The 386,033-nt window shown below is 58.8% G+C and carries 340 protein-coding genes, 4 tRNA genes, 1 rRNA gene, 1 other RNA gene and 3 pseudogenes; 200 read left to right on the top strand and 149 right to left on the bottom strand.

Annotated features, from left to right (window positions below):
* Window positions 1-192: 192 nt before the first annotated feature.
* From rrf to DFS28_RS15505, 7 genes are all read left to right on the top strand, one after another.
* Window positions 193-308, top strand: a 5S ribosomal RNA gene (rrf, locus tag DFS28_RS15535).
* Between the two features lie 156 nt (window positions 309-464).
* Entirely contained in the window at window positions 465-3,917 is a 3,453-nt protein-coding gene (gene recC / locus DFS28_RS15530) for an exodeoxyribonuclease V subunit gamma (protein ID WP_111450505.1), read from the top strand.
* Complete coding sequence (recB, locus tag DFS28_RS15525; protein ID WP_111450504.1) at window positions 3,914-7,600, top strand: exodeoxyribonuclease V subunit beta; 3,687 nt, start codon at window positions 3,914-3,916, stop codon at window positions 7,598-7,600. The genes recC and recB overlap by 4 nt, the downstream gene beginning before the upstream one ends.
* Window positions 7,597-9,705 (top strand): exodeoxyribonuclease V subunit alpha, encoded by a 2,109-nt coding sequence (gene recD, locus DFS28_RS15520; RefSeq protein WP_111450503.1) that lies wholly within the window; start codon window positions 7,597-7,599, stop codon window positions 9,703-9,705. Before recB ends, recD begins: the two co-directional genes overlap by 4 nt.
* A gap of 119 nt (window positions 9,706-9,824) precedes the next feature.
* A complete protein-coding gene (locus tag DFS28_RS15515) occupies window positions 9,825-10,400 on the top strand; it encodes a YfiR family protein (RefSeq protein WP_111450502.1) in 576 nt (191 codons plus the stop codon).
* On the top strand, window positions 10,397-11,665 hold the full coding sequence (locus tag DFS28_RS15510) for a diguanylate cyclase domain-containing protein (protein ID WP_111450501.1): 1,269 nt from the start codon (window positions 10,397-10,399) through the stop codon (window positions 11,663-11,665). The genes DFS28_RS15515 and DFS28_RS15510 overlap by 4 nt, the downstream gene beginning before the upstream one ends.
* A 5-nt stretch (window positions 11,666-11,670) precedes the next feature.
* Window positions 11,671-12,174 carry an OmpA family protein gene (locus tag DFS28_RS15505; RefSeq protein ID WP_008149111.1) on the top strand — a complete coding sequence of 168 codons (504 nt, stop codon included), beginning with the start codon at window positions 11,671-11,673 and terminating at the stop codon, window positions 12,172-12,174.
* Here the strand turns inward: DFS28_RS15505 and DFS28_RS15500 are convergent.
* Window positions 12,171-13,118, bottom strand: coding sequence for a LysR family transcriptional regulator (locus tag DFS28_RS15500; protein ID WP_102616410.1), 948 nt, complete (start codon window positions 13,116-13,118; stop codon window positions 12,171-12,173). The two genes, DFS28_RS15505 and DFS28_RS15500, sit on opposite strands and share 4 nt — an antisense overlap.
* Before the next feature lie 163 nt (window positions 13,119-13,281).
* On the opposite strand from DFS28_RS15500, the gene DFS28_RS15495 reads away from it, so the two are divergent.
* Both DFS28_RS15495 and mmsB read left to right on the top strand, forming a co-directional pair.
* A complete protein-coding gene (locus DFS28_RS15495) occupies window positions 13,282-14,808 on the top strand; it encodes a CoA-acylating methylmalonate-semialdehyde dehydrogenase (RefSeq protein WP_033058216.1) in 1,527 nt (508 codons plus the stop codon).
* A gap of 10 nt (window positions 14,809-14,818) precedes the next feature.
* Window positions 14,819-15,706 carry a 3-hydroxyisobutyrate dehydrogenase gene (gene mmsB, locus DFS28_RS15490; protein WP_074873572.1) on the top strand — a complete coding sequence of 296 codons (888 nt, stop codon included), beginning with the start codon at window positions 14,819-14,821 and terminating at the stop codon, window positions 15,704-15,706.
* Between the two features lie 172 nt (window positions 15,707-15,878).
* Here mmsB and DFS28_RS15480 read toward each other — a convergent pair whose 3' ends face one another.
* Both DFS28_RS15480 and DFS28_RS15475 read right to left on the bottom strand, forming a co-directional pair.
* Window positions 15,879-16,223, bottom strand: coding sequence for a cupin domain-containing protein (locus DFS28_RS15480; protein ID WP_007946320.1), 345 nt, complete (start codon window positions 16,221-16,223; stop codon window positions 15,879-15,881).
* Between the two features lie 143 nt (window positions 16,224-16,366).
* Window positions 16,367-17,251 carry a LysR substrate-binding domain-containing protein gene (locus tag DFS28_RS15475; protein WP_111450499.1) on the bottom strand — a complete coding sequence of 295 codons (885 nt, stop codon included), beginning with the start codon at window positions 17,249-17,251 and terminating at the stop codon, window positions 16,367-16,369.
* A 232-nt stretch (window positions 17,252-17,483) separates the two neighbouring features.
* Between DFS28_RS15475 and DFS28_RS15470 the strand changes: the two genes are divergently transcribed.
* The gene (locus DFS28_RS15470; RefSeq protein WP_111450498.1) at window positions 17,484-18,248 is read left to right on the top strand and encodes a sulfite exporter TauE/SafE family protein; all 765 of its coding nucleotides are present in this window, start codon (window positions 17,484-17,486) and stop codon (window positions 18,246-18,248) included.
* Here the strand turns inward: DFS28_RS15470 and DFS28_RS15465 are convergent.
* Window positions 18,238-18,552, bottom strand: coding sequence for a putative quinol monooxygenase (locus DFS28_RS15465; protein WP_008149093.1), 315 nt, complete (start codon window positions 18,550-18,552; stop codon window positions 18,238-18,240). The two genes, DFS28_RS15470 and DFS28_RS15465, sit on opposite strands and share 11 nt — an antisense overlap.
* Before the next feature lie 160 nt (window positions 18,553-18,712).
* On the opposite strand from DFS28_RS15465, the gene DFS28_RS15460 reads away from it, so the two are divergent.
* The 9 genes from DFS28_RS15460 (at window position 18,713) to DFS28_RS15420 (ending at window position 27,647) form a co-directional block, all read left to right on the top strand.
* Window positions 18,713-19,303, top strand: coding sequence for an NAD(P)H-dependent oxidoreductase (locus DFS28_RS15460; protein WP_111450497.1), 591 nt, complete (start codon window positions 18,713-18,715; stop codon window positions 19,301-19,303).
* Window positions 19,304-19,360: 57 nt separating this feature from the next.
* On the top strand, window positions 19,361-20,272 hold the full coding sequence (locus DFS28_RS15455) for a LysR family transcriptional regulator (RefSeq protein WP_074873581.1): 912 nt from the start codon (window positions 19,361-19,363) through the stop codon (window positions 20,270-20,272).
* 103 nt (window positions 20,273-20,375) lie between these two features.
* Complete coding sequence (locus DFS28_RS15450) at window positions 20,376-21,269, top strand: NAD-dependent epimerase/dehydratase family protein (RefSeq protein ID WP_111450496.1); 894 nt, start codon at window positions 20,376-20,378, stop codon at window positions 21,267-21,269.
* A gap of 195 nt (window positions 21,270-21,464) precedes the next feature.
* Complete coding sequence (locus DFS28_RS15445; protein WP_111450495.1) at window positions 21,465-22,910, top strand: SulP family inorganic anion transporter; 1,446 nt, start codon at window positions 21,465-21,467, stop codon at window positions 22,908-22,910.
* A gap of 298 nt (window positions 22,911-23,208) precedes the next feature.
* Window positions 23,209-24,558 carry a GntP family permease gene (locus DFS28_RS15440; protein WP_111450494.1) on the top strand — a complete coding sequence of 450 codons (1,350 nt, stop codon included), beginning with the start codon at window positions 23,209-23,211 and terminating at the stop codon, window positions 24,556-24,558.
* Between the two features lie 15 nt (window positions 24,559-24,573).
* Window positions 24,574-25,434, top strand: coding sequence for a MurR/RpiR family transcriptional regulator (locus tag DFS28_RS15435; RefSeq protein ID WP_111450493.1), 861 nt, complete (start codon window positions 24,574-24,576; stop codon window positions 25,432-25,434).
* A gap of 1 nt (window position 25,435) precedes the next feature.
* A complete protein-coding gene (locus DFS28_RS15430) occupies window positions 25,436-26,893 on the top strand; it encodes an amidohydrolase family protein (RefSeq protein ID WP_111450492.1) in 1,458 nt (485 codons plus the stop codon).
* A gap of 120 nt (window positions 26,894-27,013) precedes the next feature.
* The gene (locus tag DFS28_RS15425) at window positions 27,014-27,382 is read left to right on the top strand and encodes a glyoxalase superfamily protein (RefSeq protein WP_111450491.1); all 369 of its coding nucleotides are present in this window, start codon (window positions 27,014-27,016) and stop codon (window positions 27,380-27,382) included.
* Window positions 27,383-27,449: 67 nt separating this feature from the next.
* Entirely contained in the window at window positions 27,450-27,647 is a 198-nt protein-coding gene (locus tag DFS28_RS15420; protein ID WP_111450490.1) for a plasmid stabilization protein, read from the top strand.
* 214 nt (window positions 27,648-27,861) lie between these two features.
* Here the strand turns inward: DFS28_RS15420 and DFS28_RS31205 are convergent, their stop codons facing one another.
* Window positions 27,862-28,575 (bottom strand): methyl-accepting chemotaxis protein, encoded by a 714-nt coding sequence (locus tag DFS28_RS31205; protein WP_371922176.1) that lies wholly within the window; start codon window positions 28,573-28,575, stop codon window positions 27,862-27,864.
* 144 nt (window positions 28,576-28,719) lie between these two features.
* Window positions 28,720-29,646: pseudogene (locus DFS28_RS31200) on the bottom strand (methyl-accepting chemotaxis protein); the annotation flags it as partial.
* A gap of 394 nt (window positions 29,647-30,040) precedes the next feature.
* Here DFS28_RS31200 and DFS28_RS15410 point away from each other — a divergent pair.
* The 3 genes from DFS28_RS15410 (at window position 30,041) to DFS28_RS15400 (ending at window position 32,870) form a co-directional block, all read left to right on the top strand.
* Window positions 30,041-30,712, top strand: a complete 672-nt coding sequence (locus tag DFS28_RS15410) for a histidine phosphatase family protein (protein ID WP_111450488.1) — start codon at window positions 30,041-30,043, stop codon at window positions 30,710-30,712.
* Window positions 30,713-30,738: 26 nt separating this feature from the next.
* On the top strand, window positions 30,739-31,572 hold the full coding sequence (locus tag DFS28_RS15405) for a phosphatase PAP2 family protein (RefSeq protein WP_111450487.1): 834 nt from the start codon (window positions 30,739-30,741) through the stop codon (window positions 31,570-31,572).
* A gap of 365 nt (window positions 31,573-31,937) precedes the next feature.
* Window positions 31,938-32,870: a metallophosphoesterase gene (locus DFS28_RS15400; RefSeq protein ID WP_256596885.1), complete on the top strand. Its 933-nt coding sequence runs from the start codon at window positions 31,938-31,940 to the stop codon at window positions 32,868-32,870.
* 12 nt (window positions 32,871-32,882) lie between these two features.
* On the opposite strand, the gene rimJ is transcribed toward DFS28_RS15400, so the two are convergent.
* The 14 genes from rimJ to DFS28_RS15330 form a co-directional block, all read right to left on the bottom strand.
* The gene (gene rimJ / locus DFS28_RS15395; protein ID WP_111450485.1) at window positions 32,883-33,449 is read right to left on the bottom strand and encodes a ribosomal protein S5-alanine N-acetyltransferase; all 567 of its coding nucleotides are present in this window, start codon (window positions 33,447-33,449) and stop codon (window positions 32,883-32,885) included.
* A gap of 57 nt (window positions 33,450-33,506) precedes the next feature.
* Window positions 33,507-34,529 (bottom strand): HAMP domain-containing sensor histidine kinase, encoded by a 1,023-nt coding sequence (locus DFS28_RS15390; RefSeq protein WP_111450484.1) that lies wholly within the window; start codon window positions 34,527-34,529, stop codon window positions 33,507-33,509.
* Between the two features lie 9 nt (window positions 34,530-34,538).
* A complete protein-coding gene (locus DFS28_RS15385) occupies window positions 34,539-35,999 on the bottom strand; it encodes an ATPase domain-containing protein (protein ID WP_111450483.1) in 1,461 nt (486 codons plus the stop codon).
* The gene (locus DFS28_RS15380) at window positions 35,996-36,316 is read right to left on the bottom strand and encodes a hypothetical protein (RefSeq protein WP_111450482.1); all 321 of its coding nucleotides are present in this window, start codon (window positions 36,314-36,316) and stop codon (window positions 35,996-35,998) included. Before DFS28_RS15380 ends, DFS28_RS15385 begins: the two co-directional genes overlap by 4 nt.
* A 486-nt stretch (window positions 36,317-36,802) precedes the next feature.
* Window positions 36,803-38,209 carry a DUF2252 domain-containing protein gene (locus DFS28_RS15375; RefSeq protein WP_111450481.1) on the bottom strand — a complete coding sequence of 469 codons (1,407 nt, stop codon included), beginning with the start codon at window positions 38,207-38,209 and terminating at the stop codon, window positions 36,803-36,805.
* 148 nt (window positions 38,210-38,357) lie between these two features.
* Entirely contained in the window at window positions 38,358-38,762 is a 405-nt protein-coding gene (locus DFS28_RS15370; RefSeq protein WP_178082212.1) for a hypothetical protein, read from the bottom strand.
* A 180-nt stretch (window positions 38,763-38,942) separates the two neighbouring features.
* Window positions 38,943-39,336: a transfer-messenger RNA gene (ssrA, locus tag DFS28_RS15365) on the bottom strand.
* 114 nt (window positions 39,337-39,450) lie between these two features.
* The gene (locus DFS28_RS15360; protein ID WP_111450480.1) at window positions 39,451-39,702 is read right to left on the bottom strand and encodes a hypothetical protein; all 252 of its coding nucleotides are present in this window, start codon (window positions 39,700-39,702) and stop codon (window positions 39,451-39,453) included.
* Between the two features lie 316 nt (window positions 39,703-40,018).
* Window positions 40,019-40,291, bottom strand: coding sequence for a hypothetical protein (locus DFS28_RS15355; protein ID WP_111450479.1), 273 nt, complete (start codon window positions 40,289-40,291; stop codon window positions 40,019-40,021).
* A gap of 98 nt (window positions 40,292-40,389) precedes the next feature.
* Entirely contained in the window at window positions 40,390-43,230 is a 2,841-nt protein-coding gene (locus DFS28_RS15350) for an FAD-binding and (Fe-S)-binding domain-containing protein (protein WP_111450478.1), read from the bottom strand.
* A complete protein-coding gene (locus tag DFS28_RS15345) occupies window positions 43,227-43,898 on the bottom strand; it encodes a lactate utilization protein C (protein ID WP_111450477.1) in 672 nt (223 codons plus the stop codon). Before DFS28_RS15345 ends, DFS28_RS15350 begins: the two co-directional genes overlap by 4 nt.
* Window positions 43,898-45,352 (bottom strand): LutB/LldF family L-lactate oxidation iron-sulfur protein, encoded by a 1,455-nt coding sequence (locus tag DFS28_RS15340; protein WP_076028708.1) that lies wholly within the window; start codon window positions 45,350-45,352, stop codon window positions 43,898-43,900. Before DFS28_RS15340 ends, DFS28_RS15345 begins: the two co-directional genes overlap by 1 nt.
* The gene (locus DFS28_RS15335) at window positions 45,349-46,173 is read right to left on the bottom strand and encodes a (Fe-S)-binding protein (protein WP_111450476.1); all 825 of its coding nucleotides are present in this window, start codon (window positions 46,171-46,173) and stop codon (window positions 45,349-45,351) included. The genes DFS28_RS15340 and DFS28_RS15335 overlap by 4 nt, the downstream gene beginning before the upstream one ends.
* 152 nt (window positions 46,174-46,325) lie before the next feature.
* Window positions 46,326-48,020 carry a lactate permease LctP family transporter gene (locus tag DFS28_RS15330; protein WP_111450475.1) on the bottom strand — a complete coding sequence of 565 codons (1,695 nt, stop codon included), beginning with the start codon at window positions 48,018-48,020 and terminating at the stop codon, window positions 46,326-46,328.
* A 262-nt stretch (window positions 48,021-48,282) separates the two neighbouring features.
* On the opposite strand from DFS28_RS15330, the gene DFS28_RS15325 reads away from it, so the two are divergent.
* Window positions 48,283-49,050, top strand: a complete 768-nt coding sequence (locus DFS28_RS15325; RefSeq protein WP_008149047.1) for a GntR family transcriptional regulator — start codon at window positions 48,283-48,285, stop codon at window positions 49,048-49,050.
* Window positions 49,051-49,180: 130 nt separating this feature from the next.
* Here the strand turns inward: DFS28_RS15325 and smpB are convergent, their stop codons facing one another.
* Window positions 49,181-49,663: an SsrA-binding protein SmpB gene (gene smpB, locus DFS28_RS15320; RefSeq protein ID WP_008149046.1), complete on the bottom strand. Its 483-nt coding sequence runs from the start codon at window positions 49,661-49,663 to the stop codon at window positions 49,181-49,183.
* 118 nt (window positions 49,664-49,781) lie between these two features.
* On the opposite strand from smpB, the gene DFS28_RS15315 reads away from it, so the two are divergent.
* Genes DFS28_RS15315 through DFS28_RS15305 form a run of 3 tightly spaced genes read left to right on the top strand, consistent with a single transcriptional unit; the run spans window position 49,782 to window position 51,934 of the window.
* On the top strand, window positions 49,782-51,185 hold the full coding sequence (locus DFS28_RS15315) for a sodium-dependent transporter (protein WP_111450474.1): 1,404 nt from the start codon (window positions 49,782-49,784) through the stop codon (window positions 51,183-51,185).
* A 7-nt stretch (window positions 51,186-51,192) separates the two neighbouring features.
* Window positions 51,193-51,627, top strand: a complete 435-nt coding sequence (locus DFS28_RS15310) for a type II toxin-antitoxin system RatA family toxin (RefSeq protein WP_008149044.1) — start codon at window positions 51,193-51,195, stop codon at window positions 51,625-51,627.
* Window positions 51,620-51,934 carry an RnfH family protein gene (locus DFS28_RS15305; protein WP_111450473.1) on the top strand — a complete coding sequence of 105 codons (315 nt, stop codon included), beginning with the start codon at window positions 51,620-51,622 and terminating at the stop codon, window positions 51,932-51,934. The genes DFS28_RS15310 and DFS28_RS15305 overlap by 8 nt, the downstream gene beginning before the upstream one ends.
* Before the next feature lie 61 nt (window positions 51,935-51,995).
* Here the strand turns inward: DFS28_RS15305 and DFS28_RS15300 are convergent, their stop codons facing one another.
* Window positions 51,996-52,523, bottom strand: a complete 528-nt coding sequence (locus DFS28_RS15300; protein WP_033058138.1) for an outer membrane protein assembly factor BamE — start codon at window positions 52,521-52,523, stop codon at window positions 51,996-51,998.
* Between the two features lie 97 nt (window positions 52,524-52,620).
* Between DFS28_RS15300 and fur the strand changes: the two genes are divergently transcribed.
* Window positions 52,621-53,025 (top strand): ferric iron uptake transcriptional regulator, encoded by a 405-nt coding sequence (fur, locus tag DFS28_RS15295; protein WP_003197684.1) that lies wholly within the window; start codon window positions 52,621-52,623, stop codon window positions 53,023-53,025.
* A 75-nt stretch (window positions 53,026-53,100) separates the two neighbouring features.
* Here fur and recN read toward each other — a convergent pair whose 3' ends face one another.
* Window positions 53,101-54,774, bottom strand: a complete 1,674-nt coding sequence (gene recN / locus DFS28_RS15290; RefSeq protein WP_111450472.1) for a DNA repair protein RecN — start codon at window positions 54,772-54,774, stop codon at window positions 53,101-53,103.
* 241 nt (window positions 54,775-55,015) lie between these two features.
* On the opposite strand from recN, the gene grpE reads away from it, so the two are divergent.
* The 8 genes from grpE (at window position 55,016) to DFS28_RS15250 (ending at window position 65,481) form a co-directional block, all read left to right on the top strand.
* On the top strand, window positions 55,016-55,582 hold the full coding sequence (gene grpE, locus DFS28_RS15285; protein WP_111450471.1) for a nucleotide exchange factor GrpE: 567 nt from the start codon (window positions 55,016-55,018) through the stop codon (window positions 55,580-55,582).
* Window positions 55,583-55,684: 102 nt separating this feature from the next.
* Window positions 55,685-57,601 (top strand): molecular chaperone DnaK, encoded by a 1,917-nt coding sequence (gene dnaK, locus DFS28_RS15280; RefSeq protein ID WP_008149038.1) that lies wholly within the window; start codon window positions 55,685-55,687, stop codon window positions 57,599-57,601.
* 297 nt (window positions 57,602-57,898) lie between these two features.
* Window positions 57,899-59,023 carry a molecular chaperone DnaJ gene (dnaJ, locus tag DFS28_RS15275; protein WP_008149037.1) on the top strand — a complete coding sequence of 375 codons (1,125 nt, stop codon included), beginning with the start codon at window positions 57,899-57,901 and terminating at the stop codon, window positions 59,021-59,023.
* A 9-nt stretch (window positions 59,024-59,032) separates the two neighbouring features.
* Window positions 59,033-59,839, top strand: coding sequence for a 4-hydroxy-tetrahydrodipicolinate reductase (dapB, locus tag DFS28_RS15270; RefSeq protein WP_111450470.1), 807 nt, complete (start codon window positions 59,033-59,035; stop codon window positions 59,837-59,839).
* Window positions 59,840-60,098: 259 nt separating this feature from the next.
* Window positions 60,099-61,235 carry a glutamine-hydrolyzing carbamoyl-phosphate synthase small subunit gene (gene carA / locus DFS28_RS15265; protein WP_111450469.1) on the top strand — a complete coding sequence of 379 codons (1,137 nt, stop codon included), beginning with the start codon at window positions 60,099-60,101 and terminating at the stop codon, window positions 61,233-61,235.
* Window positions 61,236-61,353: 118 nt separating this feature from the next.
* Window positions 61,354-64,575, top strand: a complete 3,222-nt coding sequence (gene carB, locus DFS28_RS15260; protein ID WP_111450468.1) for a carbamoyl-phosphate synthase large subunit — start codon at window positions 61,354-61,356, stop codon at window positions 64,573-64,575.
* A complete protein-coding gene (greA, locus tag DFS28_RS15255; RefSeq protein WP_019651075.1) occupies window positions 64,572-65,048 on the top strand; it encodes a transcription elongation factor GreA in 477 nt (158 codons plus the stop codon). The genes carB and greA overlap by 4 nt, the downstream gene beginning before the upstream one ends.
* A 28-nt stretch (window positions 65,049-65,076) precedes the next feature.
* Window positions 65,077-65,481 carry an MFS transporter gene (locus DFS28_RS15250; protein ID WP_111450467.1) on the top strand — a complete coding sequence of 135 codons (405 nt, stop codon included), beginning with the start codon at window positions 65,077-65,079 and terminating at the stop codon, window positions 65,479-65,481.
* Between the two features lie 9 nt (window positions 65,482-65,490).
* Here DFS28_RS15250 and DFS28_RS15245 read toward each other — a convergent pair whose 3' ends face one another.
* Window positions 65,491-65,799 (bottom strand): YhbY family RNA-binding protein, encoded by a 309-nt coding sequence (locus DFS28_RS15245; protein WP_008005472.1) that lies wholly within the window; start codon window positions 65,797-65,799, stop codon window positions 65,491-65,493.
* A 105-nt stretch (window positions 65,800-65,904) separates the two neighbouring features.
* Between DFS28_RS15245 and rlmE the strand changes: the two genes are divergently transcribed.
* From rlmE to DFS28_RS15160, 17 genes are all read left to right on the top strand, one after another.
* The gene (rlmE, locus tag DFS28_RS15240; RefSeq protein ID WP_111450466.1) at window positions 65,905-66,534 is read left to right on the top strand and encodes a 23S rRNA (uridine(2552)-2'-O)-methyltransferase RlmE; all 630 of its coding nucleotides are present in this window, start codon (window positions 65,905-65,907) and stop codon (window positions 66,532-66,534) included.
* A 202-nt stretch (window positions 66,535-66,736) separates the two neighbouring features.
* On the top strand, window positions 66,737-68,647 hold the full coding sequence (gene ftsH, locus DFS28_RS15235; protein WP_111450465.1) for an ATP-dependent zinc metalloprotease FtsH: 1,911 nt from the start codon (window positions 66,737-66,739) through the stop codon (window positions 68,645-68,647).
* 8 nt (window positions 68,648-68,655) lie between these two features.
* Window positions 68,656-69,507, top strand: a complete 852-nt coding sequence (gene folP / locus DFS28_RS15230) for a dihydropteroate synthase (protein ID WP_111450464.1) — start codon at window positions 68,656-68,658, stop codon at window positions 69,505-69,507.
* A 16-nt stretch (window positions 69,508-69,523) separates the two neighbouring features.
* Complete coding sequence (gene glmM, locus DFS28_RS15225; RefSeq protein WP_111450463.1) at window positions 69,524-70,861, top strand: phosphoglucosamine mutase; 1,338 nt, start codon at window positions 69,524-69,526, stop codon at window positions 70,859-70,861.
* 66 nt (window positions 70,862-70,927) lie between these two features.
* Window positions 70,928-71,683: a triose-phosphate isomerase gene (gene tpiA / locus DFS28_RS15220; RefSeq protein WP_074873676.1), complete on the top strand. Its 756-nt coding sequence runs from the start codon at window positions 70,928-70,930 to the stop codon at window positions 71,681-71,683.
* 4 nt (window positions 71,684-71,687) lie between these two features.
* The gene (secG, locus tag DFS28_RS15215) at window positions 71,688-72,071 is read left to right on the top strand and encodes a preprotein translocase subunit SecG (protein WP_017336473.1); all 384 of its coding nucleotides are present in this window, start codon (window positions 71,688-71,690) and stop codon (window positions 72,069-72,071) included.
* A 22-nt stretch (window positions 72,072-72,093) separates the two neighbouring features.
* A tRNA-Leu gene (locus DFS28_RS15210) sits at window positions 72,094-72,179 on the top strand.
* Window positions 72,180-72,275: 96 nt separating this feature from the next.
* A tRNA-Met gene (locus DFS28_RS15205) sits at window positions 72,276-72,352 on the top strand.
* Between the two features lie 138 nt (window positions 72,353-72,490).
* The gene (gene rimP, locus DFS28_RS15200; protein ID WP_010463487.1) at window positions 72,491-72,949 is read left to right on the top strand and encodes a ribosome maturation factor RimP; all 459 of its coding nucleotides are present in this window, start codon (window positions 72,491-72,493) and stop codon (window positions 72,947-72,949) included.
* 47 nt (window positions 72,950-72,996) lie between these two features.
* Window positions 72,997-74,478 carry a transcription termination factor NusA gene (gene nusA / locus DFS28_RS15195; RefSeq protein WP_008024459.1) on the top strand — a complete coding sequence of 494 codons (1,482 nt, stop codon included), beginning with the start codon at window positions 72,997-72,999 and terminating at the stop codon, window positions 74,476-74,478.
* A gap of 27 nt (window positions 74,479-74,505) precedes the next feature.
* Entirely contained in the window at window positions 74,506-77,034 is a 2,529-nt protein-coding gene (gene infB / locus DFS28_RS15190) for a translation initiation factor IF-2 (protein WP_008149017.1), read from the top strand.
* A gap of 159 nt (window positions 77,035-77,193) precedes the next feature.
* A complete protein-coding gene (rbfA, locus tag DFS28_RS15185; RefSeq protein WP_008149016.1) occupies window positions 77,194-77,595 on the top strand; it encodes a 30S ribosome-binding factor RbfA in 402 nt (133 codons plus the stop codon).
* A 3-nt stretch (window positions 77,596-77,598) separates the two neighbouring features.
* Complete coding sequence (gene truB / locus DFS28_RS15180) at window positions 77,599-78,516, top strand: tRNA pseudouridine(55) synthase TruB (RefSeq protein WP_008149014.1); 918 nt, start codon at window positions 77,599-77,601, stop codon at window positions 78,514-78,516.
* 117 nt (window positions 78,517-78,633) lie between these two features.
* Window positions 78,634-78,903 (top strand): 30S ribosomal protein S15, encoded by a 270-nt coding sequence (gene rpsO, locus DFS28_RS15175; protein WP_003176135.1) that lies wholly within the window; start codon window positions 78,634-78,636, stop codon window positions 78,901-78,903.
* 197 nt (window positions 78,904-79,100) lie between these two features.
* On the top strand, window positions 79,101-81,206 hold the full coding sequence (pnp, locus tag DFS28_RS15170; protein ID WP_111450462.1) for a polyribonucleotide nucleotidyltransferase: 2,106 nt from the start codon (window positions 79,101-79,103) through the stop codon (window positions 81,204-81,206).
* A 139-nt stretch (window positions 81,207-81,345) separates the two neighbouring features.
* Window positions 81,346-81,418 (top strand) — tRNA-Thr (locus tag DFS28_RS15165).
* A gap of 137 nt (window positions 81,419-81,555) precedes the next feature.
* Entirely contained in the window at window positions 81,556-81,861 is a 306-nt protein-coding gene (locus DFS28_RS15160) for a DUF6388 family protein (protein WP_111450461.1), read from the top strand.
* Between the two features lie 114 nt (window positions 81,862-81,975).
* On the opposite strand, the gene nadC is transcribed toward DFS28_RS15160, so the two are convergent.
* Window positions 81,976-82,824 (bottom strand): carboxylating nicotinate-nucleotide diphosphorylase, encoded by an 849-nt coding sequence (gene nadC, locus DFS28_RS15150; protein ID WP_111450460.1) that lies wholly within the window; start codon window positions 82,822-82,824, stop codon window positions 81,976-81,978.
* A 283-nt stretch (window positions 82,825-83,107) separates the two neighbouring features.
* On the opposite strand from nadC, the gene DFS28_RS15145 reads away from it, so the two are divergent.
* From DFS28_RS15145 to DFS28_RS15125, 5 genes are all read left to right on the top strand, one after another.
* Entirely contained in the window at window positions 83,108-85,318 is a 2,211-nt protein-coding gene (locus DFS28_RS15145) for a DUF1631 domain-containing protein (RefSeq protein WP_111450459.1), read from the top strand.
* Window positions 85,319-85,382: 64 nt separating this feature from the next.
* Window positions 85,383-85,943 carry a 1,6-anhydro-N-acetylmuramyl-L-alanine amidase AmpD gene (gene ampD, locus DFS28_RS15140; protein ID WP_008149001.1) on the top strand — a complete coding sequence of 187 codons (561 nt, stop codon included), beginning with the start codon at window positions 85,383-85,385 and terminating at the stop codon, window positions 85,941-85,943.
* The gene (gene ampE / locus DFS28_RS15135; protein ID WP_111450458.1) at window positions 85,940-86,776 is read left to right on the top strand and encodes a regulatory signaling modulator protein AmpE; all 837 of its coding nucleotides are present in this window, start codon (window positions 85,940-85,942) and stop codon (window positions 86,774-86,776) included. The genes ampD and ampE overlap by 4 nt, the downstream gene beginning before the upstream one ends.
* Window positions 86,777-87,098: 322 nt before the next feature.
* Window positions 87,099-89,129, top strand: coding sequence for a methyl-accepting chemotaxis protein (locus DFS28_RS15130; protein ID WP_111450457.1), 2,031 nt, complete (start codon window positions 87,099-87,101; stop codon window positions 89,127-89,129).
* Between the two features lie 255 nt (window positions 89,130-89,384).
* Window positions 89,385-89,774: a hypothetical protein gene (locus tag DFS28_RS15125; protein WP_111450456.1), complete on the top strand. Its 390-nt coding sequence runs from the start codon at window positions 89,385-89,387 to the stop codon at window positions 89,772-89,774.
* Here the strand turns inward: DFS28_RS15125 and DFS28_RS15120 are convergent, their stop codons facing one another.
* Together DFS28_RS15120 and cra are read right to left on the bottom strand one after the other, a co-directional pair.
* A complete protein-coding gene (locus tag DFS28_RS15120; protein WP_111450455.1) occupies window positions 89,775-90,551 on the bottom strand; it encodes a TatD family hydrolase in 777 nt (258 codons plus the stop codon).
* A 3-nt stretch (window positions 90,552-90,554) separates the two neighbouring features.
* A complete protein-coding gene (gene cra, locus DFS28_RS15115; RefSeq protein WP_111450454.1) occupies window positions 90,555-91,550 on the bottom strand; it encodes a catabolite repressor/activator in 996 nt (331 codons plus the stop codon).
* Between the two features lie 288 nt (window positions 91,551-91,838).
* Between cra and ptsP (DFS28_RS15110) the strand changes: the two genes are divergently transcribed.
* Genes ptsP (DFS28_RS15110) through DFS28_RS15100 form a run of 3 tightly spaced genes read left to right on the top strand, consistent with a single transcriptional unit; the run spans window position 91,839 to window position 97,392 of the window.
* Window positions 91,839-94,700, top strand: a complete 2,862-nt coding sequence (gene ptsP, locus DFS28_RS15110; RefSeq protein ID WP_111450453.1) for a phosphoenolpyruvate--protein phosphotransferase — start codon at window positions 91,839-91,841, stop codon at window positions 94,698-94,700.
* Entirely contained in the window at window positions 94,700-95,641 is a 942-nt protein-coding gene (gene pfkB / locus DFS28_RS15105; protein WP_111450452.1) for a 1-phosphofructokinase, read from the top strand. Before ptsP (DFS28_RS15110) ends, pfkB begins: the two co-directional genes overlap by 1 nt.
* An 11-nt stretch (window positions 95,642-95,652) precedes the next feature.
* Complete coding sequence (locus DFS28_RS15100; RefSeq protein ID WP_111450451.1) at window positions 95,653-97,392, top strand: PTS fructose-like transporter subunit IIB; 1,740 nt, start codon at window positions 95,653-95,655, stop codon at window positions 97,390-97,392.
* 158 nt (window positions 97,393-97,550) lie between these two features.
* Here the strand turns inward: DFS28_RS15100 and DFS28_RS15095 are convergent, their stop codons facing one another.
* Together DFS28_RS15095 and DFS28_RS15090 are read right to left on the bottom strand one after the other, a co-directional pair.
* Window positions 97,551-97,808, bottom strand: a complete 258-nt coding sequence (locus DFS28_RS15095) for a bacteriocin immunity protein (protein WP_111450450.1) — start codon at window positions 97,806-97,808, stop codon at window positions 97,551-97,553.
* Complete coding sequence (locus DFS28_RS15090; RefSeq protein ID WP_256596884.1) at window positions 97,805-99,145, bottom strand: S-type pyocin domain-containing protein; 1,341 nt, start codon at window positions 99,143-99,145, stop codon at window positions 97,805-97,807. The genes DFS28_RS15095 and DFS28_RS15090 overlap by 4 nt, the downstream gene beginning before the upstream one ends.
* 266 nt (window positions 99,146-99,411) lie before the next feature.
* Here DFS28_RS15090 and DFS28_RS15085 point away from each other — a divergent pair, with 266 nt between their 5' ends.
* Window positions 99,412-100,953, top strand: coding sequence for an alkaline phosphatase (locus tag DFS28_RS15085; RefSeq protein ID WP_111450449.1), 1,542 nt, complete (start codon window positions 99,412-99,414; stop codon window positions 100,951-100,953).
* Between the two features lie 183 nt (window positions 100,954-101,136).
* Here the strand turns inward: DFS28_RS15085 and DFS28_RS15075 are convergent, their stop codons facing one another.
* The 3 genes from DFS28_RS15075 to DFS28_RS15065 form a co-directional block, all read right to left on the bottom strand.
* Window positions 101,137-101,502: an endonuclease domain-containing protein gene (locus DFS28_RS15075; RefSeq protein WP_111450447.1), complete on the bottom strand. Its 366-nt coding sequence runs from the start codon at window positions 101,500-101,502 to the stop codon at window positions 101,137-101,139.
* A 250-nt stretch (window positions 101,503-101,752) separates the two neighbouring features.
* Entirely contained in the window at window positions 101,753-104,281 is a 2,529-nt protein-coding gene (locus tag DFS28_RS15070) for a sulfite reductase flavoprotein subunit alpha (protein ID WP_111450512.1), read from the bottom strand.
* A gap of 237 nt (window positions 104,282-104,518) precedes the next feature.
* Entirely contained in the window at window positions 104,519-106,780 is a 2,262-nt protein-coding gene (locus tag DFS28_RS15065) for a TonB-dependent siderophore receptor (protein ID WP_111450446.1), read from the bottom strand.
* A gap of 196 nt (window positions 106,781-106,976) precedes the next feature.
* Here DFS28_RS15065 and DFS28_RS15060 point away from each other — a divergent pair, with 196 nt between their 5' ends.
* Together DFS28_RS15060 and DFS28_RS15055 are read left to right on the top strand one after the other, a co-directional pair.
* Window positions 106,977-107,657, top strand: coding sequence for a Fe2+-dependent dioxygenase (locus tag DFS28_RS15060; protein ID WP_111450445.1), 681 nt, complete (start codon window positions 106,977-106,979; stop codon window positions 107,655-107,657).
* Window positions 107,654-108,421: a tetratricopeptide repeat protein gene (locus DFS28_RS15055; RefSeq protein ID WP_111450444.1), complete on the top strand. Its 768-nt coding sequence runs from the start codon at window positions 107,654-107,656 to the stop codon at window positions 108,419-108,421. The genes DFS28_RS15060 and DFS28_RS15055 overlap by 4 nt, the downstream gene beginning before the upstream one ends.
* Window positions 108,422-108,599: 178 nt before the next feature.
* Here the strand turns inward: DFS28_RS15055 and DFS28_RS15050 are convergent, their stop codons facing one another.
* The 5 genes from DFS28_RS15050 to DFS28_RS15030 all read right to left on the bottom strand — a co-directional run bounded on the left by DFS28_RS15050 (window position 108,600) and on the right by DFS28_RS15030 (window position 113,666).
* Complete coding sequence (locus tag DFS28_RS15050; protein ID WP_027924486.1) at window positions 108,600-109,763, bottom strand: type III PLP-dependent enzyme; 1,164 nt, start codon at window positions 109,761-109,763, stop codon at window positions 108,600-108,602.
* Between the two features lie 452 nt (window positions 109,764-110,215).
* Window positions 110,216-111,373 (bottom strand): betaine/proline/choline family ABC transporter ATP-binding protein, encoded by a 1,158-nt coding sequence (locus tag DFS28_RS15045; RefSeq protein ID WP_111450443.1) that lies wholly within the window; start codon window positions 111,371-111,373, stop codon window positions 110,216-110,218.
* Window positions 111,370-112,023, bottom strand: coding sequence for an ABC transporter permease (locus DFS28_RS15040; RefSeq protein WP_008148960.1), 654 nt, complete (start codon window positions 112,021-112,023; stop codon window positions 111,370-111,372). Before DFS28_RS15040 ends, DFS28_RS15045 begins: the two co-directional genes overlap by 4 nt.
* Window positions 112,024-112,035: 12 nt before the next feature.
* Window positions 112,036-112,929 (bottom strand): glycine betaine ABC transporter substrate-binding protein, encoded by an 894-nt coding sequence (locus DFS28_RS15035; protein ID WP_111450442.1) that lies wholly within the window; start codon window positions 112,927-112,929, stop codon window positions 112,036-112,038.
* Window positions 112,930-112,949: 20 nt separating this feature from the next.
* Window positions 112,950-113,666 carry an ABC transporter permease gene (locus DFS28_RS15030; protein WP_008148956.1) on the bottom strand — a complete coding sequence of 239 codons (717 nt, stop codon included), beginning with the start codon at window positions 113,664-113,666 and terminating at the stop codon, window positions 112,950-112,952.
* A gap of 366 nt (window positions 113,667-114,032) precedes the next feature.
* Here DFS28_RS15030 and DFS28_RS15025 point away from each other — a divergent pair, with 366 nt between their 5' ends.
* Window positions 114,033-115,616 carry a peptide chain release factor 3 gene (locus tag DFS28_RS15025; RefSeq protein ID WP_056742891.1) on the top strand — a complete coding sequence of 528 codons (1,584 nt, stop codon included), beginning with the start codon at window positions 114,033-114,035 and terminating at the stop codon, window positions 115,614-115,616.
* Window positions 115,617-115,805: 189 nt separating this feature from the next.
* Here DFS28_RS15025 and DFS28_RS15015 read toward each other — a convergent pair whose 3' ends face one another.
* The gene (locus DFS28_RS15015; protein ID WP_111450441.1) at window positions 115,806-116,171 is read right to left on the bottom strand and encodes a DUF4440 domain-containing protein; all 366 of its coding nucleotides are present in this window, start codon (window positions 116,169-116,171) and stop codon (window positions 115,806-115,808) included.
* A gap of 361 nt (window positions 116,172-116,532) precedes the next feature.
* Here DFS28_RS15015 and DFS28_RS15010 point away from each other — a divergent pair, with 361 nt between their 5' ends.
* The 5 genes from DFS28_RS15010 to DFS28_RS14990 all read left to right on the top strand — a co-directional run bounded on the left by DFS28_RS15010 (window position 116,533) and on the right by DFS28_RS14990 (window position 122,122).
* Window positions 116,533-117,918, top strand: coding sequence for a DUF6002 family protein (locus DFS28_RS15010; RefSeq protein WP_111450440.1), 1,386 nt, complete (start codon window positions 116,533-116,535; stop codon window positions 117,916-117,918).
* Complete coding sequence (locus tag DFS28_RS15005; RefSeq protein WP_223526464.1) at window positions 117,915-118,967, top strand: hypothetical protein; 1,053 nt, start codon at window positions 117,915-117,917, stop codon at window positions 118,965-118,967. Before DFS28_RS15010 ends, DFS28_RS15005 begins: the two co-directional genes overlap by 4 nt.
* The gene (locus DFS28_RS15000) at window positions 118,960-120,195 is read left to right on the top strand and encodes an MFS transporter (protein ID WP_111450439.1); all 1,236 of its coding nucleotides are present in this window, start codon (window positions 118,960-118,962) and stop codon (window positions 120,193-120,195) included. Before DFS28_RS15005 ends, DFS28_RS15000 begins: the two co-directional genes overlap by 8 nt.
* A gap of 289 nt (window positions 120,196-120,484) precedes the next feature.
* The gene (locus tag DFS28_RS14995; protein ID WP_111450438.1) at window positions 120,485-121,723 is read left to right on the top strand and encodes an MFS transporter; all 1,239 of its coding nucleotides are present in this window, start codon (window positions 120,485-120,487) and stop codon (window positions 121,721-121,723) included.
* Between the two features lie 156 nt (window positions 121,724-121,879).
* Entirely contained in the window at window positions 121,880-122,122 is a 243-nt protein-coding gene (locus DFS28_RS14990) for a hypothetical protein (RefSeq protein ID WP_111450437.1), read from the top strand.
* 110 nt (window positions 122,123-122,232) lie between these two features.
* Here DFS28_RS14990 and DFS28_RS14985 read toward each other — a convergent pair whose 3' ends face one another.
* The 9 genes from DFS28_RS14985 to DFS28_RS14945 form a co-directional block, all read right to left on the bottom strand.
* Window positions 122,233-123,213 carry a peptide ABC transporter ATP-binding protein gene (locus tag DFS28_RS14985; RefSeq protein ID WP_111450436.1) on the bottom strand — a complete coding sequence of 327 codons (981 nt, stop codon included), beginning with the start codon at window positions 123,211-123,213 and terminating at the stop codon, window positions 122,233-122,235.
* Window positions 123,213-124,181, bottom strand: a complete 969-nt coding sequence (locus DFS28_RS14980) for an ABC transporter ATP-binding protein (RefSeq protein WP_111450435.1) — start codon at window positions 124,179-124,181, stop codon at window positions 123,213-123,215. Before DFS28_RS14980 ends, DFS28_RS14985 begins: the two co-directional genes overlap by 1 nt.
* Before the next feature lie 10 nt (window positions 124,182-124,191).
* The gene (locus tag DFS28_RS14975) at window positions 124,192-125,103 is read right to left on the bottom strand and encodes an ABC transporter permease subunit (RefSeq protein ID WP_111450434.1); all 912 of its coding nucleotides are present in this window, start codon (window positions 125,101-125,103) and stop codon (window positions 124,192-124,194) included.
* Window positions 125,104-125,113: 10 nt separating this feature from the next.
* Window positions 125,114-126,124 carry an ABC transporter permease subunit gene (locus DFS28_RS14970; RefSeq protein WP_008148942.1) on the bottom strand — a complete coding sequence of 337 codons (1,011 nt, stop codon included), beginning with the start codon at window positions 126,122-126,124 and terminating at the stop codon, window positions 125,114-125,116.
* A gap of 74 nt (window positions 126,125-126,198) precedes the next feature.
* Window positions 126,199-127,794: an ABC transporter substrate-binding protein gene (locus DFS28_RS14965; RefSeq protein ID WP_111450433.1), complete on the bottom strand. Its 1,596-nt coding sequence runs from the start codon at window positions 127,792-127,794 to the stop codon at window positions 126,199-126,201.
* A 79-nt stretch (window positions 127,795-127,873) separates the two neighbouring features.
* Entirely contained in the window at window positions 127,874-129,286 is a 1,413-nt protein-coding gene (locus tag DFS28_RS14960; protein WP_111450432.1) for an OprD family porin, read from the bottom strand.
* A gap of 173 nt (window positions 129,287-129,459) precedes the next feature.
* Complete coding sequence (locus DFS28_RS14955; RefSeq protein ID WP_111450431.1) at window positions 129,460-131,061, bottom strand: ABC transporter substrate-binding protein; 1,602 nt, start codon at window positions 131,059-131,061, stop codon at window positions 129,460-129,462.
* A gap of 302 nt (window positions 131,062-131,363) precedes the next feature.
* A complete protein-coding gene (locus tag DFS28_RS14950) occupies window positions 131,364-132,989 on the bottom strand; it encodes an ABC transporter substrate-binding protein (protein ID WP_111450430.1) in 1,626 nt (541 codons plus the stop codon).
* Between the two features lie 648 nt (window positions 132,990-133,637).
* On the bottom strand, window positions 133,638-134,354 hold the full coding sequence (locus DFS28_RS14945; RefSeq protein WP_111450429.1) for an SIMPL domain-containing protein: 717 nt from the start codon (window positions 134,352-134,354) through the stop codon (window positions 133,638-133,640).
* A gap of 377 nt (window positions 134,355-134,731) precedes the next feature.
* Between DFS28_RS14945 and DFS28_RS14940 the strand changes: the two genes are divergently transcribed.
* The 4 genes from DFS28_RS14940 to DFS28_RS14925 all read left to right on the top strand — a co-directional run bounded on the left by DFS28_RS14940 (window position 134,732) and on the right by DFS28_RS14925 (window position 139,306).
* Complete coding sequence (locus DFS28_RS14940; protein ID WP_111450428.1) at window positions 134,732-135,994, top strand: ATP-binding protein; 1,263 nt, start codon at window positions 134,732-134,734, stop codon at window positions 135,992-135,994.
* Window positions 135,987-136,547, top strand: coding sequence for a response regulator transcription factor (locus tag DFS28_RS14935; RefSeq protein ID WP_007942792.1), 561 nt, complete (start codon window positions 135,987-135,989; stop codon window positions 136,545-136,547). The genes DFS28_RS14940 and DFS28_RS14935 overlap by 8 nt, the downstream gene beginning before the upstream one ends.
* Before the next feature lie 97 nt (window positions 136,548-136,644).
* Window positions 136,645-138,372 carry an ABC transporter ATP-binding protein/permease gene (locus DFS28_RS14930; protein ID WP_111450427.1) on the top strand — a complete coding sequence of 576 codons (1,728 nt, stop codon included), beginning with the start codon at window positions 136,645-136,647 and terminating at the stop codon, window positions 138,370-138,372.
* A 187-nt stretch (window positions 138,373-138,559) separates the two neighbouring features.
* Window positions 138,560-139,306: a FadR/GntR family transcriptional regulator gene (locus DFS28_RS14925; RefSeq protein WP_008148921.1), complete on the top strand. Its 747-nt coding sequence runs from the start codon at window positions 138,560-138,562 to the stop codon at window positions 139,304-139,306.
* 7 nt (window positions 139,307-139,313) lie between these two features.
* Here the strand turns inward: DFS28_RS14925 and DFS28_RS14920 are convergent, their stop codons facing one another.
* The 4 genes from DFS28_RS14920 to DFS28_RS14900 form a co-directional block, all read right to left on the bottom strand.
* Window positions 139,314-139,664: a hypothetical protein gene (locus DFS28_RS14920; protein ID WP_111450426.1), complete on the bottom strand. Its 351-nt coding sequence runs from the start codon at window positions 139,662-139,664 to the stop codon at window positions 139,314-139,316.
* A 385-nt stretch (window positions 139,665-140,049) separates the two neighbouring features.
* The gene (locus DFS28_RS14910; RefSeq protein WP_111450425.1) at window positions 140,050-140,259 is read right to left on the bottom strand and encodes a hypothetical protein; all 210 of its coding nucleotides are present in this window, start codon (window positions 140,257-140,259) and stop codon (window positions 140,050-140,052) included.
* Between the two features lie 247 nt (window positions 140,260-140,506).
* Complete coding sequence (locus tag DFS28_RS14905; protein ID WP_111450424.1) at window positions 140,507-140,701, bottom strand: hypothetical protein; 195 nt, start codon at window positions 140,699-140,701, stop codon at window positions 140,507-140,509.
* A gap of 14 nt (window positions 140,702-140,715) precedes the next feature.
* A complete protein-coding gene (locus tag DFS28_RS14900; RefSeq protein WP_111450423.1) occupies window positions 140,716-142,032 on the bottom strand; it encodes a phospholipase in 1,317 nt (438 codons plus the stop codon).
* A gap of 238 nt (window positions 142,033-142,270) precedes the next feature.
* Here DFS28_RS14900 and kdgD point away from each other — a divergent pair, with 238 nt between their 5' ends.
* The 5 genes from kdgD (at window position 142,271) to DFS28_RS14875 (ending at window position 148,918) form a co-directional block, all read left to right on the top strand.
* Entirely contained in the window at window positions 142,271-143,182 is a 912-nt protein-coding gene (gene kdgD, locus DFS28_RS14895) for a 5-dehydro-4-deoxyglucarate dehydratase (protein ID WP_046045831.1), read from the top strand.
* Window positions 143,183-143,243: 61 nt separating this feature from the next.
* Complete coding sequence (locus DFS28_RS14890) at window positions 143,244-144,689, top strand: aldehyde dehydrogenase family protein (protein WP_111450422.1); 1,446 nt, start codon at window positions 143,244-143,246, stop codon at window positions 144,687-144,689.
* A gap of 168 nt (window positions 144,690-144,857) precedes the next feature.
* Complete coding sequence (locus tag DFS28_RS14885) at window positions 144,858-146,225, top strand: MFS transporter (RefSeq protein WP_111450421.1); 1,368 nt, start codon at window positions 144,858-144,860, stop codon at window positions 146,223-146,225.
* 11 nt (window positions 146,226-146,236) lie between these two features.
* Window positions 146,237-147,790 (top strand): galactarate dehydratase, encoded by a 1,554-nt coding sequence (garD, locus tag DFS28_RS14880; protein ID WP_111450420.1) that lies wholly within the window; start codon window positions 146,237-146,239, stop codon window positions 147,788-147,790.
* Window positions 147,791-147,976: 186 nt separating this feature from the next.
* Window positions 147,977-148,918 carry an AEC family transporter gene (locus DFS28_RS14875; protein ID WP_111450419.1) on the top strand — a complete coding sequence of 314 codons (942 nt, stop codon included), beginning with the start codon at window positions 147,977-147,979 and terminating at the stop codon, window positions 148,916-148,918.
* 129 nt (window positions 148,919-149,047) lie between these two features.
* On the opposite strand, the gene DFS28_RS14870 is transcribed toward DFS28_RS14875, so the two are convergent.
* The 6 genes from DFS28_RS14870 to gatC form a co-directional block, all read right to left on the bottom strand.
* Window positions 149,048-149,428 (bottom strand): carboxymuconolactone decarboxylase family protein, encoded by a 381-nt coding sequence (locus DFS28_RS14870; RefSeq protein ID WP_111450418.1) that lies wholly within the window; start codon window positions 149,426-149,428, stop codon window positions 149,048-149,050.
* A complete protein-coding gene (locus DFS28_RS14865) occupies window positions 149,425-150,486 on the bottom strand; it encodes a calcium/sodium antiporter (RefSeq protein ID WP_111450417.1) in 1,062 nt (353 codons plus the stop codon). The genes DFS28_RS14870 and DFS28_RS14865 overlap by 4 nt, the downstream gene beginning before the upstream one ends.
* Before the next feature lie 50 nt (window positions 150,487-150,536).
* Complete coding sequence (locus DFS28_RS14860; RefSeq protein ID WP_111450416.1) at window positions 150,537-150,911, bottom strand: septal ring lytic transglycosylase RlpA family protein; 375 nt, start codon at window positions 150,909-150,911, stop codon at window positions 150,537-150,539.
* A gap of 149 nt (window positions 150,912-151,060) precedes the next feature.
* Entirely contained in the window at window positions 151,061-152,506 is a 1,446-nt protein-coding gene (gene gatB / locus DFS28_RS14855) for an Asp-tRNA(Asn)/Glu-tRNA(Gln) amidotransferase subunit GatB (RefSeq protein WP_111450415.1), read from the bottom strand.
* 10 nt (window positions 152,507-152,516) lie between these two features.
* Window positions 152,517-153,968, bottom strand: a complete 1,452-nt coding sequence (gene gatA / locus DFS28_RS14850; RefSeq protein ID WP_111450414.1) for an Asp-tRNA(Asn)/Glu-tRNA(Gln) amidotransferase subunit GatA — start codon at window positions 153,966-153,968, stop codon at window positions 152,517-152,519.
* A 16-nt stretch (window positions 153,969-153,984) separates the two neighbouring features.
* On the bottom strand, window positions 153,985-154,272 hold the full coding sequence (gene gatC, locus DFS28_RS14845) for an Asp-tRNA(Asn)/Glu-tRNA(Gln) amidotransferase subunit GatC (protein ID WP_008026876.1): 288 nt from the start codon (window positions 154,270-154,272) through the stop codon (window positions 153,985-153,987).
* Between the two features lie 214 nt (window positions 154,273-154,486).
* Between gatC and mreB the strand changes: the two genes are divergently transcribed.
* The 8 genes from mreB to tldD all read left to right on the top strand — a co-directional run bounded on the left by mreB (window position 154,487) and on the right by tldD (window position 165,738).
* Window positions 154,487-155,524, top strand: a complete 1,038-nt coding sequence (mreB, locus tag DFS28_RS14840; RefSeq protein ID WP_002555108.1) for a rod shape-determining protein MreB — start codon at window positions 154,487-154,489, stop codon at window positions 155,522-155,524.
* Window positions 155,525-155,666: 142 nt separating this feature from the next.
* Window positions 155,667-156,824, top strand: coding sequence for a rod shape-determining protein MreC (mreC, locus tag DFS28_RS14835; RefSeq protein WP_111450413.1), 1,158 nt, complete (start codon window positions 155,667-155,669; stop codon window positions 156,822-156,824).
* Complete coding sequence (gene mreD, locus DFS28_RS14830; protein WP_111450412.1) at window positions 156,824-157,315, top strand: rod shape-determining protein MreD; 492 nt, start codon at window positions 156,824-156,826, stop codon at window positions 157,313-157,315. The genes mreC and mreD overlap by 1 nt, the downstream gene beginning before the upstream one ends.
* Before the next feature lie 43 nt (window positions 157,316-157,358).
* Window positions 157,359-157,955, top strand: coding sequence for a nucleoside triphosphate pyrophosphatase (locus DFS28_RS14825; protein WP_111450411.1), 597 nt, complete (start codon window positions 157,359-157,361; stop codon window positions 157,953-157,955).
* 57 nt (window positions 157,956-158,012) lie between these two features.
* Window positions 158,013-159,470: a ribonuclease G gene (rng, locus tag DFS28_RS14820; RefSeq protein ID WP_033058026.1), complete on the top strand. Its 1,458-nt coding sequence runs from the start codon at window positions 158,013-158,015 to the stop codon at window positions 159,468-159,470.
* A 76-nt stretch (window positions 159,471-159,546) separates the two neighbouring features.
* Window positions 159,547-163,350 (top strand): YhdP family protein, encoded by a 3,804-nt coding sequence (locus DFS28_RS14815; RefSeq protein ID WP_111450410.1) that lies wholly within the window; start codon window positions 159,547-159,549, stop codon window positions 163,348-163,350.
* Window positions 163,351-163,428: 78 nt separating this feature from the next.
* The gene (locus DFS28_RS14810) at window positions 163,429-164,277 is read left to right on the top strand and encodes a carbon-nitrogen hydrolase family protein (protein ID WP_111450510.1); all 849 of its coding nucleotides are present in this window, start codon (window positions 163,429-163,431) and stop codon (window positions 164,275-164,277) included.
* Between the two features lie 18 nt (window positions 164,278-164,295).
* The gene (gene tldD, locus DFS28_RS14805) at window positions 164,296-165,738 is read left to right on the top strand and encodes a metalloprotease TldD (RefSeq protein WP_008148876.1); all 1,443 of its coding nucleotides are present in this window, start codon (window positions 164,296-164,298) and stop codon (window positions 165,736-165,738) included.
* Window positions 165,739-165,786: 48 nt separating this feature from the next.
* On the opposite strand, the gene yjgA is transcribed toward tldD, so the two are convergent.
* Complete coding sequence (gene yjgA, locus DFS28_RS14800) at window positions 165,787-166,311, bottom strand: ribosome biogenesis factor YjgA (protein ID WP_074873785.1); 525 nt, start codon at window positions 166,309-166,311, stop codon at window positions 165,787-165,789.
* Between the two features lie 108 nt (window positions 166,312-166,419).
* Between yjgA and pmbA the strand changes: the two genes are divergently transcribed.
* Both pmbA and DFS28_RS14790 read left to right on the top strand, forming a co-directional pair.
* On the top strand, window positions 166,420-167,766 hold the full coding sequence (pmbA, locus tag DFS28_RS14795; RefSeq protein WP_111450409.1) for a metalloprotease PmbA: 1,347 nt from the start codon (window positions 166,420-166,422) through the stop codon (window positions 167,764-167,766).
* A 214-nt stretch (window positions 167,767-167,980) separates the two neighbouring features.
* A pseudogene (locus DFS28_RS14790) lies at window positions 167,981-168,166 on the top strand (ZIP family metal transporter); the annotation flags it as partial.
* A 52-nt stretch (window positions 168,167-168,218) separates the two neighbouring features.
* Here DFS28_RS14790 and DFS28_RS14785 read toward each other — a convergent pair.
* The 10 genes from DFS28_RS14785 to DFS28_RS14740 all read right to left on the bottom strand — a co-directional run bounded on the left by DFS28_RS14785 (window position 168,219) and on the right by DFS28_RS14740 (window position 175,246).
* Complete coding sequence (locus tag DFS28_RS14785; protein WP_111450408.1) at window positions 168,219-168,494, bottom strand: HPr family phosphocarrier protein; 276 nt, start codon at window positions 168,492-168,494, stop codon at window positions 168,219-168,221.
* Window positions 168,495-168,509: 15 nt separating this feature from the next.
* Window positions 168,510-169,367: an RNase adapter RapZ gene (gene rapZ / locus DFS28_RS14780; RefSeq protein ID WP_111450407.1), complete on the bottom strand. Its 858-nt coding sequence runs from the start codon at window positions 169,365-169,367 to the stop codon at window positions 168,510-168,512.
* Window positions 169,368-169,369: 2 nt separating this feature from the next.
* Complete coding sequence (gene ptsN / locus DFS28_RS14775) at window positions 169,370-169,834, bottom strand: PTS IIA-like nitrogen regulatory protein PtsN (RefSeq protein ID WP_111450406.1); 465 nt, start codon at window positions 169,832-169,834, stop codon at window positions 169,370-169,372.
* A 12-nt stretch (window positions 169,835-169,846) separates the two neighbouring features.
* Window positions 169,847-170,155 (bottom strand): ribosome hibernation-promoting factor, HPF/YfiA family, encoded by a 309-nt coding sequence (gene hpf, locus DFS28_RS14770; RefSeq protein WP_007941242.1) that lies wholly within the window; start codon window positions 170,153-170,155, stop codon window positions 169,847-169,849.
* Window positions 170,156-170,229: 74 nt separating this feature from the next.
* Entirely contained in the window at window positions 170,230-171,723 is a 1,494-nt protein-coding gene (locus DFS28_RS14765) for an RNA polymerase factor sigma-54 (RefSeq protein WP_033053633.1), read from the bottom strand.
* A 184-nt stretch (window positions 171,724-171,907) separates the two neighbouring features.
* A complete protein-coding gene (lptB, locus tag DFS28_RS14760) occupies window positions 171,908-172,633 on the bottom strand; it encodes an LPS export ABC transporter ATP-binding protein (protein WP_008150757.1) in 726 nt (241 codons plus the stop codon).
* Complete coding sequence (lptA, locus tag DFS28_RS14755; protein ID WP_111450405.1) at window positions 172,633-173,181, bottom strand: lipopolysaccharide transport periplasmic protein LptA; 549 nt, start codon at window positions 173,179-173,181, stop codon at window positions 172,633-172,635. Before lptA ends, lptB begins: the two co-directional genes overlap by 1 nt.
* The gene (gene lptC / locus DFS28_RS14750) at window positions 173,168-173,740 is read right to left on the bottom strand and encodes an LPS export ABC transporter periplasmic protein LptC (protein ID WP_111450404.1); all 573 of its coding nucleotides are present in this window, start codon (window positions 173,738-173,740) and stop codon (window positions 173,168-173,170) included. Before lptC ends, lptA begins: the two co-directional genes overlap by 14 nt.
* Window positions 173,741-173,747: 7 nt before the next feature.
* Entirely contained in the window at window positions 173,748-174,272 is a 525-nt protein-coding gene (locus DFS28_RS14745; RefSeq protein ID WP_033057989.1) for an HAD family hydrolase, read from the bottom strand.
* A complete protein-coding gene (locus DFS28_RS14740; RefSeq protein ID WP_008150750.1) occupies window positions 174,272-175,246 on the bottom strand; it encodes a KpsF/GutQ family sugar-phosphate isomerase in 975 nt (324 codons plus the stop codon). The genes DFS28_RS14745 and DFS28_RS14740 overlap by 1 nt, the downstream gene beginning before the upstream one ends.
* A gap of 276 nt (window positions 175,247-175,522) precedes the next feature.
* On the opposite strand from DFS28_RS14740, the gene DFS28_RS14735 reads away from it, so the two are divergent.
* The 10 genes from DFS28_RS14735 (at window position 175,523) to hisC (ending at window position 183,474) form a co-directional block, all read left to right on the top strand.
* Window positions 175,523-176,332, top strand: a complete 810-nt coding sequence (locus tag DFS28_RS14735; protein WP_008150748.1) for an ATP-binding cassette domain-containing protein — start codon at window positions 175,523-175,525, stop codon at window positions 176,330-176,332.
* Entirely contained in the window at window positions 176,332-177,129 is a 798-nt protein-coding gene (gene mlaE, locus DFS28_RS14730) for a lipid asymmetry maintenance ABC transporter permease subunit MlaE (RefSeq protein ID WP_111450403.1), read from the top strand. Before DFS28_RS14735 ends, mlaE begins: the two co-directional genes overlap by 1 nt.
* Window positions 177,129-177,596 (top strand): outer membrane lipid asymmetry maintenance protein MlaD, encoded by a 468-nt coding sequence (gene mlaD / locus DFS28_RS14725; RefSeq protein WP_111450402.1) that lies wholly within the window; start codon window positions 177,129-177,131, stop codon window positions 177,594-177,596. Before mlaE ends, mlaD begins: the two co-directional genes overlap by 1 nt.
* Window positions 177,597-177,607: 11 nt before the next feature.
* Window positions 177,608-178,264: a phospholipid-binding protein MlaC gene (locus DFS28_RS14720; protein ID WP_111450401.1), complete on the top strand. Its 657-nt coding sequence runs from the start codon at window positions 177,608-177,610 to the stop codon at window positions 178,262-178,264.
* On the top strand, window positions 178,261-178,566 hold the full coding sequence (locus DFS28_RS14715; RefSeq protein ID WP_008150739.1) for a lipid asymmetry maintenance protein MlaB: 306 nt from the start codon (window positions 178,261-178,263) through the stop codon (window positions 178,564-178,566). Before DFS28_RS14720 ends, DFS28_RS14715 begins: the two co-directional genes overlap by 4 nt.
* 113 nt (window positions 178,567-178,679) lie before the next feature.
* Window positions 178,680-178,919, top strand: a complete 240-nt coding sequence (locus tag DFS28_RS14710) for a BolA family protein (protein WP_007912386.1) — start codon at window positions 178,680-178,682, stop codon at window positions 178,917-178,919.
* 22 nt (window positions 178,920-178,941) lie between these two features.
* Window positions 178,942-180,207 carry a UDP-N-acetylglucosamine 1-carboxyvinyltransferase gene (gene murA, locus DFS28_RS14705; protein ID WP_111450400.1) on the top strand — a complete coding sequence of 422 codons (1,266 nt, stop codon included), beginning with the start codon at window positions 178,942-178,944 and terminating at the stop codon, window positions 180,205-180,207.
* A 126-nt stretch (window positions 180,208-180,333) separates the two neighbouring features.
* The gene (gene hisG / locus DFS28_RS14700; RefSeq protein WP_007901570.1) at window positions 180,334-180,969 is read left to right on the top strand and encodes an ATP phosphoribosyltransferase; all 636 of its coding nucleotides are present in this window, start codon (window positions 180,334-180,336) and stop codon (window positions 180,967-180,969) included.
* 124 nt (window positions 180,970-181,093) lie between these two features.
* Complete coding sequence (gene hisD / locus DFS28_RS14695) at window positions 181,094-182,419, top strand: histidinol dehydrogenase (protein WP_111450399.1); 1,326 nt, start codon at window positions 181,094-181,096, stop codon at window positions 182,417-182,419.
* A 2-nt stretch (window positions 182,420-182,421) separates the two neighbouring features.
* Window positions 182,422-183,474, top strand: a complete 1,053-nt coding sequence (gene hisC, locus DFS28_RS14690) for a histidinol-phosphate transaminase (RefSeq protein WP_111450398.1) — start codon at window positions 182,422-182,424, stop codon at window positions 183,472-183,474.
* A gap of 61 nt (window positions 183,475-183,535) precedes the next feature.
* Here the strand turns inward: hisC and algW are convergent, their stop codons facing one another.
* Window positions 183,536-184,696 carry a Do family serine endopeptidase AlgW gene (gene algW / locus DFS28_RS14685; protein WP_111450397.1) on the bottom strand — a complete coding sequence of 387 codons (1,161 nt, stop codon included), beginning with the start codon at window positions 184,694-184,696 and terminating at the stop codon, window positions 183,536-183,538.
* A gap of 102 nt (window positions 184,697-184,798) precedes the next feature.
* Between algW and DFS28_RS14680 the strand changes: the two genes are divergently transcribed.
* From DFS28_RS14680 to cysN, 3 genes are all read left to right on the top strand, one after another.
* On the top strand, window positions 184,799-185,557 hold the full coding sequence (locus tag DFS28_RS14680) for a Nif3-like dinuclear metal center hexameric protein (protein WP_046045869.1): 759 nt from the start codon (window positions 184,799-184,801) through the stop codon (window positions 185,555-185,557).
* Between the two features lie 251 nt (window positions 185,558-185,808).
* On the top strand, window positions 185,809-186,726 hold the full coding sequence (cysD, locus tag DFS28_RS14670; RefSeq protein WP_030128620.1) for a sulfate adenylyltransferase subunit CysD: 918 nt from the start codon (window positions 185,809-185,811) through the stop codon (window positions 186,724-186,726).
* A 9-nt stretch (window positions 186,727-186,735) separates the two neighbouring features.
* Window positions 186,736-188,634, top strand: coding sequence for a sulfate adenylyltransferase subunit CysN (gene cysN / locus DFS28_RS14665; RefSeq protein ID WP_046045871.1), 1,899 nt, complete (start codon window positions 186,736-186,738; stop codon window positions 188,632-188,634).
* Between the two features lie 162 nt (window positions 188,635-188,796).
* On the opposite strand, the gene DFS28_RS14660 is transcribed toward cysN, so the two are convergent.
* Genes DFS28_RS14660 through DFS28_RS14650 form a run of 3 tightly spaced genes read right to left on the bottom strand, consistent with a single transcriptional unit; the run spans window position 188,797 to window position 192,204 of the window.
* A complete protein-coding gene (locus DFS28_RS14660) occupies window positions 188,797-189,705 on the bottom strand; it encodes an acyltransferase (protein WP_111450395.1) in 909 nt (302 codons plus the stop codon).
* Entirely contained in the window at window positions 189,706-191,805 is a 2,100-nt protein-coding gene (gene pta, locus DFS28_RS14655; RefSeq protein ID WP_008150719.1) for a phosphate acetyltransferase, read from the bottom strand.
* 60 nt (window positions 191,806-191,865) lie between these two features.
* Window positions 191,866-192,204 (bottom strand): DUF3565 domain-containing protein, encoded by a 339-nt coding sequence (locus DFS28_RS14650; RefSeq protein ID WP_111450509.1) that lies wholly within the window; start codon window positions 192,202-192,204, stop codon window positions 191,866-191,868.
* On the opposite strand from DFS28_RS14650, the gene DFS28_RS14645 reads away from it, so the two are divergent.
* From DFS28_RS14645 to DFS28_RS14635, 3 genes are all read left to right on the top strand, one after another.
* Window positions 192,173-192,658 (top strand): peptidylprolyl isomerase, encoded by a 486-nt coding sequence (locus tag DFS28_RS14645; RefSeq protein ID WP_008150718.1) that lies wholly within the window; start codon window positions 192,173-192,175, stop codon window positions 192,656-192,658. The two genes, DFS28_RS14650 and DFS28_RS14645, sit on opposite strands and share 32 nt — an antisense overlap.
* 125 nt (window positions 192,659-192,783) lie before the next feature.
* The gene (locus tag DFS28_RS14640) at window positions 192,784-193,266 is read left to right on the top strand and encodes a glutathione peroxidase (RefSeq protein WP_008150716.1); all 483 of its coding nucleotides are present in this window, start codon (window positions 192,784-192,786) and stop codon (window positions 193,264-193,266) included.
* A gap of 155 nt (window positions 193,267-193,421) precedes the next feature.
* Window positions 193,422-194,525 (top strand): NADH:flavin oxidoreductase, encoded by a 1,104-nt coding sequence (locus DFS28_RS14635; RefSeq protein ID WP_111450394.1) that lies wholly within the window; start codon window positions 193,422-193,424, stop codon window positions 194,523-194,525.
* A 126-nt stretch (window positions 194,526-194,651) separates the two neighbouring features.
* On the opposite strand, the gene DFS28_RS14630 is transcribed toward DFS28_RS14635, so the two are convergent.
* Complete coding sequence (locus DFS28_RS14630; RefSeq protein WP_111450393.1) at window positions 194,652-195,851, bottom strand: glycosyltransferase family 1 protein; 1,200 nt, start codon at window positions 195,849-195,851, stop codon at window positions 194,652-194,654.
* 40 nt (window positions 195,852-195,891) lie between these two features.
* The gene (gene cysZ / locus DFS28_RS14625; RefSeq protein ID WP_111450508.1) at window positions 195,892-196,644 is read right to left on the bottom strand and encodes a sulfate transporter CysZ; all 753 of its coding nucleotides are present in this window, start codon (window positions 196,642-196,644) and stop codon (window positions 195,892-195,894) included.
* Between the two features lie 316 nt (window positions 196,645-196,960).
* Between cysZ and trxB the strand changes: the two genes are divergently transcribed.
* Window positions 196,961-197,917, top strand: a complete 957-nt coding sequence (gene trxB / locus DFS28_RS14615; protein WP_111450392.1) for a thioredoxin-disulfide reductase — start codon at window positions 196,961-196,963, stop codon at window positions 197,915-197,917.
* Between the two features lie 193 nt (window positions 197,918-198,110).
* Here trxB and DFS28_RS14610 read toward each other — a convergent pair whose 3' ends face one another.
* From DFS28_RS14610 to DFS28_RS14560, 11 genes are all read right to left on the bottom strand, one after another.
* Entirely contained in the window at window positions 198,111-199,394 is a 1,284-nt protein-coding gene (locus DFS28_RS14610) for an FAD-binding oxidoreductase (protein WP_111450391.1), read from the bottom strand.
* Window positions 199,395-199,548: 154 nt separating this feature from the next.
* Window positions 199,549-200,376, bottom strand: coding sequence for a transporter substrate-binding domain-containing protein (locus tag DFS28_RS14605; RefSeq protein ID WP_111450507.1), 828 nt, complete (start codon window positions 200,374-200,376; stop codon window positions 199,549-199,551).
* Between the two features lie 46 nt (window positions 200,377-200,422).
* The gene (locus tag DFS28_RS14600) at window positions 200,423-201,151 is read right to left on the bottom strand and encodes an amino acid ABC transporter ATP-binding protein (protein WP_132834042.1); all 729 of its coding nucleotides are present in this window, start codon (window positions 201,149-201,151) and stop codon (window positions 200,423-200,425) included.
* Window positions 201,152-201,211: 60 nt separating this feature from the next.
* Window positions 201,212-202,186: an amino acid ABC transporter permease gene (locus tag DFS28_RS14595; RefSeq protein ID WP_111450389.1), complete on the bottom strand. Its 975-nt coding sequence runs from the start codon at window positions 202,184-202,186 to the stop codon at window positions 201,212-201,214.
* Window positions 202,187-202,316: 130 nt separating this feature from the next.
* Complete coding sequence (locus DFS28_RS14590) at window positions 202,317-203,567, bottom strand: aspartate aminotransferase family protein (protein WP_111450388.1); 1,251 nt, start codon at window positions 203,565-203,567, stop codon at window positions 202,317-202,319.
* 281 nt (window positions 203,568-203,848) lie between these two features.
* Window positions 203,849-204,187 (bottom strand): HopJ type III effector protein, encoded by a 339-nt coding sequence (locus DFS28_RS14585; protein WP_008150702.1) that lies wholly within the window; start codon window positions 204,185-204,187, stop codon window positions 203,849-203,851.
* A complete protein-coding gene (locus tag DFS28_RS14580; RefSeq protein ID WP_111450387.1) occupies window positions 204,180-204,476 on the bottom strand; it encodes a DUF1244 domain-containing protein in 297 nt (98 codons plus the stop codon). Before DFS28_RS14580 ends, DFS28_RS14585 begins: the two co-directional genes overlap by 8 nt.
* Before the next feature lie 68 nt (window positions 204,477-204,544).
* A complete protein-coding gene (folX, locus tag DFS28_RS14575; protein ID WP_008150698.1) occupies window positions 204,545-204,916 on the bottom strand; it encodes a dihydroneopterin triphosphate 2'-epimerase in 372 nt (123 codons plus the stop codon).
* A 2-nt stretch (window positions 204,917-204,918) separates the two neighbouring features.
* On the bottom strand, window positions 204,919-205,494 hold the full coding sequence (folE, locus tag DFS28_RS14570; RefSeq protein ID WP_008150696.1) for a GTP cyclohydrolase I FolE: 576 nt from the start codon (window positions 205,492-205,494) through the stop codon (window positions 204,919-204,921).
* A 22-nt stretch (window positions 205,495-205,516) separates the two neighbouring features.
* Window positions 205,517-206,227, bottom strand: coding sequence for a dihydromonapterin reductase (gene folM / locus DFS28_RS14565; RefSeq protein WP_111450386.1), 711 nt, complete (start codon window positions 206,225-206,227; stop codon window positions 205,517-205,519).
* Between the two features lie 157 nt (window positions 206,228-206,384).
* Window positions 206,385-206,954 (bottom strand): antibiotic biosynthesis monooxygenase, encoded by a 570-nt coding sequence (locus tag DFS28_RS14560; protein WP_111450385.1) that lies wholly within the window; start codon window positions 206,952-206,954, stop codon window positions 206,385-206,387.
* Window positions 206,955-207,165: 211 nt separating this feature from the next.
* On the opposite strand from DFS28_RS14560, the gene DFS28_RS14555 reads away from it, so the two are divergent.
* Window positions 207,166-208,125, top strand: a complete 960-nt coding sequence (locus DFS28_RS14555; RefSeq protein WP_111450384.1) for a MerR family transcriptional regulator — start codon at window positions 207,166-207,168, stop codon at window positions 208,123-208,125.
* A gap of 1 nt (window position 208,126) precedes the next feature.
* Here the strand turns inward: DFS28_RS14555 and DFS28_RS14550 are convergent, their stop codons facing one another.
* Complete coding sequence (locus DFS28_RS14550) at window positions 208,127-208,732, bottom strand: hypothetical protein (protein ID WP_111450383.1); 606 nt, start codon at window positions 208,730-208,732, stop codon at window positions 208,127-208,129.
* A 54-nt stretch (window positions 208,733-208,786) separates the two neighbouring features.
* Window positions 208,787-209,263: a PAS domain-containing protein gene (locus tag DFS28_RS14545; RefSeq protein ID WP_111450382.1), complete on the bottom strand. Its 477-nt coding sequence runs from the start codon at window positions 209,261-209,263 to the stop codon at window positions 208,787-208,789.
* A gap of 154 nt (window positions 209,264-209,417) precedes the next feature.
* Here DFS28_RS14545 and DFS28_RS14540 point away from each other — a divergent pair, with 154 nt between their 5' ends.
* Window positions 209,418-209,873, top strand: a complete 456-nt coding sequence (locus tag DFS28_RS14540; protein ID WP_111450381.1) for a flavodoxin — start codon at window positions 209,418-209,420, stop codon at window positions 209,871-209,873.
* On the opposite strand, the gene DFS28_RS14535 is transcribed toward DFS28_RS14540, so the two are convergent.
* A complete protein-coding gene (locus DFS28_RS14535; RefSeq protein ID WP_111450380.1) occupies window positions 209,854-210,750 on the bottom strand; it encodes a LysR family transcriptional regulator in 897 nt (298 codons plus the stop codon). The genes DFS28_RS14540 and DFS28_RS14535 overlap by 20 nt on opposite strands.
* Window positions 210,751-210,846: 96 nt before the next feature.
* Here DFS28_RS14535 and DFS28_RS14530 point away from each other — a divergent pair, with 96 nt between their 5' ends.
* The 9 genes from DFS28_RS14530 to DFS28_RS14485 all read left to right on the top strand — a co-directional run bounded on the left by DFS28_RS14530 (window position 210,847) and on the right by DFS28_RS14485 (window position 224,931).
* On the top strand, window positions 210,847-211,233 hold the full coding sequence (locus tag DFS28_RS14530; RefSeq protein ID WP_111450379.1) for a CidA/LrgA family protein: 387 nt from the start codon (window positions 210,847-210,849) through the stop codon (window positions 211,231-211,233).
* On the top strand, window positions 211,223-211,909 hold the full coding sequence (locus DFS28_RS14525; RefSeq protein ID WP_111450378.1) for an LrgB family protein: 687 nt from the start codon (window positions 211,223-211,225) through the stop codon (window positions 211,907-211,909). Before DFS28_RS14530 ends, DFS28_RS14525 begins: the two co-directional genes overlap by 11 nt.
* Before the next feature lie 147 nt (window positions 211,910-212,056).
* Entirely contained in the window at window positions 212,057-212,839 is a 783-nt protein-coding gene (locus tag DFS28_RS14520; RefSeq protein WP_111450377.1) for a class II aldolase/adducin family protein, read from the top strand.
* Window positions 212,839-213,741: an alpha/beta fold hydrolase gene (locus tag DFS28_RS14515; RefSeq protein ID WP_111450376.1), complete on the top strand. Its 903-nt coding sequence runs from the start codon at window positions 212,839-212,841 to the stop codon at window positions 213,739-213,741. Before DFS28_RS14520 ends, DFS28_RS14515 begins: the two co-directional genes overlap by 1 nt.
* 110 nt (window positions 213,742-213,851) lie before the next feature.
* Entirely contained in the window at window positions 213,852-214,763 is a 912-nt protein-coding gene (locus DFS28_RS14510; RefSeq protein ID WP_111450375.1) for an SDR family oxidoreductase, read from the top strand.
* 676 nt (window positions 214,764-215,439) lie between these two features.
* The gene (locus DFS28_RS14500; RefSeq protein ID WP_111450373.1) at window positions 215,440-217,233 is read left to right on the top strand and encodes a DUF1302 domain-containing protein; all 1,794 of its coding nucleotides are present in this window, start codon (window positions 215,440-215,442) and stop codon (window positions 217,231-217,233) included.
* Window positions 217,234-217,256: 23 nt separating this feature from the next.
* Window positions 217,257-218,624 (top strand): DUF1329 domain-containing protein, encoded by a 1,368-nt coding sequence (locus DFS28_RS14495; protein WP_111450372.1) that lies wholly within the window; start codon window positions 217,257-217,259, stop codon window positions 218,622-218,624.
* A 140-nt stretch (window positions 218,625-218,764) separates the two neighbouring features.
* The gene (locus DFS28_RS14490; RefSeq protein ID WP_111450371.1) at window positions 218,765-221,320 is read left to right on the top strand and encodes a LuxR C-terminal-related transcriptional regulator; all 2,556 of its coding nucleotides are present in this window, start codon (window positions 218,765-218,767) and stop codon (window positions 221,318-221,320) included.
* 164 nt (window positions 221,321-221,484) lie between these two features.
* Complete coding sequence (locus DFS28_RS14485) at window positions 221,485-224,931, top strand: dermonecrotic toxin domain-containing protein (RefSeq protein ID WP_111450370.1); 3,447 nt, start codon at window positions 221,485-221,487, stop codon at window positions 224,929-224,931.
* 17 nt (window positions 224,932-224,948) lie between these two features.
* Here the strand turns inward: DFS28_RS14485 and DFS28_RS14480 are convergent, their stop codons facing one another.
* On the bottom strand, window positions 224,949-225,731 hold the full coding sequence (locus DFS28_RS14480) for an IclR family transcriptional regulator (protein WP_111450369.1): 783 nt from the start codon (window positions 225,729-225,731) through the stop codon (window positions 224,949-224,951).
* A 164-nt stretch (window positions 225,732-225,895) separates the two neighbouring features.
* On the opposite strand from DFS28_RS14480, the gene hmgA reads away from it, so the two are divergent.
* Genes hmgA through maiA form a run of 3 tightly spaced genes read left to right on the top strand, consistent with a single transcriptional unit; the run spans window position 225,896 to window position 229,159 of the window.
* Window positions 225,896-227,200, top strand: coding sequence for a homogentisate 1,2-dioxygenase (gene hmgA / locus DFS28_RS14475; RefSeq protein WP_111450368.1), 1,305 nt, complete (start codon window positions 225,896-225,898; stop codon window positions 227,198-227,200).
* A 3-nt stretch (window positions 227,201-227,203) separates the two neighbouring features.
* Entirely contained in the window at window positions 227,204-228,511 is a 1,308-nt protein-coding gene (fahA, locus tag DFS28_RS14470; RefSeq protein WP_111450367.1) for a fumarylacetoacetase, read from the top strand.
* A gap of 12 nt (window positions 228,512-228,523) precedes the next feature.
* On the top strand, window positions 228,524-229,159 hold the full coding sequence (gene maiA, locus DFS28_RS14465; protein ID WP_111450366.1) for a maleylacetoacetate isomerase: 636 nt from the start codon (window positions 228,524-228,526) through the stop codon (window positions 229,157-229,159).
* Between the two features lie 120 nt (window positions 229,160-229,279).
* Here maiA and DFS28_RS14460 read toward each other — a convergent pair whose 3' ends face one another.
* The gene (locus DFS28_RS14460; protein WP_111450365.1) at window positions 229,280-230,083 is read right to left on the bottom strand and encodes a SirB1 family protein; all 804 of its coding nucleotides are present in this window, start codon (window positions 230,081-230,083) and stop codon (window positions 229,280-229,282) included.
* A 183-nt stretch (window positions 230,084-230,266) separates the two neighbouring features.
* Here DFS28_RS14460 and DFS28_RS14455 point away from each other — a divergent pair, with 183 nt between their 5' ends.
* The 4 genes from DFS28_RS14455 to DFS28_RS14440 all read left to right on the top strand — a co-directional run bounded on the left by DFS28_RS14455 (window position 230,267) and on the right by DFS28_RS14440 (window position 234,601).
* Window positions 230,267-231,286, top strand: coding sequence for a Glu/Leu/Phe/Val dehydrogenase dimerization domain-containing protein (locus tag DFS28_RS14455; protein WP_111450364.1), 1,020 nt, complete (start codon window positions 230,267-230,269; stop codon window positions 231,284-231,286).
* 115 nt (window positions 231,287-231,401) lie between these two features.
* A complete protein-coding gene (gene pdhA, locus DFS28_RS14450) occupies window positions 231,402-232,496 on the top strand; it encodes a pyruvate dehydrogenase (acetyl-transferring) E1 component subunit alpha (RefSeq protein ID WP_111450363.1) in 1,095 nt (364 codons plus the stop codon).
* Window positions 232,489-233,475: an alpha-ketoacid dehydrogenase subunit beta gene (locus tag DFS28_RS14445; protein WP_111450362.1), complete on the top strand. Its 987-nt coding sequence runs from the start codon at window positions 232,489-232,491 to the stop codon at window positions 233,473-233,475. The genes pdhA and DFS28_RS14445 overlap by 8 nt, the downstream gene beginning before the upstream one ends.
* Before the next feature lie 16 nt (window positions 233,476-233,491).
* Entirely contained in the window at window positions 233,492-234,601 is a 1,110-nt protein-coding gene (locus tag DFS28_RS14440) for a dihydrolipoamide acetyltransferase family protein (RefSeq protein ID WP_111450361.1), read from the top strand.
* Window positions 234,602-234,763: 162 nt separating this feature from the next.
* Here DFS28_RS14440 and DFS28_RS14435 read toward each other — a convergent pair.
* Window positions 234,764-235,018: pseudogene (locus DFS28_RS14435) on the bottom strand (YebG family protein); the annotation flags it as partial.
* 307 nt (window positions 235,019-235,325) lie between these two features.
* Between DFS28_RS14435 and DFS28_RS14430 the strand changes: the two are divergent.
* Window positions 235,326-235,826, top strand: a complete 501-nt coding sequence (locus DFS28_RS14430) for a phosphate-starvation-inducible protein PsiE (RefSeq protein ID WP_111450359.1) — start codon at window positions 235,326-235,328, stop codon at window positions 235,824-235,826.
* Here DFS28_RS14430 and DFS28_RS14425 read toward each other — a convergent pair.
* The 3 genes from DFS28_RS14425 to DFS28_RS14415 form a co-directional block, all read right to left on the bottom strand.
* A complete protein-coding gene (locus DFS28_RS14425) occupies window positions 235,823-236,140 on the bottom strand; it encodes a DUF3509 domain-containing protein (RefSeq protein ID WP_111450358.1) in 318 nt (105 codons plus the stop codon). The genes DFS28_RS14430 and DFS28_RS14425 overlap by 4 nt on opposite strands.
* A 217-nt stretch (window positions 236,141-236,357) precedes the next feature.
* Complete coding sequence (locus DFS28_RS14420; RefSeq protein ID WP_111450357.1) at window positions 236,358-237,659, bottom strand: serine/threonine transporter; 1,302 nt, start codon at window positions 237,657-237,659, stop codon at window positions 236,358-236,360.
* 60 nt (window positions 237,660-237,719) lie between these two features.
* Window positions 237,720-239,096 (bottom strand): L-serine ammonia-lyase, encoded by a 1,377-nt coding sequence (locus DFS28_RS14415; protein WP_111450356.1) that lies wholly within the window; start codon window positions 239,094-239,096, stop codon window positions 237,720-237,722.
* A gap of 135 nt (window positions 239,097-239,231) precedes the next feature.
* Between DFS28_RS14415 and DFS28_RS14410 the strand changes: the two genes are divergently transcribed.
* From DFS28_RS14410 to DFS28_RS14375, 8 genes are all read left to right on the top strand, one after another.
* Entirely contained in the window at window positions 239,232-240,179 is a 948-nt protein-coding gene (locus tag DFS28_RS14410; RefSeq protein WP_008150625.1) for a LysR substrate-binding domain-containing protein, read from the top strand.
* 213 nt (window positions 240,180-240,392) lie between these two features.
* On the top strand, window positions 240,393-240,800 hold the full coding sequence (locus tag DFS28_RS14405; protein ID WP_111450355.1) for an HPF/RaiA family ribosome-associated protein: 408 nt from the start codon (window positions 240,393-240,395) through the stop codon (window positions 240,798-240,800).
* Window positions 240,801-241,003: 203 nt separating this feature from the next.
* Complete coding sequence (locus DFS28_RS14400; RefSeq protein ID WP_008150609.1) at window positions 241,004-241,306, top strand: DUF3649 domain-containing protein; 303 nt, start codon at window positions 241,004-241,006, stop codon at window positions 241,304-241,306.
* A complete protein-coding gene (locus DFS28_RS14395; RefSeq protein ID WP_111450354.1) occupies window positions 241,306-242,886 on the top strand; it encodes a PepSY domain-containing protein in 1,581 nt (526 codons plus the stop codon). The genes DFS28_RS14400 and DFS28_RS14395 overlap by 1 nt, the downstream gene beginning before the upstream one ends.
* Window positions 242,887-243,213 carry a DUF3325 domain-containing protein gene (locus tag DFS28_RS14390; RefSeq protein ID WP_111450353.1) on the top strand — a complete coding sequence of 109 codons (327 nt, stop codon included), beginning with the start codon at window positions 242,887-242,889 and terminating at the stop codon, window positions 243,211-243,213.
* Window positions 243,214-243,217: 4 nt separating this feature from the next.
* On the top strand, window positions 243,218-243,781 hold the full coding sequence (locus DFS28_RS14385; RefSeq protein ID WP_111450352.1) for an RNA polymerase sigma factor: 564 nt from the start codon (window positions 243,218-243,220) through the stop codon (window positions 243,779-243,781).
* A complete protein-coding gene (locus tag DFS28_RS14380; protein ID WP_111450351.1) occupies window positions 243,778-244,767 on the top strand; it encodes a FecR family protein in 990 nt (329 codons plus the stop codon). Before DFS28_RS14385 ends, DFS28_RS14380 begins: the two co-directional genes overlap by 4 nt.
* A gap of 214 nt (window positions 244,768-244,981) precedes the next feature.
* Window positions 244,982-247,411, top strand: a complete 2,430-nt coding sequence (locus tag DFS28_RS14375; protein ID WP_111450350.1) for a TonB-dependent receptor — start codon at window positions 244,982-244,984, stop codon at window positions 247,409-247,411.
* A 134-nt stretch (window positions 247,412-247,545) separates the two neighbouring features.
* Here the strand turns inward: DFS28_RS14375 and DFS28_RS14365 are convergent, their stop codons facing one another.
* Window positions 247,546-248,421 (bottom strand): helix-turn-helix domain-containing protein, encoded by an 876-nt coding sequence (locus DFS28_RS14365; protein ID WP_111450348.1) that lies wholly within the window; start codon window positions 248,419-248,421, stop codon window positions 247,546-247,548.
* A gap of 138 nt (window positions 248,422-248,559) precedes the next feature.
* On the opposite strand from DFS28_RS14365, the gene DFS28_RS14360 reads away from it, so the two are divergent.
* On the top strand, window positions 248,560-249,462 hold the full coding sequence (locus DFS28_RS14360) for a DMT family transporter (protein ID WP_111450347.1): 903 nt from the start codon (window positions 248,560-248,562) through the stop codon (window positions 249,460-249,462).
* Window positions 249,463-249,491: 29 nt separating this feature from the next.
* Here DFS28_RS14360 and DFS28_RS14355 read toward each other — a convergent pair whose 3' ends face one another.
* The 4 genes from DFS28_RS14355 to DFS28_RS14340 form a co-directional block, all read right to left on the bottom strand.
* Window positions 249,492-250,001: a DUF2165 family protein gene (locus tag DFS28_RS14355; RefSeq protein WP_111450346.1), complete on the bottom strand. Its 510-nt coding sequence runs from the start codon at window positions 249,999-250,001 to the stop codon at window positions 249,492-249,494.
* 141 nt (window positions 250,002-250,142) lie between these two features.
* On the bottom strand, window positions 250,143-251,117 hold the full coding sequence (locus DFS28_RS14350; protein ID WP_111450345.1) for a D-glycerate dehydrogenase: 975 nt from the start codon (window positions 251,115-251,117) through the stop codon (window positions 250,143-250,145).
* Between the two features lie 217 nt (window positions 251,118-251,334).
* Window positions 251,335-251,817 (bottom strand): hypothetical protein, encoded by a 483-nt coding sequence (locus tag DFS28_RS14345; RefSeq protein WP_111450344.1) that lies wholly within the window; start codon window positions 251,815-251,817, stop codon window positions 251,335-251,337.
* A 363-nt stretch (window positions 251,818-252,180) separates the two neighbouring features.
* Entirely contained in the window at window positions 252,181-253,149 is a 969-nt protein-coding gene (locus tag DFS28_RS14340) for a LysR family transcriptional regulator (protein WP_008150590.1), read from the bottom strand.
* 181 nt (window positions 253,150-253,330) lie between these two features.
* On the opposite strand from DFS28_RS14340, the gene DFS28_RS14335 reads away from it, so the two are divergent.
* The 4 genes from DFS28_RS14335 to DFS28_RS14320 all read left to right on the top strand — a co-directional run bounded on the left by DFS28_RS14335 (window position 253,331) and on the right by DFS28_RS14320 (window position 258,231).
* Window positions 253,331-254,842, top strand: coding sequence for an efflux transporter outer membrane subunit (locus tag DFS28_RS14335; protein WP_111450343.1), 1,512 nt, complete (start codon window positions 253,331-253,333; stop codon window positions 254,840-254,842).
* 162 nt (window positions 254,843-255,004) lie between these two features.
* Window positions 255,005-257,185: an FUSC family protein gene (locus tag DFS28_RS14330; protein WP_111450342.1), complete on the top strand. Its 2,181-nt coding sequence runs from the start codon at window positions 255,005-255,007 to the stop codon at window positions 257,183-257,185.
* Window positions 257,175-257,375: a DUF1656 domain-containing protein gene (locus DFS28_RS14325; RefSeq protein WP_007896379.1), complete on the top strand. Its 201-nt coding sequence runs from the start codon at window positions 257,175-257,177 to the stop codon at window positions 257,373-257,375. Before DFS28_RS14330 ends, DFS28_RS14325 begins: the two co-directional genes overlap by 11 nt.
* 7 nt (window positions 257,376-257,382) lie before the next feature.
* On the top strand, window positions 257,383-258,231 hold the full coding sequence (locus DFS28_RS14320; protein ID WP_111450341.1) for an HlyD family secretion protein: 849 nt from the start codon (window positions 257,383-257,385) through the stop codon (window positions 258,229-258,231).
* A gap of 148 nt (window positions 258,232-258,379) precedes the next feature.
* Here DFS28_RS14320 and DFS28_RS14315 read toward each other — a convergent pair whose 3' ends face one another.
* The 3 genes from DFS28_RS14315 to DFS28_RS14305 all read right to left on the bottom strand — a co-directional run bounded on the left by DFS28_RS14315 (window position 258,380) and on the right by DFS28_RS14305 (window position 260,247).
* Window positions 258,380-258,778 (bottom strand): DUF4440 domain-containing protein, encoded by a 399-nt coding sequence (locus DFS28_RS14315; protein WP_111450340.1) that lies wholly within the window; start codon window positions 258,776-258,778, stop codon window positions 258,380-258,382.
* Between the two features lie 147 nt (window positions 258,779-258,925).
* Window positions 258,926-259,750 carry an SDR family oxidoreductase gene (locus tag DFS28_RS14310; RefSeq protein ID WP_111450339.1) on the bottom strand — a complete coding sequence of 275 codons (825 nt, stop codon included), beginning with the start codon at window positions 259,748-259,750 and terminating at the stop codon, window positions 258,926-258,928.
* A 32-nt stretch (window positions 259,751-259,782) separates the two neighbouring features.
* Complete coding sequence (locus tag DFS28_RS14305) at window positions 259,783-260,247, bottom strand: multidrug transporter (protein ID WP_111450338.1); 465 nt, start codon at window positions 260,245-260,247, stop codon at window positions 259,783-259,785.
* Window positions 260,248-260,414: 167 nt separating this feature from the next.
* Between DFS28_RS14305 and DFS28_RS14300 the strand changes: the two genes are divergently transcribed.
* Window positions 260,415-262,760 (top strand): RHS repeat domain-containing protein, encoded by a 2,346-nt coding sequence (locus DFS28_RS14300; protein WP_256596883.1) that lies wholly within the window; start codon window positions 260,415-260,417, stop codon window positions 262,758-262,760.
* Window positions 262,663-263,292, top strand: a complete 630-nt coding sequence (locus DFS28_RS30865; protein ID WP_256596886.1) for a hypothetical protein — start codon at window positions 262,663-262,665, stop codon at window positions 263,290-263,292. Before DFS28_RS14300 ends, DFS28_RS30865 begins: the two co-directional genes overlap by 98 nt.
* A gap of 83 nt (window positions 263,293-263,375) precedes the next feature.
* On the opposite strand, the gene DFS28_RS14295 is transcribed toward DFS28_RS30865, so the two are convergent.
* The 13 genes from DFS28_RS14295 to yaaA all read right to left on the bottom strand — a co-directional run bounded on the left by DFS28_RS14295 (window position 263,376) and on the right by yaaA (window position 281,596).
* The gene (locus tag DFS28_RS14295; protein ID WP_111450337.1) at window positions 263,376-264,827 is read right to left on the bottom strand and encodes a mannose-1-phosphate guanylyltransferase/mannose-6-phosphate isomerase; all 1,452 of its coding nucleotides are present in this window, start codon (window positions 264,825-264,827) and stop codon (window positions 263,376-263,378) included.
* 214 nt (window positions 264,828-265,041) lie between these two features.
* Entirely contained in the window at window positions 265,042-265,695 is a 654-nt protein-coding gene (locus tag DFS28_RS14290; protein WP_111450336.1) for an alginate O-acetyltransferase AlgF, read from the bottom strand.
* A gap of 14 nt (window positions 265,696-265,709) precedes the next feature.
* Window positions 265,710-266,885, bottom strand: coding sequence for an alginate O-acetyltransferase (locus tag DFS28_RS14285; RefSeq protein ID WP_111450335.1), 1,176 nt, complete (start codon window positions 266,883-266,885; stop codon window positions 265,710-265,712).
* 11 nt (window positions 266,886-266,896) lie between these two features.
* The gene (locus DFS28_RS14280; RefSeq protein ID WP_111450334.1) at window positions 266,897-268,462 is read right to left on the bottom strand and encodes an MBOAT family protein; all 1,566 of its coding nucleotides are present in this window, start codon (window positions 268,460-268,462) and stop codon (window positions 266,897-266,899) included.
* Between the two features lie 211 nt (window positions 268,463-268,673).
* On the bottom strand, window positions 268,674-269,807 hold the full coding sequence (locus DFS28_RS14275) for a mannuronate-specific alginate lyase (RefSeq protein WP_111450333.1): 1,134 nt from the start codon (window positions 269,805-269,807) through the stop codon (window positions 268,674-268,676).
* Window positions 269,808-269,818: 11 nt separating this feature from the next.
* Window positions 269,819-271,267, bottom strand: coding sequence for an alginate O-acetyltransferase (locus DFS28_RS14270; protein ID WP_111450332.1), 1,449 nt, complete (start codon window positions 271,265-271,267; stop codon window positions 269,819-269,821).
* 10 nt (window positions 271,268-271,277) lie between these two features.
* Window positions 271,278-272,867: a mannuronan 5-epimerase AlgG gene (algG, locus tag DFS28_RS14265; RefSeq protein ID WP_111450331.1), complete on the bottom strand. Its 1,590-nt coding sequence runs from the start codon at window positions 272,865-272,867 to the stop codon at window positions 271,278-271,280.
* A 26-nt stretch (window positions 272,868-272,893) separates the two neighbouring features.
* Entirely contained in the window at window positions 272,894-274,381 is a 1,488-nt protein-coding gene (locus DFS28_RS14260) for an alginate export family protein (RefSeq protein ID WP_111450330.1), read from the bottom strand.
* Complete coding sequence (gene algK, locus DFS28_RS14255; RefSeq protein ID WP_111450329.1) at window positions 274,378-275,784, bottom strand: alginate biosynthesis TPR repeat lipoprotein AlgK; 1,407 nt, start codon at window positions 275,782-275,784, stop codon at window positions 274,378-274,380. Before algK ends, DFS28_RS14260 begins: the two co-directional genes overlap by 4 nt.
* Window positions 275,785-275,796: 12 nt before the next feature.
* Entirely contained in the window at window positions 275,797-276,966 is a 1,170-nt protein-coding gene (locus tag DFS28_RS14250) for an alginate biosynthesis protein Alg44 (protein WP_111450328.1), read from the bottom strand.
* Window positions 276,967-277,001: 35 nt separating this feature from the next.
* Window positions 277,002-278,483, bottom strand: coding sequence for a mannuronan synthase (gene alg8 / locus DFS28_RS14245; protein ID WP_371922175.1), 1,482 nt, complete (start codon window positions 278,481-278,483; stop codon window positions 277,002-277,004).
* 210 nt (window positions 278,484-278,693) lie between these two features.
* A complete protein-coding gene (locus tag DFS28_RS14240) occupies window positions 278,694-280,010 on the bottom strand; it encodes a nucleotide sugar dehydrogenase (RefSeq protein WP_111450326.1) in 1,317 nt (438 codons plus the stop codon).
* Window positions 280,011-280,816: 806 nt separating this feature from the next.
* Entirely contained in the window at window positions 280,817-281,596 is a 780-nt protein-coding gene (gene yaaA, locus DFS28_RS14235) for a peroxide stress protein YaaA (RefSeq protein ID WP_111450325.1), read from the bottom strand.
* A gap of 266 nt (window positions 281,597-281,862) precedes the next feature.
* On the opposite strand from yaaA, the gene DFS28_RS14225 reads away from it, so the two are divergent.
* The 13 genes from DFS28_RS14225 (at window position 281,863) to DFS28_RS14160 (ending at window position 294,600) form a co-directional block, all read left to right on the top strand.
* Window positions 281,863-282,987: a polysaccharide deacetylase family protein gene (locus DFS28_RS14225; protein WP_111450323.1), complete on the top strand. Its 1,125-nt coding sequence runs from the start codon at window positions 281,863-281,865 to the stop codon at window positions 282,985-282,987.
* 336 nt (window positions 282,988-283,323) lie between these two features.
* Window positions 283,324-284,718, top strand: a complete 1,395-nt coding sequence (locus tag DFS28_RS14220; protein ID WP_111450322.1) for a PhoH family protein — start codon at window positions 283,324-283,326, stop codon at window positions 284,716-284,718.
* Window positions 284,719-284,959: 241 nt separating this feature from the next.
* Window positions 284,960-285,433 carry a cyclic pyranopterin monophosphate synthase MoaC gene (gene moaC, locus DFS28_RS14215; RefSeq protein WP_095132959.1) on the top strand — a complete coding sequence of 158 codons (474 nt, stop codon included), beginning with the start codon at window positions 284,960-284,962 and terminating at the stop codon, window positions 285,431-285,433.
* Window positions 285,430-285,672 (top strand): molybdopterin converting factor subunit 1, encoded by a 243-nt coding sequence (gene moaD / locus DFS28_RS14210; RefSeq protein ID WP_074873891.1) that lies wholly within the window; start codon window positions 285,430-285,432, stop codon window positions 285,670-285,672. Before moaC ends, moaD begins: the two co-directional genes overlap by 4 nt.
* 3 nt (window positions 285,673-285,675) lie before the next feature.
* The gene (gene moaE, locus DFS28_RS14205; protein WP_111450321.1) at window positions 285,676-286,128 is read left to right on the top strand and encodes a molybdopterin synthase catalytic subunit MoaE; all 453 of its coding nucleotides are present in this window, start codon (window positions 285,676-285,678) and stop codon (window positions 286,126-286,128) included.
* Between the two features lie 321 nt (window positions 286,129-286,449).
* Complete coding sequence (locus DFS28_RS14200) at window positions 286,450-287,226, top strand: ABC transporter substrate-binding protein (protein WP_111450320.1); 777 nt, start codon at window positions 286,450-286,452, stop codon at window positions 287,224-287,226.
* Window positions 287,227-287,516: 290 nt separating this feature from the next.
* Complete coding sequence (locus tag DFS28_RS14195) at window positions 287,517-288,026, top strand: disulfide bond formation protein B (protein ID WP_111450319.1); 510 nt, start codon at window positions 287,517-287,519, stop codon at window positions 288,024-288,026.
* A gap of 815 nt (window positions 288,027-288,841) precedes the next feature.
* Window positions 288,842-289,786 (top strand): ubiquinol oxidase subunit II, encoded by a 945-nt coding sequence (gene cyoA / locus DFS28_RS14185; RefSeq protein WP_111450318.1) that lies wholly within the window; start codon window positions 288,842-288,844, stop codon window positions 289,784-289,786.
* A gap of 3 nt (window positions 289,787-289,789) precedes the next feature.
* Window positions 289,790-291,820: a cytochrome o ubiquinol oxidase subunit I gene (cyoB, locus tag DFS28_RS14180; RefSeq protein WP_111450317.1), complete on the top strand. Its 2,031-nt coding sequence runs from the start codon at window positions 289,790-289,792 to the stop codon at window positions 291,818-291,820.
* A 3-nt stretch (window positions 291,821-291,823) separates the two neighbouring features.
* Entirely contained in the window at window positions 291,824-292,450 is a 627-nt protein-coding gene (locus DFS28_RS14175; protein WP_111450316.1) for a cytochrome o ubiquinol oxidase subunit III, read from the top strand.
* Complete coding sequence (gene cyoD / locus DFS28_RS14170; RefSeq protein ID WP_046045955.1) at window positions 292,451-292,786, top strand: cytochrome o ubiquinol oxidase subunit IV; 336 nt, start codon at window positions 292,451-292,453, stop codon at window positions 292,784-292,786.
* A gap of 11 nt (window positions 292,787-292,797) precedes the next feature.
* The gene (cyoE, locus tag DFS28_RS14165; RefSeq protein ID WP_008147631.1) at window positions 292,798-293,685 is read left to right on the top strand and encodes a heme o synthase; all 888 of its coding nucleotides are present in this window, start codon (window positions 292,798-292,800) and stop codon (window positions 293,683-293,685) included.
* 420 nt (window positions 293,686-294,105) lie between these two features.
* On the top strand, window positions 294,106-294,600 hold the full coding sequence (locus DFS28_RS14160; RefSeq protein ID WP_111450315.1) for a RidA family protein: 495 nt from the start codon (window positions 294,106-294,108) through the stop codon (window positions 294,598-294,600).
* A 73-nt stretch (window positions 294,601-294,673) separates the two neighbouring features.
* Here the strand turns inward: DFS28_RS14160 and DFS28_RS14155 are convergent, their stop codons facing one another.
* The 4 genes from DFS28_RS14155 to DFS28_RS14140 all read right to left on the bottom strand — a co-directional run bounded on the left by DFS28_RS14155 (window position 294,674) and on the right by DFS28_RS14140 (window position 298,326).
* A complete protein-coding gene (locus tag DFS28_RS14155) occupies window positions 294,674-295,378 on the bottom strand; it encodes a hypothetical protein (protein ID WP_076028557.1) in 705 nt (234 codons plus the stop codon).
* 137 nt (window positions 295,379-295,515) lie between these two features.
* A complete protein-coding gene (locus tag DFS28_RS14150; protein ID WP_111450314.1) occupies window positions 295,516-296,031 on the bottom strand; it encodes a hypothetical protein in 516 nt (171 codons plus the stop codon).
* A gap of 64 nt (window positions 296,032-296,095) precedes the next feature.
* A complete protein-coding gene (locus DFS28_RS14145) occupies window positions 296,096-297,613 on the bottom strand; it encodes a HAMP domain-containing sensor histidine kinase (protein ID WP_111450313.1) in 1,518 nt (505 codons plus the stop codon).
* Entirely contained in the window at window positions 297,610-298,326 is a 717-nt protein-coding gene (locus DFS28_RS14140) for a response regulator transcription factor (protein ID WP_074873916.1), read from the bottom strand. The genes DFS28_RS14145 and DFS28_RS14140 overlap by 4 nt, the downstream gene beginning before the upstream one ends.
* Window positions 298,327-298,477: 151 nt before the next feature.
* Here DFS28_RS14140 and msrB point away from each other — a divergent pair, with 151 nt between their 5' ends.
* The 3 genes from msrB to msrA are packed head-to-tail and all read left to right on the top strand — an operon-like array spanning window position 298,478 to window position 301,553.
* Window positions 298,478-298,996 carry a peptide-methionine (R)-S-oxide reductase MsrB gene (msrB, locus tag DFS28_RS14135; protein WP_008147663.1) on the top strand — a complete coding sequence of 173 codons (519 nt, stop codon included), beginning with the start codon at window positions 298,478-298,480 and terminating at the stop codon, window positions 298,994-298,996.
* Between the two features lie 42 nt (window positions 298,997-299,038).
* The gene (locus DFS28_RS14130; RefSeq protein WP_111450312.1) at window positions 299,039-300,814 is read left to right on the top strand and encodes a cytochrome c biogenesis protein DipZ; all 1,776 of its coding nucleotides are present in this window, start codon (window positions 299,039-299,041) and stop codon (window positions 300,812-300,814) included.
* A 31-nt stretch (window positions 300,815-300,845) separates the two neighbouring features.
* Window positions 300,846-301,553 carry a peptide-methionine (S)-S-oxide reductase MsrA gene (msrA, locus tag DFS28_RS14125; protein WP_111450311.1) on the top strand — a complete coding sequence of 236 codons (708 nt, stop codon included), beginning with the start codon at window positions 300,846-300,848 and terminating at the stop codon, window positions 301,551-301,553.
* A gap of 27 nt (window positions 301,554-301,580) precedes the next feature.
* Here msrA and DFS28_RS14120 read toward each other — a convergent pair whose 3' ends face one another.
* The 4 genes from DFS28_RS14120 to DFS28_RS14105 form a co-directional block, all read right to left on the bottom strand.
* The gene (locus tag DFS28_RS14120; RefSeq protein ID WP_111450310.1) at window positions 301,581-302,075 is read right to left on the bottom strand and encodes a GNAT family N-acetyltransferase; all 495 of its coding nucleotides are present in this window, start codon (window positions 302,073-302,075) and stop codon (window positions 301,581-301,583) included.
* 43 nt (window positions 302,076-302,118) lie between these two features.
* A complete protein-coding gene (locus DFS28_RS14115) occupies window positions 302,119-302,523 on the bottom strand; it encodes a GNAT family N-acetyltransferase (protein WP_111450309.1) in 405 nt (134 codons plus the stop codon).
* Window positions 302,520-303,533, bottom strand: coding sequence for a sensor domain-containing diguanylate cyclase (locus DFS28_RS14110; protein ID WP_111450308.1), 1,014 nt, complete (start codon window positions 303,531-303,533; stop codon window positions 302,520-302,522). Before DFS28_RS14110 ends, DFS28_RS14115 begins: the two co-directional genes overlap by 4 nt.
* Before the next feature lie 75 nt (window positions 303,534-303,608).
* Complete coding sequence (locus tag DFS28_RS14105; protein WP_111450307.1) at window positions 303,609-304,514, bottom strand: LysR family transcriptional regulator; 906 nt, start codon at window positions 304,512-304,514, stop codon at window positions 303,609-303,611.
* Between the two features lie 102 nt (window positions 304,515-304,616).
* On the opposite strand from DFS28_RS14105, the gene DFS28_RS14100 reads away from it, so the two are divergent.
* Window positions 304,617-305,792 (top strand): aspartate aminotransferase family protein, encoded by a 1,176-nt coding sequence (locus tag DFS28_RS14100; protein WP_111450306.1) that lies wholly within the window; start codon window positions 304,617-304,619, stop codon window positions 305,790-305,792.
* Between the two features lie 142 nt (window positions 305,793-305,934).
* Here the strand turns inward: DFS28_RS14100 and DFS28_RS14095 are convergent, their stop codons facing one another.
* From DFS28_RS14095 to DFS28_RS14080, 4 genes are all read right to left on the bottom strand, one after another.
* Window positions 305,935-306,438, bottom strand: coding sequence for an adenylate kinase (locus tag DFS28_RS14095; RefSeq protein WP_111450305.1), 504 nt, complete (start codon window positions 306,436-306,438; stop codon window positions 305,935-305,937).
* Window positions 306,439-306,604: 166 nt separating this feature from the next.
* Window positions 306,605-308,527, bottom strand: coding sequence for an alkaline phosphatase D family protein (locus tag DFS28_RS14090; RefSeq protein WP_111450304.1), 1,923 nt, complete (start codon window positions 308,525-308,527; stop codon window positions 306,605-306,607).
* A gap of 78 nt (window positions 308,528-308,605) precedes the next feature.
* Entirely contained in the window at window positions 308,606-308,869 is a 264-nt protein-coding gene (locus DFS28_RS14085; protein ID WP_111450303.1) for a hypothetical protein, read from the bottom strand.
* Window positions 308,859-309,644, bottom strand: coding sequence for a VacJ family lipoprotein (locus DFS28_RS14080; RefSeq protein ID WP_111450302.1), 786 nt, complete (start codon window positions 309,642-309,644; stop codon window positions 308,859-308,861). Before DFS28_RS14080 ends, DFS28_RS14085 begins: the two co-directional genes overlap by 11 nt.
* Window positions 309,645-309,810: 166 nt before the next feature.
* On the opposite strand from DFS28_RS14080, the gene DFS28_RS14075 reads away from it, so the two are divergent.
* Window positions 309,811-310,521: a response regulator gene (locus DFS28_RS14075; RefSeq protein ID WP_111450301.1), complete on the top strand. Its 711-nt coding sequence runs from the start codon at window positions 309,811-309,813 to the stop codon at window positions 310,519-310,521.
* Window positions 310,518-311,876 carry an ATP-binding protein gene (locus DFS28_RS14070; RefSeq protein ID WP_111450300.1) on the top strand — a complete coding sequence of 453 codons (1,359 nt, stop codon included), beginning with the start codon at window positions 310,518-310,520 and terminating at the stop codon, window positions 311,874-311,876. Before DFS28_RS14075 ends, DFS28_RS14070 begins: the two co-directional genes overlap by 4 nt.
* A 167-nt stretch (window positions 311,877-312,043) precedes the next feature.
* On the opposite strand, the gene DFS28_RS14065 is transcribed toward DFS28_RS14070, so the two are convergent.
* The 4 genes from DFS28_RS14065 to DFS28_RS14050 are packed head-to-tail and all read right to left on the bottom strand — an operon-like array spanning window position 312,044 to window position 317,182.
* Window positions 312,044-312,265: a formate dehydrogenase subunit delta gene (locus DFS28_RS14065; protein WP_046045986.1), complete on the bottom strand. Its 222-nt coding sequence runs from the start codon at window positions 312,263-312,265 to the stop codon at window positions 312,044-312,046.
* Complete coding sequence (gene fdhF / locus DFS28_RS14060; RefSeq protein ID WP_111450299.1) at window positions 312,262-315,150, bottom strand: formate dehydrogenase subunit alpha; 2,889 nt, start codon at window positions 315,148-315,150, stop codon at window positions 312,262-312,264. The genes DFS28_RS14065 and fdhF overlap by 4 nt, the downstream gene beginning before the upstream one ends.
* The gene (locus tag DFS28_RS14055; RefSeq protein ID WP_178082214.1) at window positions 315,147-316,709 is read right to left on the bottom strand and encodes an NADH-quinone oxidoreductase subunit NuoF; all 1,563 of its coding nucleotides are present in this window, start codon (window positions 316,707-316,709) and stop codon (window positions 315,147-315,149) included. The genes fdhF and DFS28_RS14055 overlap by 4 nt, the downstream gene beginning before the upstream one ends.
* Window positions 316,706-317,182 (bottom strand): formate dehydrogenase subunit gamma, encoded by a 477-nt coding sequence (locus tag DFS28_RS14050; RefSeq protein ID WP_111450298.1) that lies wholly within the window; start codon window positions 317,180-317,182, stop codon window positions 316,706-316,708. The genes DFS28_RS14055 and DFS28_RS14050 overlap by 4 nt, the downstream gene beginning before the upstream one ends.
* A 508-nt stretch (window positions 317,183-317,690) precedes the next feature.
* Between DFS28_RS14050 and DFS28_RS14045 the strand changes: the two genes are divergently transcribed.
* Window positions 317,691-318,050 carry a potassium channel family protein gene (locus DFS28_RS14045; RefSeq protein ID WP_111450297.1) on the top strand — a complete coding sequence of 120 codons (360 nt, stop codon included), beginning with the start codon at window positions 317,691-317,693 and terminating at the stop codon, window positions 318,048-318,050.
* Window positions 318,051-318,461: 411 nt separating this feature from the next.
* Here DFS28_RS14045 and DFS28_RS14040 read toward each other — a convergent pair whose 3' ends face one another.
* Complete coding sequence (locus DFS28_RS14040; protein WP_111450296.1) at window positions 318,462-318,773, bottom strand: DUF3077 domain-containing protein; 312 nt, start codon at window positions 318,771-318,773, stop codon at window positions 318,462-318,464.
* A 715-nt stretch (window positions 318,774-319,488) separates the two neighbouring features.
* Between DFS28_RS14040 and DFS28_RS14030 the strand changes: the two genes are divergently transcribed.
* Together DFS28_RS14030 and DFS28_RS14025 are read left to right on the top strand one after the other, a co-directional pair.
* A complete protein-coding gene (locus tag DFS28_RS14030) occupies window positions 319,489-320,625 on the top strand; it encodes an XRE family transcriptional regulator (RefSeq protein WP_111450295.1) in 1,137 nt (378 codons plus the stop codon).
* Window positions 320,622-321,119: a DUF4411 family protein gene (locus DFS28_RS14025; protein WP_111450294.1), complete on the top strand. Its 498-nt coding sequence runs from the start codon at window positions 320,622-320,624 to the stop codon at window positions 321,117-321,119. Before DFS28_RS14030 ends, DFS28_RS14025 begins: the two co-directional genes overlap by 4 nt.
* Window positions 321,120-321,243: 124 nt before the next feature.
* On the opposite strand, the gene DFS28_RS14020 is transcribed toward DFS28_RS14025, so the two are convergent.
* From DFS28_RS14020 to DFS28_RS14000, 5 genes are all read right to left on the bottom strand, one after another.
* Window positions 321,244-323,073 (bottom strand): DUF3732 domain-containing protein, encoded by a 1,830-nt coding sequence (locus DFS28_RS14020; RefSeq protein ID WP_111450293.1) that lies wholly within the window; start codon window positions 323,071-323,073, stop codon window positions 321,244-321,246.
* Entirely contained in the window at window positions 323,070-323,525 is a 456-nt protein-coding gene (locus tag DFS28_RS14015; protein ID WP_111450292.1) for a hypothetical protein, read from the bottom strand. The genes DFS28_RS14020 and DFS28_RS14015 overlap by 4 nt, the downstream gene beginning before the upstream one ends.
* Complete coding sequence (locus tag DFS28_RS14010; RefSeq protein WP_111450291.1) at window positions 323,522-324,736, bottom strand: hypothetical protein; 1,215 nt, start codon at window positions 324,734-324,736, stop codon at window positions 323,522-323,524. The genes DFS28_RS14015 and DFS28_RS14010 overlap by 4 nt, the downstream gene beginning before the upstream one ends.
* A 352-nt stretch (window positions 324,737-325,088) precedes the next feature.
* Entirely contained in the window at window positions 325,089-325,418 is a 330-nt protein-coding gene (locus DFS28_RS14005) for a hypothetical protein (RefSeq protein ID WP_111450290.1), read from the bottom strand.
* Window positions 325,419-325,568: 150 nt separating this feature from the next.
* Window positions 325,569-325,653, bottom strand: a tRNA-Leu gene (locus DFS28_RS14000).
* Between the two features lie 107 nt (window positions 325,654-325,760).
* On the opposite strand from DFS28_RS14000, the gene queA reads away from it, so the two are divergent.
* The 6 genes from queA to DFS28_RS13970 all read left to right on the top strand — a co-directional run bounded on the left by queA (window position 325,761) and on the right by DFS28_RS13970 (window position 331,850).
* Entirely contained in the window at window positions 325,761-326,810 is a 1,050-nt protein-coding gene (gene queA, locus DFS28_RS13995; RefSeq protein ID WP_111450289.1) for a tRNA preQ1(34) S-adenosylmethionine ribosyltransferase-isomerase QueA, read from the top strand.
* A gap of 14 nt (window positions 326,811-326,824) precedes the next feature.
* A complete protein-coding gene (gene tgt / locus DFS28_RS13990) occupies window positions 326,825-327,940 on the top strand; it encodes a tRNA guanosine(34) transglycosylase Tgt (RefSeq protein ID WP_161990833.1) in 1,116 nt (371 codons plus the stop codon).
* A 43-nt stretch (window positions 327,941-327,983) separates the two neighbouring features.
* Window positions 327,984-328,322, top strand: coding sequence for a preprotein translocase subunit YajC (gene yajC, locus DFS28_RS13985; RefSeq protein WP_111450288.1), 339 nt, complete (start codon window positions 327,984-327,986; stop codon window positions 328,320-328,322).
* Between the two features lie 63 nt (window positions 328,323-328,385).
* A complete protein-coding gene (gene secD / locus DFS28_RS13980; protein WP_111450287.1) occupies window positions 328,386-330,254 on the top strand; it encodes a protein translocase subunit SecD in 1,869 nt (622 codons plus the stop codon).
* A gap of 9 nt (window positions 330,255-330,263) precedes the next feature.
* Window positions 330,264-331,178: a protein translocase subunit SecF gene (gene secF / locus DFS28_RS13975; RefSeq protein ID WP_111450286.1), complete on the top strand. Its 915-nt coding sequence runs from the start codon at window positions 330,264-330,266 to the stop codon at window positions 331,176-331,178.
* 120 nt (window positions 331,179-331,298) lie between these two features.
* Complete coding sequence (locus DFS28_RS13970; protein WP_111450285.1) at window positions 331,299-331,850, top strand: glycine zipper 2TM domain-containing protein; 552 nt, start codon at window positions 331,299-331,301, stop codon at window positions 331,848-331,850.
* A gap of 254 nt (window positions 331,851-332,104) precedes the next feature.
* Here DFS28_RS13970 and suhB read toward each other — a convergent pair whose 3' ends face one another.
* Entirely contained in the window at window positions 332,105-332,920 is an 816-nt protein-coding gene (gene suhB / locus DFS28_RS13965) for an inositol-phosphate phosphatase (protein WP_008147729.1), read from the bottom strand.
* A gap of 146 nt (window positions 332,921-333,066) precedes the next feature.
* Between suhB and trmJ the strand changes: the two genes are divergently transcribed.
* From trmJ to DFS28_RS13860, 21 genes are all read left to right on the top strand, one after another.
* A complete protein-coding gene (trmJ, locus tag DFS28_RS13960) occupies window positions 333,067-333,837 on the top strand; it encodes a tRNA (cytosine(32)/uridine(32)-2'-O)-methyltransferase TrmJ (RefSeq protein ID WP_111450284.1) in 771 nt (256 codons plus the stop codon).
* A 2-nt stretch (window positions 333,838-333,839) separates the two neighbouring features.
* Entirely contained in the window at window positions 333,840-334,616 is a 777-nt protein-coding gene (cysE, locus tag DFS28_RS13955) for a serine O-acetyltransferase (RefSeq protein WP_111450283.1), read from the top strand.
* A 248-nt stretch (window positions 334,617-334,864) separates the two neighbouring features.
* Window positions 334,865-335,356, top strand: a complete 492-nt coding sequence (gene iscR / locus DFS28_RS13950) for a Fe-S cluster assembly transcriptional regulator IscR (RefSeq protein ID WP_007903581.1) — start codon at window positions 334,865-334,867, stop codon at window positions 335,354-335,356.
* A 50-nt stretch (window positions 335,357-335,406) separates the two neighbouring features.
* Entirely contained in the window at window positions 335,407-336,621 is a 1,215-nt protein-coding gene (locus DFS28_RS13945; RefSeq protein ID WP_111450282.1) for an IscS subfamily cysteine desulfurase, read from the top strand.
* An 84-nt stretch (window positions 336,622-336,705) separates the two neighbouring features.
* A complete protein-coding gene (gene iscU / locus DFS28_RS13940; RefSeq protein ID WP_003443374.1) occupies window positions 336,706-337,092 on the top strand; it encodes a Fe-S cluster assembly scaffold IscU in 387 nt (128 codons plus the stop codon).
* 34 nt (window positions 337,093-337,126) lie between these two features.
* Entirely contained in the window at window positions 337,127-337,450 is a 324-nt protein-coding gene (gene iscA / locus DFS28_RS13935; protein WP_007903589.1) for an iron-sulfur cluster assembly protein IscA, read from the top strand.
* Between the two features lie 8 nt (window positions 337,451-337,458).
* Entirely contained in the window at window positions 337,459-337,980 is a 522-nt protein-coding gene (gene hscB / locus DFS28_RS13930) for a co-chaperone HscB (RefSeq protein ID WP_008070981.1), read from the top strand.
* Window positions 337,981-338,031: 51 nt separating this feature from the next.
* Complete coding sequence (gene hscA / locus DFS28_RS13925; protein WP_111450281.1) at window positions 338,032-339,894, top strand: Fe-S protein assembly chaperone HscA; 1,863 nt, start codon at window positions 338,032-338,034, stop codon at window positions 339,892-339,894.
* A gap of 2 nt (window positions 339,895-339,896) precedes the next feature.
* Window positions 339,897-340,238: an ISC system 2Fe-2S type ferredoxin gene (fdx, locus tag DFS28_RS13920; RefSeq protein WP_111450280.1), complete on the top strand. Its 342-nt coding sequence runs from the start codon at window positions 339,897-339,899 to the stop codon at window positions 340,236-340,238.
* A 14-nt stretch (window positions 340,239-340,252) separates the two neighbouring features.
* On the top strand, window positions 340,253-340,453 hold the full coding sequence (gene iscX, locus DFS28_RS13915) for a Fe-S cluster assembly protein IscX (RefSeq protein WP_008147746.1): 201 nt from the start codon (window positions 340,253-340,255) through the stop codon (window positions 340,451-340,453).
* A gap of 92 nt (window positions 340,454-340,545) precedes the next feature.
* Complete coding sequence (ndk, locus tag DFS28_RS13910) at window positions 340,546-340,971, top strand: nucleoside-diphosphate kinase (RefSeq protein WP_007903599.1); 426 nt, start codon at window positions 340,546-340,548, stop codon at window positions 340,969-340,971.
* Between the two features lie 28 nt (window positions 340,972-340,999).
* Window positions 341,000-342,148, top strand: coding sequence for a 23S rRNA (adenine(2503)-C(2))-methyltransferase RlmN (gene rlmN / locus DFS28_RS13905; protein WP_111450279.1), 1,149 nt, complete (start codon window positions 341,000-341,002; stop codon window positions 342,146-342,148).
* A 12-nt stretch (window positions 342,149-342,160) separates the two neighbouring features.
* On the top strand, window positions 342,161-342,919 hold the full coding sequence (pilW, locus tag DFS28_RS13900) for a type IV pilus biogenesis/stability protein PilW (RefSeq protein ID WP_111450278.1): 759 nt from the start codon (window positions 342,161-342,163) through the stop codon (window positions 342,917-342,919).
* Entirely contained in the window at window positions 342,919-343,938 is a 1,020-nt protein-coding gene (locus tag DFS28_RS13895; protein WP_111450277.1) for a RodZ family helix-turn-helix domain-containing protein, read from the top strand. The genes pilW and DFS28_RS13895 overlap by 1 nt, the downstream gene beginning before the upstream one ends.
* A 3-nt stretch (window positions 343,939-343,941) precedes the next feature.
* The gene (gene ispG / locus DFS28_RS13890; protein WP_010457850.1) at window positions 343,942-345,051 is read left to right on the top strand and encodes a flavodoxin-dependent (E)-4-hydroxy-3-methylbut-2-enyl-diphosphate synthase; all 1,110 of its coding nucleotides are present in this window, start codon (window positions 343,942-343,944) and stop codon (window positions 345,049-345,051) included.
* 37 nt (window positions 345,052-345,088) lie between these two features.
* Complete coding sequence (hisS, locus tag DFS28_RS13885; protein ID WP_095131570.1) at window positions 345,089-346,378, top strand: histidine--tRNA ligase; 1,290 nt, start codon at window positions 345,089-345,091, stop codon at window positions 346,376-346,378.
* A 40-nt stretch (window positions 346,379-346,418) separates the two neighbouring features.
* Window positions 346,419-347,060 carry a tetratricopeptide repeat protein gene (locus DFS28_RS13880; protein ID WP_111450276.1) on the top strand — a complete coding sequence of 214 codons (642 nt, stop codon included), beginning with the start codon at window positions 346,419-346,421 and terminating at the stop codon, window positions 347,058-347,060.
* The gene (bamB, locus tag DFS28_RS13875) at window positions 347,053-348,204 is read left to right on the top strand and encodes an outer membrane protein assembly factor BamB (protein WP_033053665.1); all 1,152 of its coding nucleotides are present in this window, start codon (window positions 347,053-347,055) and stop codon (window positions 348,202-348,204) included. The genes DFS28_RS13880 and bamB overlap by 8 nt, the downstream gene beginning before the upstream one ends.
* 216 nt (window positions 348,205-348,420) lie before the next feature.
* Window positions 348,421-349,890 carry a ribosome biogenesis GTPase Der gene (der, locus tag DFS28_RS13870; protein ID WP_046046039.1) on the top strand — a complete coding sequence of 490 codons (1,470 nt, stop codon included), beginning with the start codon at window positions 348,421-348,423 and terminating at the stop codon, window positions 349,888-349,890.
* 225 nt (window positions 349,891-350,115) lie between these two features.
* Complete coding sequence (locus tag DFS28_RS13865) at window positions 350,116-351,264, top strand: pyridoxal phosphate-dependent aminotransferase (RefSeq protein WP_111450275.1); 1,149 nt, start codon at window positions 350,116-350,118, stop codon at window positions 351,262-351,264.
* A complete protein-coding gene (locus DFS28_RS13860) occupies window positions 351,252-352,043 on the top strand; it encodes an amidohydrolase (protein WP_111450274.1) in 792 nt (263 codons plus the stop codon). Before DFS28_RS13865 ends, DFS28_RS13860 begins: the two co-directional genes overlap by 13 nt.
* Before the next feature lie 205 nt (window positions 352,044-352,248).
* Here DFS28_RS13860 and leuA read toward each other — a convergent pair whose 3' ends face one another.
* Window positions 352,249-353,928, bottom strand: coding sequence for a 2-isopropylmalate synthase (leuA, locus tag DFS28_RS13855; RefSeq protein ID WP_008147766.1), 1,680 nt, complete (start codon window positions 353,926-353,928; stop codon window positions 352,249-352,251).
* Between the two features lie 398 nt (window positions 353,929-354,326).
* Between leuA and DFS28_RS13850 the strand changes: the two genes are divergently transcribed.
* Complete coding sequence (locus DFS28_RS13850) at window positions 354,327-354,683, top strand: hypothetical protein (protein ID WP_111450273.1); 357 nt, start codon at window positions 354,327-354,329, stop codon at window positions 354,681-354,683.
* A gap of 119 nt (window positions 354,684-354,802) precedes the next feature.
* Here the strand turns inward: DFS28_RS13850 and DFS28_RS13845 are convergent, their stop codons facing one another.
* Both DFS28_RS13845 and xseA read right to left on the bottom strand, forming a co-directional pair.
* Window positions 354,803-355,624: a peptidoglycan DD-metalloendopeptidase family protein gene (locus tag DFS28_RS13845; protein ID WP_111450272.1), complete on the bottom strand. Its 822-nt coding sequence runs from the start codon at window positions 355,622-355,624 to the stop codon at window positions 354,803-354,805.
* 3 nt (window positions 355,625-355,627) lie between these two features.
* Window positions 355,628-357,007: an exodeoxyribonuclease VII large subunit gene (gene xseA / locus DFS28_RS13840; protein ID WP_111450271.1), complete on the bottom strand. Its 1,380-nt coding sequence runs from the start codon at window positions 357,005-357,007 to the stop codon at window positions 355,628-355,630.
* 184 nt (window positions 357,008-357,191) lie between these two features.
* Between xseA and DFS28_RS13835 the strand changes: the two genes are divergently transcribed.
* From DFS28_RS13835 to guaA, 4 genes are all read left to right on the top strand, one after another.
* Window positions 357,192-357,959 (top strand): sulfite exporter TauE/SafE family protein, encoded by a 768-nt coding sequence (locus DFS28_RS13835; RefSeq protein WP_111450270.1) that lies wholly within the window; start codon window positions 357,192-357,194, stop codon window positions 357,957-357,959.
* 200 nt (window positions 357,960-358,159) lie between these two features.
* The gene (locus DFS28_RS13830) at window positions 358,160-358,708 is read left to right on the top strand and encodes a sugar ABC transporter ATPase (RefSeq protein WP_111450269.1); all 549 of its coding nucleotides are present in this window, start codon (window positions 358,160-358,162) and stop codon (window positions 358,706-358,708) included.
* Window positions 358,709-358,892: 184 nt separating this feature from the next.
* Window positions 358,893-360,362: an IMP dehydrogenase gene (gene guaB / locus DFS28_RS13825; protein ID WP_102616756.1), complete on the top strand. Its 1,470-nt coding sequence runs from the start codon at window positions 358,893-358,895 to the stop codon at window positions 360,360-360,362.
* 99 nt (window positions 360,363-360,461) lie between these two features.
* Window positions 360,462-362,039, top strand: coding sequence for a glutamine-hydrolyzing GMP synthase (gene guaA / locus DFS28_RS13820; RefSeq protein ID WP_074873964.1), 1,578 nt, complete (start codon window positions 360,462-360,464; stop codon window positions 362,037-362,039).
* Between the two features lie 79 nt (window positions 362,040-362,118).
* Here guaA and DFS28_RS13815 read toward each other — a convergent pair whose 3' ends face one another.
* Together DFS28_RS13815 and treR are read right to left on the bottom strand one after the other, a co-directional pair.
* Entirely contained in the window at window positions 362,119-365,178 is a 3,060-nt protein-coding gene (locus DFS28_RS13815; RefSeq protein WP_111450268.1) for a membrane-targeted effector domain-containing toxin, read from the bottom strand.
* A 111-nt stretch (window positions 365,179-365,289) separates the two neighbouring features.
* Window positions 365,290-365,994 carry a trehalose operon repressor gene (gene treR / locus DFS28_RS13810; RefSeq protein WP_076028522.1) on the bottom strand — a complete coding sequence of 235 codons (705 nt, stop codon included), beginning with the start codon at window positions 365,992-365,994 and terminating at the stop codon, window positions 365,290-365,292.
* A gap of 237 nt (window positions 365,995-366,231) precedes the next feature.
* On the opposite strand from treR, the gene treP reads away from it, so the two are divergent.
* The 7 genes from treP (at window position 366,232) to tadA (ending at window position 375,835) form a co-directional block, all read left to right on the top strand.
* Entirely contained in the window at window positions 366,232-367,674 is a 1,443-nt protein-coding gene (gene treP / locus DFS28_RS13805) for a PTS system trehalose-specific EIIBC component (protein WP_111450267.1), read from the top strand.
* Window positions 367,675-367,791: 117 nt separating this feature from the next.
* Window positions 367,792-369,438, top strand: coding sequence for an alpha,alpha-phosphotrehalase (gene treC, locus DFS28_RS13800; RefSeq protein WP_111450266.1), 1,647 nt, complete (start codon window positions 367,792-367,794; stop codon window positions 369,436-369,438).
* Between the two features lie 106 nt (window positions 369,439-369,544).
* Window positions 369,545-370,768, top strand: coding sequence for a carbohydrate porin (locus tag DFS28_RS13795; protein WP_111450265.1), 1,224 nt, complete (start codon window positions 369,545-369,547; stop codon window positions 370,766-370,768).
* 62 nt (window positions 370,769-370,830) lie between these two features.
* Window positions 370,831-373,365 (top strand): phosphoenolpyruvate--protein phosphotransferase, encoded by a 2,535-nt coding sequence (gene ptsP / locus DFS28_RS13790; protein WP_111450264.1) that lies wholly within the window; start codon window positions 370,831-370,833, stop codon window positions 373,363-373,365.
* Window positions 373,366-373,367: 2 nt separating this feature from the next.
* Complete coding sequence (locus DFS28_RS13785; RefSeq protein ID WP_111450263.1) at window positions 373,368-373,667, top strand: PTS transporter subunit EIIB; 300 nt, start codon at window positions 373,368-373,370, stop codon at window positions 373,665-373,667.
* A 294-nt stretch (window positions 373,668-373,961) separates the two neighbouring features.
* Entirely contained in the window at window positions 373,962-375,338 is a 1,377-nt protein-coding gene (locus tag DFS28_RS13780; protein WP_111450262.1) for a multicopper oxidase family protein, read from the top strand.
* A complete protein-coding gene (tadA, locus tag DFS28_RS13775) occupies window positions 375,338-375,835 on the top strand; it encodes a tRNA adenosine(34) deaminase TadA (RefSeq protein WP_008042399.1) in 498 nt (165 codons plus the stop codon). The genes DFS28_RS13780 and tadA overlap by 1 nt, the downstream gene beginning before the upstream one ends.
* A gap of 134 nt (window positions 375,836-375,969) precedes the next feature.
* Here tadA and cmoB read toward each other — a convergent pair whose 3' ends face one another.
* From cmoB to DFS28_RS13735, 6 genes are all read right to left on the bottom strand, one after another.
* Window positions 375,970-376,926 carry a tRNA 5-methoxyuridine(34)/uridine 5-oxyacetic acid(34) synthase CmoB gene (gene cmoB / locus DFS28_RS13765; RefSeq protein ID WP_111450261.1) on the bottom strand — a complete coding sequence of 319 codons (957 nt, stop codon included), beginning with the start codon at window positions 376,924-376,926 and terminating at the stop codon, window positions 375,970-375,972.
* A complete protein-coding gene (gene cmoA / locus DFS28_RS13760; protein ID WP_178082213.1) occupies window positions 376,923-377,702 on the bottom strand; it encodes a carboxy-S-adenosyl-L-methionine synthase CmoA in 780 nt (259 codons plus the stop codon). Before cmoA ends, cmoB begins: the two co-directional genes overlap by 4 nt.
* A 153-nt stretch (window positions 377,703-377,855) precedes the next feature.
* A complete protein-coding gene (locus tag DFS28_RS13755) occupies window positions 377,856-378,491 on the bottom strand; it encodes a lysoplasmalogenase (protein ID WP_111450259.1) in 636 nt (211 codons plus the stop codon).
* A gap of 2 nt (window positions 378,492-378,493) precedes the next feature.
* Window positions 378,494-378,886 (bottom strand): protease inhibitor I42 family protein, encoded by a 393-nt coding sequence (locus DFS28_RS13750; protein WP_111450258.1) that lies wholly within the window; start codon window positions 378,884-378,886, stop codon window positions 378,494-378,496.
* A 212-nt stretch (window positions 378,887-379,098) separates the two neighbouring features.
* Entirely contained in the window at window positions 379,099-381,516 is a 2,418-nt protein-coding gene (lon, locus tag DFS28_RS13740) for an endopeptidase La (protein ID WP_111450256.1), read from the bottom strand.
* An 879-nt stretch (window positions 381,517-382,395) separates the two neighbouring features.
* A complete protein-coding gene (locus DFS28_RS13735) occupies window positions 382,396-385,821 on the bottom strand; it encodes a hypothetical protein (RefSeq protein ID WP_146604228.1) in 3,426 nt (1,141 codons plus the stop codon).
* Between the last annotated feature and the right edge of the window lie 212 nt (window positions 385,822-386,033).

The following is a 386,033-nucleotide window of genomic DNA, read 5'->3' as shown; positions in this document are numbered from 1 at the left end:
TAACCAATACTAATTGCCCGTGAGGCTTGACCATATAACACCCAAGCAATTTGACTACTCGAAAGAGCATCAGATTGCGGTGTGTGAAGACGAAACGAACCGAAAGTTCGAGATACTCACAAAACACCAAACTATCGCATACCCATTTGCTGGAGCGTGAACCGAAAGGTAAACGACCTGGCTACCGAATTTCTTGACGACCATAGAGCATTGGAACCACCTGATCCCATCCCGAACTCAGCAGTGAAACGATGCATCGCCGATGGTAGTGTGGGGTTTCCCCATGTGAGAGTAGGTCATCGTCAAGATTAAATTCCGAAACCCCTATCTGCGTATGCAGGTAGGGGTTTTGTTTTGTCCGCAGGAAAGTTCGTACAGCAATACCGGACGGCTCCCGGCTGTCACAGTCTCCCGACAATGCTAAGGTTCGGCCCTAGCTTTTGTATTTTTCCAAGGAAGCCTTTATGCCGGACGCGACGTCCCTCAGTGCTGGTTTTATGGTGGTTCACGGCAACCGCCTGGACGTGTTGCGCAGCCTGGTGGTCAGCTGGATGCGGCGTTACCCGCTGGCTCCTTTGGAAAATGAAATTGCCCTGGTACAGAGCAACGGCATCGCCCAATGGCTGAAGCTGGCACTGGCGGAAGACCCTGAAGACGAGGACATGGGTGGCTGCGGAATCGCAGCAGCCATCGACGTGCAGTTACCGGGTAGTTTCATGTGGCAGCTCTATCGCATGGTGCTTGGGCGTGATGAAATCCCGGTCAAATCCCTGCTCGATAAAGCTCCCTTGACCTGGCGCCTGATGCGTCTGCTTCCGCAGTTGATCAATCAACCGCACTTCGAACCGCTGCAACGCTTCCTTACCCATGACACCGATTTACGCAAACGCTATCAGTTGGCTGAGCGGCTGGCGGATTTGTTTGACCAATACCAGGTGTATCGTGCCGACTGGCTTGAAGACTGGGCCGAAGGTCGCCATCAATTACGAAATGGCAGAGGCGAAACCAAACCGCTGACCCCGGCTAACTGCTGGCAGGCAGAGTTGTGGCGTGCGCTGTTGCTGGATGTGGGTGAACAAGGCATGGCGCAAAGCCGAGCCGGCGTCCATCAACGGTTCATCGAGCGCATCAACAGCCTCGACGTAGCCCCCAGCGGATTGCCTTCACGGGTGATCGTTTTCGGGATTTCTTCACTGCCCGCTCAAGCCCTGGAAGCACTGGCGGGGCTGGCCCGGTTCAGCCAGGTTCTGCTCTGCGTACACAACCCGTGTCGCCACCATTGGGCAGACATCGTCGCCGATAAAGACCTGTTGCGGCATCAATACAAGCGTCAGGCTCGCAAGAGCGGAATGCCGGTTGCGCTCGACCCGCAAACCCTTCACCAGCATGCCCATCCACTATTGGCGGCGTGGGGCAAGCAGGGGCGGGACTATATCAATCTGCTCGACAGCTACGACGATCCCAACAGCTATCGCTCGGCATTCCGCGATGGCCGTATCGACCTGTTCAGCGATAGCCAGCCACAGAACATGCTCAATCAATTGCAGGACGACATTCTTGAGTTGCGTCCCTTGAACGAGACTCGCGAGCGCTGGCCAGCTGTCGATCCGGCGAAGGACGAGTCGATCCGTTTTCACATTGCCCATAGCGCCCAGCGCGAAGTGGAGATCCTCCACGACCAGTTGCTTGCACGCTTCAGTGCTAATCCGGAATTAAGGCCTCGCGATGTGATCGTGATGGTCCCGGACATCGACAGTTACGCACCGCATATTCGTGCGGTATTTGCTCAACTTGAACGCCACGATCCACGTTTCATTCCCTTCACGCTCGCAGATCAAGGCCAACGTGGTCGTGACCCGTTACTGATTGCTATCGAACATCTGCTCAAGTTGCCCGACAGCCGTTTCCCCGTGAGCGAGATCCTCGATTTGCTGGATGTTCCTGCACTGCGCGCTCGCTTCGGTGTAGAGGAACGCGATCTGCCGACCCTGCACCGTTGGATCGAAGGCGCAGGCATCCGCTGGGGCATGAATGCCGAGCAGCGCGCGGGTCTCGGTCTGCCGCAGGAGCTGGAACAAAACAGTTGGCGTTTCGGTCTGCGACGGATGCTGCTCGGTTATGCCGTGGGCAGTGCCAGTGCCTGCGAGGGTATCGAACCCTACGACGAGATCGGTGGTCTGGATGCCGCGCTCATTGGGCCTTTGGTCGCGCTGCTGGACGCATTGGAGATTGCCCACCAGGAGCTCTCTCTACCCGCAGCTCCCAAGCAATGGGGCTTTCGATTGCATGCACTGGTTCAGTTGTTTTTCCTGGCCAGTAACGAGCATGACGACTACGTGTTGGCCCAACTCGAAGAGCTGCGTGAAACCTGGCTTGAGACCTGCGAGTCAGTTGGCTTGCATGATGAACTGCCGTTGACCGTGGTCCGTGAAGCCTGGCTCGCCGGCCTTGACCAGGGCCGCCTGTCCCAGCGTTTTCTGGCCGGTGCGGTTAACTTCTGCACCTTGATGCCCATGCGAGCGATCCCGTTCAAACTGGTCTGCCTGCTGGGCATGAATGACGGGGACTACCCGCGAGCACAACCGCCACTGGACTTCGACCTCATGGGCAGTGACTACCGCCCCGGCGATCGCTCCCGACGTGAAGATGATCGCTATCTGCTGTTGGAAGCGCTGTTGTCGGCACGTGACCAACTCTATATCAGCTGGGTCGGTCGCAGCATTCGCGATAACAGTGAACGCCCTGCGTCGGTACTGATTGGCCAATTGCGAGATCATCTGGCCAGCGGTTGGCGACTGCATGATGTCGACGAAGATCTGATTGAGGCCATCACTCAGGAACATCCACTGCAACCGTTCAGCGCCCGCTACTTCCATGAAGGCGATGACTTGTTCAGCTACGCGAATGAATGGCAGGTACTGCATCAAACCAGTGAGCCGTCGACTGATATCGAAGTCCTTGATCCCTACATTCAGGAAGAGCCGCTGAGTCTCGGTCAACTGCAGGATTTCCTGCGTAATCCTGTACGACATTTCTTCAGTCAACGACTGAAGGTGTACTTCGAAGCGGCTGAAGTGCCCTTGGCTGATGAAGAGCCATTTGTACTCGATGCGTTGCAACGTTACAGCCTCAGCGACAGCTTGCTTGAAGCGGCGCTGAGGCATCTGGATAGCACTGACCAGGTACTGGAAGCACAGGCAAAACGTCTGCAAAACAGTGGGCTTCTGCCCATGGCGGGGTTCGGCGAATGCCTTCAGCGAGAGTTGATCGAACCGTTGCCTGATCTGTTGCAGCGTTACCAACAGCTTTTGGCGTTATGGCCAACACCGCTCACCAACGCTCTGCCAGTGAGTCTGGAGTTGCTGGGTCTGCGCCTGGAAGGTTGGCTCAGCGGCCTGCATCAACGTGCGGATGGTGGCTTGCTATCAGTCACGACAATCCCCAACAGCATCGGCTCAATCAAGTCTCGCAAATGGCATCGGCTGACACGGCCATGGGTCAATCATCTGGTTGCCTGCGCCAGTGGTATGGCGATGACCACCGCGTTGGTGGCCAGCGACGACAGTCTGCTGCTCGGTCCGATGCCGGAGGATGCAGCCTTGCGGATTCTGGGCGACCTGTTAATGGCTTGGCAAACGGGCATGCGTCAACCACTGCCGATTGCGGTGAAGACCGGCTTCGCATGGCTGGGTCAAACTGATCCGGTCAAAGCCCAGGCCGCAGCCCGCAAGGCCTATGAAGGCGATGGCCTGACCACCGACGGCGAGCGTCGCGAAAGTCCGGCACTCGCCCGGCAGTTCGCCGACTTCGACTCGCTTGCCGCAGACGAAACCTTCCCGGATTGGTGCAACGCGTTGTACCGGCCGTTGCTTGAAGCGCCTTGGCGTTCATTGAACAGCGAGGAGGCGCGCGCATGATCACAAAACCTCTGGCGTTGGCATTTCCCCTGCGCGGCAGCCAATTGATCGAAGCGAGCGCCGGGACCGGCAAGACCTTCACCATTTCCGCGCTTTATCTGCGCCTGGTCCTTGGCCACGGCGCAGAGTCGAGCGGCTTCGGACGTGAACTGTTGCCGCCACAAATCCTGGTTGTGACATTCACCGATGCGGCGACCAAAGAATTGCGCGAACGTATCCGCACGCGTCTCGCTGAAGCTGCACGGTTTTTCCGTGATGAAACACCGGCGCCCGATAGCCTTATCGCGGAGCTTCGTGAGGAGTACCTTCCCGAGCAATGGTCCGGCTGCGCGAACCGTCTGGACATCGCTGCTCAGTGGATGGACGAGGCGGCAGTTTCGACCATCCACAGTTGGTGTCAGCGCATGTTGCGCGAGCACGCGTTTGACAGTGGCAGTCTGTTTACCCAGACCCTGGAAACCGATCACAGCGATTTGCTGGGCGAAGTCCTGCGCGATTACTGGCGCCTGTTTTGTTACCCGATGCAAGGTGATGCGCTGAACTGGGTGCGTGGGAATTGGGGTGGTCCGGCAGCCTTGCTGCCGCGAGTCCGTGGTTTGTTCGCCAGTGAGCGAGACAGTGTTGAAGGTAAAGAACCTGCCGAGCTGATCACGGCGTGTCTGCAAGAGCGACGGGCAGCCTTGCTCGAGCTCAAGATGCCCTGGCGCCAGTGGGCAGATGAATTGCTTGCCATCTGTCACCAGGGTGTTGCGAGCAAGAGCGTCGACGGTCGCAAGATGCAGGCACGCTATTTCGAACCCTGGTTCGAAAAGATCAGGGCCTGGGCTGAAGACGAATCCCTTGAGCAACTGGATATCGGCACCGGATTCACGCGCCTGACTCCCGAGGGTATGGCCGAAGCCTGGAAGGGTGAAGTACCCAGTCATCCCGGGCTGGACGCCATGCCTGGCCTCAAGGCCAGTCTCGATGGATTGCCGACACCTGATGCCGCCGTGCTGCAGCACGCCGCCCAGTGGGTCGGTACACGGTTCGAGGAAGAAAAGCGTCGCCGTGCGGAGATGGGCTTCGATGACATGCTGCTACGCCTCGATGCAGCGTTGCAATCCGATGGCGGTGAGCGGCTGGCGACCCTGATTCGCGAGCAGTTCCCGGTCGCGCTGATCGATGAGTTCCAGGACACCGACCCGGTGCAGTACCGGATCTTCGAGAGCATCTATCGCATCGAAGACAACAACCCCGAATGCGGTCTGTTCCTGATCGGCGACCCCAAGCAAGCGATCTACGCATTCCGCGGTGCCGACATCTACACCTACCTGCGCGCCCGTCAGGCCACTGCTGGCCGACTGCATACCCTGGGTACGAATTTCCGTTCCAGCCATGGCATGGTCAGAGCGGTAAACCATGTGTTCGAGCGCGCCGAGTCTCGCGAAACCGGTCGGGGCGCGTTCCTGTTTCGTGAAAAGAGCGGCGAGAACCCGGTACCGTTCCTGCCGGTCGAATCCCAAGGGCGCAAAGAAGTTCTGCACATCGACGGCCAGGTCGTGCCCGCCCTGAACATCTGGCACCTGTCCGCCGATCAGCCGCTGTCCGGCGCGGTGTACCGACAACAACTCGCCGCCGCCTGCGCCAGTGAAATCACCACTTTGCTTAACGGTGGGCAGCACGGTCGCGCGGGTTTCATACAGGACGGCAAGGACTTCAGAGGTCTGTTGCCAGCGGATATCGCGATCCTGGTCCGCGACGGTAAAGAGGCCCAGGCTGTGCGCGGCGAACTCTCCGCCCGTGGCGTGCGCAGCGTCTATCTGTCGGATAAGGATTCAGTGTTCGCCGCCCAAGAGGCCCACGACGTACTGACCTGGCTCAAGGCCTGTGCCGAGCCGGATGTCGAGCGTCCACTGCGGGCCGCGTTGGCCTGCATCACGCTGAACCTGTCGCTGGCTGAACTGGAGCGGCTGAATCAGGACGAACTGGCCTGGGAAGCTCGGGTCATGCAGTTCCGCCATTATCGCGAACTCTGGCGCAAGCAGGGCGTGTTGCCCATGCTGCGGCGATTGCTGCATGACTTCCAGCTACCTCAGACATTGATCACGCGCAGTGACGGCGAGCGGGTGCTGACCAATTTGCTGCACTTGTCGGAATTGCTGCAACAAGCGGCCGCCGAACTCGATGGTGAGCAAGCGCTGATCCGTCATTTATCCGAGCATCTGGCGTTGTCCGGTCAGGCCGGCGAAGAGCAGATCCTGCGTCTTGAGAGCGACGAACAACTGGTCAAGGTCGTGACCATTCACAAGTCCAAGGGGCTTGAGTATCCCTTGGTGTTCCTGCCGTTCATTTGCTCGGCGAAACCGGTGGATGGCAGCCGTCTGCCGCTGCATTACCACGACGCCACGGGCAAGGCCCAAGTGACCTTGAGGCCGACGGCCGAGTTGATTGTCCAGGCGGATGATGAGCGTCTCGCCGAGGATCTGCGTTTGCTTTACGTGGCCCTGACCCGGGCGCAACACGCCTGCTGGCTCGGAGTGACGGATCTCAAGCGCGGCAATAACAACAGCTCGGTGCTGCACTTGTCAGCATTGGGCTATCTGCTGGGCGGCGGAGCGCCATTGGCCGAGTCTGCAGGCTTGAAGCGTTGGCTGGAAGACCTGCAGCAGGACTGTCCTGCTCTGAGCTACGGTGAAATGCCTGAAGCGACAGTCGAGCACTACCATCCACCACGCAACGATGCGACGTTACTGGCTCCGCTGATACCCAAGCGCAAGGCCAGCGAAAACTGGTGGATTGCCTCCTACAGTGCCCTGCGCATTGGCGACAGCATGAGCGTGGGCACTGATGAAGCGCCGGAGAGCCCGCAAGCGCAAAAGCTCTTCGACGATGAACGCCTCGATCCTCAGGCACCACGCGAAGTGGTGGCCGGCGGCGCTGACATCCATCGATTCCCTCGTGGCCCGAACCCCGGCACCTTTCTCCATGGTTTGCTCGAGTGGGCCGGTGACGAAGGTTTCACTGCCACCCCGCAAGCGGTGGAAGACGCCATTGCCCGTCGTTGCAATCGACGTGGCTGGGAAGGCTGGATAACCGCCCTGAGCGACTGGCTGCAGCACCTGCTTGCGTCCCCGCTGCATATCGGCGGCGGGCAGGCTCCCGTGGTATTCGAGCAATTGACCCAGTACCGGGTCGAGATGGAATTCTGGTTCGCCAGTCATAAAGTCGATGTGCTCAAACTCGATGAACTGGTGCGCCAATACACCCACAACGGGGTGGCCCGGGTGGCTGCCGAGCCGGTGTTGCTCAATGGCATGTTCAAGGGCTTCATCGACCTGACGTTCGAGCACGACGGCCGCTACTACGTTGCCGACTACAAATCCAACTGGCTGGGCGTCGATGACGCGGCCTATACCGAGCAGGCCATGGAGCAGTCGATTCTCGACAACCGTTACGACCTGCAATACGTGCTGTACCTGTTGGCCCTGCATCGCCAGCTCAAGGCGCGACTGGTCGATTACGATTACGACCGGCATGTCGGCGGTGCGCTGTACCTGTTCCTGCGTGGCACGCGTGCGCCCAGCCAAGGCGTGTATTTTGCCCGTCCACCACGAGAGCTGATCGAGCGTCTGGACCGGCTGTTCCAGGGCAAGCCAGAACCCAAGGCCGAACCCGCCTGGGAACAGGGAGTTTTGCTATGAGTCGCACCTTCGCTGATTTGCTGCCCACTTCGTTGACAGCCGAAAGCCTGGCGGATCTGGCGCCGTTGAGTCGTGCCGATGACTTGCTGCTATTGCTGACGCGCTGGGTTGAGCGTGGCTGGCTGCGAGCGTTGGATAAAGCCTTCGTTGCCTTTCTTCACGAGCTCGCTCCCGACGATGATCCACTGGTGCTGCTGGCCGCTGCGTTGGCCAGTCATCAACTGGGCCACGGTCATGTGTGCCTGGATCTGTTCGAGACGCTTAAGGAACCGGACTTCGCCCTGTCGCTGCCACCGGAAGGTGACGTGCAAAGTGGCGCGATGTTGTTGCCGTCGCAATTGCTTGAGGCGCTGGACGGTGCCCATTGGTGCAAGGTCCTGGCCTCCAGCAGTCTGGTCGCTTTGGCGGTCGACGGTCGTGAGGCGGCGCAACATCGGCCATTGGTGTTATCGGGCAAACGCCTGTACTTGCGTCGCTACTGGGCCTACGAACGGCGTATCGACACCTCGCTGCGCCAACGCCTGGTCGAACACGAAACCACGCCGGATGATCTGTCCCAACGCCTCACCCGTTTGTTCGGCCCAGCCCAGCCTGGCGAAGTGATTGACTGGCAGAAACTCGCCTGCGCCCTCGCCACCCGCAGCGCATTCAGCATCGTTACCGGTGGCCCGGGGACCGGCAAGACGACGACGGTCGTGCGTTTGCTGGCGTTGCTCCAGGCGCCAGCGGTGGAGGCGGGCAAGCCACTGCGCATCCGTCTCGCGGCACCCACCGGCAAGGCTGCCGCCCGACTGACGGAGTCCATCAGTCAGCAGGTCAGAACCCTGGAAGTCGATGAAGCCGTACGAGTGAAGATCCCGTCAGACGTCACCACCGTGCACCGTCTGCTCGGCAGTCGTCCCGGTACTCGACACTTCCGTCACCACGCCGGTAATCGCTTGCCGCTGGATGTGTTGGTGGTGGACGAAGCCTCGATGATCGATCTGGAAATGATGGCCAACCTGCTCGATGCATTGCCGGCCCATGCCCGTCTGGTGCTGCTTGGTGACAAGGATCAATTGGCATCGGTGGAGGCCGGCGCCGTGCTGGGTGACCTGTGCCGCGACGCCGAGGCCGGTTGGTACAGCCCACAGACTCGCCTGTGGCTGCAAGCGGTCAGTGGTGAAAGCCTGGATGCCAGCGGTTTGCAGGAAGACACTCAGGGCACTCATCCACTGGCCCAGCAAGTTGTGATGCTGCGTCATTCACGTCGGTTCGGCGAGGGCAGCGGTATCGGCCAACTGGCCCGTTGGGTCAACCAGCAGCAACCCGAACAAGCTCGCAAATTGTTGGCGGCTGGAAGCCATGACGACGTGTTTTCCTTGTCCCTCAAGGGGGAGCAGGACCGGGCGCTGGAGCGCTTGCTGCTTGAGGGGCATGGCGATGGACCGCAGGGTTATCGGCATTACCTGAGTCTGTTGCGCAGCCTGCGGCCACCGCTCGACAGCACGCTTGATGATCCCTGCTGGACCGATTGGGCCCGCCAGGTACTGCAAGCCTTCGACACCTTCCAGTTGTTGTGCGCCGTACGCAAAGGGCCGTGGGGCGTTGAAGGTTTGAATCAACGCGTGACCGCCGCGCTGCTCAAGGCCCGGCTGATCGACAGCGACCAGCAGTGGTACGAAGGCCGGCCAGTGCTGATGACCTGCAATGACTATGGCCTGGGTTTGATGAACGGCGATATCGGCATTGCCCTCAAGCTGCCGGAACGCGAGGGGCCAGAGGTTGGGAAGCAGGTGTTGCGTGTGGCGTTCCCGCGAAATGATGGTCAGGGCGGCGTACGTTTTGTACTGCCGAGCCGGCTCAATGATGTCGAAACGGTGTATGCCATGACGGTGCACAAATCCCAGGGCTCGGAATTTGCCCACACGGCGTTGATTTTGCCGGATGCCCTGAACCCTGTACTCACCAAGGAGTTGATCTATACCGGGATTACCCGGGCCAAAAACTGGTTCACCCTGATCGAGCCGCGTACTGGCGTATTCGAAGAGGCGGTGAGGCGCAAGGTCAAACGCTTGAGCGGGTTGATGCTGGAACTGGATGAGGGGGTTGAATCAAGGGATTGATAAGGACGGTGCCAAGCGTCGGAAACTGACCGAAGTGCCGTAGGACGCGGCCTCGCTGGCGTCTGAACGCTGTGCTATCGTTGCGGCATCATTTCGCTACGATCGAAGAGAATCCCTGCATGAAGGTCGCTGTCTGGACGACACAGCGCGTTATCGGGTGCAAACACGTGCTGCTCGCCGGCCTTCTCTGTTTGTTCACCGGCATCGTTTTCGCTCAGTCGCAAACGCCTGTGAGCATGGCCGATCAGCGCGCAAAATCCGTCACGCAGGTGGTCCTCGGGATTCTCAGTTATGCCCGCTGGCCTGTTGAGCCAGCACAACTGCGCTTGTGCATTGTGGGCCCCACCGAATACACCGACGATCTGGTCAAAGGCACGACCCAGGCCACCGGTCGTCCCGTCACGGTGCGACGTCTTTTGGCCGGCAACCCATCGATTACCGGTGAGTGCGATGCGGTGTATATCGGCAAACTGAGCAGTGATGAACGCAGCCGGCTATTCGCTTCGTTGGCAGGGCGCCCGGTGTTGAGCATCAGCGAACGCGACGACCCCTGCACCGTCGGCAGTCTGTTTTGCCTGCGGGTCAGCGATGAGCAAGTGTCCTTTGAAGTCAACCTCGACTCCGTCGCCCGAAGCGGCGTGCGTATTCACCCCAGTGTGCTGCAACTGTCCCGCCGCAAGCCGGCGGCGCCATGAGTCTATTCAAGCCGGGTAGCCGCCCAACCTTGCGTTCGGTCATCGGGCGCGGACATTTGATCGTCGCACTCGTGGCCGTGGCCATGGCCAGCATCTCGCTGACGTTGCTCGGCGTACTGGCCTTGCGGGTCTATGCCGACCACAATTTGCACCTGATTGCGCGCTCGATCAATTACACCGTGGAAGCCGCGGTGGTGTTCAACGACAAGTCTGCCGCTAGCGAAGCGTTGGCATTGATTGCGTCCACCGAAGAAGTGGCCGATGCCCAAGTGCTGGACGAACAAGGCACGTTGCTGGCTCGCTGGGAACGGCCGGAAACGGGCTTGTTCTCTGATCTCGAAATGCAGATTGCCAAGGCCTTTCTGGAAAAACCGATCAGCATGCCAATCGTCCATCAAGGTCAGGAAGTCGGCAGCATTCAGCTCACCGGTCACGGGGGCAGCCTGTTGCGATTTTTGCTCAGCGGTCTGGTCGGCATCGTCTTGTGTACGGCCGTCAGTGCCTGGGTGGCGCTCTATCTGGCGCGCCGACAACTTCGCGCAATCACTGGCCCATTGCGCAGCCTGGCGTTTGTGGCTCACGCCGCCCGCAGCGAGCGAGCCTTCGATCAACGTGTGCCACCCGCCGCCATCGCCGAACTCGACAACCTGGGCAATGACTTCAATGCCTTGCTCGATGAACTCGAATCCTGGCAAACCCACCTGCAAAGCGAAAACGAAACCCTGGCCCACCAAGCCAGCCATGACAGCCTCACCGGGTTGCCGAATCGGGCGTTTTTCGAAGGCCGGCTGATTCGAGCGCTGCGTAACGCCAACAAGCTCAATGAGCAAGTGGCGGTGCTGTTTCTCGACAGTGACCGGTTCAAGGAGATCAATGATGGTTTCGGTCATGCCGCTGGCGATGCGGTGTTGGTGGCCGTGGCCAATCGGGTTCGAGCGCAACTGCGTGAAGAGGATCTGGTGGCACGCTTGGGCGGTGACGAATTTGCCGTCCTGCTGACGCCGCTGCACAGGATCGAGGACGCCGAGTGGATTGCCGACAAAATCATCGCCAGCATGGAAGTACCGATTCCGTTGCCGGGCAATATCCAGGTGTTGACTTCACTCAGCATCGGCATCGCCGTGTACCCCGACCATGGGACCACACCGGGTGCTTTGCTTAACGCCGCCGACGCGGCCATGTACCAAGCCAAGCGCCTTTCCCGAGGCGCACAGCACACGGCAGGGTCGGAGCACCCTGTCGCCGATGTTCAAACCAGGAGCTAATTTTTGTGTTCTCACTGACCCGGCGTTCCCTGCGATTTTTCACGTTCACCTTATTGATGGCCTTGCTGGCATTGACCGGTTGCCAGACGGCGCCGCAAAAAGGCCTGACCCCGGCGCAGGTCGCTGTGCTCAAGCAGCAAGGTTTCGAATTGACCGACGAGGGCTGGGCCTTTGGCCTGTCCGGCAAAGTGCTGTTTGGCAGTGACGACGACAGCCTCAACCCTGCCAGTACCGACATCGTCGAGCGTATCGGCAAGGCGTTGCTGGGTGTCGGAATAGAGCGAGTACGGGTCGACGGCCACACCGATACGTCAGGCAAAGAGTCTTACAACGAACAGCTCTCACTGCGCCGCGCAAAAAGCGTCGGCAAGGTGCTGACCGTTGTCGGGATGAAAGAACAAAACATCCAGCTGCGCGGCCTCGGCAGCAGTGAACCGGTTACTTCCAATAACACGCCGGCCGGTCGTACCGAGAACCGCCGGGTGTCGATCGTGGTGAGCGCCGACTAATCGGCGAACAGGGTCTCGCGACTTTCCCCCATCAACAGACCCTGATTCCGCTCAGTCACCTCCCGGATGTAATCCCACAACAGGGTGATCCGCTTGAGCTTGCGCAGGTCTTCGCGGCAGTACATCCAGAACTGTCGAGTGATGTTGATTTCCTTCGGCAACACCGGCAGTAATCGCGGATCCTGGGCCGCCAGGAAGCACGGCAGAATCGCCAGCGACCGCCCTTGCTGTGCGGCCACGAATTGCGCAATCACACTGGTGCTGCGCAGGTTGGCACTGGCGCCGGGCAACACATTCGCCAGGTACAACAGCTCCGAGCTGAACGCCAGATCGTCGACATAACTGATGAATGAATGTTTACCCAAGTCAGCCGGGCGGCGGATCGGTGGGTGCTTGTCGAGATAATCCTGAGTCGCGTAGAGCTGTAATTTGTAGTCGCAGAGTTTGCAGCAGACGTATGGACCATGCTCCGGGCGCTCCAGGGCGATGACGATGTCCGCCTCGCGCTTGGACAGGCTGATGAAGTGCGGCAGCGGCAGGATGTCCACGGAGATTGCCGGGTAGGCGTCGACGAAATGGCTCAGCTGCGGGGTGATGAAAAAGCTGCCAAAGCCTTCGGTGCAGCCCATGCGCACATGCCCGGACAAGGCAACGCCAGAACCTGAAACCTGCTCACAGGCCATGTGCAGCGTGCTTTCGATCGACTCGGCATAACCGAGCAACCGCTGGCCTTCGGCAGTCAGGACAAAACCGCTGGTCCGGGATTTCTCGAACAGCAACGTGCCCAATGCCGCTTCCAGCGAGCTGATGCGCCGCGACACCGTGGTGTAGTCGACCGCCAGGCGCTTGGCTGCGGTGCTGGCCTTGCGGGTGCGGGCGACTTCAAGGAAAAACTTGAGGTCATCCCAGTTCAACGAGCCTAGAGACGTGATGTTTTTTTGCATGATGGACCGGCTTTTATGTGCGTTCTTATTAGAAGTTTGCACATCTATACTCCAAAAACAGTCCGAGAACCAACTCGCGACACACGTCTCGTCTCAAGGCGACAGTCTCGCCTTGGCTATACAGATAGCTCTCTAAATAAGAACAACTTCCCGGAGACCCAACATGAACGCTTCGCTCACGCCAAACGAAACCACTGTCCAAACGGTAAAACTGTTGATCGACGGCGAGTGGGTCGAGTCCCAAACCACCGAGTGGCACGACATCGTCAACCCGGCGACCCAGCAAGTGCTGGCAAAAGTTCCGTTCGCCACCGCACAGGAAGTCGATGCTGCGATCAGTGCCGCCCATCGCGCCTTCCAGACCTGGAAGCTGACGCCGATCGGCGCGCGGATGCGCATCATGCTCAAGCTCCAGGCGTTGATTCGCGAACACTCCAAGCGCATCGCCGTGGTGCTCAGCAACGAGCAAGGCAAAACCATCGCCGACGCTGAAGGCGATATCTTCCGCGGCCTGGAAGTGGTCGAACACGCCTGCTCCATCGGCAGCCTGCAAATGGGCGAGTTCGCCGAGAACGTTGCTGGCGGCGTCGACACCTACACCCTGCGTCAGCCAATCGGCGTTTGCGCCGGCATCACCCCGTTCAACTTCCCGGCCATGATTCCGTTGTGGATGTTTCCGATGGCCATCGCTTGTGGCAACACCTTTGTGCTCAAGCCGTCTGAACAGGACCCGATGTCGACCATGCTGCTGGTGGAACTGGCGATCGAGGCCGGTGTTCCGGCGGGCGTGCTCAACGTCGTTCATGGCGGTAAAGACGTGGTGGATGCGCTCTGCACCCACAAGGATATCAAGGCTGTTTCCTTCGTCGGTTCGACCGCCGTCGGCACTCACGTCTACGACCTGGCCGGTAAACACGGCAAACGCGTGCAATCGATGATGGGCGCGAAGAACCACGCCGTTGTGCTGCCGGATGCCAACCGCGAACAAGCGCTCAATGCGCTGGTCGGTGCTGGTTTCGGTGCGGCCGGGCAACGCTGCATGGCCACATCCGTTGTAGTGCTGGTGGGCGCGGCCAAGCAATGGCTGCCTGACCTGAAGGCGCTGGCGCAGAAACTCAAAGTGAATGCCGGCAGTGAGCCGGGCACTGATGTTGGCCCGGTGATTTCCAAAAAGGCCAAGGCGCGAATTCTGGATCTGATCGAGAGCGGCATCAAGGAAGGCGCGAAGCTGGAACTGGACGGTCGCGATATCACGGTTCCAGGCTTCGAGAAGGGCAATTTTGTCGGCCCGACCCTGTTCTCCGGCGTAACCCCAGAGATGCAGATCTACACCCAGGAAATCTTCGGTCCAGTGCTGGTGGTGCTGGAAGTCGATACCCTCGATGAGGCCATCGCACTGGTCAACGCCAACCCGTTCGGCAACGGCACTGGCCTGTTCACCCAAAGCGGTGCAGCGGCGCGTAAGTTCCAGACTGAAATCGACGTCGGCCAGGTCGGCATCAACATCCCGATTCCGGTGCCGGTCCCGTTCTTCAGCTTCACCGGTTCGCGCGGGTCCAAACTCGGCGACCTCGGTCCGTATGGCAAGCAAGTGGTGCAGTTCTACACTCAGACCAAGACTGTCACCAGTCGCTGGTTCGATGACAACAGCGTCAACGACGGTGTGAACACCACCATTAACTTGCGTTAAGGAGCCGAACATGAAAATCGCTTTTATCGGTCTCGGCAACATGGGTGCGCCAATGGCGCGCAACCTGATCAAGGCCGGCCATTCGTTGAACCTGGTCGACCTGAACAAAACCGTCCTGGCGGAGCTTGAGCAACTGGGCGGCAGCATCAGCGCTTCGGCGCGTGAAGCGGCTCAAGGCGCAGAACTGGTGATCACCATGCTGCCCGCCGCTGTGCATGTGCGCAGCGTGTGGCTGGGTGAAGACGGCGTGCTGGCGGGTATCGCCAAGGGCGTGCCGGCAGTCGATTGCAGCACCATCGATCCGCAGACGGCGCGTGATGTTGCGGCGGCGGCGGCCAAGCAAGGCGTGGCCATGGCGGATGCGCCGGTGTCGGGCGGTACCGGTGGTGCAGCAGCCGGGACCCTGACCTTTATGGTCGGCGCTACCCCTGAGCTGTTCGCCACCCTGCAACCCGTGCTGGCGCAGATGGGCCGCAACATCGTCCATTGCGGCGAAGTCGGCACCGGGCAAATCGCCAAGATCTGCAACAACCTGCTGCTGGCGATCTCGATGGTCGGTGTCAGCGAAGCGATGGCGCTCGGTGATGCACTCGGCATCGACACCACGGTGCTGGCCGGGATCATCAACAGTTCCACCGGTCGTTGCTGGAGTTCGGAGATGTACAACCCGTGGCCGGGTATCGTCGAAACGGCGCCGGCCTCGCGCGGTTATACCGGCGGTTTCGGTGCGGAACTGATGCTCAAGGATCTGGGGCTGGCCACGGAAGCGGCACGTCAGGCGCACCAACCGGTGATGCTCGGCGCAGTGGCCCAGCAGTTGTATCAGGCGATGAGCCAGCGTGGGGAAGGTGGCAAGGACTTCTCGGCGATCATCAACAGTTATCGCAAACCGCAATAATCGAGTTGGAAAAACTGTGGGAGTGAGCCTGCTCGCGATAGCGGTAGATCAGTTATCGTCGATGTTGAATGTGCTGGCCTCATCGCCAGCAGGCTGGCTCCCACAGGGGCAGCATTGTCCCCATGGATATTTACCGGGAAATCACGTCGGGTGATCTCCCGGTTTTTTTGCATCAGGCAAACACGAAATACTTACGCACGGTTTCAACCACTTCCCACGTGCCTTTCATGCCCGGCTCGATGACGAAAATATCACCGGCGCGCAGATGGATCGGCTCTTTTCCTTCTGGGGTGATGATGCAGTACCCCTCGCGGAAATCGCAGTATTCCCACTTCACGTATTCCACATACCATTTGCCCGGCGTGCAGATCCAGGTGCCCATGATCTTGCTGCCGTCTTCGCTGGTATAGGCGTTGAGGTTGACGGTGTGCGGGTCGCCTTCGAGTTTTTCCCATTTGCAGGCGTCGAGCACCGGCAGTGGGTGGGTATCGCGAAGAACGGTAATAGGTGCGGTCATGTGGACTCCGGGGCAGTGGACTAGAGAACTGAAGTCGCACCCTATAGCGCCCGCCCATCGCTCAGTTGTCTGTGCTCGACATTGAGCTGTCCAGAAACGCGCATTGCCCTCAAAGATGAAAGCCCAGGGGTAAAGTCTGCCCCTCAGGGGAGAGTCAAGGCGTGCAGCAAGGCCTTCGCGTAACCTGGCAGCGTCTCAAAGTCCCGCGCACAGAGCAGGAGTTTGCGCATGGCCCAAGGTTCTTGCAGGGCGAGGCGCTTGAAGGATTGTTCGCCGCGCCAGCGCTCGACTGCCGCGAGGGGCACGATCGCCAGCCCGGCCCCTCGAGCGACCATGCGCATCACTCCATCGAAACCGTCGGCGCGGATGCGGATTTGCATGCGTGACCCGGTGTGCAGCGCCTGTTCTTCCAGGTACACCGCCAACGCGCCGTTGGCGTTCAGGCCGACATAGTCGTGGTGCAAGGTGTCGCTGAAGCTCACGACACCTGCGGGTGCCAAGGGATGATCGCGGGGCATTATCAGCACCAGCGGATCGTCACGAAACGGGCGGGTCTGCAGGTCATCGGTGTCCACGGCGTCAGAGACGATGCCCAGGTCTGCCGCCCCTTGGCGCAAGGCGTGGGTGATGCGTGCACTGGGCAGTTCTTGCAGATCGATGTCGAGGTTGGGGTGGTCGCGAAGAAAGTCCGCGAGCAACTCCGGCAGGTATTCGGTGATTGCCGTGGTGTTGCACAACAACCGCACCTGGCCTTTGACGCCATTAGCGTATTCCGCCAGATCCTGCTGCATGCGTTCGGCTTGTTGCAGGAGGACGCGGGCGTGTTGCGCCAGGGCTTTGCCGGCCGGGGTGGGGCTGACACCGCGGCGACCTCGTTGCAGAAACTCGATTCCCAACGAAGCCTCCATGGCGCGGATGCGCGCACTCGCCGCCGCCAGGGACAGATGACTGCGAGCCGCGCCGGCGGTGATGTTGCCGTTGTCGAGGATGTTCAGGTAGAGGCGCAGGTCGGTCAGGTCGAAGTGCATTGTTACTGCCTCTGGATTTTTGTTTTCCGGGCTGACGCCTTCGCGAGCAAGCCCGCTCCCACAGTGGATCTTTTTGTCGTATGCAAAACCTGTGGGAGCGGCGGTGCGACGATTCGACTTGCTCGCGAAGGCGTCAGTTGTGACACCGATGTCTTAAGCCTCTTGCTGAGCAAGAGGCTGCCTCAGTATATGGCAGATTTTCAAGCAGCCAATCCGGGCTCACGATAGCGCCATGAATACTCTTGCTGCGTTCTATCAAAACCTCGGTCTGGCCCTTTCCTTGATGGTCATTGCCACCTTTCTGCTGGCCGGCATGATTAAGGGTGTGATCGGTCTCGGTCTGCCGACCATCGCGATGGGGTTGCTCGGTCTGGCTATGGCGCCGTCACAGGCTGCCGCGCTGCTGATCATCCCCGCGACGCTCACCAATGTCTGGCAACTGGCATTCGGCGGGCATCTGCGGGGGTTGATCAAACGGTTGTGGCCGATGCTGCTGGCGATCTTCATCGGCACCGGAGCCGGCATGTTGTGGATCGGCATGGCCGGCGGTCATTGGGTCGTGCGGGGATTGGGCGCGGCGCTGTTGCTCTATGCGTTGAGCGGATTGTTCCTGCCGACCTTGCGTGTCGGCCGTCACACCGAGCGCTGGCTCGGTCCGCTTGGCGGCCTGTTGACGGGCGTCATCACCTCGGCCACCGGCGTCTTCGTGATTCCGGCGGTGCCTTATCTGCAAGCCTTGGGCTTGAGCAAGGATGAACTGGTGCAGGCGCTGGGTTTGTCGTTCACCGTCTCGACCCTGGCCCTGGCCGCCGGCCTGTTATGGCGCGGCGCACTGGGCGCTGGCGAGTTAAGTGCATCGTTGCTGGCGCTGATCCCGGCGGTGCTCGGTATGTTGCTGGGGCAATGGCTGCGCCAGCGGATCAGCGCCGTGCTATTCAAGCGTGTGTTCTTCATCGGCCTGGGCGTGCTCGGCGGCCACTTGCTGATCAGCGGGTAGCGGACGACGGGCTGAGCATGTCGATGGCGCGGATATCGAAATCCCGTTCCAGGTACTCATCGCGCTGCTCGAGGAATTGCTTCATGTGCGGCAGGTTCGAATGCACGTCCAAGTGAGCCTGGGACTGCCAGATCTCGTAGAAGATAAACAGCGTCGGGTCCTGTTTGTCGCGCAACATGTGGTATTCGATGCAACCAGGTTCGGCGCGGCTCGCTTCTACATAACCACTGAAAAACGCTTCGAAGGCATCGGATTTTTCAGGGCGGGTCTTGGCGTGCAGGATGAAGCCTTGCATTTCACTCATCAGAAAACTCCTCAAGTTCAGAATCGGCGCAAGTCTATGGCAACAATCGCCTGTCGATTCGTGCGTATTGGTCAAATGAATTTTGTGAATTCAGCGCTTATTCCGCGCGAGGCAGATCGCTACTCTGCCGCCATCGAATTCCAACCTTCCGAGACTTCCCATGAAAAAAGTCCTGTTGCTCAATGGCGGCAAAAAATTTGCCCACTCCGATGGCCGCTACAACGCCACCCTGCATGAAGCCGCGCTGAGCGTGCTGGATCGCGGCGGCGTCGACGTGAAAGCCACTTTCATCGACGAGGGTTACGACGTCGCCGAAGAAGTCGCCAAATTCCTCTGGGCCGACGTGATCATTTATCAGATGCCCGGCTGGTGGATGGGCGCGCCCTGGACCGTCAAGAAGTACATCGACGAAGTCTTCACCGAAGGCCATGGCAGCCTCTACGCCAGTGACGGTCGCACCCGTTCCGACTCGTCGCAAAAGTACGGCAGCGGTGGTCTGTTGCAGGGCAAGCAATACATGTTGTCCCTGACCTGGAACGCGCCGCAGCAAGCCTTCGACGACCCGACCGATTTCTTCGAAGCCAAGGGCGTGGACGCGGTGTACTTCCCGTTCCACAAGGCCAACACCTTCCTCGGCATGACCGGCTTGCCGACGTTCCTGGCCGTCGATGTGATGAAACGCCCGAATATCGAGGCTGATGTGGCGCGCTATGAGCAGCATTTGACCGAGGTGTTCGGCCTGCCGGCGTAAGGTTCCTTTTGCCCCGCATCCAGCTACTATCAAGCCAGTTTTGAATGAGGGGCATCCGTGAAAGCCAGATCCGATGAGTTGCAGATTTTCGTCTGCGTGATTGAATGCGGGTCGATTTCCGCTGCGGCCGAACAGGTCGGGCAAACACCTTCAGCGGTCAGCCGTACGCTGTCGCGGCTGGAGGCGAAACTCGATACCACGCTGATCAACCGCACCACGCGGCGCATGGACCTGACCGAAGAGGGCAAGTATTTCTTCGAGCACGCCAAGCTGATTCTCGATCAGATGGACGAGCTTGAAGAGCGCCTGACCTCACGTCAGCAAACCCCGTCCGGGCGTCTGCGGATCAATGCCGCATCGCCGTTCATGCTGCACGCCATCGTGCCGTACATCGACGAGTTCCGCCGGCTCTATCCGGACATCCAGCTGGAACTCAACAGCAACGATCTGATCATCGATTTGCTCGAGCAAAGCACCGACATCGCCATCCGTATCGGCACGCTCGCCGACTCGACCTTGCACGCTCGATCCCTGGGTTGCAGTCCGCTGCACATCGTCGCCAGCCCGGCGTATCTTGAAAAACATGGAGTACCGGCCGAAGTGGCGGATTTGTCCGGGCACACGCTGCTGGGCTTTACCCACAACGAAGGCCTCAACCAATGGCCGCTGCGTTACGTTCACGGTGATCGTTGGCCGATTCAGGCGTCGATCAGCGCCTCCAGCGGCGAGACGATCAGGCACTTGGCGCTGGAAGGCCAAGGCATTGCCTGCCTGTCGCACTTCATGACGATTGATGACATCCGCGCCGGACGTTTGCAGGTGCTGCTGGCGGATTTCAACAGCGGCTATCGTCAGCCGATCAATGCCGTGTACTACCGCAACTCGCAACTTGCCCTACGGATTCAATGCTTCCTGGACTTCATCCAAGGCAAATTGGCGGCTTATGCGAACGCGGATTTCAAGGGCTGATTCGTGACCCCTGCGCAAGAGTGAATTGGGCAACGCTGTCTGTTTCCACAGGCATCGGTCCTCAATACTGGCTGCATCACTTATTAACGCAGGGAGTCTCTCCATGAACGTATTCGTAACCGGCGCTGCAGGTTTTATCGGCGGCTCCATCGCCACGGGGCTGGTCCGCGCCGGCCACAAGGTCACCGGTCTGGTGCGCAACGCCGAACAAGCCAATGAACTGAGCGCTCTGGGTATCACCCCGGTGCTCGGCACGCTTGACGACAGCGCCCTACTGGCCGAACAGGCCCGCGCTGCCGATGCCGTGATTAACGCCGCCAGCAGCGACCATCGCGGCGCGGTGGAAGCGTTGCTCGATGCACTTCGCGGTTCCAACAAAGTGTTCCTGCACACCAGTGGCTCGAGCATTGTCGGCGATGCGTCGGGCGGCAAATCCAGCGATGTTATCTATTACGAAGACAACCTGCCGGCACCGACCGTCGACAAGGCTGCGCGCGTGGCCATCGACAACCTGATCCTCGCCGCAGCAAAGGACGGGGTGAACTCGGCAGTCATCTGCAACACCCTGATCTACGGCCACAGCCTGGGCGTGAATCGCGACAGCGTGCAGTTGCCGCGTTTGGTGAAGCAGGCGCGTAAAAGTGGCGTGGTCCGGCATGTCGGTACCGGCCAGAACATCTGGTCCAACGTGCACATCGAAGACGTGGTTTCCCTGTACCTGCTGGCGCTGACCAAAAACGTACCGGGCACCTTCTACTTCGTCGAAAACGGTGAAGCGTCGTTCATCGACATGACCACTGCGATTGCCCAAGTGCTGAGTCTGGGTGAGCCACAAGACTGGCCGCTGAAAGAGGCCGAAGCCGAGTGGGGTTATGAAATGGCCAACTATGGCCTGGGCTCCAACAGCCGGGTTCGCGGTAAAAAGGCGCGGGAGTTGCTGGGCTGGGCGCCGAAGCGGGCATCGGTGATTGAATGGATTCGTGACGAGATGGTTTGAGTTCGCTCTAGACCGCGTCGCAGCTTTCGCGAGCAAGCCCGCTCCCACATTCGACCGTATTTCTTCAGGAGAACTCGGTTAAATGTGGGAGCGGGCTTGCCCGCGAAAGCGTTTTCAGCAGCCCAACAACTGGCCGGGCCGCCCTCAATTCCGTAACATCCGCCCCCTCTTTTCCCGCCTGTATTTAGATCAGACATGAAACCCAAACATCTGCGCGCCGATGTCCTTGCCGGGCTCACTACGTCATTCGCTCTTCTACCCGAATGCATCGCCTTCGCGCTGGTTGCACACCTCAATCCATTGATGGGGCTTTACGGCGCTTTCATCATTTGCACCTTGACCGCGCTCTTCGGCGGGCGACCGGGCATGGTGTCCGGTGCTGCCGGGTCGATGGCCGTGGTGATCGTCGCGCTGGTGGTGCAGCACGGTGTGCAGTATTTGCTGGCGACCGTGTTGCTGGGTGGGTTGATCATGCTGGCGTTCGGGTTGCTGAAGCTTGGCAAGTTGGTGCGCATGGTGCCGCACCCGGTGATGCTCGGCTTCGTCAACGGCCTGGCGATCATCATTGCCCTGGCGCAGCTGGAACACTTCAAGAGCGGTGATGTCTGGCTCAGCGGCACACCGCTGTACCTGATGGCGGGGCTGGTTGCCGTGACGATGGCCATCGTCTACGTGCTGCCGCGCCTGACGCGCGCCGTACCGCCGGCGCTGGTGGCGATTCTGGGTGTCGGGCTGGCGGTTTATCTGCTCGGTCTGCCGACCCGCACCTTGGGCGACATGGCGCACATCGCCGGCGGCTTGCCGACCTTTGCGCTGCCAGACATCCCTTGGAGCCTGGAAACCCTGCGCATCATCGCTCCCTACGCGATATTGATGGCGTTGGTCGGTCTGCTGGAAACCCTGCTGACCCTGAACCTCACCGACGAGATCACCGAGAGCCGTGGCTACCCGGATCGCGAGTGTGTGGCGCTGGGCGCGGCCAACATGGTCTCCGGTGTGTTTGGCGGCATGGGCGGTTGCGCCATGATCGGGCAGACTGTGATCAACCTTAGTTCCGGCGGTCGCGGTCGGCTATCCGGTGTGGTGGCCGGGGTGATGATTTTGCTTTTCATATTGTTTTTGTCGCCGCTGATCGAGCGCATCCCGCTGGCCGCATTGGTCGGGGTGATGTTCGTGGTGTCGCAGCAGACCTTCGCCTGGGCCTCGCTTCGGGTGTTGAACAAAGTGCCGGTGAATGACGTGTTGGTGATCATCGCGGTAACGGTCATTACGGTGTTCACCGATCTGGCCACTGCGGTCCTCTGCGGGATCATCATTGCGGCGCTGAACTTTGCCTGGCAGCAGGCTCGCGAGCTCTATGCCGACAGTCATCTTGAAGTGGACGGCAGCAAGCTCTACCACCTGCATGGCACGCTGTTCTTCGCCTCGACTACGCCTTTTCTCGACCAGTTCGACCCCGCCAACGACCCACCCGTAGTGACGATCGATTGTCGCCATCTGAGCTTCGTCGACTACTCGGCGATAGCCGCGCTAAAGACGCTGCGTGAACGCTACGCCAAGGCCGGCAAACACCTGCGCGTGCTGCACTTGTCTGAACGCTGCAAGAAACTGCTCAAGCGCGCCCGCGTCAGTCACGACTGAGGTCTCCAGCAAAATCCCTGTGGGAGCGAGCCGGCTCCGGGCGGCGTTCCGACGATGGCGGTGTATCAGTCACATCACTGTTGACTGACTCTCCCTCATCGCGAGCAGGCTCGCTCCCACAGGGAAATCGGGATGTAAATTCACCTATCTGATTTGCATATTTAGCGACCTCGCATACCTCTGTGCGACAACCCTTATCCCTCCACGAAAATTACTTTCACCTCGTTTGAAAATAACCCTTCGAAATGTTTTATGAGTTTCACAACCCATTCGACGTGACCCTTTCGAGGAGTACCGCATGACACCGTCCTTCGGCTATTGGCTGCTGGTTTACGCCGCCATCGCCATCATCGCGCTGATCGTTCTGATCGCCCGTTACCGACTCAATCCGTTCATTGTCATCACCCTAGTGTCCATCGGCCTGGCGCTGCTGGCCGGGATGCCGCCGTCGGGCGTGGTGGGGGCGTATGAGGCGGGTGTCGGCAAGACGCTGGGCCATATCGCGCTGGTGGTCGCACTGGGCACGATGCTCGGCAAAATGATGGCTGAGTCCGGCGGCGCCGAGCAGATGGCGCGAACGTTGATCGACCGCTTCGGTGAGAAAAATGCGCACTGGGCGATGGTCTGCATCGCTTTCCTTGTCGGACTGCCGCTGTTCTTCGAGGTCGGTTTTGTACTGCTGGTGCCGATCGCATTTACCGTGGCGCGGCGCGTGGGCGTGTCGATTCTGATGGTCGGTTTGCCGATGGTCGCCGGGCTCTCGGTGGTCCACGCGCTGGTGCCGCCGCACCCGGCGGCGATGCTGGCGGTGCAGGCTTATCAGGCCTCGGTGGGGCAGACCTTGCTCTACGCGATCCTGATCGGGATACCGACCGCGATCATCGCCGGTCCCCTCTACGCCAAGTTCATCGTGCCGCGCATTCAACTGCCGGAAGATAACCCGTTGGAGCGTCAGTTCCTTGAGCGTGAACCGCGCGACAGCTTGCCGGGTTTCGGCATCACCATGGCGACCATTCTGCTGCCGGTGGTGCTGATGCTGATCGGCGGCTGGGCCAATCTGATTTCCACGCCGGGCAGCGGTTTTAATCAGTTTCTGTTGTTCATCGGCAATTCGGTGATCGCCTTGCTGCTGGCGACCTTGCTGAGCTTCTGGACCCTCGGTCTGGCCCAAGGCTTCAACCGCGAATCGATCCTCAAATTCACCAACGAATGCCTGGCACCGACCGCCAGCATCACCTTGCTGGTGGGCGCGGGCGGTGGCTTGAACCGGATTCTGGTGGACGCGGGTGTCACTGACCAGATCGTCAGCCTTGCCCAGGTATTCCACCTGTCGCCGCTGTTGATGGGCTGGCTGTTTGCTGCGTTGATGCGCATCGCCACCGGTTCTGCCACGGTGGCCATGACCACCGCGTCGGGCATCGTCGCGCCGGTAGCCATTGGTCTGGGTTATCCCCATCCAGAGCTGTTGGTGCTGGCGACGGGCGCGGGGTCGGTTATCTTTTCCCACGTCAATGACGGCGGTTTCTGGTTGATCAAGGAATACTTCAACATGACCGTCGCCCAGACCTTCAAGACCTGGACGGTGCTCGAGACCATTATCTCGGTTGTCGCCTTCGGTCTGACCGTTGGCCTTTCTTACCTGCTTTAGCCGGAGCCGCCCGCCATGGACATCCTCTACCAGATCCGCGCCCGTCAGGATTCCTTCAGCGCGGGCGAAGGACGCATCGCTCGGCTGATGCTCGACGACGTAGGATTTGCCTCCGCCGCCAGTCTCGATGAACTGGCGCTGCGAGCGGAAGTCAGCACCGCCACGCTCTCGCGTTTTGCTCGCACCGTGGGCTGTCGCGACTTGCGCGATCTGCGGCTGCAACTGGCCCAGGCCAGCGGCGTCGGCAGTCGTTTTTTGGACCCGGCGGGCACGCCCGAGCAGTCGGCGTTCTATTGGCAAATTGTTGGCGATATCGAATCAACGCTGCGCCAGCATCTGTCGGCCTTCGACGAATCACGTTTCGCCGACGCGGTGAAATTGCTGGGCAAGGCGCGGATGATTCACGCCTTCGGCATGGGCGGTTGCTCGACCTTGTGCAGTGATGAATTGCAAGTGCGGCTGGTGCGATTCGGCTACCCGATTGCGGTGTGCCACGACCCGGTAATGATGCGCGTCACCGCCGCCAGCCTCGATGCCGAACGCGTCGTCATTGCCTGCTCACTGACCGGCATCACCCCCGAACTGCTCGAGGCCGTCGAGCTGGCGCGCAGCTACGGCGCACGAATTCTCGCCATTACCCGGGCCGACTCGTCGCTGGCGCAATTGGCTGATGTGCTGCTGCCGCTGCAAGGCGTCGAGACCTCGTTCATCTACAAACCCACGGCGGCGCGCTACGGCATGTTGCTGGCCATCGACGTGCTCGCCACCGAGCTGGCGCTGGCCAATCCTGAAGACAATCAAGAGCGTCTGCGACGGATCAAACTCGCCCTCGACGATTACCGCGGCGGCGACGATCATTTGCCGCTGGGAGACTGACATGATGTACGACACGCTGATCCGCAACGCCCTGATTATCGACGGCAGCAACGTGCCCGGTTATCCCGCCGACGTGGCGATTCTGAACGGCCGCATCGAGCGTATCGGCGACTTGCACGATGCCCGCGCCACCGAAGAAATCGACGCCGCCGGCCGCGTGTTGGCGCCAGGTTTCATCGACGTGCACACCCATGACGACACCGTGGTGATCCGCCAGCCGCAGATGCTGCCCAAGCTCAGCCAGGGCGTGACCACGGTGATTGTCGGCAACTGCGGGATCAGCGCTTCGCCGGTGAGTTTGCGCGGCGATCCGCCCGACCCGATGAACCTGCTCGGCACCGCCGCGGCGTTTGTTTATCCCAGGTTCAGCGACTACCGCGCAGCCGTCGAAGCGGCGCACACCACGCTGAACGTGGCCGCACTGGTCGGTCACACGGCGCTGCGCAGCAACCACCTCGACGATCTGTTTCGCACCGCCACGCCGGACGAAATCAGTGCGATGCGCGAGCAACTGCGCGACAGTCTTGAGGCCGGTGCGTTGGGCCTGTCCACGGGGCTTGCCTATGCCAACGCGTTCTCGGCTTCCATCGATGAAGTCATGCAACTGACCGAAGAGCTGACCGCCTTCGGCGCGGTCTACACCACCCATTTGCGCAGCGAATTCGAGCCGGTGCTGGAGGCCATGGACGAGGCGTTCCAGATCGGCCGTCATGCCAAAACACCGGTGATCATTTCCCACCTCAAATGCGCCGGCGCCGGTAACTGGGGGCGCAGTCCGCAACTGTTGGCGGCCCTTGAACAGGCGGCGAAAACCCACCCGGTAGGCTGTGACTGTTATCCCTACGCGGCGAGTTCATCGACGCTGGACCTCAAGCAAGTCACCGACGCTCATCGCATCACCATCACTTGGTCAACGCCGCACCCTGAAGTGGGTGGCCGTGACCTGATCGACATCGCTGCCGAGTGGGGGGTGCCGCTGCTGGATGCCGCTCGACGCCTGCAACCGGCCGGCGCGGTGTATTACGGAATGGACGAGGCGGACGTACGAAGAATCCTCGCGCATCCGCTGTCGATGGTCGGCTCTGACGGACTACCGGAAGACCCGTTTCCGCATCCACGCTTGTGGGGTGCATTTCCACGCGTGCTCGGACATTTCAGTCGCGACGTGGGGCTGTTTGCGCTGCACACCGCCGTGCACAAAATGACCGGGTTGTCGGCAGCGCGATTTGGCTTGAAGGAACGTGGCGAAATCCGTGAAGGACATTGGGCGGATCTGGTGTTGTTCAATCCTGTGACGATTCGCGATGTGGCGGACTTCAATGATCCGCAACGGGCGGCGGAAGGTATCGATGGGGTTTGGGTCAACGGTGTCTTGAGTTACAGCGAAGGCCAGGCAAACGGCAGAAGGGAAGGGCGGTTTCTGGCGCGGCAAGGGGACTTGCGTGAGGGATTCCGGTAACCATTCCGAGCGCTGCGTCACAGTGATGGCACATTGAGACTAAAGAAAGCCACTACCAAGCCGAAGTGCTGACATCTCGCCCAGCTACACTCTGGGCCTTATCAGTCTGGGAGCAACTCCATGAGCTTCGGCAAAACCACCCCGATCCTGCGGATTTTCGATGAAATCAAGGCCGTGGAGTTCTACGTCGACTTCCTGGGATTCAAGATCGACTGGCAGCATCGTTTCGAGCCCGACTTTCCGTTGTACCTGCAAGTCTCCCGTGGTGAGTGTGTGCTGCATCTATCCGAACACCATGGCGACAGCACACCGGGCTCGGCGTTGCGGATCGAGACCGATGAGCTGGAGGTGTTCCAGCAGCAATTGCTGGCCAAGGAATATAAATTCGCATACCCACAGATCCAGGCGATGCCGTGGGGCAGCCAGGACATGACGATCAGCGATCCGTTCGGCAATCGGTTGGTGTTTACCAATGCGATTTGTGTCTGATCGCAGAGGATGCGCGGGGGCCCGTGCTAGTCTCGTCGATCAACTCAGCGAGTACCGGAGGAGGCTTATGGCAAGCTTCACCATTGGCAATCTTGATCATCAGCTCTATGAGCAATTGCGTATCGCAGCAGACAGTAATGGCCGTTCGGTGGAAGAAGAGGCTCGTCTGATTTTGACGAATGCACTGGCGGGTGGTTTGGGGACTCGAATCAGCAATCGATTCGGCGCCGATGCAGGCGTGGAGTTGGAGCTGCCTTCTCGCTAGAACAAACAGAGAGGGAGAGTGCTGGTGATAACTCCAAAATATCGGTTGTTTGTTAGATAGCCTTCGCGAGCAAGTCGGATCGCCGCACCGCCGCTCCCACACTTGATCGATGCCGACCACTTAACCGTGGTACGACACAAATCCAGTGTGGGAGCGGCGGTGCGGCGATCCGACTTGCTCGCGAATGGTTCTTCCATTCACCGCAAAGTGAATGTCAGACCCGGAAGTGGCTGACCATCTGCTGCAACTGACTGCCCAACCGCGCCAGTTCAACACTGGACGCTGCCGTTTCGTCGCTGGCGGCGGCGGTCTGTTCGGATACGTCGCGCACGTTGATGATGCTGCGGCTGATCTCTTCGGCCACGGCGCTTTGCTGCTCGGCGGCGGCAGCGATCTGCTGGTTCATCGACTGGATGTTGGACACCGTGCGGGTGATGTTTTCCAGTGACACGCCAGCCTTGCGGGTCAGCGCGACGCTGCTGTCGGTCAGGGCGCGGCTGTTGTTCATCACCGCCGACACTTGTTGCGTGCCGTTCTGCAGACCGGCCACCAGGCCTTCGATTTCTTCGGTGGATTTCTGCGTGCGCTGAGCCAGGCCACGGACTTCGTCGGCCACCACGGCAAAGCCACGACCGGCTTCACCGGCACGTGCCGCTTCGATGGCGGCGTTGAGCGCCAGCAGGTTGGTCTGTTCGGCCACGGCCTTGATCACGTCCATGACGCTGCCGATCTTGTCGCTTTCCTGTTGCAGCACGCTCATGGCTTCGGTGGAGCGCGCCACTTCAGTGGCCAAGCGTTCGATCTGGGCGATGGCTTCGTTCACCACTTTATCGCCTTCACGGGCTTCGCCGTCAGCAGCGGCGGCCGCCTGGGAGGCTTGTTCGGCGTTGCGCGCGACTTCCTGCACGGTGGCCGTCATCTCGTGCATGGCGGTGGCCACTTGATCGGTCTCGATCTTCTGGCTGTTGACCCCGGCGCTGGTTTGCTCGGTCACGGCGGACAGCTCTTCGGCAGCGCTGGCGATCTGGGTGACGCCGTCGCGGATGCCGCTGATCAAGTCGCGCAGGGTTACGCCCATGCGAGCGATGCCTTGTTGCAACACGCCGAGTTCGTCGCGGCGAGTCACTTTGACGTCCTGGGACAGGTCGCCGCTGGCGATACGTTCAACCACGGCCAACGTGTCGCGCAGCGGGCCGGTAATCTGACGGGTGATGATCACGGCAGCAATGATGCCCACCAGCAACGCCAGCAAGGTGCTGATCAGTTGCAGGGTGCGAGCCTGGGCGCTTTCGATGTCACGGCGGTCGAGCTGGATCTGATACAGCTGATCACTCAGGGTCACGATGGCGGCGCCCTGGTCGGTCATTTCCTTGCGCGCCTGCACCGCATCGCTGTTCGCCGCTTTATAAGCCTGCAAGGCGCTGCGGTAGTTGGTCAGTGCGGTTTCCAGCTGACGCAAGGCATCTTGCTGAGTGTCGGCGAAATGCACGTTGAGGGGTTTCAGGCTGGCGATGGCCACGTCCAGTTGGCCGACGGCTTTTTGCTCGGTCTCGGCGTTGGTGGTTGCGGTGTAGCCGCGCACTTCGTAGCGGGCCAGCAAGAAGGCTTCCTTGGCCGCCGTGATGGCCTGGAATTGTTCGAAGCGTTGGTCGCTCAGAGGCATTTGCTGCACGTTGGTGTTGATGGCGTTGATCAGCGTGTTCGCGGTCTCGGCATTGGTGCCCATGGTGTCGCGCGCGCTGTTACCGGTGCGGTACGCGCTGCGCATTTTGTTCAGGGACGTCTTGTAGGCGTCGATGACGGCGCCTTGCTCTTTGAGCAGCTTGAGGTTTTCCGGGCTCTTGAATTTCACCAGCAGCGCTTGTTGCTGGGCGGAGAACGCCTCGAGCGTGGTCTGGACGTTCTGTGCGGCGGTTTCGTCGCCGTTGGTCAGCATGTATTGCAAGCGAACCACACGTAGCTTGGTCAGGCCGGCATTGAGCTGGGTGATGTCGCTCATCCAGTTGCTGCGGTCAATCAGTCCGCCCAGGCTTGTCCAGCCGGTCAGGGCGAGGACGCAGGTCAGGGCCAGGACCAGGCCGAACCCCAGGCCCAGCTTCATGTTCACGCTGATATTGCCGAACCAGCTATTCATCAAAAGTCCTCCAGGAACGTTGTGCTTCTAGATCGTCGGTTGGCTGGAAGATTGTTGTTTTTGGTAGCCAGCAAGGTGTGTAGCAGGACTGTATCGGCAGCAATTACGAGAGCTGAATGGTTTTTGCGGGACCGATGTGTAACAAGGCTTTTGCAGGTCTTAAGCTTTTTTTCACATGCGTTTCACCGACTGCCGACGCCAGCCTCTTTACTCTCGCCGCACCGAATGAACGTGATGCGTGCCGGCGAGGCGGTTTGATGTGGAATTGAGACTGAATCTGTTCGGGATAAAACGCTCGATTCATCTGAGCCGTTTTGCCCGCTATCGCAATGCGGCTGTCGTGCTCGCCTCGGCGCTGCTGGTGATTCCGCTGACGGTGTGGCTGTTGCAGCCGGCCGCTGTACCGGACCTGACCCATGGCAATGTGACCGGCGCCCGGGCGTTGGCGGCCGATTGGGCCAAGGGCAACGTGATCGTGCTGGTGCGTCACGTTGAACGCTGCGATCATTCCAGCGCCGCCTGCCTGAGCGGTAACGATGGCATTACCGCTCGCTCTCGCAGCGTCGCGGTGGGTGTGGGTGAGCAGTTCGAACAACTGGGGCTGAACAAGGCCGACATTTACAACAGCCCCATGTTGCGTACAGCGCAGACCGCGGGTTACATGTTCAACAAGGTCGGGGTTGGTGAAGAATGGTTGATCAATTGCAAGGGCACCATGCTGCGTGACGCTCTGGCGCACAAGGTGGCCGGGCGAAACCTGATTCTGGTGACCCACAGCGAATGCATGTCGCAACTTGAGAAAGACCTCAAGTTGCCGGCGTCTACGTTGGGCTATGGCGCTTCTTTGTTTATCTCGGCCGAAACGCCTCTGGCACCCCGCATGCTCGGTTTCATCGAAGCCTCGGACTGGCGCTCGATGACTGCCGAATGAATTCACTTTCTGGATCAGGACACACGATGTTGACTTCTTCCCGTTACCGCTTTTATTGGGTGAACTTTGGCATTCCGCTGGCCTGTGCGGTCGTGGTTTTCCTGATGTTCGACCTGACCAAAATCGACATCGCTTTCAATGATCTTTTTTATGATCCGATCACAAAGACGTTTCCGCTGGATCATATCTATCTGTTCGAAAAGATCACCCATAAATGGGCGAGGATCATCCCGAACTGGACCGGTGAAATAGCGATCATCGGCGCTTTGCTGTCGTTTCTCTGGCCGCGTCTGAAGGCCGAAAAGCATTCGAAAATCATCGCATTCCTGGAAAAAATCAAAGTCGCGCCGGTGCTTCGGTTCGCCACCAAGCACCGCCGGGACTTCCTCTATGTGGTGCTCGCGTTCTCCATCAGCACTGGGGTGATCCACTACCTCAAGGGCCACACCAGCGTGTACTGCCCGGTCGAAACGACCCAGTACGCGGGGAAAATCGAGCATAAGGAGTGGTATCAGAATTTCGATCTGCTGAAAGTCGCCGGCAAGGGGCGCTGCTGGCCGGGCGGGCACGCCTCGGGCGGTTTCACCATGCTCGCGCTGTACTTTGTGGCGCGCCGCTACCGCTGGCGCTATTCCAAAGCGGTGATGTACGGCTCGCTGCTGCTCGGTTTTGTCTACGGCACCACGCGGGTTGTGCAGGGCTGGCACTACATGTCCCACACCTTTTGGGCCGGGATCTTTGTATGGCTGGCGTGTTTGCTGACAGCGCTGGCGTTTTATGGGCGGGCGCGGCTGGAGCTACCGGTGCTGCAAGCGCATGAGCGGTCTGAAAGCGTTGCACAGACGCAAACGGCTAGCTGATTCAAAAAACTTGAACAACAAAACCCGCCAGTCCTGAAGAGGGTGGCGGGTTTTTGTTATCCGTCTTGTGGGGCGGTGTTCGGGAGATTGCCTTTGCTGCAGGCTCGCTCTTACAGAAATACAACGGGCTAAAAAAGGTATACGGGGGTGAATTCTTAACAAAGTGTGAACAACTGGTGTGATCTATTAATAGCAACCCTTGCTATCCCTTAACGCCTGGCTGGCCATGCCAAGTGAGCCCTTGATTGAAACGCCCCCTAATTCCATCGCCGGCTGCAAAACGTTTTGTACCCGGAAAAGCTGTTCGCAAGTTAAGCATCGTCGCAGTCATCCTACTGATTGGCGCCGCGATGGTCGGGTACTGGATGTTTATACCGCCGGCGCCATTTGTTCCGTTGAGTGGCCTGGATCCTTCTGCCGTGTCGATGATTGCCTTGGGCGACCAGGGCAGTGGTGATCTGCAACAGTGGCGGGTGGGGCAGGCCATGGAGAGAGTCGCGGACAGAGACGGGCGGCTGGACATGGTCGTGTTGTTGGGCGACAACTTCTATGGCAAACCGCTGACCAGTACCCATGACCTTGGCTGGCAAATGAAATTCGAGCGCGTCTATTGGGGACAGTGGCTGAGTCATGTGCCGTTTTACGCCGTACTGGGCAATCACGATTACCCCAAGTCGCAAAAGGTCGAGCTCGAATATGGCCGGCAGCGCAAGGGCTCGGGTCGCTGGCAGATGTCGAGCAACTTCTATGTCAAGGATTTCGGCAGCGTCGATGGGCGCCCGTTGGTGCGAATGGTGTTCCTCGACACCTCGGCGCCACGGGAATCCTTTCAGCGCCAGATCGACATGCTTGACCAGGCCTTCCAGCAATCAGGACCGGCACCGGTATGGCGCATCGCGGCGGCCCATCACCCGGTCCGCAATCATGGCCAGCATGGTGAGGACGGTGAACTGGTCAACCTGTTGCTGCCCGCGCTGGAACGCAACAAGGTCGACGTGTTCCTGGCCGGGCACGACCACAATCAGCAACTGCTGCTTCGCGCCGCCGAGCCAGCTTGGGTGGTTTCCGGGGCCGGGGGCCAGAAACTCTACGCCCTTGGCGCCGGAGGGCAGGACAGCTCGTTTGCCACCGCGCACGCCGGTTTTGCCAAACTTGATTTGAATCCCGGTCAATTGCGGCTGGCCTACTATGACGATCGAGGCAACCTGGAAACTGGTTATCGTTGGGACCGGGATTGTCAGTGGATGGCCAAAGGCTGTCTGTTGCCCGACGTTGCGCAAAAAGTGGTCGTGCAATAACACGATGAGCGCTTAGCGGTACTCGGTACTCGGCGCCGGGTTGATCAACGCCGTCAACACATGATCCTGCCAGCGCCCGGCGATACTCAGGTAGGCCTTGGCATAGCCCTCACGTTCAAATCCCAGGCGCTCCAGCAGCCGCGCACTGCGTTCATTGCCAGGGATGTAATTGGCCATGATCCGGTGCAGTTTCTGCTCATCGAACATGTAGCCGATTCCCGCTTCCAGTGCTTCCTGCATCAAGCCTTGGCCCTGATGAGATTCGTCGATGTGGTAACCGAGATAGCAGGCCTGAAACGCCCCGCGAGTGATGCCGCTGAAGTTGCAGGCGCCGATCATCTGGCCGTTGTCCGGATCCAGCAACGCGAAATGCACCGCCAGGCCGGCCTGGAAAGCGCTGGCTTGCACCTCAAGGCGCGGGCGGATGCGTTCCGGGCTGTGGTAATCGACGGGGCGAATCGGCGACCACCGGGCGAGATGTCTCAGGTTGCGCCGGTAGAAGTCGCTTTCCAGCGCCGCCTGATCGGGGTCGAGCACTGCCAGCGTCAAGCGTTTACAAGGTAGGGACAACAGCGGCATAGGGCGCTCCGGTTCACGGGGATCGTCGCGCAAGCATTGCGTGGCCTGCGGAAAAACTCAAACCGCCAGCGGCAACGTCACGATAAAGATACTGCCCTTGCCGTCACCGTCGCTCATGCCGATCACCGTGCCGCCATGGGCTTCGACCAGCTCGCGAACGACTGTCAAGCCAATGCCCAGGCCCGCGCCATTGAAGCCGACCGCGTGAACATCCTGCACAAACGGGTCGAAGATAAACGGCAGCGCCTGAGCGGAAATACCGATGCCGTCATCGCAAATGCTCATCTGCAGCACGTCGGCCTCAGCGCTGACCGAAAGCGTGACATTACCGCCCGATGGCGTGTATTTGGCTGCGTTGCCCAGCAGGTTGCCGAGAATCTGCGTGAGGCGCACAGGGTCACCATTCATCGCCAGCGCGCACTCGGGCAGTTCAGCGGTGAAGTGCAAATGGTGAGCCGTCATCACCGGGCTGCACACTTCGATGGCCTGATGGATGATCTGCACCATATCCACGATCCGGCAATCGAGGCGCAACTTGCCGGTGCTGGCGCGGGACACGTCGAGCAAATCGTCCACCAGCCTCGACATGTGCTGCACCTGACCTTCGATAAGTGCCTGCATGCGCGGCAGCTCCTCACTGGGCACGCGCACCAGACGCCCGGCGATCATGCTGATGGGCGTCAGCGGGTTGCGCAGTTCGTGGGCCACTAAGGTGAGGATGTTGCGTTGTTGTTCCAGGGTGTGTTCGGCCGAGGCTTGCAGGTCTTGCGCACTCAGGGCCGCGATCACCAATTGCGCGTTGGCTTCACGCATCTCCAGGAACAGTCGTTGTTCTTCCTGCGTGCGTTTTGGTTTTTCTGCATCGGACTGCGCCAGCAAAATCGCCAGCACCAATTGCTGATTAGCCTCGATCAGTTGCTCGACCTGTTGGCTGCCGACCAACCGGGTGTTGGCATCGCTCAGCTCTTTTTGCAGCGCCGCCAGCACCGCCCGAGCCTCAACAGTCTTCTGGCCGAGCAGGAACAGTTCGCGAGCGGCAGTGGCCATCGCTTGCTCGTTCTTGCCATTGGCCTCACTCATGGTTTTTGCTCATCCGTCGTCTTTGCCCAAACGCTGCCGGGTTGGCCGGCCGCCGAGTAAGCCTTCCTGGTCTGGCAACATCTCGCCGATTTGCAGACCGTTATCGTCGATGTGGTACTGGCGCAGCTCATCGGAGTGGGCGCTGGCCCGCACCTTGACCACGGCCATGATGCGCAGCAAACGGCTCTGCACTTCAATGTAGCGCTGAACGATGATGGCGTCGGTGAGAAATGCCGTGCCATATGGACTGAAACGCAGGTCGGTGTAGCGGTCTTCCAGTTCTGAGGTCATCAACACGCTGACCCCGGCGCTCGTCAAAGCCGTGACCATGCGCGACAGCGACTCGCGAAAGTCTTCGCGGAAGGTCGGTGCCAGCGCCAGTTCGAAGCCCGACAACGAATCGATCACCACACGGGTGGCTTTCAACCGGCTGATCTCGCTGAGCAGCAATTGCACGATTTCATCGATGGACAGGTCCGGGGCGCGGCTGTCCACGAGACCGACCTGTCCGCTCTGGATCAGGCCCGCAAGGGTGGCGTTTTGCGAGTGGTTGGGCCGTTGTTCGAACACCGCGATCACACCGGTTTCGCCATTGCGCGCGCCTTCGGCCAGGAAGGTAGCCGCCAGAATGCTCTTGCCCGAGCCCGACGGCCCGGCCACCAGCAAGGAATAACCACGGGGCAGGCCGCCGCCAAGCATCTCGTCGAGCTGTGGCACGCCCATTTTCAAGCGCTTGATGGGGAACTCCAGCGGTGCTTCAACGGGGTTGAGGGCCGCAGGCGCAAAGACCTTGATCCCCGACGTCGCGATACGGAAGGTGTGCAGCCCTGGCAGCGTCGGCTGGCCGCGCATCTTCATGATTTCCATCTTGCGCACCATGGAGTTGCGCTGAACGCTCTGGCGCAGCCAGATCAGGCCATCGGCCACGGTGAAAATCGGGTTGGTGTCGGTTTCGGTGAAGTATTCGCCAATCAGGAAGGTCGTCGCCTGCCAGGTGGTCATCAACATGCCCAGCTGCTGAACGAACTGCGGCAGGTTGTTATTCGGGTTGTCCTGGGTCTGGCTGGCCAGCACCACCGAACGGAATGAGTCGACGAACACCAGTGACGGGGAGTGAGCCTCCACCTCGCTGACGATGCGCCGCAGCACTTCGTCCAGATTCCCGGCCAGGGTGTCGTCAGCCAGGTTGATGTAGCGGATCGACTGATTGATCGCTTCGCTGTCGAAAAAGTCGAATTGCTGCTGGTAACGCAGCATCTTCAGCGGCGGCTCGCCGAGCACCGTAAAAAACAGTGCGGGGCGCTCGGGCGTCGCCAGGGCGAACATCATCTGATGCGCCAGGGTGGTTTTGCCGCAGCCAGGCGGGCCTGCGATCAGGTTGAACGAAAACTCCGGCAATCCTCCGCCCAGCACCTCGTCCAGTCCTGGCACGCCGGTGGCCAGTCGGTTGATAGTCACTTTGGTGCTCATGGCGAATTTTCCTGCGAAGGGGTGTCGCTCAAAGAAGGTTCCCACACGCCACGAAGCAAACGTGCGGTGAGCGAGGGCCCGATCAGCGTGGTCAGCAGTTCGTAAAGCGTAGTCAGCAACACTTCACCGAAAAACAGCGCATCGGCTTCGCTTTGCTCAACGAGTACGGACTTGAGGGCAGTCAGATCCAGAGAGGCCTGCACACTGTCATAGGTGCCGGCCAGACGCGGATGGTTGGAGGCGCACAGATGAAGGCTGCGGCGATACAGCGCGGCAACCCCTTGTTGGCCGATGATGGGCGTGAGGGCTGCGTCCATATCCTGCAATATTGATGCGATCGCTTGCGCGACTGTTGCAATGTCAGCGTTGGGGCCAACGCGGTGCGCCAGAGAAGCTACGATCTGGCGGCTCTCATCGCTTAGCGTGGACATGGCTAACTGATATCTGATGGACAGTGTTTGATGGTACACCCTATGGCGGTGTCGGGAGTGGTTTGCGTCAGAGCCCGAAAACCTGACTCTTTCTAGTGCATGGCGCTATAAAGTCCCCGGTTCGCTGCACAAGCAAGGAAACATTGGCTTTTTTGGCGAAATGGGATCCGCTTTTGGATCGTTTAAAGTGCCCGTAGATACCGTTTTGAACCCACTGAAAACAAAACAGCAGGCAAAAAAAAGCCCGCGGGAGGGCGGGCAAACCATAGTTTCTTGAATGAGCGAGCGCAATGTACCCGTTGGTGGAAGGTCGTGGGGTGAAGAAAAATTCATGTCGATGAGTGCCCGCCGCTTCACACCCGTGAGACACGCCTACGGCAAATGATCCGCCGCAAAGTCCGCTTCCGAACGCGCCCGCAAACGGCCCTTGCGGCAGGCCTGCTGGAATCGTTCGAAGTCGCGCTCATTCTGTGCGGTGTAGCTTTGCGCATACTTGAACAGCGCGTCGGCCAGCGCATCGCTTTTGCCGATGTAGCCGCTGATGTGTGCGGCGTTTCCCGACGATTTGGCGTGGGCGCGGGCCAACGCGCGACCACAAATGCGACCGTACGCGGCGAAGGTTTCAGCATCGAACGTCTCGAGTTCAGCCGAGACTTTCATATCGCGCAACTGGCGCACATAGAAGTGTCGACCGCTGGGGCCGGTGGTCCAGCCGAGGAACAGGTCACTGGCCGATTGCATCAACCGTTGACCATCGACCACGCGCTGACCGTTATGCCGCACCCGCGATTTAGTCTTCACATAATCGGCAAGCACCGAACGACGCGCCTCCTTGAACTGCAGGAACAGCGGGAACTCCTGATCATCGGTCAGCAGCGCCACCAGGCATCGAGTCCCGACGCTGCCCACACCGACCACTTTGAACGCCATGTCCTGAACGTGAAAACGCGACAACAGCTCGCGCCGGTCGGCTTGCAGCGTGCCGGGATAGTCGCGCATGAATGCGTCGTAAAGCGCACGCCAGTCCGACAGGCGCAGCCAGTCGTCGTCGGCATCCAGCAGCGTGGTGTTTTCGTGTAAATGGAAAATTTCCGGCAGGTCATCGCGAATGATCAGACGGCCCTGTGCGTCACGGTCACTGATTTTTGGCAGCAGTTCAGCATGGGTACGCCGTTCAGCTTTCTCGATGGCGCGCTCTACATGCTCCAGTGTTGCTTTGCTCGCCTGCTGTCGCAGATCGCGGTAACTGATGGACTCGTACCAGGTTTCCATGGCGCTTTGTTCGGCGCATTCGAGCATGGTCTGCTGGTAGGCGCCGACCACCTGGCGGCAGACCGTTTCTTCGACCGTGTCGCCATGGCGCAGGTCGCGCGCTGCCACCACGAAACTGGCCACCAGCCGTTTCAAGTCCCACTCCCAAGGGCCGGGATGGGCTTCGTCGAAATCGTTGACGCTGAACAGCAGATTGCGTTCCGGCGTTGCAAAACCGCCGAAGTTCATCAGGTGACTGTCGCCGCAGATGGGCGATACCAGCCCCATGTTGGATGTTGCGGCCAAGTCGTGGGCTTGCAACAGCGCGTTGCCGCGATAGAAGGTGAACGGCGAGACCAGCATGCGGCCGTAGCGCACCTCGACCAGCGACTTGATGCGGCCTTCACTGGACGTTTTGATCAGCGGCAGCGGGTCGCGATTTATTTTCCCCATGGCCGCCTGCGAACTGCGGGAGCAGTTCTTGCGAGCATCCTTGCCTTGCTTCAAACGGTCGTTGAGGTTGGTCATGTGGGCTCGTTTGATGAGTGTTTTCGAACGTGTGAGAGATGAGTGTAGAAGGGCTTCGGGTCTTCATCCGAAGTGTTTCGGCTTTGATCGTGGGAACAAAAAAAGGCACCTGCGATAGTCTCGTCAGGTGCCTTTTTATTAAGGAGGATTATGCTTGTTTTGCTTCAGCTTCCATCATCACAAGGTTCTGCCGCTTGGTAGCTTCAGTCAGCACTTCGCTGTAGACACGCTTTTTCTGTTTCGATTTGGCATTGCGAATAAAGTCGTCGGCGACCTCGGCTCGGTCGTTAAACAACGCATAGTCCGCACCTTTTGCGGTGATGTTGAAGTAGGCAGAGGCGTTGGAAGACTTGAAGTCCACGGTCATCATTTGGCCGGCCTTGGCGTTTAGACGGTACTGCGCAGTGAGCGGGCCTTTGATGGATCGGGCGAACTTGACGGTGTCGGAGCCCTTGTTGAAGGTGACCTGCTCGACATGAGGAGCGAGCTCGGTGGCAGCGTGTACAGGCACAGAAACCATGGCGACCAGGACGGCTGCGATCCATATGTTCATGTTGATCTTCCTGAGTGCGTTGGTTGCTCAAGCGGTTGCAGGTGTTTTTTTGTGGTGGTCTTGCGAGCCTTATCGCGAGCAGGCCTGCTTTTGCCGGGGATGGTGATGCTGCCTGCAAAAATGACCAAACCCCAGATGCAACAAAACCCGCACTTGGCGGGTTTTGTTTTGCTTCGTATTTGGTGGAGCCGGGGGGATTTGAACCCCCGTCCGCCAGTACTCCGCTGTCGGTACTACATGCGTAGCCGTGTCTATTAAGTTAACCCTCAGCGACCCGACGGGCAGGGTGCTTTGGGCGAGTTGTGTAAGTTTTAGCCGCTTCGTCCACAACGTACTGCACGGCGATTCTGTTCTATATGACAATCACTTTGGGTTTACAGACATCCCCTGATGATTGCTGGACCCGAAGGTACCAGAAGGGAAGGGCTAAGGCTGCTTACGCAGCGAGAGCGTATTCCCCGTAGGTTTCGTCATTGGCAACTATAGAAAGTTGCAACAGTGGATTTACGAGTTCTGTTACCAACTCGGCATGCACCTAAAGTTTCGCAACCGGCGTCGAATCCTAAACGGCCCCGAGCCTGTTGCTCTGTGAATCAAAGTGAGCAACAAGCCTGCGCAGTGTACGCCAACACACGTCAGAAGGCCAACCCGAAGGTAGCCACGAGTGATCATGGGTTGGGTTCGTTGCTCAGTTTGTCAGCGCCAATGCCTGGATGGCCTCGGTGGCGCATTTCTTGTCGTCCCCGGCGGCTTTTGAAGTTTTGGCGCTGGCCAGCAGTCTTTTGATCTCCGGTGCGTTGGTGGAGGTCGCTGGTAGCGCATTCACTTTGGCTTCGAGCTCCTGCAGCTTGCTCGTACAAAGGTCGTTGTCCGCTGCAAACACGGGAGAGGCCAACATTGCAGCAGACATGAACAAACCAGCGAGTGCGGTACGTTTCATGGATATCTCCTAGTACTGATGGTCTCGGTGCTGCCGTATGAGTGGGCGGTTCGGCCGAGTCGAAAAACAAGCCACGATGGATGAGGCCTACTTAAAAGACCACGGCGCTGCGCAGGAATTCGGTTTTTAGAGAAAGGCTATGAAAAAACTGTTTGTCAGAAGCAATGAGCAATTTCGCCAGCTGCTACAGATCGCGTTATGGCTTAACTGTACAGCCGCCAGCCTGTTGCTCTTTGAATCCTGATGAGCAACAAGCGTGCGCGGTATACGTCAACAAGGCCCAGATGGCCAACCCGAAGGTTGGCCTTATGCTGGGTTACTTCCCGCCTTTGTTCGCGTTCTTGAGTTGCTGGATAGTTTGTTCGGTCTCGGCGATGCAGTCGTCAGTCCCTTCCTTGGTGCCTTTTGCCTGATCGGCTTTGGCTTTCGTGACGCTTTCCATTACCTGATCAGCCATCTCCGGAGGAGTCTGTGCCTTGGCATTTTCGATGGTTTTCAGGTTGACCGTACAGAGGTCGTCAGCGGCAAACGAGGTGGACGCCATCAGCGAGACAGTAACGAACAGACCTAACAGTACAGAACGTTTCATGTGTATCTCCTTGAACTGAGGGTCCAGACATCGCTGGCCGTCAGGACGGGCTGCCGAGTTGGGGTAAAGCCCGGTAAACCCCGGGCTTATTCTGTGGACTATGGCAGCGCATCAGGGTTCTGTTTTTCTTGCAAGACCCTCGCCTGCGTTACCCGATCCACCAAATAGACTAGCCCGTGGTAATCAATTCCGCCGTGCTGCGTCAGACCGATTTCACAGGTGCGGCTGGTCGAAATCCCCTCGCTGCACTGCTGCACCGCATCCTTGAGCGTGCGCAACGAATGTGCGTTCAGTTCCGGCGTAGTAAAGCCCTTATCCCCTGCAAAACCGCAGCAGTGAATGCCTTCTGGAATGACCACGTTTTTGCTGCATTTACGCGCCAGTTCAATCAGCGCCTGACTTTCGCCAAGGTGTTGCGTGCTGCAAGTGACGTGCACCGCTATCGGCGCTTCCTGCGGTGTGAAATCGAGGCGATCCATCAAATGTGTACGGATGAAACGCACCGGGTCGTACAGGTCCAGGCGCACATCGCCCAAGTCCTGAACCAGCCGTAACGTACACGGACTGGTGTCGCAATAGATCGGGTCGAGCCCGCCGCGACTGGCGTGCAGCAAGGCGCCGATCAGCTCCTGGCGTTTGTGTTCGGCCTGTTCGGCGTAGCCTTTGGAGGCGAACGGTTGACCGCAGCAGAGGTTGTCCAGGTTGTCCGGAAAGACCACTTGGTAACCGGCCTTTTCCAGCAGCCCACGGGTTTTGTCGTAGAGCGACATTTGTTCTTTATCACCCGCCGCCGGGCCCATTGCCCGCGACACACACGCCGCCAGATACACCACTCGAGGGCGTTCGTCCGACACGATCGGGCTGAAACGAATGGCTTTTTCCGGTTGCGGCATGGCATTGGTCCATTGCGGAACCTGACCCTTGGATAGGCGCGTCAACGTCGCCGACAGTTTTGCCAAGCGTGGAGCCCCCAACAGCATCCGCGCGCCATTTGCCACGTGCAGGGTGAAACGCGCGCCTTGCAGCGCAGTGGCGAAATTAACTTCCAGCCAATTGGCCGTTTTCGTATGAGTTGCCTGCCGACTACGGAGCTTTTTCACCAGCTCGCCGGTGTTGATTCCTACAGGGCAACGTTGCGCGCAGAGGCCGGTGGCGGCGCAGGTGTCGATGCCTTGGTATTCGTAAGCGGCTTCGAGTTCGGTGGTGTCCACGCCAGCGCGTTTCTTCGCTTGAATATCACGCCAGATCACGATGCGCTGGCGCGGGCTCAGGGTCAGGCCTTTCGACGGGCAGACCGGTTCACAGAAGCCGCACTCGATGCACTTATCCACAATCTCATCGGCGGCTGGCAACGGCTTCAGGTGCTTGAGGTGGATCTGCGGATCCTCGCTGAGCACCACGTCCGGGTTGAGAATGCCGTTGGGGTCGAGCAGGCGTTTAAGCTGCCACATCAACTGGTAGGCATCGCTGCCCCATTCCAGTTCGACAAAGGGCGCCATGTTGCGCCCGGTGCCGTGTTCAGCTTTCAGCGAGCCGCCGAACTCCACCGCTACCAGTTGCGCCACGTCGTCCATGAACGCCTGATAGCGTGCGACTTCTTCCGGGTTGTTGAAGCCTTGGGTGAAGACGAAGTGCAGATTGCCTTCCAGAGCGTGTCCGAAAAGGATCGCTTCGTCGTAGTGATGTTTGTCGAACAGCTCGATCAGGCGGTTTACGCCGGTGGCCAGTTGTTCAACCGGGAACGTCACGTCTTCGATGATCACCGTGGTGCCGGTTTTGCGCACGGCGCCGACGGCGGGGAAGGTGTCTTTGCGGATCGCCCAGAGCCGGGCGTTTTCCACCGGGTCTTCGGTGAAGTCGACTTGTTTTTCCACCGGGAAAGAAGTCAATGACGCCATGATGTGCGCCAGTTGTTCCTGTAGCAACATGGACGATGCGGCGCGGGATTCGATCAGCAGCGCGCAGGCATTATCCGACAGCTGTTGTACGAAAGCGGGCATGCCGGGTTTGTCCTGCACCGAACGCAGACTGCGTCGGTCTAGCAGTTCCACGGCCGACACCGGTTGGCTTTTCAGCACAGTCACGGCGTTGCAGCAGGTTTCCACATCCGGAAACACGATCAGCGCTGAGGCCTTGTTCGGATGGTCGATCACCGTGTCGTAAGTCACCGCGCTGATGAAACCGAGGGTACCTTCGGAGCCCACCAGCAAGTGGCTCAAGATATCCACAGGCTCGTCGAAATCCACCAACGCATTGAGTGACAGCCCGGTGGTATTTTTCAGACGGTATTTGTGGCGAATTCTCGCCGCCAGTTCGGCATTGGCGCGGGTTTCGCGGCCCAACGTTGCCAGGCGTTCAAGCAGTGATGCGTGGCTCTCACGAAACGCCGCAACACTCGCCGCATCTTCGGTATCGAGACGGCTGCCGTCGGCCAGCACCAGACGAATGCCAGCCAACGTGTGATAGGTGTTTTGCGCTGTACCGCAGCACATGCCGCTGGCATTGTTGGCGACGATGCCGCCGATTTTGCAAGCATTGATCGACGCCGGGTCCGGGCCGATCTTGCGCCCGAACGGCGCCAGCCACGCGTTGGCCTGTGCGCCGATCACACCCGGTTGCAGACGGATTTGCGTACCTTGCCCGCGAATCTCGCGACCGTTCCAGTTATCCCCCAGCACGATCAACACCGAGTCGCTGATGGCCTGGCCGGACAGGCTGGTGCCGGCGGCGCGGAAGGTCACCGGAACTTGATCCCGTTGCGCGAGTTTGAGCAGCGCCACGACCTCATCTTCCGACTCGACACGAATCACCAGTTTCGGAATCAGCCGGTAGAAACTGGCGTCAGTGCCAAAGGCCAACGTCGACAACGGATCGTCGAAACGTCGCTCTTGGGGAATCAGCTGCTGCGCATCTCGCAGGAAAGCCGCGGGTAGATTCATTGGTCCTCCAGGATCATGACCACGAGGTCTTTCGGACCGTGAGCGCCGTAGGCCAGGACCTGCTCGATGTCAGCGGTTTTTGACGGACCGGACACCAGCAGCGCGTTGGTCGGCATGCCTTGGGCCCACTCGAATTCCTGCTGCACTTGATAGAAGTTGTCGCGGATTTCACTGGCCTTGAGCAGGGCGAAATGCACGGGCGGCACCAGGCTCATCAGGCGCGGCTCTTCCCGCGTCGGCCAGAGAATCAGGCTACCTGTGGCGGCGATTGCACCGAGGGTGCCGGTCAGGCTGGCCGGCGTGTCGTTGAACAGTTCGGTCTTCCATGCTTCAACCGGACGGTCGTAGGATTTGAGCGTTGGCAGATCAGGATTTTTCGTCCAGTGCTGAGTGACGCGTTGCCCGTGAGGCGTAGTCGGTGCAATCAACAAACTCGGCAACTGACGGTCCCGCAACAACTGAGCAAGCAAGGAAGGCCAGCCTTCGCGGGACGTCAGGTGGATTTCGGTGTGTACCGCTTCCATCAGTTTGCGCAGCTGCGGGATGCGTTGCTCGGCGGTGTAGGTGTAGGGCGCTGTCACCAGTTCGACGTCGAACTCGTCAGGCACCGGTGTGGTGCCCGTCAGACTGTTCCGCAACTTGGCGAGGATATTTTGCTTGGCACTCATCAGCGATCTCCCTGTTTGGCCAAATGCTCGCGGGCCATGTCATGCAGTGAGCGGGCAGCGGGTTTCGGTGCGCTGTGGTTTTGCGTCCAGGGACCGACGTTACTGGGTGCCAGTGCTCGCAAGCGAGTGGCGAAGAAGCCGAACAGTCGATATAGCGTGGGTGAGCTGTTGAGCTTCGCCCAGGCATTCCAGATAAACCGTTCTTTGCGCGAGTACTTGCTGCCCTGGCCGCGCATCACTTGATGAGGGCTGTCCGGGGCTTTGACGTTCTCCTCCCGTAGGCGACGCAGCAGTGCCGGAATCGGAATTTTTACCGGACAGACTTCACCGCAGGCGCCACACAGCGACGAGGCGCTTGGGTGGTCCGGGACTTTCGCCAGACCGACCATGTGCGGGGTGATGATTTTTCCGATAGGCCCAGGGTAAACCTCCCCATAGGCGTGGCCGCCGATTCGGGTGTAGACCGGGCAATGATTCATACAGGCGCCACAGCGGATGCAGTTCAGGGTCTGGCGCAATTCGCTGTCGGCGAAGGCCTGGCTGCGACCATTGTCGAGCAATACCAGGTGCACTTCCTGAGGGCCGTCGAGTTCATGTTCCTTGCGTGGGCCGGAGATCATGTTGACGTAGGTGGTGATCGGCTGGCCGAGGGCTGAGCGGGTCAGCAGTGACAGCAGCGGCACCACATCGCGCAGGTTTTCCACGACTTTTTCGATGCCGGTGACGGCGATGTGCACCGGTGGCACGGTGGTGGTCATGCGCCCGTTGCCTTCGTTTTCCACCAGCAGCAAGGTGCCGGTTTCGGCCACGGCGAAGTTGACGCCAGAGACGCCGATGTCCGCTTCGAAGAATTTCTGCCGCAAGACCTTGCGACCGATCTGAATGAGTTGGTCAACGTCCTTGGTGTATTCCACGCCAAGTTTGTCGTGGAACAAGGACGCGACCTGACCAGCATTCTTGTGGATCGCCGGCATAATAATGTGTGAAGGCTTCTCGTGGTCGAGCTGGACGATGTACTCGCCCATGTCCGATTCCAGGCATTCAATGCCCTGTTCAGCGAGGAAGTGATTCATTTCCATCTCTTCGCTGACCATCGATTTGCCCTTGATCACTTGCCGCCCCTCGTGAGCGCGGATGATCGAGAGGACGATGCCATTGGCTTCGTCCACCGTTTCCGCCCAGTGCACTGTCACACCGTTGCGGGTCAGGTTCTGTTCAAGCTGCTCGAGCAGGTCGGGCAACTTGGATAACGCACGGGCACGGACAGCATTGCCCAGCGCTCGCAAATGTTCTCTTTCGTGGGCATCGCTGAAGGACGCTGCCCGTTTGGTCATCAGCGAATCCATCGCCGTGCGAAAGTTATTTCGCAGCTGCTTGTCATCCAGCGCCTTGTGAGCGCGGATGCGAAAATCTTCTTCCACGGCAACCGTAGGAATAATCGCGGAAGCGTTCATAGAACACCTCCGGTTCGCTGCCAAAGGAAACTGGCCAGGTGTTGGCCGCGTAGCGCTTCCTTCTGTTTCTCCAACGAGCCGTTGATGTTCATCAGGCAACCGCAGTCGGCACTCAGTACCTTGTGCGCGCCGGATTCCTTCAACGAGCGGGTCTTGTCAGCCACCATCGCGCCAGAAATGTCTGGCATACGGACGCTGAAAGTCCCACCGAAGCCACAGCATTCACTTTCGTGGCTGTGGTCGACTCGCTCCACGTTACGCAGCTGCGCCAACAACTCGCGGCCATGCAAGTGGGTGTTCATCTCACGACGTGCCGAGCACGACGTGTGCAACGCTACTTTGACTGGCTCGCCGCTGTCCTTGAGCTGCACCTTGCAGACGAACAACAGAAACTCGGCCAGTTCATAAGTCCGGGCAGCCAGCGCCTGAACCTGTTTCAGCGTATCCGGCTCGTCCTTGAACAAGTCGGCGTAGTGTTCGCGCAACATTCCGGCACACGATCCCGACGGCACCACCACCGGATAGTCCCCGGCAAACAGCGCCAGTTGCGAGCGTGCCACGGTCCGCGCCTGCTCGGTGTAACCCGAGGTGTAGGCCGGTTGTCCGCAGCAGCTTTGCCCCTGCGGATACTCGACACGAATGCCTTCGCGTTCCAGCAGGTGAATCGCGTCCATCCCGGCTTCGGGGTAGAACAAATCCACCACGCAGGTTCCGAACAGGTAGACCCGTGACGGTTTCTCGCTGGGGTATTGCCGAGGCTCGGGCAGTGGCGGGGCGACGCGGGTCGCATTCGGCACAGCGTTGTAAAAAAGCTCGCTCATCAGGCGTGTCTCCGGGTGGTCCCGGTTATCCGTCTGTCGAGGCTGCTGAAATATAGAGAGACAAGCTTTCAGCAGCCTTACAGACCGGGTTGTGAATAGCTGACGCCGGAATCGTGGTCCGGCGTCGGTTTTTGCTTTTTATCGTGTAGTACTTAGTGCACCAGCATGCCGGTGAACCAGTAGGCCTGAGCCAGGGTGATCAAACCGACGATGGTTGCAAAGAACAGGCTGTGCTTGAGGGTGAAACGGAACAGATCCGATTCCTTGCCCACCAGACCGGTCGCGGCGCAGGCGACGGCGATCGATTGGGGCGAGATCATCTTGCCGGTCACGCCACCGCTGGTGTTCGCCGCAACCAGCAATACATCGTTGACGCCGATCTGGTGCGCAGTGGTCGCTTGCAGCGAACTGAACAGTGCGTTGGACGAGGTATCGGAACCGGTCAGGAACACACCCAGCCAGCCGAGGAACGGCGAGAAGAACGGGAATGCTGCGCCGGTGCCTGCCAGAACCAGCGCCATGGTCGAGGACATGCCCGAGTAGTTAGTGACGAAGGCAAAGGCGAGCACCATGCCGATGGACAGAATCGGCCAGCGCAGCTCGTAGAAGGTCTCTTTAAAAGTGGTAAGACCAGTTTTGACATTGATCTTCAGTATCAGCATTGAGATCAGTGCGGAGAAGAAAATCGCTGTGCCGGTCGCGGAAATCGGATCGAGTTTGAACACCGCCGGGATAGCGGTCGGGGCGGCCACGATCGGTGCGACCTTGATCACCATTTGGTCCAGGTGCGGGATTGCGAAGTTGAACACCCAGCTGTACATCGACCCGCCAGCGGCAAACATCGCCTTGAAGGGTTTCAAGGTCCAGATGGTCACCAGCACGGTGAGGATCAGGAACGGTGACCAGGCTTTGAGAATTTCACCGAAGCTGTAGGGCGAAGCCACGGTGCTGCGCGGCAGGCCGAAACCGCCAGCGCTGGCGCTCACCACGGAAGCCGAGACGGCACCGACGATGTGTTGGCCTGCGGCGCGTTTCGGTTGCCAGACTTTCAGGAACAGTGTCAGGGAAATCAGGCTGACCAGGGCCGAGGTGATGTCCGGCAGTTCCGGGCCGATGAAGTTCGACGTGAAATATTGGGTGATGGCAAAGCTCAAGCCGGCCACCAGTGCTGCGGGCCAGGTTTCGCGAACGCCGCGCAGGCCATCCATCATGAACACCAGCCAGAACGGCACAAACAGCGACAGCAACGGCAGTTGGCGGCCCGTCATGGCGCCGATCTTGAACGCGTCGATACCCGTAACCTGCCCGGCGACAATGATCGGAATCCCCAGAGCGCCGAAGGCAACCGGTGCGGTGTTGGCGATCAGGCACAGACCCGCGGCGTACAACGGGTTGAAGCCCAGTCCTACCAACAGTGCGGCGGTAATCGCGACCGGCGCACCGAAACCGGCGGCACCTTCCAGGAAGGCGCCGAAGCAGAAGCCGATCAGCAGCACTTGCAGGCGCTGGTCGTCGGTAATCGACAGCACCGAGCTGCGGATCACTTCGAACTGGCCACTCTTGACCGTCAGTTTGTAGAGGAATACCGCCGCCACGATGATCCAGGCAATCGGCCACAGGCCGTAGGCGAAGCCATAGCCGGCGGCGGCGAAGGCCATGTCGACGGGCATCTGGAAGGCGAAGATCGCCACGGCAATGGACAAGGCCAGCGTGATGCTGCCGGCCACGTGTCCTTTGAGTCGGAACACGGCCAATGCCAGGAAGAAAAACACGATGGGGATAACGGCCGCGAGCGCGGACACGCCGAGACTGCCGAGCGGAGAATAGAGCTGTTGCCAGGTTTGCATATGGGGTGGCCCCTAATTGTTGTTGGTCAGGCACTGGTCAGCGTTCTTGGATAATTGGTAATACCAATTTACAATCGCTGTTGGCTAGGGTAAAAGCGTTGTAGGCGGCGTGTCAATTTGCCGCCCTAAAACTTTTGTCGAATGTGCGGTGCAGAAGTCATTTAGTCCGCTCGACCAAATGCCGTCTGGCAGGTGCTGACACAGCCCTGATAGGCCAGAATAGAGACCCCGGCGAGCCGTCGGGATCGTGGAGAAATGAGTTATGGGGTTTGATCAGATTCGTCAGCGCCGTTTGTCTGACGATATTGTCGAGCAGCTCGAGGGGATGATTCTCGAGGGCACACTGAAGGCGGGTGAGCGCTTGCCGGCCGAACGCGCGTTGGCTGAGCAGTTCGGCGTGTCACGCCCCTCGTTGCGCGAAGCGATTCAGAAACTGGCGGCCAAAGGCTTGCTGGTCAGTCGCCAGGGCGGGGGCAATTATGTGGTGGAGTCGCTGGGGTCAACCTTCAGTGATCCGCTGCTGCATCTGCTGGAAAGCAACCCTGAAGCGCAGCGGGATCTGCTGGAATTTCGTCACACCCTGGAAGCCTCCTGTGCCTATTACGCAGCCATGCGTGCTACGGACGTTGATCGCGAGCGATTGACCGCGGCCTTCAACGAATTGCAGGACTGCTATACGCGTCACGATGAGGTAAGTCGGGCGGAAGAGGGCGCGGCGGATGCGAAATTCCACCTGGCCATTGCTGAGGCCAGTCACAACGCGGTGTTGCTGCACACCATTCGCGGGTTGTTCGATCTGCTCAAGCGTAACGTGGTGACCAACATCGGCGGGATGTACAAGCAGCGTACGGAAACCCGCGACATGCTGATCACCCAGCACCGGGAGTTGTACCTGGCGATTATTGAAGGAAGGGCCGAGCAGGCGCGGGAAGTCTCCAGCCGACACATTTTGTATGTGCAGGAAGTGCTGGAAGAAGTGCGTCAGGAAGTACAGCGCATGGCTCGGGCGGAGCGGCGCAAGGGGATGTAGTGATAAGTGGGATGATTGTGGCGAGGGAGCTTGGCTCCCGCTCGACTGCGCAGCAGTTGCCGGCAGTCGTCAAGCGAGGGCTGCTTCGCACCCCAGCGGGAGCAAGCTCCCTCGCCACAGGGCAGAAAGATTAATCTTCCTTGCCCTTGTTGCGCACCGCACGCTGCAACTCGCGACCGGCGTCGCGTTCGCGTTCGGTATCACGCTTGTCGTATTCCTTTTTGCCTTTGCCCAGAGCGATCTCGCACTTGACCATGTGCTTGCTCCAGTACCAGGACAGGCACACGCAGGCGTAACCTTTTTGCTGCACGGCCGTGGCCAGCTTTTCCAGCTCGCGGCGGTTGAGCAGCAACTTTCGGGTGCGGGTCGGATCAGCGATGACGTGGGTGCTGGCGGTCATCAGCGGCGTAATGTGGCTGCCGAGCAGCCAGGCTTCGCCATCCTTGAGCAAGACGTAACTGTCAACCAGTTGCAGCTTGCTTGCCCGCAGACTTTTTACTTCCCAGCCGGCCAGGACCAGACCAGCCTCGAACTTATGCTCGATGAAGTAATCGTGTCGCGCCTTTTTATTTTGCGCGATGGTCCCTGTTGGGTGTTTCTTCTGTTTAGCCATAGGGGCGGCATTATAGGGAGTTGCAAGCGAGTCGGCTACGGTATCGCTACGTGCTTGAGCAGGTTGATTGAATCCCGGACAATGCGGCCTCTTTTTTGAACGCTTGGGCGTGATAACGATGTCGACAGACAAGGTTTCTGTCCACGGCAGTTGGGCTAGCCGCTGGGTCTTCATACTCGCCGCGACCGGTTCGGCCGTGGGCCTGGGTAGTATCTGGAAATTCCCGTACATGGTCGGTGTCTACGGCGGTGGCGCCTTCGTGCTGATGTTCCTGGCCTGTATCGCGCTGATCGGTGTGCCGGTCATGCTAGCCGAAACCTTGATCGGCCGTCGTGCACGTCAAAGCCCGGCCAACGCCTTGAAGGTTTTGGCGCTGGAAGCCGGGCACTCGGGTAAATGGTCCTGGGGCGCATTCGCCGGGATGATCACGGCGTTGCTGATCCTGTCTTTCTATAGTGTGGTGGGCGGCTGGTCGCTGGATTACATCATCGATATGGGCCGTGGCGACTTCCAGGGTGCAACGCCCGACCAGGTTGGCGCTTACTTCGGCAATGTGATCGCTGATCCGTGGCGCCTGACACTTTGGCACACGATTTTCATGCTGCTGTCGGCCGTGGTGATCGCCAAAGGCGTGGTCGCGGGGCTGGAACGCAGCTTGCGAATCATGATGCCGCTGCTGTTTGTGATGGTGATTGTTCTGCTGGGTTACAGCATGACGACCGGGCATTTCATGGAAGGCGTGCATTTCATGTTCGACTTTCACCCGGAAAAAGTACTCGACGGCTTGCTGCCAGCCATGGGGCACGCGTTCTTTTCGCTGAGCGTGGGTGTCGGTTCGATCATGATCTACGGCGCTTATATGCCAAAGAATTCGTCGATTTCCGGCACTATCGTTGGCGTGGCACTGCTCGATACCTTCGTTTCCCTGGTGGCCGGTCTGGCGTTGTTTCCGATTGTGTTCGCTGGCGGTCTGAACCCAAGCGAAGGTCCTGGCTTGATGTTCGTCAGCCTGCCCTTTGCGTTTGGTAACGTAGCGTTCGGCCAGTTGATGGGCGTAGTGTTCTTCGTGCTCGTAGCGATTGCAGCCTGGAGTTCGGCGATTTCCCTGCTTGAGCCGATGGTGGCTTACCTGGTTGAACGCACGAAAATCAGCCGCGCCTGGGTGACTTTTTGGCTGGCCTTCATTTGCTGGTTTGTCGGTCTGGGCACGGTGTTTTCCTTCAATATCTGGAAGGAAGCCAAATTTTTCGTGAACGAAGGCGGGATTTTCCACCTCTATCAATGGGGCGCGGCCGGTGGCCTGGACTTCTTTGGTGTGATCGATTTCTTCACCTCGCGGATCATGTTGCCACTCGGTGGTTTGTGTTTCGTGGTGTTTGCAGGCTGGGTGATGGGCCGTGAAGCGGTACGCGACGAATTGTCGATCCGCAACCCTGCGTTGTTCGCCCTGTCCTTGTTCTTGATGCGCTATGTGGCGCCCATCGGCATTCTCGTAGTATTTGCCGCCCAGCTGTGGAAGTGACGCTGACATGACGACACACATTCAACGTTCGGCCCTGCTGCCGTATCCGGCGCAAGCGCTGTATGACCTGGTCAACGACGTGGCGCGTTACCCGGAATTTCTGCCGTGGTGCTCAACGGCGGAAGTCCTGGAGAGTTCTCCTGAGCATATGCGCGCTAGCGTCGGCGTGGCCAAAGGTGGCCTCAGCCAGCATTTCGTGACGCGCAACACACTGGTGCCCGGGCATTCGATCGAGATGAACCTCGAGGAAGGCCCGTTCAATCAATTGCATGGCGTCTGGGTGTTCAAGCCGTTGGGCGAGAAAGCCTGCAAGATCAGCCTGGACCTGTCGTTTGATTACGCCGGACCGATTGTCCGCGCGACGCTGGGGCCGTTGTTCAATCAGGCGGCCAATACGCTGGTGGATGCCTTCTGCCAGCGCGCCAAGCAGATGCATGGTTGAGGCCATGATCGACGTTGAGGTGGTGTATGCCGCCATAGATCGTCAGGTGCTTCTCTCGGTGACGGTTCCAGCAGGAGCAACCGTGCGGGCGGCTTTGCTGGCATCAGGCATTGGCGAGGCGTTTTCGGAGCTGGATCTGGCCAGTTGCCCGGTGGGGATCTTCGGTAAAGTGATCGCTGATCCGGACAAGTATCCTGTCCAGGCTGGAGATCGCATTGAGATATACCGGCCATTGCTGGCTGATCCGAAAGAAGTTCGTCGATTGCGCGCAGCCAAGGCTGCTGAGGCCAAAAACCGGAGTCAGTGACTCGCTCAAATGCTGGACAATAAAAAACCCGGACATGCCGGGTTTTTTATTGCGTCGCAAATTATTGCGGCGAGGTTTCCAAAGGTTCTGGAGTCGGGACTGGAACGGTTTCTACACCGTCGACATCCTTCTGGATCTGGTCCAGCAACGAACCTGGCTTGACCGGTTTTTCTGGTTTCGGCTTCTCGGCGTTTTCTGTTGGCGCAGCAACTGTAGTGCCGCTGTCCTTGCCGAGAATGGCTTCGTCGCGGCTCACGCCTGGCATGAAATCGCCAGAGAGGCTGACAAGCTGGTCATTTGGGTTGAAGATAACGCTAATGCGTTCCTGTTGGCGTTCGCCGCCACCCGGTTGCAGGCTGTACAGATAATCCCAGCGATCGGCATGGAACGTGTCGGTCAACAGAGGGTTGCCCATGATAAACCGTACTTGCTTGCGGGTCATTCCCGGGCGTAACTGGTCTATCATGTCCTGCGTGACGACATTGCCCTGCTGGATGTCGATTTTGTAAACCCCGGGGAATGAACAACCGGCGAGTGCGAGCAGTCCCACAAAGGTGAAACTGGTTAGCAAGAGCTTGGTGTTTTGCATCGGTGGGCGACTTCCACTATCTTGGCTGGGACAACGTAAACGCCGATCATACCCGCATTAAGAGAAGCTGCGAAGCAGCATCGCGAGAAAGCTGACCATGGTTGAAAATAGCGAACTACGCAAAGCCGGCCTCAAAGTGACCCTTCCACGGGTCAAGATTCTGCAAATGCTCGATTCCGCCGAGCAACGCCACATGAGTGCCGAGGACGTCTACAAGGCGCTGATGGAGGCTGGTGAGGACGTCGGTCTGGCCACGGTTTACCGTGTTCTGACCCAGTTCGAGGCAGCTGGCCTTGTGGTGCGGCACAACTTCGACGGAGGCCATGCGGTCTTCGAGCTGGACGACGGCAAGCATCACGACCATATGGTCAACGTCGAGACCAGTGAAGTGATCGAATTCTTCGACGAAGAAATCGAGCGACTGCAGAAGGCAATCGTCGACAAGTATGGCTTCGAGATGGTTGATCACAATCTTGTGCTGTACGTGCGCAAGAAAAAGTAAGCATGTCGCGCGAACTTAAGGTTCGCGAAACGAGCGAAGGCGACCCCAGGGTCGCCTTCGTGCTTTCTGCCGTTCTTAAATTTTGGCGGTGACGACCATTTTCCTGGCGTGAGCCAGAGATTCCTTTGTAAGGTCGATGCCTCCCAGCATTCGCGCCACTTCTTCGACACGATCGTTCTTGCTCAACTTGGCGACGGCTGTGTGAGTGGCATCTTCGCCGCGCACTTTGTGTACGAATAGATGTTGATGTCCCTGGGCAGCTACTTGTGGCAAGTGAGTGACTGTCAATACCTGCCCGCGCTCCCCAAGTCGCCGCAGCAATTGGCCCACGATTTCGGCGGTCGGACCACCGATACCCACGTCCACTTCGTCGAACACCAGGGTCGGTACGCGGGAGGTCTGCGCGGTGATCACTTGAATCGCCAGGCTGATCCGTGACAATTCGCCGCCGGATGCCACTTTTGCCAGCGCTTTCAAAGGTTGGCCCGGGTTAGCACTCACCAGCAGTTCTACCTGCTCAAGGCCATTGGGTAGCAGTTCATCACTACTGTTGGGGCGCAGCTCGATAGTGAAGCGCCCACCAGGCATGCCCAGTCGCTGGATTTCGTGCTCTACGGCGCTGGCCAGGCTGTTCGAGGCCTGATGGCGCAAATCGCTGAGCTCGCGAGCCTTTTCCTGATAGTGGCGGGCATAGGAGGCCAGTTCATCGCTCAGTCGCTCGATGGATTCGTCGTTGGCATTCAGGGTTTCGATTTCATCCAGCAAGCGCTGCTGCATCTCGGCCACTTCGGTCGGCTGGATGCGGTGTTTGCGCGCCATGGTATAGATCGCATCAAGACGTTCCTCCAGGTACTGAAGACGCGCCGGATCGGCATCGAAGTTATCAAGGAAGCGGTTCAGTTCTCCCACGGCTTCTTCAACCTGGATCTGTGCGCTGGTCAGCAGACTGCTGGCTTCGCCCAGGGCCCCAATCGAATTGTTGACGCTCGAAAGGCGATTGAGGCTGGCAGTGAGGGCGTTCAGTACATTCCCTGAATCACTTTCGCTGCATTGTTCGACCACTTGCCGACAAATGCCCAGCAGGGTTTCGGCGTTGGTCAGGTTCTTGTGTTCCTGCTCCAGCTGCTCCAGCTCACTTTCGCCGAGGCCGAGACTTTCCAGCTCTTCGAGTTGATAACTGAGCAATTGATGGCGAGCGCGCTGCTCATCGCCGGAATTGGAAAGGCGTTCCAGCTCCTGGCGGGTCTGGCGCCAGCGTTGGGCGGCCAGGTGTACCTGACGGGCAAGGTCCGTTGCACCGGCGTATTCGTCGAGCAGGCGGCGGTGCGTGTCGGTCTTGAGCAGGGATTGATGTTCATGCTGGCTGTGGATATCGATCAGCAGTTCACCCAGGGCCTTGAGGTCGCCGAGGGGGCAGGGCGTGCCGTTGATGTAGCCACGTGAGCGCCCTTCGGCGGTGATCACCCGGCGCAGAATGCACGGGCCGTCGCTCTCCAGGTCACGCTCGGCCAGCCAGGCACTGGCTTCCGGGATATCGCCCAGATCGAAGGTTGCCAGGATATCGGCCTTGTCGGCACCGGGACGGACCACGCCGCTGTCGGCGCGATCGCCCAGGGTCAGGCCGAGGGCGTCGAGCATGATCGACTTGCCGGCGCCGGTTTCCCCGGTGATCACGCTCATCCCGCGATCGAGTTCGAGATCGAGATGTTCAACGATGGCGTAGTTATGTACGGACAGGTGCACCAGCATAAAGGCCGCTCCCAGGCTTTAGGTCTGGTTATTTATACAGTGTTTTGTTTCTGGCTGACAATGCCCTCCCTTAGCTCGATTTGCTTGATCCGACGAAATCCTTAGTGCACCAGGGAATGACAATGCAGCTGTTTTTTGTAGGGTTAATAAATAAGCGCCCCTTGAAGCTGAATTTTGCGGCCCCATATAGCTGGGCAGAAGCGCGAGTTGAGCTCGCGGACGATATTGAAAGGAGAAATCTATGGCTGACGAACAGACAGTGGATACGCAAAATCTAGACGCCGATCAGGCTGCCCAGGTCTCGGGTGATGAACTGGCGGCTCGTGTTCAAGTGCTCGAAGAGCAATTGGCTGGCGCTCATGATCAGGCTTTGCGTGTAGCGGCTGATCTGCAGAACGTCCGCCGTCGCGCCGAGCAGGATGTAGAAAAGGCTCACAAGTTCGCACTGGAGAAATTCGCCGGTGACTTGTTGCCGATCATCGACAGCCTGGAGCGCGGTCTGGAGTTGTCCAGCCCGGACGATGAAAGCATTCGTCCAATGCGCGAAGGCATCGAGCTGACCCTGAAAATGTTCCAGGACACCCTGAAGCGTTATCACCTGGAAGCGATCGATCCGCATGGCGAGCCGTTCAACGCCGTTCAGCATCAGGCAATGGCCATGCAGGAAAGCGCCGACGTCGAGCCGAACAGCGTGCTCAAGGTGTTCCAGAAGGGCTATCAGCTCAACGGTCGCCTGCTGCGCCCGGCCATGGTCGTGGTCAGCAAGGCGCCGGCACCGGTTTCGCCTTCGATTGACGAGCAGGCTTGAAATTAGCCGCAAGGCCCCCATTTAGAAGTCAAGCGTTTAAGTGCTACCGCAGATAGCCACCACTGCTGCGGCAACCAAATCCAAAGTTTCGGGAGAGTGAACATGGGCAAAATTATCGGTATCGACCTGGGGACTACCAACTCCTGCGTCTCCGTGCTTGAAAACGGCGTAGCCAAAGTTATTGAAAACGCTGAAGGCACGCGTACCACGCCGTCGATCATCGCTTATGCCAACGATGGTGAAATCCTCGTTGGTCAATCGGCCAAGCGTCAGGCTGTGACCAATCCGCACAACACCCTGTATGCGGTGAAGCGTCTGATCGGTCGTAAGTTCGACGAAGAAGTCGTACAGAAAGACATCAAGATGGTCCCGTACAAAATCGCCAAGGCTGATAACGGCGATGCGTGGGTTGAAGTGAACGGCCAGAAAATGTCGCCGCCACAAATCTCGGCTGAAATTCTGAAGAAAATGAAGAAGACCGCCGAAGACTACCTCGGCGAGCCAGTGACCGAAGCGGTAATCACCGTTCCGGCGTACTTCAACGACAGCCAGCGTCAAGCCACCAAAGACGCCGGCCGCATTGCGGGCCTGGACGTAAAACGTATCATCAACGAACCAACCGCAGCCGCTCTGGCTTACGGTATGGACAAGGCGAAGGGCGATCACACCGTGATCGTTTACGACTTGGGCGGCGGTACTTTCGACGTTTCCGTGATCGAAATCGCTGAAGTCGATGGCGAGCACCAGTTCGAAGTTCTGGCCACCAACGGTGACACGTTCCTGGGCGGTGAAGACTTTGACATTCGTCTGATCGACTACCTCGTTGACGAATTCAAGAAAGAAAGCGGCATGAACCTTAAGGGTGATCCGCTGGCCATGCAGCGCCTGAAAGAAGCCGCTGAAAAAGCCAAGATCGAACTGTCTTCGAGCAATTCGACCGACGTGAACCTGCCGTACATCACTGCAGACGCCACCGGTCCTAAGCACTTGAACGTGAAAATCTCCCGCGCCAAGCTCGAAGCGCTGGTAGAAGACCTGGTTCAGCGCACCATCGAACCTTGCCGCATCGCTCTGAAAGACTCTGGCATCGACATTGGCGCCATCAACGACGTGATCCTGGTCGGCGGTCAGACCCGTATGCCACTGGTTCAGAAGCTGGTGACCGAGTTCTTCGGTAAAGAAGCGCGTAAAGATGTGAACCCGGACGAAGCCGTTGCCATGGGTGCTGCTATCCAGGGCGCAGTGTTGGCCGGTGACGTGAAAGACGTTCTGCTGCTGGACGTTAGCCCGCTGACCCTGGGTATCGAAACCATGGGCGGCGTGATGACCGCGCTGATCGAGAAAAACACCACGATTCCTACCAAGAAATCGCAAGTGTTCTCGACTGCCGACGACAACCAGGGCGCTGTGACCATTCACGTGCTGCAAGGTGAGCGTAAGCAAGCCGCTCAGAACAAGTCTTTGGGCAAGTTCGACCTGGCCGAGATTCCACCAGCACCACGTGGCGTGCCACAAATTGAAGTGACCTTCGACATCGACGCCAACGGCATTCTGCACGTAGGCGCCAAAGACAAGGCTACCGGCAAGACTCAGTCGATCGTGATCAAGGCCAACTCCGGTCTGTCCGAGGAAGAGATTCAGCAGATGATTCGCGATGCTGAAGCCAACGTCGACGCAGATCGCCAGTTCGAAGAGCTGGCAACCGCTCGCAACCAGGGCGATGCGCTGGTTCACTCGACTCGCAAAATGGTCGCAGACGCTGGCGATAAAGTGACTGCTGAAGAGAAGACTGCAATCGAAGCTGCTGTTGTTGCGCTGGAAGCCGCTGTCAAAGGCGACGACAAGGCCGCGATCGAAGCCAAGGTTGAAGAGCTGTCGAAAGTCTCCGCTCCAGTAGCGCAGAAGATGTACGCCGAGCAGGCTCAACCTGCTGAAGGTGCTGCACCGCAAGGCGAATCGGCTGAGAAGGCTGACGACGTCGTCGACGCTGAGTTCGAAGAAGTCAAAGACCACAAGTAAGTTGTTGGTCGGCCGGTTGACTGCCTTTAGGCGGTGACTGGTAGGATGTCGCCGCGCGGGGGCTTGCTCCCGCGTTGGCGTGTCTGGAGTTAGCGAATTTTTACAGCATGCGACAAGGCTCGTGTGTTGGCGGTATGGCCGGGAATGCTCCTGCTTTTCGAGCCGAAAGTACCGCATCGAATTAAAGACCAGGATCGTTGAATTGACGTGAGTTGGGTCCGGGCCTGTATTGGGGCTCAACGAGTTTGGCAAGGCTCAGGAGAGGTTTGCCGAACGTCCTTAAGAGTGCAAAGACTTATGGCAAAGCGTGACTATTACGAAGTGTTGGGTGTTGAGCGTGGCTCAAGCGAAGCAGACCTGAAAAAGGCCTACCGCCGCCTGGCGATGAAGCACCATCCAGACCGTAATCCCGATGACAAAGCGTCGGAAGATATGTTCAAGGAGGCCAACGAGGCCTACGAAGTCCTGTCCGATTCCAGCAAGCGCGCGGCGTACGACCAGTACGGTCATGCCGGTGTCGACCCAAGCATGGGTGGCGGCGGTGCCGGGTTTGGCGGTCAGAACTTCTCCGACATCTTTGGTGATGTCTTCAGTGACTTCTTCGGCGGCGGTCGCGGCGGTTCTCGTGGCGGCGCTCAGCGCGGCAGCGACCTGCGTTACACCCTGGAACTGAATCTGGAAGAAGCGGTGCGCGGTACAACCGTGAATATCCGTGTTCCGACATTGGTCAACTGCAAACCGTGTGACGGTTCGGGTGCCAAGAAAGGCTCCTCGCCGATCACTTGCCCGACGTGTGGCGGTATCGGTCAAGTCCGTATGCAGCAGGGCTTTTTCTCGGTGCAGCAGACATGCCCGCGCTGCCATGGCCAGGGCAAGATCATTTCCGATCCTTGCGACTCGTGCGACGGTCAAGGTCGTGTCGAAGAGTACAAAACCCTCTCGGTGAAAGTGCCGGCTGGCGTTGATACCGGTGATCGAATTCGTCTGTCCGGCGAAGGCGAGGCGGGGGCTCAGGGTGGTCCGACTGGCGACCTTTACGTGGTGATCAACGTGCGTGAGCACGCGATCTTCCAGCGCGACGGCAAGCACCTGTTCTGCGAAGTGCCAATCAGCTTTGTCGATGCTGCGCTGGGTGGTGAGCTGGAGATTCCGACCCTTGATGGTCGAGTCAAACTGAAAATCCCTGAAGGAACTCAGACCGGCAAGCAGTTCCGTGTTCGCGGCAAGGGTGTTGCGCCAGTGCGCGGCGGCGGTGCTGGTGACTTGATGTGTCGTGTGGCGGTCGAAACCCCGGTCAACCTGGGTCGTCGTCAGCGCGAATTGCTGGAAGAGTTCCGCAGTTCGCTGGCGGACGACAACAGCCATTCGCCTAAAACCACAGGTTGGTTCGAAGGCGTGAAGCGCTTCTTCGGCGATTTGTAAGGAGTCGGCATGCGACGTATAGCTGTGATGGGCGCTGCCGGGCGCATGGGCAAGATTCTGGTCGAGGCGGTGCAGCAACGCGCGCCGCTGACCGGGCTGACGGCAGCCATCGTACGCCCTGGCAGTACGCTGATTGGCGTGGACGCTGGTGAGCTGGCCTCGCTGGGGCGTATCGGCGTTCCACTGTCCGGCAATCTGGACGCGGTGGCAGATGAGTTCGACGTGCTGATCGACTTCACGCTCCCGGAAGTCATGCTGAAAAACCTGGCGTTCTGCCGTAAGGCGGGCAAGGCCATGGTGATCGGCACGACAGGGCTGGACGCCGCGCAGAAGCAGCTGCTGGCCGAGGCCGGCAAGGATATTCCGATCGTGTTCGCAGCCAATTTCAGTGTCGGTGTAAACCTGTCGCTGAAGCTGCTCGACATGGCTGCTCGTGTGCTGGGTGATGACGCGGATATCGAGATCATCGAGGCTCATCATCGGCACAAGATCGATGCGCCTTCAGGTACCGCTCTGCGTATGGGTGAAGTCATCGCAAGCGCCCTGGATCGTGATCTGCAGAAGGTCGCGGTGTATGGTCGCGAAGGTCATACCGGTGTTCGCGAGCGTGAAACGATCGGCTTTTCCACTGTTCGCGGTGGTGATGTGGTTGGCGATCATACGGTGCTGTTCGCCTGTGAGGGTGAGCGCCTGGAGATCACGCATAAAGCGTCCAGTCGCATGACCTTCGCCAAAGGCGCGGTACGTGCTGCGTTGTGGCTGGACGGTCGTGAGCCGGGTCTTTACGACATGCAAGACGTACTCGATCTGCGTTAAGATGCGCCCGAAATCGGGTTCAAATCGTGAGTTTGAGCCCGGTTTTACTCCGCCAAGCGACGTCCTGTCGCATTCCCCGGCCTTTAAGGCTCATTGGCGGTAGACCAAAAATGCCTTTTTCTGTAAGCTACAGCTTTAGTGTGTCCACTAAAAGCGCGCAGAATTATTCGGTGAAGAAGCGGGGTGACGTGTCCATACGTCACTCCGCTTTTTTACAACCTGCGATCGCCCTTTCAGGCTTTATTTACGGGAGGTCTTCTTGACTAAGCCAGCCATACTCGCCCTTGCTGATGGCAGCATTTTTCGCGGCGAAGCCATTGGAGCCGACGGTCAAACCGTTGGTGAGGTGGTGTTCAACACCGCCATGACCGGCTATCAGGAAATCCTTACCGATCCTTCCTACGCCCAACAGATTGTTACCCTGACTTACCCGCACATCGGCAACACCGGCACCACGCCGGAAGACGCCGAGTCCGACCGCGTCTGGTCCGCTGGCCTGGTTATCCGTGACCTGCCACTGGTTGCGAGCAACTGGCGTAACACGATGTCTCTGTCCGACTACCTGAAAGCCAACAACGTTGTGGCAATCGCCGGTATCGACACTCGCCGCCTGACACGCATCCTGCGTGAAAAAGGCGCGCAGAACGGCTGCATCATGGCCGGTGACAACATTTCCGAAGAAGCCGCCATCGCCGCCGCCCAGGGTTTCCCTGGTCTCAAAGGCATGGACCTGGCGAAAGTCGTCAGCACCAAAGAGAAGTACGAGTGGCGCTCGACTGTCTGGGATTTGAAAACCGACAGCCACGCGACTATCGAAGCCTCCGAGCTGCCGTACCACGTGGTTGCCTACGACTACGGCGTCAAGCTGAACATCCTGCGCATGCTGGTCGAGCGCGGTTGCCGCGTGACCGTAGTGCCTGCACAGACACCAGCAGCTGAAGCGCTGGCATTGAAGCCGGACGGCGTGTTCCTGTCCAACGGCCCTGGTGATCCGGAGCCTTGCGACTACGCGATCCAGGCGATCAAAGATGTGCTGGAAACTGACATTCCGGTGTTCGGTATCTGCCTCGGTCACCAACTGCTGGCCCTGGCCTCCGGCGCCAAGACCCTGAAAATGGGTCACGGTCACCACGGTGCCAACCACCCGGTCCAGGATCTGGATACCGGTGTGGTGATGATCACCAGCCAGAACCACGGTTTTGCGGTAGACGAAACGACCCTGCCAGCCAACGTTCGCGCGATCCACAAATCGCTGTTCGACGGCACCCTGCAAGGTATCGAGCTTACCGACAAGAGCGCCTTCAGCTTCCAGGGTCACCCTGAAGCCAGCCCTGGCCCGAACGACGTAGCACCACTGTTTGATCGCTTCATCAATGAAATGGCCAAGCGACGCTAATCGCTCGCCGTGATGTAGCAAAGCTTGGGGGCGGTCCCGACACCGGTGGCCCCCTCAAGACTTCAAAGATTGAACAAGACGGCTTGCCGACTGACCTGCGGATTTGAGTGACAAACCCATGCCAAAACGTACAGACATTAAAAGCATCCTGATTCTCGGCGCTGGCCCTATCGTGATCGGCCAGGCCTGCGAATTCGACTACTCCGGCGCCCAGGCCTGTAAAGCCCTGCGCGAGGAGGGTTACCGCGTCATCCTGGTGAACTCCAACCCAGCGACCATCATGACCGACCCGGACATGGCCGACGCTACGTACATCGAGCCGATCAAGTGGCAGACCGTTGCCAAGATCATCGAGAAAGAGCGCCCGGACGCGCTGCTGCCAACCATGGGCGGCCAGACCGCTCTGAACTGCGCACTGGACCTGGAGCGCGAAGGCGTTCTGGAAAAGTTCGGCGTAGAGATGATCGGCGCCAATGCTGACACCATCGACAAGGCTGAAGACCGTTCGCGCTTCGACAAGGCGATGAAATCCATCGGCCTGGACTGCCCGCGTTCGGGTATCGCCCACAGCATGGAAGAGGCCAACGCGGTCCTCGAAAAGCTCGGCTTCCCGTGCATCATCCGTCCGTCCTTCACCATGGGCGGCACCGGTGGCGGTATCGCTTACAACCGTGAAGAGTTCGAAGAAATCTGCGCCCGCGGTCTCGACCTGTCGCCGACCAAAGAGCTGCTGATCGACGAATCCCTGATCGGCTGGAAAGAATACGAGATGGAGGTTGTCCGCGATAAGAAGGACAACTGCATCATCGTCTGCTCCATCGAAAACTTTGACCCGATGGGCGTGCACACCGGTGACTCGATCACCGTTGCTCCGGCACAAACCCTGACGGACAAGGAATACCAGATCATGCGTAACGCCTCGTTGGCGGTACTGCGTGAGATCGGCGTGGAAACTGGCGGCTCCAACGTTCAGTTCGGCATCTGCCCGGACACCGGCCGTATGGTCGTGATCGAGATGAACCCGCGTGTATCCCGCTCTTCGGCATTGGCCTCGAAAGCCACAGGTTTCCCGATTGCGCGTATCGCCGCCAAGCTGGCGATCGGCTACACCCTGGACGAGCTGCAGAACGAAATCACCGGCGGCGCTACTCCCGCATCTTTCGAGCCGTCCATCGACTACGTCGTCACCAAGCTGCCACGTTTCGCCTTCGAGAAATTCCCGAAAGCCGACGCACGCCTGACCACTCAAATGAAGTCGGTCGGTGAAGTCATGGCCATCGGCCGGACTTTCCAGGAATCCCTGCAGAAAGCCCTGCGCGGCCTGGAAGTGGGCGTTTGCGGTCTGGACGAGAAGCTCGACCTGAGCAACCCGGAAAGCATGAGCATCCTCAAGCGCGAACTGACCGTGCCGGGTGCCGAGCGTATCTGGTACGTGGCTGATGCCTTCCGCGCCGGCCTGTCGGTCGAAGACATTTTCGGCATGAACATGATCGATCCGTGGTTCCTGGTGCAAATCGAAGATCTGATCAAGGAAGAAGAGAAGGTCAAGACCCTGGGTCTGGCCAGCATCGACCGCGACTTGATGTTCCGCCTCAAGCGCAAAGGCTTCTCCGACATGCGTCTGGCCAAGCTGCTGGGCGTGACCGAGAAGGCTCTGCGTCGCCACCGTCACAAGCTGGAGATCTTCCCGGTCTACAAGCGCGTTGATACCTGCGCAGCCGAGTTCGCCACCGACACCGCCTACATGTACTCAACTTACGAGGAAGAGTGCGAAGCTGCGCCGTCGGGCCGCGACAAGATCATGATCCTCGGCGGCGGTCCAAACCGTATCGGCCAGGGCATCGAGTTCGACTACTGCTGCGTACACGCGGCACTGGCCCTGCGCGAAGACGGTTACGAGACCATCATGGTCAACTGCAACCCGGAAACCGTTTCCACCGACTACGACACCTCCGATCGCCTGTATTTCGAGCCAGTGACCCTGGAAGACGTGCTGGAAATCTGCCGCGTCGAGAAGCCGAAAGGCGTGATCGTCCAGTACGGCGGCCAAACCCCGCTGAAACTGGCGCGTGCCCTGGAAGAAGCCGGGGTGCCGATCATCGGCACCAGCCCTGACGCAATTGACCGTGCCGAAGACCGTGAGCGCTTCCAGCAAATGGTTGAGCGCCTGAACCTGCGTCAGCCGCCAAACGCCACCGTGCGCAGCGAAGACGAAGCGATTCGTGCCGCCACCAAGATCGGTTACCCGCTGGTGGTGCGTCCGTCCTACGTATTGGGCGGCCGTGCGATGGAAATCGTCTACGAAGAAGAAGAGCTCAAGCGCTACCTGCGCGATGCTGTGAAAGTGTCCAACGACAGCCCGGTGCTGCTCGACCACTTCCTCAACTGCGCCATCGAAATGGACGTGGATGCGGTCTGCGACGGCACCGACGTGGTGATCGGCGCGATCATGCAGCACATCGAGCAGGCTGGCGTTCACTCCGGTGACTCCGCATGCTCCCTGCCGCCATACTCGCTGCCTGCACACATCCAGGACGAGATGCGCGAACAGGTCAAGAAAATGGCCCTGGAACTTGGGGTTGTCGGCCTGATGAACGTTCAGTTGGCGCTGCAAGGCGAAGACATCTACGTCATCGAAGTCAACCCGCGCGCTTCCCGTACCGTACCGTTCGTGTCCAAGTGCATCGGTGTTTCCCTGGCAATGATCGCGGCTCGCGTGATGGCCGGTAAGACCCTGAAGGAAATCGGCTTCACCAAAGAAATTATTCCGAACTTCTACAGTGTGAAAGAGGCAGTGTTCCCATTCGCCAAATTCCCTGGCGTGGACCCGATCCTGGGCCCAGAGATGAAGTCCACCGGTGAAGTGATGGGCGTGGGCGACACCTTTGGCGAAGCATTCGCCAAGGCCCAGATGGGCGCCAGCGAAGTGCTGCCGACCGGCGGTACTGCGTTCATCAGCGTGCGTGACGACGACAAGCCACTGGTTGCAGGCGTGGCCCGTGATCTGATCAACTTGGGTTTCGAAGTGGTCGCCACTGCCGGTACTGCCAAGCTGATCGAAGCCGCAGGCCTGAAAGTGCGTCGTGTGAACAAGGTGACCGAAGGTCGTCCGCACGTGGTCGACATGATCAAGAACGACGAAGTCACTCTGATCATCAACACCACCGAAGGCCGTCAGTCGATCGCTGACTCCTATTCCATTCGTCGTAATGCCTTGCAGCACAAGATTTACTGCACCACAACTATTGCTGCTGGCGAAGCTATCTGCGAAGCGCTGAAGTTCGGTCCCGAGAAGACCGTACGCCGCTTGCAGGATCTACACGCAGGATTGAAGGCATGATCAAGTACCCAATGACCGTCAAGGGCGCGAAGGCCCTGGAAGAAGAACACGCTCACCTGACCAAGGTCGTCCGCCCGAAGCTCAGCCAGGACATCGGCACGGCCCGCGAGTTGGGTGACCTGAAGGAAAACGCCGAATACCACGCTGCTCGTGAGCAGCAAGGTATGGTTGAGGCGCGGATTCGTGACATTGAAGGCCGGATTCAGAATCAGGTCATCATTGACGTCACGACCATTCCTCACACCGGTAAAGTGATTTTCGGCACCACCGTTGAAATCGCCAATGTCGAGACTGACGAGCGCGTCACTTACCACATCGTGGGTGAGGATGAGGCTGACTTCAAACTCGGCAAGATTTCGGTCGGCTCGCCACTGGCCCGCGCCTTGATAGCCAAGGAAGAGGGTGATGTGGTTGCCGTGAAAACGCCTGGCGGCGTTATCGAGTACGAGATTGTCGAAGTACGCCACATCTAAGCGCAGGCGCCCGCTACGTGCGGGTGCCATGCTTTGGCAGCTGACTCAGATGTTGTGGGTCGGCGGCCTGTGGCTGTTGCACATTGGTCTGCTGCCGGTGCTGGGCCGAATTGGTTTGGCGCCGCTGCTGATCGACGAAATTGCAGGCATGCTTGATGCGCTGATGGTGGGATTCGCCGCAGCGTGTGTGATTTTTCAGGCTTTGGTGCTGGTTCAGGCCGAGGGCCTTGCCAGTCTATGGCGCGATATTCGCGGGCAACTGCTGCTGATGGCGCTGTATGCGTGTGCGATGTATGTCGCGGTGCGTATCGGCTGGCCGGATGCCGTGCGTTGGCAGGTGTTCAGCTATCTTGTTCTGGGGTTTTCCGGGCTGGTGCTGGTGTTGCAACCGGTGCCTGGATGGAGTGGCAGGGTGCGCGAAGCACACCCTTGACCCTTGTCATCACTTGAAGCGATGAACGTTCGACAGCTGCTTGTTGACGCTGAAGTTCTTGCGGTAAATCAGTGCCATCTTGCCGATGACCTGAACCAGGTCCGCTTTGCCGACCTTGCACAGTTCTGCAATGTTCGCCAAGCGCGACTCGCGATCGAGGATGTTGAGCTTGATTTTAATCAGCTCGTGATCCGCCAAAGCGCGTTCAAGTTCGGCTAACACACCTTCAGTCAAACCGTTGTCAGCCACAGTCAAAACTGGTTTCAGATGGTGGCCAATGGATTTGTACTGTTTCTTCTGCTCTTGAGTGAGCGGCATAATCTGACCCCTGCGTCTGATCTTGTAAAAAGCGGCGGCCAGTTTACCCGAGCGAGTACGGGACCGCCCAGTTAATCACGACCCGTTTTATTTTCGAGGTGGCCCGTGGCCCGTTCCAAGACAAGCCTTAAGTGGCTGCAAAGACATGTTAATGATCCCTATGTGAAGCAGGCGCAGAAGGATGGTTACCGCTCGCGTGCGAGTTACAAGCTTCTGGAGATCCAGGAGAAATACAAACTGATCCGTCCAGGTATGAGCGTTGTCGACCTGGGAGCGGCGCCCGGCGGCTGGTCGCAGGTCACCAGTCGGCTGATCGGTGGTCAGGGGCGCCTGATCGCCTCGGACATCCTGGAAATGGACAGCATTCCGGACGTGACTTTCATCCAGGGTGACTTCACCCAGGACGAAGTGCTCGCTCAGATCCTTGAAGCCGTGGGTAATTCGCAGGTGGACCTTGTGATTTCCGATATGGCCCCCAATATGAGTGGTACGCCTGAGGTGGACATGCCAAAAGCCATGTTTCTATGTGAGCTGGCTCTTGATCTGGCGGGCCGGATACTCAAGCCGGGTGGTAATTTCGTGATCAAGGTGTTTCAGGGCGAAGGGTTTGATGCTTACGTGAAGGATGCTCGTCAGAAATTCGACAAGGTCCAGATGATCAAGCCGGACTCTTCCCGTGGCAGTTCCCGCGAGCAATACATGCTGGCTTGGGGCTACCGCGGCCGTAGTGAGTAAATCGGGGTTTTTTTGCGGGTCGATAGGATTTTCGTATTTCGCCCCGTGAGCATTAGCGAATATTGTGTAGAAAGTGTTTCACAAAGGGTTACAGACGGCGCCTGCCAGAGTCGTAGGTAATGTAGTAAGTTAGGCCGGTGAATATCATGCGAAGCGCGCGCCATTAGCGGAGCTTGCTTCAGAGGGTAGTTAATTGAACGATATGGCAAAGAATCTGATCCTGTGGTTGATCATCGCGGCTGTCCTGGTGACAGTGATGAACAACTTCTCCAGCCCTAATGAGCCGCAGACCCTCAACTATTCCGACTTCATCCAGCAGGTCAAGGATGGCAAGGTCGAGCGCGTAGCAGTTGACGGCTACGTGATTACCGGCAAACGCAACGATGGCGACAGCTTCAAGACCATTCGTCCGGCAATCCAGGACAACGGTCTGATCGGCGACCTCGTGGACAACCATGTCGTAGTCGAAGGCAAGCAGCCTGAACAGCAAAGCATCTGGACTCAGCTCCTGGTCGCAAGCTTCCCGATCCTGGTGATCATCGCCGTATTCATGTTCTTCATGCGGCAGATGCAGGGCGGCGGCGGTGGAAAGGGCGGGCCAATGAGCTTTGGCAAGAGCAAGGCGCGCCTGCTCTCCGAAGATCAGGTGAAAACCACCTTGGGTGACGTTGCCGGTTGCGACGAAGCCAAGGAAGAGGTTGGTGAGCTGGTCGAGTTCCTGCGTGATCCGGGCAAATTCCAGCGTCTGGGCGGTCGCATTCCTCGCGGCGTGCTGATGGTGGGTCCTCCGGGTACCGGTAAAACCTTGCTGGCCAAGGCCATTGCCGGCGAAGCCAAAGTGCCGTTCTTCACCATTTCCGGTTCTGACTTCGTCGAAATGTTCGTCGGTGTCGGTGCCAGCCGTGTTCGCGACATGTTTGAACAGGCCAAGAAACACGCTCCATGCATTATCTTCATCGATGAAATCGACGCCGTCGGTCGCCACCGTGGCGCCGGCATGGGTGGCGGTCACGACGAGCGCGAGCAGACACTCAACCAATTGCTGGTAGAGATGGATGGCTTTGAAATGAATGACGGCATTATCGTCATCGCTGCAACCAACCGTCCGGACGTACTGGACCCTGCGTTGCTGCGTCCGGGCCGTTTCGACCGTCAGGTTGTCGTCGGTCTGCCGGATATCCGTGGTCGCGAGCAGATTCTCAAGGTTCACATGCGAAAAGTGCCAATGGGTGACGATGTCGCTCCGGCTGTGATCGCTCGTGGTACCCCTGGTTTCTCCGGTGCTGACCTGGCTAACCTGGTGAACGAAGCGTCGTTGTTCGCGGCCCGTGCCGGCAAGCGCATCGTCGAAATGAAAGAGTTCGAATTGGCCAAAGACAAGATCATGATGGGCGCCGAGCGCAAATCCATGGTCATGTCCGAGAAAGAGAAGCAGAACACCGCTTATCACGAAGCGGGTCACGCAATTGTTGGTCGTGTCGTGCCTGAGCATGATCCGGTCTACAAGGTGTCTATCATTCCTCGCGGTCGTGCGCTGGGTGTGACCATGTTCCTGCCGGAAGAAGATCGCTACAGCCTGTCCAAGCGTGCGTTGATCAGCCAGATCTGCTCTTTGTACGGCGGCCGTATTGCTGAAGAGATGACCCTGGGCTTCGATGGTGTGACCACCGGTGCGTCCAACGACATCATGCGTGCCAGCCAGATTGCACGGAACATGGTAACCAAGTGGGGCTTGTCGGAAAAACTCGGCCCGTTGATGTACGCAGAAGAAGAGGGTGAAGTGTTCCTCGGTCGCGGCGGTGGCGGTCAGGGTGCAAGCTTCTCCGGTGAGACAGCCAAGTTGATCGACTCGGAAGTGCGCAGCATCATTGATCAGTGCTACGGCACGGCCAAGCAGATCCTCACCGATAACCGTGACAAGCTCGACGCCATGGCTGATGCCTTGATGAAGTACGAAACGATCGATGCTGATCAGATCGACGACATCATGGCGGGGCGTACGCCTCGTGAACCTCGCGACTGGTCGGGCGGCACCGGTACCTCCGGAACGCCTCCGGTGGCACAGGATCCGCGTCCGGAAACACCGATCGGCGGTCCGGCTGCTGACGTTTAAGGTTTGAAATGACTTCTGTTCAGTCCTCGACCCGGTTGCCTTGCGGCAATCGGGTTCTTGATTTAGCCCTGACGCACGTCATGGGTATTCTCAATGTCACTCCCGATTCCTTCTCTGATGGCGGCCAATATAGCCAGCTCGATGCGGCCTTGCGCCACGCCGAGGCTATGGTGGCGGCTGGCGCGACGTTGATTGATGTCGGTGGCGAATCGACCCGGCCGGGTGCCAGGGTGGTTTCACCGCTGGAAGAGCTTGAGCGTGTAGCGCCGGTCGTCGAGCGAATTCACCGGGAGCTGGATGTCATTATCTCGGTCGACACTTCCACGCCAGCTGTAATGCGCGAAGCCGCACGACTTGGCGCTGGGTTGATCAATGACGTGCGCTCGCTGCGGCGCGATGGCGCTCTGGATGCGGCCGCAGCCACTGGCCTGCCAGTCTGTCTGATGCATATGCTCGGTGAGCCGGGCGACATGCAGGACAATCCGCAGTATCAGGACGTCACGAAAGAGGTGGGCGAGTTCCTCGCTGAGCGCATGGCTCAGTGTGCGTCGGTAGGAATTACAGCGGACCGGATCATCCTTGATCCGGGCTTTGGCTTCGCAAAAACCTTGCAGCACAATCTAAGCTTGTTCAAACATATGGAGGCCTTGCATGCCTTGGGGCGACCCCTGTTGGTCGGGGTTTCGCGAAAGAGCATGATAGGCCAGGCGTTGAGTCGCCCGGTCGGAGAGCGCCTGTATGGCGGTCTGGCGCTCGCAGCGCTGGCTTCGGCCAAGGGGGCGCGTATATTGCGCGTCCATGATGTGGCCGAAACCGTCGATGTGGTGCGAATGATCGCCGCAGTGGAATCAGCCGAATAAGAATGATGGAGTACTTATGACTAAGAAATACTTTGGCACCGACGGCATTCGTGGTCGGGTCGGCGAATATCCAATTACTCCTGACTTCATGCTCAAGCTCGGCTGGGCTGCTGGCATGGCGTTCCGCAAAATGGGCGCCTGCAAGGTATTGGTGGGCAAGGACACTCGGATCTCTGGCTATATGTTCGAATCTGCGCTTGAGGCCGGACTTACTTCGGCAGGTGCCGATGTCATGCTTCTGGGGCCGATGCCGACACCGGCCATTGCCTACCTGACGCGTACCTTCCAGGCTGAAGCGGGCATCGTGATCAGTGCCTCGCACAACCCTCACGATGACAATGGCATCAAGTTTTTCTCCGGGAAGGGCACCAAGCTTCCTGATGAAGTCGAACATATGATCGAAGAGTTGCTCGACACCCCGATGACCGTGGTTGAGTCGAGCAAGATCGGCAAGGTATCGCGCATCAACGATGCTTCAGGCCGTTATATCGAATTCTGCAAAAGCAGCGTCCCGACCGGCACCAGCTTCGCGGGCATGAAGATCGTGATCGACTGTGCCCATGGCGCGACCTACAAGGTGGCGCCTAGTGTATTCCGTGAACTGGGGGCCGATGTCGTTGTGCTTTCTGCTCATCCTAACGGCCTGAACATCAATGAAAATTGCGGTTCGACCCATATGGAACCGCTGCAAGCTGCCGTATTGGCCGAGCATGCTGATTTGGGTATCGCCTTTGACGGTGATGGTGATCGGGTTCAGATGGTCGATCATACCGGTGCTGTCGTCGACGGTGATGAGTTGCTGTTTATCATTGCTCGCGACCTGCATGTGCAAGGCAAGTTGCAGGGGGGGGTGGTCGGTACGCTGATGAGTAACCTGGGGTTGGAGCTCGCCCTGGCGGATCTGGCAATTCCTTTTGTGCGGGCCAATGTTGGCGATCGGTATGTAATCTCCGAGTTGCTTGAGCGCGACTGGCTGGTGGGTGGTGAAAATTCGGGCCACATTGTCTGCTTTAACCACACCACTACCGGTGACGCGATCATTGCCGCATTGCAGGTATTGATGGCGTTGAAGGCCCGCTCCGAGGGGCTGGCACAATCGCGTCAGGCGCTGCGCAAGTGCCCTCAGGTGCTGATCAATGTGCGATTCGGCGGCGGCGCGAGCCCCCTCGATCATCCGGCAGTCAAAGAGGCCAGCGAGCGCGTGACCCAGGCCATGGCTGGTCGTGGGCGCGTGCTGTTGCGCAAGTCCGGGACGGAGCCGCTGGTGCGGGTCATGGTCGAAGGCGAGGACGAAACACAGGTTCGCGGCTACGCCGAAGAGCTGGCAAAACTGGTTACTGAAGTTTCTGCCTGATTTCGGCTTGCCAGCCATGATTGTGTTGGGTAACATCTGCGCCCACTTTGACCGACGAGGTACAGCATGCGTCGCCCTATGGTAGCTGGTAACTGGAAGATGCACGGTACCCGCGCCAGCGTCGCTGAGCTGATCAATGGCCTTCGTCATCTGGCCTTGCCGAGCGATGTTGATGTAGCGGTATTCCCGCCTTTCTTGCATATCAATCAAGTGATTGATGGCCTGGAAGGAAAGTCGATTTCGGTCGGCGCGCAGAATTCTGCGGTGGAATCCATGCAAGGTGCATTGACCGGTGAGATTTCGCCGAGTCAGTTGGTGGATGCAGGTTGTTCCCTGGTGCTTGTCGGGCACTCCGAGCGCCGCCAGATAATGGGCGAGCAGGACGGAATGCTGATTCGCAAGTTCGCAGCGGCACAGGCATGTGGCTTGATTCCGGTGTTGTGCGTAGGGGAAACCCTTGAAGAGCGCGAAGCTGGAAAAACTCTTGAGGTTGTCGGGCGTCAGCTAGGCAGTATCATTGAGGAGCTCGGTGTTGGTGCTTTTGCAAAGGCAGTAATCGCTTACGAGCCGGTCTGGGCCATTGGTACCGGGCTGACTGCTTCGCCGCAACAGGCGCAGGATGTGCACGCAGCCATTCGCGCTCAGTTGGCGGCAGAGAATTCTGAGGTCGCACAAGGTGTGCGGCTTCTATACGGCGGCAGCGTGAAGGCGGCCAATGCGGTCGAACTGTTCGGCATGCCGGATATCGATGGGGGGCTCATTGGTGGGGCTTCCCTGAATGCAGATGAGTTCGGTGCGATTTGTCGCGCCGCGGGAAACTGAAAAAATGCTGGAAACAGTCGTAGTCGTTTTTCATCTGCTGGGTGCATTGGGCGTAGTTGCTCTGGTATTGCTGCAGCAGGGTAAAGGTGCGGATGCTGGCGCGTCTTTCGGAGCAGGTGCTTCAAATACTGTGTTCGGAAGCCAAGGTTCCTCTACCTTTCTTAGTAAGTTTACTGCTATACTTGCCGCCGGTTTCTTCATAACCAGCTTGGGGTTAGGTTACTTTGCTAAAGAGAAGGCTCATCAGCTGACTCAAGTAGGTTTGCCAAACCCGGCAGTGTTGGAAGTTCCAAAGCAACAACCGGCTTCTGATGATGTACCGGTGCTTCAAGAGCAAAAGTCGGCTACTCCAGCGACTGACGTGCCTCCAGCTCAAGAGCAAAAGTAAGAAGGGTTTCAAACGTAGTATTGCCGAGGTGGTGGAATTGGTAGACACGCAACCTTGAGGTGGTTGTGCCCATAGGGTGTAGGGGTTCGAGTCCCCTTCTCGGTACCAATTATCAGGAGAGCCCGCTGTTGCGGGCTTTCTTGTAGGTGGAAGGTTACATTGACCCTGTCAGGGATCGGTCGTATACTTCCGCCCCAGCTTTGTCGCGGGGTGGAGCAGTCTGGTAGCTCGTCGGGCTCATAACCCGAAGGTCGTCGGTTCAAATCCGGCCCCCGCAACCAGTTTAAGGAGCCCCTTTTAAGGGGCTTTTTGTTAGCTGGACACTTTCAACGCCGCTGTTCGACGGCGTTTCAAGGATGGGCGTTTCGCCCATTTTTTTATTTTGCACAGCATGCACATACATGCACGAGGGGGTTCAGGTGTCGAGCAAGCTAGAAGAGTTGCAGGCCTTGCTGGCCCCGGTGGTCGTGGCCCTAGGCTATGAATGCTGGGGTATTGAGTTTTCGGCTCAAGGTCGCCACTCAATGTTGCGCGTTTATATCGATAAAGAGGGCGGCGTGCTGGTGGACGATTGTGCCATTGTCAGCCGTCAGATCAGTGGTGTTCTGGATGTTGAAGATCCAATCGCCGTTGAATACACCCTTGAAGTTTCCTCGCCTGGCATGGAACGCCCGCTGTTCACTATTGAGCAGTTTGCAAAATTTGCCGGTGAACAAGTGAAGATCAAGCTGCGCTCGCCTTTTGAAGGCCGGCGCAACTTTCAGGGCCTTCTGCGCGGTGTAGAAGAGCAGGACGTCGTGGTGCAGGTAGAAGACCATGAGTTCCTGTTGCCGATCGATATGATCGACAAGGCCAACATTATTCCCAGTTTTGACTGAGACGCGGATCCCGCGGATCCAATGGCTTGCGAAAGGCGAGGCGTACGATGAGCAAAGAAGTACTGCTGGTTGTTGAGTCGGTATCCAATGAAAAGGGCGTACCGGCAAACGTAATTTTTGAAGCACTGGAGCTGGCTCTGGCCACTGCTACCAAAAAACGTTTTGAGGACGAAGTCGATCTGCGTGTGGAAATCAATCGCCACACCGGTGCTTACGAGACTTTCCGTCGCTGGACTGTTGTCGAAGAGGCAGACCTGGACGATCCGGCCATCGAAACCTGGCCGAGCAAGGTTGCAGAAACGCATCCTGGTGCTCAGGTTGGTGATGTAGTCGAAGAAAAGATCGAATCCATCGAGTTCGGCCGCATCGCTGCACAGACTGCCAAGCAAGTCATCGTGCAGAAAGTTCGCGAAGCCGAGCGCGCTCAAGTCGTTGATGCCTATCGCGAGCGCCTGGGAGAAATCATCTCCGGCACCGTGAAGAAAGTGACCCGCGACAACGTGATCGTCGACCTGGGCAACAACGCCGAAGCGTTGCTGGCTCGTGAAGACATCATTTCTCGCGAGACCTTCCGGGTTGGCGTGCGTCTGCGTGCGCTGCTCAAGGAAATCCGCACCGAGAACCGCGGCCCGCAGCTGATCCTGTCGCGTACTGCGCCAGAAATGCTGATCGAGTTGTTCCGCATCGAAGTGCCGGAGATCGCTGAAGGCCTGATCGAAGTAATGGCTGCGTCCCGTGATCCGGGTTCGCGCGCCAAGATCGCGGTCCGCTCCAAGGACAAACGCATCGACCCGCAAGGCGCTTGCATCGGTATGCGCGGTTCGCGCGTCCAGGCAGTGTCGGGTGAGTTGGGCGGTGAGCGTGTGGACATCGTCCTGTGGGACGACAACCCGGCTCAGTTTGTGATCAATGCAATGTCGCCGGCTGAAGTGGCGGCAATTATCGTTGACGAAGATGCCCATGCAATGGACATCGCCGTTGGCGCAGACAATCTGGCTCAGGCCATTGGTCGGGGTGGTCAGAACGTGCGTCTGGCTAGCCAGTTGACTGGCTGGACCCTGAACGTGATGACCGAATCGGACATCCAGGCTAAGCAGCAAGCAGAAACCGGCGACATCCTGCGCAACTTCATCGACGAGCTGGAAGTCGACGAAGACCTGGCACAGGTGCTGGTAGATGAAGGCTTTACCAGCCTGGAAGAGATTGCCTACGTACCGTTGGAAGAAATGCTCAACATCGACGGCTTTGACGAAGAAACCGTCAACGAGCTTCGTGCTCGCGCCAAGGATCGTTTGTTGACCAAAGCCATCGCTACTGAGGAAAAGCTGGCAGACGCCCATCCGGCCGAAGACCTGCTCTCGCTTGAGGGTATGGACAAGGATTTGGCGATGGAACTGGCGGTGCGCGGCGTAATTACCCGCGAAGACCTGGCCGAGCAGTCTATTGACGACCTGCTCGACATCGACGGCATTGACGATGATCGTGCCGGCAAGTTGATCATGGCCGCCCGAGCCCACTGGTTCGAGTAATTAGGCGCGGCCTGAGGAGAGAAGTGCATGACGCAAGTCACGGTGAAACAACTGGCCGATGAGGTCAAAACACCGGTAGAGCGCCTGTTGCAGCAGATGCGTGAGGCAGGTCTGCCGCACACCGCCGCCGAAGAACATGTGACTGACAGTGAGAAGCAATCTTTGCTGACTCACTTGAAAAGCAGCCACAAGGCGAAAGTGGAAGAACCACGCAAGATTACACTGCAGCGTAAAACCACCAGCACCCTGCGTGTTGCTGGCAGCAAAAGCATCAGTGTTGAAGTACGTAAAAAGAAAGTTTTCGTACAGCGCAGCCCGGAAGAAATCGAAGCCGAGCGCAAACGCGAACTGGAAGAACGTCGCGCAGTAGAAAATGCTGCACGTCAGAAGGCTGAAGAAGAAGCCAAGCGTCGCGCCGAAGAAGAAGCGCGTCGCCAGCCAGCTGCTGCGCAATCCGCTACTAACGACGCCGTTGCAGCACCTGCTGCAGTTGCCGAGCCAGTACGTGAAAGCGCGCCGGTTGTGGCTGCTGCACCAGCGCCGTCTGCCGATGTTCGCAACAAGCAGAACGAACAGCGCCGTCCGGACAAACCACGTGCCGACGATAACAGTCGTCGTGGCAGTGGCGATGGTGAGCGCAAAAACGCTCCGCATCGTGCTTCGGTCAAAGAGAAAGCGCCTGCTCCACGCGTTGCCCCACGTACTACCGACGAAGAAAGCGATGGCTTCCGTCGTGGTGGTCGCGGCAAGGCCAAGCTGAAGAAGCGCAACGCTCACGGTTTCCAGAGCCCAACCGGCCCTGTAGTGCGCGAAGTGAAGATCGGCGAGACCATCACTGTTGGCGATCTCGCCCAGCAGATGTCGGTCAAGGCTGCTGAAATCATCAAGTTCATGTTCAAACTGGGTACACCAGCGACTATCAACCAGGTACTGGATCAGGAAACTGCCCAACTGGTTGCTGAAGAGCTGGGCCACAAAGTGACCCTGGTCAGCGACACCGCCCTGGAAGATTCCCTGGCCGAGTCCCTGAAGTTTGAAGGTGAAGCGTTCTCCCGTGCTCCAGTCGTGACCGTAATGGGCCACGTTGACCACGGTAAGACCTCGCTGCTCGACTATATCCGTCGTGCCAAGGTAGCTGCTGGCGAAGCCGGCGGTATCACCCAGCACATCGGTGCGTACCACGTTGAAACTGATCGCGGCATGGTCACGTTCCTCGATACCCCGGGTCACGCTGCGTTTACCGCAATGCGTGCTCGTGGTGCCAAGGCGACTGACATCGTGATCCTGGTAGTTGCAGCGGACGACGGCGTGATGCCGCAGACCATTGAAGCTGTCCAGCACGCCAAGGCTGCCGGTGTTCCTCTGGTAGTTGCAGTGAACAAAATCGACAAGCCGGGCGCTGATCTCGATCGCATCCGTAGCGAACTGTCGGTTCACGGCGTGACTTCGGAAGAGTGGGGCGGCGACACCCCGTTCGTATCGGTTTCGGCGAAAGTCGGTACTGGCGTGGACGAGTTGCTCGAAGCTGTTCTGCTGCAAGCTGAAGTTCTGGAACTGAAAGCGACTCCTTCGGCTCCTGGCCGTGGCGTCGTGGTTGAATCGCGTCTCGACAAAGGTCGTGGCCCGGTTGCTACCGTTCTGGTTCAAGACGGCACCCTGCGCCAAGGCGACATGGTGCTGGTCGGTTCGAACTATGGCCGCGTTCGCGCCATGCTCGACGAGAACGGCAAGCCAATCAAGGAAGCCGGTCCTTCCATCCCTGTCGAGATTCTCGGCCTGGACGGTACCCCGGACGCTGGCGACGAGATGAGCGTAGTTGCTGACGAGAAGAAAGCCCGTGAAGTGGCTCTGTTCCGTCAAGGCAAGTTCCGCGAAGTCAAACTGGCCCGTGCTCACGCCGGCAAGCTTGAAAACATCTTCGAGAACATGGGTCAGGAAGAGAAGAAGACGCTCAACATCGTCCTCAAATCCGACGTCCGTGGTTCGCTGGAAGCGTTGAACGGTGCCTTGAACGGCCTGGGTAACGACGAAGTGCAAGTGCGTGTTGTCGGTGGCGGTGTCGGTGGTATCACCGAGTCCGACGCCAACCTGGCACTGGCCTCCAACGCTGTACTGTTCGGCTTCAACGTGCGTGCCGATGCTGGCGCTCGCAAGATCGTCGAGCAGGAAGGTCTGGATATGCGTTACTACAACGTGATCTACGACATCATCGAAGACGTCAAGAAAGCCCTCACCGGTATGCTGGGCAGCGATGTTCGCGAGAACATCCTGGGTACCGCTGAAGTGCGTGACGTGTTCCGTTCGCCGAAGTTTGGCGCGATCGCCGGTTGCATGGTTATCGAAGGTGTTGTTCACCGTAACCGTCCAATCCGTGTACTGCGTGAAGACATCGTTATCTTCGAAGGCGAGCTGGAATCCCTGCGCCGCTTCAAGGATGACGCTTCCGAAGTACGTGCCGGCATGGAATGCGGTATCGGCGTGAAGAGCTACAACGACGTCAAAGTCGGTGACAAGATCGAAGTCTTCGAGAAGGTTCAGGTTGCTCGCAGCCTCTGACTCGCGCACTTCAAGGGCCACGATGAGCCGCCGCATGCAGATGCGCAGCGCAGCGTCAGGACTCTAAACGCAACGCCCGGTCTGGCTTTTGTCAGGCCGGGCGTTTGCCGCTTTCAGACCCCATGGGTTTCACCGTGTGGCAGTAACAGGTAACAAGACATGGCAAAAGAATACAGCCGTACCCAACGTATCGGCGATCAGATGCAGCGTGAGCTGGCACAGCTGATCCGTCGTGAAGTCAAAGACCCGCGCGTCGGCCTGGTCACCATTACCGCTGTTGAAGTCAGCCGTGACGTCGGTCACGCCAAGATCTTCATCACCGTGATGGGGCAAGACAACGCTGAAGACATCGCGCAAAGCATCAAGGTGCTCAACTCCGCTGCCGGTTTCCTGCGCATGCAGTTGGCTCGCGAAATGAAGTTGCGCAGCGTTCCACAGTTGCACTTCCACTACGACGAAAGCGTCGTGCGTGGTGCTCATCTGTCGGCATTGATCGAACGTGCGGTAGCTGAAGACAATCAGCATCCGGTTGCGGCAGAAGCCGAAGACACCAAGGAGTAATCGGTGGCTCAGGTCAAACGTATCCGTCGTAACGTCAGCGGCATCATTCTGCTCGACAAACCACTGGGGTTCACCTCCAATGCGGCGTTGCAGAAGGTTCGCTGGTTGCTAAACGCCGAGAAGGCCGGGCACACCGGCAGTCTCGATCCGCTGGCCACCGGCGTGTTGCCGTTGTGCTTCGGTGAGGCCACCAAGTTTTCGCAATACCTGCTCGATTCCGACAAGGGTTACGAAACCCTGGCGCAACTGGGCAAGACCACCACCACGGCCGATGCCGAGGGTGATGTGTTGCTGGAGCGCCCGGTGACCGTTGGTCGCGCCGATGTCGAAGCGGTACTGCCGAAATTTCGTGGGCAAATCAGTCAGATACCGCCCATGTACTCGGCACTCAAACGTGATGGCCAGCCGTTGTACAAGCTGGCGCGGGCAGGTGAAGTAGTGGAGCGCGAACCGCGTTCTGTTACTATTACGCGCTTGGAATTACTGGCCTTTGAAGGTGATACTGCGCGGCTTGCAGTGGATTGCACCAAAGGTACCTATATCCGCACCCTGGTGGAGGATATCGGTGAGCAACTCGGTTGTGGCGCATACGTTGCTGAACTGCGACGTACCCAGGCCGGGCCTTTCACGCTGGCACAGACAGTCACGCTGGAAGAGTTGGAAGCGGTACATGCCGAAGGCGGCAACGAAGCGGTCGACCGCTTTTTGATGCCCTCGGACAGCGGCCTGCTGGATTGGCCTCTGTTGCAGTTCTCGGAGCACAGCTCGTTCTACTGGCTTAACGGCCAACCGGTACGAGCCCCGGATGCACCGAAGTTCGGCATGGTACGGGTACAGGATCACAATGGTCGCTTCATCGGTATCGGTGAAGTGAGCGAAGACGGGCGCATCGCGCCACGTCGACTGATTCGGTCAGAATGACCGGACGAGGGTGGCTGTTAACAGGCACGGTCACTACTCATTTTTAGATACAGGGATTTGTCCCTGGCCTGTTGAAACTGTTTTTTTGAAACAGTTTCCTGATAAAAGGATTGCCTCATGGCTCTCGACGTTCAAGAAAAAGCTCAAATCGTAGCTGACTACCAGCAAGCTGTTGGTGACACTGGTTCGCCAGAAGTGCAAGTTGCACTGCTGACCCACAACATCAACAAGCTGCAAGGTCACTTCAAGGCCAACGGTAAAGATCACCACTCCCGTCGTGGTCTGATCCGCATGGTAAACCAGCGTCGTAAGTTGCTGGACTACCTGAAAGGCAAGGATCTGGGTCGTTACCAGGCTCTGATCGGTCGCCTGGGTCTGCGTCGCTAATAAGCGATTGCGCTAGAGGTTGGTTGTCTGTCGTACGTCAGTGGGTTTCCCGCTGGCGCATGGCAGGCTCCCAGCCTCAAGTTTTATCTGGATACCTGCTTTACCTGGACAATGACAGTCGGGCCGATTCCCGGCGTTGCCCAAGAATTTCGCAAGAAGACAAGTTCCCCAAGAGCCACAAAAGAAGGTAGGACACCGTGAACCCGGTAATCAAAAAATTCCAGTTCGGTCAGTCGACCGTTACCCTCGAGACTGGCCGTATCGCCCGTCAGGCCTCCGGCGCAGTATTGGTCACCGTTGACGACGACGTCAGCGTATTGGTGACTGTGGTCGGCGCCAAGCAAGCCGATCCAGGCAAGGGCTTCTTCCCTCTGTCTGTTCACTACCAGGAAAAAACTTACGCTGCCGGTAAGATCCCTGGCGGTTTCTTCAAGCGTGAAGGCCGTCCTTCCGAGAAAGAAACCCTGACTTCCCGACTGATCGACCGTCCGATCCGTCCGCTGTTCCCAGAAGGTTTCATGAACGAAGTGCAGGTTGTCTGCACCGTCGTTTCCACCAGCAAGAAGACCGATCCGGACATCGCTGCGATGATCGGTACCTCGGCTGCGCTGGCCATTTCCGGCATTCCTTTCGATGGCCCGATCGGCGCTGCCCGCGTTGCGTTCCACGAAAGCACCGGCTACCTGCTGAACCCGACTTACGAACAACTGAAAGCGTCGAGCCTGGACATGGTCGTTGCCGGTACTTCGGAAGCTGTGTTGATGGTTGAATCGGAAGCCAAAGAGCTGACCGAAGACCAGATGCTGGGCGCGGTACTGTTTGCTCACGACGAGTTCCAGGTGGTGATCAACGCCGTTAAAGAACTGGCCGCTGAAGCTGCCAAGCCGACCTGGACCTGGGCTCCTGCGCCTGAAGCCACTGCTCTGCTGGGCGCTATCCGTGCCGAGTTCGGCGACGCGATCTCCCAGGCTTACACCATCACCATCAAGGCCGACCGTTACGCTCGTCTGGGCGAACTGAAAGACCAGGTGGTTGCCAAGCTGTCCGGCGAAGAAGGTCAACCGACTTCCGCTGAAGTCAAAGCTGCTTTCGGCGAAATCGAATACCGCACCGTTCGCGAAAACATCGTTAACGGCAAGCCACGTATCGACGGCCGCGACACCAAGACCGTACGTCCGCTGAACATCGAAGTTGGCGTTCTGCCGAAGACCCACGGTTCGGCTCTGTTCACCCGTGGCGAAACCCAGGCTCTGGTTGTTGCAACACTGGGCACCGCCCGTGACGCACAGCTGCTGGACACCCTGGAAGGCGAGAAAAAAGACCCGTTCATGCTGCACTACAACTTCCCTCCGTTCTCGGTAGGTGAGTGTGGTCGCATGGGTGGCGCTGGTCGTCGTGAAATCGGTCACGGCCGTCTGGCTCGTCGTTCGGTTCAGGCCATGCTGCCTGCTGCTGACGTGTTCCCGTACACCATCCGTGTTGTGTCGGAAATCACCGAGTCCAACGGTTCGAGCTCCATGGCTTCGGTCTGCGGCGCTTCCCTGGCTCTGATGGATGCCGGCGTTCCGATGAAGGCACCGGTTGCCGGTATCGCCATGGGTCTGGTTAAAGAAGGCGAGAAATTCGCCGTCCTGACCGACATCCTGGGTGACGAAGACCACCTGGGCGACATGGACTTCAAAGTAGCGGGTACCGCCAAAGGTGTGACCGCGCTGCAGATGGACATCAAGATCAAAGGCATCACCGAAGAAATCATGGAAATCGCTCTGGGCCAAGCCCTGGAAGCGCGCCTGAACATCCTCGGTCAGATGAACCAGATCATTGGCCAGTCGCGTACCGAGCTGTCGGAAAACGCTCCGACCATGATCGCGATGAAAATCGACACCGACAAAATCCGTGATGTCATCGGTAAAGGCGGCGCGACCATTCGTGCGATCTGTGAAGAGACCAAGGCTTCGATCGACATCGAAGACGACGGCTCGATCAAGATCTTCGGCGAAACCAAAGAAGCTGCTGAAGCTGCACGTCAGCGCGTTCTGGGGATCACCGCAGAAGCTGAAATCGGCAAGATCTACGTCGGTAAGGTTGAGCGCATCGTCGACTTCGGCGCATTCGTCAACATCCTGCCGGGCAAGGACGGTCTGGTTCACATCTCGATGCTGAGCGACGCTCGCGTAGAGAAAGTGACCGACATCCTGAAAGAAGGCCAGGAAGTGGAAGTACTGGTACTGGACGTGGACAACCGCGGCCGTATCAAGCTGTCCATCAAAGACGTAGCAGCAGCCAAGGCTTCGGGCGTTTAATCACTCCCCACGCCTGACCGCTTCAACGTTGTAAAAAATGCCCCGCAGTGAAAGCTGCGGGGCATTTTTTTGCCTGCGAAAAAATGATGCGAGCCATGAAGTTGCCTGACCCCAAAGTCAGTGCTAGGTTTAGCCCACTGCCCGTGTAGCTCAGTTGGTAGAGCAGCGCACTCGTAACGCGAAGGTCGCAGGTTCGATTCCTGTCTCGGGCACGAGCGACACGTTGTTTTCAGATGATCCCGAATGGTTCTGAAGGCCAGACAAACCGGGCTTCAAACGGTTTTTTTGCGTCAGAGAGATCCTTGATGATCCAGATCCATCTTCCATTCCTCAGATCAAAGAGAACGCCATGACCGTTAAAGAATTGACCCAAGAAGCCAGACACGCAGAAGCGCTGAAGAAGTATTTGCTGGATTCGCCCCAGCTAGCCGAAGAAATCAAGGACCTGCCCGCCGACGATCAGAAAGACCAGATCCAGTGGGCATTCGAGGATGAGGCAGAGTCCCAGGGCTTGCAGCCGTGGGAACTGACGCTCAAGTACACCTCAACCCCTGAAGAGTTCGAGGCTGCGCGCCTTGTTCTGCACAAGGAGGCTGCCGAGGTGTTGGGCGTCGAGTGGGAAGAGTACTGCGAGATGAATAATCTGGTGGTCTGACCTGTGGGAGCGGGCTTGCTCGCGAAAGCGGTGAGTCAGGCGACAATTGCGTCGACTGACACGCCCTCTTCGCGAGCAAGCCCGCTTCCACCTATGAAACGGGCGTTTTCTCAATCAAAGGCTCAGGCGCATCGACAGGTCGACAGCTTTCACATCCTTGGTCATCGCACCAATCGAGATGTAATCCACCCCGGTCTCGGCGATCGGTAGCAGCGTGCTTTCGTTGATACCGCCGCTGGCCTCCAGTTTCGCCTGGCCTGCATTCAGACGCACGGCTTCGCGCATGTCATCCAGACTCAATTCATCGAGCATGATGATGTCGGCACCGGCCGCCAGGGCTTCCTTCAGCTCGTCCAGGCTTTCCACTTCGATCTCCACCGGTTTGCCCGGGGCAATCTTGTGCGCGGCTTTGATGGCCTCCGGGATGCCACCGCAGGCGGCAATATGGTTTTCCTTGATCAGGAAGGCGTCGTACAGGCCAATACGGTGGTTATGGCACCCGCCGCAGGTCACGGCGTACTTCTGCGCCAGACGCAGCCCCGGCAAGGTTTTACGGGTGTCGAGCAACTTCACCTGAGTCTCGGCAACGTAATCCGCCAGGTACTGCGCGCGCGTGGCCACGCCAGACAGCAACTGCAGGAAGTTCAGTGCACTGCGTTCGCCCGTCAGTAGCGAGCGCGCCGGGCCTTCGAGGTGGAACAGCACCTGATTGGGTTTCACCCGCTCGCCATCGCGCACCTCCCAGTGCACCGCAACACGTGGGTCCAGTTGCCGAAACACTGCATCAACCCAGGCTGTGCCGCAGATGACGGCAGCGTCGCGGGTGATAATTGTGGCTTTGGCCAGGCGTTCGGCCGGGATCAGCTGAGCGGTGATGTCGCCGCTGCCGATGTCTTCGAGCAACGCACGGCGCACGTTGGCTTCGATTTCGGCGGTCAAATCGGCGAGACGTAGATTCGGCATAACGGACTCCACAAACAAAGTGGCCCGATTATAGGGCCATGGCGCTGGGCAACCCAAGGCATCAGAGGCGTTCCCATCGCTCTGTAACCTGCATTTGGTCGATTCGCCTGAGCAATTGGCACTCAGTCAGCGTTTGTCATAAGCGTCTATTTCAATGGGAAACGCAGAGTCTGCTGGTAGAGGGGACATCTTTTGCAAGATAATCCGCCTTGCTTTTGACGTCATGGCTTTGACGTGGATTTGGATTGACGACTTCGAAGACGCACCTTTTCAGGAGGCCTGAATGCACAACGACGGGAATGTAGTGCCTTTGCACAAGGTCGCTACCGACCAGGCGACTCTCTCGCCGCTCGCCCGCCTGCCTGTGATTCTGCTTCAGGTTCGCGACAAAGCCGCTCAACAGCTCAGGCATGGCTTGCAGGAACTGTTCGATAACGCCGACGACACGCTGTTCGAAATGGCCGACCGGGCCCGCAATGACGTCGAACAAAATCTCTTCTTCGAAGCCATGCGCGACTTGCGCCTCAAGCGCAAAAACATCGAACGCGGCTTTCTCGAGCAATTCTTCGCGGCTTTTGTCAGCCTTACCCAGTACGACATCACTCAATCTGCCTTGCCCCAGACGTTGGCCTTCGACGCTTCGGTGGTGCTGCCCGATGACGACGTGGAGCGCAGCGTGGCAGTGGAGGCGATGGTCAGTAAAGTGCTGAACCGCGACGGCTTCGCCCTGGACCAACTGACCGCCCGACTCAGCGCACTGTTGGGCAGGGAACTGCTCGATCAGCACAATCCCATGGGGCCGGCGATGCTCTGCGAGTACTTTATGCAGGCCGGGCGCAACCTGGGGGTGGAGATCAAGGTCAAGCTGATCATCCTCAAACTGTTCGAGCGCTATGTGCTCAGGGATGCCAATCAGCTCTACACCGAAGCCAATCAGTTGCTGAGCGCCACCGGTGTTCTGCCTGACCTTAAGCCCGCGCCTGCGCGTCGGGCCACGGATCGTGTAGCGGCCAGCGTCGGAGCTGAACCCGCACAGGCCAACACTCGCGCCAGTGGCCCGCCGACCGACGACAGCGTGCAGGAAGTCTTCGCGGCGTTGCAGGAGTTGCTGCTTCACGTGCGTGGCAGTGTCGCGCCGACCCTTGAAGCCAGTGCCCAGACACAGCCGATTTCCACCCGTGACCTGATGCGCCTGCTCTCGCACTTGCAGCAATATGTGCCGGCGCCGGAAGCCCAGGACGACTTCGATCTGCGAAACCAGCTCGAACAACTGCTGACCCGGGTCAGCGTCAAAAGTGGCAAGTCACGCGTGGTCGGGGTGGCTGACGAAGACGTGATCAACTTGATCGCCATGCTCTTCGAATGCATCCTCGATGACCGCAACCTGCCGGATTCGCTCAAGGCGTTGATCGGCCGTTTGCAGATCCCGATGCTGAAGGTGGCGGTGATCGACAAGAGCTTCTTTAGCCGCAGCAGTCACCCGGCCCGACGCCTGCTCAATGAAATCGCGACCGCCGCCATGGGCTGGGGCGAGTGCGATGACCATGGACGCGACAGCCTGTATCTGCGCATCGAGCAAGTGGTGCAACGGTTGCTGAACGATTTTGTCGATGATCCGGCGGTCTTTTCCGAATTGCTTGCGGATTTTCTCGCCTTCACCAGCGATGAGCGTCGTCGCAGTGAGCTGCTGGAGCAACGTACCCGTGACGCCGAAGAAGGCCGCGCCAGGACTGAGCTGGCCCGTCAGTGCGTCGAGCAGGTGCTGAACCAGGCCTTGTTGGGCAAAGTATTGCCGCAGCGGGTGGTGGTGTTTGTCCAGGAAGCGTGGAGCCAGGTGCTGCTGCTGACCTGTCTCAAGCACGGCGATCAGTCGGCCGAGTGGCACGCCGATGTGCAGTCCATGGAGCAATTGATCTGGAGCGTGCAGCGCCATGATGAGCCTGATGCGAGCCTGCGCTTGCTGGCGCTGGTACCTGGATTGCTCAAGTCGTTGCGCGACGGGCTGAGCAGTTCGGCCTTCGATCCGTTCGCTACCAGCGAATTTTTCAGTGAGCTCGAAGCCTTGCACGTTCAGCTGTTCGAACGTCCAGGGCAAAAACTTGAACAGTCTGTCGATACGCCGGTAATGGTCGAAGTGCGGCAGGAAGTCGTCCTGCGAACCGCCGACGAAGGTCCGGTTGATACGGCGTCAGTGCGCTTGCCGGAAGACGATGCCGGCCTGCTTCAGGTCGATCAACTGCGCTTGGGGTGCTGGGTCGAGTTTCAGGAGGACGAAGAAAACACCCTTCGCTGCAAGCTGGCGGCGATCATTGAAGCCACCGGCAAGTACATTTTCGTCAACCGCACCGGGATGAAAGTGCTGGAGCGCAGCCGCACCGGTCTGGCGCTGGAATTCCATCGTGGCGCGGTGCGCGCGCTGGACGACACTTTGCTGTTCGACCGGGCGCTGGAGTCAGTGATCGGCAACCTGCGGCGCCTCAATCACGGCAAGTGATCGCGCCCCGAGGGTCTATCGCGGCATACTGGGCGCCAACACAGTCGTCGTTGAAGGAACCTGTATGCAGTTGGACCCCGCGAGCGGTTGGTGTCAGGGCGTAGATATTTGCCCCTCGCCCAACTTCAATGCGCGCCCCTCGGACGAAATTTCCCTGCTGGTGATCCACAACATCAGTTTGCCGCCTGCGCAATTCGCCACCGGCAAGGTGCAGGAGTTTTTCCAGAATCGTCTGGATGTCACGGAGCACCCCTATTTTGAAGGGATCGCCGACCTGCGCGTGTCTGCGCACTTTCTGATCGAACGTGACGGCACCGTCACTCAGTTTGTCTCTTGTCTTGAGCGTGCCTGGCATGCCGGCGTCTCGAGTTTCGAAGGGCGGGAAACCTGTAACGATTTTTCCGTGGGCATTGAACTTGAAGGCACGGATGATCTGCCGTTCACCGATGCTCAGTATCAAGCGTTGACGACCCTGACCCGACAGCTGCAAAGCGCGTTCACGGCCATTACCGCACAGCGCATTTGCGGGCATAGCGACATTGCACCCGGGCGTAAAACCGATCCTGGGCCTGCGTTCGACTGGGCACGCTATCGCGCCGCCCTGGCAAAAGAGGAACAACAATGAGTTTTCTGGTGTTGCTGTTGGCGGTCTGGATCGAGAAGTTCTCGGCCCTGCGTCATCGAATTCAGCGCGATGGTGGATGGGTTCGCGAGCTGAACAAGCTTGAGGTCAGTCCGCGTCTGGCGAAAAGTCCGTGGCTGATCCTGGTGATCCTGGTGTTGTTGCCAGTGGCACTGCTGGGTTTGCTGCTCCTGGTACTGGACCCGGTGGCTTACGGTCTGCTGGCGTTGCCGGTGCATCTGCTGGTGGTGATTTACAGTCTGGGCCGCGGTGATCTGCTGGCCGGTCTCGGGCCGTTTCGCGATGCCTGGCGCCGGGAAGACCTGCAAGCGGCCGCTCATGTGGCGAACCGCGACCTGGGTATTTGCGCCGATAGCGGCGAACAATTGCTGGAACGGGTCGAAGGGCATCTGCTGTGTGAGGCTTATCAGAGTTTTTTCGCGGTGATTTTCTGGTACTTCCTGCTGGGGCCGGTCGCAGCCCTGAGCTATCGACTGCTGGCCCTGGCCGAAGAACACGGGCAGAACCCGGCCGTGGTCGAGCGCGCCGCCAAACTACGTCATGCGTTCGACTGGGTGCCGGTGCGTCTGCTGGCGGCGAGTTTTGCGTTGGTCGGCAACTTTGTCGCGGTCGGCCGGGTGATGCTGCACGAGTTGCTGAACTGGAACATCAGCGCCGCCCAATTGATCGAGAAGGTCGGGCTGGTTGCGGGTGAAATCCCGGCGCCGGTGGTCGGGCCTGACGGCATCAACAGCCTCGACCGGATCTGGGAACTGCTGCTGCGCGCGGCGGTGCTCTGGTACGCCGGTTTTGCGCTGTGGACCGTTCTTCCTTAACCCAACTTTATGGCGAACGCTATTGTGGCGAGGGAGCTTGCTCCCGCTGGGTGGCGAAGCACGCCCCGTGCGATTTATCTGTTAAAGCGCGTTTGCCGGTTTTACGACTGCTACGCAGCCGAACGGGAGCAAGCTCCCTCGCCACAGGAATATCACTTGCCTGAAGGGACATCCGCTGCCTGTTGAAAAGACAGCCCTCCGTTAACCTTAAGTTACAAAACCTCCCGTCGATTTAGGCTATACAGAGACAGCGCCGAATAGTGGCTATCTGCTCTCGACCCGCGCCTGCCAATAAGAATAAGAAATCAAAGGGAGACTTCCAGTGAAGAGCTTGCTCTATCCCGCCGTCGCGCTGATGAACCGCCTGAGCTTTGGCATGAAGTTCAGCCTGATCAGCGTGCTGTTCCTTGTGCCGATGTTGGTGACCAACTTCTATCTGGTGCGCGATTCTTATCGAGAATTCCAGGGCACCCGGATCGAGCTGCAGAGCCTTGATCTACTGGGCAGCAGCCTGACGTTACGGCGCGATCTGGAAACCCTGAACAACCTGGTGCAGATCAACGTCACCCTTGGTCAGTCCGGCAAGGCCGGCAATGTCGAGTCGCAGATCAGTACCGTGGGGCAAAATGTGCTGACCCGTTTGCAAGGGCTGACGGCGATGACCGCGGACCCCGAGCAAATCATGGTTTTCGATGGCAAGCGCGATGAAATGATCGCCGCGTTCAAGGCCCAGCAAACGGAAAACTCCCTGCAAAGCAAAAGCGCGATGATCGGCAAGTTGCTCGGTAACGCACAAATTTTCAGCCAGATTATCGCCAGTCAGGCCGGCCTCAGCCGCGACACCCAGAGCGACATGCGCCAGCTGAGCGAACTCATTACCAATGTCACCCCGCCCGTGACCCAGCTTCTGGGCGAAGGCCGGGCGATGGGTTCTTTTTCGCTGGGGCAGGGCTTTCTCAACTCGGCATCGAGCACCCGTTTTGATGAGTTGCTGGCGCAGATCGAAAAACTGCAGGCCGAATATGCCCTGAGGTTGCAGGACGCGCTGGGCTCCAGCAAAGCGGCACGGGAAACCCTGGCGGCTCAGGCCGATATCAGCAAGGCATCGTTGAAAAAGGCCAGTGAACTGTTCGAAGAGCAGGTCGTGATGGCCGACACGCTGGATGCGCCGTGGCAGGGCTTTTACGATCAGGTCACGGGCCTGATGGACCAGACCTACCAACTCAATGAAGCCACCCTGAAGTTCCTCGGCACCCAGTTGCAACAGCGACTGGAGCAGAACCGCACCCACATGGTCTTGCAGGCCGTGGCGTTGTCGGTGGTGTTTGTGCTGATTTTTTACCTTTACGGCGGCTTCTACGCCTCGACCCGCACCACCCTCAAGCGTCTTGGTGCGGTGATGGACAAGGTCGCGGCCGGCGACATGACGGTGACCTTCAGCGCTAACAGCCAGGACGAACTGGGCGAGTTGGGCGAGGTGTTCAACGGCACCGTGAAGAAAATCCACGACCTGATCGAGCGGGTCGGCCAGACCGTCAGTGAGGTCGAGCGCCAGGCCGGGCAGGTGGAGAACGTTTCCGCCCAGAGCAACCAGGCGGTGGCGGGGCAGCGCACGCAGATCGAGCAGGTCGCCACGGCCATGAACCAGATGTCCGCCACGTCCCTTGAGGTTGCACGCAGTGCCGCGGCAGCGGTCAGCAGCGCTCATAGCGTCAACGATGAGACCATCAGCGGTCGCGGGCTGGTGGAATCCCAGCAGGGCAGCATCGCTGCACTGGCCAGTGAGATCGACCAGTCGGTGCTGGTGATCAACCAACTGGCCAGCGACAGCCAGTCCATCAGCCGTGTGCTGGAGGTGATCAAGAGCATCGCTGAACAGACCAACCTCTTGGCGCTCAACGCGGCCATCGAAGCCGCTCGGGCCGGTGAGCAGGGTCGTGGTTTTGCGGTAGTGGCGGACGAGGTCCGGACCCTGGCCAAGCGCACCCAGCAATCGACCGAGGAAATCGAGCAGATGATCGCCAAGCTGCACAGCGGTGTTGGCGCTGCGGTGAAGGCGATGGGGACCAGTCATCAAATGGCCAACGGCACGGTGGGGCAGTCGGAAAAGGTTCAGCAAGCGCTGGAAAACATCCTCGGTGCCGTCGGCATGATCGTCGATCAGAACCAGCAAATCGCCGCCGCCGTAGAGCAGCAGACCGCCGTGGCCCACGACATCGACCAGAATATTGTGGAAATCAACCGCGCCGGTGAGCGTACCGCCGAAGGTGCACACCAGACCGAGGATGCCAGTCGCGCATTGTCGGCTCAGGTGGTGGAGCTCAAGCAGCTGATCAGCGCGTTCCGGGTCTGAAGCCTGGAACCGGTTCCCCTGTGGGAGCGGCGGTGCGGCGATCCGACTTGTTCGCGAAAGCGGCCTGACAGGCGACATCTATGTTGAATGTTGCTCAGCCTTCGCGAGCAAGCCCGCTCCCACAGGTTTTGCGAACAGTCTGTAGTATTTGTTCCCTTTGTTTGTGGCGTTTTTCCGGTTTTCCTCCACCGTCTGGTTTTTGGTCTTTAATCAAGGAAGATCAATCACTTGGACCCGCCCTGAGGAGGCTCGGTAATGTCAGCTGTAACGATTGGAATCCAGGGTCATTGCGCTCATTGCGGGAGCACACTCCTGCTCAAACCCTGGCAACTCAACGCCATTGCGATCAACGAAGCGTTCGCGTGTTCCCACTGCCAGAAAGCGCTACAACTGAACGATCCGAAACAGATCAAGCGCTTCAAGTCCCTCGACTCACTGGCATTATTGCGGGCGAGCACGATGGTCATGGTTTGCACCGCGTTGCAGGTGGCGTTGGTGTTGGAGTGGATCGGGATATTCAGCGTCGTGGAGCAGCTGAATTTTTCGCTGTTGGCGATTTTCGTCTACTTCGCCGTCATGCGGTTTGCCCGGCACCGACACCACATGACGCTGACGCTGGAAGCCGCCAAGGCCCACGCCGACTGATTACCAGTTGAACAGCTCACAAGCGTTGGCCGTGCTGGCGGCGGCCAATTGCTCGGGACTGATCGCCATGATCCCCGCCAGTGCCGAGCAGATGGCCGGCAGATGCGCCGGGCTGTTGCGTTGGCCGGGGAACATGGCGGGCGCCATGTCCGGAGAATCGGTTTCCAGTACCACCGATTCAAGCGGCAATTCAGCCAGCACACGATGCATGCGCAGGGCCTGAGGCCAGGTCGCGGCACCGCCCAGGCCCAGTTTGAAACCGAGTTTGATGTATTCGCGGGCTTCTTCTTTGCTGCCGGCGAAGGCGTGAATGATCCCTGCACGTTTCAAGCGAAACCGCTTGAGCGTGGCAATCACCGCCGCATGGCTGCGTCGCACATGAATCAGCGCGGGAAGATTGAAGTCCGCCGCCAGTTGCAGCTGCGCATCGAACAGTGCCTGTTGGCGTTCACGGTCCAGGGTTTCGATAAAGTAATCCAGACCGATCTCGCCCACCGCGCACAACTGCCGATGACCCGCCAACCGGGTCAGCCAATCATCCAGTTCGTGTAAGTCTTCAGGACGATGATCATCCAGATACACCGGGTGCAGGCCGAACGCCGCATACAGGTCGGGATCGCTTTGCACCAGATCCCAGACCCGCTGCCAATTGCCCTGATAAACCCCCAGCACCACCATCCGCCGCACTCCAAGAGCGCGGCTCTCGGCCAACAACGCCGTGCGATCCTCGTCGAAGTCCGGAAAATCCAGATGAGTGTGGCTGTCGATCAGCTCCACGGTTCAGTCCTGGCGAATACGCTGCTTGAAGGTCCGCGCGATGGCCTGCACGCCGGGTCGGTAATCCGATTGCTCAATGGCGGCGAGGGCCAGTTCCAGCGCTTTGTCGGCGATGAGCTGATGCTGCTGGGCCATGGCGTTGACCGGCAGCGGCAGGAAATCCAGCAGCTGCGTGTCGCCGAAGGTACCGAGGCGCAGCGGGCGGGTTTTGAGCGGGAAGTCGTGCAAGGCATCGAATACGCCCTGAAGCAGCACGTAGGACGTGGTCAGCAGCGCATCCGGCAAATGGCCCAGACGCTGTAGCAGTTCTTCCATCAACTGTTTGCCGCATTCACGGCTGAACGACTCGCCGTGTTCGATCAGTACCTCGCCTTTGAACCCGTCCAACGCGTCTTTGAAACCGCCCGCCCGCTCCTGGCTGATGCTCAATTCAGGGCGTGCGCCGATCAGTGCGATCTGTTTGGGCAGCGGGTCCAGTAGACTGCGGGTCAGTTGCAGGCTGGCCTCGCGGTCATCACTGATCACCGAACAGAAATGTTCAGGCTCCATGACCCGGTCGATCGCGATGATCGGAATGCCCTTGGCCTGCAATTGGCGGTAGCTGTCATCGCCGGCCGGCAGGCAACTGGCAACGATCAATGCATCGCAGCGCCGGGCTCGGAACAGTTTCAGCAATTGCCGTTCGCTGTCCGGCGCATCATCGGAACTGGCGATCAGCAGCTGATAGCCGCGAGCCCGGGCGCCTTGTTCCAGCAGTTTGGCGATGCGCGCGTAACTGGGGTTTTCCAGGTCCGGCAGAATGAAACCCAAGGTGCGGGTGTGCCGACTGCGCAGCCCGGCAGCTTGGGGATTGGGCGTAAAGCCATGTTGTTCGACGACCGCGCGCACGCGCTCGACGGTGGCACTGCTGATACGTTGTTGTTCTGCCTTGCCATTGATGACGTAGCTGGCGGTGGTAACGGACACACCGGCCAACTGGGCGATATCACTGAGTTTCAACCCGGTTTTTCCTTGTTTTTTCGAGCTTGCCTCGACATTTTCGCCAATCCTACCCGATTAAGGCAGACGACCATCGTCGCGACGCATCCGACAATTGGACTTCAAGGATGAGACATTATCGAGTAACGTGCCAATCATTCTAGATTAAACGTTTCAGCAAGCGTATTTTCTACGTTATGGGCTCCTTTGCCGGTTCTGCCGCGAAACCGCCAAAAGTGATGACTAAGGGCCTAAGCTGAATCATTCAAAACAATACCTGGCGTCACAAGACGCCAAAAAGGAGAAAGCATGCTCGAGCTCACCATAGAGCAGATATCCATGGGGCAATCGGCTGTGGATAAGTCCGCAGCGTTGCACCTGCTGGCGCAGCATCTGGTCACCGATGGCCTGGTGGCCGAGGGTTATCTCGCCGGATTGCAGGCGCGCGAAGCCCAGGGCTCGACCTTTCTCGGTCAAGGTATTGCCATCCCCCACGGTACGCCGGAAACCCGCGATCTGGTGTTTTCCACCGGCGTGCGACTGATGCAGTTCCCCGAAGGCGTGGACTGGGGCGACGGTCAGATCGTCTACCTGGCGATCGGTATTGCGGCCAAATCCGACGAACACCTGCGCTTGCTGCAATTGCTGACCCGTGCCCTCGGCGAAACCGACCTGGGCCAGGCGCTGCGCCGCGCCAGTTCCGCCGAAGCCTTGTTGAAACTGCTGCAAGGCGCGCCGCAAGAACTGGCGCTGGATGCCCAGATGATCGGCCTCGGTGTGTCCGCCGATGACTTCGAAGAGCTGGTCTGGCGCGGTGCGCGTTTGCTGCGTCAGGCCGATTGTGTGAGCAACGGTTTCTCTGCCGTGTTGCAGCAGGTCGACGCGCTGCCCCTGGGCGATGGCCTGTGGTGGTTGCACAGCGAGCAAACGGTCAAGCGTCCGGGCCTGGCCTTCGTTACGCCGGACAAACCCATGCGTTACCTCGGCCAGCCGCTCAGCGGTCTGTTCTGCCTGGCCAGCCTCGGTGAGGCCCATCAGGCCTTGCTCGAACGCCTTTGTGCGTTGCTGATCGAAGGTCGCGGCCACGAATTGGGCCGCGCCACCAGCAGCCGTAAGGTTCTCGAAGTCCTGGGCGGTGAGCTGCCAGCCGATTGGCCGAGCGCTCGCATCGCGCTGGCCAACGCCCACGGCTTGCACGCGCGTCCGGCGAAAATCCTCGCGCAACTGGCTAAAAGTTTTGAAGGTGAAATCCGCGTACGCATCGTCGATGGCCAGGACAGCGCGGTGTCGGTGAAGAGCTTGAGCAAACTGCTCAGCCTCGGCGCCCGTCGCGGTCAGGTGCTGGAATTTGTCGCCGAACCGAGCATCGCCGCCGATGCCCTGCCAGCCTTGCTGGCCGCCATCGAAGAAGGCCTCGGTGAAGAAGTCGAGCCGCTGCCAGCCGTGAGTCAGCAGCGCGAAGTGATCGCCGATGTGGCCGAGGTAATCCTCGCGCCAGCCTCCGGCAGTCTGGTTCAGGCCATCGCTGCCGCACCGGGCATCGCCATCGGCCCGGCGCACATTCAAGTGCTGCAAACCATTGATTACCCGCTGCGCGGCGAGTCTGCCGCGATCGAGCGCGAGCGTCTCCAACAGGCGTTGGCGGACGTGCGTCGCGACATCGAAGGCCTGATCGAACGCAGCAAGTCCAAGGCCATTCGCGAGATTTTCATCACCCACCAGGAAATGCTCGACGACCCGGAATTGACCGATGAAGTCGATACCCGTCTCAAACAGGGCGAAAGCGCCGAAGCGGCGTGGATGGCGGTGATTGAAGCGGCGGCCAAACAACAGGAATCGCTGCAGGACGCCTTGCTCGCCGAGCGTGCCGCCGATTTGCGCGATATCGGCCGTCGGGTATTGGCGCAGTTGAGTGGCGTCGAAACCCCGAGCGAGCCTGAGCAACCGTACATTCTGGTGATGGATGAAGTCGGTCCATCCGATGTCGCCCGCCTTGATCCGGCGCGCGTCGCCGGCATCCTCACCGCCCGTGGTGGCGCCACCGCGCACAGTGCGATTGTCGCCCGGGCCCTCGGTATTCCGGCGCTGGTCGGCGCCGGCCCGGCCGTGTTGCTGCTGGCACCGGGTACGCCGTTGCTGATTGATGGCCAACGCGGTCGCCTGCACGTGGACGCCGACGCGGCGACCTTGCAGCGTGCCACCGAAGAGCGCGATACCCGCGAGCAGCGTTTGAAAGCCGCCGCCGAACAACGCCATCAACCGGCACTGACCACTGACGGTCATGCAGTCGAAGTGTTCGCCAACATCGGCGAAAGCGCGGGCGTGACCAGCGCGGTGGAGCAGGGCGCCGAAGGCATTGGCCTGCTGCGCACCGAACTGATTTTCATGGCCCACTCGCAAGCGCCGGACGAGGCGACTCAGGAAGTCGAATACCGTCGCGTCCTTGATGGCCTGGCCGGTCGGCCGCTGGTGGTGCGCACCCTCGACGTTGGCGGTGACAAACCGCTGCCCTATTGGCCGATCGCCAAAGAAGAAAACCCATTCCTCGGCGTGCGTGGTATTCGCCTGACCCTGCAACGTCCGCACATCATGGAAGCGCAATTGCGCGCGTTGCTCCGTGCGGCGGACAACCGTCCACTGCGGATCATGTTCCCCATGGTCGGCAGCGTCGACGAATGGCGCCAGGCCCGGGACATGACCGAACGTCTGCGTCTGGAAATTCCGGTTGCCGACCTGCAATTGGGGATCATGATTGAAGTGCCGTCGGCTGCATTGCTGGCGCCGGTGCTGGCCAAAGAGGTCGACTTCTTCAGTGTCGGCACCAATGACCTGACCCAATACACCCTGGCCATCGACCGTGGTCATCCAACCTTGTCGGCCCAGGCTGACGGTTTGCACCCGGCAGTGCTGCAATTGATCGACATCACCGTGCGCGCGGCGCATGCCCACGGCAAGTGGGTCGGCGTATGCGGCGAGTTGGCGGCCGATCCGCTGGCGGTGCCGGTGCTGGTCGGTCTGGGTGTGGACGAGCTCAGCGTGTCGGGTCGCAGCATTGCCGAGGTCAAGGCGCGGGTTCGCGAACTCAGCCTGGCCCAGACCCAAATCCTTGCCCAACAGGCCCTGGCCGTGGGCAGCGCCAATGAAGTGCGCGCACTAGTGGAGGCCCTGTAATGGCCAAGATCCTGACCCTGACCCTCAACCCGGCGCTGGACCTCACCGTCCAGTTGCCGCTACTTACCCCCGGCCAAGTCAACCGTAGCGACGAGATGCACACGCATGCCGCCGGTAAAGGCGTGAACGTGGCACAAGTGCTGGCGGACCTTGGGCATCAGCTCACGGTCAGCGGTTTCCTCGGGGAGGATAACCTTCAAGCGTTCGAAACCCTGTTCGCCAAACGCGGCTTTGTCGACGCGTTCATCCGTGTACCGGGGGAGACGCGCAGCAATATCAAACTGGCGGAAAGCGATGGGCGCATCACCGACATCAACGGTCCCGGCCCCTTGGTCAGTGAAGCCGCGCAGCAGGCGTTGCTTGATCGACTTGATCAAATAGCGCCCGGTCATGACGCGGTCGTCGTTGCCGGCAGCCTGCCTCAAGGCATCAGTGCGCAGTGGTTGCAGGCGTTGATTGTGCGCTTGAAAAATCTCGGTTTGAACGTGGCGCTGGACAGCAGTGGCGAAGCCTTGCGGGCCGCGCTCAATGCCGGTCCGTGGTTGATAAAGCCGAACACCGAAGAGCTGGCCGACGTGATGGGCTGCGAGATGGTTTCGGTCGCGGCACAGGCGGAAGCCGCGAGCCGCTTGCATGCTCAAGGCATCGAGCACGTGGTGATCTCCGACGGCGCCGATGGCGTGAACTGGTTCAGTGTCGGCTCGGCGATGCATGCCACGCCGCCCAAGGTCAGTGTCGTCAGCACCGTGGGCGCAGGCGATTCGTTACTGGCCGGCATGCTCCACGGTCTACTCAGCGCCGACACGCCTGAACAGACCCTGCGCACCGCCACGGCGATTGCCGCGATGGCGGTCACCCAGATCGATTTCGGTATTGGCGACGCCACGCAGTTGGCGCGGCTCGAACAGGGCGTGCGCGTGCGCCCCCTGACAGAACAATAAGAGGGTTTGTCATGAAGTTAGCCATTGTTACGGCCTGCCCGAACGGCATGGTCACCAGTGTGCTGTGCGCCCGTTTGCTCGACGCGGCGGCCCAGCGTCAAGGCTGGAGCACCAGTGTCGAAGTCAACGATGCCGCGCACCCTGAACGCCAATTGTCGGCGGCCACGATCGAGGCGGCCGAGTGGGTATTGCTGGTGACCAGCGCGCCGGTGGATATGTCGCGATTCGTCGGCAAGCGGGTGTTCCAGAGTACCCCGGCGCAAGCCCTGCAAGATGTTGAAGCGGTGCTGCGTCGCGGTGCTGAAGAGGCTCAGGTTTACGTCGCCCCCGAAGCCGTGACCGAGCCTGCCGCGCTCGTGAAAAACGCTCCGCGTCTGGTCGCGATTACCGCGTGTCCGACCGGCGTCGCTCACACCTTCATGGCCGCTGAAGCCTTGCAGCAAGCGGCCAAGCGTCTGGGCTACGACCTGCAAGTGGAAACCCAGGGCTCGGTCGGTGCGCGCAACCCGTTGAGTGCAGAGGCGATTGCCGATGCGGACGTGGTGCTGCTGGCCTGCGATATCGAAGTCGCTACCGAGCGTTTTGCCGGCAAGAAGATTTACCGTTGCGGCACCGGCATCGCCCTCAAACAAGCCGAAGCGACGCTGAACAAAGCGTTGGCCGAAGGCACGCAGGAAACTGCTTCGAGCGGTGCGAAAGGCCCGGCCAAGCAAGAGAAAACCGGCGTCTACAAACACCTGCTGACCGGCGTGTCGTTCATGCTGCCGATGGTGGTGGCGGGTGGTCTGATGATCGCCTTGTCGTTCGTGTTTGGCATCACCGCGTTCAAGGAACCGGGCACGCTTGCGGCGGCGCTGATGCAGATCGGCGGCGAGACCGCGTTCAAGTTGATGGTGCCGCTGCTGGCGGGTTACATCGCCTACTCGATCGCCGACCGTCCGGGCCTGGCGCCGGGGATGATTGGCGGTCTGTTGGCAAGCACTTTGGGCGCCGGTTTTATCGGCGGGATCATTGCCGGTTTCATCGCCGGTTACGCGGCGCAGGCGATCAACCGTTATGCGCGCTTGCCACAAAGTCTTGAGGCGCTCAAACCGATCCTGATCATCCCGTTGCTGGCGAGTCTGTTCACCGGTCTGGTGATGATCTACGTGGTCGGCAAACCGGTAGCCGGAATGCTCGAAGGGCTCACGCACTTCCTCGACAGCATGGGCACCACCAACGCGATTCTGCTCGGTGTATTGCTGGGCGGAATGATGTGCGTCGACCTTGGCGGGCCGATCAACAAAGCCGCGTATGCGTTCTCGGTGGGGCTGCTGGCGTCGCAAAGTTATGCACCGATGGCCGCAACCATGGCGGCCGGCATGGTGCCACCGATTGGCCTGGGCATCGCTACGATTATTGCGCGGCGCAAGTTCGCCCAGACCGAACGCGAGGCCGGTAAAGCGGCGTTGGTGTTGGGGCTGTGCTTCATCTCCGAAGGCGCGATTCCGTTTGCCGCGAAAGACCCGCTGCGGGTGATCCCGGCGAGCATTGCCGGTGGTGCGCTGACCGGTGCGTTGTCGATGTATTTCGGCTGCAAACTGATGGCGCCGCACGGCGGGTTGTTCGTGCTGGCGATCCCGAATGCGATCAACCATGCGCTGCTGTATTTGCTGGCGATTGTGGCTGGGAGTTTGCTGACGGCGGTGGTTTATGCGGTGGTCAAGCGACCGGAAGTCGTTGAGCTGGCAATAGAGCCCGTCAGCGCCTGACACCTACCCCTTGTAGGAGCCGAGCTTGCTCGCGATGACGGTGTATCAGTCACCATTTTCGGTGAATGTTAAACCGCTATCGCGAGCAAGCTCGGCTGCCACAAGGGATCTGCTGCACCGGCAGATTTCTGTGTCATGTCCGATAACGTCGTCATGCTTCATTTTTCTTTGAATCCCGGCAAGCCCTGAGCTGCACGCCATTCCTTGATTTTGCGTGTGATGCCTTCTGCCGAATCATCAGCATCGTCTTCCGGGTAGAAGATCAAATCAGAGCCTGCGGGATGCCCACATATGGTGTTGAAGTGATGCACAAGCTTGTTCTCTTCCTCTTCGCTTTCATCGTTCCCCAGGATGCGTTGAAGCATCCCAATGAATTCTTCTTCTGTGTAATCTGAAACACTACTTTTTATGGTCATTGCCTGTCCTCCCGGTGAATTTCGACGTGCCGCTTCGGTGTAACTACTGAGAGATTGTCCACGTCATAAACTGCACCTCCATTCTTGATGTGCTCAATATGATGTATTTCGTAGCGAGCGTTTTCTCCGTTGTGTTCCGGCCTTTGGGCAAATGGTGCTTTGCCATTCAAGAGCTTGCTTCTGTTATTCGGTTTGAACTGGTTGAATAGCTCGGGATCATTTCCAACGGCAGTCCAAAATGCGGCCCTGAAAGTGTCGAAGTCTCTGAATTTTTGTCCTCGTAGCACATCAGCAATCCGAGTTGGAATGGGGGCGCCTAGCCCGGTGCCAGCCCCAGCAAGCCAAATCCCTGCCACATCCTCACCCACCCCCGTAACACCACCCGGCTCATACCGAGCGTTGAGCACGATGTAAATCGGCTTAAGCCCGGCATCCGCCGGAAACCAGATAATTGCATCCTGATACTCGGGCGGATGCTCCGGGTTCACCAGTATCTTGTTGGCCTGCTCGGTGGGTGGGTAGACCCAGATCGTCGGCAGCGGTGGGGCGCCTTCCAGGGCAGGGACCTTGGGGGCGTCGTCAGGATCTGCCGCGGGCGTCCAGGTCAGGCCGATGCCATTGCCGATATCGGCGACAAATTGCTCGCCTTCCTTTTTTGCCTTGATGACCGGGACAAACTCCCAGTCTTTTTTCCCGCCTGTGTAAAAGCCGTAAGCGTTGACTGAGCCATCCGGCAATGTCTTCACGTTGATGCGCACACGGGTTCGCCCCGCATCCAGCGCCGCGTATTGCTCGTTTTTGTAGAAGGCGCTGTCGGGTGAAAGGCTGGTGTTCGGCATTAATAGCGCAACTGTCCCGACCGCGGTACCAGTCGCCACAACGGCTGATCCTGTTAGTAGACGCAGTGCTAGCGAACCGCCGAGACGTTGGGCAATGGCACCGCCTGTTGCTGAGCCTCCCACCAGTTTCAAGGGAATCCCTTCGGCGGTGATTGCTGCGCCGGTGCCAAGCACGGCCCACAACCCGTAGTCAGCCAGTTTCTCGACGGGGACAAAACCGGCCGGGTTGTCGTGATTGATGACGCCGTCGGGGAGGTTGCAGCTTTTGGCGAATACGCAGCCTCGTGGGGCGAACTGTTTGCTCTGTTCGACTTCTTTGAAGATGCGATCTTCATAAGCCTGTTGCCGGGCGAGCATGTCGTCGTAGGTCTTTTGCCTCGCCTCACGCTCGGCTAACTCAGTCGGGGTCATGTCTCGCAGGTAACGGTATCCAATGCCCGAGCCGCCGCCACCAGTGCTGTGTTCCCAGACTTGCGGGATGTCCTTGTCGCGTGCCATTGGCGTCCTTTTTCGCGTGTGTCCGGAGCAGCCTCGAACTTATCCAGGGCGCTCGGGTATTGGCGTTAGGACGTTTCCTAAAAGCGGCGCTGAAATTTCCTATTTCATGGTGTTGCAGGGGGCTGTGGTGGCGAGTCAGCATGACCGCGTTATCGTTCATCGCGGGCAAGCCACGCTCCCACAAGGGATTTGCGGTGTTGGTTAATTTTTGTGTCATGTCTGAGTCACACGTGCATGCTTAAGTTTTCCTTTTCAGGGAGAACACCATGAGCGAATTCGACCTCGGCCGTCGTCGTGTCATACAAGCCGTCGGTGCCGGGCTGTTGTTGCCTGGCCTGGCACCAGCGGTGATTGCCTCGGTCAAGGATCGGCCGCAACTCACCGATGGCGTGCAGTCCGGCGACGTACTGGGTGACCGGGCGATGATCTGGAGCCGATGTGATCGTCCGGCGCGCATGGTGGTGGAATGGGACACCCGCAGCCTGTTTAGCAACCCCCGTCGTTTTGTCTCGCCATTGGCCGTGTCCGATACCGACTTCACTGCCCGGGTCGAACTCACTGGACTGCCCGCCGACCAGGCGATTTTCTACCGCGTGCACTTCGAAGACGCCCAGAGCGGCGTCACCAGCGAACCCTGGTTCGGCCACTTGCGCAGCGTGCCGCAAACCGGTCGCGACATCCGTTTCGTCTGGAGCGGCGACACCGCCGGTCAGGGTTTCGGGATCAATCCGGACATCGGCGGCATGCGCATCTACGAAGCCATGCGTTTGCGCCTGCCAGACTTCTTTATCCATAGCGGCGACACCATCTACGCCGACGGTCCGATACCTGCGCAGCTCACCACAGAGAGCGGCCGCGTGTGGCGCAACATCACCTCTGAAGCCAAGAGCAAAGTCGCCGAAACCCTCGACGACTATCGCGGCAATTACCGCTACAACCTGATGGACGAAAACATCCGCCGCTTCAACGCCGAGGTTCCGCAGATCTGGCAGTGGGACGACCATGAAGTGGTCAACAACTGGTCGCCGGGCAAGCAATTGGATGATCGCTATAAGAGCAAAGATATCCACAGCCTGGTTGGTCGCGCGCGTCAGGCCTGGCTCGAATACGCACCGATGCGGTTGCAGAGCGCCGATGGCGGCGGGCGGATTTATCGCAAGCTCGGTTATGGGCCATTGCTTGATGTGTTCGTGCTCGACATGCGCAGCTATCGCGGGGCCAATGATGACAACCTGGGCGCCGCTAAACCTTTCCTTGGCCGCGAACAACTGGACTGGCTCAAACTTGAGTTGAAGGCCTCCAAGGCCCAGTGGAAAGTCATCGCCGCCGACATGCCCATCGGCCTCGGCGTACCGGACGGTGAAGTCAGCCCCGGCGTGACGCGTTGGGAAGCGGTGGCCAACGGCGACCCGGGACCGGCTCAGGGCCGTGAACTGGAAATCGCCGAACTGCTGGGTTTCTTGCGAGCGCAGCAGGTACGCAACTTTGTCTGGCTGACGGCGGATGTGCATTACTGCGCCGCGCACCATTACCACCCGGACCGTGCGGCGTTTCAGGATTTCGAACCGTTCTGGGAGTTTGTCGCCGGGCCTTTGAATGCGGGGAGTTTCGGGCCTGATTCGCTGGATAAGACCTTTGGTCCCGAGGTGGTGTTCGAGAAAGCACCACCGGCACAGAACACCTCTCCGTTTGCCGGGTTTCAGTTTTTTGGTGAGGTGAATATTGATGGGCAGACGGGGGAGATGAGTGTGGTGTTGCGGGATCTGGATGGGGTTTCTGTTTTCGAACAGAAATTGCAGCCAGTCTGATAGAACCACCCCTCACCCCAGCCCTCTCCCCAGAGGGGAGAGGGGGAAAGGGAGCAGATTTGTGTTGTTTTCGAAACCTGAGTTCGACTCGATTTTTCAGGTCGACGTGTAACGTGAGACACCTCGGTCAGTCCCCTCTCCCTCTGGGAGAGGGTTAGGGTGAGGGGGGATTTAAGATCAGAATCACGACGTTCGATTCACAGCAAACCTCAGGATCTGCTCAAGCACTTCACTCATCCGCTCAATTACCTCTAGATTGCTAAACCGCACAACCTCAATACCTTGCTGCTGAAGGTAAAGCGTTCGACGCCGGTCATGTATTTTTGCCGCCGTCTCGTAATGCTGACCACCGTCCAGTTCGATGGCCAACTTCAGTTCCACGCAATAAAAATCCAGGAAGTACGGCGGGCATGGAAACTGCCGACGAAATTTCAGATTGGCGATTTGCCGGGCGCGGAGTCTTTGCCAGAGCAGCAGTTCGCAGTCGGTTTGGTGGGTACGCAGGTGGCGGGCGAATTGGCGTTGGTTGGGAGTGGGGCGGGTGGGCATGCTTCACGTCCGTGTGAAGGGGGATGGAGGTTTTACTGTAGCTGAGGTTTTGTCCTTTGCCTGTAGAACCACCCCTCATCGGAACGCCGCCCGCCCATCCCTCTCCCCACGGGGGAGAGGGGGAAAGGGAGCCGATTCTCATCGTTTTCAAAGCCAGAGTTCGACTCGGAATTTCAGGTCGATGTAACTCTAAGAACACCTCGGTCAGTCCCCTCGCCCCTTGGGGAGAGGGCTAGGGTGAGGGGCTCTTTCAGTAGACGTCACGCCGATACCGACCTTGCTCGATCAACCGGTCGACCTCTGCAATTCCGAGTATTTCGTTGAGCACGTGATCCACGCCTGAAGCCATCCCTTGCAAGCTGCCGCAGATGTAAATGACCGCACCCTCGGCCAGCCATTTTTTCAACTCGCCCGCCGACTCGCGCAGTCGATCCTGCACGTAGATCTTCTCGGCCTGATCCCGCGAGAACGCCAGGTCCAGCCGCTCCAGATCCCCCGAAATCAACCACTCCTCAAGCTCATCGCGACACAAGTAGTCATGCTCACGATTGCGTTCGCCGAACAACAGCCAATGACGTTGCTGGCCATCGGCGATCCGCGCCTTGAGCAAACTGCGCAGCCCGGCCAGGCCGGTACCATTGCCCAGAAGGATCATCGGCACCGGCTCGGTCGGCAAGTGGAAACCGCTGTTGCGCCGCACGCGCAGGCTGATGGTGCCGCCCACCGGGGCGTGTTCGGTCAGCCAGCCGGAGCCGACGCCCAGGCTGCCGTCGGGATGCAGTTCCTGACGCACGATCAGTTCGAGGATGCCATCGGCGGCGATCGAGGCGATGGAGTACTCGCGCATGGCCAGGGGCACCAGCGCGTCCACCAGAGCCTGGGCATGCAGGCCGACCAGGTGAGCTCTGTTTTCCGGCAGTTGTCGACTGGCGAGGGCTTGCTCCAGTGGTTGCGACAGGCCATCGAGCGCAACCGTGGCCCGACCGTCAATGCCCAGGCCATCGAGGAAATGTTCGATCGCCCACGGACAATTGCGCGGCAATACTTCCACCAGATCACCGGCCAGCCAGCTGCTGGTGGTGGGGGCGGTGAGACCGAGCAGGTAAACGCCTGAACCGCTGCTGTCAGGATTGAGCAGCTCACGGCGGGTCAGGTTCCAGTTGTCATAGCTTGGCGCTTGCCAGGTGTCCACGGGTGCCTGTCCGGTCAGCAGGCCCAGTTGCTGCTGCCAGTGACGCAAGGCGTAAGGGTCGCCGCTGTCGACCTCTACCGGCGCGAACAGGGTCTTGCCGCCGTGCTTGCCGAGCCACGTGTGCAAGCGTCGAGCGAATCCGCAGAAGTGCTGATACTGCCGATCACCGAGGCCGAGCACGGCGTAGTTCAGGCTTTCCAGGCTCAACGTACGGCCCAGCACTTTGCGCTCAAACCCTCGGGCGCTGTCCGGCGCTTCGCCGTCGCCGAAGGTGCTGACGACGAACAACGCATTGCTGGAATCTCGCAAGTCTTGCTCGCTGACGTCCGCCAGCGGCTGAACCTTCACCGGCAGGCCCGCAGCCTGTAATTGCCCGGCGGTCTGCCACGCCAGTTGCTCGGCAAAGCCGCTCTGGCTGGCGAAACCGATCAGCCATGCAGGCGCTTCGCTACCCTGTTGTGCGAGGCCTTTGCGGGCATCCTTGATCTGTTTTTTCTTGCTGCGACGATCGAGGTACAACAACCAGCCAGTGACGAAAAACAGCGGCATCGTCAGCGCGCTGATCGTCAGGATGATCCGCCCGATGATTCCGAAATAGCTGCCGACGTGCAGCGCGTAAATGCTGGTCAGCAGTTGTGCCTTGAGGCTCTTGTCGCTGTAGCGATCATGCCGCGCGACGATACCGGTCGCCGGGTCCAGCGTGATCTGGTTCAGCGCCCGGTCGTGGGGCGAGCTGTTCAACAGGTAGAACACGGTGGCCGGTTGTCCGGCCACGGGCGGCATGCGGATGTTGTAGGCGCTCAGTGCCGGGCCGGCAGCGCTGTAGATGCTGCTCCACATCGCGGCGTAATCGGCGGTGGGGGCCGGGCCGCTTGGCGCAGGGCCGCGACCGCTGCGGGCGCGCTCGTTCTGCGGTGAGTCGGAAAGCAATCGGGTCAGGCCCTTGTTGTACCACTCATAGGACCAGGACAAACCGGTGAACGCGGCCAGGAGGTAAAACACCAGGCACCAGGTACCGGCCACCGAGTGCAGATCCCAGTTGAAGCTGCGGCCTTTTTTCTTCCAGTCGAGGGTTAGCCAGGCACGCCAGCTTTTCCACTGACGCGGCCAGCGCAGGTACAGGCCGGACAGGCAGAAGAACAGCAGAATCAGCGTGCACGCGCCGGTGATTTGCCGACCGGTATCGCCCATGGCGAGGAAGCGGTGCAGTTGCAGCATCAGGCCGAAGAAATCCTGGCCAGTGGCGTCGCCCATGAACTCGGCGGTGTACGGGTCGAAGTGGCGCATCTGCCCACGTCGTTCGCCCGGTGGCGGGGTAAAGATCACCCGCGCGGCGTTACCGCTGTCGGTTTCGACCCAGAGCATCGAGACTTTCTTGCCCGAGGCACCCTCGATTTTTTCCACCAGTTCGGCGGGCGGCAGGACGCCGGCGACCTGCTTCTCGACCTGCAACACAGAAGGGTTCAGCGCACGCAGGATTTCATCCTGAAACGACACCGTCGCCCCGGTGATGCCCATCAGGGCCAGGACCAGTCCGGCGCTGATGCCGAAAAACCAGTGCAACTGGAACAGGGTTTTCTTCAACACGTCACTCGCCTTGTTCGTTCGAAAATAATGATCACGGCGCGCATTATGCCGTGGGTTGTCGAGAAACATTCTTTATTACGCACAAAAGCCCCGTTCATAGAGATGAACGGGGCCTGTCGCTGATTTCAGTTTCCATTCTCAACTGTAGGAGCACAGCTTGCTCGCGATGACGGTGTGTCAGCCAACATCAATGTTGAATGTGCCGGCGTCATCGCGAGCAGGCTCGCTCCCACAGGATCAGAAGTGGAAGTTGGCGCTCAACAGGGCAGTGCGACCCGCCGCCACGTGGGCGTAGTGCGTCTGGAACACCTGGTCGAAGTAACGCTTGTCGGTCAGGTTCTGCACGTTGAGTTGCAGGTCGACGTTCTTGGTCAGGGCGTAGCTGGCCATTGCGTCGTAGCGCCAGTAGGACGGGATCTCCACCGAGTTGGCGATGTTGCCGAACTGCGAGTCGACGAACGTGGCACCGGCGCCGACGGTCAACTTGTCCGGCACCAGGTCGTAGGTCGACCAGAACGTGAAGTTATTCCGTGGGGTACTTGGCATGTGATTGCCTTCATCGGCGGCGAGGGTGGTTTTGACCACTTCGCTTTCCATGTAGGTGTAGCCGCCGAAGACTCTCCAGTTACGGGTCAGCTTGCCGCTGTAGCTCAGTTCCAGACCATTGACCCGCTGCTCGCCGTCCAGCACTTGCGTGGTGGCGCCATCCGGATCGTTCATGCGCGCGTTGGTTTTTTCGGTGCGGAACAGTGCGGCGGTCAGCGACAGGTCGTCACCGAAGAAATCCCATTTGGTACCGATCTCGTAGTTGCGGTTCTTTTCCGGGTCCAGATCACTGTTGTTCGCCGCCAGTTCCAGACCACCGTTGCCGCTGGTTTCACCGGACGGGTTGCTGGAGGTGGAGTAGGCCGCGTAGATGCTGCCGTTAGGCAACGGGTTGTAGACCACGCCGATCTGGTAGTTGACCAGGTCGCTGGTGTTCTCACGGGAGAAGTCGTTCGCTGGCGCGGTGCTGCTGGCGTTGGCGTGGCCGCTGGATTTGACCTGGTAGTTGTCGTAACGCAGGCCCAGGTTCAGGGACCATTGCTCGTTGAACTTCAGTGTGTCGAACACGTAGGCCGCAGCGGTTTTGGTGTCGGTGTCGGTGAACGCGGCGCTGTCGGTGATCGAGCCGTTCCAGTGATCCCCAGGCGTCGGGTTCTGCAGGCTGGTGCAGTCGCCAGAGTTGAACAGGGCGCGGTTGCAGCGGGTGCCGCTAGCGGTCGAGGTCAGGATGTACGGGCGGTTGTGGGTATCTTGATAGGAAAACTCAAGGCCGGTAACCAGGCTGTGCTCGATGGCGCCGGTGTTGAATCTGGCGCTCAGGTCGGTCTGGTTGATCCAGCCGCTGGACGTCGAGTTACGGCTTTTCGCGCCGCGATACACGCTGCCAAGCGCCGCGTTGCCCTTGCTGTCGTCCGGGTTGGTGACGATGTAATCGAGTGTCGAACGGGACATGCGGAAGCTGTTCGACACGGTCAGGTCATCATTCAGATCGTGTTCGATCTTGATGGTGCCGCTGTCGTTGCTGGTCTGGCGATAGTCGCGACGGGTGAGGCCGTAGAAGTTGTCACGATCGACATGCACAGGCTTATCGACGTTGTACTTGCTGCGGTTGGGGCTCAAGGTCAGCGGGAGGCCGTAGTCGGGCATGTCGTCGGTTTCGACGTGGTAGTAGCCGACGGTCAGGCGGGTGTCGGTACCCAGGCCGAACGCGAAGGAAGGTGCCACGCCCCAACGGCTGACATCCACGGCATCACGGCCGGCGACGTTGGCTTCGTGCTTCATCAGGTTCAGACGAAAGGCCGAGGTATCGGTCATCTGCTGGTTCAGGTCGAGGGTGGTGCGCTTGGTCTGGTCCGAGCCCCAGGTGAAACCGCCGTTGTAGGAATTGCCCAGTTTGGCGGTCTTGCTCACCAGGTTCAGGCTGCCACCGGTGGAACCGGCGCCGGTGAAGGCTGACCCCGGGCCCTTGCTGACTTCGATCGATTCTATGTCGAAGATCTCGCGGCTCTGGGAGGCCGGGTCGCGCATGCCGTCGATAAACACGTCGCTTTCGGCGTTGAAACCTCGAATGATCGGACGATCGCCGGCCGGGTTGCCGCCCTCGCCGGCACCGAACGTGATGCCCGGTGTGGTGCGCAGCGCGTCGACCAGGCTGGTGGCGCCCGTGTCGCGAATCACTTGTTGTGGAATCACGGTGACGCTTTTCGGCGTTTCGCGCAGCGGCGCGGTGTATTTCTTGTTGGCCGAGGTATCAGTCTTGTAGGAAGTCTCATCCTGGGCTTCGCCGTTGATAGCGGTAGCGCCCAGGGAAATCACGTTGCTCGGTGCTTTTTCGTCGATCTTTTCAGCCGCGAAAGCCATGTGGCCCGCAGAGCTGGCAGTGATCGCCACGCCAATTGCAGACGCGAGCAAGCGCGGTGAACTGACCGGTAATTGTGGTTGTTGGCGTGACATGAGAATTCCCCTCCCCAAGGATTTGAGGTCGCGGAATATAGGGTAAACAGGTATTTGTATCAATTGCGAAACGTTACTATTCGCGACAAATTTACATTCTTTACAATTTGCCCTGCTGTCTCGTTTGTCTTGGGGGTTTTACATGGGCAATAAGAATCAATACCATTGGCGCCCCTTTGCCTTCAGGTGTCATCCCATGCTGCTGCACATTCCCGGCGTGTTCGCGAAAGAAGAAGTGCAGCGCATCCGCGAGGCTCTGGAGCAGGCAGATTGGGCCGACGGCAAGATCACCGCCGGCTACCAGTCGGCTAAGGCCAAGCACAATTTGCAACTGCCTGAAGGTCACCCGCTGGCCAAGGAAGTCGGCGCGGCGATGCTGGAACGGCTGTGGAAAAATCCGCTGTTCATGTCAGCTGCGTTGCCGCACAAAGTCTTCCCTCCGTTGCTGAACTGTTACACGGCCGGCGGCAGTTTCGACTTTCACATCGACAACGCCGTGCGCCAGCCCAAGGGCAGCATCGAGCGGGTGCGCACCGATTTGTCGGCCACTCTGTTCTTCAGCGAACCGGCCGACTACGACGGTGGCGAGCTGGAAATCCAGGACACCTTCGGCACCCAACGGGTGAAGTTGCCCGCCGGCGACATGGTTCTGTACCCCGGCACCAGCCTGCACAAGGTCAACGCCGTGACGCGCGGCACTCGCTACGCTTCGTTCTTCTGGACCCAAAGCCTGGTCCGCGAAGACAGCCAGCGCGCCTTGCTGTTCGAGATGGACGGGGCGATCCAGCAGCTGACCCAGGACATGCCCGACCATCCTTCGCTGATTCGCCTCACCGGCACTTATCACAACCTGTTGCGTCGCTGGGTCGAGGTATGAGTTATCAACTGCGCCGTGAGGAAGTCCTCGACGGTGATCGTCTCAAAGCCATGCTCGAGGAAAGCCCGGCGCGCGCGGCACAGGCGATTCTGATCGCCGCCCGCGAAGGTGTACTCGATGCTCAAGCCTTGCTCGGGCAAATTCTGCTGGATGGACAGGGCATCGAGCAGGATCAGCCGCTGGCCTTGCGCTGGTTCGAGATCGCCGCTCGGCGCGGGCACCTGATGGCGCGCAACATGCTCGGGCGTTGTCATGAGCATGGTTGGGGTTGCGTGGCCGATGCTTCGGTTGCTGCGAGACATTATCGCCAGGCCGCCGAAGCCGGACTGGATTGGGCGATGTACAACTATGCCAATCTGCTGGCCACCGGGCGCGGGCTGATCGAGGATCAACTGCAAGCACTGAATTTGTATCGCCGCGCGGCTGAGCTGGGACATGCAAAGTCGATGAACCTGCTGGGGCGTTATCTGGAAGATGGGCGGGTGTGTCCCGCAGATCCGCAAGCTGCGCGTGACTGGTATCGACGCTCGGCGGTCGGCGGGGATTTTCGCGGGCAGTTCAGCTATGCCGCCGTGCTGGCGGATGAAGGCAATATCGACGAGGCGTTGGTCTGGTTACGCAAGGCGCTGGACGGAGGAAATCTGAATTTCCTGCGGGTTGCCAGTAAGGCGTTGGCGAGCGCGACGGATCCGAAAATTCGAGCGTTGGCGGTGGATTATGCCCATCGCTGCGCCGAACTGAAGCACGATCTGAAACCCCTGTAGGAGCTGTCGAGTGCAACGAGGCTGCGATCTTTTGATCTTGCCCTTAACAATCAAAAGATCACAGCCTCGTTGCACTCGACAGCTCCTACAGGGGGGGCGGGTTTTTTTTTGGAGATGGATTTCAGACACAAAAAAGCCCATGACACGTCATGGGCTTTTTGCGTTTCGCGTGTAGCGCTTACACGTAAAACGACTTCAGCGGCGGGAAGCCATTGAACTCAACGGCGCTGTAGCTGGTGGTGTAAGCACCGGTCGACAACCAGTACAAACGATCACCAATCGCCAGGTTCAGCGGCAAGCCGTACTTGTAGTTCTCGTACATGATGTCGGCGCTGTCGCAGGTCGGGCCGGCGATGACCACTTCTTCCATTTCGCCTTTCTTCTCGGTCCAGATCGGGAACTTGATGGCTTCGTCCATGGTTTCGATCAGGCCGGAGAACTTGCCCACATCCGTGTACACCCATCGCTCTACCGCGGTACGGGATTTACGGGCGACCAGCACTACTTCGCTGACCAGGATGCCGGCGTTGGCGATCAACGAACGGCCCGGTTCCAGGATGATTTCCGGCAGGTCGTCGCCGAAGTCTTCCTTGAGGAAACGGATGATTTCTTCAGCGTAGGTTTCCAGGCTGTTGGTGCGGGTGATGTAGTTGGCCGGGAAGCCGCCGCCCATGTTGATCAGCTTCAGGTGAATGCCGTCTTCTTCTTTCAGGCGTTCGAAGATCACTTTGACCTTGGCGATCGCCGCGTCCCAGACGCTGATGTCGCGCTGTTGCGAGCCGACGTGGAACGAGATGCCGTACGGCACCAGGCCCAGGTCGCGAGCGAGGATCAGCAGGTCCATGGCCATGTCGGTCTGGCAGCCGAATTTGCGCGACAGAGGCCAGTCAGCAGTGGTCGAGCCTTCGGTGAGGATGCGCACGTAGACTTTCGAACCCGGTGCCGCCTTGGCGATGTTGCGCAGATCGGCTTCGGAGTCGGTGGCATACAGACGCACGCCCTTCTCGTAGAAGTAGCGAATGTCTTTGGATTTCTTGATGGTGTTGCCGTAGCTGATGCGATCCGGGCCGACGCCCTGGTTCATCACTTTGTCGAGCTCGTAGATCGAAGCGATATCGAAGTTCGAGCCTTTCTCTTTGAGCAGGTCGATGATTTCGACGGCCGGGTTGGCCTTGACTGCGTAGTAGACCTTGGCGAATTCGAAACCGGCGCGCAGGTCGTCATAGGCCTGGCTGATCATCGCGGTGTCGATCACCACGAACGGGGTTTCTTGTTTGTCGGCGAAGGCCTTCATTTTGTTGAAGGTATCGCGCGCGAAATAGTCTTCGACGTTGATCGACATGCTGGGAACTCCTACTGGCAAACTGAAATTAACAATGGGTGCAAATGAACGTCCTCCGTATCCCCACTTTGGTTCGCCTACTTCCCAAGGCATGTCGCCGAAAGCAAAAAGGCCATGGGAAGCGGTGCTTTCCCTTGGCCTTGCTGTCTCGTCGTCAGTACTTGAGCCGGATGGATCGTTTCCAGCATGGACGTTCGGCGCGAACTTTAGGGCGTGAGGGGCTTGAGATCAACAAAAAATGTCGCGTTTTTACACGCATCCGTCGTGCGGTCCCGGACAGCTACTGATGTAACCGACCTGCATGACAGTGTGATGTTCCCTTTATAGGGATATTTGAGGTGTATCAGAGGGGTTTGTAGTGCTGCCCTTCGCGAGCAAGCCCGCTCCCACAGAGGATTTGTGTTGTTGCACAGATCCAATGTGGGAGCGGGCTTGCTCGCGAAGGCGTCAGATCAGGCAGCAGCAGTCTCAGCCGGCGAAACAATGCTGGTCTTGCCCCCACGGGACTTGCCGGAGCTCAAGTACTCGGCAATCGATTCCTGGGTCACTTCACCCAGGAACACCCGCTCCGCATCCATTACCGGCAACCACGAGCGGTTGAACTCGTACATGCGCGACAGCAGGATGCGCAAATGTTCGTCATAGACGGCGGTGGCGTTGAACTCGCGCAAATACTGCGCGCAAGTACCCGTCTGACGGTGCAGGTCGCGACGTCGTACGTAGCCCAGTGCTTTATTGTCGGCGCAAGTGACCACCACATAGCGACGGTCCAGTTCGTCCATCAACTCCAGGGCTTCAGCCACCGGCGTTTCCGGGCTCACCGACGGCGCGTTGTCCGCCGCGTCTTCGGCTTTCACCAGCAACAGACGCTTGAGCGTACTGTCCTGGCCGACGAAGTTGCTGACAAAGTCGTCCGCCGGGTGCGCCAGCAGCGTGTCCGGGTGATCGATCTGCAACAGCTTGCCGGCGCGGAAGATCGCGATCTTGTCGCCCAGCTTGATCGCTTCGTCGATGTCATGGCTGACCATGATCACGGTCTTGTTCAGCGCACGCTGCATCTCGAAGAACTCGTTCTGGATCATCTCGCGGTTGATCGGGTCGACCGCGCCGAACGGTTCGTCCATCAACAACAGCGGCGCATCCGCCGCCAGCGCACGGATCACGCCGATCCGCTGCTGCTGGCCACCGGACAATTCACGCGGGTAGCGGTTCAGGTACTGCTTGGGTTCCAGCTTGATCATGCTCATCAACTCGCGGGCGCGGTCGTGGCATTTCTGTTTGTCCCAGCCCAGCAGGCGCGGAACGATGGTGATGTTTTCCTCGATGGTCATGTTCGGGAACAGACCGATCTGCTGGATCACATAACCGATGTTGCGGCGCAGGGTCACGGCGTCGAGGTCGGTGGTGTCTTCGCCGTTGATCAGGATCTTGCCGGAGGTCGGCTTGATCAGGCGGTTGATCATCTTCAGCGTGGTGCTTTTGCCACAGCCCGATGGCCCGAGGAACACACAGATCTCGCCTTCATTGACGGTCAGGCTTACCGAGTCCACGGCTTTCACATCTTTGCCGTTGCTTTGGAAGGTCTTGCTGAGGTTTTGAAGTTCGATCATTTGAGGAGTCCTTTTGGAGTCAGCGTGCGTTGCAGCCATTGCAGAAGCAGGTCGGCGAAGATGGCCAGGAGACTGACCAGCACGGCGCCGACGATCAGCATCGACATGTCGCTGCGGCTGATTGAAGCGAGAATAAGTACACCCAGGCCACCGGCGCCGATGGTGGCGGCGATGGTCATCACACCAATGTTCATGACCACGGCGGTGCGCACACCGGCGAGGATCACTGGCACGGCGATCGGCAGTTCGACCATGCGCAGGCGTTGGCCGAAGGTCATGCCGATGCCGCGGGCGGCTTCGCGAATGCCGGGGTCGACGCCGGTCAGGGCGAGGTAGGTGTTACGCATGATCGGCAGCAGCGAATAAAGAAACACCGCGGTGATCGCCGGCATCGGGCCCAGGCCCTGGCCGAATTTGGAGTAGAACGGCAGCAGCAGGCCGAACAGGGCAATCGACGGAACGGTCAGCAGCACCGTGGCGCTGGCTTGCAACGGGCCGGCGAGGGTCGGGAAGCGCGTCATCAGGATGCCCAGCGGCACGCCGACCAGAATCGCCAGGGTCACGGCAATGCCGACCAAGGTGATGTGCTGCCCGGTCAATTGCAGGACCAACGGCCAGTCGAGATGGGAAAAGGCGTTCAGAAATTCCATGTCTTTTCCTCCTTATTTGATTGGATGTTGGCGCAGGAAATCTGCAGCAACGGATGAAGGACTTTCGTGATCGACATCGACCCGCGCATTGAGCTGACGCATGGTGGCGTCGTCGAACAGTTCGGCCAGCGGCTTGAGCTCTTCCGCGAGTTTCGGATGGGCGTCGAGGTAGACCTGACGCACCACCGGCGCAGCGGTGTAGTCCGGGAAGTAGTGTTTGTCGTCTTCCAGCAGTTTCAGCTTGAAGGCGTTCAAACGACCGTCCGTGGTGTAGACCAGACCGGCGAACACCTGACCATTGCGCAGGGCGGTGTAGACCAAACCAGCATCCATCTGCCGGATGTTTTTGCGGGTCAGGTTCATGCCGTAGAGGTCGACCATGCCGTCCAGACCGTCGGAGCGGTTGGCGAACTCGGTGTCCAGGGCGACGAGGTGATTGGTCTTCGCCTCAGCCTGCATCACCGTGTTCAGCTCGCTGATGGTGTTGATCTGCGGGTAAGCCTTGGCGGTGTTTTCTGGCAGGGCCAGGGCGTAGGTGTTGCTGAATTTCGACGGGGTAAGCCAGATCAGGCCTTTTTTCGCGTCGAGTTCTTTCACCTTGGCGTAGGACTGAGCGCTGTCGAGCTTGTCAGTGATGTGGTTGTAAGCCACCAGCGACACGCCGGTGTATTCCCACATCAGGTCAAGCTGACCACTTTCGTGGGCGCTGCGGGCCAGGTTACTGCCCAGACCGCCGGTGACTTGAGTGTCGTAACCCTTGGTGCGCAGGTACTGGGAGGTGATTTCCGCCAGCAGGGTTTGTTCAGTGAACACCCGGGCGCCGATGCGGATCACCGGTTTTTCAGCGGCTTGGGCAAATCCTGCGAACAGCAGGGCGCAGCCTAGTAAAAAGCTAAATGTCTTCATAAAGATTCCTTTGCCGAGGCTTAAGACGGGCGCAAGCCGCGTTCGAGCCAGAGGCGGCTGGCGAGTGTCACCAGGCCGTCGAGCAGCAAGGCCAGCAGGGCGGTGCAGGCCGCGCCGAGCAGCAGTTGCGGCTGATTGTTCAAGGCGATGCCAGGGAAAATCAGGCTGCCCAGACTGTTGGCGCCAATCAGGAACGCCAGCGGTGCGGTACCGACGTTGATCGCCAGCGCCACGCGCACGCCACCGATGATGATCGGCACGGCGTTCGGCAGTTCGACCCGCCACAACACCTGAGTCGGTGTCATGCCGATGCCGACGGCCGCTTCCTTGAGCGAACCCTGGACGTTTTTCAGGCCTTCATAGGTGTTGCGCACGATCGGCAACAGCGAGGCGAGGAACAGGGCGAAAATCGCGGGGCCGCTGCCGATGCCGAGGATACCCAGGGCGATGGCCAGTACGGCAAGAGGCGGCACGGTGTTGCCGATGTTGAAGATCTGCATGAAGCGTTCAGCGCGGCCCACCATGGTCGGGCGGCTGAGAAAGATACCGGCGGGTATGCCCACAACAAGGGCGGCCAGCATGGAAGCGAGGACAAGAATCAAATGGGCTTGCAGGTAAAACAACAAATCGTCGCGGTAATGTTCGATCGTGTTGATGCCAATCCAGTGGACCAGCAGGGCCAGGAGGGCGACGACAACCGCACCTCCTATCAGCCCCTTGCCATAGCGAATAGCCACAGGCGGACTCCTTTTTTCTTTGTCGGCGAACGCAGTCCCGAGTGGCAAGGCCATTCCTGGCTGCCGGGATGATCAACGTTCGCGAGAAGCAGCTCTTCATGCTGATAAAACCGCATGAGATCGAGCGCATAAGCGCAGCCTCGTCAGGCCAACTTGCTGATTTTTCAGCCCCTGGTACGAGTGCCGTAACAGGGGAGTGGACGTCTGCACCTTTTAAAAGGTTCCATATTTAGCAGCAATTAGCCACCCATGATCTCCCTTCTGGCCCATCCTTCGCCATTGGCGACAGGGCGAACGGTGGTCCGTAGAGGTCGGTTTGCGCTATACTCGCCGCCCTTTTTTGAATCACCTGCCAGGCGATTTCCCATGACCAAACAGGCCGCCGAAGTCGCGAAACGCCGCACTTTCGCCATTATTTCCCACCCCGATGCCGGTAAAACCACCATCACCGAGAAGCTCTTGCTGATGGGCAAGGCGATTGCGATTGCTGGCACGGTGAAATCTCGCAAATCTGACCGCCATGCCACCTCCGACTGGATGGAAATGGAAAAACAACGGGGTATTTCCATTACCACGTCGGTCATGCAGTTCCCGTATCGCGACCACATGATCAACCTGCTCGACACCCCGGGCCACGAAGACTTCTCCGAAGACACCTACCGCACCCTGACGGCAGTGGACTCGGCCTTGATGGTCCTCGATGGCGGTAAGGGCGTTGAGCCACGCACCATCGCGCTGATGGACGTCTGCCGTCTGCGTGACACGCCGATTGTCAGCTTCATCAACAAACTCGACCGTGACATCCGCGATCCGATCGAACTGCTCGACGAAATCGAAGCGGTCCTGAAGATCAAGGCGGCGCCGATCACCTGGCCGATCGGCTGCTACCGCGACTTCAAGGGCGTCTATCACCTCGCCGACGACTACATCATCGTCTACACCGCGGGCCACGGCCACGAGCGCACCGATGTGAAAATCATCGAGAAGCTCGACTCCGATGAAGCCCGCGCGCACTTGGGCGACGAATACGATCGCTTCGTCGATCAGCTGGAACTTGTGCAGGGCGCCTGTCACGAATTCAATCAACAGGAATTCCTCGACGGCCAACTGACTCCGGTGTTTTTCGGGACCGCATTGGGCAACTTCGGTGTCGATCACGTGCTTGACGCCGTGGTCAACTGGGCGCCGAAACCGCTGGCCCGTGTCGCCAACGAGCGCACCGTGGAACCGGTTGAAGAGAAATTCGCCGGCTTCGTGTTCAAGATCCAGGCGAACATGGACCCCAAACACCGCGACCGTATCGCCTTCATGCGTATCTGCTCCGGCAAGTACGAAAAAGGCATGAAGATGCGCCACGTGCGCACCGGCAAGGACGTGCGGATCGGCGATGCGCTGACCTTCTTCTCCTCCGAGCGTGAGCAACTGGAAGAAGCCTTCGCCGGCGACATCATCGGTTTGCACAACCACGGCACGATCCAGATCGGCGACACCTTCACCGAAGGCGAAGTCCTGGGCTTCACCGGTATCCCGCACTTCGCCCCGGAACTGTTCCGTCGCGTGCGCCTGCGTGACCCGCTGAAATCCAAGCAACTGCGTCAGGGCCTGCAGCAATTGGCAGAAGAGGGCGCCACTCAGGTGTTCTTCCCGACACGCAGCAACGACATCATCCTCGGCGCCGTCGGTGTGCTGCAGTTCGATGTGGTCGCCAGCCGTTTGAAGGAGGAATACAAAGTCGAGTGCTCCTACGAGCCGATTACTGTGTATTCCGCGCGCTGGATCGATTGCAGCGATAAGAAAAAGCTCGAAGAGTTCAGCGTCAAGGCTGTGGAAAACCTCGCCATCGACGGCGGCGGTCACCTGACTTACCTGGCCCCGACGCGGGTCAACCTGGCGCTGATGGAAGAGCGCTGGCCGGACGTGAAATTCCGTGCGACGCGTGAGCATCACTAAGCGCTGATGGCGATATCCAAAACCCCGTTGCGAAAGCTGCGGGGTTTTTTATTGCCCCCGATTTCATCCAGTTAAGCGAATCCCTGTGGGAGCGGGCTTGCTCGCGAAAGCGATAGGCCAATCAACATGGATGTTGAAGCTGATGGCCTCTTCGCGAGCAAGCCCGCTCCCACAGGGATTGTGCTGGCCTCACCGCAGTGGGAGAAATGTGCCCTGGTGGAACACCATCTGCCATTGCTCGCCCTGCTTGCGCCAGATCGAACTGCGCAAGCTGTTGGCGGGGGAGCGCTGGTCGATGGCGACGGTGTGACATTGATAAGTCACCAGGGCCGCATTTTCTGAGAGCTGTTTGGCTGTGAAGTCACTGATGGTGCGCAGAGAGAAAGGCTGAAAAGGCAACTGTTCGACCAGCTCGACCTTGTTCCAGACGCCACCGCTGGCGCCGAACTCGACAAAGTCGTCGGCGATAAGGCAGGAGATTTCTTCTGCGTCGCGCCGGGTTGCCCGTGACAGTAAGCGTTGTTCCAGATGCAGCAGTTTTTGAGACAGATCCATGGCAGTGGCCTTTGTCTGAGTTATTCGGCATTACCTTAACGCAGCACACAATATGAGCTCGAACCCCAGATTAATCTGGCACTGATGACGGATGTTGGCTGGGCGTGAAATTCCTTGCGGTGCGTAAACATCACTCAGCGAAGAGATGTCACCCGAAACTCACGGAGGGCCTGTTTTTATCTCTGGTCCGGCCCGAGGTGATGCGTGTGGGAAGTTTCTGTAAGCGTTTTTTCTGAGGTTTGTAGCTTGGGTCTGCTTTTCAGCTATCAAGGTTTTGACCAGAGACAAGGGAGTTCTTGACGTCTAGCGTTCGAAAGACATTCGCAAGTAGCGAATATCCACGAACAGGAGCGCTGGACAAATGGATGTGATGAAAAACGGTACAGATGCACTGGCAACCCGGAGACCTGAGGATCCCATTTCGGTTATCGAGCGCTACTACGATCTGATCGTCGCCAGTGCTCCCGGCTTCGAAGTCAGCAGCAGCGACGATGCTTTCGAACCCTCAATGAGGTTGCCTGAACTGGATCCTCGTATGCAGGCCTTCCTGTCGGTCGCCACCGCGCAGTTTTTTGAAATGGGCCGCTACCGGGATGTGCCGTTGCGTTTGTTCGACCTGAGGCAGAACCCAAATACTCAAACAACAAAGACCTTTGCCTCGACACTAATCGTTGCACGTGCCATCCGGCATATTCAGGAAACCGGTGAAAGCATCCTGTTGTTTTCGCCATCCTCCGGTAACAAGGCGATTGCACTGCGTGATGCAGTTCTGCGTGCATTGAAGACCAAGTTGGCACATCCCGAGCAATTGCGGATTGTCACGCTGACGCCTGCCCAGACGACCGGGAAATTGCGTAGAACCGAACTTTATGACGACCCTCGGTTGCGTGCACTCAACCCTGTATTTGTGCTTGATACCGAGTCGCCGGAAGCGGTGAAGGTTGTCGGACAGCAGTTCAAGGCTCTTTTCAATCGCCGTCCATTAGGTGATTCGAAGTTGTGGCATTCCCTGCGGCTTGAGAATTACCGGTTTTCTGACCAGGTCCGGGCGTTTTTTGACTTTGAATATGGCGACGCCTGGGACACCGATCGCAGGACCGTACATGTGCATGCGGTGTCTAGTGCATACGGTCTTTTGGGATATTGCTCAGGTGTGGAGGTATTGAAACGTCAAAGGACCCCAATTTCCATACCTTCGTTTTTACTGGTTCAACATCTAGCTACCAGCGATATGGTGCTGCACTTACTTGACGGCAACTTCGAGGGTGCTTCTGCACCCAGCTATACCCAAGCTCCAAACGGGTTGTGGGTGCAGACAGTGTCTGCGCATTTTCCTGCTGCGACCTGGAGTCTCGATGAGGTTCTAGAGCCCACTTTTTATACTCACTTGCCGCCTACTGCAGAAGAAATGACTGGGCACGTCAGGGCCAATGGCGGCTCAGGAATAATCGTTTCGCTTTATGAGTGCATGCAGCGTTACAGCGAATGCGTTCAGTTGCTCGCCGATACGCCAGTCAGATTGCCAGCCGATCCACGGGACCTGAAAGAGTGGTCATTGGTTATGGCGATGACAGGTTGCATGAATGCGATTGATCGACAGTTACTAGAGGGTATGGACGGTTGCACCATTCATGCTTCGGGCTCCTACTGTCGGGAGGACTACAAAGCGATTCCAGCCGAGGGATTGTCATTCATCAGCAGCGCTGAAGAGATGATGGAGATCCTCAGCAGGTGCTCTAAGTCATGAGTGCGAGACCTTCCATGCCTGGCGAAGCGCTCTGCCACTTCCGTGTTTACAGGGGACATTCCAGAGCTGGAAGACCTGCAAGTCTTGTTTATGTCGGAGTAGCAGAAGGGCTGCTCTACATCGCTCCTTTCGTGGATCAATGTTTTTTCGAGTTTTCCTCTGTAGAGCGGGAAGGGACTCTGGAGTGGAATCAACTTGAGATATTCATAAAGAGGAACCGAACCACTATGTGCGTGTTGATGGCTCCCGAAGAGGTTGTTCATCTATGCCAGCAGCAGGGCGATATTGTGGGCGTAAGCCGGATTCACCAGAAAGTCGACGTTTCTGCTGGTTGGGAGCATGTTCTGAGTCAGATCTCCCATCGAGAAAGCAAACGTCGTATTCAGGCTGTCAGGCAAGGGTTTGATTTTGACGTATCGCTTGAAGATGAAGATTTTTTCGCCTTCTACCGCTCCATGCATGTCCCGACAATGAGTGCTCGCTACGGTTCATTTGCTCGGAGTGTGCCGGAGGATGCGGCTTATCTGGATTTGTTCAAACGAGGGGTATTGTTTCGGGTTCATTTGAATGATGAGTGGGTCGCGGGCAGTGTTTCCCAGATTGATAAATCGGTGCGTACCTTGAATGCACGATTGATCGGGGTAAAGGGTGGTGCCGCGGTTTGCCGGGAAAATGGAGCGCAGAACTTTGTTTATCACGCGATTCTGGAATGGGCATCCAATCAACCCTTCATTGATTCTGTCGACTTTCAGGGCTGTGAGCCATTTTTGAGTAAGGGAACATTCCAGTACAAAAAACGCTTTGGGGCTCAGGCCTTTGTTCCGGATAACGCGTTTGGCCACTGGCGGATATTGATTCGAACGCCAACGCTTTGTGCTTCAACCCGACAATTCCTGATCAACAACCCCCTGATTGGTCTGGATGCTGAGGGTCGGCTCCAAGCGCAGTATTTTTACGATGCAAATCATAAGATTCGCTCGGACATTTCTTTCGTTTCAAAAGGCATTCACAGCCATGTGAGTCTTAATCTGGACCAATGGCATGATTAGTCGGTTCACCCACATGACTCGGCTGGTTGGATACTTCTGTTCAATGGCCTGGGTCCTTGCCACGTTGATCTTTATCAATCGCTTGAGTGCCATGGTCAAACTGTTCATGGCGCTGTACCTGCGTCAGGAACTGGGGTTTTCGATTGAGACGGTTGGCTGGTTGTTATCCGGTTACGGGGCCGGCTTGCTGATAGGGTCAATGGTCGGCGGACTGCTCAGTGATCATTTCTCCACGGCGCGGCTTACGGCCGCGTTGTTTTTTGTTTCTGCATGGATACTGGTCTTGTTGGGGCTGGTCACTGATGTGACTTTGCTGGGCGGGTTGCTGCTGCTCAGTGGTGCTCTCGACGGTGCGATTCGTACGCTTCATCAGCGTTTGCTTATGGAGCATTGCGAAGTTAAGCAACGCGTTCGCGCGCAGTCGTTGAGCCGCGTCGCGAGCAACCTGGGGATGGCGGTAGCCGGGGTGGCGGGTGGTGTCCTGGCGCAGACTGATTTTCGCTGGGTGTTTTTTGTCAGTGCGGCGATGACGGTGCTGGCCTTGGTCTGGTTTGTACGGTCGACATTTCATCGCGAAGCTTTTTTGATGGAGGAGGACACGGATACAGCTTCGGGATTATGCACACCGTATCGGGACAAGCCTTTCCTTTGGTTGTTGGCGGCTTCCGTGCTACTGGGCCTGGCCTTTGAACCGGTCTACAGCATGTTGGGTAACTATCTACTTGATTACTATCGGTTGGGTACTGAGTTCATCGGGTGGCAATTCGCACTCAATGCGATGCTCGTGGTGACGCTGCAAATTCCGTTTTCTCACTGGGGGGAGCGATGGGGGGCTCGACGGCAACTGCTGGCTGGCAGTCTTTTGTTGGCTTGCGGACTTGGAATGCTGCCTCTGGGGACCGGAGTGTTGTTTGTCTGCCTGTCGACGGTGATTTGGACGCTTGGCGAAATTCTTTTCATGCCGACCCTCAATGTCCTGGTCATGCAGCGTGCACAGGCGGGAAAGAGCGGGCAGTACTTTGGTCTTTTTGCCATGTGCTGGAGCACGAGCGTGCTGCTTTCGCCGACGCTTGGAGGCCAGCTCTATGGTTATTTTGGCGGGCATAGTGTCTGGATCGCTAGCGCGGCTCTGGCGTTGCTGGCCATACCGTTGATTTATCAGGCGACTCGTTTTATCGGGGCCTCGAAGGGTTCTTCCCTCCGCGCGCGGCGAGCCTGCTTCACTTAGCTGATCTGGTTATAGGCATTGTTCACAACCCATCTCCCCGCCAAGGAGCATTCCGTCCATTCGTTAGCGTCCTATCTGGAGAACCGAATCAATCGGAACTGGATTTTATTCAGCGCCAGATTGTCGAGTAAGGTTTTTCTGTAGGTCTTTTTTCCTGATTTCGTAGCTTGTCTCTGTTTTTCTGTTCTCGGTACTTTTACCCGCGACAACCAAATCGCTGACGTCTAACGTACAGGGCACACTTCACAAGCAGCACTTTCCACGAGCAGGAGCACAAGGGATCAATGGAATGACCGGTAGGCTCACTCACCTGCTGCGGCTGGACGGCTATTTCTGCGTAATGGCCTGGGTGCTGGCGGCGTTGTTGTTCATCAATCGCTTGAGCACCATGGTCAAGCTGTTCATGGCGTTGTACTTGCGCCAGGAACTGGGGCTTGCGATTGAAACCGTTGGCTGGTTGTTATCCGGATACGGGGCTGGTTTGCTGATCGGGTCAATGGTCGGCGGACTGCTCAGTGATCATTTCTCCACGGCGCGGCTCACTGCCGCGTTGTTTTTTGTCTCGGCATGGGTATTGGTCTTGTTGGGGCTGGTGACTGACGTGCCTTTGCTGGCTGGGTTGCTGCTGTTCAGCGGTGTACTCGATGGTGCGATTCGCACCCTTCATCAGCGGTTGATCATGGAGTATTGCCAGGTTGCGCAGCGTGCTCGTGCGCAGTCTTTGAGTCGTGTTGCCAGAAACCTGGGTATGGCGGTCGCCGGGGTGGTGGGTGGGGTGCTGGCGCAGACTGATTTTCGCTGGGTGTTTTTTGTCAGTGCAGCCATGACGCTGTTGGCGTTTTTGTGGTTTGTCCGAACGACATTTCATCGACCGGTCTTGATACCGGATGAGGTGCCTGAAATTGCTTCAGGTTCATGCGTACCGTATCGAAACAAACCGTTCCTGTGGTTGTTGGCGGCTGCCGTCGTGCTCGGCCTGGCCTTTGACCCGGTCTACAGCATGTTGGGCAACTATTTACTCGAGTACTACCGGTTGAGCACTGAAGTCATTGGGTGGCAATTTGCACTCAATGCGGTGTTGGTGGTGGTGCTGCAAATACCGTTATCTCATTGGAGTGAGCAATGGGGTACGCGCCGGCAACTGCTGGCAGGGAGCCTGTTATTGGCCTGCGGGCTCGGGATGTTGCCGTTGGGGTCCGGGGTGCTTTTTGTCTGCCTGTCGACCGTGATTTGGACGCTGGGCGAAGCTCTTTTCATGCCGCCCCTGAACGTGCTGGTCATGCAGCATGCGCAAGGAGGAAAAAGCGGGCATTACTTTGGTCTTTTTTTCATGTGCTGGAGTGCAAGTGCCCTGCTTTCGCCTGCGCTTGGAGGCCAGCTCTATGGTCATTTCGGTGGGCATAGCGTCTGGCTCGCCAGTGCGGCTCTGGCGGTCCTGTCCATACCGCTGATTTATCAAGCGACTCGCTTGTCAGGACAGCAAAAGGTTCTTCCAACAGCGCGCGCCGAGCCTGCTTCGCTTAGCTGATCCGGTTATAGACGTTATTCAAAACCAATCTCCCCACCGAGGGCATTCCGTCCATCCGTTAGCGTCCTATCTGGAGAACCGAATCAATCGGAACTAGATTCTATTCAACGCCAGAGAAGGCATCGCTGTTTCACCTACAAATGGATGGAATCGGCTATGAACAGGTTGCTACGCGTTTTATTGATGTTGAAAGTATTGGTAATGCTGACCCTCGGCAGTTCGGCGGTCTGGGCCGAGTGCGAGAATCACGATACCCAGGCTTCGAGCGGGCAGGTCGGGCAGGGTGAATTGATGCTCGCCAAGTCCGAATCGGAGGCGGGCGATCAGGGGCAGGGCGGCAGCGCAGACGATGACGACTCGACCACTGACGAACCGGACGATGAGGATGAAGGGGCTTAAGTGACAGGCAAAAGAAAACCCCTCCTGCCCGACTGATGCGCAGCCGAAGCAGAAGGGGTTAGTGAACAGGTCATCTATCCCTGGGAGCGAGCAGGCTCACTCCCACATTTTTATGCCGCGCCGTCGAGGAATTGCTCGGCGTAGTGGCAAGCCACCTGGCGGCTGTCGAGCAGGCGCAGGGCCGGCTCTTCAGTGCTGCAACGCTCGGTCGCGTACGGGCAGCGCTTGTGGAAAGCGCAACCCGATGGCGGGTTCAACGGGTTGGGCAACTCGCCGACGATCTTGATTTTCGGCTTGTTCGGGTCGGGGTGAATGGTCGGGGTGGCCGACAGCAGCGCCTGGGTGTACGGGTGCAGAGGACGCTCATAGATGTCGTTCTTCGGGCCCATTTCTACCGGGCGACCGAGGTACATCACCATCACGTCATCGGCGACGTGTTGCACCACCGCCAGGTTGTGGGAGATGAACACGTAAGCGGTGTTGAACTCTTGCTGCAAGTCCATGAACAGGTTCAGCACCTGCGCCTGAATGGACACGTCCAGCGCCGAGGTCGGTTCATCCGCTACCAGCACTTTAGGCTGCAACATCATCGCGCGGGCCAGGGCGATCCGCTGGCGCTGACCGCCGGAGAACATGTGCGGATAACGCTGGTAGTGCTCAGGACGCAAGCCCACCTGCTTCATCATCGCCTGCACTTTCTCACGACGTTCGGCGGCGCTCAGGTTGGTGTTGATCAGCAGCGGCTCGCCGAGCTGGTCACCGACCTTTTGCCGCGGGTTCAACGACGCGTAAGGGCTCTGGAACACCATCTGCACGTCTTTGCGCAATTGCTTGCGTTCAGCTTTGTTCGCGCCGGTGACTTCCTGCCCGGCGATTTTCAAGGAACCGGAGGACGGCTCTTCGATCAGCGTCAGGGCACGGGCCAGGGTGGATTTGCCGCAGCCCGATTCGCCGACGACAGCGAGGGTCTTGCCGGCTTCCAGTTCGAACGACACACCGTTCAGGGCGCGAACGGTCGCATGGCCCTTGAACAGGCCACGGGACACTTCGTAGTGACGGGTCAGGTCGCGGGCGGTAAGTACGACGGCCATTACGCCACCTCCTGATTCAACGGGTAGAAGCAGCGGGCGAGGCTGTTGCTTTTCGGGTCGAGGGTTGGACGTTGCTGACGGCAGGTCTCCTGCACGTACGGGCAACGCGGCGACAGCAGACAACCCTGCGGACGGTCATAACGACCGGGAACGATGCCCGGCAGCGTGGCCAGACGCGTGGCGCCGAGGCTGTGTTCCGGAATCGCCTTGAGCAGCGCTTCGCTGTACGGGTGCGCCGGAATGTCGAACAGCTGAGGCACCTGACCCACTTCGACCGCTTGGCCGGCGTACATCACGCACACGCGCTGGGCGGTTTCGGCCACGACCGCGAGGTCGTGAGTGATCAGCACCAGGCCCATGTTCTGCTCTTTCTGCAGGGCCAACAGCAGGTCCATGATCTGCGCCTGAATCGTTACGTCCAGTGCCGTGGTCGGTTCGTCGGCGATCAGCAGTTTCGGTTCGCCGGCAATCGCCATGGCGATCGCAACACGCTGGCTCATACCACCGGACAGTTGATGCGGGTAAGCATCCATACGGCTGGCGGCGCCCGGGATTTCAACTTTTTCCAGCAATTCGATGGCACGTTTGCGGGCTTGCTTGCCGGACATTTTCAGGTGCAGGCGCAGCACTTCTTCGATCTGGAAACCGACGGTGTAGCTCGGGTTCAGCGCGGTCATCGGGTCCTGGAAGACCATGGCCAGGTCTTTGCCGACGATCTGCCGACGCTGACGGTTGCTCAGTTTGAGCATGTTCTTGCCGTCGAAATTCAGGGCGTCGGCGGTGACGATCCCCGGATGTTCGATCAAGCCCATCAGCGCCATCATGGTCACGGACTTGCCGGAACCCGATTCGCCAACGATGGCCAGAACTTCGCCCTTGTCCACGGTAATGTCGAGACCGTCGACCACCGGAACGGCGTTCTTGTCGCCGAAGCGAACGTTAAGATTCTTGATTTCTAACAGTGACATTTGAATCTCCTCAGGCGGCGTTCTTGAGTTTCGGGTCCAGCGCATCGCGCAGGCCGTCGCCCATCAAGTTGATTGCCAGCACGCTGAGCAAAATGGTCAAACCAGGCAGACTGACGACCCACCAGGCGCGTTCGATGTAGTCACGAGCCGAAGCCAGCATGGTGCCCCACTCAGGGGTTGGCGGTTGAACGCCAAGGCCGAGGAAGCCCAGTGCGGCGGCATCGAGAATCGCCGAGGAGAAACTCAAGGTCGCCTGAACGATCAGCGGCGCCATGCAGTTAGGCAGCACGGTGACGAACATCAGGCGTGGCAGACCGGCACCGGCCAGGCGCGCGGCGGTCACGTAGTCGCGGTTCAGCTCGCCCATCACCGCGGCGCGGGTCAGACGAACATAGGACGGCAACGAAACCACGGCGATGGCAATAATGGTGTTGATCAGGCCAGGGCCGAGGATGGCGACAATCGCCACCGCCAGCAGCAGGGACGGCAGGGCCAGCATGATGTCCATCAGACGCATGATGGTCGGGCCGAGCAAGCGAGGGAAGAACCCGGCGAACAGACCCAAGAGGATGCCCGGAATCAGCGACATCACCACCGACGACAAGCCGATCAGCAGGGACAGGCGCGAACCGTGGATCAGCCGCGACAGCAGGTCGCGACCCAGTTCATCGGTGCCGAGCAGGAACTGGAGCTGCCCACCTTCCAGCCAGGACGGCGGGGTCAGCAGGAAGTCGCGAAATTGCTCGCTCGGGTTATGCGGTGCCACCCAAGGGGCGAACAGGGCGCAGAAAATCACCAGCAGCATGAACAGCAGGCCGGCGACGGCGCCTTTGTTCTTGGAGAACGCTTGCCAGAATTCTTTGTAGGGAGACGGATACAGCAGGCTTTGATCGACTGCTACCGGTGTAGTGAGAGTGGTCATGGTCTTGATCTCAGCGCTGATGACGGATACGTGGGTTGGCAAAGCCGTAGAGGATGTCCACCACGAAGTTGACCAGAATCACCAGGCAGGCAATTAACAGGATGCCGTTTTGCACCACGGGATAGTCCCGTGCGCCAATGGCTTCGATCAGCCATTTGCCGATGCCGGGCCAGGAGAAGATGGTTTCGGTCAGGACCGCACCGGCCAGCAATGTGCCGACTTGCAGGCCGACCACGGTCAGCACCGGAATCAGCGCGTTACGCAGGCCGTGGACGAACACCACGCGCGAGGGCGACAGGCCTTTGGCGCGGGCGGTACGGATGTAGTCTTCACGCAGCACTTCGAGCATCGAAGAACGGGTCATCCGCGCGATCACTGCCAGCGGGATGGTGCCGAGCACAATGGCCGGCAGGATCAGGTGATGCAGGGCATCGAAGAACGCACCGACGTCATCGGCCAGCAGCGTGTCGATGAGCATGAAACCGGTCCGCGGCTCGATGTCGTAGAGCAGGTCGATCCGCCCGGACACCGGGGTCCAGCCCAGGGACACCGAGAAGAACATGATCAGGATCAGGCCCCACCAGAAGATCGGCATCGAGTATCCCGCCAGGGAGACGCCCATCACCCCGTGGTCGAACAGGGATCCTCGCTTGAGTGCCGCGATCACCCCGGCCAGAAGGCCCAGGATGCCGGCGAACAACAGGGCGGCCATGGACAGTTCCAGGGTCGCGGGGAATAGAGAAGTGAATTCGCTCCAGACACTTTCACGGGTACGCAGGGATTCGCCGAGATCGCCGTGGGCCAGTTTGCCAACGTAATCCAGGTATTGGGCATACAGGGGTTTGTTCAGACCTAGGCGTTCCATTGCCTGAGCGTGCATTTCGGGGTCGACTCGACGTTCGCCCATCATTACTTCCACGGGGTCGCCTGGAATCATGCGAATCAACGCGAAAGTCAGCAAGGTGATGCCGAAGAACGTGGGGATCAATAACCCCAATCGGCGGGCAATAAAACTAAACATCGTGTGGTGTACCTCATCAGCCGGTTAGGCGTGCCTGGCGTCCCTGGGGTCAGGGACGCCGGGAGTTTTCTTATCTACTTCACCTGGGTGGTGGCGAAGTTATTAGTGGTGAGCGGGCTAATGTGATAGCCCTCTACGTTGTTGCGCATTGCGGTGAACATACGGGTGTGCGCCATGCTGATCCATGGCTGGTCCTGATTGAAAACCTCTTGGGCTTGCTCATAGAGCGCTGCACGTTCCGCCGGGTTCACTTTAGCCCTGGCTTCATCGATCAGCGTCTGGAACTTCTCATTGCACCAGCGTGCGTAGTTTTCGCCGTTTTTGGCGGCCTCGCAACTGAGCATAGGCGTCAGGAAGTTATCCGGGTCGCCGTTATCGCCCGCCCATCCGGCAGAAACCATGTCGTGCTCGCCGTTTTTCGCGCGCTTGAGCATTTCGCCCCACTCCATGACGCGAATATCGACCTTGATCCCGACCTGGGCCAGGTCGGCCTGCATCATCTGCGCACCGAGCATCGGGTTCGGGTTGGTTGGACCGCCGCCGTTACGGGTGAACAGGGTAAACGTAGTGCCTTCCGGTACGCCGGCTTCCTTGAGCAAGGCGCGAGCCTTGTCCAGATCACGCGGCGGGTTCTTCAGCGTGTGGTTGTAGCCCAGCAGGGTGTCCGGGTACGGGTTGACCGCCACGGTCGCATTGCCTTTGCCGAATAGCGCGTTGACGTAGGCGGCTTTGTCGAAGGCGATATCGATGGCTTTACGTACGCGCACATCGCTCATGTACTTGTGCGAGGTGTTCATGGCGATGTACGAGACGGTCATCGCGTTCAGTTCATCGACACTCAGTTTGGCGTCTTTCTTGATGCTCGGGATGTCATCTGGCTTGGGATACAGCGCAATCTGGCATTCGTTGGCTTTCAGTTTTTGCAGGCGCACGTTGTTGTCGGTGGCGATGGCCAGGATCAGCGAATCAGCCGGTGGCTTGCCACGGAAGTAATCCGGGTTGGCCTTGAAGCGGACTTGAGCGTCCTTGTTGTAACGCTGGAAAACGAACGGGCCGGTGCCGACAGGTTTGTTGTTCAGGTCGCCGGTCTTGTTGGCCTTGAGCAACTGGTCGGCATATTCGGCGGAGTAGATCGAGGAGAAGGCCATGGCGATATCGGCCAGGAACGGCGCTTCGCGGCGGGTCAGGGTGAAGGTGACCGTGTTGTCGTCGATCTTCTCGACACTTTTGAGCAGTTCCTTGAAGCCCATGCTTTCAAAGTACGGGAAGCCCACGCTCGACAGTTTGTGCCATGGGTGATTCGGGTCCAGCTGACGCTGGAAGCTCCAGACCACGTCGTCGGCGTTCATGTCGCGGGTCGGCTTGAAGTAGTCGGTGGTGTGGAACTTGACGCCTTTGCGCAGGTGGAACGTGTAGGTCAGGCCGTCCTCACTGATGTCCCAGGAATCGGCCAGTGCCGGAATCACTTCAGTGGTGCCGGGCTTGAAGTCCGCCAGACGATTGAAGATGGTTTCGGCCACCGCATCGGCGGTGACTGCAGTCGTGTACTGGACCATGTCGAAGCCTTCCGGACTGGCTTCGGTGCAGACCACCAGGGGTTTGGCCGAGACGCCAACAGCGACACTCAGCAACGCGGCTGCAATGGCCGCACGTAGGGGAAGCATTTTCATCAAAGAACCCTCTGCAATCGGTTTAAGGATTAATGCCCCACGGCTGATTCGTCACTGAATCAGCCGTGGGGCAAGTGCATTACAGGATGTTGAATGGAATCGTGGTCACGAGACGGAACTCGTTGATGCTGCCATCACCCTGGTTTTCGCTGGCACGGTGAGCGGTGTAGGTCGCGCGAACAGTGGTGGCCTTGAGTGGGCCGCTCTGAATGGCGTACGTAGAACCGATGCCGTATTCGTAGTGGGTCTCGCCGTCCATGTTTTTCACGTCATAGGCGGTACCGGTGTAGTGAGTACCGTCGATGCCCCAGCCACGCGCCTGGTAGATGTTGAACTTCAGGCCTGGCACGCCGTATTCAGCCATGTTCAGGCCGTAGGCGATCTGGAAGGATTTCTCGTTCGGGCCGTTGAAGTCCGACAGCAGGGAGTTGGCCAGGTAGATGCCGTTGGTTTCGTGCAGGTAGTCGAAGTACTCGTTACCGTTAATTTCCTGGTACGAGAAGCTCAGGGTGTGAGCCTGGTGAGTCAGGCCGAACGACAGGGAGCCAGCTTGGTTGTCGATTTCGCCCAGCAGTTTTTTGCCTTCGTCGACGGTTTTGTAGTAGTTCAGGCCAGTGGTCAGGCTCAGAACCGAGCTGTCACCCAACACGTGGCTGGCGCCGAAGTAGTACTGGTTCCACAGATCTTCAGCCTGGGTGCCCCAGAGGCTGGTGGTCAGGCTGGCGAACGGCTGGTAGGTGATGCCGCCGGTGTTGACGTGATCGGTTTCAGCATTGGAGTCGCCGTATTCGGAGCGGAATTTGCTCAGGCTTTCTTCGGTACGCGGCGAAACGCGGTCAAAGGTCCCCAGATCGAAAGCCAGGTTATTCAGCTCTTCGCTGTGGATCGCGACACCTTCGAAGCTCGAAGGCAGTGGGCGGTTGCCGATCACATCGACTTGCGGGCTGCTGAAGTTCATGCGGCCGGCGGTCAGGGTGGTGTTGGAGACACGGGCCTTGATGTTGGCCAGGCCGATTTTGCTCCACTGACCTTGAGCGTCGCCGCCTTCTTTGGTCAGGGTACGGTTGTTGCCCGCGCCTGGGCGTGTGCCCGGTGCGCCGCCGTTGTTGGACGCCAGGTTCTCGCGGTCACGTTCCAGAGCAATGGCGTTGTAGGCCGCTACTTCTGTGCTGAAACCCACGGTGCCTTCGGTGAAGCCCGAGTTGTACTTGACGATGGTGCCCTGGAGCCAGTTGATACGACGATCAGTCGGGGTCGCTACACCGTCTTTACGGTAAGTGAACTTGCCACCACGTTTCAGTTGTTCGTTGGCGTACCAGTTACGCGTGCTGCCGGTGACCGTACTGCCTTCGATAAAGCCGGTTGCATCGGCTTGAGCGCTTTTGGTGTTGACCGTAACCGGGGTGAATTCCTGGCTCTGGGTTTCTGCGTACGCCGAGGCGGTTACGCTGCTGATGGCCAAGGCCAGTAACGCGGTGCTGCTCAGTTTCATGGGGTGACGCTCCTTTCTTTCTTTTTTTAATGCCGGTCTTTTTTGGTGATCCGGCTATTTGGTTTGGAACTCATACAAGGCATCGCAAACGTTTGCTGTAGGCCGGATTGACGAATTACGGCAATACGCTTGCGTGAGGGCGGAATCCGCCCCCAGCGTTTCTGGCTAATCGGTTATTTTTCTATGCTGACGCCCGAGAACACGTTACGACCGAAAGGACTGACCTTGAATCCTTCGATTTTGGCGCTCAACGGCTGGTTAACCGTCGAGTGGGCGACTGGCGTAATCGGCACCTGCTGCTTGAGGTACTGCTGCGCCTGTTTGTAAAGCACGGTGCGCTGGTCGCGGTCGGTGACGACCTTGGCCTGTTTGATCAGCTTGTCGTACGCCGGATCACACCACATGGAGTAGTTGTTGCCGCCAATAGCATCGCAGCTGTAAAGCGTGCCGAGCCAGTTGTCGGGGTCCCCGTTGTCACCGGTCCAGCCGATCAGGCTGACGTCGTGCTCGCCATTCTTGGTGCGCTTGATGTACTCGCCCCATTCGTAGCTGACGATCTTCACTTTGAGCCCGATCTTTGCCCAATCAGACTGGAGCATTTCGGCCATCAATTTGGCGTTCGGGTTGTAAGGGCGCTGAACGGGCATCGCCCATAAAGTAATTTCCGTGCCTTCCTTCACGCCGGCGGCCTTGAGCAGTTCCTTGGCTTTTTCCGGGTTGTAGGCGGCGTCTTTAATGGTCTCGTCGTAGGACCATTGGGTCGGTGGCATGGCGTTGACCGCCAGTTGACCGGCACCTTGATAGACGGCGTTGAGAATGCCTTGCTTGTTCACCGCCATGTCCAGCGCCTGGCGCACTTCGAGCTGGTCGAAAGGCTTGTGGCGTACGTTGTAGGCGATGTAACCCAGGTTGAAACCGGGCTTCTCGATGAGCTTGAGTGACGGGTCGTTTTTCAGCGCAGTCACGTCGGCAGGGCGCGGGTGCAGGGTGATCTGGCACTCGTTGGCCTTGAGCTTCTGCACCCGCACCGAGGCGTCGGTGTTGATGGCGAAAATCAGGTTCTCGAGCTTGACCCGACTCGGGTCCCAGTACTGCTTGTTGCCGGTGTAACGGATGTTGGAATCTTTCTGGTAGCTCTTGAATACGAACGGCCCGGTGCCGATCGGCTTCTGATTAATGTCGCTTGGCTTGCCTTCGGCCAGCAGTTTGTCGGCGTACTCGGCGGACAGGATGGCGGCGAAGCTCATGGCGATGTTCTGGATGAACGCGGCGTCCACGCTGTTGAGCGTCATGACCACGGTCAGCGGCCCGGTCTTCTCGACCTTGGCGATGTTCTTGTTCAGGCTCATTCCGTTGAAGTACGGGAATTCGGTCGGATAAGCCTTACGGAAAGGTTGCTGTGGATCGAGCATGCGATTGAACGTGAACAGCACGTCATCGGCGTTGAAATCACGGGTCGGCGTGAAGTATTTGGTTGTGTGAAATTTCACCCCTTCGCGCAGGTGAAAAGTGTACTTGAGACCGTCCTCGGAAATATCCCAGCGAGTGGCCAGGCCTGGTACGACGTTGGTGGCGCCTTTTTCGAACTCTGCCAGTCGGTTGTACAACGGCTCGGCGGCGTCGTTATCGGTCGCGGTCGTGTACTGCGCGGTGTCGAAGCCAGCCGGGCTGCCTTCGGAGCAGAACACCAGGCTGTTATTGGCGGCCTGGCTGATGGAAGTGGCGGCCAACAGACCGGTGCCCAGCAATGCGGATAAAACCAAGGTATGGCGCATGACGCTCCCTTTCTCTTATGTGTTTTTCAATGAGCCGCCATCCCGTCCGGGGACGTGGAGGCATCATTGAACTCAAACCATGGCATGCAGCAATAACCGAGAGCCCACGCACGAACTGGTCAGATCCCGACGGTAGGAGCCGTGGGTCTGGCAGTAAATACGTAGAGTCCTAAAGACTCGTAGGAAATGGCAACGCGTCCGACGCCGCGGCTGTAATACTCAGCGGAATTGGATGTAGGTGGTTTCCTACTTTCTCGGCAGATAAAGCAACGGCGACGTCAAAACGTCGCCGTTGCAAAACCTTATTTGCTGACGCTGACGCCGTAGAAGGAGTTCAAGCCAAACGGGCTGATCTTGAAGTCCTGCACGCTGTCGCGCATGGGTTGGAACACCGTCGAGTGAGCGATAGGTGTCATTGGAACGGCATCTTTGAGGACGTGTTGCGCCTGTTTGTACAGTTCGGTGCGCTTGGACTGGTCGGTCGTGCGCTTGGCTTCTTTCACGATGCCGTCAAACTTCTTGTCGCACCACTTGGAGAAGTTGTTGCCTTGCAGCGAATCGCAGCCGAACAGCACGTTCAGCCAGTTGTCCGGGTCACCGTTGTCGCCGCTCCAGCCAATCAGCATCGCGCCGTTTTCGCCGCCTTTGGAGCGCTTGATGTACTCGCCCCACTCGTAGGTCACGATCTTGGCTTTGATACCGATCTTGGCCCAGTCGGACTGCAGCATTTCAGCCATCAGTTTGGCGTTCGGGTTGTACGGACGTTGTACCGGCATCGCCCACAGGTTGATCTCGGTGCCTTCCTTGATGCCGGCTTCCTTGAGCAGCTCTTTGGCTTTCTCAGGGTTGTACGGCGCATCTTTGATGGTGGTGTCGTAAGACCACTGGGTCGGCGGCATGGCGTTGACAGCCAGTTGACCTGCACCCTGGTAAACCGAGTCGATGATCTGCTGCTTGTTGACGGCCATGTCCAGCGCTTGACGCACCTTCAGTTGGGCCATCGGGTTCGGCTGGTCGCTGCCCTTGATCTTGTCCATCACGTTGTAGGCGATGTAACCCAGGTTGAAACCAGCCTGGTTAGGCACTTTCAGAGTCTTGTCTTCTTGCAGCGCCTTCAGGTCGGCCGGACGTGGGAACAGAGTGATCTGGCACTCGTTCTTCTTCAGCTTCTGGATACGCACCGACGGGTCGGTGGTGATGGCGAAGATCAGGTTGTCGATCTTGACGTCGTCAGGCTTCCAGTAGTCCTTGTTCCCGGTGTAGCGGATGTTGGAGTCTTTCTGGTAGCTCTTGAACACGAACGGACCCGTGCCGACCGGCTTCTGGTTGATGTCGGCGGCTTTGCCTTCTTTCAACAGCTGCGCGGCGTATTCGGCGGACTGGACGGACGCGAAGCTCATGGCCATGTTCTGGATGAACGCGGCGTCGACTTCTTTCAGGGTGAACTTGACAGTTTTGTCGTCGACTTTATCGATCTTGGTGATGTTGGTGTCCATCCCCATGTCGGTGAAGTACGGGAATTCAGTCGGGTACGCCTTACGGAACGGATCATCCTTGTTAATCATGCGATTAAAGGTGAACAGCACGTCGTCGGCGTTGAACTCACGAGTTGGCTTGAAGTACGGGGTGGTGTGGAACTTCACGCCGTCGCGCAGGTGGAAGGTGTAAGTCAGGCCATCATCGGAGATGTCCCATTTGGTCGCCAAACCAGGAATAACGGCGGTGCCGCCGCGCTCGAACTGAGTCAGGCGGTTGAACATGGTTTCTGCAGAGGCGTCGAAGTCGGTTCCGGTGGTGTACTGACCAGGATCAAAACCGGCCGGGCTCCCTTCGGAGCAAAACACCAGGTTAGTCGCCGCTTGGGCGAAAGGTGCGCTGGCTAACAAGCTTGCGCCGACTAAAAACGGAATGACCGCGTGTTTAAGCATGGTGGCCTCATGATTTGTTGTCATTTTTGGAATTAGAGGACGACCTCGTGAGTCGACCTGCGGATACTTATGCAGGGGCCATACCCAATGCAAGATCCGGAGCGACCACAGGCGTTAAACAGTGGCACGAACGTACCTTAATGTCGCATTTGTATAAATTCGCGCGCATTTGACCGTTTGCGCAGGTTTTTTTCAGTGCAAATCGCGCACCTGTGCGGTGCGATCTGGACGTTTTGCGCACTCGATTGGAGCGCGGTGTTACTTATTTATACCCATCATTGAGGGGTGTGAACGGGGAGTGCGGGCCTGAATGAGATTGAGTTCTGGTTTGGTGGCCAGGTGGTTGTTGTTTAAAGGGTTGTTGTGTCTGTGGGGGCAGATTGTTTCGTTACTGTTTGTCAGTGAACATCTGTGGGTGATGCCTGGCTTTGGGATTTGGTGGGGCTGCGTGGGCGTGTTGGTAGTACCGGGGGTGCAACCTTTGCTGCTTGCGGTAGCGCTTTTGGTTTTTTCCAAATGTTGAGCGTCCCGTAACGAGCACTTTCTGACCCGATTGATCATTCCCGGGTTTCGGTTTTTGGTTTTGGTCGGGCATAAAAAAACGGCGATCACTTCGGTGATCGCCGTTTTTGTGTATGGGTTATCGAATCAAGGCATCAACACTTCAATCGAACCATCCGCCGTCATGCTGACCTGACTTGTACCAGCTTCGACTTCCGGCGTCACCGGCGCACTGTCCATGCTCGCCGCTTTCATCATCATCGGCGCGCGCATGTACGGTTGTGGATAACCGTTGCTGTTCAGGTTCAGGTTGACGATTTTGTAACCCTTGCCGCCCAACGCGTCGGTGGCCAGTTGCGCACGGGCCTTGAAGGCAGTCACGGCGTCTTTGAGCAGCGCATCTTCGCTGGCCTTGCGGGTTGGGGTGGCGATAGCGAAGTCCATGCCACCCATTTTCAGGTCGGTGAGCAGTTCGCCGGTCAGTTTCGACAGCGCCGCAAAGTCGGAGCTTTCCAGGCGCAGTTCGGCGCGCTCGCGCCAGCCGGTGATTTTCTGGCCCTTGGTATCGTAGATCGGGTAACTGTTGCGGCTGCCCTGGCGCAGGGTGACTTCCTTGACCTGTTTGGCCTGGGCCAGCGCTTTGTTCATGGTGGTGCTGACGTCGGCGGCGAGTTTGGCCGGATCGGTGTTTTGTTCTTCGGTGTAGAGGGTCACGATCATCAGGTCGCGGGCCACTTCCTGACTGACTTCGGCGCGCAGGGCGATCTGATTGTAATGAAGTTCGTCGGCAGCCAGGGCCGGGAGGCTGGCGACGGTGCCAACACTAAGGGCAAGAAGAGCGGCGCTGCGGCGGAATGTGTGCATGAAAGCTCCTTGGGCGATGCGCAGGGGTAATGTCCGAGCCTGCGTGAAACCATCAGACTCTAGCTTTTATGATCCGGTTCGCACAGTTACAACTTCTATACAGATCGATCACAGGTGACCCTGTGGTGAGGGGATTTATCGGAACGCCGCACCGCCCCGTTCGGCTGCGAAGCAGTCGTAAATATCGCCCTGAAGTAGGCAGGCAGGATTCGGTTGTAAATTTTGGGGCGGCTTCGCCACCCAACGGGGATAAATCCCCTCGCCACAAAGACCTTCAGCCATTCACAAGTGTGGCGGTTTGCCGCACTTTTGCCTGTCAGCCCCCGTGCTTGGTTATACTCCGTGCGATCCGCCTGGAGCGCTCATCAGGAGAGCTCATGCTCGCCCCCGTTCAAATCACTTCCGCAACTCGCCAGAATCTCTGGCGGCTGACGTTCATCCGCACATTGGTGTTGGCCGCTCAGGCCGGTTCCGTGGGCCTGGCCTACTGGCTCGACTTGCTGCCGCTGCCCTGGTTTCAACTGGCCGCGACCCTCGGTTGCTCGATGTTGCTGTGCGCGTTCACGGCTATTCGCTTGCGCACCACATGGCCGGTTACCGAACTCGAATACGCCGTGCAACTGGCCTGCGACCTGTTTATCCACAGTGCCTTGCTGTACTTCTCCGGCGGCTCGACCAACCCCTTCGTCTCTTATTACCTGGTGCCGCTGACCATCGCCGCCGTGACGTTGCCGTGGCGTTATTCGGTGATTCTGTCCGGTATCGCGTTGACGATGTACACCCTGCTGCTGGCCCGCTTCTATCCGCTGCAAACCTTCCCGATCGCTCGGGAAAACCTGCAGGTTTACGGGATGTGGCTGAGTTTCGCCCTGGCCGCGGCGGTCATCACCTTCTTCGCTGCACGCATGGCCGAAGAGCTGCGCCGTCAGGAAGAACTGCGTGCCATCCGTCGCGAAGAGGGCCTGCGCGATCAGCAACTGCTGGCCGTCGCCACCCAGGCCGCCGGTGCTGCCCATGAGCTGGGCACGCCGTTGGCGACCATGAGTGTGTTGCTCAAGGAAATGCGTCAGGACCACCATGACCCGATGTTGCAGGATGACCTGAGCGTGCTGCAGGATCAGGTCAAACTTTGCAAAGAAACCTTGCAGCAACTGGTGCGCGCCGCCGAGGCCAATCGTCGATTGGCCGTGGAGATGCAGGACGTCACCGATTGGCTCGACGAAGCCCTGAACCGCTGGCACCTGATGCGCCCGGAAGCCAGTTACCGCTTCCAGCGCTTGGGCCAAGGCGCCGTGCCGCGCATGGCGCCGCCGCCGGACCTGACCCAGGCGCTGCTGAATTTGCTCAACAACGCCGCCGACGCTTGTCCCGAAGGGCTGCAAGTGACGCTGGACTGGAATGCCGAGGACTTGACCATCAGCATCCGCGACCACGGTGCCGGTGTACCGCTGGCCATCGCCGAGCAGATCGGCAAGCCATTTTTTACCACCAAGGGCAAAGGTTTCGGCCTGGGCCTGTTTTTGAGCAAGGCCAGCGTGACACGCGCCGGCGGCTCAGTGAAACTCTACAGTCATGAGGAAGGCGGCACGCTCACCGAGCTGCGCCTGCCCCGTGTCGCCCGAGGAGACGAACATGAGTGACGAGATCCAAGTCGAAGGCGAAGAACTGCCGCATTTGCTGCTGGTAGACGACGACGCAACGTTTACCCGGGTGATGGCCCGTGCCATGGCCCGCCGCGGCTTTCGCGTCAGCACCGCCGGTTCCGCCGAAGAAGGCCTGACCATCGCTCAGGCGGACCTGCCAGACTACGCCGCGCTGGACCTGAAAATGGACGGCGATTCCGGCTTGGTGCTGTTGCCCAAGCTCCTTGAGCTGGACCCGGAAATGCGCGTGGTGATCCTCACCGGTTACTCGAGCATCGCCACCGCCGTCGAGGCGATCAAGCGCGGCGCCTGCAATTACCTGTGCAAACCGGCGGACGCCGATGACGTGCTGGCCGCGCTGCTCTCCGAACATGCCGACCTCGACACACTGGTACCGGAAAACCCGATGTCGGTCGATCGCCTGCAGTGGGAACACATCCAGCGCGTGCTGACCGAGCACGAAGGCAACATTTCCGCCACTGCCCGGGCCCTGGGCATGCACCGCCGCACGCTGCAGCGCAAACTGCAGAAGCGTCCCGTTCGTCGCTGAACCTGCGCTGAATGAATGCAGGCCGCTCCTCGCGGGGAACCGAACCGATCATCTATGATCGGTTCGTGTGTGTTCTTTTCTTTATCGAGCCTTATCCATGAATCAGAACGCTGAATATTCCGCGGTCAACGATGCTGTGCGCGGGCAGTTTTTTCGCAAAGTCTGGGCGATGACCACGCCTTATTGGCGCAGCGAAGAGAAGGGCAAGGCCTGGACGTTGCTGATTGCCGTGATCGCACTGTCGTTGTTCAGCGTGGCGATTTCGGTGTGGGTCAACAGTTGGTACAAGGATTTTTACAACGCCCTGCAAAAGAAGGACGAAGCGGCCTTCTGGCAGTTGATCCTGTATTTCTGCGGCATTGCGGCGGTGGCCATTCTCGGCGCGGTGTATCGGCTCTACCTGACCCAGATGCTGACCATTCGCTGGCGGGCCTGGCTCACCGAGAAGCACTTCACCCGCTGGCTCGACAACAAGAATTACTACCAGCTGGAGCAGGGCGGTTACACCGATAACCCGGACCAGCGCATTTCCGAAGACCTCAATAAATTCACCACCAACACCTTGCTCCTGGGCCTTGGTTTGATCCGCAACATCGTCAGCCTGGTGTCGTTCTCGATTATTCTGTGGGGCGTCTCAGGCAGCATTGAAGTGTTTGGCTATACGATTCCCGGCTACATGTTCTGGTGTGCACTGGTTTACGCCGCCGTCGGCAGTTGGCTGACGCATGTGATCGGTCGTCGCTTGATCGGCCTCAACAATAACCAGCAACGTTTCGAAGCCGACTTGCGTTTCTCCATGGTGCGGGTCCGCGAAAATGCCGAAAGCATTGCGCTGTACAACGGCGAGCCCAACGAGAATCGTCGCTTGAGCAGCCGTTTCGGGCTGGTCTGGCACAACTTCTGGGACATCATGAAAGTGTCCAAGCGCCTGACCTTCTTCACCTCCGGTTACGGCCAGATCGCGATCATCTTCCCGTTCATGGTCGCCGCGCCGCGTTACTTCGCCGGCAAGATCGAGCTCGGTGAGCTGATGCAAATCAACTCCGCGTTCGGCAACGTCCAGGAGAACTTCAGCTGGTTCATCAGCGCGTACCAGGATCTCGCCGAGTGGCGTGCCACGTGTGATCGTCTGCTGAGTTTCCGCCAGGCCATGACCGACAACGAAGAGCGGGCACCGGCCATCGATGTGCAGAACCAGGGCTCGGCGTTGAAGGTGCATAACCTTGGCCTTGACCTCGCTGACGGTCGTCACTTGCTGACCAACGCCGACATGACCGTGGAGGAGGGCGAGCGCGTCATGCTCAGTGGCCGCTCCGGCAGCGGCAAGTCGACCTTGCTGCGGGCGATGGGGCATTTGTGGCCGGCTGGCCACGGCAGTATTCGTCTGCCCGCGGCGCGCTATTTGTTCCTGCCGCAAAAACCCTATCTGCCGATTGGCACGTTGCGTGAAGCGCTGAGTTATCCACAGCCGGGCGATACGTATTTGCACGAGCGCTACGTTCACGTGCTGGAGGCGTGCCGTTTGCCGCACCTCGTTGCTCGTCTGGACGAAGCCAATCACTGGCAGCGCATGTTGTCGCCGGGTGAGCAGCAACGTCTGGCCTTCGCTCGTGCGCTGCTTTACGCACCGCAATGGCTGTACATGGACGAAGCGACCTCGGCGATGGACGAGGAGGACGAAGCGTCGCTGTATCAGAGCTTGATCGATGAGATTCCGGGATTGAGCATCGTCAGCGTCGGGCATCGCAGCAGCCTGAAGCGCTTCCATCCACGGCATGTTCGTATCGAGAATGGCCATCTGGTGGATCAAACAGTGACCGCCTGAACACCACAACCCCTGTGGGAGCGGGCTTGCTCGCGAAGGCGGGGTGTCAGACATCCTCATTCTGGATGTCAGACTGCTTTCGCGAGCAAGCCCGCTCCCACAGGGGTGATGTTCGCCGACGGTGATCGTACAACCGCGTTGAGCTATGATGCGGTTTCAGCCGCAACTTTCGAGAAAGACGTTCACCATGGAAAACCCGATCGACGCACCACGCCTCCCTCGCAAGCGCCGCAGCCTCGCTCAGGAACTGGTGACGGTGCTGTCCGAGCAGATCCGCGACGGTCACCTCAAGCGTGGCGACAAGTTGCCCACCGAGTCGGCGATCATGGATGCCCATGGCGTCAGCCGCACCGTGGTGCGCGAAGCGATTTCCCGTTTGCAGGCGGCCGGCCAGGTTGAAACCCGCCACGGCATCGGCACTTTTGTGCTCGATACCCCGAGCCCGAGCGGTTTCCGTATCGACCCGGCGACCGTGGTCACGCTGCGCGATGTACTGGCGATTCTGGAACTGCGCATCAGCCTTGAAGTGGAATCCGCCGGCCTCGCCGCGCAACGCCGCAGCCCCGAGCAACTGGCATTGATGCGAGCGGCGCTGGATGCATTGAATGAAAGTGTTTCCCATGCCAGCGATGCGGTGGCGTCCGACTTCCAGTTCCACCTGCAAATCGCCCTGGCGACGGGCAACCGCTATTTCACCGATATCATGACCCACCTGGGCACCAGCATCATTCCGCGCACGCGCCTCAACTCCGCGCGCCTGGCCCATGACGACCAACAGCACTACATGAATCGCCTGAGTCGTGAGCACGAAGAGATTTACGACGCGATTGCGCGTCAGGATTCGGATGCGGCGCGGGCGGCGATGCGGTTGCATCTGACGAACAGTCGCGAGCGGCTGCGCCATGCGCATGAAGAGGCAGAGGCGCAGCGTTGATTGCAGTTTATGGTTTTAGTTGCACAACCAGATCAGCGGAATAAGCCGGACTACCGGAGAGACTGGTTATGCTGTATCGCAGTTTAGCGGTGGCGTCTGGAACTAAACCCTTCGCAAAAGTTTCTTTTGGAATAGCGAAGGTGACGGGTTTTCCCACCGAGTCTGGCGTCACTATGATCGAGTCGACCCAAGTATTGCCGGTTGAAGTTTGTACAGTGAATTCAACCTTGTCGCCTGCTGCATACGGATATGGCCCAACCTCGCCATGTGCCGCGTCAATCAGGTTATGAACGTAGAGCACTCCTTCGACGGCTTCTTTAAGCACCGGTGCTGCGAGGGCTTTCTGTTGTGCTGTCATGATCAAAAATCCTTTTAATGTTTTATCAAACCGTTCGAATAGGCGCGAATGCAGCGCTACGTTGGCGGAGCCGGTTTGTTAACCCCGACAGTATTTAGGCCGCAGTGACAGTCTTTCGGCTACTGTCACAAATGACAGTGCCGACGAGTGGCGGTGAAATGGGCTGAGTTATTTGTGGGCTGATAGATTGCCATCGCGAGCAGGCTCGCTCCCACAGGGACTGATGTTCGCCGACGGTGATCGTGCAACTGTGTTGAGCCTTTTGTGGTTTCAGCCGCAACTTTCGAGAAAGACGTTCATCATGGAAAACCCCATCGACGCACCACGCCTTCCTCGCAAGCGCTGCAGCAGCGCTCAGGAACTGCGGGGGCAGGTGTTTTCAGATTCACGCCGGGGCCGTTGCGTAGTCGACGTACTCGACTGTGTTATCAATCAACACTTTGAATTTTTTGCGGGTGATCACCCAATCCTTTCCGGGAATCATTTCAAATTCGACGATGTCTCCGACATTCACATGGAGGTCAAACTCCATGGGCATCTCCAGAGCGACATCATTGGTTTCGGCAGGAAATGTAAAGCGGTGTTTTGTTCTCATTGACATTCACCCGAGAAGTAATCGAGTGATCGATTTAGCGTCTTTCAGCGATTACTCAAAACTGTAAGAAATACCAGTTTCGATGAACGGTCAGTGTCTTTTCTGCACCTTCCGTTGCGACCGAAAAAACGCCATCGTCGGAACGCCGCCTGGAGCAGGCTCGCTCCCACAGGGGATCTACAGTGAGCACACGATCAAATGTGGGAGCTAGCCTGCTAGCGATAGGGCCGTCAGCCTTGATGCTGAATTAACAGGCGGAACGCAGGATCGAACGATCCACCCTCACCGCCAATCCAGCTGCCCCAGCCTTGGCATCGAATGCCACAAGCCCATGCTCATCCACCACCGCCCGAGCAATCGGCACTCCCTTGGCCAACAACTCCAACGGCGCACCCTTCAGCGATTGGCCCGAGGCCAGTTCCAGTTTCAATTTGATAGTCATCATCGATCTCCTGATCAGGCAACGTTGCCAGTGGGTTTGTAATCCTTAAGCAGCAAATAAGTGCTCCAGCCCCACCAGTCATCCACGGTGGCGGTGTCGTTCAGGTTGTTGACGTCCTTGCGCCGCAGCACCTTGTTGCCCTCGACCCGGAACAGCGGCGAGAAGTTGGTCGCCAGGTTCAGTACGGCTTGCAGATCAGGCAGCTTTTTCAAGGCGCCGAAATTGGCGGCCGACGGGGCGATTCCGCTGAGATAAGCCGCGAACACTTCATCCGCAGACACCTGAACCGCCTGATTCACCTGGGTGCGATTGGCGCTGGAAAGGTCGTCGAAGTAGCGTTTGTCCCCATACGCGCGCCATTGATCGCCGTTGCCATTGCGCACGTTGAGGCCGAATTTGCTGTCTTCGTCGTGCATGAACCGCGTGATCAACGAACCCAGATCGCTCGGCGTGACCACCGCTGCCAATTGTTTGCGCGGCACTCGCAGGTGGCCGGTGGAAAACAGGTCGGTCAGGTAGTGATCGGCAAAAGCGTTCATCGCATAGGCCAACTCCAACTGCTTTTCATCGCCGCTGGCGTGGGCCCGCACCGCTTGTTGCACCGCCGCGGTGTGCCCGGCTATATAGGCCAGCAGCGCCCATTCGGCGAAGTGATCGGCATTGTTGGCGGCCAGTTTCAGGTATCGCCCCAACGGGAGCAGCGCCGAGACGAAACTGCCGCCGCCGGTGATCTTGTTCCACTCTTCCGACAACGTATCACCGAGGGCGTCATAAGCCTCGTGAGGTTGTTTACCGTCTTTGATCGCCTGCTTGATCGCGGCGATTTCCTTTTGCATCACACCGAGGATCAACTTGGCCTCAGCGTTAGCAGCCGGCAGCACGGCCAGCGAGTTGAAGGCGTTGGTAAAGCGCTGGATTCGGTCAGGGCCTGTCGCGCCTTCGCTGATCGGTTGATCGGGAATTCCATAGAAATCACCCCCCAGCGCGATGACCTGGCCATAGGTCAGCGCCAGCCCATTGGGCAGATGTAGTTCCACCTGCGAAGCGGGAATAGCCGGTGCGTCCTTGATGAAGCGCAGCAGCGTGCTGTCGCCGATGGCGGTGTGTTCGCCACCCTCGAACCTCAGCTGTGGCTTGCCTTTCAGGGCATTGCCGGAGGCTGTGGGCAAAGGCGCGGGAAGGGGAGTCGTAGAGCTGTGATGATCAGCAATCTGCAAGATCACATGTGGGTTATTCCCGATGAGAGGAATGCCATGCTCGGTAAAAAGATCATCCAGTTCGGCAATGACCTGTTTCGGTTTTTCCTTCGGTTGTGCGTGTAGACCTGACATTTCTATCTCCTTGATATGTCGTCGGTACGATCAAAAAATGACTGTATGCATATACAGTCATTTGGATCATAGATGAGAAATTTCCTACGTCAAGAAAATACCTTTCCGACTCAAATTCTGCGGTTGGCGATGAAATGCAGTTGACGGTTATTATTTAAGTTGTACGATGACCTACAACTTCGGCGAAGGCTGAACGGTTTTCTCACACACATACGTCGCTATCCAGGGTGTTCGAATAATGAATCCACAAGAACTGAAGTCCATCCTCTCTTCCGGTCTGCTGTCTTTCCCGGTTACCGATTTCAATGCTCAGGGCGATTTCCATCGCGCGGGCTACATCAAACGTCTCGAATGGCTGGCCCCATACGGCGCCTCGGCATTGTTCGCCGCGGGTGGCACCGGTGAGTTCTTCTCTCTGGCGGCCAGCGAATATTCGGAAATCATCAAGACTGCCGTCGACACCTGCGAAACCAGCGTGCCGATTCTGGCCGGCGTTGGCGGTTCGACTCGTCAAGCCATCGAATACGCACAGGAAGCCGAGCGTCTGGGCGCCAAAGGCCTGTTGCTGTTGCCGCACTACCTGACCGAAGCCAGCCAGGACGGCGTTGCCGCCCACGTTGAAGCCGTGTGCAAATCGGTGAAAATTGGCGTGGTGGTTTACAACCGCAACGTCTGCCGCCTGACCGCGCCGTTGCTGGAACGTCTGGCCGAGCGCTGCCCGAACCTGATCGGTTACAAGGATGGCCTGGGCGATATCGAGTTGATGGTGTCGATCCGTCGCCGCCTCGGTGATCGCTTCAGCTACCTGGGCGGTTTGCCGACCGCCGAAGTCTACGCCGCAGCCTACAAGGCACTGGGCGTACCGGTTTACTCCTCGGCGGTGTTCAACTTCATCCCGAAAACCGCGATGGATTTCTACCACGCCATTGCCCGCGAAGATCACGCCACCGTCGGCAAGATCATCGACGACTTCTTCCTGCCGTACCTGGACATCCGTAACCGCAAAGCCGGTTACGCGGTGAGCATCGTCAAGGCCGGGGCAAAAATTGTCGGCTATGACGCAGGTCCTGTGCGTGCGCCGCTGACCGATCTGACGGGCGAAGAGTACGAAATGCTCGCCGCGCTGATCGACAAGCAAGGTGCGCAGTAACACATCCGATTAAACAAGGCCGCTGAGTATTCAGCGGCCTTTTGCGTGAGGAGAATATTCCGTGGCAAATGCAAAGCGTTTTGATAACTACATCAATGGTGAATGGGTTGCGGGTAGCGAATACTCCAACAACATCAACCCGTCCGAACTGACCGATACCATCGGCGAGTACGCCAAGGCTGATCTGGCTCAGGTTCACGCTGCCATCGACGCTGCTCGCGCCGCGTTCCCGGCCTGGTCCACGTCGGGCATTCAGGCACGCCACGATTCGCTGGATAAAGTCGGCAGCGAAATCCTCGCCCGTCGCGAAGAGCTCGGCACCTTGCTGGCCCGGGAAGAGGGCAAGACCCTGCCTGAAGCTATCGGCGAAGTGACCCGCGCCGGCAACATCTTCAAGTTCTTCGCCGGTGAATGCCTGCGTCTGTCCGGCGACTATCTGCCGTCGGTACGTCCGGGTGTGAACGTTGAAGTGACTCGTGAGGCGCTGGGCGTGGTCGGTCTGATCACGCCATGGAACTTCCCGATCGCAATTCCTGCGTGGAAAATCGCCCCGGCGTTGGCCTACGGCAACTGCGTCGTGCTGAAACCGGCGGATCTGGTGCCGGGTTGCGCTTGGGCGCTGGCCGAAATCATCTCCCGCGCAGGCTTCCCGGCCGGTGTGTTCAACCTGGTGATGGGCAGCGGTCGAGTGGTTGGCGATGCGCTGGTGCAGAGCCCGAAAGTCGACGGCATCAGCTTCACCGGTTCCGTGGGCGTCGGTCGTCAGATCGCGGTCAACTGCGTGTCGCGCCAGGCCAAGGTTCAGCTGGAAATGGGCGGCAAGAACCCGCAGATCATTCTCGACGACGCCGACCTCAAGCAAGCGGTCGAGCTGTCGGTACAGAGCGCGTTCTACTCCACCGGCCAGCGTTGCACTGCTTCGAGCCGCTTCATTGTCACCGCCGGGATTCACGACAAGTTCGTTGAAGCCGTGGCTGAGCGCATGAAGTCGATCAAGGTCGGTCACGCGTTGAAAGCCGGCACCGACATTGGTCCGGTGGTCTCGCAAGCGCAGCTTGAACAGGACATGAAGTACATCGACATCGGCCAGTCCGAAGGTGCACGTCTGGTCAGCGGCGGTGGTCTGGTGACTTGCGACACCGAAGGCTACTACCTCGCGCCAACCCTGTTTGCCGACAGCGAAGCCGCGATGCGCATCAGCCGCGAAGAGATCTTCGGCCCGGTGGCCAACGTGGTTCGCGTAGCGGATTACGAGGCTGCGCTGGCCATGGCCAACGACACCGAATTCGGTCTGTCGGCGGGCATCGCCACCACGTCGCTGAAGTACGCCAGCCACTTCAAGCGCCACTCGCAGGCCGGGATGGTGATGGTCAACCTGCCGACGGCGGGCGTGGATTACCACGTTCCATTCGGTGGGCGGAAAGGTTCATCCTATGGCTCCCGCGAGCAAGGTCGCTACGCGCAAGAGTTCTACACCGTGGTGAAGACCTCTTACATCGGTTCCTGATACACCGCAATACCTGTGGGAGCTGGCCTGTCGGGTCGCCGCATCGCAGCGATGGCATCACCGCGGTATGACTGACATACCGAGGTGCCCGCATCGCCGGCAGGCCAGCTCCCACAAAAACAACACCGTTATTACCCGCATAAAAATAATCAGTGGGAGTACATCTACATGCAAGCGACCAAGCCGACCCACGTCCGCTATTTGATTTTGCTCATGCTTTTTCTGGTGACCACGATCAACTACGCCGACCGGGCTACCATCGCCATCGCGGGCTCCAGCCTGCAAAAAGACCTCGGCATCGACGCGGTCACTCTCGGTTATATCTTCTCCGCATTCGGTTGGGCCTACGTGGCCGGGCAAATTCCCGGCGGCTGGCTGCTGGACCGTTTCGGCTCGAAAAAAGTGTATGCGCTCAGCATCTTCACCTGGTCGCTGTTCACCGTGCTGCAGGGCTATGTCGGTGAGTTCGGCATGTCCACGGCGGTGGTTGCGCTGTTCATGCTGCGCTTCCTGGTGGGCCTGGCCGAAGCGCCATCCTTCCCCGGTAACGCGCGCATCGTAGCCGCCTGGTTCCCGACGGCTGAACGCGGCACCGCCTCGGCGATCTTCAACTCGGCGCAATACTTCGCCACGGTACTGTTTGCGCCGCTGATGGGTTGGATCGTCTACAGCTTCGGCTGGCAGCACGTGTTTATCGTCATGGGCGTGATCGGCATCATCTTCTCGGGGATCTGGCTGAAGGTTATCCACAGCCCGCGTCAGCATCCGATGATCAACGACGCCGAGTTCAAGCACATCGCCGACAACGGCGGTATGGTCGACATGGACCAGGACAAGGGCAAAGGCAAAAAAGTCGACGGTCCAAAGTGGGACTACATCCGCCAGTTGCTGACCAACCGCATGATGCTCGGCGTGTACCTGGGCCAATACTGCATCAACGGCATCACCTACTTCTTCCTGACCTGGTTCCCGGTGTACCTGGTGCAAGAACGCGGCATGACCATCCTCAAAGCCGGTTTCATCGCCTCGTTGCCGGCGATCTGCGGCTTCATCGGTGGTGTGCTCGGCGGGGTGATTTCCGACTACCTGCTGCGCAAAGGCCACTCGCTGACCTTCGCCCGCAAGGCCCCCATCATTGCTGGCTTGCTGGTCTCCAGCAGCATCGTCGCGTGTAACTACGTGGACATCGAATGGATGGTGGTTGGTTTCATGGCCTTGGCGTTCTTTGGCAAAGGCGTCGGCGCATTGGGTTGGGCCGTGGTGTCCGACACCTCGCCAAAACAGATCGCCGGTTTGAGTGGCGGCCTGTTCAACATGTTCGGCAACATCGCCTCGATCACCACCCCGATCGTCATCGGCTACATCATCAGCTCCACCGGTTCGTTCAAATGGGCGCTGGTGTTTGTCGGTTGCAACGCCCTGGTCGCGGTGTTCAGCTACCTGGTAATCGTCGGTCCGATCAAACGTGTGGTACTCAAGGAGCCGCCCGTCAGCGGTCCTGAAGCCAATAACAAATTGTCTCAAGCGCATTCCTGAGGAGCGGCGTCATGCAGTTGATTGAACATTCCGACTCTCCGCGCTACATCCGCCTGCACGAGCGAGACAACGTAGTGATCGTGGTCAATGACCAAGGCGTACCGGCCGGTACCGAATTTCCGGACGGCCTGGTCACCGTGGATTTCGTGCCACAGAGCCACAAGGTCACCCTGGAAGACATTCCCGTGGGTGGCCAGGTGATTCGTTACGGGCAGACCATCGGCTATGCGTTGCAGCCGATTCCGCGCGGCAGTTGGGTCAAGGAAGATCAACTGCGCATGCCCACCGCGCCACCGCTGGACAGCTTGCCGCTGTCCACCGAAGTGCCGGCGGCGCAGGCACCGCTGGAAGGCTTTACGTTCGAGGGTTATCGCAACGCCGACGGCACCGTCGGCACGCGCAATATTCTCGGGATTACCACGACGGTTCAGTGCGTCACTGGCGTGCTGGACCATGCGGTCAAACGCATCAAGGACGAGTTGCTGCCCAAGTATCCGCACGTCGATGACGTGGTCGCGCTGACTCACAGCTACGGCTGTGGTGTAGCGATTACCGCGACTGACGCGTACATCCCGATTCGCACCGTGCGCAACCTGGCGCGTAACCCGAACCTGGGTGGCGAAGCGTTGGTGGTCAGCCTGGGCTGCGAGAAACTGCAGGCCGGGCAGGTGATGTACGAGAACGACAGCTCGGTGGATTTGAGCGATCCGTGGTTGTACCGCTTGCAGGATTCGAGTCACGGTTTCACCGAGATGATCGAGCAGATCATGGCGCTGGCCGAGACCCGTTTGAAGAAGCTCGATCAACGTCGCCGAGAAACCGTGCCGGCGTCCGAGCTGATTCTGGGCATGCAGTGCGGCGGCAGCGATGCGTTTTCCGGGATCACCGCCAACCCGGCGCTGGGTTATGCCTCGGACCTGTTATTGCGCGCGGGTGCGACGGTGATGTTTTCCGAAGTCACCGAAGTGCGCGACGCAATTTACCTGCTGACTTCCCGTGCAGAAACCGAGGAAGTCGCTCAGGAACTGGTGCGTGAAATGGACTGGTACGACCGTTACCTGGCCAAGGGCGAAGCGGATCGCAGCGCCAATACCACGCCGGGCAACAAGAAGGGCGGGTTGTCGAACATTGTCGAGAAGTCGTTGGGCTCGATCGTCAAATCCGGCAGCAGCGCGATCAACGGGGTGCTGGGCCCAGGCGAGCGCTTCAAGCGCAAAGGCCTGATCTTCTGTGCGACCCCGGCCAGTGACTTTGTCTGCGGGACGTTGCAATTGGCGGCGGGGATGAACCTGCACGTGTTCACTACCGGGCGTGGCACGCCATATGGTTTGGCGATGGCGCCGGTGGTGAAGGTGTCTACGCGGACCGAGCTGGCGCAGCGTTGGCCAGATCTGATCGACATCGATGCCGGGCGGATTGCGACCGGGCGGGCCTCGATTGAGGACCTTGGCTGGGAGTTGTTCTACTACTACCTGGATGTGGCCAGCGGCAAGAAGCAAACCTGGGCCGAGAAGCACAAGCTGCATAACGACATCACCTTGTTCAACCCTGCACCCATCACCTGAGACCGCGTCGCCTGTTTCGCGAGCAAGCCCGCTCCCACAGTGATCGTCAGTGTTCACGCAATTTGTGCAACAAAGAAGATCCCCTGTGGGAGCGGGCTTGCTCGCGAAGACGGTCTACCAGACGCCGGGGGACTTGGTGGCTTATCATTAGCCCCCTAACGACGCTCACCCAAGGTTATCCCCGGCATGCTGGCTATCTTCCTCGAAACCCTGAACATCACCGCGCCGGTGTTTGCCATGCTGTTTCTGGGGGTGCTGCTCAAGCGCATTGACTGGATCAACGACAACTTCATTCACACTGCGTCGGCCCTGGTGTTTAACGTCACCATGCCGGCGTTGCTGTTTCTGGGCATCCTGCATGCCGACCTGCACGCCGCATTGCAACCGGCGCTGCTGATCTACTTCTCGCTCGCCACTCTGGTGTGTTTCGCCATCGCCTGGGGCTGGGCGATCTGGAAGTGCCCGCGGGAGGACCGGGGGATTTACACTCAGGGCGCCTTTCGCGGCAATAACGGGGTGATTGGCCTCGCACTGGCGGCGAGCATGTACGGCGACTACGGGATTTCCCTCGGAGCGATTCTCGCGGCGTTGGTGATCCTGTTTTACAACACGCTCTCGACCATTGTGCTGGCGGTGTACAGCCCGGTAATCAAGTCCGACCCTTGGAGCATCTGCAAAAGCGTGATGGCCAATCCGCTGATCATCAGCGTGTTTGCCGCGGCGCCGTTTGCCTACTTCAAGATCAGCTTGCCGGGATGGCTGGAGACCTCCGGCCAATACCTGGCGCAAACCACCTTGCCGTTGGCGTTGATCTGCATCGGCGGCACGCTGTCGCTGGCAGCGCTGCGTAAAAGCGGCAACATGGCGCTGAGCTCAAGCCTGGTGAAGATGATTGGCCTGCCGGTTCTGGCGACGCTGGGGGCGTGGCTCTGGGGCTTTCGTGGTCCGGAGTTGGGGATTTTGTTTCTGTACTTCGGCAGCCCGACCGCCGCGGCCAGTTTTGTCATGGCCCGTCAGGCCAATGGCAATCATGAACTGGCGGCGGCGATCATCGTGATCACCACGCTGATGGCGGCGGTCACCACCAACATCGGGATCTTCCTGTTGCAGTGGGGCGGGTGGATTTAGCCTCGGGTTTTGCGGTGGTTTATAGGGCCTCTTCGCGAGCAAGCCCGCTCCCACATTTGGAATGCATTCCCCTGTGGGAGCGGGCTTGCTCGCGAAAGCAATCTCACTGTCACTGCCAAAGCCAGGCTGTTACTCGGGCTTCTGATAAGTATCAATCACTTCCTGCGCCGCCCGAAACGCATCGATTGCCGCCGGCACACCGGCATACACCGCGCAATGCAGCAGCGCTTCACGAATCTCTTCCACGGTGCAGCCATTGTTCAGCGCACCACGTACGTGGCCTTTCAATTCCTGCGGGCACTTCAACGCGGTCAGCGCGGCGAGGGTGATCAGGCTGCGGGTTTTCAACGGCAAACCTTCGCGGTTCCAGACGCCGCCCCAGGCGTGCTCGTTGACGAAATCCTGCAGCGGTTGAGTGAACTCGGTGGCATTGCTCAGCGCGCGGTCGACGAAGGCGTCGCCCATTACTTGGCGGCGGACTTCAACCCCAGGCTTTTTATCATCGGTCATGGCAATTCCTTATTGTGGTGTTGGCGACGCCAGGCGCGCAGCGACGTGAGCAGCAAAAACGCCATCAGCGCCGGCAGGACAAAAAACAGCATCAGGTGTTCAAGCTTGTCGGCCAGCGGCATGCCGGTGGTGAATGACACCACGTGCAGACCGTAAGCCAGATACAAACCCAAAAACAGCAGACCTTCGGCGCGGGTCACCCGGTAACCGGAATAGAACACCGGCAGGCACAGCACCGCGACGCCGAGCATCACCGGCAAGTCGAAATCCAGGGCGTTGGGCGACACCGACAGCGGCGACGGCGCGACCAACGCGGTGAAGCCCAGCACGCCCAAGAGGTTGAACAGGTTGCTGCCGATCACGTTGCCCACGGCGATGTCGCGCTGACCGCGCAACGCGGCGATCAACGAGGTGGCCAGTTCCGGCAGGGACGTGCCGACAGCGACGATGGTCAAGCCGATGATCCGTTCCGACAAACCCAGATCGGTTGCGACCGAAACCGCCGCGCCCAACAGCAAGTGCCCGGCATAGACCAGCATCGCCAAACCCACGACGATCATCAACAGGCTGCTGATCCATGGTGCTTGCGGGACTTCGTGGGTCGTCGATTGCGGGCGGGTCGAGTGCCGCGACTGGCGCAGCAGCAGGCCCAGATACAGCGCCAGCGCCGCCAGCAGCATCACGCCATCGGTGCGGGTCAGTTCTTCGTTCCACGCCAATACGAACACCAACAGACTGGCGCCGATCATCAGCGGGATATCCAGACGCACCAATTGCCGTGAAACCCGCAGCGGGATGATCAGCGCCGAAAGCCCGAGGGTGACGAGGATGTTGAAGATGCCACTGCCGATCACGCTGCCGACGGCGATGTCGGCGTTCTGCGTCAGGGTGGCTTGCAGGCTGACCGCCATCTGCGGTGCGCTGCTGCCGAGGGCGACGATGGTCAGGCCGATAATCAGCGGTCGTACATGCAAGCGTGCGGCGAGGCGCACGGCGGCGCGCACCATCAGCTCGGCGCCGGCGATCAGCAACAGCAAGCCGCTGAGCAATTCAATCACGCTGATCAGGGGTAAATCGGCAAGTCCGAAAATGGTCGGCGCTCCATCGGTCAGTCGTCGAGGGCTTGCACGCGAACCCGTGCAGTGCCGCTTCTGAGCATACCCAGTTGTTCGGCGGCCTCATGTGAAACATCGATCAGGCGCCCACGGGTATGTGGCCCGCGATCGTTGATGCGAACCACACAGGACTTGTCGTTGTTCAGATTGGTGACCTTCACCCGCGTGCCAAAGGGCAACTGGCGATGGGCGGCGGTCAGGGAATTCTTGTTGAAACGCTCGCCACTGGCGGTGCGTTTACCTTGGTGTTTGGCGCCGTAATACGAGGCAACGCCGGTTTTGTCATAGCCGTGCGGATCGATGACATCGTTGCTGGCGCAACCGGCCAGCAGGGAGAGCAGGGCGCAGGCACTGAGGACGCGTTTCATTCGAAGGTTTCCACATACAAATGTGGGAGCGGGCTTGCTCGCGAAGGGGGCATCACATCCAACATCAATGTTGACTGATACACCGCTTTCGCGAGCAAGCCCGCTCCCACAGGGGGTAGAGCCAGTTTTCAGTGCTGGCTCCATGCTCATCAGCCTTCGAGCTTGCTTTTCAGCAGTTCGTTAACCTGTTGCGGGTTGGCCTTGCCTTTGGAGGCTTTCATGGCCTGTCCGACGAAGAAGCCGAACATCTTGCCGCGTTTGGCTTCGTCTGCCGCGCGGTACTGTTCAACCTGTTCGGCGTTGGCCGCGAGCATTTCGTCCAACACTGCCGAGATCGCACCGGTGTCGGTCACTTGCTTCAGGCCGCGCTTGTCGATGATCTCGTCCGCGCTGCCTTCGCCGTTGGCCATGGCTTCAAACACCACTTTGGCGATTTTGCCGGAGATGGTGTTGTCGGTGATGCGCAGCAGCATGCCGCCCAGTTGTTCGGCCGAGACCGGCGACTGATCGATGTCCAGGCCCTGTTTGTTCAACAGGCTGCCCAATTCAACCATCACCCAGTTGGCCGCCAGCTTGGCGTCGCCGCCAATGCTCACGACTTTCTCGAAGTAATCGGCTTGCTCGCGGCTGGTGGCCAGGACGCTGGCGTCGTAGACCGACAGACCGAACTGCGCCTGGAAGCGCTCGCGTTTCTGCGGTGGCAATTCCGGCAGGGTGGCGCGCACGTCGTCGAGGAACGAGTCTTCGATGACCACCGGCAGCAGGTCCGGATCGGGGAAGTAACGGTAGTCGTTGGCTTCCTCTTTGCTGCGCATCGGACGGGTTTCGTCCTTGTTCGGATCGTACAGACGGGTCTGCTGGATCACCCTGCCGCCGTCTTCGATCAGCTCGATCTGACGTTGCACTTCGGTGTTGATCGCCTTCTCGATGAAACGGAACGAGTTGACGTTCTTAATCTCGCAGCGCGTACCGAATTCAACCTGGCCTTTCGGACGGATCGACACGTTGCAGTCGCAACGCAGCGAGCCTTCGGCCATGTTGCCGTCGCAGATGCCGAGGTAACGCACCAGCGCGTGGACAGCCTTGACGTAAGCCACGGCTTCCTTGGCGCTGCGCATGTCCGGCTCGGACACGATTTCCAGCAGCGGCGTGCCGGCACGGTTCAGGTCGATGCCGGTGGCGCCGCTGAATTCTTCGTGCAGGCTTTTACCGGCGTCTTCTTCCAGGTGCGCGCGGGTGATGCCGACGCGCTTGACCGTGCCGTCTTCCAGCGCGATGTCCAGGTGGCCTTTGCCAACGATCGGCAATTCCATCTGGCTGATCTGGTAGCCCTTGGGCAGGTCCGGGTAGAAATAGTTTTTACGGGCGAACACGTTGTGCTGGCCGATCTCGGCATCAATCGCCAGACCGAACATTACCGCCATGCGTACCGCTTCCTGGTTCAGCACCGGCAATACGCCAGGCATACCGAGGTCAACCAGGCTGGCCTGGGTGTTCGGCTCGGAACCGAATGTGGTGGAACTACCGGAAAAGATTTTCGACCGGGTGGTGAGCTGGGTATGAATCTCCAGCCCGATCACGACTTCCCATTGCATGTGTTTCTCCTCAGAAGCCGGTTGGGGTGCGGGTGTGCCAGTCAGTGTTCAACTGATACTGGTGCGCAACGTTGAGCAAACGGCCTTCCTGGAAATACGGGGCGAGCAATTGCACGCCGACCGGCAGACCATCGACAAAACCGGCTGGCATGGACAAGCCCGGCAGACCGGCGAGGTTGGCGGTGATGGTGTAGACGTCTTCCAGGTACGCAGCGACCGGGTCGCTGCTCTTGGCGCCAAGCTTCCAGGCCGGGTTTGGCGTGGTTGGGCCGAGGATGATGTCGACCTCATTAAAGGCTGCCATGAAGTCGTTCTTGATCAGGCGACGAATTTTCTGCGCCTTCAGGTAGTAGGCGTCGTAGTAACCGGCCGACAGCGCGTAGGCACCGACCATGATCCGGCGCTGCACTTCCGGGCCGAAACCTTCGCCACGGGAACGCTTGTACAGGTCGATCAGGTTTTTCGGGTCTTCGCAGCGATAGCCGAAACGTACGCCATCGAAACGCGACAGGTTGGAAGACGCCTCTGCCGGGGCGATCACGTAGTACGCAGGGATCGCGTGCTGCATGTTCGGCAGGCTGATTTCCTTGACCACGGCCCCGAGCTTTTCCAGCTCTTTGACGCTGTTGTGGATCAGCTCGGCAATGCGCGGGTCGAGACCGGCGCTGAAATATTCTTTAGGAACGCCGATGCGCAGGCCTTGCAGCGAACCGTTGAGGCCGGCGCTGTAATCCGGCACGGGCTCGTCGATGCTGGTGGAGTCTTGCGGGTCGAAACCGGCCATGCCTTGCAGCAGGATCGCGCAGTCTTCGGCAGTGCGCGCCAATGGTCCGCCCTGATCGAGACTGGATGCGTAGGCGATCATGCCCCAGCGCGAAACGCGACCGTACGTCGGTTTCAGGCCGGTCAGGTTGGTCAGCGCGGCGGGCTGACGAATCGAACCGCCGGTGTCGGTGCCCGTTGCCGCTGGCAACAGACGAGCGGCAACCGCAGCAGCCGAACCACCAGACGAGCCGCCGGGCACGTATTCCAGGTTCCACGGGTTTTTCACTGCGCCGTAGTAGCTCGACTCGTTGGCCGACCCCATGGCGAATTCGTCCATGTTGGTCTTGCCCAGGGTCACGGCCCCGGCAGCAGCCAGTTTGGCGACCACGGTGGCGTCGTACGGTGCTTTGAAGTTGTCGAGCATCTTCGAGCCGCAGCTGGTGCGGATGCCCTGGGTGCAGAACAGGTCTTTATGGGCGATCGGCGCACCGAGCAGGGCGCCGCTCTCACCATTGGCCCGGCGTGCGTCAGCGGCTTTCGCCTGCTGGAGCGCCAGGTCTTCGGTGAGGCTGATGAAACTGTTGAGCTGCGGATCGAGCTGGGCGATACGCGCCAGCAGGGTTTTGGTCAGCTCTTCGGAAGAAAACTTTTTATCGGCGAGACCGCGGGCGATCTCGGCCAGAGTCAATTGATGCATTGCAGGCTCTTTCCCTTTAGTCGATGACTTTCGGAACCAGGTACAGGCCGTTTTCGACCGCTGGTGCGATGGACTGATAGGCCTCGCGATGATTGGTCTCGGTCACGACGTCTGCGCGCAGGCGCTGGCTGGCTTCCAGTGGGTGGGCGAGCGGCTCGATACCGTCGGTATTGACCGCCTGCATTTCGTCGACCAGCCCCAGAATGCTGTTCAGGGCCGAAGTGATGTGTGGAAGATCGGCATCATTAAGGCCCAGACAGGCCAGATGAGCGATTTTTTCCACGTCGGAGCGTTCAAGCGTCATGGGATTCTCCAGTGGAAGGAAAACAGAACGGATGCTATCCGTGTGTTAGATTGTCGGAACACTACCGCATTTCTACGGTCATAAGGCCGCGATTGTGGGGGTTGGTGCACAGAAAAGCGGCCAATTTAACATATTGGCGCCTTGCCCAAAATCCCTGTCGTTGTTAGAGTTTGCCGCACTTTTTTACCCACGCGTTGCCTAGGGTCCTTTCCCCATGTTCAAGAAACTGCGTGGCATGTTTTCCAGCGATCTCTCCATTGACCTGGGCACTGCCAACACCCTTATTTACGTGCGCGAGCGCGGTATCGTCCTGAATGAGCCCTCGGTTGTGGCTATTCGGACACACGGTAACCAGAAAAGTGTCGTTGCTGTCGGCACCGAGGCCAAGCGCATGCTCGGTCGTACGCCGGGCAACATTGCTGCCATTCGTCCGATGAAGGATGGCGTGATCGCCGACTTCAGCGTTTGCGAAAAGATGCTGCAATACTTTATCAACAAGGTTCACGAAAACAGCTTCCTGCAGCCTAGCCCTCGTGTGTTGATCTGCGTTCCGTGCAAATCCACCCAGGTTGAGCGTCGTGCCATCCGTGAGTCGGCCCTCGGTGCCGGTGCCCGTGAAGTGTTCCTGATCGAAGAGCCAATGGCGGCTGCGATCGGTGCCGGCCTGCCGGTTGAAGAAGCTCGCGGCTCGATGGTTGTCGATATCGGTGGTGGTACCACTGAAATCGCGCTGATCTCCCTGAACGGTGTGGTTTACGCTGAATCCGTACGGGTTGGCGGCGACCGCTTCGACGAAGCGATCATCACTTACGTGCGTCGCAACTACGGCAGCCTGATCGGCGAATCCACTGCCGAGCGCATCAAGCAGGAAATCGGTACTGCCTACCCGGGCGGCGAAGTGCGCGAAGTCGACGTTCGTGGCCGTAACCTGGCCGAAGGCGTTCCACGCGCATTCACCCTGAACTCCAATGAAGTGCTGGAAGCTCTGCAAGAGTCCCTGGCCACCATCGTTCAGGCTGTGAAAAGTGCACTGGAGCAATCGCCTCCGGAACTGGCTTCCGACATCGCCGAGCGTGGCCTGGTACTGACCGGTGGTGGCGCCTTGCTGCGTGACCTCGACAAGTTGCTGGCCCAGGAAACCGGTCTGCCGGTAATCGTTGCCGAAGACCCGCTGACCTGCGTTGCTCGCGGCGGTGGCCGTGCGTTGGAAATGATGGATAAACACACCATGGACCTGCTGTCGAGCGAGTGATCTCGCCCGACGCATCTATGCTGTTGGCGCGCAGGCAGCACTTTGCAGTGCTGCCTGTTGGCGTTTATCTTCTGTCAGTCTGCATCCAGGCCGGTTTGATGCCGTATGAATAAAGAGAACATTTGCCTGGGAGGAGCGGCTTATTAAACCGCTTTTCACCAAAGGGCCTTCACTGGGCGTGCGCTTGTTGGTGCTGGTCGTGCTATCGGTCGCGCTGATGGTGGTCGATGCCCGCTTCACACTGCTCAAGCCAGTGCGTAGCCAAATGTCGCTGGTGCTGATGCAGTCTTACTGGATCACCGACCTGCCGCAGCGGCTATGGCAGGGTGTGGCCAGCCAATTTGGCAGCCGTACCGAGCTCGTCGCCGAAAACGAAAAACTCAAAACCGAAAACCTGCTGCTGCAGGGTCGCATGCAAAAGCTTGCCGCCCTCACCGAGCAGAACGTTCGGCTGCGCGAGTTGCTCAACTCCTCGGCGCTGGTCAATGAGAAAGTCGAAGTGGCCGAGCTGATAGGCATGGACCCCAATCCCTTCACCCACCGCATCATCATCAATAAAGGCGAGCGCGACGGTGTGATCCTCGGTCAGCCGGTGCTCGATGCCCGTGGCTTGATGGGCCAGGTGGTCGAGTTGATGCCGTATACCTCTCGTGTGCTGTTGTTGACCGACACCACTCACAGCATTCCGGTGCAGGTGAACCGCAACGGGCTGCGGGCGATTGCCAGCGGCACCGGCAACCCGGAACGCCTGGAGCTGCGTCACGTAGCCGATACCGCCGATATCAAGGAAGGCGATCTGCTGGTCAGCTCGGGTCTGGGGCAGCGGTTCCCGGCGGGTTACCCGGTAGCGACGGTCAAGGAAGTGATTCACGATTCCGGTCAGCCGTTCGCGATTGTGCGCGCCGTGCCGACCGCCGCCTTGAACCGCAGCCGTTACCTGTTGCTGGTGTTCACCGACGGCCGCACAGCCGAAGAGCGCGCCAACGAAGCTGCCCAGGCTCAAGAAGCCTTGGACCAGCACGGTGGTGGCCCCATCATTCCAGCGACAGTACCGAAAACAGGGATCGTCCCGGCTGCTGTTGCTGCACCCGTGACTCCGGCTGCACCGACGGTTGCCCCTGCTGCCACAACCCCGCCCAAGCCTGCGGTAACTCATCCTGCTGCTGCGAAACCTGCCGCCAGCAAGCCGCCCGCGGCGCAACCTGCTGCCGCTAAACCGCCGGCCACGCAACCTGCTGCCGTGAAGCCTGCTGCCAAGCCGCCTGTCTCTGCGCCGGCTACCACTGGGGGACGAGAATAATGGTTGGTGCTACTGCCTCCCGAAACGGCTGGATGGTCTGGCTGACATTCGCCATAGGCATGCTGCTCAGCGTTTCGCCGCTGCCACAATTCATGGAAATCCTGCGTCCACTGTGGCTGGCCTTGCTGCTGGCATTCTGGGCGTTAGCCATGCCGCAGCAAGTCGGGATGGTCACCGCGTGGTGCCTGGGCCTGGCCGAAGACGTGCTCTACGGCACGCTGCTGGGGCAGAACGCATTGATCCTGACGCTGATCACGTACCTGGTGCTGGCGCTGCAACAGCGTCTGCGCATGTTTCCGATGTGGCAACAGAGCCTGGTGATCCTGGTGATTTTCGGCCTCGCGCAGCTTGTTCAACTATGGCTCAGCGCCCTGACCGGCAATCGTCAGCCGACACTGGCGCTGGTCTTGCCGGCACTGGTCAGCGCATTGCTCTGGCCATGGATCAGCTACGGTTTGCGCGGTTTGCGTCGACGCTACAAAATCAATTAATTCGGTCAGGCATTTGCCCGCACCTCGACAGGGAGATGTCTTGATGAAACAGCTGTACCTCGCCTCAGGCTCGCCACGTCGGCGTGAACTGCTCACGCAGATCGGCGTGCCGTTCACCGCCATCAGCGCGGACATCGATGAAACCCCTTTAAACAATGAATCCCCGTCGGCCTATGTCGAACGCCTGGCGCGCGGCAAAGCCGAGGCCGGGCGCGGGTCCGTCGTGTCCGACGAAGATTTTTGCGTACTGGGCGCCGATACCGCCGTGGTGCTGGACGGGAAAATTCTCGGCAAGCCGGTGGACGAAGCCGAGGCGTGCGCCATGCTTATGAAGTTGTCCGGGTGTGAACATGAAGTCCTGACGGCGATTGCGGTGCGAGACGGTGAGCGTTGCGAGTCTCGGGTGGTGCGCAGTCTGGTGCGCTTTCGCAACATCAGTCGCGACGAAGCGGTGGCCTACTGGGCCAGCGGCGAGCCGCAGGACAAGGCCGGCGGCTATGGCATTCAAGGGCTCGGCGCGGTGTTTGTCGCCGGACTCAATGGCAGTTACTCGGCGGTGGTCGGGTTACCGCTGTGCGAAACCGCTGAGCTGCTCGGCCATTTCGGCATACCCTGTTGGCAAACCCTTAACGCGCGTTGAGCGTCGTACTGACAAGATGCGGCCATTATCGTGAACATGCCTGAACGAGACCCTGCCATGAGTGAAGAGATCCTGATCAACATCACGCCGATGGAATCGCGCGTGGCGGTGGTTGAAAACGGTGTTCTGCAAGAGGTCCACGTCGAGCGCACGCAAAAGCGCGGGATCGTCGGCAACATCTATAAAGGCAAGGTCGTGCGGGTATTGCCCGGCATGCAGGCGGCCTTCGTCGACATCGGCCTGGACCGCGCCGCGTTCATTCATGCCTCGGAAATCTCCCTGCGCGAAGGCCCTGCGGTCGAGAGCATCAGCGCGCTGGTTCACGAAGGTCAGAGCCTGGTGGTGCAAGTCACCAAGGACCCGATCGGCTCAAAAGGCGCACGGCTGACGACTCAGTTGTCGATTCCATCGCGTTATCTGGTGTACATGCCGCGCACCGCACACGTTGGCATTTCGTTGAAGATCGAAGACGAAGCCGAGCGCGAACGTCTCAAACAAGTGGTCACTGATTGCGTGGCCAAAGAAGGCATTCAAGAGGCGGGTGGCTTCATCCTGCGTACCGCTGCCGAAGGTGCCGGTGCCGATGAAATCCTCATGGACATTCGCTACCTGCGTCGTCTCTGGGATCAGATCAACGAGCAGATCAAAACCATCAGCGCGCCGAGTGTGATCTACGAAGACCTTGGCCTGGCACTGCGAACCTTGCGGGACCTGGTGAGCCCGAAGATCGAGAAGATCCGGATCGACTCCCGGGAAACCTTCCAGAAAACCACGCAGTTCGTCGCCGAGCTGATGCCAGAAATCGCCGATCGTCTTGAGCATTACCCGGGCGAGCGGCCGATCTTCGACCTGTACGGCGTCGAAGACGAAATCCAGAAAGCCCTGGAACGCAAAGTCCCGCTGAAATCCGGCGGTTACCTGGTGGTCGATCCGGCGGAAGCCATGAGCACTATCGACGTCAACACCGGGGCGTTTGTCGGTCATCGCAACCTCGAAGAAACCATTTTCAAGACCAACCTCGAAGCCGCGACCGCCATTGCTCGCCAGCTGCGCCTGCGCAACCTGGGCGGGATCATCATCATCGACTTCATCGACATGGAAGATGAAGAGCACCAGCGTCAGGTGCTGCGCACGCTCGAGAAGCAACTGGAGCGCGATCACGCCAAGACCAATATCATCGGCATCACCGAATTGGGCCTGGTGCAGATGACTCGCAAGCGCACCCGCGAAAGTCTTGAACAAGTACTGTGCGAACCGTGCAGTAGCTGTCAGGGCCGCGGCAAGCTCAAGACACCGGAAACCGTTTGCTACGAGATTTTCCGCGAAATCCTCCGAGAAGCTCGCGCCTATCAGGCCGAAGGCTATCGTGTATTGGCCAACCAGAAAGTGGTCGACCGTTTGCTCGATGAAGAGTCGGGCAATGTCGCCGAGCTCGAAGGTTTTATCGGACGCACCATCCGATTCCAGGTGGAAACCATGTATTCCCAGGAACAATACGACGTGGTGCTGCTCTGAATCGGTATGTTTCAAACCCTGTTAGAACGGCTGGCCTCAGCTTTTTGCAGTATTTTTGCCATGGGAGCCAACTGACATGGAACGTCTGACACGCATTTTGGCCGCACTGACCCGCTGGGGGCTGGGGCTGTGTGCGTTGGTGTTGGTGTTGTTGGCGTTATACGTCAGCCTCGGCCGAGAGCTGACCCCGCTGGTGGCCGAGTACCGTGCCGAAGTCGAAGCCAAAGCCAGCGCTGCCTTGGGTATGCCGCTGAGTATCGGTGAACTGGAAGGTAACTGGAGCGGTTTTGCTCCGATCATGCTGGCTCACGACGTGATGGTTGGCGAGGGCGCCAATGCCTTGCGTCTGGATCAGGTGCGCGCGGTGCCGGATCTTTGGGCCAGTCTGATGGCGCGCGAAGTGCGTATCGCTCACCTGGAACTCAGCGGCCTGAAGATCAGCCTCAAGGAAAGCGAGGACGGTCATTGGGCGCTGGAAGGTTTGCCGGTGCAGCAGGATCAGCCGCTGGATCCTGAGCAATTGCTCAATCGCATGCAGATGGTTCAGCAACTGTCGGTACTCGATAGCCAAGTCACTTTGCAGCCGCTGCAAGAGCAGCCGCTGACCCTGACTTACGTCGGCTTGAATCTGAAAACCGGGGCCTCCCGTCAGCGACTCGACGCCCGTTTGACCCTGCCCGATGGACAACCGGTGGCCCTCAGTCTGCGTACCCGCCTGCGTGCCAGCGAATGGAAAGACGGCGAGGCTGAAGCTTATTTGAGCCTGCCGCAAAGCGACTGGTCGAAATGGTTGCCTGAGCGCCTGACCCAACAATGGAATTTTTCCGAGCTCAAGGCCGGCGGCGAGCTGTGGGTGAACTGGAACAAGGGCGACCTGCAGAGTGCTGCGATTCGCTTGAACGCGCCGCAACTCAAGGGTGCGTACGCCGAGCGCAAGCCGATTCAGATCAACAATCTGGCGCTCAATGGCTATTTCCAGCGCAGTTCCGAAGGCGCCCTGATCACCCTGGATTCGCTGGCCATGAGCCTTGGCGAGACCCGCTGGGAATCGCATCTGCAACTCAAACAAAACGCGGCGACCGACAAGACTGAAGAGCTTTGGCATCTGCAAGCCGACCGTCTCGACCTCACCCCGATCACCCCGATACTGAATGCCTTGGGGCCGCTGCCCGAAGGGATTGCTACGGCCGTCGAGCGACTCAAAGTGACCGGTGGCCTGCGCAATGTGCTGATCGACTTCCGGCCTAATGCCACCGACGACAGCAAGTTCAGCTTTGCCGCCAATCTGGATCGGGTCGGCTTCGATGCCTATCACGGCGCTCCGGCGGCGCGAAATGTCAGTGGCAGCATCAGCGGTGATCTGGGCGGTGGTGAGCTGCGCATGGACAGCAAGGATTTTTCCCTGCACCTGGACCCGATCTTCGCCAAGCCATGGCAGTACATTCAGGCCAATGCCCGGCTGACCTGGAAACTCGATAAAGAAGCCTTCACCTTGATCGCGCCGTACCTGAAGGTGCTGGGCGAGGAGGGCAAGATTGCTGGCGACTTCCTGATCCGCCTGCATTTCGACCATACCCAGGAAGACTACATGGACCTGCGGGTCGGTCTGGTGGACGGCGACGGTCGTTACACCGCCAAGTACTTGCCGACAATGCTCAGCCCGGGGCTGGACGAGTGGCTGCGTACGGCGATTCTCAAAGGTGCGGTGGACGAAGGCTTCTTCCAGTACCAGGGTTCGCTGAACCATGGGGCCGACGAGACTGCGCGCAGCATCAGCCTGTTCTTCAAGGTTCACGATGCCGAACTGGCCTTCCAGCCAGGCTGGCCACATGTCAGTAATGTCACCGGTGACGTGTTTGTTGAAGACAGCGGTGTACGGATCCTGGCCAGCAAGGGTCAACTGCTCAATACCCAAGTCAGCGACATTTACGTCAATATTCCCCATGTGCCAGCGGGGCAAAGCGTCCATCTGTTCCTTGACGGCGGATTCGCCGGCGGGTTGGGCGATGGCTTGAAGATTCTCCAGGAAGCGCCGATCGGCACCGCAGCCACCTTTGCCGGTTGGGAAGGCGAGGGCGATCTGCGGGGCAAACTGAAACTGGACATTCCATTGGTCAAAGGCGAGCAGCCCACGATCCTCGTCGACTTCAATGCCGCCAAGGCTCGTCTGAAACTGGCCGAGCCCACGCTGGAGCTGACTCAACTCAAGGGCGATTTCCGTTTCGACAGCACCAAGGGGTTGAGCGGGCAAAACATCACCGCGCGCGCCTTTGATAAACCGGTTACCGCACAGATTTTCGCCGATGGCGGCCCCGGCAACCTCAAGACTCGCGTCGTTGGCTCCGGCCTGGTCGAGGTCAAGAAACTGACTGACTGGCTGAATGTTACTCAGCAGTTGCCAGTGTCCGGTGTGATCCCTTATCAGCTGCAACTGAACCTTTATGGGGCCGACAGTCAATTGATGGTCAGCTCCAACCTCAAGGGTGTAGAAATCGATTTGCCGGCACCGTTCGGCATGGCGGCCGACGTTGGCCGCGACACCACGTTCCGCATGACCCTGCAGGGGCCCGAGCGGCGCTACTGGGTCAACTACGGTGAGCTGGCGAACTTCACGTTTGCGGCGCCGCCCGGTAACTTTGCCGACGGTCGTGGCGAGTTGTTCCTGGGGGGCGGCAATGCCGTGCTACCCGGCGCCAAAGGCCTGCGGGTGCGCGGTGTGCTGTCGGAACTGGATGTCGGCCCCTGGAAGGACCTGGTAGACAAGTACGCCGGCCAGGATCCGGGCGGTAACGCCAAACAGTTGCTCAGCAGCGCGGACCTCCAGGTCGGCAAACTCAGCGGTGTCGGCACCACGCTCGATCAGGCGTCGGTGCAGTTGAACCGCAAACCTGCCGCGTGGGCCTTGCAACTCGACAGTCAGCAGGTCAAGGGCAATGCCAGCATCCCCGATGCGAAAGCCGCTCCGATTGCGATCAATCTGCAATACGTGCGTTTGCCGGCGCCAGACCCGACGGTCCTGGCCGACGAAAACTCGCCGGATCCGCTGGCCTCGGTGGATCCGACGAAGATCCCGGCACTGGATATCACCATCAATCAGCTGTTCCAGGGCAAGGACCTCGTCGGGGCCTGGTATCTGAAAGTCCGTCCGACCGCCAAGGGCATTGCGCTTAATATGCTGGATCTGGGCCTCAAGGGCATTCTCCTGCAGGGCAGCGGCGGTTGGGAAGGTGTGCCCGGTTCCAGCAGCAGTTGGTACAAGGGCCGGGTCAGCGGCAAGAATCTCGCCGATGTACTGAAGGGCTGGGGCTTTGCGCCGAGTGTCACCAGTGAAAATTTTCATATGGATGTTGATGGTCGCTGGCCGGGTTCTCCGGCTTGGCTGGCCAGCAAGCGGTTCTCCGGCACCCTTGATGCGTCGCTCAATAAAGGCCAGTTTGTTGAAGTCGAGGGCAGCGCCCAGGCCCTGCGGGTATTTGGCCTGCTCAACTTCAACTCCATCGGTCGCCGTCTGCGTCTGGACTTCTCTGACTTGTTTGGCAAAGGCCTGAGTTATGACCGAGTCAAGGGTTTGTTGGTCGCGACCAACGGCGTTTACGTGACCAAGGAGCCGATCCAGATGACCGGCCCGTCGAGCAATGTTGAGCTCAACGGCACTCTGAACCTGGTGGGTGACCAGATCGATGCCAAGTTGCTGGTGACGTTGCCTGTGACCAACAACCTGCCGATTGCCGCGCTGATCGTCGGCGCGCCGGCTATTGGCGGCGCGCTGTTCCTGATCGATAAGCTGATCGGTGACCGTGTGGCGCGTTACGCCAGCGTCCAATACACCGTCAAGGGGCCGTGGAAAGAGCCGAAAATCACCTTCGACAAACCTTTTTGACAACGCCACGCCTCAGGTCGATGGAGTAGCATGGCCGCAAGTCCCCTGTATATGTTGATTCCAGATCAGGAAAAGGCCATGTCTTTTGCGGTAATTCAAATGGTCAGCCAGAGCGATGTGCTGGTCAATCTGGCCCAGGCCCGTCGGCTGCTTGAGCAAGCGGCAGCCGGTGGCGCGCAGCTGGCTGTGCTTCCAGAAAACTTCGCCGCCATGGGCCGTCGCGACATCGCCGACATCGGCCGCGCCGAGGCGTTGGGCGAAGGCCCGATCCTGCCATGGTTGAAACAGACCGCCCGCGACCTCAAGTTATGGATAGTGGCCGGCACGTTGCCATTGCCACCGGTGGATCAGCCGACGGCCAAAGTGCATGCCTGCTCGCTGCTGGTGGATGACCACGGCGAAACCGTTGCACGGTATGACAAGTTGCACCTCTTCGACGTTGATGTGGCGGACAATCGCGGGCGTTATCGCGAATCCGATGACTATGCTTATGGCAGTGGGGTCGTTGTGGCGGACACGCCCGTCGGTCGAGTCGGATTGACGGTGTGTTACGACCTGCGCTTCCCGGAGCTGTACAGTGAATTACGCGCTGCCGGTGCCGAGTTGATTACCGCGCCGTCGGCCTTTACCGCGGTGACCGGTGCGGCGCATTGGGAGGTGTTGATTCGCGCGCGGGCCATCGAAACCCAATGTTATGTGCTCGCGGCTGCCCAGGGTGGGACGCATCCGGGGCCGCGAGAAACCTTTGGCCATGCCGCGATTATCGACCCGTGGGGACGTGTGCTGGCGCAACAGGATCAAGGCGAGGCCGTGCTGTTGGCCGAACGCGATAGCAGCGAACAGGCGTCCATCAGGGCGCGGATGCCAGTGTCCAGTCACCGGCGTTTTTTCTCGCAGGGCGCACAGCGACCTGCCTCAGAACGATGAATTTAAGGCGTAAAGCATATGAGCGAGTTGTTGTCCTCAGTCAGTGAACACCTCCTGGCGCCCGGCGGCGTAACAATCGAGAGCCTGCAAGGTGTGCTCGGCGATCTGGCCGGCCCGGGCATCGATGCCGCCGACCTGTATTTCCAGGGGCAGATTTCCGAGTCCTGGGCGCTGGAGGACGGGATCGTCAAGGAAGGCAGCTTCAATCTCGACCAAGGTGTCGGCGTGCGAGCGCAATCGGGTGAGAAAACCGGTTTTGCCTACAGCAATGCCATTACCCTTGAAGCCCTCGGCGCCGCGGCCCGTGCTGCACGCTCGATCTCTCGTGCCGGTCAGAACGGCACGGTGCAAGCCTTCACGACTCAGGATGTCGCCCAGTTATACGGGCCGGACAACCCGTTGGAAGTGATGACCCGTGCCGAGAAGGTCGAACTGCTCAAGCGTATCGACGTCGCGACTCGCGCCCTCGACCCGCGTATTCAGCAAGTCACCGTGAGCATGGCCGGCGTCTGGGAACGAATCCTCGTGGCCTCCACTGACGGCGGCCTGGCCGCCGATGTACGGCCGCTGGTACGTTTTAACGTCAGCGTGATCGTCGAGCAGAATGGTCGCCGTGAGCGTGGCGGTCATGGCGGTGGCGGTCGTACCGATTACCGTTATTTCCTCAGCGATGACCGCGCCATGAGCTACGCCCGTGAAGCGCTGCGTCAGGCGTTGGTGAATCTGGAAGCCATTCCTGCGCCGGCCGGTACGTTGCCGGTGGTATTGGGTTCCGGCTGGTCCGGCGTGCTGCTGCACGAAGCGGTCGGCCACGGTCTGGAAGGCGACTTCAACCGCAAGGGCAGTTCGGCCTACAGCGGGCGCATGGGCGAGATGGTTGCGTCCAAGCTTTGCACCATCGTCGATGATGGCACGCTGGCCGGTCGTCGCGGTTCCCTGAGCGTCGATGATGAAGGCACCCCGACCGAGTGCACGACACTGATTGAAAACGGCGTACTCAAAGGCTATATGCAGGACAAACTCAACGCCCGTCTGATGGGCGTGGCCCGTACCGGTAACGGTCGTCGCGAATCCTACGCGCACCTGCCAATGCCGCGCATGACCAACACCTACATGCTGGCGGGCGAAAGCGATCCGGCAGAAATCATCGCCTCGGTGAAACGCGGCATCTACTGCGCCAACCTCGGCGGCGGTCAGGTGGACATCACCAGTGGCAAGTTCGTGTTCTCCACCAGCGAGGCGTACCTGATCGAAGACGGCAAGATTACGGCCCCGGTCAAAGGCGCGACGTTGATTGGCAACGGGCCGGAAGCCATGAGCAAGGTGTCGATGGTCGGTAATGATCTGGCACTGGATAGCGGCGTGGGGACGTGTGGCAAGGATGGGCAATCGGTGCCGGTGGGTGTCGGCCAGCCAACGCTGAAAATCGATGCGATCACTGTGGGTGGCACAGGATCTTGAGGGATGGAGCTTCGGGTGAACCGCGTAGCGACTCACCCGATTCGAGATTTAACGCAAACCGCGTTGAGTCTCGTCCAGCTCACGGATGTACTTGAAGATTTTACGGCTCGATGCCGGTGGCTTATTTGTCGCCAGTTCGTGCTGGGCCTGACGGATCAGGGAGCGCAATTGTTGGCGATCAGCCTCCGGGAAGTCGACCACGAACTTCTCCAGGACCGCATCGTCGCCCGCGATCAAGCGATCGCGCCAGCGTTCCAGGCCATGGAAACGTTCGTTGTACTGCCGAGTGGAGGCATCGAGTTGATCGAGCAGCGTCAGAATGGCGTCAGTGTCCTGATCGCGCATCAGTTTGCCGATGAACATAAGGTGCCGTTTACGCGCGATATTCGCGGTGTGCTTGGGCGCATCAGCCAGTGCCCGGCGCATAGCGTCGGTCAACGGCAGTTTTGCCAGCAAGTCAGGCTTGAGCGTTGTAAGGCGCTCGCCGAGGTCAACCAGAGCATGAAGCTCGCGTTTAACCTGGGATTTGCTTTTTTCTCCCGTATCGAGGGAGTCGTCGTAAGAATCAACCATGGTGGCCGTCCGCAAAGAAACGCCGCCATGATAACCAGTCGGGGGCCGCTTGTCCGGCCCGGTCGCTCGAAGGCCCTAGCCGAAAGCAGAATTTGAGTGGAGAACAGCATGAGTGCAGTTGAAAGCGTCGGCCCACAAGCGTTGCCGGCACTGCAAGAACAAGTCGAGCAGATCATCGCTGAAGCCAAGCGCCAGGGCGCCAGTGCCTGTGAAGTCGCGGTGTCTCTGGAGCAGGGCCTTTCCACCTCCGTGCGTCAGCGTGAAGTCGAAACCGTCGAATTCAACCGCGATCAGGGTTTCGGCATCACCTTGTACGTTGGTCAGCGCAAGGGCTCGGCCAGCACGTCCGCCAGCGGTCCGGAGGCGATTCGCGAAACCGTCGCCGCCGCGCTGGCCATCGCCAAGCACACGTCTGAAGACGAAGCTTCGGGCCTGGCGGACGCTGCGCTGATGGCCAAGGATCTGCAGGATTTCGACCTGTTCCACGAATGGGACATTACCCCGGAACAAGCCATCGAGCAGGCCCTGGCCTGTGAAGCGGCGGCGTTTGCCACCGACAGCCGGATCAAGAACGCCGATGGCACCACCCTCAGCACCCATCAGGGCTGCCGTGTCTACGGTAACAGCCACGGTTTTATCGGCAGTTACGCGTCGACCCGGCACAGCTTGAGCTGCGTGATGATCGCCGAGGCCGACGGCCAGATGCAGCGCGATTACTGGTACGACGTGAACCGCCAGGGCAACTTGCTGGCCGACCCGGTGAGCATCGGCCAGCGTGCCGCGCAACGGGCGGCGAGCCGTCTGGGCGCGCGTCCGGTGCCGACCTGCGAAGTGCCGGTGCTGTTTTCCGCGGAACTGGCCGGTGGTTTGTTCGGCAGTTTCCTCTCGGCGATTTCCGGCGGCAGCCTGTATCGCAAATCCTCGTTCCTTGAGGGCACGCTGGGGCAGAAACTGTTCCCGGAATGGCTGACCATCGATGAGCGCCCGCACCTGATGCGCGCGCTGGGCAGTTCGGCGTTCGATGGCGATGGTCTGGCCACTTACGCCAAACCATTCGTCGAAAAAGGCGAGTTGGTCTCATACATTCTCGGCACATACTCCGGCCGTAAGCTCGGGATGCCGAGCACCGCCAACGCTGGTGGTGTGCACAACCTGTTTGTCACCCATGGTGACGAAGACCAGGCAGCCTTGCTACGCCGCATGGGTCGCGGCCTGCTGGTGACTGAATTGATGGGACAGGGCCTGAACATGGTCACTGGCGATTACTCCCGCGGCGCGGCGGGGTACTGGGTCGAGAATGGCGAAATCCAGTTTGCGGTCCAGGAAGTGACCATCGCCGGCAACATGCGCGACATGTTCAAACAGATCGTTGCGGTCGGTAATGACCTGGAGCTGCGCAGCAACATTCGCACAGGTTCGGTGCTGATCGAGCGGATGACGGTGGCGGGTAGCTAATCCCTTACCGCTAAGCAAAAAAGGCGCGTCACCCATCAGGTGGCGCGCCTTTTTTAATGCGCCATGCACCGTCCCTGTAGGAGCACGGCTTGCCGGCGATGGCGTCCCTGAGCTCGTTCTACAGCGTGATCAATTGGCCTGAAGTCGCTACGCGCTATCAGGCTGCGCTGGTTTAAGACTTCTGCCAAAACCATCCAGGGCTGGCTATGGGCACTGGCTGGTGAGCCTGGCTGAATTGTTGCTGCCCTTGGGGTTGGCGCTGGCGGCCGGGGCAATGTTGCTGGTGGTCACCCATGAAGTCATTCCCGAGTCGCGCCGCAATGGTCACGACAAGCTTGCAAGTCTTGGGCTGCTGATCGGGTTTTGCTTGATGATGGTGATGGATACGGCGTTGGCTTAGCGACTGAACACGAACTTTGTAGCAGCCTTCGGCAGCTGCTATAGGGCGAGTGTTACTCGCCTTCGCCGAAGTAGTCATTGATCAAATTCACCAATGCCTGCAGCGCCTCATCAGCCTGTTCGCCTTCGGTGCTCAGGTAGATTTTGGTGCCCTTGCCCGCAGCGAGCATCATCATTGCCATGATGCTTTTTCCGTCGACCGTGGATTCCGGCGTGCGTCCTACTCTGATCGTGCAATCCTTGAACTCACCGGCGACGCCAACGAATTTTGCAGAAGCGCGGGCATGCAGGCCCAGCTTGTTGATGATTTCAATTTCCAGAGCAGGCATCGCGGTGTGAATCCTTTAGCTGAGGTCGCGGTGGCGAACCTGGACGTTCTTCAGGGATTTTTGCAGGGCCTGGCCCAGACGTTCGGTCAGGTAGACGGAGCGGTGATGGCCGCCGGTGCAGCCAATGGCAATGGTGACATAAGCGCGGTTGCTGGCGGCAAAACGGGGTAGCCATTTTATCAAGTAGGTGGAGATGTCCTGGAACATCTCTTCGACGTCCGGCTGTGCCGCCAGGTAATCGGCAACCGGTTGGTCGAGCCCGGATTGATCGCGCAACTCTGGCTTCCAGTAAGGGTTCGGCAGGCAGCGCACGTCGAACACCAGATCAGCGTCCACTGGCATGCCACGCTTGAAACCGAAAGACTCCACCAGGAACGCCGTACCGGATTCCGGCTGGTTCAGCAGGCGCAGCTTGATGGTATCTCGCAGCTGATACAGGTTCAGGTTGGTGGTGTTTACTTTGAGATCGGCGAGGTCGGCAATCGGCCCGAGCAGCGCGGTCTCATCGTTGATGGCCTCGGCCAGCGAGCGATTGGCATTGCTCAGCGGGTGACGACGGCGGGTTTCCGAGAACCGTTTGAGCAAGGTTTCTTCGTCGGCGTCCAGATAAAGCACATCACACTGGATATGCCGGCTGCGCACTTCTTCCAGCAGTTCGGGAAACCGCGACAAGTGACTCGGCAAGTTACGCGCATCGATCGATACGGCAACCAGCGGTTGCGCCAGCTCAGTGTGGATTAACGCACGTTCGGCCAGTTCCGGCAGCAGACCGGCGGGCAGGTTGTCGATGCAGTAGTAGCCGTTGTCCTCGAGAACATCGAGTGCGGTACTTTTACCTGAGCCGGAGCGGCCACTGACGATGATCAAGCGCATGATTAATGACCGTTTTGCTCGTCCAGGACAACCTGATACAAGGCTTCATTGCTCGAGGCGCTGCGCAGTTTTTCGCGCACTTCCTTGCGGTCGAGCATGCTGGCGATCTGGCGCAGTAACTCCAGGTGCGCATCGGTAGCGGCTTGCGGGACCAGCAGAACGAACAGCAGGTCAACCGGGGCGCCGTCGATGGCGTCGAAATCAATGGGTGCATCAAGGTGCATCAGGGCACTGATGGGCGAGGTGCAGCCCTTCAGGCGGCAATGGGGAATGGCGATGCCGTTGCCAAAACCGGTTGAGCCGAGCTTTTCACGGGCAATCAGAGCCTCGAAGACATCTTGCATCTCCAGATCCGGCACTTCTTTGTGGATAAGGTTGGCAATTTGCTCAAGGGCTTTCTTTTTACTGCCGCCCGGCACGTTCACGAGGGAACGGCCGGGGGTCAGGATGCTTTCAAGTCGGATCATGGGTTGGGAGTGTTAACGACCGGTCGCGCCCTGAAGGAGGCTTTGGGTCTTTTCCTTATGCTTTTTGAGTTGTTTATCCAGCTTGTCGGTCAGTGCGTCGATCGCCGCGTACATATCGGTATGCTCCGCGTTTGCGACCACTTCATTGCCGGGAATATGCAGCGTGGCTTCGATTTTCTGCTTGAGCTTTTCGACCGTCATCGTGACCTGCACGTTGGTGATCTTGTCGAAATGCCTCTCTAATCGTTCGAGTTTTTCGCCGATGTAGGTGCGAAGAGGTTCGGTCACTTCCAGTTGGTGTCCACTGATGTTGACTTGCATACAGCTTCTCCTTCGTTGCCAGTGCATAAAGCGGCAGGCAGAAATGCCTGCCACTGGAACGCTGTGGCGTGGCTCTACATCAACCGCTTGCGTTCGCTCGAAGGCGCGATCCCGAGGGATTCGCGGTACTTGGCGACGGTGCGGCGAGCCACCTGAATGCCTTGTGCCTCCAGTAAACCAGCGATCTTGCTGTCACTCAACGGCTTTTTCTGATTTTCCGCGGCAACCAGTTTTTTGATGATCGCGCGGATCGCCGTGGATGAGCATTCACCGCCCTCGGAGGTGCTGACGTGGCTGGAAAAAAAGTATTTCAGTTCATATATGCCCCGTGGGGTATGCATGAATTTCTGCGTGGTCACCCGTGAAATCGTCGACTCGTGCATGCCCACCGCTTCAGCGATGTCATGCAGGACCAGCGGTTTCATGGCTTCGTCGCCGTATTCAAGAAAACCACGCTGATGCTCGACGATCTGAGTGGCTACTTTCATCAGGGTTTCGTTGCGGCTTTGCAGGCTCTTGATGAACCAGCGAGCCTCTTGCAACTGATTGCGCATGAAGGTGTTGTCGGCGCTGGTGTCGGCGCGGCGCACGAAACCGGCGTATTGAGCGTTGACCCGCAGTCGTGGCACGGATTCCTGGTTCAGCTCCACCAGCCAGCGCTCGTTGTCCTTGCGTACGATCACATCGGGAACGACGTATTCGGCTTCGCTGGACTCGATTTGCGAGCCTGGGCGCGGGTTGAGGCTCTGCACCAGTTCAATCACCTGGCGCAGTTCGTCTTCCTTGAGCTTCATGCGGCGCATCAGTTGGCTGTAATCGCGGCTGCCGAGCAGGTCGATGTAATCGGTGACCAGGCGTTTGGCCTCGACCAGCCAAGGCGTCTTGGCGGGTAACTGGCGCAATTGCAGCAGCAGGCATTCGCCCAGGTTGCGGGCGCCGATGCCAGCGGGTTCGAATTGCTGGATGCGGTGCAGGACGGCTTCGATTTCGTCCAGTTCGATGTCCAGTTCCGGGTCGAAGGCTTCGAGAATCTCCTCGAGGGTTTCGTCCAGGTAGCCCTGATTGTTGATGCAGTCGATCAGGGTCACGGCGATCAGGCGATCGGTGTCGGACATCGGGGCCAGGTTCAGTTGCCACAGCAGGTGGCTTTGCAGGCTTTCGCCGGCCGATGTCCGGGTGGTGAAGTCCCACTCGTCGTCATCGTTGCTTGGCAGGCTGCTGGCGCTGGTCTGGTAGACGTCTTCCCACGCGGTATCGACGGGCAGTTCGTTGGGGATGCGCTCGTTCCAGTCGCCTTCCTCGAGGTTATCAACCGTCGGGGCGGTTTCCTGGTAGGAGGGTTCCTGAATGTCGGCGTTAGGTTGCTGTTCGGCTTTGTCGGCCAAGGGGTCGGCGTTATCGAAGTCGTCGCCTTCTTCCTGGCGTTCGAGCATCGGATTGGACTCCAGGGCCTCCTGGATTTCCTGTTGCAGGTCCAGGGTCGACAATTGGAGCAGGCGGATGGCCTGTTGCAGCTGCGGTGTCATCGTCAGCTGCTGGCCCATTCTCAAGACTAGCGATGGTTTCATGGCAGGGGCTTAACACCTTATTCGCCGGCGCACATGCGCCATCCACTACAGGGCGCCGGAGCGCCAAACATAAGCAAATTATATGCCCGAAACTGCAGCGTTTGCCTAGAGCGCTGTAACAATAAAAAAATGTTGATTTTTTATCGAGACGAGCGCCCGGGCAACCAGCCAGACACCTCAGTGCTTACAGGCGGAACTCATGGCCCAGATACACTTCCTTGACCAGGTCGTTGGCCAGGATGGTGGCAGAGTCACCTTCGGCGATCAGCTGGCCATCGTTGACGATGTAGGCGGTTTCGCAGATATCCAGGGTTTCACGGACGTTGTGGTCAGTGATCAGCACACCAATGCCCTTGGCCTTGAGGTGATAGATGATCTGCTTGATGTCGCCCACCGAAATCGGGTCCACGCCGGCGAACGGTTCGTCGAGCAGGATGAATTTCGGGTTGGTAGCCAGTGCCCGGGCGATTTCCACACGGCGGCGCTCACCACCGGACAGGCTCATCCCGAGGTTGTCGCGGATGTGGCTGATGTGGAATTCCTGCAGCAGGCTTTCCAGCTCTTGGCGACGACCGGCCTTGTCGAGTTCCTTGCGGGTCTCGAGGATCGCCATGATGTTGTCGGCTACCGAAAGTTTGCGGAAGATCGATGCTTCTTGCGGAAGATAGCCGATGCCAGCCTTCGCACGACCATGCATAGGCTGGTGGCTGACATCCAGGTCGTCAATCAGTACGCGGCCCTGATCGGCCTGTACCAGGCCGACAATCATGTAAAAGCAGGTGGTCTTGCCGGCGCCGTTTGGGCCTAGGAGACCGACGATCTGACCGCTGTCGATCGACAGGCTGACGTCACGCACGACCTGGCGGCTCTTGTAGCTCTTGGCCAGATGCTGAGCTTTCAGAGTTGCCATTACTGGGCCTTTTGCTCGTCGGTTTTCTTCTTCGGCTGGATCACCATGTCGATGCGCGGACGCGACTCGGTGACCTTGTTGCCCGTCGCGCGACCGGCGCTGGCCAGCTTTTTGACCGTGTCATAGACGATTTTCTCGCCTTGGGTGACGTTGTTGTCCTTGTCGACAACTTTTGCCTTGTCGATCAGCACGACGCGGTTTTGCGCTGCGTGGTACTGGATGGTCACGCCCCAGCCCTGAACGGGTTTGGTGTCGCCTGCAGTTTGCAGTTGCTCGAAATAGGCGAGGTTGCCCACCGAAGTCACCACGTCAATGTCGCCGGTCGGCGTGCGGGTGATGGTCACGGTGTTGCCTTTAACGATCATCGAGCCCTGAGTGATGATCACGTCACCTTTATAGGTGGCAACGCCATTCTTGTCGTCCAGCTGGGCATCGTCGGCCTGAATGCGGATAGGCTGCGTTTGATCGGTCGGCAGTGCCCAGGCGCTCACGCTTCCCAGTGCTGCGCTCAGACCGAGCAAAATAGGGAGGGTTTTAACGAGCCTCATACTGTCCTCTTACGTTCGATAGCAGGTGTATCCTGCTTTCTTTCAAATACGCTTTCATTCCCTTGCCAGTCGACACACCACCAGCGCCGTCGATTCTAACGGGTTGCTCGGTCTGCGCATATTGCTGCTGCGGGAACACTGTCATGCGGGTGGTGGTAATCAGGGTCTTGCGGTTTTTCTCGTCGAAGCGCGTGATGCGCACCGAGTCAATCAGTTCGACCTGAGTGCCGTCGGGATTCACTTCGCCGTGCTCGCTCTGGACGTGCCACGGAAACTCGGTGCCGCGGAACATGTTCAGGTCGGGATTGGTCAGCAGCGTCACTTCGGTGGCTTTCAGGTGTTCAACCTTGTCGGACGTCATTTCGTATTGCAGTCTGCCATCCGGCAGATATTGCACGCTGTGGGCGTTGATCGCGTAATAGTCGATCTCGGTTTCATCGATCTTTGCCACCGGCTTGTCGAGGAAGCGTTCCGGGCTGATGTTCCAGTAGCCGACCGCTGCGAATATCGCGGCGATGCAACCGAACACCAGGAATTTGCGAATCTTTTTGCTCAGCATAGTTGGCTCACAGGTACGCGGCGTTTGCCGCATCAAGGCGGCCCTGCGCGCGCAGGATCAATTCGCAGAATTCGCGAGCGGCACCCTCGCCCCCGCGGGCCTGGGTGATGCCGTGGGCGTGTTCACGGACGAAACTGGCGGCGTTTGCCACCGCCATGCCCAGGCCGACGCGGCGAATCACTGGCAGGTCCGGCAGGTCGTCACCGAGATAGGCGACTTGCTCATAGCTTAGGTTGAGTTGGGCAAGAAGCTCGTCGAGCACCACCAGTTTGTCCTCGCGCCCTTGGTACACGTGTGGAATACCGAGGTTCTTCGCGCGTCGCTCGACCACCGGGGTTTTGCGGCCACTGATGATAGCGGTCTGCACGCCGGCTGCCATCAACATCTTGATACCTTGGCCGTCGAGGGTGTTGAACGTCTTGAATTCGCTGCCGTCTTCGAGGAAGTACAGGCGTCCGTCAGTCAGTACGCCATCGACGTCAAAAACCGCCAGTTTGATGTTCTTGCCGCGTTGCAGCAGGTCGGTGCTCATTACATTACTCCTGCACGCAGCAGATCGGACAGGTTGAAGGCGCCGATCGGACGGTCCTCCTTGTCCACCACTACCAGCGCGTTGATTCGATGGTCTTCCATGATTTTCAGGGCCTCTGCCGCAAGCATATCGGCCCGGGCGGTCTTGCCGTGGACGGTCATGACCTCGTCGATGGTCGTATGGTGGATGTCGATGGTCCGGTCAAGGGTGCGGCGCAAGTCGCCGTCGGTGAAGATCCCGGCCAGTTTGCCATCGGCCTCCACAATCGCAGTCATGCCCAGGCCCTTGCGGGTCATTTCCATCAAGGCGTCCTTGAGTAGCGTGCCACGTTGCACCTGGGGCAGTTCTGCTCCGGCGTGCATGACGGTTTCCACTTTCAGCAGCAGGCGTCGGCCAAGCGCGCCGCCGGGGTGGGAAAAGGCGAAATCTTCAGCGGTAAAACCGCGGGCTTCCAGCAGCGCAACGGCCAGGGCGTCGCCCATGACCAAGGCGGCAGTGGTCGACGAGGTTGGTGCCAGGTTGAGCGGGCAGGCTTCGTGCTCGACGTGCACGTTGAGGTTGACCTCGGCAGCCTTCGCCAGCGGTGAATCAGGGTTGCCGGTCATGCTGATCAATTGAATGCCCAGGCGTTTGATCAGCGGCAGCAGGGTGACGATTTCATTGGTAGAGCCGGAGTTCGACAGCGCCAGGATGATGTCGTCGCGGGTGATCATGCCCATATCGCCGTGGCTGGCTTCGGCCGGGTGCACGAAAAAGGCTGTGGTGCCGGTGCTGGCCAGGGTGGCGGCGATCTTGTTGCCGATGTGCCCCGATTTGCCCATGCCGACCACGACCACGCGCCCTTTGCTGGCCAGAATCATTTCGCAAGCGCGTACGAAATCCGCGTCGATACGGGGCAACAAGCCTTGTACGGCTTCCAGTTCGAGGCGGATGGTGCGTTGTGCTGATTGAATCAGGTCGCTGGATTGGCTCATGTCAGAAATCGTATAGCCTGATGAAAAGGCGGCGATTATAACGGTAATGATCGAAACCCTCACGCAAGTTCGTCGCGCTTTGTCATTCCCGGTTACCGAATACCCCTAAATAGAAGCTTTTACCTCGTCATGTTGCTCAACATGGCCCGGCTTGGGCCTTGGGCGCTTGGCCTTTGCAGTGATATAGTTCGCCGCCAGTTCGGCCTGCCCGGGAGGTATGTGCTTTCGCCAGAAAGTCAGGCGTCCGAGTGAGAGGCTGCATCGCAAGGAGATTAGATGAGTGCCGATAAAGCCTACGCGGTCGAGCTGAAGGGACTGACCTTCAAGCGCGGAACGCGCAGCATTTTCAATAACGTCGATATACGTATCCCGCGCGGCAAGGTCACCGGCATCATGGGGCCTTCCGGGTGTGGCAAGACTACGCTGTTGCGGTTGATGGGCGCACAGTTGCGGCCTACCAAAGGCGAAGTCTGGGTCAATGGACAGAACCTGCCGAAACTGTCGCGCAGTGACCTGTTCGATGCGCGAAAGCACATGGGCGTGCTGTTTCAGAGCGGTGCACTGTTCACCGATCTCGATGTGTTCGAGAACGTGGCCTTTCCGCTACGCGTTCATACCGAACTTCCGGAAGAAATGATCCGGGACATCGTCCTGCTCAAATTGCAGGCCGTGGGCTTGCGTGGTGCCATCGACCTGATGCCTGACGAGTTGTCCGGCGGCATGAAACGTCGCGTCGCTTTGGCGCGGGCGATTGCCCTCGATCCGCAGATCCTCATGTATGACGAGCCCTTTGTCGGCCAGGACCCCATCGCCATGGGGGTGCTGGTGCGTCTGATCCGCCTGCTCAACGATGCGCTGGGCATCACCAGTATCGTGGTCTCCCACGACCTGGCCGAGACCGCGAGCATCGCCGATTACATCTATGTCGTCGGCGAAGGCCAGGTATTGGGGCAGGGCACTCCCGAGGAGCTGATGAACTCGCAGGAGCCACGCATCCGTCAATTCATGACAGGCGAGCCTGACGGTCCGGTTGCCTATCACTTTCCAGCGACGGATTACCGCGCAGATCTTCTGGGGCAGCGTTGATGCGCAAGATTTCACTAATAGAACGGGTTCGCCGGTTCGGCCACTCTGGCATTGACGTGCTGGGGGTGTTCGGCCGTTCGGCAATATTCCTGTTTCATGCCTTGTTCGGTCGTGGCGGCATTGGCGGCGGTTTTGGCTTGCTGATCAAGCAGCTGCATTCGGTGGGCGTAATGTCCCTGGTGATCATCGTGGTCTCCGGGGTGTTCATCGGCATGGTGTTGGCGCTGCAAGGCTTCAATATTCTATCCAGCTATGGTTCGGAGCAGGCGGTCGGCCAGATGGTTGCGCTGACGCTGTTGCGTGAACTGGGGCCCGTGGTCACGGCATTGCTGTTCGCCGGGCGCGCCGGTTCGGCATTGACTGCCGAAATCGGCAACATGAAGTCCACCGAGCAGTTGTCCAGTCTGGAAATGATTGGTGTCGACCCGCTCAAATACATCATTGCCCCGCGCCTGTGGGCCGGCTTCATTTCCCTGCCGGTGCTGGCGATGATCTTCAGCGTGGTGGGCATCTGGGGTGGTTCGTGGGTGGCCGTCGACTGGCTGGGTGTCTATGAAGGTTCCTACTGGTCCAACATGCAGAACAGCGTGACCTTTGCAGACGATGTGCTCAACGGCATCATCAAAAGCATCGTTTTCGCCTTTGTCGTGACCTGGATCGCCGTATTCCAAGGCTATGACTGCGAGCCCACTTCCGAGGGGATCAGTCGTGCCACTACCAAAACCGTGGTGTATGCCTCTTTGGCTGTACTCGGCCTGGACTTTATTCTGACCGCCTTGATGTTTGGAGATTTCTGATGCAAAACCGCACCCTGGAAATCGGTGTCGGCCTTTTCTTGCTGGCTGGCATCCTGGCTTTGCTGTTGCTGGCGTTGCGGGTGAGTGGCCTGTCCCCGAGCGCAACCACCGACACTTATAAACTTTATGCGTATTTCGACAATATCGCCGGTTTGACTGTCAGAGCTAAAGTGACCATGGCCGGTGTGACCATCGGCAAGGTCACGGCGATCGATCTGGACCGCGACAGTTTCACCGGTCGAGTGACCATGCAGCTGGAAAAACGCGTAGATAACCTGCCGACTGACTCCACTGCATCTATCCTGACCGCTGGCCTGTTGGGCGAGAAGTACATCGGTCTCAGCGTGGGCGGCGAAGAAAGCTTGCTCAAGGACGGCTCAACCATCCACGACACGCAGTCGTCGCTGGTACTCGAAGACCTGATCGGTAAATTTCTGCTCAATACCGTTAGTAAAGACGCCAAATGAGGAGCTTTTGAATGATCTCTACCTTGCGACGTGGCCTGTTGGTATTACTCGCGGCCCTGCCGTTGATGGCTAACGCCGTGGCGGCGCCCTCAGCGCACGATATCGTGCAGGACACCACCAATCGGCTACTTGCCGATCTGTCGGCCAATAAAGAGAAGTACAAGCAAGACCCGCAAGACTTCTATACGGCGCTGAACACCATCGTCGGACCTGTTGTGGATGCCGAGGGCATTTCCAAGAGCATCATGACGGTCAAATATTCGCGCAAAGCCACGCCTGCGCAAATGAAGACCTTTGAAGAAAACTTCAAAAAGGGTCTGTTTCAGTTCTATGGCAACGCTTTGCTCGAGTACAACAATCAGGGGATCATCGTCGACCCTGCCAAGGATGAGTCGGGAGACCGTACAAGCGTTGCCATGACGGTCAAAGGCACCAACGGCGCGATCTATCCTGTGTCCTACACACTCGAAAAGATCAATGGCGAGTGGAAGCTGCGTAACGTGATCATCAACGGCATTAACATCGGCAAGCTGTTCCGTGATCAGTTCGCTGATGCCATGCAGCGCAATGGCAACGACCTGGACAAGACCATCAATGGTTGGGCCGGGGAAGTGGCCAAAGCCAAGGAAGCCAGCCAGAAGCAAACACCCGAGAAGCAAGCTCAATGAGTGTGTCGGCCATTCGCATGAGCGAATCCGGCGAGCTGACGCTCAGCGGCATGCTGGATTACCGCACCGGCCCCGGTTTGCGCAAGCAGGGGCAGGCGCTGATCAAATCCAGCAAGGCCGCTGCACTGGTGGTCGATTGCTCGGCAGTGTTGAAGTCCAGCAGTGTCGGCTTGTCGCTGCTGCTGTGCTTCATGCGTGATGCAGAGGCGGCCGGCAAGGCGCTGAGCATCCGCGGGATGCCAGAAGACATGCGCGAAATCGCTCAGGTCAGCGAATTGACCGAGCTGTTGGCGCACCCCTAACCGCATCTATTAAGAAGCCCCCCGTCAGAGTCCTGCTTCGCGGGGTTCGCAGGCGCGGGGCTTTTTTGTATGATGTCCGACCCGCGCGCACAGGGCGCCGATTGAGGTTGAGCATGCAGGCCGTAGAAGTGAAGAGCTTCCTTGAAGGAAAGCTGCCAGGAACCCTAGTAGAAGTCGAGGGCGAAGGCTGCAACTTTCAGCTGAACGTGATTAGCGATGAACTGGCGGCGTTGAGCCCGGTGAAGCGTCAGCAGCAGATCTATGCCCATTTGAACCCATGGATCACCGATGGCAGCATCCATGCGGTCACTATGAAATTTTTCAGCAGCGCGGCCTGGGCCGAGCGCACCTGAGCCCAAGGGCGTCGAGATTCTTATGGATAAATTGATAATTACCGGTGGCGTTCGTCTTGATGGCGAAATCCGCATCTCCGGGGCAAAGAACTCTGCCCTGCCGATCCTGGCTGCAACCTTGCTGTGCGATGGCCCGGTGACTGTTGCCAACCTGCCGCACCTGCACGACATCACCACCATGATCGAGCTGTTCGGTCGTATGGGCATCGAGCCGGTGATCGACGAGAAACTCAGCGTCGAAATCGACCCGCGCACCATCAAGACCCTGATCGCTCCGTACGAACTGGTGAAAACCATGCGTGCGTCGATCCTGGTGCTGGGCCCTATGGTTGCCCGTTTCGGTGAAGCCGAAGTCGCACTGCCTGGCGGTTGCGCCATTGGTTCGCGTCCGGTTGACCTGCACATTCGTGGCCTCGAAGCCATGGGCGCGGTCATCGACGTCGAAGGCGGCTACATCAAGGCCAAGGCGCCTGAAGGTGGCCTGCGCGGTGCGCACTTCTTCTTCGACACCGTCAGTGTGACCGGTACCGAAAACATCATGATGGCGGCCGCTCTGGCCAAGGGCCGTAGCGTTCTGGCAAACGCCGCTCGCGAACCTGAAGTCATCGACCTGGCGAACTTCCTGATCGCCATGGGCGCCAAGATCACTGGCGCCGGCACTGACACCATCACCATCGATGGCGTCGAGCGTCTGCACCCGACCACTTACAAAGTGATGCCTGACCGTATCGAGACCGGCACTTACCTGGTCGCCGCTGCTGTGACCGGCGGTCGTGTGAAGGTCAAGGACACCGATCCGACCATCCTCGAAGCCGTTCTTGAGAAACTCAAGGAATCGGGTGCCGAAATCACCTGCGGCGAAGACTGGATCGAGCTGAACATGCACGGCAAGCGGCCAAAAGCCGTTAACGTGCGTACCGCTCCGTACCCGGCGTTCCCGACCGATATGCAGGCGCAGTTCATCTCCCTCAACGCCATTGCCGAAGGCACCGGTGCCGTGATCGAGACGATCTTCGAAAACCGCTTCATGCACGTGTACGAACTGCACCGCATGGGCGCCAAGATCCAGGTTGAAGGCAACACCGCCATCGTCACTGGCACCGAAACGCTGAAGGGGGCGCCAGTCATGGCCACCGACCTGCGTGCTTCGGCCAGCCTGGTGATCTCGGCGCTGATCGCCGAAGGCGACACCCTGATCGATCGCATCTACCACATCGACCGTGGTTACGAGTGCATCGAAGAGAAACTGCAGATGCTCGGCGCCAAGATCCGCCGCGTACCGGGCTAGTTTCTGCTGCATGGGCGCAGGGACGCGCTCGTTGATTTGTTGAAGTCGAGCCGGTTTCCGGCTCGATGTGTGTCCGGCGCCATTTGCGACCGGGCATGAGTACCTTGATAAGGACTGACGTTTCCCATGTTGACCATCGCACTGTCCAAGGGCCGTATCCTTGACGACACCCTGCCGCTTCTGGCTGAAGCGGGCATCGTGCCGACCGAGAATCCGGACAAGAGCCGCAAGCTGATCATCCCCACGACCCAGGCCGATGTACGTCTGCTGATCGTGCGCGCCACCGATGTGCCGACTTACGTCGAACATGGTGCCGCTGACCTGGGCGTCGCCGGTAAAGATGTGCTGATGGAATATGGCGGCCAGGGTTTGTACGAGCCGTTGGACCTGCGAATTGCCCTGTGCAAGCTGATGACGGCTGGCCGTGTCGGCGATGTCGAGCCCAAGGGCCGCCTGCGTGTGGCGACCAAATTCGTCAACGTTGCCAAGCGCTACTACGCCGAACAGGGCCGTCAGGTCGACATCATCAAGCTCTATGGCTCGATGGAACTGGCGCCGCTGATCGGTCTGGCAGACAAGATCATCGACGTGGTCGACACCGGCAACACCCTGCGCGCCAATGGTCTGGAACCCCAGGATTTCATTGCCGACATCAGCTCCCGGCTGATCGTGAACAAAGCTTCGATGAAAATGCAACACGCCCGTATCCAGGCGTTGATCGACACCCTGCGCAAGGCAGTGGAGTCTCGACACCGCGGCTGATTTACCTGCGCGACGTTAAGTCGCGCCCGTCTATCCGCCTCATAGCCAGAATTCTCAGGTGCCCAAGCGGATCGATGGTAGCTTCGGGTACCTGAGTTTTCGCCATTCCTATGAGGCTCTCGCTATGACCGCACCGACTGCAATTCGCCGACTCAACGCTGCTGACCCGGATTTCGCACATCATCTGGATCATCTGCTGAGCTGGGAAAGTGTGTCTGACGACTCGGTCAATCAGCGGGTGCTGGACATCATCAAGGCCGTGCGCGAGCGTGGCGATGCGGCGCTGGTGGAATTCACCCAGAAGTTCGACGGCCTGCAGGTCGCGTCCATGGCGGACCTGATTCTGCCTCGTGAGCGCCTGGAACTGGCCCTGACCCGAATCACCGTGCCACAGCGTGAAGCCCTGGAAAAAGCCGCGTCCCGAGTACGCAGCTACCACGAGAAACAGAAACAGGATTCCTGGAGCTACACCGAAGCCGACGGCACCGTGCTGGGCCAGAAGGTCACGCCGCTGGATCGCGCCGGGTTGTACGTACCGGGCGGCAAAGCGTCTTATCCGTCCTCGGTACTGATGAACGCGATTCCGGCCAAGGTGGCCGGCGTGACTGAAGTGGTCATGGTAGTGCCGACGCCTCGTGGCGAAATCAACGAGCTGGTGCTGGCCGCTGCCTGCATCGCCGGCGTCGACCGCGTGTTCACCATCGGCGGCGCCCAAGCGGTTGCCGCGCTGGCTTACGGCACCGAAAGCGTGCCGAAGGTCGACAAGGTGGTCGGTCCGGGCAACATCTATGTCGCCACCGCCAAGCGGCACGTGTTCGGCCAGGTCGGCATCGACATGATCGCCGGCCCATCCGAAATCCTCGTGGTCTGCGACGGCCAGACGGATCCGGACTGGATCGCCATGGACCTGTTCTCCCAGGCTGAGCACGACGAAGACGCCCAGGCGATTCTGGTCAGCCCGGACGCCGAGTTCCTCGACAAGGTCGCCGCCAGCATCGCCAAACTGCTGCCGACCATGGAACGCGCCGAGATCATCGAAACGTCGATCAATGGCCGTGGTGCCCTGATCAAGGTCCGCGACATGGACCAGGCCATCGAAGTGGCCAACCGCATCGCACCGGAACACCTTGAGTTGTCCGTTGCTGATCCGCAGGCCTGGCTGCCGAAGATTCGCCACGCTGGCGCGATCTTCATGGGCCGTCACACCTCTGAAGCCTTGGGCGACTACTGCGCCGGCCCGAACCACGTGTTGCCTACCTCCGGCACCGCGCGTTTCTCCTCGCCGCTGGGTGTGTACGACTTCCAGAAGCGCTCGTCGATCATCTACTGCTCCGAGCAGGGTGCGTCGGAACTGGGCAAAACCGCTTCCGTGCTGGCCCGTGGCGAGTCGCTGACCGCTCACGCGCGCAGTGCCGAATACCGCATCGTTGACGATAAGAAGGGCAACTGAGCATGAGTAAATTCTGGAGTCCCTTCGTCAAGAGCCTGGTGCCTTACGTGCCGGGCGAGCAGCCGAAACTGGCGAAACTGGTGAAGCTCAACACCAACGAAAACCCGTATGGACCATCGCCAAAAGCCTTGGCGGCGATGCAGACCGAACTGAACGACAATTTGCGTCTGTACCCGGACCCGAACAGCGATCTGCTGAAGAGCGCGGTGGCCAGGTACTACGGCGTGCAGAGCAATCAGGTGTTCCTCGGCAACGGTTCCGACGAAGTACTGGCGCACATTTTTCACGGCTTGCTGCAACACGATAATCCAGTGCTGTTCCCGGACATCAGCTACAGCTTCTATCCGGTTTACTGCGGGTTGTACGGCATCGCCTTCGACGCGGTGGCGCTGGACGAGCAGTTCCAGATCAACCCGGCGGACTACGCCAAGCCGAACGGCGGGATCATCTTCCCGAATCCGAACGCACCGACCGGCTGCCTGTTGGCGCTGGATGCCGTGGAGCAAATCCTCAAGGCCAGCCCGGATTCGGTGGTCGTGGTGGATGAGGCTTACATCGATTTCGGCGGTGAGACGGCGATCAGCCTGGTGGATCGTTATCCGAACCTGCTGGTGACCCAGACCCTGTCCAAGTCCCGTTCACTGGCGGGCCTGAGGGTGGGGCTGGCGGTGGGGCACCCAGACCTGATCGAGGCGCTGGAGCGGATCAAGAACAGCTTCAACTCCTATCCGCTGGATCGTCTGGCGAATGTCGGTGCAGCCGCAGCGTTCGAAGATCGTGAGTACTTCGACAAGACTTGCCGGTTGGTCATCGAGAATCGTGAAAAGGTCGTTGCGCAACTGCAAGCGAAAGGCTTTGAAGTGTTGCCGTCGGCGGCGAACTTCATCTTCGCCCGTCATCCGAAACACGACGCGGCAGGGCTGGCGGCGAAGTTGCGTGAGCAAGGCGTGATCGTTCGGCACTTCAAGCAGGAACGGATTGCCCAGTTCCTGCGGATCTCGATTGGCACACCGGAGCAGAATCAGGCGTTGATCGACGGCCTCGGCGACCTCTGACTCAACACTGACCCTGTGGGAGCGAGCAGGCTCGCTCCCACAGGGGTTTGGTATCGACGGCTTACTCTTCTTCTTTTTCCTTGATCGGCGCAGGCGGCGGACGCAGACCGATTTCTGCCGTGAGCTTCAGCTCTTTGCCATTGCGCATCACCTGAATCGTCACCTTGTCGGTCGGCTTGATGCGCGCCACCTGGTTCATTGACTTGCGACCATCGCCCGCCGGTTCGCCGTCGATGCTGAGGATCACGTCACCCAGTTGCAGGCCGGCCTTCTGTGCCGGGCCGTCACGGAAAATCCCCGCGACCACAATGCCCGGCCGCCCCGACAGGCCAAACGATTCCGCCAGTTCCTGGCTCAGCGGCTGCACTTCGATACCGAGCCAGCCGCGAATCACCTGGCCGTGCTCAATGATCGACTTCATCACTTCCATGGCCAGTTTCACCGGGATTGCGAAACCGATGCCCTGCGAACCGCCGGACTTGGAGAAGATCGCCGTGTTGATGCCGGTCAGGTTGCCGTTGGCATCCACCAGCGCACCGCCGGAGTTGCCGGGGTTGATCGCCGCGTCGGTCTGGATAAAGTCTTCGTAGTTGTTCAAGCCCAGCTGATTGCGCCCGGTGGCGCTGATGATGCCCATGGTCACGGTCTGGCCGACGCCGAACGGGTTGCCGATGGCCAGGGCCACGTCGCCGATGCGGATGTTGTCGGAGCGCCCGACGGTGATCGATGGAAGATTCTTCAAGTCGATCTTCAGGACCGCGAGGTCGGTTTCCGGGTCGCTGCCGATCACTCGGGCCAGGGTTTCACGCCCGTCCTTGAGCGCTACCACAATCTGGTCGGCGCCGGTGGTCACGTGGTTGTTGGTCAGCAGGTAACCTTCCGGGCTCATGATCACGCCCGAGCCGAGGCTCGATTCCATGCGCTTCTGCTTGGGCGAGTTGTCGCCGAAGAAACGACGGAACTGCGGATCCTCGAACAGCGGATGGTTCGGTTTGTTGATGACTTTGGTGGTGTACAGGTTGACCACCGAAGGTGCGGCCGTGGTCACTGCGTCGGCATAGGACACCGGACCTTGTTGCATGGTGGTGGTTTGCGGGGCTTGCTGCATGTTGACGTCGAGGCTCGGGAGTCCGACCCACTGCGGGTAACGCTGGATGATTAACAGGGCAATAAGCACGCCGGCCAACAGCGGCCAGCCGGAAAAACGCAGCGCTTTGAGCATTAAGCACGTCCTGAGAGGTTGCAGGCGGTATGAGACCGCCCATAATGTCGCGCATTATACGAGGCGAAGCGTGCCTCTGAACGGGATATTTAGGAGTCTTTTATGGCCGTCGCCTTGAGCACCCTGGTCGAAGAAGCCGACCGTTACCTTAACAGTGCAAAGATTGCCGATTACTGCCCCAACGGGTTGCAGGTCGAAGGCCGGCCGCAGGTCATGCGCATCGTCAGTGGCGTCACCGCCAGCCAGGCGTTGCTCGACGCCGCTGTGGAAGCCAGCGCCGACCTGGTACTGGTGCATCACGGCTATTTCTGGAAAGGCGAGAATCCGTGCATCACCGGCATGAAGCAGCGTCGGTTGAAAACCCTGCTCAAGCACGATATCAGCCTGTTGTCCTACCATCTGCCGCTGGATCTGCACCCAGAAGTCGGCAATAACGTTCAGCTGGCACGTCAGCTCGATATCACAGTGGAAGGCCCATTGGATCCGGACAATCTCAAAGTTGTCGGGCTGGTCGGTTCATTGAACGAGCCGGTGACGGCCCGCGATTTTGCCCGTCGTGTACAAGAAGTCATGGGTCGCGAGCCGTTGCTGATCGAAGGCAGCGAGATGATTCGCCGCGTTGGCTGGTGCACCGGTGGCGGTCAGGGGTACATCGATCAGGCCGTGCTGGCGGGCGTCGACTTGTACCTCAGCGGTGAGGCATCCGAGCAGACCTTCCACAGCGCCCGGGAAAACGACATCAGCTTCATCGCCGCCGGCCATCACGCCACCGAGCGTTATGGCGTGCAGGCGTTGGGCGATTATCTGGCGCGGCGCTTTGCCCTCGAGCACATCTTCATCGATTGCCCGAATCCGATCTGAATCACCTCCCCGATCCACTGTAGGAGCGAGCCTGCTCGCGATGGCTGCGTCACATCCGACATTGATGTGACTGACACACCGCTATCGCGAGCAGGCTCGCTCCCACAGGACCCAATACACCCGAACAGGCAGGTATATTCATATACCCTTTCGATCTAGCTTGCGTCCTGATTAGAAGAGGTCGCTGTGCTAGGATTCCTCGCTCGAACACGGCCCGCTGGCCGTCCATAAGATCGTTTTCGTGAGTAGCCATGGTCGACAAACTGACGCATCTGAAACAGCTGGAGGCCGAAAGCATCCACATCATCCGCGAGGTCGCCGCCGAGTTCGATAACCCGGTGATGCTGTACTCCGTCGGTAAAGACTCCGCCGTGATGCTGCACCTTGCGCGCAAGGCATTCTTCCCGGGCAAACTGCCGTTCCCGGTGATGCACGTCGACACCCGGTGGAAGTTCAAGGAAATGTACGCGTTCCGCGACCGCATGGTCGAAGAGCTCGGCCTTGACCTGCTGGTACACGTGAATCCCGAGGGTGTTGCGCAGGGTATTAACCCGCTCACCCACGGCAGCGCCAAGCACACCGATATCATGAAAACCGAAGGCCTCAAGCAGGCCCTCGACAAGTACGGTTTCGATGCCGCTTTCGGTGGTGCCCGTCGTGACGAAGAGAAATCCCGTGCCAAAGAGCGCGTGTATTCCTTCCGCGATACCAAGCACCGCTGGGACCCGAAAAACCAGCGTCCCGAGTTGTGGAACGTCTACAACGGCAAGGTCAACAAGGGCGAATCGATCCGTGTTTTCCCGTTGTCGAACTGGACCGAACTGGACATCTGGCAGTACATCTACCTCGAAGGCATCCCGATTGTGCCGCTGTATTTCGCCGCCGAGCGCGACGTTATCGAGATGAATGGCACATGGATCATGATCGACGACGAACGCCTGCTCAATCACCTGAGCGATGAAGACAAGGCGCGCATCGTCAAGAAGAAGGTCCGCTTCCGTACACTCGGCGACTACCCGTTGACCGGTGCGGTCGAGTCCGAGGCCACCAGCCTGACCGACATCATTCAGGAAATGCTCCTGACGCGAACTTCCGAACGCCAGGGCCGGGTCATCGATCACGATGGCGCAGGCTCGATGGAAGAAAAGAAACGTCAGGGTTATTTCTAAGGGGTTGTCATGTCGCACGCATCTGATTTGATCAGCGAGGACATCCTCGCCTACCTGGGCCAGCACGAACGCAAGGAAATGCTGCGCTTTCTGACCTGTGGCAACGTCGACGACGGCAAGAGCACCCTGATCGGGCGCCTGCTGCACGACTCCAAAATGATCTACGAAGATCACCTGGAAGCCATTACCCGCGACTCGAAAAAAGTCGGCACCACTGGCGACGACATCGACCTGGCATTGCTGGTCGACGGCCTGCAGGCCGAGCGTGAGCAGGGCATCACCATCGATGTCGCTTACCGCTACTTCTCCACCGCCAAACGCAAATTCATCATTGCCGACACCCCTGGCCATGAGCAGTACACCCGCAACATGGCCACCGGTGCGTCCACCTGTGACCTGGCGATCATCCTGGTCGACGCCCGTTACGGCGTGCAGACCCAGACCCGTCGCCACAGCTTCATTGCCTCGTTGCTGGGCATCAAACACATCGTTGTCGCCATCAACAAGATGGACCTCAACGGTTTCGACGAAACAGTCTTCGAGTCGATCAAGGCCGATTACCTGAAGTTCGCCGAAGGCATTGCGTTCAAACCGACCACCATGGCCTTCGTGCCGATGTCGGCGCTCAAGGGCGACAACGTGGTGAACAAGTCCGAGCGCTCGCCGTGGTACACCGGCCAGTCGCTGATGGAAATCCTTGAAACCGTCGAGATCGCCAACGACCGCAACTACACCGACCTGCGTTTCCCGGTGCAGTACGTCAACCGTCCGAACCTGAACTTCCGTGGTTTCGCCGGTACGCTGGCCAGCGGCGTCGTGCACAAGGGCGACGAAGTCGTGGTGCTGCCGTCGGGCAAGAGCAGCCGTGTGAAATCCATCGTCACCTTCGAAGGTGAACTGGAGCACGCCGGTCCTGGTCAAGCGGTGACGCTGACCATGGAAGACGAGATCGACATCTCCCGCGGCGACTTGCTGGTGCACGCCGACAACCAGCCGCAAGTGACCGACGCCTTCGACGCCATGCTGGTATGGATGGCCGAAGAGCCGATGCTGCCGGGCAAGAAATACGACATCAAGCGCGCCACCACCTACGTGCCGGGTTCGATCACCAGCATCGTCAACCGCGTTGACGTGAACACCCTGGAAGAAGGTCCGGCGAGTTCGTTGCACTTGAACGAGATCGGTCGGGTCAAGATCAGCCTCGACGCGGCCATCGCGCTGGACGGTTACGCGAGCAACCGCACCACCGGTTCGTTCATCGTCATCGATCGTTTGACCAATGGCACCGTTGCGGCCGGCATGATCATCGCTCAGCCGTTGAGCCATGGCACCAGCACGCATCACGGCAAACTGGCGCACGTTGCCACCGAAGAACGCGCCCAGCGCTTCGGCCAGCAACCGGCCACCGTGTTGTTCAGCGGCTTGTCGGGCGCTGGCAAAAGCACCCTGGCTTACGCCGTTGAACGCAAGCTGTTCGACATGGGCCGTGCGGTGTTTGTACTCGATGGCCAGAACCTGCGTCACGACCTGAACAAAGGTCTGCCACAGGATCGCGCCGGGCGTACCGAGAACTGGCGTCGTGCGGCGCACGTTGCGCGTCAGTTCAACGAAGCCGGTCTGCTGACGCTGGCGGCCTTCGTTGCGCCGAGTGCCGAAGGTCGTGAGCAAGCCCGGGAGCTGATCGGCAAGGAACGTCTGCTGACGGTCTACGTCCAGGCCTCGCCGACAGTCTGTGCCGAGCGTGACCCACAAGGCCTGTACGCGGCGGCCGGGGATAACATCCCGGGCGATTCCTTCCCGTACGACGTGCCACTGGACGCCGACCTTGTGGTCGACACCCAGTCGCTGTCGCTGGAAGAAAGCGTTAAGCAAGTGCTGGATCTGCTGCGCAAGCGTGGCGCGATCTAAGCGTTAGCCGCTAATAAAAAACCCGCCGATGAGTGATCATCGGCGGGTTTTTTTGTGTCTTTGAGATCGCCATCGCGAGCAGGCTCGCTCCCACAGTGGATCTTCGGCGAACACTGAACTTGTGGGAGCGAGCCTGCTCGCGATGGGGCCAGTACAGGCACCTCAAGACTTGGCGGGATACTCGCGGTGCATTTGCGCAAGCAACGCATCCTTGTCCTGCCACATCTGATTGATCCAGCCCTGAAACTGCAAGCGATACTCCCCATCCTGGTCGTAGTTCTTGCCGATGAACTGCGGCGGAATCTTCAGCTCCTGAAAGTGCACCACTACGTCCTTCACGTTCCCACAGAGCAAATCCCAGTAACCAGGACGGCCGGCCGGATAGTGAATGGTCACGTTGACGATGGCTTCCAGCTGCTCACCCATGGCATCCAGCACAAACGCAATGCCGCCAGCCTTGGGCTTGAGCAGATGCTTGAACGGCGATTTCTGCTGGGCATGCTTGCCATCGGTGAAACGCGTCCCTTCGACGAAGTTGAAAATCCCCACCGGGTTATGGCGGAACTTGTCGCAGGTCTTGCGGGTGGTTTCCAGGTCTTTGCCTTTCTTCTCCGGGTGCTTCTCCAGGTAGGCCTTGGAGTAGCGCTTCATGAACGGAAAGCCAAGCGCCCACCACGCCAGACCAATCACCGGCACCCAGATCAGTTCCTGTTTGAGGAAGAACTTCAGCGGGCGAATCTTCCGGTTCAGCACGTATTGCAACACCATGATGTCGACCCAGCTCTGGTGGTTGCTGGTGATCAGATACGAGTGCTGATAGTCCAGACCTTCCAGGCCGCTGAGGGTCCAGCGCGTGTGTCCGAGCAAGTCCATCCAGGCCTTGTTGTTGCTGATCCAGGCTTCGTGGATGTGGCTCATCAGCCAATCGGTAAAACGCTGGGCGGCGGGGAAGGGCAAAAGCAGTTTGAAAATCGCCACGATGAACAGCGGTGTGCAGCAGGCAATCGTGTTCAGCGCCAACAGCAGCGAGGCAATGACGCCTCGCAGCGGTGCAGGTAGGGAATCCAGCATTTAAAGATCCAAAGGTCGGTTGGCAGCTTGAATCGCGGTCAACGCGATGGTGTAGACGATGTCATCGACCTGCGCGCCGCGCGGCAGGTCGTTCACCGGTTTGCGCAGGCCTTGCAGCATCGGCCCGAGGCTGACGCAATCGGCGCTGCGTTGCACGGCTTTGTGGGTGGTGTTGCCGGTGTTCAGGTCGGGGAACACGAACACTGTGGCGCGACCGGCGACCTGGCTGTTCGGCGCCAGTTGCCGGGCAACGGTTTCGTTGGCGGCGGCGTCGTATTGCAATGGGCCGTCGATCAACAGCGAGTTCTGTTGTTCATGGGCGAGCAACGTCGCTTCGCGCACCTTCTCGACTTCTTCGCCGCTGGCCGATTCACCGCTGGAGTAGCTGATCATCGCCACGCGCGGGGTGATGCCAAAGGCGGCTGCCGAGTCGGCGCTTTGCAGGGCGATCTCGGCCAGTTCGCTGGCGCTGGGGTGCGGGTTCATTACGCAGTCGCCGTAGACCAGAACCTCTTCGGGGAAGAGCATGAAGAACACAGACGACACCAGCGTGCAGCCCGGCGCGGTCTTGATCAGTTGCAGGGCTGGGCGGATGGTGTTGGCGGTGGAATGAATGACCCCGGACACGAGGCCGTCCACTTCATCCAGCGCCAGCATCATGGTGCCGATCACCACGGTGTCTTCCAGTTGCTGTTCAGCCATCGGCGCGTTGAGGCTTTTGGTTTTGCGCAGGGCGACCATCGGCTCGACGTAGCGCTCGCGAATCAGGTCCGGGTCGAGGATTTCCAGCCCTGGCGGCAGCTCGATGCCTTGGGCGCGGGCGACCGCTTCGACGTCTGCCGGTTTCGCCAGCAACACGCAGCGGGCAATGCCGCGCGCCTGACAGATCGCTGCGGCTTGCACGGTCAGCGGCTCGCTGCCTTCGGGCAGGACGATGCGTTTGTTGGCAGCCTGGGCGCGCTGGATCAGTTGATAACGGAACACCGCTGGCGACAGGCGCATTTCCCGTGGCGTGCCGCAGCGTTGGTGCAGCCACTTGGCGTCGAGGTGGCTGGCAACGAAATCGGTGATGATCTCCGCGCGCTCGCGGTCGTCGATCGGGATTTCTTTGTTCAAACCGTTCAACTGGTTAGCGGTGTCGTAGGAACCGGTGCTCACCGACAACACCGGCAGGCCCGCCTGCAACGCACCACGACAGAGGTCCATGATGCGCGGGTCGGGCAGGGTGTCGCTGGTCAGCAACAGGCCGGCCAGCGGCACGCCGTTCATGGCGGCGAGGCTGACGGCGAGGATGATGTCGTCGCGATCACCGGGCGTCACCACCAACACGCCGGGCTTGAGCAGCTCCACGGTGTTACGCACGGTGCGGGCGCAGATGATGATATTGGTCATGCGCCGGGTTTCGTAATCACCGGCATTGAGAATCTGTGCGCCCATCAGGTCGGCGACGTCACGGGTGCGCGGGGCGTTCAATTCCGGCTGGAACGGGATGCAGCCCAGCAGACGGAAATCGCCACTGCGCAGCAACGGCGAATGCTCTTTCAAGCGCGAGGCGAAGGCCTCCATGCTCTCGTCGGTTTTGACCTTGTTGAGGATCACGCCGAGGACTTTCGGGTCTTTGGGGCCGCCGAACAATTGCGCCTGCAATTCCACTCGGCCGGACAGTTCGGTCAGCACTTCGTTTTCCGGTGCCGAGACCAGGATCACTTCGGCGTCGAGGCTTTTCGCCAAATGCAGATTGACCCGTGCAGCGTAACTGGCGCTGCGGGTCGGGACCATGCCTTCGACGATCAGCACATCCTTACCGACTGCCGCCTGCTGATAGAGGGTGATGATTTCTTCGAGCAACTCGTCCAGCTGACCGTCGCCGAGCATGCGCTCGACGTGCGCCAGCCCGAGCGGCTGAGGCGGTTTCAAACCGTGAGTGCGCGCCACCAGCTCGGTGGACCGTTCAGGCCCGGTGTCACCCGGATGCGGCTGGGCAATCGGTTTGAAAAAGCCGACCTTGAGGCCGGCCCGCTCAAGGGTACGTACCAGCCCGAGGCTGATGGAGGTCAGACCCACACCAAAATCGGTGGGCGCGATAAAAAAAGTTTGCATGCGGATTCTCTGGAGGTGCATGGCAATGGTGAACGCCTATGACTGGCCTTCTACCGAAATTCAGTCGCCAAGGTTAGCGCTAACCGAGCCTTGTGCGCACCAACCGCAATCAAAGGGCTGGCCTATTTTTTCATTACGCAGCAAAGGGTCCAGCACCCAGGCTCGGGATTGCCACGGTGGCTGGTGGCGCAGGTGCTGGGTGTGACCGCAGGAAAGCTCGGCCACCCAGTGCCCGTCCTCATCCTGATGGAAGCCTGTGACCGTCGAGCCTTTCGCCGTCACCCGTCTGTCCGGGTTGTGTTCGCTTTCGGGCGATTGCTTCGCTAAACTTGGCCATTCTTCATTCTTATGCAAAAGGTCTCGCCCCATGCTGATCGCCGCCAATAAGGCTGTCTCCATCGACTATACCCTGACCAACGACGCTGGTGAGGTCATCGACAGCTCCGCCGGCGGCGCGCCGCTGGTCTACCTGCAAGGCGCAGGTAACATCATTCCGGGCCTGGAAAAGGCACTGGAAGGCAAAACAGTCGGCGACGAGCTGACCGTAGCCGTTGAACCTGAAGATGCCTACGGCGAATACGCTGCCGAACTGGTCAGCACCTTGAGCCGCAGCATGTTCGAAGGCGTCGACGAGCTGGAAGTGGGCATGCAGTTCCACGCATCCGCTCCGGACGGCCAGATGCAGATCGTCACCATTCGCGATCTGGACGGCGACGATGTCACCGTCGACGGCAACCACCCGTTGGCCGGTCAGCGCCTGAACTTCCAGGTCAAGATCATCGACATCCGTGATGCCAGCCAGGAAGAAATCGCTCATGGTCACGTCCATGGCGAAGGTGGCCATCACCACTGATTTTCTGCGCTAAGCTTTCGAGAACTGGAGAGGCGCCCGAGGGGCGCCTTTTTTAGTCCGCGGCTGTCCCTGGTGACACCGCCAAGTGGCTGTTTCGAGAAGAACACGGGAATCTGGAGTTCGTCATGAGTGCTTTTCACGACCTTAAATTGACAGGCCTGGATGGTCAGGAGCTACCTCTGGCGCCCTTCAAGGGGCATGTCGTGCTGGTGGTCAACGTCGCCTCCAAATGTGGCCTGACCCCACAGTACGCGGCGCTGGAAAACCTCTACCAGCAATACAAGGACAAAGGCTTCAGCGTGCTGGGCCTGCCGTGCAACCAGTTTGCCGGGCAGGAACCGGGTACCGAGCAAGAGATCCAGGCGTTTTGCAGCCTCAACTACGGCGTGAGTTTTCCGTTGTCCAGCAAGCTGGAAGTCAACGGTCACGATCGTCATCAGCTGTACCGTCTGCTGGCGGGCGAGGGTGCTGAATTTCCCGGTGACATTACCTGGAACTTCGAAAAATTCCTGCTGGGCAAGGATGGTCGCGTGCTGGCGCGATTCTCGCCGCGCACGGCGCCGGATGATCCGACTGTCGTTCATGCGATCGAAAAAGCCCTGAGCTGAACCAAAAAATCGCAGCCACTGAGCTGCGATTTTTTATGCCTGCCTTTTGAACCTTAATCACCGCAATCAATAGTGCTGTGCTTCGCTTGCCGCTCCGCATATTATCGCCGTCATAAAATCTCTGTCCCGTCGATACCGTTTCCGTGGAGCGTCCCATGCCCGTCAAAGCCCTGTTCAAACCGTTCCACCTCGGCACCCTCGAACTGCCGACCCGTGTCGTCATGGCGCCGATGACCCGTTCGTTTTCACCGGGTGGCGTTCCCAATTCCAAAGTGATCGAGTACTACCGTCGTCGCGCCGCTGCGGGTGTGGGCCTGATCATCACCGAAGGCACTACCGTCGGCCACAAGGCTTCCAACGGTTACCCGAACGTGCCGCATTTCTACGGTGAAGCGGCATTGGCCGGCTGGAAGAAAGTGGTCGACGCGGTGCATGCCGAGGGCGGCAAGATCGTTCCTCAGCTGTGGCATGTCGGCAGCGTGCGCCGCATCGGCACCGAGCCGGACGCCAGCGTGCCGGGTTACGGTCCGTCGGAGAAATTGAAGGACGGTCAGGTCGTGGTTCACGGCATGACCCGGCAAGATATCCAGGACGTGATCGCCGCATTTGCCCAGGCCGCCAAAGACGCCCAGAGCATCGGCATGGACGGCGTGGAAATTCACGGTGCCCACGGCTACCTCGTGGACCAGTTCTTCTGGGAAGGCAGCAACCAGCGCACCGATGAATACGGCGGCAGCCTGGCCAACCGTTCGCGTTTTGCCATTGAACTGATCCAGGCTGTGCGTGCCGCGGTCGGTGAAGGCTTCCCGATTATTTTCCGTTTCTCGCAGTGGAAGCAGCAGGATTACACCGCGCGTCTGGTGCAAACACCCGAAGCGTTGGGTGAATTCCTCAAGCCGTTGTCCGACGCCGGCGTGGATATTTTCCACTGCTCGACGCGTCGTTTCTGGGAGCCGGAGTTCGACGGTTCCGAGCTGAACCTGGCCGGCTGGACCCGTAAGCTCACCGGTAAACCGACCATCACCGTGGGAAGTGTCGGCCTGGATGGCGAGTTCCTGCAGTTCATGGTCAACACCGACAAGATCGCGCAGCCGGCCAGCCTGGAAAAACTGCTGGAGCGTTTGAACAATAATGAGTTCGATCTGGTGGCCGTCGGTCGTGCGCTGCTGGTGGACCCGGACTGGGCGCAGAAAGTGCGCGACGGCCGTGAAGAAGACATCCTGCCGTTCAGCCGTGAGGCGTTGATGACGCTGGTTTAAGCGGCGCTTGGCAGGGCCCTTTCGCGAGCAGGCTCGCTCCCACTTTCAACCGAGTTCTACCTGAAGAATGCGGTCAACTGTGGGAGCGAGCCTGCTCGCGAAGGCGGACTCAAGAACACTGAAGAATCAGAGTACCGTCGGTGCATTCGGCAGCACTTGCTCACCAACACAAGCCCCGCGCAACTGCCCCTCAAACTGCTCGATAATCGCTGCCCACCCTTGGCGACTCGCATGCTGACGCGCATTAAGCCGCACGCAGCGCAAGGTTTCGCGCTCCTCCAACAGCCAGCACGCCGCATCGCAAAACGCCTCTTCGTCCCCCGGCATCGCCAGTACGCCGTTGTAGCCATGGCGAATGTGCTGAGCCGCTGCTGCCTGATCGTAGGCCACCACCCCCAAACCCGACGCCAGTGCCTCAAGCACCACGTTGCCGAATGTCTCAGTCAGGCTTGGAAACAGAAACACATCTCCCGACGCATAGTGACTGGCCAAGGCTTCACCGCGTTGAGAGCCACAGAAAATCGCCTCGGGCAGTTCCTTCTCCAGGACCACTCGTTGCGGGCCGTCGCCGATCACGATCAACTTCAGGTTTTTCTGTGGATAAGTCGTGCGCAGCCTGTCGAAACTGCGCTTGAGCAAACCGAGATTTTTCTCCTGGGCCAGGCGACCTACATGGATGACGGCAATGTCACTGTCGGCCAGACCCCACTGTTCGCGTAGCGACGTCAGCCGCTTGCTCGGGTGAAACAACTGGCTGTCGACCCCACGCGACAGCAACGCCAGACGCTCGAAATGCCGGCGCTCCAGTTCCATTCGTTGACTCACGCTCGGCACCAGGGTCAGCGTCGAACGATTGTGAAACCAGCGCAGGTAGTGGGTCAGCAATCGCGTCAGCAGTCCAAGACCATACTGACTGGAGTACTGCTGAAAATTAGTGTGAAAGCCGCTGACCACCGAAATCCCCAAGCGCCGCGCCGCGCGCAACGCGGACAATCCCAGCGGTCCTTCCGTGGCGATGTACAGCACGTCCGGCCGATGACGCTTCCAGCGCCGCAGCAGCTTGTGCATCGACGACTGACCCCATTGCAAGCCGGGATAACCCGGTAGCGGCCAGCCCCGGCATAGCAACAACGCATCATCGCTGCCCTGCTGCTGATCGCAACCCTGACGCGGTCGCACCAATTCCACCTGATGCCCGCGCGCGCGCAAGCCGTCACACAAGCGACCGAGGGTATTGGCCACTCCGTTGATTTCGGGAGGGAAGGTTTCGGTGATCAGAGTGATATGCAGAGCTGTCGTCATGACCTCAGTGTCGGCTGAGGCCATGTCGTCAGTGTGACGGTGGGATGATGAATTTGTGACCGAGTCAGCGCTGGACTACCAGGTTTTCCGCGCCGCGTTCACGCACCCAGAACAAGGTCGCACCCGCCACGGCGGCCGGCATCATCAGGATGTTGACCACCGGAATCAGCAGCACCAGATAAACACTGCCGCCGAAACTCATGCTCTGCCAGCGCTTCTCGCGCAGCCAGGCGAGCATCTCGTTCCAGCCCAGTTTGTGGTTATCCGCCGGGTAGTCGATGTACTGGATCGCCATCATCCACACCCCGAACAGCAGCCACAATGGTGCGGCAACGATGTTAACCACCGGGATGAACGAAAGGATGAACAACCCGATGGCGCGTGGCAGGAAGTAGCCGAGTTTGCGCATCTCGCGGGACAGGGTGCGGGGGATCATGGCGATCAGTTCGCCCCAGCTGAAGGACGGGAAGTCGTCGGTCCCGCGCACCACCACTTCGACTTTCTCGGCGAGGAAGCCGTTGAATGGCGCGGCGATGACGTTGGCGAGCATGGTGAAGGTGAAAAACACCATCAAAACGACAAGCACGACGAAAATCGGCCACAGGATGTAACTGAGGAAACTCAGCCAGTCGGGCAGGGACGGCATCAACGTATCGACCCACAGGCTGAATTGATGGCTGGCCAGGTAGATCAATCCGACGAACAGCACCAGGTTGATCACCAGCGGCAACAGCACGAACAAACGCAGGCTTGGGCTCAGGACCAATTTGAGGCCTTCGCGCAGGTATTGCGGGCCGGACAGAACGGGGGCGGGCATAACGTGCTCCGAGCAAAGGGGAAACGCGCCGACCTTACCGGCTTTGCCTGACGGGCGAAAGCGCGGCAGCAGCATCGACATTAACTGTAACAAAGGCGCCTATGCATCCATCGTGATGGGATAGAGACCGCCTATGAGCTGGATTGTTAAACCGTATTTCCTTAATCTTCGCCCCCTCGATACGCTGCACCCCATACTTTTTACAGGACTGTCGAGCTCAAGCCTTCCCCAAGTGCTTTCAACGGTCCTTTTTTATTCCCGCCGGCAACCCGGCGTTCCGCGCCAGAAGTTTCGGGCCGGTCAACAGGAGCAGGTCATGTCTGAAGTCCGTCATTCGCGAGTGATTATTCTCGGTTCCGGCCCTGCCGGTTACAGCGCCGCAGTCTATGCCGCCCGTGCCAACCTCAAGCCACTGCTGATCACCGGCATGCAAGCCGGCGGTCAACTGACCACCACCACCGAAGTCGACAACTGGCCTGGCGACGTCCACGGCCTGACCGGCCCGGCGCTGATGGAACGCATGAAAGAGCACGCCGAGCGCTTTGAAACCGAAATCGTCTTCGATCACATCAATGCCGTGGACTTCGCTGCCAAGCCGTACACCCTGACCGGTGACAGCGCGACCTACACCTGCGACGCCCTGATCATCGCCACCGGCGCCAGCGCTCGTTACCTGGGCCTGCCGTCGGAAGAAACCTTCATGGGCAAAGGCGTTTCGGCCTGCGCGACCTGCGATGGTTTCTTCTATCGCAACAAGCCAGTGGCCGTGGTCGGTGGCGGCAACACCGCTGTTGAAGAGGCGCTGTACCTGGCCAACATCGCCAGCAAGGTCACCCTGATCCACCGTCGCGAAACTTTCCGCGCCGAGAAGATCCTGATCGACAAGCTGAATGCCCGGGTTGCCGAAGGCAAAATCGTCTTGAAGCTGAACTCGACACTGGACGAAGTCCTGGGCGACAACATGGGCGTGACCGGTGCCCGCCTGAAGAACAACGATGGCAGCTTCGACGAGCTGACCGTCGACGGCGTGTTCATCGCCATCGGCCACACCCCGAACACTTCGTTGTTCGAAGGCCAGCTGACGTTGAAAGACGGCTATCTGGTGGTGCAGGGCGGCCGTGACGGCAACGCCACTGCCACCAGCCTCGAAGGTATCTTTGCTGCCGGTGACGTGGCTGACCACGTTTACCGTCAGGCCATCACCTCGGCCGGCGCTGGCTGCATGGCGGCACTGGACGCCGAGCGCTACCTCGACGACCTGCAGAACGCTTGATTCTGATTCTGTAGAAAACAAAAAACCGGCTTCGGCCGGTTTTTTTGTACCCACGATTTGGTGGTCGATCACAAAACCTGTGGGAGCGGGCTTGCTCGCGAAAGAGGTTTGTCAGTCGACATCAATGTTGAATGTAATGGCCTCTTCGTCGGAACGCCGCCCGGACCAAGCCCGCTCCCACAGGGATTTGTGGTTAGCCGCGAAATCGTTCCTGGACGAAGTCCATGACCTTCAACGATTGATAGATGGCATTGGCGGCAATCCGCCCGAACGGTCCGCCGTTCCAGTCCAGCAGGTACGGTTTGAACAACTGATAACGCGTACTTTCCCCGCACACCGCTTCGGCGATGACCCTGCCGCCAATCGAGCCGGTATTCAAGCCATGGCCACCAAACGAGGTGCAGGCCCAGACGCCCGGTTCGAGCAATCCCAGGTTGGGCATCTTGTTGGTGGAGTAACCCATCAAACCGGACCAGGCCAGTTCGATTTTGACCGGGGCCAGTTGTGGATAAACCGACACCATGTCGGCCTTGAGCATGCTGGCGAGGGCCTTTTCGTTCTGTTCGTTACGGGTGGTGATGCGTCCGCCCCAGAGCAGGCGGTCGCCTTCGACCACGCGGTAGTAATCCGAGGCGCGGCGGTCGTCGGAGAACGCGGCGCCGGAGTCGAGGACGTTTTTGATCGAGTCGCCCAGGTGTTCGGTCAGTACCACGTAGGTCGCGATAGGCAGGTAGGCGCGGCTGAGTTTTTGCAGTTCCGGGCCGCCGTAGCCGCCGGCGCAGAACACCAGGTCCTGACAGCACACGGTGCCGTGAGCGGTCTGGACAATTTTATCGACGCCTTCGTGATGCCAGGCCAGCATTTTTGAGTGTTCGAAAATATGCCCTCCAGCCGCTTCGATGGCGAGGGCCAGGCCCAGGCAATAATTCAGCGGGTGGAAGTGCAAGGCGTTGGGGTCTTCGACACCCTGGAAATAGCGCAAGGTGTGCGCGCGTTCGCGAACCTGGGCGGTGTCGAGGAAATTGAGTTCATAGCCAAAGTCGCGGCGCATGGTCTCGATATGGTTTTTCACCTCGGCGCCGTCGTCGTAACGCTTGACCCGGATCGTGCCTGCCGATGGCGCGCAACCGGCCAGAGCCAGTTCGGCAATGTTGTGGCGGACGATATCGACGCCCTCGACCGACATTTGGAATAACGCCTTGGCCTGTTCCAGCCCGAGTTTCTTGCGTATCGCTCCCGAACCCTCAGCCCAGCCTGGTGAGACCACGCCACCGTTCCGACCGGACGCGCCCCAGGCGACTTGCTGGGCTTCGAGGACGATCACGCGTTTGCCGCGCCGGGTCAGCTCCAGGGCCGCGGTAAGGCCCGCGATCCCGGCGCCGATGATGCAGACGTCGCAGTTTTCGTCAGTGCGAAGTTCGGATCTGGCCGCGCGGGGCAGCGAGGTTTGGGAGTACCAGGTGGTGGGGAAGGACATGGTCAATCCTTGAGAAATTGCTTTTTGTGGGAGTGAGCCGGCTCCGGGCGGCGTTCCGACGATGGCGGTCTCACATTCAACATTGATATTGAATGTTATGGCCTCATCGTCGGATCGCCGCCCGGAGCCGGCTCGCTCCCACGGGGGAGGGGGGTTATTTGATGGTCGAGTAGTCGACGCCGTACCACTTGTCCGACAGCTTGGTCAGCGTGCCGTCCTTGTGCATCTCGCCGATGATTTGACCGAGCTTGGCCTTCAATTCCGCGTCACCCTTGTCGGTGGCAATGGCCAGGGGTTCGTAGAATGCCACTGCATTGTCGACGGCCCGCAGCGGGTAACCGCTCTTCACTGCTGCGTCCAGTGTGCTGCGTTGAGTGAGGATGGCGTCCAGCCGGGTACCGTCACCCAGGCGCAGGTCGTCCAGCGGTCCGACGGAACCGGAGTAAGTCTTCATTTTTGTGGTCTTTACGTCATAAACGACAGGTGGCACGTCAGTGGTTTCAATGGCCAGCGCCTGGCTGAAATAGTCCTCGGACGTGGTGCCGCCTTCGACACCGATCGTTTTGCCATTGAGGGCTTTGTGGTCGGTGAGTGTGGATTTGTTGTGAACCGCAAACACGTAGGGCACGTAGTAATAGGTCGCGGGGAAATCGAGAATTCGCGCGCGACTTTTGGTGGCGGTCATCGAGCCCACGGACATGTCCCAGCGCCCGTTCCACTTGCCGGCGGTGATCACGTCCCAGTCAGGCGTGATGAACTTGACGGCGACGCCGAGACGCTTGGCGATCTCTTTGGAAACGTCGATGTCAAACCCGTCGATTTCGTTCTTGTCGTTGATAAACCCTTGGGGAGGCCAGGTCGCTGACGTGGCGACGGTCATTGTTTTACTGCTCTGGATTTTGTCCAGAACGGCTCCGGCGTTGGCGGCGCCGACGAACACCAGCGACATTGCGGCTGCGATTACGTGTTTTTTGCTGACCATGTCCATCTCCACTTATCGTTTTTGTTATGAAGGGGCAAAGCGGTGCTCAGTGACCAATGATCTGCGACAGGAATTTCTGTGCGCGTTCGGTTTGCGGGTTGTTGAAAAACTCGGAAGGGGTGGCTTGTTCGATGACCTGGCCCTGGTCCATGAACAGCACGCGGTCGGCGACCTTGCTGGCAAAACCCATTTCGTGGGTCACGCAAATCATGGTCATGCCGTCGGTGGCCAGTTCACCCATCACGTCCAGCACTTCGTGGACCATTTCCGGATCGAGGGCCGAGGTTGGCTCGTCGAACAGCATCACTTTGGGGTTCATGCACAGCGCCCGGGCAATCGCCACGCGCTGCTGCTGGCCGCCGGACAGTTGCGAAGGGTACTTGTCGGCGTGTTCGGCAATGCGTACCCGTTCCAGGTAAACCTGAGCGCGCTTTTTTGCCTCGGCGCTCGACACGCCTTGCACCAGTTGCGGGGCCAGGGTCAGGTTGTCCATTACGCTTAAGTGTGGGAACAAGTTGAAGCTCTGGAACACCATGCCGATTTCCCGGCGCACCGCGCTGACACTTTCTGCCTCGCTGGTGAGGGTGATGCCGTTGACCTGTATATGGCCTTTCTGGAAATTCTCCAGGTGGTTGATGCAACGAATCATCGTCGACTTGCCCGAGCCCGACGGCCCGCACACTACAAGGATTTCGCCCGTGGCGACGTTCAGGTCGACATCGCGCAACGCGTGAAAATCGCCGTACCACTTGTTCAGGCCGGTGATGGAAATCATCGAAGGGCTGGCCTGCGCAACAGGTGCCAGGTCGAGTCGTTCTGCCGTAGTCATCACTCATCAACCCCTTGCAATGGATCGGTTGACCCGTTTTTCGATCCGCGCCTGCACCCGTTCGAGGATGAACGACAGGGCCCAGTAAATCATCGCGGCGGTGATCAGCATTTCCAGGTGACGGAAATCCGCGCGGCCCTGGGTCTTGGCCAGGTACATCAATTCCCAGACGCCGATCACCGACACTAGCGAACTGTCCTTGAGCATGGCGATGAACTGGTTGCCGGTGGGCGGGATGATCACCCGCAAGGCTTGCGGCATGATCACCCGGCTCAGGGTCTTGAACGGGCTGATGCCCAGGGCTCGTGAAGCCTCCCACTGACCCACCGGAATGCTCTGGATGCCTGCACGAAAAATCTCGGTCATGTAGGCGCCGTAGCACAGCGACAACGCGAGGATGCCGGCCGGCACGGCGTCCACCACATAACCCAGTTGCGGCAGTCCGAGGTAAATCAGGTAGATCTGGATCAGTAGCGGAACACCACGAAAAAACGAGGTATAGAACGAGGCGATGGCATTGGCCAGGCCGTTGTTGGACAGCTTGGCCACGGCACCGATCAACGCCAGCACGAAGGCAATCACGATCGCCACGGCGGAGATGTACAGCGTGGTCGCGGCGCCCTGGATGATCAGGAAACCGATCTTGTCGAGGATGAAGCTGTAGGAAAGGTCGAAGGTGTCGAAGAACGCCAGGAACAGGATCAGCAGTTCGATCCATACCACGGTGGTCTGCACCTTGAATTTCAAGCGTCCGAGGACGTGAAAGTTCAGCGTGCCCAGTGCGGCAATCGCCAGGCCGATGGCGATATTGCGAGCCGTCAGGCTGTCCGGGGCATCGCCCAACAGCGGATGCAGGAAATGACTGAGGGAGCTGTTACCCAGGTTCATCAGGTAGGAGCCGAGAAACAGCACCACGGCTACGCCAAGCAGGAATTGAGGATCATTGGACTTTTTTTTATAAATTATATTGTCGTGATACATGAATGCCTCAGGCTTGTAGGGGTAGTGATCTCGCTTGGTAAAAGGGGTATTGGGTGAGTATTGCGACGCGAAATCGGGGACTACAAGCGAACATAATTCGCTATGTCAGTCCCGGATCGCAGTTTGCTTTTCAGGAAAGCTTCGCCAGGCAGGCCTCGAGAATATCCAGCCCTTCTTCCAGCACTGCTGCCTCAGTGGTCAACGGCGCCAAAAGCCGGATGATGTGGCGCGATTTGCCGCTGGGCATCAGCAGCAAACCCGCGTCTCGTGCCAACGCGAGCAGTTGTGTCAACTGCGCCGATGCCGGTGTGCCGTCGGCATTGGTCAACTCAATACCGCGCATCGCGCCAACGCCGGTCAGGCGACCCAGAAACGGGGAAAGCTTGTTGGTGCGCCAGGCCTCGTAGCGGCTGACGATGGCTTCTTCCTGTTGCGAACCCCAGGCGTGCAGGTTCGCATCGGTCATCTCGTCCAGGGTTGCCAGTGCCGCGGCGCAGGCAATCGGGTTGCCCGAATAGGTGCCGCCCAGTCCGCCCTTGGGCAAGGTGTCGAGCAGCGACTTGCGCCCGACCACCGCACCCAGTGGTATGCCGCCAGCAATGCTTTTAGCGAGCAGGATCAGATCGGGCTCAATGCCCAGTCGCGAAAATGCAAAGCGCTGGCCGGTGCGACCGAAGCCGGACTGGATTTCATCAGCGATCAGCAGGATGTTTTTTTCATCACAGAAGCGACGTAGCGCCTGGGCGAACTCCACGTCCAGCGCCAGGAAGCCCGATTCGCCCTGCACCGGTTCGACGATGAAACAGGCGACGTCATTGACGTCGATCTCGACGCTGAATAGCCGGTCCATGGCTTTTAGAGCCTCGGCGCAGGTCACGCCGTTGTCCTTGCTCGGGAAGGGCAGGTGAAAAACCGGGCCCGGCAGCACGCCGACTTTCTGTTTGTAGGGCGCGACTTTGCCGTTGAGGTTGAGTGTGGCAAGAGTGCGGCCATGGAAGGCGCCGTCGAAGGCGATGACGGCCGTGCGACCGGTGGCGCCACGCACGATCTTCAGGGCGTTTTCCGCTGCTTCCGCGCCGCTGTTGGTGAGCATGCCGCTGACCGGGTACTCCACCGGAATAAACGCGGTCAGGCGATCCATCAGTTCGAGGTAGGGCACATGCGGGGCGGCGTTGAACGCGTAGTGGGTCAGCCGGGTGGCTTGTTCGCGAATGGCCTCGACGATGCGCGGATGGCAATGGCCGAGGTTCAGTACACCGATGCCGCCGACGAAGTCGATGTAGCGTTTGCCATCGGTGTCCCAGACCTCGGCATTTTTGCCGTGGCTGAGCGTGACGGGATGAACGATGTTGATCGACTGGCTGATGGTTTCGCTGCTCATGGATGACCGACTCTGAAGAAGGGATGCTTCTTTTTATCTAAGCCGTGAGCAGCGGTGCCCGGCAAACGAAATAAAGTTGCCGGGTCAATCTTAAAAGTCGGGATGTTGCCTGATACCGATCGATGGCGACGCGTAACCTGTGGCGAGGGAGCTTGCTCCCGTTGGGCCGCGAAGCGACCCTGTTTATCTACAAAAGAAGGGGACCGCTACGCAGTCCAGCGGGAGCAAGCTCCCTCGCCACAGGTTCAGTGTCGCTCGTGGCGTATTTTGCGGGCGTTGAATCAGCGGCGGTTCAGCGGTTGCTGCGAGAACTTCACGCCAGCCAACCCATGCGCAATCAACGCACGAATATTGCCGTGATCGCTGCCCTCAGGCGTCGCCACCACCGAACGATAATGCTCGCCGAACGCCAACAGCGCTTCTTCATCGCTCAAGCCTTCCAGCAGCGCCAGGCCCAGGGTCTTGCACGAACCTTCGTTCTGCCCGGCAGCGTTTTCCACGCCGCCGTTGTTGAAAGCCTGAGGCTGATAGTCGTAGCCGGCGGCGATGAAGGCCAGGGTGTCGGCAAAAACGTGTTCGCCGCTCTTGAGGCTGGCGCGCAGGGTGTTCAAATCACTCATTGGGTTTTCCTTTGGCGAACGCCGCTTGTTGTTCGGCGTTGGCTTCTTGCTGGTATAGGGCTTTCCACTCGGCGTACGGCATGCCGTAAACCACTTCGCGGGCGTCATCGAGGCTGACTTCGATCTGGCGTTCATCGGCAGCGGCCTTGTACCACTTGGACAAGCAGTTACGGCAGAAACCGGAAAGGTTCATCAAGTCGATGTTCTGCACATCCTTGCGGCTGTCCAGATGGGCGACCAGCCGGCGAAAGGCGGCGGCTTCGAGTTCCAGGCGTTGTTGATCGGTCATGGCGGGCTCTGTGCAATCAAATCGTGGCGCGGATGATAAAAGTCTGACGAGCAATGTGCCAGACGCGGTCAGCGGCTCGCGGCGAGGGTAATCGATACCGACTCGGCGAAACGCAGGGCGTGGGGCTTGTCGACTTCGACCTCGGCGTACAACACCGACTCGTTGGCCATGACCAGATCGAGAATTTCCTGAGTCAGGCGTTCGAGCAGGGCGAAGCGATTGCCTTCCACGTGGGCGATGATCGCCTTGGTGATGGTGCGGTAGTTCAGCGCGTGATCGATGTCGTTGTCACGCACCGCTTCCTGAGCGGCATACAGGATGGTCAGGTTGATCTGCACATCCTGCTTGTTGAGGATTTCATCCTCGTTGATCCCGATGAAGGTCCGCAGGCACAGGTTCTTGACCCGTATGCGTGCCGTTCCTGGTTGAAGTTGTGGCATTGCTACTTGCTCCGTCCAATCAATTGCAGGAACTCCTGGCGGGTATTGCTCGACTCGCGGAAGGCGCCGAGCATCACCGAGGTGTTCATGGTCGAATTCTGTTTCTCGACGCCGCGCATCATCATGCACATGTGCTTGGCTTCGATGACCACCGCGACGCCCGCCGCGCCGGTCACTTGCTGTACAGCTTCGGCGATTTGCCGAGTGAGGTTTTCCTGGATTTGCAGGCGACGGGCGAACATGTCCACCAGTCGTGCAATCTTCGACAGGCCCAGCACTTTGCCCGTTGGAATATAAGCCACATGGGCCTTGCCGATGAAGGGCAGCATGTGATGTTCGCAGAGCGAGTACAGCTCGATGTTGTCGACGATGATCATTTCATCGTTGTCGGACGCGAACAGCGCGCCGTTGACGATCTCTTCGACACTTTGCTCATAACCACGGCAGAGGTACTGCATGGCTTTTGCCGCGCGAACCGGGGTGTCTTGCAGACCTTCGCGGTCGGGGTTTTCACCGAGGCCGATGAGGATCTCGCGGTAGCTCTGGGACAGGGCGTTCTGGTGCAGGGATAACGTCATGGAACATCCTCGCGGGGGCCGCTTATTTGATGTGCCGTCCGCCGTTGACGGTCAGGGTCGTGCCGGTGACATAAGGGTTGTCGAGCAAATAACGCAGGCTCTGGTAGATCACTTCGCTGCCGGGTTCTATGCCCAGCGCGGATTTGGCGAGTGCCTTGGCGCGGTACGCCGCGTCGTCGTCGGGGTTGAACATTAGCAGGGCTGGCGCGATACCGTTGACCTTGATTGTCGGCGCGTATTTCGCGGCGAAGGACAGGGTGAGGCTGTCGAGCCCGGCTTTGCTGGCGCAGTAGCCAATATGCTTGCTGCTGCCCTTGCGTGTCACGTCGTCGCTGATGTGCACGATGTCGGCGGGGCTTGAGCGTTGCAGCAAGTCGGCACAATGCAGATTGATCAGATAGGGCGCCAGCATGTGGACGTTGAACATGCGGATGAAGGCTGCGGCGTCGGTGTCCGGGGTTTCGGCCAGCCATTCGGAGGCGTTGTGGACGATAGCCCGCAGGCTGTCGGTGTGGTTTTTCAGTTCGCTGATAAACGCGAAGATCCCGGCTTCAGTGGAGAAATCTGCAAACACCGCGGTTGCCCCCAGGTCGCGCAAGACTTGCACGCCGGGGCGCTCACTGCGGTAGCTGAAGATCACCGGCTGGCCATCCTCGAGCAAACGCTGCGCACAGTGCAGGCCGACACGTTGGCCGGCACCAGTGATGAGGATTGGAGCTGCGAAAGAGGTCATGAACGGCTCGCGTCGCGGTAAGAGCAAAACTATACCAGCGACGTGGGGCATTCACCTCTACCGCGTAGGAGCAATGCTTGCTCGCGATGAACGATGACGCGGTTTCACAAAAAGACCGGGTTGTCTCAATCGCGGGCAAGCCTTGCTCCTACAGAGATCAGTGATTTTGGGGGGAGGGTGCAGCGGGCAGCGGCCGTTGCGGCGTGGTGTTCAGCCAACTGGCCAGCAGGCGGGTCGACAGCGGAATGAAGAAGTAGACCATCAGTGGGGTCAGGCACAAGGTGCTGATGAACACCCGGCTCAGCAAACCCATGTCGCTCAGCAACGGCCCGAGGACAAAGTTGAACAGCAGGGAAACCGGAAAGAATGCCAGCCAGATCGCCACAGCCTGTTTCCAGCGTGGTGGTCGTTGGCCGGCCGCGCCGAACCAGCCTTCGATGCCGCTGACTCGGTGTTCCGTTGGATGGGCAAACAAGTCACTGCCGCGTGCCAGCCATGCGGTACGCGAGGCGGAATGCTCCCAGGCGTGCAAAGTCTGCTCGTTCGCGAAGCGGAAAATAATCTGGAATTCGTCATCGTCGGGCGGCGGAGCGAGCACGCCAGAGCCGAGATAGCCGGGAAAATCGGTGGCCAGTTGTTCGCCTTCGTGCAACCAGGCGATCAGGTCTTGATAGCGCCCATCGGCGACGCGGCGCGCAACCATCAGCGTGACGGGTGAGGTAGACATTGTGTATCTCCGTATGACAATCGCGTCGCTCCGGGTAGGAGTTTCGCCAGGCGCAGCGCCAGGGTGTTGGACTGCGTCTTGGAACAAGCAAGGATTATTCCTGATTCGGTCGGGTACGTCAGTGATAGTCGCCGCGATCAACGTCTTGAATGGTGGGGGGGCAGGAGAGGTAGAATGGGATCCAATTTATACATGGATGTAGAATTAAAATATGCCTGTCCTGACTGACCTCGTCCCTGGATTGCAGCCCGGTCTTCCACTCGAGCAGGAAGAACTGTTTCCGATTCGCGAAGTGTCGCGCCTGACAGGGGTCAACCCGGTGACGCTACGTGCATGGGAACGCCGCTATGGACTGATACAGCCAGCACGCACCGAAAGTGGGCACAGACTGTATTCGATGACCGATATCGATCGTGTTCGCAGCATCCTTGGCTGGATCGAGCGCGGTGTTGCTGTCAGTAAAGTCGGCAAGATCCTGGCCAGGATTACACCGCTTCAGACCCTGTCGCACATCATCCCCAATGAACTCGTACACGCTGACCACACGCAATGGCAGCAGCAAGTTCAGTCGGCGGTGAGTGCCTTTGATGAGGTTCAACTGGAGCAGGTCTATGGACAGATCTTTGCCAGTTATCCCCTGACTATCGTGTTTCAGAACATTCTGCTTCCACTCTGGAAGCAATTGCTGCAGCACCATGAAGCGTTCGGCCAGGCCAGCGAGTGGCTTTTCCTGGATGGTTTTCTGCGCTCCCGAGTGTTGCAACGCCTGCTGCTGGTGCGTGTCCTGCAGCCGCGACGGGTGATTGTCTGCGCCTTGGGCGATCAGTGTCGTGAACTCGAAGTGCTGGTAACGGCGCTGTTTCTGAGCAGTGTCGATTCGGCTATTCAAGTGTTGGCTATCGGTCAGCCATTCGATGAACTGGCCCTGGTCTGCGAAAGAGTCCAGCCCCAGGCGCTGGTGCTGGTTTCCAATCACGCGCCTGCGCTCGAGTTGCCACGGCGCTTGAAGCGCCTGGCATTGAGCCTGGATTGTCAGTTGATACTGGCCGGGGGGGCGTCCGATCTGGTGCAGGAGAGCCTGGCTGGATCGTCGATTGGGTGTCTGGGTAACGAAGGTTCGGTCATGCGTCAGCGTTTGAAACAGTTCCTGACAGGCAACCTGGACACCTGAATCAGAGATGCATGGCCGGATGCGTCAGCCGATGCTGTTGAAGGATGTACTGACGCAGACGCTCGGTTTCATCTTTGTCATCCTGATTCAACTGATAGGCATAGAAGCCATTCTCGGTTTCTCTCTCGAAGGTGCCGCGCAACGCGATGCGCTCGTAGCCAGACGGGCTGAACCACAAGGCGAAATGTTTTGGCGGTTTGGTCTTGTTGCGAACTTCCAGCAAAACCCCTTTGAACGACACTTCGTGCACCCACATCGTACCGGACTGGCCACTGGCATTCTCCAGTGCAACCGGTTCTTCGAGTACCAGGCGCCATGGCCGGACCATCGGTCCGTCTTCATAGATGCTGGGAACGCCAAGGCGTAAATGCATTGCGTGAAATTCGTCTTCCACCAGATGCAGCGGGAAAGTCATTTGCTGATTTTCGAAGTTGGCCTGGATGGTGACTTGCTCATGAGCGGCAAGGCGCGTGAGCAGGTCACGGATCTGTGAACCACCGTTGACGAGCAGGCTCGACGTCGCATCCCGCACATTGAGTTGCGGGTTGTGTTGCATTTTCTGGATAAAATCCAGCTCATCCTGCGTCAGGAGTGCGTCGCGTTGCATGATCTGCTCGACAGAAAAAATTACGAAGTCACCGGTGATTGTAGTTAATGACAATCAATTCTTCGTTTTGTTTTTGCCGTTCGTCGCTTTTAGTGCGGCAAGCTCGGTCTGGACCTCGGCCAGTTGCGCTTCCAGCTGCGCGACTCGCTGCTGCGCCTTGACCTGAAGGGTGACGTCTTTCTGTACACCGATGAAATAAGTCTGTCCGTCATCAGGGTTTTTCATCGTCGAGAGGGACAGTTCGTTCCAGAACGGCGTGCCGTCCTTGCGATAATTTCTGAGGATTTCCCGGCAGGAACCGCCACTGCTCAACGCCTCGCGAATCAACGGGAGAGCTTCCTGGTCGCGGTCCCCTGACTGAAGAAAACGGCAATCCTGGTAGAGGATTTCTTCGCTGGTGTAACCCGTCAGACGTTCGAATGCCGGGTTGACGTAAATCAGGATGTTGTCGTGCTCGCCTTCCTTTTCGGCAATCACGATGCCGTCGTTGGAAGCATTGATCACCATTTGCAGCAGTTGGGCGTTAATCATCGGAGAGTCCTTTCCAATTTGATTGTGGGATGCATTCTAAAAGAACATTGAGAACTTTCTACTGGTCACCCGGGTTAATTGAGAGTCAATCGCAGCTTTTTTGCCACGGCTGTTAATATCCCCCGTCTTTTTACTCAGCTTCAGGATCAGATTGATGAAAGTCGCCATCCTTTCCGGCTCGGTGTACGGCACGGCTGAAGAAGTCGCCCGCCACGCCGCAACAATTTTAAAAACAGCGGGTTTCGAAACCTGGCACAACCCGCGTGCGAGCCTCGCCGATGTTCAGGCCTTTGGCCCTGAAGCCTTCCTGGCGGTGACCTCGACCACCGGCATGGGCGAGTTGCCGGACAACCTGCAACCGTTGTATTTCGCCATTCGCGACCAGTTGCCGGCGGCCTGGCGTGACTTGCCGGGCGCCGTCATTGGTCTGGGCGATGCGAGTTACGGCGACACGTTTTGCGGCGGCGGCGAGTTGATGCGCGAATTGTTCGGCGAACTGGGCCTGCGCGAAGTCCTGCCCATGCTGCGCCTGGACGCCAGCGAAAGCGTGACGCCGGAAACCGACGCCGAGCCTTGGCTGGCGGAGTTGGTCAGCGCTCTGCGGGGCTGACCGGCCGCTCGCGCAGCAAGGCGAGCCAGGCTTGCGCGGCTTTTGACAAGTACGCGCCCTGACGCCAGATGAAGGCGATATCCCAACGCAGATAGCTCGGCGCGTTCAAGGTCAGGCGCACTACGCCTGGCCGCACCAGCCCGCGTGCCACCACGCGCGGCAACAGCACCACTCCTTGACCGGCCGCCACCAGCGCCGCAAGAAAGTCAGCCTGGCCGCTGCGACCACCTTCCTTGGGCGTAAAACCCATCTGCTGACAGGCTTGCAGCAAGCGGTCGTTGAGCACGAAGCTGCGCTGATACAGCAAGAATGGCGTGTCGGCCAATTCCTCCAGCCCAATCACGGTCTTCGACGCCAGCGGATGATCGGCCGGCAGCAGGGCGTCCAGCGGTTCATCGCAGAAAGGCTGGAAGGCGAACTGAGGGTCCTTCGTCAACAGGCTGCCACCCAGTTCCAGCTCTCCACTCAAAACGGCCTGTTCGATGTTCAGGCTACCGCCCTCAAGCAATTGAATGCTGATGTTGGGGTAGCGTCGCCGGTACTCGGCGAACAGTCCGGCGAACAGCGCATCGCTGCCCAGTAGCGGCAAACCCAGGCGCAATTCCCCGCGGGCCAGTTGGCTCAAGTCATCCAGCTCACTGAGCAGTTCGTTGCGCAGTCGCAACATGCCTTCGGCCCGTAGAAGGACCACGCTGCCGGCGGCCGTCAGGCGCAGCTGCGAACCCTGCCGTTCGAGCAGCGCAGTGCCCAGGCTCTGTTCCAGCTGAGCGACCTGTTTGCTCACCGCCGATTGACTGATGTGCAGGGTCTTGGCGGCTTGAGTAAAACCACCCTGATGCATGACCTCGACGAAGCTGCGTAGCTGTTTGAATTCCATCTGCATGATTCCATTTTGGAATGGCTTCGAGTCTAACAATTCGCTTCGGGTATGGCAGCCCGCTCCTTAAAATGAGCACCTGTGAGGACCGAAGACATGAACGCATCAACCTTAAAAAAATTGGCTCGACTGGCGACCGAATTAGCCGTACTGCTGGCCATCTATCTGCTTGGCTGCCAGATGGCCGTGTGGTTTGCCTGGCCGATTCCCGGTGGTGTCATCGGCATGGTGCTGTTGCTGCTGGCGTTCGCTTTAGGTGTGGTCAAACCGGCAGCGCTGCAAATGGGCGCCGGCCTGTTGATGGCCGAGATGCTGTTGTTCTTCATTCCGGCGCTCATGAGCCTGCTCGATTACGGCGGCCTGCTGCGCAGCGACGGTTGGCGAATTTTGCTGGTGATCGGCGTCAGCACGCTGATGGTGATGCTGGTGACCGCCTTTACCGTGGAACTGATGGTGCGGTTGAGGAGGTCTCGTGAAGCTTGAGCTGATGCCGATGTTCTGGCTGGCCTTCACGCTGCTGGCCTATCTGTTCAGTCGCTGGATCTATCAGCGCACCGGGCGCTATGTGTTGTCGCCGCTGATTCTGGTTCCAGCCTTGCTGTTGGCACTCGCTGTGCCGCTGCACACCGCTTATGCCGAATATTCGAGCAACACACATTGGCTGATGTTGGTGCTGGGGCCGGTTACCGTCGCTTTTGCAGTACCGATCTGGCAGCAGCGGCAGATGCTGATGCGGCATTGGTCGGCGTTGTTGCTGGGGATGCTGGCGGGCAGCGCGGCGTCTATCGGCAGTTCGTTCGGGTTGGCCAAGGCGCTGGCACTGGACAGTTCGGTGACGATGTCGCTGGTGCCGCGCTCGATCACCACGCCTTTTGCCATGCCGCTGGCCCATGACCTGGGCGGCGTACCGGAACTGACCGCGGTGTTTGTGATGTTCACCGGGGTGTTCGGGGCGATGCTCGGCGGCATTCTGCTCAAGTGGTTGCCCCTGCGCAGTGCCTTGGCTCGAGGGGCGCTGTTTGGTGTCGGTGCTCACGGTGCCGGGGTCAGTCGAGCACATGAAGTGGGGGGTGAAGAGGGCTCGGTGGCGGGGTTAGTCATGGTTCTGACGGGGCTGCTGAATCTGTTCGCCGCACCCTTGTTGGCGGCAGTACTTTGACATGGATCCACGTTCATCGGCGTACTGACTCGCTAGGCCATCAAGCTGGCTGCCAATGCAACTACACGATCCCCGGGGCGTGACTAGACTGGAGTAACGTCGGTAAACAATAGAAACCCCAAGAATAAAAATTAGAGGTTCCTTGCCGTGAAGGTAGCTCCCGTCCAATCGCCACACAGTGTCAAAGACCAGGTCAGCGCCGCTGAGTGGCAGACTCGAGTTGATCTTGCCGCCTGCTATCGACTGGTCGCCCTGCATGGCTGGGATGACCTGATTTTTACCCACATCTCGGCCAAGGTCCCCGGTACCGAAGACTTTCTGATCAACCCGTTCGGGCTGATGTTCCACGAGATGACTGCGTCCAGCCTGGTCAAGGTCGATCAGGCGGGCAACAAGCTGATGGACAGCCCTTACGAGATCAACCCGGCCGGTTACACCATCCACAGCGCGGTGCACGAGGTTCGTCACGATGTCGTCTGTGTGCTGCACACCCACACCGCCGCCGGTGTCGCTGTGTCGGCGCAGAAACAAGGCATTTTGCCGATCAGCCAACAATCGTTGTTTGTCCTGTCCAGCCTGGCTTATCACGCCTACGAAGGTGTTGCGCTTAACCATGAAGAGAAAGCGCGGCTGCAAGCCGACCTCGGCGAAAACAATTTCCTGATGCTGCACAACCACGGTCTGCTGACCTGCGGCGGCACCATCGCCGACACGTTCCTGTTGATGTTTACCTTCCAGCGCGCCTGCGATATCCAGGTGCTGGCGCAGAATGGTGGCGCCGAGTTGATCGCCATCGAACCGCAGATTCTGGCGGGCGCCAAGGCGATGATCGCCGGCGTCACCAAAAGTGCTCAAGGGATGGGCGGCGCACTGGCCTGGCCAGCGCTGCTGCGCAAACTCGATAAACAAGACCCGGGTTATAAACTCTAATGCCTCTCGCCGAGATCCCTCTGTGTGTCTGGCGCAAACGCGGCCAGACGTTCGTATTCCGTGGCCAGACCATCCGTTACTGGACGGCGGGGCAGGGTGAGCCACTGTTGCTCATCCATGGCTTCCCGACCGCCAGTTGGGACTGGCATTTTCTTTGGCAGCCCCTGACCCAGCGCTATCGGGTGATTGCCTGCGACATGCTCGGCTTTGGTGATTCCGCCAAACCGGTGGACCACGAATACAGCCTGCTGGAGCAGGCCGATCTGCAACAGGCCTTGCTGGCACACCTGCAGGTCGAGCAGCCGGTGCATCTGTTGGCCCACGATTATGGCGACAGCGTGGCCCAGGAACTGTTGGCCCGGCATTACGAAGCGCGCATTGATATCGCCAGTTGTGTGTTCCTCAATGGCGGCCTCTTTCCTGAAACCCATCGTCCGATACTGATGCAAAAACTCCTGCTCAGCCCCTTGGGCTGGATGATCGGTCGAGCTTTTTCCCGTGACAGCCTGGTGAAGAGTTTCCGACAGATCTTCGGTCCGCATAGTCGTCCCACCGAGAGCGAGATGGACGATTTCTGGAGCCTGATCGAGAGCAATCACGGGCCAAGGATCATGCACAAATTGATCGCCTACATCCCTGAGCGGCGTGCCCAGCGCGAGCGTTGGGTCAGCGCGATGCAGTGTGGTGAAGTGCCGTTGCGGGTGATCGATGGTGAGGTCGATCCGATCTCCGGCGCGCATATGGTCAAGCGTTATCGGGAACTGATCCCGAACCCGGACACGGTCTTGTTGCCCGGTATTGGTCACTACCCTCAGACCGAGGCGCCGGGGCTGGTGCTCAAGCACTATCTGGAGTTTCGCGATCAGCTGGTTTCACCGCCGCGCAAGGTCGCCTGTTCCTGATTATCCCCCTGCCTTATTGCGCACCATTCAGCCTCACCTCAGTTCATTGTGGCCCGCATTGTCGTGCCTGACACTCCAGCTTATTGTCCCTGGCCTGCTGGAGTCCCCCAATGAATGAGTCTGTGCGCTTCGAAGATAAAGTCGTGATCATCACGGGGGCAGGCGGCGGCCTGGGTCGGGCCCACGCGCTGCTGTTCGCCAAACAGGGCGCCAAAGTGCTGGTCAACGATCTCGGCGGCTCGGCTCAGGGCGAAGGCGCAAACGCTTCGGCAGCCGACCGGGTAGTGGCGGAAATTCGTGAGGCCGGTGGCATCGCCGAGGCCAACCATGACTCCGTCACCGACGGCGACAAAATCGTTCAGAACGCCTTGGACGCCTTTGGTCGTGTCGATGTTGTGGTCAACAACGCCGGAATCCTGCGGGACAAAACCTTCCACAAAATGGAAGACGGCGATTGGGACCTGGTTTACCGCGTCCACGTCGAAGGCGCCTACAAAGTCACCCGCGCCGCCTGGCCGCATCTGCGCGAGCAAAACTACGGCCGCATCATCTTCACCGCTTCGACTTCGGGCATTTACGGCAACTTCGGCCAGTCCAACTACGGCATGGCCAAACTCGGCCTCTACGGCCTGACCCGCACCCTGGCCATCGAAGGCCGCAAGAACAACATCCTGGTCAACGCCATCGCGCCCACCGGCGGCACCCGCATGACCGAAGGCCTGATCCCGCCGCAAGTGTTCGAACAACTCAAACCGGAACTGGTCAGCCCGCTGGTGGTGTACCTCGCCAGCGAGAACTGCCAGGAAACCTCCGGGCTGTTTGAAGTCGGTGGCGGCTGGATGGGCAAGGTGCGCTGGGAGCGAAGCCTGGGCGCGGGGTTTGATCCGCGGATTGGGTTCTCACCCGAAGATGTGGCGGCGCATTGGCAACAGATCTGCGACTTTGAAGGCGCGGCGCATCCGCAGGACAACCTTGAAGCGTTGAAGGAAATGATGGCGAATTTGCAGAAGTATTCGATTTAACGATCTTGCGACACCCCAAGCCGTCCAAGGCGGCTTGGGGTGTCGATTTTTGAATTGATGTAGCGTTTTTCTATGACGAACTGGGGCACTTTCCAGTTGGGACCCTTTCTCGCGCCAGTACACCCGCTTATAGCGTTATCGGAAACCCGCTAAAAGTTACACTTCGCGTCCGTCACAAAACCATCCCCCATAAAAAAGGCCGCTGCAAACGCAGCGGCCAAAGTAAGACGATTGATTAAGGAGCAATAAATCAACGTCAGTGAACACGGGGCGATGAGTCGAACATCTTCAATTCATCTGAAATCTGTCGCCAATGGCGTGGACTGGCCACCGCCATTGCTTCGTGCTTTTCGGCTGTTTGCCGTGAAAGCCCGGCAAGAATAAGGCCTTGAGCCAAAAGGAAAAATAGCGATTCATGACATGAACTGTTGCAGTTTTGGCAACAGTTCCATTTGTCATGGGATCTGGGGCGGCTGCTGCTACAGGTTTGCGCTCACAACGCCCTATGCCCCTGACTGATAACCCCCCATCCAGCCCATCCATAACCCGCGCAAATCCCCGTCCCATGCGGGCATTCATCCTTTGGAGGTACACCGCGAATACCTCCTTGGTGCGCTTATCGCTCCCAACGTGCGGCAGTAGGGTGGGGCCTTCTGTCACTCACCGGGGAAGACGCATGACAAAAACAACAATGCGCGCCATCTTCACGCCGCAAGCGCTCGCCGCTGCGGTTGCCTTGGGTTGCTGCGTCCAGGCGCAGGCTGTTTCATTCAACATTGGAGAAATCGAGGGGACCTTTGACTCTTCGCTGTCCGTCGGCGCGAGCTGGGGCATGCGCGATGCCGACAAGTCTCTGGTGGGCACGGTCAACGGCGGTACCGGCCAGTCTTCGACCGGGGATGACGGGCGGCTGAACTTCAAGAAGGGCGAAACCTTCTCCAAGATCTTCAAGGGTATTCATGACCTCGAATTGAAGTACGGCGACACCGGGGTGTTCGTGCGTGGCAAGTACTGGTACGACTTCGAACTCAAGGACGAGGATCGCGAGTTCAAACCGATCAGTGACAGCGGTCGTAAAGAAGGCGCCAAGTCTTCCGGGGCGCAGCTGCTCGACGCCTTCGTCTATCACAACTATTCCATCGCCGAACTGCCGGGCACGGTGCGCGCCGGCAAGCAGGTGGTGAGTTGGGGTGAAAGTACCTTCATCGGCAACTCGATCAACAGCATCAACCCGATCGACGTTTCAGCGTTCCGCCGTCCTGGCGCCGAAATCAAGGAAGGCCTGATTCCGGTGAACATGCTGTTCGCCTCCCAAAGCCTGACCGACCAACTCTCGGTGGAAGGTTTCTATCAACTGGAGTGGGACCAGACCGTCGTCGACAACTGCGGCACCTTCTTCGGCAACGACGTGGTGGCAGACGGCTGCAACAAGAATTACACGGTGGCCAGCCCGGCGATTGCACCGTTGCAACCGATCGCTGCGGCGTTTGGCCAAGGTTTCGAAGTCAGCAGGGAAGGTGTGATCGTGCCGCGTGGTGGGGACCGCGATGCCCGCGATTCGGGACAGTGGGGAACGGCGCTGCGCTGGCTCGGCGACGATACCGAATACGGCCTGTACTTCATGAACTATCACAGTCGCTCCCCGACGGTCGGCACCACCACTGCCGGTCTGACAACGCTGGCACGGATTCCGGCCATCGTCGGTGCCGCCAACAGAATCGCCCCCGGCACCGGGTCGGCACTGGCTCAGAGTGTGATGCTCGGTCGTGGCCAGTATTACCTTGAGTACCCGGAAGACATTCGTCTCTACGGCGCGAGCTTTTCCACCACCTTGCCTACCGGCACGGCGTGGACCGGCGAGATCAGCTATCGCCCCAACGCTCCGGTGCAAGTCAACACCAACGACCTGACGCTGGCCTTGCTCAACCCGATCGCAGGCGGCGCGGCATCGCCTATTGCCACCACGCCAGGTGCCGACAACAAAGGCTACCGCCGCAAGGAAGTGACCCAGGTCCAGAGCACCCTGACGCACTTTTTCGACCAAGTGCTGGGTGCCCAGCGGCTGACCCTGGTTGGCGAGGCGGCGGTGGTGCACGTCGGTGGTCTGGAGTCGCGAACCAAGCTGCGTTACGGCCGTGACTCGGTCTATGGCCAATACGGTTTTGGCGGCGATACCGACGGTTTCGTCACCTCGACCTCCTGGGGCTACCGCGCCCGGGCAATTCTCGATTACGCCAACGTGATCGGCGGGATCAACCTCAAGCCCAACCTGTCCTGGTCCCACGACGTCGCCGGCTACGGCCCCAACGGTCTGTTCAACGAAGGCGCCAAGGCCGTCAGCGTCGGCGTCGATGCCGACTACCGCAACACCTATACCGCGAGCCTCAGTTACACCGATTTCTTCGGCGGTGACTACAACACCCTGGAAGACCGCGACTTCCTGGCGCTGAGTTTCGGCGTGAACTTCTGATCTGGCTGAGAAGGATGAATTTAATGCGCAAGATGATTCTGCAATGCGGCGCCCTGGCCTTGAGTCTGCTGGCTGCCAACGTGATGGCGACGGTCTCGCCTGAAGAAGCCAACAAGCTTGGCACCAGCCTCACGCCGCTGGGTGCCGAGAAGGCCGGCAACGCCGACGGCTCTATCCCTGCATGGACCGGCGGCATCCCGAAAAACGCCGGCGCAGTCGACAGCAAAGGTTTCCTGGCTGACCCGTTCGCCAGTGAAAAACCGCTGTTCACCATCACCGCGGCTACGGTCGACAAGTACAAAGACAAGTTGTCGGATGGCCAGGTAGCGATGTTCAAGCGCTATCCGGAAACCTACAAGATCCCGGTCTACCCGACCCATCGCACCGTGGCCCTACCCCCGGAGATTTACGAGTCGGCCAAGCGCTCCGCACTGAACGTGAACAGCATCAACGACGGTAACGGCCTGGCCAACTTCACCGGCAACCGCTACTACGCGTTCCCGATTCCGAAGACCGGCGTCGAGGTGCTGTGGAACCACATTACCCGCTATCACGGCGGCAACCTGCGACGCATCATCACTCAGGTGACCCCGCAAACGAACGGCAGCTACACGCCGATCCGCTTCGAGGAAGAGATCGCCGTACCGCAACTAATGAAGGACCTGGATCCGGAAAAAGCCGCCAACGTGCTCACCTTCTTCAAGCAATCGGTGACGGCCCCGGCACGTCTGGCGGGTAACGTGCTGCTGGTGCACGAAACTCTCGATCAGGTGAAAGAGCCGCGTTTGGCGTGGATCTACAACGCCGGCCAGCGTCGTGTGCGTCGCGCACCGCAAGTGGCTTATGACGGGCCGGGTACTGCGGCTGACGGCCTGCGCACGTCCGACAACTTCGACATGTTCTCCGGCGCCCCGGATCGCTACGATTGGAAACTGGTCGGCAAGAAGGAAATGTACATCCCTTACAACAGCTACAAACTCGACTCGCCGAGCCTCAAGTACGACGACATCGTCAAGGCCGGGCACATCAATCAGGACTTGACCCGTTATGAGTTGCACCGGGTCTGGGAAGTGATCGGTACGGTCAAACCGAGTGAACGGCACATCTACGCCAAACGCCACATGTACCTCGACGAAGACAGCTGGCAAGTGGCGCTGGCGGACCACTACGACGGTCGCGGTCAGCTGTGGCGAGTAGCCGAGGGTCACGCTCAGTACTACTACGATCACCAGACTCCGGCCTACACCCTCGAAGCGCTCTACGACATCATTGCCGGCCGATACATTGCCCTGGGAATGAAGAACGAAGAGAAGCACAGTTTCGAATTCGGCTTCGAAGCCAAGGCCGCCGACTACACGCCATCGGCCTTGCGCGCCGAGGGCGTTCGGTAAGGGTTTTGATACATTGGCAGTACAAAAGGCGACCGGGTGGTCGCCTTTTTTATGGCTGCCAATCAGCGTGCTGAATACTTCTCAACAAGCGGGTTAGAGAGGGCTAGGGTTGCCGGACAATTATAAAAAGGCACGCCGCAATGACCGCCATGATCCCGTGTCTGGACCGTCCTGGATTCCTGCCCCGTCTGTCCACTCATCACCTGTCACGGGCTCGCTTGACCGAGCCGTTACTGACCTCCACGGCACGGGTGAAATTACTCTGCGCGCCGGCCGGCAGTGGCAAGACTGCGCTGCTCGCCGAATGCCTGTTACAGGCCCCGCTGCAGTGCCGCGTGTTCTGGTTGCCATTGTCTGGCGTCGCATTGAGCGCAGTGGATTTTCGCCATCGTCTGGCAGAAACCCTGGGACTGGCTTCGTCGGACGAATCCGAGTTGCTGGGCTATCTGGCGCGATTGCAGACGCCGACCTGGCTGTTTCTCGATGACTATTGCCGCCTGCCTGACCCGGAGTTGGACCTGTTGCTCGATCGCATGCTGGCGACCAGCAGTCCGATGCTGACCTGGTGGCTGGGTGCTCGCCGCCGGCCACCCTGCAACTGGCCAAGGTTGCTGCTCGACGATGAGTTGTACGAGTGCGAAAGCACTTCGCTGGCTTTCACGCCAGATGAAGTCGAGCAGATCGTGCAGCCCTGGGTACCGGAGCATGCCGGCAAAGTGGCCAGTCGGATCATCCAGCGCACCGGCGGCTGGTGTGCCGGTGTGCGGATTGCATTGCTGCAAAAGTGCGATTGGTCGCGACAGAACAAACCCCTGGGACGGGCGGATACCTTGCTCGATTATCTGGAGCATGAGTTGTTCAACTCGCTGACGCCTGAGTTGAGCGAAGCCTGGCGCGTGCTGGCCCACCTGCCCCGCTTCAATGCCAGGCTGTGCGATCACCTGTTCGGGGCCGGCGAGGGCGCTCAGTACTTGCGGACCTTGCAAGCACTGGGCTGTTTTATCGAACCTTGGGGGGACTCCACCGATTGGCTGCAGATATTCACCCCGTTCACGCAGTTGTTGCGCGATGAGCAATGGCCGGCGGGACGCTCCTGGCATCGGCGTGCCTGCCAATGGTTCTGTACCGAACAGGACTGGAAATCGGCCTTCGAACAGGCCTTGCTCGCCGAGGAATATGAGGTGGCGGTCAGCCTGTTGCAGCACTTCAGTTTCGAGCATTTGTTCGAGGAGCAAACGGTGGTGCTGTTGTTGCGTTTGCATGAGCAGCAAGGCGAGGAATTGACGCTGGGCAGCCCGCAATTGGTCGGATTGATTACAGCTGCGCTGTTGTTCGCCGGACGTTTCGAACAGGCGACTGCCTGTATCGCTCATTTGGCGCATTTCACGCCTCAACCCTCGGCGGTGCTTGAGCGTCAACTGATTGCACGTTGGCAGGCCCTGCAGGGTTGGTTGCTGCATTTACAGGGACGAATGGAGGCTTCGCGCGCGCACTTTCTTGATGCGTTGAACGCACTCGATCCCGAGTGTTGGACGGCGCGCCTGATGTGTTTGTCCGGTTTGACGCAACAGGCATTGCTAAGGGGCGAACTCGACGTGGCGCAAGCCCACAACCGCGACGCGCTGTGCCTGGCGCGGGCGCAGGGTTCGCTGGTGTTCGAGGGCCTGATGGAGCTCGATCATGCGCAATGGCTGGAGCAGCGGGGTGCCCCGGCTCGCGCCGAGAGTCTGCTCTGCAATATCGATGAACTACTCCGTCAGCGGTCGGATCGACCCGCACCCTTGTTGGGACGAATTGCATTGCGTCGTGGGCGGTTGGCCTTGTGTCAGGGGCTGGATGAACAGGCAGCGGATTTTTTTCAGGCCGGGTTGGAGGACTGTGTTCGCAATCAAGACAAACGTGCGCTGTACGGGTTTCTCGGGCAGGCACAACTGGCCGCCAATCAGGGCGACTACGCCCAAGCCTTCGTCCGCCTGCGCGATGCCGAGCGATTGATGCAGCAGCGGCAGATTCCGGACACGGTCTACCGTGGTGCTCTGCTGCAGGTCAGCAGTCAGTGCTGGTTGCAACAGGGGCGTCCCGAACTGGCCCGCGAGGCGTTGAGTCGGGTGCTAAAACATTATCGGGGGCCACAGGCCCGGCAGGCTCCCCCGGCGACACTGGAACTGATTCCGCGGATTGAGTATTTGTTGGTTCTGGCCGAGGTGAAACTGCAGCGGGTGGAGAATCCTTTGGCTCGACTCGCCGCTCTGCTTGAGCACACACAAGTGAACGCAATGGTCAGCCTGGAAGCCGAGCTTCTGCTGGCGATGGCCGAGGTGGCCTTTTTGGTGGGCGAACTGGGGAGTGCCCGGCAGTTTTTCGAAAAGGGCGAAACGAAGGCGAGCCGTTGTAACTTGCCGCAGTTGTTGACGCAGTTATACAGACGTTGCCCCAGCCTCTTGTCGGAATTGCACGTTGTCGATAATAACGAGCCATGTTCCGACAGGGAGACTAATGAAAGCCCACTGAGTCTGAGAGAGTTGGAAGTGCTTGAGTTAATTGCGTCAGGAAGTTCTAACCGGCAAATAGCTGATAAGTTGTTCATCTCATTGCATACTGTTAAAACACATGTCCGGCGGATTCATGGAAAGTTAGGGGTTGAGCGCAGGACGCATGCCGTGGCAAGGGCAAGAATGCTGGGTTTGTGCGGTTAATGGTTATTTAATAAAATCATTAACCTGTTTTTATGTTCTGGGTAATTAATGTTTTGTAAAGGGCGGCGGGTGTCTTTATTGGTTTTGATTGCGTTAAGTTAATTGCACTGGTTCAGGCAACGTTCGTTGTCTGATTTTTTAAAGTGCATTAATGGAATATGCATATGAGTGTTCAGGAAGTATCGCTGACACAGGCGCATCTGGGGCCGGTGTTTGAAAGTTTTACCGCGCTGGAAGAAGCGCTGAAGAAAAGCCCGTCGTTTAAACTAATCCTGCAAGAGGTTTTGTTGAAGGAACTTCAGCAGCTGTTGCCGGAGGTCTTCATCAGCAAGACTTACATCCATGCCCGACGTTCAGGCATTACGAATCAGGAGCCGACCGGTCTGTTCATGGATGTGTTCATGGAGTGTCTGAGCCGTGGGCGTGCTCCGGTTTATGACGCAACTCAGTACGGCGTTTATGACGTGCATAACTCCGTGGATGAGTCGGACCGGGTCGACGGTCTGGACGTGGTTGCTCTAGGGGAGCTGATCGGCGATGTGCTGGGTACGCTGGAACAAAAATACACGCTAGGTCTGGAACGATACTGGACGACACCTCTGGGCAAGGACGTCAACAGTAGTAAGCTGGCCTCTCGCCGCAGTGATCTGCGGGACTTGTATGGGGCGCTTTTCTGGCAAGAGTTGAAAGCAACAGTACAAATGCAAGGGGTGAGGTCGGAAGTAGAAGAGAGCTGCGAAGTTTATATCAGGGGCAATCTCCAGACGCCGGCTTGCAGTCTTTCTGTGGAACTGGAAAACGGACGATTTGCAACGCTGGCTTGTTGTTTTGTCATGTATTCAAGTGGCCGGACCATCGATGAGCTTGTGCCTGCCAATGATGACTGGGTCATTCTTTATACCCCTGAAAACGGGCTGGAAACGTTCCAGACGTCGGCAATAATGCACCGCTCGCTTGAGCAGCGCCTGAGCGACCCGAAAAGCCGAATGCAGTTGCTCAAAGGTATTTCACAGCAGGACGCTGAACAGGTCAAAAGTGTTCCCGATATCCGTTATTTCAGAATCTATGGCGAAATTTTCCAGATCGTCATCGACAATTTGTTGAATAAACAATGGCATGAAGTTGCTCATGGAATTCGCCGTTTGCTGGAGCCGGATGCGGATCTGCCCGCCATCGTTCAATCGATTGAGCAGAGTCAACGTCTGGGCGAATTGGGCGAGGATGCCAAGAGCCGCACCGCACGTCTGCTCGCACTGATGACGAAGAACGCCAGGCCGCAATGGCTGAAGGACACTTCCACCACCGAACAGGAAATTTTTGCCTCTTTGGAACAGGCGTTGCTCAGAAGCCAGGTGAAATTGCATGAGGCGATGGGGGGGCTGTCTTCATTTCAGGAGTATGTGCGGCGTGTCGTCGAAGAACATATTTCCCAGGGCGATACCAATCGCGTTGATCCCGATACCGTTTGGGTGGAGGTAACGCATCGGGTACGTATGGGCACCAGGAACATCGAGCATGTCCAGCGTAAAAATCTGACACAGCTGTTCATGTACGGTGTGCATGATGTTGAAGGGCAGTACACCATTCAGTTTAAAGAGAATCATTACAATCCACGACTGACAGTTTCCAATATCAAATTCGCCATCCGGCAGTTTGATCTTCGTTTGAAATATGCCAATGAGCGAACTTATCGCCTCAGCAATCCGCAAGTTAAAGACGCCATGCGGGAAGTATTAAGTCAACAGACTGCACTCAGTAACTACGCCGCGATACTTCAAAAACATATCAGCCCGAAAGCACAGGACATCATGCAGCGCTATCTGTTTGGCGATCCTGGAATGGAGGCGTACAGCGTTGCTTTTGTCCACTACTACCGCCCCTTCAAAGATATGATCGTTTACCGTGCCAGAGGTACAACTCCTGAACTTTCGATGCATGTGCTCTATGCGCCTGGTGCACCGACGGGCCAGCAATGGTATGAGTTTCCCGATCTGACGGCATTGAAGCGACAGTTCGGTACGTGGGGTTTCGGGCAGCGCAACAGTGACTTCCTGATCGGGCAGGCTTTCAGCACGGATCGTGCGGAGTTCGTGAAGGACTATCTCTCCTATGACGAGCCGGAGCGGGTGCTCCAGCCATGGTGGTGGGGCGGTGTCACTTTGGTGAAATGGACGAGCGGAGTGGAAGACGGACCGCTGATGGGCGCCATCCATAACATTGTCGACTGGGAGATTGCCGAAGAACAGGTGGTTACACCCAACTGGTACAGAAAGGCTGCGGCACAAGATCGCGAACTTTTCACAAGGCTGAACACAGACTTCAAAGCCATCTACCAGGTATCAAAAGAACCACTGCATATTGAAACGTTTGCTGCCTTCTCACGAAAATTGGTCATGAAGGCGCTGAACGATTATCTGCGTCTATCCGGCCCGCACCCGGAAATCGATCCGGATCGGGTGAGAGTCAAGTTGCGTGGATACGACTATATGACGCTCACCAATGTGTTCATTCAGTGGCAGATTTGGCGCGCTGATGGAACGGTGTGGTTCGGCTCCATGGATAACTCGTCGCTGGGGCGCTTGAATGAGGCCACCGTCACTGCGTTGATCGATTTATTGCCGGGAGAAAAATATGAGCAGTATCTGCAGCAGGATTTTCTGGCAACGCCTTCTTATGATCTGAAGTCGAAGCTTTACTGCAAGATCGTGCAGAACGAAATGCTCAGGGCAGCATTGACACAAAAACTTCAGGGCTCTCTTTCCGGTGAACACTTCAATTGGCTCAAGGGGCTGATCGAGGGTCTGGATCATGATCGTTCTTACAATCCGGTTCCGTTCCTGACGGGTGCCGCGCCAGGCGAAGGCGTTTATACGCTGGCGCTCGAAGGGCGACGGTTGGAGGGGGCCTATACGTTTGGGCGCAACGTGGCTGGCAGGTTGGAATACCTGATCTACATTCCGAAAGCACCGGATGGCCTGACATTCCGTCCCATTGAGTCATTGACTCAGGGCTTGAAGGGATACTCACTGGGCAATCATGTTGTCGGACTTGTCAGGTTGGAAGACAGAGGCGTAGTGCAACGTTATGTCGACAACTGCCGCAATGCTTCAGATGCCTTGCCGACGCCAAGGTTGCAAGACAGTTACCCTGTGAGCCACTTCAGGTTCGAATACAACAGCATGGTGTCGCGGCTTATCTACGACGTCGACTATCAGACGAGCACGCATGCGGAAATCTTCTGGCGTAATGTGATGACCGGCGCAGAACTGGTGGTGGATGTCATCTCGCTGTTTGTCCCTCCAGTCGCTCTGGTGGCCAGCATCCTGCGTATCACGCGTTCGATTGTTCAAGGTGTGATTGCCTACAGCCTGGGCGATGAGGATGCCGGCAAAGCCTACCTCGCCTCGGCCTGGAGAAGCACCATCCTCTTGTATGTGGGCATCGTCGCGGGGGTTGGCACATCCACTTCGGCAGTGGGCCTTCTGTCGCGGATCAAGGACATCTCCGATATTGTGTCGACCGCGAGCGGCGTTCCGGTGGGCGTCGACTATGTCACTGCAGTGACGTCCACGTACCTGATTCAGGACAGTCAAGCCCGAATCACAGACTGATCCTGCCGGGTTAGCCATTACTCCGGCTGATACCCCATCCGCCAACTCACGGCCCGCGTCGCAGCCAGCAACCGCTGCGCCGCCGGGCCGTTTTCGTCGGCGTGGAACAACGAAGCCGGACCGACGATGGTCAGCACGGCGGCGATCTGTCCGACCGCGTTGAACACCGGGGCCGACAAGGCGTCCACGCCCGGCATCAGCAAACCATGCACATGATGCAGACCGCGTTCGCGGATCTGTTCGCACAACGTCTGGTAGGCCTGATCGTCCGCCAGCGCATGTGAAGCGCTGCTGTGCAGTTCCCGCTCGCGCAATTCGACGGTTTCACGCTTGGGCAGATAGGCGCCGAACACCAGCCCTGTGGACGAACTGAGCAACGGCAACACCGAACCCAATTGCGTCACCACCGTCACCGCGCGCACTGCCGGCTCGATGTGCACCACGGTCGCGCCCTGGTTGCCCCACACCGCTATAAAGCAGGTTTCGTTCAACTCATCGCGCAATTCAGCCAGGGGCAGGGCGCCGACTTTCAGCACGTCCATACTGTTGAGTGCTGCCAGCCCTACACGCAAGGCTTCGCGGCCCAGACCGTAATGGTTGGTGGCCGCATTCTGTTCAGCAAAACCGCTGGCGATCAGCGCCTGTAGATAGCGGTGAACCTTGCTCGCCGGCATCTGTACGTGTTCGGCCAGGCGCGACAGTGACGTCGATGGCGATAACTCGGCCAAGGCCTTGAGGATGTCGGTGCCGACCTCGGCCGAGCGGACTTTCTGTTTATCGTTGCTGCGCGGCGTTTCCATGGAGGCGGTCTGATCCCGGGACGAATGGGCGTCTTTATAGCTTGACGGTCAATACCAATCAAATTACGTTAAGCGTAATCGAATTACGATAAAAATAACCCGGGCGTGCCCAGACCTCTTGAATGGAGCGACAGGCCATGCCTACTCCCTGTTCAGGAGGCTCCATGAACCTCGATTCAACGGCGCCCGAGCTGGCTTATCAGTCCGGCTTCGGCAACGAATTCAGCAGCGAAGCGTTGCCTGGCGCACTGCCCGTCGGCCAGAACTCCCCGCAAAAAGCCCCGTACGGTCTCTACACCGAACTGTTCTCCGGCACCGCGTTCACCATGGCCCGCAGTGAAGCGCGGCGCACCTGGATGTACCGTATTCAGCCGTCGGCCAATCACCCGGCGTTCGTCAAACTGGATCGGCAACTGGCCGGCGGCCCGTTGGGTGAAGTGACCCCCAATCGCCTGCGCTGGAACCCGTTGGACATCCCGAGCGAGCCAACCGATTTCATCGATGGGCTGGTGAGCATGGCTGCCAACTCCGGCGCGGAAAAACCGGCCGGGATCAGCATTTATACCTACCGCGCCAACCGTTCCATGGAGCGCGTGTTTTTCAACGCCGATGGCGAACTGCTGCTGGTACCGGAGCTGGGACGTCTGCGCATCACAACGGAATTGGGCGTACTGGAACTGGAGCCGCTGGAAATCGCCGTGCTGCCACGCGGCCTGAAATTTCGCGTCGAACTGCTCGATCCGCAAGCCCGCGGCTACATTGCCGAGAACCACGGCGCGCCACTGCGCCTGCCAGACTTGGGGCCGATCGGCAGCAATGGCCTGGCCAATGCGCGGGACTTCCTGACCCCGGTCGCGCATTACGAAAACCTCAAGCAACCGACCACGCTGGTGCAGAAATTCCTCGGCCAGTTGTGGGGCTGTGAGCTCGATCATTCGCCGTTGAATGTGGTCGCCTGGCACGGCAACAACGTGCCGTACAAATATGACCTGCGTCGTTTCAACACTATCGGCACGGTCAGTTTCGACCACCCGGATCCGTCGATCTTCACCGTCCTGACGTCGCCGACCAGCGTCCACGGTCTGGCCAACCTCGACTTCGTGATCTTCCCGCCACGCTGGATGGTCGCCGAGAAAACCTTCCGGCCACCGTGGTTTCACCGCAACCTGATGAACGAATTCATGGGCCTGATCAAGGGCGAGTACGACGCCAAGGCCGAAGGCTTCGTGCCCGGCGGCGCGTCCTTGCACAGCTGCATGAGCGCCCACGGCCCGGATGGCGAAACCTGCACCAAGGCGATCAACGCCGAACTCGCACCAGCGAAAATCGACAACACCATGGCTTTCATGTTCGAGACCAGCCAGGTGTTGCGCCCGAGCCGCTTCGCCCTGGATTGCCCGCAACTGCAAAACAACTACGATGCCTGCTGGGCCACGCTGCCCGCCACTTTCGACCCGACCCGGAGATAACCCATGACTCAGACTTCCATCACTCGTAGCTGGGTTGCCTCCGCCAACGGCCACGCGGATTTTCCGCTGCAAAATCTGCCGTTGGGCGTGTTCAGCGTGAAGGGCGGCGCGCCGCGCAGTGGCGTGGCGATCGGCGACCATATCTTTGATCTGGGAGCGGCACTCGATGCCGGGCTGTTCGACGACGGTGCCGCGCGGACCGCCGTTGAAGCCACCCGTGGCGGCCAGTTGAATGCATTTTTCGAGCTGGGTCGCGAAGCTCGTGTCGCCCTGCGTCAACGCATGATCGAGTTGTTCAAGGAAGACAGCACCCAGCGCGGCAAGATCGAAGCCCAAGGCGCAAAACTGCTGCCACTGGCGGCGGATTGCCAGATGCACCTGCCAGCGAAAATCAACGACTACACCGACTTCTACGTCGGCATCGAGCACGCGCAAAATGTCGGCAAACTGTTCCGTCCCGACAACCCGTTGCTGCCGAACTACAAGTACGTGCCGATCGGTTATCACGGCCGCGCTTCGACCATTCGCCCGTCGGGCACCGATGTTCGCCGTCCGAAAGGCCAGACGCTGCCAGCCGGCCAGACCGAGCCGACGTTTGGTCCGTGCGCACGTCTGGACTATGAGCTGGAGCTGGGCATCTGGATCGGTCAGGGCAACGCGATGGGCGACTCGATCGCCATCGGTGACGCGGCCGATCACATCGCCGGTTTCTGCCTGCTCAACGACTGGTCGGCGCGGGACATCCAGGCTTGGGAATACCAGCCGCTGGGGCCGTTTCTGTCGAAGAGTTTCATCACCAGCATCTCGCCTTGGGTGGTGACGGTCGAAGCGCTGGAGCCGTTCCGTCGCGCTCAGCCGGCACGTCCGGAAGGCGATCCACAGCCACTGCCGTACCTGTTCGACAAACGCGATCAAGCCGCTGGCGCCTTCGACATCGAACTGGAAGTGCTGCTGCTCACCGAAGGCCTGCGCGAACAAAATCTGCCAGCCCATCGCCTGACCCTCAGCAATACCCAACACATGTACTGGACCGTGGCGCAAATGGTCGCGCACCACAGCGTCAACGGCTGCCAGTTGCAGGCCGGCGACCTGTTCGGTTCGGGCACGTTGTCGGGGCCGGAGAACGGTCAGTTCGGCAGCCTGCTGGAAATCACCGAGGGTGGTAAAAAGCCGATCGAACTCGCGTCTGGCGAGGTGCGTAAATTCCTTGAGGACGGCGACGAAATCATCCTGCGTGCCCGTTGCAACCGCGAGGGTTTTGCCTCCATCGGTTTCGGCGAATGCCGCGGCAAAGTGCTGCCGGCGCGCTAAGAGGATCGGGTCATGGAACTCTATACCTACTACCGTTCGACTTCGTCCTTTCGGGTGCGTATTGCGTTGGCGCTCAAGGGACTGGACTACCAGGCGCTGCCGATCAACCTGATCGCGCCGCCAGGTGGCGAACATCGACAGCCGCCGTATCTCGGCATCAATCCGCAAGGCCGGGTGCCGGCCTTGCGCACCGACGAAGGCGAACTGCTGATCCAGTCGCCGGCGATCATTGAATACCTGGAGGAACGTTATCCACAGGTGCCGCTGCTCTCCAAAGACCTCGCTGCTCGCGCCCATGAGCGTGGCGTGGCGGCAGTGATTGGTTGCGACGTGCATCCGCTGCATAACGTCAGCGTACTCAACAAGCTGCGGCAGTTGGGGCACGATGAACCGCAAGTGGTGGAGTGGATCGGGCACTGGATCAGTCAGGGATTGGCGACGGTGGAGCAGTTGATCGGCGATGAGGGTTATTGTTTTGGTCCGACGCCTGGGCTGGCGGATGTTTACCTGATCCCGCAGCTGTACGCGGCCGAGCGCTTCAGCATTTCACTTGAGGCGTATCCGCGGATTCGTCGAGTGGCGGCGTTGGCGGCGACGCATCCGGCATTCATCAAGGCGCATCCGGCGAATCAGCCAGATACCCCTTAACACCCTCACACCGAACCAATGTGGGAGCGGGCTTGCTCGCGAAGAGGGTGTGTCAGTCAACATGAATGTAGCTGACACACCCTCTTCGCGAGCAAGCCCGCTCCCACAGGGGATGTGTGGTTAATGGACGATGGAGTTTGGCGGCAGGTGTCCCAACCGTTCAGTCAGGCGAATCCGCTGAATCGGGTCGTCACTGAGCAGCAGGGCATGCTCCAGGTCAAAGCGCTCGGCGTTCGGGCAATCCAGCCGTTGATAGAGGCTGGCCCGGGCCAGGTAGTCGGAGGCACTGGCGTTGCCCAGTTCCAGCACACGTTCGGCGTCGATCAGGGCACCGATGTAGTCATCGTTGGAAAGGTGTAACTGACGCAGGTTGCGCGACAGCCGCTGCAGCATTTGTACCGGTTCGGCGGTGAGCAAATGCTCGGCGACAAGCTGCATGTTCGGGCCGTACTGGCGTTGCAGCAATTCCCGGCAATCGTTGGGGTACAACCGACGTCCGCCGCACGGGTCGAGCAGGTGATCGGCGCCCGGTACCCGCAGCAGGAAATGCCCGGGGAAGTTGACTCCAACCATGGGGATTTCCAGACCTTTGGCCAGTTCCAGAGCAATCAATCCCAGGCTCAGTGGCTGCCCGCGTCTGCGTTCCAGCACTTTATTGACCAGCGCGACTTGCGGACGCAATGGCGTGGAGTCGTCCTGAGCGAATCCCAAGTCATTCATACGCCGTAACAACGGCTGGGCCAGCTCGCTCACCGGCAACATCGGCAAGCCACAACTGACCCGTTGTTGCAGGTCCTTGAAATCTTGCAGCACGGCCTCGGGATTGACCTCACTGTCGTGTTCGGCGGCAATCCACAGCGCCGCCTCGAACAGCGCGGGCGGTGAACGTTGCAGACAGTCGAAAAAACGTTGGCGGGGGGTCATCAAAATCTCCGGCTAATGCCTCGTTTTAGCCCCGTCTCCGGCATTCGTCCAGTGTCGAACATGGGCGGTTGACGGATATGTCCGAAAGTCTGCATGGCGGCGTCGCTTATTCCGGTGCGCTTCTGCAATTTTTGGGCGCAAGCCTATACTGGCCACTACAAGAAGTGATTCGGGAGCCCTACGATGTTCGCTCTCATGCAAAGCACTCGCCTTGAATCCCTGCATCTGAGCGTCGACTCGGTCACCGGGTTGAAGGCGGTCATTGCCATTCATAACAGCCGTCTGGGACCTGCCCTGGGCGGGTGTCGTTACCTTGCCTATCCCAGCGACGAGTCCGCCGTCGAGGATGCGGTGCGCCTCGCCCAAGGCATGAGTTACAAGGCGGCGCTGGCCGGCCTGGCTCAGGGCGGCGGCGTGGCGGTGATTGTTCGCCCGGTTCATGTGGAAAACCGCGCCGCGCTATTCGAAGCCTTCGGGCGTTGCATCAATCAGCTCGACGGCCGCTACATCACTGCCATCGACAGCGGTACCTCGGTGGCGGACATGGATTGCATCGCTCAACAGACCCAGTACGTCACCAGCACCACCGCGGCGGGCGACCCGGCACCGCACGCGGCGATGGGCGTGTTCGCCGGTATTCGTGCCACCGCCATGGCCCGGCTGGGCAGCGATAACCTCGAAGGCCTGCGAGTGGCGATTCAAGGGCTCGGCAACGTTGGTTTTGCCCTCGCCGAACAGCTGCACGCCGCCGGAGCCGAATTGCTGGTCAGCGACATCGATCACGGCAAGGTCCAACTGGCGATGGAGCAACTTGGCGCCCATCCGATCGCCAACGACGCGCTGCTCAGCACCCCTTGCGACATTCTCGCGCCCTGCGGCCTCGGTGGCGTACTCAATAGCCACAGCGTGACGCAACTGCGCTGCGCAGCGGTGGCCGGCTCGGCGAACAACCAACTGACCCATCTGGAAGTCGCTGATCAACTGGAGCGGCGGGGCATTCTGTATGCGCCGGATTACGTGATCAATTCCGGCGGGCTGATCTACGTTTCGCTCAAGCACCGCGGCGAAGAGCTATCGACCATCACCGCACACCTGTCGAAAATCAGCTCCCGGCTGACCGAAGTCTTCGCCCATGCCCAAGCGGAAAAACGCTCGCCGGCCCGGGTAGCTGACGAGTTGGCGGAGAAAGTGCTGTATCGATGAGGTTGAACCGATGAAGGAGTGAGGGCCTATCCGGCAGACTTGCTCCCAAGGCCTGGCGCCACAAGCGTCAGGCTTGACTGACGCACGCTGACGCGGCGTGCCAGGAGCCCCTGTGATGCTTCACAAGGTTGAGCTGCCTTACACCCGATTTTTATCCCCTGACGGCCAATTGCTCGGCGAACTTCCTGCCTGGGCCGACGATTTCAATTTGCTCACGCGCCTTTATCGGCAGATGGTCCTGACCCGCCTTTTCGATCAGAAAGCCGTCGCCCTGCAACGCACCGGGCGCATCGGCACTTATGCGCCGACATTGGGCCAGGAAGCCATCGGCGTCGCCGTCGGCAGCGTGATGCACGCCGAAGACGTGCTGATTCCGTATTACCGTGACACCGCCGTGCAGTTGATGCGCGGGGTGCGCATGGAAGAAATCCTCCTGTACTGGGGCGGTGACGAGCGCGGCAGCGATTTTGCCGAACCGGCGGCGGCCCAGGACTTTCCGATCTGTGTGCCGATTGCCACCCAGGCGTTGCATGCCTGCGGCGTTGCCAGTGCATTCAAAATCCGCGGCGAACATCGGGTCGCCGTCACCACCTGCGGCGACGGCGCCACCAGCAAGGGCGATTTCCTCGAAGCCCTCAACGTCGCCGGAGCCTGGCAGTTGCCGGTGGTGTTCGTGGTCAATAACAACCAATGGGCGATCTCGGTGCCACGGCGGATTCAGTGCGGCGCCCCGACCCTGGCACAGAAAGCGATCGGTGCCGGGTTCCACGGTGAGCAGGTCGACGGCAATGACATGCTCGCGGTTTACGACCGATTACATGTGGCCCTCGAACGGGCGCGTCACGGTAAAGGCCCGGTGTTGCTGGAATGCCTGAGCTACCGCCTCGGCGATCACACGACGGCCGACGATGCCACACGCTACCGGTCGGCGGACGAGGTCAAGCAGGCCTGGCTCGAAGAACCGGTCAAACGCCTGCAACGTTTCATGGTCGACCAGGGCGTGTGGGACGAAGGCCGCGAACAGGCGTTGATCAGCGAATGCCAGGGCTTGGTGCAGCGCGCTGTGGATAACTTCGAGGCTGCGGGAACCCAGGCGCCCGAATCGATCATGGATCACGTCTACGCCCAATGGCCGGCGTCCCTCGCCGGGCAGCGTGAAGAATTGCTCGAAAGGGCTGCGCGCCGCGCGGGAGATGCGAGCCATGAGTAACGGCAAAGTTACGTTGCTGGAAGCGGTGAATCTCGCGCTGCATCGGGCGATGAGCGAAGACGAGAACGTCATCGTCCTCGGTGAAGATGTCGGGGTGAACGGCGGCGTGTTTCGCGCCACCCAAGGGCTGCGCGACAGCTTTGGCTTCAAGCGAGTGATCGACTCGCCGCTGGCCGAAACCATGCTCGGCGGACTGGTGGTCGGCATGGCCGCTCAGGGCTTGAAACCAGTGGTGGAAATCCAGTTCATGGGTTTCATCTACGCTGCCATGGAACACCTGGTGTCCCACGCCAGCCGCATGCGTAATCGCACTCGCGGGCGGATCACGTGCCCGATGGTGATGCGCACGCCGATGGGCGCAGGAATTCGCGCGCCGGAACATCACAGCGAAAGCACTGAAGCATTGTTCGCGCACATTCCAGGTCTGCGGGTGGTGATTCCGTCATCGCCGGCCCGGGCCTATGGCTTGTTGCTGGCGGCCATCGATGACCCGGACCCGGTGGTGTTTCTCGAACCGACCCGGCTCTATCGCATGAACCCGCAACCTCTGTTGGATGACGGTAAACGCCTGCCACTGGACAGCTGTTTCACCCTGCGTGAAGGCAGCGACATCACGCTGATCAGCTGGGGTGCCAGTGTGATGGAAACCCTGCAAGCTGCCACCGCATTGGCCGAGCGGGGCGTCTCGGCGGAAGTGATCGATGTCGCGAGTATCAAGCCGCTGGACCTCGACACCATGGAAGCTTCGGCGCGCAAGACCGGTCGTTGCGTGATCGTTCATGAAGCGCCGCGCTCCTGTGGCGTCGGTGCGGAAATCGCCGCGAGCCTCTATGAGCGGGTGTTGCTGGAATTGCAGGCACCGATCCAGCGCGTCACGGCGCCGGACATTCCGCCGCCGCTGTATCGACTTGAGTCGCTGTACATGCCCAACGTCGAGGACATTCTTCAGGCCTGCGATAACGTTCTTCACTTTGACTGAACCCAAGGAGGCTGCGATGAAATACTTCAAACTGCCGGATCTGGGCGAAGGTTTGCAAGAGGCGGAAATCGTCCGCTGGCACGTCGCGGTCGGCGATACCGTCACGGCCGATCAACTGCTGGTGTCGGTAGAAACCGCCAAAGCCCTGGTGGATATTCCCGCGCCCTATGACGGCGTGGTGGCAAAACTTTACGGCGGCGAGGGCGACATTGTTCACGTCGGAGAACCCTTGCTCGGCTACGAAGGCGAAGCCGATGCGGGCACCGTAGTGGGGCGACTCGAAGGTGGCGGAAGCAGTCAGGAGGACTCGTTTTTCATCGGGGCGGCCCCCTCCACCCGGGAGCACCTGGCGACTCGCGCCACGCCGGCCGTGCGGCAACTGGCCCGGCAACTCGGTGTGGAGTTGAGCGGGGTGACGGGCTCTGGCCACGAGGGGCTGATCACCCGTACGGATGTGGAAAACGCGGCTCAAACTGAACTGGATCGCTTCGGCGGCGAACGGTTGCGCGGTGTGCGGCGCAGCATGGCGTTGAACATGGCCCGGTCCCACGCCGAAGTCGTGCCGGTGACGATTTTCGGTGATGCCGATCTGCATCGCTGGGGTCAGGCCCGCGAACCGCTGATTCGTCTCGCCAAAGCGATGGCGGCCGCGTGCGCCGTGGAGCCGGTGCTCAACAGCGCTTTCGACGGCAAAAGCCTGTCGCTCAAGCAACACGAACGGCTCGACCTGGGCATCGCCGTGGACACCCCGGACGGCTTGTTCGTGCCAGTGCTGCGCGATGTCGGTCATCGCACTTCGGCTGATTTGAAGGAAGGCGTCATGCGATTAAGAGCCGACGTGCAGGCGCGATCGATTCCGCCCAAGGAAATGATGGGTGCAACCCTGACGCTGTCGAATTTCGGCACCTTGTTCGGTCGCTACGCCAACCCGGTGGTGGTGCCGCCGCAAGTCGCGATCCTCGCCGCTGGCGCGATCCATGACGAACCGGTGGCGGTTGAGGGCGCGGTGATGGTGCATCCGGTGTTGCCGCTGTCCCTGACTTTCGATCATCGCGTGGTCACGGGGGGCGAGGCGGCGCGTTTCTTCAAGGCGCTGGTCGAGGCGCTGGAACAACCCGACGCTTAGGTTTTTCGCAGGCATGAAAAAGGCCCTGAGTCATTTGACTCAGGGCCTATTCAATTCGGGCGTTGCTTACTTGGCAGCCTTGGGCGCTTTAGCAGGCTTGGTCGGCTCAGCGACTTCAGCAGGTGCAGGTGCCTCAACGGGGGCAGCCTTTTCAACGACTTCAGCAGGCGCATTGAGCAATTCGGACAGCGCGTCCGGTTGGCTCTTGAACGCCTTGGCGAACACATCGCGGTTCTTCGCCATGTAGATACCGGCTTCTTCCACTTGCTGTTCGGTCAGGGACGGAACGGCTTTTTGCAACACTTCGGCCAGCAACTCGGCCAGTTCGAGCATTTTGTCATGACGGTCAGCTTCGGCTTTATCCATGAACAAGCGCTCCAGATCTCGGCTGCTGCGGTATACCACTTCGACGGCCATTCACCACCTCACATGCCTTCACATTAAGTTGTCTTGTCGACCACTGTATTTATATACAGCGAAAAGGATAAGCGAATCCCTGCGCTTTGGGTAGTGGCTTTTTAATGTAGACCGAAATCAGGTGGTCTGCGCAAAACCTGTGGGAGCCGAGCTTGCTCGCGATGAGGCCCTCGAATACAGCACAAAAGTGTCCAGTAGCAGCCCATCGCCATCTCACCCAACAGCCTCTGGCCTTTTTTCTGCATGCAAGACAAACGTCACGTCAAACCCGCATCATCCGCTCGAACCGAGCTAAGGAAGAATCATCGTGAAAATCAACTGGGCCGAGAACCTGCGGCAGAACGTGCATCAACTGGCCGAGTCCCTGGGCAACCTGTTCGTCGAGACCTTCCATTACATGGCGCTGTTCGCCATCGGTGCAGTCACCGCGTGGGCGGCGGTGATGGAGTTTTTGCAGATGATCGAGGCGGGGCACATCAAAATCGATGACATCTTGCTGCTGTTCATCTACCTGGAACTGGGGGCGATGGTCGGGATTTACTTCAAGACCAACCACATGCCGGTGCGTTTCCTGATCTACGTCGCGATCACCGCGCTGACGCGACTACTGATCTCCAACGTCTCGCACCACAACCCACCGGATATCGGCATCATCTACCTGTGCGGCGGGATTCTGCTGTTGGCGTTCTCGATTCTGGTGGTGCGTTACGCTTCGTCGCAATTCCCTTCGGTGAAGATCGAACACCCGCAACGCAAGATCGGTGCGGGTTCCGGTGAGCATTCCGAAGTCGAGAAGGGCGAGCTTTAGAGGCGCATGGCTGGCCGGCTGTGGCCCTTGACGCGCGGCGGCGGCAGGTTGTGATTGTCGCCGTCGGTCATGGCTTCGAGGATGGCCACGGCGCTATGGCCCTGTTCGATGGCGATGCCGAACTGAATGCTTTGTACCAGGCGTTTGAGGCGCTGGGGGTCATTGCGTTGTTCGGCGCTGATCATCCGTTTGGCGACCACGTGGCCGTTGTTGGACAGGGTCAGCATGATGCTGCCATCCAGACCCTGAATGCTCAGGTTGATCTGATAATCCGCTGCAAAAGCATCGGTAATGAGCTGAAAAGGGTTGTCCATTTTGCGTTACCGCCTGATTGAACGTGCAGTTGTTGACCCACCGTGATCGGGATTAGTTCGCAACACCAGACCACCGGCACGTCGCTCGCTGAGGTTTTCAAAAGTCCTTTTGCCTCACAGGTAACGTAGCAAGGGGCATGCCGGAAAAATTGTCGAACAATAGACACGGCAAAAAGAAGGCGGGCACTACAGCCCGCCTTCTTTTTGCCTGCCCGTTTCAGGGCATGAATGAGTAGATGATCGCAGACAGTGCAATCAAACCGATCAGCACCACGAACACGTTCGAGGCCTGCCCCGAATACTGGCGCAAGGCTGGCACTCGATGGATGGCGTACATCGGCATCAGGAACAACAGGCACGCGATGATCGGCCCGCCGAGGGTTTCGATCATGCCGAGGATGCTCGGGTTGAAGGTCGCCACGGCCCAGCAACTGAGGATCATGAACAGTGCGGTCACGCGGTTCAGCCAGCTCGCCGACATCACCCGGCCACGGCCGCGCAGGCTTTTCACGATCAGCCCCTGAAAGCCTTCACTGGCGCCGATGTAATGGCCGAGGAAGGACTTGGTGATCGCCACCAGCGCAATCAGCGGCGCCGCGTAAGCGATGACCGGCGTCTGGAAGTGGTTGGCCAGGTACGACAGGATCGAGATGTTCTGCGCCTTGGCAGCCGCCAAATCCGCCGGTGACAAGGCCAGCACGCAGCTGAAGCAGAAGAACATCACCGTCACCACCATCATTGCGTGGGCGATGGCGAGGATGCCGCTGCTTTTGCGTTCGGCCTGTTCGCCGTAACGCTGTTTCTGATCGACGGAGAAGGCGGAGATGATCGGCGAATGGTTGAACGAAAACACCATGACCGGAATCGCCAGCCACAAGGTCTTGAAGAACAGCGGCATCGGCATGCCTTCACTGGCGGTGGCGAAGAATGCGCCGTTCCAGTTCGGGATCAGGCTCAAACCGAGCAGCAGCAACGCCGCCACGAACGGATAAACCAGCACGCTCATGCATTTAACGATGACGCCCTGACCGCAACGGACGATGGCCATCAGACCGAGGATCAGCACCAGTGACAGAATCGCCCGTGGTGGCGGGGCGATGTGCAACTGATGCTCCATGAAGCTGCTCAAGGTATTGGTCAGCGCCACGCTGTACACCAGCAGAATCGGGAAGATCGCAAAGAAATACAGCAGCGTGATCAGCTTGCCGGCCCCGATGCCGAAGTGTTCTTCCACCACTTCGGTGATGTCCCCGGAACGCCCGGACAACACGAAGCGGGTCAGGCCGCGGTGGGCGAAGAAGGTCATCGGGAAGGCCAGCACTGCCAGGATCAGCAGCGGCCAGAAACCGCCTACGCCGGCGTTGATCGGCAGGAACAGCGTGCCAGCGCCGATGGCGGTGCCATAAAGGCCAAGCATCCAGGTGGTGTCGTGTTTACTCCAGCCTTTGTGGGTTATTTCGCTATTGCGTGTCAGGTCTACAGCAGGATTATCGGCAGCAGGTGTACGTACATCGGTCATCGTTTGGCCTCGTTATTGTTCTTGCTCGGGCTCACGTGTTACAGGCGTCGGGAATGCTCCTCAGCACTCCACCCAGCTGACAGCCAGGCCGCCCCGTGAAGTCTCTTTGTATTTGTCATGCATGTCGGCGCCGGTATCGCGCATGGTACGAATCACTCGGTCCAGGGAAATGAAGTGTTTGCCGTCGCCGCGTAGCGCCATTTGCGTAGCGTTGATCGCCTTCACGGCAGCAATCGCATTGCGCTCGATGCACGGCACTTGCACCAGGCCGCCGACCGGGTCGCAGGTCAGGCCGAGGTTGTGTTCCAGGCCGATTTCGGCAGCGTTTTCCAGTTGCTCTGGCGTGGCGCCGAGCACGTCCGCCAACCCGGCGGCGGCCATGGCGCAGGCGGAGCCGACTTCGCCCTGGCAGCCAACTTCGGCGCCGGAGATAGACGCGTTTTTCTTGCAGAGGATTCCTACGGCCGCAGCGCCCAAGAAGAACGCGACGACGTCATCGTCCGACGCGTCCGGGTTGAATTTCATGTAGTAATGCAGCACCGCCGGAATGATCCCCGCCGCGCCGTTGGTCGGCGCCGTGACCATGCGCCCGCCCGCTGCGTTTTCCTCGTTCACGGCGAGGGCAAACAGGTTCACCCACTCCATGGCCGATAGCGTGGAGGTGATGACATTCGGCTTGCCGATTTCCAACAGGCTGCGGTGCAGTTTCGCCGCGCGACGGGGAACATTCAGACCGCCGGGCAGGATGCCTTCATGGCGCAGCCCTTGCTCGACGCATTCGCGCATCACCGACCAAATGTGCAGTAGTCCCTGACGGATTTCGGCTTCGCTGCGCCAGGCCAATTCATTGGCCATCATCAACTCGGAAACGCGCAGACCGTGCAGGTTGCAGAGCTTGAGTAGTTCGGCGGCACTGGAAAAATCGTACGGCAGCACCACATCGCTGGTGGGCGCGATGCCGGACTCGGCTTCGGCCGCTTCGATGATGAAACCGCCACCAATCGAGTAGTACGTTTGCTCTGCCAGCTCTCCGGTTTCGCCGAAGGCTGTCAGTGACATGGCATTGGGGTGGTAGGGCAGACTCTCGTCGAGCAGCAGGAGGTCGCGTTGCCAGTTGAAGGCGATGGTGGTTTTGCCTGCCAGAGACAGTTCGCCGGTTTCGCGCAGGGTCTGGATTCGGCTGTCGATGGACGTGGGATCGATGCTGTCCGGCCACTCGCCCATCAGGCCCATGACGCAGGCGCGGTCGGTGGCGTGACCGACGCCGGTCGCCGACAGCGAGCCATAAAGCCGGATTTCTACCCGCCGTACGTCGGCCAGCAATTGTTGGTCAATCAGGGCTTGGGCGAAGGTCGCGGCGGCGCGCATCGGGCCGACGGTATGGGAACTGGACGGACCGATGCCGACTTTGAAGAGATCGAAAACACTGATAGCCATGCTAAAGCCTATACAAGCAATGGAAGAGAAATCGCTGCCATTTTTGTAGGACAAGCGCAATGTCGGCGATACTGCCTACCTCGGTCCTACGTGACCAACGAAACTTCCTAAGACAGCCTTTAGCAGGACTAAACAATGAGTCGCCAATTGCACGCTCAGACTTACGTCTGGCTGCACGTGTTTTCCTGTGCCGCGCGGCACTTGTCGTTCACCCGTTGCGCCGAAGAACTGCACATCACGCCGGGTGCGGTCAGTCAGCAAATCCGACAGCTGGAAGAGCGACTGGGTTTTCGCCTGTTTCATCGTCGCGCTCGCGGCGTGGAATTGAGCGCTGAAGGCCAGCGACTGGCCATCACGGTCAACGAGGCTTACGGCAGCATCGATGCGGAATTGCGACGACTGGACGCCGGAATGATCAGTGGAATTTTGCGGGTGCGCTCGATTCCATCGTTCCTGAGCAAGTGGTTGACCCCAAGGTTGCCGCGCTTGCAGCAGCGCTTTCCGGACATTCAATTACGTCTGGTGGCCGAGGACAGCAGCGTGCCATTGCACGAAGGCGACTTTGACTTGGCCATCGACCTGAATGACGGCAGCTATCCCGGTTTGTTATCCACAACCTTGCTCGACGAACAGATCTTCCCGGTCTGTGCCCCAAGCCTGCTGCGCGGCCGGCCGCCGCTGCATGGCCCGGCGGACCTGATGCATTTCCCGTTGCTGCACGACATTACCGCCTGGCGCGGCAGTTACGAGTACGCAGAATGGGAGTTTTACCTCAACGCCATCGGCTTCGAAGGTGCGGACGTGCGGCGCGGGCACACCTTCAATCGCAATCACCTGACCATCGAAGCGGCGATTGCCGGGATGGGCGTGGCGATTGCGCGGCGAACGTTGCTCAATGACGAATTGGAGCGGGGGACGTTGATCGTGCCGTTTGGCCTGGCGGTACCCAATCACAAGCGTTACGTGCTGCTCTATGCGCCTGGGGCGCTGAGCCATCCGGGCGTGCGTGCGGTGCATGACTGGCTGGTGGAGGAGGCGGGGATATTTCGAAGCCTGCACCCGCTGGCGGAGCGGCAGATGTGAGCAATTGTGACAAAAGAGTCAGGCGACCCAACTCCCGACCTTAACAGCGCTTTTGCTCCTTGTCTGGCTTTTTTTGCGTATGAAAATTTATCTTTTTTTAGGGGTTGAATTGTTCTGCGAGCCGACCGATTGTGTAAGTAAGAGGTCACGGTGATGACGCCCAAGGGCCAGCCGATGTGCCTCTCGCGAGCTAGCTGAAATAAGGGATGAACTATGCAAATCCAAGTCAACAGCGATAACCATATTCAAAGCAGCATCCGACTGGAGGAGTGGGTACGTACTACCATTGAGAGCACGCTCGAACGTTATGAAGAGGACCTGACACGCGTCGAGGTTCATCTGCGGGACGAGAACGGCGACAAGCCCGGTCCCCATGACATGCGCTGTCAGCTGGAAGCGCGGCCAAAAGGCCACCAACCGATTTCTGTCACCCATAAAGCCGCAAACCTGGAACTGGCGATCGACGGTGCGGCCGAAAAACTTGAACATGCGCTTGAGCACCTGTTCGGCAAACTGCGGGGCAAACCACGTGCCGCTATCGTGCCGTTCGAGAGAGTTGCAGCCGATGCGCTGCTGGAAGACGAGTTTCTCGAGAACGAACAGGCTGCGCAAAACGGCTGATATCTGATTAGGTTTTTACCTTCCACCACTGACAAACGGGTCTGCTTATGCAGGCCCGTTTTTGTTTGTGCTGACTGACCGCTGACTGGTGTAACAACGATCCCGTCGTATTCTATTTTGCACATGAGAATATTTATCATTAATATTGCGGCCTTGTTGGCTCCGTGACATTCACGAGGCCTCACCCGTTTCAAGGTCGAAACATGAAAGGCAAAATCACCGCGCTCCCCGTTTCCTACCGACTGGCCGTCACTTCCCGAGTGCTGGCCGCCGTGCTGGGGGGGTACCTCGTCGCGGCATTGGCCAGTGTCAGCCTGACGATGTGGCTGCCTTTGGCTCGTGGCGAAGCGGTGGTCACCGGGATGATGACCTCGTTTCTGGTGTATCTGGTCGCCGTACTCTGGTGCTTTGCCTGTCGCAGTGCGTGGCAAGCCTGGTTCGGATTGATCGTGCCGAGCGTGGTTTTGGCGGCGGTGGCGGGGCTGGCGTACTGGATGGGCCACTGATGAAAGAGGGCTTTCGGCGGGCCATGGCCTGGCTGCACACCTGGGCCGGGTTGATCTTCGGCTGGCTGCTGTTCGCGATTTTCCTGACCGGCACGCTCGCCTATTTCAAGGATGAGATCAGCCACTGGATGCAGCCGGAAATTCCCGCCCGTTCGCTGTCCTCAGAAGCCAGTCTGACCCTGGCCCAGCACTACCTTGAGCAGCACGCCGCGGGTGCCTCGCGATGGCTCATCGATTTGCCGGATGCTCGCGAACCCGGGCTGTCGGTGAGGTGGCAGCAAGCACCGGCCAAGCCCGGCACGCGCGGTCAATTCACCGAAAAACGCCTCGATCCGCAAACCGGTGCAGAAGTGCAGGGCCGGGAGACGCGCGGTGGCGAGTTCTTTTACCGCTTCCACTTTCAGCTGCAGATGCCCTATCCGTGGGGGCGCTGGCTGTCGACGATCGCAGCGATGGTGATGTTCGTCGCGCTGATCAGCGGGATCATCACCCACAAGAAAATCTTCAAGGACTTCTTTACCTTCCGCCCGCGCAAGGGCCAGCGCTCCTGGCTGGACGGGCACAACGCGGTGGGCGTTCTGGTGTTGCCGTTTCATCTGATGATCACTTACAGCAGCCTGGTGATTTTCATGTCGATGGTGATGCCGGCGAGCATCCTTGCCGCGTACAACGGTGATGTCGAGGCGTTTTACGATGAGGTGTTTCCGGCGTCCAATACGCCCGACATGGCGGGCAAGCCGGGCCCGTTGGCACCCTTGGCTCCGCTGCTGGAACGGGCCAGCGAGCTGTGGTCGGGCGGGCGAACCGGGTCGCTGACGGTGAACAATCCGGGCGATGCGAATGCCTCGGTCATTCTTGCGCGTGACGGCGCCGACCGAGTAGTCCACGACTTTGGCAGCGCGGTGACATTCAACGGCGTGACCGGGCAGCTACTCAGCGCAACGCCGAAGCAAGCATTGCCCATGGCGATTGCCGGCAGTTTCTATGGCTTGCACATGGGCCATTTCGCCGGTTCGGTGTTGCGCTGGCTGTACTTCATGTGTGGTTTGGCGGGCACTGCGATGATCGGCACCGGACTGGTGATCTGGCTCGGCAAGCGTCAGCTCAAACATGCGAAGAGCGGTGTGATGCCGTTTGAGTTGCGGCTGGTGGAAGTGCTGAACATCGCCAGCCTGTCGGGGTTGATGGTCGCGGTGGCAGTGTTCTTCTGGGCCAATCGATTATTACCGGTCGGGATGTCCGGGCGGGCGGATTGGGAAGTGAACGGCTTCTTCATCGTCTGGGGCCTGAGTGTGTTGCACGCCATGGTCCGCCGCGGTCGCGCCGCGTGGGTCGAACAGTTGGCGCTGACGGCGTTGCTGTTCTGTGCGCTGCCGTTGCTGAACGCGTTGACTACGCCTTATCACTTGGGCGTCACCCTGATGCAGGGGGATTGGGCCATGGCCGGTTTCGATCTGACGTGTCTGGGCAGTGGTCTGTTTTTCGCGTGGACTGCGTGGAAAATGCAGCGCGCGGGGCAGGCTGGAATCGCCACCCGACCACGGGCGAAACCGATGCTGCTTGAGCAAGAGGCGCACTGAATGTTCCTGGCCTTGTTGCTGTGCTACGGCGGTTTCACCGCGCTGTGTTTATCGATGGATCGGCATCACGCCGAACTGCTGGGGCGCAAGCCCTCGGCCCGTCGCCGCCAAGGAATGAAACTCAGTGGCTGGTTGTTGCTGGCGTTATCGCTGTGGGCTGCGGTGTCGTCGACGGGTTGGGGACTTGGATTGGTGGAGTGGTTTGCGGTGTTGATGCTCAGCGCTTTGCTGCTGGTGTGGTTGATGCCGTATCGCCCGCGCCTGGCCTTGGCGTTGGCCGGTTTGAGTTTGCTTGCCAGCCCCGTCGCCGTGTTTGCAAAGGGCTGACCTGATGATCACCAGCCCCCCGGAATCCCATGACGACGAACATCGCGGTGCGCGTGCGCATTTCCTGCAGGTGTTCCTTTCCCAGCGTTCGCAAATGGAAGCGCTGGTGAGCCGTCGTGTCGGTTGTCGGGCGACCGCCGCGGACCTGGTGCAGGATTTGTTCCTGCGTTTCTGGCGTCGGCCGCTGGTGCAGGTTGAAGAGCTCAGCACTTACCTATTGCGCTGCGCCGGCAACATCGCCATCGACCATTTGCGCAGCGAAGGCACGCGGGTGCGGGTCAATGAGGGCTGGATGCCGGATCAACCCGACAGCCACGGCAGCGAGCCGCAAGCGGCGCTGGAGGCGGGCAACGATTTGCGTCACGTCGAAGCGGCGTTGCGCGCGCTGCCCGAGCGCACGCGGCAGATCTTTTTGCTCAACCGTATTCACGGGCGCAAATACGCCGAGATCGCCAAGGCCATGGGGTTGTCCCAAAGCGCCGTTGAAAAACATATGATGCGCGCCCTCGAGGCTTGCAAGGCCAGCCTGCGGGAACCCGAACCGCGCACGCTAGGGAAAGCACTGTGAACAACGCCGAACGCGTCACCCCGACGCCGGCTCAGGAACAGGCGGCCTTCGCCTGGCTGAGTCTGTTACATGATCAGCCCAGCAGCGGCGATCAGGCCACCTTCAGCCATTGGCTACAGGCCGACCCTGCCCATGCCGAGGCTTACGCCCAGGCGCAAGTGGTGTGGGAGTTGACCGAAACTCCGGCCCGAACGTTGGCCGGTGAAGAAGCGTTTGCCTTGCAGGGTTATCTCAATGCGATGAATCGCTCGCGCCGTACCCGCGTTCGGCGTTGGTCCGGGGCGTTGGCGATGGCGGCGTGCATGGTAGTGCTGATCGGCGTTGGTGCTGGCTGGCAACCATCGCGCTGGGTCGATGATCTGGGCGCGGACTATGTGTCGGCACCGGGGGAAATTCGCACTGTCACGTTGGCGGATCAGTCACAAGTCACGCTTGATGCCGACAGCGCCATTGCGGTGGATTTCAGTCGTGGCGAGCGGCACGTTCAGTTGCGGCGCGGCGCCGGATTTTTCAGCGTGACCCACACCGGCGAGCCGTTTGTGGTGGCCGCTGAAAAAGGTCAGGCGCGGGTGCTGGGGACTCAGTTTGAAGTGCGTCTGCAACCGCACGGTGCGCAGGTCACGGTGTTGTCCGGGCGGGTCGGTGTGACGGCGGACAAGTACGCCGAGCAACAAATCCTCATCGCTGGCCAGCAAGTGGCCTATGGCGAGGGAGCGGCGGAAAAACTCCATGCAGTCGACAGCGAAGCGCAATTGGCGTGGCGTCAGGGATGGCTCAATTACTACAAGGCGACACTCGCCGACGTGGTGCAAGACCTTGGGCGTTATTACCCGGGACGGATTGTGCTGCTCAACGATGAACTCGCGGGGCGTCGGGTCAGTGGCAGCTTTCCGAGCCAGGATCCGCAAGCGGTGCTGAGTTCGTTGCAAGGGGTGTTGGGGTTTGAGCAGCACAAGGTTTTGGGGCATCTGATTATATTGCGCTGAGGCTGCTGGCCTCTTCGCGAGCAAGCCCGCTCCCACAGGGGAACGCATTCCAAAATGTGGGAGCGGGCTTGCTCGCGAAGGCGTCAGATCAAACACCACATCATTCCAATAAAATAATTTCAAAATTCTGATGAGGTAAACCCAGACGCCATCCGTGTAGTGACTGAAACTGCGAGTCATTCGCATTCCGTGGGTTCTACACAGGTCATGAGCAATGAAGTCCAGGGCAAAATCGGGTTCGGTCAAACAGTGGTTGGGTACGTGTGCCTTGAGCTTTTCGGCGCTGGCATTGCTGCCGTTGAGTGTGGCGGTGGCGGCTGAGGCCGGGAGTGCCCGGCAGAGTGCGCCGTTCAGCTTCGCAATGGCTGCCAAACCGCTGCCCCAGGCCTTGAGCGATTTCAGCCGGATCACTGGCATCAGCGTGGTCTACACCGATGAAGCGCCGTACGGCATCAACGCTCCAGCGCTCAGCGGGCAGATGAGTGCCGAGCAGGCGATGCAGCGTTTGCTCAGCGGTTCGGGGTTCACCTTCCGTCGCACTGATAGTCACACCTTGCTGCTGGAGCCGTTGCCTACCGATGGCGCCTTGAACCTGGGCGCGACCACCATCACCTCGGTGGCCGATCAGTCCATGAGCTATCAGCCACCGCCCACCAGTTCGGTGATGCGCTCTTCGGCCTTGATCCAGGAAATCCCCCAGACTGTCAACGTGGTTCCGGCGCAGGTCATTCGCGATCAGGCGCCGCGCAATCTGGACGACGCGCTGGCCAACGTCAGCGGTATTACTCAAGGCAACACACTGGCGAGTACTCAGGATTCGGTGATGACTCGCGGTTTCGGCGACAACCGCAACGGCTCGATCATGCGCGACGGCATGCCGATCGTGCAGGGCCGTGGCATGAATGCGACCGTGGACCGGGTCGAAGTGCTCAAGGGCCCGGCCTCGCTTCTTTATGGCATTCAAGACCCGGGCGGCGTGGTCAACATGGTCAGCAAGAAACCCGAGCTTGAGCAGTACAACGCGTTGACCCTGCGTGGCTCGACCTATGGCGACGGCAAAAACGGCAGCGGCGGCGGCCTCGACAGCACCGGCGCGTTGGGTGATTCCGGGTTGGCCTATCGCATGGTCCTGGACCACGAAGACGAAGATTACTGGCGCAACTTCGGTACTCACCGCGAGACATTGGTAGCACCGTCCCTGGCCTGGTTCGGCGAAAGCACCCAGCTGCTGTTCTCCTACGAACACCGCGAGTTTCTGACCCCGTTCGACCGCGGCACAATCATCGACCCGCGTGACAACCATCCGCTGGACATCTCCCGCGAGCGTCGCCTCGACGAACCCTTCAACAACATGGAAGGCCGCTCGGACCTGTATCACTTCGAGGCCGATCACGAGCTCAACGACAACTGGAAAGCCCACTTCGGCTACAGCTGGAACCGCGAAACCTACGACGCCAGCCAGGTGCGCATCACCGCCATCGACACCAATAAGGGCACGTTGACCCGCAGCATGGACGGCACTCAAAACGCGATCAGCACCGACCGCTTCACCACCGCCAGCCTGGAAGGCAATGTCCAGCTCGCAGGGATGAAACATGACCTGGTGTTCGGCGTCGATGATGAATACCGCAAGATCTACCGCGAAGACCTGATCCGTCAGAAAAGCTTGAGCACCTTCAGTTACGTCAACCCGGTTTACGGCCGCGAAGTCGCCGGCACCACGGTCAGCCCGGCCGACAGCGCGCAGACCGATGAACTGCGCAGCGATTCGGTGTTTTTGCAGGACTCGATTCACCTGACCGATCAATGGATTCTGGTGGCCGGCGGGCGCTTCCAGGAATACGACCAGTACGCCGGCAAAGGCGTGCCGTTCAAGGCCAACACCGACAGCAACGGCCAGAAATGGGTGCCTCGCGCCGGTCTGGTGTATCGCTACACCGATGAACTGTCGTTCTACGGCAGCTACACCGAATCGTTCAAACCCAACTCGACCATCGCACCGTTGAGCGGCAGCAGCACCGTGCTGGACGGCAGCATCGCGCCGGAAGAAGCCAAGTCCTGGGAAATCGGCGCCAAGCTCGACGTGCCGGGCCGCGTTACCGGTAACGTCGCGCTGTTCGACATCAAGAAGCGCAATGTGCTGGTGGCCAACTCCGAAGGTCCGGTGACGATCTACAGCGCCGCCGGTGAAGTGCGTTCCCGTGGGCTGGAAGTGGACTTGAGCGGTCAGTTGAGTGATCGCTGGAGCATGATCGGCAGCTATGCCTACACCGACGCTGAAGTGACGGAGGACCCGATCTACAAAGGCAAGAAATTGCAAAACGTCGCCAAGAATAGTGGTTCGCTGTCGGCGGTTTATGACTTTGGCACTATCGTCGGTGGCGATCAGCTACGGGTCGGCGCAGGGGCGCGGTATGTCGGTGAGCGAGCGGGTAACGCGGTGAACGATTTCGACCTGCCGAGCTACACCGTGGCCGATGCGTTCGCTACCTACGACACCAAAGTCGAGGGGCAGAAGGTCAAGTTCCAGCTCAATGTGAAGAACCTGTTTGACCGCACCTACTACACCTCGGCGGCGAGCCGGTTCTTTGTGTCGATGGGGGATTCGCGGCAGGTGTCGCTCTCAAGCACGCTGGAGTTCTGATCGCAGACCGCGTCATCGTTCTTCGCGAGCAAGCCCGCTCCCACATTCGACCGAGTTCTCTCATGGGAATGCAATCAAATGTGGGAGCGGGCTTGCTCGCGAAGGCGGCATCCCAGACACCGAAAATCTCAGGGCTACCGCAAAAACGCCTGCCGATACTCGCCGGGCGTTCCCCCCAATGCCTGACGAAACCGATTGGTGAAATGACTCGCACTGGCAAACCCACACGCCAATGCAATATCCCCCAACGGCTGCGACGTCGTACGCAACAACTCCCGCGCCCGGCTCAGTCGCCGCGACAGCACATACTGATGCGGCGGCAAGCCAAAACTCTCGCGAAACATCCGCGCAAAGTGGTATTCGGATAACGCACACAACGCCGCCAACTGCCCCAGGCTAATCGCCTCGGCCAATTGGTTGTCGATGAACTCCACCAACTGCCGCCGCTGATGCGCTGCCAATCCGCCTTTGAGCCGCAAGCCTTCACGCATCCCGACCTGGCCGAGCAAAACGTGGCTGAGCATTTCATGGGCCAGGCTGCTGGTGAGTACGCGTTCGCCGGGCTCGTCCCAGTTGAGTGTGAGCATTTGCCGAAAGCGCCGGGCTTGCACCGGGTCGTCGAGAAAGGTGGCTTCGCGCAGCTGCAGCTCGCGAGGTTCGCGGTCCAGCAACGTAACGCAGCCGAGGGCGAATTGTTCGGGGCTGAAATACACGTGAGCCAGACGTATGTCGCCGTTGATCACCCAACCCGATTGATGCTCTGCCGGCAGGATGCACAGCTTGTCCGGGCCGCCCTTGGTGCCGGGTTGGTCGCGGCGAAAAGTGCCGGTGCCGCCAGCGATGTAGCAGGACAGGGTGTGATGACTTGGCGCTTCGTAATCCTGGGCGTCGTGATGGTTGCTCCACAAGGCTGCAGCCATGCCGTCACCGAGCTCGGCGCTGTGCTCGAGGCGAGCATTGGGCGAGCGGTTGAGGGCTTGAAAGACTTGCAGGGTTTCCAGTGCAGGCATGATGGCTTCTCTTTGACGCCTTGCATCCTACTCCGTAGCCGTTCGGCTGCCAGCCTGTAGCCCGACAAAAGCGCAAGTTTATGCAAGTGCGAAAGGCCCTGGCGCAGGACACTGAAGACCTATTCAGGAGTCTTTGCCATGAACCTTTCGTTGTATCTGCTGACCGTGCTGATCTGGGGCACCACCTGGATTGCCTTGAAATGGCAATTGGGCGTGGTGGCGATTCCGGTGTCGATCGTCTATCGCTTCGGCCTCGCCGCGTTGGTGCTGTTCGTGATGCTGCTGCTGAGTCGCCGCCTGCAAGTGATGAACCGTCGCGGGCATCTGATCTGTCTGGCGCAGGGGTTGTGCCTGTTCTGCATCAATTTCATGTGTTTTCTGACGGCCAGCCAGTGGATACCCAGCGGTCTGGTCGCGGTGGTGTTTTCCACCGCCACGTTGTGGAACGCACTCAATGCACGCGTGTTCTTCGGCCAGAAAGTCGCGCGCAATGTGCTGATGGGCGGTGCGCTGGGGCTGCTTGGGCTTGGCCTGTTGTTCTGGCCTGAGGTGGCAGGCCACACCGCGAGCCCGCAAACCTTGCTCGGGTTGGGCCTGGCATTGCTCGGGACACTGTGCTTCTCGGCGGGCAACATGCTGTCGAGCCTGCAACAGAAAGCCGGGCTCAAACCGCTGACCACCAATGCCTGGGGCATGGCCTATGGCGCGGCCATGCTGTCGGTGTGGTGTCTGGTCAAAGGCATTCCGTTCGACATGGAATGGAATGCGCGCTACATCGGCTCGCTGCTGTACCTGGTGATTCCGGGTTCGGTAATCGGTTTCACGGCCTACCTGACGTTGGTCGGGCGGATGGGGCCGGAACGCGCAGCCTATTGCACCGTACTGTTCCCCGTCGTGGCGCTGAACGTGTCGGCGTTTGCCGAAGGCTATCAATGGACCGCGCCCGCCTTGGTGGGTTTGGTACTGGTAATGCTGGGCAATGTGCTGGTGTTTCGTAAGCCCAGGGCGCCGATGGTACAGGGGAACGGCAAGCTGGCCTGAGAGGCATGATGGTTGAGCGCTAAGGCCATTTAGCGCTCAGTTCTGATGGCTATAAATATCAGCAAAGGCAATATGAAATCGACGATATGCCGAGCCCAGTCTTTCGCGTTCCAGGTTTGTGATTCATCCATGTTGAACCATTCGACACCGACCACTTGCAGGCAGATGTAATAAACAAACATGGCGATCAATAATCCAACAATCGCAAACTTTTTCGCTTCATGAAAGTTTTCGGGAGAGCCGTTTATGTTTCGGTAAAGATGATAGGCGCCTAACAAACAGAAAGCAGTGTAAGTGACTTCAAGGGTGATAATGATCCAGTAGATTCGGTGGTGGAGTATGGGCGAGGTAATTGCCCTGTAGCTCAGGTTCAGGTTCTCTCGGGTGGTGTCCATGCTAAGGACGTGACCGACATATTCATAGTTGGATGCGTAGTCAGTGAAGTTGCTGTACATCACGAGCAGGCCAAAGAAACTTATATAAATCATCAGTATTACTTTGCTGTATCGGATGATCTTGTCGGTTGTAATGTTGTTCAAGGTAAGCGCTCTCCATAGCTAATAAACCGTAGGGTTGGTAAGGAATGGAGAGTCTATAGGGCCTATCTTGTTTTCGTCGGTAGACTGAATTGCAAGTTGTGTATGGACCGGGCAGACATTTAATGCATCTGCCCTTTTTAGTTAGCCTTTCCAGACTTGCGGGTTCACCAGGTCTTGTGGTCGCTCACCCAGCAAAGCGCTGCGCAAGTTGGCCAAGGCACGGTTGGCCATGGCTTCGCGGGTTTCATGAGTGGCCGAGCCGATGTGCGGCAATGTCACCGCGTTTTTCAGTTGAAACAGGGGGGACTCGGCAAGCGGCTCTTTCTCGTAAACGTCCAGCCCGGCGCCACGAATCCGGTTGTTTTGCAGGGCTTCGATCAAGGCGGGTTCGTCCACCACCGGGCCGCGGGCAATGTTCACCAGAATCGCACTGGGTTTCATCAATGCCAATTCACGGTGGCTGATCAGGTGTCTGGTTTTTTCGCTGAGCGGCACCACCAGACAGACGAAATCAGCTTCGGCCAGCAGTTGATCAAGGCTGCGCATCTGCGCGCCGAGTTCTTGCTCCAGTTCGGTCTTGCGGCTGTTGCCGCTGTAGAGGATCGGCATGTTGAAGCCCAACCGCCCGCGACGGGCGATGGCCGCACCGATGTTGCCCATGCCGACGATGCCCAGGGTCTTGCCGTGTACGTCGCAGCCGAACAACGGCGCACCCACGGTGGCTTGCCATTGGCCTGCCTTGGTCCAGGCGTCCAGTTCGGCGACGCGGCGGGCGCTGCTCATCAGCAGGGCGAAGGCCAGGTCGGCGGTGCTTTCGGTGAGGACGTCGGGGGTGTTGGTGAGCATGATCCCGCGTTCATTGAAGTAGGCGACATCGTAGTTGTCGTAGCCGACCGAGACGCTGGAGACGACTTCCAGTTTGGCGGCGTTTTCCAACTGTGCACGACCGAGTTTGCGACCGACGCCGATCAGGCCGTGGGCGTGGGGCAGGGCTTCGTTGAATTGGGCGTTGATGTCGCCGTTTTTCGGGTTTGGCACGATAACGTCGAAGTCTTGCTGCAGGCGTTCGACCATTTCGGGAGTGATGCGGCTGAAGGCGAGGACGGTCTTTTTCATGGGAGGAGGGCTCTCGGGCGCAGGTGAATGCCAAGCACGCTAACATTCTTCCCGGCCGTTGTGCGAGTACCCGAATTACCGTGTGTCCCCCTTTCAAAACTATGGGCGTGAGCCTGTGGGGCTGCCACTCTCGTTTCCCACGCGAACAAGTGGCAGCTGTGTGTGGGCTGGGAACCCTTACCGATAGCAAGTATTTTTATGAGTGGTATTTTTTTGACTATTCGTCAGGCCATTCTTTACCCAAGCTGTGTTTCACATGCTCCAGTCCCTTCACATCCTTGATCTTGCCAACAACCTGGCGTTCGACCTGGGAAGTGTTTTCGTAGAATGTGAAATTGAACTCGGCATCCAACGTCCCTTCGACTAAATCAAAATTGAATGTGATATGACCTGCATCAACTCTTGAATAGTGAGGTCGCACCCAATTACCTGAGCATAAAAATTCCGCGAATGACGGTGGCTGTAGTGGACCATTCTCATAGAACTCATACCGTTTGTTTTCAATATTTTCAGGAAATCTAAAGGTGATTTGGTTATAGCTCGTTTCGCTCAGAACGTGTTTTGCATTAAGAAGCACAGCTTCTCCGTTGGTGATGAATCTGGTGATGACACCTTCAAATTTTCCAAATTTTTGAATATCAGCTATGAGCTCGCCAGAAACGGCTTTGGACTCTTTCGAACCAATGTAGTAAGTAGTCATTTCGGTATCCCTTTGAACGACGATAAATTGTTTCTGCGTCGTAGAGTCTCGGCACAGCGGGCGAAAGTTTCTACTGTCATAAATAACAGGTTCGGTGCATTAGTTATATCGATTTGCGATATTAATAAGGAGTCTGGAGCCTAAAACAGGAGCTGTGTGTCAGCTCGCCACTCGAGCACCTCTTCAACGCCACTCGCTGCCAAGATTCCCGGAAAAATTCTTCCCGAAAAATTGTATAAGCCCCCGAATGTACACCGTCCAAAACTGACCCACAAAGCCTACCCATTTCCCGTCTGACCCAACAACCGACAGAACCCGTCGGAATCCTTCCCTAAAATCAGCGCGTCTGCAGGACCGGTGAAATCAATTCGCCACCCGAACCCCACCCATGCTCCCACTCAACTCATAAGCCACCAATTCCGCCTGATGCGCCGCCAATATCTCTGGCAAGGACCCGCGCAAATACTCGACCCACGTTTTAATCTTCGCGTCCAGATACTGCCGCGACGGGTAGATCGCATACAGATTCAATTCCTGCGACCGGTAGTTCGGCATCACCCGCACCAGCGTGCCGTTGCGCAACCCTTCAATCGCTGCATACACCGGCAAAACCCCAACCCCCATGCCGCTGGTGATCGCCGTCTTCATCGCATCGGCGGAGTTCACCAGAAACGGTGAGCTATTAATCGTCACCATTTCCTGGCCTTCGGGGCCGTCGAAGGTCCATTTCTCCAGCGGAATCACCGGGCTTACCAGACGCAGGCACGCGTGGTTCAGCAGGTCGCTGGGCTTCTGCGCGCAGCCGTTGGCTTTCACATAGGCCGGCGAGGCGCAAACGATGCTGTAGGTGATGCCCAAACGCTGGGAGACGAAGCCTGAGTCCGGCAGTTCGCTGGCGAGCACGATGGACACGTCGTAGCCCTCGTCCAGCAAGTCCGGCACGCGGTTGGCCATGGTCAGGTCGAAGGTGACGTCGGGGTGGGTTTTGCGATAGCGGGCGATGGCGTCGATCACGAAATGCTGACCGATGCCGGTCATGGTGTGCACCTTGAGCTGCCCGGCTGGGCGGGCGTGGGCGTCGCTGGCTTCGGCTTCGGCTTCTTCGACGTAGGCCAGGATCTGCTCGCAGCGCAATAGATAGCGCTTGCCGGCCTCGGTCAGGGCGATGCGTCGGGTGGTGCGGTTGAGCAGGCGGGTTTGCAGGTGGGCTTCCAGGTTGGAGACCGCGCGCGAAACGTTAGCCGTCGTGGTGTCGAGTTGCACGGCGGCGGCGGTGAAGCTGCCGGCCTCGGCCACGTAACTGAAGGCGCGCATGTTTTGCAAAGTGTCCATGGGGTGCTCTCGGAGGCGATGGCAAATTGTGACACGAAGTTTCAGGGTCTGAGACCCCGACTAACGGATTATCGCGTTAACGGTAACAAAGATTCACAGGATTCCCAGCTTATCGCCAACAAAGCCGCCCCCTAGAATTGCCCTCCTCAGGAACAACTCCCCACCTCAGGAAATCGCAGCAGTGCCGCGTCGCATCAACAGAGCGCTTCAGACGCTCAGTGTTTTGGCTTTAACCCTGGCAATCAGCGGCTGCATCGGTACCGGAGGTATTGCCCCGCAGGGCAAGGCGCTGGAGGCCGATTCATTGGCCACCGACGAAGCCATCCAGAACGCTGCACAGGACGCTCACTGGCCCACCGCGCAATGGTGGCAGGCCTATGGCGACCCGCAATTGAACCGCTGGATCGACCTCGCCCTGCAAGGCAGCCCGACCATGGCCATGGCGGCGGCGCGAGTGCGTCAGGCCAAATCCATGGCCGGGATCGCCGAGTCCGCCGAGTCGCTGCAGATCAATGGCCAATCCACCCTCAAACGCCATAACTGGCCCACCGATCAGTTCTACGGGCCGGGCGAGTTGGCCAACACGACGACGTGGGACAACAACGCCGCATTGGGCTTCAGCTACGCCCTCGACCTTTGGGGGCGCGAAAGCAACACCACGGAGCGCGCCGTCGACATGGCTCACATGAGCGCCGCCGAAGCACGTCTGGCCCAGCTCGAATTGCAGAACAACATCGTGCGCGCCTACATCGAGCTGTCGTTGCATTACGCGCAACGGGACATCGTCGAGGCGACCTTGAAACAGCAGCAGCAAATTCTCGACCTCGCGCAGAAGCGTCTGAACGGTGGCATCGGCACCCATTTCGAAGTCAGTCAGGCTGAAACGCCGCTGCCGGAAACTCACCGTCAGATCGATGCACTGGACGAAGAAATCGCCCTCAGCCGCAACCAGCTCGCGGCCCTTGCGGGCAAAGGGCCGGGGGAGGGCGCGCAATTGCAGCGACCAACGTTGTCGTTAGGCGCCGCGCTGAAGCTGCCGTCGTCGTTGCCCGCGCAGTTGCTCGGGCAACGCCCGGACGTGGTCGCCAGTCGCTGGCAAGTGGCGGCCCAGGCACGGGGTATCGATGTCGCGCACGCTGGTTTCTACCCCAACGTCGACCTGGTCGGCAGCCTCGGCTACATGGCCACCGGCGGAGGAGCGCTGGAGTTTTTGACCGGCAAGAAGCTCAACTACAGCGTCGGCCCGGCGATATCGTTGCCGATCTTCGACGGCGGCCGGTTGCGCTCGGAGCTTGGCGAAGCCTCGGCGGGTTATGACATCGCCGTGGCCAAGTACAACCAGACGCTGGTCAACGCGCTGAAAAACATCTCCGACCAGTTGATCCGCCGCGAATCCATGGACAAGCAGCAAACCTTCGCCGCCGAGTCGGTGGCTACGGCCCAGAAGACTTACGACATCGCGATGATCGCCTACCAGCGCGGCCTTACTGACTACCTCAACGTGCTCAACGCCCAGACGCTGTTGTTCAAACAGCAGCAGGTCCAGCAGCAGGTGCAGGCGGCGCGACTGAGTGCTCATGCGGAATTGGTGACGGCATTGGGCGGTGGTCTAGGCGCGGGTAACGATGCGCCGAAAGACAGCCAGACCGCGGCGCCGAAAACTCCGGCCCTGCTTAAGAGTCTCTCGAATTGAACACGGACCCTGTGGGAGCGGGCTTGCTCGCGAAGAGGCCGTGTCAGTCAATGATGATGTCGCCTGACACGCCGCTTTCGCGAGCAAGTCGAATCGCCGCACCGCCGCTCCCACAGGGGCCGAGTTCTCGCCGCACAACTTCCGATCAATGAGCAGGATTTCATGACTCCCTTGCCCGCACCTTTGCGCTGGCTGTATTCCCTTGAATGGCGCCGGGGTTTCTTCGACTGGGCGCGCAGCGATGGCGTGACCTGGGTCTACATTTTCAAGGTGCTGTTCGCCGCGTTTCTGACGTTGTGGCTGGCCATGCGCCTGGAGTTGCCGCAGCCGCGCACGGCGATGATCACCGTGTTCATCGTCATGCAGCCGCAAAGTGGTCACGTGTTGGCCAAGAGTTTCTATCGCTTCCTTGGGACATTGGCCGGCTCGGCGGTGATGGTCGCGTTGATTGCCTTGTTTGCGCAGAACACCGAGTTGTTCCTCGGATCGCTGGCGATCTGGGTCGGCATCTGTTCGGCGGGCGCGGCGCGCTATCGCAACTTCCGCGCCTATGGTTTCGTGCTCGCCGGGTACACCGCCGCGATGGTTGGTTTGCCCGCACTGGCGCACCCGGATGGCGCGTTCATGGCCGCCGTGTGGCGGGTGCTGGAAATCTCGCTGGGGATTATTTGCTCCACGCTGGTCAGCGCCGCAATCCTGCCGCAATCCGCCAGTGCCGCGATGCGCAACGCCTTGTATCAGCGCTTCGGCGTGTTCGCGCTATTCGTCACCGATGGCTTGCGCGGTCGCAGCAAACGGGAGGCTTTCGAGGCAAGCAACGTGCGCTTCATCGCCGAGGCTGTCGGATTGGAAGGACTGCGCAGCGTCACTGTGTTTGAAGACCCGCACATGCGTCGGCGCAGCGGTCGGCTCAGCCGCTTGAATAGCGAATTCATGGGCATCACCACCCGTTTCAACGCCTTGCACCAGTTGCTCGAACGCTTGCGCAGCAGCGGCACCGATCAGGTGGTCGCGGCGATCAAACCGGGTTTGCAGGACCTGGCCGAACTGCTCGACGGCTTCAGCGGCCGTGCCCTGACCAACGCCGATGCGGGCCGTCTGGTCATCGCGCTGACCGCCTATAAAGAAGGTCTGCCGGCGCGGGTTCGCAGCTTGCGAGCGGTTTTTCAGGAGAGCAATCCGAGCGACGCCGAGCAGCTGGATTTTCATACCGCGTACGAGCTGCTTTATCGCTTCGTCGACGATTTGCACAGTTATGCACAGACCCACGCGTCTCTGGCCGATCACAGCCATGCGCGCGAGCAATGGGATGAGCCGTTCACCCCGCAAACCAACTGGATGGCGTCGGCCGCCTCGGGGATTCGCGCGGCGTTCATTCTGGTGGTTCTGGGCAGCTATTGGGTCGCCACCGCGTGGCCGAGCGGGGCAACGATGACCCTGATCGCCGCCGCGACCGTGGGCCTCTCCGCGGCGACACCGAATCCAAAACGCATGGCCTTTCAGATGGCTTGCGGGACGCTCCTCGGAGCGCTGATTGGCTTCGTCGAGATGTTTTTCATCTTCCCCTGGATCGACGGCTTTCCGTTGCTCTGCGTGATGCTCGCGCCGGTGATCGTGCTCGGTTCGTTCCTCACATCAAGGCCGCAATACGCCGGTGTCGGTCTCGGTTTGCTGATCTTCTTCAGCACTGGTTCGGTGCCGGACAACCTCACCGTTTACAACCCTTACGCCTTTATCAACGACTACATCGCCATGGTGCTCGGCATGCTGGTGTGCGCGGCGGCCGGGGCGATCATTCTGCCGCCCAACAGCCGCTGGTTGTGGCGTCGGCTGGAGCAGGATTTGCGCGGGCAAGTGGTGTACGCCATCAGCGGCAAACTCAAGGGTTTGGCGTCGAGTTTCGAAAGCCGTACGCGGGACTTGCTGCATCAGGCCTACGGTCTCGCGGCAGGGCAGCCGCAGGTGCAACGGGACTTGCTGCGCTGGATGTTCGTGGTGCTGGAAGTCGGCCACGCGATCATCGAGTTGCGCAAGGAACAGGCGATCCTGCCGGTGCATCCGGCCTATGCCGAATCGCAGCCGTGGCGTCAGGCGATCCGGGTGATGGGGCGCTCGCTGGTGCGGCTGTTTCTGCAACCGAGCCAAAGCAATCTGGAGCGCGGCCTGATCGCCGTCGATCACGCGATCAGCCGCGTGCAAGCCACCGACGAACCTTTCGCGCCGCACTTCGACACCTCGGCCCTGCGTCGGGTGAAGAGCTATTTGCACTTCATCCGCACCTCATTACTGGACCCGCAATCACCGCTCGCCGCTTATGCCAAAGGACTCGAACATGCCTCGTGAAATCGCCTTCCACGGCGTGTACATGCCGACCATGACCCTGATGTTTTTCATCGCTGCGGCGCTGGCCTGGGCACTTGACCGGTTCCTGTCCGGATTCGATCTGTACCGCTTCTTCTGGCACCCGGCGCTGCTGCGCCTGAGTCTGTTTACCTGTCTGTTCGGCGCCCTGGCGCTGACTGTTTACCGTTGAGGCCCTGATGAAAAAGCTTTTCAGCCTGCTCGCCACGCTATTGGTGCTGGCCCTTGCGATGTGGATCGGCCGGACCCTGTGGGTGCATTACATGGACACGCCTTGGACCCGCGACGGCCGGGTGCGCGCCGACATCATCAACGTCGCCGCTGACGTCACCGGGGAAGTGGTGGACGTGCCGGTGCGCGACAATCAACAGGTGAAAAAGGGTGATTTGCTGATGCGGATCGACCCCGAGCACTACCGCATTGCGGTCAAACAGGCACAGTCGCTGGTGGCCTCACGCAAGGCCACATGGGAGATGCGCAAGGTCAACGCCCACCGCCGCGCCGACATGGACAACCTGGTGATCTCCAGGGAAAACCGCGACGACGCCAGCAACATCGCCGACTCGGCCCTGGCCGATTACCAGCATGCTCAGGCACAGCTCGAAGCCGCCGAGCTGAACCTGAAACGCACCGAGGTCCGCGCAGCGGTGGACGGTTATGTGACCAACCTCAATGTGCATCGCGGCGATTACGCGCGTATTGGCGAAGCGAAAATGGCCGTGGTCGACATGAACTCGTTCTGGGTCTACGGCTTCTTTGAAGAAACCAAATTGCCCCACGTGCGGGTCGGCGATAAAGCCGACATGCAACTCATGAGCGGGGAAGTGTTGAAGGGGCATGTGGAAAGCATTTCTCGCGGTATCTACGACCGTGATAACCCGGAAAGTCGCGAGCTGATTGCCGATGTGAACCCGACCTTTAACTGGGTGCGTCTGGCGCAACGGGTGCCGGTGCGGATTCACATTGATGAAGTGCCGGAGGGTGTGTTGTTGGCGGCGGGGATTACGTGCACGGTGGTAGTTAAGTAAACCGTTAGACCGAGTCGCGGCCTTCGCGAGCAAGCCCGCTCCCACATTGACCGAGTCGAATGCAGGTTTTTGTGAACGACACAGCTCCTGTGGGAGCGGGCTTGCTCGCGAATGAAGCGACTCGGTCTATCAGACATAAGACAAAGGTTCAGCCCTTGCAAAACGTCTCATGCAAATGCCGCCAAATGAGTTTGCCATCGGCCCGCTTCTCAAACACCACGGTCGAACGCCGATCAGAGTGCAGCCCTGTCGCATCGGTCTGCTGCTCGCGATAACTCACCGTTGCTCCACCATCGTACAGAGCAATGCCACGCAACTCGCTGAGCTCAATTCTGAATCCGAGCTTCTTTCCGCCCGCCATCAAAAACAATTCGCTCAACGCGTCGAAATCCAGCACCCGGCCCAACGGCGAGACCATGGAAAACTGCGGCGAAAAACGCGTCAGCAACTGTTCAAGCGCCGGCTCGTCCTGTTCCTCGGCCAACCATTGCTCGATGGCGACGTGGGCCTGGATCACTTCGTCAAAGTATTCGGTGTAGTCGGTCATGGAAGTGTTTCCTGAAATTTTCTGCGTTAGTTCTGACGCCATCGCGAGCAGGCTCGCTCCCACAGGGTTCTGCTGCGTGGCATAAATTGCATTCACACCAAAGATCCCTGTGGGAGCGAGCCTGCTCGCGATGGCGTCGACTCGGTCTCAGAGTTGCCCGCGCAGCCCGAACCGCTTCATCAACCCCGCCTCCAGCAGCCCTTTAGGCAATATCCCCGCCAGCAACGGTAACGCCCGACTGCCATTGCCCAAACGAATCAGACGCGGTGGCTTGCTCTGTTGCACGGCCTTGAGCAAACCGGCGGCAAATTCACTGGCCGGGGTCGGGTTGTCCTGGGAGGCCTTGGCCCGCGCGCGAATGCCTTCACGCAGCGGAAACCACGGCGATTGTTCGGTAATCAGCTGCTCCGCCTCATGGCCGGCATTCTTGGCAAAACTCGAGGCGATGGCGCCCGGCTGGACTTCCATGACCCGCACGCCAAACGGCGCCAGTTCCATGCGCAAGGCATCGGTCAAAGCATGCACTGCCGCTTTCGAGGCGCAATAGGCGCCAGCGAATGGCGTGACCAAAACCCCGGAAACGCTGCCGATGTTCACCACCAGGCCCTTGGCACGACGCAGCACCGGGAACAGGGCGCGGGTGACGCCGACGATGGCGAACACATTGGTTTCGAATTGCCGCTGCATGGCCGGCACCCCGCCATCGAGCAACGGCCCCATGGCGCCGTAACCTGCGTTATTGATCAGCACGTCGAGGCCGCCGTGTTGCTGGTTGATGCGCTCGCTCAAGTGTTCGAGTGCCGCGCCGTCGTTGACGTCCAGTTGCACGGCGGTGAAACCGGCAGCGGCCAGCGCCGCCACGTCTTCAGCCTTGCGAGCGCTGGCCCAGACGTCGTATCCGGCATTTTTGAAAACGTCTGCGAGGGCGCGGCCAATGCCGCTGGAACAACCGGTAATCAACGCAACGGGCATGGCGCGGTCCTTGTGCAAAAAGAGGAAGGGGATTAATCGGAGAAACTACCCTGCAAATGCTCGGCGCGAAACTCCAGTGTTTGCGGGCGATAACCGGGGCGCAACGGCGGCAGCGGCAAACAGTCTTCCCAGTTCGCGCCGGCCTGCAATTCGCCGGGGCCGCGATAGCGCGGTGCGGCGTATTGATTGTCGGCCAGATTGACCGTATCGCCCGGCGCATACGCGGCGACGCGCCAGCGTAGCTCGGTCAGCGGAACGTCGTTGCCGTTGTTCATTGTCAGATGCAACGGCCGGTCCACCGGGCACTGTTCGGGTGCGTAAGTGATGCGCAACTCAAGGCGCGCCAGTTGTTTGACTTCGCGGTTGTCCATCCAGATCACCCACGTTGCCACCACACCCAATCCGATAGCGGCTGCCACCGAGACCGGCAATGCCTTGGCCGGGTAGCGTAGCAACAAAATCAGCCAGGTGATGACCAGCAGGACGCCGATGAACATGTTTGAACGCTCCTTGAACTCATGACCACCATCCTACCGAAGGGCTGAAGGAATGGACATTCGTCGATCAAGGTCTGTTGCCGTTGGTCGGCACTGTGATTTCTGACAGTAGCCTGGCTTGCCCACGAGCGGTTAGATGACTGCTGGCAAACAGGGACGCGACCGGCATGCAAGCCTTGACGATAGGAATGCACCACAAAACCCCCGGATTGTCGGTTGTCGACCCGCGTGGTCTGCCGATCCGTTCGGTTGATTATTGGCGTGAGGTCGAAGGTGACCCCACTCAGGCACGCATCAGCCGCACCTTTTATGATGCCGCAGGACATGCGGTTGAACAGTGGGACCCACGGCTTTGGGCGCTGCCAAAAGAGGATCCGTTGCGGCACGCCAACCTCACGACGGTGTTTTCGCTGTCGGGTAACGCGCTGTTCACTGACGGCGTCGATGCCGGTTGGCAGCTCAGCCTGTCGGGGCTGGGCAATGAGGTGTTGCTGGGCTGGGACAGCCGAGGCACCGGACGCAAGGTCGAATACGATGACTTGCTTCGTCCGTTGGTGGTGTTCGAACAGGGCACGACCGAGCCGCGAAGGGCTGTTGAGCGCATGACTTATGGCGGTCCCGATCATGGCGTCCGGAATCAGTGCGGGCAGTTGATCCGTCATGATGACCCCGCCGGGACGGTGCTGTTCGAGGCGTTTTCAATCACCCGTCGATGCGTGAAGCAAGTCCGTCATTTCACCCTGGACCCTGTTGCACCTGATTGGCCGGAGCTGGAAGGCGATCGCCAGCGGCTGCTTGAGCCGGGGGAAGGGACCACCTCGACGTGGCGCTTCGGCCCGCTGAATGATGTGCTGGAACAGGTCGATGCCAAGGGCAACCGCCAGGCCTTCCGCCTGACACTTGACGGTCGCTTGCGTGAGACGCGTCTGCTGCTTCAGAAGCTGGCCACCTGGCAAACGCTGGTCAACGATATCCAGTACAACGCCGAGGGGCAGGTTACACACGAAACTGCCGGCAATGGTGTGCAAACAACCCTCCTTTACCGCGCTGAAGATGGCTTGTTGAGTGAGCGCGGGGCACAGGACGCGAGTGCCCGGTGGTTGCAGCATCTGATCTACGACTATGACCGGATGGGTAATGTCCTGAGCATCGAGGACAAGGCACTGCCAGTGCGTTACTTCGCCAACCAGCGTGTCGATCCGGTCAGTCGTTTTATCTACGACAGCCTTTACCAATTGATCGAGGCCGTTGGCTGGGAGGCGGGCGCTCCTAACCAGGGACCGGAATCCTTGGGGCGGGCCGATCCGGCGGCGGTCAGCAACTATCACCAGACCTATAGCTATGACGAGGGCGGCAATCTGCTGAAACTGACGCACGTCGGTGCGCAAAGCCCGGGGCGTGAACTAAAAGCCGCCCAGTACAGCAATCGCTGTCTGCCTTATCGCAATGGCATGCCCCCCACCGAAGAGGAAATCGCCGCCGCGTTCGATGCCCGCGGCAATTTGCTTGAGCTGGATCAGGGGCAGTTTTTGACGTGGGATTTGCGTAACCAGTTGCAGTCGGTCAGCCCGGTGGAGCGCGATCCCGGACGCAATGACAGTGAGTCCTATGTTTATGACGGTGGCGGTCAACGCGTGCGCAAAATTCGCACGTTACAGACCAATGCCCGAACCGTGGTGGCTGAGGTGCGTTACTTGCCGGGACTTGAATTGCGCACTGATGACGGGACTGCGACGAAGCTGCAGGTGATCACCGCCCAGGCCGGTCTCAACAGCGTGCGGGTACTGCACTGGGAGACCGATCCACCGCACGGCATGAGCAACGATCAATTCCGTTACAGCCTCATCGATCACTTGAGTTCTTGCACGCTGGAGCTTGCGGGTGACGCGCGAATCATCAGTCGGGAAATCTATTACTCGTTTGGCGCCACGGCCTGGTTTGCCGGGGATGATGTGATTGAGGTCAGTTACAAAGTGATCCGTTACTCGGGCAAGGAACGGGATGCCACAGGGCTTTATTACTACGGCCTGCGTTATTACGTGCCGTGGTTGCAGCGATGGCTTAACCCCGATCCCAAGGGGTTCATCGATGGGCCGAACCTGTATCAGATGGTCGGTAATTCGCCCATGAATTATGTCGATAGCGACGGCGGTGGAAAGACCGAAGCTTCAGAGTTGAGCCAAAGCCTGGACAAGCAACAAGCCTTGGTCTCATCAGTTGGAGGAGCCGCTTCTGATCTCAAAAATTCAATACTTAACCACACCTATGCGCAGCATCGGTTCAAAGCATTGGGCAGACGAGTCGTTACCCAACTGGCCAGCAGTGCTGTCAGTACTGTGGCTACGTCGGCAGGTACTGCGGCAGGCGGTACCTTGGGTGGGTTGATAGGTCCGGGGGGGGGCAACGCTGGGAGCTATGGCCGGGACAAAAGCCGGCTCCAAGGCGGCAGATGCTTTGATTTCCAAGGTGGTGGACACCTATCAATTGGATCGTCCGATCAACTTCAAGGGTAACGAAATGAACCCTAAAGCATTCATTGAGAGCGTTGAACCCAAAAAGAAACTCAGCCTTGCAACGGTAAAACTTGAGCTGTCGGCGATTGACCCGCGGACAAGTGAAGGGCGAAAGCAAATAAGGAAAAAAGTCACCACCGCGGTGGTTGATAAGGGTATTGAAAAGGTCGCCAGTAAGCTGGGACCGGAAGCGCCAGGGCTGATCAAGACAGGTCGGGAGTTCTACCAGGCATCGCAAGGGCTCAAAGCGGAATCGCTTAGCACGGCTTACGACGAAACACCCGCAGTGATCGATATGTTGGAGTTCAGGATGCAGGCAATTAAAACTGAATTCGCCGTTTCCGGCAGCGCGGATCCGGAAACCTTCGAGCGTATCGCCGAGCTCTCGACGCAGACGCAGGCAGTGGTTCAGACGTTGAGCCGAAACCAGGGTTTCATTGAGCTTGTCGCGCCCAAGCCTTATGCCGGAAGACGACAATCACTGAATGGAACGTCCAGGTCAGCCCCGGCTCGGCAAATGTCAAAAGGTTGATGCAAAAAAAAGCCCCCACCCAACCCGCTGCGGATAGGGAAAACGCAGCGGGCTGGACGAGGGCTTTTTATTTTGCTGAACGCTTACTGCGCGATGGTTTTCACCGACACGCCGCGTTCGATCGGGTTGGAGCGACCGTAGATATCTTCAAACCGCTCGATATCGTCTTCGCCCAGGTAGCTGCCCGATTGCACTTCGATGATTTCCAGCGAGATCTTGCCCGGATTGCGCAAGCGGTGGACCGAGGCGATCGGGATGTAGGTCGACTGGTTTTCAGTGAGCAGGAACACGTTTTCGTCGCAGGTCACTTCAGCAGTGCCGCTGACCACGATCCAGTGTTCGGCGCGGTGGTGGTGCATTTGCAGCGACAGGCACGCGCCCGGTTTGACCGAGATGCGCTTGACCTGGAAGCGACCGCCCATGTCCACCGAGTCGTAGGAACCCCACGGACGATAGACTTCGCAGTGCGTCTGGGTTTCGCTGCGGCCCAGCTCGTTGAGGGTGTTGACCATCTGTTTCACGCCTTGGACCTTGTCCTTGTGGGCGATCATCATGGCGTCCTTGGTTTCGACGACCACGATGTTTTCCAGGCCGATCACCGACACCAGTTTGCCGTTGCCGTGGATCATGCAGTTTTTGCTGTCCTGAATGACCACATCGCCTTTGGTGACGTTGCCGTTGGCGTCTTTTTCATTCACTTCCCACAACGACGCCCAGCAACCGACATCGCTCCAGCCCGCGGTCAGCGGCACAACGCAGGCGCGCTGGGTTTTTTCCATCACCGAGTAATCGATGGAATTGTCCGGGCAGCAAGCGAAGGTGGCGGAGTCGATGTCGACGGTGTCGGCATCCTGCTCGCTGCGTTCCAGGGTCAGCACGCAGGTGTCGTAGATGTCCGGATCGTGTTTTTTCAGCTCTTCGAGGAAACGGCTGGCACGGAACAGGAACATGCCGCTGTTCCAGAAGTAACCGCCGGATTCGACGAACTCGGTGGCGCGCTTCACGTCCGGTTTTTCGACGAAATGCGAGACGCGGCTGACACCTTCGGGCAGCAGCGAATCATTGGCCGACTTGATGTAGCCGTAGCCGGTTTCCGGTTTGGTGGCCGGGACGCCGAACAGCACCATTTCGCCGTTTTCCGCAGCGACCGTGGCCAGGGCCAACGCGCGTTGCAGGGCTTTCTGATCTTCCAGCACGTGGTCGGCTGGCAGCACCAACATCAATTCGTCGCGACCTTCGTTGACCAGCATCAGTGCGGTCAAGGCCACGGCTGGCGCGGTGTTGCGGCCGAACGGTTCCATCAGGACGCGCTGCACGTCCAGTTTACGGGCGGCCAGTTGCTCGTTGACGATGAAACGGTGTTCCTTGTTGCAGACCACGATGGGGGTGTCCATGCCTTCGAACACCAGGCGTTCCAGGGTTTGCTGGAACAGTGTTTGTTCGCCGGTCAGGGCGAGGAATTGCTTAGGGAATTGCTTACGCGAAAGCGGCCAAAGACGTGAGCCACTACCACCTGACAAGATCACCGGAATCATGTTGTTACTCCTTGAAAATCGTATGGGTCAGAGCTACTGCGTTCTGTCGTTTCACTCTTGTTCTTATTCCGTGTCCCAATTGACGCCTCGGTTCCTTGTGGGAGCGGGCTTGCTCGCGAAAGCGGTGGGTCAGCCAACTTTATCGTTGAATGTGAAACCGTCTTCGCGAGCAAGCCCGGCTCCCACAGGGATGTGGGTCAACCGGGCAAATGTATTAGCGCGTCGAAACCGGGCGTTTTACCCAGACTGGCGCCAGGCTGCTGCCGCTGCCGGTCACATACAGCACGGCGGCTTCACCGCGTTCCAGGGCAACCGGTTTCACGTCGCCGACTTTCTTGTCGCCATCGTATAGCGCCAGGCTGACCTTGACCGGGTTGATTTCACGTTCGCCACGGCCCTTGGCGGCCACGGTCGGGACCACTTCGGTCTTGCCGTCAGCGGTTTTCAGGGTCAGGGCCTTGTCGCTGAGGTTCTGCACGCGAACCAGGGATTTCTGCTTGTTCTTGAACGGCGGTTCTTCGATCAGTTGCGGTGCGCCGCTGGCGTTGTTGACCAGGGTGTAATAGTGATCACCGGCCAGTTTCACCGGCAAGGACTGGCTACCGATCTTGGCGCTGTAGTCGCCGCCCGGCATGAAGCTGAAGTCAGTGCTGGACAGCGGCGCGACTTCGGCCAGGTTGGTGGTGCCGACGGTGGCGCTGACTTCAGCGTTACCGGCGTTGTAGACACGTACGAAGCTCGAACCTTTCGGTGCAGTCGGGCCGTAGAGTGCGGCGTCGCCAGCGAAGGCGGACATCGACAGAACGCTCATGCCTGCAACGAGTGCGAAGGTCTTGGCGAGACGGCGAGGAGTAGTAGTGAAAGTCATGGTGTACCTCTCTTTCAGTTTTGCGCCCGGTCGGGCGTCTCGGATTTAGTGTTTGCGGCTACGTTTTGTTGGCGAACGCCGGCTTCTTTGAGCTCTGCGACCCACTGTGGGTCGGCGTCACCGATTTCGTTGTTCACAGGCAGATAACGTTCAGGAAACTCCCAGATCAGCACTTGTGGCGGGCTGTTCTTGAAAGCATCGCTTTTCAGGTAGCTGAGCATCGGCAGAATCGGGCCGTGGCCGTCTTCGGCGTAATTGACCACGTCGCTGTTCAGCGCTTGTTTCAGCGCACCGACGAAGTTCCAGTTGGGGTTGGCGCTGTAGCTGGTGCCGATCAGGGCCACCGGCACTTCAGTGTTGGCGAACAAGGCGTCATCACCGCCAGCCTGGTCTTGCGCCGCAACGGTGTTGCGCTTCTGCAACGGCTCAGTCTTGGGCATCAGGTTTTCGAACAGCGGGTCCAGCGGCAGGAACAACCGCAGGTCGCCCTTGTGAGTCACCTTCTCCGCAGGTTCAGTGACGAAGTGTTGCGGCTCGCCGCTCAGCGGGGCTTTTTCGGCGATGGTTTTGGCCAGGGCCTCGGCAGCGATTTGCGCGCCTTCCGGGGTCCAGTGAGTGTCGGTGCGCAGGAACACTTGCTGACCGTCCAGCTTGGCCTTCAGCATCGGGCCGAACAGGTCGGGAGCGAGGATCTTGTTGGCCGCCACATGAGCGTGGAAGTCGTCATAGAGGTTGGCGTGGATGCTCGAAGGCTTCACTTCACCCAGGTGTTCCGGGTACAGGCGAGTCTTGGCCGGTACGATCGCCATGACCAGTTTCACGCCTTTCGCCTTCAGCTCCTGGCGCACGCCTTCAACCAGCGCGTAGTTGCCTTGCAGGTTCAGCTCTTCGTTGACGATCGGGTTGAATTCCTCATCGCTGTACAACCACTGATCGCGGCCGAGCACGACGCCCGGACGACCTTCGTTGAACAGTTTGAAATCCAGCGCAGCCCAAAGGTTGGTACCCAGGCGCTTGATCGGGAACTCGTCGTCGTAATGCGTCTCCACGGCTTTGGTCCAGCGGCCGTTGAGCACCGTCGTTTCGGCCGAGGTGCTGAAACCGAAGAAACTGCGCGTGGACCACAGGCCCAGGACTAACAGCGTCACCATGAACAGGCCGATGTAGAGGATGCGTAATGAGCGGGTCATAGTCAGATCCCTCAGAACTGGAAGTAAAGGAACGGCGAGAAGCTTTGCGCCGAGAGTTTGAAAATCGAGGCGATGAACAGCACCAGTACCAGCGTGCGCATCACGTAACGAGGCCAGTCGGCAGTCCAGTAGGCCGGTTGCACAGTCGCTTCAACGCCAACGGTGTAGCCAGGCTGGTGGATGCTGCCCGGGTTGTCGCCCGGTACGGCTTTGATCATTCCAGGGGTCGCGGCAGCCGGGCCATCGGCCCCGACGTTCACAACAGGCTTGGTCTTCTCAGGCGGCAGGTTGCTGTAGAAGTCACGAATGCCGAAGAACGCCAGGGTCATGTAAGCCACCACCAGGGTCGCTACTTGCAGGCCGGTGAGGCTGGCCGCGTTGAGTTCCGACAGGGACCATTCGCCGAAGCTGAACATCGCGCCGTACATACGAGCGGCGACGTGCAGGTTTTCCGAGCGGAAGATCACCCAGCCCATGACCACGAGCAGGAAAGTCAGCGCCCAGCGGATCGGGTTGATGCTGCGCGGCGAGGTATTCAGGCCCAGGGCTTTTTCGATCGCCAGCCACATGCCGTGCCAGGCGCCCCAGACGATGTAGGTGATGTTCGCGCCGTGCCACAGACCACCGAGCAGCATGGTCAGGAACAGGTTGCGATAGGTCATCAGCGTACCTTTACGGTTACCGCCCAGCGTGATGTACAGGTAGTCACGCAACCAGGTCGACAGGCTGATGTGCCAGCGACGCCAGAACTCGGTGATCGACTGGCTGATGTACGGCTGTTTGAAGTTTTCCATGAAGCGGAAACCCATCATCAAGCCCAGACCGATGGCCATGTCGCTGTAACCGGAGAAGTCGAAATACAGCTGCGCGGTGTAGGCCAGCGCGCCGAGCCAGGCATCGCCCGTGGTCGGGTGCTGCAAGGCGAAGCAATGGTCGGCCACGACCGCCAGGGTGTCGGCAATGAACACCTTCTTGATGAAACCCTGCATGAACCGCGTGCAGCCTTCGGAGAATTTGTCGAGGGTGTGGGTGCGGTTGTTGAACTGGTCGGCGAGATCGCGGAAGCGCAACACCGGACCGGCGATCAGGTGCGGGAAGATCGCCACGAAAGCGGCAAAGTCGATCAGGTTGCGGGTCGCCGGCGTGTCACCACGGTAGACGTCGATGATGTAGCTGATGGACTCGAAGATGTAGAACGAGATCCCGATCGGCAACAGTACGTGGGTCAGGATGAACGGCGACAGACCGACGGAGGTCATCATCGCGTTGATGCTGTCGACGCCGAAGTTGGCGTACTTGAAGTAGCCGAGAATGCACAGGTCGACGGCCACGCCCAGGAGCAACCAGCGTTGTGCCGGTTTGGTCCGAACGCCTGCGGCACCGACTTTGAGGCCGATCCAGTAGTTCCACAGCGTGACGGCTGCGAACAGCGCAAGGAAGTCCACACGCCACCACGCATAGAACACGTAGCTGGCGATCAGCAGCAGCAGGTTGCGATAGCGTATTCCGCTTAAGTAGTACATGCCGAGAAAGATCGGCAAGAACAAAAACAGGAACACGTTGGATGAAAATACCATCCCGGTCTCTCCATGTTTAACCAACAGTCAAGGGCCGCAGCCCCCCCAAACCCCCCACCGAAAACCGGAGGGCGTAACACACAATTCAAACCTGACACTGACCCTGTGGGAGCGGGCTTGCTCGCGAAAGCGGCCTGGCATTCAGCAATGTGTTTTCTGACACACCGCCTTCGCGAGCAAGCCCGCTCCCACAGGGGTTTTGCGTTTGGCTCTAGGAACCCTTTTTGCCCTTCTCATTCGCCGGGTCGTAGACCTTGGTCAGGTCACCCCCGAGGCGGAAAGTCTTGAATGGCTGCATTTCGTGCTTTTTCTCGAGCACATCCGGCGAGCAGGTGTAGAGCGAGCAGAACGGTTCGAGCCAGGCAAATTTCGAGTCGACCTTCAGGTCGGTCATGTCCTGTTCCTTACCGTTCTTCTGCTCGAATTCGTCCGGGTCTTTGACGCCCGCGAGCACTCGATCACCCAGGCGTTTCAATGCGCCGTTGTTTTCCTGACGCAAGTCCACACCGTTGACCTGAGCGAAACTGGCGATCATCGCGAGCGGCGGCAGGGCGTAGTTGTGGTAGGCGAGGGCGCGTTGCTGGCGCTTGAGTTCGTTGGGCAGATAACCCTGGGCGTCGATTTGATTGGCGCCGACCTTGAATTCCTTCACCGACCAGTCGAACAGGTCGCGACGGTTGGTGGCGATGGACGTTGCCATCACCGACCAGGCGGCCCAGTACGAATGGTTGTTGGTTTGTTCCAGCGGCAAGTTGTCCCAGTCGCTGACTACCTGATCGGCCATCTTGTTGAACCAGGCTTCAATCACCTGCGATTCTTGCAGATGATTCGCCAACGGATGGGAGTCGGAAAACTTCAGGCGAATGTACGAAGACGCCATGCTGCCCAAGGCCCATTTGCGCATCGACTTGCCGGTGTGGTTGAAGTCCTTGGACATTAACGCATCGGCCTTGGCCCAGGCGGTCAACCAGTTCAGCGTGCATTCGAGTTGTTCCGGACGACCGTCACGCATGAACTGCATCACGCGCTTGCTGGTGCCGCGTTCCAGTTTGGTGATGTCGGCGGTGCTGTCGCGAAAGGCTTTTTCCGACGCCTCGTTCAGGGTCGAACGGGCCTTGTCGGAACCTTCGTATTTGCTGCGAAATTGCAGCGAGCCGGTGTACGGCGTCGGCATCGCATCACAGCCTTCGCTCTTGTCGCCGGTTTTGACTTTTTCAATCGGCGCGAAATAACCCTGGGGTGGACGCAGGGGCGCGGCGGCCTGGGTGGCTCCGGCGAACATCGCCAGAGTCAGCAGGGACGGTGCGATCAATCTTTTCAAAGTTCGGGTTTGCATGCATGTCATAAGAGATTGCCTCACTGCCCGGCCTGAGCGGTACGCTGCCCAGTGCCAGGGAACACGTTGCGTTTGCAGATTTTCGCTTCGACTTTCTGTCCCGCGGCACCTGCTTCAGGGCCTTGGACTTCGACGGCCAGCAGATTCTGCGAGGCCCAGTCTTCGTCCGTGCGCAACTCAAAGGCGAAACGCCCGTCAGTGTCGGAGGTTTCCGGCTTTTCGATCTTGATGTCCTCGTGGCGGCCGTTCATGTACCAGAGGGTGGCTTGCAGAGTTTTCACCGACGGATCGGCGAAGCGGATATCAACCTGATGGCTGCTGTTTTGCAGGTTCAGGTTCTTGCTGTTGACCATCAATTCGTTCTTGCCCGGTTTCAACGTGGTGCTGCCGGTCATCTGTGCATCCTTTCCTTCGCAACCGTTGTCCAGCAGCGCCATCATCTGGCGGTAGATGGTTTCCTGGTCGAGGCGATAGAGCGGCGAGAATTCCCAGATCAGAATCTTCGGAGGCTTCTTCTGGAACTCTTCGCTGCCCAGGTACTGCAGCATCGAACCTTCCAGGCCACCGCCGGGGAACGCTACGTTGAGGATGTCGGCGCCGATGGCCTCTTCGAGGAAACCGGCGAAGTTGTAGTTCTTGCCACTGTGGCTGGTGCCGACCAGGGTGATCTCCGGATTGCCGGAATCACTGAACAGATCGCCATCAGCTGCTTCGCCTTTCGGCTCGGTGGTGAACTGATCCATGTACTGGATCGCGTAGCTGGTGCCACAGAGTTGACCAGCCATATTGTGTAACGTTCCGGTCTTGCCCATGCGACCCGACTTATGGCTCTCGAATTCGCGTTTCGGTACGTCGGCAAAGGCCGGCATTTTCTTGATTTGCTCGCCGACGATTTTCGCCGTGCGCTGGGCGCCATACGGCGTCCAGTGTTGGTCGCCCTGGAAGTAGAAGTCGTGGGCCGGCAGAGTGTCAGGCAGCGACTCGTTGGTCAGCGGCGACAGGTCCGGCACGGTGTAGCCCATGGCGGCGAAACGCCCGAGCATGGTCTTGTAGTTCCTCAAGGCCTTGTCGAAATCGTACTTGGCCTTCTCTTCCGGGTTGAGCTTGTTGCGGTTCACCAGACCACGGGTCGGCTGGTAAACGATGACCAGTTCAATGCCTTTGCTCTTGAACGCATCGTGCAGTTCTTTCATGCGCTTGTAGCCGGCGGGTGTGGTGTCGAATTCGGTGCGCAAGTCTTCTTGCGTACGGAACAGCCAATCGCCCTGAGCCTGCACCAGCGTGGTGAAGTTCTGCTGGTAACGCGTGGTGTAGTTCTTCGCGTCGTGGGCTTCCGGACACAGGTTGCAGCACGGTTCGGCGTTGAAGGTTGGTGCTTTGGCTTCATCGGCACGAGCGCCGGCGCTGGCCGCGAGAATGCCGGCGGTCAGGGCCGACAGGCTGAGTAATTTGATCAAGTGTGGGTGCATAAAATTATCCTCAGTCCCGTACTTTGGTCTGGCGTTCGACAGGGTCGATCAACACGGCTTTCTGCTGGCGCACCAGCAGGTCGAGAATTTCATCCTGGCGCTCGCCGAGAATCCCCGAGAAGCTGATGCCGCTGGATTTGGTCGGCGCAAGCATGGACACGCGATACAACTCCACGCTCAACGGCGAGTCGATGGACAGTGGGCCGCTGCCGTTGCCGGCCAGTTCGCCGCCGACCACGATCAGGGACACCTGGGCATCGAACGGGTCGAGCTTGATGTCCCGGTCGGTGTCGCTCAGGTCCTTGATGTGCCCGTAGACGCCGGTCAGGCCGTTGGCCATGGACAGGTTTTCGTAGAGGCGGATGTTCACGCTGTTACGAATCCGGATGCCGTGGCGTTGGTTGCTGATCACCTTGTTGCCGTAGATCAGGTTGTCGGCACTCTCGTAGAGGGTGATGCCGTCAGTGTGGTTCTTGTAGATCTCGTTGTAGGCGATCAGGTTGTTGACGCTGTTACGGTCGATCACCAGGCCCGACAACTTGTTGTCGTAGCTGCGGTTGTTGAAGATGAAGCTGTCGTTCACTTCACGGGAAATAATGATCCCGTGCTTCTTCTTGGTACCAAACACCGTGTTGTCGGCAATGATCAGACCGTGGGAACGGTCATGCGGGTCAATGCCGTAGACGATGTTGTCTTTGTAGGTGTTGCCCTTGACCACGAAGTCGCGGGTTTCGTAGCAGTAGAAGCCGTACCACATGTCCGAGAACTCGGAACCGACGATCCAGCCGCTCGGTTCAGGGCGCTTGAGCACCTTGGCCATGTTCGGCGTGTACTGGGAAATACTCACGCCATAGGACTTACTGTTGGCGTAGCCGAAACTGGCGATCTTGCTGTTGGCGATGTAAGTCTGGGTGCCGCCCCAGGACAGCAGGAACGGACGGAATTCCTTCGGCGACTTGAAGGCCGCCGGACCGTTTGCCTTCTCGCTCCAGCCAGTGATTTTGGTATCGCGCACGAATAGCTGGCCGTCGTTGACCAGGAACGAACCGCCCTCTTGGGACAGGCGCAGTTCCTGGGTCTGCTTGTCGATTTCCAGGATGCCTTTCTCACCCACCACGATCGGCAGCTTCGCCAGGAATACACCCGGCGAGGTTTCGCTGAAGTACTGCTTGGGTACTTTCTTGGCCAGATCCTTGAGGTTCATGTAGCCGTCGTCGATGAAAATCGCCTGCGGGATACCGTGCTGACGCACGACCCATTCGGCCATCTTGTTATCGCCGCCAATGAAGTCCTTCAGGGCGTTTTCCTGCATCATCCGGCGCACGCTGATTTTGCCGGCCTTGGTGCGCACGACTTTCGCGGCGATGGCTTCGGCGGTGTAGCCGGAGGTGTCCGGCAGCTTCGGCGCGGCCAGCTCCAGCGGCGCGGTCGGGGCGCTGCTGACGGTGTAGGTCTTGGCCTGTTGCAACCCTTTTGCAATGGTCGCCGGTTGCCCTTTTTGAACGGGCGAGGCCGGCTCCACTGTGGCGAAGGCTGCCGTGCTGGCCAGCAACATCGCGCCGGCCAGCAAGGTTATCGAGCCTCTCTTCGGACTGTTCATGTCAGGAACTCCCTTAGCGGTTTGCATCAGAAGCGCCAGATCACGTCGATAAACGCGCGGTGCATGTACGAGTCGACGCCTTTGCCATACGCATCGCCGGGCTTGAACACACCACCACGCAACCGCACCAGGGCCGAAGGCTCATCGATCGACTGGCTCAAGGAGGCGGGCAGCAGGCCTTGCTTGAAGTACTTGGTGACGACCACGTCCATTTCCTGACCGAGGTCTTTGTTGCCATCTTCCAGCGGCAGGGACGTGCTGGACAGAATTGCGCCGGTCGCGTCGTCGGTGTTGTTCTCGACGGCGTTGATGCCGTTGCTGCCGACAGGCTTGTTGCCGTCTACGCGCCAGAATTTGTGGTAGATCACGCTGGCGTCGTATTCGTCGTTGAGCATCCACGAACCGAACAGGGTGGCGGACTGCATGTTTTGCATTTCGCCACGGAAGGCTTCGCCGAAACGGTGAACCCGCGAGCGAGTACCGGTGTAGTTCGAGCGGTTGCTTTCCAGGCCGTTCTGTTCGTATTCGGCGCTGGCACGGGCATAGGCTGCACCGACTTGCCATTGCGGATCGAGGCGCAGACGCACGCCCAGGTCAGTGGCCCAGCCATCTACATTGCCACTGGTTTTGGCTTGTGCTGGAGCGGTGCCATCGGCGTTGAGCGGGTTGACCTTGTCGCGGTCGCCGCTCATACCGGTCACGCTTCCCCAGTAGTTGACGGTGTTGGTGTTGCGCCAGTTGTAGGCATCGCTGTCGGCGGTAAGGCCGAGCCAGCTGATGTCGCCATTCTGTTTCTTGTCCAGGGAATCGGCGGGAACACCCGGCTGCGCGTAGTCGAGCTTGCCGTCATCGTGGGTGTGATGACCGCGAATGCCGACCCAGTTGCCCGGGGTCCACTGGTACGCCGCATCGGCGAAAGCGTGCAGGCGATCCTTGTCCTTGGGCGCGAGTTCTGTGAGGTCGGTGCGGTACTCGCTGAAGCGTTCGGCAACACCGGCGTTGGCGCGCAACAGGGTGGTGTCGAAGGTCCAGTTCAGGGCTTCGATGTTGGTGTCGCGCCATTGGCCATCGTCATTGTGCAGGCGCTGGCGACCGAGCTTGAGCATCTCGCCGGGGTAGGGTGTAAGGCCTCTGTAGCCGACCCAGAACTCACGCATCGCCAGGTAGTTTTTCTTGCTTTTGCGATCACCGTTGTCGGTGGCCTGTGTGCCGTCGCTGTCGGACTGTTGCAAGGTGTCCGTCTCGATGATGTCGGTGGACGTCACCGCCTGACCCATGGCGTAGGCGCTCCACGCGCCGCTCTCGCCGTAGACCCATGGACGCAGGTCGAGGCCGACGCCGTTGACGTCGCCGCCGCTCGCCGTACCGAGGTCAGTGTCGTCTTCGGACTGGGCGGTGACTTTCACGTCAAGGCCGTAGTTCTTGCTTTCAGTCAGGGCCGCCAGGGTCGGGCACGACCACAGCAGGGCAAATGACAGGCCAATACCGGCCTTAACGAATGGATTCAACTTCATAGGGATTCCTCGCCGTCTTCTTCTTCCAGGGCATGCAGTTCCAGCGTGTTCTGACTCAAGGCACCACGAACGGCCTGTTCTTGTTTCAACAGGCGTTGGGCCTCGGCGAGCTGGGCAGGCGGCAGTTGGGTTTCGAGTGTTTGCGCAAGCTCGGTGGCTTGCGGGGTGTTCTGGACCTTGGCCAATTGGCTGAAGACATAAGCGTTAAGGGGGTCGGGCCGGGTGCCCTTGCCTTGGGAGAACAGTTGGGCAATGGCGAAGTCGGCGCTGTTCTGGCCGTTACGCGCAGCCTTGAGCAGGTGATCCAGCGCTTTCTGCGGATAGACTTTGCCCAGGTAACCGCGACGGTAGATCTGGCCGAGGTAGTAATCGGCGGCCACTTCTCTGTCGACGGCTTTCTTGAAGTGTTCTTCGGCGACCTTCGCGTCGGCCGGCACCATTTTGCCTTCGTAGTAGAGCTTGCCCAGCAGCAGTTCCGCGCGCGGCTGGTCGGCGGCGCGGCCGTTGTCCAGGTACTTCATCATCGTGTCGACGTCACCCAGTTCCGGGAAGTCGTAGAGCAATTGCGCCAGGCTGACCCAGGAAGCGGGGTAGCCGGGTGCGATGCCTTCGAGCAGCGACTGGGCGGTTTTCTCGTCGGTCGTGCCCAGGGATGCATCGCCCAGTACGCGAGCCACGCTGTCCACCCGCTGGGCGGAAACCGCACCGCGAGCCTGAGCGGCTTGCATTTGCTTGATCAGCTCGGCCTGTTTCTCTGGCTGGGCTTTTTTCTGATAGACCGTGGCCAGTTCGACGTAGCAGATGTCGGTGGTGTTCAACGCGGCTTTGCAGATCGATTCCACTTCGTCCAGGTGCTGGTCGTAAGTGCCCTGGGTGCGATAGAGCAGCACTTGGGCCAGGCCCGCTTCCGGCTTGCCTTCGGCGCGCCATTGGCTGATCTGCTGTTGTGCATTGACGTTCGGGAAACTGTGCGGGTATTGCAGGTACAGCATCGCCAGCGGGATCAGGGTGTTGCCTTCACCATTGGCCGAGGCTTTTTTCAACAGGCCTTCGGCTTCGTGCTGTTCGGCTTCGGTGGAGCCGGGTTTGGCCACCAGCAGACGACCCAGGCGAGCCTGAGCTCGCGGCGAGACGCTGGCCGCGGCGCGATAAGTCGCCTCGGCTTTCTTGATCTGCGCCGGGTCATGGCTGTCGACCTGGATATCGGCGAGGCCAACCTGTGCTTCGCTGTAGCCCAGGTCTGCCAATTGCTGGTAATTCTGCGCCGCCAGCGTGGTATCACCGCGCTTGAGGGCTTCGTTGGCCAGACGCTGGTCGGGCAGGCCGGCGCATCCGGCCAGGGCAATTGCCATGGCCAGAGTTAGCGGAACTGGCAGGATTCTGAGTGGGCTAGTCACGGGCATGTCCTCTTGTTTTTAACGACCGGCGGCCATGGCTTTGTCGATCAGCCAGTTCAGGTTCGGACCACGGGTGGCGTTGACTTCAACCGGGCGACCGGCGAATTTGCTGTCCAGCGGCTCGTCAGGCTTGATCATCACGCGGATGTCGGACGACAGGTCGGCGCTTTTCAGGCTGGTGCTGCTGACGATCGTGCCGGAGCGGGTTTTGTCTTCGCCGGCGATCTGGAAGCTGACCGAGCTGCCTGGCAACACGTCGGCGAACTGGCGATAGGAGAAGCGCGCTTCAACGTTGGCTTCGCTGTTACGCGGCACCAGTTGGAAGATCACGTCACCTTTGCTGGCGTACTGACCGTTGGCGACCATTTGCTGCGCTACGGTGCAATCGCACGGCGACGTCAGGGTGCCGGTCATTTGCTTGCCGAACAGTTCTTCAACCTTGGCTGGTTGCAATTGATTGTCGTCAAGATGGCCCTTGAGCACATCGAGCATGCTGGTGCTGAAGGTCGCGAGCGGCGCGCCCTTGGCGGCAACGCCGTCGGGCTTGATCAGGCTCTGCACCGTGCCATCGCGCGGCATGGTGATGTTCATGCCCGCCACGCTGACCAGACCGGCCTGGGCGTGGCTGATGAAGTACATGCCGTACACCGACTTGAAGATGAAGCCGAATGCCGTCAGACCGACGAGGAAGATCGCCAAGCTGAAGGTCACTGCACGCAGACGACCGAACGGGGTCATGCCGTGGCCGCCATCCTTGGTCTTGCGCGCCTTGGTGAAGTTGTCGCGTTGCAGGGTGGCCAGCACTTCACCCATGGTGACGATGTCGCCGGCCAGGTGAGAAGTGATCAGGTGGCGCAGGGTGGAAATGTCCTGGGATTCGAGGTTCTGGAACTGGCAACCGGTACGGCCGGTTTCGCGGTCGTGGGAGCGCACCAGTAACTCGACGTCCATGGCCAGGCCGAGGTTATCGATGACGAACTGCAGGCGAGCCTTGTACACGTCACCGATCTTCAGTGGCAGCTGACCGGCGTTGAAAGCCAGGCCGCCAGCGGAGAGGTCGATGACCCGAGCTTCGACCGGGGTCCGGTCAGGACCGAAGAAACGCAGCTTGGCCGGAATTTTTACTCGGGCGTGTTGGCGCTGGGCTTCTGATTCATGCACTACGTTGGCGTTGACGGCGGTATTCATATGGGCGATTTCCTAGTTAATTCAGGCGAGTTCGGTCAGACCATCATCAACAGCACAGCAACAAAAATGCTGCCGGCGGAGAAGGTCATGGTCCGAGACGACCAAGTGTTGAACCAACCTTGAAAGCTGGCGAGATCACGGGTCAGGGAAGTGGGCTGGCGACTCCAGGACTGTCGGTCGAGGCGGAAGAACACGTAGATCTTCACCAGCGCGCCGACGATCTGGTTGTAATAGAGAATCACCGGGTAGGCCGGGCCGATCGTGTGACCGGACAAAGACAGCAGCACGGTCAGGATCAGGCGGGTAATGCCGATCCACAGCAGGTAAACCAGGATGAACGCGATGCCGTACTTGAAGCTGGCGATGAGCGCGACGGTCAGGCCCAGCAGCGACGTCCACATCGACACACGCTGGTCAAACAGCACCACCGAGGTGAACAGGCCGAGACGTTTCATCCCCAGGCCCAAGGCGCGGGAGTTCTGCCGCAGGTTGTTGCCGTACCAGCGGAACATCAGTTTGCGGCTGGCCTTGATGAAGCTTTTTTCCGGCGGGTGTTCCACGGTATGAATGGCGGCGTCCGGCACATAAAACGTGTCGTAGCCCATGCGCATCAAGCTGAACCAGCTCGACTTGTCATCACCGGTGAGGAACTTGAAGCGACCCAGGCGCCAGTGTTGCAGCGAGTCGCTTTCCACGTCGGCGATGAATTCCGGGTTGGTCACCACAGTGGCGCGGAATACCGACATCCGCCCGGTCATGGTCAGTACGCGCTTGGACAGGGCCATCGAGCACATGTTGATGTGGCGCTGGGCGAAGCGCAGTTTGTGCCATTCGCTCATGATGTAGCCGCCGCGCACTTCGCAGAACTCGTTGGTGGTCAGGCCGCCGACATTGCCGAACAGCTGGAACCACGGCACGGTCTTGAGCACGACGCCTTCGGCGAGCACGGTGTCGCCATCGATCACTGCAACCACTGCGCGGTCGTCCGGCAGGTGGCGGGAGATGGCGCGGAAACCGTAGGCCAGGCCGTCACGCTTGCCAGTGCCGGGAATGCGCACGAAGTCGAGCTTGACGCGAGCCGGTGGGTTCATTTTGACCCAAAGGCTTTTCACCAGCTTCTCATCGGACATTTCCACGATGGAGCAGACCATGGTGGTCGGCAGTCCGCAGTCGATCGCTTCGCGAATTACCGAGGCGTAGACCTGGGCGGTGGTCAGCGCGTCGATACGAAAACTGGTGACCATCAGAAACACATGGGACGGGTCTGCCGCTTTACCCAGCTTGCGCACTTTGCGCCGCAGGTGCGGGTAGACCACGTACAGAAACAGCATGCCGCGCAAAAAGTGCGTGGCACCCATCGAGTAGCGCCAGATACCGACGATACCGATCAGGAAGATGAAGTCCTTCGACTCGGAGTCGAACGTGGACGCAGGCAACGCCATGGCGATGCCCATCAAAATACTTAAGTAAAACAGCCAACCGGCGGCCTGAAGTAGGCCGTGCTTTAGCCTGTGCATAATCTGCATCCGTCTCTATCTCGGGCGAGCCTGTGGGGTGGCCCGATGGGGTTAAGGCAGGCTTACGAAAACTGGCGACATCCGGTCTGGATGACGCCAGAAATCCTGTAGGAGCTGGCGAAGCCTGCGATCTTTTGATCTTTCGCTTGAAACTCAAGTGGACCTGGAAAGATCGCAGCCTCGTTTCACTCGACAGCTCCTACGACCGCATTACCAGCAGATGCCTTCGGTCCGGCCACTTACGCTGGTGGCCTGGGACATGAAGCCGACCAGGTCGATCACTTGCTTGCCGTGTGGAGCGTTCTGCGCCAGGGCGCGGAATTTCTCGTCACGGTTGCCAAGGATGATCACGTCGGAGTTGTTGATCACGTCGTCGAAATCGGAGTTGAGCAAGGACGAGACGTGAGGGATCTTCGACTCGATGTAATCCTTGTTCGCACCGTGGACACGGGCGTATTCGACGTTGGTGTCGTAGATGCTCAGTTCGTAACCCTTGCCGATCAGCATTTCCGCCAGATCAACCAGCGGGCTTTCGCGCAGGTCGTCAGTACCGGCCTTGAAGCTCAGACCCAGCAGGGCGACTTTGCGTTTGCCGTGGCTGGAGACGATGTCGAAAGCGTTCTGCACCTGGGACTCGTTACTGCGCATCAGCGAGTTGAGCAGTGGTGCTTCCACGTCCAGGGAACCGGCGCGGTAGGTCAGGGCGCGAACGTCCTTCGGCAGGCAGGAACCGCCGAACGCGAAACCAGGGCGCATGTAGTACTGGGACAGGTTCAGCGTCTTGTCCTGGCAAACCACTTCCATCACTTCGCGACCATCGACGCCGACAGCCTTGGCGATGTTGCCGATCTCGTTGGCGAAGGTCACCTTGGTGGCGTGCCACACGTTGCAGGTGTACTTGATCATCTCGGCCACTGCGATGTCCTTGCGGATGATCGGAGCGTCGAGTTCTTCGTACAGCGATTGCAGAACGTCACCCGAAGCCTTGTCGAACTCGCCGATGACGGTCATTGGCGGCAGGTCGTAGTCGGCGATCGCGGTGCTTTCACGCAGGAACTCAGGGTTCACTGCAACGCCGAAGTCGACGCCGGCTTTCTTGCCAGAGCAGTCTTCGAGGATCGGGATCACTACGTTTGCCACAGTGCCTGGCAGTACGGTGCTGCGAACCACGATGGTGTGACGGGTGGTCTTGTCACGCAGGACAAAACCGATCTCGCGGCACACAGCTTCGATGTAGTTCAGTTCCAGGTCGCCGTTCTTCTTGCTCGGCGTGCCGACGCAGATCATCGACAGGTCGGTGTCGCGAATCGCCTCGGCGAAGTTGGTCGTGCCGCGCAATTTGCCCGTCTCGATACCCTTCTGCAGAAGCTCGCCCAGACCCGGTTCAACGATCGGCGATTTACCGGCGTTGATCATATCGATTTTGTCTTTGGCAACATCGACGCCAACGACGTCATGGCCCCGTGCAGACAGGCAACCGGCACATACTGCGCCGACGTAACCCAAACCAAATATGCTGATGCGCATCGCAATTACCTCTGTGTTTATCAAGCCATTACATGGCCGGAGTTAATGGTGTTCAGCGGTCGAAGTGCACTCGGAAGTGCGCCTTAAAGGCGTCACAATGCCGCGTGCAGGCATATAAGTTCCGAGTGTCTAAATAAGTGCACTCAAGATGTGCGCAACTAGGCTTTTATTGTTATGGCGTGCCCTGTTATGCAGCAGGTCTTCTAATCAGAAGACATTCGTGCAAAGGTCTTGCGCGCTCAATGCCAGGCCAGAAGCCCGTAAATCAAGCGGTTGGGTGCTCAGGTGAGCACGTTTATAGGGGCGCAGCCTTGGCCTTGTAGGGGATATTTCTGATGTTTATCTCCTGTCCTTCATGTGTTGCCCAAATCAGGGATCAGTAAGCAGAAGTTAATGTGACAACTTTGCTATGTGAATCTCTTCTCTGCGTAAGTCATCTCGTACAAGCTCAGAGAGAATGGTTACCGGTGGTATGAGCGACGCATTTGGACATAGTTCCTGTCCGCCCATCGCGAATTCTGAAATTTCTTGAAATATTGAAAAAGATGGCACTGCTTTCATATTGATAGCAACACCTGTTTGGCCCTTGATACATAGGGTTATTGTCGGATTAGATAGTTATGTGCCACTACCGATAAAAAATTTCAGTGCCACTACTGAAAAATTTCAACAAAGTCGAGTGAAACTAAAGTTAGAAAATCAGGCGATGGATTTTTGACGTCAGTAAGGTGACGAATGAGGCGGGGAATTGTTGGACGATTGGACGTGGCGCACGACCCGTAATGAGGCGTGCGCCAGCCGGGTGTTTACTCGGGGGCGTGATCGCGCAGGAACACCAGATTGTCCGGTTTCGACTGCTCGGCGCTGTAGCGATAACCTTGTGCATCGAACTGCTTGAGGGCTTGCGGGTCGTTGATGCGCTCTTCAATGACGAAGCGACTCATCATGCCGCGGGCCTTTTTCGCGTAGAAGCTGATGATCTTGTACTGGCCGTTCTTCAGGTCCTTGAATTCGGTATTGATGATGCGCGCGTTCAGGGCGTTGCGTTTGACTGCCGAGAAGTACTCGTTGGAGGCCAGGTTCAGCAGCACGTCATCGCCTTGATCGGCCAGGGCTTCATTCAACCATTCGCTGATCCGTGTGCCCCAGAAGGCATACAAGTCCTTGCCACGGGCATTCGCCAGTTTGGTGCCCATCTCCAGTCGATATGGCTGCATCAGGTCCAGTGGGCGCAGCAGGCCGTACAGGCCGGACAACATGCGCAAGTGCTGCTGGGCGTAATCGAAATCGGCCTCGCTGAAGGTTTGAGCATTCAACCCGGTGTAGACGTCGCCCTTGAAGGCGAGCAGTGCCTGCTTGGCGTTTTCTGGAGTGAACGCGGGGGTCCAGCTGCCGAAACGCACGGCGTTGAGCCCGCCGATCTTGTCGGAGACGTGCATCAACTCGCTGATCTGCGCAGGGGCCAGCTCGCGCAATTGCAGGATCAGCTCCTGGGAATGGTCGAGATATTGTGGCTGGGTGAAGCGCTGGGTCGCCGGCGGTGTTTCGTAATCGAGGGTCTTGGCGGGGGAAATCACCATCAGCATGAAGTCGTCTCCTTTAATCGTGGGGGCGATTCTAGGGGGTTGTCCTTGTTGACTCCAGCTATCAAGTCCATAGGTGATGATCGGCGGCAATCGGCAATCCCTGTGGGAGCGGGCTTGCTCGCGAAAGCGGTGGGTCAGGCGCCATCGATGTTGAATGTTCCGCCGCCTTCGCGAGCAAGCCCGCTCCCACAGTGGGTCGCGGTGCTGCGGGAATGTGGCTGCGATCAGCTATAGTGCCGCGCGGGTTTTGTTATGGAGACATCCCATTGCGTATCGTTTTTCTATTCTCGGCCTGGCTGTTGAGCTTTGGTGCCATGGCGGCGTCGGGCGATGTGGCGACGCTTGATCGCAGCAGCTGGCCTGAACAGCTCAACAGCCCGACCCTGTTTGATGTGGCGTCACGGGCCGAGATCCTCATGTTTTCTCGCGTCCTGTTGGCCAGCGAATCCCTGGATGAAGTGAGCCTGGCCCAGCGCCTGGGATTGCGTACGGTCAATCTGGAATCGATCAACAATCTGCGCCAGCGCATGTGGCAGAGGCTGCTGACCAACTACAACTACGCCCAGCAGAGCTGCGATCAGGATGCTTCCTTCTGTTTCCTGGTCGAGGACATGGACACCCTGCGCCAGCAAGCCGCGAAGTTTCAGGTCAGCGATGAGAGTTACTACATAAAGTGGGCCGAGCCGAGCCGACTGTTCCACGCCCAGTACCTGGACGAGCAATTGCGCAAGGCAGCGCTGTTTCCGCAAACCAGCAGCGAAGTCGATCGTTTTGGCGACTATGAGCGCAACGGCGATCAAATGCATGACCGGCTGTTTTTGCTGACCTTCGACAGCGCCGCCAATACCGCGCCGGATAACACCGCCTGGGCCACGGAATACCTGCGCAAGTCGAACATGAGTGGCACGTTCTTCGTCCTCGGCAAGGACATCCAGGCCCGTCTGGCCGATCGTTCGGTAGCTAGCCTGCAAGCGACGTACTCGAAGCAGTGCATTGGCGTGCAAGGTTGGGAATTTCGCTCACACAGCCACTGGCAGGACTGGCAGGATTCGGTGCGACGCAGCGCCGAACTGGTCAAAAACAAACTGCCCGAGAACTACGTGCCGTTGTTTCGGCCGCCCGACGGTCAGCGTCGGTCCGATGCTGAAGGATTCTTCAAATCCCAGGGTTTGCAGGTGGCGCTGTGGGATATCGATGCCCAGGACGGCGCGGGCAAGCTGAAAGCCAATCAGAGCGCGCAACGGGTGTTGAGCCTGATGTTGTTGTGGCGCCACGGGGTGATCAACTTCAACGTGAAGCAGGATGCGCTGAAAACGGCGATGCCCTGGCTCATCACGCAAACGGCGCAAAGCGGTATCGGCTGGGAAGACTGTCAGGACGCGTTTCGCTGAAAACGACGAAAGGCCGTAAACGTTGGGGATGGGGTGGTTTTGGACGAGAATTCGGTGCAGGCGGACTTCCGACTTTAACGGGGTGATGGCAATCCGCCTAGTGCTATTGGTCACTCTGAAAAATAAACTTCAAAAAAACGTCAAAGTACTTTTTTCTGTCACAGGTTTTGGAGTATTACGAAGACAGACCGCCGAAACCTGCAGACAGGTGGCGTCTTCCAAGACCCCAATTTGTGTGCAGTTCACTTGACTCCTCGCAGGTGAATTCGGTGGCCACTTCGAGGCGCAGCACTGTAACGGTATTGCGTCGACTGGCTCCCACAAAGGTGACCGAGTATGGATGATCACGGACGTAATTCTTCCTCCAACCAGCCAATCCTTTATGTACTCGATACCAACGTATTGATTCACGATCCAAACGCCCTGCTTAACTTCGAAGAACACCACGTCGCCATCCCGATGACCGTGCTTGAAGAGCTCGACAAGCTCAAGAGCGGGCATCACAGCGTGGCTGCGGAATGCCGTCAGGCGATTCGTCTGATCGACAAGACCCTGGGCGATGCCAGTCCTGAAGACGTCGAGCTCGGCGTCCCGATCCAGCGTGGCAAAAGCGGACCGAAGGGTTTGCTGTCAATTCTGATGAGCAAGCGTGCAGAACCGAACCTCATTCTGCCCGAGCACCTGAACGACAACATCATCATCAACCAGTTGATCGACCTGCACGCACGCGAACCAAAGCTGCCCGTGGTGCTGGTCACCAAAGACATCAACATGCGCCTCAAGGCCCGGGCTTGCGGGATCGCGGCCGAGGACTACAGCACCGACCAACTGGTCGACGACGTGTCGCTGCTGCCCAACGGTTATCACAACATGACCGGCTCCTTCTGGGACCGGGTGAGGAATGTCGATACCCGTCAGGACCATGGCCGCACCTGGCACCAGGTTCAGTTGATCGACAACCTGCCGGCGGTGCACGTTAACGAGTTCATCATCGATGAACAGGGCTTTGTCGGCTGGATCAAGGAGATCGAGGAAGACAAGCTGCTGATTCTCGACCTGCATCAGGAACCCCTGTTGCACCAGGAAGCCTGGGGCCTGAAACCGCGTGACATCTATCAAAGCCTGGCGCTGTACGCCTTGCTCGACCCGGATATTCACCTGGTCAACCTGACCGGGGCAGCCGGTTCCGGTAAAACCATCCTCGCACTGGCGGCGGCGATCGAGCAGACCATGGTCAGCAAACGCTACCGCCGGATCATCGCGACCCGAAGCGTGCAGGGCCTGGACCAGGAGATCGGTTTCCTGCCCGGCACTGAAGCGGAAAAAATGGAGCCTTGGCTGGGCGCCATCACCGACAACCTCGAAGCCTTGCACATGGATGACGAAAACACCCATGGCAGTGTCGATTACATCCTCAGCAAAGTGCCGTTGCAGTTCAAATCCCTCAACTACATTCGAGGCCGCAGCTTCCAGCAGAGTCTGATCCTGATCGATGAATGCCAGAACCTCACGCCGCACCAGATGAAAACCATCATCACCCGTGCCGGCGCCGGTTCCAAAGTGGTGTGCCTGGGTAACCTGGCGCAGATCGACACCCCTTACCTGTCCGCGACCAGTTCCGGGCTGACGTACCTGACAGAGCGCTTCAAGGATTTCCCCAACGGTGTGCACATCACCCTGCAAGGGGTGCCGCGTTCGATTCTGGCCGAATACGCCGAATCGCATTTGTAACAACCCCCACCCAAACCGGGCGGCCTAAAAGCCGCCCGGTTTTTTATGCCTCACACATAACCCTTGTAGGAGCATGGCTTGCCCGCGATGGCGGCGTATCAGTCGGCATCATTATTGACTGACACGCCGCCATCGCGGGCAAGCCATGCTCCTACAAGAGTTATGTGGTGGTCTGGTAATCAAACGTGCGGAATTTTGACCCACAGGTTTACAATCGGGGCTCCTGATCAGGAGTATCCCTGTGCTGACTCATCTCGATTCCCAAGGTCGCGCCCATATGGTCGACGTCACTGAAAAAGCCGTGACGTTCCGTGAAGCAACGGCCCAAGCGCTTGTGCGCATGCTGCCCGAAACCCTGCAGATGATCGTCAGCGGCGGTCACCCCAAGGGTGATGTGTTCGCCGTGGCGCGTATCGCCGGCATTCAGGCGGCGAAGAAAACCAGCGATCTGATCCCTCTGTGCCATCCGTTGCTGCTCACCGGCGTCAAGGTCGAGCTCAGTGCCGAAGGCGATGACACCGTGCGCATTGTCGCGCGCTGCAAGTTGTCCGGGCAGACCGGCGTAGAGATGGAAGCCCTGACCGCCGCCAGCGTCGCGGCGCTGACTATCTACGACATGTGCAAAGCCGTGGATCGCGGCATGACCATTGAAAGCGTGCGCCTGCTTGAGAAGCTCGGCGGCAAGAGCGGCCATTTCCAGGCGGATCAACCATGAACGTCACCGTGAAGTTTTTTGCCCGTTACCGTGAGGCGCTCGGCGTGGACTCGGTGAAGGTTGAAGGTGATTTCGCCACGGTCGACGATGTGCGTGCGCTGCTGGCCCGGCGTGACGGTGCCGAAGTGTTGAGCGAGCAAAACTTGATGTGCGCCCGCAACGAAGACCTGTGCCAGCTCGATGAGCCGGTAAGCGATGGCGATGAAGTGGCATTTTTCCCGACCGTGACCGGAGGCTGAGCCATGGCGATTCGCGTGCAATCCACGGCGTTCGATCCGGGTGCTGAAGTCAATGCCATGCACGCCGCCAATGTGGGCGTTGGTGCGGTGGTGAGTTTTGTCGGCTATGTTCGCGACTTCAATGACGGACTCGACGTCGCCGGGATGTTCCTTGAGCACTACCCGGGCATGACCGAAAAAGCCCTCGCCAAGATATCCACAGAAGCCGAGCAGCGCTGGCCGCTGCTCAAGCTTGAAGTGCTGCATCGCATCGGCGCCCTGGAACCGGGTGAGCCGATTGTCTTTGTCGGCGCCGCCAGCGCCCACCGCCAGGCCGCGTTCGACGCCTGCGCCTTTGTCATGGACTACCTGAAAACCCGCGCTCCGTTCTGGAAGAAAGAAAACACCCCTGACGGGTCGCGTTGGGTTGAAGGGCGGGACAGCGATCATGCGGCGGCGGATCGCTGGAAGCAGTAAACAGCCAGTCAGTTCTTCATTGACTGTCCGTCCGCCTTCGCGAGCAAGCCCGCTCCCACAGGGAATCTATGTCGTACACAGAATTTGTGTACATGAAGATCAAATGTGGGAGCGGGCTTGCTCGCGAAGAGGCCAGTAGCAACACTTACTTCCCCCCCTCTGATTCCCTCCCGACCATCGGCGACCACATCGTCAAGAACCCCGATTGACGATCAATACATAAAAGTCCAGTATGGATTTATAAGTACAAAAAAGCGCTTCCCCCGTTTCTGCTCTTTCTTCTGTCTTGCCAAACCAACAACAACCCGCGAGAGAACGAATATGAAGAAATTCCCCCTCATCACCGGTCTGGCTCTGAGCCTGTTGGCGTGCAGTTCCCTGTTCGCCGCCGATAAAACCCTGCGCATCGGCATCGAAGCGGCTTATCCACCGTTCGCGTCCAAAACCGATAAAGGTGAGATTGTCGGGTTCGACTACGACATCGGCAATGCCCTGTGCGCGCAGATGAAGGCCAAGTGCGTCTGGGTCGAAGGTGAGTTCGACGGTCTGATTCCTTCCCTTAAAGTGAAGAAAATCGACATGGCGCTGTCGTCCATGACCATCAACGAAGACCGTAAGAAGTCGGTGGACTTCACCCACAAGTACTACTTCACCTCATCGCGACTGGTGATGAAGGACGGCGCGGTCGTGGATGATCAGTACGCCAGCCTCAAGGGCAAGACGGTCGGCGTGCAGCGCGCAACCACCACTGACCGTTACGCCACTGAGGTTTTTGAACCGAAAGGTATCAACGTCAAGCGCTACGGCAACAACGAAGAGATCTACATGGATCTGGCGGCCGGTCGCCTCGACGCCATTTTTGCCGACACCATCCCGCTGAATGACTTCCTGACGATGCCGCGTGGCAAGGGGTATGCCTTTGTCGGGCCGGAGCTCAAGGATCCGAAATACGTGGGTGAGGGCGCCGGGATTGCGGTGCGCAAGGGCAACACCGAGTTGGTCTCCGAGCTGAACACGGCCATCGACGGTATTCGCGCCAGCGGCGAGTACCAGAAGATTTCAGAGAAGTACTTCAAGTCTGATATCTACGGCGACTGATCAATCGCATCGCCAGCAGGCTGGCTCCCACAGTTGAATGCATTCCAAAATGGGTCAGCCTGTGAATGCATTCCAAAATGGGCCAGCCTGTGAATGCACTCCAAAGTGGGAGCCAGCCTGCTGGCGATACGGTCGCGGAATCATGCAAATCTCTGGAAATAACCCGAATTTAATCCCTTCTTAACCGGCTCGTCGTCTATTCCCCGATACCCCGCTGCGCGCGCCGGACTCTCAAAGGTCAGGGCCAGCGTGTAGACTTCTGGGCAATCGATATTTAGAAGGGAAACGCAATGAGCGAGGAAACGATGCGGTTGGGCCGTGAACGGCGCTATCTGGTGTTGCTGGGCATCATCTGCCTGGCGCTGATCGGTGGCGCGCTGTACATGCAAATTGTTCTGGGTGAAGCGCCATGCCCGCTGTGCATCCTGCAACGTTATGCGTTGCTGCTGATCGCGCTCTTCGCGTTCATCGGTGCGGCCATGCGCACCCGCCGCAGCATCACGGTATTTGAAACCCTGGTGGTGATCTGCGCCCTGGCAGGCGTCGGGGTGGCCGGGCATCACGTCTATACCCAGTTCTATCCGGCGGTCAGCTGCGGCATCGATGTACTGCAACCGATTGTCGACGGTTTGCCTCTGGCGAAGATCTTCCCGCTGGGCTTTCAGGTCGACGGCTTCTGCTCCACGCCGTACCCGCCGATCCTCGGTCTGTCGCTTGCACAGTGGGCGCTGCTAGCCTTTGTGCTGGTCGTGGTGCTGGTGCCGCTGCTCACGTTGCGTAACCGTAAAGCGCTGCGCTGAAGTCATCCGGCGCATCGCTGCCACACAAAAAAAAGCCCCGGCCCTCGTTGAGGGGGCCGGGGCGTTTTGCATTTCAGGGCACGGGTGAAATGACCTTGATGCGCGACAAGTATGGGTGCGGCACGTGTGCGACATGTTGTCACAGCGGGAGTGTCGCAAGGCATTTCAGGGCGCCGAATTGGTACATGACTATGCAACAAAATCGGCCTGGTTCAGTGTCTGGCAACTTCAGTCTCAAAACTCCCGAACAGGCAGTTTTAACAGGCCCTGGCGAATTGGCGAAGCCCTTGTCACATGGGGGCTTTGGCAGGGTCGAAGGAGGGCGAAGAGCCTTCGATACTGTCTGAACTGCCTAAGGTAGACCTACAATTTTTGGTGTTTTTGTTGAGAATGAATTTCGATACCATGGCGCACTTTTGCAAATACCGTTAATGATTGTTGCTGGAATGGATAAAAATTATTTCGGGATGAGACATGGTTTATAAAACGTTACATATCTACAATCGCCCGCACTGAATTCCCGGCACTGCTCATCCCTGAGCAGGAATAGGGCGTCGAGAGGCTCTTTGGCTTCATGCGACTCCCAGGTGTCGGTGCCTTCCAACTATCCGCACCAAATGGAATTGGTCTGTAACAAGGCCTTTGACCACGAATTCGAATAAGAACTCAACGCTGGCCCAGGATTTGTCGAACAGCGTCTGACGCGCGACGGGCAGCCACTTATTCAATCCAAGAAAAATGCCAACCCTTGGCAGGGTGAAGTGTTGGCGATCAAAACCCAACTGCATTGCGCAAGCTGCTTTAGAGGTCGTGAGATGAGTAAAAACAGGTACCCCAGACTACTAGGCTTATTGCCGCTGATCGGCACGTTGCTGCTGTCAGGCTGCAACATGACCTTGCTCGATCCCAAGGGCCAGGTCGGCCTGGACGAGCGAAACCTGATCATCACCGCAACGCTGCTGATGCTGTTGGTCGTGGTTCCGGTCATCATCATGACCTTCCTGTTCGCCTGGAAATACCGCGCGTCCAACACCGACGCCGTCTACACGCCGAAATGGTCGCACTCCACCAAAATCGAAATCGCGGTGTGGGCTGTTCCAGTGCTGATCATCATTGCCCTGGGTTATGTCACCTACAAGTCGACCCACGCGCTGGATCCTTACAAGCCGCTGGAATCCGACGTCAAGCCGATCACCATTGAAGTCGTCGCGCTGGACTGGAAGTGGATGTTCATCTATCCGGAGCAAGGCATCGCCACCGTCAACAAGATCGTGTTCCCGGCGCACACGCCGATCAACTTCAAGATCACTTCCGACTCCGTGATGAACTCGTTCTTCATCCCGGCCCTGGGCGGCCAGATCTACGCGATGGCCGGCATGCAGACCAAACTGCACCTGATCGCCAACCAGAACGCTGAAATGGACGGTATCTCCGCCAACTACAGCGGCGCTGGTTTCACCGGCATGAAATTCAAAGCTATCGCCACCTCTCAGGAAGATTTCGACGCCTGGGTCAGCGAAGTCAAAAAGGCACCTAAACAGCTTGAAAAAGCTGAATACGAAGCCCTTTCCAAGCCAAGCCAGAACAACCCAGTCGAGCTCTACTCCTCGGTCACGCCGAACCTGTTCCAGATCATCGTCGACAAGTACGAAGGTATGAATCCGGGCAAGCCGATGCACCACGAGAAGAAAGAGCACGAAATGGCCGCCATGGAAGGGATGGACATGAGTTCGCATTCAGCTGCCGGGGCAGAGGAGTAAACGATGTTTGGTAAATTAAGTTGGGAAGCGGTCCCGTTCCACGAACCGATCGTGATGATAACCATCGCCATGATCGCGATCGGTGGTCTGGCGCTGTTCGCTGCAATCACCTATTTCAAGAAGTGGACCTACCTGTGGTCCGAGTGGCTGACCTCGGTCGACCACAAGAAAATCGGCGTGATGTACATCGTCGTTGCCATGGTCATGCTGCTGCGTGGTTTTGCCGACGCCATCATGATGCGTACCCAGTTGGCCATGGCCACCGAGGGTTCGCCTGGCTACCTGCCGCCTGAACACTATGACCAGATCTTCACCGCTCACGGTGTGATCATGATCATCTTCATGGCGATGCCATTCTTCACCGGCCTGATGAACCTTGCAGTGCCGCTGCAGATCGGCGCACGTGACGTTGCCTTCCCGTTCCTGAACTCCCTGAGCTTCTGGCTGCTGGTGTCGGGCGTGGTGCTGATCAACCTGTCCCTGGGCGTCGGCGAATTCGCCAAGACCGGTTGGGTTGCCTATCCGCCGCTGTCGGGCCTGCAATACAGCCCGGGCGTGGGGATGGATTACTACATCTGGGCGCTACAGCTATCCGGTCTGGGTACGACGCTGACGGGGGTCAACTTCCTGGCCACCGTGCTGAAAATGCGTACCCCGGGCATGAAGCTGATGGACATGCCGATCTTCACCTGGACCTGCACCTGGGCCAACGTCCTGATCGTGGCTTCGTTCCCGATCCTGACCGCTACCCTGGCACTGCTGACGCTTGACCGTTACATGGATTTCCACATTTTCACCAATGAACTTGGTGGCAATCCGATGATGTACGTCAACCTGTTCTGGGCCTGGGGTCACCCCGAGGTTTACATCCTGATTCTGCCGGCGTTCGGGATCTTCTCCGAAGTCATCTCGACCTTCACCGGCAAGCGTCTGTTCGGCCACCACTCGATGGTCTACGCATCGGGCGCGATCTCGATCCTGGGCTTCATGGTCTGGCTGCACCACTTCTTCACCATGGGTTCGGGTGCCAGCGTCAACGCCTTCTTCGGTCTGGCGACGATGCTGATTTCGATCCCGACGGGGGTGAAGCTATTCAACTGGCTGTTCACCATTTACCAAGGGCGTCTGCGTTTCACCAGCCAGGTTCTGTGGACCCTGGGCTTCATGGTGACTTTCGCCATCGGCGGCATGACCGGCGTACTGCTGGCCATCCCGGGTGCGGACTTCGTCCTGCACAACAGCCTGTTCGTGATCGCTCACTTCCACAACGTGATCATCGGCGGCGCGGTATTCGGCTACATCGCAGGCTTTGGCTTCTACTTCCCTAAAGCGTTCGGCTTCAAGCTGCACGAAGGTTGGGGCAAGGCAGCGTTCTGGTTCTGGATCTCGGGCTTCTTCGTCGCGTTCATGCCGCTCTATGCACTGGGCTTCATGGGCATGACCCGTCGTCTGAACGCCACCACCAACCCTGAGTGGGTACCGTACCTGTACGTTGCCATGTTCGGTGCGGTGATGATCGCTGCGGGTATCGCCTGCCAGCTGATCCAGCTCTACGTGAGTATCCGTGACCGCAAGCTGCCGCAGAACATGTGCGAGCACGGCGACCCGTGGAATGCCCACACCCTGGAATGGTCGACCTCCTCGCCACCACCGTTCTACAACTTTGCCGTACTGCCAAAAGCAGAAGGCATCGATCCGTTCACCGAAGCCAAGGAAAACGGTACCGCGTACAAGGCTCCGGCCAAGTACGAGCCGATCCACATGCCAAACAACACCGCGACCGGTGTGGTCATGGGTGCTCTGTTGACCGTGTTCGGTTTCGCGATGATCTGGCACATCTGGTGGTTGGCCATCGTTGGCCTGGTTGGCACCGTGGGCTACTTCGTGATCCACGCTGCCCGCGATGATCAGGGCTATATGGTGCCGGTCGACGTGATCGAGCGCATCGAAGCCGAGCAGCACAAGCGTCTGGTAGCGGCCGGGAAAGTTCCAGCCACCGCCACCCGTGTTGAAACCTCGTTGGAACAGGCTTAAACCATGTCGAACTTAGTGACCACTGCTGGACACGCCCATGGCACGGACCATGGGCACGACGACCATCACCACGACTCGGGCGAGATGACCGTATTCGGTTTCTGGCTCTACCTGATGACCGACTGCATTCTGTTTGCGTCGATCTTCGCGGCGTACGCGGTACTGGTTAACAACGTAGCGGGTGGCCCGTCGGGCCACGACATCTTCGAACTGCCGTACGTACTGGGCGAAACCGCTCTGCTGCTGTTCAGTTCGATCACCTACGGCTTCGCCATGCTGGCGTTGTTCAAGGGCAAGAAGAGCCAGGTACTGGGCTGGCTGGGCATGACCTTCCTGTTCGGCGCCGGCTTCATCGGCATGGAGATCAACGAGTTCCACATGCTGATCTCCGAGGGCTTCGGTCCTAACCGCAGCGGCTTCCTGTCCGGGTTCTTCACCCTGGTCGGCACCCACGGTCTGCACGTGACCAGTGGTCTGATCTGGATGGCGATCATGATGTACCAGGTGCAGAAAAACGGCCTGACGGCGACCAACAAGACCCGTCTGAGCTGCCTGAGCCTGTTCTGGCACTTCCTGGACGTGGTGTGGATCTGCGTATTCACCGTTGTTTATCTGATGGGGACTATGTAAATGGCTAACGCTCATTCCCACGATAGCCACGACGCCAGCCACGGCAGCGTCAAGTCTTACGCTATCGGTTTCATCCTGTCGGTGATCCTGACCGTCATTCCTTTCGGCCTAGTGATGTACCCATCGCTGCCGAAAGCCCTGACCCTGTGGATCGTACTGGCCTTCGCAGTGATCCAGGTGCTGGTGCACCTGGTGTACTTCCTCCACCTGGACCGCTCCGCTGCCCAGCGTAACAACGTGATCGCGTTTGTCTTCGCTGCACTGGTCATTGTCCTGTTGGTAGGCCTGTCGCTGTGGATCATGTTCAGCATCCACAACAACATGATGGCGCACTGAGGAAAGTCCGGATGTCCTTTAAGCACTTTATCCAAATCACCAAACCGGGGATCATTTTCGGTAACGTGCTTTCTGTGGCAGGCGGATTTTTCCTGGCCTCGAAAGGGCATGTCGATCTGGCCATTTTCCTGGCCGCCATGATCGGCACGTCGCTGGTGGTGGCTTCCGGTTGCGTGTTCAACAACTGCATCGACCGCGACATCGACCTTAAGATGGAACGCACCAAAAACCGGGCGCTGGTCCAGGGCTTGATCTCCCTGAAACTGGCCCTGGCGTTTGCGACCGTCCTGGGTGTTTTCGGCGTTGCACTGTTGTACAAAGTGGCCAACCCGTTGGCCGCGTTGTTCGCGGTGATCGGTTTCGTCATCTACGTCGGTTTCTACAGCCTGTACCTCAAGCGCAAGTCGGTTCACGGCACGCTGGTGGGCAGTCTGTCGGGCGCCATGCCGCCGGTGATTGGCTACGTCGCTGTGACGAACAGCTTCGACATGGCCGCACTGACGTTGCTGGTGATGTTCAGCCTGTGGCAGATGCCGCATTCCTACGCCATCGCGATCTTCCGCTTCAACGATTACCTGGCCGCATCGATTCCGGTGTTGCCGGTGAAGCGCGGAATTGAAGTGGCGAAGAAGCACATCCTGCTCTACATCCTGGCGTTCCTCGTGGCGACCTTGATGCTGACCTTCAGCGGCTACGCCGGCATGAGCTACCTCGCCGTCGCCGCGGCCATGGGCATGTACTGGTTGTACATGGCCTGGACCGGTTACAAGGCAGTGGATGACACGGTCTGGGCACGCAAGCTGTTCGTGTTCTCGATCTTCACCATTACCGCGTTGAGCGTGATGATGTCGCTGGACTTCAAAGTGCCGAGTGAGCTGTTGCTGACGTACGCGCCTTAAGGTTCAGACTCTGCACAAAAAGCCCCGCCTTCGAGAGAAGCGCGGGGCTTTTTATTGGGTGTGCTCTGGTGGACTGAGTTGCCCCATTCGCGAGCAAGCCCGCTCCCACACTGGATCAGTGATGCCACCCATTTCGAGCACGACACTGCCCCCTTGTGGGAGCGGGCTTGCTCGCGAATAGGGCAACTCGGTCTATCAGGAAAACTCAGCTATCAAGCAACTGGAAAAACCGCTCACGCACCTGGCTGTTATCGCTATGCGCCACGTTGAAACGCAGGAAGTGGCTAACGTCCGGCGCTTTGCTGAATCCAAGGGACATCAATTTGATCCAAACTGATTTTCATCGGCCAGCCCCGGAATCGCGATCTTTGGGCTAATCTGTCAAAAAAAATGGATCCAATTTTTGATCGAGGGGGAGAGATGACTGAACACATGACCTGTGATGAACGATTCATCGCGCTGGCAAAAGAGGTCGGTTACGACATCTACGGTGAGAATACGGCCGGCGGGCATTACGCGCTGTTGGTGCGGCATCACGATCAGCTTTACATCAGCGGTCTGGTGCCGCGGATGAATGGTGAAATTCAGTATCCGGGCAGGGTAGGCCTGGATCTGACGCTGGTAGATGCACAGAACGCTGCCCGCATCAGTGCGTTGCGCGGTCTGGCATTGATTGTTGATTCCATCGGTTCGCTGGACAAAATCAAGTCGCTATTGCGCGTCACGGTATACATAAAGTCCACCGCGGATTTTGTCGATTTGAGCGAAGTGGCCAACGGTGCGTCGGACGTTTTCAGTCATGTACTGGGCGATGCCGGTAAACATACACGAACCACGATCGGCGTTTATCAACTGCCCAAAGACGCAGCCATTGAAGTTGACATGATCGTGGCGATACGGCCATCAGCGCTCTAACGATGAACCAGCAGGTAATAGAAAGGCCCGCGCTGAATCTCGGTGCGGGCCTTTCAGTCATCGATGGCGTGTATTACTGCGCGGCGATGCTGTAGCCATCGAACGCGGTTTGCTGCTGAAGCGCGGTGATGATGTTCTTGCGGTTAACCGCTTGTTCGGCCCCGGCATTGTCCAGGAAGGTCTCGCTTTCCAGCTCCGCTTCTTCGCCTTCGCCGACGAAGGTGAAGCCCAGGAACTCCAGCGCTTCACGGTCAACGTTCAGTCGCGAACGCGGGGTGCGCAGCGGCAACGTCACGCTGATGCCGTCTTTGCTGATGGTGAACACTTCGACATCTTTCTTGGCGCGAGCCGCTTTGCTTTTGCCACTGCTTGGGTTGCTGATGGCCTGGTGGGTCTGGTTCAGCACTTTCAGTGCGAGGCCATAGACCAACTCCTGAAATGCCGGGTCGTCCTTGAAGCTGGAGAGAATCCGGCTGATCGGGAATTTGCTGCTCAAGTCTTCCAGGGCTGCAATGTCGGCAGCCTCGGCGTCCTTGAGCTGCTTGAGTTCGCCCATCAATTCGTAGGCTTTATCGTCGTCGAAGCTGTCGTGAGCCTGGCGAATCGCGGCGCGCAGCTCGCGAATCTGGTCGCTTTCCCGGGTGGACTGGAAAGCGTCCAGGACCATCTCGCTGATGGTCTTGGCCTGGGGCACGTGCTGTGAAAGATTGATGGAGTTTTCGTATTCCGCTTTGGACGACAAGGTGACTACGGATTCAGCGGTATTGGAATCGGACATTGAAATTTCACTACTTCTTTTAACTTGGGTTGAGGCGAGAAAGCTCTGGGCCTTTTCAGGCCGCCTAATCTATTGGACCGAGGCGGCGTTGTCACGGATGAACAGGCGGCTGGTCATCATTTTTGGCACAGCGGCTTTTAACTGGCGGCTATCGGGGGGCGTTTTGCCTGAAGTGTCAGCAGCAGCCGATAAAGTTTCAATGCCCGACCGCTGATCAGTCCACAGACAAAGCCGGAAGCCGACGCCTTGAGCAGCGACATCTCAAGGGTGACGGCCATTTCCGGGTGAACGTCATCCTGGTAGCCGAAGTAATAGTTCACCGCAAAAAACAGCAGATACAGCACCAGGGTTTTTGCTGTGCCCGGCACGATCAGGCCGGTTTGCGGATCATCCAGCTCAACGTCCTTGCGCGGAAAAATCAGCAACGCCGCGAGGCTGCCCAGGATGACGGCGGCCAACCAGCAACTGACTGATAGCTGTGGATTCAGCGTCAGGTTCAGTGAATACAGGGACCAGCCCAGCAAGATCGGCGCTGTGACGAGCAATGAAGTTTTGCTTTCACGGGTCGGGGACAGGGCTTTGATGCCGTAGTAGCACAGCAGCAGAAATATCGCGTAAACCCACAATGGGGTGTTTTGCAGGGTATTGAGCATCGCGCAGCATCCTTGCGGAAATGGGAGCCGGGATATTAGCCGTTGCTGTGGCCGTGGCAGCCGACTATTTCCCCGGCGAATTCAGGTTCATCGACCGAACCGCCAATTGCTCGGCCATTTGCTGTTCCACCGGCAACGAAAAGCGGAAGGTCGCGCCGCGGCCGGGAACATCAATCAGCTGGATCTCGCGGCCGTGCAATTGCAGGATCCGGTGCACGATCCGCAACCCCAGTCCGCCATCACGCCGTGCGCCGCCAATGTTGAATGGGCGCAGGAACAGACCTTCGCGCAATTCGGCAGCAATGCCGGGGCCGGTGTCGCTGACGGTGACTTCAATAAACGGTCCTTGAGGGCGCAGGCAGAGCTCGATCTCTCCTCCTGGCGGGGTGTGGCGCAGGGCGTTGTCGAACAGGTTGGTGAGCACCCGCTCGATCAATCCAAGGTCGGCGCAGGCCGCCGAAACATTGGGGGCGAAGGTAGCCTTCAGTTCGACCTGGCGCGCCTCGGCCGTCAGTTCGAATTTCTGGAAAATGTCCTGGACCAGATCGGTCAACGAGAAACGCTCCAGCACCGGTTGCACGAAGCCATGTTCCAGGCGCACCAGTTCCAGCAGCGATTGCGCCAGCCCACCGACCTTGCGGCTTTGATCCAGCGCGATGCCCAGGTAACGGCGGCGGTCTGCGGGTGACAACGTAGCGTCCTTGAGCGACAAGGTTTCCAGGTAACCGTGCAGCGAGGCCAGAGGCGTGCGCAGGTCGTGGGAGATGTTGGCCACCAGTTCGCGGCGTTCCTGATCCTGGCGGGTCAATGAACGCCATTGCTCACCGAGGCGCGCCTGCATCTGCCGGAAGGTCGCGTCGAGTATGGCAATTTCATCGTGGCTGGCAGCTTTTTCCACCGGGGCGGATGCAGGCGGCGTTACCGGAGCGCCATCAATGTCGAACCGGCTGACAGTTTCGGTCAAACGGCGCAAAGGTCGGGTGATGAGGGCGAATGCCGTGAGGCCGGCAATCAGGCACAGCAGCGCCACCAGCCCGATTGACAACAGCGCGGTATTCAGGGCGGCGCTGGTGGCGCCGCGTTCGGCGAAGCGGTCGTGCTCTTCGCTCAGCAGCACCACATAGAGATAACCCACCTGTTTGCCATCAACCTGCAATGGCGCGGCGCTGAACACTTTGCGGCCATCGACGCTACGCGGATCGTCGCCGAGAACCGGTAGGGCATCGCCCTTGAGCAGACGCTGGATCGGCGCCAGATCGACCCGCTCCCGGCGTATCCGACCCTCGGGCGCAGCACTGCCGACAATCCGGCCCTCGGGGTCGAGTAGATAGACCTCGACACTGGGATTGACCAGCATCAGTTGGCTGAACAGGTCGCGCACGGCGTCGGGCATCAGGCCTTTGGCGTCCATCAGCACGGTGTCATGGGCGATGTGCCGGGCCAGGTCCCGCGACAACCCTTGCACCACTTCCAGCTCATGCATCTTGTTGGACCGCACCTGCATCCAGGCCGACGTGCCGCAGCACACCAGCAGCAACACGGCGAACACCAGCGACAGGCGCTGAGTCAGGGTCAGTCTCACGGTTGCTCCTCCCTGGCCGCGAACTTGTAGCCGCGTCCCCACACCGTGAGGATGCGCGCCGGTTGCGCCGGATCGGCTTCGATCTTTGCCCGCAGGCGGTTGATGTGAGTGTTGACCGTGTGCTCGTAGCCTTCATGGCTGTAGCCCCAGACGGCGTTGAGCAGGTCCATGCGCGAGAACACTTTGCCGGGCTGACGGGCGAAGAAATACAACAGGTCGAACTCCCGTGGGGTGAGGTCGAGGCGGCGGCCGTCAAGGGACACATCACGCGTGATCGGGTCGATGGAGAGGCCGTCCATGATCAGGCTGCCAGCATCCATTTTCAGGTTGCGGGCCATGGCGTCGACCCGTCGCAACAGCGCTTTGACCCGGGCCACCAGTTCGAGCATCGAAAAGGGTTTGGCCAGGTAATCGTCGGCGCCGAGTTCGAGCCCGAGAATCCGGTGCACTTCGCTGGAGCGCGCACTGGTAATGATGATCGGCGTGTAGCGGGCCATGGCGCGGGCGCGGCGGCAGATTTCCAGGCCGTCGACGCCGGGCAGCATCAGGTCGAGGATCAGTGCGTCCCAGCTTCCTTGCTGCAGCAGGCGCATGCCTTCATCGCCATCGGCGCAGTGCACCACCTCGAACTGCTCATCGCGTAGATGCAGGCAGATAAGGTCGGCGATATGCAGGTCGTCCTCGACCACGAGGACGCGTTTGGTCTGTTCCATCAAGCTCAATCCTTCGGCGCAATGAGCGCATTGTGCGGGTTTTCCGGGGCCTGAGTTATCACGAATTGTTTAACTTCTCGTGAGGATTTGGCGATCAACCCAAGCCTAGGCTGTGTTCCATGACAGGCACCTGGAATTTTCGGAGACGACCATGTTTTCACGGCGACAGTTTCTCGTAGCAAGCGGCGGGCTAGGCGCTGCAGCCCTGGTCATCGGTGTATTGCCAAAATTTGCCGCCAGTTCTGCGCTGGTCAGTGACGCCAGCGCGGCGGAGGTGTTCGAGGTGACTCACAGCGATAGCGAATGGCGCGCCATGCTCAGCGCCGAACAGTACGAAATCCTGCGCGAAGAGGGCACCGAACGGGCCTATAGCAGCCCGCTGAACAACGAGCACCGTGAGGGTACGTTTGCCTGTGCCGGTTGCGACCTGCCGCTGTTTTCTTCCGCGACCAAGTTCGACAGCCGCACCGGTTGGCCGAGCTTCTGGGCACCGCTGGACAAGGCTGTGGCCACTCGTCAGGACCGCTCCTTCGGGGTGCTGCGTGAGGAAGTTCACTGTCGGCGTTGTGGCGGTCATTTGGGCCATGTCTTCGACGATGGGCCCAAACCCACCGGTCTACGTTACTGCATGAACGGCCTGGCGATGACTTTTGTGCCGCAGGCGACTTGATCCGCGGGTACTCCCTTTCACTCACTTTTGCAGGACGACGTTATGTGGCTTCTGGTCCTCGCTTATCTCGGTGGTGTGCTGACGATTGTCAGCCCGTGCATCCTGCCGGTGCTGCCCTTTGTCTTCGCTCGCACCGGGCAGCCGTTCATGAAGAGCGGGTTGCCGCTATTGGCGGGCATGGCGCTGACCTTTGCGCTTGTCGCCTCGCTGGCAGCGGTGGGCGGCGGTTGGGTGGTGCAAGTCAATCAATATGGTCGCTGGCTCGCGTTGCTGTTCGTTGCACTGTTCGGGCTGACGCTGTTGCTGCCTCAATTGGCGGAGCGTCTGACCCGGCCACTGGTGGCGGCTGGCAGCCGGTTGTCGGAAGCCGCGGGCGCCGATGCACGGCCGCGTCCCGGCGCTTCGTTCCTGATCGGTGTCGCCACGGGCCTGCTCTGGGCTCCGTGCGCCGGGCCGATTCTGGGTCTGTTGCTGACTGGCGCCGCGTTGCAAGGGGCGAGCATCGCAACCACCTTGTTATTGCTGGCCTACGCCGCGGGTGCCGCAACCTCCCTCGCGGTGGCGCTGCTGCTGGGCGGTAAAGTCTTCGCGGCGATGAAGCGTTCCATCGGCGCTGGCGAGTGGCTGCGTCGAGGTCTGGGCGCCGCGATGCTGGCCGGTGTCGCGGCGATCGCCCTGGGGCTCGACACCGGGATTCTGGCGCGGATTTCGACAGCGTCCACCGGTGGTATCGAGCAGGCTTTGGTGGGACGGCTGGCCGGCCAATCGCCGAACGTTAGCGGGGCGATGATGGCGCAGATTCCAGCCTCGGGGAGTGCAATGAAAGCGGCTGACAAAGCGCCGGGCGCACTGCCGATTGAAGGCAACCTTCCACCGCTGGACGGCGCGGTGCAATGGCTCAACTCACCACCCCTCACCGCGCAGGCCTTGAAAGGCAAAGTCGTGCTGGTGGATTTCTGGACTTACTCCTGCATCAACTGCCTGCGCTCGCTGCCTTATGTGAAGGCTTGGGCCGAGAAGTACCGCGATCAGGGATTGGTGGTGATTGGCGTCCATGCGCCCGAGTTTGCTTTCGAACGAGACGTAGGCAATGTCACCAAAGCGATGAAGGACCTGGGCATCAACTACCCGGTGGCCATCGATAATGACTTCAAGGTCTGGCGAGCTTTCAACAACCAATACTGGCCGGCCCACTATTTTGCCGATGCTCAAGGTCGCATCCGTTATCACCATTTTGGTGAGGGCGAGTACGCCGAATCGGAACGGGTGATCCAGCAACTGCTGCGCGAAGCAGGTGCCGCGAAGGTCGCGGACGGTCTGATCAATGCCAGCGCCGAGGGTGTTCAACTGGCCCCGGACATGACCGAAGTGCAATCACCGGAAACCTATGTCGGCTACCAGCGTGCCGAGCATTTCGTGCCTGAAACCAGCCTGGTGCCGGACAAGGTGTCGGCCTATAGCGCTCCATCGCAATTAGCGCTCAACGACTGGAGCCTGGACGGTCAATGGAATGTCGGCCCGGAACGGGCGACTTCAGGCGCGCCAGCCAGTCGCATCGTCTACCGCTTCCATGCCCGCGATCTGCACCTGGTGCTGGGGCCTGGCGCTGACCATAAACCGGTGCGCTTCAAAGTGTTGGTTGACGGAAAAGTCCCCGGCGATGCCCACGGCACTGACGTGGCGCCCGACGGCAGCGGCAGTGTGACTGCACAACGCTTGTACCAATTGGTGCGCCAAACCGGCGGCGTAACGGATCGGACCTTCAGCATCGAGTTTCTCGATCCCGGAGTGTCGGCGTATGCGTTTACGTTCGGTTGATCGTCATTCCATTCATTCAGGAATCAGCCTCATGAAAACCCTATTCACCTGGCGTCGCACCCTGTTGGGCCTGGCCGCTGCCGGCGTCATCGGCCAATGCCTGGCGTTCTCCTTCGGTGCGGCAGAAGACGCGGTCATCATTCCTCCACCCACCCTCGACGAAACCACCCAGGCCGACAGCGAAAGGGCGGTCTTTGCCGGCGGTTGTTTCTGGGGCGTCCAGGGTGTGTTCCAGCATGTCAAAGGGGTGAAGAAAGCGGTCTCCGGTTACGCCGGCGGTGCAGCCAACACTGCTCAGTACGAGCGGGTCAGCAGTGGCGATACCGGTCATGCGGAATCCGTCGAAGTCACCTTCGACCCCCGTCAGGTCAGCTACGGCACCTTGCTGCAAATCTACTTCTCGGTGGCTCACAACCCTACCGAACTCAACCGTCAGGGACCTGACAACGGCACTCAGTATCGCTCGGCGCTTTTCCCGGAAAACAGTGATCAGCAACGCATCGCCCAGGCCTACATCGCCCAGCTCGGCGCCGCCCATTCGTTCAATAAACCCATTGTCACCAAGCTGGAAACCTACAACGGTTTCTACCCGGCCGAGGAGGAACATCAGGACTTTCTGACCGAGCACCCGACCTATCCGTACATTGTGATCAACGATTTGCCGAAGGTCGCGCAGCTGAAAAAGCTTTATCCAGATCGGTATCAGGAGAAGCCGGTATTGGTGAAGGCCGGGTCATAGCGCGACGGGATATGGCAGGCGCCTTGATCAGGGATTTTCCTCCAGGTGTTTGCCCATCTCGAAGGCTCGCATTTCATAGCCCAACTCTTCGTACAGTCGAAGTGCCGGTGCATTGAATGCCCAGACGGTTAGACGCAGGTCCACAGCGTTGTGTTCGATGGCCCAGGTTTGAGCGCACTGCATCAATGCTCGTCCAATGCCTTGGCCCCGAATACGTTCATCAACACAGACCGAACCGACCCTGGCGATCCGCTGAGGTTGCATCAGCGGGCTGCTGAACTGAGTGACTTGCATGGTGATGAATCCAATCGTTCTACCTGCTTGTTCAGCGATAAAGGTCGCCCGATTTTCACCGTCGATGTACGGCCGCCAATGGGTACTGTCGCGCGCGAAATTCTCAGTTGCAGGCGCATAAGTATCCGGCCGCTGTTGATGGTGAAGACTGTTGAGTTGCTGACCCAGTTCGCAAATGGCGAGTAGATCGTCCGGTGTAGCCCGGCGATAGAGGAGGGGGGAAGTCATTGGCTTTCCTTGGCACATCTTGTTTCAGTTAAGGAGTGTTTGGCTATTTACGACGCGGGCGCTCCATCGCAATGGTCGACGTTTCAAAACCCAGGCTTGAAAAGAAATCCGAAGCGCCTTCCCGGCCTGCTCGCAGAGTCCAGGTAATGTCGGTGTTCTCGCCCATGACATGTTCAACCAACGAGCGCCCGATACCTTCACGTCGATGTTGTCCACAGACAACGACCATCGACAGATAACCGTTTGATAGGCCGTCCGTGATGCCTCGGGCAAAACCGATAATCCGGGAGTCCTTCATAGCAAGGGCTGTGCGTTGGGAGTTAGCGATCAACTGCGCAAAATGCTCAGCGGAACCTGTGCGGTGAGCCCATCCGTTCTGCCCCAGAAAAAGGCGTACAGACTCTACTTCCGAGGGCAGTACATCGCGAACATGCAAGGCATTGTTCATCCGGAAATCACATTCTTGCCCGCGATCTTCGACCGATACAGCGCCTGATCGGCCCTGGCCAGCAATCCGGTCTTTTGTTCTTCTTCAAAGCGCTGAACCACGCCAAAACTCATGGTCACTTGAAAGTCCCCCACTGGTAGCAGGCTTGCGAGGCCATGGCGGATACGTTCGGCGAGGGTCCGGGCGTCGGCGAGTGGTGTATTGGGCAGGATCAGGATGAACTCGTCGCCACCCCAACGAGCGAGCAGATCGCCCTCGCGTACGCAGTGCTTCACGCTCTCGACCACCTGCACCAATGCCGCATCGCCCAGCGCATGGCCATAGTGATCGTTGATGTTCTTGAAGTCGTCGATGTCCATGGCGATCAACGACAGCGGTTGTCGAAAGCGTTCGGCGCGGTCGCATTCCTGAGGCAGGGCTTTCTCCAGAAGATAGCGATTGGCGATTGAGGTCAGAGCGTCGGTTTCCGCCAATTTGCGGTTTTCTTCGAGTTGGATTTGCAGTTGCTGATTAACGCGAGACAACTCTCGGGTGCGTTCTTCAACGATCGCTTCAAGGGATTGGTTGCGTCGCTCAAGCGCTTCGTACAGGCGCTTCTTGTCGTCGATGCTGCGGTGCGCGCCGACCATCCGCGCCACCGAGCCGTCGGCATTGCGTGCCAATACGTAGCCACGGTCTTCGATCCAGGTATAGCTGCCATCCTGCATGCGGCAGCGATACTCGGCCTGATAGCCAGGGGCGCGCTGATTCAGGTAGTCATCGAACAGCGCCATGACCTGCGGGTAATCGTCGGGGTGGATCACGTTTTCCCAGGTCAACACGTTGTTATTCAGGGAATGAGGCGGGTAGCCGAGCATCTCGTACCACCGGGGGTTGCGATAGACGAACCCTGTGTTGGCGTTCCAGTCCCAGATGCCGTCGCTGACCAGTTCCAGAATGGTGTGCAGCATGTCTTCATTCAAATCCGACAGATTGAACTTCAACGGCTCGATATTCGACGCCTCACCCATCTTCGCACTCCCTGTCGCCCTGATAGCTACGTGACCCGCACGTCGAGGAGATTAGTCGATGGGGTATTCGGTCGGCTAGTGCTTGCCCCATCTCTGCAAGGCAAAGTCGACGAAACTACGCAGTTTTGGCAAACGGTAACGATCCTGGGCATACATCAGGTTCATCGGTCGGCTTGGCGGCAAGTAATTCTGCATCAATGCCACCAGTTTTCCGTCCTTGAGATCCTGCTCCATCAACGCATCAGGCAGCACCACGATGCCCATGCCGGTTCGCGCCGCTTGATGCAGTCCTGCCGAACTGTTGATCAACATCGGCCCATTGACCGCTACCGCCACTTCTCCCTCGGGACCGGTCAGGCGCCAGTGCTTTTCCACCGACTGCCAGTCGTCCCCGGCCGGATAGGCAAAGGACAGGCAATCATGGTGTTGCAGATCATCAGGTTTTTCCGGTGTGCCTTTGCGCGCCAAATACTCCGGTGATGCACACATGGTCAGGCTGTAGTCGAGGAGTGGACGGGCGATCAGGTGGGTCTCCTCGGTATTGCCCAGGCGAAACGCCACGTCGAAACCGTTTTCGAGCAGGGCCGGACGGCGGTTGGTGAGGACCACATCCAATTTGACGCGTGGACACAGCAGGGCGAATTCACTCAGGGCCGGTGCCAGTTTTTCGCTGCCGAACGTCAGCGGCGCGGTGATGCGCAGGGTTCCACTCGGCTCGTCGAGGGCCTGCTCGGCCAACCGTTCGGAATCGGCCACCAGCCCCAGCACTTCGAGGCAACGCTGGTAATAAGCGGTGCCGAATTCCGTTAACCGCTGGCGTCGCGTTGTACGGTTGAGCAGGCGCACACCCAGGCGTTGCTCCAGGGCCCGCAGGTGATTGCCGACCATGGTGGTGGACATTTCGCACTGCAAAGCGGCAGCGGTCATGCTGCCGGTTTCCACCACCCTGACGTAAACGGTCATTGCCTGGAATAAATCCATTATCAAGCCCAGCTTTAAAATGATTGAAGTGTTGCAGCGTTTATCCAGCTCAGGTGGCTAACCATACTGCAAAAACACCGACTATTGATGGAGCTTGATGTCATGACCGCCGCCTGCCTGATGACCACTTACCAACCTTTGGCCTTGAGTTTCAGCAAGGGCCTGGGCACGCGCCTGTGGGATCAGGCCGGTCGTGAATACCTGGACGCGGTGGCGGGCGTGGCCGTGACCAATGTCGGTCACTCCCATCCGAAAATAGTCTCGGCCATCAGTGAACAGGCCGGGCTGCTGTTGCACACTTCCAACCTCTACAGCATCGATTGGCAACAGCGGCTGGCGCAGAAACTGACGCAATTGGCGGGCATGGAGCGAGCCTTCTTCAACAACTCCGGTGCCGAAGCCAACGAGACCGCGCTGAAACTTGCTCGGTTGTACGGTTGGCAAAAAGGCATCGAACAACCGCTGGTGGTGGTTATGGAGAACGCCTTTCACGGCCGCACTCTGGGCACCTTGTCCGCCAGTGATGGCCCGGCCGTGCGCCTGGGCTTCAACGAGTTGCCGGGGGACTTTGTCAAAGTGCCATTCGGCGACCTCAAGGCGCTGGACAAGGTGCAGCAAGCCCACAGCCCGCGCATCGTGGCGATCCTGATGGAGCCGATTCAGGGTGAAAGCGGAGTCCAAATGGCCCCACCCGGTTACCTGAAAGCTATTCGCGAACGCTGCACTCGGCACGCGTGGCTGCTGATGCTCGACGAAATCCAGACCGGCATCGGCCGCACCGGCCAGTGGTTTGCCTTTCAGCACGAAGGCATCGTTCCGGACGTCATGACCCTGGCCAAAGGCTTGGGCAACGGCATTCCCATCGGCGCCTGCCTGGCCCGGGGCAAAGCCGCCGACCTCTTCACCCCCGGCAGTCACGGCAGCACCTTCGGCGGCAATCCACTGGCCTGCCGCGTCGGTTGCACCGTGCTGGAGATCATCGAAGAACAAGGGCTGCTGGAAAACGCCAAACTTCAGGGCGAGCGTTTGCTCGCCAGATTGCGCATCGAATTGGCGGACGACCCGAACACCCTGGAGATCCGCGGCCAGGGTTTAATGATTGGCATCGAACTCAAACAGCCGATTCGCGACCTGACCCTCATCGCCGCACGGGATCACGGCTTGTTGATCAACGTGACACGGGGCAAAACCATTCGCTTGCTGCCGCCGCTGACGATTGATGAGCGGGAAGTGGAGATGATTGTCAGAGGGGTTTGCCGGGCGGTGAGCGCGGCCTAAGACTTATCTCAATAGTGGTTGATCGTTCCCACGCTCCGCGTGGGAATGCAGCCCGGGACGCTCCGCGTCCCAAAAAGCGTGACGCAGAGCGTCACAAGAGGCATTCCCACGCGGAGCGTGGGAACGATCGAAACACTGTGAGTTAGCTGGCTTGCAACACGGTGTTCGCGAATGTTGTGATTTCGGTTCGATCCCTGAGCTTGAGTTTCGAACCGCCAAACCCTTCGAACAGTTGCTCATGCGCGGCAAATCCACTGGAATCTTCGCGCATACGATAGCTGCCGGCCCAGTCGAGCAACGCAATCAACAACTCGTCATTCTTGTCTCGCTGCGCCTCTCGCTGACGAACATTGGCAACACATTCCTCATCGTCAACGCACAGCCAAATCAGTGCTGTCGCCCGGGGCAAGAGTTCGCTGATGATCCAGCCGTAAACGCCTTCGATCACCCAGCGCTCTTCACTGGCCAGCACCCGTGCCATGCCCAGCGCCTCGGCACGGGGGCGGGCGATGCTGTGTTCGTCGGACAACCAGTGAATCGTATCGAGATCGACCCACGGCACTTGCAGGTGCTTGGCCAGTCGTTCGGCCAGCCAGCTTTTGCCGGAACCGGAGTTGCCGATGATCAGGGTTCGGGTGAGGTTCATGAGCGACACCGATCACGTAAGGGGGCCGTTAACCGATCGTTCCCACGCTCTGCGTGGGAATGCAGCCCGGGACGCTCCGCGTCCCTTTCGAGAGTTGGAACGCGGAGCGTCCCTTGAGGCATTCCCACGCAGAGCGTGGGAACGATCAACGATCAGCCTTCAGCGTTCAGTCTTCGCTGTCAGGCGCAACCATCCGCGTCTTCGGCGAGCCGTTTGAGTTGTGCTGATAGATCTCCTGCGGCTGTCCTTTTTCATTAAAGAACACTTGCCCGATCCCCGCCGAATTCCACAGCCGTTCACCTGCTTCAGCATGTTCCGGGACATGGGGAACAATGCGCATACGTCGGCGTTTGGTCAGCCAGTTCAGCGGCGAGCGCGGCGAGTAGAGCCAGCGGTTGAGGCGGTCGAACCACTCCAGCAGCGCGGGCGGGAATTCGTTTTTGATGCCGCTGCTGGTGATCTGCCAGATGCGCGGGCCGGCCTTGCGGTGTCGGATCAGTACTTCGTAGACGAAGGAATAATGCACATCGCCCGACAGCACCACGTAGTTACCGGGTGTACGCGAGTGTCGGAAAATGTTCAGGATCACCTGGGCCGCACCGCGATGGGCCATCCAGTTTTCGGCGTCCACCAGCAGGGGATAACCGCACCAGCTGAAGACGCGCTGCACGGTTTCGATCAGTTTGACGCCGAAGATCGGCGCCGGCGAAACGATGATGGCCGAAGGGTGATCGAGCAGTTCCTGTTGCAGTTCGCTGAGGGCTTCCCAGTCCAGCAGACCCGACGGTTGCTTGAGGTTCATCTCGCTGCGCCAGCGCCGGGTGCGGGTGTCGAGTACCACGATGGCCGGGCTCGTGGGCAGCACGTAATGCCAGTTCTGAAATCTCAGCAGTTCGTCAATCAATCCGTCCTGAATGTCGCTGTCGAGGTAGCGGTCATGCCCGGTGGTGCTCAATCCGACAGCCTTCTTCAGCACCCCGCCGAACGCATCCGGGTTGTTGCCCCAGCCTTGGCACAGCATATAAGCAAGCAGTGCGTTGCCGATGATGCGCCTGGAGAACGGATGGCCGTAGGCCGTTTCCTCCCATTGCGCGGAAAGATTCCAGTCATCGGTAATATCGTGATCGTCGAAAATCATCAGGCACGGCAGGTGCGCGAGTGCTCGGGCGACGCCTCCCAGACCGGCCTTGAAGCCATCGATGCGCGTCTGCTCAAGCGCATAACGCTCGCGTCTTGCAGGTGTCAGCGCCGGTGGTTGCGGGGCGATCAATGTCCAGGGTGTCGGCGACCAGACCAGCAGGTACATGGCCATGACTTCGGCGAATGTCACCAGATGGTTGTCGGCACTGCTGCTGGTGAAAATCGGCTTACGCGCCCCACCGAAAAATCGCTCGCGCAGGGTTTCGTTGCTCTCCAGCGCCGGTAACAAATCCGCACGATGGTAATAACTGGCGGGGTGCTCATAGAGCTTGGCGCTGTCGCTGACCACTGCGCCTTCGAGGTGCTCTTCGAACAGCCCAAGCCGCTTGATCAAGGCATGAATGGCTCGCAGCATCGGCCCTGCGACATCGTCGGCATACACCTGATCGCCGCTCATCATCAACAGCGCCGGGCGTTTGTGTGCATCCGGCTCGGCTTCCAGCAAACGATCGACGCACAGCAAACCGTCTGGGGCTGGGTGGTGAGGTTTGCGGCAAGAACCGTGCAGCAGATGATCGGCCTTTTTACGCAGGACGAAGTTGGGGCAACGAGCGTCTCCGTACAGCAAGTGCGGGGCCCAATCGGCGATGCCTGTGCCCGCGTCGTCAATCAACAGGTCGTATTCGATTAACGTGTCGCAGGGCAGGGCGGCGTCCAGCGACACATCGATCAAATGAACAAAAGCCTGGGTGCCCACCGCAATGACTGTGCACTGACTCGCGTCGAGGTGGATCGCGTTGCGATCTTGCAAACACAACGTCATCGACAGCGCCCGCGACCCCACCAGCCACATCACCAACCGCGTGGGCTCCAGACGCCGCAACAGCGGCCCGACCAGGACAGGTGGCAGGGATGGGTGATCGTCAGGCAGCGGCAAAGACATGGACATCCGGGTTTCTGGAACAGAGAAGCGCGCGATGATAACGCAGCTGAGGTCAATGAAATGCAACGGGCTCGAATCTGACAGTCAAGGCAACTGCTCGCTGCCCGCTGTCATTACATCCGTCTCGCCATTGGCCACAAGCCAGCGAAACAAGTCTGTCACGGACACCGTGTGGCTACGCTCGATCCATCGCACCAGCGCCGGGCCATAGTGTTCGGTGTAGCGGCTGAGCACCAGATGGCGACAGTCCTCTGACAGGCGCAGGGTAATTTCCCGACAGTGCAGAGTGGCCGGGTCGTGCTGGATGACCCGTTGTTGCAGCATCAGGCTATTGCTTTCAGAAACCATCGGCCGGTGCTCCTGTGCATTGATGTTTGGTTGTCTGCGCCGAGCCTTGTTTGCCATCGGCGACGTAAGCGGCACGATGCTCGGCGACCACGTTGCGTAACGCGCTGTAGTAGTCCGGCAGTTTTTGCAGGCTATCGGTCAGCGGTAAGGCTTCTGCGCGGCCATCGACGAAGCCGCCGACCGTGCTGATCATGGCCAAGGTGTCCACGGTGTCGCTGTTGCTGCCAAACGGATCGACCACAAAACCGAGCACGCGGCCGACGGCGTCGCGGCTGTTGGAAGTGCCGAGCAAAGGCAGTTCGACGATCGGCCCGTTGCCGATGCCCCACACGCCGAACGTCTGGCCGAAGTCCGCGTCGTGACGCGGAATGCCGGCCATGCCGGAGACGTCGATCAAGCCCACCACACCGACCGTGGTGTTGAGCACGAAACGCCCCAGCGTATTGGCCGAGCGCATCGGGTTGCCTTGCAGCAGGTCATTGATGAACACCTTGGGCTCACCGAAGTTCGCCACAAAGTTATGCACACCGGTCTGGAAAAAATCTGGCGAGTAGCGATAGCCGCGAGCGACCGGCGCCAGGGCATAGTCATCGACCACCCGATTGAACGCGAAGACCCCGCGATTGAACGGTTCGGCGGGGTCGTTCACCGAATAGGCGATGTCGGCGCAACTCACATCGGTGGGTGGCTGACTGCTGCAACCCGCCAACCCGGCGGCCAGCACGGCAATCGAGGTGTTGCGGGTCAGCCAGGGAGCACAATTGAAAGGCAACATGGACGCGATTCTCGGGAGGAATTCGCCGAGATGCTGGGCCCCAAGCCTTGCGCAAAGATGTCTGGTTTATTGCGTCGCTGACGCTTTATTGCAGGATTGAAATAAATGACGCGCAGCCGTGAATGGTTTTAGATGGCGGTTCCATTCGCCCCTTAAGTGACCTTTGGTGAACAGCCTTTTAATTGTGGACGACGACCTTGAGGTTCTCGATCTACTGAAAAAATTCTTTGTGCAGCACGGCTACAGCGTCGAAGTCGCCACCGACGGCGCATCGCTGTGGGCGGCCATCGAGCGACAGCTGCCAGACCTGATCATTCTTGACGTGATGTTGCCCGGGGACAGTGGGCTGATCCTGTGCCAGCAACTGCGGATTCGACACGCCATTCCGGTGATCATGCTCACCGCCATGGGTGAACTCAGTGATCGGGTGGTCGGCCTGGAACTGGGCGCCGACGATTACCTGACCAAACCCTTCGACGCCCGTGAGCTGCTGGCCCGAGTGCGCGCCGTACTGCGCCGCGTGGACGAGCGCCGTCCGGTATTGCAGGAGCGCCCACGGCCGCTGATCGACTTCGCCGACTGGCACCTGGACGTCACGCGACGTGAACTGCGCTCGCCGGACAACGTGATGATTCCGCTGTCGGCCGGTGAGTTTGACTTGCTGCTGGTCTTCGTCGAACACCCTCAGCGCATTCTCACCCGCGAGCAATTGCTGGACCTGGCGCGTGGACATTGCCATGAAGCATTTGATCGCAGCATCGACGTTCAAGTCAGCCGCCTGCGGCGCAAACTCGAGTCCGACACCAAGCGGCCGGCGATGATTCGCACCGTGCGCAATGGCGGTTACCTGTTCACGCCCAGCGTGACGCGGCGATGATCGGGTTGAAGCGGATACGCGCCCGAGACTGGCCGCAAGATACGGTGGCGCGCTGGATCGCGTTGACGATCATCCTGGCCATGCTCATTTCACTGGCGCTCAATGGGCTGTTTATCCAACTGGCCGGCGTGTGGGCGCGTCCGCCGCTGACCGAAACCGGCTTGCTGGAAAAAGCCGCTGCCATCACCCGTGTCGTCGAGGCCGCCCCGGCGCCCCTGCGCAACTCATTGGCGCAAGCCGCCAGCGAGAACGGCTTCACCGTCAGTTGGCATCCTGATAGGCACGATCTCAATTTGCCAGCCGTGGAAGATCCGAAGTCCGGCATCGGCTCGACCATTCTGCAGCCCATGCTCAAAACCCCTGACCGGCGCATCGAAGCCTATGAACCGGCCGACTGGACGGAACACACGGCGGACGCGCATTACGCGCTGCTGATCGAGCTATCGGATTCGACATGGCTGATGTTCTCCGCGCCCTCGCGCAGTTGGGGGCTCGACGAAACGCCACGCTACCTGATCGTGATCCTGCTGGTGCTGATCTCCACCGCACTGGTCGCGCTGATCGCCACCCGGCGCCTCGCCACGCCTTTGCAGCACTTCGCCGAAGGCGCTCGGCGCTTCGGCGTGGACTTCCGCGCACCGCCGATCGAACCGCTCGGCCCCCACGAAATCCGCCAGGCGATTCTCGCGTTCAATGCCATGCAGGCCCAGTTGCAGCACTTCATCCGCGACCGCACGCAAATGCTCGCCGCCATCTCCCACGACCTGCGCGCGCCCCTGACGCGGATGCGCTTGCGGGGGGAATTCATTGAAGACAGCGAGCAACAGCAGCGCTTGTTTCGTGACGTGGATGAAATGCAGGCGATGATCAACTCGGCGCTGGAGTTCTTCCGCGATGATGCGCGGCTTGAGCCAGCGACCCAGTTTGATCTGGCGGAACTGCTGCAAACGTTGCTGGATGATTATCGGGATCAGGGCGTCGAGATTGCTTTCAGTGGGCCGCTGCGGTGGGTGTATTTCGGGCGACCGTTGGGGCTTAAGCGGGTGATGACCAATCTGCTGGATAACGCGATCAAGTACGGCAGTGAGCCGGCGATTGAACTGATCCCCGGAGCTGGCGAGGTGCGGATCAACGTGCTGGATCGTGGACCGGGGATTGCGGATGCCAGCCTTGAACAAGTGTTCGTGCCGTTCTTCCGGTTGGAAGGCTCGCGGAACAAAAGCACCGGGGGCGTTGGTTTGGGGTTGTCGGCGGCGCGGGCGATTGTGCTGGAACACGGAGGTGAACTGACACTGCGCAATCGGTCGAAGGGTGGGTTGGAGGCGTTGGTGGTGTTGCCGGTGCATCCGGGTTGAGGAGGATTCGGACTACCACGGGACCGATGCTGATGAGTAACCCCTGTGGGAGCGAGCCTGCTCGCGAAAGCGGAGTGTCAGGCGCCATATCGGTCGACTGACACTCCCTCATCGCGAGCAGGCTCACTCCCACAGGGTTTTTCGGTCAGGCTCAGGATCGTGTGAACCTAAGCCTCCCAACCCGCCCCACTGACCGCCGCTTGCGCCAGTGGATGCAAGTCTGCCCCCTGATGCTCCGTCTGCCAGGCCAGCAATTCCTTGCGCATGCCGGGCGTCCAGTACATCTGCAGGTGATTTCGCACGCCGAGCACGGCCTGTTGCTGGTCCGGTTCGCTGGCGAAGTACTGGGCGATCTGGTTGACCATTTTGATCAGGTTTTCAGTGCTCATCGGCGTACCTCGGCTTTTGCTCCGGCGGCGCGTGCCTGGCGGCGTTCGTCGAGCAGGCGTTGTTGGTTATCACTGAACTCCTGATAGCGTTTTTGCCACTCGGAAGGGTGGTAGACGCGGCTGACTTCCACGGCGGTGACCTTGTACTCCGGACAGTTGGTGGCCCAGTCAGAGTTGTCGGTGGTGATCACGTTGGCCCCCGATTCAGGGAAGTGGAACGTGGTGTACACCACGCCCGGGGCGACCCGTTCGGTGACCCGCGCACGCAGCACGGTCTGGCCGGCGCGGCTGCCGATGCCGACCCAGTCGCCTTCGTTGATGCCACGGCTCTCGGCGTCGGTCGGGTGGATTTCCAGACGGTCTTCGTCATGCCAGGCGACGTTATCGGTACGCCGTGTCTGGGCGCCGACGTTGTACTGGCTGAGGATGCGTCCGGTGGTCAGCAGCAGCGGATAGCGATTGTTGACCTTCTCCTCGGTGGGCACGTAGCCGGTGAGCATGAAGCGCCCCTTGCCGCGCACGAATTCCTCGATGTGCATGGTCGGCGTGCCGTCCGGTGCCGCGGCGTTGCACGGCCATTGCAGGCTGCCGTGGCGATCCAGTTCGGCGTAGCTGACGTTGGTGAAGGTCGGCGTCAGGCTGGCGATTTCATCCATGATTTCTGACGGGTGCGTGTAGTTCATCGGGTAACCCAGGGCGTTGGCCAGGGCCACGGTGCCTTCCCAGTCGGCCTTGCCGCCCAGAGGGTCCATGACCTTGCGCACCCGGGAAATGCGTCGCTCGGCGTTGGTGAAGGTGCCGTCTTTTTCCAGGAACGAGCTGCCCGGCAGGAACACGTGGGCGAACTTGGCGGTTTCGTTGAGGAAAATGTCCTGCACCACGATGCATTCCATGGCGGACAGGGCTGCGGTGACGTGTTGGGTATTCGGGTCGCTCTGGGCGATGTCTTCACCTTGGCAATACAAGCCCTTGAAGCTGCCGCTCAACGCCGCCTCGAACATGTTGGGAATGCGCAGGCCCGGGTCGGGTTGCAGGGTGACATTCCAGGCTTGTTCGAATTCTGCGCGAACGACCTCGTTGGAGATGTGGCGGTAACCGGGCAGTTCGTGGGGGAAGGAGCCCATGTCGCAGGAGCCCTGAACATTGTTCTGCCCCCGCAGCGGGTTCACGCCCACGCCTTCGCGGCCGATGTTGCCGGTGGCCATGGCCAGGTTGGCGATGCCCATGACCGCGGTGCTGCCCTGGCTGTGCTCGGTGACGCCCAGGCCGTAGTAGATCGCCGCGTTGCCGCCGGTGGCATACAGGCGAGCGGCGGCGCGGATGTCGGCAGGGTCTACGCCGCAGATGGGGCCGAGGGCTTCCGGCGAGTTGTCCGCGCGGCTGACGAATTCGCGCCAGTGGGCGAATTCGTTGTCCTCGCAACGGGCGTCGATAAAGGCTTGGTTCAACAGGCCTTCGGTGACGATGACATGAGCCAGGGCGTTGAGCATGGCGACGTTGGTGCCCGGGCGCAGGGCCAGGTGCAGTTCGGCGCGGGCATGCACCGAGTCCACCAGATCAATGCGGCGTGGGTCGATGACGATCAGCCGCGCACCTTCACGCAAGCGGCGTTTGAGCTGGGAGGCGAACACCGGGTGGGCATCGCTGGGGTTGGCGCCCATCACCAGGATCACGTCGGCTTGCATCACCGAGTCGAAACTCTGGGTGCCGGCGGACTCGCCAAGGGTTTGTTTCAGGCCGTAGCCGGTCGGCGAGTGGCAGACCCGCGCACAGGTGTCGACGTTGTTGTTGCCGAACGCGGCGCGCACCAGTTTCTGCACCAGGTAGGTTTCTTCGTTGGTGCAACGGCTGGAGGTGATACCGCCAACAGAGTCGCGACCATATTTCTGCTGCAGCCGACGGAATTCGCTGGCGGCGTACGTCACCGCTTCATCCCAACTGACTTCCTGCCAAGGGTCGTTGATGTTTTTGCGGATCATCGGTTTGGTGATGCGATCCGGGTGGGTGGCGTAGCCCCAGGCAAAGCGTCCTTTGACGCAGGAATGGCCGTGGTTGGCTTGGCCGTTCTTGTCTGGAACCATGCGCACCAACTGGTCGCCTTTCATCTCGGCGCGGAACGAGCAACCCACGCCGCAATAGGCGCAAGTGGTGATCACGCTGCGTTCTGGCTGGCCCAGTTCGACCACGCTTTTTTCCATCAGCGTCGCGGTGGGGCAGGCTTGCACACAGGCGCCGCAGGACACGCATTCCGAGTCGAGGAAGTTCTCGCCACCGGCGGCCTCGACCCGGGATTCGAAACCGCGCCCGGTAATGGTCAGGGCAAAAGTGCCCTGGGTTTCTTCGCAGGCACGCACGCAACGGTTGCAGACGATGCACTTGCTCGGGTCGTAATCGAAATACGGGTTGGAGGTGTCCTTCACATCGGCCAGATGGTTGTCGCCTTCATAGCCGTAACGCACTTCCCGCAGGCCGACCTGGCCGGCGACGGTTTGCAGCTCGCAATTGCCGTTGGCCGAGCAGGTCAGGCAGTCCAGCGGGTGATCGGAGATGTACAACTCCATGACGTTGCGGCGCAGGGTCGCGAGCTTCGGCGTCTGGGTGTGCACGGTCATGCCTTCAGTGACCGGCGTGGTGCAGGACGCGGGGTAGCCGCGCATGCCGTCGATCTCCACCAGGCACATGCGGCAGGAGCCGAAGGCTTCCAGGCTGTCGGTAGCACACAGTTTCGGAATCGTGGTGCCCAGCAGCGCAGCGGCGCGCATCACCGAGGTGCCTTCGGGCACGCTGATGCTGCGGCCGTCGATGTTCAGGGTAACTTGCACGTCGCTGTCGCGGGCAGGAGTGCCCAGGTCGATATCGGTGTTCGGGTCGAAGAGAGTGATCATTGGTCGGCCTCCGAGGATTGCAGACCGAAGTCGGCGGGGAAGTACTTGAGGGCGCTGGCCACCGGAAACGGGGCCATGCCGCCCAATGCACACAGCGAACCGTATTGCATCGTGTCGCACAGGTCCTTGAGGATGATCACCTGCTCTTCGCGACCGCTCTGGTCTGGCGCGGCGAGCAGGCGGTCGATCACCTCCACGCCCCGGGTCGAGCCGATGCGGCACGGCGTGCATTTGCCGCAGGATTCCTCGGCGCAAAACTGCATGGCGAAACGCGCCATTTGGGCCATGTCCACCGTGTCATCCGCCACCACCACACCACCGTGGCCGAGCATCGCGCCAATGGCGGCGAACGCTTCGTAATCCAGCGGCGTATCGAATTGCGACGGCGGCACCCACGTGCCGAGCGGGCCGCCTACCTGCGCGGCTTTCAGCGGCCGGCCACTGGCGGTGCCACCACCGTAGTCTTCCACCAGTTCGCGCAGCGTCAGGCCAAAGGCCCGTTCCACCAAACCACCTTGACGAATATTGCCCGCCAGCTGGAAAGGCATGGTGCCCAGGGAGCGGCCCATGCCGTAATCGCGATAGAACTGCGCACCCTTGGCCAGAATCAGCGGCACCGAGGCGAGGGTCAGCACGTTGTGCACCAGCGTCGGCAGGCCGAACAGCCCTTGCAACGCAGGGATCGGTGGCTTGGCACGGACAATCCCGCGCTTGCCTTCGAGCGAGTCCAGCAGCGCGGTTTCCTCACCGCAGATGTACGCACCGGCACCGACGCGCACTTCCATATCGAAGGCCAGGCCGCTGCCGCCGACATTGGCGCCCAGGTAACCGGCGGACCGGGCGATGTCCAACGCTTCGCGCAATGTGGCCACGGATTGTGGGTATTCCGAGCGCACATAGATGTAGCCGTAACTGGCGCCAACGGTGATGCCGGCAATGGCCATGCCTTCGATCAGCAGGAAGGGGTCGCCTTCCATCAACATGCGATCGGCGAAGGTGCCGGAGTCGCCTTCATCGGCGTTGCACACAATGTACTTCTGCGCAGCCTGGGTGGCGCGCACCGTGCGCCATTTGATCCCGGCCGGGAACGCCGCGCCGCCACGGCCACGCAGGCCTGAATCGAACACTTCCGTCGCGGTCTGCTCGCCGCCCACTGCGACGGCGCGGGTCAAGCCCTCGAAGCCACCGTGGGCCCGGTAATCATCCAGGGACAACGGCCGGGTAATGCCGGCGCGGGCGAACAGCAGGCGTTGTTGAGTCTTCAGATAAGGCAGTTCTTCCACCAGGCCCAAAGCCAGTGGATGCGCGGATGGCTCGCCTTTCAGGGCTTCGAGCACGGACGGCACATCGGCGGCGGTCAGCGGGCCGAAGCCGATCCGGCCTTGCGGGCTGTCCACTTCCAGCAGCGGTTCCAGCCAATACAGGCCGCGCGAGCTGGTGCGCTGCAAGTCCAGCGGCAGGTTGTGTTCCTGGGCCTTCGCGGCAAGGGCGACCGCCACTTCGTCGGCACCCACGGCGCGGGCCAGAGAATCACAGGGCAGATAGAGGCGCGGCATCATGCTTCCTCCCGGCAAGCGTCGAGCAAGGCATCCAGACGCTCAGCGCTGAGCCGCGCATGCACTTGGCCATCCAGTTCCAGAGCGGGCGAGCAGGCGCAAGCACCGAGGCAATACACCGGACGCAAACTGATGCTGCCGTCGGCGCTACTGCCGTGATCGTCCAGTTGCAGACGTTCGCGCAACTGCGCGGCAAGCTGCTCGGCGCCGCGACTCTTGCACGACTCGGCGCGGCACAGCCGCAGGATATGCCGGGCTGGCGGCGCGGTACGGAAATCATGGTAAAAGCTGATCACCCCGCGAACCTCGGCCTGACTCAGGTTCAGCGCGTGGGCAATCTCGGGGACGGCCGCATCGGGGATGTAACCGATGCCCTCCTGAATCTCATGAAGAATCGGCAACAGTGCGCCCGCAGAGCCCTTGTGGCGCTCCAGCACGCTGTTGACCATCGGCAATTGCAACATCTCATCAGGCATTCAGCATTCCTCACGGTCACGGACAAACCAGAGGGTTGTCGGTCGTCCGAAAGTGTCGGCTGCGGCACTCACACCACGTCACGGAATCGTGGCAATTTCAGGCCGTCGGCCAGGGCACCCTGAGCGGGTATCTTGTAGTGCCCGGCACGGTCTTCGCCGCACCTTTTATAGGGCATTGAGGCAGCTTGCCACGCTGCTTTTGATTCGACTGCACCAAAGCGACGTGTTCAGTTCTGCCTACGACTATCCATTAAGTCTAGATGAGTGTGCGGCCAGAGGCGGCGTCCCGGAATGGTCGGGGACTATGGGCAGCGCTATCGCGAATCATGCTTGAACCACCCCCAGCCCGCTGCTGATGCACCGCGCCGTTTGGATGACGTGGAAATCAAAGAGGTGATCAAGTCGGGAGGGGGAGTGGATCAGTTGGCCACCCGTTTCCAGCGCTTGTGCCAAGCTGATGGAGTGTTAACACCCCTGCCGCTCAGGCAACCCTCAGGAAGCCCATGACATGAAGCCCACTCATGCATCGCACGTCCGTCGAGAATTCTTCAAAGCCATCGGGTTCTACCTGCGCGTTGTCTGGCCGATCTTTTCCGTACTGATTCTTCTGATCGTGCTGTTCGGCCTCATCATCAGCTACCTGGAAGGCTGGGACCTTTTTGACGGCATCTATTTCGGCTTCGTGACCGGTTTGACCATCGGCTATGGAGAGCTCGTGCCGAAACTTGGCATCTCGCGGATTCTGGCGATTTTGCTGGGGTTCAACGGGGTGCTGATGACGGCGATATTTGCGGCGATCAGCGTTCGGGCGATTGAGGTTGCAGTGCGGGCGACGGGGCGGGAAGAGTCGGGTAAGCCGACGGCGTGAAGTTATGCTTGGTTGCGAACGGAAGCTCAATCCCTTGTAGGAGCGAACTCGCCCGAGCCGAAAAACAAAAAAACCGAAAAAACTCGGGCCAAACCCCAATCACCCCACACAACCCCTGTGGGAGCGGGCTTGCTCGCGAAAGCGCCAGCCCAGCCAACATCACTACTAAAGCTCTACCTCTCAGCCTTCGCCGCCGTCCGCTTGGGTGGGTCTTCTTGTTTGTGGAATAGGGAAGTTGCCTAAGCCAACTTTTCCAAAGACGCTCCAACCACCCCCTGTAGGAGCGAGATTGCTCGCGAAAAACGCAAGCCAACCAACATCCCGCCGAATACACGCCAACCTCACAAGCAAGCCCGCCCCTACAACGGCCAAACGTAGCTTCGAACGCCAGACAGAGTCCGGTTTTACCCGCTACCCCTCAGCCATCCCCTCCGCCCGCTTAGACGCCAGCTCATTATCCCGATCCCGATTCAGCACCTTCACCGCATCATCCACCACCGCCTTACTCATCGCCGTCAAATAATGCGCGGCCCAGGCGTGGCGGTCGGTGTCTCTGTCATAGGCCGCTTCTTTGGTCAGCGCCTTGGCGAGGAAGAGGAAATCAGAAGCCATGGCCAACGCATCGCCGAGGGGGACGTTGCAGGTGACATGGAACAGCGCTTGATCCCCGCAGTAGATCGCGGGTGTAAGACCGATGGTTTTGAGTTCGGGTTGTTCGGTCATTGGCCACCTCCTATGAGGGAGAGGCGGTCGGGGAGGGTGTTACGCGATTGGGAATTGCGTAGAGGGGAAAGCCAAATTTTGTACGGATTGATGCTGCGCATTATCAGACTCCTTGATATATGGAGCTGCCACATTCGTTTCCACACGAATGGGTGACAGCTGTGCGCAGGGTGGAAAACCGGGAATCAAGGAAACCGGCACGCCCGAAGACGTCCCACGCACAGCCGCCATAACTCACGCCGCAGGCATAAAAAAAGCGCCGGCAGACGTGATGGGGGCGCTGTTGCGCCTTGAATTACACGGGTTTCCACACCCGGTCGCTGAATTGGCAGCGACGGTGGGAGGTTATCGTGCAGGCCTCGTTCCTGCAACCCTCGAAATAACTGGGTAATTATCTGGTGGATCACCTAACAGGCCCGGGTAATAAGGGCATGGCGGCCGGCCGCACTTGTGTCCAGAAACGCATTGAAACAGGTCGATACCATCTGTCTACGGGTTACATATTTGCGCTTCGGGTCGTTGCGAATTTACCTCATAATCCCGCGCTCTTACGTCGGTAGCTCCGCTTCTCGACTAATCTGTAGTCGCTGCAACCCGACCTTAAACAGCCAAGGAGAAAGGCAATGCCAGATAACCGGAATCAGCGTCAGTCGAATGCATCTGCGAAGCATGTCCTCGAACGTTTGCCGGCCCCATCTGATATGCCTGCGACCCTATGAGCCAAGCCGCCTTAGTCAATCCAAGCCTGCTCACCTGGTCTCGTGAGCGCGCAGGTCTTTCCACTGCGCAGGTTGCTAAAAAACTACCAGTGAAACCTGATCGAGTAGAGGAATGGGAGGCAGGCGAGACCAAGCCAACATTCCTTCAGGCTCAAAAGTGGGCGAGTCTCGCCCACGTCCCTTTCGGTTTCCTGTTTCTTCAGCAGCCGCCCGTCGAACAACTGCCTTTACCTGATCTGCGGACTGTCGGTGGGATTGCGCCTCAACGTCCCAGTCTGGAACTGTTGGACACCGTCAGGGATTCCATACGTAAGCAGGACTGGTACCTGGAGTATCTGCAACACCAGGAGCATCAGCCGTTGGCATTTGTCGGTCGCTTCAATAGCCGATCTCAAGTCGCCGAGGTAGTGGACGACATCCGCCGGACCCTCGGCGTGAACCCTGACACCGCTCGATTGGATTACGACAAATACAGCCGTGCCTTGATCGAGGCAGCAGAAGCGGCTGGGATTTTGGTTATGCGCAGTGGGATTGCGCTAGGAAATACTCATCGCAAACTTGAAGTCAGTGAGTTTCGGGGGTTTGCCATCAGTAATGCCTACGCCCCCGTTGTATTCATCAACAGTTCCGACGCACCCACCGCCCGGCTATTCACCTTACTCCACGAACTGGCCCATATCTGGATTGGCAGCAGTGGAGTGTCTGACGGAAACACCGCCAATGGTCGAGACGAGGAACGATTCTGCAATGCAGTTGCAGGTGAATTTCTGGCTCCCGAAGTCCAGTTCCGCTCCCTCTGGAATGCAGATGTTAACTGGGAAGAAAACCTGGCTCCGCTGGCAACTCGGTTTCACATCAGCAAATTGGCGATAGGTCGTCGCGCATTGGATCTTGGATATATAAGCCAAGCTCATTACAGCGCTTACTACCGAATGATCCTGAAGGCTTTCCAGAATGACAAAGGTGGAGCGGGTGACTATTACCGTAACGCCACCGCGAAAAACAGCCCTCGCCTAAGCAAGGCTGTGCTGATTGAAGCAATGAGTGGCCGGATGCTGCTACGCGACGCGGGAAGTTTGCTCGGCGTGCAACCTGCTAAATTAAGGACTCTCGCCAACAAGATTACGGAATGAATCATTTACTCGACGCTAACACGCTGATCGAAGCAAAGAACCGTTACTACGGAATGGCTATCTGTCCTGGATTTTGGCAATGGTTACTACTTAAGAATAAAACATTGGCTTTAGCCAGCATTGCACCTGTACTGGATGAACTAACAAAAGGGCATGACGATCTGGCGGGCTGGGCGAAGGACAATTCTGATTTCTTTCACTCCACCACTGATCAGGGTACTCAGCTGGCATTCACACAGGTTGCGGGACTTGTGGCAGATCAAGCGCATAAGATGAAAGTAGGCGCAATGGACGAGTTTTTAGCGGGTGCTGACCCGTGGTTAATTGCGAAAGCAATGACTACAGGGGCTACAGTCGTTACTCATGAAGTACTGAATCTCCATGCTAAACGGAAATTTATTATTCCCAATATTTGTCAGGAGCTTAATGTTCCTTTTTTGAATACGTTTGAGTTGTTGCATAGGCTTGAAGCAAGGTTTGTGTTGTCTGCTTGAAACAAGATGCTTTGCTCAAGTCATTTTCGGCATGCGAAAAAAGGCCCTGTCAAACAAGGCCTTGTCAAACCGTCAAAAAGCAGTAAACCCCTGTTTTTAATGGTTGATATCTCGTATCCATAGACTATTCGAGAATTAGTCCGTAATCTTCGCGAAGTTCTTTGTCAACCAAGTGGAAGCGTTCAAGTCCAAGGTTTTTCCAATGCGATTCCTCTACATGTTCAAGCAATATGATTTGAAATCCACCGAGGTCGTCCATTTTGTGTACAAATGAATTAAGTTCTATGAATACGGCATCCAGGCTCTTTATATCGTCTGTAGGAGTGCCAGATGTCGTAAAATATGGTGTGCTGGGTTGATCAAAAACAATAAAAGATGGCATCCATGAAGTATTGCGCTCTTTTGCTACTTCATGTAACGATAGAAAGTATGCTAAGTGCAAATAAAGGTAATTTGATGCACTACCAATGTCAGGCATATGCTCAAATGCGTCCTTCTCAGAGGAATAAAGATTAATAATCCTGTCAGATTCTGAAAATAGTGCCTCAAATCCTTCGTAGCCTTTTAATTTAAGATTTTTTAGACGCTCATTTATTAATGAGTCCAGCTTTCTTTTTGCAATTTCAGTGCGGGACCTATCATCCTCAAGTTCCGTCCGAAGTTGCTTGATTCTATCATCAAGATCCTCGTCGTCTTGATCGGGGGAAGTAGAAGAGTCTGATGCGTAAAGATCAATTTTTGTTTCGAGTCTGCCTAGGTATTTGAAGTAATCCTTAGGATTGGCTCTTATGCTGCCACTAATCTTTAATTCTTGAATTTGGGATTCTAATTTGCTAATTCGTTTTTTGTTTTCGGCAATGATTTCTTTCACTTCGCCCACGAACGGTGCGGCATTTTTTGACTTTATTTTTTCGCGTAGCTTGAAAAGCTCGTTTTGAAGGTGGCTAACTAAAGCGCTTGAAAAGTCCGTGCGGAAAATATTTTCTTCGTTTGCATTTATTACGTCTATTGCGCGGAGAGCATCCGCTGTTAACTTTGCTTCGTTGGTGTAGTCACTCTTGGAATCTAAGAAGTCGGTATATTTTTTGTTTTTTGACTTTAATGAGAAAATTTCCTTTGATATGTTATCGATCTCGCTGGATTGAATTTGTGGAAGGTCAGAAGAAATGACTACGTCACGAAGCGTAGTTAATAGGGAGGTTGAGTCAATCGGAATCTCTCTTAAAGCGCCAACATTTACTGCCTCTTGCGCTAGATCTGATAACTCCTGGTGGAAGGTTAGCCGCTTTTTTTCTAGGTTTTCTCGTCTCTTTTCTAATGTTAACTTTCGCTGTTCTAGATCTGAGAGCCTGGATTTAATCAGTGATGTTGAAGCGTTTTCGACTCCGAGGGCCATTTTAAACGTGCGCTGAACGCGCTCTTGGAACTTCTTGTCGCTCGGACGAATATATAGATAGTCAGGGGAGGCTATTGTAGTTTGATCTTGGTAGCAGTGACTTAAGAAGTTCCTGAATGAGACTCTTGTCCCCGCTCGGACAAATTTTCCGCCGTAGGGTACTTTAAGTTCGGTGTCAATGCCAAATGCAGCGTTAATGATTGTTTTTAGATTGTCTATCTTTATATTGTTAGAGGGGTGGTCAGGGATTTCTCCATTATCACTGTAGAAAAAAGCATTCTCTAATCCACTGCTTAGAGAGGGCCTAGCAATTGTGACGATGCTTTCATTTATTTTGAGTCGAATTCCGTACCAATTGACCTTTGAATCGATATTTGCTTTAGATATCCCTTTGGCCTCACTTGATAACAAGCAATAGTCAATAATATATAGAACAGATGACTTTCCCTTTCCTGAATCGCCTGTAATCACATTGACATGGTTTTCCTTGAACTCTAAATTTCGAAGGTGTCCATTTTTTTGCCATAGAAAAATATTGAGTATCTGAATAGAGTTCATACATCTATCCTAAAATTTAAATGAAGCTCCGTTGGATTTTCTTGCAGGATTTTTGCAACGTTAGGTGCTGCGCTGGAAATTTCGGCTGCAATCTTTCCGTATTCCTTCATCGTTATATATGGGAAGGGGGGAGATTCTAGCGTGACTCGGCTGTCGTTAACGCTGACCATGCTAATATCTTGCGCTAAAATTAAGGTATTTAACGAAGCTATTGCAGTGTCAAGATAGATGTTGCGCAGGCCTAGGAATATCTCTGGATAGGAGACGATCAAATCTTTAGAGCTTAAAAAAGTTATCCGCCTGTCTTTAAGTAACCCCCGGATTTTTTTATTGAAAAGTAAAGGTAGCACAAAAAGAATGTTTGTTGTTTCTACCTCGTACATCGGTAGGTTTTTAAGGGTTTCTTGTAGGGCAATAATTCCAAGAATTTCGTTCTGTATGAGAGATTTCATTTTTTATATCTCTCCTCCCAATCGCTAAGCCAGCCTATATCGGGCTTGTTTGACAGTTTTATGAGCTTTCCGCTGCCCATCTCGGAAGGTAGTTTTCGATCGCCAGAAAAATAATCTTTTCTTCTTGAATTATTTAGACATTTTTTTGCTGCATTAACATGATTTTCATTTGTGTGGTGTTCGATATCATGGGCTTCGGTATGAAAATCTTTCCAAGTTAGTTTTATTTTAGTCTCTAATCGGCTATCTTCTTTGTCGCTGAAATAACCGCCTAGTTTCAGCTCGGCAATAACCTCTTCAGTTAATACCATCTCAATTCCGTGGTCGATTATCTCGGACTTCGACATCCCAAGGTCTTTAAGTTGTAGGCTAAAGATGCTTTCGTTAAATGAAAGGCTGCTGTGATCTATCTCATTGAAGCGGTCGTAGTAAATTTCGAAATCTGTAGTAAGAGAAATTGCTAATTGAATGATTCGGTCGAATCCTATTTCTTTTCTTAGGCAGTTGTAGCTGATAAGTGTTTTGCTGTCACGTTGCACTCTCTCATGTGCATAAATTGATATAGCGCCAACAAGTTCATTTCTGGTTGATTTGATTTTTTGTTCAGGAATTGCAAATGTTGCTAGTTTGTTGTCGATCTTTTTTATTATTTCCTCATCGTTGGTGTGTATTTGGAATCGATCTAGTAGGAAATATATGTCTGTGTCATTAGCTGTCGCGATGGCCCTGATGTATTTAAGTATTGGGTTCGCATTTGGCGGCTCTTTGCCTTCAATTTTAGCGCTTGATTTTTTTTCAAGTTCTTTCTGTTCTAGTTCGTTTAGGATGGTTTGAGCTTGGTGGTAAATATCTTTTTTATTTTTGCTTGGGTTCAGAAATAACTGAATTAGTTTTTGATTGCCGATTTTTTTGTTTGTGTAAAGTATTAATGATAGTTCTTTCTCTTGGGGGATTTCGTCTTTCGACATGTGCCAGTTGTAGAGGGTTTTCCAAAGGTCGATGTCGCGATCTGTGAGATTGCCAGCCCCAAGGCTGTGTTTTACTTGGATTAAACTAAGCCCGTCATGCGTACATTTGTGAATGTCATCATAAATTTCCAGGCCCATCTCTTGGTTTGGTTCAAGGTAAAGTAAACCGTAAACATAGACAAAGTCTTGGTATTTAAAGCCTGCTGAACTTTTGTCTGCCGCTGTATTCTCAATATGGCTCATAGATAAACCTATTAAAACGGGACGCTACAGGCGTTATTGTTTTTTAAAAATACGTTGAACCTGTCATTGGGGGTAGAAGCTAGGTGGGGGCGGAGAAAGGTTGGTCATAATACTTTTTCCCTAAATTTGGAAGTCCTTTAGCTCTCCTGCACTCCGAGGAGAGCTAGACCTCAGTTTACATAGCCTTCAATGTGGATGCCATTACTATGATGTCATTCAGGGGAGGGGAACGATTCAAAACGCATTTCGATCAAGCAGAGTGGAGGTGGGATTGGGGGAGATTTATTAGTGGATAAGGTATGGAAACCAGTTTCGGCTTATGTGGTATTCCCATTTTTTACCTGCCCTTCAATCATTGAATGTCTTTCAAATAATCCTTCAGCACGATAAGCGGGCCATCAAGCTCCGCCATCGTCTGAGTGCCGGCAAATTCAGCGACCAACCTCTGCAATTCCCGACCCAACGGCTTATTCACACCCCCGATTGACTCCAGCGCCAACGCCACACACTCATCCACCTTTTGTTGGATGGCATCGACATCCCCCCGTCGCACTAGCAACTCAAACACATCTCGCTGGTAATCGGCCATGACCAAATCATCCCGTAAAATCGGACATTGACCTTCCGATTCATAAGCCAGTTTGAGGGAAAAGAGGGCGACGGTTTCCAGCAGCAATTCCATAGAGGGAATCCTTATGAAATGTCCCACCGGCGGGGGAGACGTTAAAGCGCAAGATCAAAAGATCGCAGCCTTCGGCAGCTCCTACACGGGCAGGGCGGCTTTTCTACAGACGAAAAAAAAGGCCTTGCAAAGCAAGACCTTTCTTAATTTTGGTGCCCCGAGGGAGACTCGAACTCCCACTTCTTGCGAAAACGGATTTTGAATCCGCCGCGTCTACCAATTCCGCCATCAGGGCTCAATGGCGGCGAAGTATAGAGATGAGATAACCGTCGGTCAATCAGGTACATGGAGAATTTTTGATATTTCCGCTAGACTTCCCGGCCCTGCTAGACGAACCCCATCATGCGCGTTGCTGACTTTACCTTCGAGCTCCCTGATTCGCTGATTGCCCGCCATCCTTTGGCCGAGCGTCGCAACAGTCGCCTGTTGACCCTTGATGGGGTCAGCGGCGCCCTGGCACACCGTCAATTCACTGATTTGCTTGAGCATTTGCGCCCGGGCGATTTGATGGTGTTCAACAATACCCGGGTGATTCCGGCGCGGCTGTTTGGCCAGAAGGCTTCCGGCGGCAAGCTGGAAATCCTGGTGGAGCGGGTGCTGGACAGTCATCGCGTGCTGGCCCATGTGCGCTCCAGCAAGTCGCCGAAGCCGGGGTCGAAGATCCTGATCGACGGCGGTGGCGAAGCCGAGATGCTGGCGCGCCATGACGCGTTGTTTGAGTTGGGGTTCGCCGAAGAGGTGTTGCCGCTGCTCGACCGCGTCGGGCACATGCCGTTGCCTCCTTATATAGACCGCCCGGATGAAGGCTCGGACCGCGAGCGTTATCAGACGGTCTACGCCGAGCGTTTGGGCGCGGTGGCGGCGCCGACGGCGGGGCTGCATTTCGATCAGCCGCTGATGGAGGCGATTGCCGCCAAGGGCGTCGAGACGGCGTTCGTGACCTTGCACGTCGGCGCTGGCACGTTCCAGCCGGTGCGCGTCGAGAAGATTGAAGATCACCACATGCACAGCGAATGGCTGGAAGTCGGCCAGGATGTGGTCGATGCCGTCGAAGCCTGTCGCGCTCGCGGTGGTCGCGTGGTGGCCGTGGGGACCACCAGCGTGCGTTCCCTGGAAAGTGCCGCGCGCGATGGAGTGCTCAAGCCGTTCAGTGGCGAAACCGACATCTTTATCTACCCGGGCCGGCCGTTTCATGTGGTCGATGCCTTGGTCACCAATTTCCATTTGCCCGAATCCACGCTGTTGATGCTGGTTTCGGCGTTTGCCGGTTATCCCGAAGCCATGGCCGCTTATAAAGCCGCCGTGGAGCATGAATACCGCTTTTTCAGCTACGGTGATGCGATGTTTATCACCCGTAACCCAGCACCACGTGGCCCTGAGGAAACAGAATGAGTCGCCAAAGTCGTATGTCGTTTGAGTTACTTGCTACCGACGGCAAGGCTCGTCGCGGTCGTTTGACCTTTCCACGCGGTACCGTAGAAACCCCGGCCTTCATGCCGGTGGGCACCTACGGCACGGTCAAGGGCATGTTGCCGCGGGATATCACCGCCACAGGCGCGGAAATCATTCTGGGCAACACCTTCCACTTGTGGCTGCGTCCTGGCACCGAAGTGATCAAGAAGCACGGCGACCTGCACGATTTCATGCAGTGGAAAGGCCCGATTCTGACTGACTCCGGCGGTTTCCAGGTGTTCAGCCTGGGCGCCATGCGCAAGATCAAGGAGGAGGGCGTAACCTTCGCTTCTCCTGTCGACGGCGCCAAAGTGTTCATGGGCCCGGAAGAGTCGATGCAGGTCCAGCGCGATCTGGGCTCGGACATCGTGATGATCTTTGACGAATGCACCCCGTACCCGGCCGACGAAGACGTCGCGCGGGTGTCGATGGAGCTGTCGTTGCGTTGGGCCAAGCGTTCGAAAGAAGCCCATGGCGACAACACGGCGGCACTGTTCGGCATCGTTCAGGGCGGGATGCACCAGGATTTGCGCATGCGCTCCCTGGAAGGCCTCGACAATATCGGCTTCGATGGCCTGGCCATTGGCGGTCTGTCGGTGGGCGAGCCGAAACACGAGATGATCAAGGTGCTGGATTACCTGCCGGGTCAGATGCCGGCTGACAAACCTCGTTACCTTATGGGCGTTGGCAAACCGGAAGATCTGGTTGAGGGTGTGCGCCGCGGTGTGGACATGTTCGATTGCGTGATGCCAACCCGTAATGCCCGCAATGGGCATCTGTTCATTGATACAGGCGTGCTGAAGATCCGTAACGCGTTCCATCGCCATGATGATTCGCCGCTGGATCCGACCTGCGATTGCTACACCTGCCAGAACTTCTCCCGTGCTTATCTGCACCATCTGGACAAGTGCGGCGAAATGCTGGGTAGCATGTTGAATACCATCCACAATTTGCGCCATTACCAGGTGCTTATGGCTGGTTTGCGCGAGGCTATTCAACAGGGTACATTGGCCGCCTTTGTCGATGCCTTCTACGCCAAACGCGGGTTACCTGTTCCGCCTTTGGACTGAGTTTTCTGACCCCAAGATTCAACATTTGCAACTGGAGTGCTAAATGAGCTTTTTTATCTCTAATGCCATGGCTGACGCTGCTGCACCGGCAGCTGCCGGCCCTATGGGTGGCGGTTTTGAGTGGATTTTCCTGGTCGGTTTCCTGGTCATCTTCTACCTGATGATCTGGCGTCCACAGGCCAAGCGCGCCAAAGAGCAGAAGAACCTGCTGAGCAGCCTGCAGAAAGGCGACGAAGTTGTGACCACCGGTGGTATCGCCGGCAAGATCACTAAAGTGGCCGACGACTTCGTTGTTCTGGAAGTTTCCGACACCATCGAAATGAAGTTCCAGAAAGGCGCCATCGCCGCCACGTTGCCAAAAGGCACGCTAAAAGCGATCTAAGTTTCAACTTCTACTCAATCGACGGGGCGCGCAAGGCGCCCCGCGTCATAAGCGGGCGGCGTGATGCTGAACAAATACCCTCTGTGGAAATACATTCTGATCCTGGCGGTGCTGGCGGTCGGTCTGATTTATTCCGCTCCCAATCTATATCCTGATGACCCGGCCATTCAGGTCAGCGGTGCAAGCACTGCGCTGTTGGTCAATCAGGCTGATCTGGATCGTGTGAGCACAGCGCTCAAGGAATCCGGGATCAACGTCAAGGCTGCCACCCTGGCAGCAAACGGCAAGGGCGGTCTGATTCGTCTGACCAAGGCTGAAGATCAGCTACCTGCCAAGGACGTCGTGCGCAAGGCATTGGGTGATGACTACGTCGTTGCACTGAACCTGGCACAAACCACCCCGCAATGGCTGCGCAGCCTGGCCGCGCACCCGATGAAGCTGGGTCTGGACTTGTCCGGTGGTGTGCACTTCCTGCTGGAAGTGGACATGGACAAAGCCCTCGACGCTCGCCTGAAAGTGTACGAAGGCGATGTGAAGAGCCTGTTGCGTAAAGAGAAACTGCGCTATCGCAGCTTGCCGCAACTCAACGGTGCCATTCAGCTGGGCTTCACTGATGAAGCAGCCCGCGAACAAGCCCGTGCGCTGATCCGCAAGAGCTTCAACGATTTCGACATTGTTCCGGCCGACCTCAATGGCCAACCGGTACTGCGTCTGGCGATGACCCCGGCCAAGCTGGCGGAAATCCGTGAATACTCCATCAAGCAGAACTTGACCACGGTACGTAACCGCGTCAATGAGCTGGGTGTTGCCGAGCCAATCGTTCAGCGTCAGGGCGCCAACCGCATCGTGGTTGAGCTGCCGGGCGTGCAGGACACCGCCGAAGCCAAGCGTATCCTCGGCAAGACGGCCAACCTTGAGTTCCGTCTGGCCGCTGAGCCAGGTGCTTCGAAAGCCACTTCCGAAACGTTCGAGTTCCGTGAAGGCAAGCGTCCGCCAGCACAGATCGAGCGTGGCTTGATCATCACTGGCGACCAGGTGACTGACGCCAAGGCTGGCTTCGGCGAGCACGGCACGCCAGAAGTGAACATCCGTCTGGATGGTCACGGCGGCGAGCTGATGAGTCGTGCGACTCGCAGCAACGTCGGTCGCAGCATGGCAGTGATCTTTATCGAGCAGCGTCCGGTTACCACTTACGTCAAGCAAGTAGTCAACGGCGTCGAGAAAGACGTGCCGGTCCAGACGTTCAAGGAAGAGAAAAAAATCATCAGCCTGGCGACCATCCAGTCGCCGCTGGGTGCTCAGTTCCGCATCACTGGCCTGAACGGTCAGGGCGAGTCGTCCGAACTGGCGCTGCTGCTGCGTGCCGGTGGTCTGGCTGCCCCGATGTACTTCGCTGAAGAGCGCACCATTGGCCCGAGCCTGGGTGCCGACAACATCGTCAAAGGTATCGATGCATCGCTGTGGGGCATGCTGTTTGTCTCGCTGTTTATCATGGCCATCTACCGCTTCTTCGGCATCATCGCCACCGTCGCTCTGGCAGTGAACATGGTGCTGCTGCTGGCCTTGATGTCGCTGCTGGGTGCAACGCTGACCCTGCCGGGTATCGCCGGTATCGTGTTGACCATGGGTATGGCGGTCGACGCCAACGTTCTGATCTTCTCGCGGATACGTGAAGAGATCGCGGCGGGCATGACCGTACAACGGGCAATCAACGAAGGCTTCGGCCGGGCATTCACCGCGATTCTCGACGCCAACCTGACAACCTTGTTGGTCGGCGGGATTCTCTTTGCGATGGGCACCGGCCCGGTCAAAGGCTTCGCAGTGACCATGTCCCTCGGGATCTTTACCTCGATGTTCACGGCCATCATGGTGACCCGCGCGATGGTCAACCTGATCTTCGGCGGTCGTGACTTCAAGAAGTTGTGGATTTAAGGGGCTGCCATGTTACGTACAATCAACTTCATGGGCGTTCGCAACTTTGCGTTCGGCGTCACATTGTTCCTCACGGCATTGGCATTGTTCAGTGTCGCCACCAAGGGCATGAACTGGGGCCTGGACTTCACCGGCGGTACGCTCATCGAGCTGACCTACGAGCGTCCGGCCGACGTCACCAAGGTGCGTGAGCAGCTGGTTACATCGGGTTATCACGAGGCGATCGTTCAGAGCTTCGGTGCGACTACCGATTTGCTGGTGCGTATGCCAGGTGAAGACCCGCAGCTGGGTCATCAGGTGGCTGAAGCGCTGCTGAAGGTCGGCGGCGATAACCCGGCGACGGTCAAGCGCGTCGAATTCGTCGGCCCTCAGGTCGGTGAAGAGCTGCGCGACCAGGGCGGCCTCGGCATGCTGATGGCGCTCGGGGGCATCCTGATCTACCTGGCTTTCCGCTTTCAGTGGAAGTTCGCGGTCGGTGCCATCGTTTCGTTGATTCACGACGTGATCGTGACCGTCGGTATCCTGTCGTTCTTCCAGATCACCTTCGACCTGACGGTGCTGGCGGCGGTACTGGCGATTATCGGTTACTCGCTCAACGACACCATCGTGGTATTCGACCGGGTTCGTGAGAACTTCCGTGTGCTGCGCAAGGCGTCCTTGATCGAGAACATCAACATCTCGACGACCCAGACCCTGCTGCGGACCATGGCGACTTCGATCTCCACCTTGTTGGCGATCGCGGCCCTGCTGTTCTTCGGTGGCGATAACCTGTTCGGCTTCTCGATTGCCCTGTTTATCGGTGTACTGGCGGGTACTTACTCGTCGATCTACATCGCCAACGTCGTGCTGATCTGGCTGAACCTGAGCACCGAGGATCTGATTCCTGCGGTGGCTACCGATAAGGAAGTTGACGACCGCCCATAACGGCTATCGTTTTCCAGCTGTTGGCCGAAAAGGCGCGAGTGTTGAACTCGCGCCTTTTTTTATGCTCCAAGGCTAGGAGAAGCGCGGGCATGTCCCGCATGTGATGGTCAGGAGGTTCATGTGAACAAGTCGATGCTGGTTGGTGCAGTATTGGGTGCTGTTGGTGTGACGGCCGGGGGGGCTGTTGCCACCTACAGCCTTGTTAAAAAAAGCAGCCCTGAGTATGCGCAAGTTCTGGCCGTTGAACCGGTCAAGACACAAATCAAGACGCCACGTGAAGTATGCAAGGACGTTGCAGTAACCCGGCAAGCGCCGGTGAAAGATCAACACCAGATCGCCGGTACGGTGGTCGGTGCGCTGGCTGGTGGTCTGTTGGGTAATCAGATCGGCGGCGGCACTGGCAAGAAGATCGCCACAGTGGCCGGTGCGGTCGGCGGCGGTTATGCGGGTAACAAGGTGCAAGAAGGCATGCAGGAGCGTGACACTTACACCACGACCCAAACTCGCTGCAATACGGTGAATGACATCAGTGACAAGGTCGTAGGTTACGACGTGCGTTATTCGCTGGATGGCAAGGAAGGCAAAGTGCGGATGGATCGCGACCCGGGCAACCAGATTCCGGTCGACAAGGAAGGTAAGCTGATCCTGGGGCAGAACGAAGAGAACCGCTAAATATTCAGGTTTGAGAATCAAAAAGAAGCACCCTGCGGGGTGCTTTTTTTGTGTCCACGATTTATGCATCACCACCAATCCAATCTGGGAGCGGGCTTGCTCGCGAAGGCGGCTTCACATTCAATATTGACGGTGGCTGATGCACCGCTTTCGCGAGCAAGCCCGCTCCCACATTGGGTCTGTGGTGTTTTCGGGAATTGGATTTTCAGGCATAAAAAAAGCACCCCGAAGGGTGCTTTTTTGTGGCTGCTCGCTTAGCGTTTCAGCGAGGCCGGCAGGTGCGGCTGGATGGCCGTCAGTACTGCTTTGAAGCATTTGGTGTTACCGGCAACAACATGGCCTTTCTCAAGGAAGTCGTGACCGCCGGTGAAGTCGCTCACCAAACCGCCGGCTTCCTGGATCAGCAGGGCGCCTGCAGCCATGTCCCACTCGGACAGGCCCGACTCCCAGAATGCGTCGAAACGGCCAGCAGCCACGTAGGCCAGGTCCAGGCTCGCCGAGCCAGCGCGGCGGATGCCGGCAGTCTGGCCAACCAGGGCGCGGAACATGCCCAGGTAGTTGTCGAGGTTGTCCATCTGGTCATCGCGGAACGGGAAGCCGGTACCCAGCAGGGCGCCGTCCAGGCTGGTGCGGCCGCTGACGCGCAGGCGACGACCGTTCAGTTGGGCGCCGCGACCACGGCTGGCGGTGAATTCTTCCTGGCGAACCGGGTCCAGAACAACAGCGTGTTCCAGGCGACCGCGGTATTTGCAGGCGATGCTGACAGCGAAGTGAGGAATGCCGCGCAGGAAGTTGGTGGTGCCGTCCAGCGGATCGATGATCCACAGGTATTCTTCGCCTTCGCCGCTGCCCGGGTGCATGCCGGTTTCTTCACCGAGAATGCCGTGGGTAGGGTAGGCCTTGCGCAGCGCGTCGATGATTTTTTGCTCAGCGGCGCGATCCACCTCGGATACGTAATCCTTGGCGTCTTTTTCGTCGACCTTGATGGTATCCAGGCGCTCGATGGAGCGGAAGATCAATTCACTGGCGCTGCGGGCGGCGCGCAGCGCGATATTCAGCATGGGCTGCATGGATGTGTCACCTAAGGTTGTTAAAGAAAGCCGGGCATTCTATCAGAAAGTTTCTACAGGAGAAGGTCGGTGTTCGCTTTCATAGCTTAACGGTAGGTTGAGCTGTAAGATTCTGCTCCCCATTAAAGTGTTCGAGAGCGCCTCCCTTGCTGCAAAACATTCGTGTCGTCCTGGTCAATACCAGCCACCCCGGGAATATCGGCGGTGCTGCGCGTGCCATGAAGAACATGGGCCTGTCGCGGCTGGTGCTGGTCGAACCGCGGTTATTCCCGCATCACGAAGCCGATGCTCGTGCTTCCGGTGCCGGTGACATCCTTGAAAACGCGCAAGTCGTCGCCACCTTGGAAGATGCCTTGGTTGGCTGCAATCTGGTGCTCGGCACCAGCGCCCGTGACCGTCGCATTCCCTGGCCATTGCTCGATCCCCGTGAATGCGGCGTGAAAGTGGTCGAGGAGGCAGCGCAGGGTGCCAAGATTGCCTTGGTCTTTGGTCGTGAAGATTCCGGTCTGACCAATGAAGAGCTGCAGCGATGTCATTATCACGTGCACATCCCCTCAGACCCTGAGTTCAGTTCGCTGAACCTTGGGGCGGCGGTGCAGGTGTTGAGTTATGAAGTGCGCATGTCCTGGCTGGCGGCCCAAGGCCAGCCGAGCAAGGTCGAGAAGGAAGAAGTGGCCTCCGTCAAAAGCGCTGAGCTGGCGACCATGGATGAGCTGGAGCGATTCTATGAGCACCTGGAGCAAACCCTGGTGGCCATTGAATTCCTCGATCCGGAAAAGCCACGGCACTTGATGGCGCGCCTGCGCCGGTTGTACGGACGTAGCTCGGTCAGCCGGGCGGAAATGAATATATTGCGTGGCATCCTCACGGAAACCCAGAAAGCGGCCCGTGGTGAGCTTCTTAAGCGGAAGGATTAAAAATGTTCGAGCGTTTGCGTGAAGATATCCAGAGTGTTTTCCATCGTGATCCGGCAGCGCGCAACGCCTTTGAAGTTCTGACGTGCTACCCGGGCATGCACGCCATCTGGATCCACCGCTTGTCGTCGGTCCTGTGGGGCATGGGCTGGAAGTGGCTGGCGCGGCTGGTGTCGAACTTCGGTCGCTGGTTGACCGGGATCGAGATCCATCCGGGCGCCAAGGTCGGTCGTCGCTTCTTTATCGACCATGGCATGGGCATCGTCATCGGTGAAACCGCTGAGATCGGTAATGACGTCACCCTTTATCAGGGTGTGACTCTGGGTGGCACCAGTTGGAACAAGGGCAAGCGCCACCCGACGCTTGAGGATGGCGTTGTGGTCGGGGCGGGGGCCAAGGTGCTTGGCCCGTTCACGGTCGGCGCTGGTGCCAAGGTCGGCTCCAACGCCGTGGTCACCAAGGCGGTTCCGCCCGGGGCGACGGTGGTGGGGATTCCGGGGCGGATCATCGTCAAGTCCGATGAAGAGCAGGACGCCAAGCGCAAGGCAATGGCCGAGAAGATCGGTTTCGATGCCTACGGTGTCGGTGAAGACATGCCGGACCCAGTGGCTCGAGCCATTAACCAGTTGCTCGATCATTTGCAGGCTGTAGATGGTCGACTTGAAGGGATGTGCGGGGCGCTGAAGGATCTGGGTAGCAATTACTGTGCGAAAGATCTGCCTGAACTGCGCGAAGAAGACTTTGCCTGTGTGAAGGACAAGGATCAGAGTCAGGCCAGCTAAACCGCGCCGACCCCTTCGCGAGCAAGCCCGCTCCCACATTGGACTTGTGGTGTGTATGGGTTCCTTGTGGGAGTGAGCCTGCTCGCGAAGAGCGATAACGCGCAATTGCTGGCTGTACGCCGCCAGCCTTTGCTATGATGCGCCCGCTCTTTTGCGGGTAATCCCGAGTAAAGCACTAGGTCTTATAGTTGACTTAAATACTCGGGAATTGCATACTCGCCCCATTCCGAACTCCGTGGTAATTGTCCATGCGACTGACTACAAAAGGCCGATACGCCGTAACCGCCATGCTTGACCTGGCGTTGCACGCGCAGCACGGGCCGGTGTCCCTGGCCGATATCTCCGAGCGCCAAGGCATCTCCCTGTCCTACCTCGAACAGCTCTTCGCCAAATTGCGCCGCAGCAATCTGGTGTCCAGCGTCCGTGGTCCAGGCGGCGGCTATCAGCTGTCGCGCGACATGCAGGGCATTCAGGTCGCCCAGGTGATCGATGCGGTAAACGAATCGGTCGATGCAACCAAATGCCAGGGCCAGGGTGATTGCCATCAAGGCGACACCTGTCTGACCCACCACTTGTGGTGCGATCTGAGCCTGCAGATTCACGAATTTCTCAGCGGTATCAGCTTGGCTGACCTTGTCACTCGCCGTGAGGTACAAGAAGTAGCCCAGCGTCAGGATCAACGCCGTTGCAACAGCAAGGCGCCACGCCTGGACAAGATTGAAGCGTCCGCCGTCGAATGACAGCCAAAGAGCTAGCGGCACGCCAGCCAGCCTGATTTAGGAGATAGTCCATGAAATTGCCGATTTACCTTGATTACTCTGCGACCACCCCGGTTGATCCGCGTGTAGCGCAAAAAATGAGTGAATGCCTGCTGGTTGACGGAAACTTCGGTAACCCGGCGTCCCGTTCCCACGTGTTCGGCTGGAAAGCTGAAGAGTCCGTCGAAAACGCTCGTCGTCAGGTCGCTGACCTGGTCAACGCCGACCCGCGTGAAATCGTCTGGACCTCCGGTGCCACCGAGTCCGACAACCTGGCAATCAAGGGTGCGGCGCATTTCTATTCCACTAAAGGCAAGCACCTGATCACCACCAAGATTGAGCACAAGGCTGTCCTCGACACCATGCGCCAACTGGAGCGTGAAGGCTTCGAAGTTACCTACATCGAGCCTCGCACTGATGGTCTGGTCACCCCAGAGATGATCGAAGCGGCCCTGCGCGACGACACCATCCTGGTTTCGGTCATGCACGTGAACAACGAAATCGGCACCATCAACGACATCGCAGCCATCGGCGAACTGACCCGTTCCAAGGGCATCCTGTTCCACGTCGATGCTGCTCAGTCCACCGGCAAGGTCGAAATCGACCTGTCGAAGCTGAAAGTCGACCTGATGTCGTTCTCGGCTCACAAAACCTACGGCCCTAAAGGCATCGGCGCGCTGTACGTCAGCCGCAAGCCGCGTGTTCGCATCGAAGCGACCATGCACGGCGGCGGTCACGAACGTGGCATGCGTTCCGGCACCCTGGCGACCCACCAGATCGTCGGCATGGGCGAAGCCTTCCGTGTAGCCAAGGAAGACATGGTTGCCGAGAACATCCGCATCAAGGCCCTGAGTGACCGCTTCTTCAAGCAGGTCGAAGGCCTGGAAGAGCTGTACATCAACGGCAGCATGACCGCTCGTGTTCCGCACAACCTGAACCTGAGCTTCAACTACGTTGAAGGCGAGTCGCTGATCATGGCGCTCAAGGATCTGGCGGTTTCGTCCGGTTCGGCCTGCACCTCGGCTTCCCTTGAGCCTTCGTACGTACTGCGCGCCCTGGGCCGCAACGACGAACTGGCACACAGCTCGATTCGCTTCACCTTCGGCCGTTTCACCACCGAAGAAGAAATCGACTACGCCGCGCAGAAAGTCTGCGAGGCCGTTACCAAGCTGCGCACCCTGTCGCCGCTGTGGGACATGTACAAAGACGGTGTCGACATTTCGAAAATCGAGTGGGCGGCACACTGATTTCAAGTCGCCGCAAACCGGCCCTGTGAACCTTAGGGCGCAGGGCTTCAAGAGCGACTCTCTGATGAGTGAGGATTAAGAATCATGGCTTACAGCGAAAAGGTCATCGACCACTACGAGAACCCGCGCAACGTCGGCAAGATGGACGCGGAAGACCCTGATGTCGGCACCGGCATGGTCGGCGCTCCGGCGTGCGGCGACGTGATGCGTCTGCAGATCAAGGTCAACGAGCAAGGCATCATCGAAGACGCCAAGTTCAAGACCTATGGTTGCGGTTCGGCTATCGCCTCCAGCTCCCTGGCGACCGAGTGGATGAAAGGCAAGACTCTGGATGAAGCAGAGACCATCAAAAACACTCAGCTGGCTGAAGAACTGGCTCTGCCGCCAGTAAAAATTCACTGCTCCGTACTTGCTGAAGACGCTATCAAAGCGGCCGTTCGCGACTACAAGCAGAAGAAAGGCTTGATCTGACTTTCAAGTTTTGGCGACGAGTAAGGAGTCACCGATGGCTATCAGCATGACAGAAGCGGCTGCTCAACACGTGCGACGCTCCCTCAACGGGCGCGGCAAAGGTGAAGGGATTCGTCTGGGTGTTCGCACCACAGGCTGTTCCGGCCTTGCCTACGTGCTGGAGTTTGTCGACGAGGTGGTTGCAGAGGATCAGGTGTTCGAAAGTCACGGCGAGAAAGTGATCATCGACCCGAAAAGCCTGGCCTACCTGGACGGCACCGAACTCGATTTCGTCAAGGAAGGGTTGAACGAAGGCTTCAAGTTCAACAACCCCAACGTGCGCGGTGAATGTGGCTGCGGCGAAAGCTTCAATATCTGAGGCTGCTCGTGGGTACTCCTTGTCATTTCGCTTTATTTGAGCTGAAACCGAGCTTCCGTCTGGATCTCGATCAGTTGGCCACGCGCTACCGTGAGTTGGCGCGCGGTGTTCATCCGGACCGCTTTGCAGACGCTTCCGAGCGCGAGCAGCGGCTGGCGCTAGAGCAATCCGCGAGCCTCAACGAGGCCTACCAGACGCTCAAAAGTCCCCCAAAGCGCGCGCGTTACTTGCTCGCCATGGGCGGTCGCGAGCTGCCGCTGGAGGTCACGGTGCATGATCCGGAGTTTCTTCTGCAGCAGATGGAGCTGCGTGAAGAGCTCGAAGACCTGCAAGACAGCGCCGACCTGGCGGGTGTTGCAGTGTTCAAGCGTCGCCTGAAGACTGCGCAGGATGAACTGAACGAAAGCTTCGCGGCCTGTTGGGATGATGCAGCGCAACGTGAACAGGCCGAGCGCCTGATGCGACGCATGCAGTTCCTCGACAAGCTCACCTACGAAGTGCGCCAGTTAGAAGAGCGCCTCGACGATTAACCCAGTGCCGCTCCGGTCGCACGCCTGATATACAGATAAGTCCTGATAACGATGGCCCTACTGCAGATCGCCGAACCCGGCCAAAGTCCTCAACCACACCAGCGTCGTCTGGCTGTGGGGATCGACTTGGGCACTACCAATTCGCTGGTCGCTGCGTTGCGCAGTGGTCTTTCCGAACCTCTGGCTGACGCAGATGGGCAGGTCATTCTGCCGTCTGCCGTGCGCTATCACGCTGATCGCGTTGAAGTCGGCGAGTCGGCCAAGCTGGCTGCCGCCACCGACCCTTTGAACACTGTGCTGTCGGTCAAGCGCTTGATGGGTCGTGGTCTGTCCGACGTCAAGCAATTGGGCGATCAACTGCCGTACCGCTTTGTCGGCGGCGAGTCGCACATGCCGTTCATCGACACGATTCAGGGCCCGAAAAGCCCGGTCGAAGTCTCCGCCGATATCCTTAAGGTGCTGCGTCAGCGCGCCGAAGCGACGTTGGGTGGCGAACTTGTGGGCGCGGTAATCACCGTTCCGGCCTATTTCGACGATGCTCAGCGTCAAGCCACCAAGGATGCGGCCAAACTGGCCGGTCTGAATGTGCTGCGTCTGCTTAATGAGCCGACCGCTGCCGCTGTGGCTTACGGTCTGGATCAGCACGCTGAAGGCCTGGTCGCGATTTATGACCTGGGTGGTGGCACCTTCGATATTTCGATTCTGCGCCTGACCGGCGGTGTGTTTGAGGTTTTGGCCACCGGCGGCGACAGCGCGCTGGGTGGCGATGACTTCGACCATGCAATCGCCGGCTGGATTATCGAGAGCGCCGGTTTGTCCGCCGACCTCGATCCGGGTGAGCAGCGCAATCTGCTGCAAACCGCTTGTGCGGCCAAAGAAGCGCTGACCAATGCCTCGTCCGTTGAGGTCGCTTATGGCGACTGGAAAGCCGAGCTGACCCGTGAAGCCTTCAATACGCTGATCGAACCCATGGTTGCCCGCAGCCTGAAAGCCTGTCGCCGCGCTGTGCGTGATTCCGGCATCGAGCTGGACGAGGTGCACGCGGTGGTCATGGTCGGCGGCTCGACTCGCGTGCCTCGCGTCCGCGAAGCCGTCGCTGAAGCCTTCGGTCGCGAACCGCTGACCGAAATCGATCCGGATCAAGTAGTAGCCATCGGTGCCGCGATCCAGGCCGATACCCTGGCTGGCAACAAGCGCGATGGCGATGAGTTGCTGTTGCTTGACGTGATTCCGTTGTCCCTGGGGCTGGAAACCATGGGCGGCCTGATGGAAAAGGTGATTCCACGCAACACCACCATCCCTGTCGCCCGCGCTCAGGACTTCACGACTTATAAAGATGGCCAGTCGGCCATGGCAATCCACGTATTGCAGGGCGAGCGCGAGCTGATCAGCGACTGCCGCTCCCTGGCACGCTTCGAATTGCGCGGCATTCCGGCGATGGTGGCCGGTGCGGCGAAGATTCGCGTGACCTTTCAGGTCGATGCCGACGGTCTGCTCAGCGTTTCTGCCCGCGAGCTGGGCTCGGGCATTGAGGCCAGCATCCAGGTCAAGCCGTCCTACGGTCTGACGGATGGCGAAATTGCCAAGATGCTCAAGGATTCGTTCCAGCACGCCAACGACGATAAGGTCGCGCGTGTCTTGCGTGAACAGCAGGTCGATGCCCAGCGCCTGATCGAAGCGGTGCAGGGCGCCCTCGATGTCGATGGCGAGCGCTTGCTTGATGCCGAAGAGCGCATGGTCATCGAATTGCAGATGCAGGAACTGACCGAACTGATGAAAGGTACTGATGGTTACGCCATCGAGCAGCAGACCAAGCGTCTGTCGCAAGTGACCGACGCCTTTGCCGCCCGCCGCCTGGACTCGACGGTGAAAGCCGCGCTGGCGGGGCGCAACCTGAATGAGATTGAGGAATAACGATGCCGCAGGTCATTTTTCTGCCACACGAGAAGTTCTGCCCGGAAGGTATGGTTGTGGAGGCTGAGCCCGGCATATCCATTCTCGAGCTGGCCCACGAACACCATATCGAGATGGAAAGCGCCTGTGGCGGCGTCTGCGCCTGCACCACCTGTCATTGCATCATTCGTGAAGGCTTTGACTCGCTGGAAGAGGCGGACGAGCTGGAAGAAGACTTTCTGGATCGTGCCTGGGGTCTGGAGGCGCAATCGCGTCTAGGCTGTCAGGCGATCGTCGGGACTGAAGACCTGACTGTCGAAATCCCGAAATACTCGGTCAACCATGCGGCTGAAGCGCCGCACTGATTCAAGGAACTGAAATGAGTCTGAAATGGGTTGATGTGCTGGAAATCGCGATCCAGCTGGCTGAATCCAAGCCGGATGTGGATCCGCGTTACGTGAACTTCGTCGATCTGCACAAATGGGTGCTGGCATTGCCGGAGTTCAGTGATGATCCGACCCGCGGTGGCGAGAAGGTGCTTGAAGCCATTCAGGCTGCCTGGATCGAAGAAGCAGACTGAGTCTGCGCCGTATGCAGTTAGGCAATACCCAAGAACCCGCGTATAATTCGCGGGTTTAATTTTTCGCAAATTACCGTTTCTGGAGTTACACCATGGCTGTTCAACGTACTTTCTCCATCATCAAGCCTGACGCTGTTGCAAAAAACGTTATCGGCGAGATCACCACTCGTTTCGAAAAAGCTGGCCTGCGCGTTGTAGCTTCGAAACTGAAGCAACTGTCCAAAGCTGAAGCTGAAGGCTTCTACGCTGAGCACAGCGCTCGTGGTTTCTTCAACGACCTGGTTGCTTTCATGATCTCCGGTCCGGTTGTCGTTCAGGTTCTGGAAGGCGAAAACGCTATCGCTCTGAACCGTGAGCTGATGGGCGCTACCAACCCTAAAGAAGCTGCTGCCGGTACCATCCGCGCTGACTTCGCTGATTCGATCGACGCCAACGCTGTACACGGTTCGGACTCCGAAGCCGCTGCTGCTCGCGAAATCTCGTACTTCTTCGCAGCTACTGAAGTAACCACTCGCTAAGCATTGGCTTAAGAGTGAAGGTGAATCCATGACTACATCGACTGTAAAAACCAACCTGCTGGGTCTGACTCAGCTGGAAATGGAAAAATTCTTCGACTCAATCGGGGAGAAGCGTTTCCGTGCCGGTCAGGTAATGAAATGGATTCACCACCTTGGCGTCGATGATTTCGACGCCATGACGAACGTCAGCAAGGCCTTGCGCGACAAGCTCAAGGTTATTGCCGAAGTTCGCGGTCCTGAAGTGGTCAGCGAGGACATTTCCACCGACGGCACCCGTAAGTGGGTGGTGCGCGTGGCGTCCGGCAGCTGCGTTGAGACCGTGTACATTCCCCAGGGCAAACGCGGCACTTTGTGCGTTTCGTCCCAGGCAGGCTGTGCCCTGGATTGCAGTTTCTGCTCCACCGGCAAGCAAGGATTCAACAGCAACCTCACTGCCGCCGAAGTCATCGGCCAGGTGTGGATTGCCAATAAATCGTTCGGCAGCATCCCGGCGACCGCCGACCGTGCCATCACCAACGTGGTGATGATGGGCATGGGTGAGCCGCTGCTGAACTTCGACAACGTCGTGGCCGCCATGCATCTGATGATGGATGACCTGGGCTACGGGATCTCCAAGCGCCGCGTAACCCTGTCTACATCGGGTGTGGTGCCGATGATCGATGAGCTGTCCAAGCACATCGATGTCTCCCTGGCGTTGTCCCTGCACGCACCGAACGACGCATTGCGTAACCAATTGGTGCCGATCAACAAGAAGTATCCGCTTAAGATGCTGCTCGATTCGTGCCAGCGCTACATGTCGTCCCTGGGCGAGAAGCGCGTGCTGACCATTGAGTACACGTTGCTCAAGGACATCAACGACAAGGTTGAACATGCCGTTGAGATGATCGAGTTGCTCAAGAACATCCCGTGCAAGATCAACCTGATTCCGTTCAACCCGTTCCCGCATTCCGGTTACGAGCGCCCGAGCAACAACGCGATTCGTCGTTTCCAGGATCAGCTTCACCATGCCGGTTTCAATGTCACCGTACGCACCACCCGCGGTGAAGACATCGATGCCGCGTGTGGCCAATTGGTAGGACAGGTGCTGGATCGCACCCGTCGCAGCGAACGTTATATCGCCGTGCGCGAGTTAAGCGCCGAAAACGATATCGCAACAAACGCTGCGAACAATAATTAAGAGAGGATCTCTATGTCCCTGCGCTTCGCGCTGCTTTTGCTGTTGGCCAGCCTGTGTGCTGGCTGTGTCCTGTCGGGCGATTTCAACCCGATGAAGACCAGCAAGGGCCGCGATGAAGCGCGCGTTGCCTATGTGCAGCTGGGCTTGGGGTACTTGCAGCAGGGCATGACCGAACGGGCGAAAGTACCGTTAAAGAAAGCGCTGGATCTGGATGACTCGGATCCGGATGCCAACGCTGCGCTGGGTCTGGTATTCCAGGCCGAGATGGAGCCGGAGCTGGCGGATCAGCATTTTCGCAAGGCGCTGTCTTCCCGCCCCAACGATGCGCGAATCCTGAACAACTACGGCAGTTTTCTTTTCGAAGAGAAACGCTACAAAGAAGCTTACGAACGCTTTGAACAGGCCGCCGCCGATACCTTGTACCCTGAGCGTTCGCGGGTGTTCGAGAACCTCGGAATGACCGCTTCGAAGCTCGGGCAGCGTGATCTGGCCCAGCAGCAGCTGGAAAAAGCCCTGCGTTTGAATCGCCAACAGCCGCGTGCATTGCTGGAAATGGCTGAGTTGTCCTTCGAAGACAGGCATTATGTGCCCGCGCGTGACTATTACGATCGTTTTAGCCTGCTCACCGAGCAAAATGCACGTAGTCTATTGCTCGGCGTTCGGCTGGCAAAAGTGTTTGAAGATCGCGACAAGGCCGCCAGTTTTGGCCTGCAACTAAAACGACTCTATCCCGGTACGCCGGAATATCAGCAATACCTGTCGGAGCAATGATGAAAGCGGCGCATCCCGAAGTTGTAGCAGCGAATCGCGTTAATCCCGGTGAGACTTTACGCCAGGCCCGCGAAAGCAATGGCTGGTCGCTGGCCGAAGTGGCCCTCAAGCTCAACCTCACCGTCAATTCCCTGAGCAATCTGGAAGCCGGCGCTTTCGACAAGCTGCCTGGGCATACCTTTGCTCGCGGTTATATTCGCGCCTACGCGAAATTGCTCGGCATGGATCAAACCGTACTGGTCCAACAGTTCGACCAATCCACCGGCACCGACTCCCAGGGCAGCAACGTTCATAGCCTGGGGCGTATCGAAGAGCCGGTTCGGGTTTCCCACACCATTTTGCGAATTGTCAGCCTGCTGTTGCTGATCGCAGTGATTGGTGGTGGTTTTGTCTGGTGGCAGGATCAAACCTCACTGCGTACCAAAGACCTGATCAGCCTGAGCCCGGAACACGTTGAAGTCGAAGGCGCTGACGGCACCACCCAGATCCATCCGCTGGATGAGCCGGAAGACCAGGCCGTCGCGCAAGGTCAGGCTGAAGGCACAACCGCTCTTGCGTTGCCGCAAGCCGAGACGTCGGCTGAAGCGCCGGCCGAAGCTGAAGCGACTGCGCCCGCTGCACCCGCGCCAACGCCTGTTGCACCGGCTCACAGCACCGCTCCGGTTGTCTCGACTCCAGTCGCGCCAGCCCCGACGGCTCCTGTTGTATCAACCCCGCCTGCGAGCGCTTCGGTTACTCCGACCATTCCCGCTCCAGCAGCGGCTGCTTCGGTTGCCGGCCAAGGTCAGGTTCAACTGCAGTTCACTTCTGATTGCTGGACGCAAGTGACCGATGGCACCGGCAAGGTGTTGTTGAGCGGTCTCAAGCGTAAAGGCGAAAACGTTTCCGTCAGCGGCAAACCACCGTTTTCCGTGCGTCTGGGCTTCGCCCGTGGCGCGCAGGTCAGCTACAACGGGCAGGTGGTTGATGTCGCTCCGTTCACCAGTGGCGAGACTGCTCGCCTGAAGTTGGGTCAATAAGTCATGCACGGCGAATCTCCAATCAAACGTCGCGAATCCCGCAAGATCTGGGTCGGTAACGTGCCCGTTGGCGGCGATGCGCCTATCGCTGTGCAGAGCATGACCAACAGCGACACCAACGACGTCGCCGCCACTGTGGCCCAGATCAATCGTCTGGAAGCCGCTGGCGTCGATATCGTGCGTATTTCCGTGCCCGACATGGATGCCGCTGAAGCCTTCGGCAAGATCAAGCAACTGGTCAAGGTGCCGTTGGTTGCCGACATCCACTTCGACTACAAGATCGCTCTGCGCGTAGCCGAACTGGGCGTTGACTGCCTGCGCATCAACCCGGGCAACATCGGTCGCGAAGACCGCGTGCGTGCGGTAGTCGATGCCGCCCGTGATCGCGGGATTCCGATCCGCATCGGCGTGAACGCCGGTTCCCTGGAAAAAGACCTGCAAAAGAAATACGGCGAGCCGACTCCGGCTGCGCTGGTTGAATCTGCCCTGCGTCACGTCGAGCACCTTGAACGCCTGAACTTCCAGGACTTCAAGGTCAGTGTGAAAGCTTCTGACGTGTTCATGGCCGTCGCCGCTTACCGCTTGCTGGCCAAGGAAATCGTTCAGCCGCTGCACTTAGGGATCACCGAAGCCGGTGGTTTGCGTTCAGGCACGGTGAAATCCGCCGTGGGCCTCGGTATGCTGCTCGCCGAAGGGATTGGCGATACTATTCGCATCTCGTTGGCGGCCGACCCGGTCGAGGAAGTGAAAGTCGGCTACGACATTCTCAAATCCCTGCATCTGCGTTCCCGTGGCATCAACTTCATCGCCTGCCCGAGCTGCTCGCGGCAGAACTTCGATGTGGTCAAAACCATGAACGAGCTGGAAGGGCGCCTCGAAGACCTGCTGGTGCCGCTGGATGTCGCGGTCATCGGTTGCGTGGTCAACGGACCGGGCGAAGCCAAGGAAGCCCATATCGGCTTGACCGGCGGCACGCCAAACCTGATTTACATCGACGGCAAGCCGTCGCAGAAACTGACGAATGACAATCTGGTGGATGAGCTTGAACGCTTGATCCGCCAGAAAGCGGCCGAAAAGGTCGAAGCTGACGCTGCCGTTATCGCGCGTGGCTGAGCCCGACTAAAGAGCCGAACGAATTTAAGGATTTATAGTGAGCAAGTCTCTGCAAGCCATACGTGGCATGAACGACATCCTGCCCGAGCAGACTCCCCTGTGGCGTCATTTCGAAGGCACTGTCTCGCGTTTGCTGGATAACTACGGTTACAAGCAGATCCGCATGCCGATCGTCGAGTTCACCGAGCTGTTCAAGCGCTCCATCGGTGAAGTGACCGACATCGTCGAAAAAGAGATGTACACCTTCGACGACCGCAACGGCGACTCCCTGACCCTGCGCCCCGAAGGCACAGCGGCCTGCGTGCGTGCGGTGCTCGAGCATGGCATTACCGGCGGAGGCCAGGTGCAGAAACTCTGGTACATCGGCCCGATGTTCCGCCACGAACGTCCGCAGAAAGGCCGTTATCGTCAGTTCCACCAGATCGGTTGCGAAGTCTTCAACCTCGACGGTCCGGACATCGATGCCGAGCTGATCGTGCTGACCTGGCGCCTGTGGGGCGAGCTGGGCATCCGTGATGCGGTCAAGCTCGAACTCAACAGCCTGGGCACTGCCGAATCCCGCGGTCGTTATCGCGAAGCGCTGGTCGAGTTCCTTTCGGCCCGCCTGGACAAGCTGGACGAAGACAGCCAGCGCCGTCTGAAAACCAACCCGCTGCGGGTTCTTGATACCAAGAACGCCGACACTCAAGCGGTCCTGGTCGACGCGCCGAAAATGGCCGACTACCTCGACGAAGAATCCCGCGTGCACTTCGAGGGCCTCAAGGCTCGCCTGGACGCCGCCGGCATTCCTTACGTGATCAACCCGAAGCTGGTTCGCGGGCTGGATTACTACAGCAAGACCGTTTTCGAATGGGTCACCGACAAGCTGGGCGCCCAAGGCACCGTGTGTGCTGGTGGTCGTTACGACGGTCTGGTGGAGCAAATGGGCGGCAAGCCGACCCCGGGCGTTGGTTTCGCCATGGGCATCGAGCGCCTGGTGCTGTTGCTTGAAACCCTGGAACAGATCCCGGAAGAGATTTCCCGTCAGGTCGACGTCTACCTCTGTGCCTTCGGTGAAGCCGCCGAGCTGGCCGGTCTGGCCCTGAGTGAACGTGTTCGTGATCAATTGCCCAACCTGCGCCTGCAAGTGAATGCCGGCGCCGGCAGCTTCAAAAGCCAGTTCAAGAAAGCCGACAAGAGCGGTGCGTTGTACGCGCTGATCCTCGGTGACGACGAAATGGCCCAGCAAGTGGTAGGTTTCAAACCCCTGCGTGGCCAGGGCGAACAACAAAGCATTGCCTGGGATGCGCTTGCTGCACACCTGGCCACCTGCGTCGTGCAGGGTTGAAGCTGTCAAACAGCCGATTTAGCGATTAAGGAGTATTGGGGTGTCGAGTACCGAAGACGAACATCTGGCGGAGTTTAAGGACTGGTGGACACGCAACGGCAAGCCCCTGGTCACTGGCGGCCTGTTGGCGCTGGTCATCGTGTTCGGCTGGCAGGCCTTTCATAAGTATCAGAGCAATCAGTCGCAAGGCGCCTCGATGCTCTATCAGCAACTGCTGGAAACCACGCTGACGCCAGACGGCAAGCCTGATGCCGCCCGTGTTGCGGACCTGGCCGGCAAGCTCAACAGCGAGTTCGGCGGTAGCGCTTACGCGCAGTACGGCAGCCTGTTCGTGGCAAAAGTTGCGGTCGACAGCGGCAAGCTGGATGACGCAGCCAGCGAGCTGAAAGCCATTGTTGCCAAACCGGCCAACCCGGCGCTGGGCGAAATTGCTCGTCAGCGTCTGGCTCAGGTGCTGGCCGCGCAGAACAAGGCCGATGAAGCCCTGAAGCTGCTCGAAGGTGATGCCGATAAAGCATTCCTGGCCACTCGCGAAGAACTCAAAGGCGACCTGCTGGTGCAGTTGGGTCGTACCGACGAAGCGAACACGGCGTATCAAAAAGCCAAGGCGGCACTGTCGGATGAAGCGGCAGTGGGTGGCCTACAAATCAAGCTGGACGACCTGGCCAAAGGGGATGCGTGACGTGATTCGTTGGAAACATGCAGCATTGCTGGCTCTGGCCATATTGGCCGCGGGTTGCAGCAGCAACAGCAAAAAAGAACTGCCACCGGCCGAGTTGACCGACTTCAAAGAAGAAGTGGTTCTGCAAAAGCAGTGGAGTCGTTCGATCGGTGACGGTCAGGGCGAGTCGTACAACATGCTGGTTCCGGCGATCGATGGCGATACCATCTATGCCGCCGACGTCACCGGTGTGGTGATGGCGATGGATCGCAGCAATGGCGACGTCAAATGGAAGAAAGATCTCGAATTGCCTGTTTCCGGCGCTGTCGGCGTCAGTTACGGTCTGCTCCTGATCGGTACGATCAAGGGTGAAATCGTTGCCCTGGACGCCATCAACGGTGAAGAGAAATGGCGCGCTCGCGTGTCCAGTGAAGTCCTCGCGCCGCCGGCCAACAACGGTGATGTCGTTGTCGTTCAGACTCAGGATGACCGTCTGATCGGTCTGGATGCCGCTACCGGCACCCAGCGCTGGTTGTATGACAGTACTCCGGCGGTATTGACCCTGCGCGGCACCAGTGCGCCGATCGTCACCAACCGCCTCGCGGTGGCTGGCCTGTCGACCGGTAAAGTGGTCGCTCTCGATATTTCCAACGGCGTGCCGGTCTGGGAACAACGTGTAGCCATTCCACAGGGTCGTTCGGAACTGGAGCGCGTTGTCGATATCGACGGTGGCCTGCTGCTTTCCGGCGAAACGCTGTACGTCGCCAGCTACCAGGGTCGCGTTGCGGCACTGGACCTGCAAAGCGGTCGTCAGCTTTGGCAGCGTGATGCTTCCAGCTATGCCGGTGTCGCCCAGGGTTTTGGCAACGTCTACGTGAGCCTGTCTTCGGGCACCGTTGAAGGCGTCGACGAACGTTCCACCACAGCCTTGTGGAGCAACGATTCGCTGGCTCGCCGTCAACTGTCGGCTCCGGAAGTGTTCTCCAGCTACGTTGCAGTCGGCGACATGGAAGGCTACCTGCACCTGCTGAGCCAGGTGGACGGTCGTTTCGTCGGCCGCGAACGCATCGACAGCGCCGGCCTGCGTGCCCGTCCGCTGGTGGTGGGTGACACGATTTATCTGTATGGCAACAGCGGCAAACTGGAAGCCCTGACCATTAAGTAAAGGTTTGACTATGCTTGGGCTTAACCCCCAAGCGGCTTCACCTGTGGGAGCGGGCTTGCTCGCGAAAGGCGTCAAAGATGACGCGTACAGCCTGAATAAACGCGGTGCTGCTACTTTTTTTCGCGAGCAAGCCCGCTTCCACAGTGCTGCCCCGAGCACCAGCCGCTGCCTAGCAGCGGCTTTTGTATTTTCTGAAATAACGAAGTGGAGAGCCGCATGGTTCCCGTAATCGCCCTGGTGGGCCGACCGAACGTCGGCAAGTCCACCTTGTTCAACCGCCTGACCAGGACTCGCGACGCCATCGTTGGCGACTTGTCTGGTCTGACCCGTGATCGCCAATACGGTGAGGCCAAGTGGCAAGGGCGTTCCTACATTCTGGTCGACACCGGCGGTATCTCCGGTGACGAGCACGGTATGGACGAAAAAATGGCCGAGCAGTCGCTGCTGGCCATTGAGGAAGCGGATGTCGTTCTGTTCCTGGTAGATGCCAAGGCCGGTTTCACCGCCGCCGACCAGATGATCGCCGAGCATTTGCGCAAACGTAACAAGCGTTCTTACGTGGTTGCCAACAAGGTCGACAACATCGACCCTGAAATGGCCCGCGCCGAATTCGCCCCGTTGGGCATGGGCCACGCGATCCCGATCGCCGGTGCTCATGGTCGTGGCATCACCCAGATGCTGGAAATCGCCCTGAGCGACTTCCCGAAAGACGATGACGAGCTGGAAGAAGGCGAAGAAGAGATCGTTGCCGAAGGCGAGGAAGCCAAGCGCATTCCTGGCCCTAGCGAAAAAGACGGGATCAAGATCGCGATCATCGGCCGTCCGAACGTCGGCAAGTCGACCCTGGTCAACCGTATGCTCGGTGAAGACCGGGTAATCGTCTATGACGAGCCCGGCACCACCCGCGACAGTATCTACATCCCGTTCGAGCGTAACGACGAGAAGTACACGCTGATCGACACCGCTGGTGTGCGCAAGCGCGGCAAGATCCACGAAGAAGTTGAAAAGTTCTCCGTGGTCAAAACCCTGCAAGCGATCAAAGATGCCAACGTGGTGATCTTTGTAATGGACGCCCGCGAAGGTGTGGTCGATCACGACCTCAACCTGCTGGGCTTCGCCATTGAGTCGGGTCGTGCGCTGGTGATCGCGATCAACAAGTGGGACGGCATGACGCCGAGTGAGCGCGACTTCGTGAAGGTCGAGCTGCAACGTCGACTGTTCTTCGTTGACTACGCCGACATTCACTTCATCTCAGCCCTGCACGGCACGGGCGTGGGCAACCTCTACGCCTCCGTACAGAACTCGTTCAAGTCTGCGGTTACCCGCTGGCCAACCAACCGCCTGACCACGATTCTGGAAGATGCGGTCGGTGAGCACGCGCCGCCGATGGTCAACAACCGTCGGATCAAGCTGCGTTATGCTCACTTGGGTGGCGCGAACCCGCCGATCATCGTGATTCACGGTAACCAGATCGAGAAGGTGCCGAAGTCTTACGTGCGCTATCTGGAAAACACTTATCGCCGTGTCTTGAAACTGGTCGGTACGCCGATCCGCATCGAGTTCAAGGGCGGCGAGAACCCGTACGAAGGCAACAAGAACTCGCTCACGGACCGTCAGGTCAACAAGAAGCGTCGGATGATGTCGCACCACAAGAAAGCCGACAAGAAGCGCCGCGACAAGCGCTGATTTACGGCTACCTGATTCCTGTGGGAGCGTGGCTTGCCCGCGATGAACGATAACGCGGTGTATCTGTTACACCGCGGTGCGGCCATCGCGGGCAAGCCACGCTCCCACAGGATCGGGTTCCAGAAAGGGCGCTTAAGGCGCCCTTTTTTTATGGGCGTCGTTTGGGCTATTCTCGGGCTCTCCCGCGCCGCCGTAGAGCCGGGGGGATAGAGCAGGGAATCACCGATGATCACCAGTAAGCTGCCGAATGTCGGCATCACTATCTTCACGCAGATGTCTCAGCTCGCGGCGCAAACCGGGGCGCTGAACCTGTCCCAGGGTTTTCCTGACTTCGACGCCCCGCAGGCCCTGTGCGATGCGGTCGGTCGGCATATCGCCAATGGCCATAACCAGTATTCGCCGATGACCGGCCTTCCGGCATTGCGTCAGCAGATTGCGGCGAAGATCGCCCGCAGCTACGGCGTCAATGTGGATGTCGACCATGAAGTGACCGTCACGCCCGGCGCAACCCAGGCGATTTTCTGCGCTATTCAGGCGGTTATCCACAGCGGCGACGAAGTGATCGTGTTCGACCCGGCCTACGACAGTTATGAACCCTCGGTTGAGCTGGCCGGTGGTCGTTGCGTCCATGTGCGGTTGGGCCTGAATGACTTCGCCATCGACTTTCAGAAGCTGGGTGAAGCCATTACATCGCGCACGCGGATGATCATCCTCAACTCTCCACATAACCCAAGTGGCGCACTGATCAGTCGTGCCGAGCTGGATCAGCTGGCGGCGTTGATTCGAGATCGCGACATCTACATCGTCAGCGACGAAGTCTACGAACACCTGGTCTTCGATGGCGTGCCTCACGCCAGCGTGCTGAATCACGAAGAGCTGTATCAGCGTGCTTTCGTGGTCAGCTCCTTTGGCAAGACCTATCACGTCACTGGCTGGAAAACAGGCTACGTGGTCGCACCGCCGGCCCTCACAGCGGAGCTGCGCAAGGTTCACCAATACGTCAGTTTCTGCGGTGTAACGCCGCTGCAATATGCCTTGGCCGACTTCATGGCCGAGCACCCGGAACACGTTGAAGAACTGCCGGCTTTCTATCAGGCCAAGCGCGATCTGTTCTGCGATCTGCTAACACCGTCGCGCTTCAGTTTCAGCCGAGTGGCCGGCACGTATTTCCAATTGGTCGATTACTCGCAGATTCGCCCGGACCTCAACGACGTCGAGATGGCGTTGTGGATGACCCGCGAACATGGCGTGGCGAGCATCCCGATCTCGGTGTTCTACCAGACCCCACCCGAAGGCCAGCGCCTGGTGCGACTGTGCTTCGCCAAACGCGAGGAGACCCTGCGTGAAGCAGCGGCAAAACTATGCGTGATTTGAGTGCGCTACCCAATCTGAACATCGCGCTGGTCCAGACCACCCTGGCCTGGCACGATCGAGAGGCTAATCTGGAGCATTTCGAGCCATTGCTGGAACAGGCTCGCGGCGCTGACCTGATCATCCTGCCGGAGATGTTCACCACCGGTTTTTCCATGGAATCGGAAACGCTCGCCGAATCGGAAAACGGTCCCACCAGCAAATGGCTGCGGGTTCAGGCGGCGAAACTGGATGCGGTGATCACCGGCAGTATCATCGTCCAGGTGGCGGACGGCAGTCATCGCAATCGCCTGTTGTGGGCGCGGCCGGACGGCGAGGTGTGGCACTACGACAAGCGCCATCTGTTTCGCATGGCCGGCGAGCACAACCACTTCACCCCCGGTGAGCGTCAGGTGCAGTTCGAACTCAAGGGTTGGCGCGTGCGGCCGCTGATTTGCTACGACCTGCGCTTCCCGGTCTGGAGTCGCGATGCTCAAGACACTGATTTGCTGCTGTACACCGCCAACTGGCCGGGGGCACGGCGTCAGCACTGGAACCGTTTGCTGCCAGCGCGGGCGATCGAGAACCTCTGCTACGTGGCGGCGGTGAATCGCGTTGGTACTGACGGCAAAGGTTTTGCCTACACCGGTGACAGTCAGGTGCTGGACTTCCAGGGTGAGACATTGCTCAGTGCAGGCGAGGCGGATGGGGTGTTTCAGGTTGTTCTGAATGCTGCTGACCTTCAAGCTTATCGCACGCGGTTTCCGGCAAACCTGGATGCCGATACCTTCGAGTTCACCTGATATCTCCGCTGCCTGCCCCGGCGTCTTCGCGAGCAAGCCCGCTCCCACATTTGATTGGTGTGAACACAGATTTTGTGTACCCCTCAGATCTACTGTGGGAGCGGGCTTGCTCGCGAAGACGCCAGAACAGGCAACACAAAAATCCCAAGCAAACAAAAAGGCCCCAAGGTTCGCACCTCGGGGCCTTTTGCATTGCAGCGAAGGCTTACGCCGCTTTCGCTTCCGGCTGGCTCAGCGAGCGGTTAAGTGCGCTGAACAAAGCCTTGAAGCTGGCGGTAGTGATGTTTTCATCGATACCGACGCCGTGCACCGCACGTTCACCGTTCACGCGCAGTTCAATGTAGGCCGCCGCTTTGGCATTGGTGCCCGAACCGATGGCGTGTTCGTTGTAGTCCATGATCTCAACCGGAATCGGCAGACCGGCCACCAGCGCTTCGAGGGCACCGTTGCCCTTGCCACGCCAGTGCAGGTTGGTTTCACCCTGGCCTTTGCCCGAGACTTCCACTTCGACGGCGCTATGACCGTTTTCTTCCTGCAGGCGATGGCTGACCAGCGCGTACGGGGTGTTGGCCTGCAAGTACTCGCTGTGCAGCAGGGCATGGATCTGCTGAGCCGTCATCTCAAGGCCCAGGCGATCGGTTTCACGCTGCACCACCTGGCTGAACTCGATCTGCATGCGACGCGGCAAGCTGATGCCGTATTCCTGTTCCAGCAGGTAAGCGATACCGCCCTTGCCCGACTGGCTGTTGACGCGGATCACCGCCTCGTAGCTGCGGCCGATGTCGGCCGGGTCGATCGGCAAGTACGGTACTTCCCACAGGGCGTCCGGTTTCTGCTGGGCGAAGCCCTTGCGGATGGCGTCCTGGTGGGAGCCGGAGAACGCGGTATGAACCAGGTCGCCGACGTACGGGTGACGTGGGTGCACCTGGATCTGGTTGCATTCTTCGACGACTTTGCGCACGCCGTCGATGTCGGAGAAGTCCAGCTCAGGGTGAATGCCCTGGGTGTAGAGGTTCAGCGCCACGGTCACGAGGTCGACGTTACCGGTACGTTCGCCGTTGCCGAACAGGCAGCCTTCGACACGGTCGGCGCCGGCCATCAGGCCCAGTTCGGTAGCCGCAACGCCAGTGCCACGGTCGTTGTGGGTGTGCAGGCTGATGATCACGCTGTCACGACGGTTGATGTGACGGCCGAACCATTCGATCTGGTCGGCATAGATGTTCGGGGTCGCGCATTCGACGGTGGCTGGCAGGTTGAGAATCACCTTGTGCTCAGGCGTCGGGTTCCAGACTTCGATGACGGCGTCGCAGACTTCCTTGGCGAACTCGAGCTCGGTGGCGCTGAAGGTTTCTGGCGAGTATTCGAAGGTCCACTCGGTGTTTGGCTGCTGGGCGGCATATTTGACGAACAGCTTGGCCGCGTTCACGGCGATGGCCTTGACCCCTTCCTTGTCCTGGTTGAAGACAATGCGACGGAAGGAAGGGGAGGTGGCGTTGTACAGGTGAACGATGGCTTTCTTCGCTCCGCGCAGGGATTCGAAGGTGCGCTCGATCAAATCTTCACGGCCCTGGGTCAGCACCTGAATGGTGGTGTCGTCCGGGATATGGTTGCCTTCGATCAGGGTGCGCACGAAATCGAAGTCGGTTTGCGAAGCCGCCGGGAACGACGCTTCGATTTCTTTCACGCCGACCGACACCAGGGTTTTCCAGAAACGCAGCTTCTTGACCGCGTCCATTGGCTCGATCAGCGACTGGTTACCATCACGAAGGTCGGAGCTGCACCAGATCGGCGCGGCGGTGATGGTCTTCGACGGCCAGGTGCGGTCCGGAATGTCGATGGTCGGGAACGCGCGGTATTTCGAAGACGGGTCTTTGAGCATGCTCATCGGGAAATCCTTATTGTGTGGGCCGAAAAAAGGCGGCCTGCCGGTGGATCAAATGTTCTGGGGATAAAGCGTAGGACGAGGCACCGCGATTCAGCCTGGCAGTCGTGCACTGACAAGGCACAGGCTGCGGTGCTGGCGAAGCTGGATGAGGGTGTGAGAGGTTTTCATGCCTTCAACCCTAACCGCGAGGGTGAAGGATGGCAAGCGGTCGAAAAAAATTGAGAGGAATCCTCGAAAAGTCATGGTTATCGAGATTTTATTGCGGTGAACGGCGGTGATCGTTTTTATGTTTGCGCGAGGTTTGAGCGATGCGCAATTGAAGGCTTTCGGTGATGGGGCGTGTCAGCGCGGCTATTCTTAAAGCCTCACCAAGGACTACTGTCAGGCAGGAGTCGGCAATGAACGAGTCGGATTGGAAACTTTATAGCGCACTGCGTCCGTTGGCCCATGAGCGGCTGTGCATCCGGATCATGGAAGAAGTCGAGCGCATCGTGCTGGATAAAAGCACTGCGCCTTACGAGCGTATTGAAGCCAGTGAGGAAAGGCTGAAGGCGGGTCAACAGGAGCTGTATTGGGCGTTTGGCGTGTTCGGTCACTCACGCAATGAGGCGCCTGCTCACTTGCTGGGGCTGTGTACGCATGAGTTGATCAGCGCTGAAGAGTTGGCGGGCTTCTCGGAGGAAACTCAGGCGTGGATCAAAGAGTGCCTGGCACACAGGGAGATTCATGGGATTGAGGACTTGGAGGCGGAATAGATGGTGTCTGTTATTCCGCCATCGCGAGCAGGCTCACTCCTACAGTTGATCTATGGTGAACACAAATCCAATGTGGGAGTGAGCCTGCTCGCGATGAGGCTAGCCGCGTCACCGCCTATTCAGGGCTGAAATGCACCTATAAAGATGGCCGGATCAACCCGCGCATCATTCAGGCTGACGTTCCAGTGCATATGGGGCCCGGTCGCCCGCCCGGTGGCCCCCACTTTCCCGACCACCCCACCACGGGCCAATTGCTGGCCGACCTTCACGTCGATTTTCGACATGTGGCAGAACATGCTGATAAACCCCTGCCCATGGTCGACAAACACCGTGTTGCCGTTGAAAAAGTAGTTGCCGATCAGGATCACCTTGCCGGCAGCCGGGGTCTTGATCGGCGTACCGGCAGGCACGGCGAAGTCCAGGCCGGCGTGTGGGTTACGCTCTTCACCATTGAAGAAGCGGCGCACGCCGAACTTGCTCGACAGCGGGCCGTTGACTGGTTTGTCCAGCAACAGATTGCTCGGGGTGTTGGGGCTGAAGCTGCGGTAAGCCTGGATCTGTTCGGCCAACTCACCTTCGATGCGCTTGAGATTCTCCGGGTTCGGATTGACCTGCTGCGTGTTCTTCAACGTGATGTGCTGTTCCGGGTATTTCTTGTTGCCGACCGTGAAATTCAGATTCCGCCCGTCACTGCTGACCTGCTGCGTGCCCGGTTTAACCGTCAGCGGCACACCGACAATCGCCAGCCAGTTGTTCTGTTCCTTGACCACCAGCACAGGCTTGCCTTGATAACTGGCCTTCGGCGCCTGCGCAGAGGCACCCAGATCCACCACGGCCACGCCGCCCGGCACCGGTTTGTTCAACAGGCGAGTGATGTAACTGTCGGCGTGGGCATTGAAGGTCAGGCACAGCAACAGCAGCGGAGCTAAAAAACGCGGCATGGATCAATCCAGTAAAGAAAGGGTGACAGGCGTCAGGTGATTGTCTTCGACCCGCACTTGCAGTTCGCCTTCGCCAAGTCTGGCTTTCAGGCGCTGACCGTTGTGGGTTTGCGCGGCGTTGCGGATCGCGTTGCCGCGTTCGTCCAGCAAGATGCTGTAGCCACGGCCAAGGGTCGCCAACGGGCTGACCACATGCAGGGTCTGCATCTGGCTTTGCAGCTGCAGGCGACGGGATTTGAGCCCTTCGCGCATGGCACGGGGCAAGCGTTCGGCAAGGCTGTCGAGGCGCTGACGGAGCATCGCCAGTTGCCGTCCCGGATGTTGCCCGGCGAGGCGGGTTTCCAGGCGGATCAACCGTTCGCGACGGGTATTGAGGCTGCGTTCGAACGCGCGGCGCATGCGCATGTCCAGATCGTCCAGGCGCTGCGCTTGCTGGCGCAGACGTTCGCCGGGATGACGCAAGCGGCGAGACATGCCTTCCAGGCGCAGTCGATCACGCATCAAGCGGTCGCGGATACGCATCACCAGCCGTCGATGCAGGCTTTCGAGCCGACGGACCAGGTCACTGGAGTCCGGCGCGAGCAGTTCGGCAGCGGCGGAAGGCGTCGGGGCGCGGACGTCGGCTACGAAGTCGCTGATCGACACGTCGGTTTCATGGCCAACGGCGCTGACAATCGGCGTCACACAGGCATCCACGGCGCGCGCTACGGCTTCTTCGTTGAAGCACCAAAGGTCTTCCAGCGAGCCGCCGCCACGGGCCAGGATCAACGCATCGAAACCGCGGGCGTCCGCCAGTTTCAATGCGCGGACAATCTGCGCAGTGGCTTCGCGGCCCTGCACGGCAGTGGGGATCAACGTCAGTTGGATCTGCGGCGCACGACGGCGGAATACGCTAATGATGTCGCGAATCACCGCGCCGGTGGGCGAGCTGATGATGCCGATGCGTTGCGGATGCGCGGGCAGCGGCACTTTGCGCTCGGCGCTGAACAGGCCTTCGGCGCTGAGTTTTTCTTTCAGTGCATCGAAGGCCAGACGCAGCGCACCGTCACCGGCCGGCTCCACGGTATCGAGGATCAACTGGTAATCGCCACGGCCCTCGAACAGCGAAACCTTGCCGCGGACCTTCACCGCCAGGCCATCCTTCAATGCCTGGCGCACTCGTGCGGCGTTCTGCCGGAACAGTGCGCAACGCACCTGGGCACCGCTGTCCTTGAGGGTGAAGTACACATGGCCGGACGCCGGACGGGCGAGGTTGGAGATTTCGCCTTCGACCCAGATGTTGCTGAACACGTCTTCGAGCAACACCCGCGCGCGGCCGTTGAGCTGGCTGACAGTCAGGACTTCACGGTCCAGGCCGAGTCTTGCAAAGGGATCTTTAATCATGGGGCGCAGTTTAAAGGCATTCGGCGATCAATCTCCATGACCCAACGAAAATCCCCCTGTGGGAGTGGGCTTGCTCGCGAATGCGGTCTGTCATCCAGCATTGATGTCGACTAGTACTCCGCATTCGCGAGCAAGCCCGCTCCCACAGGGGTAAAGTCAGCTCCGGGATTCAGGGAAGACGGGAATGAACGTGCTTGAGTTGTTGCACCAATGGCCATTCGGCGCTACGGACTGGCTGGTAATCGCGTTGGGCATTGCCCTGGCCTACATCGTGTTCGGCATAGCCGGTTTCGGCACGGCGCTGGTGGCGGGGCCGATTCTGATCCTGTTCATGCCGCTGTCGAAGATCGTGCCGCTGTTGGTGCTGCTGGATTTCGTCGCGGCGTTCGGCAATCTGCTGCCTTCGCGACGGGATGTGGCGAAGCCTGAGTTGCTGCGGTTGCTGCCGTGCATGGCGGTCGGCTGCACGCTGGGGGTTATTTTTCTACTGAATCTGAAATCCGATGTGTTGTTGCTGTTGATGGGGCTGTTTATCAGCGCATATGCGATTTACAGCTTGTGGGTCAAAACCCGTCCGACCCAATTGTCCGCCGCCTGGGCCGTGCCAATGGGCACGGTGGGCGGGATGTTCGGGGCCTTGTTTGGCAGTGGCGGTTTTTTATATGCGATCTATTTGAACAGTCGTCTGCCCAAAGAGGCGGCCCGGGCGACCCAGAGTGCGCTGATCAGTTGCAGCACGGTGGTGCGCTTGAGCCTGTTTGCCGTCGCAGGTGTGTACGCCGAGCTACCCTTATTGGTATTGGCTCTGTGTTTATTGCCGGCGATGGCAGTGGGCCTGTGGATCGGCCGGCGGTTGACCATGAGATTGTCCCGCGAGGCGTTTGTGCGGCTGGTGACCTGGTTGGTGCTGGCCAGCGGAATTGCCTTGATCGGACGTTATTTGAGTGCTTGACCGGATTTCGTCAGGGATTAAGCTGCCGGCCGCCCTGACGCCTTCGCGGGCAAGTCGAATCGTCGCACCGCCGCTCCCACAAGTGACCGGGGGGACATGACTTTTATGTACACCGCCATTCCTTGTGGGAGCGGGCTTGCCCGCGAAGGCGTCGGGTGGCACACCGCAGAACTTTCTATTTAACGCAGTAGGCTGCACCCATGAATTCGCAAAGCATCATCGTTCCGAAAATCTCCACCCTGCCGGTGCACGAACCCCGGGCCCGGGCGGTCGTGCGTTGGCTGGTACGCAAGAACATCATTAAAGAAGAACTGACCACCTGTGGCCGCACTGGCAACCGCATGGCTCATGCCATCGCCGACGGTGCCCGCGCTGTCGTGCTGCATCCTGAAGCGCTGCCGTTCGGCGAACCGATCAATGGCCTGGAAATCATCACCAAGCGCTGCATCTACACGCCCGCCAAGGGTTTCCTTGAAGAGGCGGGCTGCGTCGAGTGCCGCAAGGAAGTCGGCGAAGCGCTGTTCGAAAGCCTGGAAGACTGGATGCCGGGGCGCACCGATAACTTCACGTGTCCGGAATGCGGGCATGAAGACGACATCAACGGGTTTCTTTTCCTGCAGGAATGCGGCTTTTCCAACCTGGGCTTTATCTTCAACAACTGGGCCGAGGCCGGGTTCAAACAGAGCTTTATCGACGAATTTGCCGATTGGCTCGATCAACCTGTCAGTTGGGTGAAAGTCGAACTGTAGGAGCACAGCTTGCTGGCGATGGCGGACTTAAGGGCGCCATCGCCAGCAAGCTGTGCTCCTACAGAATTCGGCGTTAAATACCCGTCGATCGACCGTGTCGAAATAGACAGAGTTTTACATTGAACCCGAGGGGGTGTCTGACTATAATGGCGCGCTTCCATTTTCCCGCTCGGGAGCCCCCGCGATGCTGCGTATCAGCCAAGAAGCTCTGACATTCGACGACATTCTCCTAGTGCCTGGTTATTCCGAGGTGCTTCCTAACGAAGTCAGTCTCAAGACCCGCCTAACCCGTGGCATCGAGCTGAATATTCCTCTGGTTTCTGCCGCCATGGACACCGTTACTGAAGCCCGTCTGGCAATTGCCATGGCTCAGGAAGGTGGCATCGGCATTATCCACAAGAACATGACCATCGAGCAGCAAGCTGCCGAAGTGCGCAAGGTCAAGCGTTATGAGGCCGGCGTGGTCAAGGACCCGATCACCATCGAGGCTGACGCCACGGTTCGTGAACTGTTCGAACTGACCCGCATGCACAACATCTCCGGCGTTCCGGTTTTGCACGATGGCGACCTGGTCGGCATCGTCACTTCCCGTGACGTACGTTTCGAAAACCGTCTGGACGCCACCGTCCGTCAAGTGATGACGCCTAAAGAGCGTCTGGTCACGGTCAAGGAAGGCGCCGACAAGAACGACGTCCGCGAGTTGTTGCACAAACACCGCATCGAACGCGTGCTGATCGTCGACGACAAATTTGCCCTCAAAGGCATGATGACCGTTAACGACATCGAAAAAGCCAAGGCTTACCCGCTGGCCAGCAAGGACGATCAAGGTCGTCTGCGTGTTGGTGCAGCAGTCGGTACCGGTAAAGACACCGGTGATCGCGTAGCTGCCCTGGTCAATGCCGGCGTTGACGTGGTGGTGGTCGACACCGCTCACGGTCACTCCAAAGGTGTGATCGACCGCGTTCGCTGGGTCAAACAGAATTTCCCTGAAGTGCAGGTCATCGGCGGCAACATCGCCACCGGCGCTGCCGCCAAGGCTCTGGCCGAAGCAGGCGCCGATGCAGTCAAGGTCGGTATCGGCCCAGGCTCGATCTGCACCACCCGTATCGTCGCCGGTGTCGGCGTCCCGCAAATCAGTGCCATCGCCAACGTCGCCGCTGCCCTCGAAGGCACAGGCGTTCCGTTGATCGCCGACGGCGGCATCCGTTTCTCCGGTGACCTGTCCAAGGCCATCGTTGCCGGTGCCTCCTGCGTGATGATGGGCTCGATGTTCGCCGGTACTGAAGAAGCGCCAGGCGAGATCGAACTGTTCCAGGGTCGTTCGTACAAGGCTTACCGCGGCATGGGTTCGCTGGGCGCCATGTCCCAGGCTCAAGGCTCCTCCGACCGTTACTTCCAGGACTCCTCGGCAGGCGCCGAGAAACTGGTTCCGGAAGGGATCGAAGGGCGTGTTCCTTACAAGGGCACATTGAGCGCCATCATCCATCAATTGATGGGCGGCCTGCGTTCCTCGATGGGTTACACCGGCAGTGCCGACATCGAAGAAATGCGCACCAAGCCTGAGTTCGTGCGGATCACCGGCGCTGGCATGGCCGAGTCCCACGTTCACGACGTGCAAATCACCAAAGAAGCGCCAAACTACCGCGTAGGTTGAGCCTTCCAGCAAAAAGTTAAGTAACCGGGGCTGTTTTATTCAGCCCCGAGTTGTTTCTGAATCACGACTGTTTCTGAATTACTTAGACGAGACTGAATCATGGCCCTCGACATTCACGCTCACCGTATCCTGATCCTCGACTTCGGTTCCCAGTACACCCAGCTGATTGCCCGCCGCGTGCGTGAAATCGGCGTGTACTGCGAACTGCATCCGTTCGACATGGACGACGAAGCGATTCGCGAATTCGCTCCAAAAGGCGTCATTCTCGCCGGTGGCCCCGAGTCCGTGCACGTCGCCGACAGCCCGCGCTGCCCGCAAGCGGTGTTTGACCTGGGCGTACCGGTCTTCGGTATCTGCTACGGCATGCAGACCATGGCTGAACAGCTGGGTGGCAAGGTCGAAGGTTCCGAACTGCGTGAGTTCGGTTACGCCCGTGTCGACGTGGTCGGCAAGAGCCGTCTGCTCGACGGCATCGAAGACCACATCGACGCCGACGGCCTGTTCGGCCTCGACGTGTGGATGAGTCACGGTGACAAGGTCACCAAGATGCCGCAGGACTTCCACATCCTGGCCAGCACCCCAAGCTGCCCGATCGCCGGCATGTTCGACGACGCGCGTGGCTACTACGGCGTGCAGTTCCACCCGGAAGTGACCCACACCAAGCAGGGCGGTCGCATCCTCTCGCGTTTCATCCTCGACATCTGCGGCTGTGAAGCCTTGTGGACGCCTTCGAAGATTGCTGAAGACGCCATCGCCAACATTCGCGCCCAGGTCGGCACCGACAACGTACTGCTCGGCCTGTCCGGCGGTGTGGATTCCTCGGTAGTTGCCGCGCTGCTGCACAAAGCCATTGGCGACCAGCTGACCTGCGTCTTCGTCGACAACGGCCTGCTGCGTCTGCACGAAGGTGAGCAAGTGATGGCCATGTTCGCCGAGAACATGGGCGTCAAGGTGATCCGCGCCAATGCCGAAGATCAGTTCCTCGACAACCTGGCTGGCGAGTCCGACCCGGAGAAGAAGCGCAAAATCATCGGCCGTACCTTCATCGACGTCTTCGATGCCCAGTCCAACAAACTGGACAACATCAAGTACCTCGCCCAAGGCACCATCTACCCGGACGTGATCGAGTCGGCTGGCGCCAAAAGCGGCAAGGCGCACGTGATCAAGTCGCACCACAACGTGGGCGGCCTGCCGGAAGAAATGAACCTCAAGCTGGTTGAACCCCTGCGCGAGCTGTTCAAGGACGAAGTCCGTCGTCTGGGCCTGGAACTGGGCCTGCCGTACGACATGGTCTACCGTCACCCGTTCCCGGGCCCGGGCCTGGGCGTGCGGATCCTCGGTGAAGTGAAGAAGGAATACGCCGACCTGCTGCGTCGCGCCGACCACATCTTCATCGAAGAACTGCGCAAGGCCGACTGGTACCACAAAGTCAGCCAGGCATTCGTGGTGTTCCAGCCAGTGAAATCGGTTGGCGTTGTCGGCGATGGCCGTCGTTACGCCTGGGTCGTTGCCCTGCGTGCCGTTGAAACCATCGACTTCATGACCGCTCGTTGGGCGCACCTGCCTTACGAACTGCTGGAAACCGTTTCCGGTCGGATCATCAACGAAATCGAAGGCATCTCCCGCGTCACCTACGACGTGTCGAGCAAGCCGCCGGCGACGATTGAGTGGGAGTGATCCCGCGCTAGCCTTGATGGCTTGATCGCAGGTAACTGAGAAGGCCGTGTGAACACTGTTCACACGGCCTTTTTACGTTTTAGACGCCGGTTAGCCGAATGGGGGCCATGCCCATTCTGTGCAGCGCTGAGCTCAAGCCTTCGGTCGTTGGAAAACGTCGTCCGCTGATCTGCCAGGAATCCCGTTCGATGTAGTAGCCGTCCGCATCTTGTTTTATGGGCGTGCGAACGAGTTTCCCGCGGATCACCATGCCGTTTCTGGTGATGGTTCGGCTGCGATGAACCAGTATTGGTTCACCGGTACTGGTGCTGAGGGTGTACATGCCAGGCCTGGGCAGGCCATCTTCCAGTCTTTGCGCAAGGGCCACGCTTTTCGGCGTCGGGATCTGCAGCAACAAGTCATTTTTGACAAAACTGACCGCTTGCCCCGGGCGCGCCACATCGGAGATCCCGGGGTCGACCTTGATACCGCCGAGCTCATCCACGCCCACACTCTCGATACGCAGGCCGATGCTCCCTTCAAGCTCACTGACACCCACCACGTCAGCATAGGTATTGGCGTGGCTGTTACCGACCAATGCCACCCAGCGATGGGTGCCTCTGGCTGTCTGGTCGGCGCTGATGACTTGTTGGGCGAAGAAATTCATCATTTTTTGTCGGAAATTTATGTCTGGCCTCTGAATACCGGCGCTGCGGTAACTGGCCAGGCAGTCGATGGCTTGCACGCGGATATTATTTTTTTGTGCGGTCCTGACGACCTGTTCAAACGTGAATTGTTTGCTGGGGTCGGTCGAAAAAGTTGCATCAAGATCCTTGAGGTAGCTTTCCAGATCCTCGGACATCACCCCGGTGCGGTTGAACACATCCAGGTCCGCTTGATGGAAATCCGTCAGCAGATGCTCCATGTACAGGGTTTTGACCTTCTGTTTGCGCAGCACGCTCATGTTCTCGATCAAAAATTGTTTGCTGCCCACGCTGGAGTGACTTTCACCGATGACCAGGCTTTGTGAGCGCTTGAACAGGGTCTTGATGATGTCCTTGAGCTTCGCATTCGCGATGAACGATGGAATGGCAGGCCTGGGTGGCAGCTGTGGTTGCGGCTGCGAATAAAAGGACACGGCGTCGTCGTGTAGTCTTCGGCGTAGTCTTTTGAAGGCTTCCAGCTCATCGGCTGGATTGTTGGGATTGATAAAGCCGTCCTTTAAATCGCCCTTTGTCTCCAAACCATTGGCTGCCTTTTTGAGGGCCGGCTTGATGTCCTGAGGAACATCGTATGCAGTCGCCGGGGCGTCGAAGTCGGGCAGTGGCGGCTCGGCCCTGGCGAACAGATCGGAAAACTTGCCGCCTCCCGCCAGACCGGGACGAGTGAGGGGCACCCACTCACCCATTTCATCCAGGCGCACCGGTATGTTGCGGTAAAAGGAGTGGGGATCGACCGGATCGATGATCGTCCAGGTCTTCAGTTCGTTGCTGTAGCGCACCTGGTAGAAATTGTCCCCCATGGCGATGTAATTACCGCCTGTCTCGGGCTGATAGATGCCTTGAAACTTGCCTTCCTCGTTGATGGGGGAATAGCCATCGAGGATTTCATTGGTTTCAAAAGGCGCCAACAGGCTGGCATCTCCCGGGTCGGGTTTGATGGATTCGAAGGGCAGTTGCACTGGGGGGCTCGGCGACTTCAAATCTTCCCCAGGGATGATTGCCTCCTCTGCTTCCTCTGCTTCCTCTGCTTCCTCTGCTTGCGCGAACTCGCTTGCCCCTCTCAGGAACGGCAAGTTGAACAGGATGTCCACGCTGCCAAGGATGGCCCCTTTGATCGCGGCCTTGCGTTCCGCAGGGGTCGTGGCGTTGATGGCCTGATCGATGTGCAAGCCGACATTGGCAATGCCCGCGCCTATGACAACCAGCGCTGCTGGCCAGGCCGCTGCAGCCATTGGCCCAAAGACGCGGTTGAAGGCATTGAGGTAGCCGATCCACAGCTTTTTGCGTAGCTCGCCATTGGAATGCAGCAGGTAATTGGCGTCGCTGAGCATGCGCTCATGGGTGGACTGGCTCAAATGGGTGAACGTATCACCGGCAATTTTCTCGCCACGGTAGTGGAGCAAGTGATGGTCGGCGGCGGTGTCTTCATCCGGTAATACCTCGTACGTATGGGTGAGGCCGACATTTTCATATTCGGTGTTCTCCAGAAAGTGAAAGATCAGGCCAACGCCGGTGAAATTGGCGAGCTTGTGCCCCAGCGAAGTGGGCTTTTCCTGAACGATGTCGCGCTCTTCCTGCTTGAAGTGCATGAGCATGCGTTCACGGCCTTCGGCGTCCTTGACCTCATTGACCAGCCATTCGTGCAGCTCTTCGACCTTGTTGAAACAGTGGAAACCCCTGGGTTCGCCAGGAACGTAGAGAATGTTCAGGTCACTGTCGTCAGTGATGCTGAAGATGTCCGTGGAAACGAACTCATCAATACAAAACTTGCGAATCGATAAACCGCTGGCTGTGGTCGCCTCGTCCATCAGCATTTGCCGGGTGAGCGGTCTGCCCGCATTCCCCGCGCAGGCCCTGAGCACCAGGGTGAAATGTTCACGGGACAAGTGCCCGCTCTCATAGTCTTCAATCGCTTTGGCGATGAAGGTGCACTTGGCCAGCGCACGGAAGTTGGCGCTGTGTTTTTCCCAGAATGTCGCAATGGCCGTTTTGTAACGGTCAGCGAAATTGATGTCCCAGAAGGCTTTCAGTACGTCGCTGGCATGCAGGCGCACTTCGTTGGTTTCGTCGTAACTCTCGGCGTCATCACCGATCCGGTAAAAGCCGCCATAGAGATCCAGCAGGTCGGCATTGTCCTGGTCGTGGACGCTGAAACGGTGCATGACCAGTTGCGGGAAGGTCATGGATTCCTTGGGTTTTTCAAGGATGTGCTGCCAGCCGGTAAAGGCCGTGGAGCTGCTTTGGGCACCATGGAACCGGTGCCACCAGACTTTGTCCGGGGTGATGTCGGTGATGTGATGTCGGGTGAGGATGTCCTGGGCGATTTCGTACGCCATGGCGTACAGGTCGGGGCAGTCGTCGACCAGACCGGGGACCAGGGCCTGGAGGGCCTGGGCATCGGCGGAGTTGGTCAGGATGATGTCTTGGGTATCGTCCATGATGCTTTCCTTGAGCGTTTGAGGGCGCTCACTATCTCAAGGGGCATCGGATCCATCTGTAAGGCACTTGCTGACGAAAGACGTAGGAGTAGGCGAGTGCCAGCGTCAGGCTCAGCGCCGCGCAATGTCAGAAAAGTAAAACTTGTCCAGCGTATGCCGCGACTCGGTGTATTCGAACTGCCGACCATCCTGCAAAAACGTCTGGTTGCTGACCACGATCACATGGCTCTGGCCGTCGAGGTCCAGGTGTTGCTGGTCGTCCTTGCTGCGGGGCACCGCTTCGATGGTGCGCTGGGCGTAGGCGATTTGCAGTTGCAGGGTCTGCTCGATGAAGGCGTAGATCGAGTGCTCGGCAATGTCCCGGGACAGGCCGGGGATCACGTCGCTGACGAAATGGTTGATGTCCAGGATCACCCGTTTGCCGTCAATCCGTCGTACTCGTTTGATTCGCGTGATCAGGCTGCCGGCTTCAGCCTTGATGTGTTCGATCAATGGACCTTCGAGGGGGATTTGAGTGAACTCGACCACCTCGGTGCTGACGTCGTTACCCAGGCGTGGATACGTTTCCTGAAAGCTGACGATGCCGCCGAGCTGGAATTCGATCGGGTTGGTCGACAGCACGAACGTGCCTTTGCCGTGGACCTTCTGCGCGAAACCGCGCTCCTGCAATTGCTCGATCGCCTTGCGCACGGTGCCGCGACTGGCCTGGTAGCTGTCCATCAGTTCGGTTTCGGAAGGCAACCGGGCGCCGCGTTCCAGACGTTCGGTCGTGATGCTGGCAAGCAGATCGCTGTAGATCTGGTTGTATTTACTCATGGGGATGGCTCTATGCCGCGCTGTACTCAAGGCTTCGAACCTTAAGGGCAGGGTAGGGGTTTGTCCATGCGGCGTTAGGTTTCTTTGACTTTGGAGGTAGGAAACATCGCCGCCTGTCGGGTTCAGGATAAACAAAATCAAACTCGTCTGTACGAGTTGTTGCTTTAACTCGTACAGACGAGTACTTTTCGCTTCGGCGTGCTGCCAATAACAAAAAACTACAGCGCAAGGACAATCATGAGCCACGACTATCCGAATATCGCCAGCGAGCTGCTGCAAAGCCTCGGTGGCAGCGACAACCTCGAGCAGGCCGCGCACTGTGTCACACGGCTGCGCCTGGCCCTCAAGGACCCGAGCCTGGTCAACAGCGCCACCCTGAACCAGATCGATCTGGTCAAAGGCTCGTTCTTCACTGGCGGCCTGTTCCAGGTGGTCATCGGCCCTGGTGAAGTGGAAAAGGTCTACGCCGAACTGCGTCGTCAAACCGGTCTCGCCGCCTCAACCATCGCCGACGTCAAACAGAAAAGCGTCGAGAAGATCAATCCCATGCAGCGGCTGGTACGGGTGTTTTCCGACGTCTTCATGCCGATTCTGCCGGCGCTGATCATTGCCGGCCTGCTGATGGGCATCAACAACCTGATCGGCGCCAAAGGCATGTTCATCGAGGGCAAGACCCTGCTGGACGCCTATCCGAAGCTTGACGGGCTCTGGAGCCTGATCAACCTCATGGCCAATACCTCGTTTGTGTTCCTGCCGGCGCTGGTGGGCTGGTCGGCGGCCAAGCGCTTTGGCGGCAGCGAGATCCTCGGCATCGTGCTTGGCCTGATGCTGGTGCACCCCGATCTGCTCAATGCCTGGAACTATGGCAAGGCCGTTGCGGGTCTCGACGGCCAGAGCCTGCCGTACTTCGACATCCTCGGTTTGTTCCAGATTGAGAAGGTTGGCTATCAGGGACAGATCCTGCCGATCCTGATGGCAGCCTACGTGATGAGCGTCATCGAAAAATGGCTGCGGGCGCGGGTGCCTAACGCGGTGCAATTGCTGGTGGTGCCGATCACCACCATCGTTGTCACCGGCGTGCTGGCGCTGGCGGTGATCGGCCCGGTGACCCGTCATCTGGGGATTCTCATCACCGAAGGCGTGGTCATGCTGTTTGACCTGGCGCCGATGGTCGGCGGGGCGATTTTTGGTTTGCTCTACGCGCCACTGGTGATCACCGGCATGCACCACATGTTCCTCGCGGTCGACTTGCAGCTGATCTCCACCCAGGGCGGCACTTTCATCTGGCCGATGATCGTCATGTCCAACCTGGCCCAGGGCAGCGCGGCATTGGCAGTGTTCTACATGACCCGCAACGTGCGGGATAAAAGCATGGCCTCGACCTCGGCGATTTCCGCTTACTTCGGCATCACCGAACCGGCCATGTTCGGGGTCAACCTGCGCTACAAATTTCCGTTTTATGCAGCCCTGATCGGTTCGGCCCTGGGCTGCATTTTCCTGTCGCTGAACAAGGTCCAGGCCTCGGCGATCGGCGTCGGTGGGTTGCCCGGTTTTATCTCGATCATTCCGCAGTTCATTCCGATGTTCGTGATCGGGATGGTGATTGCCATGGTCGTGCCGTTTGTTCTGACCTGCGGGTTGAGCATGAAGATTGTTCGGCCTGGGTATCGGGTTGCCTGATAGATCGCTATCGCGAGCAGGCTCGCTCCCACATGGGAATGCATTCAACTGTGGGAGCGAGCCTGCTCGCGATGAGGCCCTAAGGGCCGCTACAAAACTTATTGAAGGAATAGCGCCATGCAAGACTGGCAACGTTCGGTGATCTACCAGATCTACCCGAAGAGTTTTCACAGCCACGCCGGCAACCCCACGGGAGATTTGCTTGGCGTTGTGGCCAAGCTCGATTACCTGCACTGGCTGGGTGTCGATTGCCTGTGGATCACGCCGTTCCTGCGTTCGCCCCAACGCGACAACGGCTACGACATCAGTGATTACTACGCCATCGACCCGAGTTACGGGACCATGGCCGATTGCGAATTACTGATCGCCGAGGCTGGCAAGCGCGGGATCAAGCTGATGCTCGATATCGTGGTCAATCACACCTCCATTGAACACACCTGGTTCCAGCAGGCCCGTAGCAGCCTCGACAACCCGTACCGGGATTTCTACATCTGGCGCGACCAGCCGAACAACTGGGAATCCAAGTTCGGTGGCTCTGCATGGGAGTATGAAGCCCAGACCGGTCAGTACTTCCTGCACCTGTTCGACCACACTCAGGCCGACCTGAACTGGGACAACCCAAAGGTGCGTGCCGAAGTCTTCAAGATGATGCGTTTCTGGCGCGACAAGGGCGTCGGCGGGTTCCGTCTGGACGTGATCAACCTGATCTCCAAACCGGCAGACTTCCCGGAGGACAACACCGACGGTCGACGTTTCTACACAGACGGCCCGAACGTCCACGAGTACTTGCAGCAAATGCACCGCGAAGTGTTCGAAGGCCATGACCTGATCAACGTCGGCGAGATGTCTTCCACCAGTCTGGAGCACTGCATTCGTTACTCGCGACCCGAGTCGAAAGAACTGTCGATGACCTTCAATTTCCATCACCTGAAGGTCGATTACCCGAACCTGCAGAAGTGGATTCGCGCCGACTTCGACTTCCTCGAACTCAAGCGCATCCTCTCCGACTGGCAAACCGGCATGCAGGCCGGCGGTGGCTGGAACGCGCTGTTCTGGTGTAACCACGACCAGCCACGGGTGGTCTCGCGTTTTGGTCATGACGGCGAATATCGCGTGCTCTCGGCGAAGATGCTCGGCACGGCATTGCACTTCCTCCAGGGCACGCCGTTCGTGTACCAGGGCGAGGAACTGGGCATGACCAATCCGGGCTTCGATCACATCGATCAGTACCGCGATGTCGAGACGCTGAACATCTTCCGGCTCAAGCGCGAGGCGGGTGCGAGCGATGCCGACAACATGGCGGCGATCATGCAGAAGTCCCGGGACAACGGCCGTACGCCGATGCATTGGAACGCCGAGCCCAACGCGGGTTTCAGCGCTGTCGAGCCGTGGATCGGGGTGCCAGCGAACGCCGGGCAGATCAACGTTGCCGCTCAGCTCGATGACCCGGATTCGGTGTTGCATCACTACCGTCAGTTGATCGCTCTGCGCCGCAGTGAAGCGCTGATGTCCGACGGTGTCTATCGGCAATTGTTGCCCGAGCACACGCAAGTCTGGGCGTACGTGCGTGAGGGCAATGGCGAACGCTTGCTGGTGCTGAACAACTTCTACGGCACGCCATGCGAAGTCGAACTGCCAGATCAAGTGATCAGCGAAACCATGGCCCAACGCCTGGTCATCAGCAATTACCCGGACTGTCCGACGCGAAATCGACAGGTCCGCTTACGGCCTTATGAGTCGTTCGTGCTGCATATGACCGACTGACCGACCGCAAAAAAACACCGACTCAAAAAAACACGCAGAACGCTGCGCGGGGGAGTTTTGCGCGCCGATTTTGCTGCTGCACACAATAAAAATAATGGGGTAGCTCTTGAAAACAACAATAAATCGCAGCCTTGCAATGGCGGGCGTGTGCCTGGCCTTGCCTCTTTCGGCCCAGGCGCTGGAGTTCGCCGGTTACTTGCGCAGCGGCGTCGGCACCTCGGTCAACAGCGATAAACAGCAGTGCTTCCAGCTGCCGGGTGCGCAGACCAAATACCGCTTGGGCAACGAATGCGAGCAGTACGCCGAACTGGAATTGCGCCAGGATCTTTACACCCTGGATGACGGCTCGGTGCTGAGCGTCGACGGCATGGCTTCGTTGTACAACCAGTACGACAAGGACCTGACCTTCAACGGTGACAACGGCTCGGTGCGCCTGCCGCAGGCGTATGCGCAGTGGTCGAACATGCCAAGCCTCAACGGCGGCTCGCTGTGGGCCGGCCGGCGTTACTACAAACGGAACGATATTCACATTTCCGACTTCTACTATTGGAACCAGAGCGCCACCGGCGGCGGTATCGAGGACGTGCTGATCGGCGATCTGAAATACAGCTACGCCTTCTCGCGCAAGGACAACCTGTACCAGAAGGACTACATCAACCGCCATGACTTCAACGTTGCCGGCTTCAACACCAACCCCGGCGGTGCGTTGGAATTCGGGCTGAGCTACATCGACAAACCCGACAGCCGCGACGCTCACCGTGGCTGGGCGATCACCACCCAGCATGTGCAGAAAGGCTTTTTGGGCGGCAAGAACAAACTGGCTTTCCAGTACGGCGAAGGTCCCGGCACCGGGTTGGGTTATACCGGTAACGTGAAGCTCGACGACAGCAACAAAAGTTATCGGGTGGTGGAGTTCTTCGACTGGCAGGTGACGCCGCGATTTGGCGGGCAGATCGAGGCGGTTTACCAGAAAGACATTCGCCCGGACGGCAGCGATCAGAACTGGATTTCCCTGGGTGTTCGCCCGACCTATGCGCTCACCGAGCAATTCAAACTGGTGACCGAACTGGGTCACGATCAGGTCGACGCCACGGGCGGCACGCGCAAGCTGAGCAAGTTCACCTTCGCCCCGACCTGGTCGCCCAAGGGGCCGGAATTCTGGGCACGGCCCGAGGTGCGTTTGTATTACACCTATGCGAGCTGGAACGAGGCGGCCAAACGGGCCGCCAATGAACAGGCGCAGGGCTCGGCGTTGTCCGACACCGGCGCCTTCGGCACGGCGCGGCACGGTTCGAATGTCGGATTGCAGGTCGAGTACTGGTGGAAATAAGCGATGCTGTCGGAGCCTCGCGCTCCATCGGCACTTCAAAGAACAAAACAGCAGGTGACGTCATGGCCACACCCCAACAATTGCAACTGCACGCGCCCCTGTCCGGCGTATTGATGCCACTGGACCTCGTGCCCGATCCGGTGTTTTCCAGCCGCGTGATCGGCGATGGCCTGTGCATCGATCCGACTTCAACGACGTTGTGCGCGCCGCTGGCAGGGGTTGTCAGCAACGTGCAGGCCAGCGGGCATGCGATCAGCATCACCGACGAAAATGGCGTGCAAGTGTTGATGCACATTGGCCTCGACACGGTGAACCTGGCCGGGAAGGGGTTCACGCGGTTGGTGGAGGAGGGCCAGCAGGTTGACGTTGGGCAGTCGCTGATCGAGTTCGATGCCGATTTTGTGGCGTTGAATGCCCGCAGCCTGCTGACGTTGATGCTGGTGGTCAGCGGTGAGCCGTTCACTTGGCTGACAGCGGAATCGGGATTGGTAGACCGTGGCCAGCCTTTACTGAGCTTGAAGCCCATCGAGCAGGCAACGGATGAGCCAGTGCCGGAAGCGGGCGAAGCAGTGTTTTCCAAACCGGTGACACTCGCCAATCCGAACGGTTTGCACGCCCGTCCGGCCGCGGTGTTCGCTCAGGCGGCGAAAGGTTTTTCGGCGAGCATTTACCTGCATAAACAGCAGGCGAGTGCGAACGCGAAATCCCTGGTGGCGATCATGGCGTTGCAGACGGGGCACGGTGACGTTGTGCAAGTCAGCGCGGCCGGCCCGGATGCTGAAGCGGCGATCAAGACGCTGGCCGAGCTGCTGATCAGTGGATGCGGTGAAGCGGTGGCGGCCTCGGCGCAGGTTGAGGCGAAGGCGACCGAGGCTTCATCGCTGACGGTGTTGCGTGGGGTTTGCGCATCGGCCGGGTCGGCGTTTGGCCAAGTGGTGCAGATAGCCGAACAACACCTGGAAGTGAATGAATTCGGCGCCACACCACAGGTTGAACGCGATCATCTGTCCCGCGCCCTGGCCGAGGCGCTGCTGGCCCTGCAACAACTGCGTGACAACGCCATGGGCAGCGCGCAGGCAGACATCTTCAAGGCGCACCAGGAACTGCTCGAAGACCCGGGTTTGTTGGAGGTGGCTCACGTGCTGATCAACGAAGGCAAAAGTGCCGGGTTCGCCTGGCGCGCGGCCACCGAGTCGGCGGCAACCTTGTTCAAAAGCCTGGGCAATGCCTTGCTGGCGGAGCGGGCGGCGGACCTGGCCGATGTTGGCCAGCGAGTGCTCAAGCTGATCCTCGGCGTACAGGATCAGGCGATGGAGCTGCCGGAAGCGGCGATCTTGATCGCCGAACAACTGACGCCGTCACAGACCGCCGGGCTCGATACCCGCAAGGTACTGGGTTTCGCCACGGTCGGTGGCGGCGCTACCAGCCACGTTGCGATCCTCGCTCGGGCGTCCGGTTTGCCAGCGATCTGCGGGTTGCCCGTTCAGGTGCTGGGGCTGGCCAACGGCACTCAAGTGTTGCTCGACGCCGACAAGGGCGAGCTGCATCTGGACCCGGATCTGGCGGCCATCGAGCAGCTGCAAGCCAATCGTCAGCGCCAGCAGAAACGCCATCAACATGAGTTGGCGCACGCAGCGCTGGCGGCGTGTACCCGCGATGGACACCACGTTGAAGTGACGGCCAACATCGCCTCGCTGGCTGAAGCGGAGCAGGCCATGGCTCTGGGAGGCGAGGGCGTCGGACTGTTGCGTTCGGAGTTTCTTTATCTGGATCGCAATCATGCGCCGAGCCATGACGAACAGGCCTGCACCTACAGCGCCATCGCCCGCGCCCTGGGGCCGGCGCGCAATCTGGTGGTGCGGACGTTGGATGTCGGCGGCGACAAACCGTTGGCCTACGTGCCGATGGACAGCGAAACCAACCCGTTCCTCGGCATGCGCGGGATTCGTTTGTGTCTGGAGCGCCCGCAACTGCTGCGCGATCAGTTCAAGGCGATCCTGAGCAGCGCCGGACTGGCCCGTCTGCACATCATGCTGCCCATGGTCACGCAGCTGTCGGAGTTGCGCCTGGCCCGGGAGATGCTTGAGGAAGAGGCGCTGGCATTGGGCCTCACTGAACGGCCGAAACTGGGGATCATGATCGAAGTGCCGGCAGCGGCGCTGATGGCCGATCTGTTTGCGCCCGAAGTGGATTTCTTCTCGATCGGCACCAACGACCTGACCCAATACACCCTGGCCATGGACCGCGATCACCCGCGCCTGGCCAGTCAGGCCGACAGCTTTCATCCGTCGGTGCTGCGTTTGATTGCCAGCACCGTGAAGGCCGCCCATGCCCACGGCAAATGGGTCGGTGTGTGTGGCGCCATGGCCTCGGAAACGCTGGCGGTGCCGTTGTTGCTGGGACTTGGGGTGGATGAACTGTCGGTGAGCGTGCCGTTGATTCCGGCGATCAAAGCGGCGGTTCGCGAAGTGGATCTGCTGGACTGCCAGGCCATCGCCCAGCAAGTGCTGGGCCTGGAAAGCGCCGAGCAAGTGCGCGAGGCGTTGCGGCTGTATCACGAGGCGACGGTCGATACTTCACTGGTACTGGAGAACTGAACATGTTCGAGAAAATGCAGCGGGCGTTCTGGAAAGCGTTGACCCCGGATCTGGTGGTGGATGAGCCGAAAGTGGTGGCTCAGCCTGTTTCTGGTCTGGCCCCAGAAATCGTGGTCGCTCTGGGCGGTGTGGATAACCTCAAGGCGCAGCAGCCGGTGGCGCTGACCCGGGTTCGGGTGGAGTTGCGGGATGTGGCGCGGATGGATCGGCAGGCATTAAATACGGCGGGGGTACCGGGGGTGATGATGTTGGACGGAGGTGTTGTGCATTTGTTGATGGGGTTGGTGATTGCCGGGCGTTAGGTGATCAGATTCAAGAGCCACCCCTCACCCCAGCCCTCTCCCCACGGGGGAGAGGGGGGAAAGGGAGCCGATCTTCAAGCTTTTCAAACCTGAGTTCGACTCGGTTTTTCAGGTCGATGTAGCTCCAAGAACAACTCGGTCAGTCCCCTCTACCCCCTGGGGAGAGGGTTAGGGTGAGGGGCGGCCTCTGCGGCCATCCGCCGCGTCACCCTTACTGTTTCTCATCCGCAGGTGTATCGTATTCGCCTTTTACAGGCTCTATGCCTGTCGCTGATACGTGAGGTAGTTGAGTTCATGTCCTTTACCCGTCGCCAAATCCTCGGTGGCCTGGCCGGTCTTGTTGTCGTTGGTGTCGGAGCGGGGGGCGCGTCGCGGTACTGGTTGGGCAAGATGGCCGACGCCGACGCGGGCCACGACTACGAGCTGATTGCCGCACCGCTGGACGTTGAACTGGTGGCCGGGCACAAGACCCAAGCCTGGGCGTTCGGCCCGTCGGCGCCGGGCACCGAGTTGCGCGTGCGTCAGGGTGAATGGCTGCGGGTACGTTTCATCAACCACCTGCCGGTTGCCACCACCATTCACTGGCACGGCATTCGCCTGCCGCTGGAAATGGACGGCGTGCCCTACGTCTCGCAGCTTCCAGTGCTGCCGGGCGAATACTTCGACTACAAATTCCGCGTGCCCGACGCCGGCAGCTACTGGTATCACCCGCATGTGAACAGCAGCGAAGAACTCGGTCGCGGGCTGGTTGGCCCGTTGATCATCGAAGAGCGCGAGCCTACCGGCTTCAAGTACGAAAAGACGTTGAGCCTCAAGAGCTGGCACGTCGATGAAGAGGGCGCTTTTGTCGCGTTCAGCATTCCTCGCGAAGCGGCCCGTGGTGGCACGGCGGGGCGCCTGTCGACCATCAATGGCGTCGCGCAAGCGGTGATCGAATTGCCTGCCGGGCAGATCACCCGGGTGCGCCTGCTCAATCTCGATAACACCCTGACCTACCGACTCAACATTCCTGGCGTCGAAGCGCAGATCTACGCGCTGGACGGCAACCCCATCGAACCGCGCCCGTTGGGCAAGGAATACTGGCTCGGCCCGGGCATGCGCATTTGCCTGGCGATCAAGGCACCACCGGCCGGTGAAGAACTGTCCCTGCGAAATGGCCCGGTACGACTGGGCACGTTCCGTTCGGTGGCGAACAGCGATGCGCCGACCCAGTGGCCACCCGCACTGCCCGCCAACCCGGTGGCCGAGCCGGACCTGGCTAACGCGGAGAAACTCAACTTCAATTTCGAATGGGTAGGCTCAGTGTCGGTGAATGTCGATAATGGCAAGCCGCCAAGCCTGTGGCAGATCAACGGCAAGGCTTGGGACATCACCGACAAGACTTGCGCCGACCGCCCGATTGCCAAGCTCAAGAAGGGCAAGAGCTACATTTTCGAATTGAAGAACATGACTCAGTATCAACACCCGATTCACCTGCACGGCATGAGCTTCAAGGTCATCGCCTCGAACCGGCACAAGGTTATTCCGTACTTCACGGACACCTACTTGCTGGGCAAGAACGAGCGCGCGCAAGTGGCGCTGGTGGCGGATAACCCAGGGGTCTGGATGTTCCATTGCCATGTGATCGACCACATGGAAACCGGCCTGATGGCCGCCATCGAGGTGGCCTGATGCGTCAGATACGCCCCGCCGCAATCATCGACCGCAGTCGTGATCGTGACTTCATGCGCGAGGCCCTGGCCCTGGCCGCCCAAGGCGCGGCCCTGGGTGAGGTGCCGGTGGGCGCGGTGCTGGTTCAGGACGGTGAAATCATCGGACGGGGTTTCAACTGCCCGATCAGCGGCAACGACCCGAGTGCTCACGCCGAGATGGTCGCGATCCGCGCTGCCGCGTTGGCCGCCAGCAACTATCGTCTGCCCGGCAGCACGCTGTACGTGACGCTTGAACCGTGCAGCATGTGCGCCGGGCTGATCGTGCATTCGCGGATTGCACGAGTGGTGTATGGGGCGCTGGAGCCGAAGGCCGGGATTGTGCAGAGTCAGGGGCAGTTTTTTACCCAGGGATTCTTGAATCACCGGGTGCTTTACGAAGGTGGGGTGTTGGCTGAGGAGTGCGGGGCGGTGTTGAGCGAGTTCTTCAAGGCCCGAAGAGCCAAACCAGCAGACTAAAACACCAGTCCAGTGTGGGAGCGGGCTTGCTCGCGAAAGCGTTGGATCAGTCAACATCTCTGTTGAATGTTAGTCCGCATTCGCGAGCAAGCCCGCTCCCACGTTTGATCTCCATGGGGAGGGAGATCGGTGCTTTACTTGCGGGCGACGATGACGGCGCGCATCGGCGCGGGCAAGCCCTCGATGGTCTTGCTGTGATCTTGCGGGTCAAGGAAATCGCTCAGCGACTGATACTTCATCCACTCCGTCCCGCGCTGTTCCTCGACCGTCGTCACGCTCACATCCACGCAACGCACATCGCTGAACCCGGCACGGCGCAGCCATAGCTCCAGCGCCGGTACTGACGGCAGGAACCACACGTTACGCATCTGCGCATAACGGTCTTCCGGTACCAGCACCTGCTGCTGATCGCCTTCAATCACCAGCGTTTCCAGCACCAGTTCGCCGCCCTTGACCAGGCAATCCTTCAGCGCCAGCAAATGCTCGATCGGCGAGCGGCGATGATAGAACACGCCCATGGAAAACACCGTGTCGAAGCCTTCCATGTTCGGCGGCAGATCTTCGAACGGGAACGGCAGGTGCCAGGCATTGGGTTCGGACAGGTAACGCTGCACTGCCTGGAACTGGCAGAAGAACAACCAGTTCGGATCGACACCGATCACGCTGTCGGCCCCGGCACCGAGCATGCGCCACATGTAATAGCCGTTGCCGCAGCCGACATCGAGGATGCGTTTACCCTTCAGATCCAGATGCGGTGCAACCCGCGACCACTTCCAGTCCGAACGCCATTCGGTGTCGACATGCACGCCAAACAGATCGAACGGCCCTTTGCGCCACGGCGACAAACCCATCAGTGCGGTGCGCATCTGAACGCGGGTTTGGTCATCGCAATCGGTGTCCAGCGTCAGGCCGTCAAGTAGATCGACGACACTCGGCTGAATCTTCGGCAAAGCGTCCAGCGCACTTTGCCAGCGCTCCAGATCGCCATGACCCTTTTCCATTTTCTTGTCGAGTTGGGCCTGCAGGGTGTTCGCCCAGTCGGCCAGCGGAGTACCGGCCAGACGACGGGCGAGGGGAGAGAGATCAATCATGGCAAGGCAATCAACGAGGCAAAGTTAAGACACTGGAACCACGGCACGACTTTCGAGAACCCGGCGGCCAGCAGGCGCTCGCGGTGTTCTTCGAGGCTGTCGGGCTTCATGACGTTTTCGATGGCGCTGCGCTTCTGGGCGATTTCCAGTTCGCTGTAGCCATTGGCGCGTTTGAACGCGACGTGCAAGTCGGAGAGCAGCGCATGTTCTTCGAGGTCGTTGAAGCGCAGCTTCTCCGACAGAATCAGCGCGCCACCGGGCAACAGCGATTGGTGGATACGCGAGAGCAATGCAGTGCGCTGCTCCGGGGCGATGAATTGCAGGGTGAAGTTCAGCGCCACCACCGAGGCTGGCTGGAATTCGAGGGCCAGGATGTCGCCTTCGATCACTTCCACCGGCAGCAGCTCCTGGAACATCGAGTCCTGACCATTAAGGTATTCGCGGCAGCGTTCGACCATCGCAGCCGAGTTATCCACCGCGATGACACGGCAGCCGTCAGTGCGTACGTGTCGGCGCAGCGCCTGAGTCACGGCGCCCAAGGACGAGCCGAGGTCGTAGAGCACGCTGTTGGGCTGGGCGAACTGGGCGGCGAGCACGCCAAGGTTTTCAACGATGGTCGGATAACCCGGCACCGAGCGCTTGATCATGTCCGGGAACACCCGCACCACGTCCTCGTTAAAGGCGAAGTCAGGCACCTGGGCCAAAGGCTGGGCGAAAAGGCGATCGGATTCTTTGCTCACGGCGGTTCCAGCGGCATAGGTGGAAAAGGTCGGCATTTTAGCCAAATTGACGGGGCGATGCGCGGGTTGTCTGATAAACGCTGGGTAGGATCCGAGGTTTGCGTGTTCAGTGAGACCGCTTTCGCGAGCAAGCCCGCTCCCACAAGTACAGCGCTATTCCCTGTGGGAGCGGGCTTGCTCGCGAAGGATTCAGCGCGGTTTCTGAGTGAATGCCGACGCCGCAATCCCCCATTGCCCCAACCAATAGCTGAGGATGATCACGTAAGGCGCGGCATGAAACGGTGCGACGAATCGATTGATGCCAATCACGCTGTCCGAAAAAACAAACGCCAATGCACCGCCAGCCGCCAGCAGCGCCGAGCGTTTGGGCACATCGGTGCCGAGTCGAGCCAGCGCCCGCCAAAGCATGGCGCTGATGGCCAGGCCGTAGACGATCACCGGGATGAGCAGCGGACCCAGCCCATTGGAAATCAAGATCCCCAACAACACCGCGCCGACGCCCACAGCGATGATCAGTGGTAACAGCGCCAACCGCCGGCAATCACTCAAGTAGGCCTTCAGATACGCCAGATGCGCGACCAAAAATGCCCCGAGACCGAACACAAACAAATCCCCCGGCCATGCCAGCAACACATCGCCGAGCAGGGAGAAAATCAATCCAAGGCTGATCCAGCGCCGATATTCGCTGGGCGGTGCGTCATGCAACCAACCGAGCAGCGCCAATACCGGCAGCGGTTTGACCAGCAGGCAGAGCAACGCCGCATGCACACTGACGCCGTAGAGGAACGTCACCGCGCCCATCAGCGCCAGAATCAGCCAGCCCACGATCAGTTAACCGAGATCGCGCAGTCGAAGGTTTCCACTGCCGGTACTTCCGGTGCCCATGGCTGTGAGTAGGTCAGACGCAAACGGCCAGTGCCCGCGGCGAAGGACTGGAAGCGCCAGGTGGAGAGGCCAGCGCTGCCGACGATCCCCGCATCTTGCGGGTTGCTGTAGACCTCGGGGCTGAGCGCGCGCAATACGCCACCGGCCGAATCCTGGATCGCCCAGCGGTAACCCGTGGTCGGGTTGCTTGGCAGGGTCAGGATCAGGTTTTGCCCGTTGTGCAATTGCACTGGGCATTCGCTTTGTTTTTCCACGGTCACGTTCTGTTTCGGTTGCGTGGCGCACGCGGCCAGCAAGGAGAGGGCGAGGGGGACAAACAGGCGAGTGGGGGACATAAGGTCAGTGGCTCCGGCATTCACGACGAACGGCGAGCATAACTGAAGATGAGACAAAGTGTGACACGGGGGAGTCGGTGGTGTGAGTGCCGACGCCTTCGCGGGCAAGCCCGCTCCCACAGGTTCGGGGTGGACACAAATGTGTGACCACACTCGATCCCTGTGGGAGCGGGCTTGCCCGCGAAGGCGTCGGTACAGGCGCTACAGTTCTGTCAGAACAGGATTTTCGCCACATCCGCAAAGCGCTTGGCAAAGTGCACGGTAATCCCTTCTTTCAGATAATCCGGCAATTCCTCAAAGCTGCCACGGTTAGGCTCGGGCAGGATCAACTCGAAGATCTTCTGCCGCCGCGCCGCAATCACCTTTTCACGCACGCCGCCAATCGGCAGTACATGCCCGGTCAGCGTCAGTTCGCCGGTCATGGCGATGCCTTTTTTCGGTGGCTGGTTTCGGGCGAGCGAAAGCAGGGCGCTGGCCATGGTCACGCCGGCACTCGGGCCGTCTTTCGGGGTGGCGCCTTCCGGGACGTGCAGGTGAACGAAGGCTTCGTCGAAGAACTTCGGATCACCGCCGAACGACTTGAGATTGGAGCTGACGTAGCTGTAGGCGATTTCCGCCGACTCCTTCATCACTTCGCCCAATTGCCCGGTGAGTTTGAAGCCGCGGTTCAAGGTGTGAATCCGCGTGGCTTCGATCGGCAAGGTCGCGCCGCCCATGCTGGTCCAGGCCAGGCCCGTGATCACACCAGTCCCCGACAGCACTTGTTCATTACGGAACACCGGATGGCCGAGTGAAGCTTCCAGGTCTTTCGGCCCGAGCTTGATCACCGCTTTCGGATCGTCGATCAATTTCACAACGGCTTTGCGCACCAGTTTGCCCAGTTGTTTTTCCAACTGTCGCACCCCGGCTTCGCGAGCGTAGCCATCGATCAACGCCTTCAACGCGCTGTCGCTGATCGACAGGCTGCCTTTGGACACACCGGCCTTCTCAAGTTGCTTGGGCCACAAGTGACGTTTGGCGATGGCGATTTTTTCTTCGGTGATGTAACCCGACAGGCGAATCACTTCCATCCGGTCCAACAACGGGCCGGGGATCGAGTCCAGGGTGTTGGCGGTGCAGATGAACAGCACTTTCGACAGGTCCAGACGCAAGTCCAGGTAGTGGTCGAGGAATTCGACGTTCTGTTCCGGGTCAAGGGTTTCCAGCAGCGCCGAGGCCGGGTCGCCCTGGTAGCTCTGGCCCATCTTGTCGATCTCGTCGAGCATGATCACCGGGTTCATCACTTCGACATCTTTCAGCGCATGCACGAGTTTGCCCGGCTGCGCGCCGATGTAGGTGCGGCGGTGGCCCTTGATCTCGGCTTCATCGCGCATGCCGCCGACGCTGAAGCGGTAGAACGGCCGACCGAGGGATTCGGCGATGGATTTGCCGACACTGGTTTTACCAACGCCCGGCGGGCCGACCAGCAGCACGATGGAGCCGCTGATCTCGCCTTTGTAGGCGCCGACCGCGAGGAACTCGAGGATGCGGTCCTTGATGTCGTCGAGGCCGGCATGGTGTTTGTCCAACACCTTGCGTGCGTGCTTGAGGTTGAGTTTGTCCTCGCCGTACACGCCCCACGGCACCGAGGTTGCCCAGTCGAGGTAGTTGCGGGTGACCGCATACTCCGGCGAACCGGTTTCGAGGATCGACAGTTTGTTCATTTCCTCTTCGACGCGTTTTTGCGCCTGAGCCGGAAGAACCTTGCCAGTCAGCCGTTGCTCGAACTGCTCGATGTCGGCGCTGCGGTCGTCTTTGGTCAAACCCAGCTCTTGCTGGATGACCTTGAGTTGCTCCTTGAGGAAGAACTCGCGCTGATGCTCGCCGATCTTGCGGTTAACTTCAGCGGAAATTTCTTTCTGCAAACGCGCGACTTCGACTTCCTTGCGCAGCATCGGCAGGACTTTTTCCATGCGTTTGAGCATGGGCACGCAGTCGAGCACTTCTTGCAGCTCGCTGCCGGTGGCCGAGGTCAGGGCGGCGGCGAAGTCGGTCAGCGGCGACGGGTCATTGGGGCTGAAGCGATTGAGGTAATTCTTCAGCTCTTCGCTGTACAGCGGGTTGAGCGGCAGCAGTTCCTTGATCGCGTTGATCAGCGCCATGCCGTAGGCCTTGACCTCGTCGGTCGGCTCAGTGGGCTGGTGCGGGTATTCGACTTCCACCAGGTACGGCGGGCGATGGTGCTTGAGCCAGGTCTTGAGGCGGACGCGGGTCAGGCCCTGGGCGACGAATTGCAGTTTGCCGTTTTCGCGACTGGCGTGATGCACCTTGACCAGCGTGCCGTAGAGCGGCAGGGCCGAGGTGTCGAAATGACGCGGGTCTTCCTGGGGCGTGTCCATGTAGAACAGGGCCAGGGAGTGGTGATCGGATTTGCTCACCAGATCCAGCGTTTCAGCCCACGGTTCTTCATTGACGATGACCGGCAGTACTTGGGCCGGGAAGAACGGGCGGTTGTGGATCGGGATGATGTAGACCTTGTCCGGCAGGTTCTGGCCTGGCAGGGCGAGGCCTTTGCCGGTGGAGTGGTGTTCGGCGTTCTCTGGGTCGGCGTAGTCGCTCGGGTCTTCGGGGAATTCTTGCTGGTCGGTCATGGGGCACCTGCGCAATAGGGTATGGGTCTTAGATGGGGCAGGTGGGGGGTGGTTTCAATGGCAGAGGATATTTCTGGGTGTGTGTTCAGGGTTCGGACAGGTGTGCTTGACTTGGCGGCCGCAAGCTTACTTCTCGCGCGACACTTGTTATAGCCGGTATTCAGGCTTTTATTTCGATAACTTATGAATGACTGTCATTTATGACAGTAGGACAGTTGTCGTTCGGTACTGGAAATTGAGCACGAGCCCCTTCGCACTGAAGGGCTGGAGCGATACGGAAATAGGGAGATAAATGATGAGTTATCCAATTAGAACGGCCTAAAACGGATTCACCATTCTTGAGCATGATCCTGCGAATTCAGGTCAACGTTTTCAGGTCGAATATCCGTGGGGGAGTTTCAGTGGCTTGTTTAATACGTTGGAAGAAGCAAAACAGGTTGTCAATTCTCAAGTGGCAGCGGCGAGACAGCAATAAGGGCGGGTTAGGATATTAATAGAAAGGCAGGATGTTCAGCTGTGCGTTGTTTTTTTTGAAGGAGCGAGCCTGCGCGGAACGACAGCGTGTCAGGCAATCTCACTGTTGGATGTGAGAAAGCCTTCGCGGGCGGCCTCGCTCCTACAGGGATTTTGGATGTGTAAGTATTGAGTACAAAAAAAAGGCGACTCTCCAAGCAGGAGTCGCCTTTTCTTTAACCGCCGCTAAAACTAACTAGTAAATAAGTCCGGCCTCATTTTTCATGTCGATACCTGCTGCGCCTTCGGGCATGAAGCGATAGACCACGATAGATATTGTGGTCTGTCCCTGAATTCCCCGCCTTGCAGATGGTACTGCAAGGTGCGTTTGTTATTTCCGTTTGCTATCGCTTCGCTTAATGTAGGTTATACATAATTAAGAGGTCTCAGGCACCATACATTATCTAGACTGGCGGCTGCTCTTCTTGCTATCGTTAAGGTATTTAGACTATATGCAACACATAATCCCTCAATAGGCCTTGGAGTAAAATCAACACCTGTCCACTTCAGATCGTGAAACGGGATGGGATTATATACTCGGTTCATATCTTCGATACTAGGATAAGGTCCATTTTCATTGGTAATGAGTGGCGATCCGTTTTGGGATACCCACTGTTTCGCCGCGGAGTTGCTCATTTTGTTCGGACTTTCGATCAACTCCCATATATTGCTGGTTCGGACATCGTACGATGCGGTAGCTCCAGCACTATCCGTAACCGTTATACTCGCCGTACCATTTCGCTCGCCTGTCACTTTACCGGACGAATTAACGGTGGCTACTTGAATTTTACTTGAGCTGTATCTATATGGGGGTACCCCTCTAGTTGGTACGCGTGTTTGTGTATTTCCTATTGAGTCAGCACCCCTCTTCGGCCATGGCATCTTGACGGAGAATCCGCTTAAGGTCATCTGAGTAGTATCTATAATTAGTCTGTTAACCACGGTGAATGTCCGCTCTGCCGACGACACGCCAGTGCCATACAGCGCCTTGGCTTTGAAGCTGTGCGCCGCCACGCTCAGCCCCGACACCAGCAGCGACCAGACACCGGTGCCCTTGTCCGCCATGGCCTGACCTTTGGAGGTGGGGCCGTCGAACACTTCGACATTCTGCCCCTTGCTCGCAGTACCGCTCAGGGTGACCGCGGTCTCGACAGTGGTGCCGCCTTCAGCAATATCCTCCCCGCTTGGCGAGCCCTTGACCGAGGTGAGGGTCGGTGCTTCAACCGGCACGATGGTCAACGTGCGCACATTGGTATAGACCGTGGAGCTGTGGTAGCGCGATTGGGCATACAACCGACGGCCGCCCTGGGCCAGGGTGACCGGATGTTGCCAGTCGCCCGTGGTGGCGTTGGCGGTTGCGATCCCGTGGGACACCGCGCCGGCTCCGCTGCCTTCGTAGATTTCCACGCGCAGGCCGTTGCTCGCCTTGCCACTCAGGGTCAAGGTGGTGCTGGTGGTGGTGCCGGCTTCCGGAATCTCCTGGCCGTCGGCGTCCAGCACTTTGACCAGGGTCGGTGTAATGAGCGCCGTGACATTGATCGCTCGTGCCCCCGACTCCTCGCCGCTGCCATACAGCGCTTTGGCGGTGAAGCTGTGGGCCGTCTGGCTCAGCCCGGAGACCGAGAGGGTCCAGATACCCGTGGTCGCGTTCGCCGTGGCTTTGCCTCGGGAAGTGGCACCGTCGAACACTTCGACTTCCAGACCTTTGGTGGCGGTACCGCTCAGGGTCACTGCGGTTTCCACGGAATAGCCGTTGTCAGGAATCTCCTCCCCGCTCGGCGAGCCCTTGACCGAATCCAACGTCGGTTTGATCAGGGCCAGTTCCCTGACCGTGTACGTGCGTATTGGAAAGGTCACCGCCGTGGCGGCGTTCGATACCTTGTCGAAGTTGACCCGGAAGGTCACCTTCAGGTCGGTGCCGTCCTTCAGCGTTTTCAGCCAGACATGGGGCGCCAGGGTCACCAGCTCGCCCGTTTTGTTGTGGGCCTGGCCGGTCCAGACGATCGCTTCTGTCGCGTCACCGGCGGTGTCGGTCCCGTCATAACGCAGCCAGACCCGCTGGCCCGAGAGCTGAAGCGGCCAGGCGGCGATGCGCAGGTTTTCGGTGCCGATGAGGGTGCCGATGTTGAGTTCATTGCCCACCGCCCCTTCGATGGCCGGCGTTGGCAACGCGCCATCCTGGTTGGGGATGGCCTGTACGGTCAGGGTCAGCGGTTGCGAGGGTGGATAGGCTGTGCCGTCGCGAGTCACCGTGTAGGTCACCGTCACCGCTTTACCCAGGTTGAAGGCCACCACGCTGTTGGGGATCGGGATCTCCTTGCTACCGACCGTGCCCACATCGACGGGGGCTGAGGTGTGCGAGCCGCCACCGGCGGTCCCGGCCCAGGTCACGCTCAGCTTGTCGGAACCGAGCATGCCGGTGTAGTGCGGCACGACCACGGTCAGGAAGTCTTTGGCATTGATCGGGTTCAGCGTGCCGCCGGGGGCTTCTTTCACGCTCGGCGGTTTTAGCTCCAGCTGCGCGCGCACCCACAGATCCCGCTTGAACGAATGCCCCAAGGTCACACCGTCGCGCGTGATGAGGTAATCGATGCTCAGGGTGCCATCCAGATTGTTCGTCACGTACTGTTTGAGCACGGTGAACTTCACCGCCTTGCCGGCCGTTTGTGAGGTCAGGTCCACATAATCGCTGGTGCCGATGGCCGAACCCCGCCAGTGATAGGTCACCCGGTCCTTGTCCCGGGTTCCGAGAAACGGCATGACCAGCGTGGCCCCGGTAGACGGGACTTTATCCGGGTCCAACACGTCGCTGCCGGCCTCGACCTCTTCGACTTCCGGCCGAGGGAATTGCGGGAGCGCCACCCCCACCTGCATGAGGTAATGCTCCGATTCACGCACGCTGCGCAGGGCCACATCGTCGTTGGCCACCTTGTAATAGACGTCCACCTTCAGCCCATTGAACTCCCGGATCACGCTATTGCTCACGCTGCGCTGGATAGGCTGGTTCTCCGGCAGGTTGCCGGCCGGCCGCGCGTCTTCGTGATAGGGCGGTCTGCCACCGGGGCGAGGGGCTTCCCAGATCAGGGTCACCAGGTCGCTGTTCTGGCGGCCGGGGTAATAAGGAATATTCACCGTTGCCCAGGGCTCGTCCGGGTTGAGGATGGCGCCCGGGGCCTCGTCCACGCTGGGCGGCCGCAATGGGCTGATCTTGCCCTCGACACTGACGCTGGTGTTTTTCGAGGGGCGGTCCGTCACGCCTTGGCTTTTCAGCACATAGGACACGCTGGCCCGACCTTTGGCGATGGCCCTGACCTTGGCGTTGGGGATGCTGAATGTCACCGCGACCCCGACCCGACTGACCGGTCGCTCGATCGGCCCTTCGATGACCGGCGAGCCTTCGGCGGGCGTGCCGATCCAGGTCATGACGATGGTGTCGTTGACCTTGAAGTGCCCCCCCGTGGTATTGACCAGCACCGTCACGTCGGCATCACCCAGGGTCTCAAGGTCGATCACGTGAGTGACGGGATCCGCCTCCAGCACCAGCGGTGCATCGAGCCGATTGCCCCCCAGGTCGACCAGGATGTAGCTGATCGCCGACCAGGGCGAACGCTCGTCCGGGTGGTTGCCGACTTCATCCACCACCTGATAGGTCACGGCCACCCCGGCGCTGTCGCCGGCCAATTCAATCACGGTTTTGTCGAGGGTGATGATCAGCGGGTAATTAACCGGATCACTCGCCTGATCCTCGGTGACGGTAACGATTTTTTCTGCACGGCCCCAGGCGAGGCGCACACGGTCGTTTTTTCTCATAAAGGGGTAAGGCAGGATCGTGATCGGTACACCGGCTTCGGCCTCCCCCGGGCCCACGCCATTGTCGATGATCGCTGGCGGGATCCGATACTTGAGGTGCGAATGGCCGGGAGTCGCCTGGTCCTCATCGTAGCCGCCGGGGCGGTCGAGTTTGACCAGCAGCTTGAGCAGCGGCTGCGAGTCCTCCGGCTGTT

It is taken from the genome of Pseudomonas sp. 478 (assembly GCF_003254125.1).
GTDB lineage: Bacteria > Pseudomonadota > Gammaproteobacteria > Pseudomonadales > Pseudomonadaceae > Aquipseudomonas.
This window is presented reverse-complemented; position numbering and strand designations above follow the sequence as displayed.

Excerpts from the sequence above, each read along its gene's own strand:
- recC (WP_111450505.1), top strand. The coding sequence starts at position 465 with ATGCCGGACGCGACGTCCCTCAGTGCTGGTTTTATGGTGGTTCACGGC.
- recB (WP_111450504.1), top strand. The coding sequence starts at position 3,914 with ATGATCACAAAACCTCTGGCGTTGGCATTTCCCCTGCGCGGCAGCCAA.
- recD (WP_111450503.1), top strand. The coding sequence starts at position 7,597 with ATGAGTCGCACCTTCGCTGATTTGCTGCCCACTTCGTTGACAGCCGAA.
- DFS28_RS15515 (WP_111450502.1), top strand. The coding sequence starts at position 9,825 with ATGAAGGTCGCTGTCTGGACGACACAGCGCGTTATCGGGTGCAAACAC.
- DFS28_RS15510 (WP_111450501.1), top strand. The coding sequence starts at position 10,397 with ATGAGTCTATTCAAGCCGGGTAGCCGCCCAACCTTGCGTTCGGTCATC.
- DFS28_RS15500 (WP_102616410.1), bottom strand. The coding sequence starts at position 13,118 with ATGCAAAAAAACATCACGTCTCTAGGCTCGTTGAACTGGGATGACCTC.
- DFS28_RS15495 (WP_033058216.1), top strand. The coding sequence starts at position 13,282 with ATGAACGCTTCGCTCACGCCAAACGAAACCACTGTCCAAACGGTAAAA.
- mmsB (WP_074873572.1), top strand. The coding sequence starts at position 14,819 with ATGAAAATCGCTTTTATCGGTCTCGGCAACATGGGTGCGCCAATGGCG.
- DFS28_RS15480 (WP_007946320.1), bottom strand. The coding sequence starts at position 16,223 with ATGACCGCACCTATTACCGTTCTTCGCGATACCCACCCACTGCCGGTG.
- DFS28_RS15475 (WP_111450499.1), bottom strand. The coding sequence starts at position 17,251 with ATGCACTTCGACCTGACCGACCTGCGCCTCTACCTGAACATCCTCGAC.
- DFS28_RS15470 (WP_111450498.1), top strand. The coding sequence starts at position 17,484 with ATGAATACTCTTGCTGCGTTCTATCAAAACCTCGGTCTGGCCCTTTCC.
- DFS28_RS15465 (WP_008149093.1), bottom strand. The coding sequence starts at position 18,552 with ATGAGTGAAATGCAAGGCTTCATCCTGCACGCCAAGACCCGCCCTGAA.
- DFS28_RS15460 (WP_111450497.1), top strand. The coding sequence starts at position 18,713 with ATGAAAAAAGTCCTGTTGCTCAATGGCGGCAAAAAATTTGCCCACTCC.
- DFS28_RS15450 (WP_111450496.1), top strand. The coding sequence starts at position 20,376 with ATGAACGTATTCGTAACCGGCGCTGCAGGTTTTATCGGCGGCTCCATC.
- DFS28_RS15445 (WP_111450495.1), top strand. The coding sequence starts at position 21,465 with ATGAAACCCAAACATCTGCGCGCCGATGTCCTTGCCGGGCTCACTACG.
- DFS28_RS15440 (WP_111450494.1), top strand. The coding sequence starts at position 23,209 with ATGACACCGTCCTTCGGCTATTGGCTGCTGGTTTACGCCGCCATCGCC.
- DFS28_RS15435 (WP_111450493.1), top strand. The coding sequence starts at position 24,574 with ATGGACATCCTCTACCAGATCCGCGCCCGTCAGGATTCCTTCAGCGCG.
- DFS28_RS15430 (WP_111450492.1), top strand. The coding sequence starts at position 25,436 with ATGATGTACGACACGCTGATCCGCAACGCCCTGATTATCGACGGCAGC.
- DFS28_RS15425 (WP_111450491.1), top strand. The coding sequence starts at position 27,014 with ATGAGCTTCGGCAAAACCACCCCGATCCTGCGGATTTTCGATGAAATC.
- DFS28_RS15420 (WP_111450490.1), top strand. The coding sequence starts at position 27,450 with ATGGCAAGCTTCACCATTGGCAATCTTGATCATCAGCTCTATGAGCAA.
- DFS28_RS31205 (WP_371922176.1), bottom strand. The coding sequence starts at position 28,575 with ATGCACGAGATGACGGCCACCGTGCAGGAAGTCGCGCGCAACGCCGAA.
- DFS28_RS15405 (WP_111450487.1), top strand. The coding sequence starts at position 30,739 with ATGTTGACTTCTTCCCGTTACCGCTTTTATTGGGTGAACTTTGGCATT.
- DFS28_RS15400 (WP_256596885.1), top strand. The coding sequence starts at position 31,938 with ATGTTTATACCGCCGGCGCCATTTGTTCCGTTGAGTGGCCTGGATCCT.
- rimJ (WP_111450485.1), bottom strand. The coding sequence starts at position 33,449 with ATGCCGCTGTTGTCCCTACCTTGTAAACGCTTGACGCTGGCAGTGCTC.
- DFS28_RS15390 (WP_111450484.1), bottom strand. The coding sequence starts at position 34,529 with ATGAGTGAGGCCAATGGCAAGAACGAGCAAGCGATGGCCACTGCCGCT.
- DFS28_RS15385 (WP_111450483.1), bottom strand. The coding sequence starts at position 35,999 with ATGAGCACCAAAGTGACTATCAACCGACTGGCCACCGGCGTGCCAGGA.
- DFS28_RS15380 (WP_111450482.1), bottom strand. The coding sequence starts at position 36,316 with ATGGACGCAGCCCTCACGCCCATCATCGGCCAACAAGGGGTTGCCGCG.
- DFS28_RS15375 (WP_111450481.1), bottom strand. The coding sequence starts at position 38,209 with ATGACCAACCTCAACGACCGTTTGAAGCAAGGCAAGGATGCTCGCAAG.
- DFS28_RS15370 (WP_178082212.1), bottom strand. The coding sequence starts at position 38,762 with ATGAACATATGGATCGCAGCCGTCCTGGTCGCCATGGTTTCTGTGCCT.
- DFS28_RS15360 (WP_111450480.1), bottom strand. The coding sequence starts at position 39,702 with ATGAAACGTACCGCACTCGCTGGTTTGTTCATGTCTGCTGCAATGTTG.
- DFS28_RS15355 (WP_111450479.1), bottom strand. The coding sequence starts at position 40,291 with ATGAAACGTTCTGTACTGTTAGGTCTGTTCGTTACTGTCTCGCTGATG.
- DFS28_RS15350 (WP_111450478.1), bottom strand. The coding sequence starts at position 43,230 with ATGAATCTACCCGCGGCTTTCCTGCGAGATGCGCAGCAGCTGATTCCC.
- DFS28_RS15345 (WP_111450477.1), bottom strand. The coding sequence starts at position 43,898 with ATGAGTGCCAAGCAAAATATCCTCGCCAAGTTGCGGAACAGTCTGACG.
- DFS28_RS15340 (WP_076028708.1), bottom strand. The coding sequence starts at position 45,352 with ATGAACGCTTCCGCGATTATTCCTACGGTTGCCGTGGAAGAAGATTTT.
- DFS28_RS15335 (WP_111450476.1), bottom strand. The coding sequence starts at position 46,173 with ATGAGCGAGCTTTTTTACAACGCTGTGCCGAATGCGACCCGCGTCGCC.
- DFS28_RS15330 (WP_111450475.1), bottom strand. The coding sequence starts at position 48,020 with ATGCAAACCTGGCAACAGCTCTATTCTCCGCTCGGCAGTCTCGGCGTG.
- DFS28_RS15325 (WP_008149047.1), top strand. The coding sequence starts at position 48,283 with ATGGGGTTTGATCAGATTCGTCAGCGCCGTTTGTCTGACGATATTGTC.
- smpB (WP_008149046.1), bottom strand. The coding sequence starts at position 49,663 with ATGGCTAAACAGAAGAAACACCCAACAGGGACCATCGCGCAAAATAAA.
- DFS28_RS15315 (WP_111450474.1), top strand. The coding sequence starts at position 49,782 with ATGTCGACAGACAAGGTTTCTGTCCACGGCAGTTGGGCTAGCCGCTGG.
- DFS28_RS15310 (WP_008149044.1), top strand. The coding sequence starts at position 51,193 with ATGACGACACACATTCAACGTTCGGCCCTGCTGCCGTATCCGGCGCAA.
- DFS28_RS15305 (WP_111450473.1), top strand. The coding sequence starts at position 51,620 with ATGGTTGAGGCCATGATCGACGTTGAGGTGGTGTATGCCGCCATAGAT.
- DFS28_RS15300 (WP_033058138.1), bottom strand. The coding sequence starts at position 52,523 with ATGCAAAACACCAAGCTCTTGCTAACCAGTTTCACCTTTGTGGGACTG.
- fur (WP_003197684.1), top strand. The coding sequence starts at position 52,621 with ATGGTTGAAAATAGCGAACTACGCAAAGCCGGCCTCAAAGTGACCCTT.
- recN (WP_111450472.1), bottom strand. The coding sequence starts at position 54,774 with ATGCTGGTGCACCTGTCCGTACATAACTACGCCATCGTTGAACATCTC.
- grpE (WP_111450471.1), top strand. The coding sequence starts at position 55,016 with ATGGCTGACGAACAGACAGTGGATACGCAAAATCTAGACGCCGATCAG.
- dnaK (WP_008149038.1), top strand. The coding sequence starts at position 55,685 with ATGGGCAAAATTATCGGTATCGACCTGGGGACTACCAACTCCTGCGTC.
- dnaJ (WP_008149037.1), top strand. The coding sequence starts at position 57,899 with ATGGCAAAGCGTGACTATTACGAAGTGTTGGGTGTTGAGCGTGGCTCA.
- dapB (WP_111450470.1), top strand. The coding sequence starts at position 59,033 with ATGCGACGTATAGCTGTGATGGGCGCTGCCGGGCGCATGGGCAAGATT.
- carB (WP_111450468.1), top strand. The coding sequence starts at position 61,354 with ATGCCAAAACGTACAGACATTAAAAGCATCCTGATTCTCGGCGCTGGC.
- greA (WP_019651075.1), top strand. The coding sequence starts at position 64,572 with ATGATCAAGTACCCAATGACCGTCAAGGGCGCGAAGGCCCTGGAAGAA.
- DFS28_RS15250 (WP_111450467.1), top strand. The coding sequence starts at position 65,077 with ATGCTTTGGCAGCTGACTCAGATGTTGTGGGTCGGCGGCCTGTGGCTG.
- DFS28_RS15245 (WP_008005472.1), bottom strand. The coding sequence starts at position 65,799 with ATGCCGCTCACTCAAGAGCAGAAGAAACAGTACAAATCCATTGGCCAC.
- ftsH (WP_111450465.1), top strand. The coding sequence starts at position 66,737 with ATGGCAAAGAATCTGATCCTGTGGTTGATCATCGCGGCTGTCCTGGTG.
- folP (WP_111450464.1), top strand. The coding sequence starts at position 68,656 with ATGACTTCTGTTCAGTCCTCGACCCGGTTGCCTTGCGGCAATCGGGTT.
- glmM (WP_111450463.1), top strand. The coding sequence starts at position 69,524 with ATGACTAAGAAATACTTTGGCACCGACGGCATTCGTGGTCGGGTCGGC.
- tpiA (WP_074873676.1), top strand. The coding sequence starts at position 70,928 with ATGCGTCGCCCTATGGTAGCTGGTAACTGGAAGATGCACGGTACCCGC.
- secG (WP_017336473.1), top strand. The coding sequence starts at position 71,688 with ATGCTGGAAACAGTCGTAGTCGTTTTTCATCTGCTGGGTGCATTGGGC.
- nusA (WP_008024459.1), top strand. The coding sequence starts at position 72,997 with ATGAGCAAAGAAGTACTGCTGGTTGTTGAGTCGGTATCCAATGAAAAG.
- infB (WP_008149017.1), top strand. The coding sequence starts at position 74,506 with ATGACGCAAGTCACGGTGAAACAACTGGCCGATGAGGTCAAAACACCG.
- rbfA (WP_008149016.1), top strand. The coding sequence starts at position 77,194 with ATGGCAAAAGAATACAGCCGTACCCAACGTATCGGCGATCAGATGCAG.
- rpsO (WP_003176135.1), top strand. The coding sequence starts at position 78,634 with ATGGCTCTCGACGTTCAAGAAAAAGCTCAAATCGTAGCTGACTACCAG.
- DFS28_RS15160 (WP_111450461.1), top strand. The coding sequence starts at position 81,556 with ATGACCGTTAAAGAATTGACCCAAGAAGCCAGACACGCAGAAGCGCTG.
- nadC (WP_111450460.1), bottom strand. The coding sequence starts at position 82,824 with ATGCCGAATCTACGTCTCGCCGATTTGACCGCCGAAATCGAAGCCAAC.
- DFS28_RS15145 (WP_111450459.1), top strand. The coding sequence starts at position 83,108 with ATGCACAACGACGGGAATGTAGTGCCTTTGCACAAGGTCGCTACCGAC.
- ampD (WP_008149001.1), top strand. The coding sequence starts at position 85,383 with ATGCAGTTGGACCCCGCGAGCGGTTGGTGTCAGGGCGTAGATATTTGC.
- ampE (WP_111450458.1), top strand. The coding sequence starts at position 85,940 with ATGAGTTTTCTGGTGTTGCTGTTGGCGGTCTGGATCGAGAAGTTCTCG.
- DFS28_RS15125 (WP_111450456.1), top strand. The coding sequence starts at position 89,385 with ATGTCAGCTGTAACGATTGGAATCCAGGGTCATTGCGCTCATTGCGGG.
- ptsP (WP_111450453.1), top strand. The coding sequence starts at position 91,839 with ATGCTCGAGCTCACCATAGAGCAGATATCCATGGGGCAATCGGCTGTG.
- pfkB (WP_111450452.1), top strand. The coding sequence starts at position 94,700 with ATGGCCAAGATCCTGACCCTGACCCTCAACCCGGCGCTGGACCTCACC.
- DFS28_RS15100 (WP_111450451.1), top strand. The coding sequence starts at position 95,653 with ATGAAGTTAGCCATTGTTACGGCCTGCCCGAACGGCATGGTCACCAGT.
- DFS28_RS15095 (WP_111450450.1), bottom strand. The coding sequence starts at position 97,808 with ATGACCATAAAAAGTAGTGTTTCAGATTACACAGAAGAAGAATTCATT.
- DFS28_RS15090 (WP_256596884.1), bottom strand. The coding sequence starts at position 99,145 with ATGGCACGCGACAAGGACATCCCGCAAGTCTGGGAACACAGCACTGGT.
- DFS28_RS15085 (WP_111450449.1), top strand. The coding sequence starts at position 99,412 with ATGAGCGAATTCGACCTCGGCCGTCGTCGTGTCATACAAGCCGTCGGT.
- DFS28_RS15075 (WP_111450447.1), bottom strand. The coding sequence starts at position 101,502 with ATGCCCACCCGCCCCACTCCCAACCAACGCCAATTCGCCCGCCACCTG.
- DFS28_RS15065 (WP_111450446.1), bottom strand. The coding sequence starts at position 106,780 with ATGTCACGCCAACAACCACAATTACCGGTCAGTTCACCGCGCTTGCTC.
- DFS28_RS15060 (WP_111450445.1), top strand. The coding sequence starts at position 106,977 with ATGCTGCTGCACATTCCCGGCGTGTTCGCGAAAGAAGAAGTGCAGCGC.
- DFS28_RS15055 (WP_111450444.1), top strand. The coding sequence starts at position 107,654 with ATGAGTTATCAACTGCGCCGTGAGGAAGTCCTCGACGGTGATCGTCTC.
- DFS28_RS15050 (WP_027924486.1), bottom strand. The coding sequence starts at position 109,763 with ATGTCGATCAACGTCGAAGACTATTTCGCGCGCGATACCTTCAACAAA.
- DFS28_RS15045 (WP_111450443.1), bottom strand. The coding sequence starts at position 111,373 with ATGATCGAACTTCAAAACCTCAGCAAGACCTTCCAAAGCAACGGCAAA.
- DFS28_RS15040 (WP_008148960.1), bottom strand. The coding sequence starts at position 112,023 with ATGGAATTTCTGAACGCCTTTTCCCATCTCGACTGGCCGTTGGTCCTG.
- DFS28_RS15035 (WP_111450442.1), bottom strand. The coding sequence starts at position 112,929 with ATGAAGACATTTAGCTTTTTACTAGGCTGCGCCCTGCTGTTCGCAGGA.
- DFS28_RS15025 (WP_056742891.1), top strand. The coding sequence starts at position 114,033 with ATGACCAAACAGGCCGCCGAAGTCGCGAAACGCCGCACTTTCGCCATT.
- DFS28_RS15015 (WP_111450441.1), bottom strand. The coding sequence starts at position 116,171 with ATGGATCTGTCTCAAAAACTGCTGCATCTGGAACAACGCTTACTGTCA.
- DFS28_RS15010 (WP_111450440.1), top strand. The coding sequence starts at position 116,533 with ATGGATGTGATGAAAAACGGTACAGATGCACTGGCAACCCGGAGACCT.
- DFS28_RS15005 (WP_223526464.1), top strand. The coding sequence starts at position 117,915 with ATGAGTGCGAGACCTTCCATGCCTGGCGAAGCGCTCTGCCACTTCCGT.
- DFS28_RS15000 (WP_111450439.1), top strand. The coding sequence starts at position 118,960 with ATGATTAGTCGGTTCACCCACATGACTCGGCTGGTTGGATACTTCTGT.
- DFS28_RS14995 (WP_111450438.1), top strand. The coding sequence starts at position 120,485 with ATGACCGGTAGGCTCACTCACCTGCTGCGGCTGGACGGCTATTTCTGC.
- DFS28_RS14990 (WP_111450437.1), top strand. The coding sequence starts at position 121,880 with ATGAACAGGTTGCTACGCGTTTTATTGATGTTGAAAGTATTGGTAATG.
- DFS28_RS14985 (WP_111450436.1), bottom strand. The coding sequence starts at position 123,213 with ATGGCCGTCGTACTTACCGCCCGCGACCTGACCCGTCACTACGAAGTG.
- DFS28_RS14980 (WP_111450435.1), bottom strand. The coding sequence starts at position 124,181 with ATGTCACTGTTAGAAATCAAGAATCTTAACGTTCGCTTCGGCGACAAG.
- DFS28_RS14975 (WP_111450434.1), bottom strand. The coding sequence starts at position 125,103 with ATGACCACTCTCACTACACCGGTAGCAGTCGATCAAAGCCTGCTGTAT.
- DFS28_RS14970 (WP_008148942.1), bottom strand. The coding sequence starts at position 126,124 with ATGTTTAGTTTTATTGCCCGCCGATTGGGGTTATTGATCCCCACGTTC.
- DFS28_RS14965 (WP_111450433.1), bottom strand. The coding sequence starts at position 127,794 with ATGAAAATGCTTCCCCTACGTGCGGCCATTGCAGCCGCGTTGCTGAGT.
- DFS28_RS14960 (WP_111450432.1), bottom strand. The coding sequence starts at position 129,286 with ATGAAACTGAGCAGCACCGCGTTACTGGCCTTGGCCATCAGCAGCGTA.
- DFS28_RS14955 (WP_111450431.1), bottom strand. The coding sequence starts at position 131,061 with ATGCGCCATACCTTGGTTTTATCCGCATTGCTGGGCACCGGTCTGTTG.
- DFS28_RS14950 (WP_111450430.1), bottom strand. The coding sequence starts at position 132,989 with ATGCTTAAACACGCGGTCATTCCGTTTTTAGTCGGCGCAAGCTTGTTA.
- DFS28_RS14945 (WP_111450429.1), bottom strand. The coding sequence starts at position 134,354 with ATGCACACATTCCGCCGCAGCGCCGCTCTTCTTGCCCTTAGTGTTGGC.
- DFS28_RS14940 (WP_111450428.1), top strand. The coding sequence starts at position 134,732 with ATGCTCGCCCCCGTTCAAATCACTTCCGCAACTCGCCAGAATCTCTGG.
- DFS28_RS14935 (WP_007942792.1), top strand. The coding sequence starts at position 135,987 with ATGAGTGACGAGATCCAAGTCGAAGGCGAAGAACTGCCGCATTTGCTG.
- DFS28_RS14930 (WP_111450427.1), top strand. The coding sequence starts at position 136,645 with ATGAATCAGAACGCTGAATATTCCGCGGTCAACGATGCTGTGCGCGGG.
- DFS28_RS14925 (WP_008148921.1), top strand. The coding sequence starts at position 138,560 with ATGGAAAACCCGATCGACGCACCACGCCTCCCTCGCAAGCGCCGCAGC.
- DFS28_RS14920 (WP_111450426.1), bottom strand. The coding sequence starts at position 139,664 with ATGACAGCACAACAGAAAGCCCTCGCAGCACCGGTGCTTAAAGAAGCC.
- DFS28_RS14910 (WP_111450425.1), bottom strand. The coding sequence starts at position 140,259 with ATGAGAACAAAACACCGCTTTACATTTCCTGCCGAAACCAATGATGTC.
- DFS28_RS14905 (WP_111450424.1), bottom strand. The coding sequence starts at position 140,701 with ATGACTATCAAATTGAAACTGGAACTGGCCTCGGGCCAATCGCTGAAG.
- DFS28_RS14900 (WP_111450423.1), bottom strand. The coding sequence starts at position 142,032 with ATGTCAGGTCTACACGCACAACCGAAGGAAAAACCGAAACAGGTCATT.
- kdgD (WP_046045831.1), top strand. The coding sequence starts at position 142,271 with ATGAATCCACAAGAACTGAAGTCCATCCTCTCTTCCGGTCTGCTGTCT.
- DFS28_RS14885 (WP_111450421.1), top strand. The coding sequence starts at position 144,858 with ATGCAAGCGACCAAGCCGACCCACGTCCGCTATTTGATTTTGCTCATG.
- garD (WP_111450420.1), top strand. The coding sequence starts at position 146,237 with ATGCAGTTGATTGAACATTCCGACTCTCCGCGCTACATCCGCCTGCAC.
- DFS28_RS14875 (WP_111450419.1), top strand. The coding sequence starts at position 147,977 with ATGCTGGCTATCTTCCTCGAAACCCTGAACATCACCGCGCCGGTGTTT.
- DFS28_RS14870 (WP_111450418.1), bottom strand. The coding sequence starts at position 149,428 with ATGACCGATGATAAAAAGCCTGGGGTTGAAGTCCGCCGCCAAGTAATG.
- DFS28_RS14860 (WP_111450416.1), bottom strand. The coding sequence starts at position 150,911 with ATGAAACGCGTCCTCAGTGCCTGCGCCCTGCTCTCCCTGCTGGCCGGT.
- gatB (WP_111450415.1), bottom strand. The coding sequence starts at position 152,506 with ATGCAATGGGAAGTCGTGATCGGGCTGGAGATTCATACCCAGCTCACC.
- gatA (WP_111450414.1), bottom strand. The coding sequence starts at position 153,968 with ATGCATCAATTGACTCTGGCCGAGATCGCCCGCGGTCTCGCCGATAAA.
- gatC (WP_008026876.1), bottom strand. The coding sequence starts at position 154,272 with ATGACGCTTGAACGCTCCGACGTGGAAAAAATCGCTCATCTGGCCTGT.
- mreB (WP_002555108.1), top strand. The coding sequence starts at position 154,487 with ATGTTCAAGAAACTGCGTGGCATGTTTTCCAGCGATCTCTCCATTGAC.
- mreD (WP_111450412.1), top strand. The coding sequence starts at position 156,824 with ATGGTTGGTGCTACTGCCTCCCGAAACGGCTGGATGGTCTGGCTGACA.
- DFS28_RS14825 (WP_111450411.1), top strand. The coding sequence starts at position 157,359 with ATGAAACAGCTGTACCTCGCCTCAGGCTCGCCACGTCGGCGTGAACTG.
- rng (WP_033058026.1), top strand. The coding sequence starts at position 158,013 with ATGAGTGAAGAGATCCTGATCAACATCACGCCGATGGAATCGCGCGTG.
- DFS28_RS14815 (WP_111450410.1), top strand. The coding sequence starts at position 159,547 with ATGGAACGTCTGACACGCATTTTGGCCGCACTGACCCGCTGGGGGCTG.
- DFS28_RS14810 (WP_111450510.1), top strand. The coding sequence starts at position 163,429 with ATGTCTTTTGCGGTAATTCAAATGGTCAGCCAGAGCGATGTGCTGGTC.
- tldD (WP_008148876.1), top strand. The coding sequence starts at position 164,296 with ATGAGCGAGTTGTTGTCCTCAGTCAGTGAACACCTCCTGGCGCCCGGC.
- yjgA (WP_074873785.1), bottom strand. The coding sequence starts at position 166,311 with ATGGTTGATTCTTACGACGACTCCCTCGATACGGGAGAAAAAAGCAAA.
- pmbA (WP_111450409.1), top strand. The coding sequence starts at position 166,420 with ATGAGTGCAGTTGAAAGCGTCGGCCCACAAGCGTTGCCGGCACTGCAA.
- DFS28_RS14785 (WP_111450408.1), bottom strand. The coding sequence starts at position 168,494 with ATGCCTGCTCTGGAAATTGAAATCATCAACAAGCTGGGCCTGCATGCC.
- rapZ (WP_111450407.1), bottom strand. The coding sequence starts at position 169,367 with ATGCGCTTGATCATCGTCAGTGGCCGCTCCGGCTCAGGTAAAAGTACC.
- ptsN (WP_111450406.1), bottom strand. The coding sequence starts at position 169,834 with ATGATCCGACTTGAAAGCATCCTGACCCCCGGCCGTTCCCTCGTGAAC.
- hpf (WP_007941242.1), bottom strand. The coding sequence starts at position 170,155 with ATGCAAGTCAACATCAGTGGACACCAACTGGAAGTGACCGAACCTCTT.
- DFS28_RS14765 (WP_033053633.1), bottom strand. The coding sequence starts at position 171,723 with ATGAAACCATCGCTAGTCTTGAGAATGGGCCAGCAGCTGACGATGACA.
- lptB (WP_008150757.1), bottom strand. The coding sequence starts at position 172,633 with ATGGCAACTCTGAAAGCTCAGCATCTGGCCAAGAGCTACAAGAGCCGC.
- lptA (WP_111450405.1), bottom strand. The coding sequence starts at position 173,181 with ATGAGGCTCGTTAAAACCCTCCCTATTTTGCTCGGTCTGAGCGCAGCA.
- lptC (WP_111450404.1), bottom strand. The coding sequence starts at position 173,740 with ATGCTGAGCAAAAAGATTCGCAAATTCCTGGTGTTCGGTTGCATCGCC.
- DFS28_RS14745 (WP_033057989.1), bottom strand. The coding sequence starts at position 174,272 with ATGAGCACCGACCTGCTGCAACGCGGCAAGAACATCAAACTGGCGGTT.
- DFS28_RS14740 (WP_008150750.1), bottom strand. The coding sequence starts at position 175,246 with ATGAGCCAATCCAGCGACCTGATTCAATCAGCACAACGCACCATCCGC.
- DFS28_RS14735 (WP_008150748.1), top strand. The coding sequence starts at position 175,523 with ATGAGTGCCGATAAAGCCTACGCGGTCGAGCTGAAGGGACTGACCTTC.
- mlaE (WP_111450403.1), top strand. The coding sequence starts at position 176,332 with ATGCGCAAGATTTCACTAATAGAACGGGTTCGCCGGTTCGGCCACTCT.
- mlaD (WP_111450402.1), top strand. The coding sequence starts at position 177,129 with ATGCAAAACCGCACCCTGGAAATCGGTGTCGGCCTTTTCTTGCTGGCT.
- DFS28_RS14720 (WP_111450401.1), top strand. The coding sequence starts at position 177,608 with ATGATCTCTACCTTGCGACGTGGCCTGTTGGTATTACTCGCGGCCCTG.
- DFS28_RS14715 (WP_008150739.1), top strand. The coding sequence starts at position 178,261 with ATGAGTGTGTCGGCCATTCGCATGAGCGAATCCGGCGAGCTGACGCTC.
- DFS28_RS14710 (WP_007912386.1), top strand. The coding sequence starts at position 178,680 with ATGCAGGCCGTAGAAGTGAAGAGCTTCCTTGAAGGAAAGCTGCCAGGA.
- murA (WP_111450400.1), top strand. The coding sequence starts at position 178,942 with ATGGATAAATTGATAATTACCGGTGGCGTTCGTCTTGATGGCGAAATC.
- hisG (WP_007901570.1), top strand. The coding sequence starts at position 180,334 with ATGTTGACCATCGCACTGTCCAAGGGCCGTATCCTTGACGACACCCTG.
- hisD (WP_111450399.1), top strand. The coding sequence starts at position 181,094 with ATGACCGCACCGACTGCAATTCGCCGACTCAACGCTGCTGACCCGGAT.
- hisC (WP_111450398.1), top strand. The coding sequence starts at position 182,422 with ATGAGTAAATTCTGGAGTCCCTTCGTCAAGAGCCTGGTGCCTTACGTG.
- algW (WP_111450397.1), bottom strand. The coding sequence starts at position 184,696 with ATGCTCAAAGCGCTGCGTTTTTCCGGCTGGCCGCTGTTGGCCGGCGTG.
- DFS28_RS14680 (WP_046045869.1), top strand. The coding sequence starts at position 184,799 with ATGGCCGTCGCCTTGAGCACCCTGGTCGAAGAAGCCGACCGTTACCTT.
- cysD (WP_030128620.1), top strand. The coding sequence starts at position 185,809 with ATGGTCGACAAACTGACGCATCTGAAACAGCTGGAGGCCGAAAGCATC.
- cysN (WP_046045871.1), top strand. The coding sequence starts at position 186,736 with ATGTCGCACGCATCTGATTTGATCAGCGAGGACATCCTCGCCTACCTG.
- DFS28_RS14660 (WP_111450395.1), bottom strand. The coding sequence starts at position 189,705 with ATGCTGGATTCCCTACCTGCACCGCTGCGAGGCGTCATTGCCTCGCTG.
- pta (WP_008150719.1), bottom strand. The coding sequence starts at position 191,805 with ATGCAAACTTTTTTTATCGCGCCCACCGATTTTGGTGTGGGTCTGACC.
- DFS28_RS14645 (WP_008150718.1), top strand. The coding sequence starts at position 192,173 with ATGCTGATCGCCGCCAATAAGGCTGTCTCCATCGACTATACCCTGACC.
- DFS28_RS14650 (WP_111450509.1), bottom strand. The coding sequence starts at position 192,204 with ATGGAGACAGCCTTATTGGCGGCGATCAGCATGGGGCGAGACCTTTTG.
- DFS28_RS14640 (WP_008150716.1), top strand. The coding sequence starts at position 192,784 with ATGAGTGCTTTTCACGACCTTAAATTGACAGGCCTGGATGGTCAGGAG.
- DFS28_RS14635 (WP_111450394.1), top strand. The coding sequence starts at position 193,422 with ATGCCCGTCAAAGCCCTGTTCAAACCGTTCCACCTCGGCACCCTCGAA.
- DFS28_RS14630 (WP_111450393.1), bottom strand. The coding sequence starts at position 195,851 with ATGGCCTCAGCCGACACTGAGGTCATGACGACAGCTCTGCATATCACT.
- cysZ (WP_111450508.1), bottom strand. The coding sequence starts at position 196,644 with ATGCCCGCCCCCGTTCTGTCCGGCCCGCAATACCTGCGCGAAGGCCTC.
- trxB (WP_111450392.1), top strand. The coding sequence starts at position 196,961 with ATGTCTGAAGTCCGTCATTCGCGAGTGATTATTCTCGGTTCCGGCCCT.
- DFS28_RS14610 (WP_111450391.1), bottom strand. The coding sequence starts at position 199,394 with ATGTCCTTCCCCACCACCTGGTACTCCCAAACCTCGCTGCCCCGCGCG.
- DFS28_RS14605 (WP_111450507.1), bottom strand. The coding sequence starts at position 200,376 with ATGGTCAGCAAAAAACACGTAATCGCAGCCGCAATGTCGCTGGTGTTC.
- DFS28_RS14600 (WP_132834042.1), bottom strand. The coding sequence starts at position 201,151 with ATGATTTCCATCACCGGCCTGAACAAGTGGTACGGCGATTTTCACGCG.
- DFS28_RS14595 (WP_111450389.1), bottom strand. The coding sequence starts at position 202,186 with ATGTATCACGACAATATAATTTATAAAAAAAAGTCCAATGATCCTCAA.
- DFS28_RS14590 (WP_111450388.1), bottom strand. The coding sequence starts at position 203,567 with ATGAGCAGCGAAACCATCAGCCAGTCGATCAACATCGTTCATCCCGTC.
- DFS28_RS14585 (WP_008150702.1), bottom strand. The coding sequence starts at position 204,187 with ATGAGTGATTTGAACACCCTGCGCGCCAGCCTCAAGAGCGGCGAACAC.
- DFS28_RS14580 (WP_111450387.1), bottom strand. The coding sequence starts at position 204,476 with ATGACCGATCAACAACGCCTGGAACTCGAAGCCGCCGCCTTTCGCCGG.
- folX (WP_008150698.1), bottom strand. The coding sequence starts at position 204,916 with ATGCCACAACTTCAACCAGGAACGGCACGCATACGGGTCAAGAACCTG.
- folE (WP_008150696.1), bottom strand. The coding sequence starts at position 205,494 with ATGACGTTATCCCTGCACCAGAACGCCCTGTCCCAGAGCTACCGCGAG.
- folM (WP_111450386.1), bottom strand. The coding sequence starts at position 206,227 with ATGACCTCTTTCGCAGCTCCAATCCTCATCACTGGTGCCGGCCAACGT.
- DFS28_RS14560 (WP_111450385.1), bottom strand. The coding sequence starts at position 206,954 with ATGTCTACCTCACCCGTCACGCTGATGGTTGCGCGCCGCGTCGCCGAT.
- DFS28_RS14555 (WP_111450384.1), top strand. The coding sequence starts at position 207,166 with ATGCCTGTCCTGACTGACCTCGTCCCTGGATTGCAGCCCGGTCTTCCA.
- DFS28_RS14550 (WP_111450383.1), bottom strand. The coding sequence starts at position 208,732 with ATGCAACGCGACGCACTCCTGACGCAGGATGAGCTGGATTTTATCCAG.
- DFS28_RS14545 (WP_111450382.1), bottom strand. The coding sequence starts at position 209,263 with ATGATTAACGCCCAACTGCTGCAAATGGTGATCAATGCTTCCAACGAC.
- DFS28_RS14540 (WP_111450381.1), top strand. The coding sequence starts at position 209,418 with ATGAAAGTCGCCATCCTTTCCGGCTCGGTGTACGGCACGGCTGAAGAA.
- DFS28_RS14535 (WP_111450380.1), bottom strand. The coding sequence starts at position 210,750 with ATGGAATTCAAACAGCTACGCAGCTTCGTCGAGGTCATGCATCAGGGT.
- DFS28_RS14530 (WP_111450379.1), top strand. The coding sequence starts at position 210,847 with ATGAACGCATCAACCTTAAAAAAATTGGCTCGACTGGCGACCGAATTA.
- DFS28_RS14515 (WP_111450376.1), top strand. The coding sequence starts at position 212,839 with ATGCCTCTCGCCGAGATCCCTCTGTGTGTCTGGCGCAAACGCGGCCAG.
- DFS28_RS14510 (WP_111450375.1), top strand. The coding sequence starts at position 213,852 with ATGAATGAGTCTGTGCGCTTCGAAGATAAAGTCGTGATCATCACGGGG.
- DFS28_RS14500 (WP_111450373.1), top strand. The coding sequence starts at position 215,440 with ATGACAAAAACAACAATGCGCGCCATCTTCACGCCGCAAGCGCTCGCC.
- DFS28_RS14495 (WP_111450372.1), top strand. The coding sequence starts at position 217,257 with ATGCGCAAGATGATTCTGCAATGCGGCGCCCTGGCCTTGAGTCTGCTG.
- DFS28_RS14490 (WP_111450371.1), top strand. The coding sequence starts at position 218,765 with ATGACCGCCATGATCCCGTGTCTGGACCGTCCTGGATTCCTGCCCCGT.
- DFS28_RS14485 (WP_111450370.1), top strand. The coding sequence starts at position 221,485 with ATGAGTGTTCAGGAAGTATCGCTGACACAGGCGCATCTGGGGCCGGTG.
- DFS28_RS14480 (WP_111450369.1), bottom strand. The coding sequence starts at position 225,731 with ATGGAAACGCCGCGCAGCAACGATAAACAGAAAGTCCGCTCGGCCGAG.
- hmgA (WP_111450368.1), top strand. The coding sequence starts at position 225,896 with ATGAACCTCGATTCAACGGCGCCCGAGCTGGCTTATCAGTCCGGCTTC.
- fahA (WP_111450367.1), top strand. The coding sequence starts at position 227,204 with ATGACTCAGACTTCCATCACTCGTAGCTGGGTTGCCTCCGCCAACGGC.
- maiA (WP_111450366.1), top strand. The coding sequence starts at position 228,524 with ATGGAACTCTATACCTACTACCGTTCGACTTCGTCCTTTCGGGTGCGT.
- DFS28_RS14460 (WP_111450365.1), bottom strand. The coding sequence starts at position 230,083 with ATGACCCCCCGCCAACGTTTTTTCGACTGTCTGCAACGTTCACCGCCC.
- DFS28_RS14455 (WP_111450364.1), top strand. The coding sequence starts at position 230,267 with ATGTTCGCTCTCATGCAAAGCACTCGCCTTGAATCCCTGCATCTGAGC.
- pdhA (WP_111450363.1), top strand. The coding sequence starts at position 231,402 with ATGCTTCACAAGGTTGAGCTGCCTTACACCCGATTTTTATCCCCTGAC.
- DFS28_RS14445 (WP_111450362.1), top strand. The coding sequence starts at position 232,489 with ATGAGTAACGGCAAAGTTACGTTGCTGGAAGCGGTGAATCTCGCGCTG.
- DFS28_RS14440 (WP_111450361.1), top strand. The coding sequence starts at position 233,492 with ATGAAATACTTCAAACTGCCGGATCTGGGCGAAGGTTTGCAAGAGGCG.
- DFS28_RS14425 (WP_111450358.1), bottom strand. The coding sequence starts at position 236,140 with ATGGACAACCCTTTTCAGCTCATTACCGATGCTTTTGCAGCGGATTAT.
- DFS28_RS14420 (WP_111450357.1), bottom strand. The coding sequence starts at position 237,659 with ATGACCGATGTACGTACACCTGCTGCCGATAATCCTGCTGTAGACCTG.
- DFS28_RS14415 (WP_111450356.1), bottom strand. The coding sequence starts at position 239,096 with ATGGCTATCAGTGTTTTCGATCTCTTCAAAGTCGGCATCGGTCCGTCC.
- DFS28_RS14410 (WP_008150625.1), top strand. The coding sequence starts at position 239,232 with ATGAGTCGCCAATTGCACGCTCAGACTTACGTCTGGCTGCACGTGTTT.
- DFS28_RS14405 (WP_111450355.1), top strand. The coding sequence starts at position 240,393 with ATGCAAATCCAAGTCAACAGCGATAACCATATTCAAAGCAGCATCCGA.
- DFS28_RS14400 (WP_008150609.1), top strand. The coding sequence starts at position 241,004 with ATGAAAGGCAAAATCACCGCGCTCCCCGTTTCCTACCGACTGGCCGTC.
- DFS28_RS14395 (WP_111450354.1), top strand. The coding sequence starts at position 241,306 with ATGAAAGAGGGCTTTCGGCGGGCCATGGCCTGGCTGCACACCTGGGCC.
- DFS28_RS14390 (WP_111450353.1), top strand. The coding sequence starts at position 242,887 with ATGTTCCTGGCCTTGTTGCTGTGCTACGGCGGTTTCACCGCGCTGTGT.
- DFS28_RS14385 (WP_111450352.1), top strand. The coding sequence starts at position 243,218 with ATGATCACCAGCCCCCCGGAATCCCATGACGACGAACATCGCGGTGCG.
- DFS28_RS14375 (WP_111450350.1), top strand. The coding sequence starts at position 244,982 with ATGAAGTCCAGGGCAAAATCGGGTTCGGTCAAACAGTGGTTGGGTACG.
- DFS28_RS14365 (WP_111450348.1), bottom strand. The coding sequence starts at position 248,421 with ATGCCTGCACTGGAAACCCTGCAAGTCTTTCAAGCCCTCAACCGCTCG.
- DFS28_RS14360 (WP_111450347.1), top strand. The coding sequence starts at position 248,560 with ATGAACCTTTCGTTGTATCTGCTGACCGTGCTGATCTGGGGCACCACC.
- DFS28_RS14350 (WP_111450345.1), bottom strand. The coding sequence starts at position 251,117 with ATGAAAAAGACCGTCCTCGCCTTCAGCCGCATCACTCCCGAAATGGTC.
- DFS28_RS14345 (WP_111450344.1), bottom strand. The coding sequence starts at position 251,817 with ATGACTACTTACTACATTGGTTCGAAAGAGTCCAAAGCCGTTTCTGGC.
- DFS28_RS14340 (WP_008150590.1), bottom strand. The coding sequence starts at position 253,149 with ATGGACACTTTGCAAAACATGCGCGCCTTCAGTTACGTGGCCGAGGCC.
- DFS28_RS14330 (WP_111450342.1), top strand. The coding sequence starts at position 255,005 with ATGACTCCCTTGCCCGCACCTTTGCGCTGGCTGTATTCCCTTGAATGG.
- DFS28_RS14325 (WP_007896379.1), top strand. The coding sequence starts at position 257,175 with ATGCCTCGTGAAATCGCCTTCCACGGCGTGTACATGCCGACCATGACC.
- DFS28_RS14320 (WP_111450341.1), top strand. The coding sequence starts at position 257,383 with ATGAAAAAGCTTTTCAGCCTGCTCGCCACGCTATTGGTGCTGGCCCTT.
- DFS28_RS14315 (WP_111450340.1), bottom strand. The coding sequence starts at position 258,778 with ATGACCGACTACACCGAATACTTTGACGAAGTGATCCAGGCCCACGTC.
- DFS28_RS14310 (WP_111450339.1), bottom strand. The coding sequence starts at position 259,750 with ATGCCCGTTGCGTTGATTACCGGTTGTTCCAGCGGCATTGGCCGCGCC.
- DFS28_RS14305 (WP_111450338.1), bottom strand. The coding sequence starts at position 260,247 with ATGTTCATCGGCGTCCTGCTGGTCATCACCTGGCTGATTTTGTTGCTA.
- DFS28_RS14300 (WP_256596883.1), top strand. The coding sequence starts at position 260,415 with ATGCAAGCCTTGACGATAGGAATGCACCACAAAACCCCCGGATTGTCG.
- DFS28_RS30865 (WP_256596886.1), top strand. The coding sequence starts at position 262,663 with ATGGCCGGGACAAAAGCCGGCTCCAAGGCGGCAGATGCTTTGATTTCC.
- DFS28_RS14295 (WP_111450337.1), bottom strand. The coding sequence starts at position 264,827 with ATGATTCCGGTGATCTTGTCAGGTGGTAGTGGCTCACGTCTTTGGCCG.
- DFS28_RS14290 (WP_111450336.1), bottom strand. The coding sequence starts at position 265,695 with ATGACTTTCACTACTACTCCTCGCCGTCTCGCCAAGACCTTCGCACTC.
- DFS28_RS14285 (WP_111450335.1), bottom strand. The coding sequence starts at position 266,885 with ATGACCCGCTCATTACGCATCCTCTACATCGGCCTGTTCATGGTGACG.
- DFS28_RS14280 (WP_111450334.1), bottom strand. The coding sequence starts at position 268,462 with ATGGTATTTTCATCCAACGTGTTCCTGTTTTTGTTCTTGCCGATCTTT.
- DFS28_RS14275 (WP_111450333.1), bottom strand. The coding sequence starts at position 269,807 with ATGACATGCATGCAAACCCGAACTTTGAAAAGATTGATCGCACCGTCC.
- DFS28_RS14270 (WP_111450332.1), bottom strand. The coding sequence starts at position 271,267 with ATGCACCCACACTTGATCAAATTACTCAGCCTGTCGGCCCTGACCGCC.
- algG (WP_111450331.1), bottom strand. The coding sequence starts at position 272,867 with ATGAACAGTCCGAAGAGAGGCTCGATAACCTTGCTGGCCGGCGCGATG.
- DFS28_RS14260 (WP_111450330.1), bottom strand. The coding sequence starts at position 274,381 with ATGAAGTTGAATCCATTCGTTAAGGCCGGTATTGGCCTGTCATTTGCC.
- algK (WP_111450329.1), bottom strand. The coding sequence starts at position 275,784 with ATGCCCGTGACTAGCCCACTCAGAATCCTGCCAGTTCCGCTAACTCTG.
- DFS28_RS14250 (WP_111450328.1), bottom strand. The coding sequence starts at position 276,966 with ATGAATACCGCCGTCAACGCCAACGTAGTGCATGAATCAGAAGCCCAG.
- alg8 (WP_371922175.1), bottom strand. The coding sequence starts at position 278,483 with ATGCACAGGCTAAAGCACGGCCTACTTCAGGCCGCCGGTTGGCTGTTT.
- DFS28_RS14240 (WP_111450326.1), bottom strand. The coding sequence starts at position 280,010 with ATGCGCATCAGCATATTTGGTTTGGGTTACGTCGGCGCAGTATGTGCC.
- yaaA (WP_111450325.1), bottom strand. The coding sequence starts at position 281,596 with ATGCTGATGGTGATTTCCCCCGCCAAGACCCTCGATTACGAAACACCG.
- DFS28_RS14220 (WP_111450322.1), top strand. The coding sequence starts at position 283,324 with ATGGATGATCACGGACGTAATTCTTCCTCCAACCAGCCAATCCTTTAT.
- moaD (WP_074873891.1), top strand. The coding sequence starts at position 285,430 with ATGAACGTCACCGTGAAGTTTTTTGCCCGTTACCGTGAGGCGCTCGGC.
- moaE (WP_111450321.1), top strand. The coding sequence starts at position 285,676 with ATGGCGATTCGCGTGCAATCCACGGCGTTCGATCCGGGTGCTGAAGTC.
- DFS28_RS14200 (WP_111450320.1), top strand. The coding sequence starts at position 286,450 with ATGAAGAAATTCCCCCTCATCACCGGTCTGGCTCTGAGCCTGTTGGCG.
- DFS28_RS14195 (WP_111450319.1), top strand. The coding sequence starts at position 287,517 with ATGAGCGAGGAAACGATGCGGTTGGGCCGTGAACGGCGCTATCTGGTG.
- cyoA (WP_111450318.1), top strand. The coding sequence starts at position 288,842 with ATGAGTAAAAACAGGTACCCCAGACTACTAGGCTTATTGCCGCTGATC.
- cyoB (WP_111450317.1), top strand. The coding sequence starts at position 289,790 with ATGTTTGGTAAATTAAGTTGGGAAGCGGTCCCGTTCCACGAACCGATC.
- DFS28_RS14175 (WP_111450316.1), top strand. The coding sequence starts at position 291,824 with ATGTCGAACTTAGTGACCACTGCTGGACACGCCCATGGCACGGACCAT.
- cyoD (WP_046045955.1), top strand. The coding sequence starts at position 292,451 with ATGGCTAACGCTCATTCCCACGATAGCCACGACGCCAGCCACGGCAGC.
- cyoE (WP_008147631.1), top strand. The coding sequence starts at position 292,798 with ATGTCCTTTAAGCACTTTATCCAAATCACCAAACCGGGGATCATTTTC.
- DFS28_RS14160 (WP_111450315.1), top strand. The coding sequence starts at position 294,106 with ATGACTGAACACATGACCTGTGATGAACGATTCATCGCGCTGGCAAAA.
- DFS28_RS14155 (WP_076028557.1), bottom strand. The coding sequence starts at position 295,378 with ATGTCCGATTCCAATACCGCTGAATCCGTAGTCACCTTGTCGTCCAAA.
- DFS28_RS14150 (WP_111450314.1), bottom strand. The coding sequence starts at position 296,031 with ATGCTCAATACCCTGCAAAACACCCCATTGTGGGTTTACGCGATATTT.
- DFS28_RS14140 (WP_074873916.1), bottom strand. The coding sequence starts at position 298,326 with ATGGAACAGACCAAACGCGTCCTCGTGGTCGAGGACGACCTGCATATC.
- msrB (WP_008147663.1), top strand. The coding sequence starts at position 298,478 with ATGTTTTCACGGCGACAGTTTCTCGTAGCAAGCGGCGGGCTAGGCGCT.
- DFS28_RS14130 (WP_111450312.1), top strand. The coding sequence starts at position 299,039 with ATGTGGCTTCTGGTCCTCGCTTATCTCGGTGGTGTGCTGACGATTGTC.
- msrA (WP_111450311.1), top strand. The coding sequence starts at position 300,846 with ATGAAAACCCTATTCACCTGGCGTCGCACCCTGTTGGGCCTGGCCGCT.
- DFS28_RS14120 (WP_111450310.1), bottom strand. The coding sequence starts at position 302,075 with ATGACTTCCCCCCTCCTCTATCGCCGGGCTACACCGGACGATCTACTC.
- DFS28_RS14115 (WP_111450309.1), bottom strand. The coding sequence starts at position 302,523 with ATGAACAATGCCTTGCATGTTCGCGATGTACTGCCCTCGGAAGTAGAG.
- DFS28_RS14110 (WP_111450308.1), bottom strand. The coding sequence starts at position 303,533 with ATGGGTGAGGCGTCGAATATCGAGCCGTTGAAGTTCAATCTGTCGGAT.
- DFS28_RS14105 (WP_111450307.1), bottom strand. The coding sequence starts at position 304,514 with ATGGATTTATTCCAGGCAATGACCGTTTACGTCAGGGTGGTGGAAACC.
- DFS28_RS14100 (WP_111450306.1), top strand. The coding sequence starts at position 304,617 with ATGACCGCCGCCTGCCTGATGACCACTTACCAACCTTTGGCCTTGAGT.
- DFS28_RS14095 (WP_111450305.1), bottom strand. The coding sequence starts at position 306,438 with ATGAACCTCACCCGAACCCTGATCATCGGCAACTCCGGTTCCGGCAAA.
- DFS28_RS14090 (WP_111450304.1), bottom strand. The coding sequence starts at position 308,527 with ATGTCCATGTCTTTGCCGCTGCCTGACGATCACCCATCCCTGCCACCT.
- DFS28_RS14085 (WP_111450303.1), bottom strand. The coding sequence starts at position 308,869 with ATGGTTTCTGAAAGCAATAGCCTGATGCTGCAACAACGGGTCATCCAG.
- DFS28_RS14080 (WP_111450302.1), bottom strand. The coding sequence starts at position 309,644 with ATGTTGCCTTTCAATTGTGCTCCCTGGCTGACCCGCAACACCTCGATT.
- DFS28_RS14070 (WP_111450300.1), top strand. The coding sequence starts at position 310,518 with ATGATCGGGTTGAAGCGGATACGCGCCCGAGACTGGCCGCAAGATACG.
- DFS28_RS14065 (WP_046045986.1), bottom strand. The coding sequence starts at position 312,265 with ATGAGCACTGAAAACCTGATCAAAATGGTCAACCAGATCGCCCAGTAC.
- fdhF (WP_111450299.1), bottom strand. The coding sequence starts at position 315,150 with ATGATCACTCTCTTCGACCCGAACACCGATATCGACCTGGGCACTCCT.
- DFS28_RS14055 (WP_178082214.1), bottom strand. The coding sequence starts at position 316,709 with ATGATGCCGCGCCTCTATCTGCCCTGTGATTCTCTGGCCCGCGCCGTG.
- DFS28_RS14050 (WP_111450298.1), bottom strand. The coding sequence starts at position 317,182 with ATGCCTGATGAGATGTTGCAATTGCCGATGGTCAACAGCGTGCTGGAG.
- DFS28_RS14045 (WP_111450297.1), top strand. The coding sequence starts at position 317,691 with ATGAAGCCCACTCATGCATCGCACGTCCGTCGAGAATTCTTCAAAGCC.
- DFS28_RS14040 (WP_111450296.1), bottom strand. The coding sequence starts at position 318,773 with ATGACCGAACAACCCGAACTCAAAACCATCGGTCTTACACCCGCGATC.
- DFS28_RS14030 (WP_111450295.1), top strand. The coding sequence starts at position 319,489 with ATGAGCCAAGCCGCCTTAGTCAATCCAAGCCTGCTCACCTGGTCTCGT.
- DFS28_RS14025 (WP_111450294.1), top strand. The coding sequence starts at position 320,622 with ATGAATCATTTACTCGACGCTAACACGCTGATCGAAGCAAAGAACCGT.
- DFS28_RS14020 (WP_111450293.1), bottom strand. The coding sequence starts at position 323,073 with ATGAACTCTATTCAGATACTCAATATTTTTCTATGGCAAAAAAATGGA.
- DFS28_RS14015 (WP_111450292.1), bottom strand. The coding sequence starts at position 323,525 with ATGAAATCTCTCATACAGAACGAAATTCTTGGAATTATTGCCCTACAA.
- DFS28_RS14010 (WP_111450291.1), bottom strand. The coding sequence starts at position 324,736 with ATGAGCCATATTGAGAATACAGCGGCAGACAAAAGTTCAGCAGGCTTT.
- DFS28_RS14005 (WP_111450290.1), bottom strand. The coding sequence starts at position 325,418 with ATGGAATTGCTGCTGGAAACCGTCGCCCTCTTTTCCCTCAAACTGGCT.
- queA (WP_111450289.1), top strand. The coding sequence starts at position 325,761 with ATGCGCGTTGCTGACTTTACCTTCGAGCTCCCTGATTCGCTGATTGCC.
- tgt (WP_161990833.1), top strand. The coding sequence starts at position 326,825 with ATGTCGTTTGAGTTACTTGCTACCGACGGCAAGGCTCGTCGCGGTCGT.
- yajC (WP_111450288.1), top strand. The coding sequence starts at position 327,984 with ATGAGCTTTTTTATCTCTAATGCCATGGCTGACGCTGCTGCACCGGCA.
- secD (WP_111450287.1), top strand. The coding sequence starts at position 328,386 with ATGCTGAACAAATACCCTCTGTGGAAATACATTCTGATCCTGGCGGTG.
- secF (WP_111450286.1), top strand. The coding sequence starts at position 330,264 with ATGTTACGTACAATCAACTTCATGGGCGTTCGCAACTTTGCGTTCGGC.
- suhB (WP_008147729.1), bottom strand. The coding sequence starts at position 332,920 with ATGCAGCCCATGCTGAATATCGCGCTGCGCGCCGCCCGCAGCGCCAGT.
- cysE (WP_111450283.1), top strand. The coding sequence starts at position 333,840 with ATGTTCGAGCGTTTGCGTGAAGATATCCAGAGTGTTTTCCATCGTGAT.
- iscR (WP_007903581.1), top strand. The coding sequence starts at position 334,865 with ATGCGACTGACTACAAAAGGCCGATACGCCGTAACCGCCATGCTTGAC.
- DFS28_RS13945 (WP_111450282.1), top strand. The coding sequence starts at position 335,407 with ATGAAATTGCCGATTTACCTTGATTACTCTGCGACCACCCCGGTTGAT.
- iscU (WP_003443374.1), top strand. The coding sequence starts at position 336,706 with ATGGCTTACAGCGAAAAGGTCATCGACCACTACGAGAACCCGCGCAAC.
- iscA (WP_007903589.1), top strand. The coding sequence starts at position 337,127 with ATGGCTATCAGCATGACAGAAGCGGCTGCTCAACACGTGCGACGCTCC.
- hscA (WP_111450281.1), top strand. The coding sequence starts at position 338,032 with ATGGCCCTACTGCAGATCGCCGAACCCGGCCAAAGTCCTCAACCACAC.
- fdx (WP_111450280.1), top strand. The coding sequence starts at position 339,897 with ATGCCGCAGGTCATTTTTCTGCCACACGAGAAGTTCTGCCCGGAAGGT.
- iscX (WP_008147746.1), top strand. The coding sequence starts at position 340,253 with ATGAGTCTGAAATGGGTTGATGTGCTGGAAATCGCGATCCAGCTGGCT.
- ndk (WP_007903599.1), top strand. The coding sequence starts at position 340,546 with ATGGCTGTTCAACGTACTTTCTCCATCATCAAGCCTGACGCTGTTGCA.
- rlmN (WP_111450279.1), top strand. The coding sequence starts at position 341,000 with ATGACTACATCGACTGTAAAAACCAACCTGCTGGGTCTGACTCAGCTG.
- pilW (WP_111450278.1), top strand. The coding sequence starts at position 342,161 with ATGTCCCTGCGCTTCGCGCTGCTTTTGCTGTTGGCCAGCCTGTGTGCT.
- DFS28_RS13895 (WP_111450277.1), top strand. The coding sequence starts at position 342,919 with ATGAAAGCGGCGCATCCCGAAGTTGTAGCAGCGAATCGCGTTAATCCC.
- ispG (WP_010457850.1), top strand. The coding sequence starts at position 343,942 with ATGCACGGCGAATCTCCAATCAAACGTCGCGAATCCCGCAAGATCTGG.
- bamB (WP_033053665.1), top strand. The coding sequence starts at position 347,053 with ATGCGTGACGTGATTCGTTGGAAACATGCAGCATTGCTGGCTCTGGCC.
- der (WP_046046039.1), top strand. The coding sequence starts at position 348,421 with ATGGTTCCCGTAATCGCCCTGGTGGGCCGACCGAACGTCGGCAAGTCC.
- DFS28_RS13865 (WP_111450275.1), top strand. The coding sequence starts at position 350,116 with ATGATCACCAGTAAGCTGCCGAATGTCGGCATCACTATCTTCACGCAG.
- DFS28_RS13860 (WP_111450274.1), top strand. The coding sequence starts at position 351,252 with ATGCGTGATTTGAGTGCGCTACCCAATCTGAACATCGCGCTGGTCCAG.
- leuA (WP_008147766.1), bottom strand. The coding sequence starts at position 353,928 with ATGAGCATGCTCAAAGACCCGTCTTCGAAATACCGCGCGTTCCCGACC.
- DFS28_RS13850 (WP_111450273.1), top strand. The coding sequence starts at position 354,327 with ATGAACGAGTCGGATTGGAAACTTTATAGCGCACTGCGTCCGTTGGCC.
- DFS28_RS13845 (WP_111450272.1), bottom strand. The coding sequence starts at position 355,624 with ATGCCGCGTTTTTTAGCTCCGCTGCTGTTGCTGTGCCTGACCTTCAAT.
- xseA (WP_111450271.1), bottom strand. The coding sequence starts at position 357,007 with ATGATTAAAGATCCCTTTGCAAGACTCGGCCTGGACCGTGAAGTCCTG.
- DFS28_RS13835 (WP_111450270.1), top strand. The coding sequence starts at position 357,192 with ATGAACGTGCTTGAGTTGTTGCACCAATGGCCATTCGGCGCTACGGAC.
- DFS28_RS13830 (WP_111450269.1), top strand. The coding sequence starts at position 358,160 with ATGAATTCGCAAAGCATCATCGTTCCGAAAATCTCCACCCTGCCGGTG.
- guaB (WP_102616756.1), top strand. The coding sequence starts at position 358,893 with ATGCTGCGTATCAGCCAAGAAGCTCTGACATTCGACGACATTCTCCTA.
- guaA (WP_074873964.1), top strand. The coding sequence starts at position 360,462 with ATGGCCCTCGACATTCACGCTCACCGTATCCTGATCCTCGACTTCGGT.
- DFS28_RS13815 (WP_111450268.1), bottom strand. The coding sequence starts at position 365,178 with ATGGACGATACCCAAGACATCATCCTGACCAACTCCGCCGATGCCCAG.
- treR (WP_076028522.1), bottom strand. The coding sequence starts at position 365,994 with ATGAGTAAATACAACCAGATCTACAGCGATCTGCTTGCCAGCATCACG.
- treP (WP_111450267.1), top strand. The coding sequence starts at position 366,232 with ATGAGCCACGACTATCCGAATATCGCCAGCGAGCTGCTGCAAAGCCTC.
- treC (WP_111450266.1), top strand. The coding sequence starts at position 367,792 with ATGCAAGACTGGCAACGTTCGGTGATCTACCAGATCTACCCGAAGAGT.
- ptsP (WP_111450264.1), top strand. The coding sequence starts at position 370,831 with ATGGCCACACCCCAACAATTGCAACTGCACGCGCCCCTGTCCGGCGTA.
- DFS28_RS13785 (WP_111450263.1), top strand. The coding sequence starts at position 373,368 with ATGTTCGAGAAAATGCAGCGGGCGTTCTGGAAAGCGTTGACCCCGGAT.
- DFS28_RS13780 (WP_111450262.1), top strand. The coding sequence starts at position 373,962 with ATGTCCTTTACCCGTCGCCAAATCCTCGGTGGCCTGGCCGGTCTTGTT.
- tadA (WP_008042399.1), top strand. The coding sequence starts at position 375,338 with ATGCGTCAGATACGCCCCGCCGCAATCATCGACCGCAGTCGTGATCGT.
- cmoB (WP_111450261.1), bottom strand. The coding sequence starts at position 376,926 with ATGATTGATCTCTCTCCCCTCGCCCGTCGTCTGGCCGGTACTCCGCTG.
- cmoA (WP_178082213.1), bottom strand. The coding sequence starts at position 377,702 with ATGCCGACCTTTTCCACCTATGCCGCTGGAACCGCCGTGAGCAAAGAA.
- DFS28_RS13750 (WP_111450258.1), bottom strand. The coding sequence starts at position 378,886 with ATGTCCCCCACTCGCCTGTTTGTCCCCCTCGCCCTCTCCTTGCTGGCC.
- lon (WP_111450256.1), bottom strand. The coding sequence starts at position 381,516 with ATGACCGACCAGCAAGAATTCCCCGAAGACCCGAGCGACTACGCCGAC.